The sequence below is a fragment of the Erwinia plantamica genome, from assembly GCF_043420595.1.
Taxonomy (GTDB): Bacteria; Pseudomonadota; Gammaproteobacteria; order Enterobacterales; family Enterobacteriaceae; genus Erwinia; species Erwinia aeris.
Window position 1 is genome coordinate 1 of record NZ_JBGCUC010000001.1, and the last position, 408,593, is coordinate 408,593.

Genomic DNA, 408,593 nt, shown 5'->3' on the forward strand with positions numbered 1-408,593 from the left:
TCAGGCACTTCAGGCACTTCAGGCACTTCAGGCACTTCAGGCACTTCAGGCACTTCAGGCACTTCAGGCACTTCAGGATGCTCCTTCAGCTCGTTATGCATAGAAAGATAAATATAATATTTTGCAAACAGGATATCACGCAGCGGACGGCTCAAAGCCATGACGGCCAGCCAGAGATCGTCTTTAGCCGCCGCATAATCCGCGCCCACAACCGCATGGTTAGCGGCAATCGCCAGCGAAGCGCTTTCCAGTCTCTCGGCCAGATCCGTTTCTGGGTTGTTGTTTAATTTTTCATTTTTCAGGCCGCTGGCCGTAATAACAAAATGATTGGTTTCGCCAGTAGCATCGATTATGCCGGATACGGCGGGCGACAAACGTAAACGAGAAGGTTCACGATGGTAGATTTCAATCCGATCCCCGTAAGAGAAAGCGATTTCGTCGTGAGCAATAAGGCGATCGTTGCCCAGAAAAGTTCTTTTATAGATTTCTCTGTTGCTGCCGTCGCGGATCGTAATCTGAGCATAGGTTTGATCCGGGAAATAAACGTGCGGACTGTTTCCACCCGCATTAATGCTGAGCAGGCCTTTGCTGTGGTCCAGCTCGACGCTGGCAAAACTGGCATCGCCCAGCCCCAGCAGGTTAAATACCTGATTAAGTAACGGTGAGGCTATTTTACGCTGGTAATGAATAACCTGCGCTGACTGCCCGGTTTTAACTTTCAGATAGCCTGGCTGCACAGCATACTTTTGGCTTTTACCGGTGGGTAAATGCAGCGTGTAAACGCCAACAGGCAGATCCTCAAGCAGCACTTCCTGCCGGTTAATTTTTTCCTGCCGTACGACCGTTGCGCCGTCAAGCAGCGTCAGGGTTTCATTTTCAATCTGACGGAAGTCATCGATATCCAGTTTCAGGCTGACGCTGCCGGTCAGACCGGTTATTTTCAGTTGCTGAACATCCACCAGCGCCAGCGGACTACGCAAATTCAGCTGCTGCTGCAACGCCGCCAGCCGTCCCTCTTCTACCAGCTGATTTAACGGATAAACCGCCTTACCCTGGCAAAACAGATTATTGTCGCGCTGCTGGCGAGTGAGTGGCGCGCCAACCAGCTGCATAAAAGGCGTAACGTCAATTTTGGCGCCCGCTTCGGCAAAGCTGACAGAAAGCATATCCAGCAGCGAATGTTCTTCAGCAATAAAGCCGTCGCGGTTACTGAGCAGACGGTACTGCTGATTAAAGTGGGTAAAGGCTTCCATGCCCGCCTTGTTGACCATCTGCATCATAAAGTAGAGTTTCGAGCGCAGATCCCACTGATTCACTGGCGTGCCGTTACGCACAAAATCATTAATAACTTTTTCCACCGCAGCCTGTCTGCCGTAGTCGTACAGCCAGCCTTCCTGATATTGCCTGTCGCCCATCGTAAGATGCTGGTAGCAGGCACAGTGAATATTGTTCCAGACCTCGCGCACGTCGATAAATCTGTCCGACATGAATTTGCCTTCATAACCATGGGCAATTTCGTGCAGGCAGCCCCAGCCGGGCTCTTTGCTGAACAGCCAGAAGTCGCTAACGGTCGGGCTGGTTTCGGCGGTCCAGCGATCGCTGTAATAAGCCGCGCCCGGGCCGCTTTTGTCCGCCTTGATAAAGTAGCGGTTGCGGATATTCCTATCGGTAATAACAGGCGTCTGGAAAGAAAGGCCAAGCAGCGTGTTATAAAAATTAAAGATATTGCTGTAGCCTTCGATTAAACGGTCGATGCTATTTTGCGCGTGGAGCGTACGCAGTTTTTGTTTATCGGCTGCCGGAATTAAAATATTCACAAACTCGCTGCTGATTAATGCAAACTCAGCGTTCTGGCTGTCCCACAGCTGAAAGAAAGCGCTTTCGCTGCCGCCTTGCTCATAGACAGGCAGCGTGTTAGCCCTGTCGTCATATTCATATTCCACAACGGCAGTGGAAAGATCGTAAGGGGTATCAATAAAAGGCACAGAGGCCGCGCCGGCACTTAACTTCACCCAGGCGGAGCCAAAGCTGACAGAAGCTTCAGTTTGATCATCATTATTCAGTAAACGCAGCGTCAATGAGCCGTTATTGGGCGATAGCTGGCGGACTTTGATCGCCTGCCCTGCAGACAGGATAATTCCCAGATGCTGACGGTCATGATTAATTCCCTTACTCAGACCGGCCGCATCCATCCATACCGGCCTTTCCAGGGAATATATGTTTTTTACTTTACTCAGGGTTGCCATGATTATTTTCTCTTCAGGGGTTATGTCCAAAGAAAGATATCAGGCAAGCGTTATCGCCAGGCGGCAATTATTGATAACAGGTCAGCATTAAATGAAGGAGGTGGCTATATATTTAACTAATTAAAGGGTAAACGCCATGAAAAAAAGAATAGAAAAATATAATTACCCTGCTGGCTTAACAATAAAAGGTGACGCTCTTAACCCTGTCGCTAAATAATTTATTTTTTTAATAGTGAAATAATGGTTATTTAACAGGGTACTCTGTGGCAAAAATAGCAGAACGAAAAGGTAAGTTGGGCAGGTCTTCCGCCTATTTATTTAGTAAAGAGAGAATGCGACAGCAGCCGGGCCGCCGTCGCGTTTCTGTGTCCTATACAATAGCGGAAAGCTTAAACACGCTGACGCTACGCAGCAGATTTTCAGCCTGCTGCTGCAGGGACTGCGCCGCTACGGTCGATTCCTGCGACAATGAGGCGTTCTGCTGAGTGGCATCATCCATTTGCGTTACCGCGAGGTTAACCTGATCGATACCGACGCTTTGCTCATTACTTGCCAGCGAGATCTCTGCCACCAGCGAGCTGACGCGGTGCACGTTTTCCACAATATTTTCCATCGCCTGACCCGCGCGTTCGACCAGCGCGTTACCCGTATTGATACGGCTGACCGAGCTGTCAATTAAGGTTTTAATATCCCTGGCGGCAGCGGCAGAACGTTGCGACAGCGCCCGCACTTCAGCGGCCACCACGGCAAAGCCCCGCCCTTCGCTTCCTGCCCTTGCGGCTTCAACGGCGGCGTTCAGCGCCAGAATATTGGTCTGGAAGGCGATGCCATCAATCAGGCTGATAATATTGCTAATTTGGCTGGAAAAATGCTGAATCTCGCCCATCGTATGTACTACTTCCTTCACCACGCTGCCGCCCAGCTGCGCGGCTGACGTGGCATCCTGAGCGATATCGCTGGCATGACGTGCGTTGTCAGCATTTTTTCTGACTACGGATGTTAACTGCTCCATCGAGGCCGCCGTTTCTTCCAGCGCGCTGGCCTGTGCCTCATTACGACCGGAGAGATCCTGACTGCCCAGGGCAATCTGTGACGAAGCCGAGGCGATAGTTTCCGTGCCGTCACGCACGTCGGAAACGATACGCGTGAGATTGGTGTTCATCTCTTTCAGCGCGGCCATGAGTGAGGCCGTTTCATCACGGCCTTTCACCACGATTTGCGTCTGCAGATCGCCGGCCGCCACCGTCTGGGCGATTTTTACTGCCTGCGCCAGCGGCTGGGTGATGCTGCGTACCAGCCACCAGGTAATGATGCAGCCGGTCAACAGCGCTAACAGCATCGACAAGGCCAGGATCAGTCTGGTGTGCTGATAACTTTGCTGATTAGCAGCGGCGATCTGCTTATGTAGGCTTTGCGTGTGCGTCAGCACGTTGGCTACCACTTCGTCGATCATTTTTGTCGGCAGACGATCGACGCCGGTGACCAGACGATCGACGCGCTGCGCGCTGTCGGCATCACCCTGCTGGTAAGCCTGTAGCGCGCTGAGATAGCGCTCTTGCAGCTCGCCATGAAGCTTACGCGTCTCCCGCGCTTCACGGTTATCCATGCCTACCGCCGGCATCGTCTCGATTAGCGTGGCAAGCAGCTGCTGAGTCTTGTCGCCCTGTTCAATAAAAGCCGTCCTGTACTTAGCAAAAGCCTCCGGACTCTGGCCGCCGCGCAGCAGCGTATTTTTCCACTCCTGTACCTGAATCTTAAACTGCACTTGTGCATTTCGCGCGGTGTCGATAACCCGCTCAATCTGCATTTCCTGCTGCATGATCTGACTGCTTTGCTCAAGCGCGTTTTCGTTGATAGCGAGGCCGCGCAGGCCGATAAATAGCGTGGCGCAAAGCAATACTGCGGCCAGCAGGCCTAAACGCACGCCGATCTTATAATTAGAGAGTTTCATTTGATGCCCTGGTAGATGAAGCGGAAGCAATTTTCCGGTTCTTCAGGAGAAGTTATCGGCAGAAGAATAAAGAAGCTTTATAGCGGAGACTGGCCCCGAACGGGGCCAGTAAAGCAGCTTAAATCAGGCGGGCGTGGCGCAGTTCGCTTTTCAGATAGGCGTAAAACACCGGCGCGGCAACCACGCCCGCCAGGCCAAAGGCGGATTCAAACACCAGCATCGCCAGCAGGATTTCCCAGGTTTTGGCGTTGATACGGGTGCCAAAGATACGGGCATTGATGAAGTATTCCAGCTTGTGCACCAGAATCAGGAAAATCAGCGCGATCAGCGCTGCCTGCAAAGAGATGGAAAGCCCAATCAAAACAATAACCGTGTTGGAGATCAGATTGCCGATCACCGGCAGCATTCCGGCAATAAAGGTCAGGACGATAACGGTTTTGGCAAACGGAAAGTGCAGCCCGAACAGCGGCAGCACGCCGAACAGAAAGCCACAGGTCAGCAGCGTGTTGACCAGCGAGACTTTGATTTGTGCGAAAACCACATCGTGAAAAGAAGCCGCAAGCAGCGTCAGACGTTTTAGCATTGCCTGGGTTAGCGGCGCGTTGCTGGTATCGCTGCCGCTGATGCGCAGCGAGATAATCGCGCCCAGCAGCATTCCGATAAGCATAGTGGCAAAGGTGTGCGCGGCGGTACGGCCCAGCGTTTGCACCACAACCAGATGCTCGCGCAGCCAGGCCATAACCTGATGCTGCAGTTCATCGATATCTGCGGGCAGATAGCGCGTGACCACCGGCGACAGCGTATCCTGCGCATCTTCAAGCAGCTTGCTGGCGGCGGCATGGAAAGCCGCCGGACTGTGGAAGTCGTGCAGCAGAAAGCCAATCAGTTTGGTGATACCGCCCGCCAGCGCTAACAGCACCACCACGGTAAGAAAGAAAATGGTGATCCAACGCGCCAGCGGCCCTTTGACCAGCCTCTCTATCCAGGGCGTCAGCGCCAGAATGGTTTCGTAAACGATAAATCCGGCCAGAAAACACGGCAGCAGGCGTAAAGGAAAAATCATCAGCAGCGCGATAAAGACCAGCAGATAGCTGGCGGCTTCGCAAAGCTGGCGTTTGGTGAGGTTCCGTATCTCCATAGGGATTCCTGTCTGTCTGAAGTCAAAAAGCATTACAATTCAGACAGTATACAATCCTCCGCGTTTTTTCAGGCCTGTTTTGATTTGGTCGAACCTATATTTATGCACTGCGGCAGGAGAACGAAACGGAGGCGGGACGGAAAAGTTAGTTTTGCCCTGGTCGAACTGATATTTATGCGATGCGGCGAGGAACGAAACGGAGGCGGAACGGAAAAGTCAAAGCGGGCCGCTACGCCCGCCATTGAAAAGCAATCAGGCGCTGACCTGCACCTGACGACGCCATGCGCCCGGCGACTGGCCGAACTGACGTTTGAAGCTGCGGTTAAAAGATTGCTGGGAATCGAAACCGAATGAAATCGCCACGTCCAGAATAGGCTCGCCGCCTTTAGCCAGGCGCTCGGCGGATTTTTTCAGACGACGCGCGCGGATATATTCGCCTAAAGCGTGGCCGGTATGCTGCTTAAACATACGCTGCAGATGCCATTTGGAGTAGCCTGCCCGGCGGGCCACGGTATCCAAATCCATCTTGCCTTCAATATGCGTGTCGATCCACATTACCAGGTCGCTGATAAAATCATCATGGCTCATTGTCTTCCCCTTAGAATTATAACCTGTTTTTGCTGTTGACCTCCGCCGCCGGGCGGGGTAAAAGGTAACTGTCATTAGTGCATTTAGTAACGGTAAAACAGACGCGCGCTTAATGCAAGTATAATTGTTGCATTAAATGCGATCGCGAAGCGGCAAAAAGAGAGCGCACAACAAGCGGCGTAGTGCGTAAAGATTACGGCAGCCGTGGCGGCCCGACAGGATTTAAGACAATAAAAAAGCCGGGCATTGTCAGTGCCCGGCCATATTCAGGGTTATCTTGCCCTTCAGGTTTCAGCATTTTCACGGGTTTTCATCGCCTCGCAACTGCCTTCGGGATAGCGGCGGTCGCGCTCATAGATTTCCCGTAGCGCGTCGGCAACCGTCCGCTTCGCCAGCACGTTGAGCGACGCCTGCTCGGCCTCGTGAGCCAGCTCTTTAAAGAACCAGCAGGTGTTGGCGCTAACCAGACAACGCGCCGGCACTTCCGGGCGGCCTGCCAGCAGCGGTTTATCCTCCAGCACGGAAGTATAGATATCGCAAAGCGTAATCTCCTCCGCCGGACGCCCCAGCCGGATAGTTCCGGTACGGCCCAGCGTAGAGACGATAATGCCATCGCGGGTCAGCGGCACCATCATTTTACGGACAAAACTGGGGTTGGCCTCAAGGCCCATTGCCAGAATTTTGCTGGTGCTGCGTTTACCTTCCCGCTCCGCCTGGGCTATGCAGAGCACCATTTGTAAAGCTGTAGGAAAACGAATATCAAGCATGTTCAGATCCTTGCTTTTAGCTGTGCCTCACCGTATCGGCGGTGATCTAAAAAAGCATTAAAATCAATCAACTAATAAAGATGATAGTAAATTAATATACCAAATAGTGTTGCACTTTAGAAGAAAGCCGTTAAGCAGTTCCTGCTATTTACGCTATAACCCTGAATAACAGAGGGATTATTCCCTCTGTTTTGACAAGAAAGTTATCTGTTTTCCTGCAAATAGCGATAGATGACCGACAGATCTTTTTCGCCATAGCCTGCATCCACGGCCTGCTGCCACAGTTCGGCGATGGTGGTTAATCCCGGTAGACGGCTTTCTTTTGCCGCCGCCAGCGCCAGGCGAGCATCTTTTAACGCCCAGGTCAGGTGCATTTGCGGTTCATAGCTGCCCTCTTTGATCATGCCCAGTTTCGCTTTGGCATAGGGAACCGCCAGCGGCCCGCCGTCCAGTACGTCCCAGAATTCATCCGGTGTAAAGCCAAACTCTTCCGCCATTTGGGTACTTTCCGCCAGCCCCTGCACCATAGAAATAAGCCAGGCGTTGACCACCAGCTTCATGCGCGACGCCGCGCCCGCCGCCCCCAACCACTTCACGCCTTTTGAGATGGCGGCAAAAACCGGCTCGACGGCCTGCGCTTTCTCCCGGTCGCCGCTGGCCAACACCAGTATTTGCGCGTTTTCTGCAGGTGCTTTAGTGCCTGAAACGGGCGCATCCAGCAAAATCACGTCCGGACGCTTCTCGTGCAGGGTTGCGAGCAGCTTTTCCGTCGCTTCCACGCCAATCGTGCCCATTTGCACCAGGATCGCGCCCTGTTTCAGGCTCGACAGCGTTTTTTGCAGCACTTCCTCGGTGATTTCCGCATTCGCCAACATGCTGATGACCACGTCGGCCTCTTTCACCGCCTGTTCCGGCGTTTCCGCCAGCCGCAGGCCGGCGCTTTGCAAATCTTCACCGCGCGCGCTGGTACGGTTCCAGCCGCTGGTGACAAAGCCGTTTTTCAGCAGGTTCGCGGCAAAAGCGTGCCCCATCGCGCCCAATCCCAATACGGCTACAGCGGAACGTTGATTCATAACAGACTCCTTATCGTAAGCGATAAATAACGGTATTCTCTTTCCAGGGTAGCGCAACCCCGTGCGAAATGCTGATTTTCCCGCAGCGGTTATGTAAGAAGGTGTTCCCTGCCTGGCGCATCCCGTAATTGTGGCTATACTCACCGGTCGACAGATTTTTCGCCGTTAAATCAAGAAACAAGGGTGAAAAGCGGTGAATGACCTTCGCCACGCGCCGATTATGCTGATTTACATAAAAACGGCGTTTTTCAATGTCATCTGTCGCACAAATCAAACACAATATGGACACTTTTCTGTTTTCGCGTAACGCGGAACTCACTTATCAACAAGTCGTTAAACCTGATGCAATCAATAACCGTTTCTCGCAAGACCGCATGGCTACGCGTCATTATGCTGGCCATCGCCGCATTTATTTTTAACACCACCGAGTTCGCGCCGGTTGGCCTGCTTTCCGATATCGCCAGCAGCTTCGCCATGCAGACCGCCCAGGTCGGCCTGATGCTGACGATTTATGCCTGGGTGGTGGCGCTGATGTCGCTGCCGATGATGCTGCTCACGCGGCAAATCGAACGGCGTTTTCTGCTCATTGCCATCTTCCTGCTCTTTATCGCCAGCCATGCGCTTTCGGCGTTCGCGTGGAGTTTCAACGTGCTGGTGGTTTCGCGCATTGGCATCGCGCTGTCACATGCTATTTTCTGGTCAATTACCGCCTCGCTGGCTATTCGCGTGGCGCCAGCCGGCAAGAAAACCCAGGCGCTGAGTATGCTGGCGACCGGTACGGCGCTGGCTATGGTGCTGGGCCTGCCGATTGGCCGCGTCATCGGACAGTATCTTGGCTGGCGTATCACTTTTGGCGTAATCGGCGTGGTGGCGCTGATGACTATGCTAACCCTGGCGAAACTGCTGCCGAAGCTACCAAGCGAACATACCGGCTCGCTAAAAAGCGTGCCGATGCTGTTCCGTCGCCCTGCCCTGGTCTCGCTGTACCTGCTGATCGTGCTGATTGTTACGGCGCACTATACGGCCTATAGCTATATCGAACCCTTTATTCAGGCCGTGGCGCAGATGGGCGGTAATTTCACCACCTTCCTGCTGCTGATTTTCGGCGCGGCGGGCATTATCGGTAGCGTGCTGTTCAGCGCGTTGGGCAACAAGTTTCCGGCGACGTTTCTGCTGGGCGCGATTACGCTGGTGTCGGTCTGTATGCTCGCGCTGTTAATCGCGGCAACGCATACCGTGGCGATCTCGACGCTGTGTGTTATCTGGGGGCTGTCGATGATGATTATCGGCCTGGCGGTTCAGGTCAGGGTTCTGACGCTGGCGCCGGACGCCACCGACGTGGCGATGTCGCTGATGTCGGGCATCTATAATCTGGGCATTGGCGGCGGCGCGCTGCTGGGCAATCAGGTGAGCCTGCATTTGGGCATGGCGCATATCGGCTATGCCGGCGGCGCAATCGGCCTCTTTTCGCTGGCCTGGTGCGCCTGGAGTATGAAACGCTATCCGCAGCTGCGGATTAACGGTTAATCAACATTTCGATTAACCGTCAGCTGTTTCCCTGGCCTGTGCATTTCCTGAACGTCAGATTTGCCCAGGAAAGCGGATTATCTTACCGTCGCCTTCCGTGGACTGAAGCAGGATGGCTTCAGTCCGCAAAGCGTGGCTGGGGGAAAATGGGATCAGGGATCTGCGCGCCACCTCCATCCTCTACCGGGGGAGGTAATTCATTGCCAGGTATTTGCTCACCAGGCGGGGTAAATTCAGGGCGATTCTCCACCATAACAAGGGAAATATCCAGGGTAGGACTGTCATGGCTGGTCACAATAGTCGGCTGAATAAATACTCTGTGCTTTCTGGTTGGAGAAACAAAACTGTAGACGCAGTTTGTGGCTGAGCCGGTTGTGCTATAGGCAGGATCGCGCTGAATCAATGCAGGACCGGATTGCATAACACGGCTGACTTTGATGGAGTTGCCAGCGCCATAATCTGAAAAATAAAGTACCAAATCAATAGCTTCACCATTGCCTTCAACAATGCGAATAAACAGCTCGGGTTCGGCAGGTCGGAATGAGCTAAATGCCAGAGGGATTACCGCTGTTTCACCATCAAGAACAATCCCGTTATCCATCCTCATCGAATTACTGTATTTCCTGCGCAGGATAAACATATTTTTCCCGGTCAGGTTTTTCATACTTACCGTAAGGTAAGTTCTGCTGTCCGTGCGGGTAGAAATACTGGAATAAATATCTTTAGCCGTTGACAACAGGCCAATCAGAGAACTTATAGCAGCAAAGGATTTCGTCTGAACCTGCGTTTTGGCACGGTACTTATGCAGGCATACCCGAAGGAAGTTTCTTATAGCCGCTTCGCTCCATACGCCTGTGCCGGGATTGTCTAACTGTCTGACAGGATCGCCAGAACGTTTTGCAGAGGGAGTGAAGACAAGCGTGGTCGAACCGGTCGCATTGCGTTCGTTAATTGTCGCTGCTCTGACATCGTTATAGGCCATCCCGAAAGAAGGCTCTCTGCTGTTCTCGGTACCCCGATAAGTCATATAGGTCATCACGTTATCGTTGCCACGGGGGTCAAGGCCTGAAGCATAAACAGGTTCCAGCGTTTCATTATTAACGGTGACGTCCCAGATGAATAACTTGCTAAACCTGTGAGAATAAAAATTAATTCTTAACATAGGGATTTCATGGATACTGGGGTAAGACTCCAGGCCGGTGAAATTCACATCTGCGCTAATAACCAGAAAGCTAAGGTGGAAGACGGCATTGCCATTATTGATCCCATAGGCCGTAGGCCGGTAGCTAAACTCAAACTCCCCTTCATCGCCAGGAAAAAGTACGCCAGGCGTACGACTAAAACGTGCTTCACCCTGAGGATTTGCCGATGCCCTGGTGTATTCCGGGCAAAGAATACATAAAGAGTTATTTTTTATCCTGATCTTCTCAACATTTCTTGAAGGCTGTGCCGCCGGGAAGTTGGCAAGTACCGCGCCCGTAGAAAGCCCTGCGGATAGCGTATCGATAATGCCTTGAGCAGCACTATAATTTAATAAAACAGGATTGTTTTTAACATATTCAAATCCATCATCGATATCATGAGCAGCCTCAAGATCGGTTAACGTGTGAAGTTTCATACATAGCCTCTTTGATCAGTACGCCAGAAATAAGGACGCCGCGATCGTATGCCGATGCCTGAAAGTTCACAATTTCAATTAAGAACGGAGCGTGCTTAAAAAATGATGGGATCTTTGTATTTCAAAATATATTCTCAGAACCCGTAATAATCTGTTGATAAACCTATGCTCAGCCATCGGTTCGCTATAAATCTGGTGAATAGCCGCAGGCTTTTAAGTGTGCCATCCAACTCGTAAAAAAAGCCTGATAATAATTATCAGGCTTTTTTAGCGTTAACCGGTTAAGTCAGCCGGGCTTATGCCAGGTAGAATACCGGCTTAAGCTCTTCGCTGACCGGGCTGAAATCCGGGTTTGACGGCATCAGTTCACACATCGACCGCCACCAGCGCTGGCACACTTCCGTGCTGGCGACCGCGTTCCAGCGCGCTTCCGATTCGATCTCCACCACTGCAAACAGCAGATGGCGCGACTCGTCCAGAAAGATGCTGTAATGATGCGCGCCGTGCGCTTTCAGCGTCTGCGCCAGTTCTGGCCAGATGGGATTATGCCGCTGCTCGTACTCCTGATGCTTATCAGGATGCACCTGCATCACAAAAGCCTTACGCAACATGCGGATGCCTTGCTTCCAGCGCGGCGCGCCATGGCTGCACATTGAACCGTTCACCCAGCGCGACCAGCTGTTCCGTGGTAATGCTCTGGCGCATTCCGCCCATTGACAGCACTTTTACCACCACCTCGGAAGATTTCTCCGCCGTGTCGATCAGGCCAAAGGTTTCGTCCAGCGTCGGGCCTGCGCCGAAAATGCCGTGGAACGGCCACATCACCAGGCTGTGCGACGCCATCTGCTCCGCGGTTTTTTCGCCGATGCCGTCGGTGCCCGGCACCATCCACGGCACGATGCCCACGCCGTCCGGGAACACCACCAGACATTCGGTGCTGCCTTCCCACAGCAGGCGGGTAAACAGCGCGGAGTCCAGCTCCACCACATAGCTCAGCGACATAAAGTTAGTGGCATGGCAGTGCATGATGACGCGATCGGCGCCGTTGGTCACTTTCATGCGCACGCTGTGCGACTGGAAATGGGAGGCCAGCTCGGAAGTGGGCAGGCCGCCGTTGCTCAATCCCCAATAAATGCTGTAGGCGCGGCCGTCTTCGCTGACGCGCAGCAGCACCAGGCAGTCCGCCGGATCCAGCTGCACGTTGCGGAAAAATTTGCCGGAGCCGGTGACGATAAACCAGCAGTTTGCCAGTTCCGGTACGGGCTGCGTCAGTTCAACCATGCGCGGCTCACGGTAGAAATCCTGAGCAAACGGCCGGACTTCTTCATCAAGTAAGCGGTAGCTGACGTTGCCGCCGTTGCGTTCATCCCACCCTTTTAACCACATATCCGTAGTGGCTTTTACCATTCCCTGGACGAACCATGAAGTCAGAATGTGTTGCATGTGGCATCCTTAACGTTTGCTGAGAGTTTGTTGTTCATAATGGCGAACGCTGTCAAGCCAGCCTGCGCCCGCCGGGACGTCGTGACGTACGCAGTACGCTTCCCACACCGCCTGCCACGGCAGCGATTTTTGTTCTTCCAGCAGGGCCAGACGCGCGGTGTAGTCGCCTTCCAGCTCCAGCTTTTTCAGTTTGTCCACCGGCTCCAGCAGCGCCCGCAGCAGCGCTTTTTTGGCGTTGCGCGTGCCGATAACCCAGGCGGCGATACGGTTGATGGAGGCGTCAAAGAAGTCGAGACCAATATGCACCTTGTCAAACAGGCGCTGACGCACGATTTCATGCGCGATGGCCTGGGTTTCGTCATCCAGCAGCACCACGTGATCGCTGTCCCAGCGCACCGGGCGGCTGACGTGCAGCAGCAGACGCGGCACGTAGAGCATGGCAGTTGAGATCTTGTCGGAGATAACTTCAGTCGGATGAAAATGACCGGCATCCAGCGTCAGCGCCGTCTGGCGGCTGGCGGCATAGCCCAGGCAGAATTCGTTTGAGCCAACGGTATAGCTTTCCGCGCCGATGCCGAAAAGTTTGCTCTCTACCGCATCGATATGGTGCGCCGGATCCAGCTTCTCGCTGATGATCTCGTCAAGCGAGTTCGCCAGGCGTTCGCGCGGCGCAAAGCGATCGATGGGCAGATCTTTCATGCCGTCCGGGATCCAGATATTCATAATCGACGGCGTGCCCAGCTGTTCGCCAAACGCGGCCGAAATTTTGCGGCTGGCTTTACAGTGTTCGATCCAGAATTCACGGATCTCTTTATTGGCGCTGGCCAGCGTAAAGCCGTTTTCGCTCAGCGGATGCGAAAAGCAGGACGGGTTGAAATCCAGACCCAGGCCGTTGGTTTTTGCCCATTCCACCCAGTTGGCAAAGTGCTGCGGTTTGATTTCGTTGCGTTCGACCCGGCTGTCGCTTTCCAGATAAATGGCGTGCAGGTTCAGCCTTTTGGGGCCAGGGATCAGCGACATCGCCTGTTCCAGATCGGCGCGAAGTTCGACCGCCGTTCTGGCTCTTCCCGGATAGTTGCCGGTCGCCTGGATGCCGCCGGTCAACGCGCCCTGAGGATTTTCAAAACCGCGGACGTCATCGCCCTGCCAGCAGTGCATTGAGATCGGCAGCTGATCCAGCTGCTTCAGTGCGGCGTCAACGTCCACGCCTTGCTCGGCAAAGCGTGATTTTGCCAGTTCAAACGCCTGCTCAATTGCTTGGGTCATACGCATAGCTCCTTAACCGAATGTGTCAGTGACTGAAAAAGCGCCCAGCTGCGGCTGTAAGCGTCACTGGCCTGTGGAATAAAAGTGTTCAGCGGGAAATTTTGGGTGACCAGCTGGCGGAAATGGGTGACATCCCTGACGCTGCCGTGGGCGATCAGCTGGCTGCCGATATTGCCAAGCGTGGAGGCTTCGACCGGCCCGGCAACCACCGGAATACCGCAGGCGTTGGCACAAAGCTGATTCAGCAGCGGATTCTGACAGCCGCCGCCAACGATGTGCAGCTGGCTGAAAGGCGCGCCCCGTACGGCGGCAAGCTCTTCCAGCACGAAGCGGTAATAGAGCGCCAGACTGTCAAAAATACAGCGAGCCAGCGCGGCGGCCGTGGCAGGCGTCGGCATCCCCTGTCCGGCGCAGGCGTCCTGAATTTCGCGCACCATATTGACCGGATTGATAAAGCGTTCATCGTTGGGGTTAATAAGCGACCGGCAGGCAGGCTGCGCTTCTGCTTCCCGCACCAGCGCCGGCAGATCGTCGATAGCCAGTTCGCGGCAGACGCGCTGCAGCAGCCAAAGGCCCATAATATTTTTCAGCACGCGGTAGCGCCCTTCCGCGCCGCCCTCGTTGGTAATGTTGGCGGCCAGCGCGGCGGCATCGTTATAAGGTTGCAGGCTTTCAAAGCCCATCAGCGACCAGGTGCCGGAGCTGAGCCAGGCGACGTTGTCCGTAGTGAGCGGCGCCGCCAGCACGGCGCTGGCCGTATCGTGCGTAGCGACGGCGATGACCGGGACGGATAAGCCGGTGCTGGCCTTCCAGTCGCCAATTTTTACGCCGGGCGCGGTGGGCTTGCCGAACCAGGCGGGATTGGCACCCGTCCATTCCAGCAGCGCATTATCCCACTCGCCGCTCTGGCTATTCAGCAGCTGCGTGGTGGTGGCGTTGGTGTATTCCCAGTTAAGCTTGCCGGTCAGGCGATAGTGGAAATAGTCCGGGATCAGCAAAGCGTGACGCACGTCATTGAGCCATTCCGGCTGGCTCTCGCACAGCGCACGCAGCTGATAAAGGGTGTTGAAAGGCAGGAACTGGATTGCGGTGCGCTGGTAGATGGCTTGCCGTCCCAAATCGGCGCAGGCCTTCTGCATTACGCCCCAGGTCCGGTCGTCACGATAGGAAACCGGCAGCCCAATCCGCTCACCCTGCTTATTCAGCAGCACGTAATCCACGCCCCAGGTATCAATACCGATACTGTCCGGCGCAATGCCCTGCTGAATCAGCTTGTCCAGCGAAGCAAGGATAAATTTTTCCAGCGCATCCACATCCCAGCATTGCCGCTCTTCCCTGACGACCAGGCTATTGACGCAGCGGGCGGCCTCTTCCAGCGCCAGCTTGCCGCTTTGCAGATCAAAGCGGCCCAGCATCACGCGTCCGCTGGAGGCGCCCATGTCGATGGCAATACAATTTTGTAGGCTCATGGCGATGGCTTCCTGTCTGTTTAGTGCCCCCTAGTCTAAAAGCCGCTGCTTTTGGCACCTTCCTGCCAGTGCCAGGCGTGATCCCTCGCTGGCAACAGGGCAAAGGTGAACGTGAAGCAGCTCACATTTCCTGCTGAGGCGCCGGCAAATTAACGGTGTGACGCGACGCGCACTTCCCAACTTGCCTGCGCACTTTCTTGAAAAACAAGCGGATTTGCCGATGTTTCCGGTCAAAAAATCAAGGCAGCAACGCAGGCGTCGGCGGTAAACTGACCGCAGAGTCGACCCAGGAGATGCACCATGACCCTACTACATAGCGTGGACTTTTTTCCCGGCGGCGGCCTGCCCGTTGCCATTGAACCTCGTATGCCGCAGAGCGCCTTTCCTGAACATCACCACGAGGATTTTCACGAAATTGTGCTGGTTGAACAGGGTGCGGGCGTGCACGTGTTCAACGGCGAACCCCGTACGCTTTGCGGCGGATGCGTTTGCTTTGTGCGCGATCATGATCGCCATCTTTATGAAAAAACGGATCGTCTGATCCTGACCAACGTGCTTTATCGTGGGCCGGAGGCGTTTCGCTTTATTACCAACTTCCAGCATCTTTTACCTCAGGAAAAAGAAGGACATTACCCCTCGCACTGGCGTATCAGCGGCCGGGTGATGGAACAGGCGAAAACGCTGATTAAAGAACTGGGCGCGCCGGTAGATCCGAAACAGCCCGAAGCGAGGGCCGAGCAGGAGCTGCGCTTTATGCAGCTGCTGGTGCTGTTGCGGCGCGGATGCAGCGAGCAGCCCGGTGACGATCAGAGCGGGAGAATGCGCGGTCTGCTGGACTGGTTGGCCGACCATTACAGCGAGGAAGTGGACTGGGACGCGCTGGCGGATAAGTTTTCACTTTCGCTGCGCACGCTACATCGCCAGCTGAAACAACAGACGGGCAGCACGCCCCAGCGTTACCTTAACCGCCTGCGTCTGTTGCAGGCGCGGCATTTGTTACGCCACAGTGAAATGCGTATTACCGATATCGCCTACCACTGCGGATTTGGTGACAGCAATCACTTTTCTACCCTTTTTAAGCGTGAATTTGGCTTTTCTCCGCGTACCATCAGGCAAAATGACCTGTGAGGTGACACGTGAGCAAGCCGCTTTGTCTGGCGAAAGCCGACTATTTTCCGTCCGGGCTGATGCCGGTCGCTATTGCCGACCGCGCGCCCCAGCAAACTTTCCCGTCCCATATTCATGAGTTCTGCGAGCTGGTGATCGTCTGGCGCGGCAACGGGCTGCACGTGATGAACGATCGCCCCTGGCTTATTACCTGCGGCGATCTGTTCTACATCAGTCCTGAAGACTGCCACAGCTATGAGTCGGTCAACGAGCTGGTGCTGGACAACGTGATCTACTGCCCGGAGCGCTTTCGTCTTGGCCTGGACTGGTCGCAGTTTCTGCCGCAGGAAAAAAAGGCCTGGCGGCTGACGACGCGCGGCATGGCTCTGGCGAGAAGCGTGATCCAGCAGCTGGCGCAGGAGAGCGCCAAAAGCGATCGGCTGTCGCGTCAGCTGACGGAGGCGCTGTTTTTACAGCTGGTGCTGATCCTACAGCGTCACCGCTACGCGGCGGACGTTGCCTGGCAGCTGCCTGAGGGCGAACAGCTGGATCTGCTAATGTCGGCCATTCAGGGCCAGCTGGCCCATTTCGATCTCAGCGATTTTTGTCTTCAGCATCAGCTGTCGGAGCGCGCGCTCAAGCAGCTGTTTCGTCAGCAGACCGGCATGACGCCAGGCCAGTATCTGCGGCAGCTGCGCATGTGTAAGGCTAAATTTTTGCTGCGCAGCACGCCTTCGCTGATTGGCGACGTGGCCGCGCTGTGCGGCTTTGAGGACAGCAACTATTTTTCCGTCGTGTTTACCCGGGAAACCGGCATGACGCCCAGCGCCTTTCGCCAGCAGTTCGAACAGCACCGTCAGAAAAAAGCCGCCGCATGGTAAGCGCCACATCCCTGTGGCGTTCCGATCAGGAGATCATTCCCAGACCAACGATGTTGGCGGCAAGAATAATAACCAGACAGCCGCCGCACAGCACGCTGACCGGACGTTTGCCGACGTTCTTCCACTCTTTCAGCACCAGCCCGACCAGCCCTCCGCAGAGCACGTAGAAACTCATGTGCAGCATCCAGCTGATAAAGTCATACTGCGCGGGAATGCGGGCGTGGCCCCAGGCATAGAAGAAGAATTGCAGATACCACATGGTGCCGCCCAGCAGCGACAGCAGCAGATTGCTGACCAGCAGCGGTTTCGCTACCGAGAAATCCGCCTTTACCGACAGGCTGGACTGGGTAGCCAGACGGATAAAGCAGTAGCCCAGGTTAACCAGCGCGCCGCCGCCCATAATCACCACATAGCTGGGCAGCGCGGCATATAAAGGATTGATGCCCAGCTCCAGGGCGGCGTCTTGCATCGGTTTGGCGGCGTTCATCGCAAACGACATGCCGGCGGAGAAAATTCCGCAGAACACAGCCAGCACCAGCCCTTTTTTAAGGTTGAACTCTTCCGCCGTAATGCCCATTGCCCGCTCTTTCAGCAGCCCGGCGCGGGAAACAATCGCCACGCCGCACAGCGCCACCAGTACCCCCAGCAGCGTCAGCCGGCCGCCCGTGGAGCTGAACAGTTCGACAAATCGCCCCTGTAACAGCGGCGTCATCAGCGTGCCGACCACCAGCGTTACGCCGATAGCGATCCCTATTCCCATCGACATGCCCAGGTAGCGCATGGTTAAACCATAGTTAATATTGCCAATCCCCCACATGGCGCCGAACAGAAAAACAGGCAGCAGCTGCGCGAGCGAAAAAGAGCCGTAAAATTCCCAAAAATCAGGCAGCAGCGCGGCGCTGACGGCCCAGGGCAGAATAAGCCATGACATGATCCCGCCTACGGACCACATGGTTTCCCAGGACCAGTGACGCACTTTTTTAAATGGCGCATAGAAGCAGGCGGCGCTGGCCGCGCCCACCAGATGCCAGAAAATGCCTGCAAAGATAAGGTGGCTCATGCTTTTTTTCCTTCGTAGGAGGGTAAAATTCCCGGTAGGCTGAGTCTACGAAGGTTGCCTCTCTCCACACCTTTGGCTGGCTGCCTGCGCCGGCATGAAAATGGCAAAATCCACCGTCTTATCCCGTCTGCGATCACAGATACAGGTTATCTGTCTTTGTTCTGAAAAACAGCCAAATATCTCCATTAAACTGCTGTTTATTCAGCACTCTTCGTCAAATCTCTTTGTCTTTTTGCCAGTTTCACGCGTGGCGTGGCGCTCAGAGAAAGGCATTAACTCTCTCAATGCGGCAGCATAACTGCAACATTGCATTAACTAAAACACAAAATATCATTTACGGAGACGACGCCTGTGACGCGCCTGCATCATTGTTTTATTAACGGCCAGTTTGTTGAGAATCGCAGCGATCGCTGGATTGACGTAATTAACCCCGCTACCGAAACGCTGCTGTGCCGCATCCCGCAAAGCGATAAAGAAGAGGCCGATCGCGCCATCAGCGCGGCCAAAGCTGCCCAACCCGCCTGGGAAGCGTTACCGGCCGTTGAACGTGGCCGCTGGCTGCGCCAGATTGCGGCAGGCATTCGTCGTCGTGAAGCGGAGCTGACCGCCACTATCGTGGCGGAAGGCGGCAAAACGCAGCAGCTGGCCCAGACGGAAGTGCTGTTTACCGCAGACTATCTGGACTATATGGCCGAATGGGCGCGCCGTTATGAAGGGGAGATTGTGCAAAGCGATCGCCCTGACGAAACCATCCTGATATTGAAAAAAGCGATTGGCGTGACCACGGGGATCCTGCCGTGGAACTTCCCTTTTTTCCTGATTGCCCGCAAAGCCGCTCCGGCATTGATAACCGGCAATACCATTGTGATCAAACCCAGCGAGCTGACGCCGGCCAACGCGATAATATTTGCTGAAATCGTTGAAGAGATTGGGCTGCCGCCGGGCGTGTTTAATCTGGTAACCGGCTATGGGCCGGAGGTAGGACAGGCTCTGGCCGCCAGCCCGGAAGTGGGAATGGTCAGCCTGACCGGTAGCGTAAACGCCGGGATCGCCACGCTGGAGGCGGCAGCGAAAAACGTCACCAAAGTCGCGCTGGAGCTGGGCGGCAAAGCGCCCGCCATCGTCATGAACGATGCGGATCTGGATCTGGCGGTAAAAGCCATCGTGGCTTCGCGCATGATCAATACCGGGCAGGTCTGCAACTGTACGGAGCGCCTTTATGTCCAGGAAGGCGTTTATGATGAGGTGGTGCGCCGCCTGACGGCGGCTTTTAATGCGGTCAGCTGCGGCGATCCCGCGCAGGACGACACGCTGGATATGGGCCCGCTGATTTCTGCCGACGCGCTGGCGCGGCTGGAGCACAAAGTGGCCCATGCTGTGGAACAGGGCGCGACTGTAGCGGCTGGCGGCAAACGCAAAGGCGATCGTGGGTTCTTCTTTGAGCCAACGCTGCTGACCAACGTACGCCAGGACATGGCTATCGTCCGGGAAGAGACTTTTGGCCCGGTGCTGCCGGTTATCCCCTTCGCAACGCTGGATGACGCGATCGCGCTGGCTAACGACAGCGAATATGGGCTGACCTCCTCCATTTTTACCGAAAACCTGAATACGGCGATGCAGGCGATGAAAAAGCTGCGGTTTGGCGAAACCTACGTTAACCGCGAAAATTTTGAAGCGATGCAGGGTTTCCATGCTGGCTGGCGTAAATCCGGCATTGGCGGCGCCGACGGTCGCCACGGCCTGGAAGAATATCTACAGACCCACGTCGTTTATTTGCAGGCACGCTGAATAACCAGGGCCGATGGTAGTCGGCCTTTTTCTTCTCACTCAAAAGTTACCACGCGCTTATAATTCTGCGTGTTACCTCCGCTTAATTAATTTTTTTAAAATATAAAATATATTTTATTTCCAGCCTGATTTTTATCCCTCCTGATTATTAATCCTCAACAAACCCTCTCAGCAAAATAATAAAGTGCGCGTTAAGACTTTTTTAATATCCGATGCGAGATCCGGATCACTGTTTATCCGGCGCGTTCAGGTTAGTTTCCTTGCCGCCGCCTGAGTAGTTTAATATCGCGCTCCGAGCGGAATAACCCATACTAAATTTTGATAATTTGGCAGCTTTTTAGATTATTATTTTAACCGGAGAGTACAATGCATATTCCTCAGGCAGCCGCAGAACCGCTTGCCGCTACGACGTGGCGTAAAACCGATACCGTCTGGATGCTGGGACTATACGGCACCGCCATCGGCGCAGGGGTGCTTTTCCTGCCGATCAATGCCGGCGTTGGCGGGTTAATTCCGCTGATTATTATGACCCTTCTCGCCTTCCCTATGACCTATTACGCCCATCGCGGGCTGACTCGTTTTGTGCTGTCGGGTAAAAATCCCGGCGAAGATATAACGGAAGTGGTGGAAGAACATTTTGGTCGCGGCGCAGGCAAGCTGATAACCCTGCTCTATTTTTTAGCTATCTATCCTATTCTGCTGGTTTACAGCGTGGCGATAACCAATACGGTAGAGAGTTTTCTGACGCATCAGCTGGGTATGATCAGCCCACCGCGTATGGTGCTGTCGCTGCTGTTGATCGTGGCGATGATGGCTATCGTGCGGTTTGGCGAACAGATGATCGTAAAAGCGATGAGCGTGCTGGTTTTTCCATTTGTCGCCGCGCTGATGGTGCTGGCCGTTTATCTGATCCCTCGCTGGAACAGCGCCGCGCTGGATACGCTTTCTTTTACTACGACCAGCTCAGGCAGCCTGATGTTGACGCTCTGGCTGGCGATACCGGTGATGGTATTTTCTTTTAACCATTCGCCAATTATCTCTTCTTTTGCCGTCGCCAAACGCAAAGAGTATGGCGCGGACGCCGAGCCGAAATGTTCCCGCATTCTGGCACGCGCGCACGGCATGATGGTGCTGACGGTGATGTTTTTTGTTTTCAGCTGCGTCCTCAGCCTGACGCCGGCCGATCTGGCCGCGGCTAAAGCGCAAAATATCTCCATTCTTTCTTATCTGGCCAATCATTTTAACGCCCCGGTTATCGCCTGGATGGCGCCGATTATCGCCATGATCGCTATAACAAAATCTTTCCTGGGACACTATTTAGGCGCGCGCGAGGGGTTTAACGGCATCGTAGCAAAATCGTTGCGCTCCGTCGGAAAAGAGATCGAGCCGAAAAAGCTTAACCGCCTGACGGCGCTGTTTATGCTGCTGACCTGCTGGCTTGTCGCCACGCTGAATCCCAGCATTCTGGGCATTATCGAAACGCTCGGCGGGCCGGTGATCGCCATGATCCTGTTCCTGATGCCGATGTATGCGATCCGCAGGATCCCGGCGATGCAGCAGTATCGCGGCCACCTCAGCAACCTTTTCGTGGTGCTGGCAGGCCTGGTCGCCATTTCGGGCATTGTTTACTCACTGATGAATTGATCGGCCGGGCCTTCTCTTTTCGCGCGGAGTTTTTATGATTAGCGTTTTCGACATGTTTAAAATCGGTATCGGGCCTTCCAGCTCGCATACCGTCGGGCCAATGAAGGCCGGTAAAACTTTTATTGATGAATTAATTGCCCACCATCTGCTCCTTGACGCCACCTCGCTGGTTGTCGATTTATACGGCTCGCTTGCGGCGACGGGCAAAGGGCACAATACCGACACCGCTATTATTATGGGGCTGGCCGGCTGGCTGCCGGAAAGCGTCAATATTGATGCCATTGCGCCTTTTATGCAGCAGCTGGCTGCTACGGGTCGTCTTCCCCTGGCTGAAGGCAAACACGAAGTCGCCTTTCCGCTTGAGCAGTGCATGGTTTTTCACAGCGTGAATTTGCCGCTTCATGAAAACGGGATGCGTATTACCGCCTTTGCCGGTTCCCGGCGCCTGTTGACCAGAGTCTACTATTCCGTGGGCGGCGGCTTTATCGTTGATGAAGCGCATTTTCATCAGCCACGGCAAAGCGCCGTTGCGGTGCCCTGGCCCTATAAAAATTCCGCCGACCTGCGCCAGCACTGCGCCGAAACCGGGCTGTCGCTTTCCGGGCTGATGATGCAAAACGAGCGGGCTTTACATTCTCCGCAGGAGTTGGATGCTTACCTGTTGCGGTTGTGGGAAGTCATGAGCAACGGCATTGCTCGCGGCATGACTACGGAAGGCATTATGCCAGGCCGTTTGCGGGTGCCGCGTCGTGCGGCAGCCCTGCGCCGCACGCTGGTCAGCAGCGATAAAACCACCAGCGATCCCCTGGCGGTAGTTGACTGGATCAATATGTTTGCGTTGGCGGTCAGCGAGGAAAACGCCACGGGCGGCCGCGTGGTAACCGCACCGACCAACGGCGCCTGCGGTATTATCCCGGCGGTGCTTGCCTATTACGATAAGTTTATTCGTGAAGTCAACGCCGGTTCGCTGGCTCGCTTTATCCTGGCCGCCAGCGCTATTGGCTCGCTGTATAAGATGAACGCCTCGATTTCGGGCGCGGAAGTAGGCTGCCAGGGAGAAGTGGGCGTCGCCTGCTCCATGGCCGCCGCCGGGCTGGCCGAACTGCTGGGCGGCAGCCCAGCCCAGGTTTGCATCGCGGCGGAGATTGCCATGGAGCATAACCTTGGGCTGACCTGCGATCCGGTGGCGGGCCAGGTGCAGGTACCCTGCATTGAGCGCAACGCCATCGCGGCCGTCAAAGCGGTTAACGCGGCACGGATGGCGCTTTATCGCGTCAGCGAGCCTCGGGTCTGTCTGGATAAGGTGATTGAAACCATGTATGAAACGGGAAAAGATATGAATGCTAAATATCGTGAGACTTCTCGTGGCGGCCTGGCAATTAAAGTGGTCACCGCCAGTTAAGCCAGGGTTGGCTTAGCCGTATCGATCGTTGCCCTGTTTGGCCCGCGTCATAACCACGCGGGCTTTTTATCGCTTTAGAAAGGCGCGCGCCTGTCGCGTTTGGTTGCTGCACATAGCCTGAAAGGCGCATATCCGTTGTTTCAGGCTGGTTTTATAAGGCACGCATCTTTTGTTCCTGGCCAGTTGCCAGAGTTTTTAACAAAGGCTCGTTCCTGGCCGGTTGCCAGAGTTTTTACTAAAGGCATGAACCTTTCGTTTCGGGCTGCTTCTACAGCGCTTCACCCCGCTCGCCCGTTTGTTCTTCTCCTGGCCTGGTTTGACTTTTCAGTAGCGCCCAGCCGCTGAGCAGCGTCAGTGCCATCAGGTAATAGCCCGGTGCCAGGCTGGTGCCGGTCGCGCTAATCAGCAACGTACAGATCAGCGGCGCAAAACCACCAAACAAGGTCACAGCGACGTTGTAACTAATCGCCATACCGCTGGCGCGCGTGGTCACCGGGAAGAGATCGGCCATCATTGACGGCACCACTGAGAAGTAGACCGATTTCAGCAGCGCCAACCAGCCGACCAGCAACAGCAGCCTGCCCGCCGTCGGCTGGTTCACCACCAGCGCGAAAGCCGGATAAATAGTTACCAGCAGCAGCGACAGCGAGCCCCACATCAGCGGCCTGCGCCCGATTTTTTCCGCCCACAGCCCCATCAGCGGCGTGACCACCGTCAGGATTATGCCCGCAAGCAGCGTGGCGCTGAAGGCCGTGGTCGCAGAAAGATGCAGGCTTTTGGTGGCGTAGGTCGGCACGTAGTTAAGCATATAGTTGATGCCGGTTGAAATAATCATCAGGCCGATCGCCAGCAGCATCAGGCTTTTCTGCTGCCCTGCCAACAGCCGAAGCGGCGAGCGAATTTTCTCGCGGCGGCTGAAGCTTTCCGGCTCGTGCAAATGACGACGAATGTACAGCCCGACCGGGCCAATCAGCAGGCCGAAGGCAAAAGGAAGGCGCCAGCCCCAGCTTTCCATCTGCGCCTCGCTCAGAGAGTGTGCCAGCCCAAGACCAAACGCCGAAGCCATCAGCGTGCTGGCTCCCTGAGTGGCGAACTGCCAGCTGGCGATAAAAGCGCGGCGCTGCGGGAAGTGCTCAACCAGGAAAGCCGTCGAGCTGCCGAATTCGCCGCCGGCGGAAAAACCCTGGATCAGGCGAGCCAGCAGCACCAACACCGGCGCGGCCAGGCCGATAGTGGCGTAAGCGGGCATAAGAACAATGATAGCGCCGCCCAGCATCATCAGGGAAATGGACATCAGCAGCGCTTTTTTGCGCCCGACGCGATCGGCATAGGCGCCCAGCACCACCGCGCCAAGCGGGCGGATCAGAAAAGAAACGCCAAAACTGCCGAAGGTCAGCAGCAGCGACACCGCCGGATCCGCCGTGGGGAAAAAAGCCTGCGCGATATAGCTGGCGAAGAAGCCATAAATCGCAATATCGAACCACTCCAGCGCGTTGCCGATACAGGTGGCGAACAGCGTTTTATACAGGTTGGGCGTGGCCGCTACAGAACGCTGCTGGTCGATTAAGGTACTCATTGCGCGCCTCCTTGCTGCTGCCTGAACCGCTGGTGGCTGGCAATCAGTTCGCTGCCCTTCTCGCCCAGATCCCACAGCAGCCGGGTCATTATCTGCAAACCCTCACGCGCAACAGATTGCAGCATGTGTTCATCCACGGCGTGTTGGCCGCAGGCCGGATAGGAGTGCGGGATCCAGAGCGTGGGCAGGTTCAGAATATGCGCGAAGACGTCATTCGGCAGTGAACCGCCCAGGTTTGGCAGCAGCGCGGGCTTTTTGCCGCTGACCTGCTGGATTGCCTCCAGCGCCCAGCCCACCAGCGGATTGCGCGGATCGAGCCGGGTTGCTGGCGAGCCGCGCAGCATCTTCACTTCTACCTGGCTGAATCCTGCTGCGGCCAGGTGCTCACACAGGTGACGCTCAATGTTTTCCCAGTCGGTGCCCGGCACAAAACGCAGCTGGCAGACCGCCGTTGCGCTGCCGGGAATAGCGTTCATTGGCCGCGCCGGATTGCCCGTCAGAAAGGACAGCATCTCCAGAGTGTTCCAGCCATAGAGCCGTTCAGTGGGCGTCAGCCCCGCTTCGCCCCATTGCGCATCGATCTGCGGGCCGTTGACATCCTGTTGCAGGGTAATGTCGCTCAGGATCGCGCGGATCTCTTCCGTCAGCGCCGGCGGCTTCAGCGACGCAACCTGAAGCTGGCCGTGCTGGTTCACCAGAGAGGAAAAAGCGTTCGCCAGCTGGGTGCCAGGATTGCTGAGCAGGCCGCCCCAGTTGCCGGAATGGTAGTCGCGATCGCGGGCGTTGATGCTCAGCCGAACGTTTACCGCCCCGCGCGAGCCAAGAAACAGCGTGGGCCTTTCGGCGCTCAGCCTGGGGCCGTCAGAGGCGATAAAAATATCTGCGCCGAGCAGTTCCGGGTTTTCGCGACAGATTTGCGCCAGGCCGGGCGAGCTGATCTCTTCGCCCATTTCGAACAAAAATTTGCAGTTAAACCCCAGCCTGCCGCCGCGAGCCGCGTAGATCTGTTCGAGCGCGGCGATATTGACCGAGTGCTGGCCTTTGTTGTCCGCGCTGCCCCGCCCGTACCAGCGGTCGCCCTCTTCCGTCAGCCGCCACGGAGCCAGCCCTTCGCGCCAGTTTTCGTCGTCGCCGAACACTACGTCGCCGTGTCCGTAGCAGAGCAGCGTCGGCAGCGCGGCGTCTTCAATACGCGAGGCCAGCAGAAACGGGTAGCGCGGCGCCTGAGGATTATCGATTGCGATTAGCTCAAAGCCCATTGCCTGCATGGCCGGGGCGATTTCCTGCTGCAGGTAGCGCTGGATCTCCGCCTCGCGGTTCTCCCGCTGGCTTTCGGAACGAATGGCGATGCGTCTGGCCAGCACCTGTTTAAACTCACCGCGGTCAAACCATGCCATGGCCTGCGTCAGAAGCTGCTCGAGGGTCATAAGTCACCTGTGTTTGCTTTTATAGTGTTATGGCTTCCATCTAAGCTAAAATCTGGCTTTGCCACAATTATAAAAATATCAAACAAGCTTTGCTGCAAAAGCAAAGGTTCGCTGCACTACCAGGCAGCATGCACCATAAAGAGGCAGGTTTATGCTTAGTCCTGAAGTCCGCTATTTTCTGGCCGTCGCCAGTACAGGTTCGCTTAGCGCCGCCAGCCAGCAGCTGTTTGTGGCCGTTTCGGCTATCAGTCGTCAGATCCAGCGTCTGGAGGCGGATATTGGCGCGCCGCTGTTTGAGCGCCATGCGCGTGGTATGATCCTTAACGATGCGGGCAGAATTTTTGAGGGTCACGTCAGGCGAAGCCTGCTGGGCATGGAGCAGGCAAAAGCGGAAATCAAAGGCCTGAAGGCGGTACGGCGCACGGCGCTGCGCGTCGCCTGTACCGACGGCATGGCGTTCAGCCTGCTGCCGGGGCTGTGTTCGCGGTTCCGTCAGCTCAATCCGGCGGTCAGCTTTAACCTGACCGTAGGAAGCGTTGAGGAGGTGGCGGATATTTTGCGCCAGGGCGAATGCGATGTGGCTTTTCAGTTCAGCCTGCATCCGGAGCGCGGCGTCGAGGTGCTGGGCTCCTGGCCCGCGCCGGTGCTGATGGTGATGCGTAAAGACCATCCGCTGGCGGAAAAGTCGATCCGGCTGCAGGATTTATCCGCCTGGCCGATGGCGCTGCCCGATCGCGCTACCACGGTGCGCCAGCTGTTTGATCTCTCCTGTCAGATGAACGGCACCTTTATCGAGCCGGTACTCACCTGCAATAATTTCAGCACGCTCTATGCATTTTTACAGCAAAACCCGATGGCGATCACGCTATGCAGCCCGTTCACGGTGCTGTTCCAGTACGCCGGGCTGGATCTGGCGCTGCGTTCTCTCGGGATCGATCAGCTGACCCAGCGTACATTGCAGGTTCAGACCGTGACCGGCCGTCAGCGTTCAGCGGCGCTGAATCTGTTCCTTGCCTATGCCTGCGAAGAATTAGGCAAGCACAGCGGGAACGGGCGCTGAAATGGCCCGCTCCCGCGCCGAATAGCCGCGGCTATTTAAGATCGACCTGCCAGAAAAGGTGTTTGCCAAAAGGATCAACCTGATAGCCCGTCACCTCTTTGCGTACCGGTTCAAAAATGGTGGAATGGGCAATCATCACCGCCGGCATTTGATCGTGCATCATCTGCTGCGCCTGGCGGTAAAGGACCACGCGCTTCTGATGATCCTGTTCCGAGCGCGCCTCAGTAATCAGCGCATCAAACGGCTTGTAACACCACTTAGCCGAATTCGATCCGCCTTTCGTCGCGGTACAGCTGAACAGCGGCCCGAAGAAATTATCCGGATCGCCTGTTGCGATGGTCCAGCCCATCAGCGCCGCCTGATGCTCGCCGTTTTTAACGCGCTGCAGATACTCGCCCCATTCAAAGGTGACGATATGGGCGTTGATGCCCACTTTTTGCCAGTCGGCCTGGATCATCTCCGCCATACGGCGCGCGTTGGGGTTGTAAGGCCGCTGAACCGGCATCGCCCACAGCTCTATGGCGGTGCCCGGCGCCACGCCCGCCTCTTTTAACAGCGCTTTAGCGCGCTGCGGATCGTAAGGATAATCCTGTAAATCGCTGGCGGCGCTCCAGACGTCAGGCGGCAGCAAATTTTTTGCCGTCGTGCCCGTACCCTGAAAAATAGCGTCGATAATCGCAGGTTTGTTGATCGCCATCGCCAGCGCCTGGCGCACCCGGACGTTATCCGTCGGGGCTTTTTGCGTGTTAAACGCCAGAAAGCCCGTGTTGAGTCCGGGTTTTTGCATCACCACCAGATTGCTGTCCGCCCGTATTTTGGGCAAATCGGCCGGGTTGGGAAACGGCATCACCTGGCATTCATTTTTGGTCAGCTTGGCGAGACGTACCGAGGCATCCGGGGTAATAGAGAAAACCAGCCTGTCCAGCTTCGCTTTCCCCTGCCAGTATTCAGGGAAAGCGCGGTAAAGAATGCGCGAATCTTTCTGATACTGCGCGAGCACAAAAGGCCCGGTGCCGAGCGGATCGCTGTCGACCTTCTCCGGCGTGCCCGCTTTCAGCATGGCATCGGCATAGTCAGCCGAAAGAATAGAAGCAAAATACCAGGCCAGATCGGCCAGAAACGGCGCTTCGGCATGGGCCAGCGTAAAGCGCACGGTGTGCTCGTCCAGTTTCTCGATATTTTTAATCAGCGAGCCGAACTCCAGGCTTTCAAAGTTGGCGTAGGTGCCGCCGGAAACGTTGTGATAAGGGTGCTGCGGATCTTTCTGCCGCATAAAAGAAAAAATTACGTCGTCTGCGCCAAAATCGCGCGTGGGATGAAAATAGCGGTTGCTTTGAAATTTTACGCCTTTGCGTAAATGAAAGGTGTAAACGGTGCCGTCAGCACTGATATCCCAGCTTTCTGCCAGGCTTGGCATAAGTTCAGTGGTGCCGGGCTTAAAGTCCACCAGCCGGTTATAAACGGTTGCGGCGCTGGCATCTACGCTGGTGCCTGACGTATAAAGCTGCGGATTAAAATTTTCTGGCGATCCCTCCGAGCAGAATACCAGCGTATTGGCCGCCGCGCCCGTTGCCGCTGCCAGTAGCATAGCGGCTGTTACTCCTTTCAATACCGATTGCTTCATCCCCTTCTCCCCTGATTAACAGATTAAGTCAGTGCCGGATATCAATGCCGTGAAGCCTGAGTCGGAATCAAGCCGCAAACCACTATTAACCTTGTTTTATCCAAATAGCAAAGGGAATTCGGTTTGATATTTATCCATACAACTTACTGATGTTACGGTTAATCCTGAATGCGCGCCCCGGCAGAAGCGAAATAAAATAGCGCGTTGGAGATAACGCTGATTAAACAGACCTGCTGTTAAGATCGGCCAGGTTATTCAGAGGATGTTTACCGAGGGGATTTAATTAACGGGTAATTAGCAACACATTGCCAGTGCGCTATAAAGATATTTTCAGTAGAAAGAAGAAATAATACCCTGCCGGGCGGCAGGGTATCGGGGCCCGATTAGTTCAGCTTATAATCCAGCGTAATTTCCGCATTCATCAACTGGGAAACCGGACAGCCCGCTTTGGCCTGATTGATGATTTCATCAAACTTAGCGCTGTCGACGCCCGGCAGGGCGATCTGGCTCTGCAGCGCGATTTTGGTAATCTTAAAGCCTTCGCCAACTTTATCCAGCGAGACGTCCGCCGTGGTGTCAATGCTGTCCGGCACCAGACCTTCGTTGCCCAGCATCAGCGAGAGCGCCATCGAGAAGCAGGCAGCGTGTGCCGCGCCGATCAGCTCTTCCGGGTTAGTGCCCGGCTTGCCTTCAAAGCGGGTGTTGAAACCGTAAGGCTGTTCTTTCAGCGCGCCGCTTTCGGTGCTGATAGTGCCCTTACCTTTCTTGATATCGCCTTCCCAGTGTGCCTGACCTTTCTTATGAATAGTCATCAATATCCTCCCGTTTGCTTTGCGTGAAGGGTAAGTATAGTGACTTTTCAGCAGTTTGCTGACGAAGCACTTGCAAATGCTCATTTACTAACCGTTAATAGAAGGAGACCACAGGAGAAATACCATGTTTAAAACTGATGATATTGTGCAAAGTAAAACCGGCGGCCCAAAGATGGTGGTATTGCAGGTTAAAGGCGAGACGCTTTATTGTGCCAGAGTGGATGACGCCGACAAAAAAGAGATCGAGGTGCCTGCCAGCTCGGTCAATCTTTACCATGAAGACGGCGACTTTGGCGTTTGCTGATAAGCAGGGCCGCCCGGCCCTTTTCTTCTCTTAAGCACAGGATTGTCTATGTCTCAGCAACTGGCCAGCCAGTTAACCAGCCGTTTTTTCCGCTATCTTGCCGTCACCAGCCAGAGCGATGCCGCCGCGACCAGCCTGCCCAGCACGCCCGGTCAGCAGACGCTGGCTAACCTGCTGGCGGAAGAGCTGCGCGCCCTGCGGCTGGAAAATGTGCAGGTCGATGAATGCGCGACCGTTACCGCTGTCCTGCCCGGCAAGGCGCCGGGCGCGCCGCGTATCGGTTTTATCACCCATATCGACACCGTCGATGTCGGCCTCTCGCCCCATATTCACCCGCAGATTTTGCGCTTTGAAGGCCAGGATCTCTGCCTCAACAGTGAACAGGAGATCTGGCTGCGGGTAGCTGAACACCCGGAGATCGTCCCTTATCAGCATGAGGAAATTATCTTTAGCGACGGCACCAGCGTGCTGGGCGCCGATAATAAGGCGGCCGTTACGGTCGTGATGACGCTCCTGGAAAACCTCCGCGACGCAGCGACGCACGGCGATATCGTGGTCGCCTTTGTGCCTGATGAAGAGATCGGCCTGCGCGGTGCCAAAGCGCTGGATCTGGAGAAACGCTTTAACGTCGATTTCGCTTATACCATTGACTGCTGCGAGCTGGGCGAAGTGGTCTATGAAAATTTCAACGCGGCGTCGGCGGATATCCGCTTCACCGGCGTGCCGGCGCATCCGATGTCAGGCAAAGGCGTACTGGTGAATCCCCTGCTGATGGCCTGGGATTTTATCAGCCATTTTGACCGCCGCCAGACGCCGGAGCACACGGCCGGACGTGAAGGCTATATCTGGTTTAACGAGATGACGGCAAACGCGAGCGAGGCAAGACTAAAAGCCTCTATCCGTGATTTCGGGCTGACGGGCTTTGCGCAACGCAAGCAGCAAATCAGCGAGGTCGCCGCCTTGATTGCCGGACAGTATCCGACCGGCAAGGTGGAGGTCAGCATCAGCGAGATTTACAGCAATATCAGCAACGCTATCGGCGAAGATCGACGAGCGATAGATCTGCTGTTTGCCGCGCTGGAGACGCTGAACATTACCGCGAAGGTTACGCCGATGCGCGGCGGAACCGACGGCGCGGCGCTGTCGGCGAAGGGCCTGCTGACGCCAAACTTTTTTACCGGCGCGCACAACTTCCATTCCCGCTTTGAATTCCTGCCGGTCTCCTCCTTTGTGAAGTCTTATCAGGTGGCAGAGCAGCTTTGCCTGCTGGCCGCGCGGCAGGCATAAAAAAAGCGCCGGGTTACGGCGCTTCAGGCTAAGGCATAACGAGGATCAGAAAGAGACCCAGTCATCGGCGCTGGCTTTCGCCACGGCTGGCCGTGCGCTAATCGGCGCGGCCTTGACGTAAGGCGTCGGTGACGGCCTGGCGGCTGTAGCCGGTGAGAGACGGAACTTAGAAACGGAGAGCGTCAGCTCTTCGGTCTGGCGCTCCAGCGCGCTGGCCGCTGTAGAAACCTCTTCCACCAGCGAGGCGTTTTGCTGCGTCACGCTGTCCATTTCGGTAATGGCGGTGCCAATCTGCGAAATGCCCTTGCTTTGCTCTTCCGAAGCGGAGGCGATCTGCTTCATGATCTCCACAACTTCCGCTACCGCCTGTAGCATGTCGTCCATGGTGCTACCGGCTTCGCCAACCAGTCGGGATCCCTGATTCACGCGAGTAACGGAATCCGCAATCAGCGTTTCAATCTCTTTAGCCGCCCCGGCGCTGCGCTGGGCAAGGTTGCGCACTTCGCTGGCTACCACGGCGAAACCACGGCCCTGCTCGCCTGCCCGCGCCGCCTCTACCGCTGCGTTCAGCGCCAGAATGTTGGTCTGGAAAGCGATGCTGTTAATCACGCTGGTGATTTCCGCAATCTTGCGAGAACTGCCGGAAATGCCCTGCATGGTATCCACCACGTCTTTTACCAGCTTGCCGCCCTTGCTGGCGGTGGTTGAGGCGCTCTGCGCCAGTTCGCTGGCCTGACGCGCGTTATCGGCGTTGAATTTCACGGTGGCCGTTAATTGCTCCATGCTCGCGGCGGTTTCTTCCAGCGCGGCGGCCTGCTGTTCGGTGCGAGAGGAAAGATCGTTGTTACCGGAAGAGATTTCCGCCGCGCCACGGTAGATATTATCCGTGCCGCTGCGGATGGCGCTGACGGCTTCCCGCAGGCTATCCTGCATGGCGCGCAGTAGCGGCATCAGCTTGCCAACGCAGTTGCGGCCGATATCTTCCAGCGGATGGCTCAAATCGCCCTCGGCGATGCGGCGGAAGTGCTCGCGCATTCCATCCAGCGGGCGCACCAGCATTTTTACCAGGTAGCGGTCGGTAAAAAGCAGGATCAGCAGGCCGGCAATCACCGCCATAACAATGATCATTTTAGTCATATCGGTCAGGTGATCGACGGTGACGCGCGTCACGTCCAGCTTTTCGCCAGCGGCAAGATTGAATTTATCCACGCTGGCGCCAAAAGCGCGGCTGAGCGGCGGCGTCACGCTGGCGGCATGACGACGGAAATCGTCCAGCGACGCCTGCTGTGCCAGCTGCATCTGCGGCAGAACCCCTTCGTCCAACAGTTTCTGCCAGCTGGCGATGACGGCAGCAGCGTAGCCTGGCGCCAGTGGGCCTGGCGCTTCGGCTTTGAAATCGGCCAGCAGCTTGGTCATGTTATCCAGCGCTTTTTGTACCGAGGCCATATCCGCAGCCGCCGTTGGGCTTCCCGCCTGGCGGGATTCCACTGCGCGCGTCAGACGAGTAATAAAGCGAAAATATTGATCGTTGCCCTTGCTCAGGGTGGTCATCTGGTTCACCAGCTCACGGTCAACCTCGTTGCCCTGGCCCAGCGAATTCAGCGCGCAGACGCTGTAAATGCCCACTGCCGTCCATAGCAGGCAGAAAAGCCCGAGGATCGACAGCATTACGCTGCGGATGGTAAAATCTTTTAGCAAATTCATAACTACTCCGTAACGATGTTAAAACCCGAGTGCTCGTCCTGCGTGGTGGACGCTTGACAGGAGTTATCGGCATCGCCAACAAAATCATGAGTAATTATTTCTTTCTTATTCAGGGCGTTACTGACTATAACGCAGCGTTAAGTCCTTGCTGCGCCTGTTATTTGTTTTTTTAATCCGTTATAAATCCAGCGGGACGATGTTAAAAAATTATTCCCGGAGTTTAACAATATTTTTCATCAGCAGGCGAAACAGCTGCATCCGTCTGCGCATAAAGTTTTTCTCCAGCCTGAGCGTCGGGCCCGTTTCGCCGAAGCGCATCATTACGTCTGTGCCAGGCTGCCAAACCGGCCAGTTGGGTTCGCCTTCGAGCCGGTGAGAAAAGAGGCTGGCGTGGCGGGCAAAATTCAGCCAGTAACCGCTAACCTTTTTAGCAAACTCGCGATCGCCTGCGGTAAAGGGGCGATCGCCCATTTGCGTGGTCAGCTCGTCGAGGGTATTGAGCGTATAGGGGATCTCATTGCCGTGCCAGGTTCCGTCAGGATAAAGGTCACGCGAATTTTCTGATACGTAATCGAAGTAGTAGCGCCAGACAGGGATACCTTTGCGGGCGTGGGAGAGCGCGGCGATATAGCCCATGGCGGTAAAAGTCATATCACGCGCCACCTGCCTGCCGAGTTTGTCGTCATCATACAGGCCGTCGTACAGCAGGCGGATCATTTTCATACGCAATCCCAGGCGCTGCGTGGCGCGCAGCTGCCGGATAATCAGCGCGGGATCGACCCCAAAATAGCTGAGGACGCTGGCCTCATCGCTGTTGCTGCCGATCATTAACGGCAGTTTGTGCTGGGCGGCGTTGTTAAAGACTTTCAGCATGGGTACGGGTAAAACCCGATCGCCCGCTATCGCCACCGGGCCGTTAGCCAGCGAACTCTCCAGCGGCCAGAAGGCGTCGGCAGGCAGCGCGCGCAGCTGCTCCGCCGTGGCGTGCGGCAAATCAAAATGGCGGGCCAGCTTTTCGCCGTTTGCCAGCGCCTTTTCGCGCGGCAGATCGGGCAGCGCATAGGGGCTTTGCGCGATGCCTTTATGGAACAATCCAACCGAAAGCGGCGAGGAAAAAAGCGAAAGCACGCTGCGCGCGCCGGATGATTCTCCGAAGATCGTTACGTTATGCGGATTGCCGCCGAAGGCAGCGATATTACGCTGTATCCATTGCAAAGCAGCGATTTGATCCAGCAGCGCAAAATTATTGACGACTTCGCCCGGCGCATACTCTTTATCCAGCGCCGGATGCGCAAAAAATCCCAGATGACCCAGCCGATAGTTAAGGGTAACCACCACCACGCCCTGCGAGGCCAGCGGCTGGCCGATATAGGGCGCCAGGCCCGCTGCGCCAATGGTAAAACCGCCGCCGTGGATCCAGACCATGACCGGCATTGGGCCCGCCGGCTCCGTTTCCGGCGTCCAGACGTTCAGATAGAGACAATCCTCACTGAACGCGCCCGGATCGCCGCCGCCCACCGCCATGCAATATTGCCGGTTCTGCCAGCTGGCCGCCCCCCATGCCGTGGCGTCACGCTCTCCCTGCCACGGCGTTACCGGCTTCGGCGATCGCCAGCGATACTCGCCGACAGGCGGCGCGGCATAAGGTATTCCCCTGAAAACAAAAACGTCCTTATCCAGACTGCCGCACAGGGTCCCTTCTGCCGTCCTTATCCTTATCAAGCGTTCGTTTTTCATTGCTGCGTCCTGAGTAATCTGCTGACTATTATTTGCAAGCGCCACGGCAAAGTCCAACAGGTGACCTCATTTACAGAAAATGCTTACGGTTCCTTAACATTTGGATCATGCTCTTCCAATTTTTCTGATTATTAATCAAATGATTATTATTTATCGAACCGTTCAGTTCATGCTGTAATTTGCAGCCTGCTAATCAACAGAACCGGGAAATCAACGTCGTTCTTTTGCAAGGCGTAAGGGGATATTTACAGCCAAAGTCAGCTCAAGCCGCATCGTTTCCGACACGGCTTTGATAACGAAATGGCGACGGCGGGCTGAAAGCTATTACCGCATCGTTTCCGACACGGTTTGATAACGAAATGGCGACGGCGGGCTGAAAGCTATTACCGCATCGTTTCCGACACGGTTTGATAACGAAATGACGCTGGCTGGCTGAAAGCTATTACCGCGCCGTTTCAGGCATGCGTTTGACGACGAAATGACGACGGCTGGCCGGAAACTATTCTTCGCTACGCTGGTGGCCGAAGCGGTATTTCGCCAGCAGCATCAGCGAGGTCAGCACAGCCGGAATAGCCAGGCTGGAGAAAACTTCCGTAATATGCCAGCCCATCGCCAGCATCTGCGCGCCGGCAAAGGCGCTGAGAATCGCGCCCATGCGCCCTACGCCGTGCATCCAGCTGGAGCCGGTCGCGCGGGCGTGGGTAGGATAATAGCTGGCCGACAGCGCGTTCATGCCGGTATTAGCCCCGTTAAGGCAGAAACCGCTGCAAAAAGCGACCAGGCTCAGGATTAGCGTATTTGCCGGCGCGTAGCCAATCGCTACCGTCGCGATAGCGCCGGTAAAGTAGATGGCGGCCAGCGCCAGGTTGGCGTTAAAGCGATCCATCATCCAGCCGGCAAACAGCGAGCCAACGGTGCCGCCGGCCTGATACATGGCGGTCACCAGCGCGGCCTGCGTAACCGTCATGCCCATATCTTTCACCAGCGAAGGTAGCCAGCTGCCGATCAGATAGACCAGAAACAGCCCCATAAAGTAGCTGCCCCACAGCAGCACGCTGCCGGAGAGATAAGGTCGCGTCAGCACCAGCTTCACCGCGCCCTCGCGCTGCGCTTTTTCCGCCATGGCGAACTGGCTTCCCTGCTGTACCTGGCCCGGCGCCATTTTTTCAACTATCTGCCGGATGCGCTCTACGGGCGCCTGCCGCGACAGCAAAAAGCGCACCGATTCCGGTAACCATTTCAGCAACAGCGGCACGATCAGCAGCGGCAGCAGCCCGCCCAGAATCAGCACGGCGTGCCAGCCGTAATGAGGGATTAGCCAGGACGCAGCAAAGCCGCCGCCCGCCGCGCCGAAGGTAAAGCCGCAGAACACCACGGTAATAATGAAAGCGCGCTTGCGCTCGGGAGAGTATTCCGCCACCAGTGTGCCCACGTTGGGCATGGCCGCGCCCAGCCCAAGGCCGGTAAGAAAGCGGAACAGCATCATCTGATCGGCGTTATGCGAAAAGGCGGTCGCCAGCGTCCACAGGCCAAAGAAAAAAACGCTGCTGATGATGATGACGCGACGGCCAAAGCGATCGGCTAGCGGGCCGGCAAACAGGGCGCCCAGCGCCAGACCGATCAGCGCGGCGCTGATGATAGCGCCCAGCTGCTGCGTGGTGACGCCCCAGGAAACCTTAAGCGCCGGCGCGATAAAGCCCATCAGGGCGATATCCATGCCGTCCATCGCCACTACCGCAAAGCAAAGGGCGATAATACGTTGCTGATAACGAGTGACGCCGCCTTCGTTGATCAGGGCGCGGACATCTGTCGCAACAATACTCTCCACGTTAACGCTCCATGGCCAGCAGTGTGCAAAGCGGCTGGCGTCGGTTCCGAAAAAAAGTGTTGGCTATCATAACGGATTGTTATCGATTTCACCCGGTGAATTACCCGTTTGCGTAGCAATTTCCCCGAAAAAAGCAAGCATCCGCAAGGAAAAAAAGGGCTTTTATCAGTAAAGGTGATGAGGCTATTGCCTCCGGGCGGCGAAAAGTGATGGAAAAACGCCCTTATGTTAATGAAATTTTGCAATAAGGTTAACAGTATTCCAACGCGCCGCTTGCCTGCCCGCCACCTTGCTGACTACGCTGCAGTTATGGAAAAAAATTACCTGTTTAATCAGCGCATTCGTCTGCGCCATCTGCATACTTTTGTCGCCGTGGCGCAGCAAGGCACGCTGGGGCGCGCCGCCGAGGTGCTGTCGCTTAGCCAGCCTGCGCTGTCAAAGACACTGAACGAGCTGGAAGAGATGGCCGGGGCCAGGCTATTTGAGCGAGGCCGTCTTGGCGCGCAGCTGACCACGGCGGGTGAGCAGTTTCTGACCCATGCGGTGCGGATTCTGGATGCGCTTAACCATGCCGGTCAGTCGCTCAGCCCTATGGCCGCGCGCGATCCGACCGTGCTGCGCATCGGCGTGTTAACCACGGTAGCGCTGGGGATGCTGCCTTCAATCCTGGAGCGCTTTCACCAGCAGCAGCCCAGAACGCTGGTTCAGGTCGCTACGCTGCACAACAACGTGCTGCTTGCCGGACTGAGAGCGGGCGAATTTGAAGTTGGTATTGGTCGCATGGCCGAAACGGAGATGATGACTGGGCTAACCTACGAGTTGTTGTTTCTGGAGTCTTTGCGGCTGGTGGTAAGGCCCGAACACCCACTATTAAGTGACAACGTCACGCTGTCGCGGGCGCTTAACTGGCCCGTAGTGATTTCGCCGGAGGGCACCGCGCCGCGCCGTATCGCCGATGCGATGCTGAAAGATCACGGCTGCCGCCTGCCGGACGCGGTAGTGGAAACCTCTGCGACCTCGCTCGCCCGTCAGCTGGCGCTTCGCTATAACTATGTCTGGTTCGTGCCTTCCGGCGCGATCAAGGACGACCTGCTGCATAATGCGCTGGCCGCGCTGCCCGTCGCCTCACATGGGCCGGGCGAACCGGTCGGCATTATTACCCGTACCGGCGCGCCCCTTAGCCGCAGCGCCGAAGTGCTGATGGCGACCATTCGTAAATCCCACTCCGGCTAGCGGCTGCGCTTGGCGTGCCGTTCGCGGTTGTCCAGGCGCGCCTGCTCGCTTTTACGTAGCCCCACATAGCAGGCGCCGTTGCCGCCGTGCTGCGGCTGAGCGCTGCAAAACGTCTGCACCTGATCAAACTGCTGTAGCCAGCGCGCCAGATAGCTGCGGACGATATTGGCGTGCGATTCATCCTCTTTGCCTTTGCCATGCACGATCAGCAGATTGCGGTAATTTTCGCGCTCCGCCTGCAGCATAAAGCTGTAAAGCGACTGACGGCAGATTTCCACCGGCTGACGCAGCAGATTAAGACTGGCATCGATCTGATATTTGCCCAACCGCAGCTTATCCAGCACGCCCTGCTGGATCCCCTCCGCTTTGTATTCCAACGGCGTTTCCCGGGGGATAACGGTCAAAAAGCCGCTGGTCAGCGGATTATCCAGCTGCTGCTCTTCCTGGCGCTGGCGAGGCGATTTCGTCGAAGGGGATTTTAACCAAAGAATGTTGCTGCAATCCTTGAGCGGCGTAACGTCTTCCATCGCGTCTTTAAACAGGTCTTCATCATTAAAGCTCATGATACAGGTTCCCCGGTGGCCACGATTAAGGATAGTGTAATGGTATCCTCACCGGGCCGCTCTGGCAAAACTTCAGGCGGACGCCGCCAGCGCATAACGTGCGCTCGCCTCGTCGGTGACCAGCCCGCTGATCCAACCGCCCTTTAGCACGGCGGCTATCGCCCGATGCTTTTCGCTGCCTCCCGCAAAGGCGACGATATTGCGTTGGGTATGGGCCGTCAGCCGCACGCTGGTCAAACGGCTGTCCAGAGCGGTTGCCGCTCTTTCGCCTTCCTCACCGATAAAATGGCCAAGCATCTCTGCGGCCACCCGATCCGCCAACAGCGTGGTCACTTCATCGTCGCTGATAAAGCCATCCGCGTTCAGCGGGCAGCCCGGCGAAACCTGACCAATGCCGACAAACATAATATCCGCCTGGGCGGCCTTCTCCGTAACGGTGCGGTAGATGCGATGATTGCACCACAAATCGCGATCGTCGACGCTGTCGGCATACAGCGGCGCGGGCAGGATAAAATAGCGTCCCTGCGTTTTTTCCGCCATCCACAGCGGCACATCATAACGGGTGCAGGAGCCGTCACTGGCGATAGCGCCGATCAACGAAACGCAGCTGTGCTGCGGCCTGTCCAGCTCTGGCAGCTCGTTGATAGTGGCCCGCAGGGTTCTTCCGGATCCTACCGCGACAATTTGCGGGCGCTCGCTTTTCAGCGTTTGCGCCATCACTTCCGCACCCGCTACGGCAATCATCTGCTGTAAGCCGCCGCCTTCCACATTGCCAGACGGCACTACCTGACAAAACGCCAGGCTGAATTTTTCCTGTAGCTGCTGCGCCAGCGTCATGCAGTCGGCCACGGCATGATTGACGCTGACGCTCACCAGCCCCTGTTCTGACGCCAGCGCCACCAGCCGCTGCGCTACCTGACGCGATACGCCAAGTTTTTCAGCGATATCCTGCTGGGTTTCTCCCGCCACGTAATACATCCAGGCTGCTCTGGCCGCCAGATCCAGCTTTTTGTCGTGCTTGCTCATTGTGATATCCCACTCCTTAAGCCCAGTCCGAATAATTGCCCGGTTGACGGGCAAAAGCAAATTTTGTGATCGCTCCCGCAGACCGTTGGTAAAAAATTCACCAGGCTGTAACGCAACTAAGCAAAAGCTCAACACAAGAGCAAAAGCCCATTTACAGGAGAGAATGATGACCGCTGCTTCCCCCTCTGTCTGGTTACATATCGGCGCCGGTTCTTTTCATCGCGCCCATCAGGCCTGGTATCTGCATCGTCTGTTGCAGCAGGACGGCCCGCGCTGGGAAATCGCGCTCAGCAATATTCGCGATGATGCCGTGCCCTTGCTGAATGCCCTGACGCAGCAAAACGGCGAATACGTGCTGGAAACGGTCACCCCAACAGGCGAACGTCAGTATGAGAAAATTACCTCAATCAAACATATCGTCCCGTGGGACGCCGGGCTGACGGCTATGGTTGCGCGAGGCGCAGACGCCGCCACGAAAGTGATCGCCTTTACCGTCACCGAGAGCGGCTACTACCTGGACAGCGACCACCGTCTCGATCCGCGTCACCCTGATATTACCGCAGATTTGCAGGGCGAAGCGCGCACGCTTTATGGCGCGTTACGCCGCGTTTTGCAGGCGCGAATGCAGGCGCACGGTCAGCCGGTTACGCTGTTAAACTGCGATAATCTGCGGCATAACGGCGAGCGTTTCCGTGAGGGCTTTCTCGCTTTTCTGCGTTTATGTCACGACGATGCGCTGCTGGCGTGGGTAACGGAGCAGACGACCTCGCCCAATACGATGGTGGATCGCATCACTCCGCGCCCGACGGCGGATATCGCCCCGCGCGTGCTGGAAGCGACCGGTTTTGCCGACAGCGCACCGGTTATGGGCGAAGCCTTTATTCAATGGGTGATTGAAGATAACTTTGCCGCCGGACGACCTGCACTGGAGAAGGTCGGCGTGACCCTGGTCGACTCCGTTCTGCCGTGGGAAGAGGCAAAAATCCGCATTCTTAACGCCAGCCACAGCTGCATCGCCTGGGCAGGGACGCTGGTCGGACAGGACTTTATTCACCAGAGCACGCAGACCCAGGCGATCAAAGAGATGGCCTGGGAGTATGTGACCCAGGACGTTATTCCCTCGCTGTCGCCCAGCCCGCTTGAGCTGGAAGCATACCGCGACGTAGTGTTGGCCCGCTTTGCCAATCCTTATATCCGCGATACCAACCAGCGAGTCGCGGCGGACGGCCTGTCAAAAATCCCGGGATTTATTACGCCGACCCTGACGGAATGCTACGCCCGTGGCGAGACGCCTCGCGCTACGGCGGTGCTGCCCGCGCTTTTTTTCCTGTTTTTACAGCGCTGGCATCGCGGCGAGCTTCCTTATGTCTATCAGGATGGCGCGCTGGAAGCAGAAAGCTGGCACCGCATCATGGCAAGCCCGGACGCGCTCGCACGTTTTGCCGCCGACGAGGCGCTGTTTGGCCCGCTTGCCCACGATACCGCCTTTGCCACGCTGCTGGCGGAGACGGTTGCCACGCTCGATGAATGGGCCAAAGTCCCTCAACCGGTGAACGAGTAAGGAGTCGGTAATGTATCTCGGGATCGATCTTGGCACCTCTGAAATCAAAACGCTGGTTATCGATGCCGCAGGCGAAATCGTGGCCGCCAGCGGTGTAAAACTGGACGTACAGCGGCCGCAGCCCCACTACGCGGAGCAGGAGCCGCACAGATGGTGGCTGGCGCTGGAGCAGGCCATTGACGAGCTGCGCCAGCAGGCTGGTGCTCGCTGGCAGCAAATCCGCGCCATCGGGCTTTCCGGCCAGATGCATGGCGCGGTGCTGCTGGACAGGGAAAATCAGGTATTGCGCCCGTGCATATTATGGAACGACACGCGTAGCGCAGCCGAGTGCGAGGAGCTGACGCAACGGGCTGCCGACCTGCACAGCGTGGCGGGCAATTTAGCGATGCCCGGTTTTACCGCGCCGAAGCTGCTGTGGGTCGCCCGCCATGAACCCGAGATTTTTTCTCGCATCGCCAGCGTTCTGCTGCCTAAGGACTATCTGCGCTGGCAGATGTGCGGTGAAAAGATCAGCGATATGTCCGATGCCGCCGGTACGCTGTGGCTGGATATCGCCAGGCGCGACTGGTCGGATGCCCTGCTGGCGGCCTGCGGGCTGAACCGCGACCAGATGCCGCGGCTGACGGAGGGATCGCAGCCCGGCGGCAGGCTACAGGCTGATGTCGCGCGGCGCTGGGGCTTGCAGGAAGGTATAGTGATTGCGGGCGGCGGTGGCGATAACGCGGCCAGCGCGGTCGGGCTGGGGGCGATCGAACCCGGCGACGCTTTTATTTCCCTTGGCACCTCCGGCGTGCTGTTTGCGGTCAACGATCGTTTTCGTCCCGCGCCCGCCTCGGCCGTACACGCTTTTTGCCATGCCTTGCCCGATCGCTGGCACCAGATGAGCGTCATGCTGACGGCGGCCTCCAGCCTGCGCTGGCTGTGCGATCTGCTGAACGCCACCGAAACCGATCTGCTGGCCGAGGTGGCGGCGCTAAGCGAGACGGTTCAGCGCAGCGCCCCGCTCTTTTTGCCCTACCTTTCCGGTGAACGCACGCCGCATAACGATCCGCAGGCCACCGGCGCGTTTCATGGTCTGACCCATGCCACTAACCGTGCAGCGCTGGCCTATAGCGTGCTGGAGGGCGTCGCCTTCGGCATTGCCGACGGCCTACAGGCGTTGCGGGCGGCGGGCACCGAGCTGGAAAGCTGTTCGTTGACCGGCGGCGGCGCGCGAAGCGGGTTCTGGGCGCAGCTGATTGCGGATACGCTGGATCTGCCGATAGTTACCCATCAGGGCGGCGAAGCGGGCGGCGCATTGGGCGCGGCGCGTCTGGGCTGGCTGGCCGACGGCGGCGATCCGGCCGAGGTCTGCCGTAAACCTGCCGTGCTGCGGCGCTATCTGCCCAATGCGCTTCGTCATCATCATTTGCAAAGGCGGCTCGACCACTTCCGCCTGCTCTACCAACAGCAGCGCGATGCTCGCGCATCCGGTTTCTGAACACTGATGCGGACGCCTCAGGCGTCCGTCACCTGCACGCCTGAGAGGAAATATGATGAAATCAGCCAATAACTGGTTCGGCCTCCCCTTGTCGTTAATATGGGGTTATATCGCCATCGCCGTCTTTATGAGCGGAGACGGCTTTGAAATGGCTTTCCTGTCGAAGCACATTACCGATCTCGGCTTTTCGCCCGCGCAGTCTGCGCTGGTGTTCACGGTTTACGGCGGCGCAGCGGCGCTGGCGGCCTGGAGCTCCGGCGTAGTCGCGGAGATCATTACGCCGCAGCGCGCAATGCGTATCGGTTTTCTGCTGTGGGTAGTGATGCATATTCTGTTTATGACGCTGGGCCTGGGGCTGCGCAACTATCCGCTGATGCTGCTGTTCTACGGCATTCGCGGTCTTGCCTATCCGCTGTTCATTTATTCGTTTGTGATGCTGATTGTGCAGAACGTGCCTAAACACCAGCTCTCTTCCGCCATGGGCTGGTTTTGGGCGATGTATTCCATCGGCATCGGCTGCGTCGGCAGCTATCTGCCCAGCTTTACCATTCCCTGGCTCGGTGAAACCGGCACCCTGTGGTTTGCTATCGCCTGGGTAGCGGCTGGCGGGCTGATGGCGATGACTCTGCTGCGCAAGGTCGGCGGCGAGAGCGAGAAAGCCAATCTTTCCCCACGTGAAAAACTGACCGAGCTGTCGCGGGCCGTGACCATTCTCTTCACTAACCGCAACATCTTCCTGGCCTGCCTGATCCGCATTATCAATACGCTGTCGCTGTTTGGCTTTGCGGTGATTATGCCGATGCTGTTCGTCGGGCGCCTGGGCTTTACCATGTCGGAATGGCTGCAAATCTGGGCGGTATTCTTTTTCGTTACCATCTTCACCAATATTATGTGGGGCGTGCTGGGCGAATATATCGGCTGGATCCGTCAGGTGCGCTGGTTTGGCTGCCTGGGCTGCGCGATTTCCAGCCTGGCCTTCTATTACCTGCCGGTGACCTTTGGTCATAACTTCTGGATGGCGCTGGTGCCCGCCGTCATGCTGGGCATTACAGTCGCGGCGTTTGTGCCGATGACGGCGGTATTTCCCGTGCTGGAGCCGAAGCATAAAGGTGCGGCGATCTCCATCTACAACCTCTCCGCTGGCCTGAGCAATTTTCTTGCGCCCGCCATCGCCTCGCTGGTACTGCCCTTTTTTGATATCAAGGGCGTGGTCTGGACCTACACCGCGCTTTACCTGTTAGCCGGGGTGCTGACGTTGATTATTCAGGTAGAACAACCCTCCAGAAAAAGCGCTAAAAACAACCTTAATAACTACGGTTCAACGGCCGCGACGCCCGATAAAACGTAGGTTTGGCTTTTGGCACTTTTTTAAACGGGACGTCACCAAAAGTGACGTCCCTGTTTTTTATGTGGCTAAAAAGGCCTGGATGAGTTCCCTTTGCTGAGCAAAAAATGTTAAAATTGACCTCAATCAATAATCACTCGAGCCAACACTATGATCCCGGAAAAACGTGTTATCAACAGACGTATCCAGTCTGGCGGTTGTGCGATTCACTGTCAGGATTGCAGCATCAGCCAGCTCTGTATTCCTTTCACGCTGAACGAGCACGAACTCGATCAGCTGGATAACATCATCGAGCGCAAAAAGCCTATTCAGAAAGGGCAAACGCTGTTCAAAGCCGGTGACGAACTGAAGTCGCTGTACGCCATTCGTTCCGGGACCATCAAAAGCTATACCATTACCGAACAGGGCGACGAGCAGATCACCGGCTTTCACCTGGCGGGCGATCTGGTAGGCTTCGACGCCATCAGCGGCGGTCAGCACCCCAGCTTTTCTCAGGCGCTGGAAACCGCTATGGTCTGCGAAATTCCTTTTGAAACCCTGGACGATCTGTCTGGCAAAATGCCCAGCCTGCGTCAGCAGATGATGCGGCTGATGAGCGGCGAGATTAAGGGCGATCAGGAGATGATCCTGCTACTGTCGAAGAAAAATGCGGAAGAGCGTCTTGCCGCCTTTATCTATGGCCTTTCCCGCCGCTTCGGCGAGCGCGGCTTCTCCCAGCGCGAATTCCGTCTGACCATGACCCGTGGCGATATCGGCAACTACCTCGGCCTGACGGTTGAAACCATCAGCCGCCTGCTGGGCCGCTTTCAGAAAAGCGGTATGCTGGCGGTGAAAGGCAAATACATCACTATCGAAAATCATGAGGTGCTGTCGCAGCTGGCTGGTCAAAGCCGCGCGATTGCCTGATGCTATGCCGGACTGGTTCGCCAGTCCGGCTGCTTTTCTTCGACCGGTGACCCGGTGCGTTAATCCATCTGTTTTTCCATTCTCTGGCCCGGTGCGTTAATCCGGCCGGTTTTTCATTCTCTGGCCTGGTGCGTTAATCCGCCTGTTTTTCCATTCTCTGGCCCGGTGCGCTAATCCGCCTGTTTTTCCATTCTCTGGCCCGGTGCGCTGACCTGGCAGTTTTGTCCATCCTGCCGCTTGATTTGCGTCTTTTCACTCGCCCTTCACTATGCTGTCATAGCCCCCGTTTAGCCGTTTTCGCGCGGTGGAAAAGCGGGCAGACGACCGTACCAGCCGCTTTTAGCGATCCTTTTGTTATAATATTGATCTGGCTATAACTTTTTCTTTCTTTCCCGACGTTGATTGGGCTATCTTTTAAGCTAACCAGCGTATGGAGGACCCGTTATGGCTAAGTACCAAAACATTCTCGTGGCGATCGACGCGCAACAGGACGACCAGCCAGCGCTGCGCCGTGCTGTCTATCTTAATCAGCGCCTCGGTGGTCAGATCACGGCTTTTCTGCCTATCTATGATTTTTCTTACGAAATGACGACGCTGCTGTCGCCCGACGAGCGCGTCACCATGCGCAAAGGGGTGATCAGCCAGCGCACCGAATGGATCCGCGAGCAGGCAAAAGCCTATCTGGCCGCGGGCGTGAACATTGATATCAAGGTGGTCTGGCATAACCGCCCCTACGAGGCGATTATTCAGGAAGTGCTGGACGGCGGCTACGATCTGCTGCTGAAGATGGCACATCAGCACGACCGACTTCAGTCGGTGGTGTTTACGCCTACCGACTGGCACCTGCTGCGCAAGTGTCCCTGCCCGGTATGGATGGTAAAAGACCAGCCCTGGCCGGAAGGCGGCAAGGCGGTAGTGGCGGTAAATCTCGCCAGCGAAGAGCCACATCACGACCCGTTGAATACTCAACTGGTCAAAGAGACGCTGGAGCTGGCGAAACAGGTCAACCATACCGAAGTCCATCTGGTTGGCGCCTATCCTGTTACCCCGGTAAATATCGCCATTGAGCTGCCCGACTTCGATCCCAGCGTTTACAACGATGCGATCCGTGGTCAGCACCTGCTGGCGATGAAGGCATTACGGCAAAGCTTCAGCATCGACGAAAAGTTTACTCATGTAGCAAAAGGCCTGCCGGAAGAAGTGATCCCGGACCTGGCGGATCGGCTGGACGCTGGCGTGGTGGTGCTTGGCACTATTGGCCGCACCGGACTGTCAGCGGCTTTCCTGGGCAATACGGCGGAGCAGGTTATCGATCATCTGCGTTGCGATCTGCTGGCGATCAAGCCGGAAGGCTTCGTATCGCCGATCGAACTGGATGATGACGAAGACGACTGATCGTTAGTCAAAAAAAAGGCCGGGGAACTCCCCGGCCTCTTACCTTCAGCGCCTGTTACAGCGCTTTCAGAATGGCATCCACCGTGGCTTTCGCATCACCAAAAAGCATCTGGGTGTTGTCACGAAAGAACAGCGGGTTCTGCACGCCGGCATAGCCGGTGTTCATGGAACGCTTAAAGACCACCACGTTCTGCGCTTTCCACACTTCCAGCACCGGCATCCCCGCGATTGGGCTACGCGGATCTTCCTGCGCCGCCGGGTTGACGGTATCGTTGGCGCCAATCACCAGCACGGTATCCGTTTCGCTGAAGTCGTCGTTGATTTCATCCATTTCCAGCACGATATCGTAAGGCACCCGCGCCTCGGCCAGCAGCACGTTCATATGGCCCGGCAGACGTCCGGCGACCGGATGAATGCCAAAGCGCACCTTAATGCCCTGCGCACGCAGCTTCTCGGTGATTTCCGCTACGGGATACTGCGCCTGCGCTACCGCCATCCCGTAGCCTGGGGTGATGATCACGCTGCGCGAGTTTTTCAGCAGTTCCGCCGTTCCCTGCACGTCAATTTCGCGGTACTCGCCCGCCTCCTCGCCTTCGCCGGTCGAGCTGCTGTCGGTGCCGAAACCGCCTGCGATAACGCTGATAAAGGAGCGGTTCATCGCCTTACACATAATGTAAGAGAGAATAGCGCCGCTTGAACCGACCAGCGCGCCGGTCACGATCAGCAGGTCGTTGCTGAGCATAAAGCCCGCCGCCGCCGCCGCCCAGCCCGAATAGGAGTTGAGCATAGATACCACGACCGGCATATCCGCGCCGCCGATGGAAGCCACCAGATGCCAGCCGAACGCCAGCGCAATGATGGTCATCAGCAATAGCGCAAAGCCCTGCCATCCCGTGCTGTCGGTGCGCACAAAGATAATCAGCAGGCAAAGCGATACCACCAGCGCCAGCAGGTTAAGCCGGTGCCGGTGCGGCAGCGCCAGCGGCCGGGAAGAGAGTTTCCCGCACAGCTTGCCCCAGGCGACCAGCGAACCGGTGAAGGTCACCGCGCCGATAAAGATACCGATAAAGACCTCAGTGAGATGAATGTTCTCTATCACCGCATCCATTCCGGGCGCGTGATAGAGATAGCTGTTAAAGCCCACCAGCACCGCAGCCAGGCCAACGAAGCTGTGCAGCACCGCCACCAGCTCCGGCATTTCGGTCATTTCGACCTTTTTTGCCAGCCGCACGCCAATCGCGCCGCCGATCACCATCGCCAACAGCACCCAGCCGACGCTGCTGCTGTCGGGGCCAAGCAGCGTCGCCAGCAGCGCAATCGCCATGCCGCTGATGCCAAACAGGTTGCCCTGCTTAGCGGTTTCATGCTTCGACAGCCCGGCCAGGCTGCAAATAAAAAGAATTGCGGCAACAATGTATGCTGCAGTCACTAATCCGCCAGACATTGATTACCCCTTAGTTCTTACGAAACATTTTCAGCATGCGCTGAGTCACGGTGAAGCCACCGAAGATATTGATGCTGGCAATCAGCACGGCAATAAAGGAGAAGAAGCTGACCCAGCCGCCGTGCCCCATTTGCAGTACCGCGCCGACCACGATGATGCCGGAGATAGCGTTAGTGACCGACATCAGCGGCGTATGCAGCGCGTGGCTGACGTTCCACACCACGTAGTAACCCACCACGCAGGCGAGCGCGAACACAGTAAAATGGGTCAGGAAGGCGGGCGGCGCAACGTTAGCGAGCCAGCCGAACAGCACGATAGCCAGCGCAAACAGCGCATATTTTCGGAAGGGTGAAGCGGGTTTCGCTTCTGGTTTCTCTGGCGCTTTGGCGGCCGCAGGCGCCGCTTTCGGCGCGGCGGAAACCTGAATCGGCGGCGCAGGCCAGGTGATTTCGCCCTGGCGCACCACGGTTACGCCCCGGATGACCACATCGTCGAAGTCGACAGTAATCTCGCCATTCTTCTCCTTGCAAAGCAGTTTAAGCAGGTTGACGAGGTTGGTGCCGTAAAGCTGTGAGGATTGACCAGGCAGGCGGCCCGGCAGATCGGTATAGCCGATAATTTTCACGCCGTTTTCAGTTGTGGTGACCTGGTCCGCTACGGTCAGCTCACAGTTGCCGCCGGTTTGTGCCGCAAGATCGACAATAACGCTGCCTGGCTTCATGGCAGCCACCATGTCGGCAGTGATCAGTTTCGGTGCAGGTTTGCCGGGGATTAGCGCAGTGGTGACAATGATATCCACTTCCTTCGCCTGCGCGGCGAACAGCGCCATTTCCGCTTTAATAAAGGCCTCTGACATCACTTTCGCATAGCCGTCGCCGCTGCCCGCCTCTTCCTCGAAATCGAGTTCAAGGAATTCCGCGCCCATGCTCTGCACCTGCTCTTTCACTTCCGGGCGGGTATCAAAAGCACGCACGATAGCGCCAAGGCTGCCTGCCGCACCGATGGCCGCCAGCCCGGCGACGCCTGCGCCGATAACCATCACCTTAGCCGGTGGCACTTTGCCTGCGGCGGTGATCTGGCCCGTAAAGAAGCGGCCAAACTCATGCGCGGCCTCGATGATCGCACGATAGCCGGCGATGTTAGCCATCGAGCTGAGCGCATCCAGCGACTGCGCGCGGGAAATACGCGGCACCGCATCCATCGACATCACGGTGACGTTGCGCGCCGCCAGCTTCTCCAGCAGCGCCGGATTTTGCGCGGGCCAGATAAAGCTGACCAGCGTACTGCCCTCACGGGTTTGCGTAATTTCTTCATCCCCGGGCGCGTTGACTTTGAGCACGATATCCGCCTGCCAGACGGCGTCGGTATCGACCAGCGTAGCGCCCGCTGCGGCATAAGCGTCGTCGTCAAAGCTGGCTAACCTGCCTGCGCCCCGCTCCACCGCCACGCTGAAGCCCAGCGCCAGCAGCTGCTCAACCGTTTTGGGCGTGGCGGCGACTCGCGTTTCATTGGGCAACCGCTCTTTGGTAATTCCAATCAGCATAGTATTCCCTTTCATCAGAGGTAAGACGATTTCTTACTGCGGCGGCGCGGCTTAAGCGCCACCTGTTTTACTGCGAACACCTTATAAACTACTGAAAACGGCACGGTCATACCAGCCGTTGCCGTACCGTTTGCCCTTTTTATATCTGAAAAATTCGGCGCAGGCGGCAAAAACGCGATTTTCAGCGCTTATTTCGCGATGTTCCTCGCATAATCTGCTAAGGAAAAGTAACAAAACGGTAAAGAAGCGGCGACAAAAGGTAATATTTAACAGCCAATTAACTGTAATAACGATAGTATTTAGTGGCTTAAGTGGTAAAGCCGTTGGCAAAGGTATTATTTAACATTTTTTTAATATAACCTGCCGCCGCTGCGTTTATCGCGGTGCCGCCTGACTCAAAATGGCTGAGACAGGACGCATTATTACATGCAATAATCGAGAGCTAATCTGTTACACATCAAGAGTCCAGCACGTTTTCGTACTCATTTTTTTTGCGCAAGGCGAAGGATTATTTTTATGAAGCTGAAGATTACTATTCTGGCATCAGCCCTGTTGTCGCTCACCTCACTTTCCGCTTATGCGGCCCAGGAACTGACGCCGGAAAAAGCGGCGGCGCTGAAGCCTTTCGATCGCATCAGCATTACCGGCCGTTTTAATGCCATTAACGAAGCCAACGAGGCGATTTCAAAACGTGCCGACGAGCTGGGCGCGAAAGCTTTTTACGTACAAAGTATTAACGACAGCAACAACAATGGCGGCAACTGGCGCGTGGTGGCGGATATCTATCGCGACGATGCGCAGCCGGCGCCGAAATCGCAGGATCGCGTGATCAATGGCGTGCGCGAGCTGACCAAGTCGGAAGCCTATAAGCTGGAACCCTTTGATACGGTTTCCGTCAGCGGCTTCTACCACAGCCAGCCGGACGTTAACGACGCTATTACCCGAAAAGCGAAAGAGAAAGGCGCGGCTTCGTTCTTTATTATCCGTCAGATCGACGCCAACAGCGGCGGCAATCAGTATATTACCGCCTATGTTTACAAAGCCGATGCGAAAGCGCGCCAGGTGCAGTCTCCGGATCTGATCCCGGCCGATTCTCAGGCAGGTAAAGCTGCCATCGCCGCAGGCGGTACTGCCGCGAAGGCTGTGCAGATCCCCGGCGTCGCCTCTTCCGAAACGCCAAGCAATAAAGTTGGCCGCTTCTTTGAAACGCAGTCCTCCACCGGCGAACGCTATACCGTGAGAACGCCGCAGGGCAAAAGCGTGCAGGAAGTCAACGCCATTACCGCAGCGCAGATGCAGCCGTTCGACAGCGTAACCTTTACCGGCCACTTCGGTACGCCTACGGAGATCTCAGACGCCGTGGGCCGGGCCGCGATTGAGAAAGGCGCCAAGTATTATCATATTACTCGCCAGTGGTCTAACCAGAGCGGCGGCAACCTGACCGTTTCTGCCGACCTGTTTAAGTAAGCATCAGCAAAGGCGCGCCTGTACGTCTGGCGCGCCTCTCTCAGGCAAAACGCTACAGCGCTCACCGCCGCCCCGCTGCATAACTTCCCGCCATAATTTGCATACTCAATCACTTTTCGCCCTCTTTCGCATTGCATCTCGCTGGGCCACTCCGTAAAATCGCCGCCGGTTTCAGGGGATCTCTTCGGGTTTAGCCGTGCAAAGCGTATAAATTGCGAGCCATTCATCCTGTTATGGTTTTTTATTCTGGTTTTGGGATGCTTTTTTGGACAAAAAATTAGGTCTTACCGCGCTGACGGCGCTGGTACTGAGTTCCATGCTGGGCGCCGGCGTTTTTAGTCTGCCGCAAAATATGGCGTTAGTGGCCGGCCCGGCGGCGCTGCTGACGGGCTGGGCGATCACCGGCGTCGGCATTATTATGCTGTCGCTGGCGCTGCTGCTGCTGACCCGCCTTAAACCCGAGCTGGACGGCGGCATCTATACCTATGCCCGTGCCGGTTTTGGCGAGCTGGTCGGCTTCTGCTCGGCCTGGGGCTACTGGCTGTGCGCGGTTATCGCTAACGTCTCATATCTGGTGATTGTGTTCTCCGCCCTGAGCTTCTTTACCGACTCGCCGGGCCACGTGGTGTTTGGCGATGGCAATACCTGGCAGGCCATGCTGGGCGCTTCGGTGCTGCTCTGGCTGGTGCACTGGCTGGTGCTGCGCGGCGTGCAGACGGCGGCGAGTATTAACCTTGTCGCCACCCTGGGCAAGCTGGTGCCGCTGGGGCTGTTTGTGGTGCTGGCGATAGCGGCCTTCAATCTCGATCGTTTCCGCTTTGATTTTTCAGGTATCGAGCTGGGCGTGCCGGTTTGGGAGCAGGTCAAAAACACCATGCTGATCACGCTGTGGGTGTTTATCGGCGTGGAAGGAGCGGTAGTGGTTTCCGCGCGGGCGAGGAATAAAAAAGATGTGGGACGCGCCACGCTGCTGGCGGTAATTGCCGCGCTGGTGGTCTATCTGTTGGTTACGCTGCTTTCTCTTGGCATTGTGCCGCGAGCGGAACTGGCCCAGATGCGTAATCCTTCGATGGCGGGCCTGCTGAACCGCCTGATTGGCTCATGGGGCGATATGGTTATCGCGCTGGGGCTGATCGTCTCGGTTAGCGGCGCCTATCTCAGCTGGACGATTATGGCGGCGGAAGTGCCGATGCTGGCGGCCGGAAACGGCACCTTCCCGCGCTCGCTGGCGAAACAAAACGCGCGCGGCGCGCCCTCTGCCTCGCTTTGGCTGACCAATCTGAGCGTTCAGGGCTGCCTGATCCTGATTTGGCTGACCGGTTCCGATTACAACACGCTGCTGACCATCGCTTCCGAAATGGTGCTGGTGCCCTATCTTCTGGTCGGTGCCTACCTGTTTAAAGTCGCTCGCGCGCAGCAGAAAACGGCGGCGCTGATCGTCGCGTTGGGTGCCAGCGCCTACGGTTTGTGGCTACTGTACGCCTCCGGGCCGCTGCACCTGCTGCTTTCCGTGGTGCTTTATGCGCCCGGGATGCTGCTGTTTATCTGGGCGCGCCGCAACGGCCGGGGAAATGGCTATCTGAATAAACTGGAAAAAATAGCGATGGGCGTGCTGATTGCCGGTGCTGCACCGGCAACGTGGATGCTGCTGCGTTAGTGAGAAAAAGCGGGCATGGCGATCGTTAACCGATCGTCATGCTGTTCCAGCGAAAGTGGCTTGACGTACTCTTCGCGGATAGCCTCAAGCTGCTGTTCAGAAAGCGGATAAGGCAGCAGGATTTCAAAGCGTTCAATGTGCTGTTGTTCAGCCAGGGTTATCAATCGGGCGATATTTATCTCATCGCTTACCTGGGTAGAAATGATTTGCAGCGCCAGCGCTTTCAGCCTTTCCGATGGCGGACAGGACTGGTCGGGCGAGTTTTTGGTCACCATGCCGAAAATAGGCATGACGCCGTAAATAGCGTCGACAAAGCTCCAGCGTTTTTTACAGGAAGCCGCGAGAAAATCGATATAGTTCAGGCAGATATGGCAATCCCGTCCCGTTGAAGCCAGCTCTTTATCAGACACCCTTTTCTCCCCTTTCTCCGTTAATCAACGCACCGCGTCGTCAGGCAACAACCCTGTCGAATATAATGACATATTTTACGCCATTTATACTATACATCGAGAGTTATTTAGCCCTGACTTATAGTAGTCAGCGTAAACATTGGGTAATGTTGTTACTCCCAGGTAAAAAAATGTCGCTATGAATAAAATAGTATTCGTTGAGGACGATCGGGATGTGGGCGAACTTATCGCCGCCTACCTGAAGCGTCATGATATTGAAGTGATCGTAGAAAGCCGTGGCGACCGCGCCGAAGCCACCATTGAGGCCGCCATGCCGGATCTGGTGATGCTGGATATTATGCTGCCCGGCAAGGACGGCATGACGTTGTGTCGCGATCTGCGCGCCAGCCAAACATGGTCCGGCCCGATTGTGCTGCTGACCTCGCTGGACAGCGATATGAATCATATTTTATCGCTGGAGATGGGCGCCAACGACTATATCCTTAAAACCACGCCGCCTGCGGTACTGCTGGCGCGCCTGCGGCTGCATCTGCGTCAGGCCGCGACGCACAGCGGCGACGAGGCGGTGATTGCTCCGGCCGTGAGCGCACAGAAAACCCTGCGTTTCGGCACGTTGACCGTGGATGCCGTTAACCGCCAGGTCACGCTGGGCGGCGAAATCATCGCTCTTTCCACCGCTGACTTCGATCTTCTGTGGGAGCTGGCGACGCATGCCGGTTCGATTCTTAACCGTGATGCCCTGCTGAAAACGCTGCGCGGCGTGAGTTACGACGGCATGGACCGCAGCATCGACGTGGCGATCTCACGCCTGCGTAAAAAGCTGCTGGACAGCGCAACCGAGCCTTATCGCATTAAAACCATCCGTAATAAAGGCTATCTGTTTGCGCCACACGCCTGGGATACGCAATAAAAATCGTTCGTCTGGCGGATGTCGGTAAAATTTTGTTCTGCCGATCCGTGTAAGGACGATTGTGCAAAAGGCAGCCTTTTTGTTCTGCCGATCCGTTCAAGGACAATCGCGCAGCAGGTAGCCTTGTTTCCGACATCACCAGCCGGGGCATGTAACCGAAACAGCGGCTCAGCACTTTAATAAAACCGAATAAACCTGTGACAAGGCCCACCGAAGTGGGTCTTTGCGTTTTCAGTGGTAAAATCCGGTATGGCCCGGAGGGCCAAAATGCTGAGCCGCGCTCCGTGGAAGCGGCGGTGGCCCTATATGTTGACTGCCGCTGCCTGCTGTCCCTGGCGCACCAGCATGATGATGCCGGTCTGATGATGGGCTGGAATGATGATGCGTGCCGTCAGCCACTACGCAGCCAGCCAGGGCTGCGCTTCCCAATACTATGAGCAAACCTGATATTACTTTTTTTACAAACATAATCTTTTCCGGTTAAGTAGCACCCGCTCTGAATATGGCTGGGATTTTATACCAACGTTAAATGCAAAGGGAGTTTTACAGCATTCTTCAAATTTAATGCCCAGGATCAATTTAATACAGAAAATTTTTTCTGGCATGAGAAAACATGACACAAAAGCGAACACCCAAGGACATGCATCACTTTTTAGCGCCAAAATCCTTCTTTTCCTGTTCTGAAACCAGACGTTATAAGTTGATGATACCGTGAAAACAGATAAGCCTTTTCAACTTCTCCATAGGGTGAAAGAGGATTTATGCAAAGACACATTAACACATTCCAATTAAATAACTTTTTTGAAAATAAAAATAAAATAACCGCTATAAAAATAGCTATAAGTTCCAATATTAATAATTAAGTAAATCTGTTTTTGGAGAGAAATTCGTTGGGATTTTAAAGAATGTCTCTTTACAATCACCAGAGAAAAACACATAGTATTTTTATCTAATTCCCCTTCAGAAACGGCCTTATTTTAACTATCTTACCGGTAAGCTATTTCAATGGATAAAAGGATGAGTTATGGATAACTACTTAGCGAGAGCCCCCTTCACCCGTTACTTCCTTACAATGGCAGACCTTGAGGCACGGCAACTTTCAAGACTTGCTGCCCAACTGGCGGATCGCCACCTCAGAAATACAGCTGTAAGAATGGATTTCAGAGACAATATACAAAATTTTATCGTTCATCAGTTACAAACTATCCGAACCGCCCGGCAGGATCGTCTCTGCCAGCAATCTCTCAATAATCTGAAGCAGGAAAGAGCGTTTCTGGAAAGTCAGGATCGCCAGCTAAGCATGGGTAATGCTAAAATCGTTGCGACCGCTCAGTTAAGGCAGGAAAATGGAATATGGGGTTATGTAATTAATGGTGTTGGCGTAGTACTGAGTGGGTTTCAGATTGTTGCGGGTGGTGGGATATTAGCGGCTTCGATTGGATCGGGCAACATTATTGGAGTTGCATTTGGTGGTATGCTCGCCTTACTCGGTCTTAACGCATTTCAGGAAAGCATTTCTGACTTTTTTGATGGTAAAAACGATCGTATTGGTGATTTAAAACAAGGTTATATCTACGCGGTGAAACTCCCTGGCTTCGATAGCAGAACCGGCAGGCTTGCATATAGCTATATGGATTTATTCTTATCAGCTTATGGTATGTCGCGACTGATTATGAAACCAGAAGCATGGAGGCTGTTTCACTACCTGAGATCGGATTATGTGCGGAACATTAAGAACATGTCACGAACCGACCTTCTGATTGAAATTGCAAGTGATGCCATGACAATTAAATCAATTCATGGTGAACATCATAACTAGCTGTTATTCCTGATAAACAGATATGCCTTGGCACCCAACTTTAACGGTGCCAGAAACCAGAAAACAATCAAAGTAAAAATTAATGTTAAAAAGGTTGATAAAAAATCAGACTGTCCTCTGATAAAATAAGCCCCTCCAAAATAAAAAAGCACAACTAAAAGAAATATTACACATCCAATAAACCTTTTCCTTAAGTCAATCAGCAGCGCCTGATACGTTGTTGTATCTTGTTCAACCCGATGTTTGAGCAAAGCAATTTCCCTGGCACTAAACCCCTGCTCTGAAAGTTTTTCTTCCATTTCAATATTTGTCATCTGTCATCCTTACTTGACGTTATCCCCATCAGTTATAATAACGCGCTCGATGCAAAGGGCAACACAAAACCCCATTTTTCCGGGGCTATAACTGTACTATCAATAAGCTGTCCATGCTGAAACAGGGGTTCGCCGAATGTATAGCGGCGGTATTCATACTATAAAATTATCTCCCCCCGAGTTTTATACGTTAAGGGAGCAGAAAAAGCTTACGGGATATTTTCCAAAAATTTCCGTGACTCTTCAGCGGCGCGGATTTTGCACCACAAGGATATACAAGCTTTATTTTGTGTTCGTCTCCGGATCGAAGCGTGGTAGCCAAACCTCTCACTATCGGGACTCTGGAACATCTATCCGGGACAGAGCCGTGAGGCGAGCAGGGTTTTATCGCCGCCCATATCAGACAAGGCATACATTTTACCTGCTGGAGGCTATCTGCCGACGCAGGCCCGGCTTTCATTGCTAATCGGAGGATGCAGAAATGGTTTACACCGTCTGCTCACCGTGAATAAATGCACTGGGCCGAACTGTTGAACAAGCGCACAGGGGGATTACGTCCTGCCCCCACAGTGCCCTTTCAGCCATCGCGATATAGCTAAATTTATGTTTTTAGGTAAAAAAAAATGAAGAAGCTGTTTATTCAGTTTTATCTGCTGCTGTTTGTCTGTTTTCTGGTCATGGCGATGCTGGTGGGGCTGGTGTATAAATTTACCGCCGAGCGCGCCGGGCGAGAGTCAATGGATGACCTGATGAAAAGCTCGCTCTACCTGATGCGCAGCGAGCTGCGGGAAATCCCGCCCCGCGACTGGAATAAAACCATCGATAATCTGGATCTTAACCTCTCTTTTAAGCTGCATATCGAGCCGATGAACAAATATCAGCTGGATGCGCCTACCATGCGCCGCCTGCGCGCGGGCGGGATCGTCGCCCTTGATGACGAATACACTTTTTTACAGCACATTCCGCGCAGCCATTATGTGCTGGCCGTGGGGCCGATCCCTTACCTCTTTTTCCTGCACGAAATGCGCATCCTGGATATCGTGCTGCTGGCCTTTATCGGCATTTCGCTGGCGCTGCCGGTGTTTATCTGGATGCGGCCGCACTGGAAAGACATGCTGCGGCTGGAGTCGGCGGCGCAGCGCTTCGGCCAGGGCCATCTGGACGAGCGGATCCATTTTGATAACGCCTCCAGCCTGTTGCGGCTCGGCGTGGCCTTTAATCAGATGGCGGACAATATCAATACGCTGGTGGTCAGTAAAAAGCAGCTGATTGACGGCATCGCCCATGAGCTACGCACGCCGCTGGTGCGCCTGCGCTACCGGCTGGAGATGAGCGATAATCTTAGCGCCAGCGAAGCCGCCGCGCTGAATCGCGATATCGGCCAGCTGGAGTCGCTGATTGAAGAATTGCTGACCTACGCCCGCCTGGACAGGCCAAAGGTCGATCTGCATCTTCAGTCGCTCGATCTGGCTGCCTGGCTGAGCGAACGGCTGGACGATATCCGCATGGTGCATCCCGAATTTACCCTGGAGCTGGATACGCCGCAGCGTCAGAACCTGGGCGTGGCGGACACGCGGCTGATGGAGCGAGTGCTGGATAACCTGGTCAATAACGCGTTGCGCTATGCCCGGCAGCGCCTGCGCGTCGGGCTGTGGTTCGACGGCGATACCGCCTGCTTGCAGGTAGAGGATGACGGGCCGGGCATTCCACTGGCCGAGCGCGAACGGGTATTCGAGCCTTTCGTGCGTCTTGACCCCAGCCGCGACCGCGCGACCGGCGGCTGCGGGCTTGGGCTGGCGATTGTGCACTCGGTAGCGCAGGCCTTTGGCGGCACCGTGACTATCGACGCCAGCCCGCTTGGCGGCGCAAGCGTTCGCTTTTGCTGGCCGGTTGATTTACCCTTAACGCCTCCTCGCGCTGTCTGACAGCGCCATGACTAAAAGGATATCTATGTCATCCGCCTATGCAAATCTGACCCGAACCTTTACCCGTCTTTCCCGCTTCGGCCATCTGTCAGCCATCGCCGGCTGGGATATGATGACCATGATGCCGCCCGGCGGCAGTAGCGCACGCGGCGCGGCGCTGGCCGAACTGAGCGTGCTGCGTCATGAAATCCTGACCGATAAAGCCGTGGCGCAATGGCTGGATCAGGCTGCCAATGAAACCCTGAATGACGTGGAGCGCGCTAACCTGCGTGAGATGCGCCGCGCTTACGATCAGGCCGCCCTGCTGCCTGCCGCGCTGGTCGAGGAAAAATCTCTCGTCGGCGCCCGCTGCGAACACGCCTGGCGTCAGCAGCGCCCCGCCAATGACTGGCAGGGTTTTGCCGCTAATCTGAAGGAAGTAGTAAAGCTGAGCCGGGCGGAAGCCGAGCTGCGCGCGCAGGCGAACGGCTGCTCCCGTTACGATGCGTTACTGGATCTTTATGAGCCTGGCATGACCGCCGCCAAGCTGGACAGCACCTTCGGCGAGCTGAAGCAGTGGCTGCCTTCGCTGCTGGCGCGTATTGTCGAGAAGCAGTCACGCCAGCCGGTTGCCGTACCGGTTGGCCCTTTCGCGGTGGAGTCGCAGCAGCTGCTGGGCAACGCGCTGATGAAGCTGCTTAATTTTGACTTTAACGCCGGGCGACTGGACGTCAGCGCGCATCCGTTTTGCGGCGGCGTTCCGGAAGATGTACGCATTACTACCCGCTACAACGCTAACGAATTTATCAGCGCGATGATGGGCGTGATCCACGAAACTGGCCACGCCTGCTACGAGCAGAATCTGCCGAAGCAGTGGGCCGGTCAGCCCGTTGCACTGGCCCGCTCCACCGCGATTCACGAGTCGCAAAGCCTTTTCTTTGAAAAGCAGCTGGGCCGCAGCACGGAGTTTTTGAGCCTGCTGCTGCCGCAGGTTAAAACGCTGATGGGCGACCGTCCTGAGCTGGAAGAAGCTAACTTTATCGCCCTTAACCAGCGCGTTAAGCCTGGTTTGATCCGCGTGGATGCGGATGAAGTGAGCTATCCCGCGCATATCATTCTGCGTTATGAGATCGAGCGTGCGCTGATCGAAAGCGAGATTGAAGTGGACGACATCCCGACGCTGTGGCAGGAGAAGATGCAGGCGCTGCTGGGGCTGGACACGACCGGCAACTATCGCGACGGCTGTATGCAGGACATTCACTGGACGGACGGCTCGTTCGGCTATTTCCCTACCTACACGCTGGGTGCCATGTACGCGGCACAGCTTTTCAACAGCGTGAAAAAGGCGCTGCCGCAGGTGCACAGCGATATCCGCGAAGGAAATCTGCAACCGATCTTTGACTGGCTACAGCAGAATATCTGGCAGCACGGCAGTCGTTTCACCACCCGTCAGCTGATTGAAAACGCCACCGGCGAAGATCTTAATCCGCGCTTTTTCCGGCAGCATCTGGAAAACCGCTACCTGTAACCAGTCCGCAAGCCCGTCGCGCCGGCGGGCTTTGTACAATCGGTAACACGCCGATACCAATCACTCACGGAAAGCCCGCCGCCCTTCCCTTATAGTCTCTTCACCGGCCCCGCAGTGGGCTGAAAAATGAAATAACACTTTGAGGGTTGTGCAATGAAAAAATTATTCGCTCTGGTTGTAGCCGCTGCTATGGGTATCTCTTCAGTTGCTTTTGCTGCTGAAACCACCGCCGCGCCAGCCACTACCGCACCGGCTGCTTCTACTACCGCCGCGCCAGCTCATGCCGCTAAGCATCACAAAGCGCACAAGAAAGCCGTGCAGAAAGCGCAGGCAGCTAAAAAACACAAGAAAGCCGTTAAACAGCCGGTAGCCCAGAAAGCTCAGGCAGCCAAGAAGGCCCACAAGAAAGCCGTTAAGCCAGCTGCACAGAAAGCGCAGGCTGCCAAGAAAGTACACCACAAAAAAGCGGCTAAACCAGTAGCGCAGAAAGCGCAGGCCGCCAAGAAAGTGCACCATAAAAAAGCAACCAAGCCAGTAGCGCAGAAAGCTCAGGCCGCCAAGAAAGTACACCACAAGAAAGCCGCTAAGCCAGTAGCGCAGAAAGCTCAGGCCGCCAAGAAAGTACACCACAAGAAAACCGCTAAGAAAGCCGCCGCGCCTAAAGCGTAATTGCCGAAGCAAGCCTTCAACTTAGTCTGTTCACTTAAACACCCGGTTCAGCCGGGTGTTTTTTTCCTGGAGTATCGGATGATGGTGCGCCGCTATTTATTCGAAATTATCCTGGTCTGTATGATTGTCTGCGGCGCTATCGCCTTTAGCTTCTATCTTTAATACCCGTAGCCTGCTGATTTATAAATTAAACTTCCTTTTTACCGCCAGCCGACTATAGTTATTACCACCTGCGGTTTTTAATCTCCATTCAGAGAGAGACATGCGCCTGAAAGCTTTTTTTTTAATGGGATGTTTAGCCCTTTCATTTTGTAGCCACGCCGGTGACGACGACGCACAGGATGTCAGAACGCTGTTTTTCGGCAAAGACGATCGCCACCCTGTCAGCGATACCGCCAGCCAGCCGTGGGAAGCAATAGGCCAGCTGGAAACCGCCAGCGGCAACCTGTGTAGCGCCACCCTGATTTCGCCTCATTTAGCCCTGACTGCCGGCCACTGTCTGCTGGCGCCGCCGGGCAAAATCGATAAAGTCGTTGCGCTGCGTTTTATCGGGCATGATGGCGACTGGCGCTACGAAATTCACGATGTGGATACCCGGGTCGATCCCGCTTTAGGCAGAAAGCTTAAGGCCGACGGCGACGGCTGGATCGTGCCTTCATCGGCCGCACCTTACGATTACGGGCTGGTCGTACTGCATAATCCGCCTTCCGGCATAACACCCGTGCCGCTGTTTGACGGCAGCCGCAGCGATCTGACCGCCGCGCTGAAAACGCAACAGCGTCGGGTAACTCAGGCGGGCTACCCGGAAGATCATCTTGATACGCTCTATTCACACAGCAACTGTCTGATTACCGGCTGGGCGCAGAAAAATGTGCTGTCGCATCAGTGCGACACCCTGCCTGGCGACAGCGGTTCGCCGCTCCTGCTAAAAAGCGACAGCGGCTGGCAGCTGATTGCGGTACAAAGCTCTGCACCGGCGGCAAAAGATCGTTACGAAGCGGATAACCGCGCCATTGCCGTCACCGCTTTCCGGGACGGCCTGGAAACGCTGGCGCAGGAATAAAGGGATAAATGAATGCCGTCGGTTTGCGGCATTCAGGCAGGTTTTTAAGCTGTGCTAGTGAATATCCTTTTTGCCTTTTCTCCAGCCGGATGCAGCAGGCAAAGCCGCTCACCAATCCTTAACGCGTTTTTACTGCTAATTCTTTTAGCAACAGCTATTTAAGTTTAAGAGCGTCCGCTGGCCTGTATTGCCAGCGGACGAGTTAATCTCAGAGCACTATCTCATCCATTGCCTGCTGAATACGCTTTTCCGAAACCGGATAAGGCGTGCCCAGCTGCTGAGCGAAATAGCTGACGCGCAGCTCTTCAATCATCCAGCGGATCTCTTTTACATCCTCATCATCGCGGCGAACCGGCGGCAGCTTGTTAAACCACCCCTGCCAGGCCTGCTGAACTTTCTCTATCTTGACCATTCTGGCGCGGTCGCTGTGCGGATCGACCGGCAGCTTTTCCAGACGGCGCTCGATAGCCTGCAAATAGCGAAGGGTGTCGGCAAGCTTGTTCCAGCCGTTGCCGGTAACGAAACCGCGATATACCAGGCCGTTCATCTGCGCTTTGATATCGGAAAGCGCCAGCGCCATCGTCATATCCACGCGCCCTTTCAGCCGCTTGTTGATAGCAAACACCGCCGTCAGGATCTGCTCGACCTTTTTGGCTATTTCCACCACGGTTTCGTTCAGCTCCGCTCGCACTTTTTCATGCAGCTGGCGGAAGCCCTCTTCCTGCCAGGTCGGGCCGCCATATTCGGCAATCAGCTTGTCCACGCCGCAGGCGATGCAGTCATCTATCAAATCCAGCACTTTGCCATAAGGGTTAAAGTAAAGCCCTAGCTTGGCTTTGTTCGGCAGCTTTTCATGCAGATATTTAATCGGCGAAGGGATATTGAGCAGCAGCAGCCTGCGCTGACCGCGCCACATCGCTTTTTTCTGCTCGTGCTCGGAATCAAACAGCCGGATCGCCACGCTCTCTTTTTCATCCACCAGCGCGGGCCATGCCTTCACGCTGTAGCTGCCGCGCTTCTGCTCGAAATGGTCTGGCAGATCGCCGAAGCTCCAGATATGCAGGCCGCTCTGCTCCAGCCCGTCATCCGCCACCAGCGACAGCGTTTCCTGCACTTTGGCCTTCAGCTGCTCTTTCAGCGCGGCGAGATCGCGTCCTTCCGCCAGCTTGCGGTTATGTTCGTCCACCACGCGGAAAGTCATTTTAAGATGATCGGGCACCTGATCCCATTGCCAGGCCTCACGGTCGATAGTGACGCCGCTCATCCGACGGAATTCGCGCTCCAGCGCGTCCACCAGCGGCAGCTCCAGCGGCGTGGCGCGCGCCAGAAAAGCGTCGGCGTAATTCGGCGCGGGCACAAAGTTACGGCGTAACGGTTTTGGCAACGACTTAATCAGCGCGATAACCAGCTCCCGCCGCACGCCGGGGATCTGCCACTCGAAGCCTTTTTCCTCAACCTGATTCAGCAGCGGCAGCGGGATATGCACCGTAACGCCATCCGCATCGGTTCCCGGCTCGAACTGGTAGCTCAGCTTCAGCTTCAGGTTGCCCTGCTGCCAAAAGTTAGGGTAATCCAGCTTGCTGATGTTCTCAGCGCCTTCGCGGATCAGCATCTCTTTAGCAAAATTAAGCAGCTCGGGCTGCTCGCGGCTCGCCTTTTTCCACCAACTGTCGAAATGCCGGGCGGAAATCACCTCGTGCGGAATACGCTGGTCATAAAAGGTAAACAGCGTCTCGTCATCCACCAGGATATCGCGTCGGCGCGATTTATGCTCCAGCTCTTCCACCTCTTCACGCAGTTTAAGATTGGCGCGGAAGAAGGCGTGACGCGTCTGCCAGTCGCCTTCCACCAGCGCGTGGCGGATAAACAGCTCGCGCGACAGCACCGGATCGATCGGGCCGTAGTTGACCTTGCGCGCCGCTACGATCGGCAGGCCGTACAGCGTGACTTTTTCACTGGCCATCACCGCGCCCTGGCCTTTCTCCCAGTGCGGCTCGCTGTAGCTGCGTTTAATCAGATGCTGCGCCAGCGGCTCGATCCATTCCGGCTCGATACGGGCGGCAATACGGCCCCAGAGACGGCTGGTTTCCACCAGTTCGGCGACCATCGTCCACTTCGGCGGCTTTTTAAACAGGCCGGAGCCGGGGAAAATCGAGAAGCGGGCGTTGCGCGCGCCGGAGTACTCCTGCTTCTCGACGTCTTTCTGACCAATATGGGAAAGCAGCCCGGTCAGCAGCGCGGTATGCACGCCCCGGAAATCCGCCGGTTCGCTGTTCAGCGGAATACCCAGCTCGCGCACCACCTGCCGCAGCTGGGTGTAGATATCCTGCCATTCGCGCACGCGCAGATAGTTCAGGTAGTCCGTTTTGCACAGGCGTCGGAACTGGCTGGACGACAGCGCTTTCTGCTGCTCCTGAAGGTAGTTCCACAGATTGACGAAGGAGAGGAAATCGGACTCTTTGTCGGCAAAACGGCGATGTTTCTCGTCGGATGCCTGCTGTTTCTCAACCGGACGCTCGCGCGGATCCTGGATAGAAAGCGCGGCGGTGATAATCATCACTTCGCGGGTACAGGCGTATTTCTGCGCCTCCAGCACCATTTTCGCCAGGCGCGGATCGACCGGCAGCTGCGCCAGCGAACGGCCGGAAGGCGTCAGCTTATAGTGCTGGTCGTCCAGGGTTATCGCGCCCAGCTCTTCCAGCAGCTTGACGCCATCCTGAATATTGCGTTTGTCCGGCGCTTCCACAAAAGGAAACGCGCCGATATCGCCCAAGCCCAGCGCGGTCATTTGCAAGATGACCGAGGCCAGATTGGTGCGCAAAATTTCCGGATCGGTAAAGGCCGGACGGCTTAAAAAATCCTCTTCCGAATAAAGGCGGATACAGATGCCCTCGGAAACGCGGCCGCAGCGTCCTTTACGCTGGTTTGCCGACGCCTGGGAAATCGGCTCAATCGGCAAACGCTGAACCTTGGTGCGGAAGCTGTAGCGGCTGATACGCGCCGTGCCGGGATCGATAACGTACTTAATGCCGGGCACGGTCAGCGACGTTTCCGCCACGTTGGTCGCCAGCACGATGCGCCTGCCGCTGTGCGACTGGAAGACGCGGTTCTGCTCGGCGTTGGAAAGGCGCGCATAGAGCGGCAGGATCTCCGTATGCGGCAGATCGCGCCGGTTCAGCGCATCGGCGGTGTCGCGAATTTCCCTTTCGCCGCTCATAAAGATCAGGATATCGCCACGGCTTTCCTGACCCAGCTCGTCCACCGCGTCAAAAATCGCCTGTAGCTGATCGCGTTCGGTGTCGTCCGCCTCTTCCACAATCGGCCGGTAACGCACTTCGACCGGATAAGTGCGGCCGGAGACTTCAATCACCGGCGCATGGTGAAAGTGCCGGGAAAAGCGCTGCGGATCGATAGTGGCCGAGGTAATGATAATCTTTAAATCGGGACGGCGCGGCAGCAGCTCGCGCAGATAGCCCAGCAGGAAGTCGATATTCAGGCTGCGCTCGTGCGCCTCATCAATAATGATGGTGTCGTACTGCATCAGCAGGCGATCCTGCTGGATTTCTGCCAGCAGGATACCGTCGGTCATCAGCTTGACCTGCGTCGTTTCGCTGACCTGATCGTTGAAGCGCACCTTGTAGCCCACGCAGCCGCCGAGCGAGGTTTCCAGCTCGGCCGCAATGCGATCGGCCACCGTTCTCGCCGCCAGACGACGCGGCTGGGTGTGACCAATCAGCCCCGTGATGCCCCGGCCCAGCTCCATGCAAATCTTCGGCAGCTGGGTGGTTTTCCCCGAGCCGGTTTCGCCTGCAACAATCACCACCTGGTGATCGCGAATAGCCTCGGCGATTTCCTGTTTCTTCTGGCTGACCGGCAGGTTTTCCGGGTAGCGGATGGTCGGCGTGGCCGCTTTCCGCAGCGCCACGCGCTGTTCCGCCGCGACGATTTCGCCGCTCAGCTCATCGGCTATCGCCTGCTGAGCCGCAGGGTTCTTCACTTTTTTTGCGCCGTGCAGGCGCTTTTGCAGCCGCTGACGATCTCTGAGCATCAGCGCGTCCAGGCGCGGCGCCAGCGTCGTTAAAGGCGTACGGGGAGTATCAGACATAAAAAAGCTCGCTAATCGCCAGCAGGCTGGCAAACAAAGTATGAATAAAAAATTTTGCGTATTGTAGCACAGACAACCACTTAGCTACGGCTGCGGCGCGCTAACCTTGTTCAGTAAATTCGAACACGGGCTTCAGAATATTGCACTATCCCTACGGCTGATTTGCCAATAGAGTGTAAGTCATTGAGCGGACACATCCGCATAACAAAGGAAATTCATTATGAGCAAAGTTTTAGTACTGAAATCGAGCATTCTCGCAGGCTACTCACAGTCCAACCAGCTGGCCGATCACTTTGTTGCAGAGTGGAAAGCGGCGCACAGCGGCGATGAGATCGTGATCCGCGATCTGGCTGCAAATCCGATTCCGGTACTGGACGGCGAACTGGTCGGCGCGCTGCGTCCTTCCGATGCTGCTCTGACGCCGCGTCAGCAGGAAGCCCTGGCGCTTTCCGACGAGCTGATTGCTGAAATTCAGTCTGTGGATACCGTTGTTATTACGGCGCCGATGTACAATTTCAACATCCCGACGCAATTAAAAAACTACTTTGACCTGATTGCCCGCGCCGGCGTAACTTTCCGCTACACCGAGAAAGGCCCGGAAGGTCTGATCGTCGGTAAAAAAGTAATTGTGATCACCAGCCGCGGCGGCATCCATAAAGATACGCCAGCCGATCTGCAAACGCCTTACCTGAAGCTGTTCCTGGGCTTCCTGGGTCTGAGCGACGTACAGTTCGTTTACGCTGAAGGCATGGCATACGGCCCGGAAGCGGCCACCAAAGCCAGCGAAGAAGCGAAAGCCACGCTGAACCAGCTGGTTAACGCCTGATCTTTTCCTCAGATCTCACCTGAAAAAGCAGCCGCCCGGCTGCTTTTTTATTGCCGCAGCGGCGCATCCTCGCCGTTTTTCAGCAGCGTCTGCACGTCTTTGTCCGCTTTAATCACGATTTCATGCTCGATTTTCACGTTCATATTGATGGTGATCGGCTCTTTTGGGGCAGCGACCTCAATACGGGGCACGCAGCCGCTGAGCAGCATCCCCGCGAGGATCGGCAGAGCTGTTTTCATTCGGTTTTTCCTTGTGCTGACAGCGTGGCGTGCTGCTCTGTCCAGGATTGCAAATTGTCGCCAAAGCGCAGGCTACGCCACAGCTGAAAAATATTTTCCTGCTGCGTGTAGTGCAGCGAGACGTGCTGATTTTTATCGCTGAAGCGGCTGGTGCCGTTGACCTGCGCCGTCATGGTCATCTCGCCTTTATTATCAATATTCAGCGTGGCCCGACTGCGGGAAATTTCCATATAGCGCAGCCAGTCCATCGCCGCGCCGGTGGCAATATTACCGGAAGCCAGCGCGTCGGCGAAATCTTTATCCAGCCGCAGCGTCAGCGGGCCGCTGTTGGTGATCCAGCCCTCTTTGACCAGCCAGGCAGAATTTTGCAGCCACAGCGGCAGCGCGCCGTCAACGCGGCCGGACATGGCGATTTTTTTCGGCTGAATGGCCGTTACCAGCTCGCTCATGCTGATAGCTTTCAGCCGTAGCGTGGCCGCTTCGGTTTGCGGTAGCTGAAGGCTAAGCAAACTCAGCTCGCCGCCCAGCACCTCCACCCCGACGTTGCTCAGGCGCAGCGGCCGGGCGGCGCTCCACGGATACCAGCCCTGAAGATCGGCGCGAATATTTTTTAGCGCAAACTGGTTTTTAATTGCCTTGATGCGCAGCGAAACCGGGCCTTTGGCGCCAAAGTACCACTGGCCCGCTTGCAGCCTGAACGGCAAAGAGAAATCGATGCCGGTAAACTGGTTATCCGGCGTGCGCACGCTGCCGTCGCTGACCACCCAGTGGCCGCCTGCGGCAAAACCCTGATCCGCCGCCGCTGAAAAAGCGACCTGAGCTTTCAGCGTGCCGCCGCGAACAGACATTTTCAGATCGTCGTTCAACAGTGACTGGAAAACCCTTAGCGACTGCTGCGGCCACCAGGCCTGGCCACGCAGCCGCGTACCGTCCCAGCGGCCCTGTATCCGTACCGGGCCGACCGGATCGGCGGTCAGTTTGCTCTTATAGAGGAAACGAGCGGGATCGCTACCGTTGAGGTCAAGCATTAACTCTGCGGGCGGCAGATAGCCGCCGCTGTCGAGGCTGGTGCGCTGCGCGTTGAGCCGCAAGCTTGCGCTAAAAGCAGGGGTTTTCTCGTCGCGTAGCCAGCGAACCGGCCTGGCCAGCGTTAGCCTGGGCGCGGCCATTGTTACCCCGCCGTAGCGAATTTGATCGAATCCGGTGGACAAAGAAGCGAGTTCAATCTGCCGATCCTGCCAGCTTCCACGCCCTTTTACATCCCATTTGGCCGCCAGCGGCGCCATCAGCCCGTCGCCCCAATAGCGCCACAGCCAGCGGCCTTTGTCCGGCCAGAATCCCGTGGCGCGACCGTCCAGATGCAGGCGGAACCGTCCCATCTGGTTATCGTGCGCGCTAAGAATGGCCTGTAGCCGCCCCTCGATGCCCGCTGAAGAGACCGCCACCCCGGAAAGCGGCCAGCGCGCTTCGTCCACCTCCAGCGTAGAGAGCAGACGCCCGCGCATCCGCAACAGCGCGCCGGGCTGAAGGCGCAGAACGGGATCAAGCAGCGGGCCCTGTAACTTGCCGGGAATGCCGACGAAAAAAAGCAGCTGCGCCAGTTTGCTCTCGCCCGTCAGGCGAAACGGCAGCTCGCTCTGCGTCCAGTCCAGATGGCCCGGCCCGACTGACAGCACGACATTGCCTTTGCCGCCGCGTCCCTGGGTCAGCACGTTGAGTCTCCCTGTGACTTCCATCCCCGGCAGCCCTTGCCGCCAGTCTTTTAGCGTCAGGGCCACACCGCCGGACACCGGTTGTGCGGCCCAGGGCCAGCGCCATTTGCCCTGGCTAATCGCAATTTGCTGCGCGGAAACCCGCCACGGCAGCAGCAGCAGCGGCTCCTCCAGATCCTGCGCCCTGAGGGTCAGCGTGCCGCTGTTCTGCTGCCAGTTGAGGCTGGCCCGCAGCGGCTGTGGAACGCTGGCCGTTTTCAGCGTGGCCGCCAGCTCGCCGCTATCCGGCAGCCGGTCAGGTATTTTCGGCAGCGTCAGCAAACCGTTCATGGTGATGGGATCGGTCATGCCCGCTACGCTAAGCGCCAGCGACTGTACATCCAGCTGCTGGCCCGCCAGCACGGCCCGTAACGAAAGGTTTTCGCCCTGCCAGTAAATAAGCTGCCGTTGGGGATCGAGGTTGAGCCGTAGCGCTCCCGCCCAGCTTTGCCAGGGAAGCAGGCTGACGCGCTCAATGGCAACGTCTGCTTTTGGCAGCATTGACTGCCACTCCGCCAGCGAACGCGGCGCGGCAGGCTGATCGCTGCTTGTCGACAGCTTGCTGAAACAGGCGCTGTTGACTTCAAGCAGCGTCGCGCCCAGCTTCCAGCGGCCTGCGGCGCTTCCCAGCGTCACGTTGCTCGCCCTCGCCAGCTCGCAGTCGCCTGTGCGATAGCGAAGGCCGGGCAGCCACAAGGCGCCTGAACGCCAGCGGGGGTTGCCATCCAGCCTGACCGTGGTGGCAGCGGGCAGCCAGAAGCCCGCCAGCCGCGGCAGCCACCAGCTCAGCGTCAGCAGTCCGGCGCCGCTTAAAACCGCAGCGGCCGCGATGGCGATAATAAATAGCTTCCAGCCCCGGCCCATACTTCAATCCATTCCTTACGTTAAGGCGTAAATCATGGCACGTCCTGCGCGCCGCGAGAAGATTTGAGCGGGTAATTATTCACCTGCCGAACAAATATTGCCTGCCATTGGCTGACTAGCCGTCCAATGCGAAGTATTGTTAAGGGAGAGCTGTCTGACGGATACAGGAGATCATGCATGAAACTTGCGGTATACAGTACCAAACAGTACGACCGGAAATACCTTGAGCAGGTTAACGAAAGCTATGGATTTGAGCTGGAATATTTTGATTTTCTGCTGACCGCACGTACCGCGAAGACGGCGGCTGGCTGCGACGGCGTCTGCATTTTCGTTAACGACGATGGCGGCCGCGAGGTGCTGGAGGAGCTGGCGTCGCTGGGCGTCAAATATATCGCGCTGCGCTGCGCCGGATTCAATAACGTGGATCTGGAGGCGGCAAAAACGTTGGGATTGAAAGTGGTGCGCGTGCCGGCCTATTCGCCTGAAGCCGTAGCGGAACACGCCGTTGGTATGATGATGACGCTGAACCGCCGTATTCACCGGGCTTATCAGCGAACCCGCGACGCCAACTTCTCGCTGGAAGGCCTGATCGGCTTCAATATGCACGGTCGTACCGCCGGTATTATCGGTACGGGCAAAATCGGCCTTGCCACGCTGCGTATCCTGAAAGGATTTGGTATGCGGCTGCTGGCTTTCGATCCTTATCCCAATCCCCAGGCGCTGGAACTGGGTGCCACCTACGTCGATATCAAAACGCTGTTCAGGGAATCGGATGTGATTTCGCTCCACTGTCCGCTAACGCCCGAGAATAATCATCTGCTGAATATGGCGGCTTTCCAGCAGATGAAAGATGGCGTGATGATTATTAATACCAGCCGTGGCGGCCTGATTGATTCTCAGGCGGCGATTGACGCGCTAAAAATGCAGAAGATCGGCTCGCTGGGTATGGACGTTTACGAAAACGAACGCGATCTCTTTTTCGAAGATAAATCTAATGACGTTATTCAGGACGATATCTTCCGTCGCCTGTCCGCCTGCCATAATGTTCTGTTTACCGGCCATCAGGCTTTCCTGACGGCAGAAGCCCTGACCAGCATTGCCGAGACCACCTTGCAAAATCTGCAGCAGCTGGAAAAAGGCGATCTCTGCGATAATGAGCTGACGGGCTAACGCCGGTTTTTAGCGGGCGCAGCTGCCGCTGGCCAGCGCGCTTTCGCCGCAGCGACGCCCGTTGGCCAGCTGGCACATGCCTACAGCACTTCCATCCAGCTGGCGCGAAAGCGCCAGCGTTCCCCCGGCGTCTGAACAGGCGCTGGCGGCCAGATCGGACATCACGACTTTAGGCGGCACGTGGGCGCTGGTAGCCTGCTGCGGCGGCTCGTTATCGTGGCTACAGCCGGTAAGCAGGACGCAACCAGCAAGCAGAAATATCGCTGCTCTCATCAGAAAACTCCGGAAGAAGGACTTGGGCGTGGGTCAGCATATGTCAGGATGCCGTCAGGGTCGAGCGCAGTCACGAATATTTACTAAATTAAAAATAATGAATGGCAATAGCCGCTGGTCTGATTTTACCAATAAGGTCATCAACGCAGACAGTAGTGACAGTGTCACCAGGATGAACCTGGCGCCCGCCTGAAGCTGAGCATAAGCGTGACGCTGTCACCTTCGTCGACTTTTAGCTGTTGGCATTACGTGCGTTGACACTAAAGCCTGGCTGAATAAATAGCGTAACGACCTGAAGGCTTAAGCAATTTATGGCATGATAGCTTTCTCTCTTCGGCAGCTAATCCTGTCGAACGGAAACGGCCTTACACCGGGTTTTATCTAAGGAGAATAAAATGAGCGACAAAAATGTGCGTATCGTGGCGAAGTTTACCGCCAGAGCAGGTAAAGCAGACGAACTGAAGAAAGTGCTAAACGCGGGCGTTAAGCCGGCACGCGCGGAAGAAGGCTGTATTCATTATGACCTGTACCGCAGCGTAGAAGACGGCAACGTGTTCCTTTTTCACGAAACCTGGCAGGACGCGCAGGCCGTAGAGACGCATGGCAATCAGCCGCACTTTAAAACGCTGATGGCCGATGCCGAACCTCTGGTGGCGCAGCCGCCGGAAGTGCTGAAGTTCTGAAGCAAGAACACCCTGTTCAGAGTGTTCCGGGCCTGCCGGCGCCGCTACTTCAAAAGTCGGGCGCGGCAGGTTTTCCCTTTGATTTTCACCTGCTGCAATTGCTTCATCACCTGGCGCGCGCTGCTCTGACGGATAGCGACATACGCCTGCGTTGGGCCAATATCGATTTTACCGATAGCGTCGCCGCTCAGCCCTGCCTCACCGGTTAACGCGCCCAGAATATCGCCAGGGCGGATTTTTGCCTTACGCCCGCCGTCCAGGCTCAGCGTCGCCATTTCCGCCGGTAGCGGACGAGGCGCCACGCTTTTCAGCTCCGACACGCTGCGCCAGCTCAGCTTCTGCTGTAAAAAGTCTTCCAGCGCGTGGGCGCGGATCATCTCGTCCGGCGCAACCAGACTGATCGCCAACCCTTCCGCACCCGCGCGGGCCGTACGGCCAATGCGGTGCACGTGCACTTCCGGATCGTACGAAAGCTGATAGTTGACCACCATTGCCAGCGCTTTAATATCCAGTCCGCGCGCGGCGACATCCGTAGCCACCAGCACGCGACAGCTGCCGTTGGCAAAACGGATCAGCACCTGGTCGCGGTCGCGCTGTTCCAAATCGCCATGCAGCGCCAGCGCGCTGATTTGCTGCCCTTCCAGCGCGGCGGCGATATCGTCGCATTCGCGTCGGGTGTTGCAGAACACCACGCAGGAAGACGGCTGCTTATCGCTAAGCAGGCCGATTAACGCCGGCAGTTTCTCTCGCGAGCCGGCTTCATAAAAAGTTTGCTCAACCGCTGGCAAATCGCTGACCACATCTGTTTCCACGCTCAGCGGATCGCGCTGAACACGCTGGCTAATCTTTGCGATATCCTGCGGCCAGGTCGCGGAGAACAGCAGCGTCTGACGCGCGGGCGGCGTGTGGCTGATAATGGCGTCGATATCATCGCGGAAGCCCATCTCTAACATGCGGTCGGCTTCGTCCAGCACCAGCGTACTTAGCTGGCCCAGCTGCAAGGTTTCACGCTTCAGATGATCCAGAATACGCCCCGGCGTGCCGACGACAATATGCGGCGCATGCACCAGCGAATCACGCTGGGCGCCCATCGGCTGGCCGCCGCACAGGGTCAGGATTTTGATATTGGCGGTAAAACGCGCCAGGCGACGCAGCTCTTTGGTGACCTGATCGGCCAGCTCGCGCGTCGGGCAAAGCACCAGCGATTGGGTAACAAACTGCGTGGCGTCGATGCGCTGCATCACGCCAAGGCCGAAAGCGGCCGTTTTGCCGCTGCCCGTTTTTGCCTGCGCGCGGACGTCGCGACCTTCCAGGATCGCCGGTAACGATGCGGCCTGAATGGGGGTCATGGTGTGGTAGCCCAGCTCGTTCAGATTGGCGATCTGGCTGGCTGGCAGGGAAGTCAGGGTTGAAAAAGCGCTCACAAATTACTCTCTGAAAAACCGGAGGGGAAATTGCCGCTGAGTGTAGCAGAAAAGCGCTGGCGGACGTTACTGCCGCGGAGGGAATTGTGTGCCGGGCCGACGAAGGGATGCACGGGCAGCAAAAGCAGCGGCTGAAAAAAGCAGGCGCGGCTTCCGCTGCACGGTTAACGACGGGGAGCGGCCTCCCCGGCTTACTCAGATATTGGTGACGTCGATAAACATCGCTTTATCAATGTTGGTAGAGGAAACCGTCGCTTCGGTAAAAGCGTACTCCTCTCTTTCGCCTTCGCGATCCAACGGCAGATTGACGAAATCGAACAGATTGCGATCCGCCAGCTGGCTTGGACTGACGTTTTGCAGCGATTTGAATACGCTTTCCACGCGTCCCGGCTCTTTTTTATCCCACTCGGCAAGCATTGCTTTAATCGCCTGACGCTGTAGGTTTTCCTGCGATCCGCAAAGGTTGCAGGGAATAATCGGGAAGTCTTTCTGCTCAGCATAGGCGATCAGATCTTTTTCGCGGCAGTAGGCCAGCGGCCGGATAACCACATTGCGGCCATCATCAGAACGCAGCTTGGGCGGCATTGCCTTCATGCGCGCGCCGTGAAAAATATTCAGAAACAGGGTTTCCACAATATCATCAAGATGGTGGCCCAGCGCGATTTTGGTGGCGCCGATGCGTTCTGCAAAAGAATAGAGCGTGCCGCGGCGTAGTCTTGAACAAAGCCCACAGGTGGTTTTGCCTTCGGGGATTTTCTCTTTTACAACAGAGTAAGTGTCTTTATCCACGATATAGTAAGGGATATTCAGGCTCTCGAAGTACTCTGGCAAAATATGCTCGGGAAAGCCAGGCTGCTTCTGGTCGAGATTCACGGCGACCACCTCAAACTTCACGGGCGCAACCTTTTGCAGACCCAGCAAAATATCCAGCATGGCAAAGGAATCTTTACCGCCGCTCATGCAGGCCATCACCACGTCGTTCTCTTCAATCATGTTGTAATCAATGATGGCGTTGCCGACGTTTCTTCTGAGGCGCTTTTGCAACTTATTGAATTCGAGCGTCTCTTTTCTTGTATCAGTCTGATTCATAAATACTTATTACGCCGAGCGGACAAACCGGCGGCGGGTTTCCTGGTTGAGCGTTGGACTGTCGCGGATTATACGGGTTTTTAACAGAGGTGGAAATATTCGGGAAGCGGTCGTCAGCTGCAAAAAAGGCCGGCGATGTTAACCGGCCTGGCCGTGCTACATATGCGGCGGCGGATCGGTGATGGGATCCGGCATATCAGGCGGCGGATCGGGCATCGGCTGCGGTGTTGGAATAGGATCGGGAATCGGTACGGGATCGGTCGGCACCGGATCGGAAGCTCTTGGTGTATCCATTACGTAGTCGGACAGCATATCTTCCTCCTCGAACATAAGGTGAACTGTAAGCATAGGCACCACCGCCAGCGCTGGCAAACGGGCAAAAAAAAGCCGGCTTACGCCGGCCTGTATGAATTAAAAATGCTATGCAGTAATTCAAAAAAGGAAGTAAGACAATATGGAGCGCAACGCCCATCGCTTGACGTTGCATTCACCTGCGAGAAAGAGTTTGCCCCAGCCGCCTGCTCCTTTTATTGATATCGATCAGCTTTATTGCCCCTTTTTGCGCTTTATCGCGGCAGAGTGGCGGTAAATTACAGCCATTTACGGCGACGTAACCACCAGGCAACGCCAAGCACCAGCGCCACTAACAAAAAGCAGAAGGTGGCAAAGCCGAAGCGCCACTCGCCGCCCGGGATGCCGCCAAGGTTGACGCCAAACAGGCCGGTGAGAAAGGTTGTCGGTAAAAAGACCATCGCCAGCAGCGACATGGTGTAGGTGCGACGGTTCATCGCTTCCGCCATCACCGTGCTGATTTCATCCGACAAGACTGCCGTACGCGCCACGCTGGCATCCAGGTCGTCCAGCCCACGCCCCAGCCTGTCGGCGATATCCTGCATGCGTCGTCGATCGTCATCGCTCATCCACGGCAGCCTTTCACTGGCGATACGCGAAAATACGTCGCGCTGAGGCGCCATATAGCGCCGCATAATAATCAGCTGTTTACGGATCAGCGCCAGCTCGCCTCTGGGCGGCACCTGCTGATCGACTACCGCATCTTCCAGTTCGATAATTTTATCGTGTAGGTCCTCAATAAACTCGCTGGTGTGATCGGTTAAGGCGTCGCAAACGTCCACCAGCCAGCCGCCGCCGTTGGTGGGGCCGTTGCCGTTTTGCAGATCGGTCAGCACTTCATCAATAGCGAACACCTTACGCTGGCGGGTAGAAACAATGAGCCGGTCATTAATAAATACCCGCACAACCACCAGCTGATCGGGACGCGATTCGGTGTTCAGGTTGACGCTGCGTAGCGTAATCATCGTTCCGTCGCCCAGTCGATTGACTCTTGGGCGCATACTGTCGCCGCCCAGGGCGTCCCGCACGGCGTCCGGAAGCAGCGGCGTGGACATCAGCCATTCTGCGCTTTCCCGGTGGGTGTAATTCAGGTGCAGCCAGCAGGGCTTGTCACAGTGAATTACGTCTTTATCATCAATCGGGATCAGTCCGCCCTTTCCGTCCAGCTGGCAGGAAATAATGGCGTCCGATACCTGTAAGGCCTTGCCTGCTATGCTTTCCACAACCTTTCCTCGCAGCATAATCAATGCGATACAGTCTAGCCTGCGCGAATGCCAATGCAAAACCTCCTTTCTGAGCACACAGGTTAAAAAGCGTGTCAGTGTGCAAATAAAACTCGATCCGCCTCACGATTCAGTCATCAACCCATCGCCGATGCTTGTTATTTGTTCGCCTTTAAGAAACTATCCTGAATGCTAATCAGGGTTGTCACTGTCTACGCAGGCAAAACCTGAACCGCTTATTTTCATGCCCGTGGCGAAAATAAGCGGTTCAGGTTTTTTTTTGGTTTTTTTCAGTTAAGACGAAGGTGCAGGGAGCGTTTTATGAACTATCAGCAGCTGGCCCAACAAATTCTGCAAGGCGTGGGCGGCCGGGAAAACATAGCGTCACTGGTACACTGCGCGACCCGACTGCGCTTCAGGCTTAAATCCGTAGCGCTGGCCGATACGGCCTCGCTAAAAAACAATCCGGGAATTATTACGATCGTCGAGAGCGGCGGTCAGTATCAGGTGGTGATAGGCAATCATGTCGGCGACGTCTATCAGGCGCTGTTGAGCGAAGGCGGCTTAAGTGAAGGCGAACAGGCTGCCGCTGCGCCCGTAAAACTGTCTCTCTTTAATCGTTTTATCGATATCGTTTCGGGCATTTTCACCCCGTTCCTTGGCGTAATGGCCGCTTCCGGCGTGCTGAAAGGCCTGCTGGCGCTGGCGCTGGCGATCGGGCTGCTGCAGGAGCAGAGCGGCAGCTATCGGGTTCTTTTCGTCGCCAGCGATGCGCTGTTTTATTTTTTCCCCCTCGTGCTCGGCTACTGTGCCGGTAAAAAATTCGGCGGCAACCCTTTTACGTCGATGGCGATTGGGGCTGCGCTGGTGCATCCCTTAATGCTGGAAGCCTTTAATCAGGCGCAAAGCGGCGAAGCGCCGCTCTCCTTTTTCGGCGTTCCTCTGATCCTTATCAATTACGCCTCGTCGGTGATCCCCATTTTACTCGCCGCCTGGGTCGCCAGCCTGCTGGAGAAAATGGTTAATTCGCGCCTGCCGGATGCCATCCGGAATTTTATTACGCCGCTGCTTTGTCTGGGGGTGGTGGTACCGCTGAGCTTTTTAGTTATCGGTCCGGTCGCCACCTGGCTCAGTAACCAGCTGGCTGACGGCTATCTGTGGATTTACGCCCTGAGTCCGCTGATCGCCGGGCTTTTCCTCGGCGGTTTCTGGCAGGTGCTGGTTATTTTTGGCCTGCACTGGGGGCTGGTGCCGCTGATGATTAATAACCTCAGCATGCATAGCCAGGACTTTATGATGCCGCTGCTGTTCGCCGCCGTAATGGGCCAGAGCGGCGCGACGCTGGGCGTGCTGCTGCGAACCCGCGATCGCAGGCTGAAAGGCATTGCCGCTTCCGCCTTTAGCGCCACCATTTTTGGCATTACCGAGCCGGCGGTTTATGGCGTCACTCTGCCTAACCGCCGTCCCTTTATCTTTGGCTGTATCGGCGGCGCGCTGGGCGCGGCGCTGATCGGTTTTTACCATGCCAGCGTTTATTCGTTTGGACTGGCCAGCATCTTTACGATTTTTCAGAGCGTGCCTAAAACGGGCATTGATATCACCGTTTATGCCGTGCTGGCAGGCGCCCTGCTGTCGCTGATTTTTGCGGCCGTCGCCACTTACTTTTTCGGTCTTGCTCCACAGCAGGAAACCGAAACCCTCGTCGATGCGACGCCGGAGCCTCCCCCGGAAAAGCTGACGCACACCTTTACCCTGACCAGCCCGCTAAGCGGCAAAGTAGTGCCGCTGGAACAGATCGCCGACGAAACCTTTGCCAGCGGCCTGCTGGGGAAAGGCGTAGGGATTGTGCCCGACTGCGGCCGTGTCGTTTCCCCACTGGACGGTCGCGTGGCTTCGCTGTTTCGCACCGGACACGCGATTGGCCTGATCGCCGAAAACGGCGTGGAGCTGCTGATCCACGTCGGGCTGGATACGGTACAGCTGAACGGCAACTATTTCACCGTTCACGTGGCGCAGGATCAGCCAGTGCGCCGTGGGGAGCTGCTCATTGAGTTCGATCTTCCGGCCCTGCGTGAAGCCGGCTATGACCTGACCACGCCCGTCATCATCAGCAACAGCGACGACTATCTTGACGTGCTTCCCGCCAGCGATCGGGAACAGGTAGCGGAAAACGGCGCGTTGCTGAAGCTGATTATGTAACTGCTTAAGGAGCAATTATGCATACATTTCCACAAAACTTTCTTTGGGGCGGCGCGATGGCCGCTAATCAGGTTGAGGGAGCATGGCGGGAAGGTGGTAAAGGCCTGTCGACCTCCGATCTGCAACCGCACGGCATTTTTGGCGAACGCGTTGCGCGCCAGCCGGGCGATTTTAACATCAAGGATATTGCCATCGATTTTTATCATCGCTATCCGGAAGATATCCGGCTGTTCGCCGAAATGGGCTTCACGGTGTTACGCATCTCCATCGCCTGGACACGCATTTTCCCACAGGGCGACGAGGAGCAACCCTGCGAGGCCGGACTGGCTTTTTACGATCGCCTGTTTGACGAGATGGCTAAATATAATATTGCGCCGATGGTGACGCTTTCGCATTACGAAATGCCCTACGGCCTGGTCAGCAATTACGGCGGCTGGGGCAACCGTCAAACAATTGTTTTTTTTGAACGCTATGCCCGCACGGTATTTGAGCGCTACAGGCACAAAGTAAAATACTGGCTCACCTTTAATGAGATCAATATGTCACTGCATGCGCCTTTCACCGGCGTAGGCCTGCCGGAAAACAGCAGCAGACAGGCGATATACCAGGCCATTCACCATCAGCTGGTGGCAAGCGCACGGGCAGTAAAAGCCTGCCATCAAATTGTGTCTGAAGGCAAAATCGGCAATATGCTGCTGGGCGGCCTGCTTTATCCTCTGACCTGCCGTCCTGAAGATATGCTCGAAGCGCTACAAAAAAATCGTGAATGGCTGTTCTTTGGCGATGTACAGGCGCGCGGCGCTTACCCACCCTATATGGCACGCTTTTTTAAACAGCAAGGTATCGAAATAGCTATCAGCGAGCAGGACAACATCGATCTGCGCGAACCCGTTGATTTTATCTCCTTCAGTTATTACATGAGCGGCTGCGCCACGGCGGATAAAACAGCGGCCCTGGCGCGTGGCAACGTGCTGGATATGGTGCCGAACCCACATCTTCCCGCCTCTGAATGGGGATGGCAGATCGACCCGCAGGGACTGCGGCTGCTGCTGAATATGCTTGCCGATCGCTATCAAAAGCCGCTGTTTATCGTGGAGAACGGCCTGGGCGCCAGGGATAAGGCAGAAGCGGATGGCGCAATCAACGACGATTATCGCATCGCTTATCTGAACGATCATCTGGTACAGGTGCGTGAAGCCATTAAAGACGGCGTGGAGGTCTGGGGCTATACCAGCTGGGGGCCAATTGATTTAGTGAGCGCCTCGAAAGCCGAGTTTTCCAAACGCTACGGTTTTATCTATGTCGATCGCGACGACCAGGGAAACGGTACGCTGGCGCGCAGGCCCAAAAAGAGTTTTTGGTGGTATCGCGAGGTTATAAAAACCCAGGGTGCCTCTCTGAGCCAGCGGTGAATAAATCCAGGCCGGACATGCTCAATCCGGAGGGCAGTTAACGCCTTCCGGCAATGTCGTTAATAGCCTGCCTGAATCGGTTAAAGGAATAACGGATGAGAAAGATCGCTTACACCTTTAAAGTCAGAACGCTCATTACGCCAATCGTTTTTGGCCTGATGGTTTCAGGCCCGCCCGCTTACGCCAGCGAAGCCTGGCAAGGAGAGGCTCTGGGCTTTGTTCCTTCCACGCCAGGGCTGCTCGGCGATATGGGTGGGGTAAGACCGGTTCTGGAGGCGGATGGTTTCCATTTCAACCTCGGCTATTTAAGTCAGGTTGCTTATAATGCTGCCGGTGGTTACAACCACGATCGTCATGCAGCCTATATCGATCAGTTTTCGCTGACGTTCGGGCAGGATCTTGAAGACCTGACGAATATTGCCGATGCCAAAATCGAGGGCAATATTGTTAATCGCAATCACGATGACAGCCTGACCTTTAAACGATTACAGGATCCTAGGGTCAGCGCTAACGATATTGCTCAGGAAAGCTCTGGCCGGGGTTCCATCACCCGTCTGGGCTGGTTAACTTTCGCCCGGACCTTTCACGATCGCCGTCTGCACTGGCGCATTGGTATGATGAACAAGGTGCAGGATTTCGATCAAATAATCCCCTGTGACTTTCAGCTACTTTCGCAGTGCGGCGGCAAATCAGCTAACTCTTTTACCTGGTATAACTGGAACGTGCATTACTGGGGAACCACGCTGCAATATAAACTTAACGATGAGCTGACCTTAAAAAGCGGCATAATGGAGCAGAACCCAAATGCTGAGTCGCGCGGCCATGCCTGGAGCGGGTCAACCAGAGGCAGCAAAGGCGTGGTGCTGCCGTTGGAGCTGGAAATAAAAACTCGCATAAATAACCTGCCCGGAATTTATAACCTGGGCCTGCTGTTTACCAATGCGCCGCAAACCGATTTTTATGCCGGAAAGTCCCAGGCTACCGGCGCTGACGATGCGGAAGGTTATCGTAGCCATCATCGAACCTGGTTTCTGTACGGCGGCTTTAACCAGCAGCTTACCCGACACAAAGACGATGCCACCCGCGGGCTGAGCTCTTCATTCAGTATGAGTTTAAGCGATAGGCGCAGTAACCTGCTGCATCGGGTCGCAGCCGTTTCGTTACGCTATCACGGCCTGGCCGATGCACGGCCCGATGACTGGCTGGGACTGGGCGCTACATGGATTGAAATAAGCAAGGATTACCGCCGGAACCAGCAATACCTTAACGAGCTACAGGGAACACACGACGATGTCGATGCGCTTTATCACCCTCTTCCTGGTCACACCGTCAACGCCGAGCTCTACTATCGCCTGCGTGCGACCTCGTGGTTGGAGGTTCAGCCAGTAGTGCAATACTGGCACCGTCCCGGTGCTTTACGGGAAACGCAGGACGCCTGGGTAACAGGAGTAAAAACGGTTATTACTTTCTGATTAAAAACATCGGCACGCCGCGATGAATTTTCCGCCGGTATGGGAGACTTCAGGCGGCGTTCTCTGATAGTGGATTTGTAAGCAGCCCTGATAAGGTTTGAAATCTGTAGCCTGTAATCCATAGCACGTAAGGCATAACTGATAATGCTTACTATAAGCCGCGGCCCGGTATCCCGATACCAGATTTCGTCGCCCTGCTCTTTGTCAGGCCTTCCCTGCGAGCTTACGCCTCATCCTCATGCTCTTCCAGGGCCAGCGTCTCTTTTCTGACCCGCTCAATATGAATGGTCAGAAACATGCGCTCTTCCGTTCCCAGCGTATAGGCATAATTTTTTACGATATGGCGGTCGATCTTCTCAACGCAGCGATAGGCTTGTGGGTAGCGGTTGCGCACCACGTCGTGCAGCGAGCGGTCGTCGCTGACCACGCCGTTTTTCCCCAACATCCGCTGGGCAAAGAACTTAAGATGGGTGACAAAGCGGTTATAGCTCAGCGAGTCGGGCTGATATTCGATCTGCAGATGATATTTCACGATATCCAAAATTTGCTGCATAAACCGCGTGATGGCGTGTACCTCCGGCATCGCGCTATGCAGCTGCGCGTTAACCAGATGCAGCGCAATGAAACCAGCTTCATCTTCTTCAAGACGCACGCCCAGCCGCTTCTCAATAATCGTCAGCGCCGCCAGGCCAAGCTCATATTCTTTAGGGTAAAGCGAGCGGATCTCCCAACGCAGTACGTTGCGCAAGGGAATTTGCTGCTGCTGGCGCTGAAGCGCGAAGTGGATATGATCGGTCAGACCAATCGCCACGCTTTCATGCAGAGCGGTGGTCAGCGCCTGCCTCGCCTGTGCGATAATGCATTCGCTGACGGCAAGCACCTCTGGCGTGATTTCCGTCAGCAGCTCGGCTAACCGCCCTGTCAGCTCGCTGCTTTGCAAGGCAAAGACTTTTTCCACCCGCGTGGGATCCAGCCGCTCGCCCGGACGTTTCTGAAAGGCCAGCCCGCGCCCCATCACGACCTGCTCTTTGCCCTGTTTATCCAGCACTATCGCCACGTTGTTATTGAGTACTTTGATAATATCCATTTAGTTACCCACAAATAAAAAAACCTGACGGTCGGATCGCGCCGATGTCAGGTTTTGCCTGCAGCGAAGCAGTAGCAATCCAGCCGCTACCATAGATCATTGCGGGTGTAGCTCAAGCGCTGCGTGATGAAACTGTGAGATCTCTCGTAAATCGCGTTTTTCAGCCCGGCAGCGTGGCGGAACATTTGGTTTTTTCCAGTTGTTTCAACTGGATCATCCGCTGGTCAGCATGTTTCTGCGCCAGGCTTTTCGCCACGCCGTTGCCAATGCCGAAGTCACCGATAAAACCCAGTACGGTAAGCCCGCTGAACTCGCCGGTTTTATCAATCTGCTGCTGTACCTGCTGCTGGCTGGCAATTTCCTTTTGCACTGCCGGGCAGTCCAGAGTCGTTTTTTGTACTTCACTCACCGAGGGTGAAGAAGGATAGTGTTTCAACGCGCAGCCGGATAGCAGCACTAGTAAAGAAAGCAGCGTAACGATTTTAGTCATAAAGCACCTGATAACGGGGAGTCACTGTCCGTTATTATCTCTCGTCAATCCGATAACGATGCGTAAAGCACCTGCACGATTAGCTGGTTTATTGAGCGTTAGCGAAGAGGCCGCCTGCTATGGCCGGAGCGACAGCTGCTCCGGCGCGTACTTAGTTATGCTTAACGATATAAAGCATCCGGCTGTACGCCACATCCTCCGGATTCGTTATCGGATAACCTTTGACCCAGGGCTTGATCAGGCGGCCGTTAGAGAGTTGATAAAGAGGCGCGATGGGCACCCGATCCGCGAGGATTTGTTCCGCCCGATTGTAATTCTCATTACGGATCCCGGCATTGGTTTCCCGGCTCGCTTTGGTCAGCAAGTCGTCATAGGCCGTATCTTTAAAGCGCGAAATATTGCCGCTGTGGCTGGCGGTCAGCAGACTCAGGAAAGAGGAAGGCTCATTATAGTCGCCTACCCAGGAAGCGCGGATCACATCGAAACTGCCGCTGTTACGGCTGTCGATATAGGTTTTCCACTCCTGATTCTGTAGCTTCACGTTAACGCCCAGGTTTTTCTTCCACATAGACGCGACGGCGATGGCGACCTTCTGATTGTTTTCAGAGCTGTTATACAGCAGCGTCAGGCTGAGCGGGTGCGTCGGCCCATAGCCCGCCGCCGCCAGCAGCGTTTTAGCCTGAGCGTCCAGCTCTGCCTGAGAATGCTGCTGCAGGAAGCCCGGCTGCGGCTTAAAGCCGTTGGTAACGTCCGGCGTAAAATGCCAGGCGGGTTTCTCGCCGGTGCCCAGCACTTTTTCCGCAATAATACGGCGATCGATACTCCACGAAAGCGCTTTGCGCACGCGCACATCCGCCGTCGGCCCTTTCTGCGTGTTAAAAGCGTAGTAATAAGTGCCCAGCTGATCCGGCGTATACACCTCGTCAGGGATCTGCTTTTTCAGCAGGCCATACATGTTTTTAGGAAAAGATTCGGTAATATCGATATCACCCGCGCGATAGCGTTTGGTCGCGCTTGACTCCTCGTTGATGGGCACGAAAGTCACTTTATTAATGACGCTATGCGCGTTATCCCAATAGCGATCGTTGCGCACCAGCACCAGCTTTTCATTTACCACCCTTTCCTGCAATTTATAGGCGCCGTTGCCTGTCAGCCTGTCGGGCTGCGTCCAGGCAGAGCCCTGCTGCTCCACTACTTTTTGCGGTACCGGATAGAGGCTGAAGTTAGCGGTCAGGCTGACGAAGTAAGGCACGGGCTTGTCCAGCGTCACTTTCAGCCGATGGTCGTCCAGCGCGCTAACCCCCAGCTTATCGGGCGTCATCTCGCCTTTGGTGATAGCGGCGGCGTTAGCGATCCCGGCCAGATCGGCAAACCAGGCGAAGGTGGAGGCGGTTTTCGGGTCGACCAGCCGCCGCCAGCTGTAAACAAAATCGCTGGCGGTCACGGGATCGCCATTCGACCAGCGGGCATCCTTACGCAGCGTGAAAATCCAGGTTTTATTGTCGGTGGTTTGCCACTGGATCGCCACGCCCGGCACGCTTTCGCCCTGCGCGTTTTGATTGGTCAATCCTTCAAAGAGATCGCGGATAACCTGGATTTCCGGCAGCCCTACCGCCTTAGCGGGATCGAGCGAGGCGGGTTCGTCTTTGATATGCCGAACGATTTCCTGGCGGGCGGCCAGTTCGGTGCCGGCCGGCACCTCTGCGGCGCAGAGAGAAGCGCTGACGCTCAGGGCCAGCAGCGTCAGCGTAAAACGAAAAGCGTTCCTCATCAGGATACCTCAGTCAGGGCAACGGAATTTAGAGGGAACTTTAGCGCAACTGATTGTGATAATTACAGCATTTTCCGGCTCGTCAGTTCACAACACGGAAAACATCCTCCTTTCAGCACGCCGAGTCTGCTATAAAAAGCTTTTAGACAAATCCTCTGGAGTCACTATGCCTCAGAATCATCCACGGCCCCGGCGCGGCAAGCTGGAGGCCGATCGCCTGCGCTATGGCAGCAGCGTGCTGGGCGCCCCCCTGCTCTGGTTTCCCGCGCCGAATGCGGATGATGCCAGCGGGCTGATCCTGGCCGGGACACACGGCGACGAAACGGCGGCGGTGATCACCCTTTCCTGCGCCATGCGCACGCTGCACGAAAGGCATCGTCGCCATCACGTGGTGCTGGCGGTTAATCCCGACGGCTGCCAGCTTGGCCTACGGGCAAACGCGCGCGGCGTGGATTTGAACCGTAATTTTCCTGCGGCTAACTGGCAGCCGGGCGAGACAGTTTATCGCTGGAATAGCGCGGCGAATGAACGGGACGTGACGCTTTCCACAGGGGAAAGCGCCGGATCAGAACCGGAAACGCAGGCGCTTTGTGCGCTGATCCACCAGCTTAAACCCGCCTGGGTAGTGAGTTTTCACGAGCCGCTGGCCTGTATTGAGGATCCGCTCGACAGCGAGGCGGGCCGCTGGCTGGCCGAAAAGATGGGGCTGCCGCTGGTCACGTCTGTCGGCTACGCCACGCCAGGCTCGTTCGGCAGCTGGTGCGCCGATTTGGGGCTGCCGGTGATCACCGCCGAGCTGCCGCCCGTTTCGGCAGACGAGGCCAGCGAAAAATATCTGACCGCGCTGGTCGAGCTACTGAGTAAGACTTTCTGAAAGCGCGATTCTGCCGCAGCGGAACGGCAAGGCGGTCACGTCCTGCGCCAGCCAGGTAGGCCCGTCCAGATCGACAAAACGGGCCGTGCCGGCCAGCGGCAGCGCGGCGCGAATGGCTCTGGAGGTGCAAAGCATACAGCCCAGCATCACCTCCAGCCCGGCCGTTTTGGCGGCGGCGGCCAGCGCCAGCGCCTCGGTCAGCCCGCCCGTTTTATCCAGCTTGATGTTAATCATTTCATAACGTCCCGCCAGCTGAGGCAGGCTTTCGCGGGTGTGGCAGCTTTCATCGGCGCAGATCGGCAGCGGATGGATAAAGTTGGCCAGCAGCGCATCGTCCGCCGCCGGTAAGGGCTGCTCAAGCATCACCACGCCCAGATCCGCCAGCAGCTGACAGCGCGCCGCCAGGCCTTCGCTGTGCCAGGACTCATTGGCATCGACGATCAGCGTGGCGTCCGGCACGGCGGTGCGGATAGCCACCAGCCTTTCCGTGATCAGCGCGTTGTCCATTTTGATTTTCAACACCTTCGCGCCGTTCTGCCACAGCGCCAGCGCGCCGCTGGCCATGACTTCCGGCGAGTCGATACTGATGGTCTGAGCCATTTCCACCACATCGGGACGCACAACATGAGTCATCCGCCACAGATCGCTGTTTGCCCTGCGGGTTTCCAGATCCCACAGCGCGGAGTCGATAGCATTACGCGCCGCGCCAGCGGGTAACGCCTGCTGTAGCTGCTCACGCGTCATGCCCTGCTCCAGATCTTTGGTCAGCGCCGTGATTTGCGCCTGCACTGAAGCCGCCGTTTCACCATAGCGCGCATAGGGCGTGGCTTCGCCGGTGCCGACGATCCCCTCTTCCTCCAGTTCCACCACCAGCACGTCCGCTTCGTTGCGGCCGCCGCGTGCGATAACAAAAGGCGCGCGCAACGGCCAGGTTTCCGGCCAGACTTTGACACTTCTCATTAAAGGTTCCTTTTGGCAGAGCAATGATTCTTTCCACACCATAGCCATTCCACGGGGATTTTGACAATAAAGCGGGAAATGTTGTGTTTAGCGCTGTTGGAGTTTAGCCCCATAGCTTACACTCAGACATTCGTTTACCGCGTTAATAAGGAAAAGTTATGACTCAGACCGTACATTTTCAGGGCAATCCGGTCGCCGTGGCAGGCGAGCTGCCGACGCCGGGCCAGACCGCGAAACCATTTACGCTGGTAGCTAAAGATTTTTCTGATGTTTCGCTCTCGCACTATGCGGGCAAGCGCAAGGTGCTGAATATTTTCCCGAGCGTGGATACCGGCGTTTGCGCCGCCTCGGTGCGTAAATTTAATGAGCTTGCCGGAAAGGTAGAAAACACGGTAGTGCTGTGCATTTCTTCCGATCTGCCATTTGCCCAGTCGCGTTTTTGCGGCGCGGAAGGCCTGAATAACGTGGTTACGCTTTCCACCCTGCGTGGTGAGACGTTTAAAGAAGAGTATGGCGTGGCGCTTAACGACGGCGCGCTAAGAGGACTGACGGCGCGTGCCGTCGTCGTGCTGGACGAGCAGGATAAGGTGCTGCATAGCCAGCTGGTCGATGAAATCGCCACCGAGCCGGATTATGACGCCGCGCTGGCCGTGCTGAAGTAATTCGCCGGGCCGGTCACCGACCGGCCTCTTTTATTACTGCACCGGCTTTACCAGCTTAAGCTCCACGCCCAAACAAACTGCCTGCCTGGCATTATTCACACCCAGCTTTTTCACTATATTCGCCATATGAAATTTAACCGTGGTAGTTTTGATGCCCAGTATTAATCCGGTTTCCTCATAGGTCTTACCCACGCTCGCCCAGTAAAGGATCGCATTTTCTCTTGTGGTGAAAAGCGTGGCTGACGCTGGCTCGCTCTGAGACGATAAAGCCAGGGAAAGATATTTTTCGTGTACGGCAGCCAAAAATAAATTCAGCTGGCTCTGGTGAAACTGAACCAGATGGAGAATGTCTTCGGATACGTCTTTATTAATAAGTAGCGAAAGCATCGCCAGATTATTATTGTAATCATGAAGAACGAAGGTATAGCCTCCGCTGATAGTGTGCTGCGCCGCTTTGGCCAGCAGATCGCTGCCGTGATGATAATTTTCCACCCTGATTTGCTCATTCCATGCAAATGGCGTCAGTCGTTTTAAGGCGGTAATGACGACCGGATCGGTGCATTGCAAATTATTTTCATAATAGTGTTTCACCCACTCTTCAGGGTAAGTTGTGGCATAGAAAGAGAGCAACATGCTCTTTTTTTCCATGACCACGTAAGCCCAGGTGAAATCGCCAATCTTTTTTAATTCTGCTGCAATTTCATTTTCGATAACGGTACGAATAGGGTCGTTACTCTCCATCAGCATATCCTTCCCTGTCTGTGAGTAAAAAGCAGAGCCAGCGCTCTGCTTTTTTGCTATTTCCCTTCGCTGTCCGCTTTTTTACTCAGCCCATATTCCCTCAGCTTGTTGGCGATAGCGGTATGCGAGACGCCAAGCCGTTTCGCCAGCTTGCGCGTGCTGGGATAAGAGAGATAAAGTTTGGTCAGCACCGAACGCTCGAAGCGGCTGGTGATGTCGTCCAGCGATCCTTCCATTGCCTCTTCGCCAAGCTGAATATCCATCGAAAACTCCGGCAGAACGATATCCTGCGGCCGCAGCTCATAACCTTCCAGCTGGGTCAGCGCCCGATAAAGCGCGTTTTTCAGCTGGCGGACGTTGCCGGGCCAGGTATAGCGGCTAAGGAAGGCATTAAGCTGAGGAGAAAGCTTGGGTCTGGCGACGCCCTGCTCGTCGGCGAAACGCGCAACAAACATTTCCGTCAGCGGCAAAATATCCTGAGGGCGATCGCGCAGCGGCGGCAGGTTCAGCGTCAGCACGTTCAGTCGATAAAAGAGATCTTCGCGAAACTCGCCGCGCTGCACCATTTCCGTCAGGTTTTTCTGCGTGGCGCAGATTACCCGCACGTCTACGTGCACTTCATGCTCTTCGCCTACGCGGCGGAAAGTGCCGTCGTTAAGAAAACGCAGCAGCTTGGTTTGCATTCTTGGCGACATCTCGCCTATCTCGTCCAGCAGCACCGATCCGCCGTTGGCCTGCTCAAAAAAGCCCTTTTTGCCTTCCAGCGCGTTGGGATAGGCGCCGGCGGCATGACCAAACAGCTCGCTTTCCGCCACGTCGTCCGGCAGCGAGGCGCAGTTCAGCGCCAGGAAAGGTTTTTTACCGCGCGCGCTGCGCAGATGGCAGGCGCGTGCCAGCATATCTTTGCCGGTGCCGGTATCGCCTACAATCAGCAGCGGCGCATCCAGCATCGCCAGCTTGCGCGCCTGGTCCACGACCTGACGCATTTTTGGCGTAACCGCCACGATATGCTGGAACTCGCTGTCGTCGTTAACCGCCAGGTTCTGTAGCTGTTGGCCCATTCGGGCGGTGGATTTAAGCATAACTACCGCGCCAGCTGGCCGGTCTGCCTGTTCGTACTCGCCTGCGGTAAAAATAGGCGTGATTTCCATCAGAAAGTCGCGGCCCTGCAATACCACATGATGCGCCTGCGGCTCAATGCGCTCGTTTTCCAGCCAGCGCTGAAAATTAAAGCCGCCAATCAGCGCGCCTGCGCCGTAGTTACGCATTTTCTCTTCATTAAGCGAAAACAGCGCCTGAGCTGCCGGGTTCGCCAGCTCAATTTTGCTTTTCATATCGATGGAAAACACCGGCTCCGGCAGCGCAATCAGCAGCGCGCTCAGCGCCCGATGCTCGCGTTCGGACGGCAAAAACGCCACCGTGCGCACGTCGGTGACGCTGGGAATACGACGGATTTCCGCCATCAGCTGGCTGAACTGCTCGAAGGGCACAGCTGAAAAGTTAAGATAGATGCGGCCGATTGAGGCAATCTCGATGCCGCGCAGGTCGATGTTCCTTTCAACCAGCAGATCGAGCAGTTCGCGGGTCAGACCAAGTCGGTCGTGGCAAAAGACTTCCAGACGCATGTATAAACCTTTATCAATTCCGGGCGGACATTAATAATACCCCATTGCCGCAGGGGTCAGAAGCGTTCTGGAAGGAAAAGTTGACAGTTGCCTACTTCTGCAACGTCTCTTTCAATTTCACCACCAGGTCGCGGCGGAAATCGCCCAGCCTCGGCTTGACGCCTTCCAGCCAGGGCAGCGGACGGCATAGCTCCATCGTCTTGATGCCCAGCCGCGCGGTGAGCAGGCCTGCGCCGATGCCCTGCGCGGCGCGAGCGGAGAAGCGCGCGGCAATGTCCTGCGACATCCAGTCCATACCCACTTCCCGCACCAGCTCGGAAGCGCCAGCGAACGCAATGTTTAACAGCACCAGCCGGAACAGACGAATGCGGCTGAAATAGCCCAGCTCGATGCCGTACAGCGCGGCGATGCGGTTAACCAGCCGCAGGTTGCGCCAGGCGATAAACGCCATATCCACCAGCGCCAGCGGGCTGACGGCGATCATCAGCGTTGACTCGGCGGCGCTGCGGCCGATTTCGCGTCGCGCCTGGCTATCCAGCATCGGCTGCACTATCTGTGCATAGAGCGCCACGACTTCGCGATCGTTATGCGTTTCGTGCAGCGAGGCATGCCAGCGTTGCAGCGCCGGGTTAGTGCGATCCAGCCCGGCCTGGCGCGCCAGCCTTTCACAAAATTCGCGCCCTTTGCCCATGCTCTGGCTGTTTAACAGCTCGCGGCCGATATCTCGCTCTTCGGCCCGCTCGCGCAGCCGGTAAAGCCGTCGCCACTCGCCTACCAGGGAACCGGCGCCGGCCACGACGATCAGTCCGCCCGCCGCGCAGCCTCCCAGGGCGATCCAGTCCTGCGCCTGCCAGGCCTGATAAGTCCACTGCACACCCTGCGCCACGACGCTCAGGCCAAACAGCGCCAGACCGGTTTTTACCAGCGTGCGCCACAGGCTACGTTTAGGCCGCAGCGCCGCCTCGACCGCCTTTTCGCCCGCGTCTTCCTCTTCCACATGCGCTTCCGGCTCCGCAGCGATAAAGCTCGCCTCCTGCGGGGTAAAATGTCTGGCGGATTTTATAGCGGCATCTTTTTCCGCGGTCAGCGGCTGCGCAAAGTCGATACGCGGTTTAAGCGGTGCGTTCATCGCAGTTTATCTCCCAGTAAAAATTCCAGCGCCGCGTCCAGACGGATATGCGGCAAAGGCCTGTCTGCATCCAGCTGCTGCGGCCTGAACTGTTCAAAATGAAACCCCTGCTGCTGCCAGAATACGTTGCCCGGCAGGCGCGGCGGCACCTCGCCCGGATAGACGGTTAGCGGTTCGTTGTCGGTCAGCCGGTGACCGCGCAGCGCCGGTATCTTTTCGCCCTGATGATCGACAAGCCCGCTTTGCGTAGCCTGCACCGACGCCAGGCCCAGGCACTCCATATCGATACCCTCAAAAGCAGCATTCTGCCATGCATCCTGTACCAGCTGCTGCAACAGTGACACCAGGTTGGCGTGCTGATCGCTGGTAACGTGATCGGATTTGGTAGCGGCAAACAGGAGCTTATCGATTACCGGTGAGAAAAGGCGGCGGAACAGCGTGCGCTGGCCGTAGGAAAAGCTTTGCATCAGCTGCGTCAGCGCCAGCCGCATATCGTTAAACGCCTGTGGCCCGCTGTTAAGCGGCTGCAAACAGTCCACCAGCACGATTTGGCGGTCAAAGCGCAGGAAGTGGTTTTTGTAGAAGTCTTTAACCACGTGCTGGCAATAGTAGTTATAGCGCGCGCGTAGCATCCCGATATTACTGTTGGCATCCGCCTGCGCCAGCCTGGAGGCGTCCGCTTCTTCCGCCTGCGGCCAGGGGAAAAACTGTAAGGCTGGCGCGCCGGCCATATCGCCCGGCAGCACAAAGCGGCCAGGCTGGATAAAGTGCAGCCCTTCCCGTTTACACTTATGCAGGTAGTCTGTCCACGCCGCCGCGATTGCCGCCAGCCGGTTTTCATCCGCAGGCGCAAACGGATCCAGATCGGCGCAAAGCTTGCGCCATGGCGCTGACCAGCTGGCGCGATCGCCATTCAACAGACCCGTCATCTGTCGCGACCAGCCAGGATAGTCCTGCGCCAGCATGGGCAGATCCAGCAGCCATTCGCCGGGGTAGTCGACAATTTCAAGATAAAGCGTGGAGGCATCTTTAAAATGGCGCAGCAAAGATTCCTGCGAGCGATAGCGCAGCGCCAGACGCATTTCGCTGACCCCGCGCGTCGGCGTCGGCCAGGCGGGTGGCTCGCCATACAGCTGCGCCAGGCCTTCATCATAGGTAAAGCGCTGAATACCCATATCGCGCTGTGGCACGCGCTTAACGCCCAGCAGGCGGCCTTCTCGCGCAGCGGAAAACATCGGCAGACGCGCGTCGGCGTTGACGTTAAGCAATTGATTGACCAGCGAGGTGATAAAAGCCGTTTTGCCGCTGCGGCTCAGGCCGGTGACGGCGAGGCGCAAATGACGATCTGCGCCCCGATTCATTAATGAAAGCAGTTCTGTCTGAAGTCGTTTCATTGGTCCATATCCTTAAGGCCGACGGCTCAGAATAGCATAGCCGCGACGTTCAGGGTTTGTTCCAGCGCGCCGTTGCGCCCCGCAGCGCGCGGCGGATAAGCGGCTCCAGCGCCCAGGCTAACAATATTTTCAGCGGCCGACGCGCGACGGATTTCACCGCCCAGCCGGTCAGGCCAGCCGGGCCGTAGCTTAACGCGCCCAGCAGCACGAACTTACCGGCCTTTTTCAGCGTGGGCGCGGCGTTGCGGTGTAAAGCAGATTGCCAGTTACGCATGGTGTTCTCCGGGCGCCTACAGCTGACGGAATCGGCTGCGCACGCTAAAGGTTTCAGAAGTGACGTAGCGTTCTATATCGCGTACGCCTGGCTCACCGCCGCGCAGCTCCGCCTCCAGCTGGTCTAAAAGCATGTGTGCCGTCGGGGCGTTTTCCTCCGCGCTTTGCGGCTTCTCGTCCAGCACAAAGGCCAGCAGAAAATAGGCGATCAGCGTGAGCATAAACAGACCAAAGATCATCGACAGCACGACGATAACCCGCACCAGCCGTACCGGGATATCCAGATAGTCGGCAATCCCGGCGCAGACGCCTTTTACCTTGCCGCGCGCGGGAATGCGGTAAAGTTTCCTGCTGCTCATGGCTGCCTCCAGTTAGGGTGCTCGGCGTCGAGGATCTCCTCCAGCGCCTTGATACGTTCGCGCATCCTGCGGGCATCCTGAGTCAGCTGCTGCAGCCTTTGTAGCTCGCCTTGCGACAGTGTGGCATCACTGTTTTGACGCTTGCTGTAGTGCAGCCATAGCCAGATGGGGGCCACAAACAGCATAAATATCGTCAGCGGGATCGCCAGAAATAACGCGCTCATTCATTCTCCTTGAATTGATATGCCGGGCATTCCGGGGAATGCCACCGGCAAAGATTATTCGCTACGGTTCATTTTTGCCTTCAGCGCCGCCAGCTGCTCAGAGATGGCATCGTCGGCCTGAAGATCGGCGAATTCCTGATCCAGCGTTTTCTTTTTGCCAAAGCTGTGGCTTTCCGCCTCGGCTTCCATATGGTCGATGCGGCGCTCAAAGGATTCAAAACGAGCCATCGCCTCGTCAATTTTACCGCTGTCCAGCTGGCGACGCACGTCGCGGGAAGAAGAAGCGGCCTGATGACGCAGCGTCAACGCCTGCTGACGAGCGCGCGTTTCGCTCAGCTTTTTCTCCAGCTCGCCGATTTCGCCCTTCATACGGGTCAGCGTTTCTTCAACCTGTTCGGCTTCGCGCGTCAGCGAGGCGGTCAGATCGTTCAGTCTTTGTTTCTCAATCAGCGCGGCGCGGGCCAGGTCGTCTTTATCTTTACGCAGCGCCAGCTCCGCTTTCTCCTGCCACTCGGCCTGCTGGATCTCCGCCTGTTCAATGCGGCGCTGCAGCTGCTTTTTCTCTGCCAGCGCGCGGGCCGAAGTGGAACGCACTTCCACCAGCGTATCTTCCATTTCCTGAATCATCAGGCGCACCAGCTTTTGCGGATCCTCTGCTTTTTCCAGCAGCGAATTAATGTTGGCGTTCACGATGTCGGCAAAGCGAGAAAAAATACCCATAATCTTCATCCTCTTAAATTGTTTTGGCGTTACGGGTATTACTATTCAAATCGCGTGCCAACTTTTATCTTATTGATTTTCCTTAATTACGCCGGTTTACAGCCGCGCCTTGTTTCTCTAAAGTGGCGTAATTAACCAATACCTGGTGAAAAAAATGGAAAAAGAAACCCTGCTTGGCGAGTCGAATAACTTTCTGGAGGTGCTGGAGCAGGTTTCACGTCTGGCACCGCTGAATAAGCCGGTGCTGGTTATCGGCGAGCGCGGTACCGGCAAAGAGCTGATCGCCAGCCGGCTGCACTATCTTTCCGAGCGCTGGCAGGGCCCTTTTATTTCATTAAACTGTGCGGCGCTGAACGAGAATCTGCTGGATTCCGAGCTTTTCGGCCACGAAGCCGGCGCGTTTACCGGCGCGCAGAAGCGTCATCTGGGTCGGTTCGAGCGCGCCGACGGCGGTACGCTGTTTCTGGACGAGCTGGCGACGGCGCCGATGCTGGTACAGGAGAAACTGCTGCGGGTGATTGAATATGGGCAGCTGGAACGCGTCGGCGGCAGTCAGCCTTTGCAGGTCAGCGTGCGGCTGGTCTGCGCCACCAACGCCGATTTGCCGCAGCTGGCCGAAGAGGGAAAATTCCGTGCCGATCTGTTGGACAGGCTTGCTTTTGACGTGGTGCAGCTGCCGCCGCTGCGCGAGCGTCGTAGCGATATCCTGGTGATGGCGGAGCATTTTGCTATTCAGATGTGTCGGGAGCTGGGCCTGGCTTTCTTCCCCGGCTTCTCGCCGGGGGCGCGGCAGGCTCTGCTGGACTATGGCTGGCCGGGTAACGTGCGGGAACTAAAAAACGTGGTGGAAAGGTCAGTCTATCGTCACAGCGAAACGGATCAGGAACTGGATACCATTATTATCAATCCTTTCCAGCGCCTGTACGCCGCCCCCACAGCGCCAGCGGCAGAGCGGCTGCCCGCGCTGCCGCTGGATCTCCGCCGCTGGCAGCATCAGCAGGAAAGGGATCTGCTGCAAAAGAGTTTAAAGCAGGCGCTCTACAACCAGCGCCGCGCGGCGGATTTGCTGGGTGTCACCTATCACCAGCTACGCGCAATGATGAAAAAGCACAACGTGGAAATCGGCGCTGAAGACGGCGAGCTATAGGCAATTTTAGCCGCGCTGCTGGAGCAAATTGTGCCAGATAGCGTAACTCTCCTGCTCAAAGCAGACGATATTGACCTGTTCTACCGCCTCGTGCAGCCTGGCGGAGATCGCTTCAAAGGCAATTTCTGCCGCCAGCGTTTTGGGGAAACGATAGATGCCGGTGCTGATATTAGGAAATGAAACGGATTTGATCTTATGCTCGTCAATCAGGTCGAAGCAGCGGTGATAAGCGCTACGTAATAGGTCAGGCTCGCCGTTTTGCCCGCCGTTCCACACCGGCCCTACGGTATGGATAACGTAACGGGCAGGCAGGTTGCCCGCTCCCGTTATTACGGCATCGCCTTCTTTACAGCCGCCCTGTCGCGCGCGGATCGCCCTGCACTCTTCCAGAATCGATTTTCCCCCGGCGCGATGTATTGCGCCATCCACGCCGCCGCCGCCCAGCAGCGACGAGTTAGCCGCGTTGACCATCGCCTCGACGGGAATTTGCGTGATATCACCCTGTAATAATTTGATTTTATCAGACATAAGCGCCTCCTTTTAGCTACCAGTATAGTCGGCCGTGGCCTCTCTTTCACCGCGGCACGATCGTAGACCGCCGCAAAATGCGCAAAAAAAAGCCCGCGCAGGGCGGGCTAAAAATACTGGAAGCAATGTGAGCAATGTCGTGCCCTTCTCCGGTAGAGCCACCGTTGAAGCGCAGAAGAATAATAATCATTCTCATACATAGCTGTAAAGTATTTATTGAGAATAATTCTCATTACCACACTAAGATCGGGCGTATTTCGCCAACCTGACCTTGCTCGCTGCCAGAAAACGCCTGACGTTTTTGACCAACGCTTCGCGACCTTTTATCAATAACAAAGGGGCATCAACCCCAAAGCACACAACGGCCCGCGTATGAAAAAACGTCAGTTGTCCCCGCAAACTTTGGGGGAGCACCAAGAGTGCGGTACACTGTGAGGATTGCCTGATATTTCAGATGACCTATGCGCAAACTACTCTGCACTTTTCTTGTCGGCCTTAGCCTGTTCAGCGCTATGGTTGCCGCCGCTCCGCCGGAAGACATCCGTCAGAGCGGTTTTGTCTATTGCGTGAACGGCGCGGCGACCACCTTTAATCCGCAGCTGGTCAGCGGCGGGCTGGTGGTTGATACGCTGGCTGCGCAGCTTTACGATCGCCTGCTGGATGTCGACCCCTACACCTATCGTCTGATCCCGGAACTGGCGGCAAGCTGGGAGACGCTGGATAACGGCGCGACCTACCGCTTTCATCTGCGGCACAACGTGCCTTTTCAGAAAACGGCATGGTTCACCCCTGGCCGACCTATGAACGCGGACGACGTGGTGTTCAGCTTTCAGCGTATTTTCGACCGCAAATCCGCCTGGCATGGCGTTAACGGCGGCAGTTATCCCTATTTCGACAGCCTGCAGTTCGCCGACAGCGTCGCCAGCGTGAAAAAGCTGAGCAGCGACACGGTCGAGATCCGGCTGAACGCGCCGGACGCTTCCTTTTTGTGGCACCTGGCTACCCACTATGCGCCGGTGCTTTCTGCGGAATATGCCGCGCAGTTGAGTAAAGTCGATCGGCAGGAGCAGCTGGATCGCCAGCCTGTCGGCACCGGGCCGTTTAAGCTTAGCGAATACCGCACCGGCCAGTATATCCGCCTCGCCCGCCATGCTAATTACTGGAAAGGCATGCCGCGCATGCCGATGGTGGTGATTGATATGGGCGCGGGCGGCACCGGACGCCTTTCCAAACTCCTGACCGGCGAATGCGACGTGCTGGCCTATCCTGCCGCCAGCCAGATTTCAGTGCTGCGCGACGATCCGCGCCTGCGGCTGACGCTGCGGCCCGGTATGAATATCGCCTATCTGGCGTTTAACACGCGCAAAGCGCCGCTGGATCGCGCCGAGGTGCGTCAGGCGCTGGCGCTGGCAATTAACAATGAGCGGCTGATGGAGTCCGTTTACTACGGCACGGCGGAAACAGCGGCTTCTATTTTGCCACGTGCTTCCTGGGCTTATGATAACAACGCGCGCGTCACCGAATACAATCCGCAAAAATCACGTGAGATGCTTAAGGCGCTGGGCGTGGAAGATCTCCAGCTGACGCTGTGGGTACCGGCCACCTCGCAGGCCTGGAACCCCAGCCCGCTGAAAACCGCCGAGCTGATCCAGGCCGATCTGGCGCAGGTTGGCGTTACGGTCAAAATTGTGCCCGTCGAGGGACGCTTTCAGGAAGCGCGCCTGATGGAGATGAATCACGATCTGACGCTAACGGGCTGGGCTACCGACAGTAACGATCCCGACAGCTTTTTCCGCCCGCTGTTAAGCTGCGCCGCTATCGGCTCGCAGACCAATTTTGCGCACTGGTGTGACGCCGCTTTTGACGAGACGCTACAAAAAGCACTGCTTTCGCAGCAGCTGGCGTCGCGCATCGAGTACTACGGCAAGGCGCAGGCTATGCTGGCGCAGTCGCTGCCGGTGCTGCCGCTGGCCTACTCGCTGCGGCTTCAGGCCTATCGCCATGATATTCACGGCCTGGTGCTCAGCCCGTTCGGCAATGCCTCTTTTGCCGGCGTTTATCGCGACCCAAGGACGAAGCCATGATTATCTATACGCTGAGAAGGCTGGTGCTGTGGCTGGTGACGCTGTTTCTGCTGACGGTGGTCGGTTTCAGCCTGAGTTACTTTACGCCCCACGCGCCGCTACAGGGCGCTTCGTTTAGTGATGCAATCCTGTTCTGGTATCAGGGGCTGATGCAGTTTGACTTCGGCGTATCCAGCATTAACGGCGAGCCGGTTTCCCTGCAGCTGTTAGAAGTCTTCCCCGCTACGCTTGAGCTGTGCATTCTTGCTTTCGTGCTGGCGATGGCCGTTGGCATCCCGTTCGGCATTGCCGCCGGCGTGATGCGCAACCGCTGGCAGGATAAAGCGATCAGCGCGCTGGCGCTGCTGGGCTTTTCAATGCCCGTGTTCTGGCTGGCGCTGCTGCTGACGCTGTTTTTCTCGCTGGATCTGGGCTGGCTGCCGGTTTCTGGCCGCGTCGATCTGCTTTATCCCATGAAAAACATCACCGGTTTTGCGCTGATTGACGCCTGGCTGAGCGATTCGCCCTGGCGGCACGAGATGTTGAAAAGCGTGCTGCTGCACCTGATATTGCCGGTAACAGCGTTGGCCGTAGCGCCTACTACGGAAGTGGTGCGTCTGTTGCGTATCAGCACGCGCGAAGTGATGGAGCAAAACTATATTAAAGCCGCCGCCACTCGCGGTCTTTCACGACTGACCATTATCCGCCGTCACGTGCTGCATAATGCGCTACCGCCAGTTGTGCCTCGCCTGGGACTGCAATTTTCTACCATGCTGACGCTGGCGATGATCACTGAAGTGGTGTTCAGCTGGCCAGGTCTGGGACGCTGGCTGGTGGACGCCATCAGGCAGCAGGACTACGCGGCGATCTCCGCAGGCGTAATGATGGTTGGCGGCCTGGTGATTACTGTGAACGTGCTGGCCGATATTCTGGGCGCGCTGACAACGCCGCTGAAGCATAAGGAATGGTATGCCCTCCGATAGGGCGTTGGTTTATTAAAACTTTAGGCTTTCAATTCAATGAGATATTAAATTTCACTGCATTTAAAGCCCTTAAAAACATGCTTTCATGTACACATTAATGAAAGTGTGTTTTACCTTTAGTTAACGCACCTAAATTAACTGTGTGCGGTGCAACGTAGGGCGTTATAATCTATCGTCGGCTATCGGCTTTTTTGCCGTTACGCACGAGCTGGCGCGGCATAGTGCAGTGCTGGACGGGTAGCGTGAGTGGCATGGAGGTATTTGACATTATTTAATCTTCTGATAGTTATAAAATTACCACCTGTCAGTTATTTAAGGATTTCTACAATTACATGGAGATAATAAAATACAAGAGGCACATCAAGGCTCACCAATAAGCTTGCTAATAATGCTGGTGGTATATTCCTTACTGGCAATACCTTCATTTAAAATTGCCAGAAAAGCTGGCTTTGACTGGAAAATGGGAGTGATGCTGGCTTTTCCAGGATTAAACTTTATAACTTATATAATTTTCGCATTCATCAAATGGCCTGTTGAATACATAACAGATCAATTAAAGAAATAGCGGGTGTTGATAAAATCTATTATGCAAGTGTTCCATTAAACTAGTTAAGTAATCCCGCTTTTACTGGCCTGGCTCCAGAGTCGCCGCCTGGCGTTGATATCGGCGACTTTGGCTACATGTTTATTCGGCATTCTCCCGATCCTTAGCAAACCGCGTGCTGTTACCAGGGGCTATTATCCGCGTAGCGTTACGAAATTCATGCGACGTAAGCAACTTGCCTGTGGCGACTGTAGGAACTGTTTTATCACGCACCATAGTTGATACGATAATGACACTCATCCAGCGCCAGGCAGGCCAGCAACGGTCGTCTGCTGCCGCTTTTTTGCAAAAAAATAAAACGATAGTCATTATAAATCGTTTTTTAAACAACATATATTTTTGCCCTTTAGTACTTAAAAAAGCACCAATAAATCTACTCTCAGGTCAGGTATTCTTCAAATATTTCAATTAGTTATTTGTTGTTCATGCATATTTCAATAAAATAAGTTAACAACAATATTAAAACTGCAAAAGGATATTTCCAAAGAAAATCAAATGATAACAAAAAAAACTGCCCGCCATCATATATTAAACCGACCAAGAATTAATGCGCAAGCGTATCCCGGCACGTCTGCCACAGGGCTAAAAGCAAAAAAATGCCAAAGCCAGCTTTTGATGATTAACAACACATGCCGTATTAACCACTTCTGGCAGGCTGTAACACCTTTTGCGTAACGCAGTAGAATTACTTATATTACCTACAGATTTTTCAAAGGCGATGGCGTTGCCACGCCTGTAGCAATCACTTAGAGGGAGCAAGGAAGCATGGCACGTAATGTCACCCCTGGATATTGTGTAGTTGAGAGGCCTGGAAATCTTGATTTTCAGGCGCGTGAATTGTTCAGAAATGTCCGCTCTCCGGCAGCAAGCCTGTTTATGAAGCTAAACGCCGGTACTCAATGGTTGAAACCTGGTCAGATTTTGATTGTAGCCGACCCGGAATCTCCTTTGACTAATCAGATGTTGCAGCCTTTGCAACAGGCGCGGCAAAAGACCAGTGACGCTGTTGCGGCCGTCAGTGTTGAAGAGGCAAAATTCATGCAAAAACACTATGGTATGATTGCAGGTCTGACCTATGCCGGTGATAAAATTTTCGGCACGGTTGGCGATGCGGGAGAAAAATATTTTTCTCAAATAGAGCAAACGCTGAAAAAAATCGAGGCCAGTTACCAGAATCAGTTCAGGACGCAGGGAACGCTAATCAGCCAGCAGTTTTTTGTCGAGCGTAATCAGTTGCTGAATCAGTTAAAGGAGCTGGTCAACAAGCCGCTATTAAAATCCCTTGCCCGACATACCGTGAAATTCCGGCAGTATGAAAATATGAAGCGGGCTTTGAATCTCTCCAGCCGTTCAATTGTGCATGAATGGTCAACTGTGGGTATGAGTGGTATTCCGGGTTATTCTTACTATGTTGGTAATGCGGCCAGAGCGGCAAAATTCCTTAAATATGGCGGCTATATAGGTATTGGATTCTCCTTTGCCGGAACCACTAATGATGTGGTTGATGCCTGTACTAAAGGGCGTGAAGGTGAATGTAGTAAAATAGCTTTTAAAAAATACAGTAAATTTACCAGCGGTACATTTGCTGGTATGACTGGAGGTACTCTGGGCGCATCTGCCGGTATCGGCGTTTGCGTTGCAGTAGGCGTTGTCACCGCGGGCGCCGGAGGTGTAGCTTGCGCCGCTGTAGGTTCATTAGTCGGCGGGGCTATTGCAAGTTCGGCAAGCGATCGTCTTATGGATCTTTGGTTAAAATAGCATGAACAATATTCTTTCTTACATCGCCCTTGGATGCGCCATCGTCCCTTTCTTTATTACCGTTCTGCAATTTATTATTTTTTCAATGAATAACAAAAAATACAATACTTTGTTATCCATGTATCAAGACAGCAAATTCGAACTACCCCCACTGTATAAATTCTACGGATCAATGGGTTTTTTTGGCTCTTTTGGCATGTCTTATTTTTTTTCAAGGCTAAAGAAAGGAAAGGGAATAATTTTTCAACCCAAAGAAAAAATCACTATTTCCAGGTTTTTGAGAGGCATTGATCTAAACCTCATAAAGTGGCTCGATACTTATTATTACCTTTCGATTTCAGCACTGTTTTTGTATGCAACTTTTGTTGTAATGAGTTTATTAAAAATGGTTATTACGCAACTCTAAGAGCCCACATAGTGGGCTGTTTCCTCCATTAAATCAACCGCCCATCTCCAGTTCTACATCCTGCATAGACAGGCATCCGTCTATGCACTCCTCAGCCCTTTGAAACCTTATCAGCATTGTGCCCTTTGACAGCTTCAGCTTTTTGCCCAGCGCCCGCTTTGAAATGTCTTTGATACAGGCTTACCCATACCTGCCGCCCTGTCAGCAAACAAGCGCTGCAGCTGCTCGTATTGCTCTCGGTTGGGTAACGGCGGGTCTCAGGACTCGCCAAAATTCATTCAGGAACTCATCCAGCCACGCCAGGTATTCCGACTCGCTCTCCCAATCGTACGCCTTCAGGCGGTAGTACGGCGGATCGGTGATAATGAGATCGACAGGGTTATCTGGAAGATTTTTAATGAATTGCTGTGAGTCAGCGTTTATAAGCTGAACATTTGTTAACCATCCGGATGAAGTAGCAACCGAACCTGATATTGCAGTAAGAACGGCTTGTGAATTCTGGCGTATGAAACATGTTAATCCTTGTGGCTTACGGTTACCCCCCAATAACCGTAAGCCTTTTTCACTGTAAGGGCATCCATATTTTTCAGCCTTTCCAGCTTTACCTGATGCCAAGGATCTTAGCGCTATGTACCAGGTTCAAAGTTGCCGCCACCGCTCCCTTGCCTGTGACAGAGATACAGAAGAATACTCGCCTATGCTAAGCTGTACGGGCTTGCCCTCCCGACAATGACGGTAAAAAAGGTAACAGTTCCGGTAGTTGAAAGTCGGACATTGAGGCCTGGCGAATCTGCCGTGAACTCAACCTTATCACGGCGTTTTCCAGGTGATTTTGTCAGCCAGATCGTTAATAAGCACTGTGTGTAAGCCATCTCAGATACGCTTTAGTAGGCACAAAATCCTGGATTGTAGGTAAACCAAGTGAATCAGCCTCACTTTAAAGCACAAATTAATCGCAAGGCCATGATATGAATGTTAAATTCACAGAAAATCAGACTATATTAAAACGCCTTAAAGTGAAAGATTATGCCCTCCGATAACATTTACGCCGAAAAACGGCTGCCCAGCACTTTCCGCACCACGTGGCGGCTGTTTTATCATGACACCACCGCGATGGTCGGCTTCTACCTGTTTATCGCGCTGCTGCTGCTGTGCCTGTTTGGCCGCCTGCTTGCGCCTTACGGGCTGGCGCAGCAGTTTTTAGGTTATCAGCTGCTGCCGCCCTCGTGGTCGCGCTACGGCGATGTTTCATTTTTTCTCGGCACGGACGATTTGGGCCGCGATCTGCTGAGCCGCCTGCTGAGCGGTGCGGCGCCAACGGTAGGATCGGCTATAGCCATTACCGTACTGGCCTCGCTTTGCGCCATGGTGCTGGGCGTTTTTGCCGGGCTGACCAGAGGATTGCGTTCGGCGGTGATGAACCACATTCTGGATACCTTTCTTTCCATTCCTTCGCTGCTGCTGGCGATCATCGTGGTGGCGTTTTTTGGCCCAAGTTTAAGCCATGCCTGGCTGGCAGTATTCCTGGCGATAATTCCTCGTCTGGTGCGCTCGGTCTATACCGCCGTGCACGACGAACTGGAAAAAGAGTATGTCACCGCCGCCCGTCTGGATGGTGCTTCCAGCATGAATATTCTTCGCTATGCGATTTTCCCCAATATCCTGGCGCTGCTGGTTTCGGAATTTACCCGCGCGCTGTCGATGGCTATCCTGGATATTGCCGCGCTGGGCTTTCTGGATCTGGGCGCGCAGTTGCCTTCTCCCGAATGGGGAGCCATGCTTGGTGATGCGCTGGAGCTGATTTACGTCGCACCCTGGACGGTGATGCTGCCCGGCGCGGCGATAATGCTCAGCGTGCTGATTGTCAATTTGCTGGGCGACGGTATTCGTCGCGCCATCGTTGCGGGAGTTGAATAATGCCGCTGCTCGATATTCGTAATCTGACCATTGAGTTTATGACCGCCGATGGCCCGGTCAAGGCGGTCGATCGCGTCAGTATTACGTTGACCGAAGGGGAAGTTCGCGGCCTGGTGGGCGAATCCGGCTCGGGTAAAAGCCTGATCGCCAAAGCGATCTGCGGCGTGACCAAAGATAACTGGCGGGTTACTGCCGATCGTATGCGCTTTGACGATATCGACCTGCTTAAGCTGTCGCCGCGCGAAAGGCGTAAACTTGTCGGGCATAACGTGTCGATGATTTTTCAGGAGCCGCAGTCCTGCCTCGATCCTTCTGAAAGCGTGGGTAAACAGCTAAAACAGGCTATTCCCCGCTGGACGTGGAAAGGCCGCTGGTACCAGCGTTTCGGCTGGCGGCATCGTCGCGCTATCGAGCTGCTGCACCGCGTGGGCATCAAAGATCATAAAGATATTATGCGCAGTTTTCCCTATGAGCTGACCGAAGGCGAATGCCAGAAAGTGATGATCGCCATTGCGCTGGCCAACCAGCCGCGCCTGCTGATTGCCGATGAACCCACTAACGCGATGGAGCCGACGACGCAGGCGCAGATTTTCCGTCTGCTTTCCCGGCTTAATCAGAACAACAACACCACGATTTTGCTGATCAGCCACGATTTGCAGATGCTGAGCCACTGGGCGAACCGCATCAACGTGATGTACTGCGGCCAGACGGTGGAAACCGCCACCAGCGAAGATTTGATCGTGCAGCCGCACCATCCTTATACGCAGGCGCTGATCAGGGCGATGCCGGACTTTGGCCGCTCGCTGCCGCATAAAAGTCGTCTGAACACCCTGCCCGGCGCGATCCCTTCGCTGGAGCACCTGCCCATTGGCTGCCGTCTGGGGCCGCGCTGCCCTTATGCGCAGAAAAAATGTATCGAAACGCCCCGCCTGGCGGGCGGAAAATCGCACCTGTTCGCCTGTCATTTCCCGCTGAATATGGAGAGTCAGTAATGGTTGAAACGCTGCTGGAGGTGCGCAACCTCAGTAAAACCTACCGTTACCGAACCGGCCTGTTTCGGCGTCAGCATGTTGAGGCGGTCAAAGAGGTCAGCTTTACTCTACGCGAAAGACAGACGCTGGCGATCATCGGCGAAAACGGCTCCGGCAAGTCGACGCTGGCGAAAATGCTCAGCGGCATGATTGAGCCGAGCGCGGGCGAAATCCTGATTGACGATCGGCCGCTGCAATATGGCGATTACGGCTACCGCAGCCAGCGTATCCGTATGATCTTTCAGGATCCGTCCACTTCGCTGAATCCACGCCAGCGCATCGGCCAGATCCTGGATTTCCCGCTGCGTCTGAATACCGATCTGACCGCCGAAGCGCGGGAAAAGCGCATTATCGCCACCCTGCGCCAGGTCGGTTTGCTGCGCGATCACGCCGCTTATTATCCTCATATGCTGGCGCCGGGACAGAAGCAGCGCGTCGGTCTTGCCCGCGCGTTGATCCTGCAACCTAAGGTCATTGTCGCCGACGAGGCGCTGGCCTCGCTGGATATGTCTATGCGCTCGCAGCTGGTGAATCTGATGCTGGAACTACAGGACAAGCACGGCATCGCCTATATCTATGTGACGCAGCATCTGGGCATGATGAAGCATATCAGCGATCAGGTAATCGTCATGCATCACGGCGAAGTGGTAGAGCGCGGCAGCACCGCAGATGTCCTCGCCTGCCCGCTGCACGATCTGACGAAAAGACTGATTACCAGCCACTTTGGCGAAGCGCTGACGGCGGACGCCTGGCGTAAAGATCGTTAGTCCCGCTCTTTTAAACGCCCGTTCTGCCAGGAATGGGCGAATTTCCAGCCGGTTCCGCTGCTTCTTTCACCATTATGCTTTTCCGCTATTTATTAGCACCGATCGGTCTTTGCCGGTTATTCCGCTTGCGCGAGGATAGGCTTGCCCTCCGGTCCGTACTCAGGGCCAGCCAACTTGAAAAGGAATGACTATGGAACGGCGTCGGCTTAAAAGCCATAGCCACTGGTATCACGAAACTCAGGCCACGCTCGCCAGCCGGGCAGAGCCTCTGGTGCCCGAGGCCGCTGATATTGAAGACCGTTTTTTGCTGGGACTGGCCGCGCTTTGTGAAGGCGGGCTGCGGCAGACGCTACAGGAAGCGCAGCCGGCGCTGCTGGCTTCCAGGGATCTCTACTCGCTGCTGTTTCCTTCGTCGCTGACCGCCTCGCTGACGCATACGCTGACGTTATACGATCGTCTCAGCACCGCACTTACCGTGGCGCAGGTTACCGGCGTTCAGCGCCTGTGTAACCATTACGCCGCACGCCTCAACCCGCTAAGCGGGCCGGACTCTTCACGTGAGAGCAACCGTCGCCTGACGCAAATTACCGAATATGCCCGCCAGCTGGCGATGCAGCCGACGCTGATTGACGAGGCGGCATTGCAGCGGCTGGATGAGGCAGGCCTGACCGCGCCGGATATCATCACCTTTAGCCAGATTATCGGTTTTGTCTGTTATCAGGCGCGAGTGGCGGCTGGCGTGCATGCCCTGCTCGCCCTGCCGGTTCGCTGGATCCCTGGCGTAACCGTTCCGCCAGATGCGGACGAATGCGGCTTTACCGACCAGCATAGCTGGCAGCCCCGGCTGACGCCCGTTGAGCTGCGTTACGCCACGCACAGCCAGCTGGAAGCGCTGACCTTCTGCCAGCCGCAGCAGGCATTAAGCCGCAGCGCCTGGCTGCTGGCGCACGACGGGGATGCCCTGTACGGCTGGGGTCAGCTGATTAAGGTACTGGAAGAGCAAACGACGACGCCGGAAGGCCAGCTTGCCGCCGCTGTAGCCGCACGGATCAACGGCAGTGCAGCCTGCTTTAACCGGTACGCGCCGGAAGCGCTGCGTAGCGCGTTAAAAACAGGCGTTGATGACGCGATCGGAAGCGCCAGCGCCGTCGATCGGGCAGTGATACAGACCGCCGCGCAGCTGACCCGCTCGCCGGAGCGCTTCAGCGCCGCGCATTTACAGCCGCTGAAAGAGGCGGGTTTTTCGCTGCAGAGAATGATGAACGTGATTTTCAGTACGGCGCTGGCAGGCTGGAATAACCGGCTGATGCAGTCGCTGGGGAGTTAGCGTTCGTCGCGGCTAACGTTCGCTAAGCCAGCGGCGTACCTCGTCAAAAAAGTGCTGGGACAGCGGCGTCGCTCTGCCCGGCTCGGCAATAACCACTGCGGCCTGGCGGCTCATCGGCGCAATGGCCAGCGGGCGCGACTGCAATTCCGGCGTCATGGCCGGCAGCAGATGGCCGCGAGGCGAAATCAGGCAGCCCAGCCCTACCTGAACGCCCTGCGCCAGTTGAAACACGGAGGTGGTTTCCAGTATCACCCGCAGATGGATATCGGCTTCCCGAAAGTGGGTATCCAGATAGCGTCGGAAATAGCGCGTCTGCTCCGCCAGACACAGCGGGATCTCTTTTAGTTCGTTCAGGCTCAGCGGCGCTTCGCCCACCAGCTGCGGAAAATGTTCGGGATGGAAAACCACTTCCACGCCGTTGTCCGCCAGCGGTTCGGCCTGGAAATGCAGCTCGCGCAGCGTGACCAGCTCAAAAAAGCCAATGCCGACGTCCACCGTATAGCTGTTCAATGCGTCAAGCAGCTGATCGGCGCTGAGCACCGAGACGCGATAGTTAAGCTGCGGATAACGTTCCTGGATGCCTTTCAGCACCAGCGGCAGCGAGATGCTGCACTGCGGCACCACGCCAATACGTAGCGTGCCCGCAACGCCATGTTTTAACGATTCGACTTCCAGCTTGAGGCCCTGATAGACGGAGACGATTTCCCGCGCCCACGTCAGCACCCTTTCGCCTTCTGGCGTAAAGCCGTCGAAGTTATTGCTGCGGTTGATCAGCGATAGCCCCAGCTCGCGCTCCAGGTTTTTCAGACGCATCGACAGCGTCGGCTGGCTGACGAAGCTCGCCTCCGCCGCACGGCCAAAATGGCGCTCGCGCTCAAGGTTACACAGGTAAATAAGTTGTTTTATATCCATTTTTCTTATTTTTCAGAAGGTTATGTCAGACAGGCTTTATTGACTGGTAAGCAGGCATCCGGGCGCAAAATCAGCCCGGTCCACAGGCATTGCTGACTAAAGAAGATCTTCAGCCAGCGCGCCTGAGATGTCAATTTAAAGAGCCCTAAAGGCTAATGTCGTGCTGCTGAACGTCAATAATGGCTGTTGTCCGCGCTCATTCAGCAAAAGCATTTGTATGCAAGTTTCCCTGATAAAATTCCGTCGGAACAAATTTCAGGCTCAGGTACGTGCCTCCAGCCATTTTATAACATTGGGATTAATTTAGTGTGCCGGGTCAACCGGCTCTGATTATTTGCCTGCATACCTTACAGGCTTTTTTTACCTTCAGGCCAGATAGCTCGTTAATAATGGATTTTTATTATTGCAGCCCGACAATTGCGGCATTTTTTTTGGTGCGTAATAAAGTTGCCCGGCATCTCTTTACTGAAATGGTTAACGGTAGCTTTAGTTTTACGACAGAAGCCGTACATAAATACCGGGCCGCTCACAAAGAGATAAAGCCCTGAAGAGATATGCCGATGAACAACAGGGTTTAATTTCAGGAGAAAGAGATGGAAAACAAGTTCACCACCGCTAAAGATTTTAACGATGACGGCTTTTGGTAAAAATTGTTAAGTACGTTAAAAAAGCGGGGCATGAAGTCATTGAAAAAGCGCTTTGGTTCTATTTTTCTGCGCAGAGACCAGACACGCCAATTTGGGCAAAATGACGATTTACGCTGCGCTTGCTTATTTCGTTTTGCCGATTGATGCCGTCCCTGATGCTTTGCCCGTTGTTGGCTTTACGGATGACCCTGGTGTCCCGGCTGGCGCGCTGGCTGCTGTGTCGATGTATATCAACGAAGATGTAAAAACCAGGCTACAGAAAAAATGGCAGACTGGTTCGACTAAACGTTATTGCTGATGACTGGTGACGATATCAGCCCAACGAGCACGCCCGAAAGGGCTATCGGCGCTGCATTGGCTGTGGATCAAGAGCGTGGAAAATGACTTTAACGCCAAAGCCCCCATTACTGGGGGCGAACCACATTAAAAACTTTCCCAATCCCCGGCTGTTACAGCGGCCGCCTTCGCGGGCGTACGGCTCACGGATGGCTTAACAAAGGTCTCGGTTTTTTTGTACATCCGCGTATCTGAAGTTAACTTAAAGGCAGACACCAGTTGGCTGAGCGTTTCCGCCTGATCCTGTAGCGATCTGGACGCGGACGAGGCTTCCTCGACCAGCGCAGCATTTTGTTGCGTCACTTCGTCCATCTGCCCGATAGCCAAATGAACCTGCTCAATACCGCGGCTTTGTTCCGCTGCCGAAGTAGCAATCTCATTGACAATAGTCGCGACCTGGTTGATTGAGCTGGTTACTTTTGCTGAGTTTTCACCCACGCTGGCTGCCTGCAACGCCCCGCTTTCGACGTGCATAACGGAGGCGTTGATCAGATCTTTAATCTCTTTTGCCGCAGAGGAAGAACGCTGCGCAAGATTACGCACTTCGCTTGCCACCACTGCAAAGCCTCTGCCATGCTCGCCGGCTCTTGCCGCCTCAACGGCAGCGTTCAGCGCCAGAATATTGGTCTGGAATGAAATCCCCTCGATCAGCCCCGTTATTTCGGAAATTTTTCCGGAGCTGGTGCGGATATCTTCCATCGTATTCAACATATTCCTCACGGACTGACCGTTTTCTGTCGACAGCTTATTAGCGCTATCGGCCAGCGTGCTCGCCTCGCTGGCACTGAAGGAGTTATTTTTTACCGTTTCGCTCAGTGCAGCCATACTCGAAGAGGTCTCTTCAAGCGAAGCCGCCTGCTGCTCGGTACGAGAAGACAAATCTTCATTACCTGCGGCAATTTGTGAAGATCCTGAGCTTACGGATAACGATGCGCTATTAACAGCCGTTAACGTCTCTGAAAACTTAGTCAGTAATTTATTAAACGCTGAAGCGGTTTTTCCTATTTCATCAGCGTGGCTGTCGTCAGCCTGGCGAGTAAGGTCTAACGTGTTGCTGACTTCCAGCATTGTCTCTTCTATATTCAGAAGGCTTCTTCTGATATTCAGAATGGTTTTTATGGCAAAAAAGCTGAGCAGCACAATCACCAAAATAACCGCAGTTGACATCATCCAGATTGTTTTTGAATAGATTTCTTTATTGATTTTTTTTAGCTCATTGCCAATCTGGATATTAAGTTCAATCTGCTTATTCAAATCTGATGCTAATTTTCTACCTGCAGCACCTATACCTGATTCACCCTGAAGCAAGGCCAGCGTTACGCTCTCATTTTGCGCGCGGGAAGCGTTAAGGAACGCCGGTAAGTCAGCCCGTACTGCGTCGATGTCACGGTAGATCTGCTCTGTCATACTACGATCTTCAGCACTGGAGATATCATTAGCCATGTAGTAATCAGTCAGCTTTTTCAATTCATCCAGCGTGTCGTCGATATGGCGTTCAGCGGCAGGCAGCTTTGTATCATCGGTAAGCGCCTGGTGCTTGTATAAGGCCAGGCCCAAACCGCTGGAAGCACTAATGGATTTGTTAAGATCCTTAATGCTGGGGATAGCATTATTCTGTACATATTCGAAGCGGGATTGAAAACCCGATATAATTGAGAACGATACCGCTGCCAGCGTGCATAAAGCCAGCGCCAACAGGGTAAACGTCAGGAACAAACGCTGCGTAATATTCATACCTACCTCAAACCTGATAATTTAATAAGCCCTAAGAAGACCTTTTGTCCCCAGGGTAGGGTTATCGGTATGCCATTGAAAAAAATTAGCCCTTGTATCAAGTTTAAATTTTTTTTCGTGCAGGGCAATACAACCTATTATTAATATTGATTTTATTACTTAAGTTACATTTGTTCACGTAATACTGACGTGCAAAGGATCCGTATTGTGCTATCGGCTTTTTATCGTTTTGGTCACCCGGCCCTTTTAATCTTCAGCCTGTAAGCCAAAACTCACTGTATGTGTTAATTAATTTAGCAAGTTATGTTTCATGTTTTAAGGATAAATCATCTGGACGCCCCTGTTTCTGGCGCCGTAACAGCCATTCCTGGCGCGGTCAGTATTAAACACGCCGATAAAAACCGCCCGGAGGCGGCTTAGCTTTTCAGCACTATTTAACCGTGAATAACAAAAAGGGATTTGCAATGTGGGCAGAGCAATGCCTGCTCTCGAGAAATTTTTGCAACTGAATGCTTAGAGCTTTTTCCGCATATAGGGCATTTGGCGTCAGCGTTTATTCTGGCGATACGGTCCATCATCTGAGCGAAAAAGGACATGGTATTTGGCCTTGTGAGAAGTGAGCCTGATTATACCATCCCTGCGCAAATTTTACTCAACTAACCTGCATTTTCGATCTGGATTAGGCTGCCGCACTTTAACGCCTGGCTTTCTCTGTGGGGAAACCTTGATCATTTGACTGTCTCAATAGTTGAACCGTGCGAATTCATCACGTAGACCTTGTCTCCCGGATAGATGTATTGATACAGCGTTCCATCCGCTTCTTTAAGGCCAGGCATTTTCACGCTATCCACCTCGCTGATAAGCACAGCTACAGCGTCCCCGACCAGTACGCCATCCCTTTCACTGATCATAATGGCCTCTTGCTGTAAGACTTTGCTTTTCTCTTCATTTTCATAGATAGCAGGCATTACCTCAGCAAAATCGGGATTGGGATGCTCTTTGGTCAGCGTCAGAACATAGCCGAAGGTTTCCGAACCGCGTCTTGCAATAGTGATATTGTTCACCTCACAGATATGCGTCACACCCCCGATGATACTTTTAACGGTCAGCATAGTGTTCTCCTTCTTCCGGACGTAAAAAAGCCCCGCGTTGGCGAGGCTCAGGTTGTTTGCGCACCTTATTCCAATAACGGACAGACAACGCTCAAAACGTTATCTCTTACGCTGATCCCCCTATAATACCCTTTATATAAAAAGGTTAATAAAGCGCAGGCGTAAAAAAAGGCCACCCAGGGTGACCTTCAGAACAAGTACTGGACCGCCGTCAGGGATTCGAACCCCAAACCTTCAGCTCCGTGGCTGATGCTCTCTCCAGGTGAGCTAACGGCGGTTTAATCCTGATGCCGGTTACGTTCCGGTAACCTGATGCCGGTTACGTTCCGGTAACCTGATGCCGGTTACGTTCCGGTAACCTGATGCCAGTTGCGTTCCGGTAACCTGATGCCGGTTGCGTTCCGGTAAAATCGTTAGCGCAGCTTGTCCACCCGTCTCCCTGAGGAGAAGCATGGTTGAAACGTCCCTCGCGCAGGAGCATGTTCTGGTAGTGTAGTACACCGCAGACAGAAAAAAGGCCCTGCCTGAGCAGAGCCTGAAATTTGGTGCGCCTGTTTATCATCACTGATTAAGGGTCAGTCCGTCGGTCGGGCGGCGCATTGGCGACTACCTGATTAAGCATAGTTATGGTTCAGCAAATAGCAAATTAATAGCCGATGGCCAGGCGCTGTGGTTCAGGCGAGATGACCAACCGCCGTGCCGGTAACAGCTGTATAAAGTGGCCTGATGGCGGCACTTATGCTGCTAAACCTCTCTCCATACTTTGGTTCGCACGGCGGTATTGGCAGCATTTCAGGGTAAACTTCCCTTAATAAGATTCGTCTCAGAACAAAATTTAACCACCGGGATGTGATTCGGATCACTTTATGGTCTGCGTATTACTTTAGGGTGGTGAGGCAAAACAGAGTTAACTTCGTTTTTTTGCCCGCGGCTCCCTGCGGGCTTTTTTTATATAAATAATCCTGAATAACGCCTTACCTGTCCGTGTCAGCACAGAGATGAGTATGATATAGCTGCTATTTTTACCAAAAGCGCGCACGATTCAGGTTTAATAAGTGCTGATAAAAGCGCTAATATTTTCTATAGAGAGGTTACACTGAAAGCGAGCCAGAAAGCAGATAGTTAATTTAAAGCGAGGACAGATATTATAATAACCGTATTCAGCGGCACGAGGCCTTAACTATCCGTGTGCCATAAGATGGTTTCAGAATACTAGTTTTTTAGTGCCACTGTAAAATATAGAAAAGCTCATTAATTTCACCGCCTTTGTCTTTATTCCTTCACGGCGGCTAAGCCTTTAAAATTGATACCGGCACTGATATCCAGCTGCCTATTGAAGCGTGAACCACGGCGCGGTACACCGCCTCCGGTAAGGTTTTGCCCACGGAGGGCGCTCTTTCGTCCAGATAAGCGATAAACATCTGTTTATGGCCGCCGCTGCTCAGGAATATATTCAGATTGCTTATCAGATATCCAGCCTTGTCCCACGTCGTAGCCGCGCCTTTCGGCCAGGCGCCGCCTATAGCTTTAAGCACGGCCCATTCCAGGGCTTTGCCTTCCAGTTCGTCGGTTTGAACGGTTTCAGTCTGCATTATATTCCCCGTAAGCCTGCCTTGCCTGGCAGAAAAGCGTTAGCTGCTAAATTGTTGCCAGTTATTCCATACTTCGGTAACGAATGCACCCTGATAATGCTTCTGTCGCTTATATTCAGAATCAGGCCATGCCTGGCCGCCGCTCTTTATTATTAATACCCTAAGGACAAAGCAGACTATTCTTATTTATTGACATCCCGGCTTATATTCAGAATTGGCCCCGGTGTTAATTACCGCTGTAATAAATATCAAGCCAGCATCGTCTTTTAGTGACGCCGTCACCTGCCTGCCGGTCCCGGTCACGACCGGCAGGCAGAATTGCTCAGCCGTAATGCCGCTTTTTGCGTTGCCTTCAGCCTTTTAGCAATGAATCCCGCCGCCTGTGCGCTGGCTCTTGCGACCTGCTCTGCTGAAGCCACGCGAGGGGAGCCGCAGTCAAACGGCGGCGCAGGATCGTATTCCATCTGCAGCTGGATAGCCTGAGCGATTTCGTCGCCGTAGAGCGCGGCCACCACGCTAAGCGCAAAATCGATGCCGGAAGTCACGCCAGCGCCGGTAATAAGATTACCATCCCGCACTACGCGCTCGCCTACCGGCTCGGCACCCAGTAACGCCAGCTGCGACAGCGATCCCCAGTGGCAGGTCGCTTTGCGTCCCTGTAAAAGCCCGGCGGCGCCCAACACCAGCGAGCCGGTACAAACGGAGGTAAGCAAATTAACCTCTGCGCTTTTGCGGCGGATAAATGCCAACGTATCGTTGTCTTCCATCAGCGCGATCTGCCCTGGGCCGCCGGGCACGCAAAGGACATCCAGTTTTGGGCAAGCCTCAAAGGTTGTGGAAGGCAGGATCGCCATGCCGCGATCGGACACTACCGGTTCCCGCGTTTTCCAGATGAGATGCACCTGCGCGCCAGGTGCCCGGGTAAAAACTTCAAAAGGGCCGGTAAGATCTAGCTGGGTTAAATCGGGGTAAAGCAAAAGGCCAATGGCAAGGGTTTGGGCAGACATGCTTTTCTCCTGAAAAAATGAAGTCCGTTTTTCGCATATTCACAGACAGGCGGCAAGCGTAAAAAAGCCGTCTTATACGGCGCACGCCCTTTCTCGCGATCTGAATTTTCTCCACCTGTTCCAAAAGAAGGATATAAACGAAGCGGCAAATCTGGAACCATGCAGATATAAAATTATCGGCAAAAGCGAAAATGAAGCTCCCACTTCTGAATAAGTTGTAGAAATTAATAATAATGCATAAAAAAACCCGCCACCCCTGAAACAGAGGGATGCGGGTTTTAGCCGGTTACGGGACAACCTTAAATTACTTTCTTCGGCCAACTTAATCAATCGGCTAATAGTTGAGCCAATTTAAACGGCCCGATACTACCTGTGGTCATCCCATACTACTTAGCTGCGGTGGCTGTTCTGCCCACCTTTTTTACCGGCTTCGGAGGCCTTATCACGGTCGTTTTTGAAAGAACCGCTGCTGCTCTGGCCGCCTTTCTTACCTGCTTCTGATGCTTTTTCACGATCCTCGGCGAAGTTGCCGGAATTTCCACGATGCTGAGTCATAATAGCTTCCTCTTCGTGTATTCAATTTCTCACCGGATAATATAGCTCGGCTACTGCTGTTTTTACCGAACGCCGGTGAACGTCGTGCATGAATAACTATAGCAACCTCTCATCAGCCTGCAAGAAAAAACCTTTATTTAATGGCGGATCGCCTGTTTCATTTTATATTCAACAGGCTTTCTCATACGCACCCTGAAAAAGCCAGCCAAATCAGTAAAATATATAGACGCGAAAAATATGACATAATTTTTCAGGATTATTAATAATGTTTTAAAATAACAGTTAATAAACCACAGCAGGCTTAAGCCTTTATCTCTGTCATGAAATATACCCATTGCAATAGCAAGACGGCAGAAGGGCCGTCTGTCCCTGTCTGATTACGGCTCGTCGCTGAACAGAGCGGTAAACAAGGCTCGCAGCCAGCGGTGCCCGGCGTCACGATGCGTACGGTCGTGCCACGCCAGGGTTTTGGTAAAGCCGGGAATGACCAGCGGCGGCGCCTGTATCGCCATTTTCTCGACGCCCACGGTCAGTCGATAAGGCGTTACCGCAATCAGATCGCTGAGCTGCAAAATTTCCGGCAGCATCAGAAAGCTGTTGATCGCCATGACCACCCTTCTTTCTCGTCCCAACGCCGCTAAAGCGCGATCGGTCACGCCGGAAAATCTGTCCCCGGTAAAAGAAACCAGAACCTGGTCCAGCTGGCAGAAACGGTCCAACGTCAGCGGCCGGGGGCCGGCATCAGGATGATCTTTGCGCATCATGCAGACATAGCGTTCATCAAAAAGGTGGCGGGTGTGCAGCTCCTGCGGCGTGGTTTCAGGCGTGACCAGGGCGAAATCGATTTCGCCCCGCGCCAGCTGATCTGCGAGCTGGCCGGCCTCAACCGGCACCACAGCCACGCGAATGCCCGGTGCCTGTCGACGCAGCGCGGTCACAAACGGCACGATAACCGCTTTTAAAGCATAATCCGTGGCGGCGACGGTGATCGTCATCTCTGCGCTGGCCGGGTTAAACACTTTTCTTTGTAATAACGCTTCCGTTTCGCTGAGGATCCTTTTCACCGGCGCAGCCAGCTCCAGCGCGCGTGGCGTGGGCACTATCCCTCTTTGCGTTCGGCTGAACAGCGGATCGTCAAAACAGTCGCGCAGCCGCGTCAGCATTCCGCTGACGGCTGGCTGAGTAAGCGACAGCCTGGCTGCCGCACGCGTAACGCTGCGTTCATCCAACAATGCATCCAGGGTTTTCAACAGATTCAAATCCATTGTGCGGATATCCGTTTTCATCTCGCTTCGCTTCCCCTTTAGATATCATTCTTCATGATATCAGTAATAACAAACCCTGATTAGCCTTATATCAGCACTCTCCGCATACTCGCTTTACCAACAGCGACTGGCGCTGTGCTCTGTTTTTATGGGTGACTAATGAACGCTATTATCTGGCCTGAAGGCTATATTCCGGGTTTTTGTGATAACTTCGCCTCGAACGAGGTTATTGTGGCAGGTCTGTCCACGGCGGAAGTCTGGCCGCTGTTGAATACCCCAGCGCTGTGGCCAACCTATTATGAAAATGTTGCTGATATTCGTTTCTGTCACGGTAAAGGTCCGCAGCTGGCGCAGGAGGTGCGTTTCTACTTCACGACTTTTGGTTTTCCTGTCGAGGCGCAGGTAACTGAATGCGTAGCGCCATCCACCGGCGAACCGGCGCGCGTGGCGTGGCATGGCTGGTCCGGCGAAGGCGAAACGCGGCTGGATGTGCATCATGCCTGGCTGCTGGAAGATTTGGCCGGCGGACGCGTACGTATCCTGACCCAGGAAACCCAGAACGGCCATCCGGCTAAAGCACTGGCGAAAACCACGCCAAACCCGATGATTAACGGCCATCAGGCATGGCTGGATGGCCTGGTCGCCGCCGCCCTCGCCCGGAAAGCCTGACACGGCGAACGTTCTGTAAATGCGGCCTGCCAGGGACGGCAGCAGTCAGGCCACGCCCAGGGCAGCTTTCACCTCGCTGGCGATTTTTTCAACCTGCGGCCCGTAAATGACCTGGATATCGTGGTCGCTGACGCGGTTGATGCCGTTGGCGCCCGTGGTCATCAGCGTTTGATCGACGACCTCTTTCATCTCTTTTACCCGCACCCGCAGTCGGGTAAAGCAGCAATCGACGTCCTCTATATTGCCTTCGCCGCCCAGTCCGCTAATGATCACCCGAATACGCTGATCGGCCGCGACCGTTTTGCTTTCCGGCTCCGTCTCTTCCGCTTCCCTGCCCGGCGTTTCTACCCGCATACGCAGGATAACAAAGCGAAAACCGTAGTAGTAAACCGGCACGTAGATGGCGCCAAGCACCAGCGTCCACCACCATTGAGTTTTGCTGCCGCCAAGAATACCAAACACCACGAGATCGATAGCGCCGCCCTGAATATTGCCGATCATCAGGTGCAGCATCGACATCAGCATAAAAGACAGGCCGCTAAGGAGCGCGTGCAGCAGATAAAGAATGGGCGAAACAAAGATAAAGCAGAATTCCAGCGGCTCGGTGATGCCGGTCGTAAACGAAGTGAGCGCGCCCGCCAGCATCAGCGCTTTGACCCGCTGCTTGTGCTCCGGCCTCGCACAGTGATAGATCGCCAGCGCGGCCGCCGGCAGGCCAAACATCATCACCGGGATTTTTCCCTGCGCCAGGAACTGCGTGGCGTTTCTGATAATGTCATCCGGTACGGAGCCGGGATGGGTCAGCGCGGTATTAAAGATATTCAGCGCGCCCACGATGGTCTGATTATCCACGGTAGCGACGCCACCAATAGGCGTGAAGCGCACCGTTTCGTTAAGGATATGATGCAGGCCGGTAGGGATAAGCAGGCGTTCGCTGGTGCCATATAAGAAAGCCCCATACTGCCCGCTTTTGCCGATTAGCTCGCCAACCCAGGCGATACCGGCGCCGATAGTGGGCCAGATCGCCGCCAGCAGCACGCCCACCAGCGGCAGCACCAGCACGGTCACGATCGGCACAAAACGTCGCCCGCCGAAGAAGCTGATAGCGGTAGGCAGCTGCGTGGTATAGAAGCGGTTATGAATGGTCGCGGTCAGCAAACCGGCGATGACGCCGCCCAGCACGCTCATGTTATAGGTAAAGATACCCAGCATCGGGATATATTCCGCCGAGGTCATCATGGCGGCCGTTTGCTCCATGCCTTTCGCCTGCAGCGCTTCCGGCGTGGTCGTAGCCGCCGTCAATCCCTGCGCCGCAAGCGTGGCGCTGACGCCGACATGCATGGCGATAAAGCCGATAACGGCAGCAAAGGCGGCGGTCGGCTTTTCCGCTTTCGCCAGGCCAATCGCGCTGGCAACGGCAAAAAAGAGCGGCAGATTGGCAAACAGCGCGCCCGCCACCTTGCGGATAAAGCCAATAATCAGCTGTGGAACGTGCAGGCTGGCAAACGCATCGCCGGTTATCGCCGGGTTTTGCAGCGCGGCCGCCACGCCCAGAAAGATACCGGCGGCGGCGATAACGGAGATCGGCATCATCAGCGCTTTGCCGAAAGCATGAATTTTACTGGCAAATTCTTTCACAGGCCCCTCGTCTTTCCGGCTGAAAGCCTGAGTATGATCCAGCGCAAGACGGGACGCGGAGAAATGCATATGCTTCCGTATGATTCTTTGATATGTCTCACGCTTTAGCGATAAACCCCACCTATCGCATGATTAAAGCAATCAATTAGACAATTTTGTTAAGAAGTCACAGACTGTGCCGATAAAAGAAGTAATAACTTCTTAACAAGACAAAAACATTGTAACCACCTGCGAAGCACTATGAAATTTAAAACTGCAATAAAACCCTACCAGGCGGCGGCGGGCGGCTGGGGATCACTGGAAGCGACAACCCGTTTCGTTTTTGACAGCAAACAAGTTCTGAAAAATATGCGCAACCTGATGCGCATGAACAAAGCCAAAGGCTTTGACTGTCCCGGCTGCGCCTGGGGCGACGATAACAAAAGCACCTTCAGCTTTTGTGAAAACGGCGCCAAGGCCGTGACCTGGGAAGCGACGCGCCGCTTTATCGACGCCAGCTTCTTTGCTCAACACAGCGTTTCCGCCCTCTATAAGCAGAGCGACTACTTCCTGGAATATCAGGGTCGCCTGACCGAGCCGCTACGCTACAATCGTGAAACCGACCATTACGAGCCCATCAGCTGGGACGACGCGTTTGCCCTGATCGCCCGCCATATCAAGGCGATGGACAATCCTGACCAGATGGAGCTTTACACCTCTGGCCGCGCCAGCAACGAAGCCTCCTGGCTTTATCAGCTGTTTGGCCGTATGAACGGCAGCAATAACTTCCCGGACTGCTCAAATATGTGCCACGAGGCCAGCGGCACCGGCCTGAAGCGCAGCATCGGCGTGGGCAAAGGCACTATTCGCCTGGATGATTTCGATCACGCGGACGCTATTTTTGTTTTCGGCCAGAACCCCGGCACCAACCACCCGCGTATGCTGCACAGCCTGCGTCACGCCGCCGATCACGGTGCAAAAATCGTGACCTTCAACACGCTGCGCGAACGTGGCCTGGAGCGCTTTGCGGATCCGCAGAAGCCGCTGGAAGTGGTAACCAGTAAAGCGGGCACCATCAGCTCTACCTATTATCAGCCGAACCTCGGCGGTGATATGGCAGCGGTGCGCGGCATGGTGAAAGCGCTGGCGGAAACGCATTATGCCCGTCTGGCTGCTGGCGAACCTGGCCTGTTTGATGAAGTCTTTATCAATGCCAAAACCGAAGGCATGGAAGCTTACCTGGCTGCCGTCGAGGCGACGGAATGGTCGCATATCGTTCAGCAGTCCGGCCTGACCGAACAGCAGATCCGTGAAGCGGCCGCTATCTACCAGAGCGCCGAGCGCGTGATCTGTACCTGGGCGATGGGCATCACGCAGCACAAGCATTCTGTGGATACGGTGCGCGAGATCGTTAACCTGCAGCTGCTGTTTGGCCAGCTGGGCAAAAAAGGCGCAGGCCTTTGCCCGGTTCGCGGCCACAGCAACGTGCAGGGCAACCGCACCATGGGCATTGACGAGAAGCCTTCTCAGGCCTTCCTCGACAGCCTGGGCAAACACTTTGGCTTTGAGCCACCGCGCGAAATCGGTCACAACACGGTTGAAGCGCTGGAAGCGATGCTGCGTGACGAGATCAAAGTGCTGATCGCGCTGGGCGGCAACCTGGCCGCCGCCGCGCCGGACAGCCCGCGCACCGAAGAGGCGCTGCGTCGCTGCGGCCTGACCGTGCAGATCAGCACCAAGCTGAACCGCAGCCACCTGTGTCCTGGTGCCGTTGACGCGCTGATCCTGCCGACGCTGGGGCGTACCGAGCAGGATATCCAGGCGACCGGCCCGCAGTTTATCACCGTGGAAGACTCCTTCAGCATGGTTCACGCCTCTGAAGGCGTGGGCAAGCCTATCGCCGAGACGCAGCGTTCCGAAACGGCGATCGTTGCCGGTATCGCGCACGCCGTGCTGGGTTCGGAAAAAGTGGACTGGCTGGGCCTGGCAGCGGATTACAATCTGATCCGCGACCATATCGCCGCTACCATTCCGGGCTTTACGGATTTCAACGCTAAGTGCGATATCAAGGGCGGTTTCTATCTGGGCAACGCCGCGGCAGAGTTCCGTTTCAATACGCTGAACAATAAAGCGCAGTTCAGCGCCGCCAGCCTGCCGGACTCGCTGTTCCCGCAGCTGGATGTGGAAGTGCCGTTTACGCTGCAAACGCTGCGCTCGCACGACCAGTACAACACCACGATTTACGGCCTTGATGACCGCTACCGTGGCGTGTATGGCCAGCGCGAAGTGCTGTTTATCCATCCGGAAGATATGGCGCGTCTGGGCTTTGCGGCGGGCGACAAGGTGGATATCGAAACGCTGTGGAACGACGGGATCACCCGTAAAGTCAGCGAGTTCAAGCTGGTGCCTTACAACATTCCAAAAGGCAACCTGGCGGCCTACTATCCGGAAACCAACCCGCTGGTGCCGCTTTCCAGCTTTGGCGACGGCAGCGGCACGCCAACGTCTAAATCGGTGCCGGTGAAAATCACCCTGTCCGAAGTGAAGCCAGGCTTGCGTATCGCCTGAGTCACAATGCGCTAACACCAGGCCGGGATTTTCCCGGCTTTTTTATTTCTTACGGCTGGCGACAGGCATTCGCGGCTGGAAAATTCTTCCGCCCTTTTGCCGCCGCCAGCCGTGCCAAAAAAAGCGCGGCAATTCAGCGCACAGCCTCGCAAAGCCCGCGATTTTCCGGGCTTTTTACTTGCCGCGGGGCGGTTAATCGCGTAAAACTGTCTGCCGCTCTTAGGCCACGAAAACGTTGAGATTATGTTCCAGGATAACCCGCTGCTCGCGCAGCTCAAAGAGAAACTCCACTCCCAGACGCCGCGTGTTGAAGGGGTGGTAAAAGGCACCGAAAAAGGCTTCGGCTTTCTGGAAGTTGATGCCCAGAAAAGCTATTTCATTCCGCCGCCGTTCATGAAAAAAGTGATGCACGGTGACCGCATTGTTGCCGTGCTGCAAACCGATAAGGATCGTGAAGTCGCCGATCCGGAAAAACTTGTTGAGCCTTTCCTGACGCGTTTTGTCGGCCGCGTGCAGAAGAAAGACGATCGCCTTTCTATCGTGCCCGATCATCCACTGCTCAAAGACGCTATTCAGTGCCGTCCCGACCGCAACCTGAATCATGAATTCCAGGCTGGCGACTGGGCCGTGGCCGAGATGAAGCGCCATCCGCTGAAAGGCGATCGCACTTTCTACGCCGAGCTGACCGCTTTTATCACCACCGCTGACGACCATCTGGCGCCGTGGTGGGTAACGCTTTCCCGCCACAATCTGGAGCGCGAAGCGCCGGAAGCCGTGGCTGGCGAGATGCTTGACGAGCAGCTTGAGCGCGAAGATCTGACCGCGCTGGATTTTGTTACCATCGACAGCGCCAGCACGGAAGATATGGACGATGCGCTGTACGTAGAAGCATTACCGGAAGGCCAGCTGCGCCTGACTATCGCTATCGCCGATCCGACCGCTTACGTGGCGGCGAACAGCGAGCTGGATGCTATTGCCGCCGAGCGCGCGTTCACCAACTACCTGCCGGGCTTTAACATTCCGATGCTGCCGCGCCAGCTTTCCGATGACGTCTGCTCGCTGCGTCCCAACGAGCGCCGTCCGGTGCTTGCCTGCCGCGTAACGGTAGCGGCCGACGGCACGCTGGGCGAAGATATCCACTTCTTCGCGGCCTGGATTGAATCCAAAGCCAAGCTGGTTTACGACCAGGTTTCCGACTGGCTGGAAAACAGCGGCGACTGGCAGCCGGAAAACGACGCGATCGCTACCCAGATCCGTCTGCTGCACAAGCTGTGCCTGGCGCGCGGCGAGTGGCGTAAAACCCACGCGCTGGTGTTTAAAGATCGCCCTGACTTCCGCTTCCTGCTGGGCGAAAAAGGCGAAGTGCTGGATATCGTTGCTGAACATCGCCGCATCGCTAACCGCATCGTGGAAGAAGCGATGATCACCGCCAACATCTGCGCTGCCACCGTGCTGCGCGAGAAGCTGGGCTTCGGGATCTACAACATTCACCTCGGTTTTGACCTGGTGAACGCCGAGCAGGCCGCCAGCGTGCTGGAAAACCACGGCGTGAAGGTCGATCCGCAGGCTATCGCCACGCTGGAAGGTTTCCGCGTGCTGCGTCGCGAACTGGACGCGCAGCCGACCCAGTTCCTGGACAGCCGCATCCGTCGTTTCCAGTCGTTCGCCGAAATCGGCATCGAGCCTGGTCCGCACTTCGGGCTGGGACTGGAAGCCTATGCGACCTGGACGTCGCCTATTCGTAAGTACGGCGATATGATCAACCATCGCCTGCTGAAAGCGATGATCAAAGGCGAAGCGGCTTCCCGTCCGCAGGATGAGATTACCGTGAAGATGAGCGAGCGCCGCCGCCTGAACCGTATGGCAGAGCGTGACGTGGGCGACTGGCTCTATTCCCGTTTCCTGCAGAAAGCGGCGGGCACCGACGAGCGCTTTGCGGCGGAGATTATCGATGTGTCTCGCGGCGGCATGCGCGTGCGCCTGACCGCTAACGGCGCCGTTGCCTTTATCCCTGCGCCGTTTATTCACGCGGTACGTGATGAGATGGTATGCAGCCAGGAAAGCGGCACGGTGCAGATCAAAGGCGAAGTGGTTTATCGCGTGACCGATCTGATCGAAGTGACCATCGCAGAAGTGCGGATGGAAACCCGTAGCATCGTGGCTCGTCCGGCAGCCTGATGCTCTGTCAGGCGGGACGCCCTGTCCCGCCTGCTTCTGTCGCCCTTGCTCTCTGAGGTCGCGCGGAGAAAAAAACCTCTTGCCTCACACTTCTTATTCCCCCTGCTTTCACTAACAAAATATCAACATTACTTTAGCGTTATCTCGCTGGGAGATAACAAGGAGTATTGTGATGATCAAGGTAAAATCGGCCATTGTCTGGGCCGGCGTGGCGATAGTCGGCGCGATCGCCTTCGCCATGCTGGCGCTCAGCCGCGGTGAACAGGTTAACGCGCTCTGGCTGGTGGTGGCCGCCGTGGCCTGCTACAGCATCGCATGGCGGTTCTACAGCCGCTTTATCGCCAAAAACGTGTTCGAACTGGACGACCGTCGGCTCACTCCCGCCGAAAGGCTCAACGACGGGCTGGACTACGTGCCCACCAATAAATGGGTACTGTTCGGCCACCATTTTGCCGCTATCGCCGGCGCCGGCCCGCTGGTCGGCCCGATTCTGGCGGCGCAAATGGGCTTTTTGCCCGGCACGCTGTGGATCCTGATCGGCGTAATGCTTGCGGGTGCGGTACAGGATTTCCTGATCCTGTTTATCTCCACCCGCCGCGACGGCCGCTCGCTGGGCGAAATGGCGAAACAGGAGCTGGGCGCGTTCGCAGGCGTTGTAACCATGCTGGGCGCGCTGGGCGTAATGATCATTATTCTTTCCGCGCTGGCGCTGGTGGTGGTCAAAGCGCTGGCCAACAGCCCCTGGGGATTGTTTACTATCGCGGCCACCATCCCTATTGCCCTGTTTATGGGGATTTATATGCGCTTTCTGCGTCCGGGAAAAATCGCAGAAGTATCGCTGATTGGTTTTGTGCTGATGATGGCGGCAATTATCTACGGCGGCAACATCGCGCAACACGAGTTTTGGGGGCCGTTTTTTACCCTCAAAGGCACTACGCTGACCTGGGTGTTAGTTATTTACGGTTTTGTCGCTTCCGTGCTGCCGGTGTGGCTGCTGCTGGCGCCGCGCGATTACCTTTCCACCTTCCTGAAAATCGGCGTGATTGTTGGTCTGGCTATCGGCATTTTGTTTGCCATGCCGGAGATGAAAATGCCCGCCGTGACGCGTTTTATTGACGGCAGCGGCCCGGTGTTCGCCGGCAGCCTGTTTCCTTTCCTGTTTATCACTATCGCCTGCGGCGCTATCTCCGGCTTTCACGCGCTGGTCTCCAGCGGCACCACGCCCAAGCTGATTGAACGTGAGAGCCATATCCGCATGATTGGCTACGGCGCGATGCTGATGGAATCGTTTGTCGCGATTATGGCGCTGATCTGCGCTTCGGTCATTGAGCCTGGCGTCTATTTCGCCATGAACTCGCCTGCCGCACTAATCGGCACTACGGTAGAATCCGCCTCGCAGGCTATTAACGGCTGGGGCTTTGTGGTGACGCCGGAAATGCTGAGCGGCATCGCCAGAGATGTTGGCGAAGGCACTATCCTTTCTCGTGCCGGCGGCGCGCCTACTTTTGCCGTAGGCATGGCGCATATCATTACCGAAGTGTTTAACAGCCGCGCCATGATGGCGTTCTGGTATCACTTTGCCATTCTGTTTGAGGCGCTGTTTATTCTGACCGCCGTGGATGCGGGCACCCGCGCCTGCCGGTTTATGGTGCAGGATCTGGTGGGCACCGTGGTGCCGTCGCTGGCGAACAACCGTTCCTGGCTGGGCAATATGGCGGGCACCACCGTGGCGGTAGCGGGCTGGGGATTCTTTGTCTATCAGGGCGTGGTCGATCCGCTTGGCGGCATCAACACGCTGTGGCCGCTGTTCGGCATCGGTAATCAGATGCTGGCCTCAATGGCGCTGATCCTCGGCACCGTTGTCCTGTTTAAGATGAAAAAACAGCGTTACGCCTGGGTGACCATCCTGCCGACGGCGTGGCTTTTTATCACCTCAATGTATGCAGGCTGGCAGAAGATTTTCCACGAAAAACCGGCCATTGGCTTTCTTGCTCAGGCCAGAAAGTTTTCTAAAGGCATTGAGGACGGCATGATTATCGCGCCAGCCAAAACTGTAGCGGATATGCAGACTATCGTGTTCAGCAATCAGATCAACGCCGCGCTCTGCGCCTTTTTTATGCTGGTTGCCGTTACCATGCTTATCGCGGCTTTTTTCGTCATTCGTCGCGCATTAAACAGTCAAAGTCCGACTGTGCACGAAGCCGATATTTCCCTGCGAAGCGAGGCGCGTCATGGCTAGAGCGATTTTTTCCCGACCTGCAAGAAACCGGCTTCAGGTGATCCGCTGTCGACCTTTAGCCACAACGGTATTAAAAGAATCACTAACGTTACGTTTGTTAATGTCGCGGCTGGCGCAGTGTTTTCGCCTGATGGTTGGCGTTCAGGACTATCAAACCTACCTGCGACATATGCAGCAGCATCATCCCGCTAATAAGGCCATGACGGAGAAAGAGTTTCACCGCTACTGCCTGGAAGCCCGCTTTCCTTCCGTGGCAGGAAAAGTCGGAAAATGTCCCTGCTGATCTCCGCCCCGATCGCGCGGTCGGGGCTTTTTTCGCCATAGTTAATTTCCGACATAAAAAATATCTTAAACATTGCGCTTGTGATTATCCTGTTTGCCGAATACTGTTGCTAAAATAAGAAGATACAGCCTGTATTGCATCCTCCAGGGAGAAATCTGATGACCGATGAGCAAGGGCAATCACTACTTTATACCTGGTTTGGTACTAACAGCCCTCATTGGCGTTTAAAGTCCGACAGCGATGCGCTTTTATTTGCAGAGGATGAATCGGCCGATACGCACGTCGTTATCCCCTTAACGCCTACGCAGGCGAGCCTGCTGCGCGCGATGACCGTGATCACCTCCAGCGTGAACCTGACGGTGTCGCTGTATGGCGAGCCGCTTTCCATGCATCTGGTTGGCCGCCGCGTTAACCAGACCGAATGGGCGGGCAGCGCCTCCGCCTGGGGCGATACCGCAAGCGTGGCGCGCGATCTGGCGCTGGGCCTTTCGTTCGCCGAACAGGTGGTGTCAGAAGCCAACTCGGTAATCGTCATCCTGGACCAGCGCGGCAATATTCAGCGCTTTAACCGCAAAAGCGAGGAGTATACCGGGCTGAAAGAACAGGAAGTTATCGGCCGCAACGTCTTCCAGCTATTTATGACCCGCCAGGAGGCGGCTTCGTCACGTCGCAACATCAGCGGTTTTTTCCGCGACGGCAACTCTTACGAAGTGGAAAGATGGGTGAAAACCCGTCAGGGACAGCGTTTGTTTCTTTTCCGAAACAAGTTTGTCCACAGCGGCAGCGGGAAAAATGAAATCTTCCTGATCTGCTCCGGCACCGATATTACCGAAGAGCGACGGGCGCAGGAGCGTCTGCGGGTACTGGCGAACACCGACGGCATTACCGGCCTGCCCAATCGTAATGCGATCAATAACGCTATCGCAGAAGCGCTGGCGGAAGAGGTGCAGCAGCAGATCGGTATCGTCTATCTCGACCTGGATAATTTCAAGAAGGTTAACGACGCCTATGGCCATATGTTCGGCGACCAGCTGTTAAAAGCGGTGTCGCTGGCTATCTTAAGCTGCCTGGCAAAGAACCAGACGCTGGCGCGCCTGGGCGGCGACGAATTCCTGGTGCTGGCGGTCGGCGCGACGCAGCAAGAGCTGGAAGCGATGGCTACGCGCATTCTCGACAGGCTCAGACAGCCCTTCCGCATCGGGCTGATTGAAGTCTATTCCGGCTGCTCTATCGGCATCGCGCTGAGTCCGCAGCATGGCGAAGATCGCGAGAGCCTGATCCGCAATGCGGATACGGCCATGTATACGGCAAAAGAGAACGGGCGCGGCAAGTACTGCATTTTTGCGGCTGAAATGAATCAGCGGGTATTTGAATATCTCTGGCTGGATACCAATCTTCGCAAGGCGCTGGAGCAGGATCAGCTGATTATCCACTATCAGCCCAAGCTGGATCGGGCCGGTGAAGTGCATAGCGTAGAGGCGCTGGTACGCTGGGTGTCGCCGGAACGCGGGCTGGTTTCACCGGCGGACTTTATCTCCTATGCCGAAGAGTCGGGGCTGATCGTGCCGCTGGGCCGCTGGGTCATGCTGACCGCGCTTGAACAGATCCTGGCCTGGCGCAAAAAAGGCATCAACCTGCGCGTGGCCGTTAACGTCTCGCCGCGCCAGCTGCTTGATGAAAGCATCTATATCGATCTGAAGCGCGCGCTGGGCAAAGCGAACCTGGCGAGCTGCCCGCTGGATATTGAGCTGACCGAAAGCTGCCTGATTGAAAACGAGCAGCAGGCGTTGACGCTGATGAATCAGTTCCAGGCGCTGGGAGCGGAAGTGCATCTGGACGATTTCGGCACCGGTTACTCCTCCCTTTCGCAGCTGGCGCGCGTGCCGATTAACGCCATCAAGCTGGATCAAAGCTTTATTCGCGGCGTTAACAGTCAGCCGGTTTCACAATCGCTGGTGCGGGCGATTGTCGCGGTCGCGAAGGCGTTGAATTTGCAGGTTATCGCGGAAGGTATCGAAACGACAGAGGAAGAGACATTTATAATGGCGAGCGGTGTGGACGCTCGCCAGGGATTTTTATATGCCAGGCCTATGCCCGCAGACGCGCTGGAGCAATGGCTGGCAAAACGTTACGCCGGTGCTTAACCCGCTTTACGCATAACCTGCGCGCTGTGGCGGTTCTGCAGCTGTACCAGCCTTTCCATATAGGCTATATCCTTGGGTTCGATAGAAAAGGCGAATTCCACCCAATCTTCGGTGATATCCATCAGCTCTGCCCGCGTCAGCTGCAATACTCGCTGACGCGCCTTTAACATCGCTCTGACGCCGTTGAGTTTCGGTTTCATCGTGTCGATAAAGGTGCGGGTAGTCTGGTAGCCCTCGCCCGGCTGGAACAGCCGATCGACCAACCCTCGCGTTTCGAACCATTCCGCCGAATGCGACTCTCCTTCGCAGATCAGCTCTTCCGCCAGCTTCATGCCCGAACGCCGGGCCACCAGCGAATAGCCGCCCATGCCCGGAAACAGGTTGAACGCAATTTCCGGGAAGCCCATGCGCGCCGTGTCCTGCGCCAGGATAAAGTGGTGCGCCAGCGCGGCCTCAAAGCCGCCGCCCAGCGCGCTGCCCTCGATCATGGCGATGGTCACCGCGCCGGTATCAAACCCGCGCGCCGCCGCATGAATGCAGTCCACGCAGGCGCGCGCGTAGGCCCGCAGCGCTTCACGACGCCCGTTTTTAATGCATTCCACAAAAAATCCGAGGTCGCCGCCCGCATTAAACATCGTCGGCACCAGCGAGCCGGTTACCCAAAAGTCGATGGGCAAGCCGGAACGCTGCGCGGCATAGCTAAGGTTCATTATCTCTTCGATAAGCTCATGGTTAAAGCTGGGGCGCGGCTGCGCGCGTAGCATCATCCATAACGTGCGTCGTCCTTCTTCGTAGTAGGCGGAAAGCTGAGTGGTTTGTCCAGCTTCGCTAAACAGCCGGCAGGTGGTCTGATTAATTACGGTCATATTCTCATCCTCTGTTTATGGGTGCGCTTAAGCGCGCTCCAAGCGTAATGCAGAGTGCGAGACGGCTGTACTTTCGTTTGATTTTAAAGGTAAATTATTTTCACCCCGCCGGCCTGAAAGCCAGCGAGGTGCTAATAACTGACGGTTTTTACCGCAAAGACCGGTGGAAGGAAATAACGTTATGATTTCTGATTAAATTATTTTATCTGACCATACCAGGCATTGCTGCCGTGCTTGCGTAAATAATGGCAGTCCAGCAGCGGCTGCTGAATGGCGGGCAGCGACGGCGTTAACAGCTGGCTGTAAATGCCCATATAGGCGACTTCTTCCAGCACGACCGCCGAATGCACGGCTTTTTCCGGCGTTTTTCCCCAGCAAAACGGGCCGTGGGAATTGACCAGAACGGCCGGCACAGCCAGCGGATCCAGATCTTTTTCACGGAAAGTTTCGATAATCACCTGCCCCGTTTCCCACTCATAGCGGGAGCCGATTTCTTCCGGCGTCATTTGGCGACTACAGGGAATGGCGCCGTAAAAATCATCGGCGTGGGTAGTGCCCCAGGCGGGGATCTCTCTGCCCGCCTGCGCCCAAATGGTGGCATGGCGGGAATGCGTATGGACAATGCTGCCTACCTCAGGCCAGGCCAGATAGAGCGCGCGGTGCGTGTCGGTATCGGAAGAAGGCCGCATATTGCCTTCCCGCACCTCGCCGCTGTGCAGATCGACCACGACCATATCTTCGCGTTTCATCGCCTCATAGCTGACCCCGGAAGGTTTAATCACTATCAGGCCCTGCTCACGATCGACCGCGCTTACGTTACCCCAGGTGAACACCACCAGACCGTGGCGAGGCAGCGCCAGATTGGCTTCCAACACCTGTTGTTTCAGTTCTTCCAGCATTTGGTTTCTCCCACTTTTTTCTACATTGTCCCCGCTGGCCAGCCATCAGGGTATGGAGGCAATCGCTGGATGCGTGGCAGAAATTAGCTGGGTGACGGTAAAAAGCGTGGGAAATTAAGATTTTTTACCTGTGAAGACGATCGTCTATGCTTAGAATACGTGCCAGCAATACCTTTACAGAAATAAGTCTGAAACTTAACAAATGTGTAAGTGTTGCTTCACGAGTACGGTAAGAACGACGTGATATATGATGGCAATGTTTTATTTACGTGAGATAAATCGCTAAGAAACGGGCGTATCCGGGCCAAAAGGCAAGGTAAACCTCTATACTTATAGCGTTATTCCTGCAGCAGCAATGATGGAGAAGTGACTATGTCAGTAACAATTAAACGTATTACCGCTGGCCTGCTGGCCGCCACTCTGGTGCTTTCCTTAAGCGGATGCTCAAACTGGTCGAAACGCGATCGCAATACCGCTATCGGCGCGGGCGCGGGTGCTATCGGCGGGTCTATTCTTTCTAACGGCAGCGGTCTGGGCACCGTCGGCGGTGCCGCTGTGGGCGGGATCATCGGTCATCAGATCAGCCGTTAACGGCTGACCGTTAAGCAAAGAAAGCACAAGGCCGCGACAAAACGCGGCCTTTTTGCTTCAGCCGCCCGCCAGCTTCACTTTCAGTCCTTTAGCTTCCAGCAGCGTTTTCAGCAGATCGCGCTTGTCGCCCTGAATTTCAATCACGCCCTCTTTAACCGATCCGCCGCAGCCGCATTTTTTCTTCAGCTCGGCCGCCAGCTTTTCCAGCCCGGCATCCGGCAGATCGACGCCCGTGACCAGGCATACGCCCTTGCCTTTACGGCCGCTGGTTTGCCGCTGTATGCGCACGATGCCGTCGCCTTTTGGCCGCTGTACCGCCGCTTTGGGTTCATCGATGCGTCCGGTTTCGGTGGAATAGACCAGACGGCTGTTGTTATCGGCCATTATGCCTCCTGAAGTGATGCGATGATGTTCTTCAACGCGGCTGCCGGGTCAGCGGCCTGGGTGACGGGACGACCAATCACCATATAATCCACCCCGGCCTGTAGCGCCTGCTGCGGAGTCATAATGCGCCGCTGATCGCCCGCCTCGCTGCCCGCAGGACGAATGCCCGGCGTGACCAATTTAAAATCGCTGCCCAGCGTCTGTTTGAAGCGCGCCGCTTCCTGCGCTGAGCATACCACACCGTCCAGGCCGCACTGCTGCGTGAGCCGCGCCAGCCTTTCAGCATGCTCCGCTGGCGAAAGCTCAATGCCAATCCCGCGCAGATCCTCCGCTTCCATACTGGTCAGTACGGTCACGGCGATCAGCAACGGCGCGTCTTTACCAAAGGGCTTTAGCGCCTCACGAGCGGCCGTCATCATCCGCGCGCCACCGCTGGCGTGGACGTTAACCATCCAGACGCCCAGATCGGCCGCCGCCGCAACGGCATGTGCGGTGGTATTGGGGATGTCATGGAATTTCAGGTCCAGAAACACCTCAAAGCCGCGCTGCTGTAAATCCCGCACCAGCTGGGGGCCAAACAGCGTAAACATCTCTTTGCCGACTTTCAGGCGGCAGCTGCGCGGATCGATACGGTCAACAAAGGCCATGGCGCTGGCGTGATTAGCGTAGTCCAGCGCCACCAGGATCCGGGAGCCGTGAGATGATTGCATGTTGAAACCCTCTGAAATAGCGCACCGCAGGGTGCAGGAGATAAACGGCAAGCATTCTACCTGCGACGTCGTTAAATTCACAGTTTAGCGGCAAGTTTTCCCTTTTCGCCTGCCAGACCATGCGGCTCTCATTGCTGCTGAAACCCTGATATGAAGTTTACTCATTAGTATGTTGTAACTATTTTTCACCTGTTTAAAAAGCCAGCGCTCCACAACAGGAGCCGCTGGCCGGTTTATTGCCCGTCCAGGCCGCGGATAGGTTTAACCGAGGACCAGGCGCGACAGGAAGGACAGTGCCAGTAAAGCGCATGGGCGGTAAAGCCGCACTTGTGGCAGCGGTAGCGCGGCTTGGTGCGGATCTGTTCGCCGACCATATCCCGCAGCACCATCAGGCTCTCTTTTGCCCTACCGTCTTCCGCTTCATGCAGGTGGTAATCCATCAGACGATGGAAAACGCGCATGGTAGGATGGCGCTGCAGCTGGCGATTAATATAGATCTGCGCCACTTCGCCGCCCTCGTCTTTTTCAATGACGTCAGAGAGGTAAAGCTCGGCCGCCGCGCCGGTATTTTCCTCAACGCAGCGCTTCAGATACTCGGCCCAGGCGTTGGGCTGTTGCAGCTGTTGATAGCAGGTTTCCAGCATCGCCAGCGTTTCACTGACCAGCTCTTTATCCTGTTCTATCACGCGCTGTAAAAACCCAACCGCTTTTGCATAGTCGCCTTTCGCCATGTGGATACGCCCCATCATGATCGAGACGCGGGCGCTCTGCCTGTCGGCAGATTCGCCTTTTTTCAGCAGGCCCATAGCGCGATCCAGATCGTCGCTGCCCATCGCCTGGAGCGCCAGCTCGCAGTAGAAATGCGCAATTTCCATACGCTGCTTTTCTTTGCCCAGCTTTACCAGCCGTTCGGCCACCTCGATGGCTTTTGGCCAGTCGCTGGTCGCCTGATGAATAAGCAGCAGCTGCTGCAGCGCGCCGACGCGGAAGTCCGTCTCATCGGTCAGCTGGCTGAACATTTCTTCCGCCCGATCGTAAAAACCCGCGGCCATATAGTCGCGGCCCAGCTGCTGCACGGCCAGCAGGCGCTGATCGTAGGTCAGCGAAGCGCTTTCCATCAGGGCCTGATGAATGCGGATAGCCCGGTCAACCTCGCCTCGCGAGCGAAACAGGTTACCCAACGTCAGATGCGCCTCTACCGTGCCGCTGTCTTCCTTCAGCATATCCAGAAAGAGATCGACCGCTTTATCCTGCTGATTGGACAGCAGGAAATTGACGCCGGCGACGTAATCGCGCGACAGGCGGCTCGCTTCCTGTTGCTTATCCTGCTGCGCGCTCCTGCGCCCCATATACCAACCATAGGCAGCGGCAACAGGCAGCAACAGAAACAGCAGTTCCAACATAGGGGATTATTCCTTAACGGCAGGCACGGCTGGCTGAGCCGCCGCTTCTTCTGCCTGCCCCAGCTTCTGCTGGAGACGTTTCAGTTTACGCTGGGAATTAGCCAGCGCCACGCGCAGACGGAGCCAGAACAGACCGCAAATCGCCCAGCCGATTAAAAAACCCGCAGCGAACAGCGTAGCCAGCAGCGTCGAAACGCGATATTCGCCCTGCGCCAGCAGATAGTTAAAGGTAACCACCTGATCGTTATGCGCGCCAAGCGTAATAGAGATAATGAAAATCACTAAAACCAGTAAAAAAATCAGCAAGTATTTCACAGTCCGTCCCATAGTCTGGTGATAACCAGATGAATTATGCCAAAAAATTAGCCCTGTTGCTTGCCTGATGCGCGCAGGGCGCATGAAATGCCTGCCCAATCCTCAGGTTATGGGGGCAAACGGCGCGAACACAATCACGCCTCGTCGCGTTCGCTTATTTCCTGCTCTTCCGCCGGCGGAACGGTGAGCGGCCCGCTGTAGCGCTGCACCAGCCAGGTCGCCAGCGTGACCAGCACCCAGCTGATAAGCGTCGAGGTGATCAGGTCGCGCGGCCAGTGCATTCCCAGCACCAGACGGCTTGCCATCACGCCAATCGCCCAGGCCACCAGCACGCACAGCGTGACGATACGGCGGCGAGGCCATAACAGCCCTACCGCCAGCAGCGCCCAGCTGGCTGCAAACATGGTATGACCAGAAGGGAAAGCATAGCCGGTTTCAAATTCCCAGTGCGCCTTCAGCCAGTCAGGCAGGCGAGGATCTTCCGCAATCGCTTCCCGCACCATTACGCTGCGCTGCTTGCGGGTCTGCTCGTAAAAGTATTTTTCATCAAGCCCGTGGTTTTGCTCCAGCCACAGCACATAAGGGCGCGGCTCGCGTACCTGATCTTTAATAAACGTTTTGGTGTACTGCCCGAGCAGGATTGCCGACACCACGATCAGCAACAGAATAATTGCCGACTTAAGGCGATAGCGCAGGCACCACAGGAACCACGCGCAGAGGATCACGCTGGTTAAGGTTCCCCATGGACTGGTCACGGTTTCGGTCAGCCAGAACAGCAGCTGATGGCCCCACCCTGTTTCTACCGGCTGCCAGCGCCAGCCGGACAGCAGCACGCCGAACGGCATAATCAACAGCAACAGAGCACCCAGCGTGGTGCGTTTGGCGATCTCAAACATGGCTTTCCCCGGCGATTCAGTAAGGCATTGATTTATTTCTGATGACAACGTGATAAAAAATAATAACATATTGATTGAGATGGCGATAATTGTGCGGTATTAAAACAATCGCTCGAAGAGGTTAACCGCCCGACGCCCGATTGTGGCAAAATAGCTATTATGAATGGTCGGCGCAAAGGTTAGCGCAGCCCCTGATGTATCTGGAGAGTCACATGCAGCTTAAACGGGTAGCAGAAGCCAAACTGCCCACGCCGTGGGGAGATTTCCTCATGGTTGGTTTTGAAGAACTGGCAACCGGTCACGACCATGTGGCGCTGGTTTATGGCGATATAACGAACAGCGAGGCGGTGCTGGCGCGCGTGCATTCCGAGTGCCTGACGGGCGATGCTCTGTTCAGCCTGCGCTGCGACTGCGGTTTCCAGCTGGAGGCGGCGCTGAACCATATCGCGGAAGAAGGCCGCGGCGTTCTGCTTTATCACCGTCAGGAAGGCCGCAATATCGGTCTGCTGAATAAAATCCGCGCCTATGCCCTGCAGGATAAAGGCTACGATACCGTTGAGGCTAACCACCAGCTTGGCTTTGCGGCCGACGAGCGCGATTTTACCCTTTGCGCGGACATGTTTAAGCTGCTGGGCGTTAATGAAGTGCGTTTGCTGACCAACAATCCGCGTAAGGTCGAGATCCTTAGCGAGGCGGGGATTAATATCATCGAGCGCGTGCCGCTGATTGTCGGGCGCAATCCTGAAAACGCGCACTACCTTGATACCAAAGCCGAGAAGATGGGTCATCTCTTGCCAAAAGAGTAACGGATACGGGGCCGACAGCGTCCCGTTTTGTTTTTCCGCGCGGCGCTTTCCCCCTTCCGCGCAAAAAAATGCCCCTTATCAGGGGCATTTTTATTTTAGCTCTCGACCAGCATGTTACGTATAACGTAGTGCAGGATGCCGTCGTTGCGGTAGTAGGTCAGCTCATTGCCGGTATCGATACGGCAGCGCGTTTGCAGCGTTTCCTGACTGCCGTCCGCACGGGTCAGCGTGACTTTCACCGTGCCGCCGGGCTTCAGCTGGCTCAGGTTTTCCACGTCGATCTGCTCGTCACCGGTCAGCCCCAGCGTTTTACGCGTTACGCCTTCCGGGAACTCCAGCGGCAGTATGCCCATCCCAATCAGATTTGAACGGTGGATACGCTCAAAAGATTCGGCGATGACCACGCGCACCCCCAGCAGCCGCGGGCCTTTAGCCGCCCAGTCGCGGCTGGAGCCGGAGCCATATTCTTTCCCGGCGATCACCGCCAGCGGCGTCCCCTGCTGCTGATATTTCATCGCCGCATCGTAGATCGCCAGCTGCTCGTCGCCGGGCACGAAACGCGTCATGCCGCCTTCCACGCCCGGCACCATTTCGTTGCGGATGCGAATGTTGGCAAAGGTGCCGCGCATCATCACTTCATGGTTGCCGCGTCGCGAGCCATAAGAGTTAAAATCGCCCCGCTCGACGCCATGCGCAAGCAGATAGCGCCCGGCCGGGCTTTCCGCTTTGATACTGCCGGCAGGCGAAATATGGTCGGTAGTGACCGAGTCGCCCAGCATCGCGAGGATCCTGGCGCCCTTGATATCAACAACCGGCTTCGGCTCTTTTTCCATATCATCAAAGAACGGTGAAAGGCGAATATAGGTAGAGCCTTCGTCCCAGTCGTAGGTGGCCGCTTCGCTAACGCTGATGGCCTGCCAGTCCGGCGTGCCTTCAAACACTTCCGCGTACTCTTTATGGAACATATCGGTGGAAACCAGCTGTACCGCTTCCGCAATCGCCTCCGGTGACGGCCAGATATCTTTCAGATATACCGGCTTGCCGGTCTTGTCAGTGCCAAGCGGATCCGTTTCCAGATTAACATTCATATTGCCGGCCAGCGCATAGGCCACCACCAACGGCGGCGAAGCAAGCCAGTTGGTTTTGACATAAGGATGGATTCGGCCTTCAAAGTTGCGGTTGCCGGAAAGCACCGCGCCAACCGTCAGGTCGCCTTTTTTAATCGCGCTCTCGATAGCGTCAGGCAGCGGGCCGGAGTTACCGATACAGGTAGTACAGCCGTAGCCAACAAGGTTAAAGCCCAGCTTGTCCAGATAAGGCGTCAGTCGCGCCGCCGCCAGATAGTCGGAAACCACTTTGGATCCCGGCGCCAGCGACGCTTTTACCCACGGCTTGCGGTCCAGGCCAAGCATTACCGCGTTTTTCGCCAGCAGGCCCGCCGCCATCAGGATACTGGCATTGGAGGTATTGGTGCAGGAAGTAATGGCTGAAATCACTACTGCGCCATCTTCCAGCTGATGCTCCTTGCCCGTGGCGCTGTCGCGATAGCTGACCGACTGGTGCTGTTTCTGCGCCCGATTGACTTCCAGCTCGTTACTGGCCTGGAAAGCCTGCGGCACTTCGCCCAGCGAAACGCGATCCTGCGGCCGTTTCGGTCCGGCCACACTCGCTTCAACGGTAGCCATATCCAGCGCCAGTGAACTGGTAAATACCGGCTCATCGCCGGGATTACGCCACAGCCCCTGCGCTTTGGCGTAGGCTTCCACCAGCGCCACCTGTTCGCTGCTGCGGCCGGTAAGTTTCATATAGCCCAGCGTGACGTCGTCCAGCGGGAAAAAGCCGCAGGTTGCGCCATATTCCGGCGCCATATTGGCGATGGTAGCGCGATCCGCCAGCGGCAGGTCAGCCAGGCCATCACCATAGAATTCAACGAATTTCCCTACCACGCCGTGTTTACGCAGCATCTGGGTCACAGTCAGCACTAAATCCGTGGCGGTAATGCCAGGATTGAGTTTACCGTTAAGCTTGAAGCCAACCACGTCAGGGATAAGCATTGACACCGGCTGCCCCAGCATAGCGGCTTCCGCCTCGATACCGCCCACGCCCCAGCCCAACACGCCCAGCGCGTTAATCATGGTAGTGTGCGAGTCCGTGCCAACAAGCGTGTCGGGATAGGCAACTTCCTCACCGTCCTGCATTTCATGCCATACCGCCTGGCCGAGATATTCCAGGTTGACCTGGTGGCAAATCCCGGTGCCCGGCGGCACCACGCTAAAACGGTTAAAGGCTTTCTGCCCCCAGCGCAAAAAGACGTAGCGCTCATGGTTACGCTCCATCTCCAGACGCACGTTTTCTTCAAAGGCGTCGTCGTCGCCGAAACGGTCAACGGTAACCGAGTGGTCGATAACCAGATCGACTGGCGAAAGCGGATTCACTTTAGCCACGTCCCCGCCCAGTCTTTTCACCGCTTCGCGCATAGCGGCCAGATCGACCACCGCGGGCACGCCGGTAAAGTCCTGCATCAGCACGCGGGCGGGCCGATAGGCGATCTCGCGGTCGGCATGCGCCTGAGCCAGCCAGCCTGCCAGCGCGCGGATGTCCTCATCGGTAACGGAATCTTCATCCTGCCAGCGCAGCAAGTTTTCCAGCAGCACTTTCAGGGATTTGGGCATACGGGAGAGATCGCCAAGCTGCCCGGCGGCTTTGGCCAGGCTGTAATAGTGATAACGTTGACCTTTAACTTCCAGCGCGTCTTTTGTTATTTCACGTAGGGTAGACGACATTACTCCTCCTTCGTTTATCTTCGCATAACCTGAATAAAAGCAGGGTTTGATTTAAAGATAGTACAAAGTTGGCGTAACGTTTTGATAACATCGATGAAGCATAAAAGAAAAACGCCCCGCTGATTGCTCAGCGAGGCGTCGTTAATATCTGTTTAAATATGCTTTATTAATGCATGACCATGCTCAGCCAGAGCAGGCTAGCCCAGAATAAGGCTGAAAACGTCCAGGCACTGAACCATGTCATTTGAGTTAAATTCATTTTTGCCCTCACTCAGGTCTTATAAGACCAAACGTATTACTTCAAAACCTCACGCCTTTGCGAGCAGGTTTTACCGTTTATCAATGGGTTGCCATTGTGGTTTCCCATCGTTGGGCCGACAGCGTGCCCTGACCAGAAATAGCTGGTCCGTTAAATAATGTTAATATTTATATTTGTCATGGTTAAAACAAAGAGTGAATATAAGCGTAAGGCTTAAGCTTTATTCGTTTTATCCGTCATAAAATCAATAAAGTTACGTTGCACTTCGCTCAGCCCCCAGCTTTCCGGGATGATGCTCTCTCTCGCTTTGCTTTTACACTCTACTTTTTTCAACTTAACAGCTTGCTGTGGTTTTTGATCCGAATACTGCAGGTGCATCGCTACCCCCATATCTGCCAAATCACGACTGCAACAGCTCCCCAAAACAGCGCCGATGCGGCGAATACCGCTAACCAGGCCTTGCGTCTCAGATTGCTGTTACGCTGAACCTTCAGAGCTTTGTGACCGAAGTCGGTTTCTACAGAAATTCTGCTAGCCATAGTTTTTGATAATCACTCTCATTGAAACGATTGTTTTGAGCAATCAGAAATTAGGAGGAATCCTAAACATTTTATGGCGTGAAATCCAGCTATTTTTATTACGCCGAACGATTAATAGTATTCATTAAAGTTTATGAAATCTATTGATCGTACTTAACCAAACTCGCGTTAACAAATTACCCTTTAAGCCAAATTTACTGACAATAGCTGTTTTTTCGCACCATTGATAAATCAGCATTTATTGAAACCTCCTTGCCGTTCGCGCCCTGTCGCGCCTTGATAACCAGAGTATGAGAATCATCCTGGAGGTGCGCAAAGATGCCCGCTGAAAAATGTGTACTGTTTCTCATTTAATGAATAACTTTGGAAAAACATGTGATGGGGGCGGCATTTACGTAAAAAGAATAAAAAGATTTTATCAATTGCAGTAACAGGCAGGACCAATGATTATCGCAGAGCCGCGTCGCGGCTCTGAATAGGGATGCAGGGACGGAAAATTATTTGGCGGGTAATTTAATATCTTTAAACATTGCTTCAATATCTTCGTTCGAGCGCAGCCCCACGGCCGTATCGACGACGTCACGGGTCAGGTGCGGCGCGAAACGCTGAATAAAATCATACATGTAACTGCGCAAAAAGGTGCTGCGGCGGAAGCCGATTTTGGTGGTGCTGAAGCTAAAGACGTCCGTAGCTTCTATTCTGACCAGATCCGGATCCGAGACCGGATCGACCGCCATGCTGGCGATGACACCCACGCCCAATCCTAAACGTACGTAGGTTTTAATCACGTCCGCATCCGTCGCGGTGAAAACGATACGCGGCGTCAGGCCAGCCCGATTAAACGCCGTATCCAGCTCTGAACGTCCGGTAAAGCCGAAGGTATAGGTAACCAGCGGATACTCGGCTAACTCTTCGATAGAGACTTTTTCTTTGCCTGCCAGCGGATGATCCGGCGTCACCACGATGGCGCGATTCCAGTGATAGCAAGGCAGCATAACCAGATCGTCATAAAGATGCAGCGCTTCGGTAGCGATAGCAAAATCCGCGTTGCCTTTAGACACCGCTTCTGCAATTTGCGTAGGCGAGCCCTGATGCATATGCAGCGAAACGCGAGGATAGCGTTCGATAAAGCCTTTAATCACGTTGGGCAGCGCGTAGCGGGCCTGCGTGTGCGTTGTAGCAACATACAGCGAGCCTTTATCCGGCCAGGTATGTTCCCCGGCGACTGATTTGATGGCTTCGACTTTTGACAGCACTTCGCGGGCGATACGGATAATTTCCTGGCCTGCGGGCGTGACCTGCGTCAGATGCTTGCCGCTGCGGGCAAAGATCTGAATACCCAACTCGTCTTCCAGCATACGTACTTGCTTACTGATCCCGGGTTGCGATGTATAAAGCCCCTCAGCCGTTGAAGAGACGTTCAGATTGTGATTGACCACTTCAACGATGTAACGCAGCTGCTGCAATTTCATGTTTGATCCGTCCAGTTTGGCGCCGCGCGCCGACGGGCTGTGCTGACAGAGCACAACGTATCGGCCTAATGCGATTTTATAATAAGGAAAGGTATATCTATAACAATCATATCAAAGATGGGTGGAATGTATAGCAGGGCTGAAGCCGCAGGAGAAAAACGGGCCAGCTGAAACGCCGGCCCGACAGGTTATTTCTTACTGGCTTTCGCCGCTTTTTCGGTGACGGCCCATTTGCCGTCGACGTAGAACGCCGTCCAGCCTGTAGCCTTACCTTCTTTTTCCGTACTGACGTACTGCTGCTTCGTTTTGCGGCTGAAGCGCACTACCGTCTTGTTGCCTTCATCATCGGCAACCGGCGCGTCGGCCAGATAGCGCAGCTTTTCCGGCAGGCGATCGCGGAAACGTTGCAGCTCTTCCACCAGCGGCGCGCGCGTTTCCCTGGATTTAGGGAAGGTGTTGGCCGCCAGGAAAACGCCTGCCGCGCCGTCGCGCAGTACAAAGTAAGCATCCGATTTTTCGCACTGCAGCTCCGGCAGCGGAACCGGATCTTCTTTCGGCGGCGCAACATCGCCGTTACGCAGGATCTTACGGGTATTTTTACAGTCGTCGTTGGTGCAGGCCATGTACTTGCCGAAACGCCCCATTTTCAGGTGCATCTCCGCGCCACACTTTTCGCACTCTACGATCGGCCCGTCATAGCCTTTGATACGGAATTCGCCCTGCTCGATTTCGTAACCGTCGCAGCTTGGGTTGTTGCCGCACACGTGCAGTTTGCGCTGGTTGTCGATCAGATAGCTGTCCATCGCCGTGCCGCATTTGCCGCAGCGACGGCGCGCGCGCAGCGCGTTGGTTTCCGCATCTTCGCCTTCGAGAATATTCAGTACTTCATTCTCTGGGATCAGATTGATGGTTTGTTTACAGCGCTCTTTCGGCGGCAGCGCATAGCCCGAGCAGCCGAGGAACACGCCGGTGCTGGCGGTACGGATACCCATCTTACGCCCGCAGGTTGGGCAATCGATGGTGGTCAGCACCATCTGGTTCGGCTGCATGCCGCCCTCTTCCGGATCTTTATCCGCCTTTTCCAGCTGCTGGCTGAAGTCGGCGAAAAATTTATCCAGCACGCCTTTCCACTGCGCTTCGTTGTTGGCAACCTGATCCAGGCTGTTTTCCATATGCGCGGTGAAGTCGTAGTTCATCAGCTCGCGGAAGTTTTCTTCCAGCCGGTCGGTAACGATTTCGCCCATCTTTTCCGCATAGAAGCGACGGCTTTCCACGCGCACGTAGCCGCGATCCTGAATGGTCGAGATAATCGAGGCGTAGGTAGAAGGTCGACCGATGCCGCGTTTTTCCAGCTCGCGCACCAGCGAGGCTTCGCTGAAGCGTGCCGGCGGTTTGGTAAAGTGCTGGCTTGGCTTCAGCTGCTGCAGCGCCAGCTCTTTACCCACTTCAACCGGCGGCAGCGTGCGATCTTCATCGCCCTTGCGCAGCGCAGGCATCACGCGGGTCCAGCCGTCAAAGCGCAGCGTGCGCCCTTTCGCCTTGAGTTTAAACTCGCCGGCGCTGACGGTCAGCGTCGTGGAGTCATACTGCGCCGGCATCATCTGACAGGCAACGAACTGACGCCAGATTAGCTGATACAGCTTCTGCGCGTCGGCTTCCATATCCTTCAGCTGCTCGGCCAGGACGGCGACGTCCGAAGGACGGATCGCTTCGTGCGCTTCCTGAGAGTTATCTTTGCTGGCATAGGCATTGGCGGCCTTCGGCAAATATTTTTCGCCAAATTCGTTTTCAATGTAGCCGCGCACCATGCTGACCGCATCCTGACTCAGATTGGTCGAGTCGGTACGCATATAGGTAATGTGGCCCGCTTCATAGAGGCGCTGTGCCATCATCATGGTTTTTTTCACGCCGTAGCCCAGACGGGTACTGGCCGCCTGTTGCAGCGTTGAGGTAATAAACGGCGCGCCGGGCTTGCTGCTGGTCGGCTTATCTTCACGGTCGGTAACCTGATAGCGCGCTTTTTCCAGCAGGCTGACGGCGGCCTGGGTCTGCTCGCCGTTAACCGGACGGAAAGGCTTGTCGTGCTGATGAGTCACTTCCATCGGCAGCAGCGTGCCTTCCGGCGTATTCAGATCGGCATGCAGTTCCCAATACTCTTCCGGCACGAACGCTTTGATTTCGCGCTCGCGCTCCACCACCAGCCGCACGGCGACCGACTGCACGCGCCCGGCGGACAGTCCGCGAGCGATTTTCTTCCACAGCAGCGGCGAAACCATATAGCCCACCACGCGGTCCATAAAGCGGCGCGCCTGCTGAGCGTTAACCCGATTGATATTCAGTTCGCCCGGCTTGTCGAAAGCCTGACGAATAGCATTTTTGGTGATTTCGTTAAACACCACGCGGCTGAAGCGCGAATCATCACCGCCGATCACTTCCCGCAGGTGCCAGGCAATGGCTTCCCCTTCGCGGTCAAGGTCGGTTGCGAGATAGATGTGGTCGGCATTTTGCGCCAGCGCTTTCAGCTCGGAGACCACTTTCTCCTTGCCGGGAAGGATCTGATAGTTCGCTTCCCAGCCGTGATAAGGATCGACGCCCATCCGGCTGACCAGCGCGGCCTTCTCGTCCTTTTTCACCTTTTTGGTGGTCTTACTGGTTGTAGAGTCAGCGCTCTTTTTAACTGTTGATCCACTGGTCGGCAAATCGCGGATATGACCGACGCTGGATTTCACCACGTAGTCGTTTCCGAGATATTTATTGATTGTTTTGGCTTTTGCCGGGGACTCAACTATTACGAGAGCTTTGCCCATATTTACCTTTACCTGATTAAAACATCCGAGAGTAAATTGTGCCGAAAGCCTGCGGGCAATCCAGCGCGTTAAAACCTTCATGGCCGACGGCAGAATCCGGCACTTTCCCTGTTAACGCTTCCCGCTCAGGAAGCCAACTCACTGATTAACGACACCTTTTACAAACTGTTAAGCGCATCACTAACAAAGCGTAAAGCCAGTTTTACGCCCGGAACCCGAAACGCCCACACTCTACCTGATAAAATCTGTTACGCAACTTAATTAGCATCCACAACGGATTTACGCCAGAAAGTCATAAAAAAGCGTGTGGGCAGGCAAGCGCCCATCGGCATTGAGTTTTTGCGGCAGCGCGGCGTAATATACTGCTCATCTGCCGTCTCTATAAAGGAGAGAATTCTGTGAAGCATACCCAGGCTATTGATAAATCCGCACTCCTGCAAAAGGCGAACGAGCTCATCGCGGAGCACAAGGATTTTTTTCCCGGACTGAGCGCCACCGACGTGGAGCAGAAAGGCGACGTGCTGGTTTTTTGCGGCGACTATTTTCTGGACGAGCAAGGCTTGCCCGGCAGTAAAAGCACGGTGGTGTTTAACGTTTTTAAGTTTCTCGCCACGGAGCTGTCGCCGCTTTATCACTTGCAGGAATAGCGCCCGCCAGGCAGGCGCTAACAGGACTACAGCAGCGGCTTCTCGCCACGCTGCCACAGGCGCAGCAGCAGGCGTTCGACGCTGACGCTGGCGCTTTGCGTAAAGCGATCCATCATTTTTTTGCGCTTCACGTAGTGCACCGCAACCACTTCCCGCGCCTGCATCTGGTCGATAATCAGATCGTCGCTGGTGCCGATAGCGTCAACCAGGCCTTTTTCCAGCGCCTGGGTGCCGAACCAGTGTTCGCCCGTCGCCACGCTGTCGATGTCCAGCGTCGGACGCATCTGATGCACAAACTCTTTAAACAGCTGATGCGTCTCGTTGAGATCCTCGCGGAATTTTTCGCGGCCCTGCTCGGTGTTTTCGCCAAACAGCGTCAGCGTGCGCTTGTACTCTCCGGCCGTATGCAGCTCTACGTCAATTTCATTGCGCTTCAGCAGGCGGTTGAAGTTAGGGATCTGGGCAACCACGCCGATCGAGCCAATGATAGAAAACGGTGCAGCCACGATGCGATCGGCCACGCAGGCCATCATATAGCCGCCGCTCGCCGCTACCTTATCCACCGCCACGGTCAAACGGATGTTCTTATCGCGCAGCCGCTGAAGCTGGGAAGAGGCCAGCCCGTAGCCGTGCACCACGCCACCCGGACTTTCCAGACGCAGCAGCACTTCATCCTGCGGTCTGGCGACGGCCATAACCGCCGAGATCTCTTCACGCAGCGAGGCGACCTCGTGCGCGTCCATGCTGCCTTTAAAATCCATCACGTACAGCGTGGGTTTGCTTTCGGCTGGCTTAATACCTTGTTTCGCCTCGGCTTTAGCGGTTTTCGCCTCCAGCTTGTCCTTTTTTTTCTGCTCTTTATACCAGCGTTTTTTGTCATGCGGCTTCATGCTCGCCAGGCGCATTTCATCCTTTATCTCCTGATACGCCTCATTCAGCCGCGTCAGGCGCAGCTGGCCGCCCTGAGCGCGTTTACGCATGGCCAGATGCGTAATCAAAATAGCAATGGCCGCGATCGCCACGACCACCGTGACCGTCTTGGCCAGAAAAAGTCCGTAGTAAGAGAGTAGTTCCACGCATTCCGCCTTATTTAACATCCAATTAGATCAGCAGCTAGTGTAGCCGAGTCGCTGCCCGTCGTCGCCCGGATCCGTTGAGTACGCAAAGATAGCGCTGCGCAGAGACCAGGCATTCGGGCGGTTTACTGTTGCGGTCAATGGATTAGCGGCGTTACCCTGTTTCCCTTCCGCACTAAGCATCGCCAGAGGCGCATCAATGAATTATCAACCTGCCAGTCAATTGCTCAACGATCGTATTATTCTTGTTACCGGCGCCAGCGACGGCATTGGCCGCGAGGCTGCTGTCACCTACGCTCGCTATGGCGCGCAGGTTATTTTGCTGGGACGCAACGCGCAGAAGCTGCAAAATGTGGCGGATGAAATCGCCGCTGTCGGCAAGCCTTCGCCGCTTTTCTTTACGCTGGATTTGGACAGCGCCACGCCCGAAGCGTGCCGTCAGCTGGCCGATGAAATTTCCCGTCATGTCTCCAGGCTGGACGGCGTGCTGCATAACGCGGGCCTGCTGGGCGACGTGGTGCCCATGACCGAGCAGGATCCCGCCGTCTGGCAGCAGGTGATGCGCGTAAACGTTGACGCCACTTTCTTCCTGACTCAGGCGCTGCTGCCGCTGCTGCTGAAGTCACAGGCCGGCTCGCTGGTGTTTACCTCTTCCAGCGTGGGCCGCCAGGGACGCGCGGGCTGGGGCGCCTACTCCGTCTCTAAATTCGCCACCGAAGGCATGATGCAGGTGCTGGCTGAAGAGTATCGCGGCCAGCTGCGCGTCAACTGCATTAACCCCGGCGGCACACGCACCAAAATGCGCGCCAGCGCCTTCCCGCAGGAGAACGCAGGCAAGCTGAAAACCCCGGCGGATATTATGCCCACTTACCTTTACGTGATGGGCGATGACTGCACGGAAAGCGGCGTCAGCTTCGATGCGCAGCCAGGACGCAAACCGGGAGCAGCGGAATAATGGCCGACGATCGCCACCAGCAGCGTCAACAAAAGCTGAAGGAAAAAGTTGACGCGCGCATTGCCGCCGCGACCGAAACGCGCGGCATTCTGATGGTGTTTACCGGTAACGGCAAAGGCAAGACCACGGCCGCTTTCGGCACTGCCGCCCGTGCGGTGGGCCATCAAAAGCGCGTGGGCGTCATTCAGTTTATTAAGGGCGAATGGCCAAACGGCGAACGCAATTTGCTGGAGCCGCACGGCGTGGAGTTTCAGGTGATGGCCACCGGCTTCACCTGGGATACGCAGAACCGCGAAACTGATACCGCCGCCTGCCTTGAAGTCTGGCAGCACGGCAAACGGATGTTGCAGGATGCGTCGCTGGATCTGGTGGTGATGGATGAGCTGACCTATATGGTGAGCTTTGACTATCTGCCGCTGGAAGAGGTCATGGCGGCGCTGCGCGCCCGTCCGCCTCAGCAGAGCGTTATCATTACCGGCCGGGGCTGTCATCGCGATTTGCTGGCGCTGGCGGATACCGTAACCGAAATGCGTCCGGTTAAACACGCTTTTGATGCGGGGATCCAGGCGCAGCAGGGTATCGACTGGTAACAGGCCAAAAAAAAGGGCGAATCGCTTCGCCCTTTTCTGTTAACGCTTGCTGGTCGTACGGCGGTTGCCGCTGACCTGAGTGTGGCGCTTGACGGCGCGACGGATCTGATTGGCCTTGGTACGGCGACGATCTTTTTCCAACGCCACTTTGCTGGTGGTTTCCGGCGGCAGCCCAACCAGCTCGCGCAGATAGTTGGTCGGCGGCAGATCCAGCTCCGTCCAGCCGCCGCGCGGCAGCCCTTTCGGCAGCGTGATGTCGCCGTAGCGGGTACGGATCAGACGGCTGACCTGCACGCCTACCGATTCCCACAGGCGACGCACTTCGCGGTTGCGGCCTTCGGTCAGCGTAACGCTATACCACTGGTTGATGCCTTCGCCGCCGGTAAACTTCAGCGTTTTAAACGACGCCGGGCCATCTTCCAGCTGTACGCCACGGCTCAGCTGCTTCAGCTTATCGTCATCGACCTGCCCAAACACGCGTACGGCGTATTCCCTTTCCACTTCCCGGCTTGGGTGCATCAAACGGTTAGCCAGCTCGCCATCCGTTGTGAACAGCAGCAGGCCGCAGGTGTTAACGTCCAGACGCCCTACGGCGATCCAGCGTGCGCCACGCAGCTTGGGTAAACGGTCGAATACGGTAGGACGGCCTTCGGGATCGTTACGGGTGCAGAGTTCGCCTTCCGGTTTGTAATAGGCCAGCACGCGGCAAACTTCATTAGTGGATTCCGCTACCGAAACCAGATGGCCGTCGATACGGATTTTTAATGCTTTACTCGGCTCTACGCGGTCGCCCAGCGTGGCCATTTTGCCGTCCACGCTAACGCGTCCGGCAGAAATCATGGTTTCAATTTCGCGGCGGGAACCATGCCCGGCGCGCGCTAAGACTTTCTGTAATTTTTCGCTCATGGCGCTGCCTCTTTGTCGCCTTCCCAGGCGTCATAAAATGAATGGGCCGTTACTCAGGAGGCGGGGCTTTTTGCGGCTGAATGCACGCGACGCCCGCCCCATTTTCAGGGGAAGCGCATTCTACACTAAGTTATCGGCTATTGATAACGCTACCGGGCCGTTTGCCAGGGAAAAGATGCGCCATCCTGAAAAGCGGCGGCGTCGCCCGCTATCGACGGACGGTCACTCATTCCCTGCGCTTACCAAAGCGGCCGCCCTAAGCCAATTTAACGCCGGGCCGCGCCGCGTTATTTAAGGCAAATGTTATCGCCTTGTTGATATATATTCACTTATTTTAAGTTAAATTAAAGTTAATGTATTTTCTGCCGATACTGCGCCGCGCCTGAATTTCACCTTAATTAAACCCAAATAGCCACCTCAGCAGAGGGTGAATCCATTAAGCAAAATGTTTCTCCGATGTTAAAACCACTTTTTTACGCCACACCAGTGATTCAAACTGACTTAACACAAATGACCCACACAAATGCTAAATCCCTCTCCAAACAAATAGCTTATCGCCATTTTAGATTGAGTTAATTCATCGTAATTGCGGTTTTAATTATTTTCGGCTGTTTATTTATTTGATCCACTAATTAGTTTGTGTAGAATTCACTCAGGCCAAAAAGAGCCTGCACAGTGAACTGTTAAACAGTCACAATAAAAATTTTAGTTAAGTCGTAAATTATTTTTGCAGTAAACGTCAGTTAAAAAACAGAGGGGAGCACGACTCCCTGTATAACGCCGATTTCAATCGGCATCGGCCTTGCACGTCGTCAATCTTCACCAGGGATTTACTGACGTGTCCGACAAAGTGTAACTATTATGAAAAGAATAATGCCCCTCGCGGCGTTGGCTTTGCTGACGCTGACCGGCTGCTCTGTAGGTAAATATGAGTACAGCAGAGAAGCACTGAAACGTGTCGATATGAACTTTACCGGCATTCCTACCGTGCTGGGCGTCGGCTCGCTGGGTACCAGCATTCCGATTACGCCCGAGTACAGCCTGACTGCCGCTCACGTGGCTAAACTCTCCGTACAGCGCGTTAAGGCTTATCATCCTTACTGCGACCTGGCGATTATCTATCATAAAAACGACATGAAAACCCTGCCGAAATTTCGCGAAGGTGAAATTGGCGCGCCGGTGAAAATGTACGGCTACAGCTTTATTACCGCCATGCCGGTGGAATCTTCCGGCGTGAACCTGGCATTGACCGGTATTCGCAATGAGTGGAATAAACGTCCCTGCGTAGCGATGGCTTCCAATGCGGGCGTGGTGAAAGGCATGTCGGGCGGCGCGGTCTATAACGGCGATGATACAATCGGCGGCGTGATAGTCGGTTTTACCAATCAGATTAAGAGGCATAAGGCCGGTAGCGGACCGTTGAAAGATGTGTCACTTTATATTCCTTATGCGGACTTTAAAGACTGGCTGCAAAAAACAACGTCGTGAGAATAATATGCTCGCGTATTAATATCTGAAAAGTAATTATCTATGTTTATTTATTAAGGCTCGCCTTTTTGACGAGCCTGATATTATTCAGAGAAAAGGTTTAACGTCGCCTGCGCCTTCGCGCACGACCTGCGGCGTACTTTCGGTTAAATCGATAACCGTAGTAGGTTGCTGTCCCAGATAGCCGCCGTGAATAATTAAATCAACCTGCTTGCCGATCGTCTCCTGAATCGCTTCCGGATCGGATTCGGTAAAATCGTTGCCCGGCAGCATCAGCGAAGTGGACATTAAGGGTTCGTTCAGCGCCTCCAGCAGCGCCAGCGCCACCGGATTGGAAGGCACACGCAGACCAATCGTCTTACGCTTATCGCTCATCAGACGGCGCGGCACCTCTTTGGTCGCCTTCAAAATAAACGTGTAGTTGCCTGGCGTATTATTTTTAATCAGGCGAAACGCGGTATTGTCCACGTACGCATAGGTAGACAGCTCTGAAAGATCGCGGCAGACCAGCGTAAAGTTATGGTCGCTGTCCAGCTGCCTGATGCGACAGATGCGCTCCATCGCGTTTTTATCTTCCAGCCTGCAGCCCAGCGCATAGCCCGAGTCCGTAGGATAAACGATGACCGACCCTTTATGCAGCAGCTCTACGGCCTGTTTGATCAGCCGGGGCTGGGGGTTTTCCGGGTGTATATAAAAGAACTGACTCATAATCGACCTCATGCCTGTCGCGCGACGGGCGAACAGGATCAAATTTCAGGAAAGCGCAGCCAGACGGCTTCCACACCGGCCGGAAGCCATAATTTTTTTCCCAGCTCTATCCACGGACAGGGCTGATGGAAATCAGATCCCTGCGACGCGGCCAGCTGGTAGTCCTGCGCGTAACGCGCCAGCTGCGTGCGCTCGTTGGGCGCCTGCTGGCACTGTGCGACCTCCATTGCATCCCCCCCTTCTTCTTTAAAGTGGGCGATTAAACGCTTCAACCATTTTGCGGAAAGGCCGTAGCGGCCCGGATGAGCCAACACGGCACGCCCGCCAGAATGATGAATAGCATCAATGGCTTGTTTAATTGTACACCACTGTGGCGGCACGTAGCCGGTTTTGCCGCGCGCCAGGTAATTTTTAAAGACCTGCGCCATATTATCGGCCTTGCCCTGCGCAATTAAGAAGCGGGCAAAATGGCCTCGGGTGATCGCGCCGCCGTCGGCCAGCGCCAGCGCGCCTTCCAGCGCACCGGGAATGCGCGCTTTCTCCAGCCGTTCAGCTATCAGCTGCGCGCGAACCATTCGACGATCGCTCTGTGCCTGCAGAAACTGCTTCAGCACGGGATGCTCTTCTTCCACGCCCAGTCCGACAATATGAATTTCGTGATTTTCCCATAGCGAAGAAACTTCGACGCCCGCTATCAGCCGCAGCGGCAGCTGGTGTCTGGCGATGGCTTCGCGGGCGGGTTGCACGCCGTCAACCGAATCGTGATCGGTGATAGCAAGGACACCGACGCGTTGCTCCACGGCTCTGAGCACCAGTTCTTCAGGCGTTAACAGGCCGTCAGAGGCGCGGGTGTGGCTGTGTAAATCGTAGATGGGCCAGGGATTAAGCGGGGTTGCAGACAAAACGACTCCGGAAAGCGCTAAAAAGGTCGCTGCATGATACCCGCAATTGCGGGCAAGAGAAAAAGAGTATTGACATTTCCGCCACGAACCAGTTAACTAGTACGCAAGTTCACACACAAGGTAGCGAAAAATGAAAAACACAATGACAACGAACGGCTGGTGGCGTACTTCTTCCTGAACGGGCGGAGAAGTCGTGCACGCAGCTGTCGCTGTAACGCTACCCAGGCCCGCCGCAAGCGGGCCTTTTTTTTAGCCAAATTTGAGAACTGACCTTATGCAAACGCAAACTACAGTGAAGTTGATTACCGGCGCCGCGCCCTACCGTGAGGATCCGGCCGCGCTCTTCCACCAGCTCTGCGGCGCGCGTCCCGCTACGCTGCTGCTGGAGTCGGCGGACATTGACAGCAAACGCAACCTGAAAAGCCTGCTGATTATCGACAGCGCGCTGCGCATTAAGGCGCTGGACGATACCATTACCGTCCAGGCGCTGTCGGAGAATGGCCGCGCGCTGCTGCCGCTGCTGGATGCCGCGCTGCCGGAGTCGGTTATCAATACCGTACGTCCCGACGGCCGCGAGCTGCGTTTTCCGCAGGATAATGCGGTGCAGGATGAGGATTCCCGTCTGAAGACGCTGTCGGTGTTCGACGCGCTGCGCCTGATCCCGCATTTGCTGAAAAGCCCGGCGGACGAGCGCGAGGCGATGCTGCTTGGCGGCCTGTTCGCTTACGACCTGGTGGCAGGATTTGAAGATCTGCCCGGGCTGGACAACGACCAGCGCTGTCCCGATTACTGCTTTTATCTGGCCGAAACGTTACTGGTGATCGACCATCAGAGCCAGAGCGCACGCTTACAGGCCAGCCTGTTTACGGCAGCGCCCGGCGAATTTTTACGCCTGCAGCGCCGTATCGAACAGCTGCACGGCCAGATGCTGCAGCCCGCGTCCGCTATTCCGGTGCAGCCGCTGGAGACAATGTCGCTTGCCGTCAGCCAGAACGACGAAGAGTATTGCGCCGTGGTGCGCAAGATGCAGGAAGCCATCCGCAGCGGCGAAATCTTCCAGGTGGTGCCGTCGCGCCGCTTCTCGCTGCCCTGCCCGTCGCCGCTGGCCGCCTACGACACGCTGAAGAACAGCAACCCCAGCCCCTATATGTTTTTTATGCAGGATCAGGATTTCAGCCTGTTCGGCGCCTCGCCGGAAAGCTCGCTGAAGTATTCGGCCGACAGCCGCCAGATCGAAATTTATCCGATTGCCGGAACCCGCCCGCGCGGTCGTCATGCCGACGGCTCGCTGGATCGCGATCTCGACAGCCGTATCGAGCTGGAAATGCGTACCGACCATAAAGAACTGGCCGAGCACCTGATGCTGGTCGACCTGGCGCGTAACGATCTGGCGCGCATCTGCGAGCCGGGCAGCCGCTACGTGGCCGATTTAACCAAGGTCGACCGCTACTCTTTTGTGATGCACCTGGTTTCCCGCGTGGTAGGCAAACTGCGTGAGGATCTGGATGTGCTGCATGCCTACCGCGCCTGTATGAATATGGGCACGCTGAGCGGCGCGCCGAAAGTTCGCGCCATGCGCCTGATCGCCGAGGCGGAAGGCACCCGGCGCGGCAGCTACGGCGGCGCGGTCGGCTACTTTACCGCCAGCGGCGATCTGGATACCTGCATCGTGATCCGCTCAGCCTACGTCGAGGACGGCGTCGCTACCGTTCAGGCCGGCGCGGGCGTGGTGCTGGATTCCAACCCGCAGGCGGAAGCCGATGAGAGCCGCAATAAAGCCCGCGCGGTGCTGCGCGCCATCGCCACTGCCCATCATTGCAAGGAGATTTTCTGATGGCTGATATTCTGCTGCTCGACAATATCGACTCTTTTACCTGGAACCTCGTCGACCAGGTGCGCGCTTTCGGTCATAACGTAGTGATCTACCGCAATAACGTGCCTGCCGACACGCTGATCGCCCGTTTGCAGGAGATGGACAATCCGGTGCTGCTGCTGTCGCCAGGCCCTGGCGCGCCGTCCGATGCGGGCTGTATGCCGGAACTGCTGCGGCGCCTGCGCGGACAGCTGCCGATTATCGGGATCTGCCTGGGCCATCAGGCAATTGTGGAAGCCTACGGCGGCCACGTCGGCCAGGCGGGCGAGATCCTGCACGGTAAAGCCTCAGCCATCGCCCATGACGAGTCGGCCATGTTCGCCGGGCTGAGCAATCCGCTGCCCGTGGCACGCTACCACTCGCTGGTCGGCAGCAACGTACCGATTGAGCTAACAATTAACGCGACTTTTAACGGCATGGTGATGGCGGTGCGTCACGAGGCCGACCGCGTCTGCGGTTTCCAGTTTCACCCGGAATCGATTCTGACCAGTCAGGGCGCACGCCTGCTGGAGCAGACCCTGGCCTGGGCGCTGGCGAAATAAGGAGAGCATGATGAACGCAATACTGGAAAAACTGTACCAGGCGCAGACCCTGACCCGCGACGAGAGCCACCAGCTGTTCTCCGCCATTGTCACCGGACAGCTGGAGCCAACCCAGCTGGCCGGCGCGCTGATCGCCATGAAGATCCGCGGCGAACGGCCTGAAGAGATCGCCGGGGCCGCCACGGCGCTGCTGGCGGACGCCAAACCCTTTCCGCGCCCGGAGTACGCCTTTGCCGATATCGTCGGCACCGGCGGCGACGGTAGCAACAGTATCAATATTTCTACCGCCAGCGCCTTTGTGGCGGCGGCCTGCGGGCTGAAGGTGGCAAAACATGGCAACCGCAGCGTCTCCAGCAAATCCGGATCTTCCGATCTGCTGGCAGCATTCGGCATCAATCTGGCTATGCCAGCCGAACAGGCGCGCCAGGCGCTGGACGATCTTAACGTCTGCTTCCTGTTTGCGCCGCAGTACCATACCGGGTTCCGCCACGCGATGCCGGTGCGCCAGCAGCTGAAGACCCGCACGCTGTTCAACGTGCTTGGCCCGCTAATCAACCCGGCGCGGCCGCCGCTGGCGGTGATCGGCGTTTACAGCCCGGAGCTGGTGCTGCCGATTGCCCAGACGCTGAAAGTGCTGGGCTATCAGCGCGCGGCGGTGGTGCACGGCGGCGGCATGGACGAAGTGGCGCTGCACAGCACGACGCAGGTGGCGGAGCTGCGTGACGGCGAAATCACCAGCTATCAGCTGACGCCAGAAGATTTTGGCCTGAGCTATCATCCCCAGGAGGCGCTGGCGGGCGGCTCGCCGGAAGAAAACCGTGACATTCTGACGCGATTGCTCCAGGGTAAAGGCGAGCAGGCGCACGAAGAGGCCGTGGCCGTTAACGTCGCGCTGCTGCTGAAGATTTTCGGCCAGGAAGACTTACGGGAAAATGCGCAAAAGGCGCTGAAAGCGATCCGCAGCGGCCAGGCCTATGAGCGCGTGGTCGCGCTGGCAGCAAGAGGATAATATGGAAACCGTACTGAACAAAATTGTGCAGGATAAGGCGATTTGGCTGGCCGAGCGCCAGCAGCGCCAGCCGCTGGCCTCGTTTCAGAACGAGATCGAACCGGCGACCCGCAGCTTTTATCATGCGCTGTCAGGCGCCAGAACCGTTTTTATTCTGGAATGCAAAAAGGCCTCGCCCTCAAAAGGCGTGATCCGGGAAGATTTCGATCCGGCCGCCATTGCGGGCGTTTATAAAGACCACGCTTCGGCCGTTTCGGTACTGACCGACGAAAAATATTTCCAGGGCAGCTTCGATTTTCTGCCGGTGGTCAGCGCCGCCATTACCCAGCCCGTGCTGTGCAAAGATTTTATTATCGATCCGTATCAAATTTATCTGGCGCGCTACTACCAGGCAGACGCGATCCTGCTGATGCTTTCCGTAGTGAATGACGAGCAGTATCGCCAGCTGGCCGCCGTGGCGCACAGCCTGAATATGGGCGTACTGACTGAGGTGATCAGCGACGAAGAGCTGGCTCGCGCCACCGCGCTGGGCGCCAAAGTGGTTGGCATCAATAACCGTGACCTGCGCGATCTCTCTATCGATCTCGACCGCACGCGTCGTCTTGCGCCTAAAGTTGCCCATGGCGTAACGGTGATCAGCGAATCAGGCATCAATAACTATGCTCAGGTTCGCGAGCTGAGCCACTTCGCCAACGGCTTTTTAATCGGCTCCGCCCTGATGTCGGAGGCGGATCTTTCCGCCGCCGTGCGTCGGGTCATTATTGGCGATAACAAAGTGTGCGGCCTGACCCGCGCCGGGGATGCGCGGAGCGCGCTGGAAGCCGGGGCGGTCTACGGCGGCCTGATTTTCGCCGAAGGCTCGCCACGCAAAGTGACGCCGGAGCAGGCGAAAACGGTGATGGCGGGCGGCGCGCTGAAATACGTCGGCGTGTTCCGTAACAACTCCCTTAGTGACGTTGTCACTATCAGCCGCGAGCTGGGCCTTTCTGCCGTACAGCTGCATGGTGATGAAGATCGGGATTTTGTCGCCGAGCTACGCCGTCAGCTGCCGGATGAGGTAAAAATCTGGAAGGCGTTCAGCATTCGTTCCGCGCTGCCTGCCCGCGACTGGCCGCACGTCGATCGCTACGTCTTTGACAACGGCAGCGGCGGCACCGGCAACCGTTTCGACTGGGCACTGCTGGAAGGCGAAAAGCTGGATAACGTGCTGCTGGCGGGCGGCCTGGGCGCCGACAACTGCGTCAGCGCCGCCCGACTTGGCTGCGCCGGCCTGGATTTTAACTCCGGCGTCGAAAGTGCACCCGGCCTGAAGGATGCGGACAAAATCGCCTCGGTGTTTCAAACGCTGAGAGCCTACTGACCGTCTGGCGTCGCTACGGCGGCGCAACTGCGAATAAGGAAGCGAAATGACTTTATTAAATCCCTGGTTTGGCGAGTTCGGCGGTATGTACGTGCCGCAGATCCTGATGCCCGCGCTGCAACAGCTGGAAGAGGCCTTTGTCAGCGCCCAGCGCGATCCTGAGTTTCAGGCGGAATTCCTCGGCCTGCTGAAAAATTACGCCGGTCGCCCCACTGCGCTGACGCTGTGTAAGAACCTGACCAAAGGCACCAAAACCCGTCTTTACCTGAAGCGTGAAGATCTGCTGCACGGCGGCGCGCACAAAACCAATCAGGTGCTGGGCCAGGCGCTGCTGGCGAAGCGCATGGGCAAAACCGAAATTATCGCGGAAACCGGTGCGGGCCAGCACGGCGTCGCTTCGGCGCTCGCCAGCGCCCTGCTGGGTCTGAAGTGCCGCATCTATATGGGCGCCAAGGATATTGAGCGCCAGTCGCCCAACGTGTTCCGCATGAAGCTGATGGGCGCAGAGGTGATCCCAGTGCACAGCGGCTCCGCCACGCTGAAAGATGCCTGTAACGAGGCGCTGCGCGACTGGTCGGGCAGCTATGAAAACGCCCACTATATGTTAGGCACGGCGGCGGGCCCGCATCCTTTCCCGACTATAGTGCGCGAATTCCAGCGCATGATCGGTGAAGAAACTAAAGTGCAGATCCAGGAGCAGGAAGGCCGCCTGCCGGATGCGATTATCGCCTGCGTGGGCGGCGGCTCCAACGCTATCGGCATGTTCGCGGACTTTATCGACGAGGCTTCCGTCGGGCTGATTGGCGTGGAGCCTGCCGGTCACGGTATTGAAACCGGCGAGCACGGCGCGCCGCTGAAGCATGGCCGCGTCGGCATCTATTTCGGCATGAAAGCGCCGATGATGCAGACGGAAGAGGGTCAGATTGAGGAGTCCTATTCGATTTCCGCCGGTCTGGATTTCCCTTCCGTGGGGCCGCAGCACGCGCATCTGAACAGCATCGGCCGCGCCGACTACGTTTCCATTACCGATGACGAAGCGCTGGACGCGTTTAAAACCCTTTGCCGCAGCGAAGGCATTATTCCCGCGCTGGAGTCTTCCCACGCGCTGGCTCACGCCCTGAAAATGATGCGTGAAGCGCCGGAAAAAGAGCAGCTGCTGGTGGTGAACCTGTCCGGCCGCGGCGATAAAGATATTTTCACCGTGCACGAGATTCTGACAGCGAAGGGAGAGATCTGATGGAACGTTATGACCAGCTTTTTCAGCGGCTGAACGCGCGTAAGGAAGGCGCCTTTGTGCCTTTCGTCACCCTGGGCGATCCCACGCCCGAGCTGTCGCTGCAAATTATCGATGCGCTGATCGCGGGCGGCGCCGACGCGCTGGAGCTGGGGATCCCCTTCTCCGATCCGCTGGCCGACGGCCCGACCATCCAGAACGCCACGCTGCGCGCCTTTGCCGCCGGCGTGACGCCCAGCCACTGCTTTGAGCTGCTGGCCGCCGTCCGCCAGAAGCATCCGACCATCCCGATCGGGCTGCTGATGTACGCCAACCTGGTCTTCGCCAACGGCATCGACAACTTTTATGCGCGCTGCCAGCAGGCGGGCGTGGATTCCGTGCTGATTGCAGACGTGCCGGTCGAAGAGTCCGCGCCGTTCCGCCAGTCGGCAATGCGGCATAATGTTGCGCCGATCTTTATTTGCCCGCCGAACGCCAGCGACGATCTGCTGCGCGAGATCGCTTCACACGGGCGCGGCTATACCTATCTGCTTTCCCGCGCGGGCGTAACCGGCATGGAAAGCCGTGGCGTCAGCCAGTCATTGCATCATCTGGTGGACAAGCTGACCGAATACCACGCCGCGCCGCCGCTACAGGGCTTCGGGATTTCTGAACCGTCTCAGGTGAAGGAGGCGCTTGCCGCTGGCGCAGCGGGTGCGATTTCCGGCTCCGCTATCGTCAAAATCATCGAGCGTCATCACAATGAACCGGCCACGATGCTGGCCGAGCTGGAAGCTTTCGTCGCGAAGCTGAAGGCCGCCACGCGCTAACCGTCCGCCCTGTCGCTCTGGCAGGGCTTTGCCCCTCCTGTACTTTTATTATTTTTGCGGCTCAGTCGTGATTGCTGAGCCGTTACGCCCGCCCGATCGAGAGCAGGCCAGCCGCGTAGCCTCAGGCAGCCGCTTTACCGCCCCGTAAACAAGTAACACGCTCTTTTTGCGCTGTTTTGTGGAAAATTCGCCGCCCAGGTCTACGCTTCTTTTACAGAGCGAATCTGTAATCACGGCCCAGGCCATTCGGAAATAACAGGGAGATTTACCATGAAGCTGTTTAAAATGTTGACGGGTATGGTTATCGCAGCCGTTGTGGCTGTTTCAGTTAGCGCCTGCGCGCCAACGGCAAAGCAGGAAGGCACAGGCGGCTATATTGACGACACCGTCATCACCACCAAAGTTAAAACGCAGCTGCTGAACGATGAAGCGCTGAAGTCCCGTGAAATCAACGTGGAAACCTTTAAGGGTCGCGTACAGCTCAGCGGTTTCGTCAGCTCGGCCCAGATGGCCAGCCGTGCCGTGCAGGTGACCCGCAGCGTGAAAGGCGTGAAGTCCGTAGTAAATAATATGCAGATCAAATAACGCTTTTCGGGCGTAACAGGATCGACAAAAGGCGCAGCGTATGCGCCTTTTTGCTGTCTGACGGCGGCGATCAGAAGCGGTAACCCGCGCCAAAGAAGAACACGAACGGGTTGATATGGGTGTCGATACTCTGGCGGCCTGCGCCCGCCGCGTCAAAGCGCACTTTGGTATTAATATCCATGTACCACAGCGAGGCGTTCAGCATCCACTGCGGCGTTAGCTGATAGTCCAGGCCGACCTGGCCCGCCACGCCCCAGCTGTTTTTTACGCTCAGGTTGCTCAGGCCCGCATCGCGGCCGGTCTGGTTAAAATCGGTGTCATAAAACATGGTGTAGTTCACGCCGATACCGGCATAGGGCTGCAGCTTGCTGTTGTTATCCATGAAATACCACTGCGCCATCAGCGTTGGCGGCAGCTGATGCACGGTAGCCAGCGTGCCGGTAGAGGCCAGCCCGACCTTGTGACGGAACGGCGTGGCGCCCAGCAGCTCAACGCCGACGTGATCGGTCAGCATATAGGTAAACGTCAGGCCCAGCTGGGTATTGTTGTTGATGTCGAATTCGCCCAGTCCCAGGACGTTATCCGAGCCGCCGGTTGGACGCACGGTCGCGGAACCCGCACGCATAAAGAAATCGCCGGCCTGATGTGCCGAAGCGGCTACCGGCGCGCAGGCCGCGACCAGCAAGGCCAATACTGAAATTTTCATAATCACTCCTGTGTACATAGAAAAAAGCGCAAATTGTCACCCTTATTTTTAATGCGCTGATTTTATCTTTATTTTCAGAAAGATCACCCTCACAGAAACACAATAAACGGCAAATCCACTAAAAATTGATCTGGATCAAAACCACCTTTATTTCATAAAGAAAAATTAAGTTAAAAAGTGATCTGATGCGGGTTTATTGGCCAGATAGTGTTATATGAAGCGTGCAGGCGGTGTACGTCAGACGGCACGAGAAATCGCCAAAGCGAAAGTTGTGTAAGCCAGGGTGCCAGGTTGGCTTAAGACCATGTACAATCGCCGGATCGCTAAATTCGGCTCTCAAGGAGTGTACATGTCATTCACGGCGGCTTCGTTATACCGTGACACGGGAAATTTCTTTCGCCATCAGTTTGTTACCATCGTACTGATCGCGCTGTTAACCTCTTTTATTACGGTACTGATCGGCCATGCGCTGACGCCTGATATTTCCGGGCTGGCGGATGGCAACAGCGGCTCAATGAGCCTGATGGAGTGGATCCGTACCATGACGCCAGAACAGCAGCAGCTGCTGCTGCACGCTTCCGCTGCGGGTACGCTTGCCTCGCTGGTCGGCAATACGCTGCTGCTGGGCGCGATGCTCTGCCTGATCCCTATGGTTACCGCCGGCGAGCGCGTCAGCGCCCTGCGCGCCATGGGCGCTTCCGCGCCGATGCTGCTGCGACTGCTGCCGCTGGTATTTTTTATGACGCTGATTATTCAGCTCGGCTTTATGGCGTTGATGGTGCCCGGCATTATTTTCGCTATCATCCTGTCGCTGTCGCCGATGATCATGACGGCGGAAAAAGTCGGCATTTTCGCCGCGATGCGCGCCAGCACTCGGCTGGTGTGGGGACATGTTAAGGTGGTGGCGCCCGCTATCCTGGGCTGGCTGCTGGCGAAGGTGCTGGTGCTGCTGATGGCCTCGTCGCTGACCGTGCTGCCGGCCAACGTCACCTCGGTGCTGCTGAACGCGCTAAGCAATCTCGTTTCGGCGCTGCTGATCATTTACCTCAGCCGCCTGTATATGCTGTTACGTTAATCAGTCGCTGCGCGCTTCACCGGCGCGCAGCCGATGTGTTGATCTGATAACCGGAAGCCCTTATGAAGCAGTTACTCGATTTTCTTCCTCTCGTGGTCTTTTTCGTTTTTTATAAGCTCTACGATATTTTCGTCGCCTCGGGCGCGCTGATCGTCGCCACCGCGCTGGCGCTGGTAGCCAGCTGGCTGCTTTATCGCAGGCTGGAGAAGATGACCATCGTCACTTTTGTGCTGGTCGCCGTTTTCGGCACGCTGACGCTGGTTTTTCATAATGACGAATTTATTAAATGGAAAGTCACGGTTATCTACACGCTGTTCTCTGCCGCGCTGCTCTACAGCCAGTTCTGGATGAAACAGACGCTGATCCAGAGCATGTTGGGTAAAGAGCTGACGTTACCGCAGGCCGCGTGGCGCAGGCTGAACGTGGCCTGGGCGATATTCTTTCTGGCCTGTGGCCTGGCCAATATCTACGTCGCCTTTTGGCTACCGCAGGATTTCTGGGTTAACTTTAAAGTGTTTGGCCTGACCGGCCTGACTCTGCTCTTCACCCTGCTCAGCGGCGTCTATATCTATCGCCTGATGCCGCAGGAAGAAAAATAATTCAGCGCCGGATACGGCGTTTTTATGCGGAAGCAAGATAATGAGCGACGAACAACGACAGCCTGAGGGCGAAATGGTGCTGCGCACGCTGGCTATGCCTGCGGATACTAACGCCAACGGCGATATCTTCGGCGGCTGGCTGATGTCGCAAATGGATATGGGCGGCGCCATTCTGGCAAAAGAGATCGCGGGCGGCCGCGTGGTGACGGTGCGGGCTGACGGCATGACCTTTCTGAAGCCGGTTGCGGTAGGTGACGTGGTCAGCTGTTATGCGCGCTGCATTCGTACCGGCAGCAGCTCGATTACGATTAACGTAGAAGTCTGGATTAAGAAGGTGTCTTCAGAACCGATTGGCCAGCGCTACTGTACCACCGAAGCGGTATTTATCTACGTTGCCGTTGACAGCGAAGGCAAATCGCGACCGCTGCCACCGGAAAAAAGCCATTTTAGCGAAGCGTAACGGCATAAAAAACGGGAGCAAAATTTGCTCCCGTTTTTTTATGATGGGCAACATCACCCGTTACTCAATGCTGCTGCCGCCGTTGATTTTAAAGACAACGTTCATTTTCAAATCCTTGCCCGGCTTGCCCGCCTCATAGCGCCACTTACGCATGGCGTTTTTCACTTCACGCTCGAACATATTGCGCGGCTCGGCCTCGAGAATGCGGATATTTCCCACCTGCCCCGAGCTGTCCACGTCAAATTGCACGCGAACATGCCCTTCCAGACGCAGCGCAAAGGCGCGTGACGGATAGGCCGGTTTGCCAATGCTCATCGCTTTCGGGCCGGAAGAGACGGCCGTTGAAGGCGCTGCCGATGTTTTCGGCGCGGTAGAAGGTTTGGTCGCGGTAGCCGTACGATCGTTATTCAACGGCGCGGCCTGGCGAGGCTCCTCGCGCGGCTTCACCTCTTTCTTCGGCTTCACCACTTCCTTTTTAGGCTTAGGTTTGGGTTTAGGCCTGGGAACGGGTTTCGGGATCGGCACCGGTTCCGCTTTAGGCGGCTCCGGCTCCGGCACGGGTTCAGGTTCGGGTTCAGGCTCCGCTACCGGCTGCGGCGCAGGCTGGGGCGCTGGCTGTGGCTCCGGCTGCACTTCCGGCGCGACCAGAGAGACGCTGATAGGCTGAGACGCTTTTGGCACTTCCACGGTCTGGTGAAAAGAAGCATAAAGTATTCCGCCAATCACCACGGCGTGCAGACCCACGGAAAGCAGGGTCGGTAGCGAAAGTCGGCGAGGAAATGAAGTTTCTGTCAGCGTCGTCATAATCTTTCTGCTGTAAAAGTTGAGGCGTAAGTTTAAATGCAAATAGCAATCAGTTTCAACAACTCGCCTCTTTTCAGGCGTGAATTTGTCAGAAAATCGGTTAGCCTTACGCGCCGCGCCTGCAAGAGCATCTTTCATTTGCAGAATAGCGAACGATGCCTTAACGTGATCGCCAATCATTAGCGATGGACAGGAGTTAACGTGCTCTACGTAATTTATGCAGAAGATAATGCGGATTCACTGACAAAGCGGCAGGCGGTTCGCCCCGCGCATGTGGCACGTTTGCAGCTGTTACAGGATGAGGGACGCCTGATTATCGCCGGGCCGATGCCGGCGGTGGACAGCAACGAACCTGGCGTGGCGGGCTTTACCGGCTCTACCGTGATCGCCGAGTTCTCGTCGCTGGAAGAGGCGCAATCCTGGGCGCAGGACGATCCTTATATCGCCGCGGGCGTGTATAAGCAGGTTGCCGTTAAACCATTTAAGCGCACGTTTTAACGCCTTCCGCCTGGAACCCTGATGAAAATTGGCTATCTTTTCCCGGCCGCGGTCGGTATAGCAGGCGCGGCGCTGCTGATATGGTTTATCGCCAGCGGCGCCTGGATGCCGGGCGCCTGAGGCGCCTGGATGCCGGGCGCCTGAGGCGCAGGCAGTAAAAGAAACCCGGCGCAAGGCCGGGTATTTACGCTCAGACCAGCTGGGTAATAAACAGAATAGAACGACGCTGCTGTTGGCTTAGCTGATGGCGAATGGCGTGCATCCGTCCGTAGCGTCTCGACTGCCCTTCCAGCCAGCGCGCCCGTCGGCGCTGAATTTGACGCGACATGCGCCAGCGTGCGACTTCATTTCTACTCCGTCTCATATTACCCTCTTCGCTTGCAAAAACTCGCGCCGCATTATAAAGACTTCTGTCTCTACGCCAAGTCCGATGACTTGAGGAAAAGGTTTCGTCCGCTCCGATCTGCACGTAAACTCCTGTAATCAGAGGTGAACAGGACTTCCGCTTTTATGACGACTTTTTATACTTTAATGAGCTGGCTGCTGCTGTTTGGTTACTGGCTGCTGATTGCCGGGGTCACGCTGCGCATTCTGATGAAGCGCCGCGCGGTGCCTTCGGCGATGGCCTGGCTGCTGATTATTTATATTCTCCCTCTGGTAGGCATCGTCGCCTATCTTTCCTTTGGCGAGCTGCATCTGGGGAAGCGTCGTGCCGAACGCGCCCGCACCATGTGGCCTTCCACCGCCAAATGGCTGAACGATCTGAAATCCTGTCACCATATTTTTGCCCGTGATAACAGCGACGTGGCGCGCTCGCTGTTTCAGCTTTGTGAAAACCGTCAGGGTATCGCCGGGGTAAAAGGTAACCAGCTACAGCTGCTCACCTCTACGGACGATACGATGCAGGCACTGATCCGCGATATCCAGCTGGCTCGCCATAATATCGAGATGGTGTTTTATATCTGGCAGCCCGGCGGCATGGCGGATGAAGTGGCGGAAGTGCTGATGGCGGCGGCGCGGCGCGGCGTTCACTGTCGGCTGATGCTGGACTCCGCCGGCAGCGTGCAGTTTTTCCGCAGCGACTGGCCCGCGATGATGCGCAACGCGGGCATTGATGTCGTGGAGTCGTTGAAAGTCAGCCTGCTGCGCGTCTTTTTACGCCGCATGGATCTGCGCCAGCATCGCAAAGTGGTGCTGATCGATAACTATATTGCCTATACCGGCAGCATGAACCTGGTCGATCCGCGCTTTTTTAAACAGGATGCGGGCGTGGGCCAGTGGATTGACCTGATGGCGCGCATGGAAGGCCCGGTGGCAACCACCATGGGCATCATTTACTCCTGCGACTGGGAGATTGAAACCGGCAAGCGCATTCTGCCGCCGCCGCCGGACGGCACTATTATGCCTTTCGAGCAGGAAAGCGGCCACACCATTCAGGTTATCGCCTCCGGGCCGGGCTTTCCTGAAGATCTGATTCACCAGGCGCTGCTGACCGCCGTCTATTCGGCGCGCGAGCAGCTGATTATGACCACGCCCTATTTCGTGCCCAGCGACGATTTGCTGCACGCTATCTGTACCGCCGCGCAGCGCGGCGTCGAGGTGAGCATTATCGTGCCAAGACATAATGATTCACTGCTGGTAGGCTGGGCGAGCCGCGCTTTTTTTGCGGAACTGCTGGAAGCGGGCGTCAGAATTTATCAGTTTGAAGAAGGCCTGCTGCATACCAAAAGCGTGCTGGTTGACGGGCAGCTGAGCCTCATCGGCACGGTTAACCTGGATATGCGCAGCCTGTGGCTCAATTTCGAGATTACGCTGGTGATTGATGATGACGGTTTCGGCGGCGATCTGGCGCGCGTACAGGATGATTATATCGCCCGTTCGCGGCTGCTGGATGCAAAACAGTGGACGCGGCGCGCCTGGTGGCAGAGGATTGTCGAACGACTGTTTTATTTCTTCAGCCCGCTGTTGTAAAACGAGCGGCATTGCACAGCCCTGACGGGCATTATGGGAAATTTTATGGATTTAAATAACCGCCTTACCGAAGATGAAACCCTGGAACAGGCCTACGATATTTTTCTGGAGCTGGCGGGCGATAATCTCGATCCGGCTGATATCCTGCTCTTTAATCTTCAGTTTGAAGAGCGCGGCGGTGCAGAGCTGCACGATCCCGCCGAGGACTGGGCCGAGCATGTGGATTTCGATCTGAACCCGGACTTTTTTGCCGAGGTGGTGATTGGCCTGGGAGAAAACGACGGCGACCCGGTGACCGATATCTTCGCTCGCGTCCTGCTGTGCCGCGAAAAAGACCACAAGCTCTGCCATATTCTGTGGCGTGAATAAACCGCAGCCGCATCCCGTCGCCGGGATGCGGTCTGGTTTTTATAACGGATCGACCTTCAGGCAGGAGACCGCATGACGGAAGCTGCCTTCCAGCAGCGGACGCGTTTTGGCACACTCCGGCCCGGCTATCGGACAGCGGGTGCGAAATACGCAGCCCGACGGCGGATCGATCGGCGAAGGCAGCTCCCCTTCCAGCAGCTGGATAACCTTGTTTTTCTCCAGGTCGGGATCGGGGATCGGCACGGCGGACATTAAAGCCCTGGTGTAAGGATGCTGCGGGTTCTGATAAACCTCATCATAGGTGCCCAGCTCTACCGCATGACCCAGATACATCACCAGCACGCGATCGGAGATATGTTTTACCACCGCCAGATCGTGGGCGATAAAGATCAGCGACAGCCCCATCTCGCGCTGTAGCTGCTGGAGCAGGTTGACCACCTGCGCCTGGATAGAAACATCCAGCGCGGAAACCGGCTCGTCGCAGATAATCAGTTTGGGCTCCAGAATTAACGCCCGGGCAATGCCGATACGCTGGCACTGGCCGCCTGAAAATTCGTGCGGGTAGCGGTTAATCAGGTTCGGCAGCAGCCCCACCTTCATCATCATTGTTTTGACCCGCTCTTTGACTTCCTGACGCGCCATTTTGGGATGATAGGTACGCAGCGGTTCAGCAATAATATCGCCGATGGTCATACGCGGATTCAGCGAGGCCAGCGGATCCTGAAATATCATCTGGATATCGCTACGCGCCCTGCGCCACTCCTCTTCGCTTTGTCCCAGCAGGTCGCGGCCCAGCCAGGCGACGCGCCCTTCCGTGGCCTTGACCAGCCCGATGATGGCGCGGGCCAGCGTTGATTTCCCGCAGCCGGACTCGCCCACCACGCCCAGGGTTTCGCCTTCGTACAGGCGCAGGCTGACGCCGTCCACGGCCTTCAGCGTTTTCGGCGGCTGCCAGAACCACTGCCCGCTGTCTTTGATCGCGAAATGCACTTTCAGATCGGCGATTTCCAGCAGAACGTTCTTTTCTGTCGTGCTCATACCAGCTCCTCCGCAGGTTTAAAGCAGGCGCGCAGCCGCTCCTGTCCAAACGGCTCCAGCGGCGGCATCGTGGCGCAAATTTCCATCGCGTGGGGGCAGCGAGGCTGAAACGGACAGCCTTTTGGCAGCCGCAGCAGGTTGGGTGGATTGCCGGGAATGGTGGTCAGGGATTCGCCCTCCGCGTCGAGGCGCGGCACGGCGTTGAGCAAACCAATCGAATAAGGGTGCGTTGGCTGATAGAAGATATCGCGCGCTTTGCCGTACTCCATCGTACGTCCGGCATACATCACCAGCACGCGATCGCAGATGCCCGCCACCACGCCCAAATCATGGGTGATCATAATAATCGCGGTGTTGAACTCTCTTTTCAGATCGTTGAGCAGCGTCATAATTTGCGCCTGCACGGTGACGTCCAGCGCCGTGGTCGGTTCGTCGGCAATCAGCAGCTTAGGCCGACACAGCAGCGCCATCGCGATCATCACGCGCTGCCGCATCCCGCCGGAGAACTCGTGCGGATACATCTTCATGCGCTTGCGCGCCTCGGGCATTTTCACCGCATCCAGCATCCGCACCGATTCTTCAAAAGCCTGCGCGCTGCTCAAGCCTTTATGCAGCTGCAGCACTTCCATCAGCTGCTCGCCCACCCGCATATAGGGATTTAACGAGGTCATGGGATCCTGAAAAATCATCGCGATCTGCTCGGCCCGCAGCCGGTTAAGCTGCTTTTCCGGTAGATTAAGGATCTCATTGCCGCGAAAACGCGCCGAGCCGCCGATGCGCCCGTTGCCCGCCAGCAGCCCCATCAGCGCAAAAGCCGTCTGCGACTTGCCGGAGCCGGACTCGCCGACGATGCCCAGCGTTTCGCCCGCCCGCAGGTCAAAATTAAGGTCGTTAACGGCGGTCACATCGCCGTCCGGCGTGGTGAAAGTCACGCGCAAATCTTTTACCGACAGCAGCAGTTCGCTTCCCGCCTGCGTGGCCATCGCTGGCTGTAATTGTGTAACGTTCATCGGGAAACTCCTTAGCGATCTTTCGGGTCGAGGGCATCACGCAGACCATCGCCGATAAAGTTGAAACAGAACAGCGTCACCACCAGAAAACCGGCCGGGAACAGCAGCAGCCACGGCGAGACTTCCATCGAGTTGGCGCCGTCGCTGAGCAGCGCGCCCCAGCTGCTCAACGGCTCCTGCGTGCCCAGGCCTAAGAAGCTGAGGAAGGATTCAAACAGGATCATGCTCGGCACCAGCAGCGAGGCATAAACCACCACCACGCCCAGCACGTTAGGCACGATATGGCGCAGCACGATGCTGGCGGTAGAGACGCCGCCGACATGCGCCGCCTCGATAAACTCTTTGCGCTTCAGGCTCAGCGTCTGGCCGCGCACGATACGCGCCATATCCAGCCAGGAAACCAGCCCAATCGCCACGAAAATCAGCAGGATATTACGGCCAAAAAAGGTCACCAGCAGGATCACGAAGAACATAAACGGAAAGGAGTTAAGGATTTCCAGCAGGCGCATCATCACCGAATCGACTTTGCCGCCCAGGTAACCGGCCAGCGAGCCGTAAAGCGTGCCCACCAGCACCGCCACCAGCGCGGAAGCGATGCCGACCATCAGCGAGATCCGTCCGCCGATCGCCACGCGCACCAGCAGATCGCGTCCCGACGAGTCCGTGCCGAAGTAGTGCTTAGACACCATATCCGGCGCGCTGGACATCATGCCCCAGTCGGTATCATCGTAGGTGAACGAGGAGAGCATGGGCGCGAAGATCACAAAGAGCGCAATCAGCACCAGCACGCTCAGGCTGGCCAGCGCCGCCCGGTTATGAATAAAGCGACGGCGGGCGTCCTGCCACAGGCTGCGGCCTTCGATCTCCAGCTTTTCGCTAAAGGCGTCGAGAGCTTCGCTGTTTTTCTTACTCAGTATCATGGCGAACTCCGCGATTAATAACGAATTTTTGGATCGATAACCGCATAAAGCACGTCAACGATCGCGTTAAAAAGAATGGTCAACACGCCGACCAGAATGGTCAGGCTGAGCACCAGCGAGTAGTCGCGGTTCAGCGCGCCATTCACGAACAGCTGCCCAATGCCCGGCAGGCCGTAAATGGTTTCGATAACCATTGAACCGGTAATAATGCCGACAAACGCCGGGCCAAGGTAGGAGAGCACCGGCAGCATCGCAGGCTTCAACGCGTGGCGCAGAATAATGCGGCGCATCGGCAGCCCTTTCGCGCGCGCCGTGCGGATAAAGTTGGCGTGAAGCACCTCGATCATCGATCCGCGCGTGATGCGGGCGATACTGGCGATATAGGCCAGCGACAGCGCCACCATCGGCAAAATCATGTACTGGATAGCCCCGCCGTTCCAGCCGCCGCCCGGCAGCCATTTCAGCACGATGGCGAACACCAGCACCAGCAGCGGCGCCACCACAAAGCTGGGGATCACCACGCCGGTCATCGCCACGCCCATCACCAGGAAATCCCATTTGCTGTTCTGCTTCAGCGCGGCTATTACGCCCGCCGTCACGCCCAGCACGATCGCCAGGATAAAAGCAGCAAAACCCAGTTTGGCCGATACCGGAAAAGCGTGTCCGACCAGGTAGTTGACCGAATAGTCTTTGTATTTAAAAGACGGCCCGAAATCGCCGCGCGCCAGCTGGATCAGGTAGTCCAGGTACTGTTTCCAGATGGGATCGTTTAAATGATATTTGGCCTCGATGTTCGCCATCACTTCGGGCGACAGCGTACGCTCGCCGGTAAAAGGGCTGCCGGGTGCGAGGCGCATCATAAAGAAAGAGATAGTAATCAGGATCAGTAACGTCGGAATCGCTTCCAGAAAACGACGAAAAATAAATTTTAACATTGCCCGTACCTGCTGGCCTGTGCTTCAGCACTGCTCAAAAGAATTACGTGGGGGAAGCGTCCCTCCCCCGATTTTTTTTAGTGTTTGATGATGTAGAGATTTTTGTCGTAGAGATAGTTCAGCGGATCTTTGCCGGTATAGCCGCCGACGTAAGGCTTAACCAGGCGCGTATTGGCGTAGTAGAACACCGGCGCGATGGTTGAGTCTTTATCCAGCTGCTGCTCCGCCTGGGTATAAGCTTTGCTGCGGGCCGCTTCGTCGCTGGCCGCCATGGCCGACGCCATAATTTTGTCGAAGGCTGGCGATTTATAGTGCGAGGTATTGTTGCTGCTGTCGGAGAGCATGGTGTTCAGGAACGAGGTCGGCTCGTTATAGTCCGCACACCAGGCGGCGCGCGCCACGTCAAAATTGCCCTGATGACGGGTATCCAGGAAGGTTTTCCACTCCTGGTTATTCAGCTTGATATTGACGCCCAGGTTTTTCTTCCAGATCGACGAGACGGCGATAGCCAACTTCTTATGCAGATCGGAAGTGTTATAAAGCAGCTCGAAGGTCAGCGGCTTATCGGCAGTGTAGCCTGCTTCCGCCAGCAGTTTTTTCGCCTCTTCGTTACGCTTCTCTTGCGTCCAGCTCATCCATTCCGGCTTGACTAAATCGGCGCCGTCAATGGCCGGCGGTGTATAGCTCCAGGCGGGCTGCTGACCCTGCGCCAGCACTTTATTGACCATGATATCGCGGTCCAGCCCCAGCTTCAGCGCGGTGCGGACTCGAGGATCGTTAAAAGGCGCTTTCTGATTGTTGAGTTCGTAATAATAGGTGCAGAGATAAGGATCGACGCGCAATTCCTTCGGATTCTCTTTTTGCAACTTTTTAAACAGCTCGATCGGCAGGTTGGTGTAGGTCATATCGCTGCCGTTGCTGCTGAAGTAGCGGTTAACGTCGTTAACTTCAGAAGGGATCGGCAGGAAGGTAACCTTATCGAGCACGGTATGCGCGTTGTCCCAATACTGCGGGTTGCGCACCACGACGATGCGCTCGTTAATAATGTGTTCCTGTAGCTTATAGGCGCCGTTGCCGATCCAGTTTTCCGGCTGCGTCCACTTTTCGCCAGCCTTGTCGATAGCGGGTTTATAAACCGGCGACATGGATGGATGGATCAGCAGCTTATAAAAATAAGGCACCGATTCGGTCAAAGTGACCTGAAGCGTGTGGGCGTCAAGCGCCTTTACGCCCAGCTGGTCGGGCTTCTGCTTGCCCGCGATAATATCGTCGATATTGGCCAGATGCCCGTATTGCAGGTAGCTGGCGTAAGGCGATGCCGTTTTAGGGTCGGCCAGGCGCTGCCAGCTATAGACGAAATCCTGTGCGGTGACCGGCTCGCCGTTAGACCATTTAGCGTTGTTGCGCAGATGGAAAGTCCAGACTTTGCCGTCCTTGTTTTCCCAGCTTTCCGCCACGCCCGGAATGGGATGGCCGTTGGTGTCGTTGATCAGCAGCCCTTCCAGCAGGTCGTAGCTGACGTTAGATTCCGGCACGCCTTCAATTTTATGGGGATCCAGCGACTGCACTTCGTCGCCGTTGCCTTTAATCAGCTCCTGCTTAGCGGCAAGCTGCACGCCTGCGGGCACCGTAGCGGCCGATGCCATGCCGGTCAGCGCGCTCAGAATACCCAGCGCCAGCAGGCGCTTTTTCGTGATGTTGGTCATTTTGCTACTCCAGTTTTTATTATTACCGGGACGCTTTAGCTATCCCTCTTTGCCGGGCCACGGCTCATGACGGGGAACGAATACGTCACGGCCGTTTTTTATTTGCCCTGGCTGCTGTCATCACTAGCTATTACCTTCCTTACAAATCAATGCTTTATAATATATAAATATTTTATATCCGGCTGATCCTGCGGATCTTTACCGGTAAAACCGCCAACCCAAGGCTTGATCAACCTTGCGCTGACGCGGTAATAGACGGGAACGATAGCGGAATCGCGATCGAGCTGCTGCTCGGCCTGCTGATAAAGCGAGGCGCGCTGTGCGGCATCGTCAGCCGACAGCGTTTTTGCCAACAGCTCGTCGAATTTATCGCTTTTATAGAACGCCGTGTTGTTGGAAGACTGGCTCTGCATGGCGTTAAGAAAGGTGGAAGGTTCGTTGTAGTCGGCGCACCAGGTAGCGCGAGCCACCTCAAAATCGCCCTGATGCCGGGTATCCAGCATGGTTTTCCACTCCTGATTATCCAGCGTGACCTGCGCGCCCAGGTTTTTCTGCCACATTGAAGCCGCAGCGATAGCCTGCTTTTTATTTAAATCGGACGTGTTATAAAGCAGCCGGAAACGCAGCGGTTTTTCCGCGCTGTAGCCTGCCTCGCTCAGCAAGGCCTTCGCCTGTTCGTTGCGCTGTTGCTGCGTCAGCTTCATCCAGGCCGGTGGAGGTAAATCCGCGCCGTCAATAAAAGGCGGCGTAAACCCGCCCGCCGGGATCTGCCCCTGCCCCATAATCTTGTTGGCGATAATATCGCGATCCAGAGTCAGCTTGACCGCTGTACGCACGCGCGGATCGTTAAACGGCGGTCGCTTATTATTCAGTTCATAATAGAAGGTGCACAGCAGCGGGCTGACGCGCACCTGAGTGCCCAGCGTTTTCTTCAGCATGGGGAAAAGCTCGGGCGGCAGCACGCTGTTGGTCATATCGATTTCGCCGCTGCGATAGCGGTTAACATCGGTCGCTTCAGACGTTATGGGCAGAAAGGTGGCCGTTTCGATAGTGGTCTGCGCATTGTTCCAGTAGTGAGGATTGCGCTTCAGCACGATTTTTTCGTTGATTACCCAGTCGCTGAGGGTATAAGCGCCGTTGCCGACGTAGTGCGCAGGCTGCGTCCACTTCTCGCCCCACTGTTCGACGGCTTTACGGTTTACCGGCTTCAGTGCCGCGTAGGCCGCCAGCGCGATAAAATAAGGTACCGGCTCGCTCAGCACTATCTGTAGATGAGTGTCGTCAACCGCGCGGATGCCAAGACTTGTCGGTGGTTTTTTTCCGGCCAGGATCTCGTCAATGTTTTCAATATGCGCGTATTGCAGATAGCTGGCATAGGGTGAAGCCGTATGCGGATCGGCCAGGCGCTGCCAGCTGTAAACGAAATCCTGTGCGGTTACCGGCTCGCCATTGCTCCACGTGGCCTTACGCAGCGTAAAATTCCAGACCTTGCCCGCCTCGCTGTGCCAGCTCTCGGCCATACCCGGCACGATATGGCCATTGTTGTCGGTCGCCACCAGCCCTTCCAGCAGGTTGATCACCACGTTGCTTTCCGGCACGCCCTCAATTTTTTGCGGGTCGAGCGTGGAGACTTCGCCGCCGTTATTAATCGTGATGCTTTGCTGCGGGGCCAGTGCAATGCCTGCGGGCGCAGCGCTCAGGGAGGAAGCGGTCAACGCGCTACAGACAGCGACGGCCAGCTTCAGAGGCTTCAGCAATAATCTCATTAAACGATTTCTACCTCTGTACGAAAATTTCTGACGTAAACGTTGCCTGACAGGCTTTGCACATCTGATGCCAGTTTTGTCCGCTGCAGCAAAACCTATCAGATGCCGACTTTTCGCGCCAAGGTAAAATAACGAAAATGTTAACCAATTCTCTTTTATTACGCAGAAGTTAACGAATACATAACTTATTTTGAACAAAAAACAAAAAGCAACCCTTTGATTTGGAAATAATTTCTTTAAAAATCCGCTATTTCTTGCCGTTATTGGTATGTTGCAGCAGAGATGAGGCTTTAACCCCTATTTCAAAGCATAAAATAATAGATGAAACCTTTATCATGATATTTACTGTGTGATGCACGCATCATAACAGCGATAAAATTTGTTATTGAAATAACATTTTCTGATGAGCTTCTGAAAAAAGGTTATTTTTCAGTAATTACATTAATAATCTGCGCGGCTGGTTAAGCCAGAAGAATACTCGCACCAAAAAAGGGCAGCGCGGCACTCTTTTGCACAATTTTGGGGCGCCATTTTATTGCATCGGTGAATTAAGCGCAGATTATGCCTCTACAGGCCCGTTTTATAGTGAGGAGTTTTATCCCACCAGCCCCGGAAACAGCGCCCTGACGCCGGTGACGATAAATTCGATACCCAACGCCATCAGCAACAGCCCCATAATACGGGTGATAACGTTGATTCCTGTCTGTCCCAGCGCCCTGACCATCAGCGGTGCCGCGCGAAACAGCAGCCAGCAGCAGACGGCGAAAAGCGCAATCGCCACGCTAAAGCCAAGCAGGTTTACCCAGCTGTGATAGCGGGTGCTCCAGACAATGGTCGAGCTGATGGCGCCAGGCCCCGCCATTAAAGGCAGCGCCAGCGGCACTACGCCCACGCTTTCGCGCACGGCGGTTTCTGTTTTTTCCTGCTTGTTCTGTTTATCCTCGCCCAGCTTGCCGCTGATCATCGACATCGCGATAGTCACCACCAGTATTCCGCCCGCAATGCGGAAAGAATCAATCGAGATACCGAACAGATGCAGAATGGCGTCGCCTAAAAACAGCGAGGTCCAGAGAATAATGGCGACGGAAAGGCTGGCCGTCAGGTTGGTTTTGTTACGGGCTGCCGGCAGCTGATAGCTGGTCATACTGATAAAGACGGGAATAATGCCGACCGGGTTTACCAGCGCAAAAAGCCCGACGAAAAATTTTATATAGCCTGAAAGATCGAGGATGGTCGGGTTCACGCTTTACTCCAGTAAGGGGGATGTCGCTTAACGCGTCGGTCAAGCCCGGGCTGCCGTAGATTTGCTCTCTCCGACAGCTGTTTAAGCAGTTAATTACTCTAATAATTCATATATTAGCAAACTATAGCGCTAATAATTTAGCCTGTTCGGCAAATCTAGCCTATTGAAAATTCAGGTAACAGGCCGCAAGGCTGATGCTGAAAGGTGTCAGCATGAATGCTTCTTGATCTACATCAAAATCATCGGCCAGACCTGTGCGTACTATTGTACTCAGTAAACGGAATTACCCGCAGATTCACCGCCTGTAACGGTAATGATGCGTAGACTCTTTTAGTAAACCTGTAGAACCTGGAAACCAAAAAGCCAGCACGTTTCGGTAACAACCAGGCGCCCTTGTCTATAATTGACAGTTCTGACTTGTTTACTAACAGAGTTTAACTTTCATCAGGAGAGCATTATGACCGTTACTAACGTTGCTGAGCTTAACGCACTGGTCGAACGTGTAAAGAAAGCCCAGCGAGAGTACGCGAATTTCACTCAGGAACAGGTCGACAAGATTTTCCGAGCTGCCGCTCTGGCTGCTGCCGACGCCCGCATTCCTCTGGCTAAAATGGCCGTAGCGGAATCCGGAATGGGGATTGTTGAAGATAAAGTCATCAAAAACCATTTTGCCTCTGAATATATCTATAACGCTTATAAAGATGAGAAAACCTGCGGTATTCTCGACACTGATGACACCTTCGGCACCATCACTATCGCCGAACCTACCGGCCTGATCTGCGGCATTGTACCCACCACTAACCCAACGTCCACCGCTATTTTTAAAGCGCTGATTAGCCTTAAAACCCGCAACGGTATTATCTTTTCTCCGCACCCGCGCGCTAAAGACGCCACCAACAAAGCGGCGGACATCGTGCTGCAGGCAGCTATTGCCGCCGGTGCACCAAAAGATATTATCGGCTGGATTGACGCGCCTTCCGTGGAGCTTTCCAATCAGCTGATGCACCATCCGGATATTAACCTGATCCTTGCGACCGGCGGGCCAGGCATGGTGAAAGCGGCCTATAGCTCCGGTAAACCGGCTATCGGCGTCGGTGCCGGTAATACTCCGGTCGTGATTGACGAGACGGCGGATATCAAACGCGCCGTAGCTTCCATCCTGATGTCTAAAACCTTCGATAACGGCGTAATCTGCGCCTCTGAACAATCTGTTATCGTGGTGGATTCCGCCTACGACGCCGTACGCGAACGCTTCGCCAGCCACGGCGGCTATCTGCTGCAGGGCAAAGAGCTGAAAGCGGTACAGGATATCATCCTGAAAAACGGCGGTCTGAACGCGGCGATTGTGGGCCAGCCAGCGGTGAAAATTGCCGAAATGGCAGGTATCAGCGTACCGCCCAGCACCAAGATCCTGATTGGCGAAGTGAAGCTGGTCGATGAGTCCGAACCTTTCGCGCATGAAAAACTTTCCCCTACGCTTGCCATGTACCGTGCAAAAGATTTTGAAGACGCGGTCAGCAAAGCGGAGAAACTGGTGGCGATGGGCGGTATCGGTCACACCTCCTGCCTGTACACCGATCAGGATAACGAGCGTGAGCGCGTTAACTACTTCGGCGACAGAATGAAAACCGCGCGTATTCTGATTAATACCCCGGCTTCGCAGGGCGGCATCGGCGACCTGTATAACTTTAAACTTGCTCCGTCACTGACGCTCGGCTGCGGCTCCTGGGGCGGCAACTCTATCTCCGAGAACGTAGGACCTAAACATCTGATCAACAAGAAAACCGTGGCCAAGCGAGCAGAAAATATGTTGTGGCATAAACTTCCTAAGTCTATCTACTTCCGCCGCGGTTCCCTGCCTATCGCCATGGAAGAAGTGGCGACCGACGGTGCCAAACGCGCCTTTATCGTTACCGACCGTTACCTGTTTAACAACGGCTATGCGGATCAGGTGGTATCGGTATTGAAATCTCACGGCCTTGAAACCGAAGTGTTCTTTGAAGTCGAAGCGGATCCGACGCTGAGCATCGTGCGTAAGGGCGCGGAGCAGATGAATTCCTTCAAACCGGACGTGATTATTGCTCTCGGCGGCGGTTCGCCAATGGATGCGGCAAAAATTATGTGGGTGATGTACGAGCATCCCGAAACCCATTTCGAAGAGCTGGCGCTGCGTTTTATGGATATCCGTAAACGTATCTATAAGTTCCCGAAAATGGGCGTGAAGGCGAAGATGATTGCCATTACCACTACGTCCGGCACCGGTTCAGAAGTTACGCCTTTTGCGGTGGTGACCGATGACGCGACCGGCCAGAAATATCCGCTGGCTGACTATGCGCTGACGCCGGATATGGCTATCGTTGACGCCAACCTGGTGATGAACATGCCGAAGTCGCTGTGTGCTTTTGGCGGTCTGGATGCCGTGACCCACGCGCTGGAAGCCTATGTTTCCGTGCTTGCTAACGAATATTCCGACGGCCAGGCGCTCCAGGCGCTGAAGCTGCTGCAGGAAAATTTACCGGCGAGCTATCGTGACGGCGCGAAAAACCCTGTTGCTCGTGAGCGCGTCCATAACGCCGCGACCATCGCCGGTATCGCTTTTGCCAACGCCTTCCTGGGCGTCTGCCACTCCATGGCGCACAAGTTAGGCTCTGAGTTCCATATTCCACACGGTCTGGCTAACGCCCTGCTGATCAGCAACGTTATCCGCTACAACGCTAACGATAACCCAACCAAGCAGACGGCGTTCAGCCAGTACGATCGTCCGCAGGCTCGCCGCCGCTATGCTGAAATAGCCGACCATTTGCGTCTTAGCGCGCCTGGCGACCGCACCGCGCAGAAAATTGAAAAACTGCTTGCATGGCTCGAAGGAATGAAAGCGGAACTGGGTATTCCTAAATCGATTCGCGAGGCTGGCGTACAGGAAGCGGACTTCCTGGCAAAAGTGGATAAGCTGGCGGAAGATGCCTTTGACGATCAGTGTACCGGTGCTAACCCGCGCTATCCGCTGATTGCCGAGCTGAAGCAAATTATGATGGATACCTTCTACGGTCGTGAATACGTAGAGCCTTTCGATTCCGTAGCCGAAGCCCTGGTGGCGCAGCCGGTCGAAATGCGCAAGAAAGTGAAAAAATAATCTAACCTGACTGAAACCCGCCGCAAGGCGGGTTTTTTTTTATCCTTAAGCCGGGCTAATCATCCTGCGCACATCAGGCGTTAAGAACCGCTCAGGTTTTGTCGCATCGCCTTTCCCCTTTTCAGGCTGGCTTGCGGCCTTTTTCCCCGTAAACCGCCTCCAGCGAGTGCTGCTCAAGCGCCGCCTTATAATGCTTACGGCAGACCGAGACGTAGCGCTCGTTGCCGCCGATCACTACCTGCTCGCCCTCATCGTAAGGCTCGCCGTTTTCATCGACTCTTAATACCATTCCCGCTTTTCTTCCGCAGTGGCAAACTGTTTTCAGCTCGACAAGCTTGTCGGCCCAGGCAAGAAGATAGTGGCTACCGCTAAATAACTCCCCGCGAAAATCGGTTCGCAAACCATAACAGAGAACCGGGATATCCAGATTATCCACCACGTCAGATAACGCTTTTACCTGCTCTCTGGTCAGAAATTGCGATTCATCTATCAGCACGCAGTGAACCGGTTCCATTTGCTGTTCTGCTTTTATCTCATCAAAAAGTGCCGTGTCGTTATTATACAATTTTGCTGGAGAAGAAAGGCCAATACGCGAACTCACTTTGCCCGATCCAAAACGATTATCAATTTCTGCTGTATAGACCAGCGTGCGCATCCCGCGCTCATGATAGTTATATGAGGACTGCAATAGCGCAGTCGATTTACCTGCATTCATTACGGAATAATAAAAATAAAGCTGAGCCATCTGGCCTTGCTCCGAATTAAAGTTTAACGGGTTAAGATTATTGTATCACACTCATCAAAGACCAGGATGACCCTGCGGCGCGCCTTTTTCGTGCAGTATTGCGTAGCCGCTGGCGTAAAGACTGTACTAATGGACAGGCGAAATCGCCGGCCCCTTTTCGCAACGGGTTTTACCGCGGCTATTTTTATCGCATTTAACGATTAAAAAAAGGATTGTGATCTTGCTATTATTCACTGCGTTTTCTGTGGGTTAGCTTTGAACACCATTTAGCAAAACAAGCCTGCAACTTTGATTATAATTCCAGGCGTTGGGGTAAGCTGAAGTGGTTATCTGTTGCAACAATCAATCTTTTATTCATCTTAAGCCTATTTGTCCAGGGCTTAATAAGGGATTGTCAGCGTCGAAAGATAAACACATTTCTTTCCCTTACAAAATTAGCTATTGCAGTTCATTATGACGCACTCTATTATTATCAGGCAGAACATTCCCCCATTATAATTTTTGAGATTAGAACAATGAGCGAAGCACTTAAAATTTTGAACAACATCCGTACTCTGCGTGCACAGGCCAGAGAATGCTCGCTGGAAACTTTAGAAGAGATGCTGGAGAAGCTGGAAGTTGTTGTGCACGAACGCCGTGATGAAGAGAGCCACGCTCAGGCTGAAATCGAAGAGCGTACCCGTAAACTGCAGCAATATCGTGAAATGCTGATTGCCGACGGCATCGATCCTAATGAACTACTTGCTACGCAGAACGCTGCAAAAAGCGTGGGTAAAGCCAAGCGCGCTGCCCGTCCTGCCAAGTATAAATATGTGGATGAAAATGGCGAAACGAAAACCTGGACCGGCCAGGGTCGTACGCCAGCCGTAATCAAAAAAGCTATCGAAGAACAGGGTAAAAAACTCGAAGATTTCATGCTGTAAATTTCTTCAGCGGATGAATTTTCATCCGGGCTACATAAAAAAAGGAAGCCGAAGCTTCCTTTTTTTATTACCGTTATACCTGATAGAAAGTGCGATACCAGTTAACAAATCGACTTACGCCTTCCTCTACACCAGTCTGTGGCTTAAATCCAATCGCCTTATAAAGCGCCGTGGTATCCGCGCTGGTCTCCAGCACGTCGCCAGGCTGCATAGGCAGCATGTTTTTCTCGGCGGTCATGCCTAACGCTTTCTCCAGCGCCTCGATATAAGCCATTAACGTCACCGGGCTGCTGTTGCCGATATTATAGACGCGATACGGCGCCGAACTGGTCGCCGGGCTGCCGCTTTCTACCGTCCAGTTGGCGTCTGGCTGAGGAATAACGTCCTGCAAACGTACGATGGCCTCGGCAATATCGTCAATATAGGTGAAGTCGCGGCGCATCTGGCCATTGTTATATACGTCAATCTTTTCACCCGCAATCATGGCGCGGGTAAACTTAAACAAGGCCATATCAGGGCGTCCCCACGGGCCGTAGACGGTGAAAAACCGCAGGCCAGTAGTTGGGATGCCATAAAGATGAGAATAGGTATGAGACATCAGCTCATTGGCTTTTTTAGTCGCCGCATACAGGGAAACCGGATGGTCTACCGTATCGTCGGTTGAGAACGGCATTTTGCGGTTCAGGCCATATACGGAGCTGGAAGAAGCATAAAGCAGATGACCGACTTTATTATGGCGGCATCCTTCCAGAATATTTAAATGTCCGATGAGATTGGCATCGGCATAGGCCAGCGGGTTTTCCAGCGAATAACGAACGCCTGCCTGCGCGGCCAGGTGAATAACGCGGTCAAAACCTTCAGCGGCAAAAAGCGCGGCCATCCCTTCCCTGTCGGCAAGGTCAAGCTCAATAAAAGTGAAGTTTGAAAAAGGTTTGAGTAAATCCAGGCGGGCGAGTTTGAGTTTTACATCATAATAGTCATTCAGGTTGTCGAGACCGACAACCTGGTGACCGGCGCCTGACAGGCGTTGTGCGACATGAAAACCGATAAAGCCTGCTGCGCCGGTAACCAGATATTTCATACTTCCCTCGTTAATTATGCAATTTGGATAGAAGCTCCGCGGCCGATTGCATAATAAACGAAACCGCGTTTGCTGACTCTTTCTGGATCATACAGGTTACGACCATCAAAAATCACGGGTTCTTTCAGCGCATTTTTAATGACATCAAAATCCGGCGCGCGGAAGTTTTGCCATTCGGTGCAGATAACCAGGCCATCTGCGCCCTGCAATGCCGCTTCTTTGGTGCCCATCAGCTTAAGATCGCTGCGGTGACCATAGATGCGCTGCGCTTCGTCCATCGCTTCCGGATCGAAAGCCTGAACGGAAGCCCCGGCCTGCCACAGTGCTTCCATCAGCACGCGGCTTGACGCTTCACGCATATCGTCGGTGTTTGGCTTAAAGGAGAGTCCCCACAGCGCAAAGGTTTTGCCCTGAAGGTTGTCGCCAAAGTGACGCTTGATAAAGTCCGGCAGCTTGTGCTTCTGCGAGTCGTTAACGTCTTCCACAGCCTGCAGCAGACGCGGCTTATAGCCAATCTGCTCGGCGGTGCGGATCAGCGCCTGCACGTCTTTCGGGAAGCAGGAGCCGCCGTAGCCGCAGCCAGGGTAAATAAAGGAGTAGCCGATACGGGAATCGGAACCAATACCCTGACGCACTTTCTCGACGTCCGCACCCAGGCGTTCAGCCAGGTTGGAGATCTCGTTCATAAAGCTGATTTTTGTTGCCAGCATGCAGTTAGCCGCATACTTGGTCAGCTCGGCGCTGCGGATATCCATCAGGATCATACGATCGTGATTGCGGTTGAATGGCTCATACAGCTCGCGCAGCAGGTCTACTACCGCTTCGTTGTCGGTACCTACCACAATACGCTCAGGACGCATACAGTCGTTGACCGCCGCACCTTCCTTCAGGAATTCCGGGTTAGATACCACATCGAAAGCGATCTCTTTGCCACGCGCCTTCAGCGTTTCTTCCATCACGCCGCGCACGCGGTCAGCCGTTCCTACCGGTACGGTTGACTTGTCGATAACCACTTTATGATCGTTCATATGTTGGGCAATCGTACGCGCTACCGCGGTGACATATTTCAGATCCGCAGAGCCATCCTCATCCGGAGGCGTGCCCACAGCGATAAACTGCATAATGCCGTGGTTAACACCCTCTTCCGCATTGGTGGAGAACTTAAGGCGACCGGCCTCATAGTTCTGCATCACCAGCGGCGTCAGGCCTGGTTCAAAAATTGGAATGATCCCTTTCTTCAGATTCTCGACTTTATTTGCGTCGACATCGATACAAAGAACGTCATGTCCGACTTCGGCCAAAACCGCAGCCTGAACCAGACCCACATAGCCGATACCAAATACGGTGACTTTCATTGAATTGTCCCGGTTAAAAAATTAATCTTATTTCTCGTTGCCAACGGTGCTTTCAAGCCATGCTTTGAAATCTGCACCCAGCGTATTATGACGCACGCCGTATTCGACGAATGCCTGCATGTAGCCCAGTTTGTTACCGCAGTCGTGGCTGATGCCTTTCAGGTGGTAAGCTTCAACGGTTTCTTTGTCCATCAGCATAGCGATAGAGTCAGTCAGCTGGATTTCATCACCTGCGCCTGGAGGCGTTTTCGCCAGCAGAGGCCAGATATCCGCAGACAGCACGTAACGACCCACAACCGCCAGGTTAGATGGCGCTTTATCTGCTTTAGGCTTCTCTACCACACCGACCATCGGCGCGCTTTCGCCCGCTTTCAGCTCTGCGCCCTGGCAGTCAACCACGCCGTATGCGGTCACGTCTTCTACAGGCTCTACCATGATCTGGCTGTGGCCGGTTTCATCGAAGCGACGCATCATGTCGGCCAGGTTGTCCTGAGCCAGGTTAGATTCGTACTCGTCGATGATAACGTCAGGCAGGATAACCGCTACCGGCTCGTTACCGACAACCGGATAAGCGCACATTACCGCGTGGCCCAGGCCTTTCGCCAGACCCTGACGTACCTGCATGATGGTCACGTGAGGCGGGCAGATAGACTGGATTTCTTCCAGCAGCTGACGCTTAACGCGTTTTTCCAGCATCGCTTCCAGCTCAAAGCTGGTATCAAAATGGTTTTCGATAGAGTTTTTAGATGAGTGCGTTACCAGCACGATCTCGGTGATACCAGCAGCGATACACTCGTTAACGACATACTGAATTAACGGCTTATCAACCAGCGGCAGCATCTCTTTAGGAATTGCTTTGGTGGCAGGTAACATACGGGTTCCCAGACCAGCAACAGGGATAACCGCTTTTTTTACTTTGGACTTATAGGCAGACATCTAAGTACCTCTCTTTAGGCCGTTCAAGTTATTACTTGATATGTCGAGTTAAAAAACGAAGTGAGTATATCAGCTGAACCCGGATGGATTTATCCTGGTTCATTCATTTCCACGCAATTTAAGACTATTACCTAAGTGTAAAGCTTATCGCTGGTCCTGTCCCTGGCACGCAGCGATAAAAAGGAAAGGGACGTTTAATCGGTGGACAACATCAGGCGCAGCCTGCCGCCGGCGCCCCACACCTGACACTGCCAGGCATCGCAGCGCTGGCTGATTTGATTAAGATGCGTACTGCCCAGCGTGCCAAGCGGAACGCCATTACTCAGCTGTATTTGATGAGAATGAATATTCAGAGTGGCGTTTAAACCAGCAGAAACCAGGATAAGGTTTTTTAATCCCTGGTGATAATAGCCGACCAGCAATGGAAATTGCCCCTGAAGGTTGGCCTGGCGTAAAAGTAAATTAACCTGTTTCAGCAAACTATTTAGCTCGGGCAGACGTTGCGCCTGACCCGAAAGCTGATCCTGAAGCAGGCCGTTAAATAATGCCCTTAATAATAACGCGGCCAACACGCCGTTATCGCCCGCGCGCGTAACGTCCAGACAATAAAAAGCCAGGTCTTTATCAGAAAGCGCCGCGACGTCGAGCACCAGGCCCGGCTGTTCCGCCATCGTCAGCTGACGATAGTTAATGCGGCAGTTAGCGATTTCCTGCTGTACCGGCGGCTGCAGCTGCTTTAACAACTTTGCCGCCGCCTGGGGATCGCGCACCAGGGCGTCCCAGTCCTGAAAGAGCTGCTCGTCCTCTTCGACTTTGGAAGTAAACATAGAGGGATAGAGGCATTCGTAAACCGCCTCGCGCAGCCTTTCCAGATCTTTTAACGGCTTCAGCAGCACATCCTGCACGCCAAGGCGCAGTACGTGTGCGATATCAGACATGTTTTCAGTGGCGGAAATCACCAGGATCGGCACGGGGTTGCCCCGGGTCCGCAGATGTTCAACCAGCTTGATACCGTTCATGCGCGGCATAGCCAGGTCGCATATCATCAGGTCAAAGACCTGGTGCTGCATACTTTCCAGAGCCTGAACGCCATCATCGGCAAGCGAGGTAGTGGCGCCCAGCGCGCTCAGAAAATTATCCAGCAGAGAACGGAAAACCACTTCGTCTTCAACTATCAGGATCTGTTTTCCGCTTAATGGCTTCTCCATTGTCCCCCCTTGTGCGCCAGATAAGTCAATAGTGGCTCAAAAACCACAATTGCGCCTCTCAGATTTGCCCGAAGTCTGTTCATTTCTCTTCCGGCATTGCGTACTGACGGACCAGCGGAAGCAATTCATCCATCTTTTTCTCTACGGCAAGCCTGCCTGCCTCAATGGCCTCTTCCGCCCGATGAAAATCCAGGGTGGAAATCTGCGGGCAGAAAGGCTGTATCAGCACATCCGGCGGATCGCCGGCCATCCGGTTGCGCTTGACTCTGTTTTCGAGCACCTGAATCGAGGTAGTCATAATTTCCATCGCTCCCGGCGTTTGATTAACTTTTTTCTGGGCTAGCTCGCTCAGTTTTTGTCGCAGCTTGCCGCGCCAGCCATCGGCAGCAGCGGGCAGCTTCACGGTTTGTGGCGTAACGGAGAGTAAGTTTTGCTGCATCAGATGCGCGTCGTGCTGTAAATCGACGGCGATAACGATATCGGCGCCCAGCGCACGGGTTAAAGAAATGGGCACGGGATTGACGACGGCACCGTCCACCAGCCAGTAGCCGTTCCAGGCGACCGGCGAAAGCAGACCCGGCATACTGCATGAGGCGCGAATGGCCTGATGAAGATCCCCTTCCGTCAGCCAGAGTTCGCGTCCGGTACTGAGATTGGTGGTGACGGCGCCAAACGGCAGGCTGCAAGCCTCAATATGCGTATGCGGCAGCAGGCGACGTACATGGCTGAACACGCGCTCGCCGCGCAGCAGGCCGCCTCGCCGCCAGGAGAAGTCCATCAGGCGCAGCACTTCCCAATAGCTGAAACCCTGCACCCAACCGGCGAGAAGAGGAAGACGTTGACTGGCATAAGCGGCGCCGACAAGCGCTCCCACGGAGCAACCTGCCACCACATCAATCCTGATGCCGGCTCGTTCCAGCGCCTCAATCACGCCGATATGAGCCCACCCTTTGGCTGCACCCGATCCCAGTGCCAGCCCAATCTTAACCTGTCTCATTCCACCTCTGGTGTTTGCTTAACGAACCAATGGCGCCACTCACACAGCTCGGTTACCATGACGCCCAAAACTCACTCTGCTTTTTATTATCCTCTGGAGACAACGTGTCTGAATCCTGCCCATGCTGTAGCGGATTGGAGTATAGCTTATGTTGCCAGCCCTGGCTCAATGGTGACGGCATTCCCCCTACGCCGCAAGCATTGATGCGCTCGCGCTATACCGCTTACGCCAAAGGCGATGCCGATTACCTGATTGCCACCTGGCATCCTGACTGCGATGCCGCGCGCTTCCGCGAGAGCCTGGAAGAGAGCTTTGCCGTGACCAGATGGCTTAGTTTACATATAGTTGAGGCACAAGCACCAGGGGATAATGCAGAAGGCTACGTCACCTTCTTCGCCCGTTTCTCTGAAAATCAGCGCAACAGCTTTATTCATGAGCGTTCGCGCTTTCTTCGTCTGGCGCAACGCTGGTATTATGTTGACGGAACCTTCCCCGAAACAGGGCGAAACGACCGATGCCCGTGCGGCTCCGGAAAAAAATTTAAAAAATGTTGTGGCCAGTAATGGTCCCCCGCATTCCCTCAGAATTGCTTTGACAGGATTACCATCGCAATGCAAGCGCAAACACTACAACGAAAAGTTTTACGAACCATTTGCCCTGATGCCAAAGGCCTGATCGCCAAAATCACCAGCATTTGTTACCAGCACGAGCTGAACATCGTGCAGAACAATGAGTTTGTCGATCATCGCACCGGCCGCTTCTTTATGCGCACCGAGCTGGAAGGCGTTTTTAACGACGCCGCGCTGCTGGCCGATCTGGACAACGCCCTCCCTGCCGGATCGTTCAGAGAGCTGAACGCAGCGGGCCGTCGCCGCGTGGTGATCCTGGTGACGAAAGAAGCGCATTGTCTGGGCGATCTGTTAATGAAGAGCACCTATGGCGGTCTGGACGTTGAAATCGCGGCGGTTATCGGCAACCACGAAACGCTACGGACGCTGGTCGAACGCTTTGATATTCCGTTTATTCTGGTGAGCCACGAAGGCCTGACGCGGGAAGATCACGACAATAACATGGCGGCGGAGATTGACCGTTTTCAGCCTGATTATGTGGTGCTGGCCAAGTATATGCGCGTGCTGACGCCTGCTTTTGTGCAGCGCTATCCTAATCAGATTATCAATATCCACCACTCGTTCCTGCCTGCCTTTATCGGCGCGCGGCCTTATCACCAGGCCTACGAGCGTGGTGTGAAGATTATCGGGGCTACCGCGCACTACGTTAATGACAATCTGGACGAAGGCCCGATTATCATGCAGGACGTCATCCATGTGGATCACACCTACACGGCGGAAGATATGATGCGTGCGGGACGTGACGTAGAGAAAAATGTGCTGAGCCGCGCGCTTTATCAAGTGCTGGCGCAGCGCGTATTTGTCTACGGCAATCGCACTATCATTCTGTAAAGGTTAAAGACTGCTGTTTTGTCGGACAAAGCAGCAGTCAGAATAAAAAAGCGGCAAACGGCTCGTCATTGCTGAATCCGGGCTTTACAGCGGGCCAGCATTTGATATGATGCGCCCCGCTTCAGCAAGCAGGAAGCAAGGCCAGTGGTGGGGTTCCCGAGCGGCCAAAGGGAGCAGACTGTAAATCTGCCGTCATCGACTTCGAAGGTTCGAATCCTTCCCCCACCACCATTTCCAACTTATGTTGGTTCGGCGTTTAAGCACGCTCTGTCATATTCCCCGCGGGGAAGGATGAGAAGCTTCGACCTCGAAGGTTTGACCCGAAGGGCACGGAACGCAGTGACGTGAATCCTTCCTGCACAGCAGCACAAGTTAGTTTGCACCATTTCCAACTTATGTTGGTTCGGCGTTTAAAGCCAACAAGTAGTACGCTTCCCCTGGTGGGGTTCCCGAGCGGCCAAAGGGAGCAGACTGTAAATCTGCCGTCATCGACTTCGAAGGTTCGAATCCTTCCCCCACCACCATTTCAGACCTCTTTGAATCCCAATGTTTAAGCACATTCTTCCAGATCCCCCACGGGGAAGGATGAGAAGCTTCGACCTCGAAGGTTTGACCCGAAGGGCACGGAACGCAGTGACGTGAATCCTTCCCGCACGATGCCATCCTCAGCACCACCATTTCAAACCTCTTTGAATCCCAATGTTTAAGCACAATCTTCCAGATCCCCCACGGGGAAGGATGAGAAGCTTCGACCTCGAAGGTTTGACCCGCAGGGCACGGAACGCAGTGACGTGAATCCTTCCCGCACGATGCCAACCTCAGCACCACCATTTCAGACCTCTTTGAATCCCAATGTTTAAGCACAATCTTCCAGATCCCCCACGGGGAAGGATGAGAAGCTTCGGCCTAATCCTGTAAAGATGTATCAATAAAGTCACGGCGCGCGTTTTTTAAATGCCTTTGGCAAGCGGGATTGATGAAGAATGCCGACCACGGTCACCCCTTCAGGGTTCGGCACGAAAAAGATATAGTGTCTCTCATAAGGCCAGCTACGCACTCCCGGCCAGGTATTATCACTGGCGTCTTCGCCAATGCCGGGATTATCCGCAAGCCTTTGTATAGCAAGACGCATCCCTGTCAAATACGCCTTTGCAGTTTCACGGTTCCAGGTCTCCATTGAATAAGCTTTAATCTCTTCCACGTCCTGCTTTGCATCATCCGTAAGCGTATACTTTCCCATTACAAATCCTTCATGAGCTCATCAAATACGGCTTCGCCATCCTGAACCTGGCCGGCTTCCATCTGCGCAATCGAATGGGCCAACCTTGTGCGTAAGGCTTCCAGTTTCAGCTGTTCGATGACCTCATAATCTGCGGCAGAAACAACAACAACGGCAGGACGACCGTTACGGGTTATGCTGACTGGCTCGCGCTGTGCTTTGGTCATCAAATCACCAAACTGCGTTTTAGCCTGATTGGCGGTAAAACTTAACATAGACGTTCCTCATGGGATAAATGGTGCGGATCGAACGATTCGAGTGAAGATAGAATAACCGAAAACACGACGCCACTCTTTTTTTGACAAACTCGCCTCTGCTCTGAAGATAAGCCTGTCTGTCGATAGAGTAAAAGCGCGTTAATGACAGCCCGCGCCCGATTCTGCTACCATCCGCACATCTTTTTTCCCGCCACCGGGTGCAGTTATGAAATTCGTCTCTTTTAATATCAATGGGCTGCGCGCCCGCCCTCATCAGCTTGCCGCCCTCGTCGAGCAGCACCAGCCGGACGTCATCGGGCTACAGGAAACCAAAGTCCACGATGACATGTTTCCGCTCGAAGAAGTCGCCAGCCTGGGCTACAACGTGTTTTACCACGGACAGAAAGGCCACTACGGCGTCGCGCTGCTGACTAAAAGCGAGCCGGTAGCGGTACGTCGCGGTTTTCCCGGTGACGATGAGGATGCGCAGCGCCGCCTGATTATGGCGGATATCGCCAGCCCAATCGGCAATATTACCGTGATCAACGGCTACTTCCCTCAGGGCGAGAGCCGCGATCATGCGACAAAATTCCCGGCAAAAGAGAAGTTTTACCGCGATCTGCAAAGCTATCTGGAGCAGGAGCACCAGCCCGGTAATCCTGTACTGATTATGGGCGATATGAATATCAGCACGACCGATCTGGATATTGGTATCGGCGAAGAGAGCCGCAAGCGCTGGCTGCGCACCGGCAAATGTTCCTTCCTGCCGGAAGAGCGGGAATGGATGGATCGCCTGCTGAACTGGGGCCTGGTCGATACCTGGCGCGCGCAGAATTCTGACATCAACGATCGCTTCTCGTGGTTCGATTACCGTTCTAAGGGCTTCGATGACAACCGGGGCCTGCGTATCGATCTGCTGCTGGCAAGCCAGCCGCTGGCCGAGCGCTGCGTAGCAACCGGCATTGATTACGATATCCGCAGCATGGAAAAGCCTTCCGACCACGCGCCCGTCTGGGCCGAATTCCGCTTCTGATGGCGGCTGAACGGCTTGACGTAGTGGCCGCGCTGATTGTACGTCAGGGGAAAATTTTGCTGGCGCAGCGCGGCCCGCATGGCGATCAGGCCGGCCTGTGGGAGTTTCCGGGCGGCAAAGTGGAGGCAGGCGAAAGCCAGCCTCAGGCGCTGCAAAGGGAACTGAAAGAGGAGCTGGGCATTGAGGCCGCTATCGGTGGCTATATCGCCAGCGAAAGCCGGGAAGTCAGCGGGCGGCAGATCCATCTGCACGCCTGGCTGGTAGAAGCCTTTACCGGTGAACCCGGGCTTAACTGTCATCAGGCGCTCGCCTGGTGTTTGCCGCAGGAAGCAATGCGTTACGAGCTGGCGCCAGCGGATATTCCCTTGCTGGCCGCCTGGCTCGCACAGATTACTTAATGGTCTGCCAAATCAGATTATTGGTGCCGTAAGATTTTTCATCGCGGCTGCACTGCAACAGCACGCCTTCCATCTTCACTACCGAGCCTTCCGTATAGCTGCGATTTTGATAGGTACAGCAGCGCAGGCACGGCGGCTGATTGTTCTGCCCCTGCGTCCACGCTTCCGGCGGCATATCCACCATCACATCGGCATTGACGCCGCCGCCCTGCGGCGGTTCCTGCTCATAATCGCCGTGGCCGGTGCTGAGATGCATGCCGCCTGCCGCATACAGCGGAGCACAAACCAGCAGCGCGACCGTGACTAAAATGCTTTTCATCGCTTAATTCCCCTTCGCTTTCGCCGCCTTACGCTGCGGCTTTTTACGGTTACCCGCCGGTGATGGAAGGCCACGGAACGCGTGCGCAGCGGGCTGCTGTCGCGCCTGATCGATCAGAGTATAGAGCGTCCCCACCAGCGGCTGCATAAAGTCCTGGTAGCGACACTGCTTCTCACTGATTTTGGTCAGCGTGGATTCCCACTGGGCGGTCATATCCGGACGCGCCGCCATTTCCGGCAGCGAGTGGATCAGCGCGCGCCCGGCGGGAGTCGCATTGATGTAACGCCCTTTCTTAATCAGGAAAGCGCGTTTAAACAGCAGTTCGATAATCCCGGCGCGCGTCGCCTCTGTTCCTAAACCATCGGTCGCACGCAGCACTTTCTTTAGATCTTTATCCTGAACAAATCGCGCAATGCCGGTCATGGCCGATAACAACGTGGCATCGGTAAAGGCACGAGGCGGCTGAGTCTGCTTGCTGACCACCTCTCCGCTTTCGCACAATAGCTCATCGCCTTTCGCCACTACGGGCAGCGGCGTGCCGTCGTTTTCCTCGTCCCGCTCTTTGCTGCCCAGCAGCGCGCGCCAGCCCGCTTCGGCAAGAAAGCGCGCTTTGGCGATAAATTTCCCGCCCGCGATGTCCAGCTCGATCACGCATTTACGGTAAATGGCATCGGGACAGAACTGCATCAGATACTGCGTGGCGATCAGGCGATAGATATTCGCTTCGTTTTCCGTCAGCCTCACCTGCCCGCTGCGCGCCGTAGGAATAATAGCGTGGTGCGCATCCACCTTCTTATCATCCCAGCAGCGGTTGCGGCGATCGCTGTCAAAATCGGCTGGCGGCGTGAGTTCTGGCTGATGCGCATTGATGGCGTTGAGCACAGCATGCCTGCCGGCAAAATGCTCATCGGGCAGATAGCGGCTGTCCGAACGCGGATAGGTGATGAGCTTATGCGTTTCATAAAGTTTCTGACAGGTATCCAGCACCGTTTGCGCGCTCAGGCCAAAGCGCCTGGCCGCTTCTATCTGTAAAGAAGAAAGCGAGAAAGGCAGCGGCGCGGTGTCGTTCTCGCGCTTGTCGTTATAGCTGGTCACGTGCGCTGGCTGGCCGCCGATACGCGCGACTACGTGCTCGGCGAGCTGGCGATTAAGCAACCGTCCTTCTTCATCCTGATGCGGCTCGCAGGCTTCGCTCGGCTGCCAGGTAGCGACAAAGCGCTCATCCTTCGGCGTGACGATATGCGCCTTTACCTCAAAGAAATCTTTCGGCACGAAATTCTCGATCTCTTCATCGCGCCGTACCACCAGCCCAAGCACCGGCGTCTGCACGCGCCCGACCGACAGCACGCCATCGTAACCGGCATTACGGCCCAGCAGCGTATAGGCGCGGGTCATATTGATGCCGTAAAGCCAGTCCGCCCGCGCCCGCGCCAGCGCCGATACGCACAGAGGGATAAATTCGCGGTTCTCCCGCAGACGATCTATCGCCCTTGAAACGGCCTGTGGGTTCAGATCGTTGATCAGGCAGCGCTGTACCCGCTCGCGCTTCTGCGGCGGCAGCGCCAGATAGTCCAGTACTTCGTCCACCAGCAGCTGCCCTTCTCTGTCCGGGTCGCCCGCGTGTACCACGTCGCTGGCTTTCTCCAACAGCGTTTTAATGACGTTAAGCTGCTTTGCTACGGAAGGACGCGGCTGGAGGCGCCATTTTTCCGGCACGATAGGCAGGTCGGCCAGCGACCAGCGCGCATAGCGGCTATCGTAGCTGTCGGGCTGCGCCTGCTCCAGCAGGTGACCGACGCACCAGGTCACTACATCATCGCTGCCGCAGGCGATATAGCCGTCGCCCCGACGATGCGGCTTGGGTAGAACGTCCGCAATCGCGCGAGCGAGGCTGGGTTTTTCGGCAATAAACAAACGCATCCGGCGATGGCTTCCTTCAGGGGATAACAGTGGGTAGATGGTAGCGTTTTCAACAGACGGTGATAAGCGTTTCACCGTCCGTTCGCTTATTATCCCGGCAAAATGACGGTCAGGCGACTATTCTGCCTTTTTTGAAGGTGACAATCTGTCAGAAATAGCTGACAAAAGGCGTTGTATCGGGCGGAACAAGCGTGGTGGAGGATTTCAACTGCGGCGTGCCTAAATAAAGAAAGCCGACGATGGCGTCCTGCTCGCGGCAGTTAAACGCCTCGCGCACGGCCTGATGCTCGGTCCAGGCGCCACTACGCCAGATGCCGTTAAAACCTTGCGCCACGGCCGCCATCTGCATCGCCATCACCGCGCAGCCGGCGGACACCACCTGTTCCCAACGCGGCACCTTATGGTGCTCTTCACAATGGGCCACCACGGTGATAATCATCGGCGCGCGAAACGGCGACTGCTTAGCCTTCTCAATCGCTTTCGGCTCCATATTGTCGTCACGCGCGGCTTTTTCCAGCAGCTGGCTGAAGCGGTCGCGTCCTTCGTTCTCTACAACAATAAAACGCCACGGTTGCAGCGTGCCGTGATCGGGCGCGCGCATCCCGGCGCGGATGATATTTTCCAGCGCTTCTCCGGCGGGCGCAGGTTCGCTTAAACGTGAGGCGGAACGACGGTTGACTACCAGATCCAGTGCGTCCATAACTTACTCCTGATAAGAATGCTAAGCAGCTGAAGCTAGCACAGGATGATGATTTGTTACAGCATTCCGCTTTTTCCTGCTGACAAGTTTGCCCCTGCTCTTTAGGATGTCACCATCCCGACCCGGCACGGGCTGGTTTCCGTCGATTTTCCGGGTTTATTATCGCGATTATGGAGAGACTATGCGCACTTTGTGGCGAGCGATCGCTGGCGTTTTTAAATGGGCCTGGCGCCTGCTGAATTTTATTCGGGAATTTATTCTTAATCTTTTCCTGGTGCTGCTGATTTTGATCTGCGCCGTGGTCTATTTTCAGTTCACCAAATCTTCCGCGCCTGTGGAAACGCAGAAAGGCGCGCTGGTGGTCGACCTTGCCGGTGTGATTGTCGACAAGCCTTCGGTCAGCAATAAGCTCAGCAAGATTGGCCGCCAGCTGCTTGGCACCAGCAGCGATCGGCTGAAAGAGAATTCGCTGTTTGACGTCGTGGACGCGATTCGCCAGGCGAAAAGCGATGCCAATATTACCGGCATGGTGCTCGATCTGCGCGATTTCGCCGGGGCCGATCAGCCCTCGCTGAGCTATATGGGCAAAGCGCTGCGCGAATTCCGCGACAGCGGCAAACAGATTTACGCCACGGGCGACAGCTACAGCCAGGCGCAATACTACCTCGCCAGCTTCGCCAATAAGATCTATCTGTCGCCGCAGGGCACGGTCGATTTACACGGTTTCGCCACCAACGGGCTTTACTACAAAACGCTGCTGGACAAGCTGAAGGTCAGCTCGCATGTTTTCCGCGTCGGCACCTATAAGTCGGCGGTAGAGCCTTTCCTGCGCGATGATATGTCGCCTGCCGCGCGTGATGCGGACAGCCGCTGGATTGGCGAGCTGTGGCAAAACTATCTTAATACTGTCGCTGCCAATCGCCAGGTAACGCCGCAGCAGCTGTTCCCGGGCGCACAGGGCGTGCTTGATGGCCTGCAGAAAGTAGGCGGCGATACCGCGCGCTATGCAAAAGATAACAAACTGGTGGATGAACTGGCTTCTCGTTCAGTCGTGGATGCGCAGCTGGGCAAAGTTTTCGGCTGGGACAAGCAGGCGCAGGACTTTAACGGCACCAGCATCTACGATTACCCGCTGAAGGACAAACCGGTGGCCAACGGCAATATTGCCGTCATCATGGCTAACGGCGCGATCATGGACGGCGAGGAAACGCCGGGCAACGTCGGCGGCGATACCACCGCGCTGGCTATTCGCAAGGCGCGCCTGGATGACAAGGTCAAGGCGATTATTCTGCGCGTCAACAGCCCTGGCGGCAGCGTCAGCGCGTCTGAAACCATTCGTGAGGAGCTGGCGGCGGCCAAAGCGGCAGGCAAGCCGGTCGTGGTGTCGATGGGCGGTATGGCGGCTTCCGGCGGCTACTGGATCTCTACGCCGGCGAATTACATTATTGCCAGCCCGAGCACGCTGACCGGCTCTATCGGTATCTTCGGGGTGATCAATACGGTTGAAAACTCGCTGGATGCGATTGGCGTCCATACCGACGGCGTGGCGACTTCGCCGCTGGCGGACGTGACGACGACCAAAGCGCTGCCGCCGGAAGTGCAGCAGCTGATGCAGCTGAGCATTGAAAACGGCTATAAAAACTTCCTGGGTCTGGTAGCCAGCTCGCGGGGCAAAACGCCGGAGCAGATCGATCAAATCGCTCAGGGCCACGTCTGGACAGGCAGCGACGCCAAAAGCAATGGCCTGGTCGACGCGCTGGGCGACTTCGACGACGCGGTGGCGAAGGCGGCGGAGCTGGCGCATCTCAAGCAATACCAGCTGAACTGGTATCAGGATGAGCCGGGCTTTATGGATCTGCTGTTCAGCCAGATGGACGCTTCCGCACGTGCGGCGCTGCCCGAGGCGCTGCAAGCGTATCTGCCTGCGCCAATGTATGACGTAATGGCCGCGATGAAAAATCAGCCGGGCCTGCTCGACAACCTGAACGACCCGCAGAATCGCTATGCGTTCTGCCTGACCTGTAGCCAGGTCAAATAAGCCGAAAGCAGCCCGCTGGTCGGGCTGCTTTTCCCGGTTTTTCCCCTTATACTGCCCTCTTTTTCAAGCCTGAGTAATCACATGCAAAAAAAATCCATCTATGTAGCCTATACCGGCGGCACCATCGGGATGCAGCGTTCCGAGCATGGCTATGTGCCCGTTTCTGGTCATCTGCAAAATCAGCTGGCGAAGATGCCGGAATTCCATCGTGCCGAAATGCCGGATTTTACTATTCACGAGTACCAGCCGCTGATCGACTCTTCCGATATGACGCCGCAGGACTGGCAAACGATTGCGGATGATATTCAGGCTAATTATGACAACTACGACGGTTTCGTGATCCTGCACGGCACCGATACCATGGCGTTTACCGCCTCCGCGCTCTCTTTTATGCTGGAAAACCTGGCCAAGCCGGTAATTGTGACAGGGTCACAGATCCCGCTGGCGGAACTGCGTTCCGACGGTCAGCAAAACCTGCTTAATTCGCTGTTTGTCGCGGCTAACTATCCTATTAATGAAGTCGCCCTTTTCTTCAATAATCAGCTTTATCGCGGTAACCGCACTACTAAAGCCCATGCCGACGGCTTTAACGCTTTTGCCTCGCCTAACCTGGCGCCCCTGCTGGAAGCGGGTATCCATATTCGTCGTCTGAACACGCCTCCGGCTCCTGGCGGCCAGGGACCGCTCATTGTGCGCTCGATTACGCCTCAGCCTGTCGGCGTTGTCACGATCTATCCGGGAATTTCTGCCGACGTGGTGAGCAACTTCCTGCGCCAGCCGGTAAAAGCGCTGATCCTGCGCTCCTACGGGGTTGGCAATGCGCCGCAGAATCCGGCTTTCCTGAAAGAGCTGCAAGAAGCTTCCGATCGCGGCATTGTCGTGGTGAACCTGACGCAATGTATGTCCGGCAAGGTAAACATGGGCGGCTATGCGACGGGGAACGCGCTGGCGCTGGCGGGCGTGGTAAGCGGCTACGATATGACCGTGGAGGCAACGCTGACCAAGCTGCACTTCCTGCTCAGCCAGAACCTTTCCAGCGATGAAGTTCGCCAGCAAATGCAGGTGAATTTGCGCGGTGAGCTGACTCCTGACGAAAAGTGAGATAAGCATGAACCAGGCCCTGATCCTGATCGATCTGCAAAATGATTTTTGCCCCGGCGGCGCGCTGGCCGTGAAGGACGGCGACAGCACCCTCGCCGTCGCTAACCAATATGCGGCAGAATTTCATCGGCTTCAGCGGCCGGTGGTGGCAACGCTGGACTGGCATCCGGCTAACCACGGCAGCTTTGCGTCAGTGTCGGGGCAGTCAGTGGGCACGCTGGGCGAACTGGACGGCCTGCCGCAAATAGGGTGGCCGGATCATTGCGTGCAGCATAGCGCAGGCGCAGAGCTGCACCCTGAGCTGGATCGGCGCTATCTGACCACACAGATTTATAAAGGCGAGCAGCCGCTTATCGACAGCTATAGCGCATTTTTCGATAACGGCCACCGCAACAAAACAAGGCTGGATAGCTGGCTGAAAAGTCGGGGCGTCACCAGCCTGACGATGATGGGCCTGGCGACGGACTACTGTGTAAAATACAGCGTGCTGGACGCGCTGGCGCTCGGTTATCAGGTTCAGGTCGTCGCCGCAGGCTGTCGGGGCGTAAACCTGTCACCGCAGGACAGTGAAATCGCGCTGGCAGAAATGGCGGCTAAAGGCGCAGTCATTATTTAAACCGCGCCGCAGACGCTGCCTCGTTCGGCGTCGCATCCATGCAGCTTTTAGTCACCAGGCTAAGAGGGCCTGCTCGCCCGGTTATCAATACGTAGCCGAGCTTTATCACGATATCAAACGATGTTAGTGCAGCCTGATAGGCGTGATGTCGTCATCGATGCCAAATTCCTCTTTCAGCTGTTTCTTGCTTTTGGTCACCATCTCGCCGCCCTTGCCCACGCTCATATGCTGCGGCTCGTCGTTGTGACGCGCCTGCCATAGCATCACCAGCTGCAGGCTATTCTCTTTCTGCTCCGGTGTCAGGGCCACGCCGTCGGCCCATTTACCGGTTTCTACCGCCGTAGCCAGACGCTGATAAACCTCGGGCGTCATGGCAGCAATGATCTCATCCAGCTCCATAACGTCTATCCTTTAATCTGAGTGCCATCTTCATCGGTGAAACTTAATGAAGCGGAGTTGACGCAGTAGCGCTCGCCTGTCGGCTGAGGGCCGTCGGGAAAAACGTGCCCCATATGGGCATCGCAGGTACCGCAACGGATCTCGATTCGCTGCATCCCGTGCGAGTCATCTTCCAGATAGCGGATGGCGTCATCGCTGTAGGGCTGATAAAAACTCGGCCAGCCGCAGCCGGAATCATACTTGGTGCCGGACAGAAACAGCGGCGAGTTGCAAACGAGGCAGTGATAAATCCCTTCGTGCTTGTTATGCAGCAGCTTGCCGGAGTACGGCGGCTCTGTCCCGCGCTGCTGAGTGACGTAGCGCTGCATTTCGTTTAGATCGGTTTCAGGTTTCAGTGGGCGTTCGGCCATATCAGGTATCTCTGGCAAAGTGGTCTGAAGATTTCTACATTCTAACAAATGCATAACAACGTCAGGGGATTTTTCATGCTCAGGCGGAGTCTGAAAGTAAGCAGGCAATGAAATTGTGACCTGGATCACCCTTTAAAATCCCGACCCCTTTATATTCGGGCCGAATGCCCCAAACTAAAGGTAAGACGCTCGTCGCGGAAGGCGTTTTCAGGCGATTATTCCTGCTCCAGGGTTTGATTTGTCGCAACTATTGAAGCGATTCCGCTTGACGCCTGATAAGGTTTTTGTAATTTTACAGCCAACCTTTTATTCACTAACAACAGCTGGTGGAATATATGACTATCAAAGTAGGTATCAACGGTTTTGGCCGCATCGGTCGCATCGTTTTCCGTGCTGCTCAGCAGCGTTCTGACGTAGAAATCGTTGCAATCAACGATCTGCTGGACGCCGAGTACATGGCTTACATGCTGAAGTATGACTCTACTCACGGTCGTTTCGACGGCACCGTAGAAGTTAAAGATGGCCATCTGGTTGTTAACGGCAAAACCATCCGTGTTACCGCTGAAAGAGATCCAGCTAACCTGAAGTGGGACGAAGTCGGTGTTGACGTGGTTGCCGAAGCAACAGGTATCTTCCTGACCGACGAAACCGCTCGTAAACACATCCAGGCTGGCGCGAAGAAAGTTGTTCTGACCGGTCCTTCCAAAGATGACACCCCAATGTTCGTTATGGGTGTTAACCACAAGGCGTATGCTGGCCAGGAAATCGTGTCTAACGCATCCTGCACCACCAACTGCCTGGCACCGCTGGCAAAAGTTATCAACGACAAGTTCGGCATCGTTGAAGCGCTGATGACCACCGTTCACGCTACCACCGCTACCCAGAAAACCGTTGACGGCCCGTCTCACAAAGACTGGCGCGGCGGCCGTGGCGCATCTCAGAACATCATCCCATCTTCTACCGGCGCAGCTAAAGCGGTAGGTAAAGTGATCCCTGAGCTGAACGGCAAACTGACCGGTATGGCTTTCCGCGTACCTACTCCTAACGTTTCCGTGGTTGACCTGACCGCGCGTCTGGCTAAGCCTGCTTCTTACAAAGAAATTTGTGAAGCTATCAAGGCAGCGGCTGAAGGCGAGCTGAAAGGCATCCTGGGCTATACCGAAGACGAAGTGGTTTCTACCGATTTCAACGGCGAAACCCTGACTTCCGTATTCGATGCTAAAGCCGGTATCGCACTGAGCGACACCTTTGTTAAGCTGGTTTCCTGGTACGATAACGAAACCGGTTACTCTAACAAGGTTCTGGATCTGATCGCACATATCGCAAAATAATCGCGATTAGCTGATTCTGAGGGCGACTGCGGTCGCCCTTTTTTTTCGCTGAATAACAGGAGCTCCGATGAACGAAAAACTTTTTTCGCTGCCCGTAGCCGACCAAATCACGCCCTATATTTCACTGCGCTTAATGGGCGAGCTGCCCGTAGTCGTTATCGCGCATCCGAAGGTGCGCGCGGCGGTGACGCTGCAGGGCGCGCAGCTGGTTGCCTGGCAGCCCAGCGGCGAGAAACCGGTTATCTGGCTGAGTGAGAAAACGGCGTGGACGTCCGGCAAAGCCATTCGCGGCGGCGTGCCCGTCTGCTGGCCATGGTTTGGCCCGGCCGGCGAACCGGCGCACGGCTTTGCCCGCTCGCTGCCCTGGACGCTGTCGGCGCACGACGAGAACGAAGAAAGCGTGATGCTGACGCTGACGCTGGAAAGCAGCGAGCAGACGAAAAAATTCTGGCCGCACGATTTTACGCTGTTTGCCCGTTTCCGCTTCAGCGATCGCTGTGAAATTGAGCTGGAAGCGCACGGCGACTTTCAGGCCACCGGTGCCCTGCACACTTACTTTGCCGTTGAGGATATCGCGGGCGTAGAGGTGAGCGGACTGGGTCAGCCTTATATCGATAAGGTAAAAGAGAATGCTGAAGGCCGTGCCGAAAACGGCAGGCAAACCTATCCTGACCGCGTCGATCGCATATTTACCCAGCCGGAAGATTGCAGCACTATCCACGATACGGCGGGTAACAGGATCATAGAGGTTTATCATCACTATCATAGTGACGTTGTCACCTGGAATCCCGGCCCGGCGCTTTCGTGCAGCATGAGCGATATGGCAAACGAAGGCTATAAAAGCATGGTATGCGTGGAAACGGCTCACGTGACGCAGCCCATGGTCAGCGCGGGCGAGTCTCCGGCCCGGCTGGCAACCACGATTAAAGTGCGTAAACGCGCTTAGTGAAGACGGCGGGCCCAATGCCCGCCTGCGGTTCTACACCACGTCCAGCGGCATTTTGCGATTGGGCGGCGGGAAAGCTTCGTTGATTAACGCCAGCTCCTCATTGCTTAACACAACTTCCAGCGCGGCGGCGTTTTCAGCCACGTGCTGCAGCGAACTGGCTTTAGGGATCGCCATCACGCCTTCTTTGCGAATAACCCAGGCCAGCAGCAGCTGCGCCGTCGTAATGCCCTTTTGTTGTGCAATATTGTTCAGAACAGGATGGGTCAGCAAATCGTGCCGCAGTCGGCCAGCCTGCGCCAAAGGGCAATAGGCCATTACCGGGATCGCATGCTGCTGGCAGTCCGGCAATAAATCATATTCAATGCCGCGCGAAGCCAGATGGTAAAGCACCTGATTAGCCGCGCAGGCGTTGCCCCCCTCTTCGGCCAACAGTTCTTTTAAGTCGCTACTGTCAAAATTTGACACGCCCCAGCGTCGAATTTTGCCTGCCTGCTGTAGCTTTTCCATCGCCGTGATGGTTTCTTCCAGCGGAACAGTGCCGCGCCAGTGGAGAAGATAAAGATCGAGATAGTCAGTTTGCAGACGACGTAAGCTGCGTTCGCAGGCTTCTACGGCATCCACTACGCCCGCGTTCCACGGATAAACTTTTGAAACCAGCCAGGCGCTGTCGCGACGGCCGCGCAGCGCTTCGCCTACCACCTCTTCCGCGCCGCCGTCCGCATACATTTCAGCGGTATCAATCAGCTTCAGCCCGTGCTCAAGGCCGGCCTGCAATGCCGCGACTTCCTGGCCTCGCTTGCTGCTTTCCTCGCCCATATACCAGGTTCCCTGGCCGATAGCCGGTACGCTCTGGTCGGAGAAAGTTACGGTTTTGGTCATCATGCCCTCCTGCACTGTTTCAGATCGCCATCATGATGCAAAAGGGCGCTGAGCGCCCTTTTATGATGCAGCCTTAATTAAAAGGTGTAGCTGATGCCGGTCCAGACGCTGACCTGAGAATCTTTGTCCACCATCGGGCTGTCTTTGACCTCGTCGCTCAGGCGCGTATAGCGACCGGCAACCGTGGCGTTCCAGCTCTGATTAATCGACCAGGCAGCCGTCAGCTCCAGGTAAGGGTTCCAGCTGTCGTCGGCCTCGTAGCTGCGCAATCCGCTACGGCGCGATTCATTCTTAGAAATGCCATAATAGTAATCGTTCTGGTTTTCGCTGCTGTAGAGCGCGCCGATGCCCGGCGTCAGGCTGAAATCGCCGAAGTGGAAGCTGTAGAGATAAGTCAGATCCCAGATATAGCCGTCGCTGTTATCCAGCATATCGCCAGCCAGCACCGTCCTGATCGTACCCCAGTCAGCCGTATGGCGATAAGCCAGGCCGCCCATCAGCGTCATATGACGCTTATCCAGCGCTTTCAGCTGTTTATTGTCGGTATCATCGGGATCGAAGTTCTGCGGCGAGCCCAACACCGTCAGCGACAGCTGATCCTGTAAATCTTTCCAGAGGTAGTAGCCCGCCGTCAGGCTGCGCACATAAAAGCTGTCGCCTTCATAGTTAATGACCGGTACCGGGTAATAACGATCGTCACCACCTTTGTAAGGGCTTTGGCTGTAAATCACCGAGGCGCCAAGCGTTAACGGATTAGCATGAGCTACGCCAGCGGTAAAACAAACGGGTAAAAGCGCGGCAAGCGCGCTAACTTTGAAATAGTTCACAATTAATTCATTCCATAAATATAACAATCAGCAGAGTGAGTTTATCAGTGTTACATCATTTGTTTAAAATTTTAAAGATTCTGCCGCACGCAGAATCAACTTTAACGCTGCCAGCGCCTGAAGATACCAGGCGTGCTTATTTACAAAATCCCGCCAGCCCGCATCAGGCAAGGGGCAGCGCTAAGATCAATTCTGACTTTGTTATTGAAATTGCATCAGAAATGCGAGGAGGTTCAGGAAATTTCCTGAATGCCAACTAAGCTTTAATCAAAGACGCTAAGTTTGAAGAGCAGAGTAACCATCTTTGTTGTGTATCCCGATTAGAAGTCAGGTTGGCATAAGGGTTGCTGTACTCATTATAAGTTCCTTCAGGGGCTTTCCCTCATTAGGCTCCTGGTACCTGTGCTAAAAACGAAAGGACGGGCATCGCTATGAATATATTCGATCACTATCGTCAGCGTTATGAAGCTGCCAAGGACGAAGAGTTCACACTGCAGGAATTTCTTACCGTTTGCCGGCAAGATCGTAGTGCATACGCCAACGCGGCAGAAAGGCTATTAATGGCTATTGGTGAGCCAATAATGGTCGATACTGCTCAGGAGCCACGCCTTTCCCGACTGTTTTCCAATCGCGTCATTGCACGCTATCCCGCCTTTGAGGAGTTTTACGGCATGGAGGAAGCGATTGAGCAAATCGTTTCTTATCTGAAGCATGCCGCGCAGGGGCTGGAGGAGAAGAAACAGATCCTCTATCTGCTGGGCCCGGTGGGCGGCGGTAAATCTTCGCTTGCCGAGCGTCTGAAATCTTTGATGCAGCGCGTACCCATTTACGTGCTCAGCGCCGACGGCGAACGTAGCCCGGTCAACGATCATCCGCTGTGCCTGTTTAACCCGCAGGAAGACGCCAATATCCTTGAAAAAGAGTACGGCGTGCCGCGGCGTTACCTCGGCACCATTATGTCGCCCTGGGCGGCCAAACGGCTGCATGAGTTTGGCGGCGATATCTCCCGCTTTAAAGTTGTAAAAGTCTGGCCGTCGATTCTGGAACAGCTCGCCATTGCCAAAACCGAACCGGGCGATGAAAACAATCAGGATATTTCCGCGCTGGTGGGTAAAGTGGATATCCGCAAACTGGAGAACCACGCACAGAACGATCCGGACGCCTATGGTTACTCTGGCGCGCTGTGCCGAGCTAACCAGGGGATTATGGAATTCGTAGAGATGTTTAAAGCGCCAATCAAGGTGCTGCATCCTTTACTGACGGCGACCCAGGAAGGTAACTATAACGGTACCGAAGGGATTTCCGCCCTGCCTTTCAACGGCATCATTCTGGCGCACTCCAACGAATCAGAATGGGTGACCTTCCGTAATAACAAAAACAACGAGGCGTTTCTTGACCGTGTTTATATCGTCAAGGTGCCTTACTGCCTGCGCGTGTCGGAAGAGATCAAGATCTACGACAAGCTGCTTGACCACAGTGAGCTGACGCACGCGCCATGCGCGCCCGGCACGCTGGAAACGCTGGCGCGCTTCTCCATTCTTTCTCGCCTGAAAGAGCCGGAAAACTCCAGCACCTACTCGAAAATGCGCGTCTATGACGGCGAAAGCCTGAAAGATACCGATCCAAAAGCTAAATCCTACCAGGAATACCGTGATTACGCCGGGGTCGATGAAGGGATGAACGGTTTATCCACCCGCTTCGCCTTTAAAATCCTGTCCCGCGTGTTTAACTTCGATCATACCGAAGTTGCCGCCAACCCGGTGCATCTGTTCTACGTGCTGGAGCAGCAGATTGAACGCGAACAGTTCCCGCAGGATTTAGCCGAAAAATACCTTGAGCACCTGAAAGGCTATCTGATCCCGAAATATGCCGAGTTTATTGGCAAAGAGATCCAGACTGCCTACCTGGAATCTTATTCAGAGTACGGTCAGAATATCTTTGACCGCTACGTAACCTATGCCGATTTCTGGATCCAGGATCAGGAATACCGCGACCCGGATACCGGCCAGCTGTTCGACCGTGAATCGCTGAATGCGGAGCTGGAAAAAATCGAGAAGCCTGCCGGGATCAGCAATCCGAAAGACTTCCGTAACGAAATCGTCAACTTTGTGCTGCGTGCCCGTGCCCACAACAGCGGGCGTAATCCAAACTGGACCAGCTATGAAAAACTGCGCACGGTAATCGAGAAGAAAATGTTCTCGAATACCGAGGAACTGCTGCCGGTTATTTCGTTCAATGCCAAAACGTCCACGGATGAACAGAAAAAACATGATGATTTCGTCGACCGTATGATGGAAAAAGGCTATACCCGCAAGCAGGTTCGTCTGCTGTGCGAATGGTATCTGCGCGTGAGAAAATCATCCTAAACCCGACTTCATAAATGCATTCCCGTGGGTCAGCAAACCTGGCCCAACGGCAACGTTGTTTGGGGGAATTATGGCCTATTTTATCGATCGGCGTCTTAACGGTAAAAACAAAAGCGCGGTGAACCGTCAGCGCTTTTTACGCCGCTATAAGTCGCAAATCAAACAGTCGATCTCCGAGGCCATTAATAAGCGTTCGGTAACCGACATTGAGAGCGGCGAGTCAGTTTCTATCCCCGTTGATGATATCAACGAACCGGTATTTCATCAGGGCCGTGGCGGCCAGCGCCATCGCGTGCATCCCGGCAATGACCATTTTGTGCAAAACGATCGTGTCGAACGCCCTCAGGGAGGCGGCGGCGGTGGCGGTAGCGGACAGGGCAATGCCAGTCAGGATGGCGAGGGCAAAGATGAATTCGTCTTTAATATCTCTAAGGATGAGTATCTGGATCTGTTATTTGAAGATCTGGCCCTGCCGAACCTGAAAAAGAATCAGCATCGTCAGCTGAACGAGTACAAGGTGCATCGCGCCGGCTTCACCTCTAACGGCGTGCCGGCAAATATCAGCGTGGTGCGTTCGCTCCAGAACTCGCTGGCGCGGCGTACGGCCATGACAGCCGGGAAGCGGCGAATGCTGGGCAAGCTGGAGGCCGCGCTGGAAGCCGTGCAGAAAGCCGAACCGGCCCAGCTGCTGGAAGAAGAACGCCTGCGCCAGGAGATTGCCGACCTGCGCGCCCGTATTAAACGCGTGCCCTTTATCGATACCTTTGACCTGCGCTATAAAAACTTTGAGAAGCGTCCCGAACCGTCCAGCCAGGCCGTGATGTTCTGCCTGATGGACGTTTCCGGCTCCATGGATCAGGCCACCAAAGATATGGCTAAACGCTTTTATATTCTGCTCTATCTGTTCCTGAGCAGAACCTATAAAAACGTTGAGGTGGTCTATATTCGCCACCATACGCAGGCGAAAGAAGTGGACGAGCAGGAGTTCTTCTACTCGCAGGAAACGGGGGGCACTATTGTTTCCAGCGCCCTGAAGCTGATGGATGAAGTGGTGAAAGAGCGTTACGATCCGGCGCAGTGGAATATTTATGCTGCTCAGGCTTCCGATGGCGATAACTGGGCGGACGATTCACCGCTCTGTCATGAAATCCTGGCTAAGCATATTTTGCCGGTAGTGCGTTATTACAGCTACATCGAAATTACCCGCCGCGCCCATCAGACGCTGTGGCGCGAGTACGAGCATTTACAGGCGATGTTCGACAACTTTGCTATCCAACATATTCGTGAGCCGGAAGATATTTATCCGGTATTCCGTGAGCTTTTCCACAAGCAGGCGGAAAACGCCTGAAAGTAGTGATAAATCAGTCAGCATTTCGGGCTGGCTGATTTTCTTACCCGCTTAGCAACATTCAGCGCTGCCTGAAGCCGCCTTTCAACCCCGGGCTATTTACAGCTTTGGCAAAATGACGTGCCGGGCCGGGCAACGTACTTATGCCTGGGTCAGGCAGCAGCCTTCTGAAAAAACCTTGCTCCTGAAGAGTGCATTGCGTTTCGCTTTCGATGCTTAAGCGTTTATACCCTTCCCTTAGCCTTCGCCGCCGTCAGGCCAGGCTTACGCTAAAAACGACGTCCGATGCAACGCTTACCGCTGCTGATTATGCAGTAAATACCTCTTCTTTCTCCCGTTTCGCTCCCATCCTTCCCGCCAGTCCCTCTCAAGCTAACGACATTAATCGTATTCTGATGTCAAAAGCACAGGCTATTTGTTACTATTATTCCCGCGATCGTTCCAGAATTTCTAAATTATCATACACTTGTTAGCTGCAGCAGCAGAAAACACGCCAAAACAGCCGTGGCGAAACAAAATTGCCCCTATTCCCATATTCAGGGTATGCTTACGCCTCGCCATCGACGCAGTTTTTTTATCAGATACAGGAGATTGCCCCATTGGAAGCCAGTGCTATCTATAGTCTGTTTATCATCGGTTCAGTGCTGGTGGCGGCAAGCATCTTGCTCAGTTCCTTCTCTTCAAAGCTCGGCATCCCTATTCTGGTTATTTTCCTCGCGCTGGGCATGTTGGCCGGCGTGGACGGCATTGGCGGCATCGCTTTTGATAATTATCCTGCCGCTTACCTTATCAGTAACCTGGCGCTGGCGGTGATCCTGCTGGATGGCGGAATGCGCACCCAGGCCAGCTCGTTCAAAGTTGCGCTGGGCCCGGCGCTCTCGCTGTCGACCATCGGCGTGCTGATTACGGCCGGGCTGACCGGCATGGCGGCCGCCTGGCTGTTTAACCTGAGCATGATTGAGGGCTTCCTGGTCGGGGCGATTATCGGTTCGACCGACGCGGCGGCCGTATTTTCGCTGCTCGGCGGTAAAGGGCTGAATGAACGCGTCAGCGCCACGCTGGAAATGGAATCCGGCAGCAACGATCCTATGGCGGTGTTCCTGACCATTACGCTGATCGAAATGCTGGAACAGGGTCAGACCGGCCTGAGCTGGATGTTTATCGTGCATCTTATTCAGCAGTTTGGTTTGGGTATCGTGCTGGGCCTGGGCGGCGGCTGGGGGCTGTTGCAGCTGATTAATCGCGTCTCGCTGCCCAGCGGGCTTTATCCGCTGCTGGCCGTCAGCGGGGGCATTCTGGTGTTTGCGCTGACCACCGTGCTGGAAGGCAGCGGCATTCTGGCGGTCTATCTTTGCGGCTTCTGGCTGGGCAATAACCCAATCCGCAACCGGCACGGCATTCTGCAAACCTTTGACGGCATGGCCTGGCTGAGCCAGATCGGTATGTTCCTGGTGTTGGGGCTGCTGGTGAATCCTACCGATCTCTGGAATATCGCCTTACCGGCCATGCTGCTGTCGCTGTGGCTGATCCTGTTTGCCCGTCCGCTCTCCGTTTTTGTCGGCCTGCTGCCGTTTCGTGGATTTACCACGCGTGAGCGCTTCTTTATCAGCTGGGTTGGTCTGCGCGGCGCGGTGCCTATTATCCTGGCGGTTTTCCCGATGATGGCCGGACTGCCGCATGCCTCGCTGTTCTTTAACATCGCATTCTTTGTGGTGCTGGTTTCGCTGATGGTACAGGGAACCTCTCTCGGCTATGCTGCCCGTAAAGCCAGGGTGATCGTGCCGCCTACCGCCTCGCCTGTTTCCCGCGTGGGCCTGGATATCCACCCTGAGAATCCCTGGGAGCAGTTTGTCTACCAGCTGGGCGCTGATAAATGGTGTATCGGCGCCGCGCTACGCGAGCTGAAAATGCCGCGCGAGACGCGTATCGCCGCGCTTTTCCGCGATAATCTGCTGCTGCATCCAACCGGCAATACCCGCCTGCGCGAAGGCGACGTGCTGTGCGTGATTGGCCGCGAAAAGGATCTGCCGGAACTGGGTAAACTGTTCAGCCAGTCGCCGCCCGTTTCGCTCGATCAGCGCTTCTTTGGCGACTTTATTCTTCAGGCCGATGCTCGCCTGCACGACGTTTCAGAAATTTACGGTATCGAGCTGGATGAAGAGATGAATATGCAGCAGACGCTCGGGCATCTGGTCGCCAGCATGATCGGCGGCGCGCCGGTGGTCGGCGATCAGGTGGAATGGAAAAACATGATTTGGACCGTGGCGGAAAAGCAGGATAACGAAATAGTGAAAATCGGCGTGCGGATGGCGGAAGAGCGAGAATAATCCTGGGGCCGACTGGCAAATAACGACTACGCTTAAAGTTCGTGTCTAATCCGGAAGGGAGAAAATCATGGGTCATGTCGTAAAGATTGGTCGCTATGAAATTATCGACGCAGAGCTGGATGCGCAAAATGTCGATACGGTCATTATTCCCTGCAAGACCAACCCGGCGCTGAGCTATCAGCTCGACGGGTGGGATAATGAGACCAGCGTGCCCGCCTGGATTGATGGCGAACCTGTCGATCTGGCTATCGGTCACTACGATACCGAGCAGGATCAGTGGGTACTGAAAAAGCCAGCCTGAATCTGAACCAAAGCCGCTTATCTTGCCGCCGCGTTATTTCGCGGCGGTGAGCTATAATAATGTCTTATATTTGTTATACGCCTGTCATAAATTATCTTTTGCAATTTAATTTCCCGCTTCGTTTACTTTCCATTTCCTTTCAAAAAGCATTTTTCCCATTTTAGGAATTACCCGTATTAACTAACTCTCTGCTCTCCTGCATACTCTGTCACTGCTTCATGATGAAACAACGCCGACGTGTTTCATTTATTTAATCTCCTGAAACATACGGCCGTTAACTATTTAATACGCTGAAATTAAAACACTTAATTTCAGTATGATAACCCCTGAACGCGTGCTTGATCCTCGTCAGGTCAGCAATCCCTTATGAAAAGAGAGCAGGCATTATGGCAAGTACTCTGGTACTGAATGACCGTCGCCGCGCATTTAGCGGCACCCGGAAAAACATTATCGCCAAGCTGGCATTAAGTCTTAGCGACTTAATCTCCATTAACCTGGCGCTGTTTTTATCCACGGCAACCGTACGAGGTATTTGGGGGAACCTGGATATATTTCTTCCCCCGCAGGAAGTGCAAATACGCTTTACCGCCCAGTTTGTGATGTCCGTGGTCTGTACGGCCTGGTTCTGGATGCGGCTTCGTCACTATACCTACCGCAAGCCTTTCTGGTTTGAGCTGAAAGAGATCATTAAAACCCTGGTGATTTTCTCCCTGCTCGACCTGGCGCTGATTGCGTTTTCAAAATGGGACTTCTCCCGTCTGCTGTGGAGCTTCACCTGGATCTATGCGCTGGTCCTGGTGCCGCTGCTGCGCTCCAGCGTCAAGCACGCCATTCTGAAAGCGGGACAGTGGCAGAAGCAAACTATCATCATCGGCTCCGGTAAAAACGCCCGCGAAGCCTATGCGGCGCTGCAAAGCGAAGAGATCCTGGGCTATGAGGTAAAAGCTTTTGTCGCCTCTAACGGCCATACCGGCGCGGAAAGCCTGAACGGCGTGCCGGTTATTACCGCGAAGGACATCGTCTGGGACACGGTCGATCTGGAAAACACCCAGTTTATCGTTGCCATGGAGTACGAGCAGCAGGCGATGCGCGATAAGTGGCTCAAGCTGCTGTCGAAAAAGAAATGCCGCAGCGTTTCGGTCGTCCCGACGCTGCGCGGTGTGCCGCTCTACGGCACCGATATGTCTTTTATCTTCAGTCATGAAGTGATGATCCTGCGCGTCAGCAATAACCTGGCCAAACGCTCTTCACGCTTCCTGAAGCGCGTGTTCGACGTGGTGGTCGCCTCGCTGCTGCTGCTGTTCCTGGCCCCGGCTTTCGGCCTGATCTGCTGGCTGGTGGGCCGGGACGGCGGTAACAAAATTTACGGTCACGAACGCGTCGGTCAGGACGGCAAGAAGTTTAAATGCCTGAAGTTCCGCTCAATGGTCACCAACTCGAAAGAGGTGCTGGAAGAGCTGCTGGCAACCAGCGCCGAAGCGCGCGCCGAATGGGATAAAGACTTCAAGCTGAAAAACGATCCGCGCGTAACCAAAATCGGTGCTTTCCTGCGTAAAACCAGCCTGGACGAGCTGCCGCAGCTGTGGAACGTGATCCGTGGCGAGATGAGCCTGGTGGGGCCGCGTCCGGTGATTGAAGCGGAGCTGGAGCGCTACGCGGGCGACGTTGACTATTATCTGATGGCGAAACCGGGGATGACCGGCCTGTGGCAGGTTAGCGGCCGTAACGATATCGACTACGATACCCGCGTCTATTTCGACTCCTGGTATGTGAAAAACTGGGCGCTGTGGACGGATATCGCCATCCTGTTTAAAACGGCTGGCGTGGTACTGCGTCGCGACGGCGCTTACTGAGTTCCGGGGCGGCTGCTGCGGCACCGCCCCATAAGTTTTCCTTTTCTTTTCTCCCCGTTATCACTACTCTGTGCGGCTTGCTTTTTTTACTGGACGCCGCCGCCTCGATGCAAAAATTCACTTTACTTCTTCTCAGCCTGGTTCTGTTAGCACCGCTTGGCATCGATCTTTATTTGCCTACGCTGCCCGATATCGCGCTTGGGCTGAATACGCCGGTCAGCACCGTGCAAACGACTATTCCTCTGTTTCTGCTGGTGATGGGCCTGGGGCAGATTGTCGCCGGCCCGCTGGTGGATAACCTGGGCAGAAAGCCCGTGGCGCTGGCCGGGCTGCTGCTGTATATCGTTGGCAGCGTGCTGGCCGCCACCGCTTCCGGCTGGCCGCAGTTCCTCTGCGCGCGCGTGGTGCAGGGCTGCGCCGTTTGCTGTACTGCCGTGGTCGCCTTCAGCGGCGTGCGCGACAGGCTTGACGGCGACGATGCCGCCCGCGCCTATGGCTTTCTGAACGGTGCGCTGAATATCGTGCCCGCGCTGGCGCCAATGCTGGGCGGCTTTCTTGCCGAGGCCTTTGGCTGGCGCGCGCCCTTCTGGTTTTTAACCGCCTATGCGGTCGTCATCGGTCTGCTGGTGATTTTCTTTTTACCGGAGACCCGCCCGGCAGGCACGCTGGCCGTAAAAGGCATTCCGCTGCGTCAGTACTGGCAGATCCTGCGTCAGCCTCGCTTCCTGGCTTTCGCCTTTGCCAACGCGGGCGCGCTGGGGATGGTATTAACTTACGTCTCGCTGGCGCCGCAGGTGCTGATGACCGAGGGCCAGCTCTCTGCGCTGCAGTTCTCCATCGCCTTTGGCGCCAACGGCTTCTGGATCATGCTGGTCAGCGTGCTGGTGAATAAGATGATCCGCAAGGTGGGTCGCCCGATTTGTCTGGCGACGGGCAGCGTGGCGATGACGCTGGGCGCGGTGATGCTGTTGGGCGGCGTGCTGCTGTTACCGCTGGCATGGCAGCATCACTGGGCGCTCTATATGCTGCCGGTGGCGGTATCCGTCGCCGGGCTGGCTTTTACCGTCGGCCCGGCCACCAGCTACGCGCTGGAGCCCTATCAGAAACAGGCGGGCGTCGCTTCCGCGCTGGCGGGCTTTATCCAGATGGCCGGCGGCGCGTCGGGTGGGCTGTTGGCGATGGCGCTGCCGCTGGCGGAAAAATCCGCGCTGGCGCTGATGATGGTGGTGGGCGCGATACTGACGGGAACGGCCTGGTACTACAGTAAAAAAGTGCGCGGCACGCTGACCGCGCTTTAACCTTAAACGACGTTTACCGGTACACGAGGCGCGAGCGCGCACATCAGCTCATAGCCTACCGTACCGGCCGCTTTTGCCACCTCGTCGATTTTGATGTTGTTACCCCACAGCTCCACCTGAGTACCGATGCCCGCCTGCTGGCAGGGCGTCAAATCCACCGTGATCATATCCATGGAAACCGCGCCGACAATCTGCGTTCTGACGCCATCAACCCAAACCGGCGTGCCGGTTGGCGCATGGCGCGGATAGCCGTCGGCATAGCCGCAGGCAACGATGCCGATACGCTGCTCGTCGCTGGCGCGGTAGCGTGCGCCATACCCTACGCCATCGCCGCGCCTGAGCGACTGGACGCCGATGATTTCACCGTTCAGCGTCATGGCCGGCCGTAGCCCGCTGCTGGCGACATCCTGCCAGTCGCCGCTTGGCGAAGCGCCATAGAGGATAATGCCCGGACGCACCCAGTCGTAATGGGTGTGGCTGTGCCACAGCGTCGCCGCCGAATTCGCCAGCGAGCGCGGACAGTTCAACCCTTCCGCCGCCTGATTGATGCGCGCCATCGGCGCCGTCACGCCTTCATTGCTTTCCGCTTCGGCAAAATGCGCCATCAGCGTGATCTCGCCAACGTTCGGCAGCGTTTTAAGCTTGTGCCACACCTGCTGTACCAGCGCGGGCTGAAAGCCAAGACGGTTCATGCCGCTGTTCATTTTCAGGTAAATATCCAGCGGCGCGGAAAGCTTCGCCTTCGCCAGCGCTTGGATCTGCCAGTTGCTGTGCACGCTGGTGGTCAGCCGGTAGCGATCCAGAATCGGCAGCTCGTCCGCATGGAAAAAGCCTTCCAGCAGCAGGATGGGCTTATTCCAGCCGCTTTCTCGCAGCAGAATAGCCTCTTCAAGATTCAGCAGCGCAAAACCGTCAGTCTCTGACAGGCTTTGCCAGACGCGAGCGATACCGTGTCCGTAGGCGTTGGCTTTTACCACCGACCAGACGTGGGAGCGAGGAGCAGCCTGGCGGGCGACGGCCAGGTTATGCCGCAACGCGCTGGTGTCGATAGTTGCGACAATAGGACGAGACATAACTTCTCCTGTTATAAGCGGAAACTAGCGCGCGCCGTGCAGTATTGGGCCTGTAGTGGGCAGAAATCCCGGCAGATAGCGCATAACCGATAAATCGTCAGCGGCAATCGCCGGAGCGCGTCCTGAGATAATATCAGAAAGCAGCTGTCCGGAGCCGCAGGCCATGGTCCAACCGAGCGTTCCGTGACCGGTATTCAGATAAAGATTTTTAAACGGCGTGCGGCCGACAATCGGCGTGCCGTCCGGGGTCATCGGACGCAGCCCGGTCCAGAACGTCGCCTGGGCGAGATCGCCGCCCTGCGGATAGAGATCCCGCACCACCATCTCCAGCGTTTCGCGTCTGGCGGGCAGCAGTTTGGTATTGAAGCCGACGATCTCCGCCATGCCGCCCACGCGGATCCGGTTATCAAAACGCGTAATCGCCACTTTATAGGTTTCGTCCAGCACCGTGGAAACGGGCGCTGCCTCCGGATTGGTAATCGGGATAGTCAGCGAATAGCCTTTCAGCGGATAAACAGGGATAGCGATAATGTCGCGGAGCAGCGAAGTGGAATAAGAGCCGAACGCCACTACGTACGCGTCCGCCGTCACGATCTCAGCGCCGCATTTCACGCCAACAATCTGGTTATGCTCCTGCAGCAGCGCGTCGACGGGCGTATTAAAGCGGAAAGTCACGCCTGCCGCCTTCGCCATCTCTGCCAGCCGACGAGTAAACAGCTGACAGTCGCCGGTTTCGTCGTTAGGCAGGCGCAGACCGCCGGTCAGCAGATGCCTGGTCGTCGCCAGCGCGGGTTCCGCTTCGGCCAGCTGGCTGGCTTCCAGCAGTTCATAGGGCACGCCCGCCTCTTTTAATACCGCAATATCCTTGGTGGCGCTTTCAAACTGCTGCGCGGTGCGGAAAAGCTGCAGCGTTCCACCCTGGCGTCCCTCATAGGCAATACCCGTCTCATGGCGCAGCGCCTTCATGCAGTCGCGGCTGTATTCGGCGATGCGCACCATGCGGCTTTTATTTTCCTGATAGTGGCGCATATCGCAGTTACGCAGCATTTGCCACATCCAGGCCAGCTGGAAACGGCTGCCGTCCGGGCGGATAGCCAGCGGCGCATGACGCTGAAACATCCATTTTATCGCCTTCAGCGGCACGCCGGGCGCCGCCCACGGTGCCGCATAGCCGGGCGAAATTTGTCCCGCGTTGCCCGCGCTGGTTTCCAGCGCCACGTCGGGCTGACGGTCGATAACCGTCACCTCATGCCCGCTTTGGGCCAGATACCAGGCGCTGGCCACGCCCACCACGCCACTTCCCAGAATGACAACTCGCATCGCTACTCCACCGCCGGTTTCTTAAAGATGAATACACTGGATACAGGCGGCCGCTGCGGTGAAAAAAGCTGCGGGATGACAGCGGACGCCCTGTAAAAATATTGCCCTTCTTTTTTACCCTGGGCGGGAATAAAAACAAGATGCCGATGATAAATCGGAGTTTAATATTGCAATAGTTGCGACGGCAGCAGCAAATAATCATGAAGGCGCTATTTATTCCTTTCCGCAGCAGAATATGATTACGCCATATTTTCCGCTTATATACAGGATATTATCCTGTCCGGATTATTATTTTTTGCGCTTTGCCTGACGTTAAAATGATTTTCCGGCTTCCGCTCTATTTTCTGCCGAAGATTTCCATTGTATTCCCCTGAGCGATCGGAGAGAGTGAACTATCATTGAGTTACTGGCTTCAATTCCAGGCCTGTTCCGATGGCGGCAGCGTCATGGCAGGTCGTAATGAAAACGGATGTTTGTCGCTACTGATGTAACGTCGAAAACCGGTTTTAAAAAAGGGGTGCGCTATGACGACTATCTTTGATGAGTCCATTACGAACAGCCAACGACTCAGCGACGGTCCCGACTGGACGTTCGATCTACTGGACGTCTACCTTGCAGAAATTGACCGCGTCGCCAAACTCTATCGCCTTGATACCTATCCGCATCAAATCGAAGTCATCACTTCTGAACAGATGATGGACGCTTATTCCAGCGTCGGGATGCCCATCAACTACGCGCACTGGTCATTCGGTAAAAAATTTATCGAAACCGAACAGCGCTATAAGCACGGTCAGCAGGGCCTGGCTTATGAAATCGTCATTAACTCCAATCCGTGTATCGCCTATCTGATGGAGGAAAATACCATCACTATGCAGGCGCTGGTGATGGCGCACGCCTGCTATGGCCATAACTCCTTTTTTAAAAATAACTACCTGTTCCGCAGCTGGACGGATGCCAGCTCTATCGTTGACTACCTGATTTTCGCCCGTAACTATATCAGCGAGTGTGAAGAGCGCTACGGCGTGGAGGAAGTCGAACGGCTGCTGGATTCCTGCCATGCGCTGATGAACTATGGCGTCGATCGCTACAAGCGCCCGCAAAAGATCTCCTTGCAGGAGGAGAAGGCCCGTCAGCGCAGCCGCGAAGAGTATCTGCAAAGCCAGGTGAACATGCTGTGGCGCACGCTGCCGCGTCGCGAAGCGGAGGCGACCCATACCGAAGCAGCACGCTATCCCAACGAGCCGCAGGAAAACCTGCTCTATTTTATGGAAAAAAACGCGCCTCTGCTGGAGTCGTGGCAGCGAGAAATCCTGCGTATCGTGCGTAAAGTCAGCCAGTATTTTTATCCGCAGAAGCAGACGCAGGTGATGAACGAGGGCTGGGCGACCTTCTGGCACTACACCATCCTTAATCATCTGTATGACGAGGGCAAAGTCAGCGAGCGCTTTATGCTGGAGTTTCTGCACAGCCATACCAACGTGGTTTATCAGCCGCCCTATAACAGCCAGTGGTATAACGGTATTAACCCTTACGCGCTGGGCTTCGCCATGTTTCAGGATATCAAGCGCATCTGTCAGGAGCCGACGGAAGAAGATCGCTACTGGTTCCCGGATATTGCCGGTTCAGACTGGCTGGAAACGCTGCACTTCGCCATGCGCGAGTTCAAGGACGAGAGCTTTATCAGCCAGTTCCTGTCGCCCAAAATCATGCGGGATTTCCGCCTGTTTACGGTGATGGATGACGATCGCAATAACTTCTTGGAAATTGCCGCTATCCATGACGAGGCGGGCTATCGGGCGATCCGTCAGCAGCTTTCCGCGCAGTATAATTTAAGCAACCTGGAGCCTAATATTCAGGTTTATGATGTCGATCTGCGCGGCGATCGCTCATTAACGCTGCGCTACGTGCCGCATAGCCGCGCGCCGCTGGATAAGAGCCGCCGCGAAGTGTTGAAGCACGTGCATCGCCTGTGGGGCTTTGATGTCCATCTGGAGCAGCAAAATGACGACGGCAGCACGGAAATCCTCGACCGCTGTCCGCCCCGCCCCACTTCCCTGTAATAACCTGAAAAGCCGGTGCTGAAGACCGGCTTTTTTACGGCTTATCCAGAGATTTTACAGGAATACTAACGACGTATGCCGGATTCAGCGGGCATGGTGTTTTGCATGCCGTGCCAGATTTCACCGCTGCGATGGCCGTAATCGCGCACCGTTTCCACAATCTTGTCCAGCTGCTGGGCCTGACAAATCGTCAGCAGCTGCTGATAGAATTCACGCGCCACGCGACGCGCTTCCGGATTTGAAAAATAGTGACGGCCTACGCGGGTGTACAGCCCTTTCAGCCCGTTAAGGATCAGGCCGTAGATAGGATTACCGGAGGCAAAAGCCAGCCCGCGAAAGATATTGTAATCCAGCTCGGTATAGGCTTCCGCCTTGTCTTCTACCTGCTGCGCGGTGACCAGAACCGCCTCAGCTTTATCCGGATGAATACGGATAGCGCGGCGAATAAATACGGAGGAAATATCGGTGCGAACCGAAAGCAGGCTGTCGATAAGCTGCGGCACGCTGTCATGATCGAGACGCGCCAGCGTTTCAAGGATGCTTAAGCCCGAGGTTTCCCAGAAATTATTTACCCGGGTCGGCTTGCCGTGTTGAATGGTCAGCCAGCCGTCGCGCGCCAGGCGCTGCAGCACCTCACGCAGCGTGGTGCGGGTCACGCCGATCAGCTCTGACAGCTCGCGCTCAGCAGGCAGAATTGACCCCGGCGGGAAGCGGCTGTTCCAGATACTTTCGATAATATATTCTTCAGCGAAGCCCGCAGGGCTCTGGGCCTTAATAACCATAGCGTATTGTTTCCGTTGCGTTCAGGGCTGCAAAAATTCGGCTCATCATACCAGATGGCTTAGCCGTCACCTAGACTGACGAAAGCGTAAAACGCTGCCGAAATCGCATTTCTCCTGAAATTAAGCCCTTGATTTACGTTATTAAGCCGTGGCCGCTTTCAGCGCGCCGTCGAAGCGATACATTTTTTTACACAGCGGCTAAGCCGCGCCGTATTCAGCAGCGTAAATTTACCGCATAGTGGCTGGCACGGCAGCCCTTTTGGTTTACACTGCCGGTTCAACGCTTATTACAGGGATTGATTATGTTGCACTATTTTAATAGCCGTTCTCGTGGTCGCGGCGCCTGGTTGCTGATGGCGCTGACGGCTTTTGCTCTGGAGATGGTTGCGCTCTATTTCCAGCACGTGATGCTGCTAAAGCCCTGCGTGATGTGTATTTACGAACGCTGCGCCCTGTTCGGTATTCTTGGCGCTGCGCTGGTGGGCGCTATTGCCCCCAAAACGCCGTTGCGCTGGGTGGCGATCCTGATTTGGATCTATAGCGCCGTGGAAGGCGTGCGTCTGGCATGGGAGCATACGATGATCCAGCTGCATCCGAATCCTTTTACCACCTGTGATTTCGCCGCCCGCTTCCCGCAGTGGCTGCCTCTTGATAAGTGGCTGCCGTCGGTATTCGTTGCGACGGGCGACTGTGCGGAAAATCAGTGGTCGCTGTTTTCGCTGGGTATGCCGCAGTGGATGACGATTATCTTTGCCGCCTACCTCGTTGTCGCCCTGCTGGTGCTGCTTGCGCAGTTTTTCACGCCGAAAAAACGCGATCTTTTTTCCCGCTAAACGCTCTCCTCCTCCCGGTCGTGCCCGTTGTCTGCGGGCGGCCGGGCTTTGCCTTTTCCCGAACGCCGCGTTGTCAGCCCTTAACAAGGCGGCTACGCTTTAGGCATACTTCGATGCGAAAAGGGAAACTATGAAAAACATTGCGTTAGCCCTCTCCTTTGCTTTTTCCGTTACGCTACTCTCCGGCTGCGCCCACTGGGGCGCCAATGATACGCACAGCCCGCCGCCGGCGCCGCCGAGTGGACAGCAGCCTCCGGGCGCACCGGGCGGCAGCGGCCCTGTCGGTCAGCCTCAGTCCTGAACCCGCCTCCCCTGAAGTCACGCGCTCAGGGGATTTTTTTGCCTTTCTCCCTCCGGCACCTTAAAGCCAGTCCGGGTTCAGAACGTCATTTCACCGTTTACCTTCCCTTTTTTAACCTGCTTAAAACATAAGAAATATTGTTAAGTTAATATCACGCCGCTTATTAAATCGTAACGAGATAATCGTTTAACTACATGAAATAAATAATAAAAAACACTATTGCCAATTCTTCACCAAAGGAATACAGTGCAGTTACTGTATAAACATACAGTTAAAAACTCACTAACAAAGGATGGAAACATTATGGCTGATACACTGATTTTTAATGAAGTTGCTTCATTCGCCGCGCTGCGTGCCCGCAAACCTGCCGCTGAAGGCGAACGCGTTTTCCTGAGCTCCTGGAATGCCCGCGCTGCCGGCGACCGCTCTGTCACCTTCGGCGAAGGTTGGTTTACCGGTTATCTGGTCGCGGCGGCGGACGACGGCGGCTTTATCGCCAGCAACGGCGGCGCGTACCACTGGCGTCGCGACAGCGATATTGAAGCGTTAACCGTTCATGACTTCGGCGCCGTACCGGGCGGCAAGGTTGACTGCGCGCCTGCCGTTAAGGCGATGTATGAATTTATGACCGGCAGCTTCGCCCGCGGCTTTACCGACGGCCTTTCCAGCAAAGTCGGTATCCGTTTCGGCACGGGCACCTACCTGGTTAAGCCGCTCGACCTGCGTACCTATGGCGACAAAATCCCGGCCAACCATTCGGAACTGCCTTATAACCCAAGCGGCTACTTCGCCGCCGGCGATTTCGTGATGCGCGGCGTGACCACCAGCTTCGGCAAGCAGATCGGCACGCGTATTATCTCTGACAAATCCGCTTCGGCCGTGCTGGCGCTGAACCACCGCTACTTTTCCATCTACGGCATTGAGTGGGAAGGCCAGCAAACGGTGAAGCAGGACGAAAAAACCAATATGCTGATTGGCGCAACGGTGGGCGTGTTTAACGATACCGCCTCCAATAAACAGCCGTTTATCACTAACGAATGCGTGGGCGGCACCTTTGCCAACGTCTCCTACTTTAAAGCCAGCAATACCGGTGAAGCGGCGATTTACTACCTCGACAGTCTTGACAGTAAATTCACCCAGATTTACTGCAGCCGCGTGGCGGGCCCGGTGATTAAGGTAGGCTGGAGCAACCGTCCGTCCGGCGCCTGGGATCACTCCACGGCGATTGAGCTTACGGAATTTAACTTCCAGTACTGCTACGCGCCAGCTATCTGGATCCCTCGTCATGGTCAGGGCCTGATCCGTAACGGCTGGATCGAACACAGCGCCGTTCCGATGGATATCAACAACGGCCAGTGGCTGATTGAAGCGCTGAGCATTGAGTCCTCTACCTACGATGCCGTGTTCTTTAATTCACGCGTTATTATGTCGCAATGGTCAAATCCGACCGGCGTGGAGTACGACCGCACTTCTGCGCCAGGCAGCGCAACCTGGTTCAGCTATCCGAAAAACCCGGACGGCAGCGATATTGTCGCCAGACTCTCCGGGTATGAAATGGGCATGTCGCTGTTTCAAAACAGCGGCACCTATCTGGACCATCCGCTGCGCGCGCAGTGGCTGAGCGGCGTGCTGCGCGGCACCATTGACAGCAGCCAGCGCTGGTTGAATATCGGTACGTTTCGGATGCCGAAAACCGGCAGCCACTGGAAAATTGAGGTGGACTGCCGCAGTACCTACGGCGGCATCGGTGGCGACACCGCCATGCCGATCCAGAACGACCGTGCAGCCGGTACGCTGCATATCCACGTAGCGCGTGGCGCGGGCTCGGTTCCGGCAGTAAGCTACTGGATGGAAGGCACGCCGGGTATTAGCGAAGTGCAGTATATCCCTCAGGATTTTAACGATATCCTGCCGGGCCTGTGGGTCAAGCTGCCTGATACCATTGCAGAATATGGCGTGCACGTTCGCGGCACAGGTGAAATGCGCGAGGATAACGGCAGCTGGGCAAGGTTTACGCCGAGCGGCGTGACGCAGAGCGCAGCGCCGGAAGGCGGCGTGGCGGCGCAGGCGCGGATGTCGATGAACAACGGCCTGGCCGGTTTTGGCGCACAGGATGATGTTGCCGGGATCAGTACTCGCTCCCAGGCCTCGACTACCGTGCCGGTTGAGCAATCTAAACCGCGGCAGTGGATGCGCATTAACATCAACGGAATTGAATACGCGATGCCTTATTACGCCTTTACGCCGCAGATTGACACCCAGCCGGCAGCCACGGTTTCCGTCGCGGCGGGCGGCACGTTAAACCTGACCGTTGCGGCTAAGGATGCCGCAACCTGGCAGTGGCAGAAGTCGACCAACGGCACTACCTGGACGAATATCGCCAATGCGAAAAGCGCCACCTGGAGCAAAGCAGCCGTGACTACCGCCGATGCCGGCCAGTATCGCTGCGTGATCAAGGGACAGGTCGGTGCCGTGGACGCCACCGTGACTACCAACCAGGTCACCACGAACGTCTCAGTGGTCACCGTCACCGCTTAATGCAGTACGGGGTGGCGACGCTTTGCGTCCCGCCCCCAGGCTACAGGCCGCATCGGAAACGATCTGCTCAGAACGTCAGGATGTGCCTGTAGCTGCCTTATGAACGCATTCCTTTATGTACCACCTCCAGCACCTTTCCCAGATCCTGCACGTCAACCTGCCCCGACGCTGAAGCGTCGCCAAACATAGCGAAAGTCAGCGCCGAACCGGACAGTTCTCCGCTCATGCGTGACAGTACGCCCGTTTCACCCATCGACATCGTTAACAGCGGGCGCTGCGCATAATGCTGATGCATATCCAGCGTAGCGTTAAGCAGGGTCAGCACGTCTTCCGGGCCTTTCGGCATCGCCGCCAGCTTCAACACATCCGCGCCGCGCCGCTGCTGCTCGCTCAGGCGGGCGATAATTTCCTGAGCGGAAGGCGTAGCGTGCAGCTCATGGCTGGAGAGAATGATATGTTTACCCTGTTGATGCGCCAGCCCGATCAGCGGATCGGTCAGCGTGCTGTCGCGGTACATTTCAATATCCAGCAGATCGAACTGGCCAGCCGTCAGTAAGGCGTGATACAGCGCGGCATACTTCCGATCGCTGATGGCTTTCTTGCCGCCTTCGGCTTTGGTGCGAAACGTCAGCAGCAATAGCTTGTCGCCAAGACGCGAGAACACCTGCCGCGTTAAAGCCGCCATCGCGTCGGTATCGTCAACGTTGTCCAGCGGATCGAGCCTTAGCTCCAGCATATGAAAATCGCTTCTGTCCGCAATCTTATCAACGAAGGCTAAAACCGCCTTTTCGCTGCTGTCAGTGGTTGGGATAATTACTTTGGGCTGACCTTCGCCAATAGCGATCCCTTTCAGTTTCAGAACGGGTTTATCAAGCTGAGGCGGTGTCGAAGCTTCGGAGGCCGCTGCGGCGGCAGGTGTGGAAGACATAAGCGAAAGGGCGACCAGTGCGCCTCCGCAACCGATAAACTCTCTGCGATGCATAACGCTTTACCTCCCGGTTAAGGGTAAAGATTTTAAGCATAGCAAAGGAAATCAAGCCGGTAGCGCACTGCCCTTGACGGATGCCAGACGCTAATCGATCTTACGACAGTCGTACGAACCGGAAATTTTTATCTGGCTGCGGCTGCTGCGCAATACCTCAACGTCAAGCGTGGCGCTACCCGCCTTATTCAGGTATGTCATCCCGTAATCGCCCTGAAATTTGGTAGCAGCCACGGCCCAGTGCATTTTCACATTGTCGACATCGCCTTTCTGCTGCAGCCAGCTGACCTGCTGCCTGCGGGTTTTTACGCCGTCCACGGTCGCCCAACTGCCGTTCGCCGTCTGCCCGGCCAGACGAAAAGGCCCGCATTTAATATCCGCCAAAGCAAGCTGTGGCAAAGCAAGTGCCACGGCAAGCATGGAAAGAAGGATCGGTTTCATTTTTACCTTGCGAATATAACTATCCATTGTAGAAGTGAGCATCTGGTGTTCCTTATTGAGTAAACTGCGGGCAATACCTGGAGCGGCATCAACATCTACTGAATAATAGCTTACTTAACGTTTAGCGCGGCGCACCCTGAGTTTAATTAGCCGACTTTTCTGCCCTACCTCAGAAATAATGCAAACCTGTCATTACTCCGGAAACAGCGCATTATTCTGGCATCTCTGTTTTGTATGGCTATGCTTTATGCATTCTTACACCGATGAGCCGTCGCCATGCAAAATTTTGATCCGCAGATGATGGTGCTGCTTTATTTTGTGCTGCCCGTCTGGCTTATTGCCGGTTTCGCCGACTATTTATGCCACAGAGCCACAAACATAGAGACTACCGCCGGGCTGAAAGAAACCTTTATTCATCTTCTGATGTTTCTGGAGATGGGCGCCCCGCTTCTCGCTGCGCTTTTCCTGGATATCAATGCGCTGGTGATTGGCTTTATGATCGTGATGTTCTTCTGCCACGAAGCGACAGCATTGTGGGATGTCAGCTATGCCGTAACCACCCGGCGCGTATCGCCCGTAGAGCAGCATATCCACAGTTTTCTGGAGAGGGTGCCGTTAATGGCGCTGTTGCTGGTGATTTCGCGACACTGGTCGCAGTTTCTGGCGCTGTTTGGCCTGGGCGCAGAGCCTGCCCGCTTCGATCTTCATCAGCGAGCCGATCCTTTACCTGACGCATATATTGCCTGTGTTCTGGCCGGGATCCTGTTTTTTGAACTTATACCTTATCTGGAAGAATACTGGCGGGGTAAGAAGGCTCAAAAGAAAGTCTATAAAAAGACTAATAACTTCATTTTTTATAAATTTCAGATAGAGAATTTACCTGTATAAATAAATTTAACCCCGGCATTAAATGCCGGGGCTGGCATATTAAGCGATAAATTTCCGTTCGCTTTTATTCAGACTTGCGTCCGCCGCCGTGGCTATGCTCACCCCCTTTCTTGCCTGCTTCTGATGCTTTTTCACGGTCGTTAGCAAAATTACCTGCGCTATTTTGACCGCCTTTTTTACCTGCCTCAGAGGCTTTTTCACGGTCTTCTGCAAAGTTTCCAGAACCGCCACGATGTTCAGCCATAATCTCCTCCTGAATACAAACTTCATTAGTTAATTGGCAACCGGCTTTTACGCCGGGAATTTCGTGTTGCGTAATTAAGAGTAGATAAAAGCTTTGTATTTGCAAAAGTGTTAACCGCTTCGCTTAATAAAAAATTATACAAGCACACCGACGTGTACAAATTTAAATATAGGGCGCGTGATTTTTTCCGTTCAGGGATAATAACTTATCTAATGGAATAAGAATAACCCCAAAGGTGCAAGAAACAAAAAATTACATTTTGATATTTAAGAAAACACCAATGAAACAGACGAATTACCCTACCTCGCTGGTTACCTTGTCGTTCTTTGCGAATATCTGTGGACAGACTGCTCACTAACAAGCTGTTTTCGTTTAACTTTCTTGGGTGAAACTATGCGAACGGCTGATTTGCACTGCAACAACGTATTGCCGTCGTCTGGCTGTATTGGGCACAAATGTGCGGTCAGGCCAGACGGCGAGCTGATTTTGGCAGCTAACAACGTATTGCCGTCTACCATACACCCCAATCAGTCCATGGAAAGGTCAGAAATGGCCTGAAGACAGACCCTGAAGCAGTGAAAAGGCCAAATGACGAAGCGCAACGCTAATGCGTCGTGGGCTTGTTTTAAGCGTGCTAAAAAGCAAGCCGGCTCATCTTACGGAATGGGGATAACAGCCGGGCTTAGAAACAGAGCGGGACAACTGTCCCGCAGTCAGTCTGCGCTCTTATCGTTAGAGTGCGCAGCAGGACAGCTATTGCTGCATGTCAGCAAGCGTTTTTTCCTCGGTCGTCTCCTCGACGACCATGACCAAAGGGCATTTTTTAACCTTACAGGCCTGGGAGTAGGCAAGTTCACAAACCTCACACAGATCGCGTACCTCTGATTCGTATTCATATTCCATAAAATAACGAAACGTAGCGCTGCGCGATGCTGTTCTCCAGAACCTCTGCTGTTCCAATATTTCATCAAGCTGCCTGAAAGTCAGGGCTGAAGGGTTATGGAAACCCACTCTCACACGGTATGTAGTCATACCCTGATTATTTGCAGAGTCACGCAACTTATCCAGGCGGTGCTGATTCTCATTGAGATAGGCAAAACCTAAACTGCGTAGTCAGGTAGCGGCAGCCGGAACTGAAGACATCTGTCAGCCCGTTAGTCTATTTACCGTACCAGCGCGGCTTATTGATGATGTGATCTTCCCAGTCCTGCACTTCGCTTTCGCGTACGGCAATATGGCGAACAGAAATACGTGCCGCGTGCATCGCCGCCTTGCTGCCGCTGCGCAACGGATGCCAGACGGGCAGATTCTTGCCTTCGGCCAGCACCCGGTAAGCACAGCTTGGCGGCAGCCAGGAAAACGTCGGCAGGTTATCGCGCGTCAGCTTGATACAGTCTTCTTCCAGCTCAAAGCGGCGTTCGTAGTTACGGCACTGGCAGGTTTTAATATTCAGCTGATTGCAGGCGACGTTAGTGAAGTAGATTTCATCGGTGTCGGCGTCCTGCAGCTTGTTCAGACAGCACTGGCCACAGCCGTCGCACAGGGATTCCCATTCCTCATCGCTCATTTGCTCCAGCGTCTTTTGCTGCCAGAAAGGGGTATCACTCATTTTGCTGTCCTGTTTAGTTAAAAGCCCGCACCTTATAAACAGTTCGGGCCTGAGTTGCAAGTCTTACAGCACGCGCGTCGCCACGCCGCGTCCGCCCAGCGACACTTCCAGCGTATCGCCAGAGGACATCGGGCCAACGCCTTCAGGCGTGCCGGTCAGGATAATATCGCCCGCGCGCAGCGTGAAGAACTTACTCATATAGGCAATCAGCGGCAGGATTTTATGGATCATATCCGCAGTGGAACCCTGCTGACGCACTTCGCCATTGACGATCAGCTTTAGCTCGATATCCTGCGGATCGGCGCCCAGCTCGCTGGCGGCAATAAAACCGGAAACCGGGCAGGAATTGTCGAAGCCTTTCGCTTTTTCCCACGGCTGTCCCGCTTTTTTACAGCCGGCCTGCACGTCACGCAGCGTTAAATCCAGCGCCACGCCGTAGCCTGCAATAGCTTTCGCCACGTGCTCTTCCGTTGCCTGTTTCAGCGTGGCGCCAATCAACACTGCCAGCTCAACTTCATGATGCACCGCGCCCAGATCTTTCGGGATCGACAGCGGCTGACGAAGATCGCACAGCGCGGTTTCCGGCTTGATAAACAGGACAGGCTCAGCAGGCGTCGCGCTGCCCATCTCTTTAATATGTTTTGCATAGTTGCTGCCTACGCAGACCACTTTGCTCACCGGGTAATCTAATAAAGCGCCCTGCCAGTTATGATGCTGATACATACTGTTCCCCTGCCTGTTTGCGTGAGTGGTCAGTGGACCACATCCTGTTGAGAAATGGCGTCGGCCATCATGCCGATACTGATGGCGAAATAATATGATCGGTTCCAGTGCATAATGACGCGGAAGTTGTCGTAAACCATAAAGGCCCGGCCCGGCGCGTCGTCGGGCAAAATAATCCAGCTGCGCTGCGCATTATCCGGCAGCGGCGCATCATCGCTGAAGCGTACGCCCAGTTTTTGCCAGTCGCCAACCGATTTCGCCTGGTCGGTTTTCAGCCCTGCCTGCGCTTTAGCAAAATCGACCGGCAGGATCACCTCCTGGCCCCAGCGCCCGCCGGGCTTCCAGCCTTCCGTTGCCAGATAGTTGGCCGTAGAAGCAAACACATCCTCCACGTTATTCCAGATATCGATTTGCCCGTCGCCGTCGCCGTCCGCGCCGTAGCGCAGGAAAGAAGAAGGCATAAACTGATTCTGCCCCATCGCGCCAGCCCAGGAGCCCTTCATCTGCGCCGCGCTGATATGCTGCTGCTGAATAATCCGCAGCGCCGCCATCAGCTCTTTAGTGAAGAAGGCTTCGCGGCGTCCTTCAAAAGCCAGCGTAGAGAGCGCAGAGACGATCTCTTCTTTTCCCTGGATTTTGCCGAAGCTGCTTTCCATCGCCCAAAGCGCCACTATATATTCCGGCTGCACGCCATAACGCTGGCTGGCCGTTTGCAGCTGCGGCAAATACTGCTGGAAGTTTTCGCGCGCACGCTGCTTTTTCCATTCCGGCAGCACGCGCGTCAGATAGTCGTCCAGCGTGACTTTCTTTTCTAACTGGTTACGGTCGGCAGAAATAGCGCGGTCGACGAAATGTATATTGCTGAAGGCAGTGTCGATAGTGGCGGCATCTATGCCCTGCTCCCGCGCCTGGCGCTTAAGCTCCTCGACATAGGCGGGAAACTCCGCCGGATCGCGCCCGGTTGCGGCCAGCGTGGTTTTCTGCTGCGCCGGCGCGGCGTTTTTTTTCTCAAGGGCTTTACTGTTCTTGCTGGCACAGCCGGCCAGCAGCAGGGAAAAAATAAGCGTGGTGAAGAGAGGTTGCTTCATAAAAGGCCCTTTTTACGTGCTTCCCGCCGTCAATAATATCCGGCGGGAAGAAAAGCGGTGGGAAAATAGCTTGCAGATGATTCCTAATTAATCTTTTTTACCTTTTTCCAGATGCATCTTAAGCAGACTTTCCATCGGCGGCGGCACCTGTAAATAATAACCTTGCTCCAGCAGCGCCGTTTTCACTTTTGCCTGGTCCGCATTGGCCAGGCGTTTACTGCCGTCCAGCGGCAGGACCATCGCCAGCTGGGGTTTACCAAATCCCTGAAGCAGTTCAGCAGGCACGCGCGAGAAATCGTCTTTTTTTTCAACATAAAGATAAGTCTGGTCACGTTTAGGACTTCTGTAGATCACACAAAACATATTTTTTACTCGAATTAACCTGGTCGGTGGCTTGCCTGAATATAGCAGTAACTATAACATGCTTGCTGAACTTCGGAATATCGTCCGGGCGCGATTAACCGTCACTCTGACGGAGATTTCGCCGGGATTTGAAATAACAGGACTGAGCGGGACAGATGTCACAAACGCCAATCGAGTTAAAGGGCAGCAGTTTTACTCTGTCTGTAGTTCACTTACATCACCACGATGCGGATGTGGTGCGCCAGGCGCTTCAGGATAAAGTCAGCCAGGCTCCCGCTTTCCTGAAAAACGCGCCGGTTGTGCTGAATGTTTCCACCTTAAACAGCGAGGTTAACTGGCGGCAAATGCAGCAGGCTATCGCGTCGACCGGCCTGCATATTGTCGGCGTCAGCGGCTGCAAAGACGAGGCGCTCAAGCGCATGATTGTTCGTGCCGGCCTGCCGCTGCTGTCTGAAGGCAAAGAACAAAAGCCCGCGCCTGAAGCGCCGGAACCGGCTAAGCCCGTTGAGATCCCGGCGGCCAGAACACGCGTCATCAACGCGCCCGTTCGCTCTGGCCAGCAAATATACGCGAAAAACAGCGACCTGATCGTCACCAGCAGCGTCAGCGCGGGTGCCGAACTGATAGCCGACGGCAATATCCATATCTATGGCATGATGCGTGGCCGGGCCTTAGCCGGGGCCGGCGGCGATCGCGACTGCCAGATTTTTTGCACGAATTTATCCGCAGAGTTAGTGTCCATTGCCGGTGAGTACTGGATTATGGACCAAATCCCTGCTGAATTTTTTGGAAAAGCGTCACGTCTTTGCTTAAAAGATGGCGCCCTGACTATACAGACACTGAACTGAGCCAGGCTCACGAGCCCTTTCTTTTCTTAAGGAAAATTATTATATGGCACGCATTATTGTTGTTACATCGGGTAAAGGAGGCGTGGGCAAAACCACGTCCAGCGCGGCCATCGCTACCGGTTTAGCCCAGAAAGGTAAAAAAACCGTCGTGATCGATTTTGATATCGGTCTGCGAAATCTCGACCTGATCATGGGCTGTGAGCGCCGGGTAGTCTACGATTTCGTTAACGTCATCCAGGGTGACGCCACGCTTAACCAGGCGCTGATTAAAGATAAGCGTACTGAAAATCTGTTTATCCTGCCTGCTTCGCAGACGCGTGACAAAGATGCCCTGACCCGCGAAGGCGTGGAAAAAGTGCTTAACGATTTGGCCACGATGGCGTTTGATTTCATCGTATGCGATTCACCGGCGGGTATTGAAACCGGCGCGCTGATGGCGCTCTATTTCGCTGACGAAGCGATTATCACCACCAACCCGGAAGTCTCCTCTGTCCGCGACTCCGACCGTATTCTCGGCATTCTCTCTTCCAAGTCTCGCCGCGCGGAAAACGGTCAGGATCCGATTAAAGAACATCTGCTGCTCACCCGTTACAATCCGGGGCGCGTTAGCCGCGGCGATATGCTGAGCATGGAAGACGTGCTGGAGATCCTGCGCATTCCGCTGGCGGGCGTGATCCCTGAAGATCAGTCCGTGCTGCGCGCATCTAACCAGGGCGAACCGGTCATTCTGGATATCGATTCCGACGCGGGCAAAGCCTATGCCGATACCGTCGATCGTCTTCTGGGTGAAGAACGTCCCTTCCGCTTCATTGAAGAAGAGAAGAAGGGTTTCCTGAAACGCCTGTTTGGGGGATAAAACATGGCCTTACTTGATTTCTTTTTATCCCGTAAAAAAAGCACAGCCAATATAGCCAAGGAACGGCTGCAGATTATCGTGGCGGAGCGCAGGAGGGGCGACGCCGAGCCTCACTATCTGCCGCAGCTGAAAAGAGACATTCTGGAAGTTATCTGCAAATACGTGAAGATCGATCCGGAAATGCTGAGCGTTAAACTGGATCAGAAAGATGACGATATCTCCATTCTGGAGCTTAACGTGACGCTGCCTGAGGCAGAAGAAACCCCGAAATGAGCCTTTGCCACGCCTGACTTTCCCCTGCCTGTTTGCAGGGGAAAAGGGCTGCGGGCAGCCCGCGTCGTTAGTAGTCTGCCAGCAACGCCAGAATGTCGTCGCGCAGCAGATCGCCCCGCCAGCCGTCGAGCAGCTCCGGCGTCCCCATCGGTTTCAGCTTCCAGTGCCAGTTCAGCAGCTGATTAATCTGCCGCCGCGAGGCCAGCAGTTCCTGACTGACGCCGTTTTTCTCCGCCGCTTCCGCCATTAGTGCCTTCAGCGCTTTAAAGACTTTTTTATAGGCGGGATTGTCGATCAGGTTAGCGACCGGCTCTGGCAGTTCGCTTTCCGGCAACGCATTGGCCTGCGCCACCATCGCCACCAGCGCCTTGCCGTGGAATCGTATTTCCTGGCCGCCCAGGCCAAGGTGATCCAGTTCGCCCAGCGAACCCGGCATATACCGCGCCACCTTCCAGAGGTTCTCTTCCCGCACCACAAAATTCACGGCCATGTCTTTTTCACGCGCCAGCTCCAGACGCCATGCGGCCATCAGGCGCAGCGCGGCAAGCTGGCGAGGACGCAGCTGCCAGGCATTGGCGATGTCGCGCCAGGCCTCTTCCGGCACCACAACGGTACGGCGACGCTGACACAGCAGGCCACACTCGTTCAGCGCGGCGTCGAGCCGACCGGCAGCTTCGGCTTCCGCCATCAGTTTCTGCGCAATCGGCAGCAGATACCAGACGTCCGCGGCGGCATAGTGGCACTGCTTTTCCGTCAGCGGACGCGCCAGCCAGTCGGTGCGCGATTCGCTCTTATCCAGCGCGATGCCGGTAAAAGATTCCACAATGGTGGCAAAACCGCAGGAGAGCGGCCGGCCGGTGAAAGCAGCCAGGATTTGCGTATCAATCATCGGTTCCGGCAGCACGCCATACTCATGCAGGAAAACTTCCAAATCCTCGCTGCCCGCGTGCAGATATTTAATGACGTTTTGATCGAGGAGCAGCTCACGAAACGGCGTCCATTCGCTGATGGGCAGCGGATCGATCAGTGAAACCCGCTCGCCGTCAAACAGCTGAATCAGTCCAAGGCCGGGATAATAGGTGCGGGTGCGAACAAACTCGGTGTCCAGCGCCACGGCGGGAACCTGACGGGCGGCCTGGCACACTTCGGCCAGCGCCTCGTTGGTGGTTATCATGGTGTAATTCAAGGTGATCCTCTCGCTGCGGCTTCTTGTGCCTCAGTGTGGTTCAATAAAAACGCCGGCTTAACCGGCGTAGAAGTTACTGGCGTGCGCCTGACTACGGCTACGGCGTCGTTTTTGCCGACGCGTCGCGCAGCTCGCGGCGCAAAATTTTGCCGACGTTGGTTTTCGGCAGCTCGTCGCGGAATTCGACAATCTTAGGAATTTTATATCCGGTCAGATGCTTCTTACAGTGGGCGATTAACTCTTCTTTGGTCAGCGAGGCGTCTTTTTTTACCACGCAGATCTTCACCGTCTCGCCGGCTACCGCATCAGGAACGCCTACCGCCGCCGCCTCGCGCACTTTGGGATGCAGCATAGCCACATCTTCGATCTCATTAGGATAAACGTTAAAACCGGAAACCAGAATCATATCTTTTTTCCGATCGACGATGCGAATAAATCCTTCCGCATCGACGGTAACAATGTCGCCGCTGTGCAGCCAGCCGTTTTTCAGCACCTCGCCGGTGGCCTGCGGATGATTCCAGTAGCCCGGCATAACCTGCGGCCCTTTAATGCAAAGCTCGCCCGGTTCGCCCGGCGCTACCTCGTTACCCTCGCCGTCCACGATGCGGATATCGGTCGACGGCACCGGCAGGCCGATGCTGCCGCTGTGGTAACGGATATCGTAAGGATTCACCGAAACCAGCGGCGAACACTCCGTCAGGCCGTAACCTTCCAGCAGATAATGACCGGTAAGCTTCTCCCAGCGTTCGGCAACGGCTTTCTGCACGGCCATGCCGCCGCCCGCCGATAGCGACAGGCTGGAAAAATCCAGCTGCTGGAAGTCTTTGTCGTTCAACAGCGCGTTAAAAAGCGTGTTGACGCCGGTAATGGCGGTAAAGCGGTTTTTCGCCAGCTCTTTCACCAGCCCCGGAATATCGCGCGGATTGGTGATCAGCAGGTTCGCCCCGCCCAGATCGATAAACAGCAGGCAGTTCACCGTCAGCGCGAAAATATGATAAAGCGGCAAGGCGGTCACTACCGTTTCTTCGCCCGCTTTCAGCAGCGAGCCATAGGTCGCCTTGGTCTGCTCCAGGTTGGCCTGCATATTGCGATGGGTCAGCATCGCCCCTTTCGCCACGCCTGTCGTCCCGCCCGTATACTGCAAAAAAGCCAGATCGTCGTTCACGATCGCAGGCCGGACATACTGCATCCGGTAGCCTTCTTGCAGCACGCGACGGAAGGAGATAGCGCCCGGCAGATGGTATTTCGGCACCATCCGCTTGATATAGCGCACCACAAAATTAACCAGCGTGCCCTTAGCCGGGGAAAGCTGGTCGCCCAACCGGGTCAGGATCACGTGCTTAAGCTGCGTTTTCGCTACCACTTTTTCCAGCGTATGGGCGAAGTTTGACACGATGACGATGGCGCTGGCGCCGCTGTCGTTAAGCTGGTGCTCCAGCTCGCGCGGCGTATAGAGTGGATTGACGTTAACAACAATCATGCCTGCACGCAGAACGCCAAACAGCGCAATCGGATACTGCAACAGGTTGGGCATCATCAGCGCGACGCGATCGCCCTTTTTCAGTCCCAGTCCCTGCTGGAGATAGGCGGCGAAAGCCCGGCTGCGCTCTTCCAGTTTACGATAGGTCATCGCCTGGCCCATGTTCATAAAGGCGGGCCTGTCGGCATAGCGGTTAGCGGCGTGTTCGAAAAGATCGATCAGGGAAGGATAACGATCGGCATCGATTTCTGCGGGAACATCTGCAGGGTAGCGGTTCAGCCAAACCTTATTCAAGGAAACACCTCGGAAACTCAACGTTGTCGTCATCACAACCTCTTAACTGCTCCATCTGTTAACATTATATTAACTCAGCGTACCAGTTTGCTGGCCCGTTCCGTTTTGAGGTTGCGAAGCATATCACTAATTTCTTCTCGTTTTGAGAAGCCAAAAAATAACCCGACGGCCGGAAACCAGCCGTCGGGTCTGTAACGCTCGGTCTGAGCGCTATTCGGTCAGGATAGTTTGCACTTCCGCTGGCCCTGGATTATAGAACATCATTCCCGGCGGCGGGCCCCAGTAGCCGCCACGATGGCGACCGCGCGGCGGGCCATACCAGATCCAGGGATCCATCGGCGGCTGCGGTGAAACAACCTGCTGCGTCAGGCGCCAGCGCTGATAGCCCGTCACGGCGACCGTGACAAACTGGTAGCTCGCCTGGCCGATTTCGCCCTTTTCCGTGCCTTTGATCGTACCGACAACCGTCACCATCTGATTATTGAGGTCGACAGGATCGACAAAGCCGTTGATATCCGCATAAATACGGCCAATCGACGGACTGCCCAGCAGCGGACGCGCAAAATCGTCCAGCCGCATGGCGGCAATCTCCAGCCGGGTCGAGCCGTTCTGATTGGTGACCTTCACCACCTTGCCGCCAAAGCGCGACTCCTGGCCGACATACAGCTGCGGCGCATTCAGCACCCGCGCCAAATCCTGCTGCGGCGTAGGCGAATGCCCTTTGACGGAATCCGGCACGCTGGCGCAGCCCGCCAGCAGCAGGGAAATTAACAGCAAACTACCTGACCGCAATAACCGTTTATTACGCATAAAAACTCTCCAGGGACACTACTCACTTTGACTCCTTTCGGGCCAATTAGTTGCTGAGTTTTTCTCTGCCCGGCTCGTTTCACGCAGCTTAAGGCGCGGCGCGGCCAGACTTATTCCCTGCCCGGCAGCTTTTTCCAGGTGACTTCGTTGCGCAGGTAGGTCGGTTCCGCCTCTTCCGGCAGCACCGTATTGCCTGCCGCCAGCTCAAGCGCCGCCAACGGGATCATATCTTCCGCACAGGGCAGCGTTACCTCGGTCGCCTGTAAGGTCAGCGTACTCTCCGCGCTCAGCTGCGGATACGCCTGCCAGCCGGTTCCCACCATCGCCCAGCTACCGTTCAGCTGCGTCATACGCGCCAGCGCGTCCTCTGGTTTGAGCACCGCTTCGGTCTCTTCTCCCTGCCAGACGCCCTGCTCGTCGCGCTGATACTGTGCCCAGTACACTTCGCCCATACGCGCATCTATCGCGGCCAGCACGCGATCGGCGCCCTGTAAACGCCAGGCGCTCTGCGCCATGGTCTTCAGCGTCGACACGCCGATTAACGGCAGCGCCGCGCCCAAAGCCAGCCCCTGCGCGATGCCGGTTCCGATACGGACGCCGGTAAAGCTGCCCGGCCCTTTACCGAAGGCCAGTCCGTCCAGTTCGTTCAGGGTCAGCGCTTCTTGTTGCAGCTGCGCCTGCACCAGCGGCAGGATACGTTGCGTATGTTCGCGGGCGCACAGCTCAAAATGCGCCGTGACCTTGCCATTATTCAGCAACGCGACCGAACAGGCCTCGGTGGCCGTATCAATAGCTAAAATTCGCATGGATTTTTACCTCAGGCGGGACAAAATTTTCGGCGCGCAGCATAGCATACTGCGCGGGTAATTACTGCGGCCGCAGGAAATCCACCGCCTGTTGAATATCCCGCGTACGCGGCGTGGGCGGCAGGCTGTTCAGAAACACCGCGCCGTAGGGACGCATCACCAGGCGGTTATCGCAGATCACCAGCACGCCGCGATCGTCAACGTCGCGGATCAGGCGGCCGACGCCCTGTTTAAGCGTGATAACCGCGTCCGGCAGCTGCACCTCGTCAAACGGATCGCCGCCGCGCAGCTTACAGTCTTCCATGCGCGCTTTCAGCAAGGGATCGTCAGGCGAGGTAAACGGCAGCTTGTCGATAATGACCAGCGACAGCGCATCGCCGCGCACGTCCACCCCTTCCCAGAAGCTACTGGTCGCCACCAGCACCGCGTTGCCTGCCGCGATAAACTGTTTTAACAGCTCGCCTTTGCTGGTTTCTCCCTGTAGTAATACGGGCAGCGTCAGCATGGCGCGGAACTGCTCGGCCAGCTCGCGCATCATCTGATGCGAGGTACAAAGGAAGAAGCAGCGGCCGTTGTTAGCCTCGATCAGCGGCAGCAACATGCGCGCCAGCTGTCTGGCGCCACCGGGCTGATTGGGCGAAGGCAGATTGCGCGGCACGCACAGCAGCGCCTGGCTGGCGAAATCGAACGGGCTATTAAGGATCAGCGTTTCTGCGCCAGCGACGCCCAGCCTTTCAACAAAGTGGGTCATCTGCTCATTTACCGCCAGCGTGGCGGAGGTGAAAATCCAGCTGGCTGGGCGCTCGTCCATTACTTCCCGGAAGCGATCCGATACCGACAGCGGCGTCAGCGCCAGCACAAAATGGCGGCTGTTGCACTCATACCAGTAGCTGAAACCGGGCTGCGAGACATCTTTCAGCCGCTTCAGCCTGCCGCGATAGAGCGCCGCCCGTTCAAAGGCCGCATCCAGCAGCGCCGAACGGCCCAGCGACAGCTTCGCGACGTCATAACAAAGCTCCAGCGCATCGTCCAGCAGCAACAGCGCGCGCTGAATATTGGCGTTATTAAGGACTTCCCGCAGATTGCCGCGAAAGCCGGGATCGCCCAGCGCCAGGCGGAAATCCTGCGCGCTTTGCGCCAGCCGATCTGCAGATTTTTGCAGCTGCTGGGCGTCACGCACCTCGGTGCGATAGGCGATGGTGATGTCTTTGGCGAGATCCAGCAGCTGCTTGCTGGAAAGCTGCTGGCCGAAGTACTGGCTGGCGATATCCGGCACCTGATGCGCTTCATCAAAGATCATCACGTCCGCCTCCGGGATCAGCTCCGCAAAACCGCTCTCTTTTACCACCATATCGGCCAGAAAGAGATGATGGTTCACCACCACCACATCCGCGTCCATCGCTTTGCGGCGCGCTTTCACCACGAAACAGTCCTGATAGAGAGGACAGTCGCTGCCCAGGCAGTTGTCATTGGTGCTGGTGACCAGCGGCCAGACCGGGCTGTCTTCCGCCACGCCGCCGCAGGTGCTGATATCACCGTCCACCGTTTCGCTCGACCAGCCGCGCAGGTGCACCAGATCGCTCATCGCCTGCGCCGCCAGCTCGCCGCCCGCCATCGACTGCTGCTCCAGCCGCTCCAGGCAGAGGTAGTTCGAGCGCCCTTTCAGCAGCGCCAGTTTCCCTTTAAATGCTAATGCACGGGCGACCGTAGGCAAATCGCGGCTGTAAAGCTGATCCTGAAGCGCTTTAGATCCGGTAGAAATAATGACTTTTTTACCCGAGCGCAGCGCCGGTGCCAGGTAGGCATAGGTTTTGCCGGTTCCGGTGCCCGCTTCTACTACCAGCTCGCGCTTGTTATCGATGGCCGTTGTGACCGCCTCCGCCATCAGGCGCTGAGGTTCGCGTGGCTTAAAGCCTGGAATGGCCTGCGCCAGCGCGCCGTCTGCTGCAAAATCGTTTACCACGTATCCTCACCGCCCGTTAAAAAAAGCAGGCTATTATGGCAGTATTACCGTAAGGATACAAACCAATACAAATCAAAAGGTTATAGCTGAATCAGGCATGTTATGCCGCGAACGGACACAAAGAAAGGGGGTCAGAAAAGGAGGAGGCTGCGCCACTGTAGCGAGGCGCTTATAGTATTAACACTGCTTTATTTTCCCTGGTGAAAGAATCATCTTTAGCGGTGTGGGTAAGGCCAGCTATGATCCCAGCCCGACGCCGAAAGCAAGCCGGTCGCGATAAAATAGACCAGCAAAACCGCAAAAACGGCTATGGCTATTTTTTCAATTAAAACAATAATCTTAGAAGATTGCATACGAATACCCCTTATTTTACCAGTGGATTTGCCTGCCAGAGCAAAACTAGAATGTTACCGGTAAAATCGCAAGCCTTTCCCTTTATCAATTCAATTGACTTTGTTAATGCATATTTCGTTTTTATAGCCACATCCCGCCACGGGCCTTACAGCAGCCTGAGCTGTTTATCCTTTGTCGGGTCTTTTTTGCGGCGCGGCGCGGGAGGCTGCGGCCGCTGCATCTCCAGCCGCAGCCAGTGCAGGATCGCCTGCACAACCCACGCCTGCTGCGCTGCCGTTAGCGGCTGGTGCGCAGGTATCTGGTGCCATTTGCTCAGGCAGCCGCGACAGCAGGTGGCCGTGGCATGCTGGGCAATAAATACCGGATGACCGCGCATCGGCGTTTGCTTGCCGTCATTAACAGGCTCTGCGGGAGCAAGGCGCTCACGAATAAAGTCAGCAGCATGCGCGACGATCTCCTCTTCGCCCTTGTCCAGGCAATAGCGGTATTCGCGGTGGCCTAAATGGAATTTTTGCCGAAACGGCGAGCGCGACAGGCGCAGAAAAAGATCGTCAATGGCGGGCATAATCAATCCAGGCAGAAAAAGTAAGGCAGAGCGCCAGCATAGCATTCTCCTGCCGCCGACAGGAATGCTGAGGGATGACAACCACGCAGGCATTATGCCAGGCTATCGGCCACTAAAGTGATAACAAGAGAGAACCTGATGCCTATTGATCGTCTTGACCCGGAACACCGCATGTCGGAAGCGGTTGTGCATAACGATACGATTTATTACACCAGCGTGCCGGAAAACCTGGACGAGGACGCCGAAGCGCAGACGGCTAACGCGCTGGCGGTAATCGACCGCATCCTGACCCGCCTGGGCTCGGATAAAAGCCGTATTCTGGACGCCACTATTTTTCTGGTACACAAAGAGGATTTTCCGGCGATGAACCGCGCCTGGGACGCCTGGGTGTCGCCAGGCAACGCGCCGGTGCGCTGCACCGTGCAGGCCGGCCTGATGAACCCGAAATATCTGGTTGAGATCAAGATCGTCGCCGCCAGATAAACTTATGGCGCACCGGGCGGTGCGCCATTTACTTACTCTTCTTCTTCGTCGTCAGCGTGGTGAGCGTCGTGGTAGTTAGCCCGCTCGCGCGCCTCGTCTTCATCCTCTTCATCTTCATCGTCAAAACGAACGGCAATCATCTCGCCCGTGTGCGTTTCGCGAATTTCAGCCGCCACCAGCTGGATAGCCTGTCCGCTGCTCATGCCGTCGGCCATCAGCTCCTGGATACGCTCCACTGCCTGCTGTTGCTGCTCAAGCGACAGCGCCGGTAAACCACTAATCATAATTGCTCCTGTTTCAGTCGCGGGAATTATTCCACGCGTAACAAACAGATGCCAGCAGCAGAAAAATATGTCAGGCTTGCTGCCTGTTTTAGTTCTGATCTGCCTTAATCATGCCACCTGTTTATTATCCTCTGGAGTATACGCCCGAATCGCTCGGGGATCTGTTTACTGTTATCGCCCATCAGCCCTGGGCGATGCTGCTGGACTCCGGCTTTGCGGAACACAGCGACAATCGCTTCGATATTATGGTCGCCGACCCCGTCGCCACGCTGACCACCTGCGGCGGTCTGACCTGCGTAGTACGTGACGGTCTGGTGACGGAAAGCGAACAGGATCCGCTCGTTCTGCTGCATCAGACGTTGCAGGAGAGCAATTTGCAGGCGGCTGAAAGCAGCGACTACCCTTTTCAGGGCGGCGCGCTGGGGTTGTTCGGCTACGATCTGGGACGACGGTTCGAGAAGCTGCCGCAGCTGGCGAAGCCGGATTTAACCACGCCGGATATGGCCGTGGGCATTTACGACTGGGCGCTGATTGCCGATCACCATCGCCAGACCCTGACGCTGATCACGCATGGCGACGCCGCGCAACGGCTGCGCTGGCTTGATGAACAAACGCCGCAGGTGCCCGAGCCTTTTCGCCTGACCAGCGCCTGGGCTTCCAATATGAGTCGTGAAGCCTACGGCGAGAAGTTCCGTCAGGTGCAGGCGTGGCTGCGCAGCGGCGACTGCTATCAAATCAATCTGGCCCAGCGCTTTCAGGCCAGCTACAGCGGCGATGAATGGCAGGCATACAGATCGCTGACCCGCCAGAACCGCGCGCCCTTCAGCGCCTTTCTTCGCCTGCCGGACAGCGCCATCTTAAGCCTTTCGCCCGAACGCTTTCTGCATATGGCGGCGGGCGAAATCGAAACCCGCCCAATTAAGGGCACGCTGCCGCGCCTGAGCGATCCCCAGGCCGATCGCCGTCAGGCGGAGAAGCTGGCGCAGTCGCCTAAGGATCGGGCGGAAAACCTGATGATTGTCGACCTGCTGCGCAACGATATTGGCCGCGTAGCCGTACCCGGCACGGTAAAAGTGCCGGAGCTGTTTGTCGTAGAGCCTTTCCCGGCGGTGCATCATCTGGTCAGTACCATTACCGGCACGCTGAAACCCGGGCTTACGGCCTGCGATCTGCTGCGCGCCTGTTTCCCTGGCGGATCTATCACCGGTGCGCCTAAAGTACGGGCAATGGCTATTATCGATGAGCTTGAACCGCACCGCCGCAACGCCTGGTGCGGCAGCATCGGTTATCTCAGCGTCTGCGGCCGCATGGATACCAGCATCACCATCCGCACCCTGACGGCGGAAAAGGGCCAGCTTTACTGTACCGCTGGCGGCGGTATCGTGGCCGACAGCGACGAGCAGTCGGAATATCAGGAAACGTTCGATAAGGTAAACCGCATTCTTCCCTGTCTGGAGCACTATCATGCCTGACGCGTCACCGGCGCTGGAGCGTTTTATCACCCGTTTTCAGCTACAGCGGCCCGAGCCTGCCGTGCCTCAGCTGCCCACGCGCCAGGCGGCGGTGCTGGTGCCGATTATTAACCGTCCGCGTCCTGCGCTGCTGCTGACCCGACGCGCCGCCACGCTACGCAAGCATGCCGGGCAGGTCGCCTTCCCCGGCGGGATGCGGGATAATGAAGATCGGTCACTGATTTACACCGCGCTGCGCGAAGCGCAGGAAGAGGTCGCTATTCCGCCTGAAAGCGTAAAGGTGATCGGCGTGCTGCCGCCCGTGACCAGCAGCACCGGTTTTCAGGTTACGCCGGTAGTAGGCATTCTGCCTGATAATCTTGCCTGGCACGCCAATGAAGCGGAGGTGGAATCGGTTTTTGAGATGCCGCTTCAGGAAGCACTCCGGCTGGGGCGCTATGCACCGCTGGATATCCAGCGCCACGGCATAACACACCGGATCTGGCTTTCCTGGTTTGACGACTATTTTATCTGGGGCATGACTGCGGGCATTATCCGCCAGCTCAGCCTGCAGGTAACAGAGTAGCGGTTTCGCACAAAATAGCGTCGCTTGCCCGCTTTGCCAGAGCTTTACAGCAAAACGGCAAAGAAATTCCCTCTTTTAGTTTGCCTTACCCCTTCACAATTAGCGTAAATCCTTTATATTGCAGCGCAAAAGACCGGCCCCGAATCATAGCGGGCCGGTTTTTGTTTGCCTTAGTTCAGGTCAGGCAGAAAAAAGCAGCGGACGCCAGTGTGATGCAGCCCGCAATAACTTTTCTGTCTGCAGAAGATTAGTTTATTTCATGCGACTATCGTTCACATGATGATTACCATTAAATATTATCCAGCGATTAACTGCGGACCCGGGAGCAGAATGTGATTAGCGTTTTCGACATGTTTAAGATCGGCATAGGCCCATCCAGTTCCCATACGGTGGGGCCGATGAAAGCCGGCAAACAGTTTGTTGACGATCTGGTCAGCCTGGGCAAATTAACCGATGTGACGCGCATCGCCGTCGACGTTTACGGTTCGCTTTCTCTGACCGGTAAAGGGCACCACACCGATATCGCGATTATTATGGGCCTGTCGGGCGCCTCGCCGGAAAGTGTGGATATCGACGGCATTCCGGCCTTTATTCGTGATGTAGAGGCGCGACAGCGTCTGCTGCTGGCCGGCGGCGCGCACGAAGTCGATTTTCCACGCGAAGGCGGCATGGTGTTTCGCAGCGATAATCTCTCCCTGCATGAAAACGGTATGCGCATTCATGCCTTCTCGGGCGACGAGCTGATTTACAGCAAAACCTACTATTCCATCGGCGGCGGCTTTATCGTCGATGAAGAGCATTTCGGCCAGTCCACGCTGAACGAAGTGTCGGTGCCCTATCCGTTCAACTCAGCGAAAGAGATGCTGGCCCACTGTCATGAAACCGGCCTGTCGCTTTCCGGTATGGTGATGAAGAACGAACTGGCGCTGCACAGCCGGGCGGAGATCGAACACTATTTTGCGGACGTCTGGCAGAGCATGCGCGACTGTATCGATCGCGGCCTGAATACCGAAGGCGTTCTGCCTGGCCCGCTGCGCGTACCGCGCCGCGCCGCCGCGCTGCGCCGTTTGCTGGTTTCCTCCGACAAACTTTCCAGCGATCCTATGAACGTAATCGACTGGGTAAACATGTTTGCGCTGGCCGTTAACGAAGAGAACGCGGCGGGCGGCCGGGTGGTGACGGCCCCAACCAACGGCGCCTGCGGCATCGTGCCGGCCGTGCTGGCCTATTACGATCACTTTATCGCTTCGGTCAGTCCCGATATTTTTATCCGCTATTTTATGGCGGCGGGCGCCGTCGGCATCCTGTACAAGATGAACGCCTCGATTTCCGGCGCGGAAGTGGGCTGCCAGGGCGAGGTCGGCGTGGCCTGTTCAATGGCGGCGGCGGGTCTGGCCGAGCTGCTGGGCGCCAGCCCGGAGCAGGTTTGCGTGGCGGCGGAAATCGGCATGGAGCACAACCTGGGCCTGACCTGCGATCCGGTTGCGGGTCAGGTACAGGTTCCCTGCATCGAACGTAACGCCATTGCTTCGGTAAAAGCGATTAACTCCGCGCGCATGGCGATGCGGCGTACCAGCGAGGCACGCGTTTCGCTGGATAAAGTGATCGAAACGATGTATGAAACCGGCAAGGATATGAACGCCAAATACCGTGAAACTTCCCGCGGCGGCCTGGCGATAAAAGTACAGTGTGACTGATTTTTCGCCAGCGCCTTCTGCGGCGCTGGCGCTTTCCTTTTCCCTCTATTTCTGCTGTTGGCAACCCGCTGTTTAACCCCGTTTTTCATTTCTCAGGACTAAACTTAATCTTACTTTTGCCGATAACAGGCTGGTTCGCGTTTCGCTTTAAGGATGGTCATTAATGCAAGTGTCACAGGAAGCCACTGGGGCGTTTCGCCGCAGACGCTTGTTAATTGCTGTGGTAGTCGCCGCGCTGGTGCTTATCCTTACCCTGGCTTTACGCTTTATCGTCGAAAAAAATCATATCGAAAAGCTGTCGCACACTTTTGCCAGCAAAGCGATCCAGCGTTTCGATCGCCTTTTTTCGCCGCTTGACGTGGCGGCTAATAATACGCAGGGGCTGGTGGGCCTGCCGTGCGATCAGGTTCGTTTTCCGCTGGTGGAAAAGCTGGCCTCGCTGCAAACCGTGCGATCAATTATCCTGGTCGATCGGGACAATATGTACTGTTCCAGCATTTATGGCAGTACCAATCTTGCCTTCAGCGCCACCTATCCCGAACTGGCCGTAAACAATCAGCGAATGTTGCTAAGCACCGACGATCATCTGCTTAAGGGATCACCGGTACTGCTGCTGTGGACGCCGCTGGAAGCAGGCAACAGGGCCGGGATCCTGCAACTCGTTAATATCGAGCTGATGAGCAACTACCTGCTTGAGCCTGAGTTGCCGTGGGTGGAACGCGTTATTTTCAATGTAGGCGAACACAGCCTGGAATACGGCAATCCCCTGATTGAAAAAGCGCTGCCGTCCGAGGATGAAGTCAGCTATCAGGACGCCTCGCTGCGCTATCCTTTTTCCGTCACGCTGTATGGGCCGGCGCCCGCCAGGCTGGCGCTGCTGGCGCTGCCTGAACAGCTGCCGCTGGCGCTGCTGCTGAGCCTGCTGTCCGGCTACATTGTCTGGCTGGCGACCGCGAACCGCATGAGCCTTGCCTGGCAGATCAGCTACGGCATTAACGCGCGTGAATTTATGGTGTACTGCCAGCCGCTGATTAACGCCCGCAGCGGCGAATGCGAAGGCATCGAGCTGCTGCTGCGCTGGCATAACGACCGCCAGGGCTGGGTATCGCCGGATCTTTTTATTCCGCTGGCCGAGCGGCATAATTTAATCGCGCCGCTGACGCGTTATGTGTTAACCGAGGTGGTCAGCCAGCTGCCGCTGCTGCCGGCCCGCTCCGATTTCCATATTGCCATCAACGTCGCTTCCAGCCATTTTCATGACCGGCAAATCGTGACGGATTTGAAGCAGCTCTGGTGGCCGGCGAACCCGGCTCCGCAGCTGATTGTGGAACTGACCGAGCGCGATGCGCTGCCGGAGGTTGACCAGCGCGTGGTGGCTCAGCTGCGCCAGAACGGCGTGAAGCTGGCGATTGACGATTTCGGCACCGGCCACAGTTCGCTCTCCTATCTGAAAACGCTTAGCCCGGACGTGCTGAAAATCGATAAGGTTTTTACCGCGGCGATAGGGACAGACGCGATTAACGCGACCGTTACGGATATGGTGATTTCCCTGGCGCAGCGGCTGAATATCAGCCTGGTTGCGGAAGGCGTGGAAACGGCAGCTCAGGCGGCCTACCTGCGTGAGAAAGGCGTGGATGTGTTGCAGGGATATCTGTTTGCCCGACCGATGCCGCTGGAAAGTTTCCCTCAGTGGCTTAGCGAACATCAGCCGCCCGGCGGCGGCTGATGTTTCGTCAGGTTTAGCCTTCTTCCACCGGGGCTTTTTCCCGCGTCACGCGGACCAGATCAATACGATAGTCGGTAGCAGAGACAATCTGGAAGGCGAACGGCGGCAGTGCTATTACCTCGCCCGCCTGGGGCAGCTGGCCTTTCTGGGCAATCAGCAGTCCCGCCAGCGAAGCATGATCGTCTGCCGGCTTCACCAGCATCTGGGTATCCAGCAGCTGCTGCAAAGAATGCAGATCGGTGCCGCCCTTCACCAGCCAGCCTTCGCCATCAGCGACGATATCAGGCGTTTCATCCTCATCCGGGAACTCGCCCGCAATCGCCTCCAGCACGTCCAGCGGCGTTATCAGACCCTGCACCACGCCGAACTCATTGCTTACCACCACAAAGCTGCCCCTGGCGCGACGCAGCACGCCCAGCAGATTGATCGGATCCAGCGTTTCCGGCACGATCACCGGCGGCATAGCGGCAGCATAGGTGGCAACATCAATGCCCTGCTCCAGGGCCACCAGCAGCTCTTTTGCCCGCACGACGCCGACAATCTCATCCAGCTCTCCCCGGCAGACGGGGAACAGGCTGTGCGGCGTATCCAGCAGCTGCACGCGGATTTCATCCGCCGGACGCTCGGCGTTGACCCAGGAAATATCGCCGCGCGGCGTCATAATGCTGCGTACCGAGCGCGAGGCCAGCGTCAGCACGCCGTTAATCATATAGCGCTCTTCATCTTTAAAGGTTTCCTGCGGCATCAGCTTGAGGGTTTCGCTCTCCTGTTCGCCGTTATCCGTATGGCCCCCGCGTCGTCCCCCCATAAGCCGCTGAATAGCTTCGGCGGTACGCTCACGCATCGGTCTTTTGGACTGATGGCGAAGAAAATTCACCCGCGCGATCTGGTTAAACAGCTCGATCAGAATAGAGAAGCCGATAGCCGCGTAGAGGTAGCCTTTTGGAATATGGAAGCCAAAGCCTTCCGCCACCAGGCTAAGCCCGATCATCAACAGGAAGCTGAGGCAGAGCACCACGACTGTAGGATGCGCGTTGACAAACCGGGTCAGCGGTTTTGAGGCCAGCAGCATCACGCCCATCGCGATCACCACCGCCGTCATCATAATCGCCAGGTTGTTGACCATGCCAACGGCAGTGATTACCGCATCCAGCGAGAAGACGGCATCCAGCACCACAATCTGGATAACCACGGACCAAAAGCTGGCATAGCCCTTAGCGCCTCCGCCGATGTGCTCACGGTTTTCCAGCCTTTCATGCAGCTCCATCGTCGCTTTGAACAGCAGAAAGAAACCGCCGACCAGCAGGATCAGATCGCGCCCCGAAAAGCTGAAATCCGCGACGCTGAACAACGGACGCGTCAGGGTCACCATCCAGGAGATCAGAGAAAGCAGACCCAGGCGCATAATCAGCGCCAGAGACAGGCCTATCAGACGGGCTTTATCACGCTGCTTTGGCGGCAGCTTATCGGCCAGGATGGCGATAAAAACCAGGTTATCTATTCCCAACACGATTTCAAGGACGACCAGCGTCAGCAGACCGGCCCAGATTGACGGGTCTAAGAGAAATTCCATGACAGGCTCCGAACAGAGATAGGGGAAAAAGAAACTGGCAACACCATCGCGCAGCTTATGGCTGGAGACAAGGCAAGATAAGCGCCATCAAAAGGCAAAGTCAGAGTGGCCGCGTAGGCCGGTGGCTTAGTTAAACAACTTCGGTGACGATCCATAGGGAGGGCGCAGGCCCGTGGCTCCTGTAAAAATTAAGGAGTTCTACTGTAAACAGCGCACGGGACAACGTCAAAATATTTGCTTACATTTACAGAAGACCGTTCAGTCACAAACGGCCCTGCTCCGCTATTCGCCAGAAGAAGGCGCCTCTGCCTGCTGCGCAGCCTCAGGCTTTTCCTTTTGCCACAGGCGCAGCGTAAAGTCCGTTTCAACCTCAAACGACGGCGTGGTAGCCAGCACGCCCCAGACTTCAGGACGGGCGCGCCACGCAAAAGGCGTCATCTGCAAGAGTGCGGCGGACGTCTCACTGTTAAGGCTCATTAAATAATTAAGCGAATGCTGCTCTACCAGCGTAAAGCCCGGCAACGCTTCGGGCGTTTCATCATGCAGGCGTGCTTCCTGATAGATTAGCTCTTTGAACTGCAGCAGGTGACGCGGCCCCGGCGTAACGGTCAGGACGTAGCCGTGGGGCTTTACTACCCGCGCCAGCTCCTCCGCCTTGCAGGGCGCATAGATACGCAGCACGGCATCAAACTGTTCGCTGGCAAACGGCAGCCGGTGGCTGGACGCCACGCAAAAACGAACGTTGCGATAGCGTTTAGCGCCAGCACGCACCGCGACTCTGGATACATCCAGCGCGTGGACTTCCGCCTCGCCGTTTTTTTGCAGCATATCGGCCACCGCGTGGGTGTAATAGCCTTCGCCACAGCCAATATCGAGCACGCTGGCGTTTTCGGGCGGCAGGATGCGCTGGAAAATATCGCAGACGCTGGACTGGAGAGGCTGATAGTGCCCGGCATCCAGAAATTCACGTCGCGCCTGCATCATCTCGGCGCTGTCGCCCGGCTGCTTAGATCGCTTGTGCTGCACCGGCAGCAGATTGACGTAGCCCTCTTTTGCCCGATCGAACTGATGCCGGTTTTCACATCGCCAGCCGGAAGCATCGGGCAGCAAGGGATGATGGCAAAGCGGGCAAAGATAAGACATAACAACTCTCCGGTAACGTTAAGAGCGGCAGTTTACCGGAAATATGCAGGCCAGGGCAGGTTTTCATGGATGGAAAGGAAAAAGCCCCGCCGATACCGGCAGGGCTTTATTATTCTGATGCTTGCCTGAACCGTCGCGCGGGCAACGGCAAGATCGAAAATTAGATAGCGGTGACGTTCACAGCAGCAGGGCCTTTCTGGCCGTCCTGAATTTCGAACTCAACGTTCTGGCCTTCAGCCAGAGTTTTGAAGCCATTGCCCTGGATAGCAGAGAAGTGTACGAACACGTCTTTGCTGCCGTCTGCAGGGGTAATGAAGCCAAAACCTTTAGACTCGTTGAACCACTTAACCTGACCTTTAATCTTTGCCATTTTGCAAATTCCTTAGAGTGTTAATTCGCCCGGGGGCGTGACGTACAGAAAAATCAGAGACACAACTGCATGAGGCATAAATTAAGGCTCGGCAAGGAAGCGGTATTCAACGTAACGTCTTTACTCAGAACTTCTTTACTGAAGATGCCATACATAAACAGAACTGTACCCCGTTTTACCAAAAGCGTTATCACATATTCGATTATTAATGGCAAGTCATTTTTATAAGGTCGTCGGACTGTCGCACATATTTGAAACGTCTGCGGCACTTATTGCACATCAACAAAGGAATTATTGAACGTCGCCAGAGTAAAACCGAATGGCACAGGCCCGTCGGTCATGCAATTTTCTAAGCACATCTTAGCCTGCCGCTGCGGCCAAGTCTACGGCTTCTCGCTGCGCTCCGGGCGATTTTCCATCTGGCTTATTGCAGAAATATGACATTGCTTACTCAAAAATCTTCATTTAAAGATGGCTCCGCGCCACGCAAAATTAGAATGGCATTGGGGTATCAAAAGGAGCATATGGTTCATATTTAAATTTAAACTGCACCAAAATCAGGAAAATGTATTTTTGCCTGCCCCATTTAAATGCAGCCCCCTTCCCGATTAATTGCCATTAGTACCATCAATCTATTTGGATTAACCGGCATTGATATCAGCGCGTACGCATTTTAAATTCCCTTACCAGGATTATTCTTAATTTATATTTTTAAGGGGCATCCTCGCGCCAATTTTCCACGCGCTGAAACGGTGCTCGTCCAGCTTTGCTGCCTGCATCTTTTCGCTCAGCACGCGCGGCGGCTCGTCCAGCGATTCGTCCGCCAGCTCGAATACGCCCCAATGAATGGGAATGGTGACGGGCTGGCCCAGCGCCTGATGTAGCGAAATGGCCTCGTCCGGATCCATATGCTGTCCGCGCATAAACCACTGCGGCGCATAAGCGCCCGTTGGCAAAGCAGCCAGGTTGAAAGGCCCCAGCCTGCGCGGGATCTCCAGCAGCCTTTCGGAATAGCCGCTGTCGCCGCTGAACCAGAAATTTACGCCCTGACTCTTTACTACCCAACCGCACCATAAAGAGCGGTTGCGATCCCAGGGCGTACGCATACTCCAGTGACGCGCCGGAACGGCAAAGATCTGCATTTCGCGATCGGTGACGCTTTCCCACCAGTCCAGCTGCGTGACCTTTTTCGCCCCGCGTTTTTTAAACCAGGGCGCCAGCCCCAGCGGCACCACAAAATGCACGTCCGGAAAATGACGCAGGATCAGTTTGATGGTAGGCCAGTCAAGATGGTCGTAATGGCTGTGCGAAATCAGTACGCGATCCAACGCGGGCAGGTCTTCGACTTTCAGCGCGGCAGGCGTTTTGCGCTGCGGCCCGTAAAATTGGAGCGGCGACGCGCGCGACGCCAGCGCGGGATCGATCAGCGTGTATTTGCCCGAGGTGCGCAGCAGCAGGCAGGCATGGCCCAGCCACCAGACGGCATCCTCCTCGCCGCTTAAATCGGCAGGCTGCCACCACTGACGAATAAACGCATCGTAGCCCTGCGCCGGTGGAAAAGGCAGCCCCTGCGCCTTGCGCTCTTTGCGCCAGCGCTGTAAATCACCGGGCTGGCGGAGATCCTGTTCAGGGTTACGGAAGCCTTCCGGCGTGTGGTGCGCTTTTTGCGGATCGTACCAGGGGTTTTGCCAGGCCATGCGGTGCTCCTTGTGCCGGAGCGATTAGCGCTCCGGAATTAAACGAATAAAATCAGTCTCATTGTTATCTTCAGCCGGCACCTGCCGCGCGCCGACAAGCTTTATCAGCAGCTGGTTCTGCCGTTTCTGCTCGTCAAGCAGCTCCTCCAGCAGGCGGATCTGTTCATTAGCTCTGACGCTGGCGCGAGTAATAAAAAACCAGGCGACCAGCCCGACAAGCATAATGCCGATAAGCAAGCCGGCTCCCGCCGCGCCATTGGCGACCTCGTTTAACATACCTATACTCCTGATGTTACATATAATTATAATGAGCCGAATTTTACCTGCTCATCAACGAATTGATAGCGCGCTGATGGAAATTTAGGAACCTTCGCGCAGGCTTTATGGCGGCACTGCTGTATGCTGACAATGTTTTGCGTATCTGCTCACAATGTACTGGCGTCGGCGACTACGGGAAAGGCCGACGCATAAAGGAGAAAGCATGAAATTTTTTGTTCGTCTTGTTGGCCTGCTGGTCGTGATTTGGCTGGCTCTGCTGGTCACCGGCTATGGCGTACTGGCCGGAAGCCATAAGAATGTCGCAGGGATGGGGCTGCAATGCCAGTATCTTACCGCTCGCGGCATGACCACCGCCCAGTATCTGCACAGCGACAGCGGCATTGTCGGCGTCACCGACTGCCCTTTGCTGAAAAAAAGCAGTGAAGTGATCGATAACTGAAACCGCGACGGGCCGAGTGCTGTCGGCCCGTCGGTTCAGAAAGGATAGTCCCGATAGCCCATCTGTTCCGATATCAGCCTGCCCGCACGGTGCAGCATCGCAACATAGTTGCCCTTCTCTTCTTCCGTAAAACGGATGGTCGGGAAGGAGATGCTCAGTCCGGCAATCACCACGCCAAAGCGATCGAATATCGGCACGGCAATGCAGCGCAATCCCTCTTCCTGTTCTTCGTTATCTTCGCCAAAGCCCTGTGCGCGTACCCGTTCCAGCTGGGTTATCAGCGCGTCCGTAGACGTAAGCGTGCGGGAGGTATTCTTCTGAAAGCTGACCTCTGCCAGGATGCTTTTCACCTCTTCCGGATCGCGCCAGGCCAGCAGCACTTTACCAATAGCGGTGCTGTAAAGCGGATTGCGTCGGCCAATGCGCGAGTACATGCGCAGATTGTAAAGCGAGTCGATTTTGTGAATATAAACAATACTGTCTTCTTCCAGCGCGCCCAGGTGGATCGTCTCGCGGGTGAGGCGGGAAAGTTCGCGCATCTGGATATCGGCGCTGCGTATCAGATCGACATTCTGTAACGCCTTTGCGCCCAGCTCAAACAGCTTCAGGGTCAGGCTATATTTTTCCGTGTCGCCTTCCTGCGCAACGTAGCCCAGCGACTTCATGGTCTGTAAAAAACGATAAACGGTGCTTTTCGACATCATCACCCGCTGTGACAGCTCGGTAATGCCGTGCGCTCGCTCTTCGCCTAACGCCTGTAAAATGCCAAACACTTTCAGTACGGAAGAGACCGAATCGGGCTGTTTATCCACCTCATCCTTCGCCATAACGCTTTTGCCTTATTGTTTTATAAAAAATGGAACACTATTCCCAGTATACTTTTTGCCGCAGCGGCAGCGCAACGCTAACCTGTCGGCAGCACAGACACATTTGCTGATGGTTGAGCGCGCTGAATAAATGGTAAGGCAAGGAAAAAATCATTAGCATTATGATATTCACTCTCCTGACTATTTTCTCTATGCCGCAAACTCTTCCATCGGATGGCCTGCCCGTTCCGCAGCGCTATGGCGCGATTTTAGCTATCGCACTGGGTATTACCGTTGCCGTGCTGGACGGCGCTATCGCCAACGTGGCGCTGCCAACCATTGCCCGCGATCTTCAGGCCAGTCCGGCGGCCTCAATCTGGATCGTCAACGCCTATCAGCTGGCGATTATCGTCTCGCTGCTTTCGCTCTCTTTTCTGGGCGATATCCTGGGCTACCGCCGCGTCTATCAGTGTGGACTGGTGGTATTTACCTGTACCTCGCTGTTCTGCGCGTTTTCCGACTCGCTGGGCATGTTGACCTTCGCCAGGGTGCTGCAGGGTTTTGGCGGCGCGGCACTGATGAGCGTGAACACCGCGCTGATCCGCATCATTTATCCGCAGCGCTACCTGGGGCGCGGAATGGGCATTAACTCCCTCATCGTCGCCGTCTCAACCGCCGCTGGCCCGACCGTGGCCGCTGCCGTGCTCTCTGTCGCCTCCTGGCAATGGCTGTTCCTGATTAACGTGCCGGTAGGCCTCGGCGCGCTATTTCTCGCCTTCCGCTTTCTACCCGATAATCCGCAAAAAGCCAGCGAACAGCGCTTTGATATTCCCAGCGCCATCATGAACGCGCTGACGTTTGGCCTGTTAATCTCTGCGCTGAGCGGTTTCGCCCAGGGTCAGAGCGGCAAACTGGTTGCGGCGGAACTGGTCGCGCTGGTAGTTATTGGCGTGGTGTTTATTCGTCGGCAGCTGCGGCTGCCGGTGCCGCTGCTGCCGGTCGACCTGCTGCGTATCCCGGTATTCTCGCTGTCGCTCGGCACCTCGGTATGCTCCTTTTGCGCGCAGATGCTGGCGATGGTGTCGCTGCCGTTTTTTCTGCAAACCGTGCTGCATCGCGACGAGGTAGCGACAGGCCTGCTGCTGACGCCGTGGCCGCTGGCAACGATGGTGATGGCACCGATAGCGGGCAGACTCATCGAGCGCTACCATGCCGGGCTGTTGGGCGCTATAGGGCTGGGATGCTTTGCGATCGGCCTGTTTTCGCTGGCGCTGCTGCCAGCTTCGCCGGATAACTGGAGCATTATCTGGCGCATGATGATCTGCGGCGCGGGCTTTGGCCTGTTTCAGTCGCCCAACAACCACACTATTATCAGTTCGGCGCCACGTCATCGCAGCGGTGGCGCGAGCGGCATGTTGGGCACGGCGCGCCTGCTGGGTCAAACCAGCGGCGCGGCGCTGGTCGCGTTAATGTTCAATCTGTTCAGCGATCAGGGCACGCACGCCTCGCTGCTGCTGGCGGGGGGATTTTCTACGCTGGCCGCCATCGTCAGCGCGCTTCGGCTGACGCAGCCGGGGCCGCAACAGAAAGCGGGCTGATCGACAGGCAAAAAAATGCCGGTCAGCGACCGGCATTTATCATCTTAACGACTATTTCAGGTACTGGCCGCTGCGCAACGCCTCGATACGCTTATCCAGCGGTGGATGCGACATAAACAGCTCGCTCAGCGACTTCGATTTACCGTTAATGCAGAACGCCATCATGGTGCTTGCTTCCTGCGGCTCATAGCTGGTTTTCAGACGTTGCAGCGCGGCGATCATTTTCTCGCGGCCAACCAGACGCGCCGAACCGGCATCGGCATGGTACTCACGATGGCGCGAGAACCACATGGTGATAATGCTGGCCAGAATACCGAACACCAGCTCCAGCACCATCGACACCGCAAAATAGACCAGCGGGTTGCCGTTGCTGCTTTCGCCCTCTTCGCGATCGCCCGACATAAAGCCTGCGGCTATCTGCGCGATAATACGCGAGATAAAGATCACAAAGGTGTTTACCACGCCCTGGATCAGCGTCATCGTCACCATATCGCCGTTGGCGATATGGCTGATCTCATGCGCCAGCACCGCCTCGGCCTCATCGCGGTTCATGTTTTGCAGCAGCCCGGTAGAAACCGCAACCAGTGAGGCATCGCGGCGCGCGCCGGTAGCAAAGGCATTAATGTCCGGCGCATGATAAATAGCGACCTGCGGCATAGCAATGCCCGCCTGCTGCGCCTGTCCGGCAATGGTCTGCATCAGCCAGCGCTCGGTTTCGTTACGTGGCTGCTCAATGACCTCACCGCCTACGGAGCGCAGCGCCATCCATTTAGACATCAGCAGTGAGACAAACGCACCGCCAAAGCCAAACAGACCCGCCATGATCATCAGGCCCTGAACACTGCTTGACTGAATTCCCGTCAGACTGAGGATCAGTCCAAAAACCAACATTACGCCCAGGTTGGTTAACAGGAAAAGCGCAATACGCATCATAAAATTTCTTCTTCCTCAGTTAAAAAATCGCTTATAGCGGATAACTATCCTATGGGCGCGGCAAAACATTTCAAGCGGCAAAGGGCATTAAGTGTCTAAAAAGACATAACTTTACATTTTGTCTTAACTTTTAACGTTCAGGAAAACATTGACTGTCAGGAAAGGCAAAATTACCGCGTGGATTGGGAAAGTTCAGGTAAAAATAAGGCACAGCTTGCGCTGTGCCCTGGTGGTTATTTGGTGCTCTGGCTTTTTTCCAGTTGCGCCAGATCATTGGCGATACTGACCGTTTCGTCCAGGTAAGGATCCGGCTCTTTGTAATCCTTCGGCAGATCCTCAAGCTTCGCCAGCGGCTTTTTGCCTTCCACTTTAAAGCGGGCGTTGATCCGCTCCAGCCGCAGCGCGTCATCCTCGTGATTTTCTTTCTCGCGCTCGGCAAGATTCAGCGAGATGATATTGCGCTTATCCTTCATCGCGTTGAAGCGGGCAATATCTTTCAGGATGTACTGGAACTCCATATCCTTCGCGATACGATCCTGATGCGTCTTGAGCAGCTGCGGGATCAGCGGTTTAACATCGCCGGTTTTGGTATAGGCCGCCGCATCAATGCTGTCCCACGGCAGCGCGTTATCCTCGAATTTCTCACCGGTTTCCACCGCTTCCACGCCGGTCGGCATCAGCAGATCCGGCGTAACGCCTTTACGCTGGGTACTGCCGCCGTTAACGCGGTAGAACTTCTGGATGGTGTAGGTGATGGATCCCAGCGCAGGCCATTCTGGACGCAGCATCTGATCGTAGATACGGTTCAGCGAGCGATACTGCTGCACGGTGCCTTTACCAAAGGTCGGTTCACCGACGATCAGCGCGCGACCATAATCCTGCATGGCGGCAGCAAAGATCTCGGAAGCGGAGGCGCTGAAACGGTCTACCAGCACCACCAGCGGGCCTTTATAGTAAACCATGCTGTCGGTATCGCTGTCCTGACGCACCTTGCCGTTGTTATCGCGCACCTGCACCACCGGGCCGCCCGGAATAAACAGGCCGGAAAGCGATACCGCCTCCGTCAGCGCCCCGCCGCCGTTGGTACGCAGGTCGATCACTACGCTGTCGACATTCTGCTTCTGCAGCTTTTGCAGCTGCACTTTAACATCGTCGGTCAGACCCACGTAGAAGCCCGGAATATCCAGTACGCCGACTTTCTCTTTGCCGACGTTATGCACGCTCATTTTCACCGCGCGATCTTCCAGACGGATTTTTTCACGGGTCAGCGTAATAATACGGGTTTTGGTGCCCTTGCCGGCCGGCAGGATCTCCAGACGCACTTTGCTGCCTTTCGGGCCTTTAATCTGCGCCACGACGTCATCCAGACGCCAGCCGATCACGTCCTGAACCGGTTTGCCGGGCTGGCCGACGCCGACGATACGATCGCCCACGGTAATCGCTTTGCTTTTGGCTGCCGGGCCGCCCGCAACCATGGAGTTGATCACGGTGTAATCATCATCCATTTGCAGTACGGCGCCGATGCCTTCCAGCGACAGACTCATTTCAGTATTGAACTGATCGGTATTGCGCGGAGACAGGTAGCTGGTATGCGGATCGATTTCACGCGCGAAAGCGGTCATCGCCAGCTGGAAAACGTCCTCGCTATTGCTCTGCGCCAGACGGCGGATAGCAAACTGATAGCGCTTGGTGAGAACCTCGCGGATCTCCTTTTCCTCTTTGCCCGTCAGCTTCAGGCTCAGCTCGTCATATTTGACTTTGGCATCCCAAAGCTGGTTCAGCTCCGCAGTGGTTTGCGGCCAGGGTGCCTTGCTGCGGTCGATATCAATAGTATCGTGACCGCTAAAATTCATCGGCTTGTTCAGCACCGTCAGCGCGTATTGATAGCGCTCAAAACGGCGTTTCTGCGCCAGGTTATATAAATCGTAAAAAACATCCAGCTGACCCGATTTCAGTTCATCGCCCAGCGTGGTTTTTTTGGTGTTGTACTGCGCCACGTCAGAAGCCAGCAGCACATTGTGGTTGTAGTCCAACAGATTCAGATAGCGGGCGAAAATTTTCGCGGAGAAATCTTTATCCAGGTCGAACTGACGATAGTGGGAACGCGTAAAGCGCGACGTCACGCGCTCGCTGACGGTCGCGTGCTGCGGTTCCTGATGAAGCTGCGGAATTTGCTCGGCGCGCGTAATAGCATCGGCGGCGAAAACATGTCCGGTAAACAACAGTGCAGCAATAACGGTGGTTTTAAAAAAGTTGTTCATGCCCTGATTGGCCTCCGTATCAGAACTGCAAGTGTTCTGCGCGCACTATCATTGCCAGGCCGGAAGCCAGCTGTACCCGGACGCCATCTTTTGTAATCTCAAGAATGGTTGCATCCATCGCACTTTTGCCTGCCGTGACTTTGATGTTTTGACCCACCTGCAATGCTGCGGTATCCGTAACGGGTGTCGTGCGTTGCGGTTGGCGTTCTGCGGAAGGCGCGCGGCCAGGATTACGCTGCGGCTTGCTGCGTGCGGCCCGAGGCTGCTCGCCTTCAGCAGAAGGTTTACGAACCGGCTTGCGTGGACGACGAGGGGCAGTTTCTTCACCCGCTTCGCGTTTTTTCGCTTGCTGCTGCTCGCGCTGCGCCTGAACGCGCGCCTTGGCCTCTTCGAGCTGCTTACGGGCGTGTTCCACGTGCTGCTCGTCCAGAACGCCGCAGGCGTTGCCGTCCAGGTCAACGCGGGTGGCACCAGCTTTGATGCCGTATAAATAGCGCCAGCTTGAAGTATAAAGGCGCAGCGCGGAACGAAGCTGAGTTTTACTCAGGCCCATTTCGCCCTGCACGCGGTCGACTAAATCCTGAAAGATGCCGATTTTTAGCGGTCGCGCTTCGCCTTCGGCACTGAAGCACTGTGGGAACCGCTCCGCCAGAAAGGCGATTACTTCTTTACTGCTATTCAACTTAGGTTGATTTTCCATGAAATTTCCTGATTACAACGGGTTTGCCAACCAGCGCAGGCATGAACAGGCGTCATTATAATGACACCATCAGCAAATGCTACGTGATCCAGCACTTTAGCTGCGTTTCATGTGAATAAATTTTTCCACGTCCGTGCCGGCAAGCACTTCACACAGCCCGTCAACCAGCGTAATCAGCCCGTTTTCGTCTTCCTGATCGAAGCGATTATATTCCACGCTGTCGATATCCAGTACGCCGATCGTCTCGCCGTTTACCACCAGCGGCAGCACGATTTCGGCATTGCTGGCCGCGTCGCAGGCAATATGCCCGGGGAAGGCATGGACGTCGTCCACGCGCTGTACGGCGCTCTCCGCCACCGCCGTTCCGCAGACGCCGCGGCCTACCGGAATGCGTACGCAGGCGATTTTGCCCTGAAACGGTCCCAGCACCAGGGTCTTCTCTTCCGTCAGCAGATAAAACCCGGCCCAGTTAACGCCTTCCAGGCGCTCAAACAGCAGCGCGCTGCAGTTGCCCATCGCGGCCAGAAAACTGGTTTCGCCGGCGATAAGCGCGCGTAAATCACGATTGAGATCCGAGTAAAATTCTTTTTTAGTCATTTTTTAACCATTATTAAAACTGTTACGAAGCCCGGAATGGCTTCGCCTGATAAAATAAGCATTAAATGTCCAGACGGACAAGGTGAATGATTCCGTTAGTTAATATACCCTTGTTGGTCTGAAGCTTTAAAAACAAACGTAAGAGTGGTTCGCCGGGGCGATTTTGCCTGACCGTACCCTGCAAATCCGGATAATTCGTGAAAATATACGCTATCAGCCAAATTCTGCCTCAGGAACGTTATCAGCGTTGTCCGCAATGCGATACCCTTTTTTCCTTACCAGATGTTAAATCGAACCAGTCGGCGCACTGCCCGCGCTGCAACGCCCGTATCCTTAACGGACGCGACTGGTCGATGACGCGGCTGGCGGCAATGGCCGTCACTATGCTGCTGCTGATGCCGTTTGCCTTTAGCGAACCGCTGCTGACTATCCGGCTGCTGGGCACCACTATCCGCGCCAGCCTGCTGGAAGGCATTATCCAGATGGCGCAGCAGGGCAACGTGATTACCGCCTCTATGGTGGCCTTTTGCACCATCGGCGCGCCCGCCACGCTGGTGGCGTCAATCGGCTGGCTTTTTTTTGGTGACCGGCTGGGTTTAAATTTGCGGCCGGTGCTGCTGATGCTCGATCGGCTCAAAGAGTGGGTCATGCTGGATATCTATCTGGTCGGTATCGCCGTCGCTTCTATCAAGGTGCAGGACTATGCGGATATCAATCCCGGCACCGGCCTGCTCGCCTTCCTGTCGCTGGCCGCGCTGAGCCTGGTGACGCTTATTCATATCAACGTTGAACAGCTGTGGCATCGCTTTTATCCGCAGCCGCAGCCGCATATCGCCCCCGAGCAGCTGCGCGTTTGCCTGAACTGCCATCATACCTGCCTGCCTGACGAACGGGGCCGCTGCCCGCGCTGCCATACGCCGCTACGCCTGCGTCGTCGCCACAGCCTGCAAAAATCCTGGGCGGCGCTGATCTCTGCGGTGGTATTGCTGATCCCGGCCAATCTGCTGCCGATTTCCGTTATTTATCTCAACGGCGCGCGCCAGGAAGATACTATTCTTTCCGGTATTCTTTCCCTCGCTTCCGGCAATATTCCGGTAGCGATCGTGGTCTTTATCGCCAGTATCCTGGTGCCTTTCACCAAGGTTATCGTGCTGCTGACGCTGCTGCTCAGCATCCATTTTAAATGTGAACAGGGTCTGAAAACGCGCGTTCGTCTGCTGCGGGTAGTTACCTGGGTCGGACGCTGGTCTATGCTGGACCTGTTTGTTATTGCCTTAACCATGTCGCTGGTGAATCGCGACCAGCTTCTGGCTTTTACTATGGGACCGGCTGCCTTCTATTTTGGCTCAGCGGTTATTCTTACTATCCTTGCCGTCGAGTGGCTGGATAGCCGTTTACTTTGGGATGCACATGCAACAGGAAACGCCGACTACACCGACTAGCGCACGCGTGAAAAGCCGCCGCAAAATTTCGCCGTTCTGGCTGCTGCCTTTGATTGCGCTGTTGATAGCGGGCTGGCTCGTCTGGAACAATTACCAGGAGCGCGGCACCACGGTTACCATCGATTTCGCCACCGCTGACGGCATTGTGCCTGGCCGAACGCCGGTGCGCTATCAGGGCGTCGAGGTGGGTCTGGTGCAAGGCATCAGCATGACTGACGATCTGCGCACCATTAAGATCAAGGCCAGCATCAAGAGCGATATGAAAGACGCGCTGCGCGATAAAACGCAGTTCTGGCTGGTGACGCCGAAAGCGTCACTGGCGGGCGTGTCGGGCCTGGATGCGCTGGTGGGCGGCAACTATATCGGCATGATGCCGGGCAAAGGCAAGCCGCAGGAGCATTTTGTGGCGCTGGATACGCAGCCAAAATATCGCATGAACACGGGCGAGATGATGATCCATCTGCACGCCGCCGATTTAAGCTCGCTGAATACCGGCTCGCTGGTCTATTTCCGTAAAATCCCGGTTGGCCGCGTCTATGACTACAGCATCAACCCTGGCAATCAGGGCGTAACCGTCGACGTGCTGATCGAGCGCCGCTTCACCAACCTCGTGAAAAAAGAGAGCCGCTTCTGGAACGTCTCCGGGGTGAAGGCCGATGTGGGCCTGAGCGGCGCCAAAGTGCAGCTGGAGAGCCTGGCGGCGCTGGTCAACGGTGCAATTGCGTTTGACTCGCCAGCCGACTCCGCGCAGGCAAAAAGCGATGACAGCTATCAGCTCTACCCGGATTTGGCGCACAGCCATCGCGGCGTGATTATCACGCTTGACCTGCCCGGCGGCAAAAACCTGAAGGCGGGCAGCACGCCGCTGATGTATCAGGGACTGGAGGTCGGCACGCTAACCGCGCTGAACTTACAGCCCGACGGCAAGGTAAAAGGCGAACTGACCATCGATCCGTCGGTAACCGGCCTGATGCGTACCGGCACCCGCATTGAGATGCGCAGCCCCAAAATCACCCTCGCCGATACCAGCCTCAGCAGTCTGTTAACCGGCAGCACGCTCGAACTGGTGCCTGGCGAAGGCGAACCGCAGGATCGCTTTACCGTGCTGCAAAGCAACGAGTCGCTGCTGCAGCGGCCTGACACGCTGGAAGTGAAGCTGACCGCGCCGGAAAGCTACGGTATCGATGCAGGCCAGCCCGTAATGCTGCACGGGATGCAGATTGGTCAGGTGGTCAGCCGCAAGCTCAATGAAAAAGGCGTGAATTTTATTATCGCTGTTACGCCTGAGTATCGCGAACTGGTGCACGGCGACAGCAAATTTATTATCAACAGTCGGCTGGACGTTAAGCTGGGGCTGGACGGTATGGAAGTGCTGGGCGCCAGCGCACGCGAATGGATCGACGGCGGCATTCGCCTGGATCCCGGCAGCAAGGGCGCGCCAAAAGAGAGCTATCCGCTGTTTGCTAATGCGGAAAAAGCCGCCGAAGGCATCACCACCAACCAGCTGCCTACCACCCTGACGCTGACCGCCAACAGCCTGCCGGATATTCAGGCCGGTTCAGTGGTGCTCTATCGTAAGTTTCAGGTCGGCGAGATCGTGGAGGTCACGCCAAGAGCTAACGAGTTCGACGTGCGCGTGCATATCAAGCCGGAATACCGCAAGCTGCTGACGCCGAACAGCGTGTTCTGGTCGGAAGGCGGCGCGCGCGTGCAGCTTAACGGCAGCGGCCTGACCGTGCAGGCTTCGCCGCTTAACCGCGCGCTGAAGGGCGCGATCAGCTTTGATAACCTCAGCGGCGCCGGTGCGGGCCTGACGAGTAAAGACAAGCGCACGCTGTTTGAATCAGAAACGGCGGCCAGAGCGGTCGGCAGTCAGATTACGCTGCATACCTACGACGCCAGCAAGCTCTCCTCAGGGATGCCTATCCGCTATCTCGGCATCACCATCGGCCAGCTGGAATCTCTGGCGCTCAATAACGACAAAAATCAGGTGATTGCCAAAGCCGTGCTTTATCCGGAATACGTACAGGATTTCGCGCGGCTGGGCAGCCGGTTCTCGGTAGTGTCGCCGGAGATTTCCGCAGCGGGCGTTAATCATCTGGATACCCTGCTCCAGCCTTATATCAATGTCGATCCCGGCAAAGGCCGCGCGCAGCGCACCTTTGAACTACAGGAATCAACCATTACCGACGCACGCTATCTGGATGGTCTGAACGTGGTGCTGGACGCGCCTGAAGGCGGCTCGCTGTCTGTCGGTACGCCGGTACTGTTCCGGGGAATCGAGGTCGGTACGGTAACGGGCACCTCGCTGGGATCGATGGCCGATCGCGTGCAGATTACGCTACGCATCAGCAAAAAATACCAGCATCTGGTGCGCAATAACTCGGTGTTCTGGCTGGCCTCCGGCTACAACTTCAAGTTTGGCCTGATTGGCGGCGTGGTGAAAACCGGCACCTTCCAACAGTTTATTCAGGGCGGCATTCAGTTTGCCACCCCGCCGACCGTGCCGCTGGCACCGCAGGCCACCAGCGGCAAGCATTATCTGCTGGAGGACGAGGAGCCGAAAGACTGGCGTAAATGGGGCACGGCGCTGCCGGCAAAATAATCGAAACGGGCAGCCTGGCTGCCCGTTTTTTTTGCCGCCGCAGAGTGTGATAAACTCGCCCCACTTTATTGCCAGCGGAATCTTTAAGTGTCTTCTTCTTCACGCGTGTACTTCCCGGATCTTTTCTTAAATCAGATGCGCGAGCTGCTGCCCGACAGCGCCGGGTTCGAGCAGTTTATTGCCTTCAGCCAGCAGCCGCTGCGCCGCAGCCTGCGCGTCAATACCTTGAAAATCAGCGTTGAGGCGTTTCTGGCGCTGGTCGAGCCTTATCAATGGGCGCTGACGCCCGTCCCCTGGTGTAAGGAAGGGTTCTGGATCAGCCGTGACGATGCCGACACGCTGCCTTTAGGCAGTACGGCGGAACATCTGGCGGGGCTGTTTTATATTCAGGAAGCCAGTTCCATGCTGCCGGTAACCGCGCTGTTTGCCGGTTCGCCCGCGCCGGAACGCGTAATGGACATGGCCGCCGCGCCGGGATCTAAAACCACCCAGATTGCCGCCTCGATGAGCAACAAGGGCGTGCTTCTCGCCAACGAATACTCCGCCAGCCGAGTCAAGGTGCTGCACGCCAACATCAGCCGCTGCGGCGTCAGCAATACGGCGATCGCCCATTTCGACGGCCGCGTCTTCGGGCCGGCGCTGCCGGAAACCTTCGACGCCATTTTGCTGGATGCGCCCTGCTCTGGCGAAGGCGTAATCCGTAAGGACGCCGATGCGCTGCGCAACTGGTCGCCGGAAAGCACCGAGGCGATTGCCGCCACTCAGCACGATTTAATCGATAGCGCCTTTCATGCCCTTAAACCCGGCGGGACGCTGGTCTATTCCACCTGCACCCTGAACCGCAGCGAAAATCAGCAGGTCATCGCCTGGCTGCTGGCGCGCTATCCGGACGCCGTTGTCATCGAACCTTTAGACGACCTGTTTGCCGGCGCCGAACGGGCCAGCACCCCGGAAGGCTTTTTGCACGTTTTCCCACATATTTTTGACAGTGAAGGCTTCTTTGTCGCGCGACTGCGCAAAACAGCGGGCGTGCCGCCCATGCCCGCGCCAAATTATAAACTGGGTAAGCTGCCTTTTACGCCGGTAAAACGTAAAGATGAGCAGGAAATTACGGCCGCTGCCGCTAAATCAGGGCTGGCGTGGGACAGCGCTGCCCATGCGCTTTGGCAGCGTGATAAGGAGCTCTGGCTGTTTCCGCGCGCCGTGGAGCCGCTGCTGGGCCGGGTTCGCTTTTCGCGTATCGGCCTGAAGCTGGCTGAAACCTTTGCCAAAGGCTATCGCTGGCAGCACGAAGCGGTTATCGCTCTGACGCAGCCGCAGGCGTCAAATCGTTTTGAGCTGACGCTGGCGGAAGCCGAAGAGTGGTATCGCGGACGGGACATTTATCCTGAGCGTGCGCTGCCCGCCGACGAAGTGATTGTCACCTGTCAACAGCAGCCGATTGGCCTGGCAAAGAAAGTATCGAGCCGGATTAAAAACAGCTACCCGCGGGAGCTGGTGCGGGACGGCAAGCTGTTCTCCTGAGCATTACTGTACCTGCACCATTGTGAGCCGGTTGCCGAATACGGCGCCGGTATCGATAAAGTGCAAATTCGCCGCACTCAGCGGCTTGCTTAGCGGCGTGTGGCCAAAATAGAAAGCGTCCGCGCCGCTGATGGCCTTGCCCTTTCCTTGCTGTACCTGTTCAACGCGGCTGCGGCTCCAGACGACCTTAAAAGGATCGACTGCTGCCTCCCACGCATAGCGTTCGGCCGGATAGTCGGCATGAGCGACCACCACCACGCTATTTTCCAGTTCCAGATGAATAATTAAGGGCATCAGGCGACAACGGCTGAGCGCATGTTTCGCCTCAATCATTTTCATGCCTTCCAGCTTATAGAACCAGTCGCCGCCGTTGCCGATCCACTGCTGATGATCGCCCCGCGTCAGCGCCCCGATAGCCATCTCTTCATGATTGCCGCGCACGCTGCGAAACCAGGGCTTATTCAACAGCGCCACGCAGCCAGGGCTGTCCGGGCCACGATCGATCAAATCGCCTACGGCTATCAGCAGATCCTGCCCGGCATCGAATCGCTGAGCCTCTAACTCTTCGTGCAGCATGGCGAGACAGCCATGAATATCACCCACAATATAGATATGCCGCCACGCCGTGCCGTTAAGGTATTGATACACCATAGTTGCATCCTGAAGGAAAAATGACTGGAATGTTTACGAAATGTTCAGTTAACAGGCTCTAAAGTATAGTCTGTTAACTTATCAGGGAGCGGCAATAACATGGAAACAGATCAACAGTTCAGTCTGATGCTGGCACTGGTTATCATCGGCGGCGCCTTGCTGCTGGAAGTCTTATTCAGGGCGCTGCATTTAGTGTTTATCGGCTAGCTGCCTTTTAGCGCCCGTGGATTTTTGCGCAGGGAGGCAGACCAGTTAAACTCTTTGACTTCGCTTTCTTTGGCGGCGGCGGGCTTGCGTGGTTTTTTAGCCACGACGGCTTTGCTGGTCTCTTTGATGACGCGATCCTTCATTACCAGCCGTTTGGCCTCTTTCAGGATCTCTTTTTCTTCTTTTTGCGAAGGAACATGGCCTTTTTTCAGCGTGAGGGCTTTCACTTTAGCGTCAATCAGCTCTTTTTCGCTGTCGGTAAACTGATCGATCGAAATCTCTTTGCTACTTTTCATCAGGCTTGCTCCTGCCAGTACGCCAGACGCGTAAATCGCGTGGCGTGGAAACGGCAGCGTAGAGCTTTCATCTCTGATAAACAAGCCTGAAAGGTAAAGTATCGTGTTGAAAAGCACTTTACCCGGCACCAGAAGAATAAACGTTCGGCGTTTATTCACCCTTATCCAGGGCTTTTTCATAATAACGCGCTAGCGGGCCCGGAGTCAGTACCGATCCTACTCCAGCCAGAATCGTTACCAGGCGGCAGATTTATTTGCTTAAGCGCGCGTCAGCCGTTAAACCACTGCCAAAAACGTACAGCATCCTGCCACAGCGCGACTATACCCCGAATAATAAAAATCCAGGTAAGCAGCAGAAAAGGATGGAAGATGAGATCGTGGGCCGGCAGGCAAGTATGCGACAGAAAAAAGAAAATGGTTATCAGGCTGCCGTAGTAACAGACCCGATATTTGCGGCTATGTTTCATTGCACTCTCCTTTGCAAGGCGCTTTTCCTTTTTTCAGAAGCTAAAGAATAGCGCTGTCCACAACCCTAAAGCAATCGTATAACCTGCGGGCATCAGGCCCGCAGCGGGCCTGAGTAAACCTTATTTTTCCTGATAAGGATCTTTTTTATCTGCCTGGCTATCATCGCGAGTCCGCGGCACTTCACCGTGTTCATCAGGCGCATCCTTGGCCGGATAATCGTCTTCCTCGTAAGCATTACCAGCCGAAGGCGCGGCTTCCGGCAGACCTTTATGCACGTCGCCTTCATCTTTACGTTCTTTATTCGTTTCATGTTTAAACATAACTGCCTCCTTTAGTTTGCAGTTAGTTAAGTGTAGTAGAGGATTTTTCTGTCACCGTCCGATAAAGAAGCAGGAAAATTTTTCCGCTCTGTTTTTGTCAGGCCGCTGCTGGCAATCAACAAACGCCAGGCTACGCTTAAGGCTCTGAATCTTTTTCAACCCACGGAAAATATTATGAAAAATTGCACTAAAGGTCTTATCGCTCTGCTGGCCGTTTTATCCCTGGCGGGTTGTATGAATCGCAGCAGCGCGGTAGGTAACGACGGCCGTCCTCATGCACCAAGCGCGCAGTCCGTGCCGGGCGGTACGCTGGGCGCAGGCCCGGTAGGTCAGCCGCAGTCGTAATCAAGGCCGTTACGCTTTTCGATACCGGCTTCCCGCCGGTATTATTTTGCAGCAGCGTCTCTCCTTTCCCTGTTTAATGAGTTAAAACAGGCCGATAATCCAGACAGCTTAACGCGGGATGCGGCCCTTATTTCCGGAATAGTTTGACCCTGTTAAATTGATAGCTTACTTTGCGCCTGCTGCGGCAAAAATAAGCCCCGGCTCGGTGGCCAGGGCGTTCACGCTATTTTAAGCCAGCCGGAAGCCGGGCTGTGTTTCAGAAATAGTCCGTGCGCACGTTAATTAAATACGCAGCGACGGCCAGAAGGCGTGCCGATAACGCGTGACATGCGCTGACAAACCACCTCAACCTGACTGCCCTTCTTGAGCGTTAAAGCCGTGTTTTTCTCAGAATCCTGCATTTCCATACTGGCGGCCATAAACTGATTCGGGGTTTTCAGTCTGATAATAATGGCATTGGTAAAATCTTTATCGATAGACTGTACTGTGCCCGTTACGGCAATAAGTTTCCCTTTCATCGCCTCATCTGTGGCAACTTCGTTTGCTTCATAATCTTTAAAAAGTTTAGTGGCGGAAACATGGTAAACCTCTTTTTGCGGTGAAGAGGATGCTGTCGCGCCATCCTGCTGCGCCTGGCCGGTATTTGCCGCGTTTTTACTCTGCTCGCTGGGGCCGGTAAGCGCGCGAATCACAATTAGCGCAACGATAATGAAGAACACCCATTTTACTACTTTTTTCATTTTTTATTCCTTGTTAAAAAACACCATGTGTTTAAAAAACAGACCAGCCGTCACTCATATTGGCAGGCTGAAACTACAATAGTCAGAGGCTCTTATCGGCAACAGAATTGAAAAAATTAGGTTAAGTAGCAAAAAAAATGCGTATGGCGATTGCACTAACGGATGGTGCCAGTACCGCAAACGATTAATTTGTACTCGTAGACGCTTTGTTTAAATTATCAGCATTACTATGGAAACTGGCATTATTAAAAGGAACTTAAAATGTTAATGAAATATATTGCGCTGGTGAGCCTTTCCCTTACCCTTGCGGCATGCTCAAACCCACAGCCTCAGGACAAGACGCCTTCCCTGAAAATTTGCAAAGGGTTTGGCTGTGATAGCCTTCCGGGTAAACCCCCCAGCAGGGCCGATACACATAAGCCAACAAAAGATGAAAAAATTCGGGCAAGACGAGGAGAATCACCTGATTTTGGTTCTGAGGAGTTAAACGTAGGGGGCCGTTTTCCCTGGTAATAATTGTACGGAAGACCCACTTTTCTGCTTAACGCAATGTCCTTTTTACCTGCTGGGTTATCCCGAAAGTACATCATAAATACTTTTCAGGCAGCCCACGCATAAAGCAACCCCGGCAGATAGCTGAGGCTTGCTTCTGCCAGGCAACTAACTGCATTTTTCCTGACGCTGCCGCGAGGGATGAGCTGACCGTTGCCATTACGCCATTACGCCATTACGCCATTACGCCAGTCGGCAAAAAAAAAGCTTTCGGGAATTATTCAATATGGTAGCCGAATTTACAGCTACCAATATGCATTAAACAATGCAGGATTACAGTCTTCAGCCGATAAAAAACCCAGCGCCCCGGCTGGGTTAGACTGTACGTGCTGCGCGATTACTTCACGTCATTCTCTTCCTGTAGCTCAAAAAAACGGCGCCTGAACGCCATAGGATCCTTTATATATTTTATAGGTGCACGGGATGCACCTACATCGCAAATAATTAAAGAACCATAGCCGAGAATACGGCCTGCGATACTTTGTTTTATTTGCAGACTGGAAACCTTATTCAACCCTATCTCGATTGTATCTCGCTTGATAATACCAGTTTTAGCAATTACGCGCCTGTCCGTTATCCCGGCTTCGTTAGAGCGTATTACAAAATAGCCAAAAGGTATCAACAACAATCCTAAACCTGCTGTAATAGCGCCTAAAATGACACCCCAAATCACCCAGGGCAGTAAGGCCCATAATGTTACCTCACCGCGATAAAGCAGCGTTTCGTTTTTGATAAGATTAGCATCGATGTAAGCCATGGCTTTATAAGTCCCTTATGAGTCATTGCAGAATAGCATCCTATCACCCCCGCTATAAACTGGATAATTTATTTCTTTTTTCCCTTTAAAAAAATAATTAAGTTATACATTTAAAAAACAGTCCGGCAACCTTAATTCAACGTAATTCTGGCACGCGAGAGTGGTCGGGCTGAATCACGTTGCCGGACTACGCTCAAATTAAGGCATTACTGACCGCGTGCATGAAGTACGTGCAGACCGTTGATACCGGCACGCCGGATATTGTCTGGCCGGGAAAGCCAGCATGATACCAATCCCCGCCCGGCGGGGATTATCTGATAAACATACCTGATGCCGGGATGTTTAATTCTGCCACGCAATCATTTCATCCAGCCGTTTCAGTATCTCAGGAAAATAACTTTCGTTGATACTGAAATCTCCTTTAACCCGGACGCTGTCAGCATGTGCTTCTGGTCTAAGAATATACTCAATAATCACACTATCAACATCATTCAGTTTCCTGAGTACCAGATCTAATTGATGGCGTTCACTACGGAATTCAAAAGGCTTTATATCACTTTGCGCGATTAATGCTTCGTAATAGTTACCAGAAGGCCAAATGAGCCACGGCGTGCGTCACGGCTTTGCCAGCCACTTTACGATGGCCGGAGGTAATATCGTGGTATTGCAACGCATCTCAGGCCATTCCGATATCGGCGTGACCATGCGTCATGCGCACCTGACCATCTGGAAGAAGCCGTGACCAACAATCCGCTGGCAAGAATGGCTCGCCAAAATGGCGACAAAATGGCGGCACAGAATCCTACAGGGAGTAATACGGTACAATGGGGTGAGATTTAAGTGGTTGATTTAACTATAAGTTGCTGTTTCAAAATCCTAAACAAAAAAAGACCAAAGACGATTCCTGTCTTTGGTCCAGGGGAATGGCTCTGGTAGGAGCCGTGCGCTAAAAGTTGGCATTTATGCAGGCTATGACGCCTTGCTCTTTATAAGGTAGTTCAGGCGCGGAGATTTTCCAGCTGTAGGGTTCAGGGCCAGCTAAAATATGACAGCTCTGTGATCGTAACGGCAGAAACAGTGACAAGATGGCAGGAGTGGACAATTACTGCTACCGCGCTGGCCGGGAAGCCAGCGCGACAAAACGTTTAATCACACAGCTTTTGCGCACGCTCAATAATTGGCGCCAGGCTCTTTTTCTGGCCCGGCTGCGCAGGGTCTTCAATCTGAATAACGTCGATCGGCTGGCCTTTTACCTGCCCGCTTTTCAGCTGCTGCTTTGCGATATCGTTCAGCGGATACTGCATCAGCGTGCTGGGATTAATTGCGTACAGCGCGCCGTCTTTGGTACAGGTTAGCATCACCTCTTCGCGGTTAAAGGCCCATTTGTCTTTGCCCACTTCAAAGCGGCTGACGGTAATCACCTCTGACGCCATCGCGCTGGAACAAAAACTTAAAGCTAGCATCAGGCCGACTAATTTTTTCATGATGTTGCACTACCTCTTGTAGAAACGCCCAACAGCAGGCGGTAAAAATTCAGGCTGGCTCCAGAGTAGCAAAGACGCTCACCAGCGCTATTACCAGCGCGGCAAGCAGCAGCTCGGCCAGCGTGGTCAGGATAAAAAGGTGCCGGGCGCGGTCCCCGTCGGGCTGAAAGCGCGGCACCAGCCAGTAACGATTAAACAGCGCGACGCCGCACATCACCGCTACCAATAGCGCCTTCAGCAGCAACAGCTGGCTGTAGCGCCCAAATGCCGGCGGCCAGCCAGGCAGCAGGATAAAAGCGTCAATCGTGCCGCTGATAATAACCAATGCCACAGCCAGATGACCGTAACGGGAAAAGCGCATCAGCGTACGGATAGCGTCATAGCCCGCCGGGAAACGCGCCATATCGCGCATCAAAATCACTACCGGGAGCAGGCCGCCCGCCCAGAAGGCAGCCGACAGCAGATGTACGCTATGATTCAGACGCTGTAGCCAACCGGCCGTGCCATCCAGCATGGTCGCATGGCCCACAAAGGCCAGCCCAACCAGCTGCCCCGCCCCACTCAGTAATAACAGCCACTGCCGCAGCTGTCCCCTGGCTGATAAGGCGACGACGCCCAACAGCGCGGCGAGCAGCTGCCATTGCCAGGCCTGCCCGAAACGTGTTTGCAGCACCGCCTGCCATATGGCGCTATCGCCAATATCGCGCCAGCCGTCGGCCATCAGACCGGTTTGCGCCACCAGCAGCATTATCGCCGTTGCCAGCGCAAGCAGCGAAGCCGCCACCAGCAGCCGGTGAAGACGCCGTGCCAGATGCGGCCGGAAACGCGCGGGCGCCAACAGCGTGGTGTAGATTGCGCCGCCCGTCAGCGTCATCAACGCGGCAAAATGCAGCCAGCGAGAAAGCAGATAAAACAGGCTGAGGGACATATTACTGCACGCTAAAGGTGTAGGTTCCTTTAGTTTTATGACCATCAACCGACAACACATGCCAGTTGATCTGATACTGTCCGCTGCTCAGCGGCTTCGCCAGCGGCACGATTAGCTGATTATGCTGCTTTGGCGCACGCTCGGCTTCGGAGAGCGGCATGACCTGCTGCTGAGCGTTCGTGACCTCAACGCCGCTGAAAGCCGGTTCGATATCTTCCGAAAACGTCAGCGTGAGCGCCTGCGGCGAAGCTTCCACATTGGCATTCGCTGCCGGGTACTGGCTTTTAAGGTGGGCGTGAGCAGAAACCTGCTGTGAAAAAGCGGCGGCACTCAGCGCCAGCGCGAAAATCATTGACCTACGCATTGAATCCATCCCGTTTGGTGCAGCCCGGGGCTGCGACAAGGCCGAAAGAATACTCCGCTACCAATAAAGTGTCGAGTCGTTAAGGGCTTTACCCCGCCGTCAGGCTTGCGAAACGCGGCCGTCTGCTTTATTTTTGCCGCGAGTCAATGGAGGCCATCATGAACTACAATCTGGCGGTGCTGCCGCAGGAAGAAAAAGACAAAATCAATGTTGATATAGCTGCCGCAGGCGTGGCGTTTAAAGAGCGCTACAATATGCCGGTCGTGGCGGAGATGGTGGAGCGCGAGCAGCCGGAGGCCCTGCGCGACTGGTTTCGTCAGCGGCTGACGCATTATCGACAGGCGTCGCTCAGCCTTTCCCGCCTGCCGTATGAGCCGAAGCAAAAATAGTTACGCGAATAACTTGTGTTTCCTGGTCGCTTCGGTTGAGATAACGTCTCAAAAACCGTATCGCGAGTATATTTATGTCCGTCTGGAGCATCGCCGCCGCGCAATCAGGGTCTCGTCCCGGAGAAATCGAGTGGAATATAGAACGCCATCTGGCTTTTGTTCGTCAGGCCGCTGAACATCAGGTTGATTTACTGCTGTTCCCGGAGCTTTCCATCACCGGCTATGAGCTTGCGCTTGCCAGCCAGCTGGCGATGTCGATAGACGATGTGCGCCTTAACGCTTTTGCCGAAGCGGCGACAGAATACCGTATGAGTATTGTTACCGGCGTTCCTTTGCAGGATGGCGATAAAATACGCCTTTGCGCGCTGGCTTTTTTGCCTGACGGCACGCGCCTGGCCTATTTTAAACGCAATCTGGTAGAGGCGGAAAAACCCTTCTTCCATCCCGGACAAAGCGTTCCCGTGTTTGGCTACCAACATCATCATGTGGCGATGGCGGTCTGCGCCGATATCAGCGTGGAAGACTACGCTCGCGATGCCGCGCATCGTGGCGCTAATCTTTATGCCACCAGCGTGCTCCTTTCTGAAAAAGGTTATCACAAGGATTGCGAATATCTGGCGCGCTGGTCGCGTAAGTTCAATATTGCCGTGCTGATGGCTAACCACGCTCTGCCCACGGGCGGTTTTGACAGCGCGGGGAAAAGCGCCGTCTGGGATGAAAATGGCCGGCAGGTTATCGCTGGCGGTCGTGGCGAGCAGCTGGTTATCGCCCGACGTCAGGACAGTAAATGGCAGGGCGAAGTACACGATTTACGCACGGCTACCGCCCTCTGAAAGAGAGAAATTATGTTACGCGTAATAGATACCGAAACCTGTGGCTTGCAGGGCGGCGTAGTGGAAGTCGCCTCCGTTGACGTTATCGACGGCAGGATCGTGAACCCTATGAGCGATCTGATCAGTCCGGATCGGCCCATCAGCCGTCAGGCTATGGCCATCCACCGCATCACTGAAACGATGGTGCTGGGCAAGCCCACCATTGAAGAAGCGATTGGCCGCTATCACGGCAGCCCTTACTACGTCGCTCACAATGCCAGCTTTGACCGTCGGATGCTGCCGGAAATGCCGGGCGAATGGATTTGTACTATGACGCTGGCGAGAGGCCTGTGGCCCGGAAAAAAATACGGCAACCAGGCGCTGCGTGAAGCTTTACAGCTGGACGTGACGCCGCCAGCGGATCTCCACGCTCACCGGGCACTGTACGACTGCTACGTTACGGCGGCTTTGCTGATCCGTATTATGGAATTTTCCGGCTGGGATGCGCCAGAAATGGTGCGCCGGATGCAGGTTCGCGGCTCCAGCGCCACTTTCCCGTTCGGCAAATATCGCGGTAGCCGTATTGATGATGTGGTGAAACGCGATCCGGGATACCTGAAGTGGATGCTAAAAAATATCCCGGATCTGAAGCCCGATCTCAAAAGCGCAATGGAACGGGCTCTGTCGGCGGATTAACGGGCGCTGGCGGCGCTTAGCGTCTCCTGCGCCAGGCCAATCAGGAAAGCGTATTCCAGCGCCACGCCCTCATAAGATTTAAAACGGCCTGATTTACCGCCGTGCCCCGCATCCATATCGGTACAAAGCAGCAGCAGATTATCGTCTGTTTTAAACTCACGCAGTTTCGCGACCCATTTCGCCGGTTCCCAATACTGAACCTGGGAATCATGCAGCCCGGTGGTCACCAACATATGCGGATAGTGCTGCGCGGTGACGCAGTCATAAGGGCTGTACTGACGCATATAGCGATAGTAACGCTCGTCCGCCGGATTGCCCCACTCATCATATTCTCCCGTGGTCAGCGGGATAGATTCGTCGAGCATCGTGGTGACCACATCCACAAACGGCACCTGCGCCACCACGCCGTGAAAGCGCGTCGGCGCCATATTGATAACTGCGCCCATCAGCAGGCCGCCAGCGCTGCCGCCCATGGCATAGAGCTTTTCCGGGTTACCATAGCCTTTTTCCACCAGCGTATTGGTCACGTCGATAAAATCATGAAAGGTATTGAGCTTGTTCAGCAATTTGCCATCTTCGTACCACTGCTGGCCCAGCTCGCCGCCGCCGCGAATGTGCGCCAGCGCGAAGACGAAGCCGCGATCCAACAGGCTCAGGCGGCTGGAGCTGAAGTCCGCATCCATACAGCTGCCGTAAGAGCCATAGCCGTAAACCAGCATCGGGCTCTTACCAGGTCGATAGTGCTGACGGTGATAGACCAGCGAAACGGGCACTTCCACGCCGTCACGGGCCTTGATCCAGTGATGTTCGCTGCGGTAGTCGTTGGCGTCAAAACCCTTAACTTCCGTCTGCTTGAGGATTTTCCGCTCGCCGCTGTCCATATCCAGCTCGAACAGCGTATCCGGCGTGGTCATTGAGGAGTAGCCATAGCGCAGCTTGCTGGTATTCGCCGTGGGATTGACGGAAAGCCAGGTGACATAGGCCGGATCGTCAAAAGCGATACCGTAATCTTCTCCGCTCTGCCAGTTAATCTGCCGCAGGCTGGTCAGGCCGCGCTGACGCTCTTCCACCACCAGCCAGTCGCGAAACAGCGCAAAATCCTCCAGCATAACGTGATCGCGCGGCGCAATCAGCGTTTGCCATTTTTCCTCTTTCACATGATCGGTGAGATACAGGCCGAAATTTTTGCCTTCGCGGTTGGATCGCACGTAAAAATGGTGATCGTAATGATCCAGGCTGTATTCGTGATCCTTACGGCGAGGGCAGAATATTTGCGGCTGTGCATCGGCAAATTCGGCGTCCAGCAGCCGGATTTCGCTGGTAGTGGTGCTATTGAGCACAATCAGAATAAAGTGCTCGGACATCGTTTTATGCAGGCTGACGTAAAAAGTCTCATCCTGCTCTTCATAGACCAGTTCGTCATCCCGCTGTGGGGTGCCCAGCCGGTGACGCCATACCTGCCAGGGCAGCAGCGTCTGTTTATCCTTCAGCACATAGTAAAAAGTGCGGCTGTCGCTGGCCCAGACGAAGCTGGAAGAGACGTGATCCAACACCTCCGGATACCAGTTGCCGGTTTTAAGGTTGCGGAAGCGGATGCCGTACTGACGGCGCGACAGAAAATCCTCCGCCAGCGCCATCACTTCATTGTTTGGGCTGATGCCGAGGCCGCCCAGCGTATAAAATTCGCTGTGGGCGGCGCGCTGGTTGCCGTCAACGAGCACCTCCCACTCTTCCGGCGTGGCGGTTTCTTCCGGCTGGCGGGTGTAGACGGCATATTCGTTGCCCTCATCATAGCGTCGCTGGTAGCGATAGCCGTTTTTGACATAGGGAACGGAACTGTCGCGCTGCGGCACGCGATCGACCATCTCTTTCAGTAATTTTTCCTGCAGCGCCTGCTGCGTCTGCATTACGGCCTGCCCGTAGTCGTTTTCCGCATGCAGGTAGTCCAGCACGGCCGTATCTTCACGCTTGTCGTCACGCAGCCAATAGTAATTGTCTATGCGCGTCTCGCCGTGCGCGCTCATCTCGTAAGGTATTTTTTTAGCGACTGGTGGTTTTATCATTTGCTGCCCCGCTGAATCAGTTATACAGAGTAAGGGTGGCAGCTACGGCGGTGATTGCCAAGCGCAGCGCGTTGACAAGAGTTGATAAACAACGTTAAAAAAGCTTTCCGGGCCGGGTAAGGCGCCCGGAAAGAGTCAGGCGACCAGCTTTTGCTTCTCCTGCTGGATATCTTTCGCCATGCTCTCGCGGACGTCCTGCGGAATTTTCAGCTCGTCGCCCAGCGCCTGCAGATAGCTGCGCTCCATAAAGTGATCGACATCAATGACCAGATTACTGAGGAAGTAGAGTTCCAGCGCTTCCTCTTCGTTTTTCACATCCTGCGCCAGCATTTTAGGATCCAGCGGCATATCGATAGCGCGCTGCAACAGCTGCTCGCCTTCCGCGCCCAGCCCCGCCTGATGAATATGCTCATTGATGGCCTTACGTTCTTCGCCGTCAATATGCCCGTCGCTTTTTGCCGCAAACACCAGCGCCTGCACCAGCCGCTCCGCGCGTCTGTCCACTGCGGTGGCCTGCTGCCCAAACTGCGGCTCTTCACGATGCGTTTCGCTGACGCGCTGCTTGTACTTGTTCCAGAGCAGCGCGCCCGCCGCCGCGCTGCCGCCAATAATCAGCGCGTTTTTACCGTATTTGCTCAGCAGGTTACGGGAAGATTTATTGGCGATCAGTAGCCCAGCCAGGCCGCCTAAAGCGCCCGGTGCCAGCATTTTACTCAGGCCTTCGCCGCCGCCCTTGCCTTTCCCTAACACGGTTTGAATTTGTTGCAGCCAGTTAGTCATATGCTCTCCTTATTGTAAAAAAACCAGCATAGAGCGGCTAACGTCAGGAAGCGTCAAGTCAGGCAAAGCCTGGAAAACCTTTAGCGCGCTGATGAGGCTGGCGAATCGGCACAGGTCGCTATACTTGTCAGCAGGCGAGAGTCAAAAGGTCGGACCGTTTACCGGCTCTCTGTCCATTTTTTTGCTATTGAGCTTTAAGGGGAACAGGATGCGTTTTCAACATAATCCACTTTTTATTAATACGGTTTTACTGAGCGGCACAACGGAAGAGAAAATTATCGCCGCCGCTCAGGCTGGCTTCAGCCAGCTGGAATTGTGGCGGCAGGATGTGGACTCGGCTGAAGGTACGGCTCAGGCTGTAGCCAGCCTGCTTGAGGAACAGCGGCTTGCCCTGACGGATTACCAGGTGCTGCTGGATTTTGACGGCGCACCGGACGATCAGCGCGAGGAAAAACGCCGCGACGCGCTGAAAATGATGGAGACAGCGGCGGCGCTGGGCGCCACCACCCTGCTGACGCCAGCCTCTACGCAAAAAGAGTGTATCGCCGGGCGTGAAGAAGAGGATATTCGCTGGCTGGCGCAGGAAGCGGGAAAGCGTGGGCTGCGGGTCGCCTTTGAGGCGATGGCATGGAGCACCCATATCAATACTACGGCCGCCGCCTGGCAGCTGGTACAGCGTATTAACGAGCCTAATCTGGGCCTGGTCGTGGATGCCTTCCATATTTTTGTACGCAACCGAACCGTGGCCGACTTAAACGGCATCCCGATGGACAAAATTTTCCTGGTACAGCTTTCCGATTTAGCCACGCTGCCTTCCGGCAGCGAACTGGTGGAAACGGCAAGGCACCATCGGCTGTTGCCGGGCCAGGGCAACTTCCCGCTCTATACGCTGCTGGACTATCTGGAAGCGGAAGGCTACAGCGGGCCGGTTGGGCTGGAAGTCTTTAATGATGAGATTAAACAGCGCTCGCCTTCAGATGCGGCGAAAGAAGCCATGCACGCGCTGAAACGCTGCTGTGCGCAGGCGACAATCGCCTGAACCTGAAAAGCTGTGGTCTGTAAACGCTAAACAGAAAGATAAAAAGCCTGTCCGAGGACAGGCTGCTACTGATAACACCCTCTTATCAGGGCATCTGGTAGCGACAGGGCTGGTAAACAAGCCACAACGTCACACACTACAGACGAGACCGCCTCACGCTGCTTTAATGCGCCCCGCTTTGGGCTTCTTCTCTTCCGCATCGGCATCGGCATCGGCATCCTCAGCGGTTAACGCGGCGACTGACGCAACGGGACGGGAGGACTCCGCTTCCGGCATTTTGCTGGTACGCAGGATATGCTGCACGGCATCTTTGTTTTCCGACAGGAACATCCCCAACGCCTCGCGCTGATTTTCATCCATATCCAATGGCGCAGCGCTCAGCCAGTCGCAGAACACTTCGGCCATATCCAGCATTTTGTCATAAGCGTCGGCTTCTTTCTTACTGGCGAAAGTCATCTTTTCCTCACCTTTTCTGACGACAACATATTTGATTTCAACAGCCATAGTGCCCACCTCGTTTAACTGTATTTTTATACAGTATATCAGGCCGGGAATTTTTCTCAAGCCCGGAAATCGGATGAAGACGCAATCGTTTTCGTTTATACTGCGCCCGCGTTTTTTCCTCTAATCAGGTAGAGATTTATGACAACTCTTGGTACTGCGCTGCGTCCTGCGGCAACGCGTGTAATGCTGCTTGGCTCTGGCGAGCTGGGTAAAGAAGTGGCGCTGGAATGTCAGCGTCTGGGCGTTGAAGTCATTGCGGTGGATCGCTATGCCGATGCACCGGCAATGCATGTCGCCCATCGCAGTCACGTAATCAATATGCTGGATGGCGAGGCGCTGAAAGCGCTGGTGGCGCAGGAGCGTCCGGACTATATCGTGCCGGAAATCGAAGCCATCGCTACCGATATGCTGATTGAGCTGGAAAAACAGGGGCAGCGCGTGGTGCCGACGGCTCGCGCCGCTCGTCTGACCATGAACCGCGAAGGTATCCGCCGCCTGGCTGCAGAAGAGCTGGCGCTGCCGACCTCTTCTTATCGCTTTGCCGACAACGTGGCGGACTTTAATCAGGCCGCGCAGGAAATTGGCTTTCCCTGCATCGTGAAGCCGGTCATGAGCTCTTCCGGCAAGGGGCAAAGTTTTATCCGCGAGGCCGCAGGGCTTGCTGCCGCATGGGAATATGCCCAACAGGGCGGACGCGCCGGTGCAGGCCGGGTGATAGTGGAAGGCGTAGTGAAGTTCGATTTTGAGATCACGCTGCTGACCGTCAGCGCTGCCGACGGGATCCACTTCTGTGCGCCGATTGGCCACCGCCAGGAAGATGGCGACTACCGCGAATCCTGGCAGCCGCAGCAGATGAGCGAGCTGGCTTTACAGCGCGCGCAGCAGATTGCCGAGAAAGTGGTTATCGCACTGGGCGGGCACGGGCTGTTTGGCGTGGAGCTGTTCGTTTGCGGGGATGAAGTGGTGTTTAGCGAGGTTTCCCCTCGCCCGCACGACACCGGCATGGTAACGCTGATTTCTCAGGATCTTTCGGAATTTGCGCTGCATGTCCGCGCTTTTCTTGGCCTGCCCGTTGGCGGCATCCGCCAGTATGGCCCGGCGGCCTCGGCGGTGATCCTGCCGGAACTGAGCAGCGATAACGTGCAGTTCGCCAATCTGGATACGGTACTTGGCGCGGGCTTGCAGCTTCGTCTGTTCGGCAAGCCGGAAGTTCAGGGCAAACGTCGCATGGGCGTTGCGCTGGCAACCGGTGACGATATTGATGAGGCCGTGCAGCGTGCTGTCGCCTGCGCTGCTGGCGTAAAAGTCAGCGGTTGACGCCGTGCGCGCTACTGCATAATTAGCGTAAAATCTGCGGCTGATGCTGCCCCGCTTCTGCGCTGCTGGCGTAAAAGTCAGCAGTTGACGCTGTGCGCGCTTCTGCATCGTTAGCGTAAAATCAGCGGCTGATGCGCTCCCGCCTCTGTAAAGCTGGCGGCCGGCGCTGTACCCGCCTCAGCAAAAAGGATGGCCGCCAGCCATCCTTTTTTAGTTTTACGCTCTGAACGGCTTTAGCGCGCGCCTGCTACCGCCTCTTTAGCCAGCTGCGTAATGCGATCGTAATCCCCTGCTTCCAGCGCATCCGCTGGCACCAGCCACGAACCGCCGATGCACAGCACGCTTTTCAGCGCCAGATAGTCCCGGTAGTTGGCCGGAGAAATGCCGCCGGTCGGACAGAAGCGAACCTGTGGGAAAGGTCCGCTGATGGCCTGGAGCGCTTTCACGCCGCCGTTGGCTTCCGCCGGGAAAAATTTAAACTCGCGCAGGCCGTGATCCATGCCGGCCATCAGCTCAGATACGGTACTGATCCCCGGAATTAGCGGGATTGGCCCTTCCACGGCAGCCTGTAGCAGCGGCTCGGTGATGCCGGGACTGATAACAAATTTCGCGCCCGCCTGGGTCACTTCCCGCAGCTGCTGCACGTTCAGCACCGTGCCCGCGCCGACGATGGCTTCAGGCACTTCTGCGATCATCGCTTTTATCGCATCCATTGCGCAGGCCGTTCTCAAGGTTACCTCAAGCACTTTCACCCCGCCCGCGACCAGCGCTTTCGCCATCGGCACCGCATGTTCCAGCTTGTTGACTACGATGACCGGTACGACCGGCCCGGTGGTAAGAATTTTTTCAGCGCTTGTTTCCCAGTTACTCATCGTCCTGCTTCTCCTGTCAGGCCTGCCTGCTTCAATAAGGCGGGCAAAAACGACGCGCGCGGCGTCCGAAAAGTGATCGTCTGCTACCATACAGGATTATGAGCGGGTGCGTCCATGCGCCAAAGATATTTTTGAAACTGCGGTTCAATTTTTTACAGGCCGACGCCAGGCGTAAAAAAACCCGCCGAAGCGGGTTAGTCGAGCGTTTTATTCGAACTCGTTCCAGGAACGGCCGTCGCGGGTAATCATCGCGACTGAGGCAACCGGCCCCCAGGTCCCGGCCTGATACGGTTTAGGCGCTTCGTTATCGGCCGCCCAGGCTTCCATGATGGAATCGACCCACTTCCAGGCCTCTTCCACCTCGTCGCGACGTACAAACAGCGCCTGGATGCCGCGCATCGTCTCCAGCAGCAGACGCTCGTAGGCGTCGGCCAGGTGCGACTGGTTAAAGGTTTCCGAGAAGCTCAGATCCAGTTTGGTGGTTTGCAGATTGTGCTTGTGATCCAGCCCCGGTACTTTATTCAGGATCTGGATATCCACCCCTTCATCCGGCTGCAGACGAATGGTCAGCTTGTTCTGCGGCAGTTCCTGCCAGGAATCTTTAAACAGATTCAGCGCCGGGTTTTTAAAATAAACCACGACTTCCGAACACTTGGTCGGCAGACGCTTGCCGGTACGCAGGTAGAACGGCACACCAGCCCAGCGCCAGTCGTCGATATCGACACGAATAGAGACGAAGGTTTCGGTATTGCTGGATTTGTTGGCGTCTTCTTCCTCAAGATAGCCAGGGACTTTTTTGCCCTGCACAAAGCCGGAGGTGTACTGTCCGCGCACGGTTTTATCGCGCACGTTAGTGTGGTCGATACGGCGCAGCGAGCGCAGCACTTTGACTTTTTCATCGCGGATACGGTCAGCGGTCAGATCGGCCGGCGGCGACATCGCAATCATGGTCAGAACCTGTAACAGGTGGTTCTGGATCATATCGCGCATCTGGCCTGCTTTATCGAAGTAACCCCAGCGTCCTTCGATACCCACCTCTTCCGCCACGGTAATCTGCACGTGATCGATGGTGCGGTTATCCCAGTTAGAGGCAAACAGCGAGTTGGCGAAGCGCAGCGCCAGCAGGTTCAGTACCGTCTCTTTTCCCAAATAATGGTCGATACGGAAAACCTGGTTCTCTTCGAAGTATTCGCCCACCTGATCGTTGATCTCGCGCGAGGTTTCCAGCGAGGTGCCCAGCGGCTTCTCCATCACGACGCGTGCAGGCTGCGCGTTCAGTTTAGCGGTGCCCAGACCTTTACAGATAGCGCCGAACGTTCCCGGCGGCATAGCAAAGTAGTTGATGGTGACGCGCTTTTTCTGGTCAAGCATTTTGCCCAGTTTGGTAAAGTGGGCCGCGTCATTAACGTCCAGATTACAGAAGTCGAGTCGGCTGCTCAGCTTATCCCAAAGCGCCTCGTCGATGGTTTCCTTCATAAAGGTTTCCAGCGCTTCACGAACGACTTTGGTATAAGCCGCTTTATCCCATTCCGCGCGGCCCACGCCAATAATGCGTGACTCTTCATGGATTTGTCCGGCTTTTTCCAGCTGGTACAGGGAAGGCAACAGTTTCCGGCGTGCAAGGTCGCCTTTGGCACCAAAAATCACCAGATCGCATGCCTGGGCTGTTTGTGTAACCGCCATTCTATTCTCCTCGTTGCAGGATAAACCCGACCGGCGGATCCCAGCGCGGTCAGGCTTTTAATTTTCTTTCAATACAATGTACTGCTTTTGCCGGGTCGGCGTAAACCTGGCGACGCCCCGCCAGCACAGAGTAGCCAGTCTCAAAGCTTTTTGCCGCCCAATACACAGGCAGTTTGTGCTTAAAATTTCCGCTCGCTTACTAAGCGTTCCGACCAGAAGCACACGGAATATAACGAGGATAATGCGTTAAAATCAGCGAAAAGCAGCTCAACGACAGTTAACTAACGCTTTTTACCGCAGCAAAAAATCATCGATTTCGCCTTTAAAAGAAATCGACGAAACAGATAGTAAAAAAGCACTGTCACTGTTTAAAGTTACAACAGAAGTTGCGCCAGTCTTTTCATAATCCGCCATGCAACAGTATCCAGAATGTCGCGAAGAGAGCTAAACCTTCCCCCTTGCAGAACGCGAGCATCAGCGATGGCAAAATATCAGCTCGCCTCTTTTGGCACCTGAGGGAAATATTTTTTATAGCCAAACTTTAGTCGACCAACAAAAAGCAGGACTATGGTCAGTACAAACGAGAGCGCAAAGGCCAGTAGAATGATGTTCTGCAGCGTGGTCTTTTCAGAGAGCAGGCTTACGGCGAGGCCGCCTACTGGAATAGAAAGCAAATTCAACATGCCGACCACGCCGATTACCCTGGACAAAATTGCAGCAGGAATAATCGTGCTACGCATAATTCTGATATAAACGCTGAAGCCTCCGTCAAAGGCGCTCAGAAGCGCATAAAGCGCCACGTAAGCATAATAATTACCTGCCAGTCCAAGAAACAGGCCGCTCGCTAATATGATTAACAGTGAAAGTTGCCCAATCAGCGTCACGCTGAAGCGAAGCGTCAACCGAGGAATAAGGTAAAAAAGCAGCACTGACGCTAAAGCCGCAACGCTTTGCATCAGGCCTAACGCTCCCGACTCCAGCTTAAAATGCTTAAGGATAACGGCCGGAGAGATAGCTAAAACCACGCCATAAATGATATTGACAATCCATGTCATAGTGCACAGATAAATAATTTTCTTGTCTTCGAAAAGATAAACAAAGGCTTCGCGATTAGAGCGCAGGATATCTTTGACCTTAGTCACTCCTGCGGATTCAGGCGAGGCAATAGATAATGTTAAAAGGTTCGCGGCCGACAGCAAAAACAGCGCGGCCGAGATCAAAAGAATGCCATTTACGTGTGCGTGGCTATAAATAACAATGGCGATGGCTGGCCCAAGGATCTGTGAAAATTGCTCTACCGTCTGTATCCTGGAATGCACTCTGGCATACTCTTCACGTGGAACATTGGCCGGTATAATGGACTCGATCGAGACAAAATTCAGGACGTAACACAGAGACATGATGGCCATCAGCGTGGTCAGCGTGGCAAATATGCCGGTGATGTTAACCAGTAAAAAAGCAGCCGCCAGGGCTGCGCATCTGAAGACATCTAACGACAAAAATATTTTTTTGAAGTTTTTCCCCTGCAGTAAACTTCCGGCAATCGGAAAAAACAGCACTCGGGGTATCCACTCGATAACAAATGATAAAGCAGACAGGCTGGTCGAACCGGTTGATTTAAGGATAGCCAAAGGAACGGCGAACATCAGAAACTGATCGCAAAGGGCGCCCAGTCCTCTGCTAATGATGAATTTATGAAAATTAAAAGCGCCCAAAACGACTCCTTTACTCTGTTACACAGATTCCGTTATAAAAGTTTGCGCTGAAAGCGTTTTTGCCATTTCAAGATGTCGGGTAAACAGCGTTTCACTTTGCGTTTCGCCCGGCCAGAAAAATTCGATAATACCTTCCCGGTTACGCCACGAGTCCAGCGGAAAAATCTGTTGGCCCTGTACGGCCATGACATTGAGATGCAGGATTTCTTCAGGCAACGAGGCAGGCACGTTTATCTGCGTAAGCCTCCCCGTTTCCGCTTTCATAAAAGCAATAGCGGCAATGCCTTTGGCGGAGTCGAGGCGGGAAGCGAAAACCATTTCAGGATTAATATAGGATGAGACATGCAGCTGATAAGGGTTATAGCCATAAACCTTTTCAACCAGACTCATGATGCTATCACCGCCCGTCCTGGCGGCTACTTCAATAATTTTAATCTCGCCCTTAGCGCTGACTTTGGCTTCGAAATGAGCAATACCGTATTTAATCCCTAACGTACGACAGGTTCTTTCAGCAAGTTCAATAAGATCGCGATGGGAGGTAAATCGGGAAGGTACTACATGCCCCAGTTCAACGAAATGCGGCGGCGCGCCAAGGTATTTATCCGTCACGCCAATAACACGGCTAAAATCAGGGGTATTCAGGACTTCCACACTGACTTCAAACTCATATGCGATAAATTCTTCGACAATAAATAAACTTTCGTCGGCATTGGCTTCGCCATTGATGCTTTTGACATCGGCAATGCTTTTTTCGAAAGCGCGCACCAGCTCTTCTTCCGAAGAAACTTTTATTACGCCCAGGCTGCCCGCCATCAGGCGTGGTTTAATAATGGCCGGATAACCTGTCTGCGCAACGGCGCTACGTAGCTCGTCAAGTTTGGCAACCTGATAATATTTTGGCACCGGCAGGCCCGCATTTTGCAAACATTCCCGCATGATAAATTTATCTCTGCATCTTTCGACAACGGAGAGATCGTTGTGGGGTAATCCGTAATGTTTAGCAACGAAGGCAGCAGTAACTACGGTAAAATCATTGGTAGGAATAACCGCCCTCGGCGTTCTTCCGGTTAATTCCTCGTACCGTATAACTTCCTGTAGAACTTTCTCATGATCCGAGATGGGTGCACAAATATAGCCATCAAAATATTTAAGCGTATGAGAAAAAATAGTATTACTGACGGTAAAAACATCCATTCCTTCAGAAGCGCGTAAAGCGCCGGCAAAGGCACGTTCGCGGAAAGGGACTTCTGCCCCTACCAGAAGGATATAATCGCCATGCTTATTCATAAACTTCCCTCTAAATAATCTTATGTTTTACTGTCTGCCGCTGCATTTTTTACATACGTAACCTGCCCCGTTCATTAACAGCAGGCACGATTAAGGGCGGCAAAAGCCGCGCTGCGATCGAGAACCATTAGCCGTAAAGCTAACGATCCTTATTGAACTATTTTATTTTTTTCAGCGCCCTGGAAATTCGTATCACTGCTTCCCGCGCCGTTTCTGCGGTAAGCATGGAATAAGAGAGCCGCAGTGAATTTTTTTGCGGATCCCGCGCAAAAAACACTTCTCCGGGTACGAACACGACATTTTCTTTAATACATTCCTGCAAAAGCTGCGAGGCGTCGATACCCTCCGCGAGGTGACACCACAGGAACATTCCCCCATCAGGCGTATTCCACGTGATATCGCCGCCTGAATATTCATGTAAGGATCCAATCAGGTAATCGCGTCGGTCTTTGTAGGTGGCCTTTAATATCTCCACTCTTTCATTGATTCTACCGGACTCAATATAATGTGCGGCTATGCTTTGATTTAAAGTAGAAGTATGCAAATCTAATGCCTGCTTGGCGACAACCGTTGCCATGTGGAAATGTTCGGGCACGGCCAGCCAGCCCAATCGTAATCCTGGTGAGAAGATTTTTGAGAAGCTGGACATATAGCAGACGTTATGATTTTTACCGAACAGACTTTGCGCGACAGAAAATATTGAGGGAACGGGGTCACCGCTGAAGCGCAGATGCCCATAAGGATCGTCTTCAATAATAACCACCTGGTATTGTTGCGACAGCTTAGCGATTTTCACGCGCTGTTCATAACTGATGGTATTACCGGTAGGGTTGGCGAAGTTTGGCGTAAGGTAAACCATTTTCACCCCGCCTGCCGCCATCTCTTTTTCCAGCAGGTTCAGTTCAATACCTTCAGAATCATATTCCAGCTCAACGACCGTGGCGTCGGTATAGCCAAAAATTTGCAGCGCCGCCAGATAAGTTGGCCGTTCAACAAATACTTTGTCACCCTTTTCAAGGAAAACGCGACTTAAAAGATCGATAGCCTGTTGCGACCCGTTAGTAATAATAATGCTTTCCGCATCCACATTCAGATTATGCCCGCTGTTCCAGCGAGAAAGCTGCTCACGCAGGTGTTCCTCGCCTTCGGTAACGCTATACTGGAATAAACCTCTGTGCTCACGAGATAAAATATCTTTGAGAACGGTATCGATACCTTCAACATCGATAAGATCGGTGGCAGGAATTCCTCCTGCAAGCGATATAACACCGGGAATTTTGCTGAATTTCAGCAATTCTCTGACAGCAGAGGATTTGATACCAGCGGACTTTTTAGAAAGCATTGCTCACTCCCAATGAAAATTATTTTTTTAATCGCCGTTTTATCTTACTGTTAAAATTATGTAACTACAATAATGTGAGGAGCCTAATTGCGCGGTAATCATTACTTTTTTCCATGTAAAAAATCCGCCCGCAGCAAAGCCAGGCAGCGTTTGTTAGCTTCTATTTTTTTGCAACATAAACCGGGGAAATGGCTACCTGAATCAGACCTTATTTATAAATACAAGGTTTTTTGAGGTTAAAAATTGCGTATAGATTTTTAACTTCTCTTGATCGAGGGCGGTATAGTTGAAAATTTTAGTTTCTTCCGAAATTCTGGTAAGAATCCCTGCTAATCCCAGTAATATGTTGTCCCACTTATCTTCCTCGAGTGAAATAACAATATTTTCACTGTCGGCTACAGCTTCATGTAGACTGGAGCCGATGGCAACAAAGGGAGAAGTATCCGCTTCTTCCGGATAGTAACCTTTCACTACGCAAGCGTTATCGGTCAGCGCCGCATCGATTTTACTCAGGTTGACGACTGAATCACTGATGATAAGATTTTTCATAATATTAATAAGTTAACCCAAGGTATCTTTTTGATTCATCTGCCGCGTGATGGCGGGCCATGTTTGCACTACCGTACAGGCGCACCATCCAGCGATCCAGCCCGTTATATCGGGCTACAAACTTCTGTCGGGAATGCAGGGTACGCTGATTTTTAAACAGCAACATATCGCCTGGTGGAAGCTGAAGGCGGTGATAATGCTTAACCTTCTTGGTGGCTTCCATAAAAATGTTTAAGCTGACCAGCGCAGGATAGTCAACAGGAATAACCGTATCCATATCTGTCCTGTTGTAGTACATCCCGTCTTTGATGCCAAGGATAGCTAGCGGCCCTTTCAACTCATCGCCATTAAATGACGATGGCATCCGAAAGTAGTATTTTTTCTCACATAGCTCGTCAATAACGCGTTGTTCAAGCTGTTGCAACACCTCATCCAGCTCCACGACTTCTGTGAAGACGTCCGGATCCGGGCGTATACCATAGAAAGATAAAATTTCCGGCGAACCTGATACATTATTGGTTTCCTCCGGGATTATCGGCAGGATCGGATTTGAAACATGCATATCCAACGTTAATGCGCTGCCGTGAGAGCTGACTCTTTTTGCCCTTTTTCGCGTCGGCACCACGTGACGGAACAGGAGCCCTTTGTTCTCACGCAGATAAGATATCGGGAAAATACCGCAGGCTGCGAAAACAGCAAACTGCATGACGCTGGCTATCGGCAGATCGGCGTTATCAACATAGCCGGTATAAGGTGTCTCTTTAACGTTATAGTCAAAAGGCAGACCGTTGACGCGCAGAATATTTCCTTCACCAGGCATAAAACCAATTAGAGCGGCGAACGTCTCCGGGCTAAGGATATTTTTAACTTGTTCTTTCAGACTTGAGAGCGAGGAAAAAAGCATCTCATCATCAAACTCTTTAAAACTTTCAGCCAGTCTTTTCAGGCCCTGCTGTTCTTCCCATGAAATCCATACGGTTTCGATCACTGATATTCTCCAGTAATTATTTAACGCAGCTGTTAACAGACCGCTATTACAAATCTTTGCCGCAGGTCCATCCGCCATCAATAACAAAATTCGCGCCGTTGATAAATTGCGAATTTCTGTCGGAGAGCAGATTAACCACGGCGGCAATATCCTGGGGTTCGCCTGTTCGGGTTGAATACATTCCACTGTATATTTTTTTCATGGTGGCTTCTTCATGAAAATAGTGTTCAGTCATTCCCGTACGGGTAATAGCCGGTGATACTGAGTTACACCTTATTCCTTGACGACCAAACTCCAGAGCGAACTGTTTTGTCAGGCCAATTAAAGCATGTTTCGACGAGACATAGGCGGTTCTGTCAGGTTCAGCCAGAATCCCGCTTACAGAAGCAATGTTAACAATACTTCCCTCTTTGTTTTGTGCGACCAGCTTTCTGCAAAAGTTTCTCGAAATTAGAAAAGGCACGGTGGTATTGATTGCATATACAGCCGACCAGTTTTCAAGACTCAGGTCCAGCAAGGGTACGATCTCCCTGATACCGGCAGCGTTGATCAGAAGGTTGTATTCGCCGAACGGTAAGTCATTGAATGAATTTTCATTCAGAGCATTCAGGTCCATCAAATCCGTTCTGATAAATTTAAAGCCATCACGAACTATATCGTTTTCAAGATCCAGTCCGAATACCTGATAGTTCCTCTCGAGCAGGGAGTAAACGATTTCTTTGCCAATACCGCCATTACTTCCGGTAACAATTGCTATATTTTCATTCAATACTTTCACCCGTTTCCCTTTTTTGGAAAGTTACCAGGATGATATCCCTGTGCAAAAATGCATTATCGTCATATTCCTCTGGCACACTCATTGGCGTGACCGCATGAAAACAGCGATGATTAACCACTAACGTATCAAAGGTTTTTTTCATCCTTAATACACGGTCAATCCTCTTAGGATGCTTAGCTATTATGCTTTCTCCGCCGACAAGATCTTCCGAAACATCCACCAGATGCATAAAAACGACGTCCTCATCATCTTTGTGTAGCCATGCAGGAGAACTGTACGCCGGTTCTTTTCCCGCGTTATAGCGAAACAGATGTACACCAATCATTAACTCTTCAACGGGCGGCATGTCTTCGATATTTTTTACAATGTCGATATCTGTTTTCACTATGTTATTGAACAGCGCTGTTTTGAGGATTTCCGCACCGATATTTTGATAGTCTCTGACCACGCCACCTGTTACGGGATTATATCTTTTAGTTTGCTGATAAGGTTCAAACTTTCCATAAGTTACCTCGTTGTTCTGCCAGGCAACCTGAATATAATTTCTTAATCGATTTCCTTCAGAATAGGTATCCAAAGGCATATCGGCAAAATTAGCCTTTAAAATTTTAAGCTCATCTTCAGCAATGGTGAAATCTGTGAAGTTCTTAAGATTAAACTTAGCGTAACCCTGCCCTTGTAAATCCTGAACAATATTATCTATTTCCATTTTTCTACGTCCACCAGACCACTTTATTATCGATATAACCGATAAAGCGACCGGAGCTGATCCTCTCGTTCTCTACCGAACTGGTCACGCCATGGAGATAGGAAGCATTGAGAAAATAAAGATCGCCAGGTTTTAAGCGCACTGTGAAACTTTCAAAGCTATCAGCGAACGCCAATGGATAAGGATAACCTGTGTCCAGAACATCAAATTCTTTACGGATATTGTCATCCGGCCTACAGTTCCACACCTTCAGTTCCCCGCCGTTAGCAGCATCGCAAACGCACAGATTGGAAGAAATAACGTTTTTAGCCGCTGCAATTTCATAACCGTCTTGCTCAGCAAATTTTAACTGGGCGCTGTCATCATGTGGCCATAACGACATATTACCGTTGTCCAGCCATCGTCTGGTGGTGGCAAAATTGGCATTATGGCTTTTAAACGCCGACGGTCGATAAGAAATTTTTTCCTGAGAAAAGAAATTTTCCAGCTGTTTATCCATATAAAGCGTTCTCACTACATCATCACACATACCCTGATATAAATTCAGAACGTCCGCATCCGACTCCAGGGTGGCATTGATGTATTCCATTCCGGTTTTATGGAATTGTGAAGAACCTATCTGTTCTGTTTTCACAAAGCCGTCATCCGGGCGGTGATTGCCTTTTATCCGCATAATTTCATAAAAATTACTTTTTATTTTTTCACAGACCGCCGGGTCTACCGCATTACGAATGATATAAAGCACTCTGCCATCAGCATTTCCTTCCAGGATGATTTTTGATATTTTATATAAGTCCAGGTCTTCGATAACGTCTTCATAGTATTGGAACGGCATACACCCTCACAAAAGTTATTATTGTTATTCCCCTGATACAAAATAATAAATCAATTGTTATAATATGGTTATGTTTTAACACCTGGTTTTTTTAACGTCAACATTATTACTCATTGGGCATTGTCATCGGCGACCAAATTCCACTTTTGTTTTAAGCGTGAAAGTCCTCTCTGTGGATAATAAACTTAAGTGATAATTATTTCGCGAGCGTTGTGAATGATTACTGTTGATAAATTAGTCGCTACTATCCGTTGGTTTGCGGCTTCGCTCTGGCATTAAATGCTGCGCCCGTGAGAATAGCGGCGTACAGAGTGGCTACAGTCTGTCGGAAAACACGGCTAATTTAAGGCATTTTCTCGGCGGTTTTTTTTCTTCAGAATCGGAATAATCGCTTAAGCTTTTTGCTCCCTTTTTGCTGCCGGGTCGCCTGGTGAGATTACGCTGCCTGTTAAAATTGCGGCGGCGGACGGAGACAAGGTGGTGACTTCAGCCACGCGTCCCAGTATTGTATCCATTGAGGGCTTTGCCGCCCGTCTGCAGAACCAATACTAAAAGAAACAGAACGGTTCCCGCTTTGTTTCATCAGTATAGATGTGCACAGATGCACCGCGGGTGACGGCCTGACCTTTCATCCGTGGTTTTTAAACACAAGGAACTCCCCATGACTCGACGTTTCAGAAGAACGAAACATGAGGTGTGACTAGATGGAGGACCCTCAGTAGATCATAGGGTTACACGTTAGGTCAAGACTATTTGTGTCACTCGTGTATCAGTATTTGTGTCAGTAGGTAGCACTGAGAGTCACCGCCAGACGCTGTAGGAATCACGGAGAGACACGCAACGTATAAAGGAAGGAAATCACACAGGGTGAACTTAGAGGGTCATAGAGTGGCACCCTATGGGGGTAAAGTGGGAACCTTTATCTATTAAATGGTATTTCACACGTGAGCTATATTTTTTAAAGAGGTCATTAAGTAACCACCTTGATTGACCATAGGAGCACTTGCAGAATCAGTAAGAGGTCCGATAGGTCATAGTTTGAATGACCCATAGGAGCCTCCTTGTCATTGGCTTAATGCCTTCTTGATTAAGTATTCTGAATATCCGGTCATCTCAGCTAACCGTGTCCACTTAGGGACCTCTCCTAGTTTCTCAATGATAGACCTAACGGCAGACAGACAGGCCAGCGTCTTACGTTGTGCATAGGTTGGTAAGGGTGGACCCATCAGGTGCGCTGAGTCTTCGCGCCTATGGAGTGCCTTATGATCCTCTGGTGTCAGTACCTGTAAGTGATCAGGATTGATGCACAAGGGATTACGACAATCATGATGAACGTGCATCCCCTCTACGCTATGGCCTAAGTGTGCCATCACTGCGCGGTAATGAATCATGGTCCCTATCATCGGTCTACCACTGCTTAGGACCTTTGAGGTTGACCGCCAGCACCCATCAGAGGTTATACGGTATGATCCCGCAAAGGGATTCTCTGAGGCCATCCACTTAGCGAACTCTTTAGCTAATCGCTTCTGTGTCTCTTTACTGGTCAACGCATTTAAAAAGACAGTGGGCTTAGGCTTATATGTAGCCTTGCGGCGCTTACCTTCACAGGTCTTACAGGCACCTCGGACCCTATGGGGGCCATTAGGACTAAAGGACTCAATAGGTTTAACGGTCAGACATTTATTACAAGTTTTCATTGCTGTATTTCCTTATGGTGTAACTCTATGTCGCATCCCTACGCCAGACCCAAACGGGCACAGCAAGCCCTACCAGCGAGGGCATAGAAATACATCATGCAGAGTTTGAGAATGGTAAATGTGAAGCCTTGCGAGGGCTTAGGGTGTACTACATGAGGATTTTCAGGATGTGATCAAATAGTGATCCACTTGGCTGCATCGAAGCGGATAGGTCAGAGTGATCCTAATAATCATTAAGTTGGATAGTTGCTATCGCATAATGACCATTTATCTAAAAGTTAATCTTGAAGTTACTCAAAGAGTATTATCTTTTAATTAAATCAATACTTTCAAACTCTAAGTTTCTCAAGTGTCTTTAAGTCTCTTGAAGTTAAATCAAAAGAATAACTTTAAGTAAGGTGTCGGCTATCGCCAGATAATCACCATCACTCATCGGTCACTCTTTGTACTTCTTAGAGTTTCCACCCCTGTGACATTGTTGCCATAAGCTCATAGTCTCTCACCAGCCAATAGCTAAGAAGCAGTCTTACAGACCGCGAAGCGTACCAATGTGCTCACCCCTGAAAAAACAGCGAGACTACAAGCGGGTCGAGACGTGACTCTTTAGTGTCTGTTCCCTTTAGTGAGGGTTTAATCATACCCATTGATTAATAAGGTTTTTATTTCACTTTCCGAGCTTAGTGCTCTCACTATGTCGCCCCGAAGTATTAACCCATTGATTATGAGTGTTAGCCAATACTCGCCCTTGCTGAGCAGCTTCCAGCATCTCTATGGCACGCTGAACGGTCACACGGTAGCCCTTGATGACTAACGAGGTGTCACCCTCTTTGCGCCCTGCGGGTTCACCTGCTGAACGGTAAGAGACTAAATGGCGCTTGTTGTGATTCTCTTTGGCCCACGAGATGCCTGTAGGTGACTCAGCGTCTAATTTCAGGAACTCTGTGACTACTGACTGAACCTCAGGACCTCCTGTGAAGGTAGTGATGCGTGCCCTGTTAGATTTTGTAGTCGAGGTCACAGTGGGCTTGGGGATGTACTTAGGGCCGCTTAAGGGCCACTTTGGGTTGATGATGTAAGACATGGTGTCCTCCATAGTAGGTTTTCAATCTGAGCAAACTGAAATTGAAAGATGATTTTTCTAAATATTAAAAATAATTACTGGATGTATTGAGGAGCTAACAGAGTTGATCGTATGATGATTACGCTAGTACCTAGGAGAGAGCTCCTCGCAAAAGCTTGATGGTCTGCCTAGCAGCCATTGTGGAGGTTTTACCTCTATTCTCTCCCCACACAGCGCATCTGTCGCACAGTTGCCTATGGTTCAGATGTTACGCATCCTTCCATCCGGTCAATCTGTAACGGTCTGATAAGCTTGTATCGTGGCGAGGGTGACGTCACATGTGACGTCGAATACTGGGGTTAATTGCTGAACATCTCTTATTCCTGTCAGTTCAGGCGAGGCTGGTGTCCATTCCGGGCACTGGGAACTGAAGAGGAGATGTAATTATGAGTCGTAAGACGCATAAGAAGTACCAGGCTAGTGTTCAGCAAACGTTTTGTGTGAATGGTGGTATCAAAGGGGCACTCAAAGGTGTAGCCAAGTATTTTATTGGTCTATTCATTAGAGAGACAATCTCAGAGGTTTACCATTCAGAGAGCTTCGCTTCTATCTGGACGGCGCTTAAGGAGTTATTCCAATGGGAGCCTTAACAGAAAGGAGTAGTGGCATGAAAAACACAAAGCGTACCCCTAGTCTTCATTCGAAACCCAAGCTTTATCCTTTGCATCAATCCCCATTCTATAAACTTAAAGTTAAGAGTAAGTTATTCCAGTTAGTCGGCATTACTAAATCTCAACTGGCAAAGCTTTCACAAGATAAATCTTACAACATCTTTACCAATGAAAATGGGAGGACTATTCAGGAACCCATTCCACAGCTCAAATTAGCCCATAAGCGTATCGGGAAAATCCTCTCTCGTATTGAGATGCCTAGTTATCTGCATTCTGGGAGGAAGAAGCATTCCACCCTTACAAATGCCAGAGCGCACATAAAAGCAAATGAATTACTCAAGTTAGATATTCATCATTTCTTTCCGTCTACAACTGCCGCAAGAGTTTACAATCTGTTCCATCGTAAATTTGATATGTCTCCAGATGTCGCTTATTTGATTACAAACTTTGTAACTTACTCTGGAAGGATACCCACTGGTAGCCCTATAAGCATGGCCTTGGCATTTTGGGCTAACTGGGAAATGTTTGATGAAATAAATAAACTTGCGATCTCACATGACCTAGTATTCACAGTGTATGTTGACGACCTAGCATTTTCAGGGGAAAAGATTCCTAAAGGATTTGCCTCGCAAGTTAAATCTATTATTAGCTCCAATGGCCTAATCTCAAAGAGAAAGAAAGAAATCTTCTATCCTTCGAGCAAAGGGAAGTTACTCACAGGTGTTGTCATTCAAAACGGCGAGCTTAAAGTTAGATGGGCGCATAATGCCTCAATTAAAAATGAATTTGACAATTTATCTTTGGCAAGTCAAGACGTACAATTTAGAATCAAACTGCTTGAAAGGTTAACAGGTAAGTTACACGCAGCAGGCCAAGTGGACTATAAACTAAAAGATAAGGCCCGATTCTTCACCAAGCAATTGAAAATAGCAAGGTGCACTTTAATACAGCAACCACATTTAAGTCATCAATGATATTTTATTCTAAATCTTAAATTAATTGATGTTGACCGATTCAAAATCCCGGAGAGTATCTCACAGGAGACATAGCGCCCTTCTTCCTTAGACCATCAGGAATCCTTTTGCCAAGATAAAGCCGTGTGACTTCTGGGTCAGCTTCTCTACCACGGAACCCATAGCGTGCACTCTGTGCAGCTTCAAATTCATCATTTGTGTCCCATAAAGGTATTTCAGGGAAATTCTCACGGGTAGACTTGAGCCACTCATCAGCAACATATACACCTCTCACGATGCCCCTTACTGTCGCCAATATGACCTCAGCTTTACGGGCACGCTCAACGCTAACACGCCAACTAAAACGCACAGCATCATAGAGATCTATATCCTTTGAACTCCTGTTCACAGAAATCATCAGGGCCTTATGATGAAACTCAATGGTTTCGGGCTGATACGTAGCGATTAACTCTTTAATATGCGCAGCGCCAAACTCATTACTACCAGCGCCATTCATGATGTTTGTTAAACCGGGATAAGCATCAATGAGCGCAGCTTCAACCTCATAGGCGGTCTTCTCGTCAACCATTCCGTGCCGATGGATTACGTGGATGACCTCAAGACCAGCCAACCTGATCTCTCTAAGTTGCTTAAGCTTATTACTGATTAACTCATCATCGTCTACTGCTGCCACCTCTCCCCGCATGTGAGCGAATACGCGATTACCCTTACCTTTTCCAACGTAGAACGTGCTGCCGTCTCTAGGGTCAATCAGGCGGTACACATACCAGCCTAACTGTTCAATAACTCCTGCTGGAAACTCTTTGATGTCCATATCACATTACCTGGAGCTTGGTTAATACAGCTTAAGCTATATACAGTGTGGTCGACTGGCAACCCCATATCCTTCAAATCTGTCTATGAGTGCACTTTTCAACCGCAACCAGATCAACATTGCTACACACTTGGACAGTATCACTAAGAACTAGGTAGAATTGACTTTAGTTTTCATACAAGAAAAACCTCATTGAATCATATGGATACATCAGATAAAATTACACTTGGACTTATCATTTTAAGAATTTATGCTAAGGGAAAACAGTGGCCATTACGACAAAAGACCTATCCAACGCATCAGCGACCATTAAAAAACCTTTAATCCAAATGCTGAATAAAAGATACATTCTTATGCTACTAATATCTATATTCATATTTCATGTGGTATATATGGTATATGCGAGTCACGAATATTACTTAAGGATACGCTTAGAGAACTGGTTGCTTTATTCTAAACAATGCACAACTGATAATTGCGTTTCATTTGAAACCTTAATGCATCGCGTGATGGATAATTATGGATGGAAGCAAATTGCAATGGCATCATTGAACATGCTCGCAATTTCTATTATGTGTTTTTTAATATCAATATTAGCTCTCTGTGGGTCTTGGATGGTATCTCGGATTTTCCGAGTAGGAAATAGCGTAGGGGCATGTTTTGGCATCTCACTCATATTATTTATTGCATACATTTCAGCTATCATCAATAGGTATTTCGCTATATGGAGACCCGAATTTCGCCTTGGAGATTTCAGTCTAGGTGTTACTGTCGATGAAAGAATACTAACAGCATTTTATGCGTTCCCGGCCTTTTTGATTTGTTGTTTTTGTTATGAGCTTTTACGTGACCGTGACCCCGATCACTGATCTCAAATCCTATTGCAAGGGCTTACCACGACTTGCCCTTGCCACTAACTTCTATATCTTTATATAAACTTAGGTTTTGTGAGGTAGTCATGTTGTTATCCTTTTCTGATTATTTTGATGATTTCTAACTTTCCTGAAAAGCTCCCTTTCTCTTAAATTATGTGAGATGACCTGAGATATTACCCTGCAAGATTCACGCAGAGGCATCTGTAAGGAGTTGATTTGTTATAAACCAAAAGGCCCACCTAGCTTAACAGGTGAGCCACGGTTTTGTTTTAGAGTTGACGTGCTGTTACTCAGTGAAGGTAATGCGATGCACCAGAGGAAACGAAGCGTCAGCCTCAACTTCCATATGTGCACTCTCTTTGACACGCACAGTGCCGGAAGCCAATACGTCAATCACAGAGACCAACTCAAGGTTGTAACCTGCACGACCAGAGTCACGGGATACGATTACTCGCACTGCGTCACCTTCCTGAGTGGTACGGAAAGAGATAGACGCAAACAGTTTAGGCAGTAGATAAACGCCAGTGTCCTCACCCACGTAAGGGCATACAGTACACCCCAGCAGGTCGGACAGGTCTTCATGACCAGCACGTTGAGCAGCACGCTCTAAGACCGCCTCAAGTTTCGCAGGGACCATCAAGGCGAACTGGTCCAGAGAACCACCCAGATGCACAGGAAGATTCAACGCGAGAGCATCGAGAACGTCCTCAGCTTGGTCAGCGGGTTTACCTGTGAGTTTGCTGTAAGTCACAGTCTGTAGGTCAGAAGTTGCAGCGAGAACCTCCGCGACTTTACCGAACATCAGACGGTTATATTGGTCAATCATGTTATCGACTGACTGCACCAGAGCGCCGTGAGTATAACCACCCATCATCTCAAAGTCAGACACGAAGGTTGCCGCAGAGATAAACGCGCCAGTGTTCTGAGCGTTGTCCTCATTAGGGACCAGCAGTGGTGAGACCATCACAGCGGAGCCTTTAATAGCCTTAGCGGTCGGTGCGTCCTCAGCCGGGTTAAACAAGCCGTTCTTCTTCAAGATAACGCTGCGATCTTCAAGTGTATGGGTACGCAATGGAGTAGGCTTGGTGCCATATGGACGAAACTCACAAGGGAAGATGTGCTCACGTACAGCAGCCTCAAATTCACCATCGTTAAACGTAGCATTGAGAGATTCTTCCAGAGCCTGAATGTATGCGGTCGAGTCATTACCACCCGGCAGCCCCTTACCGTTCAGGTCCGTACCGTTCACCTGTAGAATCTCAGCGGTGCCGTCAAGCATCTTAATGACCTCACTGTTTTCTAAATCAGCGTCACGGCCTTGGAATGGCTTACGGGTCACCTGAGCATCATTATTACGAGCCATTGGTGATGCATAGTCAGCGGTGTTGATAACGCCTGTAGTCTTGCCGTTGTCAGTAGGTGCGTTACGGTTAGCAATACTGTAGTCGAGTGCGTGGAAACCGGAATTAGACATGTTGCTCATGGTGTATACCTTCTCTTAAATTGGATTTGAATAGAATTGCACTTAATGTGCATAGCGGGTCCACGGAATTGCAGACCCATTGATTGACTTGCGGAGTGAAATTAACCACCGAATGCGGCACGATGGCCATGCTCACCGAACTTACGGGCGATCTCTTCTTCACGCTGTTTGCGTTCAGCCACGGCCTTAGCGATCTCAGTAGGTGTCGCCATGATTGCAGCCATGCGCTCATTGTGTTCACGCACTTCACGCTCACGCTGTGCCTGTTCTTCTCGACGAGAGACAACCACGTTGGCCCATGCGTCTGTGTGCTTACCGTAACCGCGCAGGGAGAAGCCGTTAGCGTTCATCTCAGAGAGCAGTTCAAAGGCACTCGCAGACCCCGCACCATAGAAAGCCAGCAGGCTAGGCACAGTGACTTTCACAAAGTGCACGGTAGGTATCTCTTGCCCTGCGTACAGCACAGACGACAGGTCAGGACTCAGTGTCAGCTTCTCTTTGGTCAAGCCGGGGACGGGTAAATTAGGATTGATACTCATGGGGTGTTCCTTCTTAATTGATTTGATAAATAAATTGGTTACATGAAGTCGCGCATAGTCAGACCCGCAGCTACCGCCATGTGGCACAGAGCGGCCTTGGTGAGCTTCTCGCGGGTCTCAAGTGGCCCCAGCCCTAAGGCATCAATCAGGTCCTGAGTCTTCACGTCACGCAGTCTGAGAGCTTTACGGCCCTCTGGGGTCGATGTGTTGAAAGTGGTTGGCACGGTGTCAGTCCTTTTGATTTGCATAGAGGTCAGCGAGGGTCTCCACTACATCGAAACTTATCGCGGTGTTATAGCCAGCTAAGAGCATCAGGAAGTCATTCCCGGTAAGAACCTCAGCGGTCCCCTCGGGTTGACCACGGCGTGCTCTCATGGCTTTTACGTCTCGTTTGACGTGTCGTTTATGCTTCCCGGTCATCATTGCGATGTCCTCAATGGAAACTTGGTAATCGGTAGGGTCTGCAAGCCACGCCGTTAAGTGTTCTCGGAGTGCAAGCAGGTTGACCCCGGATGATTTCTTATTAGGTGTGGTCATGGTGATTTGTCCTGAGTGAATGTCCAGAATTGGGCAAAAGAAGAGCGGACCAGAAAGGCCCACTTAGAGAGAGAGGGAGAGAGATCAACTTGATTGGAGTTGGTACGGATTACACTTGCACAGTAAATCAGACAGCGCCCTTAATGGTCGCCATCAGACACCCGCCGTAACTCGGGTTTGATTACAACTTAAAGTTAATGAGGTAATAGAGTACCCGTAAGCTTTAAATTAATTGCGTCTGATGTTTGTAACGGTTAGGCCCTGTTAAGGACACTGACTGATTAACTGTGAAATAAATAAAGTGTGTGAGACCTAGAGTCCAGTGAGTTCCCTGATAAGTCACGGATGAGATGATAATAGGCAAGACACTAGGTCGCACACTAAATAGAGGTAGAAGGTAGTCTATTAAGCATTTCGATTTTCGAAAAATGTTCCCTTGAATAAACTAATTAAATAAGTAAGGAGCACTGTGAGAGTGGGGCAATGGAATATGAGCATGGTCATAAAGAGCCAATGTGTGTATCTCTCCCATTAGTGGGTGTTAATTAGCTGGGAGGCATTTTGCAGGCGCTCTCTCAACCCCAGCCGTTACCCTCAGAGTTCATCCGGTTTACCCGCACGAGCACGGGACAGTAATAGTTGCTGCTTCTCATAGTCGGAGCCTAGTTGCTCCACTAAATCTGTGCGGAACTTATCGAGCGCCTTCTCTTTGCTAAAGTATTCCTGACCCTTTGCATTGAACCGAAAGTTAATCCCGGTCGGGCTAAAGCGCCTGTCAGTTGGCTTAAGGATAATGAAGTAATCACGATAACGAGGGTTCACCTCTACGCGCCCATCAGGTCGGAACCGGAACAGACCGCGAGACTTCTTGAGCGCTTGGAGTAAACGCTGTGCTGGCAGGTCGTGGGCCTTGCAGAAGTCACCCCATGTGACCCCACGGCGGTTAGCTGATTGAACGGCTACGCGCTTCTTGTCGTTTTCTAGGCGCTGCTTTACAGCTTCTATCTTGCGGATGTACTCAAGGACCTTTAAGCGGACTGCTTTTGATTCTCGCATACCGACCAGTAACAATTGGTCAGCGTTAAGGGTGTACTCCTTTACAGTGTTACCGAAGCGTACGAAACTTTCGTAGGCTATTTCTTGACCGGATAACTCATCCTCAAGGCGCTTGATAAAGTCATTATTGCGGATAGGCTTCTCCCCTGCTTCCTCTCGTGCCGGATTGATTACCGAATTAAGGAAGTCGAGAGAGGTCATTGTAACGGTCTGGTCAAAGTTAATAATTGAAGTAGACATGGTGTTATTTCCTTTTGATTGCATTCTCAGAGTCACACCCTCAGCCAGCCAGCTTAGACCCAACACAACGGGGACCAGCAGAGGCAATGAGAGTGCAATCAGAATGACTAAGCGTTAATAAATAAATGTATGCGCTGTGATGCGCGGGGGGAATAATAGGGGGGCGTTTCGCCTCACCCTCTGCATCTCGCAGGAGAACGGTGTGTGTGCCATCTCTCCCATTAGTGGGTGTTTAATGTTTGTTTAACTTTGAGAGGGCTACGAGTGACCAATAAGGGATGGTTATCTAATCGCTATAATGACCATCTCGCAATAGGTAACAACAAGGCATCATAAAGTTTACTCATTGAGTTACTCTTAGAATTAACTTAAAGATATACTTAAAGTTATTATCTTTTAATTAAATCAATTCATTTAAACTCTAAGTATCTAAAGTGTCTTTAAGTCTCTTGAAGTTAAAACATAAAGAAGAACTTAAAGAGAGGTGACCATTGTCATGGATATTATCACCATAACTCTTGGTTACTCTTTGTACTTCTTAGAGTTTCCACCCCTATGACCTGAGTCAATAAAATAACTGGTCCCATCAGCCAATAGTCAGAGACCGCGCAAGCGCAGATGACGTACCAATGTTGCCCACCCCTAAGAAGCATGGACCAGCTAGGTTCAGACTTTATTGAGTCCTCTCCCTATAGTGAGACGTAATACATGTGGGCGATAAGTCAGCGCCGTGAGAACTGAGCGTGTCAGCGAGAACCCTCGGAGTATGTGACCGTCTCTCCCATTAGTGGGTGTTAATTGCAGGACCTATCAATGAAGCGAAACAAATAGGTTATAGCTATCATTCCACTTTAAGAGCAAGCGCGAGACCCTCAGCCATCTGGTCAATCGACTTAGCCTTACCATACAGGCCAAACGTAATGCCCTGCCCTGAGTGTCCCAGAACGTCACCAGCAAGACTCTCCGAGACTCCCGCTTGTTTGAGTAGGGTAGCCAGCGTGTGCCTCAGTGAGTGCAACACAAGATCACCTGTGCGGTCTGGTAGGGCTTGCGGTAGGACCTCTCTGTTAAACCACTGTGACGCTGTGTCTCTGGACATACCGAACACAAGGGAATCACTGGACGGTAACGCATCGACCCACTCCCGGAACTCAGCCAGAGAGAAACCCTTAGCGTTATCTGTCAGTGGGACCAGACGAGCACTTGCAGCGTTCTTAATGCTCTTGTCTCCATTGTCGTTAATGTCGATACAGAGATGACCAGCTTCCTCTACTACATCAGCCTTAGTTAGCTGTGTGAGTTCCCCGGCGCGTGCTCCTGTGATAGTAGCGACCAGACCAAAGAGGCGCTTATGTGGTTCACGTTCAGTGGTCACCCGGTCCAACACCTTGACCAGTTCAGCCGCAGAGTAAGCACGGCGCACGCTCTTGACGCCCTTCACTTTTAGGCCCTTTGTGTAGTCGTGCTTAATGTGTCCATTCTGAAAGGCCCAATTCATGACAGCGCACAGTTTAGCCATCATCTTATTAACGGTAGCGTCTGCGTATCGCCCTGAGTCACGCATAGCATCGCGCATAGCGGAGACCTCAGCCCTAGTGTGCTCTCTCCAGTCAATCGAACCAGTGAACAGCTTGAGCGCCTTATGCGCAGACTGAATGTCTCTCACACTGGCTGGCTTGAGGTTTACGCTGTGTTCCTTTATGTAGAGGTCTGACAATTCATTAAAAAACAGAGGCTCCTGTGTGGATTCTGTAGGGCTAGACTCTTGGTCATCTCTCAGATTTCGCTTTGGAGCGTCTGCATTGTGCACTCCCTGATCATTATCACCATTCAACGAGGCCAGCACTGACAGTAAAGGCTGAGTGTCCCCACTGTGCGCACGACTCCGAGCAGCTTGCAGGACTTCCAGCGCCTTAACAATGTGGGCTTGCTGGTCTACTGTCATTGATTCCTTTGCGAGTGACCGTAGGTTAACGCTGGCGTCTTCGATGTGGTCCACTTCCAGACCTGACCAGAAGTCTCCCACCTTGTCAGTGAGGAACGTTAAGGCCATAGACTTAAGGTGCTCGTTCAGTTCCTTGCTGGTGACCTGTGAGTTATCAAGAAGGAACGCTTTCGCGGTCTGAGCTAACTCCCTTGCTCTGATCATTGCAGCCCTCTTGTCCGAGGTGCGCAGACCTATAGAAACCAGAGAAGACGCATTACCTATCTCCCTGAATCGAACTGTATAACGCCCTGAGCCTCGACGTCTGACAAGCTGAGGGACAGCTAGTCTTGATAGAGATAACGACTGAGTGTTCATGATGTGATTCCTTTTGACTCGTTTTGAGTGGACACGCTGCCCTCTCCCAAATCGTGAGTCGCAATTACCGGCTCACCCCCGTAAGTGGGTGTTAAATGGCTTCCTTCCCTGTGTGGATTGAAATCAGCATCAACATAATCAGGTGCTGTCATGCACCAGTAGACCAGACAGACCAAACTCAGCAAGTAGACGAAAAGCACAGATGAAATAATTAACGTAACCCACGGGAAGTTACTCAAAGAAAAAGACTCAGCAGCACACATCACAGAGCGCCCTCCTCTTTTGAGTTCAACTCAATGGTAATCTCGTGAGCCTCCGGGTTATCGAGGAGCGTATAACTGACCTGATAGAGAACGGTGTGTGGACCCGCAGTCTGGTAATCAACAATCGACCAACACGCTAAATCAGAACCGATTGATAATTCCATGATGAGACCTAGCGTCATGGTGCGCACAGATGGGCCTTGAGGGTAGATGTGGACTCCTCTCTGGTCACTATGAGTAACCACTGAGTCAGCTTTACGAATGGCGTGAGTAAATACAGGTCGAGCTTGGCTTGAGGTCGTCTTAACAGTGTCAAACATTTGGTGTACCTTAGGTGTAAGCGTTTACCTTGTGTCAGTATTTGGAGCACTACTTGTGTCACCTTAAGCGCTAAACAGATAGCAACGGACAGACGCTAAGGTTTGCTCAACAAGTAGAATCACACTGACATGCACGATTAAACTCCAGGCTAATCAATCAGTTAGAACAAAAGGATCATCGAATGACCAGCCCTACAGCAATCATCCAAAAGTCCACCTCAAGACGTCTAAGAAGAACCAAGATCGTTACCACCCTGGGTCCGGCTACCGATCGCGACAATAATCTCGAAAAAATTATCGCTGCCGGGGCCAACGTGGTTCGACTTAACTTCTCACACGGGACGCCAGAAGATCATATGCAGCGCGCCAGCAACGTGCGCGCAATTGCGGCAAAGCTGGGCCGTCATGTGGCCATTCTGGGCGATCTTCAGGGCCCTAAAATTCGCGTATCCACCTTTAAAGAAGGCAAAGTCTTCCTTAACCAGGGCGACCGCTTTTTGCTGGATGCCAGCCTGAGTAAAGGCGAAGGCGATAAAGAAAAGGTAGGTATCGACTATAAAGGCCTGCCGGCCGACGTTGTGCCGGGCGATATCCTGCTGCTGGACGACGGCCGCGTACAGTTGAAAGTACTGGAAGTCCAGGGCATGAAAGTCTTTACCGAAGTCACCGTCGGCGGCCCGCTTTCCAATAATAAAGGCATCAATAAGCTGGGCGGCGGGCTGTCTGCCGACGCGCTGACGGAAAAAGATAAAGCGGACATTATCACCGCCGCTAAAATCGACGTGGATTATCTGGCCGTCTCCTTCCCACGCTGCGGCGAAGATCTGAATTACGCTCGCCGTCTGGCTCGCGAAGCAGGCTGCGAGGCGAAAATCGTTTCTAAAGTTGAACGTGCGGAAGCCGTAGCGTCGCAGGAAGCCATGGATGACATTATCCTGGCGTCGGACGTGGTGATGGTCGCCAGGGGCGATTTGGGCGTTGAAATTGGCGATCCGGAACTGGTCGGCATCCAGAAAGCGCTGATCCGCCGCGCTCGCCAGCTGAACCGTTCGGTTATCACCGCAACCCAAATGATGGAGTCGATGATCACCAATCCTATGCCGACGCGCGCAGAAGTTATGGACGTGGCGAATGCCGTGCTGGACGGAACCGATGCCGTTATGCTGTCGGCGGAAACCGCAGCGGGCCAGTATCCGGCGGAAACCGTCACAGCCATGGCTAAGGTCTGCCTTGGCGCGGAGAAAATCCCGAGTATCAACGTCTCCAAGCACCGTCTGGACGTGCAGTTCGACAATATCGAAGAGGCCATCGCCATGTCCGCGATGTACGCCGCCAACCATCTTCAGGGCGTTACCGCGATTATCACCATGACGGAGTCCGGCCGCACCGCGCTGATGACCTCACGCATCACTTCCGGCCTGCCGATTTTTGCGATGTCGCGCCATGAGCACACGTTAAACCTCACCGCGCTATATCGCGGCGTGACGCCGGTCTATTTCGACAGCAACAATGACGGCGTGGTTGCGGCGCATGATGCGATTAATCTGCTGCGTGATAAAGGCTTCCTGATGTCTGGCGATCTGGTCATCGTCACCCAGGGCGACGTTATGAGCACCACCGGCACCACCAATACCAGCCGCGTGCTGCGGGTAGAATAACGCTTACGGTTATCGGGCCTTCGCGCCCGATAACTTTTTCCACCCTGCTGTTCCCTTTTCCGCTATTTTTTCAACAACTTTTTATCCGCCCGTCATACAACTCCCGTATGCTGTCGCGATTTAGATCCTGTTTACTCTGGAAGGAGCCTTAATGCCCGCTTTTGTTCCGGTGACGGCCATCACTCGTCGCCATTTGATTTTTCCCCTTTCGCTGGTGCTGTTTGAGTTCGCCAGCTATATCGCCCATGACATGATCCAGCCCGGAATGCTGCTGGTGACCAACGAGTTCGGCGTCGGCCCGGAATGGGTTTCCGCCTCGCTAACCGCCTATCTGGCCGGCGGCATCGTGCTGCAATGGCTGCTGGGGCCGCTTTCCGACAAGCTTGGCCGCAGGCCGGTGATGCTGGCAGGCGTGGCCTTTTTTACCCTGGCCTGCGTTGGGACACATTGGGTCGGCTCCGTCGGGCAGTTTATTCTGATGCGCTTCCTGCAGGGCACCAGCCTCTGTTTTATTGGCGCGGTCGGCTATGCCGCCATCCAGGAAGCCTTTAACGAAGCCCTGAGCGTGAAAATGATGGCGCTGATGGCTAACGTAGCGCTACTGGCACCGTTGGCAGGCCCGCTGGCCGGTGCCGCCTTTCTCTCGGTGGGCGACTGGCGTACGATGTTCTGGCTGTTCGGCGCCGTCAGCGCGGTAGCGCTGGTCGGCCTGTGGCGAACGATGCCGGAAACCGCGGGCGACCGCAGCACCTCCGTTTCAATTAAGTCGCTGGGCAAAGGCTATCTTAGCCTGGTGCGGGATCGCCAGGTGATGAGCGGTTCGCTGGCTATCGGCCTGGTCAGTATTCCCTGCCTGGGCTGGGTAGCGCTGTCGCCGGTGATCCTGATCCATGACGAGCATCTTTCCCGTATGACCTACGCGCTGCTCCAGCTGCCGGTGTTTGTGGCGATGATTATCGGCAATCTGACCCTGGGCCGCCTGTCCGGCCGCGTACCGATTGAGCAGCCGCTGAAGCTGGCCGCGTGGCCGATCCTGATTGGCCTGGCGGTAGCAACGCTTGCCAGCGCGCTGAACGCCCACAGCTACCTCTGGCTTACCGCAGGCCTGAGCCTGTACGGTTTTGGCACGGGGCTGGTTAACGCCGGCCTGTACCGCCTGACGCTGTTTTCCAGCTCGTCGGGCAAAGGCAGCGTCGCCGCGATGCTGGGCATGGTGAGTATTCTGGTCTTTACGTTAGGGATCGAAGCGGTGAAAAGCGCCTATTTCAGCGGCGGCAGCTTCTGGTTCAGCCTGGTCAATCTGGCCTGCGGACTGCTCTGGTTCTGGCTGGTGAAAGCCTTTCTGCGCGAGCGTAACCGACGGATAGCGTTGGCACAGTAAAAAAGCCCCGCCAGACGGCGGGGCTTTTTTTATTTTTTAGGGAAAAGATCTTTGCGGCGGTAAGGCTCAGTCTCACCCTCTTTGCGGGTCTTCAGCAGCTTCAAAATCCAGGCGTACTGCTCAGGATTAGGCCGCACCAGAAGCTCCACTTCCTCATTCATTCTGCGCGCCAGCGTTTTATCATCCGCTGCCAGCAGATCGTCCATTGGCGAGCGCAAATAGATATCCAGCCGATGCGTTTTGCTGTTGTAAACCGGGAACAGCGGCACCACGCGGGCACGGCAGACCTTCATCAGCCTCCCTAACGCAGGCAGCGTGGCCTTGTAGGTGGCGAAGAAATCCACGAATTCGCTGTGCTCTGCGCCATGATCCTCATCCGGCAAGTAATAGCCACAGTATCCCTGGCGCACCGAGCTGATAAACGGCTTGATGCCGTTATCCCGGGAGTGCATACGGCCGCCAAAACGGCGGCGCACCGCGTTCCAGATATAGTCCATTACCGGGTTCCGCTGGTGATGGAACATGGCCGCCATTTTATGCCCTTCCGAAGCCAGCGCCATTGCCGGGATATCCACTGCCCAGCCGTGCGGTACCAGAAAGATGATGTTCTGATTTTGCGCGCCGATCTGCTCAATAATTTCTTTATTATGCCAGGTGATACGCTGCACTGCATGGGCCGGACGCAGAGCCAGCTCGGCCATCATCACTATAGACTGCGGCGCCGTGGCGAACATTTCATCAATGATTTTTTCGCGATCGGCTTCTGCTACCTCAGGCATACAGTAAAACAAATTGATTTGCGCACGACGTCGCGCGCTCTTCGCGTATTTTCCGGCGAAGCGCCCCAGCGCGCCCAGTAACGGATCCCGCATTTTTGCCGGGAGCCAGGCCATGCCGGCGCAAAGCCCAATCGCCAGCCAGCTTCCCCAATAGCGCGGCAGCAGAAAGGATTTCCGAAAGGTGGGAATAAATTCATTATTGCTTTTCTTGTTTTCCATGCACTCGCCTCAAATTCTGAGCGGCTAATGATAGTGCCGACGCACAATTTTGCAATGCCCGCCTCATTTTACCCATAAAGAAAAGCCGACGGCTAAAGCGTCGGCTTTTTTGGCGGGAAAGTTAATGCTTACTTAAAGCGCAGCTGTGGCGTGACTTCGCGAACCTGCGCCAGATAATCGCTGCGGTCTTTACCGGTCAGCCCTTCCATACGCGGCAGCTTCGCCGTAAGCGGATTGACGGCCTGGTTGTTGATCCAGACTTCAAAGTGCAGATGCGGCCCCGTTGAGCGACCGGTATTGCCGCTCAAACCAACGCGCTCGCCGCGCTTCACTTTATCGCCTGGCTTCACCAGCAGCTTTTTCATATGCATATAGCGCGTCATATACTGACGGCCATGACGAATGGCAACATAGTTGCCCGCGCCGCCGCTGCGTTTTGCCACGATCACTTCACCGTCGCCTACCGCCAGCACCGGCGTGCCCAGCGGGATAGCGAAGTCCACGCCCTTATGCGGCGCGACACGACCGGTCACCGGATTCAGGCGATGCGGGTTGAAGTTGGATGACACGCGATACTGTCTGGCCGTCGGGAAGCGCATAAAGCCGTGCGCCAGTCCGGCGCCGCTGCGATCGTAGAATTTGCCGTCGGCAGCGCGAATCGCATAGTAGTCTTTGCCGCCGGTTTGCAGACGAACGCCGGCAAGGCGGCTCTGCTGGCTCTTGCCATCCATCATCTCGCGCGACATCAGCACGGAGAAACGGTCGCCGTTACGCAACTTACGGAAGTCCATCTGCCACTGCAACGCTTTGATCACGGCGCTGATTTCGCCGCTGCTCAGCCCGGCGTTTCGCGCGCTGGTCACGAAACTGCCCTCCACCGTGCCGGAGAGCACGTTGTTTTGCCACTCGCCCTGCTGAACCGCAGCGGAGGATTTAAAGGTGTTGCCGGAACGATCGTAGGTGCGGGTTTCGCGGCGCGACGCTTCCCATGTTAGCCGCTGCAGCTGGCCGTCGTCGGTTAACGTCCAGGAGAGCTGCTGACCAATTTGCAGGTTACGCAGATCCTTATCCACCTTGACCAGCTGGTTGATATCTCCCATATCGATGCCATACTGATTAAGAACGCTGCTTAACGTATCTCCCGATGACACCACGTAATCATGCGTGCCGGTTTCGCTGGGCACATCCTGGTCTATCTCATCTTTCGGCACGTCGTCATCAGGCGAAGGCATATCCTGATCGATTGGCTCGCTGGCTTCCGGCAACAGCGTACGCAGCTGCTCTTTATCCAGCTCTATGCTTTTGACGATCGGATTTTCACCGCTGACGGTGGGATGGTAAACGAAAGGCCGCCATACGGAGACGGCCAGCGTAACAACGGTGAGCGAACCCAGCATAACGCGGTGGGTTCGCGGCAATGTATTAAACGCCATAGCGACAGCGCGGGCAATTTGCTGCACGTATTAGTTCCTCTAAGCTCCTTTCAGGCAGCTCGCGTACTGGCTGGACAGCTGTGAGAGGAATTTCACATAGCTGTCTCTTCCCGGAGTGATGTCCGTTCCCAGCGGATCCAGCGTTCCTGTACGCACTTTGGTTCCTCTGGCAACAGCATCGATCACGGCCGGCCTGAATTGTGGCTCAGCAAAGACGCAGACGGCCTTTTGCTCAACCAACTCTGTTCGAATTTGATGTAAACGCTGAGCGCCGGGCTGGATTTCAGGGTTGACGGTAAAATGACCCGCAGGAGTCAGACCGAAATGTTTTTCAAAGTAGGTGTAAGCATCGTGAAAAACGAAATAACCCTTCCCTTTTACCGGCTCAAGCTGAGCGGCTATTTGCGTATCAGCCGTGGCCAATTCTGCCTCAAAATGCTGCAGGTTCGCGTCTAGTTTGTCTCTGCTCTGCGGCATAAGTTCCAATAATTTTGCATGGATTGCAACCGCAGATTGCCTTGCGATTTCCGGGGACATCCACAAGTGCATATTATATTCGCCGTGGTGGTGCGCATGGGCATGTTCATCCGCTGCTTCAGCGCCCTCCTCATGCTCGTGCGCATCGTCATCCGCCCCACGAACCAGCAGGGGTTTAACCGCCGTTAACTCAGCCAGTTCGAGGTTTTTTTGCGCGGGCAGCGCGGCGACCGCCTTCGGCAAGAAAGCCTCCATTTCCGGCCCGATCCAGACCACAAGATCCGCGCTCTGCAGGCGTTTAATGTCCGAAGGACGCAGCGCGTAGTCATGCTCTGAAGCCCCATCCGGCAGTAAAATTTCCACCGGCGTAACGCCATCGGCAATAGCGGCAGCGATAAAGCCCAACGGTTTAACAGAGGCCACTACCGCAGCCTGGGCGGTAGAGGTCAGCGAAGCGGCAAATCCCAGGGCAGAAAGCAGCGTTAACAAGGGCTTGGTTTTATGTAACATAATGATTCAGTCCATCGTGACAGGTCGAAGAATTGTGATATTATAACATTCGATAACTTCTGCAACCCGTAATCACTATGACCTCACTGATTAGCCTTGAAAAAATTTCCGTCAGCTTTGGTCAGCGCGCCGTGCTTTCTAACGTTTCGCTGACGCTGGAGCCGGGCAAAATATTAACGCTGCTCGGGCCTAACGGTGCCGGTAAGTCTACGCTGGTGCGCGTGGTACTGGGACTGATTTCGCCAACGCGAGGCAGCGTGGTGCGCCACGAACAGCTGCGTATTGGCTACGTGCCGCAAAAAATTCATCTGGACGCTACGCTGCCGCTGACCGTCGAGCGCTTTATGCTGCTGCGCGGCGGCGTCAAGCGCGGCGATATCCTGCCCGCGCTGAAAAGGGTGCAGGCCGCACAGCTGGTGGACGCGCCGCTGCAAAAGCTCTCCGGCGGGGAAATGCAGCGCGTGCTGCTGGCCCGCGCCCTGCTCAACCAGCCGCAGCTGCTGGTGCTGGACGAGCCGACGCAGGGCGTTGACGTGAACGGCCAGGTGGCGCTTTACGATCTGATCGATCAGCTACGGCGCGAGCTGAACTGTGGCGTGCTGATGGTTTCCCATGATTTGCATCTGGTAATGGCAAAGACCGACGAGGTGCTGTGCCTGAATCAGCATATCTGCTGTTCCGGTACGCCGGAGGCGGTCTCTCAGCATCCGGAATTTATCTCTATGTTTGGCCCGCGCGGCGCCGAGCAGCTGGCTATCTATCGCCATCAGCATAACCATCGTCACGACCTTCAGGGACGTATCGTTTTACGCAGAGGACAAACCAAGTGATTGAACTGTTGCTGCCCGGCTGGCTGGCGGGTTTCTTTCTGGCGCTGGCGGCTGGCCCGCTCGGCTCGTTTGTGGTCTGGCGCCGCATGTCCTATTTTGGCGATACGCTGGCGCACGCTTCACTGCTTGGCGTGGCTTTTGGACTGTTGCTGAACGTCAGCCCGTTTTATGCGGTGATCGCCGTTACGCTACTGCTGGCGCTGCTGCTGGTCTGGCTGGAGCGTCGGCCGCATCTGGCTATCGATACGCTGCTGGGCATTATGGCGCACAGCGCGCTGTCGCTGGGCCTGGTGGTGGTCAGCCTGATGTCCGGCGTGCGGGTGGATCTGATGGCCTATCTGTTCGGCGATCTGCTGTCCGTGACGCCGACCGATCTTTATACCATCGCCGCTGGCGTGGTCGTGGTGCTGGCGGTGCTGGCGGCTAACTGGCGCTCGCTGCTTTCCATGACCATCAGCCCGGAGCTGGCCCAGGTAGACGGCGTCAATATCCAGCGGACTAAGATGGTGTTGATGCTGGTAACGGCGCTGACCATCGGCGTGGCGATGAAGTTCGTCGGCGCGTTGATTATCACCTCGCTGCTGATCATTCCTGCCGCAACGGCACGACGGTTTGCGCGCTCGCCGGAGCAGATGGCTGGGGTCGCGGTGCTGGTGGGGATTCTGGCGGTGACTGCCGGCCTGACCTTCTCCGCCTTTTACGATACGCCGGCCGGGCCGTCGGTGGTGCTGGGCGCGTCGCTGATGTTTATGCTCAGCATGGTAAAAAAACCGGCGGTCTGAAATGTCCGTCAGGAAAATAAAAAACCGGTCGTCGCTGACCGGTTTTTTTTATGGCTTACTCTTCCCGCGTGATGCCGAAGTGCTTATAGGCATGCTGCGTCGCCATCCGGCCGCGCGGCGTGCGCTGAATAAAGCCCTGCTGGATCAGATAAGGCTCCAGCACGTCCTCAATGGTTTCGCGCTCTTCGCCGATCGCCGCCGCCAGGTTGTCCAGCCCGACCGGGCCGCCGGTAAACTTATCGATGATCGCCAGCAGCAGCTTGCGGTCCATGTAATCAAAGCCTTCCGTGTCCACGTTCAGCATATCCAGCGCTCTGGCGGCCACGTCGCCGCTCAGGCTGCCCTGCGCTTTGACCTCGGAGAAATCCCTGACGCGGCGCAGCAGACGGTTGGCGATACGCGGCGTGCCGCGCGAGCGGCGGGCGATTTCCAGCGCGCCCTCTTCGCTCAGCGGCAGGCCCAGACAGCTGGCGCTGCGGCCGACGATATGCTGAAGGTCTTTCACCTGATAAAACTCCAGACGCTGCACGATACCGAAACGGTCACGCAGCGGCGACGTTAGCGAGCCGGCCCGCGTCGTCGCGCCAATCAGGGTAAACGGCGGCAGATCCAGCTTGATGGAGCGCGCGGCCGGGCCTTCACCGATCATAATATCCAGCTGATAGTCTTCCATCGCCGGATAAAGCACCTCTTCCACCACCGGCGAAAGACGATGGATCTCATCGATAAAGAGCACGTCGTGCGGTTCAAGGTTGGTCAGCATGGCGGCCAGGTCGCCCGCTTTCTCCAGCACCGGCCCGGAGGTGGTGCGCAGGTTGACGCCCAGCTCGTTGGCGACGATCCCGGCCAGCGTGGTTTTCCCCAGCCCCGGCGGGCCGAAGACCAGCAGATGATCCAGCGCGTCGCCGCGCATTTTGGCGGCCTGGATAAAGATCTCCATCTGCTCGCGCACTACCGGCTGGCCGACATACTCTTCCAGCAGCTTCGGCCGGATGGCGCGATCAATGACTTCTTCTTCGCTGAAGGTTCCCGGCGATACCAGGCGATCGGCTTCAATCATGCTTTACCTCAAATAGCTGCGCGCAGGGCTTCACGGATCAGCGTTTCACAATCTGCATCCGGGCGGCCGACTTTGCCGATCATCCGGCTGGCTTCCTGAGGTTTATACCCCAGCGACACCAGTGCGGCAACGGCTTCCTCTTCCGCGCTGTTGCCTGCGGCAGGCGCCTGCACTTCGCTGGTCAGCGCGAAAGGCGCATCGGCGGCAAACAGGTCGCCATGCATCCCTTTAAAGCGGTCTTTCATTTCGACCACCAGACGCTCGGCGGTCTTTTTGCCCACGCCCGGCAGCTTCACCAGCGAGGCGATCTCTTCGCGCTCTACGGCCGTAACAAACTGCTGCGCCGACATGCCGGACAGGATCGCCAGCGCCAGCTTTGGCCCAACGCCGTTAACCTTGATCAGCTCGCGAAACAGCGCTCTCTCCTGACGGCTGTTGAAACCGAACAGCAGCTGCGCGTCCTCGCGCACCACAAAGTGGGTGAACAGCGTTGCTTCGTGATCCAGCTCGGGAAGCTCATAAAAACAGGTCATCGGCATATGCACTTCATAACCCACGCCGCCGACTTCCAACAGCACCAGCGGCGGCTGTTTTTCCAGAATCTTGCCTCTCAGACGACCTATCACCGTAAGCTTCCTTCAGAAATGTGTTAATGCGGGGATTTATATCATAAAAAAAGCTGGATAGATATCCAGCTTATCAGGAACGCAGGCGACCGCGCGCCAGGTTGAGTTTGCCTTCGCCCAGCCGGTTAATATTCTGGCTGAGATGGCAGTGGGTGATGGCGATAGCCAGCGCATCTGCCGCATCCGCCTGCGGGCTGGCGGAGAGCTTCAGCAGCGTTTTCACCATATGCTGCACCTGGCTTTTCTCTGCGCTGCCGATGCCGACCACGGTTTGCTTGACCTGACGCGCCGCGTATTCGAACACCGGCAGATCGTGATTGACCGCCGCCACGATGGCCGCGCCGCGAGCCTGTCCCAGCTTCAGCGCCGAATCGGCGTTTTTCGCCATAAAGACCTGCTCAATGGCGAAGTATTCCGGCTGAAACTGGGTAATGATCTCGCTGACGCCCGCATAAATCAGCTTCAGGCGGGACGGCAGATCGGTCGAATTGGTGCGGATGCAGCCGCTGCCCAGGTAGGTCAACTGGCGACCTACCTGACGGATAATACCGTAGCCGGTTATCCGCGAGCCGGGATCGATACCTAAAATGATCGCCATTACGCCTCTCCCGGCCGTTGCGTGAAGTGCGCCATTACAGCGTTGCCGCGACCTCGTCGGAGATCTCGCCGTTATGGTAAACTTCCTGCACGTCGTCGCAATCTTCCAGCATATCGATCAGGCGTAGCAGCTTCGGCGCCGTTTCCGCATCCATATCCGCTTTGGTGGAAGGGATCATGGTGACTTCGGCGCTGTCGGCAGTCAGGCCCGCTGCGGCCAGCGCGTCTTTCACTTCGCCCAGCGATTCCCACGCGGTAAAGACATCCATCGCGCCGTCGTCATAGGTCACCACGTCGTCCGCACCCGCTTCCAGCGCGGCATCCATCAGGGTGTCTTCTTCCAGACCCGGAGCGAAAGAGATCACGCCTTTGCGGGTAAACAGATAGGCCACGGAGCCGTCGGTGCCCAGGTTGCCACCGGTTTTGGTGAAGGCGTGACGCACTTCGGAAACGGTACGGTTGCGGTTGTCGCTCAGGCATTCCACCATCACCGCCGTGCCGCCAGGACCATAGCCTTCATAGATGATGGTTTCCATGTTGCTGTCGTCTTCGCCGCCCACGCCGCGCGCGATAGCACGGTTCATGGTATCGCGCGTCATGTTGTTGGACAGCGCCTTATCCATTGCCGCGCGCAGGCGCGGGTTAGAACCCGGATCGCCACCGCCCAGCTTAGCTGCCGTAACCAGCTCGCGGATAATTTTGGTGAAAATTTTACCGCGTTTGGCATCCTGAGCCGCTTTACGGTGCTTGGTGTTAGCCCATTTACTGTGACCAGCCATTAACTCTTTCTCCAGATATAGATCGGACAGGCTATCCTGCGCGTGATGTTGTCCGCTGGCAGTGTCCGCAGTCCTCACGGACGCATGCCGGCAGCGAACAAACTCACCGCGCCGATAAAAGCCTGAACATTTAACTAATTCCATCCCTTTACCCGGCCATTAGCCAGAAGCCAGGGAGCTAAACTACAAATTCTTCAATGGCCTGGCGGTTGCTCCAGGACTTGCACAGCGCCGCACCTTCTGCGGCCGCCATCCAGCGCCAGGCCAGATGCTCGCTTAGCGTGACCGGCTGTTCGGCAGGCAGCGCCAGATAAAACCAGTGTTCGCTGTTATGCGTGACCTCCGGCGCGTAGCGGTGGCGAAAATGCGCAAAGATTTCGAATTCTATCCGACGCCGGCAGTCCACTAATGTGAGCTGCCCGGCGTTGATATCAATCCCTGTTTCTTCCAGCACTTCCCGCCGCGCGGTTTCCGCCAGGCTTTCGCCCTCTTCCTGACTGCCGGTAACGGATTGCCAGAAATCCGGATCGTCGCGCCGTTGCAGCATCAGCACCCGCCCGGTATCGCGGGCGAAGATCACCACCAGAACCGATACGGGCCGCTTGAAAGCCATCTTAGTTGCTCTCAGGCTTATCCTTTTTTATCACCTGGATCCCCAGCTCCGTCAGCGAAGCCGGATTGGCGAAGCTTGGCGCTTCGGTCATCAGGCAGGCCGCCGCCGTGGTTTTCGGGAAGGCGATAACGTCGCGGATGTTGTCGGTGCCGGTTAACAGCATAACCAGACGATCCAGACCAAAGGCTAAACCAGCGTGCGGCGGCGTACCGAACTTCAGCGCATCCAGCAGGAAGCCGAACTTCTCACGCTGCTCCTGCTCGGTGATGCCCAGAATGCCGAATACCGTCTGCTGCATGTCGCCACGGTGAATACGCACCGAGCCGCCGCCCACTTCGTAGCCGTTGATCACCATGTCATAGGCGTTGGCGATCGCCGTTTCCGGCGCGTTTTTCAGATCGATTGGTGTCATGTCGCGCGGCGCGGTGAACGGATGGTGCATCGCAGTCAGCCCGCCTTCGCCGTCGTCTTCAAACATTGGGAAGTCAACGACCCACAGCGGCGCCCAGGCGTTGCCGTTGGTAATATCCAGGTCGCGACCCAGCTTCAGGCGCAGCGCGCCCAGCGCGTCGGCCACGATTTTCTCGCTGTCCGCGCCAAAGAAGATCGCGTCGCCGTCAGCGGCCTCGGTACGGCTCAGGATCGCTTCCACGATGTCCGCGTTCAGGAACTTGGCGACCGGGCTGCTGACGCCTTCCAGACCTTTGGCGCGTTCGTTGACTTTCATCCACGCCAGGCCTTTCGCGCCGTAGATTTCGACAAACTTGCCGTATTCATCAATCTGCTTGCGGCTGAGCTGAGCACCGCCCGGCACGCGCAGCGCGGCGACGCGGCCTTTGGCATCGTTGGCCGGGCCGGAGAAGACCTTGAACTCTACATCTTTCAGCAGATCGGCCACGTCCACCAGCTCCATCGGGTTACGCAGATCCGGCTTGTCGGAACCGTAACGGCGCATTGCTTCGGCGAAGGTCATCATCGGGAAATCGCCCAGTTCGACGCCTTTCACGTCCTGCCACAGCTCGCGCACCATTTTCTCCATGATTTCCCGCACCTGTGGCGCGGTCATAAAGGAGGTTTCGACGTCGATCTGGGTAAATTCAGGCTGGCGGTCGGCGCGCAGATCTTCATCGCGGAAGCATTTGACGATCTGATAGTAGCGGTCGAAGCCGGACATCATCAGCAGCTGCTTGAACAGCTGAGGCGACTGCGGCAGCGCATAGAATTTGCCTTTGTGCACGCGGCTCGGCACCAGATAGTCGCGCGCGCCTTCCGGCGTGGCTTTGGTCAGCATCGGCGTTTCGATATCCAGAAAGCCGTTGTCGTCCATAAAGCGGCGCACGAAGCTGGTGATTTTCGCGCGGGCCTTCAGGCGCTGCGCCATATCCGGACGACGCAGATCCAGATAGCGATATTTCAGGCGCGCTTCTTCGCTGTTGGTCTGATTGGGATCCAGTGGCAGCGGCTCGGCGCGGTTGATAATGGTCAGATCGGTGGCGAACACTTCTACTTCGCCCGTTGCCATCTCGCTGTTTTTGTTTTTTTCGTCACGCGCACGCACGGTGCCGATCAGCTGGATACAGAACTCGTTACGCAGTTCAGAGGCCAGCTGAAAGGCTTCCTGGCGATCGGGATCGAAAAAGACCTGCACGATGCCTTCACGGTCGCGCATATCGATGAAGATCAGGCTGCCCAGATCGCGGCGGCGGTTAACCCATCCGCAAAGTGTCACCTGTTGGCCTACGTGAGACAGGTTGATCTGTCCGCAATACTCGGTACGCATAACGCTATCCTTTTAACTTCGCCGCTCGCGGGCAGCATCTTTAGTTATCTGTTCGGGGCGATGCCGCCGCGAAAAAGGCGGCTATTATAATGGAAAAAGCCCGGCGCGATAAGAGTCGCTTCCTGCAAGCTATGCCGAAAGTCGCTACAATTAGCCTGCGCCTCACAAAAGCTAACAAATTTCCCGCGTCTCTGACATTGTTGTTATCGCGCATTAAGGCTGACTGCCTGTATTCTCAACGGTTTTCCCCAAACACCCGGAGCAAGTATGTTGGAATTAAACGCTGCAACCACCGCGCTGGTGCTGATCGATTTGCAGGAAGGCATTCTGCCTTTCGCTGGCGGCCCTTATAAGGCAGAAGACGTGGTGGCCCGTTCGGCAAAGCTGGCCGATAAATTCCGCGCCGTCAATGCGCCCGTCGTGCTGGTGCGCGTGGGCTGGGCAAAAGATTTCGGCGACGCGCCGAAGCAGGTAGTTGATAACAGCCACGGCGGCCCGCTGCCGGAAAACTGGTGGGACTGGCCGACAGCCCTGGGCAAACAGGACAGCGATATTGAAGTGATCAAACATCAGTGGGGCGCGTTTTACGGCACCGATCTGGAGCTGCAGCTGCGTCGTCGCGGTATTGATACTATTGTGCTGGGCGGCATCTCGACCAATATCGGCGTGGAATCTACCGCCCGTAACGCCTGGGAGCTGGGCTTTAACCTGATCGTCGCGGAAGATATCTGTAGCGCGGGCAGCAGCGAAGAGCACAACGGCAGCTTTAAGCATATTTTCCCCCGTCTGGGTCGTGTACGCACCTCAGACGAGATTATGGCCGCGCTGTAATTTTCCCCGCGATCGCAGGGAAGCGATCGTTATCGTCGGCATGATAAGAGAGGAGCGATGAAACCTTTTTATCTGGGTCTGCCGCAGTGGCAGCATCCGCAATGGAAAAAGTTGGGCATGGAAACCCTTGCCGACTACGCGCGTTATTTTAACTGTGTGGAAGGCAATACAACGCTCTACGCGCTGCCGCGCCCTGAGATCGTCCAGCGCTGGTACGATATGACCCATGACGATTTCCGCTTCTGCTTTAAGTTTCCTGCCACCATCAGCCACAAGGCCGCGCTGCGCGACAGCGGCGATCTGACCGCCGAATTTTTCAGCCTGCTGACGCCGCTCGCCTCCCGCATCGGTCAGTACTGGCTGCAATTGCCCTCCGCGTTTTCGCCGGCGGATCTCCCGGCGCTTTGGGCCTTTCTTGACGGCCTGCCGAAAAGCTTCAGCTACGGCGTGGAAGTGCGTCATCCGGAATTTTTTGCCAAGGGCGAGGCTGAAAAAGCCCTGAACGCGGGGCTGCATCAGCGCGGCGTGAATCGGGTGATCCTGGATACGCGCGGCGTCCATTCCGCCATACCCAGCAATCCGGCCATTATTGACGCGCAGCGCAAAAAACCGCACCTGCCGGTGCATGCGGTGATGACAGCCGACCAGCCAATGATCCGTTTTATCGGCGGCGACGAGGTAAGCGCCAACCTGAAATGGTTTGCAGCCTGGCAAAACAAGCTGCCGCAGTGGTGCGAACAGGGCCAGCCGTGGCTGTTTATTCATACGCCTGACGTGGCCTTTGCGCCGGCGATGGTGCAGAGCCTGTGGGGGGCGTTGCGCCAGGCGGTGCCCGATATCGGCGAGCCGCCGGACTGGCCGCAGCAGGACAGTCTGTTCTGATCCCGGGCGACGCTGCACATATGCTGACAGCTGCTCTTTTCACCGCTATGATGGCGCCAGAAATTTTCGACCGGGTGGAGTAAGGATGGTCAGCGCGCTGTATGTAGTGCTGGGAGCACTGTTTATTATCAAGTTTTCTTTTGACGTAGTGCGGCTGCGTCGCCAGTATCACGTGGCGCACGGCGACGGCGGCTTTTATGAATTGCAGACCGCCATTCGTATTCACGGCAACGCCGTAGAGTATATTCCGCTCGCCCTGCTGCTGCTGGTGATTATGGAAATGAACGGCGCGGAAATGTGGATGCTGCACCTGACCGGCCTCTTCTTTTTCCTGGGCCGCGCGCTGCACAGCTACGGTATGCGCACCAGCACGCTGCTGTGGCGGAAAAACGGTATGATCCTGACGCTGGCATCGCTGCTGGGCATGATCGTGCTTAACCTTGTTTTTCTGCCCTGGGATTTGGTTTTCACGCTGGGCTGAGGCGGAAAAGGTGCAGCCCGCGCCGCTTTCTGCCAGAATACGCCCTTTCCGTTTTTGTTCCGGACTTACCACTATGTCTAACCGCGATACGCTGTTCTCCGCGCCGATTGCCAAACTGGGCGACTGGACGTTTGACGAGCGCGTGGCCGAAGTTTTTCCCGATATGATCCAGCGCTCCGTGCCTGGCTATTCCAATATTATTTCGATGATCGGGATGCTGGCCGAGCGTTTTGTACAGCCGCACAGCCAGGTTTACGATCTGGGCTGCTCGCTGGGCGCCGCCACCCTTTCGGTGCGCCGCAATATCAAAGCCGAAGGCTGCAAAATTATCTCCGTTGATAACTCGCCCGCGATGGTGGAGCGCTGCCGCCGTCATATCGACGCTTTCCGCGCCGACACGCCGGTCGAGGTGATTGAGGCCGATATTCGCGCCGTTCCGATTGAAAACGCCTCGCTGGTGGTGCTGAACTTTACGCTGCAGTTTTTAGAGCCTGCCGAGCGGCAGAGCCTGCTGAATACCATCTGGCAAGGCCTGCGTCCCGGCGGCGCACTGGTGCTTTCCGAAAAATTCAGCTTCGCCGACGCCAGCGTGGGCGAACTGCTGTTCAATATGCATCATGACTTCAAGCGGGCTAACGGCTACAGCGAACTGGAGATCAGCCAGAAGCGCAGTATGCTGGAAAACGTTATGCTGACCGACAGCGTGGAAACGCACAAAGAGCGCCTGCGCCTGGCCGGTTTTGAGCATGCCGAACTCTGGTTCCAGTGCTTTAATTTTGGCTCGTTAATTGCGCTTAAGGCTGGGACGGACTGATGGATTTCGGTAATTTTTATCAGCTGATCGCCAAAAGCCCGCTGTCGCACTGGCTGGAAACGCTGCCTGCACAGATTGCCGCCTGGCAGCGCGAACAGCTGCACGGGCATTTTAAAAACTGGGATCGCTCGGTTGAGCATCTGCCGACCATCGTGCCGGAAACGTTGGATCTGCTGCACGGTGTCACCGCCGACAGCAGCCAGCTCAGCGAGCGCCAGCGCGGCGGTATCGAAAGCCTGCTGCGTAATCTGATGCCGTGGCGCAAAGGCCCCTACTCGCTGTATGGCGTGCATATTAATACCGAATGGCGCTCCGACTGGAAATGGGACCGCGTGCTGCCGCATATTTCCCCGCTGGCGGGCCGAACCGTGCTGGACGTCGGCTGCGGCAGCGGCTATCACATGTGGCGCATGGTTGGTGCGGGCGCAAATCTGGTGGTGGGCATCGATCCGATGCAGCTGTTTATCTGCCAGTTCGAGGCCGTGCGCAAGCTGCTGGGCAACGATCAGCGCGCGCACGTGCTGCCGCTCGGCATCGAGCAGCTGCCGGAGCTGAAAGCGTTTGATACGGTTTTTTCGATGGGCGTGCTCTATCATCGCCGCTCGCCGCTGGATCACCTTTATCAGCTGAAGAACCAGCTGGTCAGCGGCGGCGAGCTGGTGCTGGAAACCCTGGTGGTCGAAGGCGACGAGCACGCGGTGCTGGTGCCGGGCGAACGCTATGCGCAGATGCGCAACGTCTATTTTATTCCCTCTACCGGCGCGCTGAAAAACTGGCTGGAGAAATGCGGCTTTGTTGACGTGAAGATCGCGGACTATTCCGTGACGTCGACGGAAGAGCAGCGCCGCACCGACTGGATGACCAGCGAATCGCTGGCGGAGTTTCTGGATCCCAACGACAGCAGCAAAACCGTCGAAGGCTATCCGGCGCCGCTGCGTGCCGTTTTGGTGGCGCGCAAGCCTTAGCACGACCGGCGTCGCCGTGGGCGTAAAGCCTTGGCTTTACTCGTGGCTCATAACTGCCAGCTTTAGCTACCCGTGCGGCTGACGCGGTGCGCAAGCTTCGGGCATAAGCGGCCTGACTGATAGCCAGCCTTAGTTCGTCCGGCGCGGGTGGCTGCTGGTTTCAGCCTCGCTGTAGTAAATAAAGCCGGACGACCATTTTCGCGCAGGGACGCGCGAAAAGTGCGTTCATTATCCGTGCTTTCCCCCTTCCCCGGCAGGTCTTAACGCTTCGCCAGCGCCAGCTTTGCGGCAAAGCCGATAAAGACGCAGCCGGTCAGGCGATCCATGATTTTTATCACCGCCGGCTTACGCAGCTTTTCCGCAAAGTAATGCGTGCAGGCGATCAGCATCCCGTTCCACAACGTGCCGACGACCACGTGGGTAAAGGCCATGCCGATACTCCAGAGCGCCACCGAGCCACCAGCAGGAATAAATTGCGGCAAAAACGAGACGTAGAAGATGCCGACCTTAGGGTTAAGCAAATTGCCTAAAAAACCACGCATAAATACGCGGCGATAGCCGTCCTGCTTAGCCTGCGGCAGAGCGTCCTGGAAGGCGCTGCGCGGTTTTAACAGTAGCCCCACGCCGAGCCATAGCAGATACGCCGCGCCCGCCAGCCTTAAAATGTTATAGGCCACTTCCGATGCCAGAAGCAGTGCGCCAAGCCCCACGCCCACCGCAGTGCCCCACGTCATACAGCCGGCATTGACGCCCATGCTGGTCGCCAGCGCTTTTTTCCAGCCGCTGGCGGCGGACGTACGCAGGATCAATGCCGTATCGAAACCCGGCGTCATGGTCAGCAGCGTAATGGCGAACAGAAAGGTTAATAACGAGGTCATACTGATTTCCCTGGAAAGGAAAAAAAGTTTAGCGATTACGCGGCTGATTGCCTACTACCAATTTTCGTTATGTCACATTTCCATCCCCCTTTTTGCGTTAAAAGGTCTACGGTTGAACCTGTACGACTTTTATTTCACCAAAAGGAGTTCCCATGAGTAAGTTCGTATTCTCTTCACCGCGCAAGTACGTTCAGGGCGCTGGCGTCATGGCTCAGCTGGGCGACTACGTAGCGGAACTGGGCAATAAAGCTTTTGTGGTGGCGGATGAAATCGTCTGGAAACTGACGGGCAAGACGGTGCAGGATGCTTTGCAGCAGCGCAACGTCGAGTTTCATTATCAGCAGTTCAACGGCGAGGCTTCCGGCAATGAGATCGCTCGCCTTACGGCGCTGGCGAAAGAGGCCGATGCGCAGCTGGTGATCGGCGTAGGCGGCGGCAAAACGTTGGATACGGTTAAAGCAGTGGCCGACGAGCTGAAGCGGCCGGTGGTGATTGTACCGACTATCGCCTCGACGGATGCGCCGTGCAGCGCGCTTTCCGTGATCTACTCCGACAGCGGCGTATTCGAAAGCTACCGCTTCTATAACAAAAACCCGGATCTGGTGCTGGTGGATACGCAGGTCTGCGCCCAGGCGCCGGTCAGGCTGTTCGCTTCCGGCATCGCTGATGGTCTGGCGACCTTTGTCGAAGCGCAGGCGGTCAAACGTTCGCACAGCAAATCCATGGTGGATGGCGATCCGACGATTGCAGGTATGGCGATTGCCGAAGCCTGCGAAAAAACGCTGCTGACCTGGGGATACAGCGCTTATCAGGCGGTAGAGAAAAAAGTGGTTACGCCAGCCGTAGAGGCGGTAGTGGAAGCCAATACGCTGCTTTCCGGCCTGGGCTTTGAAAACGCAGGTTTAGCGGGCGCGCACGCTATCCATAACGGCTTTACCGCTATCGACGGCGACATCCACCATCTGACGCACGGTGAAAAGGTCGCCTACGGCACGCTGACGCAAATGGTGCTGGAGCAGCGGCCCGATGAAGAGATTGCGCGCTATGTCCGCTTTTATCGCGCGATAAAAATGCCGACCACGCTAAAAGAGATGCATCTGGAAAACGAAAGCTGGGAGAACCTGCTGAAAGTGGGCGAACTGGCTAACAGCGAAGGCGATACGCTGAAGAACCTTAACCCTAACCTTAGCGCGCAGGATATCGCCAGCGCTATCCTGGCAGTAGACGCTTTCAGCCAGACCGTGAAATAACAGCGTTTGGCGCGGGCGCTTATTTGTCCGCGCCTTCCGCTTTATCCCAGTATTCAAAGCGGTAAGCCGCGCTGATATTGCGCAGCACTTCACCGTGCGCAAAGACTTCTCTCTCATGCGAGTAGCTTAGCGTGCAGTTGCCCCGCTCGTCCCACAGCTGGCATTCATCCTGCGTGGTCAGCTCGCTGTCGGGGTTATGCGTTTGCATCAGTAGCCCCTTTTCCCGCTTTTTATCGTCATAGCTCCACTGCATTTCGCTGTTGCCCGAACGGCTGGCGATCAGCAGATTTTCCGCATTCCAGCTATAGTGAAACTCGCCGTTGGCCTGCGCGTCCGATCCTCTCGCCACGCTTTTTATCAGCCGCTGACGGCTGTCGTAGCTGTTAGTGGTTTCCGTAAAGCCCTTTTTGCCCTGCAACAGAAACGCCTCGGACGAGCTGGTAATGGTGCCCGTTTTACCGGTCAGATAGTTGACGGTTCCCTGTTTATTGCTGACTTCCACCAGCTTGCCCTTTTGCAGCACGAAGATCGACAGAACGTAGTCGGCCTGCCAGCCGGTGGCGACGCGCGTGACGCTTTGCACCATTCTGAGCGCGACGTTACCTTCGTTCTTGTCAAAGCTGATATCCGCCCGCAGCAGCGCGCCACAGCGATCGAACTCACCGAGAATGCGTTTTTGCTGGTCGACATCCTTACCAAACTCGCCCATTACAACCTGTTTTATCGGCCCTTTCGCGGTACCGCCCAGCAGCAGCAGGCTGTTGCTGTCGTTAACCCGTGCGGCGTTGGCGAGACAGGTATCTGCGCCCTGTGCCGCGCCCGCCAGTAGCATGAGCGGCAGCAGAAAAACGTTGGCGGTCATTATGACTTTCATCAGTGAACTCGCAGCAGCCAGAGATGTGTTCAGTGTAAGAGGAATTTCGGTTCTGCGGCAGAAAAAAAGCCTCACCAAAATGATGAGGCCTGGTACTTGCAAACATCACGTCGTTAACCTGGCGTGCTGTGCGGCAAAATCGGGGTCAGGCTACGCTTGCCGACGAGCCAAACGAGAGCGAGAGCGAGGCTTTCATGGCTTCCACCATATCGCCGTCAACGCAGGCGCGGCTGAACTCGTCCGTTTCCGCGACGGAAGTCATGGAAACACCGGCTTTACGGTAGCGCATTGCAGAGGCGATTCGCTGGCTGGCGGAGCTGTGTAGCTCACGCAATCCGGCTTCCACAAACTTATGCAGGTTGCTCATGCGGACGCCAGCGCCGGCCATAATGATTGGACCTTGGGTAAGCTGATTAAGTTCCCTTAATAAAGGTAAACCGCTTTCGGCGCTTTGTTGCTGGCCGGAAGTCAGGATGCGCGCCACGCCCAGGTCGGTAAGCTGCCGCAGCGCCGTCAGCGGGTTGTGACAGAGATCGAAAGCGCGGTGAAAGGTCACCTCCATGCCTGCGCAAAGCGCCATGACCTGCTTCATCCTGGCGATATCAATATGCCCGTCCACATCCAGTATGCCGACCACCACGCCCGGAAAACCAAGCTCGCGGATCCAGGCGACATCGTCTTTAATCTGACGAAACTCGTTGTCACTGAAGCAGAAATCACCGCCGCGCGGACGCACCAGGGGATGAACGGGTATGGACACGGTTTCGCGAGCCTGCAACAGGCTGCCAGCCGAAGGCGTTAATCCGCCTTCCGAAGGCGCAGCGCAAAGCTCCACCCGATCGGCGCCAGCGGTTTGCGCGGCCAGCGCGCAATCAATCCCATAGCAGCATACTTCCAGTTTTAACATTTCATTCTCCTGTTAATGACTGCCGGCTGGTTGTGTAAATCTGTTTCGCTGTTTAGTCTGCTTTCGAACATTAAAAATAATAGTAACGGGAATCACCAACATGACATGCACTTTCGACCAGCGTATCGATCGCCGTCACAGCGATAGTCTGAAATGGCAGAAATATGGCGGTCAGGATATTTTGCCGCTCTGGGTAGCAGATACCGATTTCCGCTCGCCGCAATGTGTGATTGACGCGCTTCAGCAGCGCGTGGCCCATGGTATTTTCGGCTATGGCACCACGCCGGATGAGCTGATTGCCGTCACCACGGCGCGAATGCTGGCGCGCTATCAGTGGAAAATCGATCCGGAATGGCTGGTTTTACTGCCGGGCGTGGTCAGCGGGCTGAATTTAGCGGTACGCGCTTTTACCGAGCCGCATCAAGGCACCGTCGCGCCCACGCCGATTTATCCGCCGTTCCGCTCTGCGGCGAAGCTGGCCGACCGCGCGCAGCTTAACGTGCCGCTAAAACTGCATGAGGGACGCTGGCTGGCGGATTTTGACGAGCTGTCACCCGCCATGACCGGCAACGAAAAACTGTTAATGCTGTGCAATCCGCAAAATCCCGGCGGCACGGTTTATCGTCGCGAGGAGCTGGAGGCACAGCTGCGCTTTGCGCAACGTCACGATCTGATCGTCTGCTCTGATGAAATTCACTGCGACCTGCTGCTGGAAGACGGCGTGCAGCATATTCCTTTTGGCAGTCTTAACGAAGACGCGCAGCGACGCTCCGTGACGCTGATTTCGCCCTCAAAGACGTTCAATATTGCCGGGCTGGGCGCTTCGCTGGCCATTATTCCCGATAAAGCGTTGCGCGCGCGTTTCAACAAAGCACGCCTGGGTATTGTGCCGCAACCGGATATCCTGGCGCTGGTCGCCGCGACGGCCGCCTGGCGAGACGGGCAGCCGTGGCTGGACGAGCAGCTGGCCTATCTTAAAACCTCAAGGGACTGGCTGACCGAGCGTGTCAACGCTATTGAGGGGCTTTCGCTGGCCCGCCCGGAGGCGACCTATCTGGCGTGGATTGACGCCAGCCAGCTTAATGTTGCCAGCCCGGCGCTGTTTTTTGAACGGCACGGGCTGGGCTTTTCCGCCGGGCGCGATTTTGGCGACGATAGCTTTGTACGCTTTAACTTTGGCTGCCCGCGCGATCTGATTGTGGAAGCGGTGCGACGGATGGAAAAAGCCGTGCGGACGTTACGACGCTAGCTCGCTCTCTACAATCTCTTTCAGGCTCCAGGGATGGAACTTGATCGTCACCTGGCCGTCGCTGACCGCGAGCGTCGGATTAGGCAGCCTTTCGCCCTCTCCTTTCGGCGCGCTATTTTTAATGGCTATCCCTGGTTTAGAGAGGCTCTCATCCGACAACAGCGCCAGCGCACGCACGCTCAGCTGCGCTTCATCGCCCGGCAGCACGATCTCAACGTGCTCCCAGCCTTCATGCCGATAGACTTTTTCACCGGGCCAGGGCAGCTCCACCATGCTGATTTGCCATGGCCCGACCCGTAATGGTTCATGCAGCTCAAACAGCGCGACCGGCCGTCCGCCTATCATCTTTTCTGAAAACAGCACGCCGTGCTGCAAAAAACCTTTTTTCCAGCGTTCCGCCGTCGCGACCTGATGGCAGCGTACGGCGATGTGATCGGCATGATGCGCAGCCAGATCCAGCCCGAGCCGCGTCGCCAGATGGTTAATTTTGTATAGAAACTCTCCAGAATCCTTAACTAAATCGTTTAATTCTTCCGCTACTTTACCTGAAAACATGCCTTCCTCTTTAAATTACTTTAAAAATATTAATCATTTTTATGCCATCACACCCCGTTTTCGGGCCAGCTTTCCTGATGAAGAAAAACGTAACAGCCCAGGATAGCTCGATAATTGCGGATTATTATCCTTTTCTTTAGTTAAATTTGGTTTAGTCCCAGCATATTATTTAGAAAATTTGGCTTAACTTAATGTTTTAATTTAGTTAAATTTATACAATGCGACTATTCTTAAATCCCGTTCGTCGACTCCAGGGTATTCTTATTTCTTATAGATTCGTTTCGCTTCTCACACAAGGAATAGCAAATGCTGATGTTAATACTTATTGCAGCGCTTATCGTTATGACGGGCTTTGCTCTGGTGAGGCACTGGAAGCTTCGTAACGAAAAGACGACTATCGCCAGCCCGCATCGCCCTCACCGTCGTCGCACCTGACCAGACAACCAGGAAGCAGCGCCCGCTGTTTCCTGTGCCCTCTCCTGTTTACACGCCTGGATAACTACAGCCTAAATGCAGTATACTTTTTCCCTTCTTTTTTAGCGGTAGCGAACAGCCACTCTGCTGTCCGACTCCGTTTAGTATGACGGCCTGGCCTCAGCGCGCAGGCGTTTTTGCATATAAAGGTAATCCGGTGAATATTCAGGCTCTTCTCTCAGATAAAGTCAGTCAGGCGATGATCGCGGCAGGGGCTCCGGCCGACTGCGAGCCGCAGGTGCGTCAGTCCGCTAAGGCACAGTTCGGCGATTACCAGGCAAACGGTATTATGGCCGTTGCGAAAAAACTGGGCAAGGCGCCGCGCCAGCTTGCTGAAGAGGTGCTGACCCATCTCGATCTACAGGGGATCGCCAGCAAGGTTGAAATCGCCGGACCGGGTTTTATCAATCTGTTTCTTGACGCCGACTGGCTTGCCGCCCAGGTAGACCGCGTTGTCGACGCGCCGCGCCTGGGCGTGTCACCGGTCGAACCGCAGACTATCGTTATCGACTACTCTGCGCCTAACGTCGCCAAAGAGATGCACGTTGGTCACGTTCGCTCCACCATCATTGGTGATGCGGCGGTGCGCACGCTCTCCTTCCTGGGCCACAACGTGATCCGCGCCAACCATGTGGGCGACTGGGGCACGCAGTTCGGGATGCTGATCGCTTACCTGGAAAAACAGCAGAACGAAGCCCATGAAGAGATCGCTTTATCCGATCTGGAAGCCTTCTACCGCGAAGCCAAGCGTACCTATGACGAAGATCCGGCTTTTGCCGAACGCGCGCGCGGCTACGTGGTAAAACTTCAGGGCGGCGATGAATACTGCCGTAAAATGTGGAAGCGTCTGGTGGACATCACCATGTCGCAGAACCAGAAAGTCTACGACCGCATGAACGTGACGCTGAGCCGCAAAGACGTCATGGGCGAAAGCCTGTACAACGATATGCTGCCGGGCATCGTTGCCGATCTGAAAGCCAAAGGCCTGGCGGTAGAAAGCGAAGGCGCTACCGTGGTTTTCCTGGACGAGTACAAAAATAAAGATGGCGAGCCGATGGGCGTTATCATCCAGAAAAAGGATGGCGGCTATCTTTATACCACCACCGATATCGCCTGCGCGAAATACCGTTATGAAACGCTTCATGCCGATCGCGTGCTCTACTATATCGATTCACGTCAGCACCAGCATCTACAGCAGGCGTGGACCATCGTGCGTAAAGCCGGTTATGTGCCGACGTCCGTGCCTTTAGAACACCATGCGTTTGGCATGATGCTGGGCAAGGACGGCAAGCCATTTAAAACCCGCGCGGGCGGCACCATCAAGCTTTCCGATCTGCTGGACGAAGCGGTCGAGCGCGCCACGAAGCTGGTTAGCGAGAAAAACCCGGATATGCCAGCCGACGAACTGGCGAAGCTTGCCAACACGGTGGGTATCGGCGCGGTCAAATATGCGGATCTTTCTAAAAGCCGCACCACGGATTATGTGTTTGACTGGGACAACATGCTGGCCTTTGAAGGCAACACCGCGCCGTATATGCAGTATGCCTATACGCGTGTGCTTTCCGTGTTCCGCAAGGCGGGCATTGAAGAATCCGCCGTCACGGGCAAAACCGTGATTGCTGAAGATCGCGAAGCGGCGCTGGCCGTACGCCTGCTGCAATTTGAAGAAACCATCACCCAGGTCGCGCGCGACGGCACGCCGCACGTGATGTGTGCTTACCTCTACGATCTGGCCGGTCTGTTCTCTGGTTTCTACGAGCACTGCCCGATCCTGTCTGCCGAAGACGAAGCGACGAAGCAGAGCCGCCTGAAGCTGGCGCTGCTGACCGCGAGAACCCTGAAGCAGGGTCTGGATACGCTGGGTATCGAAACCGTCGAAAGAATGTAACAGGCGATCCGCAAAGGGACGAGCTTTCGTCCCTTTTTATCGCTAAAGATTTAGCCTGTTTTATTCTGCCTGGAAAATTTACCCGGAAGCCCGTACCGGATTAAAGCTTTTATTTCCCCATTTCATCTCGCCTCGCTCATCCTCCTGCTGAATTTCCGCCATAGCTGCCTGCATAATATTCAGGCACTCTGCGGCTGGTTTACCTGCTTTTTTAAGCGCTTCCGTTGCCAGAGCGTAATATTTCAGCACAGAAGATTTCGTGTAAGACATGATGGCAGGTACAGAGCAAATGCTGCCGGAATCAAATCGCTGAACAAGCGTATCAGCGGATATCCCTATTTCTTCCGTTGCCTGAAGCGTTGCCAACGGCTTATTGATCAATGCAAAACTTATTGCCTCAACGAGCTCAATAGCCTGTGGGTCGGTAATTGAATGACTTATCGCTTTTATTTTTCCAGGCAATACCGCAATCGTCTGGCTATTCCCTTTTGCAATATTGCTAATAAATTGCCCCCAGTTTTCTTCGACCATCACTGAGCTACAGGCTGCGGAAGTGGAAAACAGACATAACGTCATCAACAAGAAAGATAGATTTTTCATCTTATTACCTCCAGCTCTCTGTCATGGGAAGACCAGATACGATCCCGGGTCGCAGACCTCAGGATAATACATCCCTGGGAAGCAAAGCCTGCTGGTTTGCCTATACGTTCGCCATGAATACGAAACTCCGTGCGCCCAAAGGTTTCACCAGTGATTTGCCTGAGCACGATCGTCATTGGCCCTTTTGTGTGGGTACGCTGCGTGATACGCCATTTACCACGCGGGATCGGCCCCATTCCTCTTACCTGCTGTCGGTCGGGATTATTCTTATTGGTCAGCACACCTGAATAACCACGGTCGATATACTCGCTATCGTGATAAAGATTTCCCGTAGATTGCTGATAAATCCATGCCATGTGCATTATCCTTATACAAATCTGTGCGGTTCCAGGTGGCCTGATTAGGTGATTTAGCCACCAGGATATGCCAAAATTATTCTGGTTTAGCTGAAGCGGACTGCCCCTTATACGCTCTATCCTTTTCGAAAATAAGTAGCATAATGAGTGGAATACCCGCCGTTATTCCCCCCTCTTCCTGAAAAGCGGGCAACGTATTTTCATCACACATTGCGCCGCAAAAAAATGATTAAGTTCACCTTATTGCACTATTTACGTTTTGTCTGTTATGACAAACCGCTCCCTGATGCCGTCGCCTGCCCTACAATGACTTCTGTAACCTGCCGCCCATGCCGCAACGACCTTTTCCGCAGACTTGCGTAACCCATCGCCAATCCCGCACCATCCTTACCGCCACGCCGCTGCCTGACCGCAGTAAGAGGCCATGCGGATAAGCGGACTGATTCATCCTGTTTATCAGGAACTGCACAAAATATTTGAAAATAACACCGTTATATAATAATACTGCCGAGCTACTTTCGTCCCCCACCTTCTGACCGCATTGTTATTTAATTATCGGAAGTTAAACAGGATTAATGCTGAGTTCTTTGCAGACAATAAATAGCCGTGCGATCTCACGCCCCTTGCTTGCGGCCTGCCTCACAAAAAAATAAGCAACACCTGTTTATTTTCATCTTATTTTACGAGCAGCTTTCCATAACTAAATAAAGGCACAATCCTTTGAAAGAAAACGATCTATGGAGTATTGACGGCGTAAAGAAAAAGCATAGAGTTGATGGGCGACGCCTGAAGCGAAGCAGAAATAGCGAAGCCCGCCAGTGGTGGAACACTGACGAGCCTCTGACCACAATGTTAAAAGGAGTAACATGATGGCTGTAAAACAGTGTACCCAAACTCGCCCTGATTTTACAAATTTTTCCTCGCTACCCGCGGGAATGGACTTTATCGATCTGGCGGAATATAACGAGCGTCTGGTTGCCGCCTTAATGGAAACGGATAATGATATGGAGCGTCTTTCTCTTTATAAAAAAATGGCCGCCAGCCTTGAACAGCTGGCGACGACTTATGAAGAACCGGTGCCTGACGAGCGCCTTCCACAGCTAACGGCGTCGAATATTACGGCTTTTCATCCTGTCACTTTTATTACAGAATCAGAAAGACTCACCCAATATTGCCAGGCTTTAACCCGGCTATTAATTCACAACCTGATTGATGCGGAAGCCAGACTGACGCTCAACGATCTGCTGTTCGATCTGGTTAATTATCAGGTGGACGAGCTGAAAGCGCCGCGCTATATGGAAACCTGGAACGGTTTAGTCCAGGTTCGCTAAATTCGCCGGGAAAGACAGGCCGCATTCAGTCCGCAGCGGTCTGTTCTTTTGCTTTTCTTTAGTGCCGCAGCGACCTTTGCAACCTATCGCCCTTCTCGCCTGCTCCACAGCGACCTTTGTAACCCGCCCCTTACTGCCTGCCATTCACCCCGCAGAGACTTCTGTAACCTGCCTCTAATCGCAACGACCTTTTCCCGCAGACTTACGTAACCTATCGCCAATCCCGCCTTTGCAACCTATTGCCGATCTCACCGCCGTTCTTACCGCCACACCGCTGCCAGACCGCAGTAAGGGGCAGTGCGGATAAGCGGACCGTTTGGCGCAGGGAAGCGCCAACCGAGCCTCCACGGATGGATTTACGGCGCGTCCGTGTTCCGCACCGACCCTTGCTGCCTGCTACCCATGCCGCAGCGACCTTTTACCACAGCCAACTTTTACCAAAGCGACTTCTGTAACCTGCCTCCATGCCGCAGCGATTTTCTTCCGCAGACTTGCGTAACCCGTCGCCAAACCCACACCATTCTTACCGCCACGCCGCTGCCTGACCGCGGTAAGGGGCCGTGCGGATAAGCGGACCGTTTGGCGCAGGGACGCGCCAACCGAGCCTCCACGGATGGATTTACGGCGCGTCCGTGTTCCGTGCCGTCCCTTGCTGCCTGCTACCCATGCCGCAGCGACCTTTTACCACAGCCAACTTTTACCAAAGCGACTTCTGTAACCTGCCTCTAATCGCAACGACCTTTTCCCGCAGACTTGCGTAACCTATCGCCAATACCGCCTTTGCAACCTATCGCCGATCTCACCGCCATTCTTACCGCCACACCGCTGCCTGACCGCGGTAAGGGGCAGTGCGGATAAGCGGACCGTTTGGCGCAGGGACGCGCCAACCGAGCCTCCACGGATGGATTTACGGCGCGTCCGTGTTCCGCACCGTCCCTTGCTGCCTGCCACTTGACCCGCAGCGACTTCTGTAACCTGCCCCAAGTCACAGCGGCTTTTCTCCGGCTTCAGAACGCAAAAAAGGGGCGAATCGCTTCGCCCCTTTCTGCACTGCCTGCTTTTGCCCTGCACTGCCTGGCTTTGCCCGCCAGGCTACCGGTAATTCACCATCACTTCATTACTCAGCACGCGCAGCGTCTGAGGCAGCCGACCTTGTCCCTGCACGCCATAGACAAAGTGCAGCGTTTCTCCGGCATGAATATTGGTTAACCCTCGCGTCGCGCCGCTCGCGCCGTCAAGCGGCACGCAACGCCTTTCGGCACAAAGCCAGGCGGCAAAACCGGAAGGCATTGGGCCGGTCAGCTCATAGCGCCAGCTGATCTCCGTTATCGCGCCGGTCACCGTCTCCGACGCCTTCAGCGCGGGCGACGTTAACTGCATCCCGCGATTCAGCAATCCCGGCCCCGGCGCGGAGGCGTGCCAGGCGCCGCCGGCAGCCAACGCCAGCTGTGGCAGACAGCACAAAAACAGCAGCGCCTTTTTCATCAATGACCACCGATAGTCGACGTCATGCGGATCTGACGATTATCGGTCAGCTCCAGGTTAGAAATCACCATCAGCTGCGGCAGGTTGCGACGCAGGAAGCGGGCCAGCAGCGCGCGCAACGGATGGTTAACCAACAGCACCGGCGGCGCGCCCAGCGACTCCTGATGCGCCAGCGCGCCCTGCGCCTGCGCCAGCAAACGATCTGCCAGGCCCGGCTCCAGACCGCCGCCGCCCTGCAACGCCTGCAGCAGCAGACGTTCCAGCGTGGTATCCAGTCCGATAACCTGCACTTCGCCGTTGCCCGGATACCACTGCTGGGTAATCGCCCGGCCCAGCGCCACGCGCACTACGGAAGTCAGCTCGTGCGGATCGGTCTGCACGGTCGCATGCTCCGCCAGCGTTTCAATAATGGTGCGCATATCGCGGATGGAAACGCGCTCCGACAGCAAATTCTGCAACACCTTATGCAGCGTGGTCAGCGTAATCACGCCAGGGATTAAATCTTCCGTCAGCTTCGGCATATCCTGGGTAACGCGATCCAGCAGCTGCTGCGCTTCCTGACGGCCAAACAGCTCGCTGGCGTACTGGCCAATCAAATGGTTCAGGTGCGTAGCGACTACGGTACTCGCTTCCACTACGGTATAACCCTGGATCTGCGCCTGCTCTTTCAGCGCGCTGTCGATCCAGATAGCGGCCAGACCAAAGGCTGGATCCACCGTCACTTCGCCCGGCAGCGTGCCTGCGGCGGTGCCGGGGTTGATCGCCATCCAGCGGCCCGGATAGGCGTCGCCGCTGCCGATTTCTACGCCCTTCATCAGAATACGGTAGCGCGCTGGCGGCAGCTCCATATTGTCGCGGATATGCACCACCGGCGGCAGAAAGCCCATCTCCTGCGCGAATTTCTTACGAATGCTGCGGATACGACCCAGCAACTCGCCATCCTGCGTATTGTCCACCATGGGGATCAGTCGATAGCCGACTTCCATGCCCAGCGTGTCTTCCAGCTGCACATCGGTCCAGGACGCTTCTACATTCACCGGCGTTTCCGCGCTTTTCACCATGCTGCTCTGCGGCATGGCTTTCGGTTTGGTCTCCTGACCGCGCATATACCACGCAAGGCCCAGCAGCGCGGCGGTAAACAGCAGGAACACCAGGTTCGGCATTCCCGGGATCAGACCCAGTAAACCCAGCACGCCTGCGCTCAGCATCATCACGCGTGGATTTTTGAACAGCTGGGTAACCATCTGCTCGCCAACGTCCTGATCGGTCGCCACGCGGGTCACGATAACGCCGGCTGCGGTTGAGATAACCAGCGCCGGGATCTGAGCAACCAGACCGTCACCGATGGTCAGCAGCGTATAGGTTTCACCTGCGTGGCCCACGTCCATACCATGCTGCACCACGCCCACCAGCAGACCGCCGATAACGTTGATGACCATGATCATAATGCCCGCGACGGCGTCGCCGCGAACGAACTTACTCGCACCGTCCATTGACCCGTAGAAGTCCGCTTCCTGGGTGACTTCCGCACGGCGTTTTTTCGCTTCGTCTTCACCAATCAGACCGGCGTTCAGGTCGGCGTCGATCGCCATCTGCTTACCGGGCATCCCGTCCAGCACAAAGCGCGCGCCCACTTCGGCGATACGGCCAGCACCCTTGGTGATAACCATAAAGTTGATGATAACGAGGATGATAAAAACCACGATACCGATGGCGAAGTTGCCGCCCACCAGAAAGTGCCCGAAGGCCTCAACCACCTGTCCGGCCGCCGCCGCGCCCGTATGCCCTTCCATCAGGATGATACGGGTTGAGGCGACGTTCAGCGCCAGGCGCAACAGGGTGGAGAAAAGCAGAATGGTCGGAAACGCAGCGAACTCCAGCGTTTTCTGGGTAAACATCGCTACCAGCAGCACCATTATCGACAGCGCGATATTAAAGGTGAACAGCAGATCGAGGATGAACGGCGGCAACGGCAGCACCATCATCGCCAGGATCATCATAATCAATACCGGCCCGGCCATAATCTGCCATTGGGTATCTTTCATATTCGGTAAGCGCAACAATGTGGCCAGATTCGCCATCAGTCTTTCTCTCCAGAGCCAAAGTCCAGCGCTTCCGGCACCGGTAAATTAGCAGGTTTTTTCGGGGCCAGGCCGCCTTCCAGCTTCCAGCGACGGAGCTGCCAGACCCAGGCCAGCACTTCTGCAACAGCCGCATATAACGTACCGGGAATATGCTGACCAATTTCACTATGTCGATAGAGCGCGCGCGCCAGCGGCGGCGCTTCTAAGACGGGAATACGGTGTTCTTTGCCTAACTCACGAATACGCAGCGCCACTTCGCCCGCGCCTTTCGCTACCACTTTCGGCGCGCTCATCTTCCGTTCGTCATACTGCAAGGCGACGGAATAGTGCGTCGGGTTGGTCACGATAACGTCCGCTTTCGGCACGTCCGCCATCATGCGTCGGCGGGCCGCCGCGCGCATCTGCTGACGAATACGCCCCTTAACGTGCGGATCGCCTTCCTGCTGTTTATATTCGTCACGGATTTCCTGGCGGGTCATGCGCAGCCCTTTGTAGTAGCTGTACAGCTGCCAGAAAACGTCAAATCCCACCATCGGCGACAGGCCCAGCACCACCAGCACGCAGCACATGGCAATCATGTTCAGCGAGCTGGCCAGCGCCGTATAGGGCGATTCGCTGATCAGGCGCATCATTTCCGGCCAGTTATGGCTGACATACAGCCAGGTCACGCAGCCGACCAGCACCGCTTTCAGAATCGATTTCACCAGTTCCGTCGCGGTCTGCGCGGAGACCAGCTTGGCTAAGCCTTTAATCGGATTCATCTTGCCAACGTCGAACTTAATCGCTTTGCCGCTGATCAGCACGCCGCCCAGCAGCATCGGCGCGGCAATCGCTACCAGCACCAGCCCCGCCATCATCGGCAGCAGCGTATACACCGCCTGCACAAAAAGTCTGCCGATCAGGTGCAGCATCTGGCTGGTATCGCTGACCACCGAGTGGTTGAACACTAATCCCTGAGCCAGCAGCTGACCGATTTTGCGGGCCATGCTTTCGCCGCCCATCCACAAAATACCCAACCCCGCCACCAGCATCAGCACCGAGGTCAGCTCGCGCGAGCGCGGAACCTGCCCTTCTTCTCGCGCTTTTTCAAGTCGGTGGGGGGTTGCGGATTCGGTCTTTTCCTCTTCGCTGTCACCAGACACAGGCTATCCTCAGGGAATTTCTGGAGTACGGAATGAATGCGGTTAGGATGCCAAAAAGGCGCAGGGATGATGCCGCGAGTAAACGCGTAAAAAGGGGGTTATTCAGGTAATAGCAAAAAAGGGCCGATAAGGATCGGCCCTGAGCGGAAGGACAAGCTTAAAACCCGAGGCTGTCGAGCAGGTCGTCGACCTGATCCTGGTTAGCCACCACGCCGGGTGCTTCACCGTTAATCTGCGGGCCGTTTTTCAGGCTGTCCGCATCTTTCTTCGGACGGGCAGGCTGTTCCGGCATGTTTTCCAACAGCACCATCAACAGCTGACGCTCGATTTCCTGGATCACATCCATCATGCGCTTGATGACCTGACCGGTCAGATCCTGGAAATCCTGCGCCATCATGATTTCCATCAGCTGCGCGTTGGTGAAGCTCGTATGCTGCGGCACCGATTCCAGATAACCACGGGTATCCGAAACCAGCGAGCGGGCATCTGCCAGTTCGATAGGATTCTCAAACCACTCATCCCAACGGCCTTTCAGCGCTTTAGCTCCATTCTCCATCTCTGTCTGACGTGGCTGCGCGGCTTCCACACAGTTCAGCGCGCGTTCAGCCGCCTGAGCGGTCATTTGCACTACGTAGTCCAGGCGATCGCGGGCGTCGGGAATGGCTTCCGCCGCTTCAGCAATGGCCTGATCCAGTCCCAGCTCACGCAGGCTGTCGCGCAGCATCCGCGTCAACGAACCAATTCGGGAGATAATGTCGTTCGCGGAAGCCGCGTCGACACTTGGTTTCGGAAGTTCGCTCATCTCGGCTCCTTACATACCCAGCTTTTCGAAGATCTTGCCTAACTTCTCTTCAAGGGTCGCTGCGGTAAAAGGTTTAACGACATAGCCGCTGGCACCCGCCTGAGCAGCCGCAATAATGTTCTCTTTTTTGGCTTCGGCCGTGACCATCAGCACCGGCAGCTTGCCGAGCGTGCCGTCTGCACGAATGGTTTGCAGCAGCTGCAGACCGTCCATGTTTGGCATGTTCCAGTCAGAAATCACGAAGTCAAAGCCGCCGGCACGCAGCTTAGCCAGCGCGTCAACGCCGTCTTCTGCTTCTTCAACGTTATTGAAGCCGAGCTCTTTCAGCAGGTTACGGACGATACGACGCATCGTGTTGAAATCGTCGACCACCAGAAACCGCATATTTTTGTCAGCCATAATTACTCCTGTTTGTGTAGCCCCGCGGGACGGGCGCTGCGTTAGATACGTAATGCCTGTCCGGCGCTAATTTTTGCCAGCATGTGCTGGCTGATTTGGTGGAGATCCACCACTTCACTGGCGCCCCCGAGCGCAATTGCTTCGCGGGGCATACCAAATACGACACAGCTCGCTTCGTTCTGGGCGATGGTCCACGCGCCTGCTTTGTTCATGGTCAGCAGGCCTGCGGCGCCGTCGTTGCCCATACCGGTCAGGATCACGCCAACGGCGTTGCGACCGGCATACTGCGCGACTGATTTAAATAACACGTCTACCGAAGGCTTATGCCGATTGACCGGCGGGCCGTCGTGCAGTTTTACCTGATAGTTTGCGCCGCTGCGTGCCAGCTCCATGTGCATCGCGCCCGGCGCGATATAGGCATGGCCCGGCAGCACGCGCTCGCCGTCTTCTGCCTCTTTTACCGTGATCTGACACAGCTTATTCAGCCGTTCGGCAAAAGAGCGGGTGAAGCCTGGCGGCATATGCTGCGTAATCATCAGCGCCGGACTGGTGGCCGGCAGCGGCTGCAACACATGCCTGATCGCTTCCGTACCGCCCGTAGAGGCGCCGATAGCGATCAGCTTTTCACTGCTCAGCATCGGCCCGGCCTTCAGCATCACCGGCGCTGGCTGCGTCCGACGCACGTGCAGCTTCGCCCTTGAAGCGGCGCGCACCTTATCGGCAATCATCTGGCTGTAGGCCAGCATGCCTTCGCGGATACCCAACGACGGCTTGGTGACAAAATCCACCGCGCCCAGCTCCAGCGCGCGCAGCGTCACTTCGGAGCCCTGGCCGGTCAGCGAAGAGACCATCACCACCGGCATCGGCCGCAGGCGCATCAGCTTTTCCAGAAAATCCAGTCCGTCCATGCGCGGCATTTCCACGTCCAGCGTCAGCACGTCGGGATTGAATTCTTTAATTAAATCGCGAGCCACCAACGGATCGGGCGCCGTCGCCACCATCTCCATGTCCGAATGACTGTTAATAATCTCCGTCATCAACTGACGCATCAGCGAAGAGTCATCAACACATAACACTTTGATTTTGCCCATTATCTTTCCTTAGTCAGCCCGTAAACCGTCTGGCCTCGCAGGTAAAACTCTTTGCTGATCTGGCTGAAGTTTTCAGAGTGTCCGGCAAAAAGAATGCCGCCAGGTTTCAGCATCGGGACAAAACGCCGCAGGATCTTTTCCTGCGTCTCTTTGTCGAAATAGATCATTACGTTGCGGCAAAAAATCGCGTCGAACGGGCCGGGAACGGCCCACTCGTTGCCCAGCAGGTTGAGCTGGGAAAATGTAATGGTGTTAGCCAGTTCAGGCCGTACGCGCACCATGCCAGCGTGCGGGCCGGTACCGCGAAAGAAGAAGCGTTGCAGCTGCTGAGGCGACAGCGTGCGCAGCTCTTCCTGGCGATAGACGCCCGACAGCGCTTTTTCCAGCACCTGGGTATCGATATCGCTGGCGTGAACCTGGAACTTGCCTGCGCCTAACGTTTCCGCCAGCGTCATGGCGATGGAGTAAGGCTCCTCGCCCGTCGACGCCGCCGCGCACCAGACGTTGAAACTGCCGCCGCGCCGCCTGGCGTGATCGGCCAGAATCGGAAAGTGATGCGCCTCGCGAAAGAACGCCGTCAGGTTAGTGGTCAGCGAGTTGATAAAGGCCTGCCACTCTGCACTGCCGGAATCACTCTCCAGCAGCGCCAGGTAACGACCAAAATCGTCGATGCCTAACGTCCGTAACCGGCGCACCAGGCGGTTATAAACCATCTCGCGCTTATGGTCGGCGAGAACAATGCCGGCCCGCTGATAAATAAGCTGGCTGATGCGCTTAAAGTGCGCATCGGATAACGGCAGGCGCTGTACCATCTGTGACAACAGCGTTGCGTTCTCCGGCGGTGCTACCAACGTCGATTTTTTCATCCAGATCCACCCTGCAAAGTACAGATTAAGGGGTTAAAACAGTGTGTTCCCTGTGGGTCAGTATCCGAGGCGGTTTGCCTTCTCCTGAACCAACCCGAGCGTGCCTGGGCTGCTGCCGCTTCCACTACCAGCGCGGCGTTCTGTTGCTCTGCTTTGCATCGTCCGGTGGCTATGACACTGGCTAACTACAAATTCAGATTGCTTAACTGTTTATCGGCAGCAATTCGATCTTCCTGAGGCCAAATTGCGTTAAAGCCTTATTTTTTACTGCCTGCCGTCTTAATAACCAGCCTCGCGCCGCCCTCCACAGACGGCGGCGCGGGGTTCAGGGATTAGAACGTTTCCCAGTTATCGTTGGAAACCGGGGCGGCCTGCGCTTTCTTCGGCGCGGCGGCAACGGCCATCGGCTTGCTGATAGCCTGCACGACGCTGTCCTTACGAATGCGGAACACGGCGACGGCCTGGGTCAGACGGCTGGCCTGCACTTCCAGCGCGGCGGCGGCGGCGGCAGATTCCTCAACCAGCGAGGCGTTCTGCTGCGTCACGCGATCCATCTCGGTTACGGCGATGCCAACCTGATCGATACCGCGACTCTGCTCGCCCGATGCGGAAGCGATTTCGCCCATGATGTCGGTCACGCGGGTAACGGCGTTCACAATATCCGCCATCGTTTCACCCGCGCTTTCCACCAGCTGCGATCCGGTATCGACACGCGCCACGGAATCTTCAATCAGGCCTTTGATTTCTTTGGCGGCCTGCGCGCTGCGCTGCGCCAGGTTACGGACTTCACCAGCCACGACCGCAAAGCCACGGCCCTGTTCGCCCGCGCGCGCTGCCTCTACCGCAGCGTTCAACGCGAGAATGTTGGTCTGGAAGGCGATGCCGTCGATTACGCTGGTAATATCGGCGATTTTCTTCGAGCTGCCCGCTATATCGCTCATAGTTTTCACCACGCCGTCCACCACCTTGCCGCCCTTCTGCGCCGTTTCCGACGCGCTCAGCGCCAGCTGCGAAGCCTGACGGGCGTTTTCGGCGTTCTGCTTCACGGTAGCGGTCAGCTGCTCCATGCTCGCGGCGGTTTCTTCCAGCGAGGCGGCCTGCTGCTCGGTACGCGAAGAGAGATCGTTGTTGCCCGCAGAAATTTCGCTCGCGCCGGTATAGATAGCGTCAGAGCCGTCGCGCACGTCGCTGACGGTACGCACCAGCGACTGCTGCATATCGCGCAGGCTTTCCGCCAACAGCGTCATTTCGCTACGGCCTTCCACTTCAATGGTCTGCGTCAGGTCGCCGCTGGCGATGTGACGAATGTGCTCGATATTGCTGTTCAGCGGCAGCAGCAGCAGTTTACGGATGCCGCTCCACGCCAGCGCGATGACCGCAGCGGAAACCAGCAGCACGCCCAGCAGCAGCCAGATAGTCTGGTGGTAAGCATCTTCATTGGTTTTAATACCCTGCGCCGTCAGCTGATTAACGACTTCCAGCCAGTGGTTATAAGCCTGCTGGAACTGTTCCTGATAGCTTTGGGTCGGCTGCGCGACGAAGTCGTCAAAACGGCCGGTTTCCATCATCACAATCAGCTCGGAAAGCGCGGTGTGGAACTGCTTGTAGTTAGCCAGCAGCGTCTGCACGTCCTCCGCTTTTTTGCCGTCTTCGGTCAGCGTGGCGTTGAACACCGCCAGGGATTTATCGGCAGCGGCCAGGTCGGCCTTTGCCTGCGTCATCAGATCGGTGGCAGAGGTGCCCGCGCCCGATTTGCTGACATCCTGCAGGTAACGAATACCGGCGCGGTTCAGCGTGTTGCGTGCCTGCACCAGCGACACCCATGAGTTGCCCATGGACTGTTGCAGGATGCGCATCTGCTGACTTAATTCAAAATTCTGTTTGTCGCTGTGCACGGCTTTGAAGAACAAACCGCCGGTCCCCAGCTGCAATACAGCAAACAACACCAGCACGCTCACCAGGCCGGTCACTACTTTTATACTCTTGAACATAACTACCTCAGTTGGGGGCTATTTGTTTTAGTTATCGGCAGACGCGGGGGGATCTTTATTGAGCTGTAGGGCGCTTTCCGGAAAGCACTACAGGGCTGTGCCGATGTGTCTGGTTCATGCAGAACGGCTGGTTAATTGTTTTGGAAAACCTCTGCCAGGCACGATTTCCTGCCGGTATCGGCAGCCAGAAAGGTGGCTTGTGGCGACGGCTTCCTTCTACCCGCCTCGCGACGGCTAAAAAGAAGCCCGCTCGGGCACGGTGCCGGAGCGGGCTGATTAACATGCTGTTAAGGATTAAGCGCTTGTGCTCTTTACTTAAAACGTTTCCCAGTTGCCTTCTTCAGCGCCTGGCGCGGCGGCTTTACGCAACGCGGGCTTCAGCGTACGCGGCGCAGGCGCAGCGACGCGAGCGGCCTGCTCTTTACGTACGCGGAACACGGCAACGGCCTGAGTCAGACGGCTGGCCTGATCTTCCAGCGCGGCGGCGGCCGTGGCGGACTCTTCCACCAGCGAGGCGTTCTGCTGCGTCACGCGATCCATCTCGGTTACGGCGGTGCCAACCTGGTCGATACCGCGGCTCTGCTCGTCGGAAGCAGAGGCGATTTCACCCATGATGTCGGTCACGCGGGTAACGGCGTTGACGATATCGTTCATGGTTTCACCGGCGGTGCCCACCAGGACGGAACCGCTGTCCACGCGCGCCACGGAATCTTCAATCAGACCTTTGATTTCTTTGGCGGCCTGCGCGCTGCGCTGCGCCAGGTTACGGACTTCACCGGCCACGACCGCAAAGCCACGGCCCTGTTCGCCGGCACGCGCTGCCTCTACCGCGGCGTTCAGCGCCAGAATATTGGTCTGGAAGGCGATGCCGTCGATCACGCTGGTAATATCGGCGATCTTCTTCGAGCTGCCCGCGATGTCGCTCATGGTTTTCACCACGCCGTCCACCACCTTGCCGCCCTTCTGCGCCGTTTCCGACGCGCTCAGCGCCAGCTGCGAAGCCTGACGGGCGTTTTCGGCGTTCTGCTTCACGGTAGCGGTCAGCTGCTCCATGCTCGCGGCGGTTTCTTCCAGCGAGGCGGCCTGCTGCTCGGTACGGGCAGAAAGATCGTTGTTGCCCGCCGCGATTTCGCTTGCGCCGGTATAGATAGCGTCGGAGCCGTCGCGCACGTCGCTGACGGTACGCACCAGCGCCTGCTGCATCTCTTTCAGGCTGTTGGCCAGCTGCGCCATTTCGTTACGGCCTTCCACTTCAATCGTGTGGGTCAGGTCGCCGCCGGCGATATGGCTGATGTGCGCGATATTTTCCTGCAGCGGCTTGATCAGCACGGAACGCAGACCGACCCAGCACAGCGCGATCAGCGCGACAACCAGCGCCATGACCGTGCCAATCACCCACAGCATTTTGGTATAGGCGCTTTCGTTATCCGCCACGCCTTTCGTGGTCAGCACGTTCTGCGCGTTACGCCAGGCCTGGTAGGCATCCTGCATATCGTTCTGCTTCTGCTCGATATTCATCTTGAACATCTCGGCCAGCTGCCTGTTTTCCATCAGCGTCACCATCTGGCCCAGCGCTTTGGAATAGGTTTCGTAATTTTTTTCTAACGCTTCGGTGATCAGCGGATCCATCCCTTTGGTATTGGGAATGCCCTGGTAGCGCGCATAAGATTTATCAGCATCAGCCAGCAGCGATTTGCTCTGGTTGCTGATATCGGTCAGCGAGGCGCTGTTAATGCTGTTGGCCGTTTCGCTTTGCAGGCGCAACATGCCGCGGTTAATGCTAATACGGGTCTGATTTAGCGCAACCCAGGCGTCAGTAAAAGCGGCGACGTTCTCACTGGAGTTCTGAGCAATAGAAAAGTTAGTTTTATCGCTGGTCAGCGCGTTAATAAATAATCCGCCCGCCAACAATTGGAGTGAGCCGAATACCAGCAGCACTAACAGCAGGCTGGTGACGACCTTAATGCGTTTAAACATAGGGTACCCTTGGTAGAAGTAAAATGAATCAACACCGAATATATCGGCGTAAATTAATGGAACTTTATGTGCGCCCGAAACAGATTTACTGAAGTGATACTTTAATAACTAAATTAATTATCCAGCCGCAAGACTTTATTCAAACCATAAAAAACACCCTGCCAGCATAATACCAACAGGGTGCCTGATACTTTATTTAAGGCGGCAATTACGCGCTGCGCAGCGTATCCATCAGCGCCATCTCTTCGCTGTTCAACAGCTTCTCGATGTCGACCAAAATCAGCATACGTTCGCCCAGCGCGCCCAGGCCGGTCAGGTATTCGGTCGACATGGTGACCGCAAACTCTGGCGAAGGACGGATCTGATCGGTGGTCAGCGACAGCACGTCGGACACGCCGTCAACCACGATACCAACCACGCGCTGCTCAAGATTCAGTACGATCACCACGGTATTATCGTTATAAACCACATCCGGCTGCGCGAATTTAATACGCAGGTCGATAATAGGCACGATAACGCCGCGCAAATTAGTGACGCCTTTAATAAAAGCAGGCGTGTTGGCGATGCGGGTTACCTGATCGTAACCACGGATCTCCTGCACTTTCAAAATATCAATGCCGTATTCTTCGTCACCCAGCGTAAATACCAGGAACTCCTGGCCTACGGTTTCGCCAGCGAGTTTAGTGACAGTTGCCATTCCAGTCATAGTTCTACCCTTAATCGGTTAAAGTCAGGCTGCGGCTCCCGCCACACGCTTTTCACGGTTGAGAGACTGCAGAGCCGACACGTCGACAATCAGCGCCACGCTGCCATCACCCAGGATGGTCGCTGCCGAAATGCCCGGTACTTTGCGATAGTTGCTTTCAAGGTTTTTGACCACCACCTGGTGCTGGCCAATCAGCTGGTCCACCAGCAGCGCATAGCGTTTGCCCGCGCTTTGCAGGATCACCACGATGCCCTGAGTCGCCTCGGTTTTCGCGCCCTGCACATCAAAGACATTCCACAGCTCAACCAGCGGCAGGTATTCGCCACGGACTTCCAGCACGCGCTCGCCACCGGCCAGCGGGTGCAGATCGTCAGCCAGCGGCTGCAGAGATTCCATTACCGCATTCAGCGGCAGAATAAAGACTTCGTCAGCGACGCGAACGGACATGCCGTCCAGGATCGCCAGCGTCAGCGGCAGCAGGATACGAATGGTCGTGCCCTTGCCCTGCTTAGAGGCAATTTCTACGTGGCCGCCCATCTCCTGGATGTTACGTTTCACCACATCCATGCCCACGCCACGCCCGGAGACGTCGGTAACCTGCTCGGCGGTGGAGAAGCCCGGCGCGAAAATCAACATGCCTACTTCTTCATCGCTCATCGCGTCGCTCACCGGCAGGCCGGAAGAAAGCGCTTTCGCCAGGATACGTTCGCGGTTCAGACCGGCGCCGTCATCGATCACTTCGATACAGATATTGCCGCCCTGGTGCTCTGCAGAGAGCGTCAGGTTGCCGACGCCCGATTTCCCGGCCGCCACGCGTTTTTCCGGCGATTCGATGCCGTGATCCAGACTGTTACGCACCAGGTGCGTTAACGGGTCGATAATGCGTTCGATCAGGCTCTTGTCCAGCTCGGTGGAGCTGCCCAACAGCGTCAGTTCAACTTCTTTACCCAGCTTGCTGGCCAGATCGCGCACCAGGCGTGGGAAGCGGCTGAAGACATATTCCATCGGCATCATACGGATGGACATCACCGATTCCTGCAGGTCACGGGCGTTACGCTCCAGCTGGCCCATGCTGTTCAGCAGGTCGCCATGCGCTACCGGATCCAGCTCGTTGGAACGCTGGGCCAGCATGGACTGCGTGATCACCAGTTCGCCGACCAGGTTAATCAGCTGATCGACCTTTTCAACCGCTACGCGGATGCTGGTGGATTCGCTGGCTTTGGCCGCCGCCGGTTTTTTGGCCGCTTCACGTTTGGCCGGAGCCGCCGCTTCCGCTACCGCAACGGGCTGAGGAGCTGGCGCAGGCGCTTCTTCCACGGCAGCCGGCGCGGTTTCTGTCACGGCAGGAGCCGACGAAGCATCCAGGAATTTGATCTGCGATTCTTCAATCACAAAGCAAAGCACGGCGACGATATCGTCCTGACCGACCGAGGAATCCAGCGTGACCTCTACCGAGGTTTCGCCTTTGATCACGTCGGAGACGGTGCCCAGATTGCCCAGCTCTTCCAGCATCAGCGGGATTTCAGTGGGTTTCAGGTTCACCAGCGCCATCCGCAGGCCGGCCGGAGCCGGAGCAGCGGCAGACGCGGCCGGCGCCGCTACGGCTACGGGCGCGCTTTCGCCTTTGGCTTCCAGCGCCAGCTGACGCAGCGCCTGACAGATATATTCAAAGGTTGCAGCGTCCGGCTCGGTCGCGGTTTTATAGGCATCCAGCTGTTCCTGCATAATATCTTTGGTTTCCAAAAACAGGTTGATGATAGGCGTGCTTAGCTGCATTTCGCCGCGTCGCGCACCGTCAAGAATGTTCTCCAGGATGTGCGTGGTTTCCTGTAATACAGTAAAACCAAAGGTGCCCGCGCCGCCTTTGATGGAGTGGGCCGCACGGAAAATAGCGTTAAGCTGCTCCGCATCCGGTTCCTGCGGGTCTAACCCCAACAGGTGTTGTTCCATGTCGGCTAACAGTTCGTCAGCCTCATCGAAAAACGTCTGATAAAAATCGCTGATATCCATGCTCACGGTATCACCTCTGCTGTGAGTCGCGATCGGTCTGGGCCGCTGGCACAGGCGATGCTGGTGTTAAAGTTGGTGCTGCCTGTTCGCCTGGCGGCTCGGCCGGGTTTGGTTTTTTTGCGGCATCGCCCGGAACGGACGGTGCCACGATTTGCTGTAATGCTGCCGGCTCGCTGTCGCTGATCTGTACCGCGTCGCTTTCCGAGTTCTCTTTCTCAATCTGCGCTTCGGTGTCATGGTTCAGCACCAGCAGGCTGATACGGCGGTTGACGGCGGCGTCGCCGCCACGGTTCTTCAGCTTCATGGTGTCGGCCATGCCCACCACGCGCAGCATTTTGTCGCTGGCCAGCCCGCCGATAATCAGCTCCCGCCGCGAGGCGTTGGCCCGGTCGGCCGACAGTTCCCAGTTGCTGTAGCCGCGCAGGCCGTTAGCGTACTGAATATCGTCCGTATGGCCTGCCAGGCTGATCCTGTTCGGAATATCGTTCAGGATCGGCGCAATGGCCCGCAGGATATCGCGCATATAAGGCTCGACGTCCGCGCTGCCGGTTTTAAACATCGGTCGATTCTGGCTGTCGATAATCTGAATACGCAGGCCCTCTTCCACCATGTTGATAATCAGGTGCGGGCGCAGCGCCTTCAGACGCGGATCGGCTTCAATCAGCTGATCCAGCTTTTCGCGCAGACGGTTTAAGCGGATATCGTCCAGCTTGCGTTTCTCCGCGTCCATATCGATAACCTTGTGCACTTCGCCTTTCTGCTGGCTGGGATCCATACCGCCGCCAGGAATAACGCTGGTGCTTTCGCTGGTTTTGGTGCCGCCGGTGATAGCCACCCGCAGCGGCGTCTTAAAGTAATCGGCAATCCCCGCTAATTCCTGAGGCTTGGCGATCGCAATCAGCCACATCACCATGAAAAAGGCCATCATCGCGGTCATAAAGTCGGCATAGGCAATCTTCCAGGAGCCGTGGCCGCCCGCGTGCGCGGAATGCTTTTTCTTCTTAACCAGGATAATCGGGTGATTGTCGTTCTTCATGCGTCCTGACCTTTCGCCGGCGATTTCGCGTTACGAACGTGCTCTTCCAGCTCAGAGAAGGATGGCCGCTCGGTGGAGTACAGCGTTTTACGGCCAAACTCAACGGCGATCTGCGGCGCATAGCCATTCAGGCTGGAAAGCAGCGTGACCTTGATACACTGCATCATCTTGGTGGTTTCAGCACATTTCTGACGCAGCAGTCCGGCCAGCGGGGAAATAAACCCGTACGCCAGCAAAATACCCAGGAAGGTACCGACCATCGCGTGAGCGATCAGCTCGCCCAACTCGGCTGGCGGACGATCTGCCGACGCCAGGGTGTGCACCACGCCCATCACCGCCGCCACGATACCAAACGCGGGTAAAGAGTCGCCTACCGTACCGATAGCCGTAGCCGGTACGTCACATTCGTGTTCGTAGGTTTCAATCTCTTCATCCATCAGGGCTTCGATTTCAAATGCGTTCATATTGCCGCTCACCATCAGTCGCAGATAATCGGTGATAAAGTCCACCAGTCTTTTATCGGCAAGGATGCGCGGGTAATTAGCAAAAATTTCACTTTCCTGCGGACTTTCAATATCGGCTTCCAGCGAGAGCATCCCCTGCTGGCGCGATTTGGCCATCAGGCGATAAAGTAACGCCATCAGATCCATATAAACCGCTTTATTGTATTTCGAGCCTTTCATCAGCAGCGGCATCGCTTTTAACGTTGCTTTAATTGCCTTGCCGTTATTGCCCGCTAAAAATGCGCCAATGCCCGCTCCGCCGATAATTAACAGCTCGGAAGGTTGATAAAGCGCGCCCAGATGTCCGCCTACCATTGCGTAGCCGCCCAACACCGACCCGAGAACCAGGATATACCCCAAAATAACTAACACAATAAATCCTTACGTCTGGCGACGTGTGGGTTAAAGATGAACCGGATTAGGTCAGGTTTATTCCGTCGCGTGGGCAAAAAAAAAGCAGCGGTATTTAACCGCTGCTGGATTCACTCCACGTGGCGAACATTAAACGGCAAGTTTTACCTGTTCATCCAGCAGTTGTGAAATGTTATCGGCAGGTTCTGCGATAAGTTTACGTCTTTTTACCGCACGAGAAGGCGGCTGGCACAGGCTGCAAACAAAGCTGCCGACCGGCTGGTGCGCGTGGTTAATAAAGCTTCCGCCGCAGCATTTGCAGTCGGAAAGCTCCAGCATGCCGCTCTCAACAAACCGGACTAAGGTCCAGGCGCGGGTGAGCGCCAACAGCGGGCCTTCGTCCTGTTGCGGGCATTGCTCCAGGTAGAGACGGTAGGCTTTAATCACCGCGTCCACACCGGTGCTCAAACCGCTTTTGAGTAAAAACTGCCAGGCGTTACAGAACATAGAAGAGTGAATGTTCTGTTCCCAGGTCATAAACCAGTCGGTAGAAAAAGGCAGCATGCCTTTTGGCGGCGGGCTGCCGCGCAGTTCTTTATAAAGTTTAATTAAGCGGCCGCGGCTTAGCTGCGTTTCGCTTTCTAACATTTGCAGGCGAGCGCCTAAAGTAATTAATTCAATCGCCAGCTGAATATCACGCGCTTCCTGAACAATACTTTTTTCACTCATTAACTCGCCCTCTTTTTCGGCAGTTCGTCATTTTTAGCTGATGCATTACGCAATAAACGGCTGGATAACAAAATGCCGGTGTGGATTTGCTGCAAATCATCCACGCGAGATTCCTGAGTTAAGCGATTAATCGTTACGTGATCGGTAAAGCGAAACTGGCATATCAGCTGATTTGTCTCGGCCAGCTTCACCATTTCTGGCAGCGTTAAGTGAGCGAGCGCATCGGCCATCTGCTCATCAATGCCCAGACGAAACATTGCTGAGGCTTTTTCCTGATTAATAAGGCGTTGAGCAAGTAATAAATAAGACAAGTTGATATCGTAAATATTTTTTAGTAATTCTGATGTACCCATTTTTATCCGTCCTGACTGACACGACTTAAACGTTGGCGGATTGCGCCGCTACCTTTGTTGCTGCTGGTAAATCTTATTGTGGCAAAAAATTAAGTGGCAAAAGCCAAACGTTCGCGAAGCTCCAGGCGGCCCTGAAAGCGGCCTGCAGAAAGTAGTCATTAACTCATTTTGCCGGTTACTGCTCCCTTGTTTTCGTCCGCTTCCCTGACGTTCTCCCTGACTGAAAGTTGCTCTGGTTTAGGACTATTCCGAAAACAACGCAACTTTATCTGCTCTAATTTCCGGATACAACGGAGGCCAGCTAAAATTTTAGATAAAGTGTGATCCAGATCACACTTTTGGGGGTAATTTGACAAAATTATCCTTCAGAAACGCTGTTGATTAGTTCACTAACTAAGCAAATTTGGACTTTTTTGTTAAATTTTAACCCTACGCGATCATTTACCGATGAAAATGGTTCCTTTTACGTCGATTGAATGGAGGAATGATGTGTTTACGCGCACAACTGGATGTAAAAACGCATAAAAGACAAATATGCAGAGGAATATGCTGATTTTTGTATGTTAAGCATGTGTAAATCGTAATCACTAAAGGTAACTATCGACAGGGGCAATGATGCGTGCAGAGTAAGATATTGCAGGTTTGCGACAGGAAGTGTTTAGGGAGTGTAAGCCGCGTCAGCCCTGTGTTTAGCGGGTGCCAGCGGATGTAACCAGGGGTAACATTAGCAACGCGAATGTTTGTGCCAAAAATTTAACCTCAGGCAGTAGGTATCGGCACGCGCCTTGTTTTCTTTAGTAAAAAGTGATTTTTTTCCTTTTTTTTCTTTCCGGTGGTCCTTTTAAGGCGCTTTTTTGAGCAATACGGACTTAAAAAATTAAAAAAAAAAGGGCAACCCACGGTCGCCCCTAAATTAACTGGCATGACTTATGCTAGACGGAGAGCGTCGCCGCTTTATCCGCCCCGCCCTGTGCCTGGCTACGTACCGGCAATGCCTGGAGATCTTTCAGATAGGATTTGCGCCAGTGCGTAATATCGTTCTTACGCAGCACGTCCATCATGTCGTTGTAGCGTGAGATACGCTCGTCCAGCGGCATGGTTAACGCCTGGTTCAGCGCGGCAGCCACTTCATCACGATCGTAAGGGTTAACGATAAGCGCGGAGGTCAGCTCGTTGGCCGCCCCGGCAAAGCGTGACAGCACCAGTACGCCAGGATCTTCCGGATTCTGCGCGGCCACATACTCTTTTGCCACCAGGTTCATCCCGTCACGCAGCGGCGTCACCAGACCAATATCGGTCAGGCGGAAGATTTTCATCAGCAGGCGGCGATCGAAATGCTGGTTCAGGTAGTAAAGCGGCGTCCAGCCCAGCGTGCCGTATTTACCGTTAATGCGGCCTGCTTCCGTTTCCAGCTGATGACGAATATCCTGATAGGCCTGCACGTCGCCGCGCGAGGTTGGCGCAATTTGCGAATAGCGGATTTTCCCACGATGCTCGGGGAAGTTTTCCAGCAGCGCTTCATAGGCAAGGAAACGCTCCGGCAGCCCTTTCGAGTAGTCCAGGCGCTCACAGGCAATAATGTTTTTGGCGTCGCCGAGGTCGCGTTTCATCGCGGCCATCTTCGGCGGCAGCGGCCCTTCAGCCATCTCTTTAATGCTGTCCGGCTCGATGCCTATCGGATACACCTCGGTAGAGAACTGATTGCCGAACGCCACGTGCGTTTTGCCGTTGGTCTGCACGTTGGTCAGCAGCGCCAGTGACTCCAGGAACGCCATACGGTCGCTCTCTGTCTGGAAGCCCAGCAGATCGTAATCGCACATCATCTCCAGCAGCTCATTATGCGGCGGCAGCGCGTTGAAGATTTCCGGCGTCGGGAAAGGAATATGCAGGAAGAAGCCGATGCGGTTTTTCACGCCCAGCTTGCGCAATGCGGCGGCGAACGGCAGCAGATGATAATCGTGGATCCACAGCACGTCGTCCGGCTCAATCAGCGGCAGCAGGCGTTTCGCCAGCATGGTGTTGACGTGACAATAGCCATCCCAGGCCTCGCGCTGGAAGTTTACCAGATCAAGGCGGTAGTGGAAGGCTGGCCAGACGACCGCATTGGAAAATTGCAGGTAATAAAGGTCGTAATCGTTTTGATTAAGGCCAAAAGAAGCGTAGGTGACGTTATCTTTTTCAAACAGATCCATCTCCTTGTCTTCTTCGCCGATCTCGTTGATTTCCCCATTCCAACCAAACCACAGGCCGCCGGTGGTTTTCAGCGCATCCATAATGCCAACGGTCAGTCCGCCCGCGCTGGTTTTTGACCCATCCGGTACGGCGATGCGGTTAGATACGACTACTAAGCGACTCATAACCTTGACTCCTTAATGACTTATCGTCTTGATCTAGTTTTAATAATGTTTGCTCAAGCCAGTGATAAACGGCCTCGACGTCAGCCAGGCGATAGCCCGCTTTTGTCTCACCTTCACCTACCTTGATTGCGATGCCGTCCAGGGCATTGACCGCTTCAAAACCTGCCTCATCGGTCAAATCATCACCTAAAAATACCGGCGTTCTGCCGGCAAAAGGGGCCTGCTGCATAAAATCGGCAATGGCGGCACCTTTACTGACGCCTTTCGGCTTTAGCTCCACCACGCATTTGCCTGGCTGTAGCGCCAGCTCGGGAAAGCGTTGGGTCATCGTTTCCGCCAGCGTCAGGATAGCCTGCTGATAGTGCGGTGCGCGGCGGTAGTGCAGCGCAAATGCCATGCCCTTCGTTTCCAGCTGCGTATCCGGCATCTTCGCCACGGCTTCGCTCAGCAGCGACGTCAATGAGGCAGAGACGTCGTCCGGCAGGGAAAGCCGCTCGGTATGCCCGGCTGCATCGCGACGCTCCGCGCCGTGCACGCCGGCCAGCGGAAAGCGCAAAGGCGCCACCAGCGCATCCAGCTCGCGCGTCGGACGGCCGGAAACCAGCGCCAGCGCGCCGTCGCTCAATTCGGCCAGGCGAGAAAGCGCGGCTTTGGCCGCAGCAGGGATAAAAACCTCTTCCGGGCGTGACTGGATAGCGGCCAGCGTGCCGTCCACATCAAAGAAAAAAGCGTAACGTCCTTCAGGCACTAAAGGGGGTACGGATTCCAGCGTATTCACAAATATTCCTCCTGATTATGTGTGCCACGGCGCTACGTCGGCCCAATGTCTGGACTGACGTTGGCGGAAACAGACGTCAGGTCTGCTTTGCCCACAACGCACGAGGAAAAATTTTTTGTCAGCGGATGTGGCGGAGCGAGAAAGAGGATGCGTTAGAGAGGGTATTCGGCGCTGATTCCTTCTGCATAATCTCTGCACGCCTCGTGCAGTCTGTCTCATCTCGTTGCCACATACGTAACAACATCAGCTATCAGTATAGTCACTGATAGCGGCCCTGCCAGACGTGCTGGCTCCGGGGCCGCTTGTTACGCCTCTAACATGGCAAATAATCGCGACAAAAACCCCAGGAGTAATACGAAATTGTGAAATTTTTGGTAGAAACAGGAAAGTTGGTGTTGAAATGTTAGCGCGCTGTTGTTCCTGCCCGTCAGGCGACGGGCGACATCCACAGCGTATTCAGGTTGTAATGGCTCCAGGTCTCCGCCTCTTCCGGCCCGGCAATACTGTCCCAACAGTAGCGATCGGCCAGATCGATTACTTCCGGCCGCAGCATATGATTGGCGGAAAGCGAATAGAACACGCAAACCCTGGGCAGCAGCAGCGAGCTTTCGCCCGGTTCAATCACCACGGCCACGCGACCGGAAGCCAGACGCACGATTGAGCCGACCGGATAGATGCCGACGGCTTTCACAAAGGCGTAAAAGATTTTGCGATCGAAGTGCCCTTCCCAGCTGGCCATCTGGTGCATCGCGCTGGCCGGATTCCAGCCCGCTTTATAAGGACGATTGGAGGTGACGGCGTCATAGACGTCGCAAATCGCCGCCATGCGCGCCAGCTGGGAGATATCTTTGCCTTTCAGGCCGTGCGGGTAGCCGCTGCCGTTGATTTTTTCATGATGATGCAGCGCCACGTCCAGCACCGCTTCGTTTTCACCGCTGCGGCGCAGCAGATCCTCGCCCATGACCGGATGCTGTTTCATCACGTCGAACTCATCGTCCGTGAGCTTGCCGGGCTTGTTGAGGATCTCCAGCGATACGCCCGCCTTGCCGACATCGTGCAGCAGGCCGGCCGTGCCTGCCAGGCGCGTCTGTTCATCATTGAGGTTAAGCTGGCGGGCGAGCGATACCATCAGCGCGCAGACCGCCACGGAGTGCAGGTAGGTATAATCATCGTGCGTTTTCAGCCGCACTACGCTCAGCAGCGCGGCCGGATGGCGGCTGAGGGAACCGCCGATTTCGTCCACCAGCGGCAGCGTGCTGCGGGTATCAATCGTTTTACCGAGGCGCGCATCGTTGAACATGCTCATCACTTCGCCTTTGGCATGCAAGCAGATCGCCTGCGCCTGCGCGATCTCTTCATGGATACCCGATACCCTGGGCAGGGCAAGCTGTTCGTGAAGCGGATCCTGACTGTCCGGGCCACGCCCTTTCTCCAGATCGATCCAGACTTCTTTTATGCCGCTTTCCACGATGACGTCAATCTGCTGCTGCGTGGTAAGCAGCATATGGTTACGCACGAGGGGATGCTTCAGCCAGAAAACTTCCAGCTTGTGCACGTACATGCCGGTGCGCAACTCGTGTATCTGAATTCTTATTATCATTTCCCCCCTCCTGCCCCTCCTGCCTTTTCCTCCAATCTGCACAGGTATCGGCGGCACGAAAAAAACCTTCAGCCATTGTCGCCGCTTATTTTGCTTTTTTCGATTTATTTACATTGCCCGGGGCAGGCTGTTCGCCAGCCTGAAAAGGTAAGTCGTTTTCAGGCTGGAAGGCGAAGAGGGCATTACGCCGTACGGAGGTCGGCTTCGGGAAGATTAGTGAATAACGTTGTCGTCGCTGGCGGAACGGCGATTCAGGGCTTCACCGGCGCTGACCTGAGCATGGCGAAGCTCTCTGATAGCGGCAAGGCAGGCTTTGCGGTGCTCTTCATCCGTTTGTCGGGCCGCCAGCGCGCGCAGTTCATTAATAAGCGAGGCAAGATTAAGCGGGCGCTGCTGCTCAAGAAGCGCCAGCGTGGCTTCTCCCAGCATCAGATCCCGTAATTTTTCAGAATGGCGATGGTCCATGGAAACTTCTCTGGCTTGTCTGCCGCGTGGATCGCTTTCCGCGTGGCAGGACGGAACGCCTGAACCCACGCGGAAAGAAAAAGCAGGTCGAACGAGCGGTGGGCTACGCGGGCGTTTAGCTTTCGCGACCGAACAGCATAGCAATCAGTTCGTGATGATGTTTTTCGAGGTCGGGCTCACTGACATCGGCCAGGCGGCTCAGCAGCTTTGCACAGATTGACTGGCGATTAACCGTCATGCCGGATTTTAAAATCTCCATCACTACCTCACCCAGCGTTTCCTGATGAGAAGGTACAGCAGCGTCATGGGCGCCGAAGTAGAGGCTCATGTCCGCAGTTTGTGTGTTGAAATTATCCTGACGCATAATGGATCCTCTTAAGCAGGTGAAAGAATGCCCGAAGGGGGTAACGTTTCTACCCTGTACAGCTTTTCAATTAATGTACAGTATCTTAAAAGTCTGGGGCGGATTTTTTTTGCAAAAAATGCTTTTTTGAGACATAAAAGGCGTTATTTGGTCACATTTTAGTTAATAACTAACAACCTTTTCTCAAACTATTTAGCCGGTTATAACAAAAACAGGAAATGACAGGCTTAAGCGCAAACTTGTACAACCAAGAGTAAAAACGGGGGAGAACGGCTGTCTCCCCGCGATGACGCCTTATTTTTTCGGTACGTTTACTGCAGATTTGCCTACGGTTTCGTTTTCGATTGGCCCTGATGCGCCAAGATCGGTGCCGGTGACCGGATTCACCGTGGTATCGGAAGCGGTACGCAACGCCAGATTATCCAGCTCGGTTTTCTGATCGGACGGCAGCGTGATGCTGGCATAACCGTCGCCGCCATCTACCGCCGGTGCCGGATCGGCTACGTAGGTGAAGTTTTCGTCCGAGTTCCAGCTTCCACGCACCTCGCCGCCTTCTGACATATTGTAATAAACGTTTGAGTACTGCTCGATAGGCGGCAGCTTGCCGACCGGGAAGTTATTACGAATGGAATAAAGCGCCTTTTCAAAAGAGATCTGATGCGCAACTTCGCGGGTCATCAGAAAGCCTAACGCATCCTTAACGCCCGGATCGTCCGTTACGTTAATCAGGCGCTCATAGAGGATTTTAGCGCGCGCTTCGGCGGCGATATTAGAGCGCAGATCGGCTGTAGGTTCGCCGATGGTATCAATATAGGCTGCCGTCCACGGCACGCCGCCGGAGTTGGTCAGCGCCGGGCCGCCGCCGTAAAGAATCGACGTCAGGTGGCTGTCGTTACCATTGCCGGTGATGGAGCGGTACAGCTCGCCCTCTTCTTCCGTGCCTTCGGCCAGCTTGCCTTTGGCGCCTTTGTTCAGCATCCCGACCAGCGAACCGATAATTTCCAGGTGGCTCAGCTCTTCGGTGGCAATATCCATCAGCATATCGCGACGGCCTTCGTCTTCGTCCGACAGGCCCTGGGTAAAGTAGCGGCAGGCCGCGGCCAGCTCGCCCTGTGGCCCGCCGAACTGTTCCAGCAGCAGGTTAGCCAGTCCGGGATTTGGCTCGGCAACGCGAACGGTATACTGCAATTTTTTTACGTGTCTGAACATAGCTCACTCCAGTCAGAAAAGGCTTCCGGCAATCTGCTCTGCGGCAGATCTCTCCGCTCTTTATTGCTGGTTTTCATACCTGAGTTATGGCGGCAGAAATAGATTACATGGGGTATTTCTGCTTGAGGATATTCAACGTCACTATTCAGGTTTAAAAACCTCGTTTAAAGCATAGTTTACTTTTTTCCCCTGCAAGGTACCTGAGCGGAAAGTAAAACGAATAAGATTAGTCCTGGGTGTTAATTACGGCCAGGGAAAAACAGAATTGCGTCCTGCCAGGCTAAATAGCTGTTTTAACCCGCCGTCTTAGCGAAATAATTATCATTAAGATTGCCATGCGAATTACGCAGCGATGATTGCTGCCGTATGGGATTTCTTATTTCGTGTTGGCCGGAATAAAACACCTGAATAATCTGCATTTGTACGAAATAGTTTCCGCGCGGCCTGGTCTCGTTTTTTGTGGTCTATGCTTGCCCTCGGGTTTTCATAGTGAGGAGAAAGCAATGAAGTACAGAAAACTGGGCCATTCCGGCCTGATGGTTTCTGAGCTGACGCTCGGGACGTTAACCTTTAACGGCCAGGCCGGCTTTGAAAAAACCGGCAACGTCGATGTTCGCCAGGCCCGCCGTTTTATTGAGATAGCGCTGGAACGAGGCGTCAATACCGTGGACACGGCCGACCTTTATTCCAAAGGCGGGGCGGAAGAAACGCTGGGCGAGGCGCTGGGTGGCAATCGTCAGCGCGTTATCCTGGCCACGAAAGCCCGCAGCCCGATGAGCGACGATCCTAACGACAGCGGCGCCACACGCTTTCATCTGATTAAGTCCTGCGAGAACAGCTTAAAGCGTCTGAAAACGGATCATATCGATCTCTATCAGATCCATAACTGGGACGGCGTGACGCCGGTGGAAGAGACGCTGCGCGCGCTGGAAGATCTGGTGAAAAGCGGCAAAATCCGCTATTTCGGCACCTCGAACTATACCGGCTGGCAGATGATGAAAACGCTGGGCTGCGCCGAAGTGAATCATCTGCTGAAGCCGGTAAGCCAGCAGATTTACTACACGCCGGAGTCGCGCGAGGCGGAGTTCGAGCTGCTGCCGATGGCGCTGGATCAGAATATCGGCACGCTAATCTGGGGGCCGATGGGCGAAGGTCTGCTGACCGGCACCGTACAGCGCAATGTGAAAACGCCAGCGACCTCCCGTCAGGGCAACGGCTGGCCGGAACCCTACGTGCACGATATGGAGCACGCTTACCGGGTTATCGACGTGCTGACCGAAGTAGGCAAAGAGCATAATGTATCGACCGCGCGGGTCTGCCTGGCCTGGCTGCTGACGCGTCCGGGCATCACGTCGCTGATTGTTGGCAACCGCACCGAACAGCATTTGCAGGACAACCTGGCCGCAGCGGAGCTGACGCTGAGCGAAGCGCAGATCAAACGTATTGAGCAGGCGACGCGTCCTGCGCCGCGCTATCCGTACTGGCACCGTTTCACCAGCGGCATGGACAGACTGGATCCTGCGGAAAAAGTTTTTCTGGATGAGTATCAGCAAACGCTGGAAGAACGGAAAGATCTCGACCGTAAATAATCTTTTTGCGGCTAACGAACCCGGCTGACGGGTTCGTTTTCGCGTTTATCGTTGGCCCTTTTATATCTTGTTCACCTGCCTTTATATTCCGCCTTAATCCGTAGCCTCGCCCGTAATAAAAAACAGGCCGCCGCACTTTTGTTATCGCTGTCCGCACAACGCAACGGCGCAATTGGTCTGCGGCTATACTGATAAAAAAACAAAAGGAGAAGGATATGAAACTTGCCGTATTTGATATTGGCGGTACCTCGTTAAAAATGGGCGTTGTAACGGATAAAGGCGACATTCTGGCCAGTGATAAAGCGGATAACGAAGGATCGCGCGAGGCTATTCTGGGCGCTATCCTGGACTGGCTGGAAAAAAAACCCGGCTGCGAAGGCATTGCCGTTAGCGTGCCGGGCTATGTCGATCCGCACAACGGGTTTGTGTCGATGGGCGGCACGGTCAGGGCATTTGATGATTTCCACCTGAGTAAATGGCTGACGGAAAAAACCTCCCTGCCCGCCACCGTGGAAAACGACGCGCACTGCGCCCTGCTGGCCGAACGCTGGCTGGGTAAAGCACGCAATATGTCCGATTTTTTGATGATCACCATCGGCACCGGGCTGGGCGGCGCGGCCTTCTGCAACGACGCGCTGGTACGAGGCAAGCAGGATCGCGCCGGCGAGTTCGGCTGCCTGCTGGTGGCGCGTCCCGCTGGCGGCAGCGTCAGCCACTATACGATGGGCGACAACTGTACGATGACCGCGCTGCGCAAAAGCTATGCGCTGCACAGCGGGCGTGATGTGGACGAGGTCAGCGGCAAAGACGTTTTTTCCGGCTGGGATAATAAAGAGCCGGTCGCCACCAGGCTGGTCACCACCTTTTATCAGGATCTGTGCGCCGGCATTTATAACCTGGCGAACGTATTCGATCCCGAATGCATTTTTCTGGGCGGCGGCATCACCGAGCGCGAGGATTTTCTGGAGGAGGTGAAGTTTCATCTGGCCTGGTTCGGCAAAACCATCCCGGTGGATACGGCCACCTTCGGCAACGATTCCGGGATGTTAGGCGCGGCCTGGCACTTCCTGCAAAGTAACCAGCGCGATACCCACGGCTGACAGGCGTATCAACGCGCACGGGCGCCATTGGCAAGGCTAAGCCCAGCAACATCGCTGGCGCGCTTGTCAGGCAATCCACAGGCGCCAACGGCAAGGCTCGCCAACGCTCGTCAGGCAGCTCACGGGCGCCGTCGGCAAGGCTAAGCCCAGCAACATCGCTGGCGCCATTGGCAAGGCTATACCAATAACCCTGTCAGCACTCGTTGGGCAGCCTGCCGTTATGCTGGCTACGCCAGCCTCGCTAGCGCGCTCGTTGGGTGGTCAGCGCCAGCGACCAGAGATTGCGCTGGCAGCGGGGGCAACTCAGCTGCTGCTGCGCCTGTAGCCGCTGCGTTTCTCCGCAATGGTTGCAGGCGTAGAGGCCATCTGCGGGCACGCAGGTATAATCCTGCCGATGTTGAGGCGGCAGCACGGAAAGGCCCGGCCGCACCTCGTGCCGATCGTAGTAGTAAGCGCTGATATCGCCGTCCAGCTCGATCAGCGCCAGCCGGATCTGACCCAGATGCTCCACGCCCTCCTGCCGCAGCTCCATAAAGAATTCGTCTTCAGAAATGTTCAGCCCGTCCAGGCTGTCCAGCACATACAGGCCGTCCTGAATCAGTGTGATCACTTCGCCCTCCACCCATCGGGCGACCCGTGAGCTGCGTGCGGTCAGAAAAGTCGTAAAACGATAAAGTACTAGCAGCACCAGGAAAACCATCGCGACCGGCAGCACAGGCACATCATCATAAAAAGTGACGTCTCCTGAGGCCGATCCCAACGTCAGGATAATCACCAGCTCAAACAGCGACAGCTGGCGAATGCCGCGCCTGCCGGAAACTTTCAGAAAGAGAAAAACAACGATGTAGGCGAAGAGTACCCGAACCGCGACCTCGCCTAAAAAAGTAATGGAAAGATCGTTCAAGAAAAAGCGGTGCCAGTCGAAAGAAAACATAAGCGTGCGTGATTATCCCAAAGAAAAAAATGATAAGGCGTCAGTGGAAAAGTTGATATTTTATGACATTTTCCTGCGCAGAAAGCCATTATTAAGATGCATAAAACGAGGCTGGTGGCCCTGCATCCACGCTGGATTTTACTTAGCGCAAAAAAGAAATAAGCGGCTCTTATCCTTCTGCTCCGGCGCAACTATTATTTCCGCTGCAGTATAAGCTGCTTTATTAACCGGGGACGCACCTTTAAGAAAAAGCGAATAAATTCCTGTTATTACAATCTGTTGCCGGAAAGTTCCGATCAATGCCTTGCCTGCCGCCCGCATTCAGCGATACTGTATATAAACACAGTTAAACCGGAATAAGCATTATGCAGCCGATTTCCCCTGCTGAAATTATGGAAGATCTTTTTTTACCGCTGTTTATTGAGCGCGTACCCTGCGGCTTTCCCAGTCCGGCCCAGGATTATATTGAGGACCGTCTGGATTTGAATAAGCTGGTGCTGCGTCATCCCAGCGCCACCTATTTTATCAAAGTAAGCGGCGACTCGATGATTGAGGCCGGGATCGGCCATGACGATCTGCTGGTGGTCGATCGTTCGCTGACCGCAGAGCATGGCGATATCGTGGTAGCGGCCGTGGCCGGTGAATTTACCGTTAAAGAGCTACGCCTCCGCCCTTTTTTACAGCTGATGCCGCGCAATCGTCACTATTCTCCGATTACGTTTCACGATGCGGAAGAGCTGGAAATTTTTGGCGTGGTCACTTTTATTCTGAAATCCACCAAAAATGTTCGCGCTGGTTGACGTCAACAGCTTTTATACCTCCTGCGAAACGGTGTTCCGTCCCGATTTGCGCGGCAGGCCGGTGGTGGTCGTTTCCAACAACGACGGCTGTATTATTTCCCGATCGGCCGAGGCAAAAGCGCTGGGCATTAAAATGGGCGAACCTTATTTTAAAATTAAACAGGATCTCCAGCGTCAGCAGGTGCAGGTTTTCAGCTCAAACTATGCGCTGTATGCCGATCTCAGCCATCGGGTGATGACCCTGCTTGGCGAGCTGGCGCCTGCGAGCGAAATTTACTCTATTGACGAGGCTTTTCTGGATCTGACCGGCGTCAGCAACTGTCTCTCGCTGGAGGATTTTGGCCGCGACATCCGGCAGCAGGTGCTGAAAGCTACCGGCCTGACGGTCGGCGTCGGCATCGCGCCAACCAAAACGCTGGCCAAGCTTGCTAACTATGCGGCGAAGAAGTGGAGCAAAACCGGCGGCGTGGTCGATCTCTCCGATCCGGCGCGCCAGCGCAGGCTGCTGCCGCTGGTGCCGGTTGAAGAAGTCTGGGGCATTGGCCGTCGCGTCGGCAAGCGTTTGCAGCTGATGGGCATTAAAAACGCGCTGGATCTGGCCGACAGTCCCGTCCCCACCCTCCGCAAGCACTTCAGCGTGGTGATGGAGAGAACGGTGCGCGAGCTGCGCGGCGAATCCTGCCTGGCGTTAGAGGAAATGGCACCCGCTAAACAGCAGATCGTCTGTAGCCGCTCTTTCGGGCACCGCGTCACCGACTATCAGGATATGCATCAGGCGATCTGCGCCTGGGCCGAACGCGCGGCGGAAAAGCTGCGCGGCGAGAAACAGTATTGCCGCTTTATCAGCGTTTTTATCCGCACCAGCCCGCACGACGACAACGGCACCGGCTATAACAACCAGGCCTCCGGCAGGCTGCTGCTGCCCTCGAACGATACGCGCGATATTATTCGGGTGGCGACCGAGGCGCTGGACCGTATCTGGCGCGAAGGCGAACGCTATATCAAAGCGGGCGTGATGCTGAGCGATTTTTACAGCGAAGGCGTGGCGCAGCTGGATCTGTTTGCCGAAACGCAGCCGAAGGCCAACAGCGCGGCGTTAATGACCGCCATTGATACGCTGAACCGCTCCGGCAAAGGGAAAGTCTGGTTTGCCGGACAGGGCATTGAGAAAAGCTGGTCGATGAAGCGGGAGATGCTCTCTCCCGCCTGGACCACGCGCTACAGCGATTTGCCGACGGCGAAGTAAAACGAGCGACGGGCCAGCCCGGCAAACAGCGCCGACAGCACCAGCAGCGCCAGGCCGAAGGCGAACGGACTCCACCAGCCGGCCGCGTCAAACAGCAGGCCGCCCAGCCCCGCGCCAAGCGTGATCGCCATCTGGATCACCGCCACCATCAGGCCGCCGCCCGCTTCGGCATCGTCGGGCAGCGCGCGACTTAGCCACAGCCCCCACGCCACCGGCGCAGGCGTCGCTACCAGCCCCCAAAGCGCCAGCAGCACGCCGGTCAGCAGCAGAGAATGCCCCAGCGCGATCAGCAAGGCGGCCAGCAGCGCCATGCCGAGCGGAATGGCGATCAGATAAGCGTAGAGGCGGCGCTCAAGCAGCGTACCGATAAGCCAGGTGCCGATGAGTCCCGCCCCGCCCAACAGCAGCAGCAGCAAAGAGAGCTGGTTGACGTTGGCGCCGGTGACGGTTTCCATAAACGGGCGCAGATAGGTAAAAATGCCAAACTGCCCCATAAACAGAAACATAATGCCCGCCATGCCCAGCGCCACGGGCGGCCGAACAAGCAGGCGCAGCGGGTTGGCGGCTTTGTTGCGGCCGTTGCCGGGCAATGATGGAATGCTGCGCCATTGCCAGATAAAGGCGATAACGGCCAGCGGCACCACCATAAAGAACGCCCCGCGCCAGCCAATATACTGCCCAAGAAAACTGCCCAACGGCGCGGCGACGGTAGCGGCCAGCGCGTTACCGCCGTTGATCAGCGCCAGGCCCTTCGCTACCGCGTGAGCAGGCACAAGGCGCATCACCGTCGCCGTCGACATCGACCAGAAGCCGCCAATGGCGATCCCCAATAGCGCCCTGCCGACCATAAACATCAGGCCATTGGTCGAAAAGGTTACCGTCAGCCCGGAAAGCGTCAGCAGCAGCGTAAAGGCGATCAGCACTTTTTTACGATCGAAACGCCCGGTCAGCGGCGTGTTAAGCAGGCTGGTGAGCACGGCAAAAAAACCGCTGACGGAAATTGCCTGTCCGGCATGGCCCTGACTGATCCCTAACCCCTGCGCGATGGGCGTCAGCAGGCTGACCGGCATAAATTCTGAGGCGATCAGCACCACTACGCCAAGCGCCATCGAAAAGACGGCGCCCCAGGCAGGGTGATGACGAGATTGTTCCGCTACAGCACTATTCATGAACGATTCCGATATTATTAACACTTGCGCTATTTTGCACGCTGGCCGGGTTAATGATTAGACGGGCGTAATCGCATGTAATTGTGAATTTTTTGCATCAATCAACGAACGCAAAGCCTCAAAGACCCGTGAGCACGCATAAAGAGCGGCACTGCAGGGCTTTGGAGTTTTGTGCGCCGCAGGCAGGCGAAGCGGTAAAAGAGATAGAGTAATGCGATCGGATGGGGTAATTTTTACGCGCTTGTGAAATTTAATCAGCAATTCTGCGTGGATACTATGAACGATATCGTGGCCTTTCTGGCCGTTGCCCGGGCGCAAAGCTTTACCAAAGCCGCCGCCGGTCTTGGCGTCAGCCCTTCGGCGCTGAGCCATACCATTCGCAATCTGGAAGAACGGCTGGGCGTGCGCCTGCTGGCGCGCACCACGCGCAACGTTGCGCCTACCGAAGCCGGCGAGCGTCTGTTGCAGTCGGTTGGGCCGCTTTTCGATCAGATTAACAGCGAAATTGACAGCATTGGCGAGCTGCGCCATACGCCTGCCGGTAATATTCGCATCACCTGCTCAGACGACGCGGCGGAAAATTTGCTGCGGCCGATACTGCCCGCGTTTTTCAACACCTATCCTGATATCAGCGTAGAGATCTGCATTGATTACGGCTTTACCAATATTGTCAGCGAGCGTTTTGATGCCGGTATTCGTTTAGGCGAATCGATCAGCCGGGATATGATCGCCGTGCGCCTCGGGCCGGACTGGCGTCTGTCCGTGGTCGGCGCGCCGGACTATTTCCGCCGCAATCCACATCCTGTCGTTCCGCAGGATCTGACCGCCCATCGCTGTATTAATATCCGGCATTCGGTCGGCGGCAGTATTTACGCCTGGGAATTTGAAAAAGACGGGAAAAAACTGAATATCAAGGCCAACGGCCCGCTGTTGTGCAACAGCAATATTCATATCCTGAACGGCGCGCTGGACGGTATCGGCCTGGCCTGCATCCCGGATTTTATGGCGAAACCCCATATTGAGGCGGGTCGGCTGGTAGAGGTACTGGCGGACTGGTGCCCGACGTTTGAAGGATTTCATCTTTATTATCCCAACCGTCGCAACACTTCTTCGGCGTTTTCCGCCTTTGTGGAAGCGGTCAGGTATCGCGGGCCGCGCTGAGATGCGGTTATCCGGGCAGAACAGGCAAAACCCGTCCTGCCCGGTGATTAACCTTGGTGGCTAAAATGAAGCGCTACGGTTACAGCAGGTTTTTCTCGGCCAGATCCAGCGCAAAGTAGCTGAAGATCAGATCGGCGCCCGCACGCTTGATGGCGCCCAGGCTTTCCAGCACCACTTCGCGCTCGTTGATCGCCCCCGCCTGCGCGGCGAACTTCAGCATTGCGTACTCGCCGCTGACCTGGTAGGCCGCCAGCGGCAGCTCGGTACGTTCGCGCACGTCACGGATGATATCCAGATAGGCACCCGCTGGTTTTACCATCAGCGCGTCCGCGCCTTCAGCCTGGTCGATTAACGACTCGCGGATCGCTTCGCGGCGGTTCATCGGGTTCATCTGATAGGTTTTGCGATCGCCCTTCAGCGAGGTGCCTGCCGCTTCACGGAACGGGCCATAGAAGGAAGAGGCGAACTTGGTGGAGTAGGACATGATAGCCGTATCGGTAAAGCCCGCTTCATCCAGCGCGTGGCGGATAGCCGCGACCTGACCATCCATCGCGGCGGAAGGCGCGATAAAGTCGGCACCCGCGCGCGCGGCGGCAACCGCCTGCTTGCCCAGGTTAATCAGCGTGGCGTCGTTGTCCACGCCATGATCGTGCAGCACGCCGCAGTGCCCGTGCGAGGTGTATTCGCAAAAACAGGTATCGGACATAACGATCATTTCCGGGACGGTCTCTTTACAGATACGGGACATGCGCGAAACCAGCCCGTTTTCCTGCCAGGTATCGCTGCCGTCGGCGTCGGTATGATGAGAGATGCCGAAGGTCATTACCGAACGGATGCCCGCTTTCGCGATGCGCTCGATCTCATAGGCCAGACGTTTTTCCGGAATACGCATCACGCCAGGCATGGCCTGAATCGCTTTATAGTCGTCCAGACCCTCTTCAACAAAGATCGGCAGCGCCAGATCGTTAATGCTGAGCGATGTTTCCTGAAACAGCGAGCGGAAGGAAGGCGTTTGACGCAGGCGTCGTGGACGAAGAATTGGGGATAGAGTCGACAAAACAACCTCGGTTTAGCAGATAGTCAGCGGCAGAGAGGCGCCGCAGGGATAAAAAGAAAGTCCGTTAACAGTATACCCACAGGCGCTTTCTGACAATGTCTGTCGCTTTTCTTCACTGGCGAACGGCACAGAATGCCTGGGTTATTATCCGCGACGCCGCCTCTGTTGGCCGCGCTGAAATAAGTAACAGACAGGCGGTAATCCTGGTGAGAATTTTCATGATCGGACGCCATGACATCCTGAAATTATGCCCGGGCTTGTAAAGCCTCTGGCCACTAACGCTAATCGTTTTTCGGGTGTGGTTCAGCACTCAGTCATTTTGTGGGCATATCAGTTCAGGCACGGCAAATGAAGGCGGACAAAAAGCAGTCCCATCCCTGAGCCGTAACGCTCATTCCGTAAATTGCAGTTCCAGATGGACGTCGCGCAGAACTGGCGCTAAAGACGTTTCGCCACGGACGGGTTTCGGCCTGACGGCCCATTTGCGCAAGCGTCCCTTTTTTTAGGTCTATACTCAGTGAGCCAGGTATATGATTTAAGTAGACAATTTGCTGTCACCGGGAAAAGGGAAACCTTAAATTTATAATATATAAGCTTGTTTTTGTTGTATTTTTTTCTGTGGCGCTTTGCATGATAAGTCAGCGTCCATATCACCCCTGACGACTATGGAGGCGTATCGATGGATTTTCTTGGCTGGACAGCCGCAACGGGCGGGCTTTTATTACTGATGTCGCTGGCATCAGGCTGGATCAATCGCGGCCCGATCACCACGTTTTCTCTCTACCTGATTGCCGGCGTAATTTGTGGCCCCTGGGTGCTGGATCTGCTGCATATCGATATTGCCGCTCATGCCGAACTGACCGCTCACCTTACCGAGATCGCAATGGCGGCCTCGCTGTTTATCACCGGGCTGAAACTCAGGCTGCCGTTCCGGCATCAGGGCTGGCGGCTGGGGATGCGGCTGGCTTTCCCCGGCATGCTGCTGACCGTGCTGGGTATGTCGCTGGCGGCACACTATCTGGTCGGGCTTTCGTGGCCGTTTGCCATCGCCTTTAGCGCCATCGTCGCGCCGACCGATCCCGTACTGGCCAGCCTGATTTCCGTTAACGATGCCCGCGATGACGACAACCTGCGCGTGTCGCTCTCCAGCGAGGCCGGGATGAACGACGGCACCGCCCTGCCGCTGCTGATGCTGGCGGTGACGCTGCTGACCACGCAGCAGGAAATGACGCTGGATCTTTTCCGCCACTGGGCGTTAAAGGACGTGCTCTGGGGGATCACCGGCGGGCTGGGCATCGGCTTTGTGTTTGGCCGCTTTGTCGGCCAGTACGTCACGCACCTGCGCTACGCGCATAAAGATGTCGCCCCGAATGATTTCCTGGCGCTGGCGCTGATTGCGCTGAGCTATGCGGCGGCTCAGGCGCTGGACGCCTCCGGCTTCCTGGCCGCTTTTGCCGCTGGCGTGGGTCTGCGTCGGGCGGAAGTCAACGTTATCCGCCGCCAGCCTGCCGATGCGTTTGACGACAGCGACCATCGCCCACCGGCGGAGGTGCTGGTCAATCCGCATATCCGTCATGAATCTCTTGATCCGGATCCGGCGCGCTCGGTAGGCCTGGTCGTCGGCGATGCGCTGTCGTTCGGTGATACCGTGGAACGCCTGTTTGCGGCCGGCATTATTATCGTGCTGGGCGTGACGCTGGCGCATCACTGGGATCCGGACGGGCTGCTGATGGCGCTGGTGCTGTTTGTATTTATCCGCCCTGCGGCAGTATGGCTCGGCACGACAGGCATTAAAGTGCCGTGGCAGCAGAAGATGATTATCGGCTGGCTGGGGATCAGGGGGATTGGCAGTATCAACTATATTGCCTGGGCCTATACGCACGGCGTGGCGGGCGAAGAGATGACGCGCATGGCGAATATCGCCTTTACGTTAATCGTTGCCAGCGTCATCGTGCATGGGATTTCGGTCACGCCGCTGCTCAACTGGCGGCAGGCCAAAATAGCCGCCGCCAAAGAGCAGGACGAATAAGCGTTATAACGCGCTGGAGAGTTTTTTCTTACAGTAGACCAGGCTGCTGTAAAGCGGGTTCAGATACCAGATAACCATCAGTTTGATATTGTTTCGCGTCAGTTGGCGTACCAGCGCGTTTACCCTGGGCTGGTACTCCTTCGGCACGGTCATATCATGCTCGCGCAACATTTTCAGGCAGCCGCTCATCACCGGAAAATAGTAATCATCCACCAGCGAACGTTCCACCGGCACGTTGGCGGCGCGGATAGCCTCTTCGGTACCTTCACGAGCGATAAAGTAGTTCTTCACCCAGGAAAAATCGCGCGTACGGACGGAAAGCGACGTCGTGGTATAGCGCTTAAAGTAGTAGGCTTCTGGCGTCACGAAAACCTGTTTTGCCTGCAAATAGAGGGTAAACATAAAAGGCGCGTCTTCGTGATTCTGGATCGGCAGAAAGCGGCTTTTGGTCCGGACAATCAGCTCGCGAGAGATAATGCTGGACCAGAGCACGCGATGCGCGGAGCCGCTGCTGTTCAACTGCTGAATAAAGGCCGTGCCGCCGCTGTACACCCCTTTCAGGTTACGGGCGTGCGTGATCTCAGGCTTGCGCTCTGCCACCGGCACGTCCATAAACATTTTGGCGGCGAAGCAGAACATCTCCAGCTCCGGACAGGCGCGCTTTTCACGCAGGAAGTCGGCAAACAGCGTCGGGCCGGTGAGATCGTCGGCATCCATAAAGTAGATGAAGTCGCCGGTGGCCAGCTCCAGCCCTTTATTCCTGGCGGCGCTGACGCCGCCGTGCGCGTTACGCACCAGCTGAATGCGCGGATCGCGCTGGCAATACTCTTCAATCAGCCGATCGGTACCGTCGGTCGAGCCATCGTCGATAATAATAATCTGCTGCGGCACTACCGTTTGTTGCAGCAGCGAATCAACAGCCTCGCTCAGATCGGCCCGGCCATTATAGACGGGCATAATCACGGACAGCGTAGGCTGCGCCAGATCGTCCTGGTTACTCATCTTTCACCTCGCAGGTTCAGCCGACGGAAAGTTACGTTTTTAAGGTAGTCGCCTACTTTACTGTGCAGCAGGCAGCAGATAACCAGGTTCACAAAACCAATCAGCCCCAGGTAGAGCAGGTTCAGCCAGCGGTTATCGTTCCACTCGAAAGGGATCGACAGCGTAAGGAAGGTCACGCAGGCGGAAACGGCCCAGATCAGCAGCACGTCGCGGGTCAGCCACTGCATATGGATCGTCGGCGCAAACTTCCTGTGCACAATCCATGACCAGACCAGCAGGTAGAAAATGTTTTGCGCAACCCACACGATACCGGTACCGAGCGCGCCATAGTGGATGGCCGCAAAGATATTCAGCGGGATCAGGATAATGGCAAACAGCGTAAAGCCTTTCATATGCAGCGACAGGTTGCCGTTCACATACTGCAAATTATAAAGCAGGCCGACAATCGCCTGCACGCCGCTGCCCAGCGCATACAGCGTCATTACCAGCGACATCTGCTCGCCAATCTGCGCGTTCTGCGTCCAGGCCCAAATCAGCTGGGTTGGATAGAAAGCGATGGTCAGGCTGAGCGGCGCCATAAAGATGCTTACCGCCTGGGTTGTCCAGCGATACAGCTTCAGCGTTTCCTGCTCGCCGTTCTCGCTTTTGGTACGCATCCCCGTCATGCGCGGCACAATCGCCTGCATAATCGGGCTGCTGAGCATCACGATGCCGGTTGCCGCCGTCGCCACCACGGTAAAGGAACCGTAGGTCGCCAGCGGCAGCGTTTTGGACAGCACCAGACGGTCAATCTGCGAAATAAACGTCCAGATGGCGCTGGAAAAAGCCGCGCCGACGGCAAAGCGCAGGAAAGGCTTCAGCACGCCTTTCAGGTTATCCACCCTGGTGTTGCGATCGCTTTTAGGCACCAGCTGGTAGGATTTGCGAATGCAGAAGAAGGCCTCGCCCAGTGAAATCAACAGCTGCCAGCAGAAGAAGAAGATGACCGGGTTCGACGCGAAACGAATAACGAACACCGCGCCAAAGGTGCGCAGCGTAATCACCACCAGGTTCAGCGCGTTCAGCCAGACCTGATGTTCATAGCCGACAATTACGCTGCGATAAGGCCCGATACGCCAGCGGATAGCGGCGGTCAGCACCATGATGCCGACGGCAATCACCAAATCCTGATGCGGGATAGTTTTCGCATGCAGCCAGTGCGAGGCGACATAAGGCGAGGCGAACCAGCCCATCACCACCAGCACGGCGGAAGAGATCAGAAAGAACTTACCCAGCGTAGCGAACAGCGAGGGAAACCACGGGTTTTGCTCCCGATCGGCGCGATAGCGGGCCGCCTCACGCAGCAGCGTGGTGGAAATCCCCACGTCCAGCAGCTGTAGCCAGGTCAACAGGATCGAGAAAAAGCCGATAAGGCCGTAAATCTCCATGCCCAGTTGATGAATATATAAGGGTACGACCAGTATCCCGGCAAGCGTGATATAAATCTGACCGACATAATTCGCAACCGCATTACGCTTAATCGACATAATCTCTTCTATCGTGCTCGGTTTATCATTTATCAATAACGCAGACTAACAAATCGCTGCCCGAACTACATCCGGGAAATAGTCTTAAAAGCGCGATGCGCGATGCCCGAAGTCACGCCTGAATAGTACCGCCCGGCAACAGGTTGTTATAAAAGAATGCGGCAAGCTTGTATCTTTAACGTCCAATACAGGCTATTAAAAAAATAGTAAATCTGAGATAAAAAAGGCTGAACAATCATTATCCGCTTTTTACATTCTGCCGGGCCATTTTTATCTGGAGCGATGTCGTGAGCATGGCGAAAGTCATGGCCGACAAGGTTTAGCGGGTGGCCCTGATGCTGAGACGGGCTTTTAGTTTCTTCTGGCCCTTGCCGGCTGCCCGACGCGGCAGCCTCGTCCGCCAACAGAAAAAGGCGGCTTATGGATAGCGAAAAGCTGCGCGGAGTGAAGCCTGAAGCCAACCGGCAGCGCGCGCAAATTCAGCCTCTGGCGAAAAATTCCCCCAATCGGCCCTGATGAGGATCCTGCCCTGTCATAAGCGCGGACAGTTAACCCGTTTTCAGCTCACTATTCCACCGGCTTATTTTCTATTCGGACCAATGAATGCTGAGCGCTTTAAGGCACAGAAAAACCGATGCTAACTCAATCGTTATTTTTTATGCCTCGTTTTATTAATTAGTTTAAAAAAACCTGGACGACCGTGATAAAAAAACACACCAATACGATTAAAGATAAAAATAAATATCATCTTCTTTACTATTTTACCCGCATAAAATAAAAATGACCTGAATAAGAAAATAAAAATGTGAATCAGCTTGTTGTAGGATAGCGATAATAAAAATCACTACTCTTTTAGTTTAAGCGCCGTATCCGTGCTTTTCCCTGCCGTTCCCGAGGGTGTTTGCCCGCCATGCGGAAATTTTCAACCTGCTGTTTTTACTTTGATTTTATCAAAATAACGGTTTTATCCCTGCCAGGAGCTGGCCTGGCGCAACCGTGATGGGGCGCATAAAAAGCGCGGTCGGCCGCCTCTTTTTCCGCTGTTTCTGCCACAGAGAGGCAGGCTGCCACGACTAACGTGACAGAGATCACATTCAATTTTCTGACGCATAATTCCGCCTCTGCCACCTCAGCCAACCGCGGCCGGGATTTATGCTAGCCTCAAAGTAGAGGGAGTGTTGCCGTCCTGAGAGTGGGTTGATAAAAAACATGAAAATATCAGAGAGTTTTCGCAGCCATTTTATCCGCGAAGTGCTTATACCTTTGGTGCTGGTGTTATTAATTATTTTTACTGCGGCAACGTTTACGGTCTGGTGGGCCACCGCGAAAACCAATCGCGACGCCGCTCACCAGCAGCAGCAGATTATCGAGACTTCGCTGACGCAAAGCCTGACGGAAATGATCAAACAGAATCGCAGCCTGGCGCTGTGGCAGCCGCTTGGCCGTCGTCTGGATCGCGCGCTACAGGATACGCCCTGGCTGAACCAGAACGTCGGCACCTGGCTGTCGACCATGTTCGGCCACCAGCTTATCTATATTCTTGATGAGGAAGATCGGCCGGTGTATCGCTGGGAGTGGGATAAAAACGTCCCTGTGGCGCAGTTCGAACATCTGCGTCAGCCGATCAATGAGCTATCGGCCCGGCTTAAAACCCCTTTTGCCAGCGGCGGACACGCCGAAGCGATCGACTTTACCCTGATCGATAAACGGCCCGCTGCGCTCGCCATCAGCATTATTGACGACGGCTACGGCGGCAGCGGGCGTTTTCGGCTGGTGAGCGTAAAATATCTGGACGCCAGCTATCTCAATTCCCTCTCTCAACGCAGCCTGCTGCACGATCTGCACTACGCCGACGGCAAGCCGATGAAAACGGGCGCTAACTATTTATTAAAAAATCACCTCGGCGACGCGCTGGGCTATATCAGCTGGCGCCCGGCCGCGCCCGGCACGCAAATGTTTCAGGTTATCGGCCCGGTCGGGCTGGCAATGGTGCTGATTATCACGCTGATCTGCGGAGTGATGATCCGCCGCCTGTGGCTGTCCTCGCTCAAGCTCTCACAGTCGCTGCTTCAGCTGAGCGCCAGCGAGGCGCAGGCGCAGCATCTGGCTTTCCACGACGTGCTGACCGGCCTGCCTAATCGCGCGCTGGTTGAGGAACGGCTGACGCAGGCGCTGGGCAAGCTGAACCGCAGTCCTGAACATGTCGCGCTGCTGCTGCTGGATCTCGACCGTTTTAAACAGGTTAATGACACCTATGGGCACCATGCGGGAGACGAGCTGATTATCGACGTGGGGCATCGCCTTAGTCAGGAGGTCAGAGAAGCCGATACCGTAGGCCGGCTTGGCGGCGACGAATTTGTGGTTATCGTGGAAGGGATCACCGCGTTCAGCGATATTCAGAAGCTGTGCGAGCGGATCATTGCCTCGCTGGCGCGGCCTTTTACGCTGCTGGGCAGTGAAACCTGGATAGGCGTCAGTATTGGCGTGGCGATGGCGCCTCAGGATGCGAGCGATCGGCTGGAAATGATGCGTAAAGCGGATATCGCGCTGTACGAGGCCAAAAGCCAGGGGCGCGGTCAGTATCGCGTGTTTGATAACTCGATGGATGAACAGGTCAAAACGCGCCAGCTGATTGCGGCTGATTTACGCGCCGCGCTGCAAAACAAGCGCGATCTGGCCGTTTACTATCAGCCGCTGATGGATATTTCCGGGCAGCAAGTCGTGGGTCTGGAAGCGCTGATGCGCTGGCATCATCCGCAGCGCGGCGTGATTTCGCCCGGCGAATTTATTCCGCTGGCGGAGGAAATGGGCCTGATTATCCAGATTGGCGAATGGGTGCTGCGTGAAGCCTGCCGCGTGTCGCTGGCGTGGCCCGATATCTCCATGGCTATTAATGTCTCCCCTTTACAGTTTCGTTCAGCGGGCTTTGTGGAGCGGTTTAAAGCCATCGTCCAGCAGGAAAAAACGCTGCCTTCCCGTATTGAGCTGGAAATTACCGAAGGCGTGCTGATTGAAGATGAGAAAGGCGCGCAGGAGATTATGCGCGCGCTGCGTGAAGCGGGTTTCCGTATCGCGCTGGATGATTTCGGCACGGGCTACTCCAGTCTGAATTACCTGAGTCATTTCTCGGTGGATAAAATCAAAATCGACCGCTCCTTTACCCAGTCGCTGGGCGTGACGGAGAACTCAACCGCCATCATCGAATCGGTGGTAAGACTGGGCCAGGCAATGGGGCTGACCGTAACCGCAGAAGGCGTGGAAACCAACAGCCAGATGGCGGCGCTGGCGGAGGCAGGTTGTAATGAGCTACAGGGCTACCTTTTTTCGCAGGCCGTATCGGAACAGGAAATTGCTGCGCTGCTGGCTCCCGATAAAGCCAGCTAACGCAGCGTGACAACGTCACCTTCTTATTGACGCCGCGCCCGTTCATTAATGACGCGCGGCGCAGGATGTTAAAAGAAACCCAGCGGTTCGGTGCTGTAGCTGACCAGCAGGTTTTTGGTTTGCTGATAGTGATCGAGCATCATTTTATGCGTTTCCCGCCCGATGCCGGACTTTTTGTAGCCGCCAAACGCCGCGTGTGCCGGATACAGATGATAGCAGTTGGTCCAGACGCGCCCTGCCTTAATCGCCCTGCCGACCCGATAAGCGCGGTTGATATCGCGCGTCCAGACGCCCGCGCCCAGCCCATAGATCGAGTCGTTGGCAATGGCGATGGCTTCCGCCTCATCTTTAAAGGTCGTGATGCCTACAACAGGCCCGAAGATCTCCTCCTGGAACACGCGCATACTGTTGTTGCCCTTGAGCAGCGTTGGCTGAATGTAATAGCCGCCGGCCAGATCGTCGTCCAGCTTCTCCACGCCGCCGCCGGTCAGCACCTCTGCGCCTTCCTGCCGCGCAATGTCCAGATAAGAGAGAATTTTATCAAATTGCTGCTGCGAAGCCTGCGCGCCGATCATGGTGTCGGTATCCATAGGATCGCCGCGCCTGATGGTTTTAATTCTTTTTAATACCGCTTCCATAAAGGGTGCATAAATGGATTCCTGCACCAGCGCGCGCGAAGGACAGGTGCATACCTCGCCCTGATTCAGAAAGCCCAGCACCACGCCTTCCGCCGCTTTCTCTATAAAAGAAGGCTCGGCCTGCATGATGTCCTCAAAGAAGATGTTCGGTGACTTGCCGCCCAGCTCAACCGTTGAAGGAATAAGGTTTTTCGCCGCCAGCTCCAGGATATGGCCGCCGGTAGCGGTAGAGCCGGTAAAGGCAATTTTGGCGATGCGCGGATTGCCCGCCAGCGCCTCACCCGCTTCACGACCAAAGCCATGCACTACGTTCAGCACGCCTTTCGGCAGCAGGTCGGCGATCAGCTCGACAAACAGCGTGATTGACAGCGGCGTCTGCTCCGCCGGTTTCAGCACCACACAGTTGCCCGCGCCGAGCGCCGGTGCCAGCTTCCAGGCCGCCATCAGCAGTGGAAAGTTCCACGGGATAATCTGGCCGACTACGCCCAGCGGTTCGTGAAAATGGTAGGCGGCGGTAAACTCGTCGATTTCCGCCGCCGTGCCTTCCTGCGCGCGCAGGCAGCCCGCGAAATAGCGAAAATGATCGACCGCCAGCGGCAGATCCGCCGCCAGCGTCTCGCGTACCGGTTTGCCATTGTCCCAGCTTTCGTTGACGGCCAGATATTCCAGCTTCTCTTCCAGCCGATCGGCGATTTTCAGCAGCGTCAGCGAACGCGACTGGACGGAAGTTTTGCCCCAGGCTTCTGCCGCCGCGTGCGCCGCATCGATGGCGTTTTCAACATCCGCCTTATCTGAACGAGGGAACTCACCGATCGTCGAGCCATTAACCGGTGACGTATTGGTAAAGTAATTACCGTTTACCGGCGCAACAAACTCGCCGTTGATAAAATTGCCGTAGTGCGATTTCAGCACGATTAAGGAATCCTGACTGCCCGGATATGCGTAGCGCATGATCGTCTCTCCGCGATAATTAACAATTAAACAACTTTAAATTAACATTAACAGAACAGGAGAAATTGACAGCCGGGCCAGGCGGAAAGTGTGACCGCGCCGAAAGGAAAGCGCTAAAGCGAGGAAAGAGGACGGCAGAGCCGCCCCGTTGCGTCAGGCGAGGCGCGCTATCGCGCGCGGCTGCTGACAAAAATTCTGCAAAAGCCGCAGCGGCCAGCTGGGTTCGGGGAGCGCTTCGCCAGCGGCTTCGGGCCTTGAGCTGTTTTGCTGACAGGCCGCCATAATCGCCGACGTAAACTCGGGATGGAACTGCACCGAGAGCGCCTGTGGGCTGTAGCGAACGATCTGACACGGATCCATCACGGAAGAGGCCAGCACCCGCGCACCGGTCGGCGGTCGCAGCACCGACTGACGATGGGAAAGCCACGCGGAAAACTGCCCCGGCAGCGCGCCCAGCAATACATCTTCAGCGCCCTCTTCGTGACGGGTGATCTGCTGCACTCCCCCTTCCCAGCCACGCGGATTATCGCCCACCTTGCCGCCCAGCGCATAAGCCATAAGCTGATGACCATAGCAGACGCCCAGCAGCGGCAGCTGATGATCCATAGCGCTGCGTATCCAGGCGGCCGTACGCTCGCTCCACTCCGCATGATCGGTGACCATCGCCCAGGAGCCGGAGAGAATGGCCCCCGACAGCAAAGCGGGATCGGGCAGCGCTTCGCCCAGATCGGGACGCACGATCAGCCAGGCATCCGGCTGTAAACCCGCAGCGGCGATAAACCAGTGCTGCTGCTCGCCCACCTGCGCCATGACGCCCGCAGGCGGCGTTTCAAACTGGATAATAGCGAAAGGAAGCGCGTTCATTGTCTGGCAATCTCCTTATGCGGCTGATTCGGAATCTTACAAGAAAAAAGGGCCTTCACGCTTAACATCATGGCGATTCGTGCCATCATAGGCTAATGATTAAACACACTAAAGGATTGCGTTGTGGCTGTACGTCATTTTTTCCTGATTTTGCTGGTGGTCACCACCTGGGCTTTCAATAACGTTGCGGTAAAATGGGGGCTTGGCGAGGTGCCGCCGCTGTTTCTGACGCTGATGCGCTTTGTAGTGGTGGCGCTGATCCTGGTGCCTTTTACCCGCGTTACGCGTGAACAGCTGCGCTATCTGGTGCCGCTGGCCTTTACCTTTGGCTTTATGCACTTCTCGCTGCTGTTTCTCGGCCTGAAATATACCGACGCGGGCACAGGCGCCATCGTGGTGCAGCTGGGTACGCCTTTCGCGATGATCCTGGCGATGATTTTTTTGCAGGAAAAACTGTCGCTGGTACAGATGTTGGGCATCGCCATTTCGCTGAGCGGCGTGGTGGTACTGGCGGGCAGCCCGACCATTCCAACATGGTGGGTGCTGTGCCTGCTGCTTTGCAGCGCGGTGGGCTGGGCCGTCAGCAACCTTATCGTGAAGAAATCCCCGTCGATCAAGCCGCTTACCATGACCGGCTGGCTCTCTTTTCTGGCGATCCCCATCGTGGGCCTCTCATCCTTCTTTATGGAAAGCGGCCAGCTGACCAGCCTGGTTAACGCTTCATGGCGAGGCTGGTTCGCGATTTTGTACAGCGCAATCTGCTCTTCCATCGTCGCCTATTCGCTGTGGTATGGCCTGCTGCGCACCTATAACGTCAATCTGATTATGCCCTATTCGCTGCTGACGCCGGTGCTGTCGGTGATTATGGGCGTGCTGGTGCTGGGCGACAGCATGAATATCTTTAAGGTTTTCGGCTCGCTGCTGGTGGTGGCCGGCACGGCGATTGCGGTGATCAACCTGCGCAACCTGAGGATGCACGCCCGCCTGCCAAAGCTGAAGCGGCTGCGCTAGCGACCGCCGATCTTCATTGCTATGGTTAAATTAAAGGAGGAAGCAATGACGACCCGGTTAACCGCACAATGCTGGCAACAGCTCTGGCAGGCATTACGCAATGACGACGCGCCCGATGTCCATTTTATCGGCGAGCAGCGTCTCCCTTCCGCCTTTCCGGTCACCGAGCTGGCGGCCACCAGCATGGCGCTGGCGATGCAGGCGGCCGCAGCCCTGACCGGCAATCCCGCCCGTCAGCGCGTCGATATGCGCCTGGCGTCCCGCTGGTTTCAACACAGCTTTCAGCCCGTAAACCGCTCTGCGCCCTCGCTGTGGGATGCCTTTGCCGGAGACTACGCCGCCGCAAACGGCTGGATCCGCCTGCACACCAACGCGCCGCATCACCGGGCGGCGATGGAAAACGTGCTGGGCACGCACGCCAGCCGCGCCGATTTGGCGCAGGCCGTCAGCCGCTGGGACAAAACCGCGCTTGAACAGGCGGTGATTGACGCGGGCGGCTGTGCGGCAGAGATGCGCAGCGTGGAAGCCTGGCGGCAGCACTCACAGGGGCAAAGCGTACGGCACGAGCCGCTGATAGTGCAAAGCGTACAGCCGCAGGCCGCCGCGCCGGGCTGGGCGCTGCCAGGGCTGCGGCCGCTGCAAGGCGTCAGGGTGCTGGATCTGACCCGAATTATCGCCGGGCCGGTCGCCACGCGCTTTCTGGCCGGGCTGGGCGCGGACGTGCTGCGGCTCGATCCGCCGGGCTGGCAGGAGCCGACGCTGGAGGAGGAAGTCACGCTGGGCAAACGCTGCGCGCGCCTCGATTTAAAGTCGGCGGCAGGCAGGCAGATTTTTGCACAGCTGCTGGGCCAGGCGGATATTCTGATCCACGGCTATCGTGCCGATGCGCTGAGCGCGCTGGGGTATGATACGGAGGCACGACAAAAGCTTTCTCCTGGCCTGATCGACGTCAGCCTGAACGCCTGGGGCTGGACGGGGCCGTGGCGCAACCGGCGCGGTTTTGACAGCCTGGTGCAGATGGGCTGCGGCATAGCGGAAACCGGCAGTCAGTGGCAGCACAGCGAGAAACCGGTGCCGCTGCCGGTACAGGCGCTCGACCATGCTACCGGCTATCTGATGGCCGCCGCCGCGCTGGAAGGCATGCGGCTCAGGCTGCAAAACGGCACGGGCTTCAGCGCCAGGCTGTCGCTGGCCCGCACTGCCTGCCTGCTGACCGATAATCCTTATCCCGAGGCGATGCGCCCCAAAGGGCTGGTTAGCGCACAACCGCATGATAACAATGTCGAAACGGAGATAAACGCCTGGGGGATCGGCCTGCGCCTTAAACCGCCGGTGGAGCTGCCCGGCACGCCGCTGGTTTGGTCTGCTTCCGCCTCGCCGTTGGGTTCTGCGCGCGCAGCGTGGCGGGATTAACCCGCTGGCTACGCGCCTGTTAACTGATAAAGTAAAGCCAGATGACCGGGCCGTTTCGCGCACCTGTTAAGTGACAAAGTACAGCAAGACGATCGGCCCGCTTTGCGCACCTGTTAACTGATAAAGTAAAGCCAGTATCGCCGGGCGCGGTACTGGCTTTACTCAGTGACTACCGGCAGAAACCAGGCCAGCCGGATTGTCCGCAGCTTTACGCTTCGTCTTCTTCCGCCAGCTCGTCGCGCATCGCCTGAATCGCTTCGCGACTTAGCGCGGCCAGCGTACGGTAAAACGGCGTATCGGCCCAGGCTTCCACCTTGCCCAGGAACTGACCGCACCACGGCAGCAGATAGTCGTCGAACAGCGTAATTTGCGCCTGTACCTCATCCTCCTGCGACTGATCCTCCAGCCAGGAAGCGGCCAGCAGCAGCGAGCCAAACCGATCGGCCGGGCCTTCGCCAAGCGGCATGCCACGGCTCTGCAAAAACGCCCGCACTTCGCTCTCCTGCGGGCCGTTTTCCCACTTTGAACCCTCCGGCGACACCTTGCAGTCGCTGCCGACAAACAGCGCGTTATAGTCAGCGGCCAGCGCCTGCGGATCGCTGTTCTGCTGCAAACGCGTCAGCAACTCGCCCTGCTCCAGCGGCCACTGCTGCTGCAGCTTGCCCTCGCGCAACAGCGTAAACAGCGGCACCAGCAGCGGATCCTGCGGCTGGCGGTTATAGAGCGAGCCAAGGATGCGGCAGATAATCGAAAATTCATTCATCGGGATGGGTCCATAGCGTTAAGCGTGACAACGTCACAGGTCAGCAAATTCTGTAATGGTCGTGCCGGTTCTGCGCTGTAAAAAATCCAGCAGGCGGCGCGGCGTGACATTTAATACGCGTTCTTCGGGAAAATCCACTTCCTTCATGATCCGCAGACAATGCTCAAAATTGCCCAGCGTAAAGGCAGTATGGGAATCCGAGCCGCAGGCGATCCAGCCGCCGGCATCGCGTACTGCGGCTGCAATAGCACGACAGTTAGGCTCGCTACCCTTGCGCGAGTGGGTAAAAGAGGAGTTGTTCAGCTCCAGCGCCACCTCATATTTTGCGGCGGCCTCGGCAATAGCAGGAATATCAACAGGGTACTTCGGGTTGCCCGGATGGCTGATGATATGCACGTTGCCGCTGGCCATGGCGGCGATCATCGCTTCGGTATTGGTCGCCTTGTCGCGCGGTGCGAAAACCGGCTCGTGAAAGCCTGCCACCACGATATCCATGGCCTCCATCATCGGCCCGGTGCAGTCGATATCGCCCGCCAGGTTTTTAATATTGGCTTCAATACCGCGCAGGATGCCAATGCCGTCCACCACGCGCGGCCAGACTCGCATATTGATAAAATGCCAGTGGTGCGGCGCATCGGCCATATCGGGGCCGTGATCGGTGATCGCCAGCAGTTTGACGCCGCAGGTTTGCGCCTGCTGGACGTAGTCACGCAGCGTGCTATAGGCATGGGTGCTGGCAACGGTGTGCATATGAAGATCGACAGGGTACATAATTTCTCCTTGTTGACGGGCACTCGGCCCGGACGAGTTAGTAGCCTCGCGCCAGATCGACCTGACCGGCGGGCATATCACCCGCTTCACGCTGGCGGATGGCGTCAGCAATGTAGTCCATAGCTTCCTCCGGCAAGGTGACAGCCGCATTATGCGGCGTGATGGCGATAGCCGGATGCGTCCAGAAAGGATGATCCTGCGCCAGCGGCTCCTGCGCAAAAACGTCCAGCGCCGCCGCCTTGATTTCGCCCGCCGCCAGCGCCGCCAGCAGATCTTCTTCCACCAGATGCGCGCCGCGCGCCAGATTAATCAGATAAGCCTCCGGCTGAAGCTGACTCAGTAAACCACGGTTCAGAATGCCGACGGTTTGCGGCGTGTTCGGCAACAGGTTAATCAGCACGCGGGTGCCGGAAAGAAACTCGCTCAGCTGCGCTTCGCCGTGGAAACTGGTGACGCCCGGCAGCGTTTTCGGCGTGCGGCTCCAGCAGCGCACCGGAAAACCCCAGTAGCGCAGGCTTTCCGCCACGCTGCGCCCCAACACGCCCGCGCCCAGAATGCCGATGGTAAAGGCGTCCCGGCCAGGGTTGCGCAGCGGCTGCCACAGCGCCTGGCTTTTCTGCTGCTGATAGTCGTTAAAGCGGCGGAACCAGCCCAGCACGTGCCAGACCGCATATTCCTGCATCTGGCGACCCATGCCGGTATCCTCCAGACGAAACAGCGGCACGCCAGCCGCCAGCATCTGCGGATGTTCGCGCAGCTGGTTGAGAATATCATCAACGCCCGCGCCCAGCGCAAAAACGCCTTTTAAATCCGTACGGCCCTGCAGCATCGCTACCGGCGGCTGGCGCACCAGCGCGTAATCCGCAGGAGCCCGATCGCCCGGCGTCCATTCACGCACGCGGGCCTGCGGCAAACGCTGCTCTAATCCGGCCTGCCATTTTTTTGCATTAAAGGAAGGATGATAAAAAATGATATCCACGCGGCTTCTCCTGTTTTTCCTTCAGGCTCAGGGAAAATGCAGCCCGTGGCAAGCAAAAAATAAGGGGGCCGTTATGGCCCCCCTGGCTAGCGTGTCGTCTGGATAAGCCTGCGCAGCAGCGGCATCAACAGCAGCAGGATCAGACCTGTGGCGACGCTGCCGCAGCCCAGCAGCATAAAGATATGGCTGTAGCCAGGGTTGGTTAGCGCAGGCGAACTGCCGCTGTTCTCCGGCATCATGCCGGAAACGTGACCGGCCAGCACCGACGCGACGCCTGTTACCATCATCCAGCAGCCCATCATCACGCCCTGATAACGTAGCGGCGCCAACCTGCCGATCATCGCGTAGCCAACCGGCGAAATCAGCAGCTCGGCCAGGCTTTGCAGAATGTAGCTGATCGCGATCCATTTGAACGCCACCATGCCGTCGCCGCCGGCCAGCATAATACCCACGGGCAAGACCAGCATCCCCAGCCCGATACAGAACAGCGAAGAAGCGAACTGCAAAGGAATATCGATGCGCCAGCCACGCTCGCGCATGTTACGAAAGCCCATTGCCAACAGCGGCCCGCCGAAAACAATCACCAGCGTATTGATGTTTTGCACCCACTGCGGCGCAACCCGGATGCCCCAAACGTTCAGCATAATATTGTGTTCGGTAAACAGCATCAGCCCCATCGGCGCCAGCTGGTAAAGCGTCCAGAACACCAGCGCGCCCAATGCCAGGATCAAGTAGGCGGCCATTCGGCGCTGTTCTTCCCGTGGGCGATGTCGCAGCGTGGTGGCGGCAAGCAACAGGAAAACAACCGCGCCGAGGATCAGTACAAAAGTGCCGGTAAAATCAGCATGGGTCAGCATCAGGCGGATAATCGGCACCAGCACCACCAGGATCAGCAGGCCCGCCAGCATCCGCAGCCGCAGCTGCGATTTGTTGACGTGCAGCAGCGGCGTATCGATATCCGCCAGCGTTTTCCAGCGCAGCAGAGAAATAACGATGGCGACGGCGTTGCCCAGCGTGGCGAACAGGAACAGCGCCTGGTAATGCTCCTGTAGCTGGAAATAGCCCGCGCCAGTGAAGCCGATAAAGAAGCCCAGGTTCATCCCGGCATAGTTCCACAGGAAGGCGCTTTCGCGACGGCTGTCTTCCGGCGTAAAACGCTGGGTCAGCATCATATTGATACAGGTTACGTTCAGGCCGCTGCCGGTGAGGAACATCGCCAGCCCCCAGTACAGCCCGTCCGCGCTTTGCCCGGAGAGGATCCAACAACCAATGACCTGCAACACCATACCCAGCACAAACAGGTTACGGTTGCTGAGGTAGCGTCCGCCGAGGTAGCCGCCAAACAGATGCAGCCCGTAGTTGAAAGCGCCGAACACGCCCATCATGGCGTTGGCCTGCGCCTCGCTGAAGCCGAGTCGTTTGGTGGCATAAAGCACCAGGGTGGAATAGAGCACGGCAAAGCCAAGGGTGGCGAAAATCTGGATAAAGAAAAGCGCGCGCGTACCTTCCTGCCCTGTCGCTCCACCGTTTTTAGTCTGGATAGTCACTGTGGCCTCGTGATTTTTTAGCCTGGTAAAGCGAATCATTATGCACATTGTTCGGCCAATTGCGCTGATACCGTTGCGTTTTACTTTAGTAAACGGTCCTTTTGCCGAATTTAGCAGCAGCCTGCTGCAAAAATGAGTAAACGAGCGGAAAAGTGCAGAAAGGGTGTTGACCCGCGCACGACTTTTCCCTACATTACCGGCCACGCAGCAAGCTTGCGTAACAATATGGTGAGGTGTCCGAGTGGCTGAAGGAGCACGCCTGGAAAGTGTGTATACGGCAACGTATCAAGGGTTCGAATCCCTTCCTCACCGCCATATTCAAAGAAAAAGCCTGAACTCACGTTCAGGCTTTTTTTTATGCATGTTCCCCACGAGGAAGGGTGAGAACCCTTGACCGGGTTCGACAACCGGCTTCAGCCGGTTGGACAGTTCGGACGTCCCGCGGCCGAACTGCCCGCAGGGCGAGCAAAGCGAGTCAATCCCTTCCTCACCGCCATATTTAAAGAAAGAGCCTGAACTCACCTGCAGGCTTTTTTTTATGCCCAACTTATTTATTGATGTCTGACGGCAGTTGCCACAGCTCGCCAAGCCGGTAATCCCATATTCTTGGCGAAAACTTTATCTTGCCTCTCTCTGGCGTAAAGGTCATTTCACTAAACCAGATATTTTCTTTATGCATAAAGAAATCCACCCGGCAGTAATCAATACCCTCTGCGAGCGTTTCCGCCAGTTCAAGCAGCCTGGCATAGCCAGCGGGCCGGGGAATGTCGCGCGGATTATTGCTCTGCCCCATAGTAAAAGGCTGCAGGCGCCAGCCTTCATCATAAATATTGGTGAGCTTATTTCCGGCGGCATCCGTAAAATCCGCCTCTGTAAATTTCGCTTTTTGATGAAAGCAGTGAACGCGGTAAAGTTCCGGCGTAATATCCGGATTGGCGTTCGCAAAAATATCTATATACTGCTCGGCCAGGATAAAGGGTGGGATGTTTTTGTATTGCCATTCCAGCGAGACATAGTAAAAGTTACGATTAAGAAAAAAATCGAGCTTTTTATTATAGCGCGCTATTGCTGCCGCATCTTTGGCAAACACCATCTGGCAGCTGCCGCTATCATGGTTGCATTTGAGTACAAATTTATCGGGTAATGCAGCATAGTCAATATCCGCCGTGCGCCGCCACACGCCCAGCAATGGGATCAAATAGTTTTCGCCGATTTTCTTTGCAACGTAGTCACGGGCCAGGTATTTATCAGCCAGTTGGGTATAAAGATCGTTGCTGGTGTAGAGCATACGGTGGATAATTTTTTCATTCAACGACTCAGGATTGCGGAAAACATCTGCTCCACAGTGTCTTTTGCGGTAGGTCGTTAGCAAATATTTTCCTTCTTTCTGTAACAAGTGACGAAAAATTTTACCCTGATGCTCAATCTTCTTAAATAAATACACTTCCCCGGCCCCTTATTAACAACCTGTCCTGATACAGGAATAATGGAGCCAGCCTGGTCATTATTACGCCAGGAAGAAATAAACCCTAAGTAAACAAGGCAAATAAAAAAGCACCGTTACCTTTCAGCAACAGTGCTTTTATATAATCAATCAGTTTTTATAAAGACTACTTAATTTCCATCGCGGCCTTCATTGTATAAAACAGATCGGTCTGATCGGTCAGCCCGACCACGTTAGCGGCGTGTGGCCCATAAGCGGCGATGCGCAGCTGCGTGCCGGTATGCTCCTGCGAGTCCTCTTCCGAGTTACCGTAGCTGATAGTCATCAGGCCGCCCTCTTTAGTTGCCAGCTTTTGCGTCAGGCCGGGAGCCTTACTGTCATTAGGGATAATCTGGCTGGAATGCGCATGGTCCGCCGTGACAATAACCAGCGTGTTGCCGTCTTTACGGGCAAACTCCAGCGCTTTCTGTACTGCCTCATCCAAATCTACCGTTTCGCCAATCTGGCCGCAGGGGTTTGCTGCATGATCCTGCTTATCGATCGACGCGCCTTCCACCTGTAAGAAGAAACCGTTCTGATTTTTGCTCAGCAGCTGGATAGCCTTATCGGTCATCTGCGCCAGCGTTGGCGTGGAAGCAGGACGATCGCTGTTTACCTCGCAGCTGATGGGGTTGCCTTCCAGATTACCGTGCAGGGTCGCTTTCGGCCCTTTCCAGCGCACCGGCATATTGCCATCCGCGAACAGGCCCAGCACGGGTTTATCCTGCGTGGCTTCGGTAATAGCGTTCATGCCGTCAAGGTTATCAATCAGCTGGTAGCCGCGCAGCTTCGCCTGCTCGCTCAGCGTCTTGCCCTGCCACTCGCCTGCCTTAGCGCTTTCGGCAAAGGTTTTGCCGCCGCCGCCGAAAGTGACGTCAACACGGGCGTTCAACAATTGTTCGGCAATAGATCCTTTGCCGCCCTTTTCCAGCGCGTTGCCTGCGCACAGCTCGCTGGTTTTCTCCGGGCCATAGCATTTACGGGAGGTCACATGCGCCATCTGCGCGGCGGGCGTAGCGTCTTCCAGCTCTGCGGTAGAGACGTTGCCGGTCGCTTTACCTGCTGCCTTTGCCCTTTCCATAATCGTCTGATGATCTTTACCGTTCACATCCACGCCGATCGCCCCGTTATAAGATTTTACGCCGGTGCTCCACGCCGTTGCCGAAGCGGCGGAATCCGTAACGTAATCGGGCTTATGCGTTTTTTTGTCCAGCGAGTAATGCGTATACTGACCGGTCAGCGGCAGCGCATCGATGCCTTTGAAAAAGCCACCTGCGCCTTCAGCATAGTTACGCGCGGCGGTAATCTCGGAGTCGCCCATACCGTCACCGATCAGCAGGATAACGTTTTTAGCTGTTTTACTGCTCAGTGAAGCTTTCAGCGCTTCGGTCTGATCCTCGCTTAAACGGCGAGCCCCGCCGGGCTGTGTAATATCTCCCTGTGCGGCACGCTGATAATCGGCGGCCTGGGCGCAAAGCGTGATGGATAACAGCGTGGCGGTAAAGGAAAGCGTAAACAGGCTTTTTTTCATCAGACGGCTCCATGAGAAAACGTTTCTAAAAATTTCAGGCGTTTAGTTTGCGACACAATCGTGACGCTTTTGTGTCGGCCGCATGGCAACTTGATGACTACACCTGTTCGTTTCTCAATCGACAGCGAGCGCGGCCTGCTTACCGCTTAACCTGCCAGAATAAAAAGAGAAAATTCCCTTGACCGTTCGGCCCGGACTCCCTATAGTAGCGCCCCGTCGCCCGAGAGGGGGATGAAGTTTACAATATGGTGAGGTGTCCGAGTGGCTGAAGGAGCACGCCTGGAAAGTGTGTATACGGCAACGTATCAAGGGTTCGAATCCCTTCCTCACCGCCATATTCAAAGAAAAAGCCTGAACTCACGTTCAGGCTTTTTTTTATGCATGTTCCCCACGAGGAAGGGTGAGAACCCTTGACCGGGTTCGACAACCGGCTTCAGCCGGTTGGACAGTTCGGACGTCCCGCGGCCGAACTGCCCGCAGGGCGAGCAAAGCGAGTCAATCCCTTCCTCACCGCCATATTCAAAGAAAGAGCCTGAACTCACGCTCAGGCTCAGACCGATGACAAAAGAAGAAGGACCGTGTGAACTGGATTTTTTTGCAGCGAAACGGCAGCTTCGCAGTAGCAGAGGCTGAACGGATAAGCGGACCGTTTTCGCGCATGGACGCGCGAAACGAGCCTACATGGACGTATCTACGGCGTGTCCGTGTTCCGATCTGCCTCTGCTGCTTTTCACCGGCCCGAACGCGATTTGATGACAGAAGATGAGTTTGTCAGCAACCTCAGCCTGAACTCACGTTCAGGCTTTTTTTATGGCCAATCTCTTTTTTACCGCCTGGCCATATGGCATCAGGCAACTTTAAATACGGCAATAGCACGAGTCAGCTGCGCAGCCTGATCTTCCAGCGAAGCGGCCGCAGCGGCGGCTTCCTGCACCAGCGCGGCGTTCTGCTGGGTCACTTCGTCCATCTGGCTGACCGCAATGCTTACGTGCTCAATACCGTTGACCTGCTCGCCCGACGCTGAAAAAATCTCCGACATAATGCCGGAAACATTGCCGATGGAAGCAACGATGTCATCCATAGTTTTTCCGGCATTGGCCACCAGCTGGCTACCTTCTGTAATACGCAGGCTTGATGTTTCGATCAGCGTTTTAATTTCTTTAGCGGCTACCGCGCTTCGCTGGGCCAGCGCCCTGACTTCCGAAGCCACGACGGCAAAGCCCCGGCCCTGTTCACCAGCGCGAGCAGCTTCCACCGCGGCATTAAGCGCCAGAATGTTCGTCTGGAACGCGATGCTTTCTATCGTGCTGATGATTTCGGCCACGCTGTTCGAGCTGTCATGAATAGCGGACATGGTGGACACGACTTTTCCTACCACTGCGCCACCATGCTCCGCCACGCGTGACGCGTCAGAAGCAAGGCTGCTGGCATGTTGTGCGTTAGAAGAGTTCTGGCGCACCGTGGCGGTCAGCTGTTCCATACTGGCTGACGTTTCTTCAAGCGACGCGGCCTGCTGTTCAGTTCGGCTGGACAGATCGGTATTGCCCAGAGAAACCTCTTTTGCGGCGCTATCGATAGAAGCGGCGGCGTTCTGGATCTCCGAAACGACTTTTCTTAGCTGCTCCTGCATCTCTGCAAAAGTAGCAATCAGCACGCCGGTTTCATCTTTTGACTGCGGGATCAGTACCGAGGTTAAATCGCCATCCGCGATAGAGCGCGCCGCTTTAACAGCCTGGCGCAGAGGGACGGTAATCGCACGCGACAGCAGATAGCCCAGCAGAGAGGCGATAGCCAGCCCGGCAAGCGCGCCAACGATCAGGGTCAGCTTGGTTTGCGCTTCGGTGGCATCAACGGTGAGCTGCCTTTCCGCCAGTAAACCCTTCTCTTCGGCAGCAAGTTCATCGATGATCTTCCGCATTCCGTCCATCTGCGCTTTGCCCGTGTTGGCATTAAAAGCCGCCAGAAACGTTTCATAAGAGAGCGCGCCGGTGTTCAGCGCCTGGCGATTTTTCATCAGCGGCGTAACAAAAGAGGCTTCCCACGCCTGTTCCTGCGCGGCCAGTTTGCTCAGCCTATCCTGTTGCCTTTCATTATCCGACGTCAAAGAGCGCGCCTTCTGCACGTGCTGAGAAAAGGCTTTCTGACCTTCCTGCCACGGCGCCAGCATCTCTTCTTTACCGTTTACTGCATAGCCGCGCAGCCCGGTTTCCATATTCACCAGGCTTTGGGTCAGCGATCGGCTTTCATCGATGACACGCCAGGTATGCACGTTCCAGTTATTGGAGTTTACAATGCGCGAAAAGTTAACGTAAAAAGTGCCGCACAGCAGCAGTAATAAGGCCGCCACGACGCCAAAAGCCGCTATAAATTTCGTACTGACCGAAAAGTTTTTAAACATCTTTTCCACGCTCTCAGAAGATTAAAGGTGCAAACATCGTTTCTGTTATACCCGTGCTTTATCGGCCTGCCTTTCGTAAGCTTTAGTAAATCTGCTTATTTTTTGCTGTTGAACACGCAGACATTCATATAAGTGATTAATAAAATAGTTAAAAAACAAGAAGGCCGTTAAAAACAGAAAAAAAGAAAGTAAAAAATCCTTTTTAATTATGATGATAGCGATTTAATTCATAAAAAAACCGTTTCCGGTGCAAGGTGAAAAGCTTGAGCCACGCTAAGGTATTTGCAGGAATTTTGAAAAAAGCATCAACCATAAGGATATAAAACAAAAAGGACCCGGCTGATAAGGCTGTATCCCGACCTTAGCTTTTACCCTTCAGTAAGACTGTCGCTTAACCATGGTCATGCAGTCGATCGCAGGCAGCACCACTCCGCCAGCGTGGTGCTGCCTGCGATCAGCTGCTTCCAGGGATAAAACCCGATGCCGTCATCAGCAAAGCAGCAGCCTGCCTGTACGTTAATAAAATTTTACAGTTGGCGATAAGCCAAATCCAACAGGCTATATAATAAAAGTCGCGGCGGAGTTTTCCGCCCGGTATCTTTATTTTAAAAACAGCAGACCTGATACAAAATATTAACTCGATTTTTACCCGGCAAATTCTGCCATCCGCATGTCAATTTTTAACCTTGAAGAAATACGCCACCTGTAACACTATAAAACAGTCATCTTAATAGTTTAAATTTAAATTCCGCTGACCATAAGATAACCCGGAAATATTCTGACGTACTATCATGGTAATTTTCAGCTGACAATAAATAACGACCACCTTATAAAGGTTCTAACCGACTAATAAATAAGACCATCCGTATATAAAGCCAATAATAACCCCTTTGACTAATAGCAGGAAAACATGAAGCGAATTTTATCGCACCTTGTCAGGTGCATCACTCTTATATTATTTATGTGCGGCAGCGCCTCGCATGCAGCAGTGCTTAAGCTTGCTGTCTTACATAACACCAACGAAAAATCGATTGTATCGCACAACCGTTATTTACGTAATTTATCCGCCTCCCCCATTACGGAAAAAATGGCGCTGCTTAAGAGTACGGACAATATCCCCCCGCAGGATATTGACAGCGTCAGCCTGACGCTGCCGGATGGCGGGCATGTCACTTTTCAACGCTGGTCTGAAAAGAAAGACGAAGACGGCAGCCTCACCTGGACAGGTGAAATTGCCGCCCCTATTACCAACCGGTTATCCAACGGCAATCCCGATCCGGAAAACACGGCGATCCTGATTATCAAACAGGGCAAAATCTATGGTTCGCTAACGTTCAAAGGTGAAACCTTTCAGATCCTGCCGCTGGCTCAGGAAAAAAATTCACTGGTTATTATTAAAGTGGATGCAAATAAATTTGCTGAAAAAGACAAGCACGATGAGGTCTTCAGCGCCCCGGAAACCCGCGTTACCTGTCCGGCACCGGGAAATTATGTAGACCCGGCTCCTTCACAACAGGTAGTTATCCGGGTGGGACTGGTGACCACCAATCAGTCCCGCGCGGCCTTCTCTTCATTAGATTTTGATGCGCTGGCCAAACTTGCTTTCGAAAAAGTGAATCAGGGCGCCTTAAACAGTAATGTACGTATCACTTTTGTTAACGCTGGCGTACTGAATCCTGATTACAACGAGAAAAATACCCAGGGTCTAATGCTGAGGGATATGGGTGGCGTATTGCGCAACGAAATCCTCGCCTTCAGAGAACAGCATAGTGCCGATCTGGTGGTTATGTTAGCGGTTCGTAGAGATGTCAACGGCACAGCATGGGTCAACGCATCCAGAGAAAACGCACATTCCGTGGTCAATTACCTCGCTTTCACCCAGGCCAACACTTTTGCCCATGAAATGGGTCACAATATCGGGCTGCAACACGACAGAGCGCAGAATGGCGGTAACCCTTATGGCTCCCCTTGCTATCAACATGGCTACCGGCGTCTGGGCACAGGGATGGACAGGTGGCGTACTATTATGTCCTACGCCTGTTCCCCTAACTGTAGCCAGATTAATATGTTTTCAAACCCGCGCGTTCTCTTCCGCAATACGCCTGCCGGAACCATAGAGTATGAGGACAGCGCTCGTCGGCTGAATGAACGGCGTGAAATGGTCTCAAGGTTTTACAGCAACGTAACGCCGAGAGCCGTCGTACCGGGTAATTTCAATGTCCTTTCGCGCAGCAACACCTCATTGATCCGCCAGCTGGACGGCAGCCGCAGTGACGGTTACGGCCACGTCTGGAAAGTGTTAAGCGACGGGCCTATGGGTTTGCAGGAAGTCCCTTCTGGTCCTGTTGTCAGAGAAACTCACAACATTGCGAACGTCAGAGCCGCCTTCCCTGCCAACTCTTCCGGCCAGGCTGTTTATGAACTGACGGTGCGTGGCCCCAACGGTACGATGGATAAAAAAACCGTCACCGTTACCGTAACCGCTCCACGTGCGCAAATTCAGGGTCCGGCCAGCGTTAAACAGGGCGATACCGTTACCCTGAACGGCCAGGTGAACTTTACCGCTACCCGCTGGCAGTGGCGCCTGTTAAACGGCAGCCAGACGATTGCTCAAAGTACATCGCGCCAGTTTACTCTGAATACCCGGAGCTATGCGCCCGGTAAATACCAGGTCGAACTGGAAGCCACCAGCGCAGACGGTATGCACACGGGCAGAAGCACTCATGCGTTAGAGATCATCTCTACCACGCCAGTTGTGAAGCCGGTTGCCGTGGTGCCTGACGATTTCAGTCTTATCTCCCGTTCCACCACCGCCACCATCCACCAGCTGGACGGCAGAAGGAGCACAGGTCAAAGTTTTGTCTGGCGGGTAACCAGCGACGGCCCTGCCGGCCTGCAGGAAGTGGCGTCAGGCCCGATCGTAAGAGAAGTGCAGGGTGCCGTGGCCCGCGCCGCTTTTCCTCGCAACACCTCAGGCGTCGTCACCTATGAGCTAACGGCAACCGGTTCAGACGGCTCGGTGGATAAAAAAACCGTGACCGTCACCGTGGCTGCGCCGCACGCGCAGATCCAGGGCCCGGCCAGCGTTAAGCAGGGCGACAGCGTAACGCTGACAGGCCAGGACAACTTTACCGCCACGCACTGGCAGTGGAGCCTGAAGCAGGGTGAAAAAACCGTGGCGGAAAGCAATGCGCGCGAGTTTGTCCTTGCGACAAATAACCATGCCGCCGGTCACTATCAGGTGGTGCTTGAAGCCACCAGCGCAGACGGCCTGCGTACGGCAACCAGCACCCATGCTTTAGAGATTATCGCTCCCCAGCCTGCTGCTGTGCCGGTAGCCGTGGTGCCTGAAGACTTCAGCTTCGTATCTCGTTCTACTACCGCCACCATCCATATACTGGACGGCAGCGGAAGTACCGGGAAAAGTTTTGTCTGGCGGGTGACCAGCGACGGCGCTGCCGGTTTGCAGGAAGTGGCGTCAGGGCCGATCGTAAAAGAAGTACAGGGTGCCGTGGCCCGCGCCGCTTTTCCCCGCAACACCTCAGGCATCGTCACCTACGAGCTGACGGCAACCGGTTCAGACGGCTCGGTGGATAAAAAAACCGTGACCGTCACCGTTACTGCCCCGCACGCGCAGATCCAGGGCCCGGCCAGCGTTAAGCATGGCGACAGCGTAACGCTGACAGGCCAGGACAACTTTACCGCCACGCACTGGCAGTGGAGCCTGAAGCAGCACGACAAAACGCTGGCGCAGAGCAATGCGCGTGAGTTTGTCCTGGCGACAAATGACCATGCCGCCGGTCACTACCAGGTGGTGCTTGAAGCCACCAGTGCAGACGGCCTGCGTACGGCAACCAGCACCCATGCTTTAGAGATTATCGCTCCCGAGCCTGTCGTTGTGCCGGTAGCCGTGGTGCCTGAAGACTTCAGCCTCGTGTCCCGCTCCACAACCGCCACTATTCACCAGCTTGACGGCAGCAGCAGCACCGGTAAAGGCTTTATCTGGCGGGTAACCAGCGACGGCCCTTCCGGCCTGCAGGAAGTGGCGTCAGGCCCGATCGTGAGAGAAGTGCACCAGCAGAAGATAGTCAGGGCCGCTTTCCCTCGTAATGCCTCAGGAAAAGTGACCTATGAGCTTCTGGCTACCGGTACGGGCGGCGTTGTGGACAGAAAAACCGTCACCGTAACCGTGAGCGCCCCGCACGCGCAGATCCAGGGCGCGGCCAGCGTTAAACAAGGTGAAAGCATCACGTTGACGAGCCAGAGCAACTTTACCGCCAGCCACTGGCAGTGGAGCCTGAAGCAGAACGGCAAAACGCTGGCGCAGAGCACGGCGCGCGAGTTTACAATCGCGGCGCAAAATTATGCAGGCGGTCATTACCAGGTCGACCTGGAAGCAGCCAGCGCGGACGGAACGCGTTCAGCCATCAGCACTCATGCTCTGGAAATTATTTCCGTTACGCCGCCGCCGGCACCGCCAGCACCGCCAGTCTATCCGGCCTATGTGGAAGGCACAGCCTATAAAGCAGGCGAACGGGTAAGCGCAGCGGGCGGCATCTATGCCTGTAAATCGGCACCTTACACCGGCTGGTGTGCGGGCGCGGCCTGGGCCTATGCGCCGGGCACGGGCCTGCACTGGCAGCAAGCCTGGGATAAGGTGGAATAAGGCATGATACTCAGGCGTTTTTCGCCCGGGACATCCCTCTGAAAAGGGAAAAACCGGCCTCGCAGGAGGCCGGTTTTTTATTATCAAAATGAGCGGTTAATTAACTGCGTTGTCTTCAGACGATATTTACATGCACCCATTTTAGCCGTAGGCCATCAGCGTATGCTGGCACAGCTCCGAGCGCACGCAGTCTTGTTTACCAAAACGCACTACCCCAATCATCTCGTCCTCTTTAAAGCGGGCCAGCGCGTCGCTAAGGCCGGACTGAACATGCGATGGCAAATCACACTGCGTGATATCGCCATTGACGATGACGGTGACGTTTTCCCCGAGGCGGGTCAGAAACATTTTCATCTGGGCGGCGGTGACGTTTTGCGCCTCATCAAGGATCACCACGGCGTTTTCAAAGGTACGTCCGCGCATATAGGCGAAAGGCGCAATCTCCACCTTGCCGATTTCGGGACGCAGGCAGTACTGCATAAAGGAAGAACCAAGACGTTTAACCAGAACGTCATAGACGGGTCGGAAATAAGGAGCGAACTTTTCTGCGATATTACCGGGTAAAAAGCCCAGATCTTCATCTGCCTGTAGTACCGGCCTGGTGACGATGATCCTGTCGACATCCTTATTGATCAGGGCTTCGGCCGCTTTGGCGGCGCTAATCCAGGTTTTTCCGCAGCCCGCTTCGCCGGTAGCGAAAATCAGCTGTTTACTCTCTATGGCTTTAAGATAGTGCGCCTGAGCTTCATTACGGGCCTCAATGGGCGAATGGTCGCGGGTATCGCGCGCCATGCCGATTGCGTCCAGCCCACCCATCTGCACCAGCGAGGTGACCGATTCTTCTTCACGCTGACGATGACTGCGTGAATCGCTACGAAGCACGCGCTTGGCTTCACGACGAGCTTTGATCACTGCTTTCTGTCTTCCCATAGTGGCACCTTACAGTTGGTTTCATTTCCCGCACCTGGAACGGCAGTGCGATTACGTGAACGCTTTAGAGGTTTTGCTGGCTTCCTTGTAAGCCTTGTCTGGCCGTAGAAATGGTACGCGGAGTGACGATGCCGGGCACCGGAGGGTGTTAATAAACTGGCTGAAATGGCAAAGGGAAGAGGAAGTCATTGGGGCGATAAAGCCCTCGCGCCGGGAAGCTGTCACGCTATTTGTCTGACGCTTATGTCCGTAAAAGGACTTGTCCATTCGCGATCTCCGTGTTGCACACTGGAAACAACTGACGCCTGATAATTAAATTTCAACAGATTCCTGGAATAATGCAACATTAATTTTACCTGGCGGCAAGCGAAAAGTACCAAATAAGCGAACGCGTACGCGGCAGGTTAATTAGGATCCTAACAGGATCAAAGAGATAACAATTTATTTTATGCTGAGTGCGGTAATCTGAAATGTTTAACAGCCGGCTGAACGCCTCTGGTTAAAAAACAACCTCCCGCACGAGGCGCGGGCGGGAGGCTGAAGAAAGGCTCAGGCCTGAAGTAAAGCCTGCCCGAGATAATGTTTTTCGTCAATGACGCCAGGCAGCACAAAGAAATATCCGCCGCCGACGGGTTTGATATATTCCTCCAGCGCCTCGCCGTTGAGTCTTTTTTGTACGGTAAGAAAACCCTTTTCCAGGTCGTGCTGATAGCAGACAAATAACAGGCCCATCTCCAGCTGACCGGCATTGGATACGCCCAGCGAGTAGCTGTAGCCACGGCGGAGCATCAGGCTGTCCTGCGTTTGTGACGTGCGCGGGTTAGCCAGGCGAATATGCGCGTCTAACGGCGTAACGAGGCCATCGGGATCGCTGGCATAGTCCGGTACATCATGTTCGTGCGTCATTCCCAGCGGCGCGCCGCTCTGCTTCACCCGGCCAAAGATCGTTTCCTGCTCGCGCAGTGGCGTTCTGTCCCAAAACTCTACGTGGAACTGAATGATGCGCGCGGCCTGATAGCTGCCGCCGATCGCCCAGGCAGGTTCATCCTGATCCGCCGTGACCCACAGGATTTTATCCATCATCGCCGCGTCGGCCGTATCGGGATTGGCCGTGCCGTCCTTAAAGCCCAACAGATTGACTGGCGTCTCCCTGCCCTGACTGCGCGCTGCATGATCGGAGATAAAGCCTTCCCGCCGCCAGCGCACGCTCAGCAAATCCGGCGAATGCTTGATGATATCGCGCAGCGCGTGGATCACCGTATCGTTGGTATTGGCGCAGATTTGCAGCAGCAGATCGCCGTGGCACAGCCCGGCATCCAGCGCATCATTGGGAAAGCGCGTCATGGTTTGCAGCCTGCGCGGCTTTTGCGCCTGCAATCCGTAGCGATCGTCAAACAAGGCGCGGCCGACCGATACCGTAATGGTCAGATTATCCGGGTAGATATGACCGCCCAGAATGCCGGAATCCATCGGCGGCAGACGCGGATTAACCGTTTGCGGCGCTTCTCCTCCCCTGGTCAGAAAAGCGATACGGTCGGTCAGCAAACGAAATAACCGCTCCAGATCGGCCTTGTCCGTTGCCAGTACGTCAAAAGCCACCAGCATCATCGACGCCTGCTGTGGCGTGACGATCCCCGCCTGGTGCGGCCCGTAAAAAGGCTGTCTCTGCTGGCGGGCATTGGGCGACAGCGCGCCGGGCGAAAAGGCCGCCGGCGCGCCATGCGCCGGACAGCCTCCTGCTAACGCCAGCGCGCCGCCAAGGAGGCCCATCCCCTTCAGCAGACGGCGGCGTGAAGGCTGAGCCGCCTCGTCATCAGCTTGCTTCATAACTCAATCCAGCCCCAGCGTTCCGCGCAGCAGAGCGAGATCTTCCGCCAGCGCCGTGATCGGGCCTTTCATCGCAGTGCGATCGGCATCGGTAAGCTTGTCATAGGAGGCAAAGCCGTCGCCGCTGCGGTATTTCTTCAGGATAGCGTCTACCTTTCTGAAATTACGGTCGATTTTTGCCAGCAGCGCCGGATCGGCCTGTTGCAGCATCGGACGCAGCAAATTCACGATCTTCTGCGCGCCATCAACGTTGGCCTGAAAATCCCACAAATCGGTGCGGCTGTAGCGGTCTTCTTCGCCGGAGATTTTGCTGGAAGCCACTTCTTCAATCAGACCGGCCGCGCCGCCGACCACTTTACCCGGTGGAAATGCCAGTTCGCTGACCCGCTTTTGCAGCGCCTGCACGTCTGCATAAAGCCTGTCGGCATAGGTTTCCACACCTTTGGTCGAGCCGTCGCCCCACAGCGCTTTTTCCAGACGATGGAAGCCGGTGAACTTAGGATCGGCGGCTTTCTGCTCATAATCATCTTCGCGAGCGTCAATGCTGCCGTCCAGATCGGAGAACAGTTCCGCTATCGGTTCGATACGCTCATAGTGAGCGCGCGTCGGCGCATAGAGGGCTTTCGCCTTATCGATATCGCCCGCTTTTACCGCCCCGGTAAAGGCTTGCGTGCTGGTAACCAGCGCGGCGACTTCCTGCATCACGTAAGCTTTGTAGTCGGTAACAGGGCCGGTCAGCTGCATCAGCGTTGGCTGCGCGCCTGCTGCATCCTCTGCGCCCTGCACAATCAGCTTACCTTTGGGATTGCTCAACAGGCCGCAGGTCATCTCATACTCGCCCGGTTGCAGACTGGCCGTCAGCTTTTGCGTGAAGCCCGGCGCGATATTTTCGCGCTCCTCCACTACCATCACCCCTTTCAGGATCTCCCACTCCAGCCCTTTCTGGCTGTGGTTCTGGATCACAAACTGCGTTTTACCGGCTTTAACGGTAACGCTCATCGGCTCGCACTGTTTGTCGTTAACGACAATTTTTACCTGCGGCACGTCGGCAGCCTGCACGGCAGAAAAGCTGGCCAGTAACGCCGCCGCCAGCGGTAACATTGAAAAACCACGAATCATGATAAATCCCTTAAATAAGAAAGCGGAAAAGCGTTAAAGACGGACTGCCGTCGTTGGCGGGCGTCCGGGCAGGAAAAACAGGATCAGCGCAGGAATGAGATAGCAGAACCAGACCACCACTTCACTGACGCTGGGCGCTTCCTGATAGCCGAAAAGGCCTTCCAGCAGCGTGCCCATCAGCGTGCTGGTGGAGAGCACCTCGCTGAAATCGAACGCCTGGCTCTGGAAGGCGTTCCACAGTCCGGCCTCATGGAAAGCACGGATGCCGCCAGCCGCCAGGCCCGCTGCGACCAGCAGAATAAACAGGCTGGTCCAACGGAAGAAGAGCGCCATATTCAGCCGCACGCCGCCCCAGTAGATCAGCATACCCAGCACGATAGCGGTAGCGAGGCCCAGGATGGCGCCGACCGGCGGCGCAATGCCCACGTCCTGCTGGAAGGCCGCCAGCAGGAAGAACACGGACTCCAGCCCTTCCCGCGCGACGGCCAGGAAGACCATAAAAATCAGCGCCCAGCCGCCGCCTTTGCCGCGCTGCAGCGCGTTATCCACCGCGCCTTCCAGCTGCGCTTTAATATTGCGCGAGACTTTGCGCATCCAGAACACCATCCAGGTCAGAATACAAACGGCCACCACCGCCACCATGCCTTCGAACAGCTCCTGCTCTCTTTGCGGGAATTCGCCGGTGGTTTCATTAATCACATAGCCCAGCACCAGGCAGAGCGCGGCGGCGATGAAGACGCCAAGCCACATTGCGCCGAACCACTCGCTGCGCTGCGTGCGCTGTAAATAGCTGGCAATCAGGCTGACGATCAGCGCGGCTTCCAGTCCTTCGCGTAACATAATCAGGAACGGCACAAACATAGGCACCTTCAGACATATAAGGCGTTTTCACGCGGGTAAAGAAGTGTAAATCTAAACGATACCGATTATCATTATCGCCAGAAGAAATACAAGAGGCTGGACGGTTATTTTCATCGGGCGTGGCAAGGGATTAAAGGAAAATGCGCTATCAAAGGGCGTCGGAAACTTCCCTACCTGTTTATTTCTGTACCCGAAGACTATCCGAAAGGAAAGGAGCTGGTTTTGGCAGAAAGCCCCGCCTGGACGGGGCTTTTATTATGCGTGTCTGATTCGCTCTTCCAGCGTTTCAATGATGAAAGTATTTACTGACATATCGTTTTCAGCTGCCACATGACTTAATTTTTCAGCAAGCGTCTCGTTATAGCGTAAAGTAAATGTCTTCGTTTTTTCCTGTCGGGCATAAGGATCTATCCCCTCTTCCCGACAATCTTTCAGATATTCCTTTAAGGAAATTTCGCCTTCTCTCCGCAGCCCTTCTACGCTGTCAGCAACAAAATCACAATAACCACTGAGCCCCAGGAATTTGCCGCGAAACGCGTTCAGTTCAGGTACGAAGCTGACAACAACCGGCTGCCCGGCTATCTCATATTTGTTGGGTTTTGCTTTGCTCATGGTTCAATCCCTATACTTTCTAACCATTCTTTAACGCTGTTAACTGCGCCTTTGTCGGTATCAGGGGCAGGATGTGGGCGGTGGAATCTTGCGATACTGCCATTGAGTTTGAATCGGCACCGGGATCCGCTACCTTCGGTAACTTCACCACCTAAAGCCCGGATAAGCGACTCGATTTCTGCCCACTTAATGTTGGCAGGAACAGGCAGCGCAAAAATTTTAGTCAGTATGAGTTTATGCTTCTTCCTTAATGCAACCATAGCTTTATCCCTGCCATAGCTTCACTCTATGAAGTCATTTTATTAACCCTGGTTTTCGAAGTCAATTTATGAAGTCATCGAGAAGATTATTTGTAATCACGTTATTGGCCGATGACGACAGACAGTTTGGGGCTCAATCACCAACTAAAACCAATTGTCCGATCGCCTGTCTGGACGTTCGTCCGGCCCCGAAACTGATGCGTGCCGCATGTCAGGACGTTCGCCTCCCATTGATGCGTAACACGTTTATTGCAACGGCTCAGCCAGCGTATCGTCCCAGGGCCCAGGCGGTGCGCTCAGATCCGCCTTATCGCCACTGGTAGCAACTCACGTCCCGTTTTTATTCCTGTTGCGGTTTGTTTGCCGTGGGGACAGTAATTGCCACGAATCGAACAGCAGAAAATTTAAGATAACCAAATATGCGCGCCGTTGTACCGGGGCCAACTCAGGCAGCGTCGCTGGCTTTTTTGGCCGGGAAATGTGCGGTGTGGATAACGAACTCGGTGTAAAGCGCCACCGGTTTCATACAGTTTTTCCCTTTTACTTTTTTCACGAAGCCGTGTTTTTCCAGCGTCGACAGCGTGGCGGAAAGATTGCTCACCGCCCGCCCGGCCAGCCGGGCCAGCTGAGAGATGCTTTCCGGTTTCTCCCGATCCATCATATCCAGCAGCGCCAGATTTTCAGGGCTTAAAATCTGCGCGACCGCGTTTAGCGAGGAGAACCAGATTTTGGGTTCGTTTTCTTCAGGAAGGTACTCATTGCTGACAATCGCCATGACCCGCTGGCGAAACTCATTTTCTGGCATTACGCCGATCAGTGCTTTCATCATCATCCCTTTTTATCTGGTTGCTTCAGCCACGATTTTATCTACCGCGGTGAAAAAATGATCCATAATTTCATACCAGTAGCCGCAGGCATAAATATAACGGGTGCCGTGCAGGCTCAGCAGGGTCGCTAATCCATAATCCATTTAACTCATCCTTGATTTATGAGCAGATCATAACCTTATCGCAAGAGGATGACAAGCCATGATGGCTTTATGCCGTCCTCCCTGACCAGGTTTTCCGTTCTTAAAAAAAAGGCCCGCCGAAGCGAGCCTGTCGTAGTTATCAGCGTGATTAACGCGAATGGAACTCGGCTTCGGCTGCCTCAAATCGTTTTACGGCCGCAGTGGAAGGCTTGCTGCCCACCAGGCTGAACAGCACGATGGCGATGCTGGCAAACAGGAAGCCCGGAATAATTTCATACAGATCCAGCCAGGCGTACTGTTTCCAGATCAGCACGGTAGCCGCGCCTACGATAATCCCGGCCAGCGCGCCGTTACGGGTCATACGCTTCCACACCAGCGAGAAGATCACTACAGGCCCGAACGCCGCACCAAAGCCGGCCCAGGCGTAGCTTACCAGCCCCAGTACGCGGTTGTTCGGATCGGAAGCCAGCGCGATAGCTACGACCGCCACCAGCAACACCATCAGACGCCCTACCCATACCAGCTCACGTTGGCTGGCACCTTTACGCAGGAAGTTTTTATAGAGATCTTCCGTCAGCGCGCTGGAGCAAACCAGCAGCTGGCAGCTCAGCGTCGACATCACCGCCGCCAGGATAGCAGAAAGCAGGATACCGGCGATCCACGGATTAAACAGAATACGAGCCAGCTCGATAAAAATACGTTCGCTGTTGTCGGTGACGCCTGTTGCCTGCTCGGGATGGTTCTGGAAGTAGGCGATACCAAAGAAGCCGACCGCTACCGCACCGCCCAGGCACAGGATCATCCACGTCATGCCGATACGGCGCGCGCTGCGGATAGAATGGTGCGAATCCGCCGCCATAAAACGCGCCAGGATATGCGGCTGACCAAAGTAGCCCAGTCCCCAGCCGAGCAGCGAGATCACCGCGACAAAGTTCAGGTTTTTCAGCATATCCATATTTTCAATGCTCTTCGCCTGGATAACCGCCAGGGAATCGCTCAGGCCGCCTACTGCAATAATAACCATCACCGGCGTCAGGATCAGAGCGAAGATCATCAGGCTCGCCTGCACGGTATCGGTCCAGCTTACGGCCAGAAAACCGCCGACAAAGGTATAGATAATAGTGGCGGCTGCGCCAGCCCACAGCGCCGTTTCGTAGCTCATGCCGAAGGTGCTTTCAAACAGGCGGGCGCCGGCTACGATGCCGGAAGCGCAATAGATAGTGAAGAAAACCAGGATGACGACCGCAGAGATAACGCGCAGGATTTTGCTTCTGTCTTCAAAACGGCTGGCGAAAAAATCGGGCAGCGTCAGCGCATTATCATGGTGTTCAGTCTGCACGCGCAGGCGTCCGGCGACGATTTTCCAGTTAAGGTAAGCGCCCAGCGTCAGGCCGATAGCAATCCAGCTTTCGGAGATGCCGGAGATGAAAATGGCGCCCGGCAGGCCCATCAGCAGCCAGCCGCTCATATCAGATGCACCGGCGGAAAGCGCGGTGACCACGCTGCCCAGACTGCGTCCTCCCAGGATATAGTCATCAAAATTTTTGGTTGAGCGCCAGGCCAAAAAGCCGATAAACACCATGCCAAGAATGTAAACGCAAAAGGTCACCATCATAGGTGTGCTTACTGTCATTCAGGTTCTCCACTTATTATTGTTAATGCGCAACCCTGCCCCGCCGCCGGAACGTTGCGGCGCCACTTTTAACCACCCAGGGCGGGGTATCCTGCCGCAAAGCACTGACGGGCACAATACTCGCCAATGGTTTAACACAATCGTTACATTAATTTCACCTTGCATCTGGAAAGAAGATTCGACAGGTTGCACTGGATCACAGTGTCACCGGTTACACCTCTCAAAAAACCTTTTCAGAACCCAGTTTTACTGCAATCTGTAAAGCTGGCCGGATTTTTGCAGCAATATCCATGCCGCTTTTTAAAAAAGCGTTTTTACACTCTGCAATCAGCCTCACATTTAACAAGGTTGCACAAAGTTGCAACTTAAGTGATATTGCTTGCCAGATCTGTTTTGACTATTTGCAAGGAGTTTTAAGGCATGGGCACAACCACTATGGGCGTTAAGCTGGACGAGGCCACGCGTGACCGCATTCGTCAGGCTGCGGGCCAGATCGATCGCACACCTCACTGGCTGATCAAACAGGCTATTTTTAACTATCTGGAACAGCTGGAGAGAGGCGACGCCCTGCCGGAATTCCCCTTGCAGGCTACGGCTCAGGAGAGCGAAGACGCGCCGGTCGAGGAGCTGCATCAGCCTTTTCTGGAGTTTGCCGAACATATTCTGCCGCAATCGGTAACCCGCTCCGCCATTACCGCCGCGTGGCGTCGCCCGGAGACGGAAGCAGTGCCGATGCTCCTTGAACAGGCACGTCTGCCGCAGCCGCTGGCGCAGCAAACCCAACGTCTTGCCCACAAGCTGGCTTCGGCGCTCAGGCACCAAAAAGGGGCAGGCGGCCGCGCCGGTATGGTGCAATCGCTGCTTCAGGAGTTTTCACTTTCTTCACAGGAAGGCGTTGCGCTGATGTGCCTGGCGGAAGCGCTGCTGCGTATTCCAGATAAGCCAACCCGTGACGCGCTGATCCGCGATAAAATCAGCAACGGCAACTGGCAGTCGCATCTGGGCCGCAGCCCTTCGATGTTTGTTAACGCCGCCACCTGGGGCCTGCTGTTTACCGGCCGCCTGGTCGCCACGCACAACGAGGCGAATTTGTCGCGCTCGCTGAACCGCATCATCGGTAAAAGCGGCGAGCCGCTGATCCGCAAAGGCGTGGATATGGCGATGCGCCTGATGGGCGAGCAGTTTGTCACTGGCGAAACCATCGCGGAAGCGCTGGCGAACGCCCGCAAGCTGGAAGAGAAAGGCTTCCGCTACTCTTACGATATGCTGGGCGAGGCCGCGCTGACGGCGAAAGACGCTGAAGCCTATCTGGTTTCCTATCAGCAGGCGATCCACGCTATCGGTAAAGCCTCCAACGGTCGCGGCATCTATGAAGGGCCGGGCATTTCCATCAAGCTTTCCGCGCTGCATCCGCGCTACAGCCGCGCGCAGTACGAGCGCGTGATGAACGAACTTTACCCCATTTTGAAATCGCTGACGCTGCTGGCACGCTCTTACGACATTGGCATCAACATCGATGCGGAAGAAGCGGATCGCCTGGAGCTGTCGCTGGATCTGCTGGAAAAACTCTGCTTTGAGCCGGAGCTGGAAGGCTGGAACGGCATCGGCTTTGTTATCCAGGCCTATCAGAAGCGCTGCCCGTTTGTGATCGACGCGCTGATCGACATGGCCCAGCGCAGCCGTCGCCGCCTGATGATCCGCCTGGTGAAAGGTGCCTACTGGGACAGCGAGATCAAGCGCGCCCAGATGGACGGCCTGGAAGGCTATCCGGTGTTCACCCGTAAGGTTTACACCGACATCTCTTATCTGGCCTGCGCCCGTAAACTGCTGGCCGTACCGAACCTGATCTATCCGCAGTTCGCGACGCACAACGCGCATACGCTGGCGGTTATCTATCAGATGGCGGGCAATAACTACTACCCTGGTCAGTACGAGTTCCAGTGCCTGCACGGCATGGGCGAACCGCTGTACGAGCAGGTGGTCGGCAAAGTGGCGGATGGCAAGCTTAACCGCCCGTGCCGGATCTATGCACCGGTCGGCACGCACGAAACGCTGCTGGCCTACCTGGTGCGCCGCCTGCTGGAAAACGGTGCCAACACGTCGTTTGTGAACCGCATTGCCGATAACACGCTCCAGATTGAAGATCTGGTCGCCGATCCGGTCGATGAAGTGGAAAAACTGGCCCGCACCGAAGGGGCGATTGGTCTGCCGCATCCGAAGATCCCGCTGCCGCGCGATCTCTATGGCGCAACGCGTCAGAACTCCGCCGGTCTGGATCTGGCTAACGAACACCGCCTGGCTTCGCTCTCCAGCGCCCTGCTGAACAGCGCTATCCAGCCGTGGCACGCCGCGCCGGTTATCGATGGCGAAACGGAAGCCAGCGAACAGCTGCCGGTGCTCAATCCGGCGGAGCCTGCCGATATCGTAGGCTATGTGCGCCACGCTACCGGGAAAGATGTTTCGACCGCGCTGGACGCCGCCGTCAATGCCGGCCCGATTTGGTTCGCCACGCCGCCTGCCGCCCGTGCGGAGATCCTGACCCGTGCCGCCGAGCTGATGGAAGCTCAGCTACAGCGCCTGTTGGGGATCCTGGTGCGTGAGGCCGGAAAGACCTTTAACAACGCTATCGCCGAGGTACGCGAAGCGGTCGACTTCCTGCACTACTATGCAGGCCAGGTTCGCGACGATTTCGATAACGAAACGCACCGTCCGCTTGGCCCGGTGGTTTGCATCAGCCCGTGGAACTTCCCGCTGGCAATCTTTACCGGTCAAATTGCCGCAGCGCTGGCAGCAGGCAACAGCGTGCTGGCCAAGCCTGCCGAGCAGACGCCGCTGGTGGCCGCTGCCGCCGTCGCTATTCTGCATGAAGCGGGCGTGCCGGTTGGTGCCCTACAGCTGCTGCCGGGCCTGGGTGAAACCGTCGGCGCTCAGCTGACCGGCGACGACCGCGTACGCGGCGTGATGTTTACCGGTTCGACTGCCGTAGCAACGCTGCTGCAACGTAACCTGGCCGGTCGACTGGATCCGCAAGGCAGGCCGACGCCGCTGATTGCGGAAACCGGCGGTATGAACACCATGATCGTGGACTCCTCCGCGCTGACGGAACAGGTAGTGGTCGATATCGTGGCTTCCGCCTTTGACAGCGCCGGTCAACGCTGCTCTGCCCTGCGTCTGCTCTGTATTCAGGATGATGTTGCCGACCACACGCTGCAAATGCTGCGCGGCGCGATGGCCGAATGCCGTATGGGCAACCCGGAGCGCCTGTCTACCGATATCGGGCCGGTGATCGACAGCGAAGCGAAAGAAAATATCGAACGCCATATTCAGGCGATGCGCAGCAAAGGCATGAAAGTGTATCAGGCGGCGTTTAACGATAAGCACGACAGCAAAGAGTGGCAGACCGGCACCTTTATTCCGCCAACGCTTATTGAGCTGGAAAACGTCGCCGATCTGGATAAGGAAATTTTCGGGCCGGTGCTGCACGTGGTGCGCTACAACCGCAGCACGCTGCCGAAAATCATTGAGCAGATCAACGCTTCCGGCTACGGCCTGACGCTGGGCGTGCATACCCGTATTGATGAAACCATCAATCAGGTCACCAGCCGCGCCAAAGTCGGCAACCTGTACGTCAACCGCAATATGGTAGGGGCCGTCGTAGGCGTCCAGCCGTTCGGTGGCGAAGGCCTGTCCGGCACCGGCCCGAAAGCGGGCGGCCCGCTCTATCTCTATCGTCTGCTCTCGCATCGCCCGGAAGGCGCGCTGAAGGTTACGCTGGATCGCCAGGACGTCGAGCGTCCGGTTGATGCGGCGCTGCGTCCGGTGCTGCTGACCACTCATCAGGCGCTGACGGAGTGGGCGAAAGACAAGCCGGAGCTGGCTGCGGTCTGCAAACAGTTTGCCGAGCTGGGCCAGAGCGGCACCGTTCGCCTGCTGCCCGGCCCGACGGGCGAACGCAACACCTTTACCCTGCTGCCGCGCGAGCGCGTGGTCTGCCTGGCGGATAACGAGCAGGATGCGCTGGTGCAGCTGGCGGCGGTCACCGCCGTGGGCAGCCGCGCGCTGTGGCAGGATGATGAACTGCATCGCGCGCTGGCGAAGAAACTGCCCACAGCCGTGCAGAGCCGTATCGACTTTGCGGTCGAACCGCTGGCGCAGCATAACGAGTTTGAGGCGGTGATTTACCACGGCGATGCCGATCAGCTCAGAACAGTTTGCGAAACGGTGGCCGCTCGTGAAGGCGCGATTGTTTCCGTCCAGGGCTTTGCCCGCGGCGAAACCAATCTGCTGCTGGAACGCCTGCTGATTGAGCGCTCGCTGAGCGTCAATACCGCAGCAGCAGGCGGCAACGCCAGCCTGATGACCATCGGCTAACGCGCCCGTCGGCCTGTCCGACAGGCTTAAAGCAGCGGATTCCGTACAAGGGGCGAAGCCATTCGCCCTTTTTTCGTTTAGCCGCGCGGCTGACCGGCAAAAGTAGCCGCCTGATGCGTTTAAAGTCATAAGAAAAAGGCCGCTAATAAGCGGCCTTTTTACGCCTGGTATTTTCTGTCAGGCATCAACTTTGACGCGCAGCAGCCGTGGATAGATAAACAGATTTTTGCCGATGCCCCGATTAAGCAACGTCCACACGCCTACCGAACAGCCCGCGCACAGCGCCACCATTACCACCGGGAAAGCTGTCGCCCACAGCATGGAGAACGCTTTGTTAGCGAACAGCTGATGGTGTTCCGCGAACAAAATGGCGGACATGCCAAAGAATTCGATAAAGATGCGGTGCAGCACGTAAATTTGCAGCGTGTTTCTGCCCAGCCAGTTTAGCCAGCCCAGCGTAAAGTAGCGATTCAGCGTCCGGCAGGCGGCGACGGAGATTAAAACAGCGAGCGCACACAGGAACAGGCTATGGGGAATACCGAGCTTAGCGTGGATCAGCGACAGCGCTATCAGCGCGGCCCAGGGCACCAGATTGCTGCGACGCCATTCGCTCCAGCGCAGCAAAGTGCTGCTGTAAAAGGTACCCAGCAGGAAGAAGATCAGATACTGCGCGACGCTTTCCGGTCCCCAGCCTGGGATGATTTTCATGACGGCGGCGTAATTCAGCAAAACCGCAATGGTCATCATCGCAAGCCGCTGCTCGCGGAACAGTTTGGCGAACACAAAAAACAGGCCAAGCGCATAAAGATACCAGGAGGAGCTCATCGCCAGCAGCATTAATTTAACCGACTCCACCGGCGTGGCCGCCCAGGCCGCGTTGGTGTTTTTGGAGAGCTGTTCGCCCATCACCTCATTGGAGACGCCCCGGATCATCAGCCATTGGATCACGCCCCAAAGGAAATAGAGATAGAAAAGATTGGTAACGCGACTGGTAAAAACCTGCTTCCATGGACGGTTAATAATGCCGTTGGTCGCCAGCAGGCCAGAGACAAAGAAAAAGGCGGGCATCCTCAGCGGCGAAAGATAATTATTAAAGGCCAGCCATAATTTAGCAGGCATAAAGCCAGCAACCAGATGGCCAATCATTTCGGCATAGCCTGGCAGGACAACATGATATAAAACCACGAGTAAAATGCAGAGGCCTTTTAAACTGTTTATCCAGGCAATATCCTGCTTTTGAGTCGTATTCATTATATTACTCCGACCGTCATAAACTGGGATAACATGAGGTAGCGATACCTCCCCGTAGCCGAGATATTTAATATTATCTGGCCCTGACCGTACGCTGACAAATATATACAATGTGGCTGCTGCTGGCCCTGAATACTTAGTCATGCCCGGCATCATGCATATTCAGAACATTCCTCTTCTCGCGAAGCGAATTTACCTTACCCTGGAAATTTGCAATAAGTTAATAAATTATTCCTCTTTTAAGAGACTGACGTCTTAAGGAACTTCTCCAAAACGAAGGCGGGTAAGGGAAAGCACAGGCGGGAGAGCTGTTTACGCAGGAAGAACGGCTATTTTATAACGAAGCGGCATGAAAGATATTTAAGAAAAAGCTTATTCAGCTGGCGCGCTGAAAATTGCCGGAATTAACCGGCAATTTTACAGGGTTATTGCGAAAGAAACTTTTCCAGGAACTGACGGGTGCGCGGGTGTTCGGGATGGCTGAACAGCGCTTTTGCGCTGCCCTGCTCTACAATGCGTCCCTGATCCATAAAGATGGCGCGATCGGCAACGTCACGTGCAAAGCTCATCTCATGCGTGACGATAACCATAGTGCGCTTCTCCTGCGCCAGCGCCTTGATGGTATTGAGCACTTCGCCTACCAGCTCGGGATCCAGCGCGGAGGTCGGCTCATCGAACAGGATCACCTCCGGGCGCATCGCCAGCGCACGGGCGATAGCCACGCGCTGCTGCTGGCCGCCGGAAAGCCGACGCGGATAGCTCTCTTCCCTGCCCGCCAGTCCCACCTTCTCCAGCAGCTGACGCGCACGCGCCACCGCTTCGGCTTTTGGTTCGCCTTTCACGATGGTTGGCCCTTCAATGATGTTTTCCAGCACCGAACGATGGGGAAACAGATTAAAGTTCTGGAAAACAAAGCCTACCTGCTGGCGCAGACGGCGTACCTGCTCTTTCTGACGGTTCATGCCGGCGGCGGCATCAATACGGATATTGCCCACTTTAATGGTGCCGCTGTCCGGGGTTTCCAGCAGATTGATGCTGCGCAGCAGCGTGGTTTTGCCCGAGCCGCTTGGGCCGATTATCGCCACCACTTCGCCCGAAGCGACCTCCAGATCGATATCGTGCAGCACCGTGTGGCCGTTAAATTTCTTCACCAGCCCGCTGACTTCAATGGCGCTCATTTTGCCTCCCGATCCTGGCGGTTAACGTGGTTTTCCAGCCTGCTTTGCAGCATGGAGAGTAAAGTCGCCATCACCCAGTAAATCAACGAAGCCGCCAGATACATGGTAAAAACTTCCAGCGTGCGCGAGGTGATCAGCTGCGCCTGGCGGAACAGCTCCGGCACCTGAATGGTGGCGGCCAGCGAGGTATCTTTCACCAGGCTGATAAAGCTGTTGCCTAACGGCGGCAGCGCGGTACGGGCGGCCTGCGGCAGAATAACCCGGCGCAGCGTCTGCCAGCGCGTCATGCCGATACTGGCCGCCGCTTCCCACTGGCCGCGCTCGATGGCGGCGATAGCACCGCGCAGCGATTCGGAAGCGTAGGCCGCCGTATTCAGCGACAGGCCAATCATGGCGGAAGGGATGGGATCCAGCTCAATGCCGAACTGCGGCAGGCCGTAGTAGATCATAAACAGCTGGGCGATCAGCGGCGTGCCGCGAAATATCGACACGTAGAAACGCGACAGCCAGGCTATGGGCCAGAAGTGGGAAAGACGCATCATCGCCAGCACAAAGCCCAGCAGCAGCCCGAAGAACATGCCGCCGATGCTGAGCTGGAGGGTGAAAAGCGCGCCTTTCAGTAAAAATGGTGCTGAATCCAGCACCAGTTGTAAACTTTCCTGCATTATTTAGTTACGTCCACGCCAAACCATTTGTCGGAAATCTTAGCCAGCGAACCGTCTTTCTGCATGTCCGCAATGGCTTTATCGACCGCCGCCAGCATTTCCGGGTTGTCTTTGCGCAGCGCCACGCCCGCTTCCTGACGAGAGAAGGCCGGGCCGGCTACCGCCAGCGTTTTACCGGTTTTCTTCACCAGATCCAGCGCGGCCAGACGGTCAACCAGGATCGCATCAATTCGGCCAACGCGCAGATCCTGATATTTAGTTGGATCGTCGTCATAAGTACGGATATCGACGTTCTTCACGTTTTCACGCAGCCACTGCTCGTAGTTGGTGCCCAGTCCCAGCCCCACTTTTTTGCCGCTGAGATCGGCAGGCTTAGTGATGCTGTCGGCCTTATCGGCTTTGGTCAGCGCCTGGATACCGGAAACGGTATAAGGCGTAGAGAAGTCATACTTCTTTTTGCGCTCGTCGGAGATGGTGACCTGGTTGATCACCACATCGATGCGCTTTGAGTCCAGCGAGGCCAACATGCCGTCCCACTTGGTCGGTTTCAGGCTGGCCTTGACGCCCAGATGCTGTGCCAGGGCGTTGGCGAAATCGACCTCAAAACCGGCCAGTTTGCCGTTTTCGTCCTGGAAGCTGAATGGCGGATAGGTTCCTTCCAGGCCCACCAGCAGCGTGCCGCGTTCTTTTACTTTATTCAGCAGGTTTTCCGGGGCAGCAGTAGCCTTGGTGGCAACGCCAGCCACCAGCGCCAGCGACATCATTCCCGTTACCAGTTGGCGACGAACCAGAGAAAAATTCATAAGCGCTCCATGTTGAGATGCAGATTAATAGTGTGTAGTCAGCTTTCTTTCCGAAGGCCTGCGGATCACCGCAGAGGATGATAAGCAAACAGCGCCGGCGAACCACCCGTGTGAACGAACAGTAGCGGGCCTTCGCGGCGAAAACGCTTTTGTGCGATGCCGTCAATCAATCCGGCCATTACCTTGCCAGTATAGACCGGGTCCAGAAATATCCCTTCAAGCCTGGCCAACAGTTTGATCGCCTCCGTGCCCTCTTCGCTCGGCATCCCGTAGCCCGGCGCGAAATAGTCGTCCCAGAGCGTCACGGGCGCCTGCGCTGTTAGCTCAAGCTGCGCGGCGAGCGCCTGTTGAATAGCGACCACTTTAGGCTGCTGTTCAGCAACGCTGCGCGAAACGGTTACGCCAACCAGCTCGGTGTCCGGCAGCAGCTGCTCCAGTCCTACGGCGAGACCGGCATGGGTTCCGGCACTGCCGGAGGCAACAACGACAGCGGCAAAATCTACCACGCCTTCGCTCTGATGAGCAATTTCCTGAGCACATTCTACGTATCCCAGCGCGCCCAGCGCGTTGGAGCCGCCAACCGGCACTACATAAGGCCGAAAGCCCTGCGCTTCCAGCCGCGTGCATTGTTCAGCCAGCTGCGCGGCGGGATCGTGCAGCGCATCGACCATCACCACTTCCACATCCATCAGATCCAGCAGCAGGCGATTGCCGTTAGTGGCGTAATTTTCAAGATGGGTAATGCCCGGATTTTCCAGCAGCGCCACGCACTTCAGGCCCAGCTTTGCGGCCACGGCGGCGGTTTGACGGACATGGTTAGACTGGATAGCGCCGGCGGTCAGCAGCACGTCCGCGCCCTGGCGCAGCGCATCCGCCGCCAGGAACTCAAGCTTGCGCAGTTTGTTGCCGCCCAGGGCTACGGGCGTGAAGTCGTCGCGTTTGATAAAAATATCGCGCCCCAGATAGTCGGAAAGACGAGGCAGATGCTCAAGCGGCGTCGGCGCGCCAAGCAGTTCCAGCCGGGGAAATGAGTGTAAAAGATGTAAGGACAACGTAGCCTCCACAGCAGCAAAAAGTCATCCTTACTGTTGCGAAGGCAAGGATAACATATTGAAAAAAAATGGTTTTAAGCCAATACCACACACTGACTATATAAAAAAAACCCGCTTCCAGGCGGGCTTGTATATTATAAGCTATCAGGGATCGCAAAGCGCTAACGCTCTCCTCTCAACAGTCCAGGTCCAGGTGAAAGCAAAGCGCTAACGCTCTCCTCTCAGCAGTCCGAGTCCAAGTGAAAGCAGGTATCCCAAAACAAAGAAGCCGACAAAGCCAACTGTTTTCATTACACCACCCTCCAGCAGAAACAACGACAAAAAAGCAGCTATTGAGCAAAGTCCGGTAATCATGGCCTCAAGAAAATGAGAAGCGCCCCAGCTGGCAATTTTGCCCAATTTACTTAGCGAGGATTTTGCAGAGTTCATGCTGAACCGCCTTACAAATCATTGGGCTACTGTTGATATATTTCAGATAAGGTTCAAGCGCAGGCTCGACCAAAAAATAAACCATATCAAGATTTTCATCAGATGCCAGGTTCTGATTACGCCGTCATACATCCCAGAAGGTACTGACGAGATACCCTCAACTACCCCACGGGCAATAGATTTTGCATCCATACATTTTCCCTTTCGTCCAATAAACCGTGTCAAGAATAACTAACAGGGATAGCTATTTCTATCCGTAAGGTATTTCAGCTCCTTAAAGAATAATAATTTTTTTAACGTATAGTTTTAATTTAAAAAACTAATCGCCCCTGCATATTCTCCCTCTTGAAATTTCATTCAAATTGCGAAAAACAGCAATAACTGTATTCTTTTCCGTATGTTGCATTTTATACGATACTTCCCCAATATTTTCTGGAAAAAAGTGAAACTGGCTTCAACTTTTCACTTTGCGATCGGTACAGTAGCCCTTGGGCGCGAGTTGTCAGTGCGTTGGTTGATGAATGAGTATGGCTATGCGCGTACTAAAAATTATTTTCCCGCAATGCAATGCCAAAGCAATCATACGGAAGACTAACCGCAAGCATCCCGAACCGTCAGATATTTATTGCCAGTGCTCTGACGTGGAATGCGACCACACTTTCGTGACGAATCAGTCGTTTTCGCATACGCTCAGCCCAGCGCGCGCCGGTAACGACCTGCTGAAAAAAAACTGATTGGGCTGATTACGCCGGAAGAACGGCAGATGGCGTTAGATTTGTTACAAGCCAGATAGCGGACACCCCGCAAACGCGGGGTTTTTTATGCGCTTATGCAGGCTGCAATCTGTGCAGCACTGACAGATCGATACGCTGCCGTGCACGCCATAAATCGTGATCGCGCTGCATTGCCAACCACACGTCAGCAGAACCACCCAGGACGGCTGCAAGTCTTAGCGCCATCTCAGGAGATATGTCAGACTTACTCACAATTAACCGCTGAACCGTTGAGGGTGCAACGTGCAGCGCCGATGCAAGCTGACGTGCGCTCAGCCCGAGCGATTCCATAGACTCGCGGATTAGCCCCCCAGGATGAGGGGGATTAAACATTCTGCCCATCAGTGGTAGTCCTCCATATTAATGATAAATACATCACCGTCTGTAAATTCAAAGGTTATTCGCCAGTTGCCTGTTACCGTCACAGACCAGATCCCCGCCCGATCCCCTCGCAGGGGATGCAGGTTAAAACCGGCAATATCAACGTCATCAATGATTTTAGCGTTATCCAGTGCAGACAAGCGAAACGCGATTTTGTCAGCGTTGCGTGAATCAATCCCAGCCGTTGAGCCAGTTTCAAAAAATTTCTTCAGCCCCTTATGCTTAAAACTCCTGATCACGTTAATCACTCCCTGTGTTGCGTTATGCGCATAATAACACCGCCGATGCGCGGTGCGCAACACGCATTGCTTTTAGGGAGCAATTTTCAGATGTTCAACTGATGTTCAACTGATGTTGCATCAGGCATTGGTTCACAGTTGTTTAGCCCGGCGCGAATAATCGTGAGATCTACCCACTGCCAGGCATGTTCACACGGCTGGCGGAGATTAGCGAATGCTCGGGTGAGGATCCGATTAGAAGATCTGGCTCACTGCCTGTACTGATCCAGGAGATGTCATTTAGCAAAGATGAAATCGCCGCCCTGTTCAATACGCTGGCCGGTGATGCGCGCCTGGTGGCTCTGGTAGCACTCAGTGCAGTCGGGCGCCGGACAGAAGTTGTCACTTTAAAACGGTCGCAGATTGTTAACTGTCGCGTCATGTATTTGAAAACCAAAAACGGTAAACGGCGTGCGGTTCCGATTTCGGCAGAGCCAGAACACAACATGATGTCGACAGCCAGCACCAGCTTGTTTAATGTCGATTGCAGAAAATTCTGTGGGGTGCGCAAACAAATTAAACCCGATATCCCGCCAGGCCAATCACTCCACATATTGCGGCATATATTTACTGGTCACGTCATGATGAACGAGGGAAATATCATGTTTTACAGCAAATGTGTGGGCTCGCAAGCATAGCGCTGACGATGAGTTATGCGCATATAGCTTTGAGATCGGGAAAATACCATCGCGCTGGGGCCGTTGGCTGGCAGATTAACAGTTCAGGACTGCTGATACTGTAAATTCAGGGCAGCGATATTGCGCTGCCCTGATGTCCACGTCATGCCCACATTCAGACATGTCAGAAACCGTTACAAACCGCTGTAACTTTTTCAGAGGTATTTTTTTTATAAGTTTATTTTGTAAGCCTTTACTTAACCAATCCCTTAACAACGCAGGAAAAGTTATTACGGTTTTACAAAACATAGCTAAAAGGTAACGTAAAAGAGGCTGTCGTCCCAATCTAATTGCGCTGCCAGCCTAAAAACTGATCGTATTTGCGCAGGGCGATGCGGTAATTATTGTTGCCCGCATCGGGAAGATCGTTTTCCAGACATTCGTGCCAGCTGTTGCCGGCCAATCTTTCCGCCGGAAAATTACGGGCCGACAGCATCCCGTCAAGGCGACGCAGGCGAACAACATATTCGCGGATCGTGCTGTGGCTCATCTCGGTCTGCTCAAACAGATACTGTTTAAACGCCATGATGTCAAAATAGGTAGGATTCGTATTGCAGTAAATATCACTGCAAAAACGACACAGCGCGGTCAGCTCAAGCTGGAGCTTTGACCAGACCTGGTCGTCAATCGGCTGGTCCATGCGGGCGATCGCCTCTTTATTGATGATCTGCCCGCGGAAAACCAACGCCATACGGTCGAGAACTTTACTACAGTGTGAACAGTTAGTCTGGCTGTGCTTAAAATCTTTCAAATAGCGGCTCAGCGGCCTCATTTTAATTTTGGATCCCATTTGGAGTCCCCGGTTGGTGTTGAGAGTGCAAAACTGACTCCGTCAGCGCGCTCCCGTTAACCGGGCGCGCAGGCGTTTTATCGCCTGACTGTGCAGCTGGCTGACACGGGATTCCCCGACCTCCAGCACTGCGCCAATCTCTTTCAGATTCAGCTCTTCCTGGTAATAAAGCGTCAGCACCATTTTTTCGCGTTCGGGCAGCGCCTCGATCGCTTCAATGACGCGTTCGCGCAGATTCCCTTCCATTAACTGGTGTAGCGGGTTAGCCTCTTCGTGGCCTTCCGTCACCAGCTCCGCGCTGTCGCCATGTTCCTCACGATATTCGTCGTAAGAGAACAGCTGGCTATTATTGGTATCCAGCAGGATCTGCCGGTACTCTTCTAATGACACGTCAAGCTGTGCCGCGACTTCCTGCTCGCTGGCCGGCCTTCCAAGACTTTGTTCGACGCGATGCATGGCGGTGGCGACTTCGCGCGCGTTACGACGCACGCTGCGAGGCGCCCAGTCACGGCTACGTAATTCATCCAGCATCGCGCCACGTATGCGCTGTACGGCATAGGTAGTAAATGCCGTGCCCTGCAGCGCATCGTAACGTTCGACTGCATTCAGCAGCCCAATGCCACCCGCCTGCAGGAGGTCGTCCAGTTCAACACTGGCTGGCAACCTGACCTGTAAGCGCAGCGCCTCATGACGCACCAGCGGCACATAGCGCTGCCACAGCGAGTTTTTATCCATCACGCCACCGACGGTATATAGATCGTTCACTATGACTATCCTGCGTTAGTTAAGTTATCGGCATGATTATCTGTTTCTGTAGTGCGGATTGATTGGAGGAATAGCGGTAAAAAAGGCGGGTTATTTCATTTTTGTGGAAAAAAGCGGCGTCGGGCACCGCTTTTTACGGAAAGCTAACGCAACCTTAGCAGTCTCTGCCGTGTCGCTGTGGGCACCTGCTCCCATAATGCACAGGTTTTACCGGCAAGATCCTGATAAGCAGTGCTTAACTCTTCATCGGCGGGCAGACTGTGCCGGAAAGAGACTTTGCCCGTCTCGCCGTCGATCAGCAGCAGATGGCTGGCGAACAGCCGTTGCAGATCGCTACGCAGAAACAGCCCGTTATCCACGTTATTGTCTTTCAGAAAACCGCTTTCGTTCTCTTCCGTCACAATATGGCAGGCCTCTACCCACGGGTAGCTGGCATTTTCATGCACTTTGGTGCCGGTGATCACGCAGGCGCCGTAGCGTTCACGCACCGCCGTGTTGAAAGACTGCTGGCTGATGCGCTGCCAGAGACGCGCTTTGACGCGGCGCCCTACCTGCGTGCCGGGCATTACGCCTGCCGTAGGCGGCAGCAGCGGCGAGCTGAGCACCACCAGGAACTGGAGCTGTCTCGCATATTCAAAACAGGGCCGCGTCTGGCTGTCGTACAGCTGCCAGTACTCGTCTTCCTCATCGGTGCGCAGCAGGCTGAGCGTAAAACCACGCTGTGCCATCAGGCTTTGCGCCATAATCGAGGCCGGATCCAGCATCGCCACCACCTTGCTCTCGCCCATCACCTTCCAGACGTTCCACGGTGCGGGTGCGGGCGGGCGACGAAAATAGAGAAAGCTCTCCTGTTTTTGCAGGTAGTGCTCAAAGCGCTGCAAATAGTTTTTACGTTCGTTGTCGTTAGAGATAAAAAGCACATCCTCCAGCGCGCCGTGGATATCCCTGCTGGCGAAAATCGCCCGGATAATCCAGTTCTTGCTGGAGGTAGAAGGACTGAGTAATCCATGAGGGGTTAGCGATTTATCCTCAGGGTATTTCTGGCCATAGCGTTCGGCAATTTCATCGAACGGCAACAGTTCGCCAGGCAGCAGGTCGTAATTGAAGCGCATGTCACACTCCGCAAGAGGATCAAAATGAATTGTTATAAAAAAGAGTTATCGGCCTGGCGCATTTTTTCTCCAGTGCCGCAAGGGCAAAACCTGAGTGTGATAACAAAATAAGCGGCTTTTGGATACGGGCCAGACGGCAAGTTTCAGGCAAAAAAAACAGGCGAGATAAAAAGACCCGCTTCGCCAGAAAAGCGAAGCGTGCCAGAGAAGCAGAAGTGAATAACGCAGAAAACGGTTAGCTAACCAGGCTGGCGCTAATGGCATAACGCTTTTTCAGCGTAGCCAGCTCTTTTTTCAATGCCTCGGTCGATACCACAGGAATTTTCGGCGGCAGGCAGCCATGCTTTTCCTGGAAGTACGTCGCAGCGACCAGGCTTATGGCCCGGGAAGAGAGCTTGCCGGAAATCGTTGACTGCTGCGGGCTCCAGCCTTCATCGCCCAGATACTGGCCTGAATTATCCAAATCCGGGAAATAGTGATAGGACGGATGCAGTCCCGCTTTAATAACGGCATAGGTGTGGTCGAGATGCTCCACGGCGTTATAGTAAATTTCATCCATCAGCCCGACTTTTTCCAGGCAGGCTCTGGAGTAATAGCAGAATGCGCCCACGCAGGCCGGATACAGCGGCATAACAAAATCGCCGTAATCCATAATATAGCAAGGACGCGGCGTACCGTCCGGCTGCACATTTTTATCGCCATGCTGGCTAAAATTAAAATGTTGAATGCCGGTGCGGGCAGATAATTCGATATAACGGGCAAAAACGGACGGATCCTTAACGAAAATATCATCTTCGATCAGAAAGAAATGGTCGACTTCCTGAGCCTGAAGATAGCGCAGCGCAATATTTTTGCTGCGGCCAACGCCCTGATTCACTTCGTTATGGTGAAGATGGCAATCCAGCTCGCCGAGTTCGGGATAATAAGCGCCGTCGTTAACCACGACTAACGCGTCGATAATATCGCGAGGCAGCGACTGATAAAGTTTTATCAGTCCGGCTTTACGATTATAGGTCACGATGCCTACGCCAATTTTTTTTCCGCCAATCATCCTGCCCCCTTGCGAGCCGTACTTTTTAATTAGAGCGGGCTGACCAGGCGCTCCCGGTCAGCCATAAAAATCACCTGAAACTAGCCTCGCGGCAGCCAGGCGTTCTGCCAGTCCGTCAGGCCTTCGTCACGCAGCATCCAGTCGCGGAATACGCCGGCGCGCAGCGCGTCGCCCCTGGCCGCCAGCGCGTCCATATCGGCCAGATGTTCGCGAATGGCGTTCATCCAGTCTTTGTAGCGGTTGGTTACGCGGGTGACCGGCAGATCGCAGCGGTAAGGCTCAATATCGGTACAGATCACCGGCACGCCGCAGGCGCCAAGCTCCAGCAGACGCAGGTTACTTTTACACTCGTTAAAGAAGTTCATCTCCAGCGGCACCAGCGCCAGATCCAGGTTCAGCGTCGCCAGCTTTTCGGGATAAAACTCGAACGGCACGCCGTAGTGGAATTCGCACTTCACGTTCTGCGGCTTCATGCCCATAAAGACCCACTCGACCTCGTTTTCCAGCTCTTTCATAAAGGGCAGAAGGATTTCCAGGTCGCCGGTATGGCTGCTGCCGCCCGCCCAGCCGACGCGCGGCTTTTTCCCCTGACGACGCAGGCTGTTAAGCGCGGCCCACTGATCGTCCAGGCGGTTCTGCGCCACGCGAATGTCGTGATGGAACGGCGCATAGGCTTCGGCCAGCGGCACGGTGGAGACCACCAGCCAGTCCGCCTGCTCTACCGAACGGCGCAGCTGGCGCACGATATCCTTCGGCAGCTGCTTGCGGAAGACGCTTTTCAGCGGCAGGTTTGGAATGTAGTCATCATATTCCATAATGATTTTGGTGTTGCTGACCTGACGATACTGCTTCACGCGCTCGGGGATGGAGACGTCGGTCACCAGCTCCAGCAGCAGCGTATCGGGCTGAATCTCCGCCACCTCCATCACCGCAGGCAGGCCGTGCGTCAGGCCGCCTTCCAGTATCAGATTGCCTTCCAGCGCCTTAAACGGCTTGATCACGCGATAGTTGCCGCAGCCGGTCAGATTTTTATGACAGGCCATCATTACCGGCAGCGGTCGGCCCGGCAGCGGCTGCTGATAGCGCGACTGACGCGTGCCCAGCTGGAAGTTGCCGCCAACCTTGGTGAGCTGACGGTTATAGCTGACATCCACGCTGAGCTGGCCGCGCCATTTTTCACGCAGCGTATCGAACATCTCCGGCCCGACATGGGACGCAATGCCGACTCCTTCGCCCAGCACGCGGGTTGCGCCGCCCATATGCAGCAGACGCGCGTAAGGCGTCCATACGGTGAGATAGCCGCTGGCACGCGCCTTCAGCGCAAAATCCACGTCGCCCAGGTAGACCGGGAACTCATCGACGCTGAAGCCGCCCAGCTCGACAAAGACCTCTTTCGGCACCATCATGCAGGCCGCGCTGACGGCGGTCACGTTCAGGATCGATTGCAGGCGCTGCATATAGCCGGTGTTATCCACGCTGACGCCGTCGTAAACCGGCGAGACGCCGAGGCCCACGCCCGCGACGATGCCGGCATGCTGGATGCGCCCGTCGTGGTATTCCAGCCGCGCGCCCACAATGCCCACTTCGGGACGCGTGGCGTGTTCGACCATCGCCGACAGCCACTCGCCCTCAACGATTTCGGTATCGTTATTTAAAAACAGCAGCAGATCGCCGCGCGCCTGCTCGGCGGCAAAATTATTGATCGCGGAGAAGCTGAACGCCTGCGGCCAGCGCAGCACGCGCAGCTGAGCGATATTCAGCGCCTCAAGCTGCGCCAGATAGTCACAGGTCGCCTCGTCCTGAGAATTGTTGTCCACGATCAGCAGTTCATAATGTGGCCACTGCGTTTTTTCCATCAGGCTTTCGATGCAGCGGCGCAGCAGCGGCAGGCGATCGCGCGTCGGGATGACAATGGAAACCAGCGGCTGCTGCTGATGAGTAAAGCGTACGCGATGCAGCCCCGGTAGCAGGCCCGGCTCGACCACGGCGGGCAGATTGCAGCGCGCCAGATGCGCAGCGGTCACGGCCGCGCTTTCCGCCACGATTTCCGGCAGCTGTAGCCAGCTTTCCGCCGTTTCCGGCACCAGCATCAGCGCGTCGGCGATATGGCCGATGGACTGCGCGCCGCGGGTTTCAATAAATTTCCACGCCAGATCGATGCCGCCCAGGCGCGTAAAACCAGCGTCGAAACCGCCCGCCTCACGCGCGGCCGCGACGTTAATCAGCATCTGTTCGCCAATATAGGGCTGGCTGCGCAGTAGATCGATATTCAGATCGGGTTTAAACAGGCTTTCGGCGGCCAGCAGGGTTTCGCCCGTGACGCTGTCGCAGTACCAGAGCGCGGCGTCAGGCTGGCGCAGACGGTGCTCGGCAAAGACCAGCAGCGCCCACGGCATCAGCTCGCTGCCGGCGGTGACCAGCAGCAAGGAATCGGCCTGCGTCTGGCTGAACAGCCCGGCCAGCTGCTGGCTGTCGCGCACTTTTTCCACCAGGGCCGGCTGTAGATACTGAGCCTCCAGCGAGGCAAGCGTCTTCTCAACGGCGGCGCTGTCGCCGTGCGGATCGAGGATCGCCAGGCCGATATTGCCGGTTTCCGGCATCTGGTTAATAAAGGAGAGCAGCACGCTGATGCGCGCTTCGGAAGGCTGGCGCGTTTTCAGCCAGCTTTCCAGCACGCGGGATTTTTCGGCGTCGTCGGCAATCACCTTGCGGTGCAGCGTCAGGCTGGCGGCTTCGGCTTCGGTAACCTGCAGCCTGTCCGCTTTCGGCAAGCGGGCCAGCACGGCTTCGATCTGCGCGCTGAGCGACCACTGCCGGAAAGCTTCTTCGCGGAAGTCCTGCGTCCACTGCCAGGCATCGGCATAAGGCTCAACGATATCCTGTACCCACTCTTCAGGGCTTTGATGCGGTGCACTGCCGTAATCGGCAAGGAAATGCGAATCCAGCCCCGCTTCCAGCGTTTCGCCGTTTACATAGCCCGCGCCGGAAACCGTATCGGTAAGATAAACAGGGACACCGGCAGCCAGCGCCTGGACCACCGGACGAGTCTGTGCCATCACCAGCTGATAGGTGGAAAGGAACTCAGGCGTCAGCTCAACCTCGCGACGTCGGGCGTTGATATGGTCAAGGCTGATGCCCTTCGCGGCCAGCAGCGTCCGCAGCTCGCCAATGGCGTCATTTTGTTCTTCAGAGATCAGCAAAATGCGCGACAGCGGCGGCATAGCCTGCGGCTGTACCTGAGCGAAGCTGTCGCTAACGGAAAGAGGAAATATATGGAGTTTGCGTTGATCGATGCCTTTCAGCGCGAGTTTCGCATAGGAGATGGCGGAAACGGCCAGGCTGTAGGCCGCCAGTTTGTTTTCCAGCGCCGCGCCATAGGGCAGGTCCTGGTCCGCATAGGCGTAGTAGTGCTGAAAAACGCAAACGCCAGATATTTCGCCTTTCTGCAGAGCCGAGATCATTTTCAGACTCATGTAGCCCTGGCAAATCCAGATCAAATCGTAGTGGGCCGCCAGCGGATGCTCATCTTCCATAAAGCACTGCACGTTGCCGCTTTGCTGCAACGCCTTCAGCCGCCGTAAATAGGTGCCTTCCACCAGTCGCGTGACCAGGTCAATCTGCCAGCCCTGCGCGTGAAAATGCTCGACCACATCCATCAGGGTCGTTTCTGTATCAGTTAGCCGGTTAAGTTGATCAATAGTAATTAAAAGACGATTCATACTTTTTCTCCGCGCCATCTTATGTGGGCAAGACAGAAAAAACCCGGCCGTAGCCGGGTCGACGAAACGTGTCGTGCGAGATTACTGCAGCAGAGACAGAACGCCCTGTGGAACCTGGTTGGCTTTTGACAGCACGGAGGTACCAGCCTGCTGAAGGA

366 protein-coding genes, 5 tRNA genes and 3 pseudogenes are annotated in these 408,593 nt (G+C 55.2%); 143 read left to right on the top strand and 231 right to left on the bottom strand.

Annotation, left to right across the window (positions count from 1 at the left end; translation table 11 throughout):
* The 6 genes from AB3U87_RS00005 to AB3U87_RS00030 form a co-directional block, all read right to left on the bottom strand.
* The coding region (locus tag AB3U87_RS00005; RefSeq protein ID WP_394148004.1) for a putative mucin/carbohydrate-binding domain-containing protein at positions 1 to 2,246 on the bottom strand (2,246 nt) is incomplete at its 3' end.
* Between the two features lie 370 nt (positions 2,247 to 2,616).
* Positions 2,617 to 4,197, bottom strand: a complete 1,581-nt coding sequence (locus AB3U87_RS00010) for a methyl-accepting chemotaxis protein (protein WP_394148006.1) — start codon at positions 4,195 to 4,197, stop codon at positions 2,617 to 2,619.
* A gap of 118 nt (positions 4,198 to 4,315) precedes the next feature.
* The gene (locus tag AB3U87_RS00015; RefSeq protein ID WP_253454027.1) at positions 4,316 to 5,335 is read right to left on the bottom strand and encodes an AI-2E family transporter; all 1,020 of its coding nucleotides are present in this window, start codon (positions 5,333 to 5,335) and stop codon (positions 4,316 to 4,318) included.
* A 252-nt stretch (positions 5,336 to 5,587) separates the two neighbouring features.
* Entirely contained in the window at positions 5,588 to 5,923 is a 336-nt protein-coding gene (locus AB3U87_RS00020; RefSeq protein WP_125287612.1) for a helix-turn-helix domain-containing protein, read from the bottom strand.
* A gap of 284 nt (positions 5,924 to 6,207) precedes the next feature.
* The gene (locus AB3U87_RS00025) at positions 6,208 to 6,690 is read right to left on the bottom strand and encodes an RrF2 family transcriptional regulator (RefSeq protein ID WP_253454025.1); all 483 of its coding nucleotides are present in this window, start codon (positions 6,688 to 6,690) and stop codon (positions 6,208 to 6,210) included.
* A gap of 203 nt (positions 6,691 to 6,893) precedes the next feature.
* The gene (locus AB3U87_RS00030) at positions 6,894 to 7,763 is read right to left on the bottom strand and encodes an NAD(P)-dependent oxidoreductase (RefSeq protein WP_394148009.1); all 870 of its coding nucleotides are present in this window, start codon (positions 7,761 to 7,763) and stop codon (positions 6,894 to 6,896) included.
* 342 nt (positions 7,764 to 8,105) lie between these two features.
* Here AB3U87_RS00030 and AB3U87_RS00035 point away from each other — a divergent pair, with 342 nt between their 5' ends.
* On the top strand, positions 8,106 to 9,290 hold the full coding sequence (locus AB3U87_RS00035) for a sugar transporter (protein WP_301251711.1): 1,185 nt from the start codon (positions 8,106 to 8,108) through the stop codon (positions 9,288 to 9,290).
* A gap of 118 nt (positions 9,291 to 9,408) precedes the next feature.
* Here AB3U87_RS00035 and AB3U87_RS00040 read toward each other — a convergent pair whose 3' ends face one another.
* From AB3U87_RS00040 to rhaB, 5 genes are all read right to left on the bottom strand, one after another.
* Positions 9,409 to 10,908, bottom strand: coding sequence for a hypothetical protein (locus tag AB3U87_RS00040; protein WP_394148012.1), 1,500 nt, complete (start codon positions 10,906 to 10,908; stop codon positions 9,409 to 9,411).
* A 296-nt stretch (positions 10,909 to 11,204) separates the two neighbouring features.
* Positions 11,205 to 11,519, bottom strand: a complete 315-nt coding sequence (gene rhaM / locus AB3U87_RS00045; RefSeq protein ID WP_253454018.1) for an L-rhamnose mutarotase — start codon at positions 11,517 to 11,519, stop codon at positions 11,205 to 11,207.
* Entirely contained in the window at positions 11,509 to 12,351 is an 843-nt protein-coding gene (rhaD, locus tag AB3U87_RS00050) for a rhamnulose-1-phosphate aldolase (RefSeq protein ID WP_394148014.1), read from the bottom strand. The genes rhaM and rhaD overlap by 11 nt, the downstream gene beginning before the upstream one ends.
* Before the next feature lie 9 nt (positions 12,352 to 12,360).
* Positions 12,361 to 13,617, bottom strand: a complete 1,257-nt coding sequence (locus AB3U87_RS00055) for an L-rhamnose isomerase (protein WP_253454016.1) — start codon at positions 13,615 to 13,617, stop codon at positions 12,361 to 12,363.
* Positions 13,614 to 15,086, bottom strand: coding sequence for a rhamnulokinase (rhaB, locus tag AB3U87_RS00060; RefSeq protein ID WP_394148016.1), 1,473 nt, complete (start codon positions 15,084 to 15,086; stop codon positions 13,614 to 13,616). The genes AB3U87_RS00055 and rhaB overlap by 4 nt, the downstream gene beginning before the upstream one ends.
* 300 nt (positions 15,087 to 15,386) lie before the next feature.
* On the opposite strand from rhaB, the gene rhaS reads away from it, so the two are divergent.
* Both rhaS and rhaR read left to right on the top strand, forming a co-directional pair.
* Positions 15,387 to 16,214: an HTH-type transcriptional activator RhaS gene (gene rhaS, locus AB3U87_RS00065; protein ID WP_253454013.1), complete on the top strand. Its 828-nt coding sequence runs from the start codon at positions 15,387 to 15,389 to the stop codon at positions 16,212 to 16,214.
* Positions 16,215 to 16,222: 8 nt separating this feature from the next.
* Positions 16,223 to 17,074, top strand: a complete 852-nt coding sequence (rhaR, locus tag AB3U87_RS00070) for an HTH-type transcriptional activator RhaR (RefSeq protein ID WP_253454011.1) — start codon at positions 16,223 to 16,225, stop codon at positions 17,072 to 17,074.
* Between the two features lie 25 nt (positions 17,075 to 17,099).
* Here the strand turns inward: rhaR and rhaT are convergent, their stop codons facing one another.
* Positions 17,100 to 18,134, bottom strand: a complete 1,035-nt coding sequence (gene rhaT / locus AB3U87_RS00075) for an L-rhamnose/proton symporter RhaT (protein WP_253454009.1) — start codon at positions 18,132 to 18,134, stop codon at positions 17,100 to 17,102.
* A 351-nt stretch (positions 18,135 to 18,485) separates the two neighbouring features.
* Between rhaT and aldA the strand changes: the two genes are divergently transcribed.
* From aldA to AB3U87_RS00090, 3 genes are all read left to right on the top strand, one after another.
* On the top strand, positions 18,486 to 19,922 hold the full coding sequence (aldA, locus tag AB3U87_RS00080; RefSeq protein ID WP_369894691.1) for an aldehyde dehydrogenase: 1,437 nt from the start codon (positions 18,486 to 18,488) through the stop codon (positions 19,920 to 19,922).
* 366 nt (positions 19,923 to 20,288) lie between these two features.
* Positions 20,289 to 21,566 (top strand): HAAAP family serine/threonine permease, encoded by a 1,278-nt coding sequence (locus tag AB3U87_RS00085; protein WP_253454005.1) that lies wholly within the window; start codon positions 20,289 to 20,291, stop codon positions 21,564 to 21,566.
* Positions 21,567 to 21,600: 34 nt separating this feature from the next.
* A complete protein-coding gene (locus AB3U87_RS00090; RefSeq protein WP_394148020.1) occupies positions 21,601 to 22,968 on the top strand; it encodes an L-serine ammonia-lyase in 1,368 nt (455 codons plus the stop codon).
* A gap of 268 nt (positions 22,969 to 23,236) precedes the next feature.
* On the opposite strand, the gene AB3U87_RS00095 is transcribed toward AB3U87_RS00090, so the two are convergent.
* Both AB3U87_RS00095 and AB3U87_RS00100 read right to left on the bottom strand, forming a co-directional pair.
* A complete protein-coding gene (locus AB3U87_RS00095) occupies positions 23,237 to 24,544 on the bottom strand; it encodes an MFS transporter (protein ID WP_253454001.1) in 1,308 nt (435 codons plus the stop codon).
* The gene (locus AB3U87_RS00100) at positions 24,541 to 25,971 is read right to left on the bottom strand and encodes a M20 family metallopeptidase (RefSeq protein ID WP_394148022.1); all 1,431 of its coding nucleotides are present in this window, start codon (positions 25,969 to 25,971) and stop codon (positions 24,541 to 24,543) included. The genes AB3U87_RS00095 and AB3U87_RS00100 overlap by 4 nt, the downstream gene beginning before the upstream one ends.
* Positions 25,972 to 26,122: 151 nt before the next feature.
* On the opposite strand from AB3U87_RS00100, the gene AB3U87_RS00105 reads away from it, so the two are divergent.
* Positions 26,123 to 27,031 carry a LysR family transcriptional regulator gene (locus tag AB3U87_RS00105; RefSeq protein ID WP_394148024.1) on the top strand — a complete coding sequence of 303 codons (909 nt, stop codon included), beginning with the start codon at positions 26,123 to 26,125 and terminating at the stop codon, positions 27,029 to 27,031.
* 31 nt (positions 27,032 to 27,062) lie between these two features.
* On the opposite strand, the gene AB3U87_RS00110 is transcribed toward AB3U87_RS00105, so the two are convergent.
* Complete coding sequence (locus tag AB3U87_RS00110) at positions 27,063 to 28,619, bottom strand: ABC transporter substrate-binding protein (protein ID WP_394148026.1); 1,557 nt, start codon at positions 28,617 to 28,619, stop codon at positions 27,063 to 27,065.
* A 419-nt stretch (positions 28,620 to 29,038) separates the two neighbouring features.
* Entirely contained in the window at positions 29,039 to 29,467 is a 429-nt protein-coding gene (locus AB3U87_RS00115; RefSeq protein ID WP_125287630.1) for an OsmC family protein, read from the bottom strand.
* A gap of 124 nt (positions 29,468 to 29,591) precedes the next feature.
* On the opposite strand from AB3U87_RS00115, the gene AB3U87_RS00120 reads away from it, so the two are divergent.
* Both AB3U87_RS00120 and pepT read left to right on the top strand, forming a co-directional pair.
* A complete protein-coding gene (locus tag AB3U87_RS00120) occupies positions 29,592 to 29,771 on the top strand; it encodes a DUF2158 domain-containing protein (RefSeq protein WP_125287631.1) in 180 nt (59 codons plus the stop codon).
* A 48-nt stretch (positions 29,772 to 29,819) separates the two neighbouring features.
* Positions 29,820 to 31,058 (top strand): peptidase T, encoded by a 1,239-nt coding sequence (gene pepT / locus AB3U87_RS00125; protein WP_394148028.1) that lies wholly within the window; start codon positions 29,820 to 29,822, stop codon positions 31,056 to 31,058.
* A 45-nt stretch (positions 31,059 to 31,103) separates the two neighbouring features.
* Here pepT and AB3U87_RS00130 read toward each other — a convergent pair whose 3' ends face one another.
* The 3 genes from AB3U87_RS00130 to AB3U87_RS00140 form a co-directional block, all read right to left on the bottom strand.
* Positions 31,104 to 32,762 (bottom strand): methyl-accepting chemotaxis protein, encoded by a 1,659-nt coding sequence (locus AB3U87_RS00130; protein ID WP_394148030.1) that lies wholly within the window; start codon positions 32,760 to 32,762, stop codon positions 31,104 to 31,106.
* A gap of 207 nt (positions 32,763 to 32,969) precedes the next feature.
* Positions 32,970 to 34,499: a carboxylesterase/lipase family protein gene (locus AB3U87_RS00135; RefSeq protein WP_394148031.1), complete on the bottom strand. Its 1,530-nt coding sequence runs from the start codon at positions 34,497 to 34,499 to the stop codon at positions 32,970 to 32,972.
* A gap of 499 nt (positions 34,500 to 34,998) precedes the next feature.
* Positions 34,999 to 36,327, bottom strand: coding sequence for an MFS transporter (locus tag AB3U87_RS00140; protein ID WP_301251694.1), 1,329 nt, complete (start codon positions 36,325 to 36,327; stop codon positions 34,999 to 35,001).
* A 309-nt stretch (positions 36,328 to 36,636) separates the two neighbouring features.
* Here AB3U87_RS00140 and AB3U87_RS00145 point away from each other — a divergent pair, with 309 nt between their 5' ends.
* The gene (locus AB3U87_RS00145; protein WP_394148033.1) at positions 36,637 to 37,560 is read left to right on the top strand and encodes a LysR substrate-binding domain-containing protein; all 924 of its coding nucleotides are present in this window, start codon (positions 36,637 to 36,639) and stop codon (positions 37,558 to 37,560) included.
* Here AB3U87_RS00145 and smrA read toward each other — a convergent pair.
* Both smrA and AB3U87_RS00155 read right to left on the bottom strand, forming a co-directional pair.
* Positions 37,557 to 38,123: a DNA endonuclease SmrA gene (gene smrA, locus AB3U87_RS00150; RefSeq protein WP_253453983.1), complete on the bottom strand. Its 567-nt coding sequence runs from the start codon at positions 38,121 to 38,123 to the stop codon at positions 37,557 to 37,559. The two genes, AB3U87_RS00145 and smrA, sit on opposite strands and share 4 nt — an antisense overlap.
* A 72-nt stretch (positions 38,124 to 38,195) precedes the next feature.
* Positions 38,196 to 39,149, bottom strand: coding sequence for a sugar-binding transcriptional regulator (locus tag AB3U87_RS00155; RefSeq protein ID WP_253453982.1), 954 nt, complete (start codon positions 39,147 to 39,149; stop codon positions 38,196 to 38,198).
* Between the two features lie 166 nt (positions 39,150 to 39,315).
* Here AB3U87_RS00155 and dalD point away from each other — a divergent pair, with 166 nt between their 5' ends.
* From dalD to uspE, 5 genes are all read left to right on the top strand, one after another.
* A complete protein-coding gene (gene dalD / locus AB3U87_RS00160; protein ID WP_253453980.1) occupies positions 39,316 to 40,710 on the top strand; it encodes a D-arabinitol 4-dehydrogenase in 1,395 nt (464 codons plus the stop codon).
* Positions 40,711 to 40,720: 10 nt separating this feature from the next.
* Complete coding sequence (gene xylB, locus AB3U87_RS00165) at positions 40,721 to 42,190, top strand: xylulokinase (protein WP_394148035.1); 1,470 nt, start codon at positions 40,721 to 40,723, stop codon at positions 42,188 to 42,190.
* Positions 42,191 to 42,245: 55 nt separating this feature from the next.
* Positions 42,246 to 43,538 carry an MFS transporter gene (locus AB3U87_RS00170; protein ID WP_253453976.1) on the top strand — a complete coding sequence of 431 codons (1,293 nt, stop codon included), beginning with the start codon at positions 42,246 to 42,248 and terminating at the stop codon, positions 43,536 to 43,538.
* 147 nt (positions 43,539 to 43,685) lie between these two features.
* Entirely contained in the window at positions 43,686 to 44,441 is a 756-nt protein-coding gene (locus tag AB3U87_RS00175) for an FNR family transcription factor (RefSeq protein ID WP_125287641.1), read from the top strand.
* 444 nt (positions 44,442 to 44,885) lie between these two features.
* Positions 44,886 to 45,836: a universal stress protein UspE gene (uspE, locus tag AB3U87_RS00180; RefSeq protein ID WP_253453971.1), complete on the top strand. Its 951-nt coding sequence runs from the start codon at positions 44,886 to 44,888 to the stop codon at positions 45,834 to 45,836.
* 55 nt (positions 45,837 to 45,891) lie between these two features.
* Here the strand turns inward: uspE and pntB are convergent, their stop codons facing one another.
* Both pntB and pntA read right to left on the bottom strand, forming a co-directional pair.
* Positions 45,892 to 47,280, bottom strand: a complete 1,389-nt coding sequence (gene pntB / locus AB3U87_RS00185; RefSeq protein ID WP_301251688.1) for a Re/Si-specific NAD(P)(+) transhydrogenase subunit beta — start codon at positions 47,278 to 47,280, stop codon at positions 45,892 to 45,894.
* 10 nt (positions 47,281 to 47,290) lie between these two features.
* A complete protein-coding gene (pntA, locus tag AB3U87_RS00190) occupies positions 47,291 to 48,823 on the bottom strand; it encodes a Re/Si-specific NAD(P)(+) transhydrogenase subunit alpha (protein ID WP_253453967.1) in 1,533 nt (510 codons plus the stop codon).
* A 516-nt stretch (positions 48,824 to 49,339) separates the two neighbouring features.
* On the opposite strand from pntA, the gene ydgH reads away from it, so the two are divergent.
* A complete protein-coding gene (gene ydgH / locus AB3U87_RS00195; RefSeq protein ID WP_253453965.1) occupies positions 49,340 to 50,290 on the top strand; it encodes a DUF1471 family protein YdgH in 951 nt (316 codons plus the stop codon).
* 265 nt (positions 50,291 to 50,555) lie between these two features.
* Positions 50,556 to 51,947, top strand: coding sequence for an amino acid permease (locus tag AB3U87_RS00200; RefSeq protein WP_253453963.1), 1,392 nt, complete (start codon positions 50,556 to 50,558; stop codon positions 51,945 to 51,947).
* Here the strand turns inward: AB3U87_RS00200 and AB3U87_RS00205 are convergent.
* A complete protein-coding gene (locus AB3U87_RS00205; RefSeq protein ID WP_125287647.1) occupies positions 51,944 to 52,357 on the bottom strand; it encodes a hypothetical protein in 414 nt (137 codons plus the stop codon). The genes AB3U87_RS00200 and AB3U87_RS00205 overlap by 4 nt on opposite strands.
* A 178-nt stretch (positions 52,358 to 52,535) precedes the next feature.
* On the opposite strand from AB3U87_RS00205, the gene rstA reads away from it, so the two are divergent.
* Both rstA and AB3U87_RS00215 read left to right on the top strand, forming a co-directional pair.
* Positions 52,536 to 53,267, top strand: a complete 732-nt coding sequence (gene rstA, locus AB3U87_RS00210; protein ID WP_301729502.1) for a two-component system response regulator RstA — start codon at positions 52,536 to 52,538, stop codon at positions 53,265 to 53,267.
* 1,024 nt (positions 53,268 to 54,291) lie between these two features.
* Positions 54,292 to 55,086, top strand: a complete 795-nt coding sequence (locus AB3U87_RS00215) for a DUF4225 domain-containing protein (protein ID WP_394148039.1) — start codon at positions 54,292 to 54,294, stop codon at positions 55,084 to 55,086.
* Here the strand turns inward: AB3U87_RS00215 and AB3U87_RS00220 are convergent.
* The gene (locus AB3U87_RS00220) at positions 55,083 to 55,400 is read right to left on the bottom strand and encodes a hypothetical protein (RefSeq protein ID WP_394148040.1); all 318 of its coding nucleotides are present in this window, start codon (positions 55,398 to 55,400) and stop codon (positions 55,083 to 55,085) included. The two genes, AB3U87_RS00215 and AB3U87_RS00220, sit on opposite strands and share 4 nt — an antisense overlap.
* A gap of 623 nt (positions 55,401 to 56,023) precedes the next feature.
* Between AB3U87_RS00220 and rstB the strand changes: the two genes are divergently transcribed.
* The 5 genes from rstB (at position 56,024) to AB3U87_RS00240 (ending at position 60,564) form a co-directional block, all read left to right on the top strand.
* Positions 56,024 to 57,325, top strand: a complete 1,302-nt coding sequence (rstB, locus tag AB3U87_RS00225; RefSeq protein WP_253453955.1) for a two-component system sensor histidine kinase RstB — start codon at positions 56,024 to 56,026, stop codon at positions 57,323 to 57,325.
* 25 nt (positions 57,326 to 57,350) lie between these two features.
* Positions 57,351 to 58,832 (top strand): carboxypeptidase M32, encoded by a 1,482-nt coding sequence (locus AB3U87_RS00230; protein WP_301251684.1) that lies wholly within the window; start codon positions 57,351 to 57,353, stop codon positions 58,830 to 58,832.
* Between the two features lie 153 nt (positions 58,833 to 58,985).
* Complete coding sequence (gene asr / locus AB3U87_RS00235; RefSeq protein WP_253453951.1) at positions 58,986 to 59,501, top strand: acid resistance repetitive basic protein Asr; 516 nt, start codon at positions 58,986 to 58,988, stop codon at positions 59,499 to 59,501.
* Between the two features lie 81 nt (positions 59,502 to 59,582).
* A complete protein-coding gene (ydgU, locus tag AB3U87_RS22600; RefSeq protein ID WP_477181472.1) occupies positions 59,583 to 59,663 on the top strand; it encodes a small membrane protein YdgU in 81 nt (26 codons plus the stop codon).
* Between the two features lie 100 nt (positions 59,664 to 59,763).
* Positions 59,764 to 60,564: a trypsin-like serine peptidase gene (locus AB3U87_RS00240; protein WP_253453949.1), complete on the top strand. Its 801-nt coding sequence runs from the start codon at positions 59,764 to 59,766 to the stop codon at positions 60,562 to 60,564.
* A gap of 208 nt (positions 60,565 to 60,772) precedes the next feature.
* Here AB3U87_RS00240 and hrpA read toward each other — a convergent pair whose 3' ends face one another.
* Positions 60,773 to 64,669, bottom strand: coding sequence for an ATP-dependent RNA helicase HrpA (gene hrpA, locus AB3U87_RS00245; RefSeq protein ID WP_394148043.1), 3,897 nt, complete (start codon positions 64,667 to 64,669; stop codon positions 60,773 to 60,775).
* A 220-nt stretch (positions 64,670 to 64,889) separates the two neighbouring features.
* Between hrpA and AB3U87_RS00250 the strand changes: the two genes are divergently transcribed.
* Entirely contained in the window at positions 64,890 to 65,495 is a 606-nt protein-coding gene (locus tag AB3U87_RS00250; RefSeq protein ID WP_253453945.1) for an FMN-dependent NADH-azoreductase, read from the top strand.
* Between the two features lie 47 nt (positions 65,496 to 65,542).
* Here the strand turns inward: AB3U87_RS00250 and AB3U87_RS00255 are convergent, their stop codons facing one another.
* Both AB3U87_RS00255 and AB3U87_RS00260 read right to left on the bottom strand, forming a co-directional pair.
* Positions 65,543 to 65,734 carry a YnbE family lipoprotein gene (locus AB3U87_RS00255; RefSeq protein ID WP_253453943.1) on the bottom strand — a complete coding sequence of 64 codons (192 nt, stop codon included), beginning with the start codon at positions 65,732 to 65,734 and terminating at the stop codon, positions 65,543 to 65,545.
* Entirely contained in the window at positions 65,731 to 68,349 is a 2,619-nt protein-coding gene (locus tag AB3U87_RS00260) for a YdbH family protein (RefSeq protein ID WP_394148045.1), read from the bottom strand. Before AB3U87_RS00260 ends, AB3U87_RS00255 begins: the two co-directional genes overlap by 4 nt.
* A 177-nt stretch (positions 68,350 to 68,526) precedes the next feature.
* Here AB3U87_RS00260 and AB3U87_RS00265 point away from each other — a divergent pair, with 177 nt between their 5' ends.
* The gene (locus AB3U87_RS00265) at positions 68,527 to 69,519 is read left to right on the top strand and encodes a 2-hydroxyacid dehydrogenase (protein ID WP_253453939.1); all 993 of its coding nucleotides are present in this window, start codon (positions 68,527 to 68,529) and stop codon (positions 69,517 to 69,519) included.
* A 9-nt stretch (positions 69,520 to 69,528) separates the two neighbouring features.
* On the opposite strand, the gene AB3U87_RS00270 is transcribed toward AB3U87_RS00265, so the two are convergent.
* Complete coding sequence (locus AB3U87_RS00270; protein WP_125287660.1) at positions 69,529 to 69,792, bottom strand: putative hemolysin; 264 nt, start codon at positions 69,790 to 69,792, stop codon at positions 69,529 to 69,531.
* Positions 69,793 to 70,187: 395 nt separating this feature from the next.
* On the opposite strand from AB3U87_RS00270, the gene AB3U87_RS00275 reads away from it, so the two are divergent.
* Positions 70,188 to 70,475 carry a putative quinol monooxygenase gene (locus AB3U87_RS00275; RefSeq protein ID WP_394148046.1) on the top strand — a complete coding sequence of 96 codons (288 nt, stop codon included), beginning with the start codon at positions 70,188 to 70,190 and terminating at the stop codon, positions 70,473 to 70,475.
* 44 nt (positions 70,476 to 70,519) lie between these two features.
* Here the strand turns inward: AB3U87_RS00275 and dbpA are convergent, their stop codons facing one another.
* The 4 genes from dbpA to zntB all read right to left on the bottom strand — a co-directional run bounded on the left by dbpA (position 70,520) and on the right by zntB (position 74,562).
* On the bottom strand, positions 70,520 to 71,899 hold the full coding sequence (dbpA, locus tag AB3U87_RS00280) for an ATP-dependent RNA helicase DbpA (protein ID WP_253453935.1): 1,380 nt from the start codon (positions 71,897 to 71,899) through the stop codon (positions 70,520 to 70,522).
* Between the two features lie 195 nt (positions 71,900 to 72,094).
* The gene (gene ttcA / locus AB3U87_RS00285) at positions 72,095 to 72,988 is read right to left on the bottom strand and encodes a tRNA 2-thiocytidine(32) synthetase TtcA (RefSeq protein ID WP_253453932.1); all 894 of its coding nucleotides are present in this window, start codon (positions 72,986 to 72,988) and stop codon (positions 72,095 to 72,097) included.
* Between the two features lie 156 nt (positions 72,989 to 73,144).
* Positions 73,145 to 73,300 (bottom strand): proline-rich small protein YnaL, encoded by a 156-nt coding sequence (ynaL, locus tag AB3U87_RS00290; RefSeq protein ID WP_253453930.1) that lies wholly within the window; start codon positions 73,298 to 73,300, stop codon positions 73,145 to 73,147.
* Positions 73,301 to 73,578: 278 nt separating this feature from the next.
* Positions 73,579 to 74,562 carry a zinc transporter ZntB gene (gene zntB / locus AB3U87_RS00295; protein WP_253453929.1) on the bottom strand — a complete coding sequence of 328 codons (984 nt, stop codon included), beginning with the start codon at positions 74,560 to 74,562 and terminating at the stop codon, positions 73,579 to 73,581.
* A 321-nt stretch (positions 74,563 to 74,883) separates the two neighbouring features.
* Between zntB and bglF the strand changes: the two genes are divergently transcribed.
* From bglF to AB3U87_RS00310, 3 genes are all read left to right on the top strand, one after another.
* Positions 74,884 to 76,761, top strand: coding sequence for a PTS beta-glucoside transporter subunit IIABC (gene bglF, locus AB3U87_RS00300; protein ID WP_253453927.1), 1,878 nt, complete (start codon positions 74,884 to 74,886; stop codon positions 76,759 to 76,761).
* 17 nt (positions 76,762 to 76,778) lie between these two features.
* Positions 76,779 to 78,173, top strand: coding sequence for a 6-phospho-beta-glucosidase (gene ascB / locus AB3U87_RS00305; protein ID WP_369894672.1), 1,395 nt, complete (start codon positions 76,779 to 76,781; stop codon positions 78,171 to 78,173).
* A 158-nt stretch (positions 78,174 to 78,331) separates the two neighbouring features.
* Complete coding sequence (locus AB3U87_RS00310) at positions 78,332 to 79,645, top strand: carbohydrate porin (RefSeq protein ID WP_394148202.1); 1,314 nt, start codon at positions 78,332 to 78,334, stop codon at positions 79,643 to 79,645.
* 223 nt (positions 79,646 to 79,868) lie between these two features.
* On the opposite strand, the gene licT is transcribed toward AB3U87_RS00310, so the two are convergent.
* The 3 genes from licT to AB3U87_RS00325 form a co-directional block, all read right to left on the bottom strand.
* Positions 79,869 to 80,732, bottom strand: coding sequence for a BglG family transcription antiterminator LicT (gene licT, locus AB3U87_RS00315; RefSeq protein ID WP_394148050.1), 864 nt, complete (start codon positions 80,730 to 80,732; stop codon positions 79,869 to 79,871).
* 160 nt (positions 80,733 to 80,892) lie between these two features.
* Entirely contained in the window at positions 80,893 to 81,222 is a 330-nt protein-coding gene (locus AB3U87_RS00320; RefSeq protein ID WP_253453922.1) for a hypothetical protein, read from the bottom strand.
* A gap of 151 nt (positions 81,223 to 81,373) precedes the next feature.
* A complete protein-coding gene (locus AB3U87_RS00325; RefSeq protein WP_394148052.1) occupies positions 81,374 to 82,993 on the bottom strand; it encodes a peptide ABC transporter substrate-binding protein in 1,620 nt (539 codons plus the stop codon).
* A 166-nt stretch (positions 82,994 to 83,159) separates the two neighbouring features.
* Between AB3U87_RS00325 and mpaA the strand changes: the two genes are divergently transcribed.
* On the top strand, positions 83,160 to 83,867 hold the full coding sequence (gene mpaA, locus AB3U87_RS00330) for a murein tripeptide amidase MpaA (protein WP_125287670.1): 708 nt from the start codon (positions 83,160 to 83,162) through the stop codon (positions 83,865 to 83,867).
* Here mpaA and ycjG read toward each other — a convergent pair.
* Positions 83,847 to 84,827 (bottom strand): L-Ala-D/L-Glu epimerase, encoded by a 981-nt coding sequence (ycjG, locus tag AB3U87_RS00335; RefSeq protein ID WP_253453917.1) that lies wholly within the window; start codon positions 84,825 to 84,827, stop codon positions 83,847 to 83,849. The genes mpaA and ycjG overlap by 21 nt on opposite strands.
* 158 nt (positions 84,828 to 84,985) lie before the next feature.
* Between ycjG and tpx the strand changes: the two genes are divergently transcribed.
* Positions 84,986 to 85,489, top strand: a complete 504-nt coding sequence (gene tpx, locus AB3U87_RS00340; protein WP_253453915.1) for a thiol peroxidase — start codon at positions 84,986 to 84,988, stop codon at positions 85,487 to 85,489.
* Positions 85,490 to 85,522: 33 nt separating this feature from the next.
* Here the strand turns inward: tpx and AB3U87_RS00345 are convergent, their stop codons facing one another.
* The 8 genes from AB3U87_RS00345 to pspA form a co-directional block, all read right to left on the bottom strand.
* A complete protein-coding gene (locus AB3U87_RS00345; RefSeq protein ID WP_301251668.1) occupies positions 85,523 to 86,230 on the bottom strand; it encodes a LuxR family transcriptional regulator in 708 nt (235 codons plus the stop codon).
* A 56-nt stretch (positions 86,231 to 86,286) separates the two neighbouring features.
* Complete coding sequence (gene tyrR / locus AB3U87_RS00350; protein ID WP_394148055.1) at positions 86,287 to 87,855, bottom strand: transcriptional regulator TyrR; 1,569 nt, start codon at positions 87,853 to 87,855, stop codon at positions 86,287 to 86,289.
* A 91-nt stretch (positions 87,856 to 87,946) separates the two neighbouring features.
* The gene (locus tag AB3U87_RS00355; RefSeq protein ID WP_394148056.1) at positions 87,947 to 88,984 is read right to left on the bottom strand and encodes a TIGR01620 family protein; all 1,038 of its coding nucleotides are present in this window, start codon (positions 88,982 to 88,984) and stop codon (positions 87,947 to 87,949) included.
* Positions 88,981 to 90,378: a YcjX family GTP-binding protein gene (locus AB3U87_RS00360; RefSeq protein WP_301729488.1), complete on the bottom strand. Its 1,398-nt coding sequence runs from the start codon at positions 90,376 to 90,378 to the stop codon at positions 88,981 to 88,983. The genes AB3U87_RS00355 and AB3U87_RS00360 overlap by 4 nt, the downstream gene beginning before the upstream one ends.
* Positions 90,379 to 90,427: 49 nt before the next feature.
* On the bottom strand, positions 90,428 to 90,652 hold the full coding sequence (gene pspD / locus AB3U87_RS00365) for a phage shock protein PspD (RefSeq protein WP_253453899.1): 225 nt from the start codon (positions 90,650 to 90,652) through the stop codon (positions 90,428 to 90,430).
* A gap of 16 nt (positions 90,653 to 90,668) precedes the next feature.
* Positions 90,669 to 91,010 (bottom strand): envelope stress response membrane protein PspC, encoded by a 342-nt coding sequence (gene pspC / locus AB3U87_RS00370; protein ID WP_253453896.1) that lies wholly within the window; start codon positions 91,008 to 91,010, stop codon positions 90,669 to 90,671.
* Positions 91,007 to 91,234, bottom strand: coding sequence for an envelope stress response membrane protein PspB (gene pspB, locus AB3U87_RS00375; RefSeq protein ID WP_253453894.1), 228 nt, complete (start codon positions 91,232 to 91,234; stop codon positions 91,007 to 91,009). Before pspB ends, pspC begins: the two co-directional genes overlap by 4 nt.
* Before the next feature lie 54 nt (positions 91,235 to 91,288).
* Complete coding sequence (pspA, locus tag AB3U87_RS00380; protein ID WP_253453892.1) at positions 91,289 to 91,954, bottom strand: phage shock protein PspA; 666 nt, start codon at positions 91,952 to 91,954, stop codon at positions 91,289 to 91,291.
* A 154-nt stretch (positions 91,955 to 92,108) separates the two neighbouring features.
* Between pspA and pspF the strand changes: the two genes are divergently transcribed.
* Positions 92,109 to 93,101 (top strand): phage shock protein operon transcriptional activator, encoded by a 993-nt coding sequence (gene pspF / locus AB3U87_RS00385; RefSeq protein WP_301729487.1) that lies wholly within the window; start codon positions 92,109 to 92,111, stop codon positions 93,099 to 93,101.
* A gap of 6 nt (positions 93,102 to 93,107) precedes the next feature.
* Here pspF and AB3U87_RS00390 read toward each other — a convergent pair whose 3' ends face one another.
* The gene (locus tag AB3U87_RS00390) at positions 93,108 to 93,629 is read right to left on the bottom strand and encodes an O-acetyl-ADP-ribose deacetylase (protein ID WP_253453888.1); all 522 of its coding nucleotides are present in this window, start codon (positions 93,627 to 93,629) and stop codon (positions 93,108 to 93,110) included.
* 461 nt (positions 93,630 to 94,090) lie between these two features.
* On the opposite strand from AB3U87_RS00390, the gene sapA reads away from it, so the two are divergent.
* The 3 genes from sapA to AB3U87_RS00405 all read left to right on the top strand — a co-directional run bounded on the left by sapA (position 94,091) and on the right by AB3U87_RS00405 (position 99,037).
* The gene (gene sapA / locus AB3U87_RS00395; RefSeq protein WP_301251662.1) at positions 94,091 to 95,713 is read left to right on the top strand and encodes an ABC transporter substrate-binding protein SapA; all 1,623 of its coding nucleotides are present in this window, start codon (positions 94,091 to 94,093) and stop codon (positions 95,711 to 95,713) included.
* Entirely contained in the window at positions 95,710 to 96,675 is a 966-nt protein-coding gene (sapB, locus tag AB3U87_RS00400; protein WP_125287685.1) for a putrescine export ABC transporter permease SapB, read from the top strand. The genes sapA and sapB overlap by 4 nt, the downstream gene beginning before the upstream one ends.
* A 1,369-nt stretch (positions 96,676 to 98,044) precedes the next feature.
* Entirely contained in the window at positions 98,045 to 99,037 is a 993-nt protein-coding gene (locus AB3U87_RS00405) for a hypothetical protein (protein ID WP_301251656.1), read from the top strand.
* A gap of 439 nt (positions 99,038 to 99,476) precedes the next feature.
* On the opposite strand, the gene AB3U87_RS00410 is transcribed toward AB3U87_RS00405, so the two are convergent.
* On the bottom strand, positions 99,477 to 99,617 hold the full coding sequence (locus tag AB3U87_RS00410) for an antiterminator Q family protein (protein WP_394148204.1): 141 nt from the start codon (positions 99,615 to 99,617) through the stop codon (positions 99,477 to 99,479).
* Positions 99,618 to 99,644: 27 nt separating this feature from the next.
* Complete coding sequence (locus AB3U87_RS00415) at positions 99,645 to 100,058, bottom strand: DNA methyltransferase (protein ID WP_394148060.1); 414 nt, start codon at positions 100,056 to 100,058, stop codon at positions 99,645 to 99,647.
* Positions 100,059 to 100,469: 411 nt separating this feature from the next.
* Between AB3U87_RS00415 and sapC the strand changes: the two genes are divergently transcribed.
* The 4 genes from sapC (at position 100,470) to AB3U87_RS00435 (ending at position 104,485) form a co-directional block, all read left to right on the top strand.
* On the top strand, positions 100,470 to 101,360 hold the full coding sequence (sapC, locus tag AB3U87_RS00420) for a putrescine export ABC transporter permease SapC (protein WP_394148061.1): 891 nt from the start codon (positions 100,470 to 100,472) through the stop codon (positions 101,358 to 101,360).
* Positions 101,360 to 102,352: a putrescine export ABC transporter ATP-binding protein SapD gene (gene sapD / locus AB3U87_RS00425; protein ID WP_253453882.1), complete on the top strand. Its 993-nt coding sequence runs from the start codon at positions 101,360 to 101,362 to the stop codon at positions 102,350 to 102,352. Before sapC ends, sapD begins: the two co-directional genes overlap by 1 nt.
* Positions 102,352 to 103,158: a putrescine export ABC transporter ATP-binding protein SapF gene (gene sapF, locus AB3U87_RS00430; protein WP_253453880.1), complete on the top strand. Its 807-nt coding sequence runs from the start codon at positions 102,352 to 102,354 to the stop codon at positions 103,156 to 103,158. The genes sapD and sapF overlap by 1 nt, the downstream gene beginning before the upstream one ends.
* A gap of 190 nt (positions 103,159 to 103,348) precedes the next feature.
* Positions 103,349 to 104,485, top strand: a complete 1,137-nt coding sequence (locus tag AB3U87_RS00435; RefSeq protein WP_394148062.1) for a CMD domain-containing protein — start codon at positions 103,349 to 103,351, stop codon at positions 104,483 to 104,485.
* Between the two features lie 12 nt (positions 104,486 to 104,497).
* Here AB3U87_RS00435 and AB3U87_RS00440 read toward each other — a convergent pair whose 3' ends face one another.
* Positions 104,498 to 105,397 (bottom strand): LysR family transcriptional regulator, encoded by a 900-nt coding sequence (locus tag AB3U87_RS00440; protein ID WP_253453876.1) that lies wholly within the window; start codon positions 105,395 to 105,397, stop codon positions 104,498 to 104,500.
* A gap of 747 nt (positions 105,398 to 106,144) precedes the next feature.
* Between AB3U87_RS00440 and AB3U87_RS00445 the strand changes: the two genes are divergently transcribed.
* Positions 106,145 to 106,342, top strand: a complete 198-nt coding sequence (locus AB3U87_RS00445; RefSeq protein ID WP_301251719.1) for a YkvA family protein — start codon at positions 106,145 to 106,147, stop codon at positions 106,340 to 106,342.
* Between the two features lie 125 nt (positions 106,343 to 106,467).
* Here AB3U87_RS00445 and AB3U87_RS00450 read toward each other — a convergent pair whose 3' ends face one another.
* The 8 genes from AB3U87_RS00450 to AB3U87_RS00485 all read right to left on the bottom strand — a co-directional run bounded on the left by AB3U87_RS00450 (position 106,468) and on the right by AB3U87_RS00485 (position 113,666).
* Positions 106,468 to 108,114, bottom strand: coding sequence for a methyl-accepting chemotaxis protein (locus AB3U87_RS00450; RefSeq protein WP_394148064.1), 1,647 nt, complete (start codon positions 108,112 to 108,114; stop codon positions 106,468 to 106,470).
* A 434-nt stretch (positions 108,115 to 108,548) separates the two neighbouring features.
* Positions 108,549 to 108,710 carry a YnfU family zinc-binding protein gene (locus AB3U87_RS00455; protein ID WP_301251653.1) on the bottom strand — a complete coding sequence of 54 codons (162 nt, stop codon included), beginning with the start codon at positions 108,708 to 108,710 and terminating at the stop codon, positions 108,549 to 108,551.
* 132 nt (positions 108,711 to 108,842) lie between these two features.
* On the bottom strand, positions 108,843 to 109,226 hold the full coding sequence (locus tag AB3U87_RS00460; RefSeq protein ID WP_253453872.1) for a hypothetical protein: 384 nt from the start codon (positions 109,224 to 109,226) through the stop codon (positions 108,843 to 108,845).
* Between the two features lie 201 nt (positions 109,227 to 109,427).
* A tRNA-OTHER gene (locus AB3U87_RS00465) sits at positions 109,428 to 109,503 on the bottom strand.
* Between the two features lie 1,012 nt (positions 109,504 to 110,515).
* Entirely contained in the window at positions 110,516 to 110,818 is a 303-nt protein-coding gene (locus AB3U87_RS00470) for a hypothetical protein (RefSeq protein ID WP_253453870.1), read from the bottom strand.
* Between the two features lie 299 nt (positions 110,819 to 111,117).
* Complete coding sequence (locus AB3U87_RS00475) at positions 111,118 to 111,825, bottom strand: DJ-1/PfpI family protein (RefSeq protein WP_301251652.1); 708 nt, start codon at positions 111,823 to 111,825, stop codon at positions 111,118 to 111,120.
* A 390-nt stretch (positions 111,826 to 112,215) separates the two neighbouring features.
* On the bottom strand, positions 112,216 to 112,380 hold the full coding sequence (locus AB3U87_RS00480; protein WP_301251651.1) for a con-10 family general stress protein: 165 nt from the start codon (positions 112,378 to 112,380) through the stop codon (positions 112,216 to 112,218).
* Between the two features lie 377 nt (positions 112,381 to 112,757).
* Positions 112,758 to 113,666 carry a LysR family transcriptional regulator gene (locus AB3U87_RS00485; protein ID WP_253453864.1) on the bottom strand — a complete coding sequence of 303 codons (909 nt, stop codon included), beginning with the start codon at positions 113,664 to 113,666 and terminating at the stop codon, positions 112,758 to 112,760.
* 138 nt (positions 113,667 to 113,804) lie between these two features.
* Here AB3U87_RS00485 and AB3U87_RS00490 point away from each other — a divergent pair, with 138 nt between their 5' ends.
* A complete protein-coding gene (locus AB3U87_RS00490; RefSeq protein ID WP_253453863.1) occupies positions 113,805 to 114,314 on the top strand; it encodes an SRPBCC family protein in 510 nt (169 codons plus the stop codon).
* Positions 114,315 to 114,359: 45 nt separating this feature from the next.
* Here AB3U87_RS00490 and AB3U87_RS00495 read toward each other — a convergent pair whose 3' ends face one another.
* Positions 114,360 to 115,907, bottom strand: coding sequence for a PTS transporter subunit EIIC (locus tag AB3U87_RS00495; RefSeq protein WP_369894825.1), 1,548 nt, complete (start codon positions 115,905 to 115,907; stop codon positions 114,360 to 114,362).
* Between the two features lie 285 nt (positions 115,908 to 116,192).
* Between AB3U87_RS00495 and AB3U87_RS00500 the strand changes: the two genes are divergently transcribed.
* The 5 genes from AB3U87_RS00500 to pdeR all read left to right on the top strand — a co-directional run bounded on the left by AB3U87_RS00500 (position 116,193) and on the right by pdeR (position 125,343).
* A complete protein-coding gene (locus tag AB3U87_RS00500; RefSeq protein WP_253453861.1) occupies positions 116,193 to 118,499 on the top strand; it encodes an FdhF/YdeP family oxidoreductase in 2,307 nt (768 codons plus the stop codon).
* A gap of 243 nt (positions 118,500 to 118,742) precedes the next feature.
* Positions 118,743 to 120,677 (top strand): exoribonuclease II, encoded by a 1,935-nt coding sequence (locus AB3U87_RS00505; protein WP_301251650.1) that lies wholly within the window; start codon positions 118,743 to 118,745, stop codon positions 120,675 to 120,677.
* A 172-nt stretch (positions 120,678 to 120,849) separates the two neighbouring features.
* Positions 120,850 to 122,916 (top strand): carbon starvation CstA family protein, encoded by a 2,067-nt coding sequence (locus AB3U87_RS00510; RefSeq protein WP_253453857.1) that lies wholly within the window; start codon positions 120,850 to 120,852, stop codon positions 122,914 to 122,916.
* Positions 122,909 to 123,199 (top strand): YbdD/YjiX family protein, encoded by a 291-nt coding sequence (locus tag AB3U87_RS00515; protein ID WP_253453855.1) that lies wholly within the window; start codon positions 122,909 to 122,911, stop codon positions 123,197 to 123,199. Before AB3U87_RS00510 ends, AB3U87_RS00515 begins: the two co-directional genes overlap by 8 nt.
* A 158-nt stretch (positions 123,200 to 123,357) precedes the next feature.
* On the top strand, positions 123,358 to 125,343 hold the full coding sequence (pdeR, locus tag AB3U87_RS00520) for a cyclic di-GMP phosphodiesterase (RefSeq protein ID WP_253453853.1): 1,986 nt from the start codon (positions 123,358 to 123,360) through the stop codon (positions 125,341 to 125,343).
* Here the strand turns inward: pdeR and AB3U87_RS00525 are convergent.
* Positions 125,340 to 126,209, bottom strand: a complete 870-nt coding sequence (locus tag AB3U87_RS00525) for a crotonase/enoyl-CoA hydratase family protein (RefSeq protein WP_253453851.1) — start codon at positions 126,207 to 126,209, stop codon at positions 125,340 to 125,342. The genes pdeR and AB3U87_RS00525 overlap by 4 nt on opposite strands.
* A 197-nt stretch (positions 126,210 to 126,406) precedes the next feature.
* Positions 126,407 to 127,108, bottom strand: coding sequence for an L-ribulose-5-phosphate 4-epimerase (locus AB3U87_RS00530; protein WP_253453849.1), 702 nt, complete (start codon positions 127,106 to 127,108; stop codon positions 126,407 to 126,409).
* Positions 127,109 to 127,480: 372 nt separating this feature from the next.
* Here AB3U87_RS00530 and osmB point away from each other — a divergent pair, with 372 nt between their 5' ends.
* Complete coding sequence (gene osmB, locus AB3U87_RS00535; RefSeq protein WP_125287704.1) at positions 127,481 to 127,699, top strand: osmotically-inducible lipoprotein OsmB; 219 nt, start codon at positions 127,481 to 127,483, stop codon at positions 127,697 to 127,699.
* A 57-nt stretch (positions 127,700 to 127,756) separates the two neighbouring features.
* Here the strand turns inward: osmB and yciH are convergent, their stop codons facing one another.
* The 5 genes from yciH to pgpB all read right to left on the bottom strand — a co-directional run bounded on the left by yciH (position 127,757) and on the right by pgpB (position 131,407).
* On the bottom strand, positions 127,757 to 128,083 hold the full coding sequence (yciH, locus tag AB3U87_RS00540; protein WP_301251646.1) for a stress response translation initiation inhibitor YciH: 327 nt from the start codon (positions 128,081 to 128,083) through the stop codon (positions 127,757 to 127,759).
* A complete protein-coding gene (gene pyrF / locus AB3U87_RS00545; RefSeq protein WP_394148070.1) occupies positions 128,083 to 128,844 on the bottom strand; it encodes an orotidine-5'-phosphate decarboxylase in 762 nt (253 codons plus the stop codon). Before pyrF ends, yciH begins: the two co-directional genes overlap by 1 nt.
* Positions 128,845 to 129,026: 182 nt before the next feature.
* Positions 129,027 to 130,196 carry a lipopolysaccharide assembly protein LapB gene (gene lapB, locus AB3U87_RS00550; protein ID WP_253453843.1) on the bottom strand — a complete coding sequence of 390 codons (1,170 nt, stop codon included), beginning with the start codon at positions 130,194 to 130,196 and terminating at the stop codon, positions 129,027 to 129,029.
* A 6-nt stretch (positions 130,197 to 130,202) separates the two neighbouring features.
* Positions 130,203 to 130,511, bottom strand: coding sequence for a LapA family protein (locus AB3U87_RS00555; RefSeq protein WP_253453841.1), 309 nt, complete (start codon positions 130,509 to 130,511; stop codon positions 130,203 to 130,205).
* 134 nt (positions 130,512 to 130,645) lie between these two features.
* Positions 130,646 to 131,407, bottom strand: coding sequence for a phosphatidylglycerophosphatase B (gene pgpB, locus AB3U87_RS00560; RefSeq protein ID WP_253453839.1), 762 nt, complete (start codon positions 131,405 to 131,407; stop codon positions 130,646 to 130,648).
* A 212-nt stretch (positions 131,408 to 131,619) separates the two neighbouring features.
* On the opposite strand from pgpB, the gene ribA reads away from it, so the two are divergent.
* Complete coding sequence (ribA, locus tag AB3U87_RS00565) at positions 131,620 to 132,213, top strand: GTP cyclohydrolase II (RefSeq protein ID WP_125287710.1); 594 nt, start codon at positions 131,620 to 131,622, stop codon at positions 132,211 to 132,213.
* A 95-nt stretch (positions 132,214 to 132,308) separates the two neighbouring features.
* Here the strand turns inward: ribA and acnA are convergent, their stop codons facing one another.
* The 5 genes from acnA to topA all read right to left on the bottom strand — a co-directional run bounded on the left by acnA (position 132,309) and on the right by topA (position 140,073).
* A complete protein-coding gene (gene acnA / locus AB3U87_RS00570; protein ID WP_253453837.1) occupies positions 132,309 to 134,996 on the bottom strand; it encodes an aconitate hydratase AcnA in 2,688 nt (895 codons plus the stop codon).
* 472 nt (positions 134,997 to 135,468) lie between these two features.
* Positions 135,469 to 135,633 (bottom strand): hypothetical protein, encoded by a 165-nt coding sequence (locus tag AB3U87_RS00575; protein ID WP_253453836.1) that lies wholly within the window; start codon positions 135,631 to 135,633, stop codon positions 135,469 to 135,471.
* Positions 135,634 to 135,635: 2 nt separating this feature from the next.
* Complete coding sequence (locus AB3U87_RS00580) at positions 135,636 to 135,794, bottom strand: YmiA family putative membrane protein (protein ID WP_125287712.1); 159 nt, start codon at positions 135,792 to 135,794, stop codon at positions 135,636 to 135,638.
* Between the two features lie 497 nt (positions 135,795 to 136,291).
* Positions 136,292 to 137,266, bottom strand: a complete 975-nt coding sequence (gene cysB, locus AB3U87_RS00585) for an HTH-type transcriptional regulator CysB (protein WP_253453834.1) — start codon at positions 137,264 to 137,266, stop codon at positions 136,292 to 136,294.
* A gap of 188 nt (positions 137,267 to 137,454) precedes the next feature.
* Positions 137,455 to 140,073, bottom strand: coding sequence for a type I DNA topoisomerase (gene topA / locus AB3U87_RS00590; protein WP_301251642.1), 2,619 nt, complete (start codon positions 140,071 to 140,073; stop codon positions 137,455 to 137,457).
* 398 nt (positions 140,074 to 140,471) lie between these two features.
* On the opposite strand from topA, the gene AB3U87_RS00595 reads away from it, so the two are divergent.
* The gene (locus tag AB3U87_RS00595; RefSeq protein WP_253453830.1) at positions 140,472 to 140,720 is read left to right on the top strand and encodes a DUF2498 family protein; all 249 of its coding nucleotides are present in this window, start codon (positions 140,472 to 140,474) and stop codon (positions 140,718 to 140,720) included.
* A 26-nt stretch (positions 140,721 to 140,746) separates the two neighbouring features.
* Here AB3U87_RS00595 and sohB read toward each other — a convergent pair whose 3' ends face one another.
* Positions 140,747 to 141,796 carry a protease SohB gene (sohB, locus tag AB3U87_RS00600; protein WP_125287716.1) on the bottom strand — a complete coding sequence of 350 codons (1,050 nt, stop codon included), beginning with the start codon at positions 141,794 to 141,796 and terminating at the stop codon, positions 140,747 to 140,749.
* A gap of 199 nt (positions 141,797 to 141,995) precedes the next feature.
* Here sohB and AB3U87_RS00605 point away from each other — a divergent pair, with 199 nt between their 5' ends.
* Positions 141,996 to 142,751, top strand: a complete 756-nt coding sequence (locus AB3U87_RS00605) for a YciK family oxidoreductase (RefSeq protein WP_253453828.1) — start codon at positions 141,996 to 141,998, stop codon at positions 142,749 to 142,751.
* Entirely contained in the window at positions 142,751 to 143,341 is a 591-nt protein-coding gene (gene cobO, locus AB3U87_RS00610) for a cob(I)yrinic acid a,c-diamide adenosyltransferase (RefSeq protein ID WP_253453826.1), read from the top strand. Before AB3U87_RS00605 ends, cobO begins: the two co-directional genes overlap by 1 nt.
* A 39-nt stretch (positions 143,342 to 143,380) precedes the next feature.
* Here the strand turns inward: cobO and rluB are convergent, their stop codons facing one another.
* Complete coding sequence (rluB, locus tag AB3U87_RS00615; RefSeq protein WP_253453824.1) at positions 143,381 to 144,247, bottom strand: 23S rRNA pseudouridine(2605) synthase RluB; 867 nt, start codon at positions 144,245 to 144,247, stop codon at positions 143,381 to 143,383.
* An 861-nt stretch (positions 144,248 to 145,108) separates the two neighbouring features.
* Between rluB and AB3U87_RS00620 the strand changes: the two genes are divergently transcribed.
* Positions 145,109 to 145,735, top strand: coding sequence for a serine protease (locus tag AB3U87_RS00620; protein WP_253453822.1), 627 nt, complete (start codon positions 145,109 to 145,111; stop codon positions 145,733 to 145,735).
* Between the two features lie 87 nt (positions 145,736 to 145,822).
* Here AB3U87_RS00620 and AB3U87_RS00625 read toward each other — a convergent pair whose 3' ends face one another.
* Both AB3U87_RS00625 and rnm read right to left on the bottom strand, forming a co-directional pair.
* Positions 145,823 to 146,443 (bottom strand): L-threonylcarbamoyladenylate synthase, encoded by a 621-nt coding sequence (locus tag AB3U87_RS00625; protein ID WP_253453820.1) that lies wholly within the window; start codon positions 146,441 to 146,443, stop codon positions 145,823 to 145,825.
* A 38-nt stretch (positions 146,444 to 146,481) separates the two neighbouring features.
* A complete protein-coding gene (rnm, locus tag AB3U87_RS00630) occupies positions 146,482 to 147,345 on the bottom strand; it encodes an RNase RNM (RefSeq protein WP_301251638.1) in 864 nt (287 codons plus the stop codon).
* A gap of 274 nt (positions 147,346 to 147,619) precedes the next feature.
* On the opposite strand from rnm, the gene AB3U87_RS00635 reads away from it, so the two are divergent.
* The 6 genes and pseudogenes from AB3U87_RS00635 to AB3U87_RS00660 all read left to right on the top strand — a co-directional run bounded on the left by AB3U87_RS00635 (position 147,620) and on the right by AB3U87_RS00660 (position 154,757).
* Positions 147,620 to 149,179: an anthranilate synthase component 1 gene (locus AB3U87_RS00635; RefSeq protein WP_394148075.1), complete on the top strand. Its 1,560-nt coding sequence runs from the start codon at positions 147,620 to 147,622 to the stop codon at positions 149,177 to 149,179.
* Positions 149,179 to 150,769, top strand: a pseudogene (gene trpD / locus AB3U87_RS00640) (bifunctional anthranilate synthase glutamate amidotransferase component TrpG/anthranilate phosphoribosyltransferase TrpD). Before AB3U87_RS00635 ends, trpD begins: the two are co-directional and overlap by 1 nt.
* Position 150,770: 1 nt before the next feature.
* Entirely contained in the window at positions 150,771 to 152,129 is a 1,359-nt protein-coding gene (gene trpCF / locus AB3U87_RS00645) for a bifunctional indole-3-glycerol-phosphate synthase TrpC/phosphoribosylanthranilate isomerase TrpF (protein WP_253453814.1), read from the top strand.
* A gap of 46 nt (positions 152,130 to 152,175) precedes the next feature.
* Positions 152,176 to 153,366, top strand: coding sequence for a tryptophan synthase subunit beta (trpB, locus tag AB3U87_RS00650; protein WP_253453812.1), 1,191 nt, complete (start codon positions 152,176 to 152,178; stop codon positions 153,364 to 153,366).
* A complete protein-coding gene (gene trpA, locus AB3U87_RS00655) occupies positions 153,366 to 154,172 on the top strand; it encodes a tryptophan synthase subunit alpha (protein WP_394148078.1) in 807 nt (268 codons plus the stop codon). Before trpB ends, trpA begins: the two co-directional genes overlap by 1 nt.
* Before the next feature lie 270 nt (positions 154,173 to 154,442).
* Positions 154,443 to 154,757 carry a BON domain-containing protein gene (locus AB3U87_RS00660; protein ID WP_125287728.1) on the top strand — a complete coding sequence of 105 codons (315 nt, stop codon included), beginning with the start codon at positions 154,443 to 154,445 and terminating at the stop codon, positions 154,755 to 154,757.
* 70 nt (positions 154,758 to 154,827) lie between these two features.
* Here AB3U87_RS00660 and ompW read toward each other — a convergent pair whose 3' ends face one another.
* Positions 154,828 to 155,463 (bottom strand): outer membrane protein OmpW, encoded by a 636-nt coding sequence (gene ompW, locus AB3U87_RS00665; RefSeq protein WP_253453809.1) that lies wholly within the window; start codon positions 155,461 to 155,463, stop codon positions 154,828 to 154,830.
* Positions 155,464 to 155,812: 349 nt separating this feature from the next.
* On the opposite strand from ompW, the gene AB3U87_RS00670 reads away from it, so the two are divergent.
* The 3 genes from AB3U87_RS00670 to yciA all read left to right on the top strand — a co-directional run bounded on the left by AB3U87_RS00670 (position 155,813) and on the right by yciA (position 157,597).
* Positions 155,813 to 156,538 carry a YciC family protein gene (locus tag AB3U87_RS00670; protein WP_253453807.1) on the top strand — a complete coding sequence of 242 codons (726 nt, stop codon included), beginning with the start codon at positions 155,813 to 155,815 and terminating at the stop codon, positions 156,536 to 156,538.
* A 62-nt stretch (positions 156,539 to 156,600) separates the two neighbouring features.
* Positions 156,601 to 157,137 carry a septation protein A gene (locus tag AB3U87_RS00675; protein WP_253453805.1) on the top strand — a complete coding sequence of 179 codons (537 nt, stop codon included), beginning with the start codon at positions 156,601 to 156,603 and terminating at the stop codon, positions 157,135 to 157,137.
* Positions 157,138 to 157,177: 40 nt separating this feature from the next.
* Entirely contained in the window at positions 157,178 to 157,597 is a 420-nt protein-coding gene (gene yciA, locus AB3U87_RS00680) for an acyl-CoA thioester hydrolase YciA (protein ID WP_253453803.1), read from the top strand.
* Between the two features lie 60 nt (positions 157,598 to 157,657).
* Here the strand turns inward: yciA and tonB are convergent, their stop codons facing one another.
* Positions 157,658 to 158,401 (bottom strand): TonB system transport protein TonB, encoded by a 744-nt coding sequence (gene tonB, locus AB3U87_RS00685; protein WP_301251630.1) that lies wholly within the window; start codon positions 158,399 to 158,401, stop codon positions 157,658 to 157,660.
* Between the two features lie 201 nt (positions 158,402 to 158,602).
* On the opposite strand from tonB, the gene AB3U87_RS00690 reads away from it, so the two are divergent.
* The gene (locus AB3U87_RS00690; RefSeq protein WP_253453799.1) at positions 158,603 to 158,899 is read left to right on the top strand and encodes a YciI family protein; all 297 of its coding nucleotides are present in this window, start codon (positions 158,603 to 158,605) and stop codon (positions 158,897 to 158,899) included.
* A 21-nt stretch (positions 158,900 to 158,920) separates the two neighbouring features.
* Positions 158,921 to 159,019, top strand: coding sequence for a YoaK family small membrane protein (locus AB3U87_RS00695; protein WP_148101246.1), 99 nt, complete (start codon positions 158,921 to 158,923; stop codon positions 159,017 to 159,019).
* A 70-nt stretch (positions 159,020 to 159,089) separates the two neighbouring features.
* Here AB3U87_RS00695 and AB3U87_RS00700 read toward each other — a convergent pair whose 3' ends face one another.
* Positions 159,090 to 159,263, bottom strand: a complete 174-nt coding sequence (locus tag AB3U87_RS00700) for a YciY family protein (protein WP_125287735.1) — start codon at positions 159,261 to 159,263, stop codon at positions 159,090 to 159,092.
* Between the two features lie 146 nt (positions 159,264 to 159,409).
* On the opposite strand from AB3U87_RS00700, the gene cls reads away from it, so the two are divergent.
* A complete protein-coding gene (cls, locus tag AB3U87_RS00705; RefSeq protein WP_253453797.1) occupies positions 159,410 to 160,870 on the top strand; it encodes a cardiolipin synthase in 1,461 nt (486 codons plus the stop codon).
* Positions 160,871 to 160,915: 45 nt separating this feature from the next.
* The gene (locus AB3U87_RS00710) at positions 160,916 to 161,239 is read left to right on the top strand and encodes an HI1450 family dsDNA-mimic protein (RefSeq protein ID WP_125287737.1); all 324 of its coding nucleotides are present in this window, start codon (positions 160,916 to 160,918) and stop codon (positions 161,237 to 161,239) included.
* 39 nt (positions 161,240 to 161,278) lie between these two features.
* On the opposite strand, the gene oppF is transcribed toward AB3U87_RS00710, so the two are convergent.
* The 7 genes from oppF to AB3U87_RS00745 all read right to left on the bottom strand — a co-directional run bounded on the left by oppF (position 161,279) and on the right by AB3U87_RS00745 (position 169,857).
* Positions 161,279 to 162,277 carry a murein tripeptide/oligopeptide ABC transporter ATP binding protein OppF gene (gene oppF, locus AB3U87_RS00715; protein WP_253453794.1) on the bottom strand — a complete coding sequence of 333 codons (999 nt, stop codon included), beginning with the start codon at positions 162,275 to 162,277 and terminating at the stop codon, positions 161,279 to 161,281.
* Positions 162,274 to 163,287 carry an ABC transporter ATP-binding protein gene (gene oppD, locus AB3U87_RS00720; protein ID WP_253453792.1) on the bottom strand — a complete coding sequence of 338 codons (1,014 nt, stop codon included), beginning with the start codon at positions 163,285 to 163,287 and terminating at the stop codon, positions 162,274 to 162,276. The genes oppF and oppD overlap by 4 nt, the downstream gene beginning before the upstream one ends.
* Before the next feature lie 11 nt (positions 163,288 to 163,298).
* Positions 163,299 to 164,207 carry an oligopeptide ABC transporter permease OppC gene (oppC, locus tag AB3U87_RS00725; protein WP_125287740.1) on the bottom strand — a complete coding sequence of 303 codons (909 nt, stop codon included), beginning with the start codon at positions 164,205 to 164,207 and terminating at the stop codon, positions 163,299 to 163,301.
* Between the two features lie 14 nt (positions 164,208 to 164,221).
* Positions 164,222 to 165,142, bottom strand: coding sequence for an oligopeptide ABC transporter permease OppB (gene oppB, locus AB3U87_RS00730; RefSeq protein WP_253453790.1), 921 nt, complete (start codon positions 165,140 to 165,142; stop codon positions 164,222 to 164,224).
* Positions 165,143 to 165,219: 77 nt separating this feature from the next.
* Positions 165,220 to 166,848, bottom strand: a complete 1,629-nt coding sequence (gene oppA, locus AB3U87_RS00735; RefSeq protein WP_394148082.1) for an oligopeptide ABC transporter substrate-binding protein OppA — start codon at positions 166,846 to 166,848, stop codon at positions 165,220 to 165,222.
* A 146-nt stretch (positions 166,849 to 166,994) separates the two neighbouring features.
* The gene (locus AB3U87_RS00740; protein WP_301729475.1) at positions 166,995 to 168,614 is read right to left on the bottom strand and encodes an ABC transporter substrate-binding protein; all 1,620 of its coding nucleotides are present in this window, start codon (positions 168,612 to 168,614) and stop codon (positions 166,995 to 166,997) included.
* Positions 168,615 to 169,209: 595 nt separating this feature from the next.
* The gene (locus tag AB3U87_RS00745) at positions 169,210 to 169,857 is read right to left on the bottom strand and encodes a YchE family NAAT transporter (protein ID WP_125287744.1); all 648 of its coding nucleotides are present in this window, start codon (positions 169,855 to 169,857) and stop codon (positions 169,210 to 169,212) included.
* Between the two features lie 457 nt (positions 169,858 to 170,314).
* Here AB3U87_RS00745 and adhE point away from each other — a divergent pair, with 457 nt between their 5' ends.
* Positions 170,315 to 172,990 (top strand): bifunctional acetaldehyde-CoA/alcohol dehydrogenase, encoded by a 2,676-nt coding sequence (adhE, locus tag AB3U87_RS00750; protein WP_253453784.1) that lies wholly within the window; start codon positions 170,315 to 170,317, stop codon positions 172,988 to 172,990.
* A 121-nt stretch (positions 172,991 to 173,111) separates the two neighbouring features.
* Here the strand turns inward: adhE and tdk are convergent, their stop codons facing one another.
* Entirely contained in the window at positions 173,112 to 173,735 is a 624-nt protein-coding gene (tdk, locus tag AB3U87_RS00755; protein ID WP_125287746.1) for a thymidine kinase, read from the bottom strand.
* Between the two features lie 515 nt (positions 173,736 to 174,250).
* On the opposite strand from tdk, the gene hns reads away from it, so the two are divergent.
* Positions 174,251 to 174,658, top strand: a complete 408-nt coding sequence (gene hns / locus AB3U87_RS00760) for a histone-like nucleoid-structuring protein H-NS (RefSeq protein ID WP_253453780.1) — start codon at positions 174,251 to 174,253, stop codon at positions 174,656 to 174,658.
* 73 nt (positions 174,659 to 174,731) lie between these two features.
* Here the strand turns inward: hns and AB3U87_RS00765 are convergent, their stop codons facing one another.
* From AB3U87_RS00765 to rssA, 5 genes are all read right to left on the bottom strand, one after another.
* Positions 174,732 to 175,739, bottom strand: a complete 1,008-nt coding sequence (locus tag AB3U87_RS00765) for an NAD-dependent epimerase (protein WP_394148083.1) — start codon at positions 175,737 to 175,739, stop codon at positions 174,732 to 174,734.
* A 14-nt stretch (positions 175,740 to 175,753) separates the two neighbouring features.
* On the bottom strand, positions 175,754 to 177,094 hold the full coding sequence (locus AB3U87_RS00770; protein ID WP_253453776.1) for a UDP-glucose dehydrogenase family protein: 1,341 nt from the start codon (positions 177,092 to 177,094) through the stop codon (positions 175,754 to 175,756).
* A gap of 27 nt (positions 177,095 to 177,121) precedes the next feature.
* The gene (galU, locus tag AB3U87_RS00775) at positions 177,122 to 178,030 is read right to left on the bottom strand and encodes a UTP--glucose-1-phosphate uridylyltransferase GalU (RefSeq protein ID WP_125287750.1); all 909 of its coding nucleotides are present in this window, start codon (positions 178,028 to 178,030) and stop codon (positions 177,122 to 177,124) included.
* 194 nt (positions 178,031 to 178,224) lie between these two features.
* Complete coding sequence (gene rssB, locus AB3U87_RS00780; protein ID WP_301251621.1) at positions 178,225 to 179,238, bottom strand: two-component system response regulator RssB; 1,014 nt, start codon at positions 179,236 to 179,238, stop codon at positions 178,225 to 178,227.
* A gap of 79 nt (positions 179,239 to 179,317) precedes the next feature.
* Positions 179,318 to 180,235, bottom strand: a complete 918-nt coding sequence (gene rssA, locus AB3U87_RS00785) for a patatin-like phospholipase RssA (RefSeq protein ID WP_369894655.1) — start codon at positions 180,233 to 180,235, stop codon at positions 179,318 to 179,320.
* A 104-nt stretch (positions 180,236 to 180,339) separates the two neighbouring features.
* Here rssA and AB3U87_RS00790 point away from each other — a divergent pair, with 104 nt between their 5' ends.
* From AB3U87_RS00790 to AB3U87_RS00805, 4 genes are all read left to right on the top strand, one after another.
* The gene (locus tag AB3U87_RS00790; RefSeq protein ID WP_253453771.1) at positions 180,340 to 180,798 is read left to right on the top strand and encodes a YchJ family protein; all 459 of its coding nucleotides are present in this window, start codon (positions 180,340 to 180,342) and stop codon (positions 180,796 to 180,798) included.
* Between the two features lie 48 nt (positions 180,799 to 180,846).
* The gene (purU, locus tag AB3U87_RS00795) at positions 180,847 to 181,695 is read left to right on the top strand and encodes a formyltetrahydrofolate deformylase (RefSeq protein ID WP_394148085.1); all 849 of its coding nucleotides are present in this window, start codon (positions 180,847 to 180,849) and stop codon (positions 181,693 to 181,695) included.
* Between the two features lie 146 nt (positions 181,696 to 181,841).
* Positions 181,842 to 181,926 (top strand) — tRNA-Tyr (locus AB3U87_RS00800).
* 208 nt (positions 181,927 to 182,134) lie between these two features.
* A tRNA-Tyr gene (locus AB3U87_RS00805) sits at positions 182,135 to 182,219 on the top strand.
* 410 nt (positions 182,220 to 182,629) lie between these two features.
* Here AB3U87_RS00805 and AB3U87_RS00810 read toward each other — a convergent pair.
* Together AB3U87_RS00810 and AB3U87_RS00815 are read right to left on the bottom strand one after the other, a co-directional pair.
* Positions 182,630 to 182,935, bottom strand: coding sequence for a type II toxin-antitoxin system RelE/ParE family toxin (locus AB3U87_RS00810; protein WP_253453769.1), 306 nt, complete (start codon positions 182,933 to 182,935; stop codon positions 182,630 to 182,632).
* Positions 182,935 to 183,189 carry a type II toxin-antitoxin system Phd/YefM family antitoxin gene (locus AB3U87_RS00815; RefSeq protein ID WP_253453767.1) on the bottom strand — a complete coding sequence of 85 codons (255 nt, stop codon included), beginning with the start codon at positions 183,187 to 183,189 and terminating at the stop codon, positions 182,935 to 182,937. The genes AB3U87_RS00810 and AB3U87_RS00815 overlap by 1 nt, the downstream gene beginning before the upstream one ends.
* Positions 183,190 to 183,397: 208 nt before the next feature.
* Here AB3U87_RS00815 and xthA point away from each other — a divergent pair, with 208 nt between their 5' ends.
* Complete coding sequence (gene xthA, locus AB3U87_RS00820) at positions 183,398 to 184,204, top strand: exodeoxyribonuclease III (RefSeq protein ID WP_253453765.1); 807 nt, start codon at positions 183,398 to 183,400, stop codon at positions 184,202 to 184,204.
* Positions 184,204 to 184,602 (top strand): pyrimidine (deoxy)nucleoside triphosphate diphosphatase, encoded by a 399-nt coding sequence (locus AB3U87_RS00825; RefSeq protein WP_253453763.1) that lies wholly within the window; start codon positions 184,204 to 184,206, stop codon positions 184,600 to 184,602. The genes xthA and AB3U87_RS00825 overlap by 1 nt, the downstream gene beginning before the upstream one ends.
* Here AB3U87_RS00825 and AB3U87_RS00830 read toward each other — a convergent pair.
* The 3 genes from AB3U87_RS00830 to AB3U87_RS00840 all read right to left on the bottom strand — a co-directional run bounded on the left by AB3U87_RS00830 (position 184,595) and on the right by AB3U87_RS00840 (position 187,541).
* Positions 184,595 to 184,858, bottom strand: a complete 264-nt coding sequence (locus AB3U87_RS00830) for a YnjH family protein (RefSeq protein WP_369894824.1) — start codon at positions 184,856 to 184,858, stop codon at positions 184,595 to 184,597. The two genes, AB3U87_RS00825 and AB3U87_RS00830, sit on opposite strands and share 8 nt — an antisense overlap.
* 66 nt (positions 184,859 to 184,924) lie before the next feature.
* The gene (locus AB3U87_RS00835) at positions 184,925 to 186,841 is read right to left on the bottom strand and encodes a DNA topoisomerase III (RefSeq protein ID WP_253453760.1); all 1,917 of its coding nucleotides are present in this window, start codon (positions 186,839 to 186,841) and stop codon (positions 184,925 to 184,927) included.
* A gap of 148 nt (positions 186,842 to 186,989) precedes the next feature.
* Positions 186,990 to 187,541 carry an NAD(P)H nitroreductase gene (locus tag AB3U87_RS00840; protein ID WP_301252746.1) on the bottom strand — a complete coding sequence of 184 codons (552 nt, stop codon included), beginning with the start codon at positions 187,539 to 187,541 and terminating at the stop codon, positions 186,990 to 186,992.
* 181 nt (positions 187,542 to 187,722) lie between these two features.
* Between AB3U87_RS00840 and sppA the strand changes: the two genes are divergently transcribed.
* The 3 genes from sppA to pncA all read left to right on the top strand — a co-directional run bounded on the left by sppA (position 187,723) and on the right by pncA (position 191,296).
* Positions 187,723 to 189,579 carry a signal peptide peptidase SppA gene (sppA, locus tag AB3U87_RS00845; protein ID WP_253453755.1) on the top strand — a complete coding sequence of 619 codons (1,857 nt, stop codon included), beginning with the start codon at positions 187,723 to 187,725 and terminating at the stop codon, positions 189,577 to 189,579.
* An 81-nt stretch (positions 189,580 to 189,660) separates the two neighbouring features.
* A complete protein-coding gene (gene ansA, locus AB3U87_RS00850) occupies positions 189,661 to 190,680 on the top strand; it encodes an asparaginase (RefSeq protein WP_253453753.1) in 1,020 nt (339 codons plus the stop codon).
* Positions 190,681 to 190,687: 7 nt separating this feature from the next.
* Complete coding sequence (gene pncA / locus AB3U87_RS00855) at positions 190,688 to 191,296, top strand: bifunctional nicotinamidase/pyrazinamidase (protein WP_253453750.1); 609 nt, start codon at positions 190,688 to 190,690, stop codon at positions 191,294 to 191,296.
* Positions 191,297 to 191,419: 123 nt separating this feature from the next.
* On the opposite strand, the gene AB3U87_RS00860 is transcribed toward pncA, so the two are convergent.
* Complete coding sequence (locus AB3U87_RS00860; RefSeq protein WP_253453748.1) at positions 191,420 to 191,695, bottom strand: YeaC family protein; 276 nt, start codon at positions 191,693 to 191,695, stop codon at positions 191,420 to 191,422.
* A gap of 5 nt (positions 191,696 to 191,700) precedes the next feature.
* Positions 191,701 to 192,105 carry a peptide-methionine (R)-S-oxide reductase MsrB gene (gene msrB, locus AB3U87_RS00865; protein ID WP_394148090.1) on the bottom strand — a complete coding sequence of 135 codons (405 nt, stop codon included), beginning with the start codon at positions 192,103 to 192,105 and terminating at the stop codon, positions 191,701 to 191,703.
* 335 nt (positions 192,106 to 192,440) lie between these two features.
* Here msrB and gapA point away from each other — a divergent pair, with 335 nt between their 5' ends.
* Both gapA and AB3U87_RS00875 read left to right on the top strand, forming a co-directional pair.
* Complete coding sequence (gapA, locus tag AB3U87_RS00870; RefSeq protein WP_199746355.1) at positions 192,441 to 193,436, top strand: glyceraldehyde-3-phosphate dehydrogenase; 996 nt, start codon at positions 192,441 to 192,443, stop codon at positions 193,434 to 193,436.
* A 67-nt stretch (positions 193,437 to 193,503) separates the two neighbouring features.
* A complete protein-coding gene (locus AB3U87_RS00875; protein ID WP_253453746.1) occupies positions 193,504 to 194,382 on the top strand; it encodes a D-hexose-6-phosphate mutarotase in 879 nt (292 codons plus the stop codon).
* A gap of 33 nt (positions 194,383 to 194,415) precedes the next feature.
* On the opposite strand, the gene AB3U87_RS00880 is transcribed toward AB3U87_RS00875, so the two are convergent.
* Together AB3U87_RS00880 and AB3U87_RS00885 are read right to left on the bottom strand one after the other, a co-directional pair.
* Positions 194,416 to 195,264, bottom strand: coding sequence for an aldo/keto reductase (locus AB3U87_RS00880; RefSeq protein ID WP_301252801.1), 849 nt, complete (start codon positions 195,262 to 195,264; stop codon positions 194,416 to 194,418).
* A 77-nt stretch (positions 195,265 to 195,341) separates the two neighbouring features.
* A complete protein-coding gene (locus AB3U87_RS00885; protein ID WP_394148092.1) occupies positions 195,342 to 196,091 on the bottom strand; it encodes a MipA/OmpV family protein in 750 nt (249 codons plus the stop codon).
* Positions 196,092 to 196,138: 47 nt separating this feature from the next.
* Here AB3U87_RS00885 and AB3U87_RS00890 point away from each other — a divergent pair, with 47 nt between their 5' ends.
* The 7 genes from AB3U87_RS00890 to AB3U87_RS00920 all read left to right on the top strand — a co-directional run bounded on the left by AB3U87_RS00890 (position 196,139) and on the right by AB3U87_RS00920 (position 205,584).
* Positions 196,139 to 196,351, top strand: coding sequence for a hypothetical protein (locus AB3U87_RS00890; RefSeq protein WP_253453740.1), 213 nt, complete (start codon positions 196,139 to 196,141; stop codon positions 196,349 to 196,351).
* A gap of 171 nt (positions 196,352 to 196,522) precedes the next feature.
* The gene (gene yeaG / locus AB3U87_RS00895) at positions 196,523 to 198,457 is read left to right on the top strand and encodes a protein kinase YeaG (RefSeq protein WP_125287770.1); all 1,935 of its coding nucleotides are present in this window, start codon (positions 196,523 to 196,525) and stop codon (positions 198,455 to 198,457) included.
* A gap of 70 nt (positions 198,458 to 198,527) precedes the next feature.
* Positions 198,528 to 199,805, top strand: a complete 1,278-nt coding sequence (locus AB3U87_RS00900) for a YeaH/YhbH family protein (protein ID WP_394148093.1) — start codon at positions 198,528 to 198,530, stop codon at positions 199,803 to 199,805.
* Between the two features lie 599 nt (positions 199,806 to 200,404).
* The gene (locus AB3U87_RS00905) at positions 200,405 to 202,132 is read left to right on the top strand and encodes a potassium/proton antiporter (protein ID WP_253453737.1); all 1,728 of its coding nucleotides are present in this window, start codon (positions 200,405 to 200,407) and stop codon (positions 202,130 to 202,132) included.
* A 67-nt stretch (positions 202,133 to 202,199) separates the two neighbouring features.
* Positions 202,200 to 202,433, top strand: a complete 234-nt coding sequence (locus AB3U87_RS00910) for a DUF1480 family protein (RefSeq protein WP_253453735.1) — start codon at positions 202,200 to 202,202, stop codon at positions 202,431 to 202,433.
* Positions 202,434 to 202,819: 386 nt separating this feature from the next.
* Positions 202,820 to 204,286, top strand: coding sequence for an undecaprenyl-phosphate galactose phosphotransferase WbaP (gene wbaP / locus AB3U87_RS00915; RefSeq protein WP_253453732.1), 1,467 nt, complete (start codon positions 202,820 to 202,822; stop codon positions 204,284 to 204,286).
* Between the two features lie 107 nt (positions 204,287 to 204,393).
* A complete protein-coding gene (locus AB3U87_RS00920) occupies positions 204,394 to 205,584 on the top strand; it encodes a multidrug effflux MFS transporter (protein WP_301252775.1) in 1,191 nt (396 codons plus the stop codon).
* Positions 205,585 to 205,586: 2 nt separating this feature from the next.
* Here the strand turns inward: AB3U87_RS00920 and dadX are convergent, their stop codons facing one another.
* Positions 205,587 to 206,657 carry a catabolic alanine racemase DadX gene (gene dadX, locus AB3U87_RS00925; protein ID WP_301252776.1) on the bottom strand — a complete coding sequence of 357 codons (1,071 nt, stop codon included), beginning with the start codon at positions 206,655 to 206,657 and terminating at the stop codon, positions 205,587 to 205,589.
* 24 nt (positions 206,658 to 206,681) lie between these two features.
* Positions 206,682 to 207,977, bottom strand: coding sequence for a D-amino acid dehydrogenase (locus AB3U87_RS00930; protein WP_253453724.1), 1,296 nt, complete (start codon positions 207,975 to 207,977; stop codon positions 206,682 to 206,684).
* Between the two features lie 524 nt (positions 207,978 to 208,501).
* Between AB3U87_RS00930 and AB3U87_RS00935 the strand changes: the two genes are divergently transcribed.
* Entirely contained in the window at positions 208,502 to 210,037 is a 1,536-nt protein-coding gene (locus tag AB3U87_RS00935) for a SpoVR family protein (protein ID WP_253453721.1), read from the top strand.
* Positions 210,038 to 210,102: 65 nt separating this feature from the next.
* Here the strand turns inward: AB3U87_RS00935 and fadR are convergent, their stop codons facing one another.
* The gene (gene fadR / locus AB3U87_RS00940) at positions 210,103 to 210,819 is read right to left on the bottom strand and encodes a fatty acid metabolism transcriptional regulator FadR (protein ID WP_253453719.1); all 717 of its coding nucleotides are present in this window, start codon (positions 210,817 to 210,819) and stop codon (positions 210,103 to 210,105) included.
* A gap of 302 nt (positions 210,820 to 211,121) precedes the next feature.
* On the opposite strand from fadR, the gene dsbB reads away from it, so the two are divergent.
* The 3 genes from dsbB (at position 211,122) to AB3U87_RS00955 (ending at position 214,491) form a co-directional block, all read left to right on the top strand.
* Complete coding sequence (gene dsbB / locus AB3U87_RS00945; RefSeq protein ID WP_253453716.1) at positions 211,122 to 211,652, top strand: disulfide bond formation protein DsbB; 531 nt, start codon at positions 211,122 to 211,124, stop codon at positions 211,650 to 211,652.
* Between the two features lie 130 nt (positions 211,653 to 211,782).
* A complete protein-coding gene (locus tag AB3U87_RS00950) occupies positions 211,783 to 211,953 on the top strand; it encodes a hypothetical protein (RefSeq protein WP_253453713.1) in 171 nt (56 codons plus the stop codon).
* A gap of 303 nt (positions 211,954 to 212,256) precedes the next feature.
* The gene (locus tag AB3U87_RS00955) at positions 212,257 to 214,491 is read left to right on the top strand and encodes a hypothetical protein (RefSeq protein WP_301252779.1); all 2,235 of its coding nucleotides are present in this window, start codon (positions 212,257 to 212,259) and stop codon (positions 214,489 to 214,491) included.
* A gap of 97 nt (positions 214,492 to 214,588) precedes the next feature.
* On the opposite strand, the gene aroD is transcribed toward AB3U87_RS00955, so the two are convergent.
* Positions 214,589 to 215,473 carry a type I 3-dehydroquinate dehydratase gene (aroD, locus tag AB3U87_RS00960; protein ID WP_301252780.1) on the bottom strand — a complete coding sequence of 295 codons (885 nt, stop codon included), beginning with the start codon at positions 215,471 to 215,473 and terminating at the stop codon, positions 214,589 to 214,591.
* Between the two features lie 90 nt (positions 215,474 to 215,563).
* On the bottom strand, positions 215,564 to 215,956 hold the full coding sequence (locus AB3U87_RS00965) for a hypothetical protein (protein WP_394148097.1): 393 nt from the start codon (positions 215,954 to 215,956) through the stop codon (positions 215,564 to 215,566).
* A gap of 234 nt (positions 215,957 to 216,190) precedes the next feature.
* On the opposite strand from AB3U87_RS00965, the gene AB3U87_RS00970 reads away from it, so the two are divergent.
* A complete protein-coding gene (locus AB3U87_RS00970) occupies positions 216,191 to 216,802 on the top strand; it encodes a diguanylate cyclase (protein WP_394148099.1) in 612 nt (203 codons plus the stop codon).
* Between the two features lie 64 nt (positions 216,803 to 216,866).
* Here AB3U87_RS00970 and AB3U87_RS00975 read toward each other — a convergent pair whose 3' ends face one another.
* From AB3U87_RS00975 to AB3U87_RS01000, 6 genes are all read right to left on the bottom strand, one after another.
* Positions 216,867 to 217,046: a con-10 family general stress protein gene (locus AB3U87_RS00975; RefSeq protein ID WP_253453698.1), complete on the bottom strand. Its 180-nt coding sequence runs from the start codon at positions 217,044 to 217,046 to the stop codon at positions 216,867 to 216,869.
* Between the two features lie 753 nt (positions 217,047 to 217,799).
* The gene (locus AB3U87_RS00980) at positions 217,800 to 218,078 is read right to left on the bottom strand and encodes a hypothetical protein (protein WP_301252783.1); all 279 of its coding nucleotides are present in this window, start codon (positions 218,076 to 218,078) and stop codon (positions 217,800 to 217,802) included.
* A gap of 127 nt (positions 218,079 to 218,205) precedes the next feature.
* A complete protein-coding gene (locus AB3U87_RS00985; RefSeq protein ID WP_253453697.1) occupies positions 218,206 to 218,655 on the bottom strand; it encodes a YcgN family cysteine cluster protein in 450 nt (149 codons plus the stop codon).
* A gap of 63 nt (positions 218,656 to 218,718) precedes the next feature.
* Complete coding sequence (locus tag AB3U87_RS00990) at positions 218,719 to 219,378, bottom strand: fumarylacetoacetate hydrolase family protein (RefSeq protein ID WP_301252788.1); 660 nt, start codon at positions 219,376 to 219,378, stop codon at positions 218,719 to 218,721.
* 29 nt (positions 219,379 to 219,407) lie between these two features.
* Positions 219,408 to 220,466 (bottom strand): lytic murein transglycosylase, encoded by a 1,059-nt coding sequence (locus AB3U87_RS00995; RefSeq protein ID WP_253453691.1) that lies wholly within the window; start codon positions 220,464 to 220,466, stop codon positions 219,408 to 219,410.
* Positions 220,467 to 220,553: 87 nt separating this feature from the next.
* A complete protein-coding gene (locus AB3U87_RS01000) occupies positions 220,554 to 220,829 on the bottom strand; it encodes a YcgL domain-containing protein (protein WP_253453688.1) in 276 nt (91 codons plus the stop codon).
* 155 nt (positions 220,830 to 220,984) lie between these two features.
* Here AB3U87_RS01000 and minC point away from each other — a divergent pair, with 155 nt between their 5' ends.
* Genes minC through minE form a run of 3 tightly spaced genes read left to right on the top strand, consistent with a single transcriptional unit; the run spans position 220,985 to position 222,806 of the window.
* Positions 220,985 to 221,677 (top strand): septum site-determining protein MinC, encoded by a 693-nt coding sequence (gene minC / locus AB3U87_RS01005; RefSeq protein ID WP_369894648.1) that lies wholly within the window; start codon positions 220,985 to 220,987, stop codon positions 221,675 to 221,677.
* Between the two features lie 43 nt (positions 221,678 to 221,720).
* Positions 221,721 to 222,533 carry a septum site-determining protein MinD gene (gene minD, locus AB3U87_RS01010; protein ID WP_125287791.1) on the top strand — a complete coding sequence of 271 codons (813 nt, stop codon included), beginning with the start codon at positions 221,721 to 221,723 and terminating at the stop codon, positions 222,531 to 222,533.
* Positions 222,534 to 222,536: 3 nt separating this feature from the next.
* Positions 222,537 to 222,806 carry a cell division topological specificity factor MinE gene (gene minE, locus AB3U87_RS01015; protein WP_253453681.1) on the top strand — a complete coding sequence of 90 codons (270 nt, stop codon included), beginning with the start codon at positions 222,537 to 222,539 and terminating at the stop codon, positions 222,804 to 222,806.
* A gap of 67 nt (positions 222,807 to 222,873) precedes the next feature.
* On the opposite strand, the gene rnd is transcribed toward minE, so the two are convergent.
* From rnd to AB3U87_RS01045, 6 genes are all read right to left on the bottom strand, one after another.
* Positions 222,874 to 223,980: a ribonuclease D gene (gene rnd / locus AB3U87_RS01020; protein ID WP_301729718.1), complete on the bottom strand. Its 1,107-nt coding sequence runs from the start codon at positions 223,978 to 223,980 to the stop codon at positions 222,874 to 222,876.
* Positions 223,981 to 224,089: 109 nt separating this feature from the next.
* The gene (gene fadD / locus AB3U87_RS01025) at positions 224,090 to 225,766 is read right to left on the bottom strand and encodes a long-chain-fatty-acid--CoA ligase FadD (RefSeq protein ID WP_253453677.1); all 1,677 of its coding nucleotides are present in this window, start codon (positions 225,764 to 225,766) and stop codon (positions 224,090 to 224,092) included.
* 210 nt (positions 225,767 to 225,976) lie between these two features.
* Complete coding sequence (locus AB3U87_RS01030) at positions 225,977 to 226,576, bottom strand: Slp family lipoprotein (RefSeq protein ID WP_253453674.1); 600 nt, start codon at positions 226,574 to 226,576, stop codon at positions 225,977 to 225,979.
* 110 nt (positions 226,577 to 226,686) lie between these two features.
* Complete coding sequence (tsaB, locus tag AB3U87_RS01035) at positions 226,687 to 227,382, bottom strand: tRNA (adenosine(37)-N6)-threonylcarbamoyltransferase complex dimerization subunit type 1 TsaB (protein ID WP_253453671.1); 696 nt, start codon at positions 227,380 to 227,382, stop codon at positions 226,687 to 226,689.
* A 61-nt stretch (positions 227,383 to 227,443) separates the two neighbouring features.
* Positions 227,444 to 229,345, bottom strand: a complete 1,902-nt coding sequence (locus AB3U87_RS01040) for a DNA repair helicase YoaA (protein WP_253453668.1) — start codon at positions 229,343 to 229,345, stop codon at positions 227,444 to 227,446.
* Positions 229,346 to 229,844: 499 nt separating this feature from the next.
* A complete protein-coding gene (locus tag AB3U87_RS01045; protein ID WP_253453664.1) occupies positions 229,845 to 230,264 on the bottom strand; it encodes a DUF4186 domain-containing protein in 420 nt (139 codons plus the stop codon).
* A 138-nt stretch (positions 230,265 to 230,402) separates the two neighbouring features.
* Between AB3U87_RS01045 and AB3U87_RS01050 the strand changes: the two genes are divergently transcribed.
* Positions 230,403 to 230,747, top strand: coding sequence for a RidA family protein (locus AB3U87_RS01050; RefSeq protein ID WP_301252791.1), 345 nt, complete (start codon positions 230,403 to 230,405; stop codon positions 230,745 to 230,747).
* A 32-nt stretch (positions 230,748 to 230,779) separates the two neighbouring features.
* Here AB3U87_RS01050 and AB3U87_RS01055 read toward each other — a convergent pair whose 3' ends face one another.
* The gene (locus tag AB3U87_RS01055; RefSeq protein ID WP_253460853.1) at positions 230,780 to 231,031 is read right to left on the bottom strand and encodes a YoaH family protein; all 252 of its coding nucleotides are present in this window, start codon (positions 231,029 to 231,031) and stop codon (positions 230,780 to 230,782) included.
* A gap of 110 nt (positions 231,032 to 231,141) precedes the next feature.
* On the opposite strand from AB3U87_RS01055, the gene pabB reads away from it, so the two are divergent.
* From pabB to AB3U87_RS01075, 4 genes are all read left to right on the top strand, one after another.
* Entirely contained in the window at positions 231,142 to 232,503 is a 1,362-nt protein-coding gene (pabB, locus tag AB3U87_RS01060; RefSeq protein WP_394148104.1) for an aminodeoxychorismate synthase component 1, read from the top strand.
* Entirely contained in the window at positions 232,496 to 233,068 is a 573-nt protein-coding gene (locus AB3U87_RS01065; protein ID WP_253460847.1) for a CoA pyrophosphatase, read from the top strand. Before pabB ends, AB3U87_RS01065 begins: the two co-directional genes overlap by 8 nt.
* A 332-nt stretch (positions 233,069 to 233,400) precedes the next feature.
* On the top strand, positions 233,401 to 234,765 hold the full coding sequence (gene sdaA / locus AB3U87_RS01070) for an L-serine ammonia-lyase (RefSeq protein ID WP_253460844.1): 1,365 nt from the start codon (positions 233,401 to 233,403) through the stop codon (positions 234,763 to 234,765).
* Positions 234,766 to 234,928: 163 nt separating this feature from the next.
* On the top strand, positions 234,929 to 236,491 hold the full coding sequence (locus AB3U87_RS01075) for an EAL domain-containing protein (RefSeq protein WP_253460841.1): 1,563 nt from the start codon (positions 234,929 to 234,931) through the stop codon (positions 236,489 to 236,491).
* A gap of 13 nt (positions 236,492 to 236,504) precedes the next feature.
* Here AB3U87_RS01075 and AB3U87_RS01080 read toward each other — a convergent pair whose 3' ends face one another.
* From AB3U87_RS01080 to AB3U87_RS01105, 6 genes are all read right to left on the bottom strand, one after another.
* Positions 236,505 to 238,064, bottom strand: coding sequence for a TerC family protein (locus AB3U87_RS01080; RefSeq protein WP_301252794.1), 1,560 nt, complete (start codon positions 238,062 to 238,064; stop codon positions 236,505 to 236,507).
* Positions 238,065 to 238,346: 282 nt separating this feature from the next.
* On the bottom strand, positions 238,347 to 239,207 hold the full coding sequence (gene rlmA / locus AB3U87_RS01085; protein ID WP_301252796.1) for a 23S rRNA (guanine(745)-N(1))-methyltransferase: 861 nt from the start codon (positions 239,205 to 239,207) through the stop codon (positions 238,347 to 238,349).
* A gap of 160 nt (positions 239,208 to 239,367) precedes the next feature.
* Entirely contained in the window at positions 239,368 to 239,577 is a 210-nt protein-coding gene (cspE, locus tag AB3U87_RS01090; RefSeq protein ID WP_001062678.1) for a transcription antiterminator/RNA stability regulator CspE, read from the bottom strand.
* A gap of 53 nt (positions 239,578 to 239,630) precedes the next feature.
* Positions 239,631 to 239,732, bottom strand: coding sequence for a DUF2627 domain-containing protein (locus tag AB3U87_RS01095; RefSeq protein ID WP_253461303.1), 102 nt, complete (start codon positions 239,730 to 239,732; stop codon positions 239,631 to 239,633).
* Between the two features lie 543 nt (positions 239,733 to 240,275).
* Entirely contained in the window at positions 240,276 to 241,274 is a 999-nt protein-coding gene (locus tag AB3U87_RS01100) for an MBL fold metallo-hydrolase (RefSeq protein ID WP_253460832.1), read from the bottom strand.
* 24 nt (positions 241,275 to 241,298) lie between these two features.
* Entirely contained in the window at positions 241,299 to 241,550 is a 252-nt protein-coding gene (locus AB3U87_RS01105; protein WP_301729454.1) for a YebO family protein, read from the bottom strand.
* 205 nt (positions 241,551 to 241,755) lie between these two features.
* On the opposite strand from AB3U87_RS01105, the gene AB3U87_RS01110 reads away from it, so the two are divergent.
* Positions 241,756 to 241,992 (top strand): YobH family protein, encoded by a 237-nt coding sequence (locus tag AB3U87_RS01110; RefSeq protein WP_253460826.1) that lies wholly within the window; start codon positions 241,756 to 241,758, stop codon positions 241,990 to 241,992.
* A 35-nt stretch (positions 241,993 to 242,027) separates the two neighbouring features.
* Here AB3U87_RS01110 and kdgR read toward each other — a convergent pair whose 3' ends face one another.
* Complete coding sequence (gene kdgR, locus AB3U87_RS01115; protein ID WP_253460823.1) at positions 242,028 to 242,819, bottom strand: DNA-binding transcriptional regulator KdgR; 792 nt, start codon at positions 242,817 to 242,819, stop codon at positions 242,028 to 242,030.
* A gap of 161 nt (positions 242,820 to 242,980) precedes the next feature.
* Here kdgR and AB3U87_RS01120 point away from each other — a divergent pair, with 161 nt between their 5' ends.
* Positions 242,981 to 244,396, top strand: coding sequence for an MFS transporter (locus AB3U87_RS01120; protein ID WP_394148109.1), 1,416 nt, complete (start codon positions 242,981 to 242,983; stop codon positions 244,394 to 244,396).
* Positions 244,397 to 244,447: 51 nt separating this feature from the next.
* On the opposite strand, the gene htpX is transcribed toward AB3U87_RS01120, so the two are convergent.
* From htpX to AB3U87_RS01140, 4 genes are all read right to left on the bottom strand, one after another.
* Complete coding sequence (gene htpX, locus AB3U87_RS01125; RefSeq protein WP_125287812.1) at positions 244,448 to 245,329, bottom strand: protease HtpX; 882 nt, start codon at positions 245,327 to 245,329, stop codon at positions 244,448 to 244,450.
* A 233-nt stretch (positions 245,330 to 245,562) separates the two neighbouring features.
* Positions 245,563 to 247,590, bottom strand: a complete 2,028-nt coding sequence (gene prc, locus AB3U87_RS01130; protein ID WP_301729453.1) for a carboxy terminal-processing peptidase — start codon at positions 247,588 to 247,590, stop codon at positions 245,563 to 245,565.
* A gap of 19 nt (positions 247,591 to 247,609) precedes the next feature.
* Positions 247,610 to 248,290 (bottom strand): RNA chaperone ProQ, encoded by a 681-nt coding sequence (gene proQ, locus AB3U87_RS01135; protein ID WP_125287814.1) that lies wholly within the window; start codon positions 248,288 to 248,290, stop codon positions 247,610 to 247,612.
* 96 nt (positions 248,291 to 248,386) lie between these two features.
* A complete protein-coding gene (locus tag AB3U87_RS01140; RefSeq protein ID WP_253460817.1) occupies positions 248,387 to 248,887 on the bottom strand; it encodes a GAF domain-containing protein in 501 nt (166 codons plus the stop codon).
* A gap of 197 nt (positions 248,888 to 249,084) precedes the next feature.
* Here AB3U87_RS01140 and yebS point away from each other — a divergent pair, with 197 nt between their 5' ends.
* From yebS to rsmF, 3 genes are all read left to right on the top strand, one after another.
* Positions 249,085 to 250,329 carry a membrane integrity lipid transport subunit YebS gene (gene yebS / locus AB3U87_RS01145; RefSeq protein ID WP_370734173.1) on the top strand — a complete coding sequence of 415 codons (1,245 nt, stop codon included), beginning with the start codon at positions 249,085 to 249,087 and terminating at the stop codon, positions 250,327 to 250,329.
* Entirely contained in the window at positions 250,298 to 252,934 is a 2,637-nt protein-coding gene (locus AB3U87_RS01150; protein ID WP_253460812.1) for a PqiB family protein, read from the top strand. Before yebS ends, AB3U87_RS01150 begins: the two co-directional genes overlap by 32 nt.
* An 87-nt stretch (positions 252,935 to 253,021) precedes the next feature.
* Positions 253,022 to 254,458, top strand: coding sequence for a 16S rRNA (cytosine(1407)-C(5))-methyltransferase RsmF (rsmF, locus tag AB3U87_RS01155; protein ID WP_394148114.1), 1,437 nt, complete (start codon positions 253,022 to 253,024; stop codon positions 254,456 to 254,458).
* Between the two features lie 3 nt (positions 254,459 to 254,461).
* On the opposite strand, the gene AB3U87_RS01160 is transcribed toward rsmF, so the two are convergent.
* The 4 genes from AB3U87_RS01160 to AB3U87_RS01175 all read right to left on the bottom strand — a co-directional run bounded on the left by AB3U87_RS01160 (position 254,462) and on the right by AB3U87_RS01175 (position 256,400).
* Positions 254,462 to 255,109 carry a metallophosphoesterase gene (locus AB3U87_RS01160; protein WP_253460810.1) on the bottom strand — a complete coding sequence of 216 codons (648 nt, stop codon included), beginning with the start codon at positions 255,107 to 255,109 and terminating at the stop codon, positions 254,462 to 254,464.
* 203 nt (positions 255,110 to 255,312) lie between these two features.
* Positions 255,313 to 255,612, bottom strand: a complete 300-nt coding sequence (yjbD, locus tag AB3U87_RS01165) for a DUF3811 domain-containing protein (RefSeq protein ID WP_125287823.1) — start codon at positions 255,610 to 255,612, stop codon at positions 255,313 to 255,315.
* A 269-nt stretch (positions 255,613 to 255,881) separates the two neighbouring features.
* Positions 255,882 to 256,079 carry a hypothetical protein gene (locus AB3U87_RS01170; RefSeq protein ID WP_253460807.1) on the bottom strand — a complete coding sequence of 66 codons (198 nt, stop codon included), beginning with the start codon at positions 256,077 to 256,079 and terminating at the stop codon, positions 255,882 to 255,884.
* A 120-nt stretch (positions 256,080 to 256,199) separates the two neighbouring features.
* Positions 256,200 to 256,400, bottom strand: a complete 201-nt coding sequence (locus AB3U87_RS01175) for a hypothetical protein (RefSeq protein ID WP_253460804.1) — start codon at positions 256,398 to 256,400, stop codon at positions 256,200 to 256,202.
* A 174-nt stretch (positions 256,401 to 256,574) separates the two neighbouring features.
* On the opposite strand from AB3U87_RS01175, the gene AB3U87_RS01180 reads away from it, so the two are divergent.
* A complete protein-coding gene (locus AB3U87_RS01180; RefSeq protein ID WP_253460801.1) occupies positions 256,575 to 256,745 on the top strand; it encodes a hypothetical protein in 171 nt (56 codons plus the stop codon).
* A 278-nt stretch (positions 256,746 to 257,023) separates the two neighbouring features.
* Here the strand turns inward: AB3U87_RS01180 and AB3U87_RS01185 are convergent, their stop codons facing one another.
* Entirely contained in the window at positions 257,024 to 257,485 is a 462-nt protein-coding gene (locus AB3U87_RS01185) for an OB-fold protein (protein WP_394148118.1), read from the bottom strand.
* Between the two features lie 261 nt (positions 257,486 to 257,746).
* On the opposite strand from AB3U87_RS01185, the gene AB3U87_RS01190 reads away from it, so the two are divergent.
* Positions 257,747 to 257,998 carry a hypothetical protein gene (locus AB3U87_RS01190; protein WP_253460795.1) on the top strand — a complete coding sequence of 84 codons (252 nt, stop codon included), beginning with the start codon at positions 257,747 to 257,749 and terminating at the stop codon, positions 257,996 to 257,998.
* A gap of 376 nt (positions 257,999 to 258,374) precedes the next feature.
* Here the strand turns inward: AB3U87_RS01190 and AB3U87_RS01195 are convergent, their stop codons facing one another.
* A complete protein-coding gene (locus AB3U87_RS01195) occupies positions 258,375 to 258,794 on the bottom strand; it encodes a PH domain-containing protein (RefSeq protein WP_301252179.1) in 420 nt (139 codons plus the stop codon).
* 583 nt (positions 258,795 to 259,377) lie between these two features.
* Here AB3U87_RS01195 and AB3U87_RS01200 point away from each other — a divergent pair.
* Positions 259,378 to 259,634: pseudogene (locus AB3U87_RS01200) on the top strand (hypothetical protein); the annotation flags it as partial.
* 305 nt (positions 259,635 to 259,939) lie between these two features.
* Here the strand turns inward: AB3U87_RS01200 and AB3U87_RS01205 are convergent.
* Genes AB3U87_RS01205 through yobA form a run of 3 tightly spaced genes read right to left on the bottom strand, consistent with a single transcriptional unit; the run spans position 259,940 to position 261,579 of the window.
* Positions 259,940 to 260,278 (bottom strand): YebY family protein, encoded by a 339-nt coding sequence (locus AB3U87_RS01205; RefSeq protein ID WP_394148120.1) that lies wholly within the window; start codon positions 260,276 to 260,278, stop codon positions 259,940 to 259,942.
* 49 nt (positions 260,279 to 260,327) lie between these two features.
* A complete protein-coding gene (copD, locus tag AB3U87_RS01210; RefSeq protein ID WP_253460789.1) occupies positions 260,328 to 261,206 on the bottom strand; it encodes a copper homeostasis membrane protein CopD in 879 nt (292 codons plus the stop codon).
* A 1-nt stretch (position 261,207) separates the two neighbouring features.
* Positions 261,208 to 261,579, bottom strand: coding sequence for a CopC domain-containing protein YobA (gene yobA, locus AB3U87_RS01215; protein ID WP_394148121.1), 372 nt, complete (start codon positions 261,577 to 261,579; stop codon positions 261,208 to 261,210).
* Between the two features lie 149 nt (positions 261,580 to 261,728).
* Between yobA and AB3U87_RS01220 the strand changes: the two genes are divergently transcribed.
* The 3 genes from AB3U87_RS01220 to exoX all read left to right on the top strand — a co-directional run bounded on the left by AB3U87_RS01220 (position 261,729) and on the right by exoX (position 263,467).
* Positions 261,729 to 261,959: a DNA polymerase III subunit theta gene (locus AB3U87_RS01220; RefSeq protein ID WP_125287889.1), complete on the top strand. Its 231-nt coding sequence runs from the start codon at positions 261,729 to 261,731 to the stop codon at positions 261,957 to 261,959.
* 74 nt (positions 261,960 to 262,033) lie between these two features.
* Entirely contained in the window at positions 262,034 to 262,792 is a 759-nt protein-coding gene (locus AB3U87_RS01225) for a carbon-nitrogen hydrolase family protein (protein WP_253460783.1), read from the top strand.
* A 12-nt stretch (positions 262,793 to 262,804) separates the two neighbouring features.
* Positions 262,805 to 263,467: an exodeoxyribonuclease X gene (exoX, locus tag AB3U87_RS01230; protein ID WP_253460780.1), complete on the top strand. Its 663-nt coding sequence runs from the start codon at positions 262,805 to 262,807 to the stop codon at positions 263,465 to 263,467.
* Here exoX and AB3U87_RS01235 read toward each other — a convergent pair.
* Both AB3U87_RS01235 and AB3U87_RS01240 read right to left on the bottom strand, forming a co-directional pair.
* Positions 263,464 to 265,527, bottom strand: a complete 2,064-nt coding sequence (locus tag AB3U87_RS01235; protein ID WP_369894818.1) for a prolyl oligopeptidase family serine peptidase — start codon at positions 265,525 to 265,527, stop codon at positions 263,464 to 263,466. The genes exoX and AB3U87_RS01235 overlap by 4 nt on opposite strands.
* Before the next feature lie 138 nt (positions 265,528 to 265,665).
* On the bottom strand, positions 265,666 to 266,310 hold the full coding sequence (locus AB3U87_RS01240) for a tellurite resistance TerB family protein (RefSeq protein ID WP_301252184.1): 645 nt from the start codon (positions 266,308 to 266,310) through the stop codon (positions 265,666 to 265,668).
* 208 nt (positions 266,311 to 266,518) lie between these two features.
* Here AB3U87_RS01240 and AB3U87_RS01245 point away from each other — a divergent pair, with 208 nt between their 5' ends.
* Positions 266,519 to 267,349 carry a sugar phosphate isomerase/epimerase family protein gene (locus AB3U87_RS01245; protein ID WP_394148123.1) on the top strand — a complete coding sequence of 277 codons (831 nt, stop codon included), beginning with the start codon at positions 266,519 to 266,521 and terminating at the stop codon, positions 267,347 to 267,349.
* 153 nt (positions 267,350 to 267,502) lie between these two features.
* On the opposite strand, the gene AB3U87_RS01250 is transcribed toward AB3U87_RS01245, so the two are convergent.
* A complete protein-coding gene (locus tag AB3U87_RS01250; RefSeq protein WP_394148124.1) occupies positions 267,503 to 267,853 on the bottom strand; it encodes a YebG family protein in 351 nt (116 codons plus the stop codon).
* A 138-nt stretch (positions 267,854 to 267,991) separates the two neighbouring features.
* Between AB3U87_RS01250 and purT the strand changes: the two genes are divergently transcribed.
* Positions 267,992 to 269,170 (top strand): formate-dependent phosphoribosylglycinamide formyltransferase, encoded by a 1,179-nt coding sequence (gene purT, locus AB3U87_RS01255; protein ID WP_301729447.1) that lies wholly within the window; start codon positions 267,992 to 267,994, stop codon positions 269,168 to 269,170.
* A 233-nt stretch (positions 269,171 to 269,403) separates the two neighbouring features.
* Here the strand turns inward: purT and AB3U87_RS01260 are convergent, their stop codons facing one another.
* From AB3U87_RS01260 to AB3U87_RS01315, 12 genes are all read right to left on the bottom strand, one after another.
* On the bottom strand, positions 269,404 to 270,042 hold the full coding sequence (locus AB3U87_RS01260) for a bifunctional 4-hydroxy-2-oxoglutarate aldolase/2-dehydro-3-deoxy-phosphogluconate aldolase (RefSeq protein ID WP_253460768.1): 639 nt from the start codon (positions 270,040 to 270,042) through the stop codon (positions 269,404 to 269,406).
* A gap of 207 nt (positions 270,043 to 270,249) precedes the next feature.
* Complete coding sequence (zwf, locus tag AB3U87_RS01265) at positions 270,250 to 271,725, bottom strand: glucose-6-phosphate dehydrogenase (protein WP_301252187.1); 1,476 nt, start codon at positions 271,723 to 271,725, stop codon at positions 270,250 to 270,252.
* A gap of 491 nt (positions 271,726 to 272,216) precedes the next feature.
* Positions 272,217 to 273,440, bottom strand: a complete 1,224-nt coding sequence (locus AB3U87_RS01270) for an MFS transporter (protein ID WP_253460762.1) — start codon at positions 273,438 to 273,440, stop codon at positions 272,217 to 272,219.
* Positions 273,441 to 273,458: 18 nt separating this feature from the next.
* A complete protein-coding gene (locus AB3U87_RS01275) occupies positions 273,459 to 274,727 on the bottom strand; it encodes an ATP-grasp domain-containing protein (RefSeq protein ID WP_253460758.1) in 1,269 nt (422 codons plus the stop codon).
* Positions 274,728 to 274,884: 157 nt separating this feature from the next.
* Positions 274,885 to 276,069, bottom strand: a complete 1,185-nt coding sequence (locus tag AB3U87_RS01280; RefSeq protein ID WP_253460755.1) for an aminotransferase-like domain-containing protein — start codon at positions 276,067 to 276,069, stop codon at positions 274,885 to 274,887.
* A 201-nt stretch (positions 276,070 to 276,270) separates the two neighbouring features.
* Positions 276,271 to 276,618 carry a hypothetical protein gene (locus AB3U87_RS01285; protein WP_253460752.1) on the bottom strand — a complete coding sequence of 116 codons (348 nt, stop codon included), beginning with the start codon at positions 276,616 to 276,618 and terminating at the stop codon, positions 276,271 to 276,273.
* Between the two features lie 4 nt (positions 276,619 to 276,622).
* Entirely contained in the window at positions 276,623 to 277,606 is a 984-nt protein-coding gene (locus AB3U87_RS01290) for a TauD/TfdA family dioxygenase (RefSeq protein WP_253460749.1), read from the bottom strand.
* A 46-nt stretch (positions 277,607 to 277,652) separates the two neighbouring features.
* Positions 277,653 to 278,384 (bottom strand): SDR family NAD(P)-dependent oxidoreductase, encoded by a 732-nt coding sequence (locus AB3U87_RS01295; protein ID WP_394148127.1) that lies wholly within the window; start codon positions 278,382 to 278,384, stop codon positions 277,653 to 277,655.
* Entirely contained in the window at positions 278,368 to 279,093 is a 726-nt protein-coding gene (locus AB3U87_RS01300) for a 2OG-Fe dioxygenase family protein (RefSeq protein ID WP_394148129.1), read from the bottom strand. The genes AB3U87_RS01295 and AB3U87_RS01300 overlap by 17 nt, the downstream gene beginning before the upstream one ends.
* Before the next feature lie 4 nt (positions 279,094 to 279,097).
* Positions 279,098 to 279,928, bottom strand: a complete 831-nt coding sequence (locus AB3U87_RS01305; protein WP_394148131.1) for a hypothetical protein — start codon at positions 279,926 to 279,928, stop codon at positions 279,098 to 279,100.
* Positions 279,929 to 280,992: 1,064 nt separating this feature from the next.
* Positions 280,993 to 281,625, bottom strand: coding sequence for an HNH endonuclease signature motif containing protein (locus AB3U87_RS01310; protein WP_370873859.1), 633 nt, complete (start codon positions 281,623 to 281,625; stop codon positions 280,993 to 280,995).
* A gap of 664 nt (positions 281,626 to 282,289) precedes the next feature.
* A complete protein-coding gene (locus AB3U87_RS01315) occupies positions 282,290 to 282,706 on the bottom strand; it encodes a hypothetical protein (protein ID WP_394148133.1) in 417 nt (138 codons plus the stop codon).
* Positions 282,707 to 283,131: 425 nt separating this feature from the next.
* On the opposite strand from AB3U87_RS01315, the gene AB3U87_RS01320 reads away from it, so the two are divergent.
* Together AB3U87_RS01320 and AB3U87_RS01325 are read left to right on the top strand one after the other, a co-directional pair.
* On the top strand, positions 283,132 to 283,335 hold the full coding sequence (locus AB3U87_RS01320; RefSeq protein ID WP_394148135.1) for a hypothetical protein: 204 nt from the start codon (positions 283,132 to 283,134) through the stop codon (positions 283,333 to 283,335).
* A 17-nt stretch (positions 283,336 to 283,352) separates the two neighbouring features.
* A complete protein-coding gene (locus AB3U87_RS01325) occupies positions 283,353 to 284,330 on the top strand; it encodes a reverse transcriptase family protein (protein WP_394148137.1) in 978 nt (325 codons plus the stop codon).
* A 40-nt stretch (positions 284,331 to 284,370) separates the two neighbouring features.
* Here the strand turns inward: AB3U87_RS01325 and AB3U87_RS01330 are convergent, their stop codons facing one another.
* From AB3U87_RS01330 to AB3U87_RS01355, 6 genes are all read right to left on the bottom strand, one after another.
* Positions 284,371 to 285,144 carry an LEM-3-like GIY-YIG domain-containing protein gene (locus tag AB3U87_RS01330; RefSeq protein WP_394148139.1) on the bottom strand — a complete coding sequence of 258 codons (774 nt, stop codon included), beginning with the start codon at positions 285,142 to 285,144 and terminating at the stop codon, positions 284,371 to 284,373.
* Between the two features lie 1,161 nt (positions 285,145 to 286,305).
* Positions 286,306 to 287,502 carry a hypothetical protein gene (locus AB3U87_RS01335; protein WP_394148141.1) on the bottom strand — a complete coding sequence of 399 codons (1,197 nt, stop codon included), beginning with the start codon at positions 287,500 to 287,502 and terminating at the stop codon, positions 286,306 to 286,308.
* A gap of 101 nt (positions 287,503 to 287,603) precedes the next feature.
* A complete protein-coding gene (locus AB3U87_RS01340; RefSeq protein ID WP_394148143.1) occupies positions 287,604 to 288,041 on the bottom strand; it encodes a DUF6971 family protein in 438 nt (145 codons plus the stop codon).
* 228 nt (positions 288,042 to 288,269) lie between these two features.
* Positions 288,270 to 288,578, bottom strand: coding sequence for a hypothetical protein (locus tag AB3U87_RS01345; protein ID WP_394148144.1), 309 nt, complete (start codon positions 288,576 to 288,578; stop codon positions 288,270 to 288,272).
* A 594-nt stretch (positions 288,579 to 289,172) separates the two neighbouring features.
* Positions 289,173 to 289,874, bottom strand: coding sequence for a hypothetical protein (locus AB3U87_RS01350; protein WP_394148146.1), 702 nt, complete (start codon positions 289,872 to 289,874; stop codon positions 289,173 to 289,175).
* Between the two features lie 841 nt (positions 289,875 to 290,715).
* Positions 290,716 to 292,176 carry a tyrosine-type recombinase/integrase gene (locus AB3U87_RS01355; protein WP_394148148.1) on the bottom strand — a complete coding sequence of 487 codons (1,461 nt, stop codon included), beginning with the start codon at positions 292,174 to 292,176 and terminating at the stop codon, positions 290,716 to 290,718.
* A 765-nt stretch (positions 292,177 to 292,941) separates the two neighbouring features.
* On the opposite strand from AB3U87_RS01355, the gene pyk reads away from it, so the two are divergent.
* Positions 292,942 to 294,417: a pyruvate kinase gene (pyk, locus tag AB3U87_RS01360; protein ID WP_301252210.1), complete on the top strand. Its 1,476-nt coding sequence runs from the start codon at positions 292,942 to 292,944 to the stop codon at positions 294,415 to 294,417.
* Between the two features lie 151 nt (positions 294,418 to 294,568).
* Complete coding sequence (locus tag AB3U87_RS01365; protein ID WP_394148149.1) at positions 294,569 to 295,798, top strand: MFS transporter; 1,230 nt, start codon at positions 294,569 to 294,571, stop codon at positions 295,796 to 295,798.
* Between the two features lie 29 nt (positions 295,799 to 295,827).
* Here AB3U87_RS01365 and lpxM read toward each other — a convergent pair whose 3' ends face one another.
* The 3 genes from lpxM to znuA all read right to left on the bottom strand — a co-directional run bounded on the left by lpxM (position 295,828) and on the right by znuA (position 299,216).
* Complete coding sequence (gene lpxM, locus AB3U87_RS01370) at positions 295,828 to 296,796, bottom strand: lauroyl-Kdo(2)-lipid IV(A) myristoyltransferase (RefSeq protein ID WP_301729443.1); 969 nt, start codon at positions 296,794 to 296,796, stop codon at positions 295,828 to 295,830.
* Positions 296,797 to 296,924: 128 nt separating this feature from the next.
* Positions 296,925 to 298,256: a murein DD-endopeptidase MepM gene (gene mepM / locus AB3U87_RS01375; protein ID WP_253460731.1), complete on the bottom strand. Its 1,332-nt coding sequence runs from the start codon at positions 298,254 to 298,256 to the stop codon at positions 296,925 to 296,927.
* Between the two features lie 12 nt (positions 298,257 to 298,268).
* Complete coding sequence (gene znuA, locus AB3U87_RS01380; RefSeq protein WP_253460729.1) at positions 298,269 to 299,216, bottom strand: zinc ABC transporter substrate-binding protein ZnuA; 948 nt, start codon at positions 299,214 to 299,216, stop codon at positions 298,269 to 298,271.
* Positions 299,217 to 299,293: 77 nt separating this feature from the next.
* On the opposite strand from znuA, the gene znuC reads away from it, so the two are divergent.
* Together znuC and znuB are read left to right on the top strand one after the other, a co-directional pair.
* Positions 299,294 to 300,046 (top strand): zinc ABC transporter ATP-binding protein ZnuC, encoded by a 753-nt coding sequence (gene znuC / locus AB3U87_RS01385; protein ID WP_253460726.1) that lies wholly within the window; start codon positions 299,294 to 299,296, stop codon positions 300,044 to 300,046.
* The gene (gene znuB / locus AB3U87_RS01390) at positions 300,043 to 300,828 is read left to right on the top strand and encodes a zinc ABC transporter permease subunit ZnuB (RefSeq protein WP_253460724.1); all 786 of its coding nucleotides are present in this window, start codon (positions 300,043 to 300,045) and stop codon (positions 300,826 to 300,828) included. Before znuC ends, znuB begins: the two co-directional genes overlap by 4 nt.
* A gap of 55 nt (positions 300,829 to 300,883) precedes the next feature.
* Here the strand turns inward: znuB and ruvB are convergent, their stop codons facing one another.
* From ruvB to aspS, 6 genes are all read right to left on the bottom strand, one after another.
* Positions 300,884 to 301,888, bottom strand: coding sequence for a Holliday junction branch migration DNA helicase RuvB (gene ruvB / locus AB3U87_RS01395; RefSeq protein WP_125287913.1), 1,005 nt, complete (start codon positions 301,886 to 301,888; stop codon positions 300,884 to 300,886).
* An 8-nt stretch (positions 301,889 to 301,896) separates the two neighbouring features.
* On the bottom strand, positions 301,897 to 302,514 hold the full coding sequence (gene ruvA, locus AB3U87_RS01400) for a Holliday junction branch migration protein RuvA (protein ID WP_125287914.1): 618 nt from the start codon (positions 302,512 to 302,514) through the stop codon (positions 301,897 to 301,899).
* A 73-nt stretch (positions 302,515 to 302,587) separates the two neighbouring features.
* Positions 302,588 to 303,112, bottom strand: coding sequence for a crossover junction endodeoxyribonuclease RuvC (ruvC, locus tag AB3U87_RS01405; RefSeq protein ID WP_253460721.1), 525 nt, complete (start codon positions 303,110 to 303,112; stop codon positions 302,588 to 302,590).
* A gap of 34 nt (positions 303,113 to 303,146) precedes the next feature.
* Positions 303,147 to 303,890 carry a YebC/PmpR family DNA-binding transcriptional regulator gene (locus AB3U87_RS01410; protein ID WP_253460718.1) on the bottom strand — a complete coding sequence of 248 codons (744 nt, stop codon included), beginning with the start codon at positions 303,888 to 303,890 and terminating at the stop codon, positions 303,147 to 303,149.
* 178 nt (positions 303,891 to 304,068) lie between these two features.
* The gene (gene nudB / locus AB3U87_RS01415) at positions 304,069 to 304,503 is read right to left on the bottom strand and encodes a dihydroneopterin triphosphate diphosphatase (RefSeq protein ID WP_253460715.1); all 435 of its coding nucleotides are present in this window, start codon (positions 304,501 to 304,503) and stop codon (positions 304,069 to 304,071) included.
* 1 nt (position 304,504) lies between these two features.
* Positions 304,505 to 306,283 carry an aspartate--tRNA ligase gene (gene aspS / locus AB3U87_RS01420; RefSeq protein ID WP_369894563.1) on the bottom strand — a complete coding sequence of 593 codons (1,779 nt, stop codon included), beginning with the start codon at positions 306,281 to 306,283 and terminating at the stop codon, positions 304,505 to 304,507.
* Positions 306,284 to 306,550: 267 nt separating this feature from the next.
* Here aspS and AB3U87_RS01425 point away from each other — a divergent pair, with 267 nt between their 5' ends.
* The 5 genes from AB3U87_RS01425 to cmoB all read left to right on the top strand — a co-directional run bounded on the left by AB3U87_RS01425 (position 306,551) and on the right by cmoB (position 310,256).
* Positions 306,551 to 307,114 carry a hydrolase gene (locus tag AB3U87_RS01425; RefSeq protein WP_301252217.1) on the top strand — a complete coding sequence of 188 codons (564 nt, stop codon included), beginning with the start codon at positions 306,551 to 306,553 and terminating at the stop codon, positions 307,112 to 307,114.
* A gap of 57 nt (positions 307,115 to 307,171) precedes the next feature.
* Positions 307,172 to 307,996: a DUF72 domain-containing protein gene (locus tag AB3U87_RS01430; protein ID WP_301252219.1), complete on the top strand. Its 825-nt coding sequence runs from the start codon at positions 307,172 to 307,174 to the stop codon at positions 307,994 to 307,996.
* An 85-nt stretch (positions 307,997 to 308,081) separates the two neighbouring features.
* Positions 308,082 to 308,477: an MAPEG family protein gene (locus AB3U87_RS01435; RefSeq protein WP_253460703.1), complete on the top strand. Its 396-nt coding sequence runs from the start codon at positions 308,082 to 308,084 to the stop codon at positions 308,475 to 308,477.
* Positions 308,478 to 308,550: 73 nt separating this feature from the next.
* Positions 308,551 to 309,291, top strand: coding sequence for a carboxy-S-adenosyl-L-methionine synthase CmoA (cmoA, locus tag AB3U87_RS01440; protein ID WP_125287922.1), 741 nt, complete (start codon positions 308,551 to 308,553; stop codon positions 309,289 to 309,291).
* Positions 309,288 to 310,256 carry a tRNA 5-methoxyuridine(34)/uridine 5-oxyacetic acid(34) synthase CmoB gene (gene cmoB, locus AB3U87_RS01445; RefSeq protein WP_253461296.1) on the top strand — a complete coding sequence of 323 codons (969 nt, stop codon included), beginning with the start codon at positions 309,288 to 309,290 and terminating at the stop codon, positions 310,254 to 310,256. Before cmoA ends, cmoB begins: the two co-directional genes overlap by 4 nt.
* Before the next feature lie 260 nt (positions 310,257 to 310,516).
* On the opposite strand, the gene AB3U87_RS01450 is transcribed toward cmoB, so the two are convergent.
* Positions 310,517 to 311,134, bottom strand: a complete 618-nt coding sequence (locus tag AB3U87_RS01450) for a LysE family translocator (protein WP_253460700.1) — start codon at positions 311,132 to 311,134, stop codon at positions 310,517 to 310,519.
* Positions 311,135 to 311,286: 152 nt separating this feature from the next.
* Between AB3U87_RS01450 and AB3U87_RS01455 the strand changes: the two genes are divergently transcribed.
* On the top strand, positions 311,287 to 312,384 hold the full coding sequence (locus tag AB3U87_RS01455; RefSeq protein WP_301252222.1) for a glycerol dehydrogenase: 1,098 nt from the start codon (positions 311,287 to 311,289) through the stop codon (positions 312,382 to 312,384).
* 19 nt (positions 312,385 to 312,403) lie between these two features.
* On the opposite strand, the gene AB3U87_RS01460 is transcribed toward AB3U87_RS01455, so the two are convergent.
* Positions 312,404 to 313,246: a hypothetical protein gene (locus tag AB3U87_RS01460; protein WP_394148152.1), complete on the bottom strand. Its 843-nt coding sequence runs from the start codon at positions 313,244 to 313,246 to the stop codon at positions 312,404 to 312,406.
* Positions 313,247 to 313,403: 157 nt separating this feature from the next.
* Positions 313,404 to 314,165, bottom strand: coding sequence for a copper homeostasis protein CutC (gene cutC / locus AB3U87_RS01465; RefSeq protein ID WP_253460691.1), 762 nt, complete (start codon positions 314,163 to 314,165; stop codon positions 313,404 to 313,406).
* Positions 314,166 to 314,265: 100 nt separating this feature from the next.
* Here cutC and AB3U87_RS01470 point away from each other — a divergent pair, with 100 nt between their 5' ends.
* Entirely contained in the window at positions 314,266 to 315,414 is a 1,149-nt protein-coding gene (locus AB3U87_RS01470) for a MalY/PatB family protein (protein WP_394148154.1), read from the top strand.
* Here the strand turns inward: AB3U87_RS01470 and AB3U87_RS01475 are convergent.
* The gene (locus tag AB3U87_RS01475) at positions 315,403 to 315,969 is read right to left on the bottom strand and encodes a VOC family protein (RefSeq protein WP_253460685.1); all 567 of its coding nucleotides are present in this window, start codon (positions 315,967 to 315,969) and stop codon (positions 315,403 to 315,405) included. The genes AB3U87_RS01470 and AB3U87_RS01475 overlap by 12 nt on opposite strands.
* Positions 315,970 to 316,275: 306 nt before the next feature.
* On the opposite strand from AB3U87_RS01475, the gene AB3U87_RS01480 reads away from it, so the two are divergent.
* Positions 316,276 to 316,404, top strand: a complete 129-nt coding sequence (locus AB3U87_RS01480; RefSeq protein ID WP_301252226.1) for a hypothetical protein — start codon at positions 316,276 to 316,278, stop codon at positions 316,402 to 316,404.
* A 196-nt stretch (positions 316,405 to 316,600) separates the two neighbouring features.
* Positions 316,601 to 318,331 (top strand): arginine--tRNA ligase, encoded by a 1,731-nt coding sequence (gene argS / locus AB3U87_RS01485; RefSeq protein WP_301729436.1) that lies wholly within the window; start codon positions 316,601 to 316,603, stop codon positions 318,329 to 318,331.
* 78 nt (positions 318,332 to 318,409) lie between these two features.
* Here the strand turns inward: argS and AB3U87_RS01490 are convergent, their stop codons facing one another.
* Together AB3U87_RS01490 and AB3U87_RS01495 are read right to left on the bottom strand one after the other, a co-directional pair.
* Positions 318,410 to 318,931: a hypothetical protein gene (locus AB3U87_RS01490; protein ID WP_394148156.1), complete on the bottom strand. Its 522-nt coding sequence runs from the start codon at positions 318,929 to 318,931 to the stop codon at positions 318,410 to 318,412.
* Positions 318,928 to 319,287, bottom strand: a complete 360-nt coding sequence (locus tag AB3U87_RS01495) for a tlde1 domain-containing protein (protein WP_394148158.1) — start codon at positions 319,285 to 319,287, stop codon at positions 318,928 to 318,930. Before AB3U87_RS01495 ends, AB3U87_RS01490 begins: the two co-directional genes overlap by 4 nt.
* Before the next feature lie 866 nt (positions 319,288 to 320,153).
* Here AB3U87_RS01495 and AB3U87_RS01500 point away from each other — a divergent pair.
* Positions 320,154 to 320,618: a hypothetical protein gene (locus AB3U87_RS01500; RefSeq protein ID WP_394148160.1), complete on the top strand. Its 465-nt coding sequence runs from the start codon at positions 320,154 to 320,156 to the stop codon at positions 320,616 to 320,618.
* Between the two features lie 1,092 nt (positions 320,619 to 321,710).
* On the opposite strand, the gene flhE is transcribed toward AB3U87_RS01500, so the two are convergent.
* The 21 genes from flhE to AB3U87_RS01605 form a co-directional block, all read right to left on the bottom strand.
* Positions 321,711 to 322,103, bottom strand: a complete 393-nt coding sequence (gene flhE, locus AB3U87_RS01505; protein WP_301252233.1) for a flagellar protein FlhE — start codon at positions 322,101 to 322,103, stop codon at positions 321,711 to 321,713.
* Positions 322,103 to 324,184, bottom strand: coding sequence for a flagellar biosynthesis protein FlhA (gene flhA / locus AB3U87_RS01510; RefSeq protein ID WP_369894558.1), 2,082 nt, complete (start codon positions 324,182 to 324,184; stop codon positions 322,103 to 322,105). Before flhA ends, flhE begins: the two co-directional genes overlap by 1 nt.
* Complete coding sequence (flhB, locus tag AB3U87_RS01515; protein WP_253460665.1) at positions 324,184 to 325,329, bottom strand: flagellar biosynthesis protein FlhB; 1,146 nt, start codon at positions 325,327 to 325,329, stop codon at positions 324,184 to 324,186. Before flhB ends, flhA begins: the two co-directional genes overlap by 1 nt.
* A 157-nt stretch (positions 325,330 to 325,486) precedes the next feature.
* Positions 325,487 to 326,131, bottom strand: a complete 645-nt coding sequence (cheZ, locus tag AB3U87_RS01520; RefSeq protein WP_125287937.1) for a protein phosphatase CheZ — start codon at positions 326,129 to 326,131, stop codon at positions 325,487 to 325,489.
* A 9-nt stretch (positions 326,132 to 326,140) separates the two neighbouring features.
* Positions 326,141 to 326,530, bottom strand: coding sequence for a chemotaxis response regulator CheY (cheY, locus tag AB3U87_RS01525; protein ID WP_034935773.1), 390 nt, complete (start codon positions 326,528 to 326,530; stop codon positions 326,141 to 326,143).
* A 41-nt stretch (positions 326,531 to 326,571) separates the two neighbouring features.
* Positions 326,572 to 327,621: a protein-glutamate methylesterase/protein-glutamine glutaminase gene (locus AB3U87_RS01530; RefSeq protein WP_394148164.1), complete on the bottom strand. Its 1,050-nt coding sequence runs from the start codon at positions 327,619 to 327,621 to the stop codon at positions 326,572 to 326,574.
* Positions 327,621 to 328,487: a protein-glutamate O-methyltransferase CheR gene (gene cheR, locus AB3U87_RS01535; RefSeq protein WP_253460659.1), complete on the bottom strand. Its 867-nt coding sequence runs from the start codon at positions 328,485 to 328,487 to the stop codon at positions 327,621 to 327,623. The genes AB3U87_RS01530 and cheR overlap by 1 nt, the downstream gene beginning before the upstream one ends.
* A gap of 332 nt (positions 328,488 to 328,819) precedes the next feature.
* The gene (locus AB3U87_RS01540; RefSeq protein ID WP_394148166.1) at positions 328,820 to 330,478 is read right to left on the bottom strand and encodes a methyl-accepting chemotaxis protein; all 1,659 of its coding nucleotides are present in this window, start codon (positions 330,476 to 330,478) and stop codon (positions 328,820 to 328,822) included.
* 315 nt (positions 330,479 to 330,793) lie between these two features.
* Positions 330,794 to 332,455 carry a methyl-accepting chemotaxis protein gene (locus tag AB3U87_RS01545; protein WP_394148168.1) on the bottom strand — a complete coding sequence of 554 codons (1,662 nt, stop codon included), beginning with the start codon at positions 332,453 to 332,455 and terminating at the stop codon, positions 330,794 to 330,796.
* A gap of 208 nt (positions 332,456 to 332,663) precedes the next feature.
* The gene (gene cheW, locus AB3U87_RS01550; RefSeq protein ID WP_125287941.1) at positions 332,664 to 333,161 is read right to left on the bottom strand and encodes a chemotaxis protein CheW; all 498 of its coding nucleotides are present in this window, start codon (positions 333,159 to 333,161) and stop codon (positions 332,664 to 332,666) included.
* A 24-nt stretch (positions 333,162 to 333,185) separates the two neighbouring features.
* Positions 333,186 to 335,171, bottom strand: coding sequence for a chemotaxis protein CheA (gene cheA / locus AB3U87_RS01555; RefSeq protein WP_301252255.1), 1,986 nt, complete (start codon positions 335,169 to 335,171; stop codon positions 333,186 to 333,188).
* 10 nt (positions 335,172 to 335,181) lie between these two features.
* Positions 335,182 to 336,207, bottom strand: a complete 1,026-nt coding sequence (gene motB / locus AB3U87_RS01560) for a flagellar motor protein MotB (RefSeq protein WP_253460650.1) — start codon at positions 336,205 to 336,207, stop codon at positions 335,182 to 335,184.
* Entirely contained in the window at positions 336,204 to 337,082 is an 879-nt protein-coding gene (gene motA / locus AB3U87_RS01565) for a flagellar motor stator protein MotA (RefSeq protein ID WP_125287943.1), read from the bottom strand. Before motA ends, motB begins: the two co-directional genes overlap by 4 nt.
* A gap of 129 nt (positions 337,083 to 337,211) precedes the next feature.
* Positions 337,212 to 337,790, bottom strand: coding sequence for a flagellar transcriptional regulator FlhC (gene flhC, locus AB3U87_RS01570; RefSeq protein WP_125287944.1), 579 nt, complete (start codon positions 337,788 to 337,790; stop codon positions 337,212 to 337,214).
* Positions 337,790 to 338,143 (bottom strand): flagellar transcriptional regulator FlhD, encoded by a 354-nt coding sequence (gene flhD, locus AB3U87_RS01575; protein ID WP_253460647.1) that lies wholly within the window; start codon positions 338,141 to 338,143, stop codon positions 337,790 to 337,792. Before flhD ends, flhC begins: the two co-directional genes overlap by 1 nt.
* A 932-nt stretch (positions 338,144 to 339,075) precedes the next feature.
* Positions 339,076 to 340,500, bottom strand: a complete 1,425-nt coding sequence (otsA, locus tag AB3U87_RS01580) for an alpha,alpha-trehalose-phosphate synthase (protein WP_253460644.1) — start codon at positions 340,498 to 340,500, stop codon at positions 339,076 to 339,078.
* Positions 340,475 to 341,278 carry a trehalose-phosphatase gene (otsB, locus tag AB3U87_RS01585; RefSeq protein ID WP_253460640.1) on the bottom strand — a complete coding sequence of 268 codons (804 nt, stop codon included), beginning with the start codon at positions 341,276 to 341,278 and terminating at the stop codon, positions 340,475 to 340,477. Before otsB ends, otsA begins: the two co-directional genes overlap by 26 nt.
* 427 nt (positions 341,279 to 341,705) lie before the next feature.
* Complete coding sequence (locus AB3U87_RS01590) at positions 341,706 to 342,878, bottom strand: HD-GYP domain-containing protein (RefSeq protein ID WP_253460637.1); 1,173 nt, start codon at positions 342,876 to 342,878, stop codon at positions 341,706 to 341,708.
* A gap of 213 nt (positions 342,879 to 343,091) precedes the next feature.
* Entirely contained in the window at positions 343,092 to 343,343 is a 252-nt protein-coding gene (locus tag AB3U87_RS01595; RefSeq protein ID WP_253460634.1) for a hypothetical protein, read from the bottom strand.
* Between the two features lie 115 nt (positions 343,344 to 343,458).
* Positions 343,459 to 343,707: a regulatory protein YcgZ gene (gene ycgZ / locus AB3U87_RS01600; RefSeq protein ID WP_253460631.1), complete on the bottom strand. Its 249-nt coding sequence runs from the start codon at positions 343,705 to 343,707 to the stop codon at positions 343,459 to 343,461.
* Positions 343,708 to 344,001: 294 nt separating this feature from the next.
* On the bottom strand, positions 344,002 to 344,916 hold the full coding sequence (locus AB3U87_RS01605) for a manganese catalase family protein (RefSeq protein WP_253460628.1): 915 nt from the start codon (positions 344,914 to 344,916) through the stop codon (positions 344,002 to 344,004).
* A gap of 503 nt (positions 344,917 to 345,419) precedes the next feature.
* Here AB3U87_RS01605 and AB3U87_RS01610 point away from each other — a divergent pair.
* Together AB3U87_RS01610 and AB3U87_RS01615 are read left to right on the top strand one after the other, a co-directional pair.
* Entirely contained in the window at positions 345,420 to 346,505 is a 1,086-nt protein-coding gene (locus tag AB3U87_RS01610; protein ID WP_253460625.1) for an aldo/keto reductase, read from the top strand.
* Between the two features lie 215 nt (positions 346,506 to 346,720).
* The gene (locus tag AB3U87_RS01615; protein WP_253460622.1) at positions 346,721 to 347,605 is read left to right on the top strand and encodes an ROK family protein; all 885 of its coding nucleotides are present in this window, start codon (positions 346,721 to 346,723) and stop codon (positions 347,603 to 347,605) included.
* A 241-nt stretch (positions 347,606 to 347,846) separates the two neighbouring features.
* Here the strand turns inward: AB3U87_RS01615 and AB3U87_RS01620 are convergent, their stop codons facing one another.
* Positions 347,847 to 348,539, bottom strand: a complete 693-nt coding sequence (locus AB3U87_RS01620) for a DUF421 domain-containing protein (RefSeq protein WP_370734234.1) — start codon at positions 348,537 to 348,539, stop codon at positions 347,847 to 347,849.
* A 365-nt stretch (positions 348,540 to 348,904) separates the two neighbouring features.
* Here AB3U87_RS01620 and umuD point away from each other — a divergent pair, with 365 nt between their 5' ends.
* Positions 348,905 to 349,339 (top strand): translesion error-prone DNA polymerase V autoproteolytic subunit, encoded by a 435-nt coding sequence (gene umuD, locus AB3U87_RS01625; RefSeq protein ID WP_253460616.1) that lies wholly within the window; start codon positions 348,905 to 348,907, stop codon positions 349,337 to 349,339.
* A complete protein-coding gene (umuC, locus tag AB3U87_RS01630; protein ID WP_253460613.1) occupies positions 349,323 to 350,585 on the top strand; it encodes a translesion error-prone DNA polymerase V subunit UmuC in 1,263 nt (420 codons plus the stop codon). The genes umuD and umuC overlap by 17 nt, the downstream gene beginning before the upstream one ends.
* Here umuC and AB3U87_RS01635 read toward each other — a convergent pair.
* Entirely contained in the window at positions 350,558 to 351,754 is a 1,197-nt protein-coding gene (locus tag AB3U87_RS01635) for an MFS transporter (protein WP_370734235.1), read from the bottom strand. The two genes, umuC and AB3U87_RS01635, sit on opposite strands and share 28 nt — an antisense overlap.
* 276 nt (positions 351,755 to 352,030) lie before the next feature.
* Between AB3U87_RS01635 and AB3U87_RS01640 the strand changes: the two genes are divergently transcribed.
* Positions 352,031 to 352,915 carry a LysR family transcriptional regulator gene (locus AB3U87_RS01640; protein WP_253461292.1) on the top strand — a complete coding sequence of 295 codons (885 nt, stop codon included), beginning with the start codon at positions 352,031 to 352,033 and terminating at the stop codon, positions 352,913 to 352,915.
* Between the two features lie 79 nt (positions 352,916 to 352,994).
* On the opposite strand, the gene hemB is transcribed toward AB3U87_RS01640, so the two are convergent.
* Positions 352,995 to 353,972 (bottom strand): porphobilinogen synthase, encoded by a 978-nt coding sequence (gene hemB / locus AB3U87_RS01645; RefSeq protein WP_253460606.1) that lies wholly within the window; start codon positions 353,970 to 353,972, stop codon positions 352,995 to 352,997.
* Between the two features lie 679 nt (positions 353,973 to 354,651).
* On the opposite strand from hemB, the gene AB3U87_RS01650 reads away from it, so the two are divergent.
* A complete protein-coding gene (locus AB3U87_RS01650; RefSeq protein WP_253460603.1) occupies positions 354,652 to 356,001 on the top strand; it encodes a cation:proton antiporter in 1,350 nt (449 codons plus the stop codon).
* A gap of 3 nt (positions 356,002 to 356,004) precedes the next feature.
* Here AB3U87_RS01650 and AB3U87_RS01655 read toward each other — a convergent pair whose 3' ends face one another.
* Both AB3U87_RS01655 and AB3U87_RS01660 read right to left on the bottom strand, forming a co-directional pair.
* Positions 356,005 to 357,003, bottom strand: a complete 999-nt coding sequence (locus AB3U87_RS01655) for a glycosyltransferase (protein ID WP_301729426.1) — start codon at positions 357,001 to 357,003, stop codon at positions 356,005 to 356,007.
* Entirely contained in the window at positions 357,000 to 358,529 is a 1,530-nt protein-coding gene (locus AB3U87_RS01660) for a lipopolysaccharide biosynthesis protein (protein WP_253460597.1), read from the bottom strand. Before AB3U87_RS01660 ends, AB3U87_RS01655 begins: the two co-directional genes overlap by 4 nt.
* Before the next feature lie 1,209 nt (positions 358,530 to 359,738).
* Here AB3U87_RS01660 and AB3U87_RS01665 point away from each other — a divergent pair.
* Entirely contained in the window at positions 359,739 to 361,913 is a 2,175-nt protein-coding gene (locus AB3U87_RS01665; RefSeq protein WP_370734236.1) for a putative bifunctional diguanylate cyclase/phosphodiesterase, read from the top strand.
* A 68-nt stretch (positions 361,914 to 361,981) separates the two neighbouring features.
* Here AB3U87_RS01665 and exaC read toward each other — a convergent pair whose 3' ends face one another.
* Together exaC and AB3U87_RS01675 are read right to left on the bottom strand one after the other, a co-directional pair.
* Positions 361,982 to 363,502 (bottom strand): acetaldehyde dehydrogenase ExaC, encoded by a 1,521-nt coding sequence (exaC, locus tag AB3U87_RS01670; protein WP_394148176.1) that lies wholly within the window; start codon positions 363,500 to 363,502, stop codon positions 361,982 to 361,984.
* A 153-nt stretch (positions 363,503 to 363,655) separates the two neighbouring features.
* Positions 363,656 to 364,366 carry a glutamine amidotransferase gene (locus AB3U87_RS01675; RefSeq protein ID WP_253460587.1) on the bottom strand — a complete coding sequence of 237 codons (711 nt, stop codon included), beginning with the start codon at positions 364,364 to 364,366 and terminating at the stop codon, positions 363,656 to 363,658.
* A 123-nt stretch (positions 364,367 to 364,489) separates the two neighbouring features.
* On the opposite strand from AB3U87_RS01675, the gene AB3U87_RS01680 reads away from it, so the two are divergent.
* Together AB3U87_RS01680 and AB3U87_RS01685 are read left to right on the top strand one after the other, a co-directional pair.
* On the top strand, positions 364,490 to 365,377 hold the full coding sequence (locus tag AB3U87_RS01680) for a DMT family transporter (protein ID WP_253460585.1): 888 nt from the start codon (positions 364,490 to 364,492) through the stop codon (positions 365,375 to 365,377).
* A gap of 45 nt (positions 365,378 to 365,422) precedes the next feature.
* Positions 365,423 to 366,790, top strand: coding sequence for a CoA transferase (locus AB3U87_RS01685; protein WP_394148179.1), 1,368 nt, complete (start codon positions 365,423 to 365,425; stop codon positions 366,788 to 366,790).
* A 208-nt stretch (positions 366,791 to 366,998) separates the two neighbouring features.
* Here AB3U87_RS01685 and AB3U87_RS01690 read toward each other — a convergent pair whose 3' ends face one another.
* From AB3U87_RS01690 to AB3U87_RS01705, 4 genes are all read right to left on the bottom strand, one after another.
* On the bottom strand, positions 366,999 to 367,553 hold the full coding sequence (locus AB3U87_RS01690; protein ID WP_394148180.1) for a TorD/DmsD family molecular chaperone: 555 nt from the start codon (positions 367,551 to 367,553) through the stop codon (positions 366,999 to 367,001).
* Between the two features lie 33 nt (positions 367,554 to 367,586).
* Positions 367,587 to 368,324 carry a phosphatase gene (locus AB3U87_RS01695; RefSeq protein ID WP_253460576.1) on the bottom strand — a complete coding sequence of 246 codons (738 nt, stop codon included), beginning with the start codon at positions 368,322 to 368,324 and terminating at the stop codon, positions 367,587 to 367,589.
* Between the two features lie 37 nt (positions 368,325 to 368,361).
* Positions 368,362 to 369,303 (bottom strand): glyoxylate/hydroxypyruvate reductase GhrA, encoded by a 942-nt coding sequence (gene ghrA, locus AB3U87_RS01700; protein ID WP_253460573.1) that lies wholly within the window; start codon positions 369,301 to 369,303, stop codon positions 368,362 to 368,364.
* Between the two features lie 86 nt (positions 369,304 to 369,389).
* Positions 369,390 to 370,850, bottom strand: coding sequence for a peptide MFS transporter (locus AB3U87_RS01705; RefSeq protein ID WP_301252253.1), 1,461 nt, complete (start codon positions 370,848 to 370,850; stop codon positions 369,390 to 369,392).
* Positions 370,851 to 371,077: 227 nt separating this feature from the next.
* Between AB3U87_RS01705 and AB3U87_RS01710 the strand changes: the two genes are divergently transcribed.
* Positions 371,078 to 371,165, top strand: a tRNA-Ser gene (locus AB3U87_RS01710).
* Between the two features lie 232 nt (positions 371,166 to 371,397).
* Here the strand turns inward: AB3U87_RS01710 and AB3U87_RS01715 are convergent.
* Both AB3U87_RS01715 and phoA read right to left on the bottom strand, forming a co-directional pair.
* A complete protein-coding gene (locus AB3U87_RS01715) occupies positions 371,398 to 372,222 on the bottom strand; it encodes an ATP-grasp fold amidoligase family protein (protein WP_394148183.1) in 825 nt (274 codons plus the stop codon).
* 238 nt (positions 372,223 to 372,460) lie between these two features.
* The gene (gene phoA, locus AB3U87_RS01720; RefSeq protein WP_301253566.1) at positions 372,461 to 373,864 is read right to left on the bottom strand and encodes an alkaline phosphatase; all 1,404 of its coding nucleotides are present in this window, start codon (positions 373,862 to 373,864) and stop codon (positions 372,461 to 372,463) included.
* Between the two features lie 247 nt (positions 373,865 to 374,111).
* On the opposite strand from phoA, the gene AB3U87_RS01725 reads away from it, so the two are divergent.
* Positions 374,112 to 374,199, top strand: a tRNA-Ser gene (locus AB3U87_RS01725).
* A gap of 512 nt (positions 374,200 to 374,711) precedes the next feature.
* Here AB3U87_RS01725 and AB3U87_RS01730 read toward each other — a convergent pair.
* Complete coding sequence (locus AB3U87_RS01730; protein ID WP_394148185.1) at positions 374,712 to 376,262, bottom strand: methyl-accepting chemotaxis protein; 1,551 nt, start codon at positions 376,260 to 376,262, stop codon at positions 374,712 to 374,714.
* Between the two features lie 1,087 nt (positions 376,263 to 377,349).
* Between AB3U87_RS01730 and AB3U87_RS01735 the strand changes: the two genes are divergently transcribed.
* Positions 377,350 to 380,928 carry a M12 family metallo-peptidase gene (locus AB3U87_RS01735; protein ID WP_394148187.1) on the top strand — a complete coding sequence of 1,193 codons (3,579 nt, stop codon included), beginning with the start codon at positions 377,350 to 377,352 and terminating at the stop codon, positions 380,926 to 380,928.
* 141 nt (positions 380,929 to 381,069) lie between these two features.
* On the opposite strand, the gene phoH is transcribed toward AB3U87_RS01735, so the two are convergent.
* From phoH to putP, 9 genes are all read right to left on the bottom strand, one after another.
* On the bottom strand, positions 381,070 to 381,858 hold the full coding sequence (phoH, locus tag AB3U87_RS01740; RefSeq protein ID WP_125290939.1) for a phosphate starvation-inducible protein PhoH: 789 nt from the start codon (positions 381,856 to 381,858) through the stop codon (positions 381,070 to 381,072).
* Positions 381,859 to 382,407: 549 nt separating this feature from the next.
* Positions 382,408 to 383,685 carry an iron uptake transporter deferrochelatase/peroxidase subunit gene (efeB, locus tag AB3U87_RS01745; protein WP_301729416.1) on the bottom strand — a complete coding sequence of 426 codons (1,278 nt, stop codon included), beginning with the start codon at positions 383,683 to 383,685 and terminating at the stop codon, positions 382,408 to 382,410.
* A 3-nt stretch (positions 383,686 to 383,688) separates the two neighbouring features.
* Positions 383,689 to 384,804, bottom strand: coding sequence for an iron uptake system protein EfeO (gene efeO, locus AB3U87_RS01750; protein ID WP_370734244.1), 1,116 nt, complete (start codon positions 384,802 to 384,804; stop codon positions 383,689 to 383,691).
* A gap of 33 nt (positions 384,805 to 384,837) precedes the next feature.
* Positions 384,838 to 385,665 carry an iron uptake transporter permease EfeU gene (efeU, locus tag AB3U87_RS01755; protein ID WP_394148189.1) on the bottom strand — a complete coding sequence of 276 codons (828 nt, stop codon included), beginning with the start codon at positions 385,663 to 385,665 and terminating at the stop codon, positions 384,838 to 384,840.
* Positions 385,666 to 385,920: 255 nt separating this feature from the next.
* Positions 385,921 to 386,277, bottom strand: a complete 357-nt coding sequence (locus AB3U87_RS01760) for a type II toxin-antitoxin system HicB family antitoxin (RefSeq protein WP_253460553.1) — start codon at positions 386,275 to 386,277, stop codon at positions 385,921 to 385,923.
* Positions 386,274 to 386,537 carry a type II toxin-antitoxin system HicA family toxin gene (locus AB3U87_RS01765; protein WP_125290934.1) on the bottom strand — a complete coding sequence of 88 codons (264 nt, stop codon included), beginning with the start codon at positions 386,535 to 386,537 and terminating at the stop codon, positions 386,274 to 386,276. The genes AB3U87_RS01760 and AB3U87_RS01765 overlap by 4 nt, the downstream gene beginning before the upstream one ends.
* 445 nt (positions 386,538 to 386,982) lie before the next feature.
* Positions 386,983 to 387,363 carry an HVO_A0114 family putative DNA-binding protein gene (locus AB3U87_RS01770; RefSeq protein WP_125290933.1) on the bottom strand — a complete coding sequence of 127 codons (381 nt, stop codon included), beginning with the start codon at positions 387,361 to 387,363 and terminating at the stop codon, positions 386,983 to 386,985.
* Positions 387,364 to 387,375: 12 nt separating this feature from the next.
* The gene (locus AB3U87_RS01775; RefSeq protein ID WP_255416553.1) at positions 387,376 to 387,507 is read right to left on the bottom strand and encodes a hypothetical protein; all 132 of its coding nucleotides are present in this window, start codon (positions 387,505 to 387,507) and stop codon (positions 387,376 to 387,378) included.
* A gap of 148 nt (positions 387,508 to 387,655) precedes the next feature.
* Entirely contained in the window at positions 387,656 to 389,140 is a 1,485-nt protein-coding gene (putP, locus tag AB3U87_RS01780; protein WP_253460546.1) for a sodium/proline symporter PutP, read from the bottom strand.
* 420 nt (positions 389,141 to 389,560) lie between these two features.
* Between putP and putA the strand changes: the two genes are divergently transcribed.
* Positions 389,561 to 393,511, top strand: coding sequence for a trifunctional transcriptional regulator/proline dehydrogenase/L-glutamate gamma-semialdehyde dehydrogenase (gene putA, locus AB3U87_RS01785; protein WP_394148193.1), 3,951 nt, complete (start codon positions 389,561 to 389,563; stop codon positions 393,509 to 393,511).
* 177 nt (positions 393,512 to 393,688) lie between these two features.
* On the opposite strand, the gene AB3U87_RS01790 is transcribed toward putA, so the two are convergent.
* From AB3U87_RS01790 to AB3U87_RS01815, 6 genes are all read right to left on the bottom strand, one after another.
* Positions 393,689 to 394,762, bottom strand: coding sequence for an acyltransferase family protein (locus AB3U87_RS01790; RefSeq protein ID WP_301729415.1), 1,074 nt, complete (start codon positions 394,760 to 394,762; stop codon positions 393,689 to 393,691).
* A 425-nt stretch (positions 394,763 to 395,187) separates the two neighbouring features.
* Positions 395,188 to 395,940, bottom strand: a complete 753-nt coding sequence (gene tcyN / locus AB3U87_RS01795; RefSeq protein WP_394148195.1) for an L-cystine ABC transporter ATP-binding protein TcyN — start codon at positions 395,938 to 395,940, stop codon at positions 395,188 to 395,190.
* Positions 395,937 to 396,605 (bottom strand): cystine ABC transporter permease, encoded by a 669-nt coding sequence (tcyL, locus tag AB3U87_RS01800; RefSeq protein WP_253460535.1) that lies wholly within the window; start codon positions 396,603 to 396,605, stop codon positions 395,937 to 395,939. Before tcyL ends, tcyN begins: the two co-directional genes overlap by 4 nt.
* Positions 396,605 to 397,408 carry a cystine ABC transporter substrate-binding protein gene (gene tcyJ, locus AB3U87_RS01805; protein ID WP_125290927.1) on the bottom strand — a complete coding sequence of 268 codons (804 nt, stop codon included), beginning with the start codon at positions 397,406 to 397,408 and terminating at the stop codon, positions 396,605 to 396,607. Before tcyJ ends, tcyL begins: the two co-directional genes overlap by 1 nt.
* A 65-nt stretch (positions 397,409 to 397,473) precedes the next feature.
* Complete coding sequence (locus AB3U87_RS01810) at positions 397,474 to 398,460, bottom strand: D-cysteine desulfhydrase (RefSeq protein WP_253460532.1); 987 nt, start codon at positions 398,458 to 398,460, stop codon at positions 397,474 to 397,476.
* 207 nt (positions 398,461 to 398,667) lie between these two features.
* Positions 398,668 to 398,889 (bottom strand): hypothetical protein, encoded by a 222-nt coding sequence (locus tag AB3U87_RS01815; protein WP_301253397.1) that lies wholly within the window; start codon positions 398,887 to 398,889, stop codon positions 398,668 to 398,670.
* Positions 398,890 to 399,422: 533 nt separating this feature from the next.
* On the opposite strand from AB3U87_RS01815, the pseudogene AB3U87_RS01820 reads away from it, so the two are divergent.
* Positions 399,423 to 399,682 (top strand): annotated as a pseudogene (locus AB3U87_RS01820) (Ogr/Delta-like zinc finger protein).
* Between the two features lie 34 nt (positions 399,683 to 399,716).
* Here the strand turns inward: AB3U87_RS01820 and AB3U87_RS01825 are convergent.
* Together AB3U87_RS01825 and AB3U87_RS01830 are read right to left on the bottom strand one after the other, a co-directional pair.
* Positions 399,717 to 400,004 (bottom strand): HigA family addiction module antitoxin, encoded by a 288-nt coding sequence (locus tag AB3U87_RS01825; protein ID WP_253460526.1) that lies wholly within the window; start codon positions 400,002 to 400,004, stop codon positions 399,717 to 399,719.
* Entirely contained in the window at positions 400,004 to 400,282 is a 279-nt protein-coding gene (locus tag AB3U87_RS01830) for a type II toxin-antitoxin system RelE/ParE family toxin (protein ID WP_253460523.1), read from the bottom strand. Before AB3U87_RS01830 ends, AB3U87_RS01825 begins: the two co-directional genes overlap by 1 nt.
* A gap of 272 nt (positions 400,283 to 400,554) precedes the next feature.
* On the opposite strand from AB3U87_RS01830, the gene AB3U87_RS01835 reads away from it, so the two are divergent.
* Positions 400,555 to 400,959, top strand: coding sequence for a site-specific integrase (locus tag AB3U87_RS01835; protein ID WP_301253398.1), 405 nt, complete (start codon positions 400,555 to 400,557; stop codon positions 400,957 to 400,959).
* Between the two features lie 325 nt (positions 400,960 to 401,284).
* On the opposite strand, the gene fliZ is transcribed toward AB3U87_RS01835, so the two are convergent.
* The 6 genes from fliZ to AB3U87_RS01865 all read right to left on the bottom strand — a co-directional run.
* Positions 401,285 to 401,788 carry a flagella biosynthesis regulatory protein FliZ gene (gene fliZ / locus AB3U87_RS01840; RefSeq protein ID WP_253460520.1) on the bottom strand — a complete coding sequence of 168 codons (504 nt, stop codon included), beginning with the start codon at positions 401,786 to 401,788 and terminating at the stop codon, positions 401,285 to 401,287.
* Positions 401,789 to 401,830: 42 nt separating this feature from the next.
* Positions 401,831 to 402,553 carry an RNA polymerase sigma factor FliA gene (locus AB3U87_RS01845; RefSeq protein WP_253460517.1) on the bottom strand — a complete coding sequence of 241 codons (723 nt, stop codon included), beginning with the start codon at positions 402,551 to 402,553 and terminating at the stop codon, positions 401,831 to 401,833.
* Positions 402,554 to 402,696: 143 nt separating this feature from the next.
* The gene (locus tag AB3U87_RS01850; protein WP_394148199.1) at positions 402,697 to 403,665 is read right to left on the bottom strand and encodes an HNH endonuclease signature motif containing protein; all 969 of its coding nucleotides are present in this window, start codon (positions 403,663 to 403,665) and stop codon (positions 402,697 to 402,699) included.
* 235 nt (positions 403,666 to 403,900) lie between these two features.
* The gene (locus AB3U87_RS01855) at positions 403,901 to 404,716 is read right to left on the bottom strand and encodes a glycosyltransferase family 2 protein (RefSeq protein ID WP_253460512.1); all 816 of its coding nucleotides are present in this window, start codon (positions 404,714 to 404,716) and stop codon (positions 403,901 to 403,903) included.
* Between the two features lie 80 nt (positions 404,717 to 404,796).
* The gene (locus tag AB3U87_RS01860; protein ID WP_394148201.1) at positions 404,797 to 408,435 is read right to left on the bottom strand and encodes a glycosyltransferase; all 3,639 of its coding nucleotides are present in this window, start codon (positions 408,433 to 408,435) and stop codon (positions 404,797 to 404,799) included.
* A gap of 81 nt (positions 408,436 to 408,516) precedes the next feature.
* Positions 408,517 to 408,593 (bottom strand): flagellin (locus AB3U87_RS01865; protein ID WP_394148208.1); only part of this gene is annotated, 77 nt, incomplete at its 5' end.

Coding starts and splice junctions, on each gene's coding strand:
- AB3U87_RS00770 (WP_253453776.1), bottom strand. CDS start 177,094: ATGAAAGTCACCGTATTTGGTATCGGCTATGTGGGTCTGGTTCAGGCT.
- ansA (WP_253453753.1), top strand. CDS start 189,661: ATGCAAAAAAAATCCATCTATGTAGCCTATACCGGCGGCACCATCGGG.
- efeU (WP_394148189.1), bottom strand. CDS start 385,665: ATGTTTGTGCCGTTCCTGATTATGTTACGCGAAGGACTGGAAGCCGCG.
- AB3U87_RS01590 (WP_253460637.1), bottom strand. CDS start 342,878: ATGATAATAAGAATTCAGATACACGAGTTGCGCACCGGCATGTACGTG.
- cheR (WP_253460659.1), bottom strand. CDS start 328,487: ATGAAAAAATCGACGTTGGTAGCACCGCCGGAGAACGCAACGCTGTTG.
- motB (WP_253460650.1), bottom strand. CDS start 336,207: ATGAAGAACGACAATCACCCGATTATCCTGGTTAAGAAGAAAAAGCAT.
- AB3U87_RS01140 (WP_253460817.1), bottom strand. CDS start 248,887: ATGACTAAAAAAGAATTTTACTCGGATCTCAATCGTGATTTACGCGCG.
- rhaD (WP_394148014.1), bottom strand. CDS start 12,351: ATGCAACACATTCTGACTTCATGGTTCGTCCAGGGAATGGTAAAAGCC.
- AB3U87_RS00955 (WP_301252779.1), top strand. CDS start 212,257: ATGGCTGATACACTGATTTTTAATGAAGTTGCTTCATTCGCCGCGCTG.
- AB3U87_RS00965 (WP_394148097.1), bottom strand. CDS start 215,956: ATGCTCACTTCTACAATGGATAGTTATATTCGCAAGGTAAAAATGAAA.
- AB3U87_RS01220 (WP_125287889.1), top strand. CDS start 261,729: ATGAACTACAATCTGGCGGTGCTGCCGCAGGAAGAAAAAGACAAAATC.
- dsbB (WP_253453716.1), top strand. CDS start 211,122: ATGTTGCACTATTTTAATAGCCGTTCTCGTGGTCGCGGCGCCTGGTTG.
- AB3U87_RS01095 (WP_253461303.1), bottom strand. CDS start 239,732: ATGTATGGCATCTTCAGTAAAGAAGTTCTGAGTAAAGACGTTACGTTG.
- exoX (WP_253460780.1), top strand. CDS start 262,805: ATGTTACGCGTAATAGATACCGAAACCTGTGGCTTGCAGGGCGGCGTA.
- AB3U87_RS00020 (WP_125287612.1), bottom strand. CDS start 5,923: ATGAGCCATGATGATTTTATCAGCGACCTGGTAATGTGGATCGACACG.
- wbaP (WP_253453732.1), top strand. CDS start 202,820: ATGGCAAGTACTCTGGTACTGAATGACCGTCGCCGCGCATTTAGCGGC.
- sapB (WP_125287685.1), top strand. CDS start 95,710: ATGATTATCTATACGCTGAGAAGGCTGGTGCTGTGGCTGGTGACGCTG.
- AB3U87_RS00675 (WP_253453805.1), top strand. CDS start 156,601: ATGAAGCAGTTACTCGATTTTCTTCCTCTCGTGGTCTTTTTCGTTTTT.
- efeB (WP_301729416.1), bottom strand. CDS start 383,685: ATGAAGCAAGCTGATGACGAGGCGGCTCAGCCTTCACGCCGCCGTCTG.
- hns (WP_253453780.1), top strand. CDS start 174,251: ATGAGCGAAGCACTTAAAATTTTGAACAACATCCGTACTCTGCGTGCA.
- AB3U87_RS00320 (WP_253453922.1), bottom strand. CDS start 81,222: ATGACTAAAATCGTTACGCTGCTTTCTTTACTAGTGCTGCTATCCGGC.
- AB3U87_RS00900 (WP_394148093.1), top strand. CDS start 198,528: ATGGCCTATTTTATCGATCGGCGTCTTAACGGTAAAAACAAAAGCGCG.
- AB3U87_RS00710 (WP_125287737.1), top strand. CDS start 160,916: ATGGATTTAAATAACCGCCTTACCGAAGATGAAACCCTGGAACAGGCC.
- yeaG (WP_125287770.1), top strand. CDS start 196,523: ATGAATATATTCGATCACTATCGTCAGCGTTATGAAGCTGCCAAGGAC.
- AB3U87_RS00240 (WP_253453949.1), top strand. CDS start 59,764: ATGCGCCTGAAAGCTTTTTTTTTAATGGGATGTTTAGCCCTTTCATTT.
- AB3U87_RS00090 (WP_394148020.1), top strand. CDS start 21,601: ATGATTAGCGTTTTCGACATGTTTAAAATCGGTATCGGGCCTTCCAGC.
- AB3U87_RS01460 (WP_394148152.1), bottom strand. CDS start 313,246: ATGACCGCCAACGTTTTTCTGCTGCCGCTCATGCTACTGGCGGGCGCG.
- pspC (WP_253453896.1), bottom strand. CDS start 91,010: ATGAGCAGCAGGAAACTTTACCGCATTCCCGCGCGCGGCAAGGTAAAA.
- ttcA (WP_253453932.1), bottom strand. CDS start 72,988: ATGAATCAGACTGATACAAGAAAAGAGACGCTCGAATTCAATAAGTTG.
- AB3U87_RS00130 (WP_394148030.1), bottom strand. CDS start 32,762: ATGAATTTGCTAAAAGATTTTACCATCCGCAGCGTAATGCTGTCGATC.
- AB3U87_RS01655 (WP_301729426.1), bottom strand. CDS start 357,003: ATGAGTAACCAGGACGATCTGGCGCAGCCTACGCTGTCCGTGATTATG.
- lpxM (WP_301729443.1), bottom strand. CDS start 296,796: ATGGAAAACAAGAAAAGCAATAATGAATTTATTCCCACCTTTCGGAAA.
- flhC (WP_125287944.1), bottom strand. CDS start 337,790: ATGAGTGAAAAAAGTATTGTTCAGGAAGCGCGTGATATTCAGCTGGCG.
- msrB (WP_394148090.1), bottom strand. CDS start 192,105: ATGGCCGAACGCCCACTGAAACCTGAAACCGATCTAAACGAAATGCAG.
- rluB (WP_253453824.1), bottom strand. CDS start 144,247: ATGAGCGAAAAATTACAGAAAGTCTTAGCGCGCGCCGGGCATGGTTCC.
- AB3U87_RS01300 (WP_394148129.1), bottom strand. CDS start 279,093: ATGGAAATAGATAATATTGTTCAGGATTTACAAGGGCAGGGTTACGCT.
- AB3U87_RS01735 (WP_394148187.1), top strand. CDS start 377,350: ATGGCGCTGCTTAAGAGTACGGACAATATCCCCCCGCAGGATATTGAC.
- AB3U87_RS00495 (WP_369894825.1), bottom strand. CDS start 115,907: ATGATGCCGATCTCCGTTATCGCCGCCGCCGGTATCTTTCTGGGCGTG.
- rssA (WP_369894655.1), bottom strand. CDS start 180,235: ATGAGACAGGTTAAGATTGGGCTGGCACTGGGATCGGGTGCAGCCAAA.
- AB3U87_RS01815 (WP_301253397.1), bottom strand. CDS start 398,889: ATGAACTCTGCAAAATCCTCGCTAAGTAAATTGGGCAAAATTGCCAGC.
- AB3U87_RS00360 (WP_301729488.1), bottom strand. CDS start 90,378: ATGAAACGACTTCAGACAGAACTGCTTTCATTAATGAATCGGGGCGCA.
- rhaM (WP_253454018.1), bottom strand. CDS start 11,519: ATGTTGCGTAAGGCTTTTGTGATGCAGGTGCATCCTGATAAGCATCAG.
- AB3U87_RS00355 (WP_394148056.1), bottom strand. CDS start 88,984: ATGAACGCACCGCTTAAACCGCGTATCGACTTTGCGCAGCCGCTGACC.
- AB3U87_RS01245 (WP_394148123.1), top strand. CDS start 266,519: ATGCGTTTTCAACATAATCCACTTTTTATTAATACGGTTTTACTGAGC.
- AB3U87_RS01055 (WP_253460853.1), bottom strand. CDS start 231,031: ATGATTAGTGGTTTACCGGCGCTGTCGCTTGAGCAGCAACAGCAGGCA.
- AB3U87_RS01775 (WP_255416553.1), bottom strand. CDS start 387,507: ATGGATTATGGATTAGCGACCCTGCTGAGCCTGCACGGCACCCGTTAT.
- purU (WP_394148085.1), top strand. CDS start 180,847: ATGCAAGCGCAAACACTACAACGAAAAGTTTTACGAACCATTTGCCCT.
- licT (WP_394148050.1), bottom strand. CDS start 80,732: ATGGATATTATCAAAGTACTCAATAACAACGTGGCGATAGTGCTGGAT.
- AB3U87_RS01180 (WP_253460801.1), top strand. CDS start 256,575: ATGAAAAATTGCACTAAAGGTCTTATCGCTCTGCTGGCCGTTTTATCC.
- AB3U87_RS01470 (WP_394148154.1), top strand. CDS start 314,266: ATGACATGCACTTTCGACCAGCGTATCGATCGCCGTCACAGCGATAGT.
- cheA (WP_301252255.1), bottom strand. CDS start 335,171: ATGGATATCAGCGATTTTTATCAGACGTTTTTCGATGAGGCTGACGAA.
- AB3U87_RS00670 (WP_253453807.1), top strand. CDS start 155,813: ATGTCATTCACGGCGGCTTCGTTATACCGTGACACGGGAAATTTCTTT.
- AB3U87_RS01765 (WP_125290934.1), bottom strand. CDS start 386,537: ATGGTTGCATTAAGGAAGAAGCATAAACTCATACTGACTAAAATTTTT.
- AB3U87_RS00830 (WP_369894824.1), bottom strand. CDS start 184,858: ATGCATCTCAGCACCGGCCACGGCGATTATGAGCAGGAACCGCCGCAG.
- AB3U87_RS00135 (WP_394148031.1), bottom strand. CDS start 34,499: ATGAAAAACGAACGCTTGATAAGGATAAGGACGGCAGAAGGGACCCTG.
- ompW (WP_253453809.1), bottom strand. CDS start 155,463: ATGAAAATTTCAGTATTGGCCTTGCTGGTCGCGGCCTGCGCGCCGGTA.
- tsaB (WP_253453671.1), bottom strand. CDS start 227,382: ATGCGAATTTTAGCTATTGATACGGCCACCGAGGCCTGTTCGGTCGCG.
- AB3U87_RS00510 (WP_253453857.1), top strand. CDS start 120,850: ATGATCAAGGTAAAATCGGCCATTGTCTGGGCCGGCGTGGCGATAGTC.
- AB3U87_RS01855 (WP_253460512.1), bottom strand. CDS start 404,716: ATGATTGGCGGAAAAAAAATTGGCGTAGGCATCGTGACCTATAATCGT.
- AB3U87_RS00345 (WP_301251668.1), bottom strand. CDS start 86,230: ATGGAGAGTAACGACCCTATTCGTACCGTTATCGAAAATGAAATTGCA.
- AB3U87_RS01635 (WP_370734235.1), bottom strand. CDS start 351,754: ATGAATAGTGCTGTAGCGGAACAATCTCGTCATCACCCTGCCTGGGGC.
- ribA (WP_125287710.1), top strand. CDS start 131,620: ATGCAGCTTAAACGGGTAGCAGAAGCCAAACTGCCCACGCCGTGGGGA.
- AB3U87_RS00260 (WP_394148045.1), bottom strand. CDS start 68,349: ATGGGCCGGGGCTGGAAGCTATTTATTATCGCCATCGCGGCCGCTGCG.
- AB3U87_RS00605 (WP_253453828.1), top strand. CDS start 141,996: ATGAATTATCAACCTGCCAGTCAATTGCTCAACGATCGTATTATTCTT.
- AB3U87_RS01160 (WP_253460810.1), bottom strand. CDS start 255,109: ATGGTGTATCAATACCTTAACGGCACGGCGTGGCGGCATATCTATATT.
- aspS (WP_369894563.1), bottom strand. CDS start 306,283: ATGCGTACCGAGTATTGCGGACAGATCAACCTGTCTCACGTAGGCCAA.
- AB3U87_RS01195 (WP_301252179.1), bottom strand. CDS start 258,794: ATGGCTTACATCGATGCTAATCTTATCAAAAACGAAACGCTGCTTTAT.
- phoH (WP_125290939.1), bottom strand. CDS start 381,858: ATGGGAAGACAGAAAGCAGTGATCAAAGCTCGTCGTGAAGCCAAGCGC.
- AB3U87_RS00880 (WP_301252801.1), bottom strand. CDS start 195,264: ATGACCAAAACCGTAACTTTCTCCGACCAGAGCGTACCGGCTATCGGC.
- oppF (WP_253453794.1), bottom strand. CDS start 162,277: ATGAGCACGACAGAAAAGAACGTTCTGCTGGAAATCGCCGATCTGAAA.
- otsA (WP_253460644.1), bottom strand. CDS start 340,500: ATGAGTCGCTTAGTAGTCGTATCTAACCGCATCGCCGTACCGGATGGG.
- AB3U87_RS00040 (WP_394148012.1), bottom strand. CDS start 10,908: ATGAAACTTCACACGTTAACCGATCTTGAGGCTGCTCATGATATCGAT.
- pgpB (WP_253453839.1), bottom strand. CDS start 131,407: ATGTTTGAGATCGCCAAACGCACCACGCTGGGTGCTCTGTTGCTGTTG.
- AB3U87_RS01345 (WP_394148144.1), bottom strand. CDS start 288,578: ATGACCACACCTAATAAGAAATCATCCGGGGTCAACCTGCTTGCACTC.
- AB3U87_RS00025 (WP_253454025.1), bottom strand. CDS start 6,690: ATGCTTGATATTCGTTTTCCTACAGCTTTACAAATGGTGCTCTGCATA.
- AB3U87_RS00230 (WP_301251684.1), top strand. CDS start 57,351: ATGTCATCCGCCTATGCAAATCTGACCCGAACCTTTACCCGTCTTTCC.
- AB3U87_RS01275 (WP_253460758.1), bottom strand. CDS start 274,727: ATGAATAAGCATGGCGATTATATCCTTCTGGTAGGGGCAGAAGTCCCT.
- AB3U87_RS00740 (WP_301729475.1), bottom strand. CDS start 168,614: ATGAGATTATTGCTGAAGCCTCTGAAGCTGGCCGTCGCTGTCTGTAGC.
- putA (WP_394148193.1), top strand. CDS start 389,561: ATGGGCACAACCACTATGGGCGTTAAGCTGGACGAGGCCACGCGTGAC.
- AB3U87_RS00815 (WP_253453767.1), bottom strand. CDS start 183,189: ATGTTAAGTTTTACCGCCAATCAGGCTAAAACGCAGTTTGGTGATTTG.
- minC (WP_369894648.1), top strand. CDS start 220,985: ATGTCACAAACGCCAATCGAGTTAAAGGGCAGCAGTTTTACTCTGTCT.
- AB3U87_RS01340 (WP_394148143.1), bottom strand. CDS start 288,041: ATGAGTATCAATCCTAATTTACCCGTCCCCGGCTTGACCAAAGAGAAG.
- cmoA (WP_125287922.1), top strand. CDS start 308,551: ATGTCTAACCGCGATACGCTGTTCTCCGCGCCGATTGCCAAACTGGGC.
- exaC (WP_394148176.1), bottom strand. CDS start 363,502: ATGCGCTACGCATATCCGGGCAGTCAGGATTCCTTAATCGTGCTGAAA.
- AB3U87_RS01480 (WP_301252226.1), top strand. CDS start 316,276: ATGCTGATGTTAATACTTATTGCAGCGCTTATCGTTATGACGGGCTTT.
- AB3U87_RS00155 (WP_253453982.1), bottom strand. CDS start 39,149: ATGAGCAAGCACGACAAAAAGCTGGATCTGGCGGCCAGAGCAGCCTGG.
- nudB (WP_253460715.1), bottom strand. CDS start 304,503: ATGGCTTTCAAGCGGCCCGTATCGGTTCTGGTGGTGATCTTCGCCCGC.
- AB3U87_RS00035 (WP_301251711.1), top strand. CDS start 8,106: ATGCAATCAATAACCGTTTCTCGCAAGACCGCATGGCTACGCGTCATT.
- osmB (WP_125287704.1), top strand. CDS start 127,481: ATGTCAGTAACAATTAAACGTATTACCGCTGGCCTGCTGGCCGCCACT.
- AB3U87_RS01105 (WP_301729454.1), bottom strand. CDS start 241,550: ATGTTAAACGAGGTCGCCAATGGCGCGGCGGGAGCCGGCTTGCTTATC.
- AB3U87_RS00445 (WP_301251719.1), top strand. CDS start 106,145: ATGACGATTTACGCTGCGCTTGCTTATTTCGTTTTGCCGATTGATGCC.
- adhE (WP_253453784.1), top strand. CDS start 170,315: ATGACCGTTACTAACGTTGCTGAGCTTAACGCACTGGTCGAACGTGTA.
- AB3U87_RS00810 (WP_253453769.1), bottom strand. CDS start 182,935: ATGGGAAAGTATACGCTTACGGATGATGCAAAGCAGGACGTGGAAGAG.
- AB3U87_RS01620 (WP_370734234.1), bottom strand. CDS start 348,539: ATGTTTTCTTTCGACTGGCACCGCTTTTTCTTGAACGATCTTTCCATT.
- AB3U87_RS00215 (WP_394148039.1), top strand. CDS start 54,292: ATGGATAACTACTTAGCGAGAGCCCCCTTCACCCGTTACTTCCTTACA.
- AB3U87_RS01665 (WP_370734236.1), top strand. CDS start 359,739: ATGAAAATATCAGAGAGTTTTCGCAGCCATTTTATCCGCGAAGTGCTT.
- AB3U87_RS00695 (WP_148101246.1), top strand. CDS start 158,921: ATGAAAATTGGCTATCTTTTCCCGGCCGCGGTCGGTATAGCAGGCGCG.
- AB3U87_RS01490 (WP_394148156.1), bottom strand. CDS start 318,931: ATGAAAAATCTATCTTTCTTGTTGATGACGTTATGTCTGTTTTCCACT.
- AB3U87_RS01120 (WP_394148109.1), top strand. CDS start 242,981: ATGATATTCACTCTCCTGACTATTTTCTCTATGCCGCAAACTCTTCCA.
- AB3U87_RS00250 (WP_253453945.1), top strand. CDS start 64,890: ATGAGCAAAGTTTTAGTACTGAAATCGAGCATTCTCGCAGGCTACTCA.
- AB3U87_RS01690 (WP_394148180.1), bottom strand. CDS start 367,553: ATGAATGAATTTTCGATTATCTGCCGCATCCTTGGCTCGCTCTATAAC.
- pabB (WP_394148104.1), top strand. CDS start 231,142: ATGCCACCTGTTTATTATCCTCTGGAGTATACGCCCGAATCGCTCGGG.
- AB3U87_RS00660 (WP_125287728.1), top strand. CDS start 154,443: ATGAAGCTGTTTAAAATGTTGACGGGTATGGTTATCGCAGCCGTTGTG.
- pepT (WP_394148028.1), top strand. CDS start 29,820: ATGTCTCAGCAACTGGCCAGCCAGTTAACCAGCCGTTTTTTCCGCTAT.
- AB3U87_RS01305 (WP_394148131.1), bottom strand. CDS start 279,928: ATGCCGTTCCAATACTATGAAGACGTTATCGAAGACCTGGACTTATAT.
- AB3U87_RS00460 (WP_253453872.1), bottom strand. CDS start 109,226: ATGCTGACCGTTAAAAGTATCATCGGGGGTGTGACGCATATCTGTGAG.
- cutC (WP_253460691.1), bottom strand. CDS start 314,165: ATGTTAAAACTGGAAGTATGCTGCTATGGGATTGATTGCGCGCTGGCC.
- AB3U87_RS01030 (WP_253453674.1), bottom strand. CDS start 226,576: ATGCGTAATAAACGGTTATTGCGGTCAGGTAGTTTGCTGTTAATTTCC.
- smrA (WP_253453983.1), bottom strand. CDS start 38,123: ATGAGCTTTAATGATGAAGACCTGTTTAAAGACGCGATGGAAGACGTT.
- ydgU (WP_477181472.1), top strand. CDS start 59,583: ATGGTGCGCCGCTATTTATTCGAAATTATCCTGGTCTGTATGATTGTC.
- AB3U87_RS00860 (WP_253453748.1), bottom strand. CDS start 191,695: ATGGAGCTGGATGAGATCATTGCTGCCATGACGCCCGAGGTTTATCAG.
- AB3U87_RS00950 (WP_253453713.1), top strand. CDS start 211,783: ATGAAAAACATTGCGTTAGCCCTCTCCTTTGCTTTTTCCGTTACGCTA.
- AB3U87_RS00325 (WP_394148052.1), bottom strand. CDS start 82,993: ATGAGGAACGCTTTTCGTTTTACGCTGACGCTGCTGGCCCTGAGCGTC.
- AB3U87_RS01650 (WP_253460603.1), top strand. CDS start 354,652: ATGGATTTTCTTGGCTGGACAGCCGCAACGGGCGGGCTTTTATTACTG.
- mpaA (WP_125287670.1), top strand. CDS start 83,160: ATGCCTCAGAATCATCCACGGCCCCGGCGCGGCAAGCTGGAGGCCGAT.
- AB3U87_RS00620 (WP_253453822.1), top strand. CDS start 145,109: ATGAAAAGAATAATGCCCCTCGCGGCGTTGGCTTTGCTGACGCTGACC.
- copD (WP_253460789.1), bottom strand. CDS start 261,206: ATGTCCCTCAGCCTGTTTTATCTGCTTTCTCGCTGGCTGCATTTTGCC.
- AB3U87_RS01225 (WP_253460783.1), top strand. CDS start 262,034: ATGTCCGTCTGGAGCATCGCCGCCGCGCAATCAGGGTCTCGTCCCGGA.
- pntA (WP_253453967.1), bottom strand. CDS start 48,823: ATGCTGATTGGAATTACCAAAGAGCGGTTGCCCAATGAAACGCGAGTC.
- AB3U87_RS00455 (WP_301251653.1), bottom strand. CDS start 108,710: ATGTCCTTTTTCGCTCAGATGATGGACCGTATCGCCAGAATAAACGCT.
- yjbD (WP_125287823.1), bottom strand. CDS start 255,612: ATGAAAAGTAGCAAAGAGATTTCGATCGATCAGTTTACCGACAGCGAA.
- AB3U87_RS00505 (WP_301251650.1), top strand. CDS start 118,743: ATGTTCCAGGATAACCCGCTGCTCGCGCAGCTCAAAGAGAAACTCCAC.
- rstA (WP_301729502.1), top strand. CDS start 52,536: ATGAATAAAATAGTATTCGTTGAGGACGATCGGGATGTGGGCGAACTT.
- AB3U87_RS00525 (WP_253453851.1), bottom strand. CDS start 126,209: ATGACCGTAATTAATCAGACCACCTGCCGGCTGTTTAGCGAAGCTGGA.
- umuC (WP_253460613.1), top strand. CDS start 349,323: ATGTTCGCGCTGGTTGACGTCAACAGCTTTTATACCTCCTGCGAAACG.
- AB3U87_RS01365 (WP_394148149.1), top strand. CDS start 294,569: ATGCCCGCTTTTGTTCCGGTGACGGCCATCACTCGTCGCCATTTGATT.
- rssB (WP_301251621.1), bottom strand. CDS start 179,238: ATGGAGAAGCCATTAAGCGGAAAACAGATCCTGATAGTTGAAGACGAA.
- AB3U87_RS01545 (WP_394148168.1), bottom strand. CDS start 332,455: ATGTTTAAACGCATTAAGGTCGTCACCAGCCTGCTGTTAGTGCTGCTG.
- AB3U87_RS00975 (WP_253453698.1), bottom strand. CDS start 217,046: ATGGCTGAACATCGTGGCGGTTCTGGAAACTTTGCAGAAGACCGTGAA.
- AB3U87_RS01100 (WP_253460832.1), bottom strand. CDS start 241,274: ATGGCCTGGCAAAACCCCTGGTACGATCCGCAAAAAGCGCACCACACG.
- topA (WP_301251642.1), bottom strand. CDS start 140,073: ATGGGCAAAGCTCTCGTAATAGTTGAGTCCCCGGCAAAAGCCAAAACA.
- AB3U87_RS00105 (WP_394148024.1), top strand. CDS start 26,123: ATGCTTAGTCCTGAAGTCCGCTATTTTCTGGCCGTCGCCAGTACAGGT.
- dalD (WP_253453980.1), top strand. CDS start 39,316: ATGACCGCTGCTTCCCCCTCTGTCTGGTTACATATCGGCGCCGGTTCT.
- galU (WP_125287750.1), bottom strand. CDS start 178,030: ATGTCTGCCTATAAGTCCAAAGTAAAAAAAGCGGTTATCCCTGTTGCT.
- oppB (WP_253453790.1), bottom strand. CDS start 165,142: ATGTTAAAATTTATTTTTCGTCGTTTTCTGGAAGCGATTCCGACGTTA.
- AB3U87_RS00095 (WP_253454001.1), bottom strand. CDS start 24,544: ATGAGTACCTTAATCGACCAGCAGCGTTCTGTAGCGGCCACGCCCAAC.
- AB3U87_RS00480 (WP_301251651.1), bottom strand. CDS start 112,380: ATGACTCAGCATCGTGGAAATTCCGGCAACTTCGCCGAGGATCGTGAA.
- AB3U87_RS00085 (WP_253454005.1), top strand. CDS start 20,289: ATGCATATTCCTCAGGCAGCCGCAGAACCGCTTGCCGCTACGACGTGG.
- tonB (WP_301251630.1), bottom strand. CDS start 158,401: ATGACGACGCTGACAGAAACTTCATTTCCTCGCCGACTTTCGCTACCG.
- rhaT (WP_253454009.1), bottom strand. CDS start 18,134: ATGAGCCACCTTATCTTTGCAGGCATTTTCTGGCATCTGGTGGGCGCG.
- prc (WP_301729453.1), bottom strand. CDS start 247,590: ATGAACAACTTTTTTAAAACCACCGTTATTGCTGCACTGTTGTTTACC.
- AB3U87_RS01320 (WP_394148135.1), top strand. CDS start 283,132: ATGAGTCGTAAGACGCATAAGAAGTACCAGGCTAGTGTTCAGCAAACG.
- AB3U87_RS01075 (WP_253460841.1), top strand. CDS start 234,929: ATGCAAGTGTCACAGGAAGCCACTGGGGCGTTTCGCCGCAGACGCTTG.
- pdeR (WP_253453853.1), top strand. CDS start 123,358: ATGACCGATGAGCAAGGGCAATCACTACTTTATACCTGGTTTGGTACT.
- kdgR (WP_253460823.1), bottom strand. CDS start 242,819: ATGGCGAAGGATGAGGTGGATAAACAGCCCGATTCGGTCTCTTCCGTA.
- AB3U87_RS01860 (WP_394148201.1), bottom strand. CDS start 408,435: ATGAATCGTCTTTTAATTACTATTGATCAACTTAACCGGCTAACTGAT.
- AB3U87_RS00405 (WP_301251656.1), top strand. CDS start 98,045: ATGGCACGTAATGTCACCCCTGGATATTGTGTAGTTGAGAGGCCTGGA.
- cheZ (WP_125287937.1), bottom strand. CDS start 326,131: ATGAGCGAACTTCCGAAACCAAGTGTCGACGCGGCTTCCGCGAACGAC.
- AB3U87_RS00935 (WP_253453721.1), top strand. CDS start 208,502: ATGACGACTATCTTTGATGAGTCCATTACGAACAGCCAACGACTCAGC.
- AB3U87_RS00440 (WP_253453876.1), bottom strand. CDS start 105,397: ATGGATATAAAACAACTTATTTACCTGTGTAACCTTGAGCGCGAGCGC.
- flhD (WP_253460647.1), bottom strand. CDS start 338,143: ATGGGTACATCAGAATTACTAAAAAATATTTACGATATCAACTTGTCT.
- AB3U87_RS01175 (WP_253460804.1), bottom strand. CDS start 256,400: ATGTTTAAACATGAAACGAATAAAGAACGTAAAGATGAAGGCGACGTG.
- cls (WP_253453797.1), top strand. CDS start 159,410: ATGACGACTTTTTATACTTTAATGAGCTGGCTGCTGCTGTTTGGTTAC.
- AB3U87_RS01685 (WP_394148179.1), top strand. CDS start 365,423: ATGACGACCCGGTTAACCGCACAATGCTGGCAACAGCTCTGGCAGGCA.
- AB3U87_RS01330 (WP_394148139.1), bottom strand. CDS start 285,144: ATGGACATCAAAGAGTTTCCAGCAGGAGTTATTGAACAGTTAGGCTGG.
- AB3U87_RS01355 (WP_394148148.1), bottom strand. CDS start 292,176: ATGAACACTCAGTCGTTATCTCTATCAAGACTAGCTGTCCCTCAGCTT.
- fadR (WP_253453719.1), bottom strand. CDS start 210,819: ATGGTTATTAAGGCCCAGAGCCCTGCGGGCTTCGCTGAAGAATATATT.
- asr (WP_253453951.1), top strand. CDS start 58,986: ATGAAAAAATTATTCGCTCTGGTTGTAGCCGCTGCTATGGGTATCTCT.
- AB3U87_RS01825 (WP_253460526.1), bottom strand. CDS start 400,004: ATGGGCAGAATGTTTAATCCCCCTCATCCTGGGGGGCTAATCCGCGAG.
- AB3U87_RS01410 (WP_253460718.1), bottom strand. CDS start 303,890: ATGGCTGGTCACAGTAAATGGGCTAACACCAAGCACCGTAAAGCGGCT.
- AB3U87_RS00110 (WP_394148026.1), bottom strand. CDS start 28,619: ATGCTACTGGCAGCGGCAACGGGCGCGGCGGCCAATACGCTGGTATTC.
- ycjG (WP_253453917.1), bottom strand. CDS start 84,827: ATGAGAAGTGTCAAAGTCTGGCCGGAAACCTGGCCGTTGCGCGCGCCT.
- AB3U87_RS01315 (WP_394148133.1), bottom strand. CDS start 282,706: ATGTCTTACATCATCAACCCAAAGTGGCCCTTAAGCGGCCCTAAGTAC.
- pspF (WP_301729487.1), top strand. CDS start 92,109: ATGGAAAAAGAAACCCTGCTTGGCGAGTCGAATAACTTTCTGGAGGTG.
- AB3U87_RS00995 (WP_253453691.1), bottom strand. CDS start 220,466: ATGAAGCAACCTCTCTTCACCACGCTTATTTTTTCCCTGCTGCTGGCC.
- AB3U87_RS00985 (WP_253453697.1), bottom strand. CDS start 218,655: ATGAGTGATACCCCTTTCTGGCAGCAAAAGACGCTGGAGCAAATGAGC.
- AB3U87_RS00220 (WP_394148040.1), bottom strand. CDS start 55,400: ATGACAAATATTGAAATGGAAGAAAAACTTTCAGAGCAGGGGTTTAGT.
- AB3U87_RS00920 (WP_301252775.1), top strand. CDS start 204,394: ATGCAAAAATTCACTTTACTTCTTCTCAGCCTGGTTCTGTTAGCACCG.
- AB3U87_RS00980 (WP_301252783.1), bottom strand. CDS start 218,078: ATGACTACATACCGTGTGAGAGTGGGTTTCCATAACCCTTCAGCCCTG.
- rlmA (WP_301252796.1), bottom strand. CDS start 239,207: ATGTCTTATCTTTGCCCGCTTTGCCATCATCCCTTGCTGCCCGATGCT.
- AB3U87_RS00825 (WP_253453763.1), top strand. CDS start 184,204: ATGGCGGCTGAACGGCTTGACGTAGTGGCCGCGCTGATTGTACGTCAG.
- AB3U87_RS00255 (WP_253453943.1), bottom strand. CDS start 65,734: ATGAAAACAGCTCTGCCGATCCTCGCGGGGATGCTGCTCAGCGGCTGC.
- AB3U87_RS01605 (WP_253460628.1), bottom strand. CDS start 344,916: ATGTTCAGACACGTAAAAAAATTGCAGTATACCGTTCGCGTTGCCGAG.
- flhA (WP_369894558.1), bottom strand. CDS start 324,184: ATGGCGAATCTGGCCACATTGTTGCGCTTACCGAATATGAAAGATACC.
- xylB (WP_394148035.1), top strand. CDS start 40,721: ATGTATCTCGGGATCGATCTTGGCACCTCTGAAATCAAAACGCTGGTT.
- oppA (WP_394148082.1), bottom strand. CDS start 166,848: ATGACCAACATCACGAAAAAGCGCCTGCTGGCGCTGGGTATTCTGAGC.
- AB3U87_RS00270 (WP_125287660.1), bottom strand. CDS start 69,792: ATGAGAGCAGCGATATTTCTGCTTGCTGGTTGCGTCCTGCTTACCGGC.
- sppA (WP_253453755.1), top strand. CDS start 187,723: ATGCGCACTTTGTGGCGAGCGATCGCTGGCGTTTTTAAATGGGCCTGG.
- AB3U87_RS01610 (WP_253460625.1), top strand. CDS start 345,420: ATGAAGTACAGAAAACTGGGCCATTCCGGCCTGATGGTTTCTGAGCTG.
- AB3U87_RS01000 (WP_253453688.1), bottom strand. CDS start 220,829: ATGTTTTGTGTGATCTACAGAAGTCCTAAACGTGACCAGACTTATCTT.
- AB3U87_RS01475 (WP_253460685.1), bottom strand. CDS start 315,969: ATGTTTTCAGGTAAAGTAGCGGAAGAATTAAACGATTTAGTTAAGGAT.
- AB3U87_RS01770 (WP_125290933.1), bottom strand. CDS start 387,363: ATGAAAGCACTGATCGGCGTAATGCCAGAAAATGAGTTTCGCCAGCGG.
- efeO (WP_370734244.1), bottom strand. CDS start 384,804: ATGATTCGTGGTTTTTCAATGTTACCGCTGGCGGCGGCGTTACTGGCC.
- ycgZ (WP_253460631.1), bottom strand. CDS start 343,707: ATGCGTCAGGATAATTTCAACACACAAACTGCGGACATGAGCCTCTAC.
- cheY (WP_034935773.1), bottom strand. CDS start 326,530: ATGGCTGACAAAAATATGCGGTTTCTGGTGGTCGACGATTTCAACACG.
- cspE (WP_001062678.1), bottom strand. CDS start 239,577: ATGGCAAAGATTAAAGGTCAGGTTAAGTGGTTCAACGAGTCTAAAGGT.
- AB3U87_RS01730 (WP_394148185.1), bottom strand. CDS start 376,262: ATGTTTAAAAACTTTTCGGTCAGTACGAAATTTATAGCGGCTTTTGGC.
- lapB (WP_253453843.1), bottom strand. CDS start 130,196: ATGTTGGAACTGCTGTTTCTGTTGCTGCCTGTTGCCGCTGCCTATGGT.
- AB3U87_RS00470 (WP_253453870.1), bottom strand. CDS start 110,818: ATGCAGACTGAAACCGTTCAAACCGACGAACTGGAAGGCAAAGCCCTG.
- AB3U87_RS01150 (WP_253460812.1), top strand. CDS start 250,298: ATGCAACAGGAAACGCCGACTACACCGACTAGCGCACGCGTGAAAAGC.
- pspB (WP_253453894.1), bottom strand. CDS start 91,234: ATGAGCGCGTTATTTCTGGCGATCCCGCTGACGATATTTATGCTGTTT.
- zwf (WP_301252187.1), bottom strand. CDS start 271,725: ATGGCGGTTACACAAACAGCCCAGGCATGCGATCTGGTGATTTTTGGT.
- sapC (WP_394148061.1), top strand. CDS start 100,470: ATGCCCTCCGATAACATTTACGCCGAAAAACGGCTGCCCAGCACTTTC.
- ruvB (WP_125287913.1), bottom strand. CDS start 301,888: ATGATTGAAGCCGATCGCCTGGTATCGCCGGGAACCTTCAGCGAAGAA.
- tcyL (WP_253460535.1), bottom strand. CDS start 396,605: ATGCAGGAAAGTTTACAACTGGTGCTGGATTCAGCACCATTTTTACTG.
- AB3U87_RS01425 (WP_301252217.1), top strand. CDS start 306,551: ATGTTGGAATTAAACGCTGCAACCACCGCGCTGGTGCTGATCGATTTG.
- AB3U87_RS00485 (WP_253453864.1), bottom strand. CDS start 113,666: ATGAAAACGGATATCCGCACAATGGATTTGAATCTGTTGAAAACCCTG.
- znuA (WP_253460729.1), bottom strand. CDS start 299,216: ATGTTACATAAAACCAAGCCCTTGTTAACGCTGCTTTCTGCCCTGGGA.
- fliZ (WP_253460520.1), bottom strand. CDS start 401,788: ATGGGATCCAAAATTAAAATGAGGCCGCTGAGCCGCTATTTGAAAGAT.
- AB3U87_RS01660 (WP_253460597.1), bottom strand. CDS start 358,529: ATGTCGATTAAGCGTAATGCGGTTGCGAATTATGTCGGTCAGATTTAT.
- uspE (WP_253453971.1), top strand. CDS start 44,886: ATGGCTAAGTACCAAAACATTCTCGTGGCGATCGACGCGCAACAGGAC.
- AB3U87_RS01675 (WP_253460587.1), bottom strand. CDS start 364,366: ATGAACGCGCTTCCTTTCGCTATTATCCAGTTTGAAACGCCGCCTGCG.
- AB3U87_RS01185 (WP_394148118.1), bottom strand. CDS start 257,485: ATGAAAAAAGTAGTAAAATGGGTGTTCTTCATTATCGTTGCGCTAATT.
- AB3U87_RS01205 (WP_394148120.1), bottom strand. CDS start 260,278: ATGAAAAAATTAGTCGGCCTGATGCTAGCTTTAAGTTTTTGTTCCAGC.
- phoA (WP_301253566.1), bottom strand. CDS start 373,864: ATGAAAAAAAGCCTGTTTACGCTTTCCTTTACCGCCACGCTGTTATCC.
- rnd (WP_301729718.1), bottom strand. CDS start 223,980: ATGATAACCACCAACGAGGCGCTGGCCGAAGTGTGCCAGGCCGCCCGT.
- AB3U87_RS01850 (WP_394148199.1), bottom strand. CDS start 403,665: ATGCGCTTCAATTACGACCTGCTGCCTGGCGAACTGTTGCCGTTCGAT.
- AB3U87_RS00170 (WP_253453976.1), top strand. CDS start 42,246: ATGAAATCAGCCAATAACTGGTTCGGCCTCCCCTTGTCGTTAATATGG.
- aroD (WP_301252780.1), bottom strand. CDS start 215,473: ATGCATCGCAGAGAGTTTATCGGTTGCGGAGGCGCACTGGTCGCCCTT.
- AB3U87_RS00625 (WP_253453820.1), bottom strand. CDS start 146,443: ATGAGTCAGTTCTTTTATATACACCCGGAAAACCCCCAGCCCCGGCTG.
- AB3U87_RS00580 (WP_125287712.1), bottom strand. CDS start 135,794: ATGGCTAGCAGAATTTCTGTAGAAACCGACTTCGGTCACAAAGCTCTG.
- AB3U87_RS01335 (WP_394148141.1), bottom strand. CDS start 287,502: ATGAGCAACATGTCTAATTCCGGTTTCCACGCACTCGACTACAGTATT.
- AB3U87_RS01695 (WP_253460576.1), bottom strand. CDS start 368,324: ATGTACCCTGTCGATCTTCATATGCACACCGTTGCCAGCACCCATGCC.
- AB3U87_RS00910 (WP_253453735.1), top strand. CDS start 202,200: ATGGGTCATGTCGTAAAGATTGGTCGCTATGAAATTATCGACGCAGAG.
- AB3U87_RS01190 (WP_253460795.1), top strand. CDS start 257,747: ATGTTAATGAAATATATTGCGCTGGTGAGCCTTTCCCTTACCCTTGCG.
- sapA (WP_301251662.1), top strand. CDS start 94,091: ATGCGCAAACTACTCTGCACTTTTCTTGTCGGCCTTAGCCTGTTCAGC.
- AB3U87_RS00700 (WP_125287735.1), bottom strand. CDS start 159,263: ATGAGACGGAGTAGAAATGAAGTCGCACGCTGGCGCATGTCGCGTCAA.
- rhaS (WP_253454013.1), top strand. CDS start 15,387: ATGACCCTACTACATAGCGTGGACTTTTTTCCCGGCGGCGGCCTGCCC.
- AB3U87_RS00015 (WP_253454027.1), bottom strand. CDS start 5,335: ATGGAGATACGGAACCTCACCAAACGCCAGCTTTGCGAAGCCGCCAGC.
- AB3U87_RS01430 (WP_301252219.1), top strand. CDS start 307,172: ATGAAACCTTTTTATCTGGGTCTGCCGCAGTGGCAGCATCCGCAATGG.
- AB3U87_RS00840 (WP_301252746.1), bottom strand. CDS start 187,541: ATGGACGCACTGGATCTGGTAGTCAACCGTCGTTCCGCCTCACGTTTA.
- AB3U87_RS00490 (WP_253453863.1), top strand. CDS start 113,805: ATGAACGCTATTATCTGGCCTGAAGGCTATATTCCGGGTTTTTGTGAT.
- hrpA (WP_394148043.1), bottom strand. CDS start 64,669: ATGTCTGATACTCCCCGTACGCCTTTAACGACGCTGGCGCCGCGCCTG.
- AB3U87_RS00990 (WP_301252788.1), bottom strand. CDS start 219,378: ATGTATCAGCATCATAACTGGCAGGGCGCTTTATTAGATTACCCGGTG.
- ascB (WP_369894672.1), top strand. CDS start 76,779: ATGCATACATTTCCACAAAACTTTCTTTGGGGCGGCGCGATGGCCGCT.
- AB3U87_RS01760 (WP_253460553.1), bottom strand. CDS start 386,277: ATGAGCAAAGCAAAACCCAACAAATATGAGATAGCCGGGCAGCCGGTT.
- AB3U87_RS01110 (WP_253460826.1), top strand. CDS start 241,756: ATGAAATTTTTTGTTCGTCTTGTTGGCCTGCTGGTCGTGATTTGGCTG.
- rstB (WP_253453955.1), top strand. CDS start 56,024: ATGAAGAAGCTGTTTATTCAGTTTTATCTGCTGCTGTTTGTCTGTTTT.
- AB3U87_RS01500 (WP_394148160.1), top strand. CDS start 320,154: ATGATGGCTGTAAAACAGTGTACCCAAACTCGCCCTGATTTTACAAAT.
- bglF (WP_253453927.1), top strand. CDS start 74,884: ATGAACTATCAGCAGCTGGCCCAACAAATTCTGCAAGGCGTGGGCGGC.
- trpCF (WP_253453814.1), top strand. CDS start 150,771: ATGGAAACCGTACTGAACAAAATTGTGCAGGATAAGGCGATTTGGCTG.
- putP (WP_253460546.1), bottom strand. CDS start 389,140: ATGACAGTAAGCACACCTATGATGGTGACCTTTTGCGTTTACATTCTT.
- tcyN (WP_394148195.1), bottom strand. CDS start 395,940: ATGAGCGCCATTGAAGTCAGCGGGCTGGTGAAGAAATTTAACGGCCAC.
- AB3U87_RS00875 (WP_253453746.1), top strand. CDS start 193,504: ATGAACGAAAAACTTTTTTCGCTGCCCGTAGCCGACCAAATCACGCCC.
- pntB (WP_301251688.1), bottom strand. CDS start 47,280: ATGTCTGGCGGATTAGTGACTGCAGCATACATTGTTGCCGCAATTCTT.
- tcyJ (WP_125290927.1), bottom strand. CDS start 397,408: ATGAATTTTTCTCTGGTTCGTCGCCAACTGGTAACGGGAATGATGTCG.
- AB3U87_RS00010 (WP_394148006.1), bottom strand. CDS start 4,197: ATGAAACTCTCTAATTATAAGATCGGCGTGCGTTTAGGCCTGCTGGCC.
- AB3U87_RS00145 (WP_394148033.1), top strand. CDS start 36,637: ATGGAAAAAAATTACCTGTTTAATCAGCGCATTCGTCTGCGCCATCTG.
- AB3U87_RS00500 (WP_253453861.1), top strand. CDS start 116,193: ATGAAATTTAAAACTGCAATAAAACCCTACCAGGCGGCGGCGGGCGGC.
- cobO (WP_253453826.1), top strand. CDS start 142,751: ATGGCCGACGATCGCCACCAGCAGCGTCAACAAAAGCTGAAGGAAAAA.
- yciH (WP_301251646.1), bottom strand. CDS start 128,083: ATGGCCGATAACAACAGCCGTCTGGTCTATTCCACCGAAACCGGACGC.
- AB3U87_RS00100 (WP_394148022.1), bottom strand. CDS start 25,971: ATGACCCTCGAGCAGCTTCTGACGCAGGCCATGGCATGGTTTGACCGC.
- AB3U87_RS00635 (WP_394148075.1), top strand. CDS start 147,620: ATGCAAACGCAAACTACAGTGAAGTTGATTACCGGCGCCGCGCCCTAC.
- znuC (WP_253460726.1), top strand. CDS start 299,294: ATGACCTCACTGATTAGCCTTGAAAAAATTTCCGTCAGCTTTGGTCAG.
- trpA (WP_394148078.1), top strand. CDS start 153,366: ATGGAACGTTATGACCAGCTTTTTCAGCGGCTGAACGCGCGTAAGGAA.
- AB3U87_RS01790 (WP_301729415.1), bottom strand. CDS start 394,762: ATGAATACGACTCAAAAGCAGGATATTGCCTGGATAAACAGTTTAAAA.
- AB3U87_RS00435 (WP_394148062.1), top strand. CDS start 103,349: ATGGAACGGCGTCGGCTTAAAAGCCATAGCCACTGGTATCACGAAACT.
- rhaB (WP_394148016.1), bottom strand. CDS start 15,086: ATGAGCCTACAAAATTGTATTGCCATCGACATGGGCGCCTCCAGCGGA.
- AB3U87_RS01260 (WP_253460768.1), bottom strand. CDS start 270,042: ATGAGTAACTGGGAAACAAGCGCTGAAAAAATTCTTACCACCGGGCCG.
- AB3U87_RS00175 (WP_125287641.1), top strand. CDS start 43,686: ATGATCCCGGAAAAACGTGTTATCAACAGACGTATCCAGTCTGGCGGT.
- AB3U87_RS01350 (WP_394148146.1), bottom strand. CDS start 289,874: ATGTCTACTTCAATTATTAACTTTGACCAGACCGTTACAATGACCTCT.
- ruvC (WP_253460721.1), bottom strand. CDS start 303,112: ATGGCGATCATTTTAGGTATCGATCCCGGCTCGCGGATAACCGGCTAC.
- AB3U87_RS00970 (WP_394148099.1), top strand. CDS start 216,191: ATGCAAAATTTTGATCCGCAGATGATGGTGCTGCTTTATTTTGTGCTG.
- AB3U87_RS00310 (WP_394148202.1), top strand. CDS start 78,332: ATGGTTTCAGGCCCGCCCGCTTACGCCAGCGAAGCCTGGCAAGGAGAG.
- AB3U87_RS01835 (WP_301253398.1), top strand. CDS start 400,555: ATGTCATTTAGCAAAGATGAAATCGCCGCCCTGTTCAATACGCTGGCC.
- AB3U87_RS00930 (WP_253453724.1), bottom strand. CDS start 207,977: ATGCGAGTTGTCATTCTGGGAAGTGGCGTGGTGGGCGTGGCCAGCGCC.
- AB3U87_RS00530 (WP_253453849.1), bottom strand. CDS start 127,108: ATGCTGGAAGAACTGAAACAACAGGTGTTGGAAGCCAATCTGGCGCTG.
- minD (WP_125287791.1), top strand. CDS start 221,721: ATGGCACGCATTATTGTTGTTACATCGGGTAAAGGAGGCGTGGGCAAA.
- AB3U87_RS01080 (WP_301252794.1), bottom strand. CDS start 238,064: ATGGAATTTCTCTTAGACCCGTCAATCTGGGCCGGTCTGCTGACGCTG.
- umuD (WP_253460616.1), top strand. CDS start 348,905: ATGCAGCCGATTTCCCCTGCTGAAATTATGGAAGATCTTTTTTTACCG.
- proQ (WP_125287814.1), bottom strand. CDS start 248,290: ATGGAAAATCAACCTAAGTTGAATAGCAGTAAAGAAGTAATCGCCTTT.
- AB3U87_RS00030 (WP_394148009.1), bottom strand. CDS start 7,763: ATGAATCAACGTTCCGCTGTAGCCGTATTGGGATTGGGCGCGATGGGG.
- AB3U87_RS01435 (WP_253460703.1), top strand. CDS start 308,082: ATGGTCAGCGCGCTGTATGTAGTGCTGGGAGCACTGTTTATTATCAAG.
- AB3U87_RS00390 (WP_253453888.1), bottom strand. CDS start 93,629: ATGTCTGATAAAATCAAATTATTACAGGGTGATATCACGCAAATTCCC.
- AB3U87_RS01065 (WP_253460847.1), top strand. CDS start 232,496: ATGCCTGACGCGTCACCGGCGCTGGAGCGTTTTATCACCCGTTTTCAG.
- AB3U87_RS01455 (WP_301252222.1), top strand. CDS start 311,287: ATGAGTAAGTTCGTATTCTCTTCACCGCGCAAGTACGTTCAGGGCGCT.
- sapF (WP_253453880.1), top strand. CDS start 102,352: ATGGTTGAAACGCTGCTGGAGGTGCGCAACCTCAGTAAAACCTACCGT.
- sapD (WP_253453882.1), top strand. CDS start 101,360: ATGCCGCTGCTCGATATTCGTAATCTGACCATTGAGTTTATGACCGCC.
- AB3U87_RS01595 (WP_253460634.1), bottom strand. CDS start 343,343: ATGGACCATCGCCATTCTGAAAAATTACGGGATCTGATGCTGGGAGAA.
- tpx (WP_253453915.1), top strand. CDS start 84,986: ATGACTCAGACCGTACATTTTCAGGGCAATCCGGTCGCCGTGGCAGGC.
- tdk (WP_125287746.1), bottom strand. CDS start 173,735: ATGGCTCAGCTTTATTTTTATTATTCCGTAATGAATGCAGGTAAATCG.
- acnA (WP_253453837.1), bottom strand. CDS start 134,996: ATGTCGTCTACCCTACGTGAAATAACAAAAGACGCGCTGGAAGTTAAA.
- xthA (WP_253453765.1), top strand. CDS start 183,398: ATGAAATTCGTCTCTTTTAATATCAATGGGCTGCGCGCCCGCCCTCAT.
- AB3U87_RS01540 (WP_394148166.1), bottom strand. CDS start 330,478: ATGTTCAAGAGTATAAAAGTAGTGACCGGCCTGGTGAGCGTGCTGGTG.
- AB3U87_RS01615 (WP_253460622.1), top strand. CDS start 346,721: ATGAAACTTGCCGTATTTGATATTGGCGGTACCTCGTTAAAAATGGGC.
- AB3U87_RS01495 (WP_394148158.1), bottom strand. CDS start 319,287: ATGGCATGGATTTATCAGCAATCTACGGGAAATCTTTATCACGATAGC.
- yciA (WP_253453803.1), top strand. CDS start 157,178: ATGAGCGACGAACAACGACAGCCTGAGGGCGAAATGGTGCTGCGCACG.
- AB3U87_RS00575 (WP_253453836.1), bottom strand. CDS start 135,633: ATGCACCTGCAGTATTCGGATCAAAAACCACAGCAAGCTGTTAAGTTG.
- minE (WP_253453681.1), top strand. CDS start 222,537: ATGGCCTTACTTGATTTCTTTTTATCCCGTAAAAAAAGCACAGCCAAT.
- AB3U87_RS01170 (WP_253460807.1), bottom strand. CDS start 256,079: ATGAAACATAGCCGCAAATATCGGGTCTGTTACTACGGCAGCCTGATA.
- cheW (WP_125287941.1), bottom strand. CDS start 333,161: ATGACTGGAATGGCAACTGTCACTAAACTCGCTGGCGAAACCGTAGGC.
- AB3U87_RS01045 (WP_253453664.1), bottom strand. CDS start 230,264: ATGCCCGCCATTGACGATCTTTTTCTGCGCCTGTCGCGCTCGCCGTTT.
- ydgH (WP_253453965.1), top strand. CDS start 49,340: ATGAAGCTGAAGATTACTATTCTGGCATCAGCCCTGTTGTCGCTCACC.
- AB3U87_RS00515 (WP_253453855.1), top strand. CDS start 122,909: ATGGCTAGAGCGATTTTTTCCCGACCTGCAAGAAACCGGCTTCAGGTG.
- pncA (WP_253453750.1), top strand. CDS start 190,688: ATGAACCAGGCCCTGATCCTGATCGATCTGCAAAATGATTTTTGCCCC.
- htpX (WP_125287812.1), bottom strand. CDS start 245,329: ATGATGCGTATTGCGCTTTTCCTGTTAACCAACCTGGGCGTAATGTTG.
- oppD (WP_253453792.1), bottom strand. CDS start 163,287: ATGAACGTTACACAATTACAGCCAGCGATGGCCACGCAGGCGGGAAGC.
- trpB (WP_253453812.1), top strand. CDS start 152,176: ATGACTTTATTAAATCCCTGGTTTGGCGAGTTCGGCGGTATGTACGTG.
- AB3U87_RS00835 (WP_253453760.1), bottom strand. CDS start 186,841: ATGCGTTTGTTTATTGCCGAAAAACCCAGCCTCGCTCGCGCGATTGCG.
- AB3U87_RS01240 (WP_301252184.1), bottom strand. CDS start 266,310: ATGACTAACTGGCTGCAACAAATTCAAACCGTGTTAGGGAAAGGCAAG.
- AB3U87_RS00475 (WP_301251652.1), bottom strand. CDS start 111,825: ATGTCTGCCCAAACCCTTGCCATTGGCCTTTTGCTTTACCCCGATTTA.
- AB3U87_RS00450 (WP_394148064.1), bottom strand. CDS start 108,114: ATGAATATTACGCAGCGTTTGTTCCTGACGTTTACCCTGTTGGCGCTG.
- purT (WP_301729447.1), top strand. CDS start 267,992: ATGACAACTCTTGGTACTGCGCTGCGTCCTGCGGCAACGCGTGTAATG.
- pspD (WP_253453899.1), bottom strand. CDS start 90,652: ATGCGTAACTGGCAATCTGCTTTACACCGCAACGCCGCGCCCACGCTG.
- yobA (WP_394148121.1), bottom strand. CDS start 261,579: ATGGATTCAATGCGTAGGTCAATGATTTTCGCGCTGGCGCTGAGTGCC.
- gapA (WP_199746355.1), top strand. CDS start 192,441: ATGACTATCAAAGTAGGTATCAACGGTTTTGGCCGCATCGGTCGCATC.
- AB3U87_RS01285 (WP_253460752.1), bottom strand. CDS start 276,618: ATGAAAAATCTTATCATCAGTGATTCAGTCGTCAACCTGAGTAAAATC.
- AB3U87_RS01325 (WP_394148137.1), top strand. CDS start 283,353: ATGAAAAACACAAAGCGTACCCCTAGTCTTCATTCGAAACCCAAGCTT.
- AB3U87_RS01640 (WP_253461292.1), top strand. CDS start 352,031: ATGAACGATATCGTGGCCTTTCTGGCCGTTGCCCGGGCGCAAAGCTTT.
- AB3U87_RS00120 (WP_125287631.1), top strand. CDS start 29,592: ATGTTTAAAACTGATGATATTGTGCAAAGTAAAACCGGCGGCCCAAAG.
- tyrR (WP_394148055.1), bottom strand. CDS start 87,855: ATGCGTCTGGAAGTCTTTTGCCACGACCGACTTGGTCTGACCCGCGAA.
- AB3U87_RS00765 (WP_394148083.1), bottom strand. CDS start 175,739: ATGAAATATCTGGTTACCGGCGCAGCAGGCTTTATCGGTTTTCATGTC.
- oppC (WP_125287740.1), bottom strand. CDS start 164,207: ATGATACTGAGTAAGAAAAACAGCGAAGCTCTCGACGCCTTTAGCGAA.
- AB3U87_RS01450 (WP_253460700.1), bottom strand. CDS start 311,134: ATGACCTCGTTATTAACCTTTCTGTTCGCCATTACGCTGCTGACCATG.
- AB3U87_RS01250 (WP_394148124.1), bottom strand. CDS start 267,853: ATGGCTGTTGAAATCAAATATGTTGTCGTCAGAAAAGGTGAGGAAAAG.
- pspA (WP_253453892.1), bottom strand. CDS start 91,954: ATGGGTATTTTTTCTCGCTTTGCCGACATCGTGAACGCCAACATTAAT.
- AB3U87_RS01050 (WP_301252791.1), top strand. CDS start 230,403: ATGCCTATTGATCGTCTTGACCCGGAACACCGCATGTCGGAAGCGGTT.
- AB3U87_RS00115 (WP_125287630.1), bottom strand. CDS start 29,467: ATGACTATTCATAAGAAAGGTCAGGCACACTGGGAAGGCGATATCAAG.
- cysB (WP_253453834.1), bottom strand. CDS start 137,266: ATGAAATTGCAGCAGCTGCGTTACATCGTTGAAGTGGTCAATCACAAT.
- AB3U87_RS01530 (WP_394148164.1), bottom strand. CDS start 327,621: ATGGGCAAAATCAAAGTGTTATGTGTTGATGACTCTTCGCTGATGCGT.
- AB3U87_RS00055 (WP_253454016.1), bottom strand. CDS start 13,617: ATGACCCAAGCAATTGAGCAGGCGTTTGAACTGGCAAAATCACGCTTT.
- ynaL (WP_253453930.1), bottom strand. CDS start 73,300: ATGCTGTCCGACTACGTAATGGATACACCAAGAGCTTCCGATCCGGTG.
- AB3U87_RS00265 (WP_253453939.1), top strand. CDS start 68,527: ATGAAACTTGCGGTATACAGTACCAAACAGTACGACCGGAAATACCTT.
- AB3U87_RS01280 (WP_253460755.1), bottom strand. CDS start 276,069: ATGCTTTCTAAAAAGTCCGCTGGTATCAAATCCTCTGCTGTCAGAGAA.
- AB3U87_RS00275 (WP_394148046.1), top strand. CDS start 70,188: ATGAGCGACAAAAATGTGCGTATCGTGGCGAAGTTTACCGCCAGAGCA.
- pyk (WP_301252210.1), top strand. CDS start 292,942: ATGACCAGCCCTACAGCAATCATCCAAAAGTCCACCTCAAGACGTCTA.
- flhE (WP_301252233.1), bottom strand. CDS start 322,103: ATGAAAAAGGCGCTGCTGTTTTTGTGCTGTCTGCCACAGCTGGCGTTG.
- dadX (WP_301252776.1), bottom strand. CDS start 206,657: ATGTCTCGTCCTATTGTCGCAACTATCGACACCAGCGCGTTGCGGCAT.
- AB3U87_RS01310 (WP_370873859.1), bottom strand. CDS start 281,625: ATGAAAACTTGTAATAAATGTCTGACCGTTAAACCTATTGAGTCCTTT.